At 72.2% G+C, this 453,492-nt stretch carries 412 protein-coding genes, 5 tRNA genes, 7 pseudogenes and 2 riboswitches (2 of these 426 only partly in view); of the genes and pseudogenes, 180 read left to right on the forward strand and 244 right to left on the reverse strand.

Going from position 1 to position 453,492, the window contains the following annotated elements:
- The 4 genes from IE273_RS06740 to IE273_RS06755 form a co-directional block, all read right to left on the reverse strand.
- A protein-coding gene (locus IE273_RS06740; protein ID WP_229887113.1) for a COG1470 family protein crosses the window boundary here: on the reverse strand, window positions 1-679 show its 5' portion. The gene continues 356 nt to the left of window position 1, outside the view; only the first 679 of its 1,035 coding nucleotides appear in the window; it begins with the start codon at window positions 677-679; its stop codon lies off the left edge, out of view.
- A 292-nt stretch (window positions 680-971) separates the two neighbouring features.
- Window positions 972-1,682: an LPXTG cell wall anchor domain-containing protein gene (locus tag IE273_RS06745; RefSeq protein WP_189814231.1), complete on the reverse strand. Its 711-nt coding sequence runs from the start codon at window positions 1,680-1,682 to the stop codon at window positions 972-974.
- Between the two features lie 176 nt (window positions 1,683-1,858).
- A complete protein-coding gene (locus tag IE273_RS06750; RefSeq protein ID WP_189814232.1) occupies window positions 1,859-2,437 on the reverse strand; it encodes an ATP-binding protein in 579 nt (192 codons plus the stop codon).
- A 413-nt stretch (window positions 2,438-2,850) separates the two neighbouring features.
- Complete coding sequence (locus tag IE273_RS06755; RefSeq protein ID WP_014673130.1) at window positions 2,851-3,228, reverse strand: STAS domain-containing protein; 378 nt, start codon at window positions 3,226-3,228, stop codon at window positions 2,851-2,853.
- A gap of 245 nt (window positions 3,229-3,473) precedes the next feature.
- Between IE273_RS06755 and IE273_RS06760 the strand changes: the two genes are divergently transcribed.
- A complete protein-coding gene (locus IE273_RS06760) occupies window positions 3,474-4,370 on the forward strand; it encodes an RNA polymerase sigma factor SigF (RefSeq protein WP_189814233.1) in 897 nt (298 codons plus the stop codon).
- Window positions 4,371-4,596: 226 nt separating this feature from the next.
- Complete coding sequence (locus tag IE273_RS06765; protein ID WP_189814234.1) at window positions 4,597-6,135, forward strand: RICIN domain-containing protein; 1,539 nt, start codon at window positions 4,597-4,599, stop codon at window positions 6,133-6,135.
- 13 nt (window positions 6,136-6,148) lie between these two features.
- On the opposite strand, the gene hutI is transcribed toward IE273_RS06765, so the two are convergent.
- The 4 genes from hutI to hutU all read right to left on the reverse strand — a co-directional run bounded on the left by hutI (window position 6,149) and on the right by hutU (window position 11,632).
- Window positions 6,149-7,324, reverse strand: a complete 1,176-nt coding sequence (gene hutI / locus IE273_RS06770; RefSeq protein WP_189814235.1) for an imidazolonepropionase — start codon at window positions 7,322-7,324, stop codon at window positions 6,149-6,151.
- Window positions 7,325-7,353: 29 nt separating this feature from the next.
- On the reverse strand, window positions 7,354-8,691 hold the full coding sequence (locus tag IE273_RS06775; protein WP_189814236.1) for a formimidoylglutamate deiminase: 1,338 nt from the start codon (window positions 8,689-8,691) through the stop codon (window positions 7,354-7,356).
- Window positions 8,688-9,890 (reverse strand): allantoate amidohydrolase, encoded by a 1,203-nt coding sequence (locus tag IE273_RS06780; RefSeq protein ID WP_229887138.1) that lies wholly within the window; start codon window positions 9,888-9,890, stop codon window positions 8,688-8,690. Before IE273_RS06780 ends, IE273_RS06775 begins: the two co-directional genes overlap by 4 nt.
- Before the next feature lie 77 nt (window positions 9,891-9,967).
- Complete coding sequence (gene hutU, locus IE273_RS06785; protein ID WP_014673136.1) at window positions 9,968-11,632, reverse strand: urocanate hydratase; 1,665 nt, start codon at window positions 11,630-11,632, stop codon at window positions 9,968-9,970.
- Between the two features lie 140 nt (window positions 11,633-11,772).
- Between hutU and IE273_RS06790 the strand changes: the two genes are divergently transcribed.
- From IE273_RS06790 to IE273_RS06810, 5 genes are all read left to right on the forward strand, one after another.
- Window positions 11,773-13,176, forward strand: coding sequence for a type III PLP-dependent enzyme domain-containing protein (locus IE273_RS06790; protein WP_189814238.1), 1,404 nt, complete (start codon window positions 11,773-11,775; stop codon window positions 13,174-13,176).
- Window positions 13,177-13,325: 149 nt separating this feature from the next.
- Window positions 13,326-13,709 carry a hypothetical protein gene (locus IE273_RS06795; RefSeq protein WP_014673138.1) on the forward strand — a complete coding sequence of 128 codons (384 nt, stop codon included), beginning with the start codon at window positions 13,326-13,328 and terminating at the stop codon, window positions 13,707-13,709.
- Entirely contained in the window at window positions 13,706-14,569 is an 864-nt protein-coding gene (locus tag IE273_RS06800; protein ID WP_189814239.1) for a transcriptional regulator, read from the forward strand. Before IE273_RS06795 ends, IE273_RS06800 begins: the two co-directional genes overlap by 4 nt.
- 31 nt (window positions 14,570-14,600) lie before the next feature.
- The gene (locus tag IE273_RS06805) at window positions 14,601-15,080 is read left to right on the forward strand and encodes a roadblock/LC7 domain-containing protein (protein ID WP_189814240.1); all 480 of its coding nucleotides are present in this window, start codon (window positions 14,601-14,603) and stop codon (window positions 15,078-15,080) included.
- Between the two features lie 10 nt (window positions 15,081-15,090).
- Window positions 15,091-15,465: a roadblock/LC7 domain-containing protein gene (locus tag IE273_RS06810; protein WP_189814241.1), complete on the forward strand. Its 375-nt coding sequence runs from the start codon at window positions 15,091-15,093 to the stop codon at window positions 15,463-15,465.
- Between the two features lie 7 nt (window positions 15,466-15,472).
- On the opposite strand, the gene IE273_RS06815 is transcribed toward IE273_RS06810, so the two are convergent.
- Together IE273_RS06815 and IE273_RS06820 are read right to left on the reverse strand one after the other, a co-directional pair.
- Entirely contained in the window at window positions 15,473-16,027 is a 555-nt protein-coding gene (locus IE273_RS06815) for a hypothetical protein (protein WP_189814242.1), read from the reverse strand.
- 141 nt (window positions 16,028-16,168) lie between these two features.
- Window positions 16,169-17,011, reverse strand: a complete 843-nt coding sequence (locus IE273_RS06820) for a MurR/RpiR family transcriptional regulator (protein WP_189814243.1) — start codon at window positions 17,009-17,011, stop codon at window positions 16,169-16,171.
- A gap of 129 nt (window positions 17,012-17,140) precedes the next feature.
- Between IE273_RS06820 and IE273_RS06825 the strand changes: the two genes are divergently transcribed.
- Window positions 17,141-18,553: a purine-cytosine permease family protein gene (locus IE273_RS06825; protein WP_189814244.1), complete on the forward strand. Its 1,413-nt coding sequence runs from the start codon at window positions 17,141-17,143 to the stop codon at window positions 18,551-18,553.
- A gap of 10 nt (window positions 18,554-18,563) precedes the next feature.
- Window positions 18,564-19,013, forward strand: coding sequence for a hypothetical protein (locus IE273_RS06830; protein ID WP_189814245.1), 450 nt, complete (start codon window positions 18,564-18,566; stop codon window positions 19,011-19,013).
- Between the two features lie 31 nt (window positions 19,014-19,044).
- Here IE273_RS06830 and IE273_RS06835 read toward each other — a convergent pair whose 3' ends face one another.
- A complete protein-coding gene (locus IE273_RS06835) occupies window positions 19,045-19,806 on the reverse strand; it encodes an SDR family oxidoreductase (protein ID WP_189814246.1) in 762 nt (253 codons plus the stop codon).
- A 147-nt stretch (window positions 19,807-19,953) separates the two neighbouring features.
- On the opposite strand from IE273_RS06835, the gene IE273_RS06840 reads away from it, so the two are divergent.
- Entirely contained in the window at window positions 19,954-20,808 is an 855-nt protein-coding gene (locus tag IE273_RS06840) for a helix-turn-helix transcriptional regulator (protein WP_189814247.1), read from the forward strand.
- 341 nt (window positions 20,809-21,149) lie between these two features.
- On the opposite strand, the gene IE273_RS06845 is transcribed toward IE273_RS06840, so the two are convergent.
- A complete protein-coding gene (locus IE273_RS06845) occupies window positions 21,150-22,541 on the reverse strand; it encodes a cystathionine beta-synthase (protein ID WP_189814248.1) in 1,392 nt (463 codons plus the stop codon).
- Between the two features lie 157 nt (window positions 22,542-22,698).
- Here IE273_RS06845 and IE273_RS06850 point away from each other — a divergent pair, with 157 nt between their 5' ends.
- The 3 genes from IE273_RS06850 (at window position 22,699) to IE273_RS06860 (ending at window position 26,160) form a co-directional block, all read left to right on the forward strand.
- Complete coding sequence (locus IE273_RS06850) at window positions 22,699-23,715, forward strand: SGNH/GDSL hydrolase family protein (protein WP_189814249.1); 1,017 nt, start codon at window positions 22,699-22,701, stop codon at window positions 23,713-23,715.
- 150 nt (window positions 23,716-23,865) lie between these two features.
- Window positions 23,866-25,086 (forward strand): acetyl-CoA C-acetyltransferase, encoded by a 1,221-nt coding sequence (locus tag IE273_RS06855; RefSeq protein ID WP_189814250.1) that lies wholly within the window; start codon window positions 23,866-23,868, stop codon window positions 25,084-25,086.
- A 291-nt stretch (window positions 25,087-25,377) separates the two neighbouring features.
- Complete coding sequence (locus tag IE273_RS06860; protein ID WP_189814618.1) at window positions 25,378-26,160, forward strand: hypothetical protein; 783 nt, start codon at window positions 25,378-25,380, stop codon at window positions 26,158-26,160.
- Between the two features lie 9 nt (window positions 26,161-26,169).
- Here IE273_RS06860 and IE273_RS06865 read toward each other — a convergent pair whose 3' ends face one another.
- Complete coding sequence (locus IE273_RS06865; protein ID WP_189814251.1) at window positions 26,170-26,481, reverse strand: hypothetical protein; 312 nt, start codon at window positions 26,479-26,481, stop codon at window positions 26,170-26,172.
- Between the two features lie 99 nt (window positions 26,482-26,580).
- Here IE273_RS06865 and IE273_RS06870 point away from each other — a divergent pair, with 99 nt between their 5' ends.
- Complete coding sequence (locus tag IE273_RS06870) at window positions 26,581-26,811, forward strand: DUF4287 domain-containing protein (protein ID WP_189814252.1); 231 nt, start codon at window positions 26,581-26,583, stop codon at window positions 26,809-26,811.
- Window positions 26,812-26,868: 57 nt separating this feature from the next.
- On the opposite strand, the gene IE273_RS06875 is transcribed toward IE273_RS06870, so the two are convergent.
- From IE273_RS06875 to IE273_RS06885, 3 genes are all read right to left on the reverse strand, one after another.
- Window positions 26,869-27,723: a Bax inhibitor-1/YccA family protein gene (locus IE273_RS06875; RefSeq protein WP_189814253.1), complete on the reverse strand. Its 855-nt coding sequence runs from the start codon at window positions 27,721-27,723 to the stop codon at window positions 26,869-26,871.
- A gap of 148 nt (window positions 27,724-27,871) precedes the next feature.
- Window positions 27,872-29,047 carry a 4-hydroxybenzoate 3-monooxygenase gene (locus tag IE273_RS06880; protein WP_189814254.1) on the reverse strand — a complete coding sequence of 392 codons (1,176 nt, stop codon included), beginning with the start codon at window positions 29,045-29,047 and terminating at the stop codon, window positions 27,872-27,874.
- A 166-nt stretch (window positions 29,048-29,213) separates the two neighbouring features.
- A tRNA-Leu gene (locus IE273_RS06885) sits at window positions 29,214-29,297 on the reverse strand.
- A gap of 415 nt (window positions 29,298-29,712) precedes the next feature.
- On the opposite strand from IE273_RS06885, the gene IE273_RS06890 reads away from it, so the two are divergent.
- Window positions 29,713-30,483 carry an ABC transporter ATP-binding protein gene (locus IE273_RS06890; protein WP_189814255.1) on the forward strand — a complete coding sequence of 257 codons (771 nt, stop codon included), beginning with the start codon at window positions 29,713-29,715 and terminating at the stop codon, window positions 30,481-30,483.
- Window positions 30,483-33,011 carry an ABC transporter permease gene (locus IE273_RS06895; RefSeq protein ID WP_189814256.1) on the forward strand — a complete coding sequence of 843 codons (2,529 nt, stop codon included), beginning with the start codon at window positions 30,483-30,485 and terminating at the stop codon, window positions 33,009-33,011. Before IE273_RS06890 ends, IE273_RS06895 begins: the two co-directional genes overlap by 1 nt.
- A gap of 81 nt (window positions 33,012-33,092) precedes the next feature.
- Here IE273_RS06895 and IE273_RS06900 read toward each other — a convergent pair whose 3' ends face one another.
- The 15 genes from IE273_RS06900 to IE273_RS06970 all read right to left on the reverse strand — a co-directional run bounded on the left by IE273_RS06900 (window position 33,093) and on the right by IE273_RS06970 (window position 51,745).
- Complete coding sequence (locus IE273_RS06900) at window positions 33,093-34,385, reverse strand: SAM-dependent methyltransferase (RefSeq protein ID WP_189814257.1); 1,293 nt, start codon at window positions 34,383-34,385, stop codon at window positions 33,093-33,095.
- A 254-nt stretch (window positions 34,386-34,639) separates the two neighbouring features.
- Window positions 34,640-36,022: an NAD(P)/FAD-dependent oxidoreductase gene (locus IE273_RS06905; protein ID WP_078611753.1), complete on the reverse strand. Its 1,383-nt coding sequence runs from the start codon at window positions 36,020-36,022 to the stop codon at window positions 34,640-34,642.
- Between the two features lie 475 nt (window positions 36,023-36,497).
- Entirely contained in the window at window positions 36,498-37,439 is a 942-nt protein-coding gene (locus IE273_RS06910) for a Ppx/GppA phosphatase family protein (RefSeq protein ID WP_189814258.1), read from the reverse strand.
- Window positions 37,436-38,005: a DUF501 domain-containing protein gene (locus IE273_RS06915; RefSeq protein ID WP_189814259.1), complete on the reverse strand. Its 570-nt coding sequence runs from the start codon at window positions 38,003-38,005 to the stop codon at window positions 37,436-37,438. The genes IE273_RS06910 and IE273_RS06915 overlap by 4 nt, the downstream gene beginning before the upstream one ends.
- A 49-nt stretch (window positions 38,006-38,054) precedes the next feature.
- Window positions 38,055-38,531: an FtsB family cell division protein gene (locus IE273_RS06920; RefSeq protein WP_189814260.1), complete on the reverse strand. Its 477-nt coding sequence runs from the start codon at window positions 38,529-38,531 to the stop codon at window positions 38,055-38,057.
- A gap of 105 nt (window positions 38,532-38,636) precedes the next feature.
- Complete coding sequence (gene eno, locus IE273_RS06925) at window positions 38,637-39,938, reverse strand: phosphopyruvate hydratase (RefSeq protein ID WP_041665249.1); 1,302 nt, start codon at window positions 39,936-39,938, stop codon at window positions 38,637-38,639.
- A 317-nt stretch (window positions 39,939-40,255) separates the two neighbouring features.
- Window positions 40,256-40,969 carry a LysM peptidoglycan-binding domain-containing protein gene (locus IE273_RS06930; protein WP_189814261.1) on the reverse strand — a complete coding sequence of 238 codons (714 nt, stop codon included), beginning with the start codon at window positions 40,967-40,969 and terminating at the stop codon, window positions 40,256-40,258.
- 4 nt (window positions 40,970-40,973) lie between these two features.
- Window positions 40,974-41,146, reverse strand: a riboswitch (cyclic di-AMP (ydaO/yuaA leader).
- A gap of 183 nt (window positions 41,147-41,329) precedes the next feature.
- On the reverse strand, window positions 41,330-42,421 hold the full coding sequence (locus tag IE273_RS06935) for a LysM peptidoglycan-binding domain-containing protein (protein WP_189814262.1): 1,092 nt from the start codon (window positions 42,419-42,421) through the stop codon (window positions 41,330-41,332).
- Window positions 42,422-42,649: 228 nt separating this feature from the next.
- Window positions 42,650-43,942, reverse strand: a complete 1,293-nt coding sequence (locus IE273_RS06940) for a cytochrome P450 family protein (protein ID WP_189814263.1) — start codon at window positions 43,940-43,942, stop codon at window positions 42,650-42,652.
- Window positions 43,943-44,012: 70 nt separating this feature from the next.
- Window positions 44,013-45,002, reverse strand: coding sequence for a nucleoside triphosphate pyrophosphohydrolase (locus tag IE273_RS06945; protein WP_189814264.1), 990 nt, complete (start codon window positions 45,000-45,002; stop codon window positions 44,013-44,015).
- Window positions 45,003-45,111: 109 nt separating this feature from the next.
- Window positions 45,112-45,762 (reverse strand): SurA N-terminal domain-containing protein, encoded by a 651-nt coding sequence (locus IE273_RS06950; protein ID WP_189814265.1) that lies wholly within the window; start codon window positions 45,760-45,762, stop codon window positions 45,112-45,114.
- A gap of 156 nt (window positions 45,763-45,918) precedes the next feature.
- Window positions 45,919-46,746, reverse strand: a complete 828-nt coding sequence (locus IE273_RS06955; protein ID WP_189814266.1) for a glycoside hydrolase domain-containing protein — start codon at window positions 46,744-46,746, stop codon at window positions 45,919-45,921.
- A gap of 153 nt (window positions 46,747-46,899) precedes the next feature.
- Window positions 46,900-48,405 (reverse strand): serine/threonine-protein kinase, encoded by a 1,506-nt coding sequence (locus IE273_RS06960; RefSeq protein ID WP_189814619.1) that lies wholly within the window; start codon window positions 48,403-48,405, stop codon window positions 46,900-46,902.
- Between the two features lie 17 nt (window positions 48,406-48,422).
- Window positions 48,423-49,085, reverse strand: a complete 663-nt coding sequence (locus IE273_RS06965) for a hypothetical protein (RefSeq protein WP_189814267.1) — start codon at window positions 49,083-49,085, stop codon at window positions 48,423-48,425.
- 218 nt (window positions 49,086-49,303) lie between these two features.
- Entirely contained in the window at window positions 49,304-51,745 is a 2,442-nt protein-coding gene (locus tag IE273_RS06970; RefSeq protein ID WP_189814268.1) for an N-6 DNA methylase, read from the reverse strand.
- A gap of 188 nt (window positions 51,746-51,933) precedes the next feature.
- On the opposite strand from IE273_RS06970, the gene IE273_RS06975 reads away from it, so the two are divergent.
- Both IE273_RS06975 and IE273_RS06980 read left to right on the forward strand, forming a co-directional pair.
- On the forward strand, window positions 51,934-52,650 hold the full coding sequence (locus IE273_RS06975) for an Rv1352/Rv1906c domain-containing protein (RefSeq protein ID WP_189814269.1): 717 nt from the start codon (window positions 51,934-51,936) through the stop codon (window positions 52,648-52,650).
- A 116-nt stretch (window positions 52,651-52,766) separates the two neighbouring features.
- Complete coding sequence (locus IE273_RS06980) at window positions 52,767-53,519, forward strand: hypothetical protein (RefSeq protein WP_189814270.1); 753 nt, start codon at window positions 52,767-52,769, stop codon at window positions 53,517-53,519.
- Between the two features lie 49 nt (window positions 53,520-53,568).
- Here IE273_RS06980 and IE273_RS06985 read toward each other — a convergent pair whose 3' ends face one another.
- On the reverse strand, window positions 53,569-54,312 hold the full coding sequence (locus IE273_RS06985) for a GNAT family N-acetyltransferase (protein ID WP_189814271.1): 744 nt from the start codon (window positions 54,310-54,312) through the stop codon (window positions 53,569-53,571).
- A gap of 86 nt (window positions 54,313-54,398) precedes the next feature.
- Window positions 54,399-55,115: an HNH endonuclease family protein gene (locus IE273_RS06990; RefSeq protein ID WP_189814272.1), complete on the reverse strand. Its 717-nt coding sequence runs from the start codon at window positions 55,113-55,115 to the stop codon at window positions 54,399-54,401.
- Window positions 55,116-55,337: 222 nt separating this feature from the next.
- On the opposite strand from IE273_RS06990, the gene IE273_RS06995 reads away from it, so the two are divergent.
- On the forward strand, window positions 55,338-56,099 hold the full coding sequence (locus IE273_RS06995) for an SDR family NAD(P)-dependent oxidoreductase (RefSeq protein WP_189814273.1): 762 nt from the start codon (window positions 55,338-55,340) through the stop codon (window positions 56,097-56,099).
- Between the two features lie 54 nt (window positions 56,100-56,153).
- Here IE273_RS06995 and IE273_RS07000 read toward each other — a convergent pair whose 3' ends face one another.
- The 4 genes from IE273_RS07000 to IE273_RS07015 all read right to left on the reverse strand — a co-directional run bounded on the left by IE273_RS07000 (window position 56,154) and on the right by IE273_RS07015 (window position 63,673).
- Window positions 56,154-56,513, reverse strand: coding sequence for a MerR family transcriptional regulator (locus IE273_RS07000; RefSeq protein WP_189814274.1), 360 nt, complete (start codon window positions 56,511-56,513; stop codon window positions 56,154-56,156).
- Between the two features lie 28 nt (window positions 56,514-56,541).
- Window positions 56,542-60,072, reverse strand: coding sequence for a transcription-repair coupling factor (gene mfd / locus IE273_RS07005; protein WP_189814275.1), 3,531 nt, complete (start codon window positions 60,070-60,072; stop codon window positions 56,542-56,544).
- A 233-nt stretch (window positions 60,073-60,305) separates the two neighbouring features.
- On the reverse strand, window positions 60,306-62,888 hold the full coding sequence (locus IE273_RS07010; protein ID WP_189814276.1) for an ABC transporter permease: 2,583 nt from the start codon (window positions 62,886-62,888) through the stop codon (window positions 60,306-60,308).
- A complete protein-coding gene (locus tag IE273_RS07015; protein WP_058080825.1) occupies window positions 62,885-63,673 on the reverse strand; it encodes an ABC transporter ATP-binding protein in 789 nt (262 codons plus the stop codon). The genes IE273_RS07010 and IE273_RS07015 overlap by 4 nt, the downstream gene beginning before the upstream one ends.
- A gap of 444 nt (window positions 63,674-64,117) precedes the next feature.
- Here IE273_RS07015 and IE273_RS07020 point away from each other — a divergent pair, with 444 nt between their 5' ends.
- Window positions 64,118-65,614 (forward strand): MFS transporter, encoded by a 1,497-nt coding sequence (locus IE273_RS07020; protein WP_189814277.1) that lies wholly within the window; start codon window positions 64,118-64,120, stop codon window positions 65,612-65,614.
- 44 nt (window positions 65,615-65,658) lie between these two features.
- Here the strand turns inward: IE273_RS07020 and IE273_RS07025 are convergent, their stop codons facing one another.
- The 3 genes from IE273_RS07025 to IE273_RS07035 form a co-directional block, all read right to left on the reverse strand.
- A complete protein-coding gene (locus IE273_RS07025; RefSeq protein ID WP_229887114.1) occupies window positions 65,659-66,546 on the reverse strand; it encodes a cellulose-binding protein in 888 nt (295 codons plus the stop codon).
- A gap of 252 nt (window positions 66,547-66,798) precedes the next feature.
- Window positions 66,799-69,762, reverse strand: a complete 2,964-nt coding sequence (locus IE273_RS07030) for an SUKH-4 family immunity protein (RefSeq protein ID WP_189814278.1) — start codon at window positions 69,760-69,762, stop codon at window positions 66,799-66,801.
- Between the two features lie 10 nt (window positions 69,763-69,772).
- Window positions 69,773-70,813, reverse strand: coding sequence for an SMI1/KNR4 family protein (locus IE273_RS07035; protein ID WP_189814279.1), 1,041 nt, complete (start codon window positions 70,811-70,813; stop codon window positions 69,773-69,775).
- A gap of 288 nt (window positions 70,814-71,101) precedes the next feature.
- Here IE273_RS07035 and IE273_RS07040 point away from each other — a divergent pair, with 288 nt between their 5' ends.
- Together IE273_RS07040 and IE273_RS07045 are read left to right on the forward strand one after the other, a co-directional pair.
- Entirely contained in the window at window positions 71,102-71,617 is a 516-nt protein-coding gene (locus IE273_RS07040) for a YwqJ-related putative deaminase (RefSeq protein WP_189814280.1), read from the forward strand.
- Between the two features lie 69 nt (window positions 71,618-71,686).
- Window positions 71,687-72,181: an SUKH-3 domain-containing protein gene (locus IE273_RS07045; RefSeq protein WP_189814281.1), complete on the forward strand. Its 495-nt coding sequence runs from the start codon at window positions 71,687-71,689 to the stop codon at window positions 72,179-72,181.
- Between the two features lie 212 nt (window positions 72,182-72,393).
- Here IE273_RS07045 and IE273_RS07050 read toward each other — a convergent pair whose 3' ends face one another.
- On the reverse strand, window positions 72,394-73,704 hold the full coding sequence (locus tag IE273_RS07050; RefSeq protein WP_189814282.1) for a sensor histidine kinase: 1,311 nt from the start codon (window positions 73,702-73,704) through the stop codon (window positions 72,394-72,396).
- Window positions 73,705-73,870: 166 nt separating this feature from the next.
- Between IE273_RS07050 and IE273_RS07055 the strand changes: the two genes are divergently transcribed.
- The 7 genes from IE273_RS07055 (at window position 73,871) to IE273_RS07085 (ending at window position 79,595) form a co-directional block, all read left to right on the forward strand.
- Entirely contained in the window at window positions 73,871-74,743 is an 873-nt protein-coding gene (locus tag IE273_RS07055; RefSeq protein ID WP_189814283.1) for a hypothetical protein, read from the forward strand.
- Between the two features lie 11 nt (window positions 74,744-74,754).
- A tRNA-Gln gene (locus IE273_RS07060) sits at window positions 74,755-74,825 on the forward strand.
- Window positions 74,826-74,960: 135 nt separating this feature from the next.
- Complete coding sequence (glmU, locus tag IE273_RS07065; RefSeq protein WP_189814284.1) at window positions 74,961-76,409, forward strand: bifunctional UDP-N-acetylglucosamine diphosphorylase/glucosamine-1-phosphate N-acetyltransferase GlmU; 1,449 nt, start codon at window positions 74,961-74,963, stop codon at window positions 76,407-76,409.
- A gap of 153 nt (window positions 76,410-76,562) precedes the next feature.
- Window positions 76,563-77,543 (forward strand): ribose-phosphate diphosphokinase, encoded by a 981-nt coding sequence (locus IE273_RS07070; RefSeq protein WP_189814285.1) that lies wholly within the window; start codon window positions 76,563-76,565, stop codon window positions 77,541-77,543.
- Window positions 77,544-77,764: 221 nt separating this feature from the next.
- The gene (locus IE273_RS07075) at window positions 77,765-78,358 is read left to right on the forward strand and encodes a 50S ribosomal protein L25/general stress protein Ctc (RefSeq protein ID WP_189814286.1); all 594 of its coding nucleotides are present in this window, start codon (window positions 77,765-77,767) and stop codon (window positions 78,356-78,358) included.
- 75 nt (window positions 78,359-78,433) lie between these two features.
- Entirely contained in the window at window positions 78,434-79,036 is a 603-nt protein-coding gene (gene pth, locus IE273_RS07080; RefSeq protein WP_171155507.1) for an aminoacyl-tRNA hydrolase, read from the forward strand.
- A 52-nt stretch (window positions 79,037-79,088) separates the two neighbouring features.
- Window positions 79,089-79,595, forward strand: a complete 507-nt coding sequence (locus IE273_RS07085; protein ID WP_189814287.1) for a hypothetical protein — start codon at window positions 79,089-79,091, stop codon at window positions 79,593-79,595.
- An 85-nt stretch (window positions 79,596-79,680) separates the two neighbouring features.
- Here IE273_RS07085 and ppc read toward each other — a convergent pair whose 3' ends face one another.
- The gene (ppc, locus tag IE273_RS07090; RefSeq protein WP_189814288.1) at window positions 79,681-82,413 is read right to left on the reverse strand and encodes a phosphoenolpyruvate carboxylase; all 2,733 of its coding nucleotides are present in this window, start codon (window positions 82,411-82,413) and stop codon (window positions 79,681-79,683) included.
- Window positions 82,414-82,717: 304 nt separating this feature from the next.
- Between ppc and IE273_RS07095 the strand changes: the two genes are divergently transcribed.
- Window positions 82,718-83,725, forward strand: coding sequence for an acyl-CoA desaturase (locus IE273_RS07095; RefSeq protein WP_189814289.1), 1,008 nt, complete (start codon window positions 82,718-82,720; stop codon window positions 83,723-83,725).
- The gene (locus tag IE273_RS07100; protein WP_014673198.1) at window positions 83,722-84,399 is read left to right on the forward strand and encodes a TetR/AcrR family transcriptional regulator; all 678 of its coding nucleotides are present in this window, start codon (window positions 83,722-83,724) and stop codon (window positions 84,397-84,399) included. The genes IE273_RS07095 and IE273_RS07100 overlap by 4 nt, the downstream gene beginning before the upstream one ends.
- Here IE273_RS07100 and IE273_RS07105 read toward each other — a convergent pair.
- Together IE273_RS07105 and IE273_RS07110 are read right to left on the reverse strand one after the other, a co-directional pair.
- A complete protein-coding gene (locus IE273_RS07105; RefSeq protein WP_189814290.1) occupies window positions 84,384-84,767 on the reverse strand; it encodes a VOC family protein in 384 nt (127 codons plus the stop codon). The two genes, IE273_RS07100 and IE273_RS07105, sit on opposite strands and share 16 nt — an antisense overlap.
- Window positions 84,768-84,769: 2 nt before the next feature.
- On the reverse strand, window positions 84,770-85,582 hold the full coding sequence (locus IE273_RS07110; RefSeq protein WP_189814291.1) for a trans-aconitate 2-methyltransferase: 813 nt from the start codon (window positions 85,580-85,582) through the stop codon (window positions 84,770-84,772).
- Window positions 85,583-85,671: 89 nt separating this feature from the next.
- On the opposite strand from IE273_RS07110, the gene tamR reads away from it, so the two are divergent.
- A complete protein-coding gene (tamR, locus tag IE273_RS07115) occupies window positions 85,672-86,169 on the forward strand; it encodes a MarR family transcriptional regulator TamR (RefSeq protein WP_014673201.1) in 498 nt (165 codons plus the stop codon).
- Here tamR and IE273_RS07120 read toward each other — a convergent pair.
- Window positions 86,128-86,895, reverse strand: coding sequence for a LuxR C-terminal-related transcriptional regulator (locus IE273_RS07120; protein WP_189814292.1), 768 nt, complete (start codon window positions 86,893-86,895; stop codon window positions 86,128-86,130). The genes tamR and IE273_RS07120 overlap by 42 nt on opposite strands.
- A gap of 310 nt (window positions 86,896-87,205) precedes the next feature.
- On the opposite strand from IE273_RS07120, the gene IE273_RS07125 reads away from it, so the two are divergent.
- Window positions 87,206-87,661 (forward strand): GNAT family N-acetyltransferase, encoded by a 456-nt coding sequence (locus IE273_RS07125; RefSeq protein WP_189814621.1) that lies wholly within the window; start codon window positions 87,206-87,208, stop codon window positions 87,659-87,661.
- 6 nt (window positions 87,662-87,667) lie between these two features.
- Here the strand turns inward: IE273_RS07125 and IE273_RS07130 are convergent, their stop codons facing one another.
- The 7 genes from IE273_RS07130 to galT all read right to left on the reverse strand — a co-directional run bounded on the left by IE273_RS07130 (window position 87,668) and on the right by galT (window position 94,788).
- Window positions 87,668-88,129: a hypothetical protein gene (locus IE273_RS07130; protein WP_189814293.1), complete on the reverse strand. Its 462-nt coding sequence runs from the start codon at window positions 88,127-88,129 to the stop codon at window positions 87,668-87,670.
- Entirely contained in the window at window positions 88,129-88,782 is a 654-nt protein-coding gene (locus IE273_RS07135) for a hypothetical protein (RefSeq protein WP_189814294.1), read from the reverse strand. Before IE273_RS07135 ends, IE273_RS07130 begins: the two co-directional genes overlap by 1 nt.
- Window positions 88,783-88,798: 16 nt before the next feature.
- The gene (locus IE273_RS07140; RefSeq protein ID WP_189814295.1) at window positions 88,799-90,970 is read right to left on the reverse strand and encodes a hypothetical protein; all 2,172 of its coding nucleotides are present in this window, start codon (window positions 90,968-90,970) and stop codon (window positions 88,799-88,801) included.
- Between the two features lie 5 nt (window positions 90,971-90,975).
- Window positions 90,976-91,422, reverse strand: a complete 447-nt coding sequence (locus IE273_RS07145) for a hypothetical protein (protein WP_189814296.1) — start codon at window positions 91,420-91,422, stop codon at window positions 90,976-90,978.
- A 191-nt stretch (window positions 91,423-91,613) separates the two neighbouring features.
- Window positions 91,614-92,768 carry a galactokinase gene (galK, locus tag IE273_RS07150; protein ID WP_189814297.1) on the reverse strand — a complete coding sequence of 385 codons (1,155 nt, stop codon included), beginning with the start codon at window positions 92,766-92,768 and terminating at the stop codon, window positions 91,614-91,616.
- Window positions 92,768-93,730 (reverse strand): UDP-glucose 4-epimerase GalE, encoded by a 963-nt coding sequence (galE, locus tag IE273_RS07155; protein WP_189814298.1) that lies wholly within the window; start codon window positions 93,728-93,730, stop codon window positions 92,768-92,770. Before galE ends, galK begins: the two co-directional genes overlap by 1 nt.
- On the reverse strand, window positions 93,727-94,788 hold the full coding sequence (gene galT, locus IE273_RS07160) for a galactose-1-phosphate uridylyltransferase (protein WP_189814299.1): 1,062 nt from the start codon (window positions 94,786-94,788) through the stop codon (window positions 93,727-93,729). Before galT ends, galE begins: the two co-directional genes overlap by 4 nt.
- A gap of 194 nt (window positions 94,789-94,982) precedes the next feature.
- On the opposite strand from galT, the gene IE273_RS07165 reads away from it, so the two are divergent.
- Together IE273_RS07165 and IE273_RS07170 are read left to right on the forward strand one after the other, a co-directional pair.
- Entirely contained in the window at window positions 94,983-96,701 is a 1,719-nt protein-coding gene (locus IE273_RS07165) for a sodium:solute symporter family protein (RefSeq protein ID WP_189814300.1), read from the forward strand.
- 20 nt (window positions 96,702-96,721) lie between these two features.
- Entirely contained in the window at window positions 96,722-97,075 is a 354-nt protein-coding gene (locus IE273_RS07170) for a hypothetical protein (RefSeq protein ID WP_189814301.1), read from the forward strand.
- A 194-nt stretch (window positions 97,076-97,269) separates the two neighbouring features.
- On the opposite strand, the gene IE273_RS07175 is transcribed toward IE273_RS07170, so the two are convergent.
- The 4 genes from IE273_RS07175 to IE273_RS07190 all read right to left on the reverse strand — a co-directional run bounded on the left by IE273_RS07175 (window position 97,270) and on the right by IE273_RS07190 (window position 103,892).
- Window positions 97,270-97,956 (reverse strand): helix-turn-helix transcriptional regulator, encoded by a 687-nt coding sequence (locus IE273_RS07175; RefSeq protein ID WP_079082415.1) that lies wholly within the window; start codon window positions 97,954-97,956, stop codon window positions 97,270-97,272.
- Window positions 97,957-98,114: 158 nt separating this feature from the next.
- Window positions 98,115-99,911, reverse strand: coding sequence for an outer membrane protein assembly factor BamB family protein (locus IE273_RS07180; protein ID WP_189814302.1), 1,797 nt, complete (start codon window positions 99,909-99,911; stop codon window positions 98,115-98,117).
- Window positions 99,912-100,014: 103 nt separating this feature from the next.
- Window positions 100,015-101,850, reverse strand: a complete 1,836-nt coding sequence (locus tag IE273_RS07185) for an outer membrane protein assembly factor BamB family protein (protein ID WP_189814303.1) — start codon at window positions 101,848-101,850, stop codon at window positions 100,015-100,017.
- A 236-nt stretch (window positions 101,851-102,086) separates the two neighbouring features.
- The gene (locus IE273_RS07190; RefSeq protein ID WP_189814304.1) at window positions 102,087-103,892 is read right to left on the reverse strand and encodes an ABC-F family ATP-binding cassette domain-containing protein; all 1,806 of its coding nucleotides are present in this window, start codon (window positions 103,890-103,892) and stop codon (window positions 102,087-102,089) included.
- Window positions 103,893-104,075: 183 nt separating this feature from the next.
- On the opposite strand from IE273_RS07190, the gene IE273_RS07195 reads away from it, so the two are divergent.
- On the forward strand, window positions 104,076-104,669 hold the full coding sequence (locus tag IE273_RS07195) for a Uma2 family endonuclease (protein ID WP_189814622.1): 594 nt from the start codon (window positions 104,076-104,078) through the stop codon (window positions 104,667-104,669).
- Between the two features lie 6 nt (window positions 104,670-104,675).
- Here the strand turns inward: IE273_RS07195 and IE273_RS07200 are convergent, their stop codons facing one another.
- The 6 genes from IE273_RS07200 to rsmI form a co-directional block, all read right to left on the reverse strand.
- The gene (locus tag IE273_RS07200) at window positions 104,676-105,569 is read right to left on the reverse strand and encodes a 4-(cytidine 5'-diphospho)-2-C-methyl-D-erythritol kinase (protein WP_189814305.1); all 894 of its coding nucleotides are present in this window, start codon (window positions 105,567-105,569) and stop codon (window positions 104,676-104,678) included.
- Window positions 105,566-106,435, reverse strand: a complete 870-nt coding sequence (gene rsmA, locus IE273_RS07205; RefSeq protein WP_189814306.1) for a 16S rRNA (adenine(1518)-N(6)/adenine(1519)-N(6))-dimethyltransferase RsmA — start codon at window positions 106,433-106,435, stop codon at window positions 105,566-105,568. Before rsmA ends, IE273_RS07200 begins: the two co-directional genes overlap by 4 nt.
- A gap of 153 nt (window positions 106,436-106,588) precedes the next feature.
- Window positions 106,589-107,944, reverse strand: a complete 1,356-nt coding sequence (locus IE273_RS07210; protein ID WP_189814307.1) for a resuscitation-promoting factor — start codon at window positions 107,942-107,944, stop codon at window positions 106,589-106,591.
- 198 nt (window positions 107,945-108,142) lie between these two features.
- The gene (locus IE273_RS07215) at window positions 108,143-109,042 is read right to left on the reverse strand and encodes a TatD family hydrolase (protein ID WP_014673219.1); all 900 of its coding nucleotides are present in this window, start codon (window positions 109,040-109,042) and stop codon (window positions 108,143-108,145) included.
- Window positions 109,043-109,089: 47 nt separating this feature from the next.
- On the reverse strand, window positions 109,090-109,503 hold the full coding sequence (locus IE273_RS07220; RefSeq protein WP_189814308.1) for a hypothetical protein: 414 nt from the start codon (window positions 109,501-109,503) through the stop codon (window positions 109,090-109,092).
- Between the two features lie 238 nt (window positions 109,504-109,741).
- On the reverse strand, window positions 109,742-110,590 hold the full coding sequence (rsmI, locus tag IE273_RS07225; protein ID WP_189814309.1) for a 16S rRNA (cytidine(1402)-2'-O)-methyltransferase: 849 nt from the start codon (window positions 110,588-110,590) through the stop codon (window positions 109,742-109,744).
- A 148-nt stretch (window positions 110,591-110,738) separates the two neighbouring features.
- Here rsmI and IE273_RS07230 point away from each other — a divergent pair, with 148 nt between their 5' ends.
- Window positions 110,739-112,496, forward strand: coding sequence for a dolichyl-phosphate-mannose--protein mannosyltransferase (locus tag IE273_RS07230; protein ID WP_189814310.1), 1,758 nt, complete (start codon window positions 110,739-110,741; stop codon window positions 112,494-112,496).
- Here the strand turns inward: IE273_RS07230 and IE273_RS07235 are convergent.
- Window positions 112,493-113,545, reverse strand: coding sequence for an RICIN domain-containing protein (locus IE273_RS07235; protein WP_189814311.1), 1,053 nt, complete (start codon window positions 113,543-113,545; stop codon window positions 112,493-112,495). The genes IE273_RS07230 and IE273_RS07235 overlap by 4 nt on opposite strands.
- Before the next feature lie 205 nt (window positions 113,546-113,750).
- On the opposite strand from IE273_RS07235, the gene IE273_RS07240 reads away from it, so the two are divergent.
- Together IE273_RS07240 and IE273_RS07245 are read left to right on the forward strand one after the other, a co-directional pair.
- Window positions 113,751-115,385, forward strand: a complete 1,635-nt coding sequence (locus IE273_RS07240) for a penicillin-binding transpeptidase domain-containing protein (RefSeq protein WP_189814312.1) — start codon at window positions 113,751-113,753, stop codon at window positions 115,383-115,385.
- Window positions 115,386-115,481: 96 nt separating this feature from the next.
- Window positions 115,482-117,146, forward strand: coding sequence for a penicillin-binding transpeptidase domain-containing protein (locus IE273_RS07245; protein ID WP_189814313.1), 1,665 nt, complete (start codon window positions 115,482-115,484; stop codon window positions 117,144-117,146).
- Between the two features lie 15 nt (window positions 117,147-117,161).
- Here the strand turns inward: IE273_RS07245 and IE273_RS07250 are convergent, their stop codons facing one another.
- Window positions 117,162-117,500 (reverse strand): SsgA family sporulation/cell division regulator, encoded by a 339-nt coding sequence (locus IE273_RS07250; RefSeq protein WP_041665262.1) that lies wholly within the window; start codon window positions 117,498-117,500, stop codon window positions 117,162-117,164.
- Window positions 117,501-117,649: 149 nt separating this feature from the next.
- Between IE273_RS07250 and IE273_RS07255 the strand changes: the two genes are divergently transcribed.
- From IE273_RS07255 to IE273_RS07270, 4 genes are all read left to right on the forward strand, one after another.
- A complete protein-coding gene (locus IE273_RS07255) occupies window positions 117,650-118,693 on the forward strand; it encodes an energy-coupling factor ABC transporter permease (RefSeq protein ID WP_189814314.1) in 1,044 nt (347 codons plus the stop codon).
- Window position 118,694: 1 nt separating this feature from the next.
- A complete protein-coding gene (gene cbiQ / locus IE273_RS07260) occupies window positions 118,695-119,456 on the forward strand; it encodes a cobalt ECF transporter T component CbiQ (protein WP_189814315.1) in 762 nt (253 codons plus the stop codon).
- Window positions 119,456-120,214, forward strand: a complete 759-nt coding sequence (locus tag IE273_RS07265) for an energy-coupling factor ABC transporter ATP-binding protein (protein ID WP_189814316.1) — start codon at window positions 119,456-119,458, stop codon at window positions 120,212-120,214. The genes cbiQ and IE273_RS07265 overlap by 1 nt, the downstream gene beginning before the upstream one ends.
- A 152-nt stretch (window positions 120,215-120,366) precedes the next feature.
- Complete coding sequence (locus IE273_RS07270) at window positions 120,367-121,527, forward strand: serine hydrolase domain-containing protein (RefSeq protein ID WP_189814317.1); 1,161 nt, start codon at window positions 120,367-120,369, stop codon at window positions 121,525-121,527.
- A 34-nt stretch (window positions 121,528-121,561) separates the two neighbouring features.
- Here the strand turns inward: IE273_RS07270 and IE273_RS07275 are convergent, their stop codons facing one another.
- The 5 genes from IE273_RS07275 to IE273_RS07295 form a co-directional block, all read right to left on the reverse strand.
- On the reverse strand, window positions 121,562-121,837 hold the full coding sequence (locus IE273_RS07275) for a DUF1876 domain-containing protein (protein ID WP_014673231.1): 276 nt from the start codon (window positions 121,835-121,837) through the stop codon (window positions 121,562-121,564).
- A 78-nt stretch (window positions 121,838-121,915) separates the two neighbouring features.
- A complete protein-coding gene (locus tag IE273_RS07280) occupies window positions 121,916-122,761 on the reverse strand; it encodes an EamA family transporter (RefSeq protein ID WP_189814318.1) in 846 nt (281 codons plus the stop codon).
- Complete coding sequence (locus IE273_RS07285) at window positions 122,758-123,246, reverse strand: YbaK/EbsC family protein (protein WP_014673233.1); 489 nt, start codon at window positions 123,244-123,246, stop codon at window positions 122,758-122,760. The genes IE273_RS07280 and IE273_RS07285 overlap by 4 nt, the downstream gene beginning before the upstream one ends.
- An 87-nt stretch (window positions 123,247-123,333) precedes the next feature.
- On the reverse strand, window positions 123,334-125,535 hold the full coding sequence (locus tag IE273_RS07290; protein ID WP_189814319.1) for an MMPL family transporter: 2,202 nt from the start codon (window positions 125,533-125,535) through the stop codon (window positions 123,334-123,336).
- Window positions 125,536-125,639: 104 nt separating this feature from the next.
- Entirely contained in the window at window positions 125,640-126,242 is a 603-nt protein-coding gene (locus tag IE273_RS07295; RefSeq protein ID WP_189814320.1) for a TetR/AcrR family transcriptional regulator, read from the reverse strand.
- A gap of 181 nt (window positions 126,243-126,423) precedes the next feature.
- Between IE273_RS07295 and IE273_RS07300 the strand changes: the two genes are divergently transcribed.
- Entirely contained in the window at window positions 126,424-129,717 is a 3,294-nt protein-coding gene (locus IE273_RS07300; RefSeq protein WP_189814321.1) for a S41 family peptidase, read from the forward strand.
- A 76-nt stretch (window positions 129,718-129,793) separates the two neighbouring features.
- On the opposite strand, the gene IE273_RS07305 is transcribed toward IE273_RS07300, so the two are convergent.
- From IE273_RS07305 to IE273_RS07320, 4 genes are all read right to left on the reverse strand, one after another.
- Window positions 129,794-130,021: a hypothetical protein gene (locus IE273_RS07305; RefSeq protein ID WP_189814322.1), complete on the reverse strand. Its 228-nt coding sequence runs from the start codon at window positions 130,019-130,021 to the stop codon at window positions 129,794-129,796.
- Between the two features lie 89 nt (window positions 130,022-130,110).
- Window positions 130,111-130,995 (reverse strand): SDR family oxidoreductase, encoded by an 885-nt coding sequence (locus IE273_RS07310; protein ID WP_189814323.1) that lies wholly within the window; start codon window positions 130,993-130,995, stop codon window positions 130,111-130,113.
- On the reverse strand, window positions 130,992-131,945 hold the full coding sequence (locus IE273_RS07315) for an alpha/beta fold hydrolase (protein ID WP_189814324.1): 954 nt from the start codon (window positions 131,943-131,945) through the stop codon (window positions 130,992-130,994). The genes IE273_RS07310 and IE273_RS07315 overlap by 4 nt, the downstream gene beginning before the upstream one ends.
- Entirely contained in the window at window positions 131,942-133,471 is a 1,530-nt protein-coding gene (locus IE273_RS07320; RefSeq protein WP_189814325.1) for a flavin-containing monooxygenase, read from the reverse strand. The genes IE273_RS07315 and IE273_RS07320 overlap by 4 nt, the downstream gene beginning before the upstream one ends.
- 178 nt (window positions 133,472-133,649) lie before the next feature.
- Here IE273_RS07320 and IE273_RS07325 point away from each other — a divergent pair, with 178 nt between their 5' ends.
- Window positions 133,650-134,267: a MerR family transcriptional regulator gene (locus IE273_RS07325; protein WP_189814623.1), complete on the forward strand. Its 618-nt coding sequence runs from the start codon at window positions 133,650-133,652 to the stop codon at window positions 134,265-134,267.
- Window positions 134,268-134,359: 92 nt separating this feature from the next.
- Here the strand turns inward: IE273_RS07325 and IE273_RS07330 are convergent, their stop codons facing one another.
- Entirely contained in the window at window positions 134,360-135,154 is a 795-nt protein-coding gene (locus IE273_RS07330) for an exodeoxyribonuclease III (protein WP_229887140.1), read from the reverse strand.
- Window positions 135,155-135,244: 90 nt separating this feature from the next.
- Here IE273_RS07330 and IE273_RS07335 point away from each other — a divergent pair, with 90 nt between their 5' ends.
- Entirely contained in the window at window positions 135,245-135,721 is a 477-nt protein-coding gene (locus IE273_RS07335) for a GNAT family N-acetyltransferase (RefSeq protein ID WP_189814327.1), read from the forward strand.
- Window positions 135,722-135,834: 113 nt separating this feature from the next.
- Here IE273_RS07335 and IE273_RS07340 read toward each other — a convergent pair.
- The 7 genes from IE273_RS07340 to galU all read right to left on the reverse strand — a co-directional run bounded on the left by IE273_RS07340 (window position 135,835) and on the right by galU (window position 141,378).
- Window positions 135,835-135,908 (reverse strand) — tRNA-Ala (locus tag IE273_RS07340).
- A 91-nt stretch (window positions 135,909-135,999) separates the two neighbouring features.
- Entirely contained in the window at window positions 136,000-137,238 is a 1,239-nt protein-coding gene (sepX, locus tag IE273_RS07345; RefSeq protein WP_189814328.1) for a divisome protein SepX/GlpR, read from the reverse strand.
- A gap of 177 nt (window positions 137,239-137,415) precedes the next feature.
- Window positions 137,416-138,024 carry a GNAT family N-acetyltransferase gene (locus tag IE273_RS07350; protein ID WP_189814329.1) on the reverse strand — a complete coding sequence of 203 codons (609 nt, stop codon included), beginning with the start codon at window positions 138,022-138,024 and terminating at the stop codon, window positions 137,416-137,418.
- 26 nt (window positions 138,025-138,050) lie between these two features.
- Complete coding sequence (locus tag IE273_RS07355) at window positions 138,051-138,554, reverse strand: MogA/MoaB family molybdenum cofactor biosynthesis protein (RefSeq protein ID WP_189814330.1); 504 nt, start codon at window positions 138,552-138,554, stop codon at window positions 138,051-138,053.
- The gene (gene moaC / locus IE273_RS07360; RefSeq protein ID WP_014673247.1) at window positions 138,551-139,063 is read right to left on the reverse strand and encodes a cyclic pyranopterin monophosphate synthase MoaC; all 513 of its coding nucleotides are present in this window, start codon (window positions 139,061-139,063) and stop codon (window positions 138,551-138,553) included. Before moaC ends, IE273_RS07355 begins: the two co-directional genes overlap by 4 nt.
- An 84-nt stretch (window positions 139,064-139,147) precedes the next feature.
- Window positions 139,148-140,470, reverse strand: a complete 1,323-nt coding sequence (glp, locus tag IE273_RS07365) for a molybdotransferase-like divisome protein Glp (RefSeq protein ID WP_189814331.1) — start codon at window positions 140,468-140,470, stop codon at window positions 139,148-139,150.
- On the reverse strand, window positions 140,467-141,378 hold the full coding sequence (gene galU, locus IE273_RS07370) for a UTP--glucose-1-phosphate uridylyltransferase GalU (RefSeq protein ID WP_189814332.1): 912 nt from the start codon (window positions 141,376-141,378) through the stop codon (window positions 140,467-140,469). Before galU ends, glp begins: the two co-directional genes overlap by 4 nt.
- Before the next feature lie 95 nt (window positions 141,379-141,473).
- On the opposite strand from galU, the gene IE273_RS07375 reads away from it, so the two are divergent.
- Window positions 141,474-142,094 (forward strand): 5-formyltetrahydrofolate cyclo-ligase, encoded by a 621-nt coding sequence (locus IE273_RS07375; protein WP_189814333.1) that lies wholly within the window; start codon window positions 141,474-141,476, stop codon window positions 142,092-142,094.
- Window positions 142,095-142,166: 72 nt separating this feature from the next.
- Here IE273_RS07375 and IE273_RS07380 read toward each other — a convergent pair whose 3' ends face one another.
- Window positions 142,167-145,022, reverse strand: coding sequence for a penicillin acylase family protein (locus IE273_RS07380; protein ID WP_189814334.1), 2,856 nt, complete (start codon window positions 145,020-145,022; stop codon window positions 142,167-142,169).
- Window positions 145,023-145,218: 196 nt separating this feature from the next.
- Between IE273_RS07380 and IE273_RS07385 the strand changes: the two genes are divergently transcribed.
- The 6 genes from IE273_RS07385 (at window position 145,219) to mscL (ending at window position 151,327) form a co-directional block, all read left to right on the forward strand.
- The gene (locus tag IE273_RS07385) at window positions 145,219-146,748 is read left to right on the forward strand and encodes a potassium/proton antiporter (protein WP_229887115.1); all 1,530 of its coding nucleotides are present in this window, start codon (window positions 145,219-145,221) and stop codon (window positions 146,746-146,748) included.
- A gap of 244 nt (window positions 146,749-146,992) precedes the next feature.
- Window positions 146,993-148,288 carry an MFS transporter gene (locus tag IE273_RS07390; protein WP_189814335.1) on the forward strand — a complete coding sequence of 432 codons (1,296 nt, stop codon included), beginning with the start codon at window positions 146,993-146,995 and terminating at the stop codon, window positions 148,286-148,288.
- 67 nt (window positions 148,289-148,355) lie between these two features.
- On the forward strand, window positions 148,356-148,682 hold the full coding sequence (locus IE273_RS07395; protein ID WP_189814336.1) for an FmdB family zinc ribbon protein: 327 nt from the start codon (window positions 148,356-148,358) through the stop codon (window positions 148,680-148,682).
- A gap of 99 nt (window positions 148,683-148,781) precedes the next feature.
- Window positions 148,782-149,615 (forward strand): S-methyl-5'-thioadenosine phosphorylase, encoded by an 834-nt coding sequence (locus IE273_RS07400; protein ID WP_041665266.1) that lies wholly within the window; start codon window positions 148,782-148,784, stop codon window positions 149,613-149,615.
- Window positions 149,616-150,043: 428 nt separating this feature from the next.
- Window positions 150,044-150,703, forward strand: coding sequence for a hypothetical protein (locus tag IE273_RS43360; protein WP_229887116.1), 660 nt, complete (start codon window positions 150,044-150,046; stop codon window positions 150,701-150,703).
- Between the two features lie 147 nt (window positions 150,704-150,850).
- On the forward strand, window positions 150,851-151,327 hold the full coding sequence (gene mscL / locus IE273_RS07410; protein WP_189814337.1) for a large conductance mechanosensitive channel protein MscL: 477 nt from the start codon (window positions 150,851-150,853) through the stop codon (window positions 151,325-151,327).
- 20 nt (window positions 151,328-151,347) lie between these two features.
- Here the strand turns inward: mscL and IE273_RS07415 are convergent, their stop codons facing one another.
- Window positions 151,348-151,524, reverse strand: a complete 177-nt coding sequence (locus IE273_RS07415) for a hypothetical protein (RefSeq protein ID WP_014673258.1) — start codon at window positions 151,522-151,524, stop codon at window positions 151,348-151,350.
- Window positions 151,525-151,647: 123 nt separating this feature from the next.
- Between IE273_RS07415 and IE273_RS07420 the strand changes: the two genes are divergently transcribed.
- The 4 genes from IE273_RS07420 to IE273_RS07435 all read left to right on the forward strand — a co-directional run bounded on the left by IE273_RS07420 (window position 151,648) and on the right by IE273_RS07435 (window position 156,226).
- Window positions 151,648-152,886 (forward strand): low temperature requirement protein A, encoded by a 1,239-nt coding sequence (locus IE273_RS07420; protein ID WP_189814338.1) that lies wholly within the window; start codon window positions 151,648-151,650, stop codon window positions 152,884-152,886.
- Window positions 152,887-152,926: 40 nt separating this feature from the next.
- Window positions 152,927-153,952 carry a P1 family peptidase gene (locus tag IE273_RS07425; protein ID WP_189814339.1) on the forward strand — a complete coding sequence of 342 codons (1,026 nt, stop codon included), beginning with the start codon at window positions 152,927-152,929 and terminating at the stop codon, window positions 153,950-153,952.
- Window positions 153,953-154,101: 149 nt separating this feature from the next.
- Window positions 154,102-155,322, forward strand: a complete 1,221-nt coding sequence (locus tag IE273_RS07430; RefSeq protein WP_189814340.1) for a L,D-transpeptidase — start codon at window positions 154,102-154,104, stop codon at window positions 155,320-155,322.
- A gap of 157 nt (window positions 155,323-155,479) precedes the next feature.
- Window positions 155,480-156,226 (forward strand): DUF6227 family protein, encoded by a 747-nt coding sequence (locus tag IE273_RS07435; RefSeq protein ID WP_059264659.1) that lies wholly within the window; start codon window positions 155,480-155,482, stop codon window positions 156,224-156,226.
- A 2-nt stretch (window positions 156,227-156,228) separates the two neighbouring features.
- Here IE273_RS07435 and IE273_RS07440 read toward each other — a convergent pair whose 3' ends face one another.
- From IE273_RS07440 to IE273_RS07460, 5 genes are all read right to left on the reverse strand, one after another.
- On the reverse strand, window positions 156,229-156,480 hold the full coding sequence (locus tag IE273_RS07440; protein ID WP_189814341.1) for a hypothetical protein: 252 nt from the start codon (window positions 156,478-156,480) through the stop codon (window positions 156,229-156,231).
- Window positions 156,481-156,621: 141 nt separating this feature from the next.
- Window positions 156,622-158,766 (reverse strand): fructose-specific PTS transporter subunit EIIC, encoded by a 2,145-nt coding sequence (locus IE273_RS07445; protein WP_189814342.1) that lies wholly within the window; start codon window positions 158,764-158,766, stop codon window positions 156,622-156,624.
- 391 nt (window positions 158,767-159,157) lie between these two features.
- Window positions 159,158-160,105: a 1-phosphofructokinase gene (pfkB, locus tag IE273_RS07450; RefSeq protein WP_189814343.1), complete on the reverse strand. Its 948-nt coding sequence runs from the start codon at window positions 160,103-160,105 to the stop codon at window positions 159,158-159,160.
- On the reverse strand, window positions 160,102-160,863 hold the full coding sequence (locus IE273_RS07455) for a DeoR/GlpR family DNA-binding transcription regulator (protein WP_014673267.1): 762 nt from the start codon (window positions 160,861-160,863) through the stop codon (window positions 160,102-160,104). The genes pfkB and IE273_RS07455 overlap by 4 nt, the downstream gene beginning before the upstream one ends.
- A gap of 250 nt (window positions 160,864-161,113) precedes the next feature.
- The gene (locus tag IE273_RS07460; RefSeq protein WP_189814344.1) at window positions 161,114-162,643 is read right to left on the reverse strand and encodes an MFS transporter; all 1,530 of its coding nucleotides are present in this window, start codon (window positions 162,641-162,643) and stop codon (window positions 161,114-161,116) included.
- A 61-nt stretch (window positions 162,644-162,704) separates the two neighbouring features.
- Between IE273_RS07460 and IE273_RS07465 the strand changes: the two genes are divergently transcribed.
- Window positions 162,705-163,724 carry a helix-turn-helix transcriptional regulator gene (locus IE273_RS07465; protein ID WP_189814345.1) on the forward strand — a complete coding sequence of 340 codons (1,020 nt, stop codon included), beginning with the start codon at window positions 162,705-162,707 and terminating at the stop codon, window positions 163,722-163,724.
- A gap of 73 nt (window positions 163,725-163,797) precedes the next feature.
- On the opposite strand, the gene IE273_RS07470 is transcribed toward IE273_RS07465, so the two are convergent.
- Together IE273_RS07470 and IE273_RS07475 are read right to left on the reverse strand one after the other, a co-directional pair.
- The gene (locus IE273_RS07470; protein WP_189814626.1) at window positions 163,798-164,406 is read right to left on the reverse strand and encodes a TetR/AcrR family transcriptional regulator; all 609 of its coding nucleotides are present in this window, start codon (window positions 164,404-164,406) and stop codon (window positions 163,798-163,800) included.
- Between the two features lie 532 nt (window positions 164,407-164,938).
- A complete protein-coding gene (locus IE273_RS07475; RefSeq protein ID WP_014673271.1) occupies window positions 164,939-165,937 on the reverse strand; it encodes a sigma-70 family RNA polymerase sigma factor in 999 nt (332 codons plus the stop codon).
- 218 nt (window positions 165,938-166,155) lie between these two features.
- Here IE273_RS07475 and IE273_RS07480 point away from each other — a divergent pair, with 218 nt between their 5' ends.
- Complete coding sequence (locus IE273_RS07480; protein WP_189814346.1) at window positions 166,156-166,674, forward strand: GNAT family N-acetyltransferase; 519 nt, start codon at window positions 166,156-166,158, stop codon at window positions 166,672-166,674.
- Window positions 166,675-166,706: 32 nt separating this feature from the next.
- Here IE273_RS07480 and IE273_RS07485 read toward each other — a convergent pair whose 3' ends face one another.
- Entirely contained in the window at window positions 166,707-167,498 is a 792-nt protein-coding gene (locus tag IE273_RS07485) for a dioxygenase family protein (protein WP_189814347.1), read from the reverse strand.
- A 104-nt stretch (window positions 167,499-167,602) separates the two neighbouring features.
- Between IE273_RS07485 and IE273_RS07490 the strand changes: the two genes are divergently transcribed.
- The gene (locus IE273_RS07490) at window positions 167,603-168,115 is read left to right on the forward strand and encodes a MarR family winged helix-turn-helix transcriptional regulator (RefSeq protein ID WP_189814348.1); all 513 of its coding nucleotides are present in this window, start codon (window positions 167,603-167,605) and stop codon (window positions 168,113-168,115) included.
- A gap of 32 nt (window positions 168,116-168,147) precedes the next feature.
- Here IE273_RS07490 and IE273_RS07495 read toward each other — a convergent pair whose 3' ends face one another.
- Together IE273_RS07495 and IE273_RS07500 are read right to left on the reverse strand one after the other, a co-directional pair.
- Window positions 168,148-169,686 (reverse strand): MFS transporter, encoded by a 1,539-nt coding sequence (locus IE273_RS07495; protein ID WP_189814349.1) that lies wholly within the window; start codon window positions 169,684-169,686, stop codon window positions 168,148-168,150.
- Between the two features lie 244 nt (window positions 169,687-169,930).
- On the reverse strand, window positions 169,931-170,578 hold the full coding sequence (locus IE273_RS07500; RefSeq protein WP_189814350.1) for a TetR/AcrR family transcriptional regulator: 648 nt from the start codon (window positions 170,576-170,578) through the stop codon (window positions 169,931-169,933).
- Window positions 170,579-170,990: 412 nt separating this feature from the next.
- Between IE273_RS07500 and IE273_RS07505 the strand changes: the two genes are divergently transcribed.
- The 4 genes from IE273_RS07505 (at window position 170,991) to IE273_RS07520 (ending at window position 174,757) form a co-directional block, all read left to right on the forward strand.
- The gene (locus IE273_RS07505) at window positions 170,991-172,301 is read left to right on the forward strand and encodes a M6 family metalloprotease domain-containing protein (RefSeq protein WP_189814351.1); all 1,311 of its coding nucleotides are present in this window, start codon (window positions 170,991-170,993) and stop codon (window positions 172,299-172,301) included.
- Window positions 172,302-172,499: 198 nt separating this feature from the next.
- Window positions 172,500-174,179: an IclR family transcriptional regulator domain-containing protein gene (locus tag IE273_RS07510; protein WP_189814352.1), complete on the forward strand. Its 1,680-nt coding sequence runs from the start codon at window positions 172,500-172,502 to the stop codon at window positions 174,177-174,179.
- A 44-nt stretch (window positions 174,180-174,223) separates the two neighbouring features.
- Window positions 174,224-174,296: transfer RNA gene (locus IE273_RS07515), tRNA-Arg, on the forward strand.
- A gap of 113 nt (window positions 174,297-174,409) precedes the next feature.
- Complete coding sequence (locus IE273_RS07520; RefSeq protein WP_189814353.1) at window positions 174,410-174,757, forward strand: hypothetical protein; 348 nt, start codon at window positions 174,410-174,412, stop codon at window positions 174,755-174,757.
- Between the two features lie 88 nt (window positions 174,758-174,845).
- On the opposite strand, the gene IE273_RS07525 is transcribed toward IE273_RS07520, so the two are convergent.
- Entirely contained in the window at window positions 174,846-176,084 is a 1,239-nt protein-coding gene (locus tag IE273_RS07525) for a tyrosine-type recombinase/integrase (protein WP_189814354.1), read from the reverse strand.
- Window positions 176,085-176,366: a helix-turn-helix domain-containing protein gene (locus tag IE273_RS07530; RefSeq protein WP_028808341.1), complete on the reverse strand. Its 282-nt coding sequence runs from the start codon at window positions 176,364-176,366 to the stop codon at window positions 176,085-176,087.
- A gap of 466 nt (window positions 176,367-176,832) precedes the next feature.
- Here IE273_RS07530 and IE273_RS07535 point away from each other — a divergent pair, with 466 nt between their 5' ends.
- The 5 genes and pseudogenes from IE273_RS07535 (at window position 176,833) to IE273_RS07555 (ending at window position 182,010) form a co-directional block, all read left to right on the forward strand.
- Window positions 176,833-177,072 (forward strand): helix-turn-helix transcriptional regulator, encoded by a 240-nt coding sequence (locus IE273_RS07535; RefSeq protein WP_189814355.1) that lies wholly within the window; start codon window positions 176,833-176,835, stop codon window positions 177,070-177,072.
- A gap of 130 nt (window positions 177,073-177,202) precedes the next feature.
- Window positions 177,203-178,456: pseudogene (locus IE273_RS07540) on the forward strand (DUF3631 domain-containing protein).
- 220 nt (window positions 178,457-178,676) lie between these two features.
- On the forward strand, window positions 178,677-179,531 hold the full coding sequence (locus IE273_RS07545) for a DUF2637 domain-containing protein (protein ID WP_189814356.1): 855 nt from the start codon (window positions 178,677-178,679) through the stop codon (window positions 179,529-179,531).
- Window positions 179,532-179,653: 122 nt separating this feature from the next.
- Entirely contained in the window at window positions 179,654-180,304 is a 651-nt protein-coding gene (locus IE273_RS07550) for a MobC family plasmid mobilization relaxosome protein (protein WP_189814357.1), read from the forward strand.
- Window positions 180,301-182,010 (forward strand): relaxase/mobilization nuclease domain-containing protein, encoded by a 1,710-nt coding sequence (locus IE273_RS07555; RefSeq protein WP_189814358.1) that lies wholly within the window; start codon window positions 180,301-180,303, stop codon window positions 182,008-182,010. Before IE273_RS07550 ends, IE273_RS07555 begins: the two co-directional genes overlap by 4 nt.
- 75 nt (window positions 182,011-182,085) lie before the next feature.
- Here the strand turns inward: IE273_RS07555 and IE273_RS07560 are convergent, their stop codons facing one another.
- Both IE273_RS07560 and IE273_RS07565 read right to left on the reverse strand, forming a co-directional pair.
- Window positions 182,086-182,640: a flavoprotein gene (locus tag IE273_RS07560; protein WP_189814359.1), complete on the reverse strand. Its 555-nt coding sequence runs from the start codon at window positions 182,638-182,640 to the stop codon at window positions 182,086-182,088.
- Window positions 182,637-183,908, reverse strand: a complete 1,272-nt coding sequence (locus IE273_RS07565; protein WP_189814360.1) for a helix-turn-helix domain-containing protein — start codon at window positions 183,906-183,908, stop codon at window positions 182,637-182,639. The genes IE273_RS07560 and IE273_RS07565 overlap by 4 nt, the downstream gene beginning before the upstream one ends.
- Window positions 183,909-184,083: 175 nt before the next feature.
- Here IE273_RS07565 and IE273_RS07570 point away from each other — a divergent pair, with 175 nt between their 5' ends.
- From IE273_RS07570 to IE273_RS07610, 9 genes are all read left to right on the forward strand, one after another.
- The gene (locus IE273_RS07570; RefSeq protein ID WP_189814361.1) at window positions 184,084-184,521 is read left to right on the forward strand and encodes an ATP-binding protein; all 438 of its coding nucleotides are present in this window, start codon (window positions 184,084-184,086) and stop codon (window positions 184,519-184,521) included.
- A 2-nt stretch (window positions 184,522-184,523) separates the two neighbouring features.
- Window positions 184,524-185,843: a carboxyvinyltransferase gene (locus IE273_RS07575; protein WP_189814362.1), complete on the forward strand. Its 1,320-nt coding sequence runs from the start codon at window positions 184,524-184,526 to the stop codon at window positions 185,841-185,843.
- On the forward strand, window positions 185,840-187,075 hold the full coding sequence (locus tag IE273_RS07580; RefSeq protein ID WP_189814363.1) for a bifunctional UDP-sugar hydrolase/5'-nucleotidase: 1,236 nt from the start codon (window positions 185,840-185,842) through the stop codon (window positions 187,073-187,075). Before IE273_RS07575 ends, IE273_RS07580 begins: the two co-directional genes overlap by 4 nt.
- Window positions 187,075-187,614, forward strand: a complete 540-nt coding sequence (gene dcd, locus IE273_RS07585) for a dCTP deaminase (protein ID WP_189814364.1) — start codon at window positions 187,075-187,077, stop codon at window positions 187,612-187,614. Before IE273_RS07580 ends, dcd begins: the two co-directional genes overlap by 1 nt.
- A complete protein-coding gene (locus IE273_RS07590; protein WP_189814365.1) occupies window positions 187,611-188,147 on the forward strand; it encodes a dCTP deaminase in 537 nt (178 codons plus the stop codon). Before dcd ends, IE273_RS07590 begins: the two co-directional genes overlap by 4 nt.
- A 23-nt stretch (window positions 188,148-188,170) precedes the next feature.
- Entirely contained in the window at window positions 188,171-189,259 is a 1,089-nt protein-coding gene (locus IE273_RS07595) for a glycosyltransferase family 4 protein (protein WP_189814627.1), read from the forward strand.
- 94 nt (window positions 189,260-189,353) lie between these two features.
- The gene (locus IE273_RS07600; RefSeq protein WP_189814366.1) at window positions 189,354-190,397 is read left to right on the forward strand and encodes a serine hydrolase domain-containing protein; all 1,044 of its coding nucleotides are present in this window, start codon (window positions 189,354-189,356) and stop codon (window positions 190,395-190,397) included.
- A gap of 224 nt (window positions 190,398-190,621) precedes the next feature.
- Window positions 190,622-191,236, forward strand: a complete 615-nt coding sequence (locus IE273_RS07605) for a DUF433 domain-containing protein (RefSeq protein ID WP_189814367.1) — start codon at window positions 190,622-190,624, stop codon at window positions 191,234-191,236.
- Window positions 191,233-191,652: a PIN-like domain-containing protein gene (locus tag IE273_RS07610; protein ID WP_189814368.1), complete on the forward strand. Its 420-nt coding sequence runs from the start codon at window positions 191,233-191,235 to the stop codon at window positions 191,650-191,652. The genes IE273_RS07605 and IE273_RS07610 overlap by 4 nt, the downstream gene beginning before the upstream one ends.
- A 234-nt stretch (window positions 191,653-191,886) precedes the next feature.
- Here IE273_RS07610 and IE273_RS43365 read toward each other — a convergent pair.
- Both IE273_RS43365 and IE273_RS07615 read right to left on the reverse strand, forming a co-directional pair.
- Window positions 191,887-192,044, reverse strand: a pseudogene (locus IE273_RS43365) (IS5/IS1182 family transposase); the annotation flags it as partial.
- A gap of 41 nt (window positions 192,045-192,085) precedes the next feature.
- Entirely contained in the window at window positions 192,086-193,429 is a 1,344-nt protein-coding gene (locus IE273_RS07615) for a WD40 repeat domain-containing protein (protein WP_189814369.1), read from the reverse strand.
- A 205-nt stretch (window positions 193,430-193,634) separates the two neighbouring features.
- Between IE273_RS07615 and IE273_RS07620 the strand changes: the two genes are divergently transcribed.
- From IE273_RS07620 to IE273_RS07640, 5 genes are all read left to right on the forward strand, one after another.
- The gene (locus tag IE273_RS07620) at window positions 193,635-193,796 is read left to right on the forward strand and encodes a hypothetical protein (protein WP_229887117.1); all 162 of its coding nucleotides are present in this window, start codon (window positions 193,635-193,637) and stop codon (window positions 193,794-193,796) included.
- A gap of 1,059 nt (window positions 193,797-194,855) precedes the next feature.
- Window positions 194,856-199,046, forward strand: coding sequence for a PDDEXK-like endonuclease domain-containing protein (locus IE273_RS07625; RefSeq protein WP_229887118.1), 4,191 nt, complete (start codon window positions 194,856-194,858; stop codon window positions 199,044-199,046).
- Window positions 199,043-199,885 (forward strand): hypothetical protein, encoded by an 843-nt coding sequence (locus IE273_RS07630; RefSeq protein WP_189814372.1) that lies wholly within the window; start codon window positions 199,043-199,045, stop codon window positions 199,883-199,885. Before IE273_RS07625 ends, IE273_RS07630 begins: the two co-directional genes overlap by 4 nt.
- A gap of 82 nt (window positions 199,886-199,967) precedes the next feature.
- Window positions 199,968-201,311: a hypothetical protein gene (locus IE273_RS07635; RefSeq protein WP_189814373.1), complete on the forward strand. Its 1,344-nt coding sequence runs from the start codon at window positions 199,968-199,970 to the stop codon at window positions 201,309-201,311.
- 888 nt (window positions 201,312-202,199) lie between these two features.
- The gene (locus IE273_RS07640; protein WP_229887141.1) at window positions 202,200-202,418 is read left to right on the forward strand and encodes a helix-turn-helix transcriptional regulator; all 219 of its coding nucleotides are present in this window, start codon (window positions 202,200-202,202) and stop codon (window positions 202,416-202,418) included.
- 38 nt (window positions 202,419-202,456) lie between these two features.
- Here the strand turns inward: IE273_RS07640 and IE273_RS44630 are convergent, their stop codons facing one another.
- The 5 genes from IE273_RS44630 to IE273_RS07660 all read right to left on the reverse strand — a co-directional run bounded on the left by IE273_RS44630 (window position 202,457) and on the right by IE273_RS07660 (window position 205,061).
- Window positions 202,457-202,588, reverse strand: a complete 132-nt coding sequence (locus IE273_RS44630) for a hypothetical protein (RefSeq protein ID WP_268257495.1) — start codon at window positions 202,586-202,588, stop codon at window positions 202,457-202,459.
- Between the two features lie 57 nt (window positions 202,589-202,645).
- Window positions 202,646-202,996: a hypothetical protein gene (locus IE273_RS07645; RefSeq protein ID WP_189814375.1), complete on the reverse strand. Its 351-nt coding sequence runs from the start codon at window positions 202,994-202,996 to the stop codon at window positions 202,646-202,648.
- A gap of 216 nt (window positions 202,997-203,212) precedes the next feature.
- Window positions 203,213-203,419 (reverse strand): hypothetical protein, encoded by a 207-nt coding sequence (locus IE273_RS07650; protein ID WP_189814376.1) that lies wholly within the window; start codon window positions 203,417-203,419, stop codon window positions 203,213-203,215.
- Complete coding sequence (locus tag IE273_RS07655) at window positions 203,416-203,751, reverse strand: hypothetical protein (RefSeq protein WP_189814377.1); 336 nt, start codon at window positions 203,749-203,751, stop codon at window positions 203,416-203,418. The genes IE273_RS07650 and IE273_RS07655 overlap by 4 nt, the downstream gene beginning before the upstream one ends.
- A gap of 104 nt (window positions 203,752-203,855) precedes the next feature.
- On the reverse strand, window positions 203,856-205,061 hold the full coding sequence (locus tag IE273_RS07660) for a helix-turn-helix domain-containing protein (protein WP_189814378.1): 1,206 nt from the start codon (window positions 205,059-205,061) through the stop codon (window positions 203,856-203,858).
- Between the two features lie 78 nt (window positions 205,062-205,139).
- On the opposite strand from IE273_RS07660, the gene IE273_RS07665 reads away from it, so the two are divergent.
- From IE273_RS07665 to IE273_RS07675, 3 genes and pseudogenes are all read left to right on the forward strand, one after another.
- Window positions 205,140-205,808, forward strand: a complete 669-nt coding sequence (locus IE273_RS07665; RefSeq protein ID WP_189814379.1) for an HAD family hydrolase — start codon at window positions 205,140-205,142, stop codon at window positions 205,806-205,808.
- 193 nt (window positions 205,809-206,001) lie between these two features.
- Window positions 206,002-206,241, forward strand: a pseudogene (locus tag IE273_RS07670) (IS110 family transposase); the annotation flags it as partial.
- A 322-nt stretch (window positions 206,242-206,563) separates the two neighbouring features.
- A complete protein-coding gene (locus IE273_RS07675) occupies window positions 206,564-206,752 on the forward strand; it encodes a hypothetical protein (protein WP_014673289.1) in 189 nt (62 codons plus the stop codon).
- A 272-nt stretch (window positions 206,753-207,024) separates the two neighbouring features.
- On the opposite strand, the gene IE273_RS07680 is transcribed toward IE273_RS07675, so the two are convergent.
- The 3 genes from IE273_RS07680 to IE273_RS07690 form a co-directional block, all read right to left on the reverse strand.
- A complete protein-coding gene (locus tag IE273_RS07680; RefSeq protein ID WP_189814380.1) occupies window positions 207,025-208,533 on the reverse strand; it encodes an FAD-binding oxidoreductase in 1,509 nt (502 codons plus the stop codon).
- 668 nt (window positions 208,534-209,201) lie between these two features.
- Window positions 209,202-209,945, reverse strand: coding sequence for a methyltransferase domain-containing protein (locus IE273_RS07685; protein WP_189814381.1), 744 nt, complete (start codon window positions 209,943-209,945; stop codon window positions 209,202-209,204).
- 133 nt (window positions 209,946-210,078) lie between these two features.
- The gene (locus tag IE273_RS07690) at window positions 210,079-211,281 is read right to left on the reverse strand and encodes an MFS transporter (RefSeq protein ID WP_189814382.1); all 1,203 of its coding nucleotides are present in this window, start codon (window positions 211,279-211,281) and stop codon (window positions 210,079-210,081) included.
- Between the two features lie 88 nt (window positions 211,282-211,369).
- Here IE273_RS07690 and IE273_RS07695 point away from each other — a divergent pair, with 88 nt between their 5' ends.
- Entirely contained in the window at window positions 211,370-212,353 is a 984-nt protein-coding gene (locus IE273_RS07695) for an ArsR/SmtB family transcription factor (protein ID WP_189814383.1), read from the forward strand.
- Window positions 212,354-212,455: 102 nt separating this feature from the next.
- Window positions 212,456-212,962, forward strand: coding sequence for a glutathione peroxidase (locus tag IE273_RS07700; RefSeq protein ID WP_229887119.1), 507 nt, complete (start codon window positions 212,456-212,458; stop codon window positions 212,960-212,962).
- A 129-nt stretch (window positions 212,963-213,091) separates the two neighbouring features.
- Here the strand turns inward: IE273_RS07700 and IE273_RS07705 are convergent, their stop codons facing one another.
- The 3 genes from IE273_RS07705 to IE273_RS07715 all read right to left on the reverse strand — a co-directional run bounded on the left by IE273_RS07705 (window position 213,092) and on the right by IE273_RS07715 (window position 215,295).
- The gene (locus IE273_RS07705; protein ID WP_030642837.1) at window positions 213,092-213,283 is read right to left on the reverse strand and encodes a DUF397 domain-containing protein; all 192 of its coding nucleotides are present in this window, start codon (window positions 213,281-213,283) and stop codon (window positions 213,092-213,094) included.
- 189 nt (window positions 213,284-213,472) lie between these two features.
- Window positions 213,473-214,330 (reverse strand): helix-turn-helix domain-containing protein, encoded by an 858-nt coding sequence (locus IE273_RS07710; RefSeq protein ID WP_189814384.1) that lies wholly within the window; start codon window positions 214,328-214,330, stop codon window positions 213,473-213,475.
- 209 nt (window positions 214,331-214,539) lie between these two features.
- On the reverse strand, window positions 214,540-215,295 hold the full coding sequence (locus tag IE273_RS07715) for a GOLPH3/VPS74 family protein (RefSeq protein ID WP_189814385.1): 756 nt from the start codon (window positions 215,293-215,295) through the stop codon (window positions 214,540-214,542).
- A gap of 181 nt (window positions 215,296-215,476) precedes the next feature.
- On the opposite strand from IE273_RS07715, the gene IE273_RS07720 reads away from it, so the two are divergent.
- The gene (locus tag IE273_RS07720) at window positions 215,477-217,960 is read left to right on the forward strand and encodes a D-alanyl-D-alanine carboxypeptidase (RefSeq protein ID WP_229887120.1); all 2,484 of its coding nucleotides are present in this window, start codon (window positions 215,477-215,479) and stop codon (window positions 217,958-217,960) included.
- A gap of 224 nt (window positions 217,961-218,184) precedes the next feature.
- Window positions 218,185-219,954 carry a DUF8823 domain-containing protein gene (locus IE273_RS07725; protein ID WP_189814386.1) on the forward strand — a complete coding sequence of 590 codons (1,770 nt, stop codon included), beginning with the start codon at window positions 218,185-218,187 and terminating at the stop codon, window positions 219,952-219,954.
- Between the two features lie 3 nt (window positions 219,955-219,957).
- On the opposite strand, the gene IE273_RS07730 is transcribed toward IE273_RS07725, so the two are convergent.
- Window positions 219,958-220,797 carry a hypothetical protein gene (locus IE273_RS07730; RefSeq protein ID WP_189814387.1) on the reverse strand — a complete coding sequence of 280 codons (840 nt, stop codon included), beginning with the start codon at window positions 220,795-220,797 and terminating at the stop codon, window positions 219,958-219,960.
- 73 nt (window positions 220,798-220,870) lie between these two features.
- On the opposite strand from IE273_RS07730, the gene IE273_RS07735 reads away from it, so the two are divergent.
- Both IE273_RS07735 and IE273_RS07740 read left to right on the forward strand, forming a co-directional pair.
- Window positions 220,871-221,659, forward strand: coding sequence for an SDR family oxidoreductase (locus IE273_RS07735; protein ID WP_189814388.1), 789 nt, complete (start codon window positions 220,871-220,873; stop codon window positions 221,657-221,659).
- 127 nt (window positions 221,660-221,786) lie between these two features.
- Window positions 221,787-223,346 carry a sodium:solute symporter family protein gene (locus IE273_RS07740; protein WP_189814389.1) on the forward strand — a complete coding sequence of 520 codons (1,560 nt, stop codon included), beginning with the start codon at window positions 221,787-221,789 and terminating at the stop codon, window positions 223,344-223,346.
- Between the two features lie 22 nt (window positions 223,347-223,368).
- Here the strand turns inward: IE273_RS07740 and IE273_RS07745 are convergent, their stop codons facing one another.
- Window positions 223,369-224,484, reverse strand: coding sequence for an ADP-ribosylglycohydrolase family protein (locus IE273_RS07745; protein WP_189814390.1), 1,116 nt, complete (start codon window positions 224,482-224,484; stop codon window positions 223,369-223,371).
- Between the two features lie 138 nt (window positions 224,485-224,622).
- Between IE273_RS07745 and IE273_RS07750 the strand changes: the two genes are divergently transcribed.
- Both IE273_RS07750 and IE273_RS43370 read left to right on the forward strand, forming a co-directional pair.
- A complete protein-coding gene (locus IE273_RS07750) occupies window positions 224,623-225,135 on the forward strand; it encodes a DUF2165 domain-containing protein (RefSeq protein WP_189814391.1) in 513 nt (170 codons plus the stop codon).
- Entirely contained in the window at window positions 225,132-226,139 is a 1,008-nt protein-coding gene (locus tag IE273_RS43370; RefSeq protein WP_229887121.1) for a pentapeptide repeat-containing protein, read from the forward strand. The genes IE273_RS07750 and IE273_RS43370 overlap by 4 nt, the downstream gene beginning before the upstream one ends.
- Here the strand turns inward: IE273_RS43370 and IE273_RS07765 are convergent.
- From IE273_RS07765 to IE273_RS07775, 3 genes are all read right to left on the reverse strand, one after another.
- Entirely contained in the window at window positions 226,132-226,695 is a 564-nt protein-coding gene (locus tag IE273_RS07765) for a hypothetical protein (protein ID WP_189814392.1), read from the reverse strand. The two genes, IE273_RS43370 and IE273_RS07765, sit on opposite strands and share 8 nt — an antisense overlap.
- Window positions 226,696-226,789: 94 nt before the next feature.
- A complete protein-coding gene (locus IE273_RS07770; protein ID WP_189814393.1) occupies window positions 226,790-229,375 on the reverse strand; it encodes a bifunctional FO biosynthesis protein CofGH in 2,586 nt (861 codons plus the stop codon).
- Between the two features lie 25 nt (window positions 229,376-229,400).
- Window positions 229,401-230,267 (reverse strand): LLM class F420-dependent oxidoreductase, encoded by an 867-nt coding sequence (locus IE273_RS07775; RefSeq protein ID WP_189814394.1) that lies wholly within the window; start codon window positions 230,265-230,267, stop codon window positions 229,401-229,403.
- A gap of 130 nt (window positions 230,268-230,397) precedes the next feature.
- Here IE273_RS07775 and IE273_RS07780 point away from each other — a divergent pair, with 130 nt between their 5' ends.
- Window positions 230,398-231,816 (forward strand): CehA/McbA family metallohydrolase, encoded by a 1,419-nt coding sequence (locus tag IE273_RS07780; protein WP_373309312.1) that lies wholly within the window; start codon window positions 230,398-230,400, stop codon window positions 231,814-231,816.
- A gap of 91 nt (window positions 231,817-231,907) precedes the next feature.
- Window positions 231,908-232,303, forward strand: a complete 396-nt coding sequence (locus IE273_RS07785; RefSeq protein ID WP_189814396.1) for a nitroreductase/quinone reductase family protein — start codon at window positions 231,908-231,910, stop codon at window positions 232,301-232,303.
- Window positions 232,304-232,324: 21 nt separating this feature from the next.
- On the opposite strand, the gene IE273_RS07790 is transcribed toward IE273_RS07785, so the two are convergent.
- From IE273_RS07790 to IE273_RS07815, 6 genes are all read right to left on the reverse strand, one after another.
- Window positions 232,325-233,758, reverse strand: coding sequence for an aldehyde dehydrogenase family protein (locus tag IE273_RS07790; RefSeq protein ID WP_189814630.1), 1,434 nt, complete (start codon window positions 233,756-233,758; stop codon window positions 232,325-232,327).
- Window positions 233,759-233,844: 86 nt separating this feature from the next.
- Entirely contained in the window at window positions 233,845-235,575 is a 1,731-nt protein-coding gene (locus tag IE273_RS07795; RefSeq protein ID WP_189814397.1) for an N-acyl-D-amino-acid deacylase family protein, read from the reverse strand.
- A gap of 13 nt (window positions 235,576-235,588) precedes the next feature.
- The gene (locus IE273_RS07800; protein ID WP_189814398.1) at window positions 235,589-236,707 is read right to left on the reverse strand and encodes an LLM class flavin-dependent oxidoreductase; all 1,119 of its coding nucleotides are present in this window, start codon (window positions 236,705-236,707) and stop codon (window positions 235,589-235,591) included.
- Window positions 236,708-236,817: 110 nt separating this feature from the next.
- Window positions 236,818-237,588: an SDR family NAD(P)-dependent oxidoreductase gene (locus IE273_RS07805; RefSeq protein ID WP_189814399.1), complete on the reverse strand. Its 771-nt coding sequence runs from the start codon at window positions 237,586-237,588 to the stop codon at window positions 236,818-236,820.
- Window positions 237,589-237,598: 10 nt separating this feature from the next.
- Window positions 237,599-238,513 carry an LLM class F420-dependent oxidoreductase gene (locus tag IE273_RS07810; RefSeq protein WP_189814631.1) on the reverse strand — a complete coding sequence of 305 codons (915 nt, stop codon included), beginning with the start codon at window positions 238,511-238,513 and terminating at the stop codon, window positions 237,599-237,601.
- A gap of 5 nt (window positions 238,514-238,518) precedes the next feature.
- Window positions 238,519-239,745 (reverse strand): amidohydrolase family protein, encoded by a 1,227-nt coding sequence (locus tag IE273_RS07815; RefSeq protein ID WP_189814400.1) that lies wholly within the window; start codon window positions 239,743-239,745, stop codon window positions 238,519-238,521.
- A 190-nt stretch (window positions 239,746-239,935) separates the two neighbouring features.
- Here IE273_RS07815 and afsR point away from each other — a divergent pair, with 190 nt between their 5' ends.
- The 3 genes from afsR (at window position 239,936) to IE273_RS07830 (ending at window position 243,628) form a co-directional block, all read left to right on the forward strand.
- On the forward strand, window positions 239,936-242,899 hold the full coding sequence (gene afsR, locus IE273_RS07820) for an SARP-family global regulator AfsR (protein WP_189814401.1): 2,964 nt from the start codon (window positions 239,936-239,938) through the stop codon (window positions 242,897-242,899).
- Between the two features lie 201 nt (window positions 242,900-243,100).
- Window positions 243,101-243,286 (forward strand): regulatory protein AfsS, encoded by a 186-nt coding sequence (gene afsS / locus IE273_RS07825; protein WP_059264634.1) that lies wholly within the window; start codon window positions 243,101-243,103, stop codon window positions 243,284-243,286.
- Window positions 243,287-243,472: 186 nt separating this feature from the next.
- Window positions 243,473-243,628, forward strand: coding sequence for a hypothetical protein (locus IE273_RS07830; RefSeq protein ID WP_189814402.1), 156 nt, complete (start codon window positions 243,473-243,475; stop codon window positions 243,626-243,628).
- Between the two features lie 72 nt (window positions 243,629-243,700).
- Here the strand turns inward: IE273_RS07830 and IE273_RS07835 are convergent, their stop codons facing one another.
- Both IE273_RS07835 and IE273_RS07840 read right to left on the reverse strand, forming a co-directional pair.
- Window positions 243,701-244,018: an ATP-binding protein gene (locus IE273_RS07835; protein WP_229887123.1), complete on the reverse strand. Its 318-nt coding sequence runs from the start codon at window positions 244,016-244,018 to the stop codon at window positions 243,701-243,703.
- 67 nt (window positions 244,019-244,085) lie between these two features.
- The gene (locus IE273_RS07840; protein ID WP_189814403.1) at window positions 244,086-244,313 is read right to left on the reverse strand and encodes a hypothetical protein; all 228 of its coding nucleotides are present in this window, start codon (window positions 244,311-244,313) and stop codon (window positions 244,086-244,088) included.
- Window positions 244,314-244,433: 120 nt separating this feature from the next.
- Between IE273_RS07840 and IE273_RS07845 the strand changes: the two genes are divergently transcribed.
- The 3 genes from IE273_RS07845 to IE273_RS43375 all read left to right on the forward strand — a co-directional run bounded on the left by IE273_RS07845 (window position 244,434) and on the right by IE273_RS43375 (window position 246,567).
- Complete coding sequence (locus IE273_RS07845; RefSeq protein ID WP_189814404.1) at window positions 244,434-245,288, forward strand: helix-turn-helix domain-containing protein; 855 nt, start codon at window positions 244,434-244,436, stop codon at window positions 245,286-245,288.
- A complete protein-coding gene (locus IE273_RS07850; RefSeq protein ID WP_189814405.1) occupies window positions 245,266-245,472 on the forward strand; it encodes a DUF397 domain-containing protein in 207 nt (68 codons plus the stop codon). Before IE273_RS07845 ends, IE273_RS07850 begins: the two co-directional genes overlap by 23 nt.
- A gap of 270 nt (window positions 245,473-245,742) precedes the next feature.
- Window positions 245,743-246,567 carry an endonuclease domain-containing protein gene (locus tag IE273_RS43375; protein ID WP_229887124.1) on the forward strand — a complete coding sequence of 275 codons (825 nt, stop codon included), beginning with the start codon at window positions 245,743-245,745 and terminating at the stop codon, window positions 246,565-246,567.
- Window positions 246,568-247,279: 712 nt separating this feature from the next.
- On the opposite strand, the gene IE273_RS07860 is transcribed toward IE273_RS43375, so the two are convergent.
- Window positions 247,280-248,860 (reverse strand): FadD3 family acyl-CoA ligase, encoded by a 1,581-nt coding sequence (locus IE273_RS07860; RefSeq protein ID WP_189814406.1) that lies wholly within the window; start codon window positions 248,858-248,860, stop codon window positions 247,280-247,282.
- An 89-nt stretch (window positions 248,861-248,949) separates the two neighbouring features.
- Here IE273_RS07860 and IE273_RS07865 point away from each other — a divergent pair, with 89 nt between their 5' ends.
- Genes IE273_RS07865 through IE273_RS07875 form a run of 3 tightly spaced genes read left to right on the forward strand, consistent with a single transcriptional unit; the run spans window position 248,950 to window position 251,287 of the window.
- Window positions 248,950-250,104 (forward strand): lipid-transfer protein, encoded by a 1,155-nt coding sequence (locus IE273_RS07865; protein WP_189814407.1) that lies wholly within the window; start codon window positions 248,950-248,952, stop codon window positions 250,102-250,104.
- Between the two features lie 5 nt (window positions 250,105-250,109).
- Window positions 250,110-250,517: a Zn-ribbon domain-containing OB-fold protein gene (locus tag IE273_RS07870; RefSeq protein WP_189814408.1), complete on the forward strand. Its 408-nt coding sequence runs from the start codon at window positions 250,110-250,112 to the stop codon at window positions 250,515-250,517.
- Window positions 250,514-251,287 carry an enoyl-CoA hydratase/isomerase family protein gene (locus IE273_RS07875; RefSeq protein WP_189814409.1) on the forward strand — a complete coding sequence of 258 codons (774 nt, stop codon included), beginning with the start codon at window positions 250,514-250,516 and terminating at the stop codon, window positions 251,285-251,287. The genes IE273_RS07870 and IE273_RS07875 overlap by 4 nt, the downstream gene beginning before the upstream one ends.
- Window positions 251,288-251,290: 3 nt before the next feature.
- Here IE273_RS07875 and IE273_RS07880 read toward each other — a convergent pair whose 3' ends face one another.
- The 3 genes and pseudogenes from IE273_RS07880 to kbpA form a co-directional block, all read right to left on the reverse strand.
- Window positions 251,291-251,842 carry a hypothetical protein gene (locus IE273_RS07880; RefSeq protein ID WP_229887125.1) on the reverse strand — a complete coding sequence of 184 codons (552 nt, stop codon included), beginning with the start codon at window positions 251,840-251,842 and terminating at the stop codon, window positions 251,291-251,293.
- A 167-nt stretch (window positions 251,843-252,009) separates the two neighbouring features.
- Window positions 252,010-254,374 (reverse strand): annotated as a pseudogene (afsK, locus tag IE273_RS07885) (protein serine/threonine kinase AfsK).
- Between the two features lie 178 nt (window positions 254,375-254,552).
- On the reverse strand, window positions 254,553-255,287 hold the full coding sequence (kbpA, locus tag IE273_RS07890; protein ID WP_189814410.1) for an AfsK-binding protein KbpA: 735 nt from the start codon (window positions 255,285-255,287) through the stop codon (window positions 254,553-254,555).
- A gap of 123 nt (window positions 255,288-255,410) precedes the next feature.
- On the opposite strand from kbpA, the gene IE273_RS07895 reads away from it, so the two are divergent.
- Window positions 255,411-256,058, forward strand: a complete 648-nt coding sequence (locus IE273_RS07895; RefSeq protein ID WP_189814411.1) for a TetR family transcriptional regulator — start codon at window positions 255,411-255,413, stop codon at window positions 256,056-256,058.
- 73 nt (window positions 256,059-256,131) lie between these two features.
- Here IE273_RS07895 and IE273_RS07900 read toward each other — a convergent pair whose 3' ends face one another.
- A complete protein-coding gene (locus IE273_RS07900) occupies window positions 256,132-256,584 on the reverse strand; it encodes an Lrp/AsnC family transcriptional regulator (protein WP_132785335.1) in 453 nt (150 codons plus the stop codon).
- A gap of 82 nt (window positions 256,585-256,666) precedes the next feature.
- On the opposite strand from IE273_RS07900, the gene IE273_RS07905 reads away from it, so the two are divergent.
- The gene (locus tag IE273_RS07905) at window positions 256,667-257,284 is read left to right on the forward strand and encodes a LysE family translocator (protein ID WP_189814412.1); all 618 of its coding nucleotides are present in this window, start codon (window positions 256,667-256,669) and stop codon (window positions 257,282-257,284) included.
- Here IE273_RS07905 and IE273_RS07910 read toward each other — a convergent pair.
- Window positions 257,281-257,799, reverse strand: a complete 519-nt coding sequence (locus tag IE273_RS07910; RefSeq protein ID WP_189814413.1) for a nitroreductase family deazaflavin-dependent oxidoreductase — start codon at window positions 257,797-257,799, stop codon at window positions 257,281-257,283. The genes IE273_RS07905 and IE273_RS07910 overlap by 4 nt on opposite strands.
- Window positions 257,799-258,983, reverse strand: a complete 1,185-nt coding sequence (locus IE273_RS07915) for an acyl-CoA dehydrogenase family protein (protein WP_189814414.1) — start codon at window positions 258,981-258,983, stop codon at window positions 257,799-257,801. Before IE273_RS07915 ends, IE273_RS07910 begins: the two co-directional genes overlap by 1 nt.
- Before the next feature lie 75 nt (window positions 258,984-259,058).
- Here IE273_RS07915 and IE273_RS07920 point away from each other — a divergent pair, with 75 nt between their 5' ends.
- Both IE273_RS07920 and IE273_RS07925 read left to right on the forward strand, forming a co-directional pair.
- Window positions 259,059-260,231, forward strand: a complete 1,173-nt coding sequence (locus IE273_RS07920; protein WP_189814415.1) for a thiolase C-terminal domain-containing protein — start codon at window positions 259,059-259,061, stop codon at window positions 260,229-260,231.
- 55 nt (window positions 260,232-260,286) lie between these two features.
- Window positions 260,287-260,955: a pyridoxine/pyridoxamine 5'-phosphate oxidase gene (locus IE273_RS07925; RefSeq protein ID WP_189814416.1), complete on the forward strand. Its 669-nt coding sequence runs from the start codon at window positions 260,287-260,289 to the stop codon at window positions 260,953-260,955.
- A 3-nt stretch (window positions 260,956-260,958) separates the two neighbouring features.
- Here IE273_RS07925 and IE273_RS07930 read toward each other — a convergent pair whose 3' ends face one another.
- Together IE273_RS07930 and IE273_RS07935 are read right to left on the reverse strand one after the other, a co-directional pair.
- Window positions 260,959-261,378, reverse strand: coding sequence for a Zn-ribbon domain-containing OB-fold protein (locus tag IE273_RS07930; protein WP_189814417.1), 420 nt, complete (start codon window positions 261,376-261,378; stop codon window positions 260,959-260,961).
- Entirely contained in the window at window positions 261,378-261,827 is a 450-nt protein-coding gene (locus IE273_RS07935) for a DoxX family membrane protein (RefSeq protein ID WP_189814418.1), read from the reverse strand. The genes IE273_RS07930 and IE273_RS07935 overlap by 1 nt, the downstream gene beginning before the upstream one ends.
- 251 nt (window positions 261,828-262,078) lie before the next feature.
- Here IE273_RS07935 and IE273_RS07940 point away from each other — a divergent pair, with 251 nt between their 5' ends.
- The 4 genes from IE273_RS07940 (at window position 262,079) to IE273_RS07955 (ending at window position 267,146) form a co-directional block, all read left to right on the forward strand.
- Window positions 262,079-263,269, forward strand: a complete 1,191-nt coding sequence (locus IE273_RS07940) for a flavin-containing monooxygenase (protein ID WP_189814419.1) — start codon at window positions 262,079-262,081, stop codon at window positions 263,267-263,269.
- Window positions 263,270-263,376: 107 nt separating this feature from the next.
- Window positions 263,377-265,596 carry an acetate--CoA ligase family protein gene (locus IE273_RS07945; protein WP_189814420.1) on the forward strand — a complete coding sequence of 740 codons (2,220 nt, stop codon included), beginning with the start codon at window positions 263,377-263,379 and terminating at the stop codon, window positions 265,594-265,596.
- A 104-nt stretch (window positions 265,597-265,700) separates the two neighbouring features.
- Window positions 265,701-266,489 (forward strand): enoyl-CoA hydratase/isomerase family protein, encoded by a 789-nt coding sequence (locus IE273_RS07950; protein WP_229887126.1) that lies wholly within the window; start codon window positions 265,701-265,703, stop codon window positions 266,487-266,489.
- Window positions 266,490-266,543: 54 nt separating this feature from the next.
- Window positions 266,544-267,146, forward strand: a complete 603-nt coding sequence (locus IE273_RS07955) for a flavin reductase family protein (RefSeq protein ID WP_189814421.1) — start codon at window positions 266,544-266,546, stop codon at window positions 267,144-267,146.
- 3 nt (window positions 267,147-267,149) lie between these two features.
- On the opposite strand, the gene IE273_RS07960 is transcribed toward IE273_RS07955, so the two are convergent.
- On the reverse strand, window positions 267,150-268,259 hold the full coding sequence (locus tag IE273_RS07960; protein WP_229887127.1) for a methyltransferase: 1,110 nt from the start codon (window positions 268,257-268,259) through the stop codon (window positions 267,150-267,152).
- A 110-nt stretch (window positions 268,260-268,369) separates the two neighbouring features.
- Window positions 268,370-269,677, reverse strand: a complete 1,308-nt coding sequence (locus IE273_RS07965; RefSeq protein WP_189814422.1) for an MFS transporter — start codon at window positions 269,675-269,677, stop codon at window positions 268,370-268,372.
- Window positions 269,678-269,747: 70 nt separating this feature from the next.
- Here IE273_RS07965 and IE273_RS07970 point away from each other — a divergent pair, with 70 nt between their 5' ends.
- On the forward strand, window positions 269,748-270,776 hold the full coding sequence (locus IE273_RS07970; protein ID WP_189814423.1) for a GlxA family transcriptional regulator: 1,029 nt from the start codon (window positions 269,748-269,750) through the stop codon (window positions 270,774-270,776).
- Here IE273_RS07970 and IE273_RS07975 read toward each other — a convergent pair.
- The 4 genes from IE273_RS07975 to IE273_RS07990 all read right to left on the reverse strand — a co-directional run bounded on the left by IE273_RS07975 (window position 270,681) and on the right by IE273_RS07990 (window position 275,247).
- A complete protein-coding gene (locus IE273_RS07975) occupies window positions 270,681-271,961 on the reverse strand; it encodes an MFS transporter (protein WP_189814424.1) in 1,281 nt (426 codons plus the stop codon). The genes IE273_RS07970 and IE273_RS07975 overlap by 96 nt on opposite strands.
- Window positions 271,962-272,058: 97 nt before the next feature.
- Window positions 272,059-273,108, reverse strand: a complete 1,050-nt coding sequence (locus IE273_RS07980) for a Zn-dependent alcohol dehydrogenase (protein ID WP_189814425.1) — start codon at window positions 273,106-273,108, stop codon at window positions 272,059-272,061.
- Window positions 273,108-274,256 (reverse strand): acyl-CoA dehydrogenase family protein, encoded by a 1,149-nt coding sequence (locus IE273_RS07985; protein WP_189814426.1) that lies wholly within the window; start codon window positions 274,254-274,256, stop codon window positions 273,108-273,110. Before IE273_RS07985 ends, IE273_RS07980 begins: the two co-directional genes overlap by 1 nt.
- Before the next feature lie 73 nt (window positions 274,257-274,329).
- Window positions 274,330-275,247 (reverse strand): SDR family NAD(P)-dependent oxidoreductase, encoded by a 918-nt coding sequence (locus IE273_RS07990; protein WP_189814427.1) that lies wholly within the window; start codon window positions 275,245-275,247, stop codon window positions 274,330-274,332.
- 103 nt (window positions 275,248-275,350) lie between these two features.
- Here IE273_RS07990 and IE273_RS07995 point away from each other — a divergent pair, with 103 nt between their 5' ends.
- Complete coding sequence (locus IE273_RS07995; RefSeq protein ID WP_189814428.1) at window positions 275,351-276,277, forward strand: cyclase family protein; 927 nt, start codon at window positions 275,351-275,353, stop codon at window positions 276,275-276,277.
- Between the two features lie 262 nt (window positions 276,278-276,539).
- Here IE273_RS07995 and IE273_RS08000 read toward each other — a convergent pair whose 3' ends face one another.
- The 5 genes from IE273_RS08000 to IE273_RS08015 all read right to left on the reverse strand — a co-directional run bounded on the left by IE273_RS08000 (window position 276,540) and on the right by IE273_RS08015 (window position 280,812).
- Window positions 276,540-277,013, reverse strand: a complete 474-nt coding sequence (locus tag IE273_RS08000) for an ATP-binding protein (protein ID WP_189814636.1) — start codon at window positions 277,011-277,013, stop codon at window positions 276,540-276,542.
- A gap of 18 nt (window positions 277,014-277,031) precedes the next feature.
- A complete protein-coding gene (locus IE273_RS44635; protein ID WP_268257496.1) occupies window positions 277,032-277,166 on the reverse strand; it encodes a hypothetical protein in 135 nt (44 codons plus the stop codon).
- 395 nt (window positions 277,167-277,561) lie between these two features.
- Window positions 277,562-278,428, reverse strand: a complete 867-nt coding sequence (locus IE273_RS08005) for an acyl-CoA dehydrogenase family protein (RefSeq protein ID WP_189814429.1) — start codon at window positions 278,426-278,428, stop codon at window positions 277,562-277,564.
- A 54-nt stretch (window positions 278,429-278,482) separates the two neighbouring features.
- Entirely contained in the window at window positions 278,483-279,616 is a 1,134-nt protein-coding gene (locus tag IE273_RS08010) for an acyl-CoA dehydrogenase family protein (RefSeq protein ID WP_189814430.1), read from the reverse strand.
- Complete coding sequence (locus tag IE273_RS08015; protein ID WP_189814431.1) at window positions 279,616-280,812, reverse strand: amidohydrolase family protein; 1,197 nt, start codon at window positions 280,810-280,812, stop codon at window positions 279,616-279,618. Before IE273_RS08015 ends, IE273_RS08010 begins: the two co-directional genes overlap by 1 nt.
- A 101-nt stretch (window positions 280,813-280,913) precedes the next feature.
- Here IE273_RS08015 and IE273_RS08020 point away from each other — a divergent pair, with 101 nt between their 5' ends.
- A complete protein-coding gene (locus IE273_RS08020; protein WP_189814432.1) occupies window positions 280,914-282,410 on the forward strand; it encodes a class I adenylate-forming enzyme family protein in 1,497 nt (498 codons plus the stop codon).
- Window positions 282,411-282,454: 44 nt separating this feature from the next.
- Here IE273_RS08020 and IE273_RS08025 read toward each other — a convergent pair whose 3' ends face one another.
- Both IE273_RS08025 and IE273_RS08030 read right to left on the reverse strand, forming a co-directional pair.
- Complete coding sequence (locus IE273_RS08025; protein ID WP_189814433.1) at window positions 282,455-282,967, reverse strand: EF-hand domain-containing protein; 513 nt, start codon at window positions 282,965-282,967, stop codon at window positions 282,455-282,457.
- Between the two features lie 179 nt (window positions 282,968-283,146).
- Window positions 283,147-283,521 carry an STAS domain-containing protein gene (locus IE273_RS08030; protein ID WP_189814434.1) on the reverse strand — a complete coding sequence of 125 codons (375 nt, stop codon included), beginning with the start codon at window positions 283,519-283,521 and terminating at the stop codon, window positions 283,147-283,149.
- A 340-nt stretch (window positions 283,522-283,861) separates the two neighbouring features.
- On the opposite strand from IE273_RS08030, the gene IE273_RS08035 reads away from it, so the two are divergent.
- Together IE273_RS08035 and IE273_RS08040 are read left to right on the forward strand one after the other, a co-directional pair.
- Window positions 283,862-284,419, forward strand: coding sequence for a sigma-70 family RNA polymerase sigma factor (locus IE273_RS08035; protein ID WP_189814435.1), 558 nt, complete (start codon window positions 283,862-283,864; stop codon window positions 284,417-284,419).
- The gene (locus IE273_RS08040; protein ID WP_373309313.1) at window positions 284,416-285,810 is read left to right on the forward strand and encodes a zf-HC2 domain-containing protein; all 1,395 of its coding nucleotides are present in this window, start codon (window positions 284,416-284,418) and stop codon (window positions 285,808-285,810) included. Before IE273_RS08035 ends, IE273_RS08040 begins: the two co-directional genes overlap by 4 nt.
- A gap of 99 nt (window positions 285,811-285,909) precedes the next feature.
- Here IE273_RS08040 and purU read toward each other — a convergent pair whose 3' ends face one another.
- Window positions 285,910-286,794 (reverse strand): formyltetrahydrofolate deformylase, encoded by an 885-nt coding sequence (gene purU / locus IE273_RS08045; protein ID WP_189814436.1) that lies wholly within the window; start codon window positions 286,792-286,794, stop codon window positions 285,910-285,912.
- 104 nt (window positions 286,795-286,898) lie between these two features.
- Window positions 286,899-287,396: an SCO4402 family protein gene (locus tag IE273_RS08050; protein ID WP_189814437.1), complete on the reverse strand. Its 498-nt coding sequence runs from the start codon at window positions 287,394-287,396 to the stop codon at window positions 286,899-286,901.
- Between the two features lie 117 nt (window positions 287,397-287,513).
- Between IE273_RS08050 and IE273_RS08055 the strand changes: the two genes are divergently transcribed.
- Window positions 287,514-288,839 (forward strand): ABC transporter substrate-binding protein, encoded by a 1,326-nt coding sequence (locus IE273_RS08055; RefSeq protein WP_189814438.1) that lies wholly within the window; start codon window positions 287,514-287,516, stop codon window positions 288,837-288,839.
- A 10-nt stretch (window positions 288,840-288,849) separates the two neighbouring features.
- Here IE273_RS08055 and IE273_RS08060 read toward each other — a convergent pair whose 3' ends face one another.
- Together IE273_RS08060 and IE273_RS08065 are read right to left on the reverse strand one after the other, a co-directional pair.
- Window positions 288,850-290,556 carry a hypothetical protein gene (locus IE273_RS08060; RefSeq protein ID WP_189814439.1) on the reverse strand — a complete coding sequence of 569 codons (1,707 nt, stop codon included), beginning with the start codon at window positions 290,554-290,556 and terminating at the stop codon, window positions 288,850-288,852.
- 200 nt (window positions 290,557-290,756) lie between these two features.
- Window positions 290,757-292,142, reverse strand: coding sequence for an NsdA family TPR-like regulatory protein (locus tag IE273_RS08065; RefSeq protein WP_189814440.1), 1,386 nt, complete (start codon window positions 292,140-292,142; stop codon window positions 290,757-290,759).
- Between the two features lie 282 nt (window positions 292,143-292,424).
- Here IE273_RS08065 and IE273_RS08070 point away from each other — a divergent pair, with 282 nt between their 5' ends.
- Window positions 292,425-293,090, forward strand: coding sequence for a bifunctional DNA primase/polymerase (locus IE273_RS08070; protein WP_189814441.1), 666 nt, complete (start codon window positions 292,425-292,427; stop codon window positions 293,088-293,090).
- 100 nt (window positions 293,091-293,190) lie between these two features.
- Here the strand turns inward: IE273_RS08070 and IE273_RS08075 are convergent, their stop codons facing one another.
- Together IE273_RS08075 and IE273_RS08080 are read right to left on the reverse strand one after the other, a co-directional pair.
- Window positions 293,191-294,075, reverse strand: coding sequence for an alpha/beta fold hydrolase (locus IE273_RS08075; protein ID WP_189814442.1), 885 nt, complete (start codon window positions 294,073-294,075; stop codon window positions 293,191-293,193).
- Window positions 294,076-294,346: 271 nt separating this feature from the next.
- Window positions 294,347-295,039, reverse strand: coding sequence for an iron-dependent transcriptional repressor DtxR (locus IE273_RS08080; RefSeq protein ID WP_014673345.1), 693 nt, complete (start codon window positions 295,037-295,039; stop codon window positions 294,347-294,349).
- 291 nt (window positions 295,040-295,330) lie between these two features.
- Here IE273_RS08080 and IE273_RS08085 point away from each other — a divergent pair, with 291 nt between their 5' ends.
- Window positions 295,331-296,086 (forward strand): SIS domain-containing protein, encoded by a 756-nt coding sequence (locus IE273_RS08085; RefSeq protein ID WP_189814443.1) that lies wholly within the window; start codon window positions 295,331-295,333, stop codon window positions 296,084-296,086.
- A 27-nt stretch (window positions 296,087-296,113) separates the two neighbouring features.
- Here IE273_RS08085 and IE273_RS08090 read toward each other — a convergent pair whose 3' ends face one another.
- Together IE273_RS08090 and pdxH are read right to left on the reverse strand one after the other, a co-directional pair.
- Window positions 296,114-297,526: a PAS domain-containing protein gene (locus IE273_RS08090; RefSeq protein WP_189814444.1), complete on the reverse strand. Its 1,413-nt coding sequence runs from the start codon at window positions 297,524-297,526 to the stop codon at window positions 296,114-296,116.
- 494 nt (window positions 297,527-298,020) lie between these two features.
- Entirely contained in the window at window positions 298,021-298,707 is a 687-nt protein-coding gene (gene pdxH, locus IE273_RS08095) for a pyridoxamine 5'-phosphate oxidase (RefSeq protein WP_189814445.1), read from the reverse strand.
- Between the two features lie 176 nt (window positions 298,708-298,883).
- Between pdxH and IE273_RS08100 the strand changes: the two genes are divergently transcribed.
- On the forward strand, window positions 298,884-299,984 hold the full coding sequence (locus tag IE273_RS08100) for a citrate synthase 2 (RefSeq protein WP_014673350.1): 1,101 nt from the start codon (window positions 298,884-298,886) through the stop codon (window positions 299,982-299,984).
- Between the two features lie 56 nt (window positions 299,985-300,040).
- Here IE273_RS08100 and IE273_RS08105 read toward each other — a convergent pair whose 3' ends face one another.
- The 16 genes from IE273_RS08105 to IE273_RS08175 form a co-directional block, all read right to left on the reverse strand.
- Window positions 300,041-301,066, reverse strand: a complete 1,026-nt coding sequence (locus IE273_RS08105) for an isopenicillin N synthase family dioxygenase (protein ID WP_189814446.1) — start codon at window positions 301,064-301,066, stop codon at window positions 300,041-300,043.
- 261 nt (window positions 301,067-301,327) lie between these two features.
- Complete coding sequence (locus IE273_RS08110) at window positions 301,328-301,933, reverse strand: TetR/AcrR family transcriptional regulator (protein WP_189814447.1); 606 nt, start codon at window positions 301,931-301,933, stop codon at window positions 301,328-301,330.
- Window positions 301,921-302,667: an enoyl-CoA hydratase family protein gene (locus IE273_RS08115; protein ID WP_189814448.1), complete on the reverse strand. Its 747-nt coding sequence runs from the start codon at window positions 302,665-302,667 to the stop codon at window positions 301,921-301,923. Before IE273_RS08115 ends, IE273_RS08110 begins: the two co-directional genes overlap by 13 nt.
- On the reverse strand, window positions 302,664-304,232 hold the full coding sequence (locus tag IE273_RS08120; RefSeq protein WP_189814449.1) for a 4-coumarate--CoA ligase family protein: 1,569 nt from the start codon (window positions 304,230-304,232) through the stop codon (window positions 302,664-302,666). Before IE273_RS08120 ends, IE273_RS08115 begins: the two co-directional genes overlap by 4 nt.
- A 22-nt stretch (window positions 304,233-304,254) precedes the next feature.
- Window positions 304,255-305,415 carry an acyl-CoA dehydrogenase family protein gene (locus tag IE273_RS08125; protein WP_189814450.1) on the reverse strand — a complete coding sequence of 387 codons (1,161 nt, stop codon included), beginning with the start codon at window positions 305,413-305,415 and terminating at the stop codon, window positions 304,255-304,257.
- A 54-nt stretch (window positions 305,416-305,469) separates the two neighbouring features.
- Window positions 305,470-307,317, reverse strand: coding sequence for an ATP-binding protein (locus IE273_RS08130; protein ID WP_189814451.1), 1,848 nt, complete (start codon window positions 307,315-307,317; stop codon window positions 305,470-305,472).
- Between the two features lie 8 nt (window positions 307,318-307,325).
- Window positions 307,326-308,924, reverse strand: coding sequence for an acyl-CoA carboxylase subunit beta (locus tag IE273_RS08135; RefSeq protein WP_189814452.1), 1,599 nt, complete (start codon window positions 308,922-308,924; stop codon window positions 307,326-307,328).
- On the reverse strand, window positions 308,921-310,597 hold the full coding sequence (locus IE273_RS08140; protein ID WP_189814453.1) for an acyclic terpene utilization AtuA family protein: 1,677 nt from the start codon (window positions 310,595-310,597) through the stop codon (window positions 308,921-308,923). The genes IE273_RS08135 and IE273_RS08140 overlap by 4 nt, the downstream gene beginning before the upstream one ends.
- Entirely contained in the window at window positions 310,594-311,388 is a 795-nt protein-coding gene (locus IE273_RS08145; RefSeq protein ID WP_189814454.1) for a TIGR03084 family metal-binding protein, read from the reverse strand. Before IE273_RS08145 ends, IE273_RS08140 begins: the two co-directional genes overlap by 4 nt.
- Window positions 311,389-311,515: 127 nt before the next feature.
- Window positions 311,516-313,228 carry an NAD-dependent malic enzyme gene (locus IE273_RS08150; protein WP_189814455.1) on the reverse strand — a complete coding sequence of 571 codons (1,713 nt, stop codon included), beginning with the start codon at window positions 313,226-313,228 and terminating at the stop codon, window positions 311,516-311,518.
- A gap of 112 nt (window positions 313,229-313,340) precedes the next feature.
- Window positions 313,341-314,297, reverse strand: a complete 957-nt coding sequence (locus IE273_RS08155; protein WP_189814456.1) for an EamA family transporter — start codon at window positions 314,295-314,297, stop codon at window positions 313,341-313,343.
- Window positions 314,298-314,408: 111 nt separating this feature from the next.
- Entirely contained in the window at window positions 314,409-316,499 is a 2,091-nt protein-coding gene (locus tag IE273_RS08160; protein ID WP_189814457.1) for an ABC transporter ATP-binding protein, read from the reverse strand.
- Window positions 316,500-316,585: 86 nt separating this feature from the next.
- On the reverse strand, window positions 316,586-316,717 hold the full coding sequence (locus IE273_RS44640; RefSeq protein WP_268257497.1) for a hypothetical protein: 132 nt from the start codon (window positions 316,715-316,717) through the stop codon (window positions 316,586-316,588).
- Between the two features lie 168 nt (window positions 316,718-316,885).
- On the reverse strand, window positions 316,886-318,004 hold the full coding sequence (locus IE273_RS08165; RefSeq protein ID WP_189814458.1) for a lipid II:glycine glycyltransferase FemX: 1,119 nt from the start codon (window positions 318,002-318,004) through the stop codon (window positions 316,886-316,888).
- Window positions 318,005-318,164: 160 nt separating this feature from the next.
- The gene (locus tag IE273_RS08170) at window positions 318,165-318,938 is read right to left on the reverse strand and encodes a metallophosphoesterase family protein (protein ID WP_189814459.1); all 774 of its coding nucleotides are present in this window, start codon (window positions 318,936-318,938) and stop codon (window positions 318,165-318,167) included.
- On the reverse strand, window positions 318,935-321,937 hold the full coding sequence (locus tag IE273_RS08175; RefSeq protein ID WP_229887128.1) for an FAD-binding and (Fe-S)-binding domain-containing protein: 3,003 nt from the start codon (window positions 321,935-321,937) through the stop codon (window positions 318,935-318,937). Before IE273_RS08175 ends, IE273_RS08170 begins: the two co-directional genes overlap by 4 nt.
- A 156-nt stretch (window positions 321,938-322,093) precedes the next feature.
- Here IE273_RS08175 and serC point away from each other — a divergent pair, with 156 nt between their 5' ends.
- Entirely contained in the window at window positions 322,094-323,212 is a 1,119-nt protein-coding gene (gene serC / locus IE273_RS08180; RefSeq protein ID WP_189814460.1) for a phosphoserine transaminase, read from the forward strand.
- Window positions 323,213-323,294: 82 nt separating this feature from the next.
- Here serC and IE273_RS08185 read toward each other — a convergent pair whose 3' ends face one another.
- Entirely contained in the window at window positions 323,295-324,272 is a 978-nt protein-coding gene (locus IE273_RS08185; RefSeq protein ID WP_189814461.1) for a TolB-like translocation protein, read from the reverse strand.
- Between the two features lie 122 nt (window positions 324,273-324,394).
- Between IE273_RS08185 and IE273_RS08190 the strand changes: the two genes are divergently transcribed.
- Both IE273_RS08190 and IE273_RS08195 read left to right on the forward strand, forming a co-directional pair.
- A complete protein-coding gene (locus IE273_RS08190) occupies window positions 324,395-325,078 on the forward strand; it encodes a GDSL-type esterase/lipase family protein (protein ID WP_189814462.1) in 684 nt (227 codons plus the stop codon).
- An 87-nt stretch (window positions 325,079-325,165) separates the two neighbouring features.
- Complete coding sequence (locus IE273_RS08195) at window positions 325,166-325,750, forward strand: Uma2 family endonuclease (protein ID WP_189814463.1); 585 nt, start codon at window positions 325,166-325,168, stop codon at window positions 325,748-325,750.
- On the opposite strand, the gene IE273_RS08200 is transcribed toward IE273_RS08195, so the two are convergent.
- Complete coding sequence (locus tag IE273_RS08200) at window positions 325,747-326,763, reverse strand: hypothetical protein (protein WP_189814464.1); 1,017 nt, start codon at window positions 326,761-326,763, stop codon at window positions 325,747-325,749. The two genes, IE273_RS08195 and IE273_RS08200, sit on opposite strands and share 4 nt — an antisense overlap.
- Before the next feature lie 159 nt (window positions 326,764-326,922).
- On the opposite strand from IE273_RS08200, the gene IE273_RS08205 reads away from it, so the two are divergent.
- A complete protein-coding gene (locus tag IE273_RS08205; protein ID WP_189814465.1) occupies window positions 326,923-327,396 on the forward strand; it encodes a carboxymuconolactone decarboxylase family protein in 474 nt (157 codons plus the stop codon).
- A 30-nt stretch (window positions 327,397-327,426) separates the two neighbouring features.
- Window positions 327,427-328,419 (forward strand): aldo/keto reductase, encoded by a 993-nt coding sequence (locus tag IE273_RS08210; protein WP_189814466.1) that lies wholly within the window; start codon window positions 327,427-327,429, stop codon window positions 328,417-328,419.
- 181 nt (window positions 328,420-328,600) lie between these two features.
- Here IE273_RS08210 and thpR read toward each other — a convergent pair whose 3' ends face one another.
- Complete coding sequence (gene thpR, locus IE273_RS08215) at window positions 328,601-329,173, reverse strand: RNA 2',3'-cyclic phosphodiesterase (RefSeq protein WP_189814467.1); 573 nt, start codon at window positions 329,171-329,173, stop codon at window positions 328,601-328,603.
- Window positions 329,174-329,214: 41 nt separating this feature from the next.
- Here thpR and IE273_RS08220 point away from each other — a divergent pair, with 41 nt between their 5' ends.
- Window positions 329,215-329,760, forward strand: a complete 546-nt coding sequence (locus tag IE273_RS08220; protein ID WP_189814468.1) for a GNAT family N-acetyltransferase — start codon at window positions 329,215-329,217, stop codon at window positions 329,758-329,760.
- An 18-nt stretch (window positions 329,761-329,778) separates the two neighbouring features.
- Here IE273_RS08220 and IE273_RS08225 read toward each other — a convergent pair whose 3' ends face one another.
- Together IE273_RS08225 and IE273_RS08230 are read right to left on the reverse strand one after the other, a co-directional pair.
- Window positions 329,779-331,050: an MFS transporter gene (locus IE273_RS08225; RefSeq protein ID WP_189814469.1), complete on the reverse strand. Its 1,272-nt coding sequence runs from the start codon at window positions 331,048-331,050 to the stop codon at window positions 329,779-329,781.
- A 102-nt stretch (window positions 331,051-331,152) separates the two neighbouring features.
- Entirely contained in the window at window positions 331,153-331,590 is a 438-nt protein-coding gene (locus IE273_RS08230) for a MarR family winged helix-turn-helix transcriptional regulator (protein ID WP_041665295.1), read from the reverse strand.
- 154 nt (window positions 331,591-331,744) lie between these two features.
- Between IE273_RS08230 and IE273_RS08235 the strand changes: the two genes are divergently transcribed.
- A complete protein-coding gene (locus IE273_RS08235) occupies window positions 331,745-331,927 on the forward strand; it encodes a ribbon-helix-helix protein, CopG family (protein WP_189814470.1) in 183 nt (60 codons plus the stop codon).
- A gap of 10 nt (window positions 331,928-331,937) precedes the next feature.
- On the opposite strand, the gene IE273_RS08240 is transcribed toward IE273_RS08235, so the two are convergent.
- Window positions 331,938-333,389 (reverse strand): NCS2 family permease, encoded by a 1,452-nt coding sequence (locus IE273_RS08240; protein WP_189814471.1) that lies wholly within the window; start codon window positions 333,387-333,389, stop codon window positions 331,938-331,940.
- A 150-nt stretch (window positions 333,390-333,539) separates the two neighbouring features.
- Between IE273_RS08240 and IE273_RS08245 the strand changes: the two genes are divergently transcribed.
- Both IE273_RS08245 and IE273_RS08250 read left to right on the forward strand, forming a co-directional pair.
- A complete protein-coding gene (locus IE273_RS08245) occupies window positions 333,540-333,806 on the forward strand; it encodes a DUF2530 domain-containing protein (RefSeq protein WP_189814472.1) in 267 nt (88 codons plus the stop codon).
- Between the two features lie 78 nt (window positions 333,807-333,884).
- Window positions 333,885-336,281 carry an HAD-IC family P-type ATPase gene (locus IE273_RS08250; RefSeq protein WP_189814473.1) on the forward strand — a complete coding sequence of 799 codons (2,397 nt, stop codon included), beginning with the start codon at window positions 333,885-333,887 and terminating at the stop codon, window positions 336,279-336,281.
- 16 nt (window positions 336,282-336,297) lie between these two features.
- Here the strand turns inward: IE273_RS08250 and IE273_RS08255 are convergent, their stop codons facing one another.
- The 3 genes from IE273_RS08255 to IE273_RS08265 form a co-directional block, all read right to left on the reverse strand.
- Window positions 336,298-337,128 carry a hypothetical protein gene (locus IE273_RS08255; RefSeq protein WP_189814474.1) on the reverse strand — a complete coding sequence of 277 codons (831 nt, stop codon included), beginning with the start codon at window positions 337,126-337,128 and terminating at the stop codon, window positions 336,298-336,300.
- A 200-nt stretch (window positions 337,129-337,328) separates the two neighbouring features.
- Window positions 337,329-338,087, reverse strand: coding sequence for a calcium-binding protein (locus IE273_RS08260; RefSeq protein ID WP_189814475.1), 759 nt, complete (start codon window positions 338,085-338,087; stop codon window positions 337,329-337,331).
- Between the two features lie 141 nt (window positions 338,088-338,228).
- On the reverse strand, window positions 338,229-341,387 hold the full coding sequence (locus IE273_RS08265) for a sacsin N-terminal ATP-binding-like domain-containing protein (RefSeq protein WP_189814476.1): 3,159 nt from the start codon (window positions 341,385-341,387) through the stop codon (window positions 338,229-338,231).
- 137 nt (window positions 341,388-341,524) lie between these two features.
- Between IE273_RS08265 and IE273_RS08270 the strand changes: the two genes are divergently transcribed.
- Entirely contained in the window at window positions 341,525-342,019 is a 495-nt protein-coding gene (locus tag IE273_RS08270; RefSeq protein ID WP_189814477.1) for a hemerythrin domain-containing protein, read from the forward strand.
- A gap of 20 nt (window positions 342,020-342,039) precedes the next feature.
- Here the strand turns inward: IE273_RS08270 and IE273_RS08275 are convergent, their stop codons facing one another.
- The gene (locus IE273_RS08275; RefSeq protein WP_189814478.1) at window positions 342,040-343,002 is read right to left on the reverse strand and encodes a YihY/virulence factor BrkB family protein; all 963 of its coding nucleotides are present in this window, start codon (window positions 343,000-343,002) and stop codon (window positions 342,040-342,042) included.
- 15 nt (window positions 343,003-343,017) lie between these two features.
- Window positions 343,018-344,037 carry a polyphosphate kinase 2 gene (gene ppk2 / locus IE273_RS08280; protein WP_189814479.1) on the reverse strand — a complete coding sequence of 340 codons (1,020 nt, stop codon included), beginning with the start codon at window positions 344,035-344,037 and terminating at the stop codon, window positions 343,018-343,020.
- A gap of 129 nt (window positions 344,038-344,166) precedes the next feature.
- Between ppk2 and IE273_RS08285 the strand changes: the two genes are divergently transcribed.
- A complete protein-coding gene (locus tag IE273_RS08285) occupies window positions 344,167-345,792 on the forward strand; it encodes an alkaline phosphatase D family protein (protein ID WP_189814480.1) in 1,626 nt (541 codons plus the stop codon).
- A gap of 1 nt (window position 345,793) precedes the next feature.
- On the opposite strand, the gene IE273_RS08290 is transcribed toward IE273_RS08285, so the two are convergent.
- Window positions 345,794-345,988 (reverse strand): DUF397 domain-containing protein, encoded by a 195-nt coding sequence (locus tag IE273_RS08290; protein ID WP_189814481.1) that lies wholly within the window; start codon window positions 345,986-345,988, stop codon window positions 345,794-345,796.
- Complete coding sequence (locus tag IE273_RS08295) at window positions 345,985-346,830, reverse strand: helix-turn-helix domain-containing protein (RefSeq protein ID WP_189814482.1); 846 nt, start codon at window positions 346,828-346,830, stop codon at window positions 345,985-345,987. Before IE273_RS08295 ends, IE273_RS08290 begins: the two co-directional genes overlap by 4 nt.
- A 115-nt stretch (window positions 346,831-346,945) precedes the next feature.
- Here IE273_RS08295 and IE273_RS08300 point away from each other — a divergent pair.
- Window positions 346,946-347,242 (forward strand): annotated as a pseudogene (locus tag IE273_RS08300) (ATP-binding protein); the annotation flags it as partial.
- A 119-nt stretch (window positions 347,243-347,361) separates the two neighbouring features.
- On the opposite strand, the gene IE273_RS08305 reads toward IE273_RS08300, so the two are convergent.
- Entirely contained in the window at window positions 347,362-348,288 is a 927-nt protein-coding gene (locus IE273_RS08305) for a DUF3027 domain-containing protein (RefSeq protein WP_189814483.1), read from the reverse strand.
- Between the two features lie 321 nt (window positions 348,289-348,609).
- Between IE273_RS08305 and IE273_RS08310 the strand changes: the two genes are divergently transcribed.
- The 4 genes from IE273_RS08310 (at window position 348,610) to IE273_RS08325 (ending at window position 352,109) form a co-directional block, all read left to right on the forward strand.
- Window positions 348,610-349,953: an MFS transporter gene (locus tag IE273_RS08310; protein WP_189814639.1), complete on the forward strand. Its 1,344-nt coding sequence runs from the start codon at window positions 348,610-348,612 to the stop codon at window positions 349,951-349,953.
- Between the two features lie 95 nt (window positions 349,954-350,048).
- Window positions 350,049-350,546, forward strand: coding sequence for a DUF2771 family protein (locus IE273_RS08315; RefSeq protein ID WP_189814484.1), 498 nt, complete (start codon window positions 350,049-350,051; stop codon window positions 350,544-350,546).
- Window positions 350,519-351,271 carry a futalosine hydrolase gene (locus IE273_RS08320; RefSeq protein ID WP_189814485.1) on the forward strand — a complete coding sequence of 251 codons (753 nt, stop codon included), beginning with the start codon at window positions 350,519-350,521 and terminating at the stop codon, window positions 351,269-351,271. Before IE273_RS08315 ends, IE273_RS08320 begins: the two co-directional genes overlap by 28 nt.
- Window positions 351,261-352,109, forward strand: a complete 849-nt coding sequence (locus tag IE273_RS08325) for a 1,4-dihydroxy-6-naphtoate synthase (protein ID WP_189814486.1) — start codon at window positions 351,261-351,263, stop codon at window positions 352,107-352,109. The genes IE273_RS08320 and IE273_RS08325 overlap by 11 nt, the downstream gene beginning before the upstream one ends.
- A gap of 23 nt (window positions 352,110-352,132) precedes the next feature.
- On the opposite strand, the gene IE273_RS44925 is transcribed toward IE273_RS08325, so the two are convergent.
- Window positions 352,133-352,516: a cold-shock protein gene (locus IE273_RS44925; protein WP_014673396.1), complete on the reverse strand. Its 384-nt coding sequence runs from the start codon at window positions 352,514-352,516 to the stop codon at window positions 352,133-352,135.
- A 165-nt stretch (window positions 352,517-352,681) separates the two neighbouring features.
- Here IE273_RS44925 and IE273_RS08335 point away from each other — a divergent pair, with 165 nt between their 5' ends.
- Window positions 352,682-352,945, forward strand: a complete 264-nt coding sequence (locus tag IE273_RS08335; RefSeq protein WP_030989395.1) for a hypothetical protein — start codon at window positions 352,682-352,684, stop codon at window positions 352,943-352,945.
- Here IE273_RS08335 and IE273_RS08340 read toward each other — a convergent pair.
- Window positions 352,909-353,553: an HAD family hydrolase gene (locus tag IE273_RS08340; RefSeq protein WP_189814487.1), complete on the reverse strand. Its 645-nt coding sequence runs from the start codon at window positions 353,551-353,553 to the stop codon at window positions 352,909-352,911. The genes IE273_RS08335 and IE273_RS08340 overlap by 37 nt on opposite strands.
- 144 nt (window positions 353,554-353,697) lie before the next feature.
- Window positions 353,698-354,687 (reverse strand): hypothetical protein, encoded by a 990-nt coding sequence (locus IE273_RS08345; protein ID WP_189814488.1) that lies wholly within the window; start codon window positions 354,685-354,687, stop codon window positions 353,698-353,700.
- A 97-nt stretch (window positions 354,688-354,784) separates the two neighbouring features.
- Here IE273_RS08345 and IE273_RS08350 point away from each other — a divergent pair, with 97 nt between their 5' ends.
- On the forward strand, window positions 354,785-357,343 hold the full coding sequence (locus IE273_RS08350; protein ID WP_189814489.1) for a helicase C-terminal domain-containing protein: 2,559 nt from the start codon (window positions 354,785-354,787) through the stop codon (window positions 357,341-357,343).
- Between the two features lie 33 nt (window positions 357,344-357,376).
- Here the strand turns inward: IE273_RS08350 and IE273_RS08355 are convergent, their stop codons facing one another.
- Complete coding sequence (locus tag IE273_RS08355; RefSeq protein WP_189814490.1) at window positions 357,377-357,916, reverse strand: hypothetical protein; 540 nt, start codon at window positions 357,914-357,916, stop codon at window positions 357,377-357,379.
- Between the two features lie 176 nt (window positions 357,917-358,092).
- Between IE273_RS08355 and IE273_RS08360 the strand changes: the two genes are divergently transcribed.
- Window positions 358,093-359,736: a DNA repair helicase XPB gene (locus IE273_RS08360; RefSeq protein ID WP_041665952.1), complete on the forward strand. Its 1,644-nt coding sequence runs from the start codon at window positions 358,093-358,095 to the stop codon at window positions 359,734-359,736.
- Between the two features lie 4 nt (window positions 359,737-359,740).
- Here IE273_RS08360 and lgoX read toward each other — a convergent pair whose 3' ends face one another.
- Window positions 359,741-361,759 carry an L-glutamate oxidase LgoX gene (lgoX, locus tag IE273_RS08365; RefSeq protein ID WP_189814491.1) on the reverse strand — a complete coding sequence of 673 codons (2,019 nt, stop codon included), beginning with the start codon at window positions 361,757-361,759 and terminating at the stop codon, window positions 359,741-359,743.
- Window positions 361,760-361,990: 231 nt separating this feature from the next.
- Between lgoX and IE273_RS08370 the strand changes: the two genes are divergently transcribed.
- Window positions 361,991-364,036 (forward strand): CASTOR/POLLUX-related putative ion channel, encoded by a 2,046-nt coding sequence (locus IE273_RS08370; RefSeq protein ID WP_189814492.1) that lies wholly within the window; start codon window positions 361,991-361,993, stop codon window positions 364,034-364,036.
- A 23-nt stretch (window positions 364,037-364,059) separates the two neighbouring features.
- On the opposite strand, the gene IE273_RS08375 is transcribed toward IE273_RS08370, so the two are convergent.
- Together IE273_RS08375 and IE273_RS08380 are read right to left on the reverse strand one after the other, a co-directional pair.
- Entirely contained in the window at window positions 364,060-365,193 is a 1,134-nt protein-coding gene (locus IE273_RS08375; protein ID WP_189814640.1) for a glycosyltransferase 87 family protein, read from the reverse strand.
- A gap of 33 nt (window positions 365,194-365,226) precedes the next feature.
- The gene (locus IE273_RS08380; RefSeq protein WP_189814493.1) at window positions 365,227-365,409 is read right to left on the reverse strand and encodes a hypothetical protein; all 183 of its coding nucleotides are present in this window, start codon (window positions 365,407-365,409) and stop codon (window positions 365,227-365,229) included.
- Window positions 365,410-365,726: 317 nt separating this feature from the next.
- Here IE273_RS08380 and IE273_RS08385 point away from each other — a divergent pair, with 317 nt between their 5' ends.
- Window positions 365,727-367,781: a HelD family protein gene (locus IE273_RS08385; RefSeq protein ID WP_189814494.1), complete on the forward strand. Its 2,055-nt coding sequence runs from the start codon at window positions 365,727-365,729 to the stop codon at window positions 367,779-367,781.
- A gap of 178 nt (window positions 367,782-367,959) precedes the next feature.
- Here the strand turns inward: IE273_RS08385 and IE273_RS08390 are convergent, their stop codons facing one another.
- Window positions 367,960-368,661, reverse strand: coding sequence for a copper homeostasis protein CutC (locus tag IE273_RS08390; protein WP_189814495.1), 702 nt, complete (start codon window positions 368,659-368,661; stop codon window positions 367,960-367,962).
- A gap of 65 nt (window positions 368,662-368,726) precedes the next feature.
- Window positions 368,727-369,395 (reverse strand): maleylpyruvate isomerase family mycothiol-dependent enzyme, encoded by a 669-nt coding sequence (locus IE273_RS08395; RefSeq protein ID WP_189814496.1) that lies wholly within the window; start codon window positions 369,393-369,395, stop codon window positions 368,727-368,729.
- A gap of 111 nt (window positions 369,396-369,506) precedes the next feature.
- Between IE273_RS08395 and IE273_RS08400 the strand changes: the two genes are divergently transcribed.
- Together IE273_RS08400 and IE273_RS08405 are read left to right on the forward strand one after the other, a co-directional pair.
- Complete coding sequence (locus tag IE273_RS08400; RefSeq protein ID WP_189814497.1) at window positions 369,507-370,151, forward strand: HD domain-containing protein; 645 nt, start codon at window positions 369,507-369,509, stop codon at window positions 370,149-370,151.
- A gap of 35 nt (window positions 370,152-370,186) precedes the next feature.
- The gene (locus IE273_RS08405; RefSeq protein ID WP_189814641.1) at window positions 370,187-371,278 is read left to right on the forward strand and encodes a GNAT family N-acetyltransferase; all 1,092 of its coding nucleotides are present in this window, start codon (window positions 370,187-370,189) and stop codon (window positions 371,276-371,278) included.
- On the opposite strand, the gene IE273_RS08410 is transcribed toward IE273_RS08405, so the two are convergent.
- Window positions 371,260-371,535 (reverse strand): DUF4031 domain-containing protein, encoded by a 276-nt coding sequence (locus IE273_RS08410; RefSeq protein WP_189814498.1) that lies wholly within the window; start codon window positions 371,533-371,535, stop codon window positions 371,260-371,262. The genes IE273_RS08405 and IE273_RS08410 overlap by 19 nt on opposite strands.
- A 7-nt stretch (window positions 371,536-371,542) precedes the next feature.
- Entirely contained in the window at window positions 371,543-371,926 is a 384-nt protein-coding gene (locus IE273_RS08415) for a DUF8819 family protein (protein ID WP_058083895.1), read from the reverse strand.
- Window positions 371,927-371,982: 56 nt separating this feature from the next.
- Between IE273_RS08415 and IE273_RS08420 the strand changes: the two genes are divergently transcribed.
- The 3 genes from IE273_RS08420 (at window position 371,983) to IE273_RS08430 (ending at window position 374,501) form a co-directional block, all read left to right on the forward strand.
- Entirely contained in the window at window positions 371,983-372,888 is a 906-nt protein-coding gene (locus tag IE273_RS08420; RefSeq protein ID WP_014673413.1) for a MurR/RpiR family transcriptional regulator, read from the forward strand.
- 68 nt (window positions 372,889-372,956) lie between these two features.
- Entirely contained in the window at window positions 372,957-373,880 is a 924-nt protein-coding gene (murQ, locus tag IE273_RS08425) for an N-acetylmuramic acid 6-phosphate etherase (protein WP_189814499.1), read from the forward strand.
- A gap of 48 nt (window positions 373,881-373,928) precedes the next feature.
- Complete coding sequence (locus IE273_RS08430; protein ID WP_014673415.1) at window positions 373,929-374,501, forward strand: hypothetical protein; 573 nt, start codon at window positions 373,929-373,931, stop codon at window positions 374,499-374,501.
- A 28-nt stretch (window positions 374,502-374,529) separates the two neighbouring features.
- Here IE273_RS08430 and IE273_RS08435 read toward each other — a convergent pair whose 3' ends face one another.
- The 5 genes from IE273_RS08435 to thrC all read right to left on the reverse strand — a co-directional run bounded on the left by IE273_RS08435 (window position 374,530) and on the right by thrC (window position 380,022).
- Entirely contained in the window at window positions 374,530-375,657 is a 1,128-nt protein-coding gene (locus IE273_RS08435) for an NADH:flavin oxidoreductase (protein WP_189814500.1), read from the reverse strand.
- 234 nt (window positions 375,658-375,891) lie between these two features.
- Complete coding sequence (gene groL / locus IE273_RS08440) at window positions 375,892-377,514, reverse strand: chaperonin GroEL (protein ID WP_014673417.1); 1,623 nt, start codon at window positions 377,512-377,514, stop codon at window positions 375,892-375,894.
- Between the two features lie 299 nt (window positions 377,515-377,813).
- The gene (locus tag IE273_RS08445; protein ID WP_004986573.1) at window positions 377,814-378,017 is read right to left on the reverse strand and encodes a cold-shock protein; all 204 of its coding nucleotides are present in this window, start codon (window positions 378,015-378,017) and stop codon (window positions 377,814-377,816) included.
- Window positions 378,018-378,466: 449 nt separating this feature from the next.
- The gene (locus tag IE273_RS08450; RefSeq protein WP_189814501.1) at window positions 378,467-378,742 is read right to left on the reverse strand and encodes a MoaD/ThiS family protein; all 276 of its coding nucleotides are present in this window, start codon (window positions 378,740-378,742) and stop codon (window positions 378,467-378,469) included.
- Window positions 378,739-380,022, reverse strand: a complete 1,284-nt coding sequence (gene thrC, locus IE273_RS08455) for a threonine synthase (RefSeq protein WP_014673419.1) — start codon at window positions 380,020-380,022, stop codon at window positions 378,739-378,741. The genes IE273_RS08450 and thrC overlap by 4 nt, the downstream gene beginning before the upstream one ends.
- Window positions 380,023-380,039: 17 nt before the next feature.
- Window positions 380,040-380,179: riboswitch (SAM riboswitch) on the reverse strand.
- A 131-nt stretch (window positions 380,180-380,310) separates the two neighbouring features.
- On the opposite strand from thrC, the gene IE273_RS08460 reads away from it, so the two are divergent.
- The gene (locus tag IE273_RS08460) at window positions 380,311-381,255 is read left to right on the forward strand and encodes a glucosyl-3-phosphoglycerate synthase (protein WP_189814502.1); all 945 of its coding nucleotides are present in this window, start codon (window positions 380,311-380,313) and stop codon (window positions 381,253-381,255) included.
- Between the two features lie 75 nt (window positions 381,256-381,330).
- Window positions 381,331-382,770, forward strand: a complete 1,440-nt coding sequence (locus IE273_RS08465; RefSeq protein ID WP_189814503.1) for an alpha,alpha-trehalose-phosphate synthase (UDP-forming) — start codon at window positions 381,331-381,333, stop codon at window positions 382,768-382,770.
- Here IE273_RS08465 and otsB read toward each other — a convergent pair.
- The 3 genes from otsB to IE273_RS08480 all read right to left on the reverse strand — a co-directional run bounded on the left by otsB (window position 382,737) and on the right by IE273_RS08480 (window position 385,237).
- Entirely contained in the window at window positions 382,737-383,600 is an 864-nt protein-coding gene (gene otsB, locus IE273_RS08470; protein ID WP_189814504.1) for a trehalose-phosphatase, read from the reverse strand. The two genes, IE273_RS08465 and otsB, sit on opposite strands and share 34 nt — an antisense overlap.
- Window positions 383,601-383,692: 92 nt before the next feature.
- Entirely contained in the window at window positions 383,693-383,917 is a 225-nt protein-coding gene (locus tag IE273_RS08475) for a DUF3263 domain-containing protein (RefSeq protein ID WP_014673423.1), read from the reverse strand.
- A 36-nt stretch (window positions 383,918-383,953) separates the two neighbouring features.
- Window positions 383,954-385,237 (reverse strand): ABC transporter substrate-binding protein, encoded by a 1,284-nt coding sequence (locus tag IE273_RS08480; RefSeq protein WP_444545920.1) that lies wholly within the window; start codon window positions 385,235-385,237, stop codon window positions 383,954-383,956.
- Between the two features lie 111 nt (window positions 385,238-385,348).
- Between IE273_RS08480 and IE273_RS08485 the strand changes: the two genes are divergently transcribed.
- The 4 genes from IE273_RS08485 (at window position 385,349) to IE273_RS08500 (ending at window position 389,093) form a co-directional block, all read left to right on the forward strand.
- Window positions 385,349-386,293, forward strand: coding sequence for an ROK family protein (locus tag IE273_RS08485; protein ID WP_189814642.1), 945 nt, complete (start codon window positions 385,349-385,351; stop codon window positions 386,291-386,293).
- Between the two features lie 86 nt (window positions 386,294-386,379).
- Window positions 386,380-387,507, forward strand: coding sequence for an N-acetylglucosamine-6-phosphate deacetylase (gene nagA / locus IE273_RS08490; protein ID WP_189814643.1), 1,128 nt, complete (start codon window positions 386,380-386,382; stop codon window positions 387,505-387,507).
- A gap of 123 nt (window positions 387,508-387,630) precedes the next feature.
- The gene (locus IE273_RS08495; RefSeq protein WP_189814506.1) at window positions 387,631-388,548 is read left to right on the forward strand and encodes a 1-phosphofructokinase family hexose kinase; all 918 of its coding nucleotides are present in this window, start codon (window positions 387,631-387,633) and stop codon (window positions 388,546-388,548) included.
- 83 nt (window positions 388,549-388,631) lie between these two features.
- Complete coding sequence (locus IE273_RS08500) at window positions 388,632-389,093, forward strand: hypothetical protein (RefSeq protein ID WP_189814507.1); 462 nt, start codon at window positions 388,632-388,634, stop codon at window positions 389,091-389,093.
- A 55-nt stretch (window positions 389,094-389,148) separates the two neighbouring features.
- On the opposite strand, the gene IE273_RS08505 is transcribed toward IE273_RS08500, so the two are convergent.
- Window positions 389,149-390,078 carry a carbohydrate-binding protein gene (locus tag IE273_RS08505; RefSeq protein WP_189814508.1) on the reverse strand — a complete coding sequence of 310 codons (930 nt, stop codon included), beginning with the start codon at window positions 390,076-390,078 and terminating at the stop codon, window positions 389,149-389,151.
- 118 nt (window positions 390,079-390,196) lie between these two features.
- Window positions 390,197-391,852, reverse strand: coding sequence for a diguanylate cyclase CdgB (gene cdgB, locus IE273_RS08510; RefSeq protein ID WP_189814509.1), 1,656 nt, complete (start codon window positions 391,850-391,852; stop codon window positions 390,197-390,199).
- A gap of 330 nt (window positions 391,853-392,182) precedes the next feature.
- Between cdgB and IE273_RS08515 the strand changes: the two genes are divergently transcribed.
- On the forward strand, window positions 392,183-392,755 hold the full coding sequence (locus IE273_RS08515; RefSeq protein ID WP_189814510.1) for a flavin reductase family protein: 573 nt from the start codon (window positions 392,183-392,185) through the stop codon (window positions 392,753-392,755).
- 82 nt (window positions 392,756-392,837) lie between these two features.
- Window positions 392,838-393,299, forward strand: a complete 462-nt coding sequence (locus IE273_RS08520) for a GNAT family N-acetyltransferase (RefSeq protein ID WP_189814511.1) — start codon at window positions 392,838-392,840, stop codon at window positions 393,297-393,299.
- 441 nt (window positions 393,300-393,740) lie between these two features.
- Here the strand turns inward: IE273_RS08520 and IE273_RS44930 are convergent.
- Together IE273_RS44930 and arfB are read right to left on the reverse strand one after the other, a co-directional pair.
- Window positions 393,741-394,157: pseudogene (locus IE273_RS44930) on the reverse strand (sigma-70 family RNA polymerase sigma factor); the annotation flags it as partial.
- Window positions 394,158-394,263: 106 nt separating this feature from the next.
- Window positions 394,264-394,701: an alternative ribosome rescue aminoacyl-tRNA hydrolase ArfB gene (gene arfB, locus IE273_RS08530; protein ID WP_189814512.1), complete on the reverse strand. Its 438-nt coding sequence runs from the start codon at window positions 394,699-394,701 to the stop codon at window positions 394,264-394,266.
- A 167-nt stretch (window positions 394,702-394,868) separates the two neighbouring features.
- Between arfB and IE273_RS08535 the strand changes: the two genes are divergently transcribed.
- Window positions 394,869-395,444: a TerD family protein gene (locus IE273_RS08535; protein WP_014673433.1), complete on the forward strand. Its 576-nt coding sequence runs from the start codon at window positions 394,869-394,871 to the stop codon at window positions 395,442-395,444.
- Window positions 395,445-395,492: 48 nt separating this feature from the next.
- On the opposite strand, the gene IE273_RS08540 is transcribed toward IE273_RS08535, so the two are convergent.
- Window positions 395,493-395,993: a hypothetical protein gene (locus tag IE273_RS08540; protein ID WP_189814644.1), complete on the reverse strand. Its 501-nt coding sequence runs from the start codon at window positions 395,991-395,993 to the stop codon at window positions 395,493-395,495.
- A gap of 197 nt (window positions 395,994-396,190) precedes the next feature.
- Between IE273_RS08540 and IE273_RS08545 the strand changes: the two genes are divergently transcribed.
- Complete coding sequence (locus IE273_RS08545; RefSeq protein WP_189814513.1) at window positions 396,191-397,585, forward strand: M1 family metallopeptidase; 1,395 nt, start codon at window positions 396,191-396,193, stop codon at window positions 397,583-397,585.
- A gap of 16 nt (window positions 397,586-397,601) precedes the next feature.
- Here IE273_RS08545 and IE273_RS08550 read toward each other — a convergent pair whose 3' ends face one another.
- A complete protein-coding gene (locus IE273_RS08550) occupies window positions 397,602-398,276 on the reverse strand; it encodes a pentapeptide repeat-containing protein (protein ID WP_229887130.1) in 675 nt (224 codons plus the stop codon).
- A 123-nt stretch (window positions 398,277-398,399) separates the two neighbouring features.
- On the opposite strand from IE273_RS08550, the gene IE273_RS08555 reads away from it, so the two are divergent.
- Both IE273_RS08555 and IE273_RS08560 read left to right on the forward strand, forming a co-directional pair.
- Entirely contained in the window at window positions 398,400-399,572 is a 1,173-nt protein-coding gene (locus tag IE273_RS08555) for an FAD-dependent oxidoreductase (RefSeq protein ID WP_189814514.1), read from the forward strand.
- Window positions 399,573-399,620: 48 nt separating this feature from the next.
- Window positions 399,621-400,592, forward strand: a complete 972-nt coding sequence (locus IE273_RS08560; protein ID WP_189814646.1) for a zinc-binding dehydrogenase — start codon at window positions 399,621-399,623, stop codon at window positions 400,590-400,592.
- 166 nt (window positions 400,593-400,758) lie between these two features.
- Here IE273_RS08560 and IE273_RS08565 read toward each other — a convergent pair whose 3' ends face one another.
- Genes IE273_RS08565 through IE273_RS08575 form a run of 3 tightly spaced genes read right to left on the reverse strand, consistent with a single transcriptional unit; the run spans window position 400,759 to window position 403,341 of the window.
- Window positions 400,759-401,238: a GNAT family N-acetyltransferase gene (locus IE273_RS08565; protein ID WP_189814515.1), complete on the reverse strand. Its 480-nt coding sequence runs from the start codon at window positions 401,236-401,238 to the stop codon at window positions 400,759-400,761.
- A 32-nt stretch (window positions 401,239-401,270) separates the two neighbouring features.
- A complete protein-coding gene (locus tag IE273_RS08570) occupies window positions 401,271-402,677 on the reverse strand; it encodes an NAD(P)/FAD-dependent oxidoreductase (protein ID WP_189814516.1) in 1,407 nt (468 codons plus the stop codon).
- Window positions 402,678-402,687: 10 nt separating this feature from the next.
- Window positions 402,688-403,341, reverse strand: coding sequence for a rhomboid-like protein (locus tag IE273_RS08575; protein WP_189814517.1), 654 nt, complete (start codon window positions 403,339-403,341; stop codon window positions 402,688-402,690).
- On the opposite strand from IE273_RS08575, the gene IE273_RS08580 reads away from it, so the two are divergent.
- Entirely contained in the window at window positions 403,340-404,251 is a 912-nt protein-coding gene (locus tag IE273_RS08580; protein WP_189814518.1) for an aminoglycoside phosphotransferase family protein, read from the forward strand. The two genes, IE273_RS08575 and IE273_RS08580, sit on opposite strands and share 2 nt — an antisense overlap.
- Window positions 404,252-404,303: 52 nt before the next feature.
- Here the strand turns inward: IE273_RS08580 and IE273_RS08585 are convergent, their stop codons facing one another.
- The gene (locus IE273_RS08585) at window positions 404,304-405,023 is read right to left on the reverse strand and encodes a PaeR7I family type II restriction endonuclease (RefSeq protein ID WP_189814519.1); all 720 of its coding nucleotides are present in this window, start codon (window positions 405,021-405,023) and stop codon (window positions 404,304-404,306) included.
- Between the two features lie 13 nt (window positions 405,024-405,036).
- Window positions 405,037-406,713 carry an Eco57I restriction-modification methylase domain-containing protein gene (locus IE273_RS08590; RefSeq protein ID WP_189814520.1) on the reverse strand — a complete coding sequence of 559 codons (1,677 nt, stop codon included), beginning with the start codon at window positions 406,711-406,713 and terminating at the stop codon, window positions 405,037-405,039.
- A gap of 222 nt (window positions 406,714-406,935) precedes the next feature.
- Between IE273_RS08590 and IE273_RS08595 the strand changes: the two genes are divergently transcribed.
- Both IE273_RS08595 and IE273_RS08600 read left to right on the forward strand, forming a co-directional pair.
- Complete coding sequence (locus IE273_RS08595; RefSeq protein ID WP_189814521.1) at window positions 406,936-407,211, forward strand: SHOCT domain-containing protein; 276 nt, start codon at window positions 406,936-406,938, stop codon at window positions 407,209-407,211.
- Window positions 407,208-407,819 carry a sulfocyanin-like copper-binding protein gene (locus tag IE273_RS08600; RefSeq protein ID WP_189814522.1) on the forward strand — a complete coding sequence of 204 codons (612 nt, stop codon included), beginning with the start codon at window positions 407,208-407,210 and terminating at the stop codon, window positions 407,817-407,819. The genes IE273_RS08595 and IE273_RS08600 overlap by 4 nt, the downstream gene beginning before the upstream one ends.
- Before the next feature lie 104 nt (window positions 407,820-407,923).
- On the opposite strand, the gene IE273_RS08605 is transcribed toward IE273_RS08600, so the two are convergent.
- The gene (locus tag IE273_RS08605) at window positions 407,924-408,889 is read right to left on the reverse strand and encodes a ferritin family protein (RefSeq protein WP_229887131.1); all 966 of its coding nucleotides are present in this window, start codon (window positions 408,887-408,889) and stop codon (window positions 407,924-407,926) included.
- A 449-nt stretch (window positions 408,890-409,338) separates the two neighbouring features.
- A tRNA-Thr gene (locus tag IE273_RS08610) sits at window positions 409,339-409,412 on the reverse strand.
- A 207-nt stretch (window positions 409,413-409,619) separates the two neighbouring features.
- Here IE273_RS08610 and IE273_RS08615 point away from each other — a divergent pair.
- From IE273_RS08615 to IE273_RS08625, 3 genes are all read left to right on the forward strand, one after another.
- Window positions 409,620-410,756 (forward strand): ABC transporter ATP-binding protein, encoded by a 1,137-nt coding sequence (locus tag IE273_RS08615; protein WP_189814523.1) that lies wholly within the window; start codon window positions 409,620-409,622, stop codon window positions 410,754-410,756.
- A gap of 205 nt (window positions 410,757-410,961) precedes the next feature.
- Window positions 410,962-411,423, forward strand: a complete 462-nt coding sequence (locus IE273_RS08620) for a hypothetical protein (protein WP_189814524.1) — start codon at window positions 410,962-410,964, stop codon at window positions 411,421-411,423.
- A 101-nt stretch (window positions 411,424-411,524) separates the two neighbouring features.
- A complete protein-coding gene (locus tag IE273_RS08625) occupies window positions 411,525-412,256 on the forward strand; it encodes a nucleotidyltransferase family protein (RefSeq protein WP_189814525.1) in 732 nt (243 codons plus the stop codon).
- Window positions 412,257-412,365: 109 nt separating this feature from the next.
- On the opposite strand, the gene IE273_RS08630 is transcribed toward IE273_RS08625, so the two are convergent.
- The 7 genes from IE273_RS08630 to IE273_RS08660 form a co-directional block, all read right to left on the reverse strand.
- Window positions 412,366-414,057, reverse strand: a complete 1,692-nt coding sequence (locus IE273_RS08630) for a DoxX family protein (protein ID WP_189814526.1) — start codon at window positions 414,055-414,057, stop codon at window positions 412,366-412,368.
- Window positions 414,058-414,207: 150 nt separating this feature from the next.
- Window positions 414,208-415,149 carry a 23S rRNA (guanosine(2251)-2'-O)-methyltransferase RlmB gene (gene rlmB, locus IE273_RS08635; protein WP_189814527.1) on the reverse strand — a complete coding sequence of 314 codons (942 nt, stop codon included), beginning with the start codon at window positions 415,147-415,149 and terminating at the stop codon, window positions 414,208-414,210.
- 89 nt (window positions 415,150-415,238) lie between these two features.
- Window positions 415,239-416,642, reverse strand: a complete 1,404-nt coding sequence (gene cysS, locus IE273_RS08640; protein ID WP_189814528.1) for a cysteine--tRNA ligase — start codon at window positions 416,640-416,642, stop codon at window positions 415,239-415,241.
- Between the two features lie 122 nt (window positions 416,643-416,764).
- Window positions 416,765-417,169 carry a PPOX class F420-dependent oxidoreductase gene (locus tag IE273_RS08645; protein WP_189814529.1) on the reverse strand — a complete coding sequence of 135 codons (405 nt, stop codon included), beginning with the start codon at window positions 417,167-417,169 and terminating at the stop codon, window positions 416,765-416,767.
- 57 nt (window positions 417,170-417,226) lie between these two features.
- Window positions 417,227-417,724 carry a 2-C-methyl-D-erythritol 2,4-cyclodiphosphate synthase gene (ispF, locus tag IE273_RS08650; RefSeq protein WP_058080988.1) on the reverse strand — a complete coding sequence of 166 codons (498 nt, stop codon included), beginning with the start codon at window positions 417,722-417,724 and terminating at the stop codon, window positions 417,227-417,229.
- Entirely contained in the window at window positions 417,714-418,466 is a 753-nt protein-coding gene (gene ispD / locus IE273_RS08655) for a 2-C-methyl-D-erythritol 4-phosphate cytidylyltransferase (RefSeq protein WP_189814530.1), read from the reverse strand. The genes ispF and ispD overlap by 11 nt, the downstream gene beginning before the upstream one ends.
- Before the next feature lie 339 nt (window positions 418,467-418,805).
- Window positions 418,806-419,288 carry a CarD family transcriptional regulator gene (locus IE273_RS08660; protein ID WP_003953493.1) on the reverse strand — a complete coding sequence of 161 codons (483 nt, stop codon included), beginning with the start codon at window positions 419,286-419,288 and terminating at the stop codon, window positions 418,806-418,808.
- A gap of 626 nt (window positions 419,289-419,914) precedes the next feature.
- Between IE273_RS08660 and IE273_RS08665 the strand changes: the two genes are divergently transcribed.
- Entirely contained in the window at window positions 419,915-420,598 is a 684-nt protein-coding gene (locus tag IE273_RS08665) for a copper chaperone PCu(A)C domain-containing protein (RefSeq protein ID WP_189814531.1), read from the forward strand.
- Between the two features lie 115 nt (window positions 420,599-420,713).
- Here IE273_RS08665 and phoP read toward each other — a convergent pair whose 3' ends face one another.
- Window positions 420,714-421,394 carry a two-component system response regulator PhoP gene (gene phoP / locus IE273_RS08670; RefSeq protein ID WP_014673455.1) on the reverse strand — a complete coding sequence of 227 codons (681 nt, stop codon included), beginning with the start codon at window positions 421,392-421,394 and terminating at the stop codon, window positions 420,714-420,716.
- Window positions 421,391-422,689: a two-component system sensor histidine kinase PhoR gene (gene phoR / locus IE273_RS08675; RefSeq protein ID WP_189814532.1), complete on the reverse strand. Its 1,299-nt coding sequence runs from the start codon at window positions 422,687-422,689 to the stop codon at window positions 421,391-421,393. Before phoR ends, phoP begins: the two co-directional genes overlap by 4 nt.
- Window positions 422,690-422,869: 180 nt before the next feature.
- Between phoR and phoU the strand changes: the two genes are divergently transcribed.
- The 3 genes from phoU (at window position 422,870) to IE273_RS08690 (ending at window position 424,207) form a co-directional block, all read left to right on the forward strand.
- Window positions 422,870-423,559 (forward strand): phosphate signaling complex protein PhoU, encoded by a 690-nt coding sequence (phoU, locus tag IE273_RS08680; protein WP_189814533.1) that lies wholly within the window; start codon window positions 422,870-422,872, stop codon window positions 423,557-423,559.
- A gap of 113 nt (window positions 423,560-423,672) precedes the next feature.
- Entirely contained in the window at window positions 423,673-423,828 is a 156-nt protein-coding gene (locus tag IE273_RS08685) for a hypothetical protein (RefSeq protein ID WP_014673458.1), read from the forward strand.
- Window positions 423,829-423,958: 130 nt separating this feature from the next.
- Window positions 423,959-424,207: an SCO4226 family nickel-binding protein gene (locus tag IE273_RS08690; RefSeq protein ID WP_189814534.1), complete on the forward strand. Its 249-nt coding sequence runs from the start codon at window positions 423,959-423,961 to the stop codon at window positions 424,205-424,207.
- A gap of 104 nt (window positions 424,208-424,311) precedes the next feature.
- Here IE273_RS08690 and IE273_RS08695 read toward each other — a convergent pair whose 3' ends face one another.
- Window positions 424,312-425,190 carry a GAF and ANTAR domain-containing protein gene (locus IE273_RS08695; protein ID WP_229887132.1) on the reverse strand — a complete coding sequence of 293 codons (879 nt, stop codon included), beginning with the start codon at window positions 425,188-425,190 and terminating at the stop codon, window positions 424,312-424,314.
- 173 nt (window positions 425,191-425,363) lie between these two features.
- Here IE273_RS08695 and IE273_RS08700 point away from each other — a divergent pair, with 173 nt between their 5' ends.
- Window positions 425,364-425,747 (forward strand): hypothetical protein, encoded by a 384-nt coding sequence (locus IE273_RS08700; RefSeq protein WP_189814535.1) that lies wholly within the window; start codon window positions 425,364-425,366, stop codon window positions 425,745-425,747.
- 89 nt (window positions 425,748-425,836) lie between these two features.
- On the opposite strand, the gene IE273_RS08705 is transcribed toward IE273_RS08700, so the two are convergent.
- Window positions 425,837-427,090 (reverse strand): MDR family MFS transporter, encoded by a 1,254-nt coding sequence (locus tag IE273_RS08705; RefSeq protein WP_189814536.1) that lies wholly within the window; start codon window positions 427,088-427,090, stop codon window positions 425,837-425,839.
- A gap of 188 nt (window positions 427,091-427,278) precedes the next feature.
- Between IE273_RS08705 and IE273_RS08710 the strand changes: the two genes are divergently transcribed.
- A complete protein-coding gene (locus IE273_RS08710; RefSeq protein WP_189814537.1) occupies window positions 427,279-428,040 on the forward strand; it encodes a phosphoglyceromutase in 762 nt (253 codons plus the stop codon).
- Window positions 428,041-428,258: 218 nt separating this feature from the next.
- On the opposite strand, the pseudogene IE273_RS45080 reads toward IE273_RS08710, so the two are convergent.
- Window positions 428,259-428,977, reverse strand: a pseudogene (locus IE273_RS45080) (DUF6928 family protein).
- 147 nt (window positions 428,978-429,124) lie between these two features.
- On the reverse strand, window positions 429,125-429,334 hold the full coding sequence (locus IE273_RS08720; protein WP_189814538.1) for a hypothetical protein: 210 nt from the start codon (window positions 429,332-429,334) through the stop codon (window positions 429,125-429,127).
- Between the two features lie 209 nt (window positions 429,335-429,543).
- On the opposite strand from IE273_RS08720, the gene IE273_RS08725 reads away from it, so the two are divergent.
- Entirely contained in the window at window positions 429,544-429,717 is a 174-nt protein-coding gene (locus IE273_RS08725) for a hypothetical protein (protein WP_189814539.1), read from the forward strand.
- Window positions 429,718-430,050: 333 nt separating this feature from the next.
- Here the strand turns inward: IE273_RS08725 and IE273_RS08730 are convergent, their stop codons facing one another.
- Window positions 430,051-430,347, reverse strand: coding sequence for a GYD domain-containing protein (locus tag IE273_RS08730; protein WP_189814540.1), 297 nt, complete (start codon window positions 430,345-430,347; stop codon window positions 430,051-430,053).
- Window positions 430,348-430,653: 306 nt separating this feature from the next.
- A complete protein-coding gene (locus IE273_RS08735; RefSeq protein WP_189814541.1) occupies window positions 430,654-431,025 on the reverse strand; it encodes a hypothetical protein in 372 nt (123 codons plus the stop codon).
- A 239-nt stretch (window positions 431,026-431,264) separates the two neighbouring features.
- Between IE273_RS08735 and IE273_RS08740 the strand changes: the two genes are divergently transcribed.
- Window positions 431,265-431,738 carry a carboxymuconolactone decarboxylase family protein gene (locus tag IE273_RS08740; RefSeq protein ID WP_189814542.1) on the forward strand — a complete coding sequence of 158 codons (474 nt, stop codon included), beginning with the start codon at window positions 431,265-431,267 and terminating at the stop codon, window positions 431,736-431,738.
- A 17-nt stretch (window positions 431,739-431,755) separates the two neighbouring features.
- Here the strand turns inward: IE273_RS08740 and IE273_RS08745 are convergent, their stop codons facing one another.
- Complete coding sequence (locus tag IE273_RS08745) at window positions 431,756-432,232, reverse strand: DUF2000 domain-containing protein (RefSeq protein WP_189814543.1); 477 nt, start codon at window positions 432,230-432,232, stop codon at window positions 431,756-431,758.
- Here IE273_RS08745 and IE273_RS08750 point away from each other — a divergent pair.
- The gene (locus IE273_RS08750; RefSeq protein WP_189814544.1) at window positions 432,231-433,028 is read left to right on the forward strand and encodes a helix-turn-helix domain-containing protein; all 798 of its coding nucleotides are present in this window, start codon (window positions 432,231-432,233) and stop codon (window positions 433,026-433,028) included. The genes IE273_RS08745 and IE273_RS08750 overlap by 2 nt on opposite strands.
- Here IE273_RS08750 and IE273_RS08755 read toward each other — a convergent pair.
- The 3 genes from IE273_RS08755 to IE273_RS08765 all read right to left on the reverse strand — a co-directional run bounded on the left by IE273_RS08755 (window position 433,007) and on the right by IE273_RS08765 (window position 436,726).
- A complete protein-coding gene (locus IE273_RS08755; RefSeq protein WP_189814545.1) occupies window positions 433,007-434,656 on the reverse strand; it encodes a glycosyl hydrolase family 28-related protein in 1,650 nt (549 codons plus the stop codon). The genes IE273_RS08750 and IE273_RS08755 overlap by 22 nt on opposite strands.
- A gap of 134 nt (window positions 434,657-434,790) precedes the next feature.
- A complete protein-coding gene (locus tag IE273_RS08760) occupies window positions 434,791-435,291 on the reverse strand; it encodes a type III secretion system chaperone family protein (RefSeq protein WP_189814546.1) in 501 nt (166 codons plus the stop codon).
- Window positions 435,284-436,726: a glycosyltransferase gene (locus IE273_RS08765; protein ID WP_189814547.1), complete on the reverse strand. Its 1,443-nt coding sequence runs from the start codon at window positions 436,724-436,726 to the stop codon at window positions 435,284-435,286. The genes IE273_RS08760 and IE273_RS08765 overlap by 8 nt, the downstream gene beginning before the upstream one ends.
- 193 nt (window positions 436,727-436,919) lie before the next feature.
- On the opposite strand from IE273_RS08765, the gene IE273_RS08770 reads away from it, so the two are divergent.
- The 3 genes from IE273_RS08770 to IE273_RS08780 all read left to right on the forward strand — a co-directional run bounded on the left by IE273_RS08770 (window position 436,920) and on the right by IE273_RS08780 (window position 440,663).
- Window positions 436,920-437,732: a class I SAM-dependent methyltransferase gene (locus IE273_RS08770; RefSeq protein ID WP_189814548.1), complete on the forward strand. Its 813-nt coding sequence runs from the start codon at window positions 436,920-436,922 to the stop codon at window positions 437,730-437,732.
- A 247-nt stretch (window positions 437,733-437,979) separates the two neighbouring features.
- On the forward strand, window positions 437,980-439,071 hold the full coding sequence (locus tag IE273_RS08775) for a C40 family peptidase (protein WP_189814549.1): 1,092 nt from the start codon (window positions 437,980-437,982) through the stop codon (window positions 439,069-439,071).
- A gap of 290 nt (window positions 439,072-439,361) precedes the next feature.
- Window positions 439,362-440,663, forward strand: coding sequence for a PP2C family protein-serine/threonine phosphatase (locus IE273_RS08780; RefSeq protein WP_189814550.1), 1,302 nt, complete (start codon window positions 439,362-439,364; stop codon window positions 440,661-440,663).
- A gap of 60 nt (window positions 440,664-440,723) precedes the next feature.
- Here IE273_RS08780 and IE273_RS08785 read toward each other — a convergent pair whose 3' ends face one another.
- From IE273_RS08785 to IE273_RS08795, 3 genes are all read right to left on the reverse strand, one after another.
- A complete protein-coding gene (locus IE273_RS08785) occupies window positions 440,724-441,071 on the reverse strand; it encodes a DUF2516 family protein (RefSeq protein ID WP_189814551.1) in 348 nt (115 codons plus the stop codon).
- A 110-nt stretch (window positions 441,072-441,181) separates the two neighbouring features.
- Window positions 441,182-441,793, reverse strand: coding sequence for a hypothetical protein (locus IE273_RS08790; RefSeq protein ID WP_189814552.1), 612 nt, complete (start codon window positions 441,791-441,793; stop codon window positions 441,182-441,184).
- An 81-nt stretch (window positions 441,794-441,874) separates the two neighbouring features.
- A complete protein-coding gene (locus IE273_RS08795) occupies window positions 441,875-442,363 on the reverse strand; it encodes a helix-turn-helix domain-containing protein (RefSeq protein ID WP_189814553.1) in 489 nt (162 codons plus the stop codon).
- Between the two features lie 130 nt (window positions 442,364-442,493).
- On the opposite strand from IE273_RS08795, the gene IE273_RS08800 reads away from it, so the two are divergent.
- On the forward strand, window positions 442,494-444,863 hold the full coding sequence (locus IE273_RS08800) for an ATP-binding cassette domain-containing protein (protein WP_189814554.1): 2,370 nt from the start codon (window positions 442,494-442,496) through the stop codon (window positions 444,861-444,863).
- 15 nt (window positions 444,864-444,878) lie between these two features.
- On the opposite strand, the gene IE273_RS08805 is transcribed toward IE273_RS08800, so the two are convergent.
- The 6 genes from IE273_RS08805 to IE273_RS08830 all read right to left on the reverse strand — a co-directional run bounded on the left by IE273_RS08805 (window position 444,879) and on the right by IE273_RS08830 (window position 452,260).
- Complete coding sequence (locus tag IE273_RS08805; protein WP_189814555.1) at window positions 444,879-445,352, reverse strand: HAD domain-containing protein; 474 nt, start codon at window positions 445,350-445,352, stop codon at window positions 444,879-444,881.
- Window positions 445,353-445,404: 52 nt separating this feature from the next.
- Window positions 445,405-447,435, reverse strand: coding sequence for a HelD family protein (locus IE273_RS08810; RefSeq protein ID WP_189814556.1), 2,031 nt, complete (start codon window positions 447,433-447,435; stop codon window positions 445,405-445,407).
- A 48-nt stretch (window positions 447,436-447,483) separates the two neighbouring features.
- Window positions 447,484-448,101, reverse strand: coding sequence for a TetR family transcriptional regulator (locus tag IE273_RS08815; protein WP_189814557.1), 618 nt, complete (start codon window positions 448,099-448,101; stop codon window positions 447,484-447,486).
- Between the two features lie 9 nt (window positions 448,102-448,110).
- A complete protein-coding gene (locus tag IE273_RS08820; protein WP_189814558.1) occupies window positions 448,111-450,369 on the reverse strand; it encodes an aminoglycoside phosphotransferase family protein in 2,259 nt (752 codons plus the stop codon).
- A 269-nt stretch (window positions 450,370-450,638) separates the two neighbouring features.
- A complete protein-coding gene (locus tag IE273_RS08825) occupies window positions 450,639-451,382 on the reverse strand; it encodes an HAD family hydrolase (protein WP_229887134.1) in 744 nt (247 codons plus the stop codon).
- Window positions 451,382-452,260, reverse strand: coding sequence for a GntR family transcriptional regulator (locus IE273_RS08830; protein ID WP_189814559.1), 879 nt, complete (start codon window positions 452,258-452,260; stop codon window positions 451,382-451,384). The genes IE273_RS08825 and IE273_RS08830 overlap by 1 nt, the downstream gene beginning before the upstream one ends.
- A 130-nt stretch (window positions 452,261-452,390) precedes the next feature.
- Between IE273_RS08830 and IE273_RS08835 the strand changes: the two genes are divergently transcribed.
- Window positions 452,391-452,579 carry a hypothetical protein gene (locus IE273_RS08835; protein WP_014673494.1) on the forward strand — a complete coding sequence of 63 codons (189 nt, stop codon included), beginning with the start codon at window positions 452,391-452,393 and terminating at the stop codon, window positions 452,577-452,579.
- A gap of 42 nt (window positions 452,580-452,621) precedes the next feature.
- Here the strand turns inward: IE273_RS08835 and IE273_RS08840 are convergent, their stop codons facing one another.
- On the reverse strand, window positions 452,622-453,492 hold the 3' portion of the coding sequence (locus tag IE273_RS08840; RefSeq protein ID WP_189814560.1) for a winged helix-turn-helix domain-containing protein. Its footprint extends 44 nt past the window's final position; 871 of the gene's 915 nt are visible here — the last part of the coding sequence; the start codon falls outside the window, past its right edge; its stop codon occupies window positions 452,622-452,624.

Raw genomic sequence — 453,492 nt, forward strand, 5'->3', positions numbered from 1 at the left:
CGAGGACGGTCGTACCCCGGTTGACCAGCTCGTACGTGATCCGGTCGGCGTGTACGGCGAGATGCTCGACGGTCAGCGCGGCGAGCGACGGGCCCCTCACGCGCAGCCGCACCCGCACGGTCGCACCACGGCCGTGCGCGTCCCGCACGACGATCGCGCCGGTGCGGTCCCCGGGCGCGGCACCGGGCGGCACGGTCAGCGTGAAGGGCACCTCGGCACGGGTACGGGCCGGGACCCGCAGGCCGCTCCGGGCGAAGACCGTCGGCACACCGGTGCCGCGCAGCCGGACCGTGACCGGCGTCCGGCTCCGGTTGGTCACGGACACGCTGTCCCTCAGGACCGTCCCGGGGGCGCCCTCGGCGTAGAACGCGGCGCGCCCGGCGCCCAGGGGCGCGACCGACCAGCCCCCGGACCCGGCGAACGCTTGCGGCGCGCTGGTCAGGAGGACGAGCGGCAGGAGCAGGGTGACGAGCGCGAGGGGGGTGCGGGAGGGGTGGTCGGTGCTGGGGGTGCTTGGGGTGCCGACGGTGCTCGTGCTGGGAGTGCGTCGGGTGCTGGGAGCGCTGCGGGTGCGGCAAGTGCGGCGGGTGCCCCGGGCGAACGGCGCCGGTGAGGTGCGCGGCTCGGAGAAGGCGCGTGGCGAGTGGGGCGGGCCTGGCACACGGGCGACGGGCGGCATGGGCGGCTCCAGCGGGGGTGGGCCGGACGGTTCGGGAGAGGTGGCCGGACGGTTCAGCGGGGGTTGCCGGAGGTGCGGCGGCCGGGGCCCGGGGCGACGGGTGGCGGTCCGGCCAGGGCCTGGCGGCGGTGCGCGGTCGGACGGTCAGGGCGGTGCAAGGGCTGGTCGGCCGGGGCGGGGCGCGTGGCCGGTCGGCCTCGACAGGGTTGCGCCGGACTGATCGGCCCGGCCCGGCCCGGCCAGGGCAGGCGGTCCGGCCGGCCTCGACGGGGCCCGGCGTCTGCCCGACCGCTCAGCGCCGAGCAGTCTGACCCCGTCGGGTCAGCCACAGCGTGCCCGCCGCGCCCGCGAGGAGGACCGTGCCGCCGAGCGTGCCGAGGGCGACCGCGGAGTCCTCGGGGCCGGTCTGCGGAAGCTGCCCGGCGGAGGAGGTGCCACCCGATGTGGACGATGACGATGACCCCGATGTGGACGATGACGATGACGAGCCGCCGGCCGCCGTCACGTCCAGGGTCAGGGACGGCCCCGGACCGTTCGTCGGCGTGCAGGTCGTCGTCGTACCGAGCGCCTTGATCGTGAGCGTGCCCGCCGTGAAGGTGACCTTGCCGCTCTTCTCCGGCGTGTAGGTGCCGCTCAGGTCGCTGATCTTGATCGGTGTGTCGGCCGGGATCGCCGCGTCGTTGGCGGGTCCGCTGACCGCGAGCGTGCCACTGCCGGCACCGCCCAGCCTGATCGTGGCGCTCGGGCTCATCGCCCCCTTGCCGAGTTCGACCGGGCTGGAGGAGACGCCCTTCCGCCAGGACATGGTGATCTTGTAGCTACCGCCGCTCCTGACGCCCTTGATGTCGATCGGCGAGACGGCGCTCTTGACCCCGATCGGCGTCTGACAGCGGTAGTTGACGTCGACGACGTCGGCGTGGGCCGCCGGCGCGGCCAGCAGCACCGCCGAGCCGGCCAGGGCCGCGGCGGACGCGAGCGCGGCGGTTCGTTTCGGGTACGACACGGTCGGCCCACCCCATCCATTCCTGACGGCACATCAGATTTGGCCGTCAAGGTACGCCCGGGGTCGTGAGGAAGGAAGACACGTCACACGCCGGAGTTGTGGTGATCCGGCGTGCGCGAAGCGGTGTCGGAGTGGAGGCGGGGACCCGGGTGGTCCCGGGCGGCCTCCGCCGGCGCTCAGGCGGGAGCGCCCAGTTCCGCCCAGACCGTCTTGCCCGGCGTGCCGGGGGCGCGGACCACGCCCCAGTCCAGGCACAGCCGCTGCACGATGAACATGCCGTGCCCGCCGGGCCGGCCGGCGCGGTGCGGGGTGCGCGGGGCCGGCTGGCCGGTGCCCCGGTCGGAGACCTCCAGCCGGATCACCTTGTTGTCGCAGGCGAGGAGCAGTTCGTCGGGGCCCTCGGCGTGCAGGCAGGCGTTGGTGACCAGTTCGGAGACCACGAGCAGCACGTCCTCGGCGGCGGCCCGCTGATCGGCGGTGGCGGCGGGCAGCCAGCCCCACGCGTACAGCGCCTGGCGGGTGAAGTCGCGGGCGAGCGGGACGACCCCGCTCTCGCCTTCCAGGCGCAGCCTGCGGACCTGCCGGCCCCGGGGCTGCGGGGTGCCGTCGGCCGGGCCCGGCGGCCCGGACGGCACGGACGGCGCGGCTGCCCCCGTGGCAGCGCCGACGGTCGGCGCAGCCCCCTCGGACGCCCCGGAAGCGCCGCTGGGCTCCGGGCCGCGGTCGCCCGGCGAGTAAGGCCGGGTGGTGCTCATCAGCGCTTCACCTCACCGATTCACCAGTTCACGATTCAAAAGTCCGGTCAATAGTCCGGCCGCGGTCTCGGGCCGGTCAGTCCTGTCGAAGGCCCGGCACCGTCGGCACCCTGGGCGCCGTCCGGTCGGGATGCCGTCCGCACGCCACCCGAACGTCGTCGTCCGCGCGCCGTCCGCACGCCGCCCGGCCAGGGAATCCATACCCGCCCGTCCGCCGGACGCACGCCCCGTCCCGGGCGCCCTCCGGCCACCGGTGCCCAGTGGCCGACGGCCGACGGCCGGCGGAATGCCTCCCGCCTTCTTCTGCCCTCTCCTGCCCGACCGATCCGACGGAACACCCCCCGTTTCGGACGTGATGCAGGTAACGCCCACGAGGAGCGGCGAGGGACCGGACCGGACACCGGGGCGGCGGATCAGTCGGCACCGTCGGCCAGGGCCGCCTCCAGGGAGTCGTGGACGGTGAAGACCGCCTCGGCCCCGGTGATCTCGAACACGCGGGCGACCACGGGCAGCATCCCTGCCAGATGGACCCCGCCGCCGGCGGCCTCCGCCTTCAGGCGGGCGCCGAGCAGGACGTTCAGCCCCGTGGAGTCACAGAACTCCAGGCGTGAGCAGTCCACTACGAGCCGCGAGAAGCCCTTGGCCAAGAGGTCGTCGAGGGGCTCACGCAAAAGATCGGCGGTGTGGTGATCGAGCTCACCCGCCGGTGTCACAACGGCGCTGGAGCCCTCTTCCCGCACCTCCACCAGAAGCCGGCCCGACTGTGCGCTGCCGACCGTCCCGTGGTCCATGCCGTCTCTCTCCCGAGGTCGTGGCTGCTGATGCCCTCGAACATTACGCCTTCCATGCGCACTCCGACACCCGAACATCCGCACAGAAACGGACATATAGCCACAGAACGCACTTGCGACTCGCTCGGTGCAGCGGGTAGGGCTAGTAAGGACACACACCCCTACAGCCGGCTTCGGAGGCGCCGCACACCGCAGTGCACGTACTGGCTTCGGCAGCCATATGCCGAGAACGATGGAGGACACCCATGTCACCCCGGCTCGACGCATCGCCTACCCCGATCGCGACGTCGACACCCCCACCGGAACAACTGGATCATCCCATCGACCCCCTCGACCCCTTCGAGGGACTCCCGGAGATCCCCCCCTACGACGAGATCGGCCCGGTCGACGCGCGGGCCCTGTCCAAGACCCTCTTCGAGCGCCTGGAGTCGCTGGAGGAAGGGACGCACGAGCGTGCGTACGTCCGCAACACCCTCGTCGAGCTCAACCTCGCGCTCGTCAAGTTCGCCGCCTCCCGCTTCCGCTCCCGCAGCGAGCCGATGGAGGACATCATCCAGGTCGGCACCATCGGCCTGATCAAGGCGATCGACCGCTTCGAACTCTCCCGCGGCGTCGAGTTCCCCACCTTCGCGATGCCGACCATCATCGGCGAGATCAAGCGGTTCTTCCGTGACACCTCGTGGTCCGTGCGCGTCCCGCGCCGGCTCCAGGAACTGCGGCTCGACCTGGCCAAGGCCGGCGACGAGCTGGCGCAGCAACTGGACCGCGCCCCCACGGTCGCGGAACTGGCCGAGCGGCTGGGCATCTCCAACGAAGAGGTCGTCGAGGGCATGGCCGCCTCGAACGCCTACACCGCCGCGTCGCTGGACGCCCAGCCGGAGGAGGACGAGTCCGAGGGCGCGCTCGCGGACCGCATCGGATACGAGGACCACGGGCTCGAAGGCATCGAGTACATCGAGTCGCTCAAACCCCTGATCGCCGAACTCCCGCCCCGGGACCGCAAGATCCTCTCCCTGCGGTTCGTGGCGAACATGACCCAGTCGGAGATCGGCGAGGAACTCGGCATCTCCCAGATGCACGTGTCCCGGCTGCTGTCGCGCACGCTGGTACGGCTGCGCAAGGGGTTGACGCTGGAGGAGTGAGCTCCGCGCGGAACTCGCGCTTCTCCGCACTGCGGTGAGCGGCCCGGCCGGGATGCCGGGCCGCTCCGCCGTCCCGTCACCCACCCCCCCGCGTGCCGGGTGCCCAGCGGCCCAACCGTTATGCGGTTCCTCGCGGAAACCTCTGCCCGGGGCCTTCCCCGTCCACCACTATGGGTCCCCAAACCGGCTGGTATGTCAGCGGCCTTCTCGGGACGGAGGGTGTTGCATGGCTGAGCGGGGCCACGCCACGGCGGGGGACCACGACAACGCGCCGGACGCACGGCTGACCGAACTGCTGCGTTCCCCCGCGTCCACGGCCTACCCGGCGTTGCGGGAGCTGCGCCGCCGCCACCACCCGGCGGTCCTCGCCTACGCCCGGCTGTGCGCGACGAGCGAGCCCGCGGCCAGGCGGCTGGCGGCGGAGACGTTCACCACGGCGGCCCGCGAGACGGCCCGGGGTGTCGAACCGCCCCTCCCCCTGCGCCACCGGCTGCTGCTGCTCACCGTGCGGCTGGCGGCGGACTGGGCGCGCGACGAACGCGCCGCGGGCGTCGACCCGGGCCTGCTGCTGGTGCTGACCACGGCCGGCCGCCCGGGGGGCCCGACCCCGCCCCTGCTCCCGGCCTTCCAGTCACTGCCGTCCCGCGCCCAGGGACTGCTCTGGTACGGCGTCCTCGACGCGGAACCCGAGGAGCGCACCGCCGCCTTCCTCGGCCTCGGCCGCGCGGACGTCCCGCACGACACCCCGCGGGCCCTCGCCGCGCTGGCACGGGCCTGCCTGCGGCACCGGCTGGCCGCCTCCGGCGACCCGCGCTGCGCGGACTTCCGGCGGCTGATCGAGGAGGCGGTACGGCCGGACGCCCCGCGTCGCAGCGCCGACCTGGACACCCACATGGCGCGCTGCCCGCACTGCACGGCCGCGTTCGAGGAGTCGCGGGCGCTGCGGGACGCGCCCCGGCAGACCCTGGCCGAGGGCCTGCTGCCGTGGCGCGGAACGGCGTACCCGCGCCGGGACGAGCGCCCCGGACCCGCCGCCGTACCCACGACGGCGGCCCCGCCGGGCCGGCCGCCCCGCAGCCGCGTCCTGCTGGGCTCGGCGGCCCTGGGCGTGGCGTTGACCCCGCTGCTGGTCCTCCTGTTCAGCCCCGCGCACTCCACCGACCGCCGCCCGGCGGCGACCCCCGCACCCTCCTCGGTGACGGTGACGGCGACGGTCTCGCTCCCCCCGCCTCCGTCCCCCTCCCCGTCGTCCTCGCCGTCCCCCACGTCCAAGCCCCCGTCCCCCACCCCGACTTCGCACCGCCCGACCCCCATCCCGCCCCGCCGCGAGACGCCCCGCCCGACGCCTCCGCCCGCCCCGCCGGGCGCCGCCTACGCCCAGGTGGTCAACCTCGCCACGGGCCGTTGCCTGGACATCCGCGACGGCGACCTGGCGGAGGGCGACGACGTCGTCACGGCCCCCTGCGACCCGTCCCCGACCCAGCGCTGGAGCGTCGACGCCTCCCTGGGCGTGCTCCGCTCGGCGGCCGACGACGACTTCTGCCTGGACAGCCGGGGCTCGGCCGACCGGGGCGTGGGCATCTGGGAGTGCGACTCGGTCCACGGCCGCAACGGCGAGAACCTCCGCTTCACCGTCGACCCCGACGGCACGATCCGCCCGGCCGTCGCCATCGGGACGGCGGTGACCCCGGACGAGGGCGACGGCGTGTCCCTGCGCGCCCTGTCGGACGGCCTCGGGCAGCGGTGGCGGGCGGGGGCGCGGTGAGCGTCCGGCTCGCTCACACCACCCGGACCCCGCGCCGCCACACGCCGCTGACCAGGGGTACGCCCGGGCGGTAGGCCAGGTGTACGTGGCTGGGGGCGTCAAGGAGGGTCAGGTCGGCCAGGGCGCCGGGGGTGAGGCGGCCGATGTCCGTGCGGCGCAGGGCCGCCGCGCCGCCCGCCGTGGCCGACCAGACCGCCTCGTCCGGGGTCATCCGCATGTCGCGTACGGCCAGGGCGATGCAGAAGGGGAGGGAGGAGGTGAAGGACGAGCCGGGGTTGCAGTCGGTGGACAGGGCGACCGTCACGCCCGCGTCCAGCAGCCGGCGGGCGTCCGGCCACTCGGCGCGGGTGGAGAACTCGGCGCCGGGGAGCAGGGTGGCGACCGTCGCGCTGTTGGCCAGGGCGTCCACGTCCGCGTCCGTGAGGTGGGTGCAGTGGTCGGCGCTGGCCGCGTCCAGTTCGACGGCCAGTTGGACGCCGGGGCCGTGGGAGAGCTGGTTGGCGTGGATGCGCGGGTGCAGGCCCTTCGCCTTGCCGGCCGTGAGGATCGCGCGGGCCTGGTCGCCGTCGAAGGCGCCCTTCTCGCAGAAGACGTCGATCCAGCGGGCGTGCGGCGCGCAGGCGTCCAGCATCTCGCCGGTGACCAGGGCGACGTAGGCGGCCGGGTCGTCGGCGTAGTCCGGGGAGACGATGTGCGCGCCGAGGTACGTCACCTCGTCGGTGTGCCGCGCCGCGAGGCGCAGGGCGCGGGACTCGTCGTCGACGGTGAGGCCGTAGCCCGACTTGGTCTCGAAGGTGGTCGTGCCCTGGCGGAGGGCCTCGTCGAGGTAGCGGGTGAGGTTCGCCTCCAGTTCCGCGTCGCTCGCGGCCCGGGTGGCCGCGACCGTGGTGCGGATGCCGCCGGCCGTGTAGGAGCGGCCGGACATGCGGGCGTTGAACTCCTGCGTCCGGTCGCCCGCGAAGACCAGGTGGGAGTGGGAGTCCACGAAGCCCGGCAGCACCGCCCGGCCGCCCGCGTCGACCCGGTTGTCAGTGGCGGGTGCTTTGCTTGACTCACCGGTCCACACGACACGGTCGCCGTCGATGACGACGGCCGCGTCCTGGACCAGACCGAGGGGGGAGCCGTCACCCAGGGAGGGGTCGTTGGTGACCAGCGTGGCGATGTTGGTGATGACGGTGCTGCTGCTCATGGTGTCGTCCTCGTGGGGGTCTGCGTTGCTCAGCCGCGCAGGGCTTCGACGGCGGCGGCCAGCGCCTGCGGCACATGGGGTACGAGCGTGTGCACGCCGTCGCGTACGACGTGCCGGCCACCCACGACCGTATGCCGTACGTCCGCCGCGCTCGCCGCGAATACGGCCGTCTCGGCGCCCAGCCTGGGCAGTGTCCCGGCCGTCCTGACCGAGTCCAGGGCGATCGTCGTCAGGTCGGCGAGCGCGCCGGGCTCGATGGCGCCGGCGTCGTCCCAGCCGAGGGCGGCGTGGCCGTCGGCGGTGGCGGCCCGCAGCAGGGCGGCGGCCGTCCAGTGGCCCCGGGTGCGGGTGCGCAGCCGCTCGTTCAGCTCCATGGCGCGCGCCTCTTCGAGCACGTCGACGACGGCGTGGCTGTCGGAGCCGAGGGAGAGCGGGGAGCCGGCCCGCTGGAGGGCGACGGCCGGGCCGATGCCGTCGGCCAGGTCCCGTTCGGTCGTGGGGCACATGCAGGTGCCGGTGCCCGAGTCGCCGAGCAGGGTGATGTCCTCGTCGGTGAGGTGGGTGTTGTGCACCCCGGTGGTGCGCGGCCCGAGGACGCCGTGGTCGGCGAGCAGCCGGGTGGGCGTGCGGCCGTGCGCGGCGAGGCAGGCGTCGTTCTCGGCGGTCTGCTCCGACAGGTGCACGTGCAGCGGGGCCCGCCGCTCCTCGGCCCAGCGTGCCACGGTCGCCAACTGCCCGGCGGGCACGGCCCGTACGGAGTGGATCGCCGCTCCGATCCGCGCGTGGTCCCGCTCCTTGAGAACTGCACAGCGTTCGGCCCAGGCCTCCGCGCTGCCGTCGGAGAACCGCTGCTGGTGGGCGGTGGGCGGCTCGCCGAAGCCGGCGGAGAGGTAGCAGGTGTCGAGGAGGGTGATCCGGATGCCGGCCTCGGCGGCGGCGGCGATCAGCGCCTCCCCCATGGCGTTGGGGTCGGCGTAGGGGGTGCCGCCGGGGGCGTGGTGCACGTAGTGGAACTCGCCGACACAGGTGATGCCGGCGAGGGCCATCTCGGCGTACACCGCGCGGGCCAGCGCCTGATAGGTCTCCGGGGTCAGACGGTCGGCGACGGAGTACATCACCTCGCGCCAGGTCCAGAAGGTCCCGGAGCCGACCTGGACGGTGCCGCGCAGCGCCCGGTGGAAGGCGTGGCTGTGGGCGTTGGCGAGCCCCGGCAGGGTGAGCCCGCGCAGCACCTCGGCGCCGGGCGGCGGCGTGGGCGTCCCGGTGCGCACGGCGGCGATCCGGCCGTCCGCCACCTCCACCGTGACCCCCGGCTCGACATAGGTGCCGAGCCAGGCGTGCTCCAGCCAGTAGGTCCCCTTGGTCACCTGCGGACCAGTCCTTCCAGTACGTCGGCGAGTGCGCGCACCCCGGCCAGGCAGTCGTCCTCGGCGGCGGACTCGGCCGGGGAGTGCGAGACACCGGTGGGGTTGCGCACGAACAGCATGGCGGTCGGGATGCTCCCGGAGAGGATCCCGGCGTCGTGTCCCGCACCGGTCCCGAGGACGGGCACCGTGAGGCCGGTGTCCTTGCCCAGGATGCGGCCGAGTTCGTCCCGCAGGGCGTGGTCGAACTCCACGACCGGGGTGAAGGACTCCCGGACGACGTCGAGGTCGATGCCGTGGGCGTCGGCGTACTCCCGGGCCGCCTTCTCGACGCCGCCGACCACCGTGTCCAGGGTGTCCTGGTCGGCGGCCCGGGAGTCGAGCCAGCCGCGCACGAGGGAGGGGATCGCGTTCACCCCGTTGGGCTCGACGGCGATCTTCCCGAAGGTGGCCACGGCACCGGCGAGTTCGGCCTCGCGGCGGGCGGCGAGCACGGTCTCGGCGTACGACAGCATCGGGTCGCGGCGGTCCACCAGCCGGGTGGTGCCGGCGTGGTTGGCCTCGCCCCGGAAGTCGAACCGCCACCGTCCGTGCGGCCAGATGGCACTGGCGATGCCGACCCGGTCGCCGGACAGGTCCAGCGCGCGGCCCTGTTCGACGTGCAGCTCCACGAAGGCGCCGATCCGGGCCAGCCGCTCGGGGTCGGGCCCGATGGCGTCGGGGTCGTACCCGGCCGCCTCCATGGCCCGGGGCAGGGTGATCCCGTCCCCGTCGGTGAGCCGGTGGGCCTGCTCGGCGGTGAGCTGCCCGGCGGTGAGCCGGGAGCCGACGCAGGCGAGTCCGAACCGGGCGCCCTCCTCGTCCCCGAAGTTGACGATGGCGAGCGGCTTGGCGAACTCGACGTCCCGGCCGCGCAGTTCGTCCAGCGCGGCGAAGGACGACACGATCCCGAGGGGCCCGTCGAAGGCCCCGCCGTCCGGCACGGAGTCCAGGTGCGACCCGGTGACGACGGCGTCCCCGGCGGCCGGATCCCCCAGCCAGGCCCACTGGTTCCCGTTCCGGTCGACCTCGTAGGCGAGCCCGCGGTCCTCGGCCTGCTGCCGGAACCAGGCCCGGCACTCGGCGTCCGCCCCGGTCCAGGCGTAGCGCCGGTAACCGCCGGAGTCGGGGTGCCGGCCGACGGGGAGCAGCTCGCGCCACATCTCCTGGAAGGAGGTCCCGGGCCGGCGGCGGTCGTCCCGCTGGGCGGGAGTGTCGCCGTGCCCGCCCTCGCCTGCCGTCACGCCTCGTCACCCTCACGCATGGGCACGCGGACCCCCCGCTCGGCCGCGACCGACTCGGCGATGTCGTAGCCCGCGTCCACGTGCCGGATGACACCCATCCCGGGGTCGTTGGTGAGGACGCGCCGGATCTTCTCGCCACCCAGCTTCGTGCCGTCGGCCACGGTGACCTGACCGGCGTGGATGGACCGCCCCATGCCCACGCCGCCACCGTGGTGGATGGACACCCAGGAGGCGCCCGAGGCCACGTTGACCATCGCGTTCAGCAGCGGCCAGTCGGCGATCGCGTCGGACCCGTCGAGCATGGCCTCGGTCTCCCGGTACGGCGAGGCGACGGACCCGCAGTCGAGGTGGTCACGGCCGATGGCCAGCGGCGCGGCCAGCTCACCGCTCGCCACCATGTCGTTGAACCGCTCGCCGGCCTTGTCCCGCTCGCCGTAGCCGAGCCAGCAGATGCGGGCGGGCAGGCCCTGGAAGTGGACGCGCTCGCCGGCCATCTTGATCCAGCGGGCGAGGGACTCGTTCTCGGGGAACAGCTCCAGGATCGCCTTGTCGGTCTTGGCGATGTCGGCCGGGTCGCCGGACAGGGCCGCCCAGCGGAAGGGGCCCTTGCCCTCGCAGAACAGCGGGCGGATGTAGGCGGGGACGAAGCCGGGGAAGGCGAACGCCCGGTCGTAGCCGGCGAGCTGGGCCTCGCCCCGGATGGAGTTGCCGTAGTCGAAGACCTCGGCGCCGGCGTCCATGAAGCCGACCATGGCCTCCACGTGCTTCGCCATGGACTCACGGGCGCGGGTGGTGAAGCCGGCCGGGTCCTTCGCCGCCTCGGCGGCCATGTCCTCGAAGGCCACGCCCACCGGGAGGTACGCCAGCGGGTCGTGGGCGGAGGTCTGGTCGGTGACGATGTCGATGGGGGCGTTCATCGCGAGGAGCTGCGGGACCAGTTCGGCCGCGTTGCCGAGGACGCCGATGGACAGCGGGCGGCGCGCGTCCCGGGCCTCCACGGCCAGTTGGAGCGCGTGGTCCAGGGAGTCGGCCTTGACGTCCAGGTAGCGGTGCTCGATGCGGCGCTCGATGGCGCGCGGGTCGCAGTCGACACAGATCGCGACGCCGTCGTTCATGGTCACGGCGAGCGGCTGGGCGCCGCCCATGCCGCCGAGGCCGGCGGTCAGGGTGATGGTGCCGGCCAGGGTGCCGCCGAACTTCTTCGCGGCGACGGCGGCGAAGGTCTCGTAGGTGCCCTGGAGGATGCCCTGGGTGCCGATGTAGATCCAGGAGCCGGCGGTCATCTGGCCGTACATGGTCAGGCCAAGGGCCTCCAGGCGCCGGAACTCCTCCCAGTTGGCCCAGTCGCCGACCAGGTTGGAGTTGGCGATGAGGACGCGCGGGGCCCACTCGTGGGTCTGCATCACGCCGACCGGGCGGCCGGACTGGACCAGCATGGTCTCGTCCTGCTTGAGGGTCTTCAGGGTGCGGACCATGGCGTCGAAGGAGCGCCAGTCACGGGCGGCCTTGCCGGTGCCGCCGTAGACGACGAGCTTGTCGGGGTGCTCGGCGACCTCGGGGTCGAGATTGTTCTGGAGCATGCGCAGGGCGGCTTCCTGCTGCCAGCCCAGGGCGTTCAGTTCCGTGCCGCGCGGTGCTCGTACGGGGCGGGGTCCCGACATCGTCAGCCTCCTCCTGTGCCTACGTCTATTCACATCCTGTAGGTCTGAATAGAGCTAGTCAATACGCCGGGACGGCCCCGTCCGCGCGCGGCGGGTGTTTGGCTGGATGCACCGGTAGCCGGGAGTAGGACGGAGAAGCCGTGGCGGAGATCGAGACGGTCGGGGACATCGGGAGCGAGGCGCGGGGGCGGGTGGCCCGCCGGGACCGGGCCGTGCGGGCCGCCGTCGAGCGGGGGCTGCTGGGTCCGGACGCGGCCGTGGTGGGCCTGCTGGACGTCGTCGGCATCCGGGAGTCGGCGGCGGCGCTGCGGGCGGCGTTCGACGCGGTCGTGCCGCCCGGCACACCGGTGCTGCACGCCTTCGCGGTGAAGGCGACACCGCTGGTGCCGGTGGTGCGGCTGCTGCACGAGGCGGGCATCGGCGCGGAGGTGGCGAGCCCCGGCGAGCTGGCGCTGGCCCGGACGGCCGGGGTGCCGCCCGCCCGGACGGTGCTGGACTCGCCGGCCAAGACCCCGGCCGAGTTGCGCGAGGCGCTGTCCCTGGGCATCGCGGTGAACGCGGACAACCCGCAGGAGCTGGACCGGCTCGACGCCCTCGTGCGCGCCGCGCCCACCCGGTCCCCGCTCGGGCTCCGGGTCAACCCGCAGATCGGCGGCGGCACCATCGGGGCGACCTCCACGGCGACGCGGACCTCGAAGTTCGGGGTGGCGCTGCGGGACGCGGGGGCGCGCGACTGGGTCGTCCGGGCGTACGCGGAGCGGCCGTGGCTGACCCGGCTGCACGCGCACACCGGTTCGCAGGGCATCCCGCTGCCGCTGCTGGCGCGGGGGGTGGCGGAGGTGTACGCGCTCGCGGAGGAGATCAACGCGGTCGTCGGGCGGCGGCAGGTCGACACGGTCGACATCGGCGGCGGGCTGCCGGTGAACCTCGTGTCGGAGGAGACGACACCGTCGTACGCCGCCTACGCGCGGCTGCTCGCCGAGCAGGTGCCGGGGCTGTTCGACGGGCGGTACGGGCTGGTGACCGAGTTCGGGCGGTCGCTGCTGGCCAAGTACGGGACGGTGGTGGCCCGGGTGGAGTACGCCAAGAGCGCGGGCGGGCGGCGGATCGCGGTGACGCACGCGGGCGTGCAGGTGGCGACGCGGACGGTGTACGTGCCGGGCACGTGGCCGCTGCGGATCGCCGCGTACGACGCCGGGGGGCGGCCGAAGGCGGGGCCGGAGGTGGTGCAGGACGTGGCCGGGCCGGCCTGCTTCTCGGGCGACCTGCTCGCCGAGGGACGCGCGCTGCCCCTGCTGGACCAGGGCGACTACGCGGCGGCGCTGGACACGGGCGCGTACTACTTCGCCCACCACTACGCGTACAACTCCCTCGCCCGGCCGGGCGTCTACGGCTACGCGCCGGACGGCGAGGGGGGCGTCGCCTTCGCCACCGTACGGGAGCCGCAGACCGTCGCGGAGGTGGTGGCGGAGTCGGGAGGGGCGCACGCGTCCGCACTGACCGGCCTCCCGGGCGCCACCGGCGGGCACCCTGCGCCACGGTGATCAACTCCCGCGTCCCACAGGCCAGTTGACCCACACTAGTACGCCCGGCGCATGTTCCAACGGAAAATGCCAAAGGCCTCACCTCCCGCACACACGTTGCGTAGTGTCGGCGTCACTCAACCGGAGTCCCAGGCGGGAGGGGAGCCACGGTGCCCGGAATCGACGAGTGCCTGCTGGAAGCGATGCGGTTGCCCGGTGCCCGGGGCGCCGCCCTGGTGGACTGGACGAGCGGACTGGCCCTCGGCGCGGTCGGGGAGGCGCCCGGCGGCGACCACGAGACGACCGCCGCCGAGGCCGCCGAACTCGCCCGGATGGCCGCCGAGCACGGCACCTTCGCGGCGGGCGGCGACGACCTGCCCCCCGTGGAGGACGTGATCATCAGCAACGGGGACAGCTACCACCTGCTGCGCTTCGTGGACACGTCCTTCGACAGCAGCGTGTTCCTGCACCTGTGGCTCGGCCGCGAGGAGGGCAACCTCGCGCTCGCCCGGATCCGGCTCGGTGAGATGGCCGCCCGGCTGGTGCTGGGATGACCGTGGTCGGCACCCCGCCGCCGGCCCTCCCGGTCCGGGACAAGGGGGCCGGGCGCGCCCTGTCCCCGATGCTCACCCGGCTCGCCGAGGAGCGGGCCACCGGCGTCCTGGTCCGCGAGCACGGCGTCCTGCACCTCGCCGAGGGCCGGGTGGTGCACGCCGAGAGCCCCCTCGCCCCCGGCCTCGACGTGCTCCTCACGGCCCACGGCACCCTCGCGGCCACCGCCTGGCAGCAGGCGGCGGCACGGACCACGGGACCCCTGCTCGCGGCCGAACTCCTGCTGCGCTCCGGGGTGCTGCCCACCGGTGCGCTGGAGCTGTGCCATCTGGACGCACTGTACGACGCCGGGTACTTCGCACTGGCGCCGAGCAGCACACCGGGACGGTTCCGGTACGACTCCACGCCCCGGCTCGGCCCGCTGCCCTCGGTGCCGGTGGTCGCGCTGGAACGCGAGACATTGCGCCGCCGGCTGCTGCTGCACCGGCTGTGGCCCGACCCGGCCGCCGACACCGCCCCGCTGATCCGGGCGGACCCGGCCGCCGGCCGCGCCCCGGCGAACCCGGCCGGGCCCACCACGCCGGCCACCCAGGCCGCTTCCGCCACCCCGGTGACACCCCGGCAGCGGGCCGTCCTGGACCGCGTGGACGGCGTCCGCACGGCCACCGACATCGCCCGGAACCTGGGCCGGCAGGCGTTCCACACGCTGGTCGACGTGCGCCGGCTGACGGCGGCCGGGCAGATCGCACCCCTGCCCACGGCACCGTCCGCCCCGCCGCCCCCGCCCCCGCTCGGCCAGGTCACCACCGACCCCGACATCGCGCTGCTGAAGAGGCTCAGGGATGCGCTGGAGGCGCTTTGAACGGCACCGCCCCGCCGAGAGGAGAGACCTGATGGTGGCCGAAGAGGACCTGCGGACCGTCCTGGAGGAGCTGCTGCGGCTGCGCACCCGGGTACCGCAGCTCACCGGCGCCCTCGCGGCCGGCGTCGACGGCCTCGTCGTCGCCCACGACACCCCCGGGGTCGACCCGGAGGGCCTGGCCGCGCTCACCGCCGCCGCGCTCGGGGTCGCCGTGCGGGTCACCGACGCCACCGGGCACGGCGGCTTCCGGGAGCTGCTGGTGCGCGGCGAGCGCGGCTACATCGCCACCTACGCGGCCGGCCGCACCGCCGTCCTGACCCTGCTCGCGCAGGACCGGGTCAACGTCGGCCGGCTGCACCTGGAGGGGCGCCGGGCCGGCGCCCGGATCGGGGAGCTGCTGGACGCGGCCGAGGCCGTACGCCCGCTCCCGAGGACCACCCCCGCACGGACCCGCACTTCCCGCGCGCCCCGCACCACGGCCGCCGAGGCGCGCACCGCAACCGACAGCTGAGAGGACCACCATGGCCAACACCGAGACCGCGCTGAAGGAAGCCCTCACCTCCATAGAGGGCGCCACCGGTGTCGCGCTCGTCGACTACACCAGCGGGATGGCGCTGGGCACGATGGGCGGCAGCAAGACCTTCGACCTGAACGTGGCCGCCGCCGGCAACACCGACGTCATCCGCGCCAAGATGCGCACGATGGAGATGCTCGGCCTCAAGGGCGGCATCGAGGACATCTTGATCACCCTCTCCGACCAGTACCACCTGATCCGCCTGCTCAGCAGCCGCGGCGGCAACGGGCTGTTCCTGTACCTGGTCCTCGACTCCGGCCGGGCCAACCTGGCGATGGCCCGGCACCAGCTCAAGCGGATCGAGGCGGAGCTGGAGGTCTGACGGCGGCTCAGACCAGTGCGCCGGTACGGCGGCGGGCCCCGCCCGGGGCCGCGTCGCCGGCCGTGACGCCCGTACCACGCAGGCCCTTGACGGCCTTGCCCGCCGGTCGCCCGCCGCGCCGGTCGAGCCAGTCGACGCGCACCCACAGCAGCGTCTCGCGGGCCCGCTCCAGCCGCCCGAGCCACGCGGCCTTCAGCCGCAGCCCGGTGCCGAGCCCGGCCAGCAGCATGCCGCCGGCCGCGGGCACGGCGAAGGCGGAACCGAGCGCGACCGCCCAGCCCAGCAGCAGCCACCAGCGGTGGCCCCGGCGCCAGGCGCGCACGGTCACCGCCCGGTCCTGGAGCACGTCGTACTTGCCCGCGCGGGCCACTTCGCGGGAGAGGGCGGTGTACCGGCCCCGCCGGACGAGTGCCACGACGGCCGCGCCGACGAGGAACAGCGCCGCCCCCGCCAGCACGCCGATCCGGCGCCCGGTCACCCCCTCCGGCACGACCCCGATCCCCGCGGCGACCACCCCGAGCCACCACATCGGTGCGGCCCCGGCCCGTACGACGACGGCCACCCGAGCCAGTCCCTGTCCTCCGCGTCCTCCGCGTCCTCCGCGCGCCACGTCAGCCTCCCGTGTCACGTGTCCCCTGCGCATGTGTCTCGTAGGGAAGCTAATAGCAGAACGTGAGACGAATCTGAGAGTGGCGGGGCCCGGTCATTCCACGAACAGGCCGCGGGCCGCCGCCTTCGCGTCGAACTCCTCCAGACGCGCCTGGGCGTCCGGCAGGTCGTCGCACAGCGCCTCCAGCAGCACCCGGCCGAGCAGCATCGGCGCGCACGCGGTGTCGAAGGCGAGCCCGGTGCCGACGGCGGCGGGCAGCAGCAGGTCGGAGTACTTGGCGACCGGGGCGAACGCGGAGTCGGCGACGGTGACCACGGTCAGGCCGGCGTCCTTGGCGTAGGCGAGGGTGTCCACGACCTCGCGCGGGTGCCGGGGCAGCGCGAAGCAGAGCAGGGCGGTGGCGCCCGCGCGGACGGCGGCGTCGATGCGGTCGTGGATCATCGTGCCGCCCTCGTGGAGCAGCCGGACGTCCGGGTGCACCTTGGCGGCGAAGTAGGAGAAGCCGTACGCCTGGGAGGCGGCGGCGCGCAGGCCGAGCACCGGCAGCGGGCGGGAGGCGGCGAGGATCCGGCCGGCCCGCTGCACCGGGCGGGGGTCGGCGAGCAGCTCGGCGAGGTGCCTGAGGTTCTCGATCTCGGCCTCGACGGCCTGCTGGTACTCGTTGTAGGCGAAGACCCCGGCGGCCGGTTCGGCCGGGACGACCTCGCGCAGGTGCCTGCGCAGGGCGGGATAGCCGTCGAAGCCGAGGGCGACCGCGAACCGGGTCACCGACGGCTGGCTGACCCCGGCCAGTTCGGCCAGTTCCACGCTGGACAGGAAGGGCACGTCGGCGGCCCGGCGCACCATGCTGTGCGCGATGCGCCGCTGGGTCGGCGTGAGCCGGTGGCCCTCGAAGAGCGCCTGCAATCGGTTGGCAGGGCTGTCGGTCCCGCTCATCACGTACTCCCCCTCCGGATTCCTCGACGCCCCGGGAGAGTACAGCGCCGAGGCATTGACAAACACGGGCCTTCTATTCAGACAGTGTGTCGCTGCATACCGTTATACAGCCCAGTGTGGGGAGAACGCATGGCTCAGCTCGTGGAACTGCGCTCCATCGACGTCGTCCCGGACGAGGAACGGCACGGCACGGCCTTCAGTCAGTTCACGCTCTGGCTCGGGGCCAACCTCCAGATCACGGCCGTCGTCACGGGTGCCCTGGCGGTCGTCTTCGGCGGGGACGTGGTGTGGTCGGTCGTCGGCCTGCTGCTCGGCAACCTGCTCGGCGGCGCCGTGATGGCCCTGCACTCCGCCCAGGGCCCGAAACTCGGCCTGCCGCAGATGATCCAGTCGCGGGCGCAGTTCGGGGTGCGCGGGGCGGTCGTACCGCTGCTGCTGGTGATCGTGATGTACGTCGGCTTCTTCGCGTCCGGCAGCGTGCTCGCCGGGCAGGCGGTGGGCGAGCTGACCCACACGGACGACACCACCGGGATCGTCCTCTTCGCGGCCGTCACGGCGGTCATGGCGACCGCCGGCTACCGGGTCATCCACGCCCTCGGCCGGGTAGCGAGCATCGTCTGCGCGCTCGCCTTCGTCTACCTCGCCGTACGCCTCCTGGACCGCGCCGACACCTCCGCGCTGCTGCACGACGCGCACTTCTCGCTGCCGGTGTTCCTGCTGGCGGTGTCCCTGTCGGCGTCCTGGCAGCTGGCGTTCGGACCGTACGTGGCGGACTACTCGCGCTATCTGCCGCGGACGACGTCCACGAAGGCCACCTTCTGGTGGACGCTGTCCGGCTCGGCGCTGGGCTCCCAGTGGTCGATGACCTTCGGGGTGCTGGTCGCGGCCACGGCGGGCGAGACGTTCCTGGACAGCCAGGTCGGGTACGTCGTCGCCCTCGGCGGCACGGGCCTGGCCGCGTCCTTCTTCTCCTTCGTCATCGCGCTCGGCAAGCTCACCGTCAACGTCCTCAACACCTACGGCGGCTTCATGTCGATGGTGACGAGCGTGAGCGGCTTCCGCGGGCAGCGGCGGCTGTCCCGGGCAGGCCGGGCCGCGTACATCGGGCTGGTGATGGTCGCCGGGACCGCGGTGGCCCTGCTGGGCAAGGACAGCTTCCTGTCCTCGTTCAAGGACTTCCTGCTGTTCCTGCTGACCTTCTTCACGCCCTGGTCGGCGATCAACCTGGTCGACTACTACGTGATCTCCAAGGAGCGGTACGACCTCCCGGCCCTCGCCGACCCGCACGGCCGCTACGGCGCCTGGCGCTGGGACGCCCTCGCCGTGTACGCGGCCGGTCTGCTCGCCCAGCTGCCGTTCCTCGCCACGAGCTTCTACACCGGCCCGCTGGTGGACCCGCTGGGCGGTGCGGACATCTCCTGGATCGTCGGTCTGGCCGTGCCGGCGCTGCTGTACTGGCTGGTCGCGCGCCGCGACACGGTGGCCGGCCCGAACCCCGACCGGGGGGCTAACCCCAGTGCCGTCGAGTCGGCCGCTCCCTAGGCTGACCGCCATGAGCACACTCGATCCCCGGGACGCCGGCCTCAGGACGGACCCGAACCTCCGGAAGGACCTGGACGCGACCGTGCGCGCCCGCAGGGAACTGGGTGACGACTACGACTCCGCGCTGGTGGAGTCCTTCCTGGAGAAGGTCGAGCAGCGGATCGACGACGCGGTGGACCGCCGGGTGCGGCGCCGACTCGCCGAGCGGCAGATGGCGACGGCCCGCGAGACCCGGCGGCCGAAGCCGACCGACTCCTGGGGCGAGCGCTACGGCTTCGCCCTGATCACCCTGGTGCTGGCGATCCCGCTGTCCGCCATCGCGGGCGCGGTCGCCGGGCTGTCCGGGATGGTGGTCACCTGGCTCGGCATCGTCGGCGTCAACGGGGTGCAGGCCGTACGGCTCCACCCGGACCTCCTCGCCGGCCGGCGCGGCCACGACGGCACGGCGCGGGGCGAGTGACGGTCGGACCGGGCGACCGCGCTCGGCGGGGTCAGGCCTGCCGGGTCGGCAGCACCATGATCTGGCGCAGGTTGACGTGCCGGGGGCGGCTGGTGACGTAGGCGACGACGTCGGCGACCTCCGCCGCGGCCAGTCCCCCGATCGCCCCGAACAGCTCGTCGAGCTGCCCGGACAGCTCCGCGCTACCGACGTGGGACGCCAGTTCGGTCTCCGTGAGTCCCGGCTCGATGTTGGTGACCCGGACGTCCCGCGGCCCCAGTTCGCCGCGCAGGCTCTGCGACAGGTAGGTGACGGCCGCCTTGGTCGCCCCGTACACCGCGTAGTTCGGGAAGGTCACGTGCGCGCCGATGGAGGAGATGTTCACCAGGTCGGCGGTGCGCCCCCCGGCCGCGGCGGCCAGCAGGTCGGCGGTGAAGGCGCGGATGATCCGCAGCACGCCGGTGACGTTGGTGTCCAGCATCCGCTGCCACTCGTCGAGCCGGCCCTCCTCGACGGGGTTCGGCAGCATGACACCGGCGTTGTTGACGACGAGGTCGACGGCGCCGAACACCTCGTGGACCCGGTCCCGGGCAGCCGCCACGGACGCGTCGTCGGTGACGTCGGCGGCCACCGCGAGCGCCTGGCCGCCCGCCGCCCGGATCTTCTCCACCAGCGCGTCCAGCCGGTCCGCGCGCCGGGCGAGCAGCGCCACCCGGGCCCCCTCGGCGGCCAGGTGCAGGGCGACGGCCTCGCCGATGCCGCTGGCGGCCCCGGTGACCACGGCGGTACGGCCGGACAGGTTCTCGTACGACATGGGTGCTCCCTCGTGGATCGCCGGCCGGGGCTGCTCCCCGGCGGCCCGCACCACTCTCGTCGCGTCCGGCCGCCCTACCCAGGGATGCGGTTTTCCTGGGTCTGCCAGTACCACGATCGACGGGCTCCGTTCCCCTACGATCGGGCCATGGACGGGGACTGGACCGAAGCAGAGGTGGGCGACTTCCTGCGCTCGCGCCGCGCCCGCATCAGGCCGGAGGAGGTCGGGCTGCCCGCGCACGGGCGGCGCCGGGTGCCGGGCCTGCGCCGCGAGGAGGTGGCCCAGCTCGCGGGTGTGAGCGTCGACTACTACATCCGGCTGGAGCAGGGCCGGGGAACCAGCGTGAGCGACGCCGTGCTGGACGCGGTCGCGCGGGTGCTGCGGCTGGACGAGACGGAGCACGCGTACCTGCGCACGGTGGCGCGCCCCCGCCGGCAGCGGCGGAAGCCGGCCGGTGCGCCCCGCGTCCGGCCCGGCGTGCAGCTCCTCCTCGACGGCATGGAACGCAACCCGGCGTTCGTGCTGGGCCGCCGCATGGACGTGCTCGCCTGGAACGCGCTCGGCGACGCGGTGGGCGGCTTCAGCCGCCTGGCACCGGACGAGCGGAACGTCCCCCGGCTGGTCTTCCTCGACCCGGCCTCCCGGGAGCTGTACCCGGAGTGGACGGCGGTGGCCGCGCAGACGGTGGCCCAGTTGCGGCTGCTGGCGGCCCGGTACGCCGACGATCCCGGCCTGTGCACGCTGGTCGGCGAACTGACGCTGAAGAGCGAGGAGTTCCGCCGGCTGTGGACGGACCACGAGGTCCGCGAGTGCGCGTTCGGCGTGAAGAAGGTGCGGCACCCGGTCGCGGGCCTGCTGACCCTGCCGTACGAGACCCTGACGGTCCCGACGGACCCGGAACAGACGATCGTGGTGTACACGCCGGAGCCGGGTTCGGAGACGGCGGAGCGGCTGGCCGTGCTGGGCAGTTGGAACGCGACGACGGCCGCGGCCGGCGACTGAGGAACCACGGCGGCGAGCGGCCACGTCCGCGACGGCGGCGCCGGTTCGGGCACGAAGGGTTGCGCGGGGACCGCCGCACCCCCGTTTCCGGGGGGCGGGACGACGGCGGTCCCCGCGAGGGACGCGGGCCGGGTCAGGGCCGGGCCTACGCGTCCGTGGCGTCCATGGAGGTCCGGGAGCCGCTCCGGAGGTCCTTGGCGCCGTTCGGCGCCGGCCTGGGCGGGGAGCCGCTCCCACCCCTGCCGACACCCACTACTCTGCCGGGCCCGTGTTAAGCGGGTGCTGCGCGCACATGACGCGCTCGTACCACTTCCGCGAACCCAGGCCCTCGCCCGAGCCGGCTACTTGGTGCCGCCCTTGGCCAGGAAGGCCAGCAGGTCCTGCCGGCTGACCACGCCGGTCGGCTTGCCCTCGACCAGCACGATCGCGGCGTCCGCCGAACCCAGCACCTGCATCAGGTCGCCGACCGGCTCGCCGGAGCCGACCTGGGGCAGCGGGGCGCACATGTGCTTCTCCAGCGGGTCCTCCAGCGAGGCCCGCTTGCTGAAGAGGGCGTCGAGCAGTTCTCGTTCCACGACCGAGCCGACGACCTCGGCGGCCATCACGTCCGGGTGACCGGCGCCCGGCTTGACGACGGGCATCTGCGAGACGCCGTACTCGCGCAGCACCTCGATGGCCTGGCCGACGGTCTCCTCCGGGTGCATGTGCACCAGGGACGGGATGGAGCCGCCCGCCTTGTGGCTCAGGACGTCGCCGACGCGGGCGCTGGGGCCCTCGTCCTCCAGGAAGCCGTAGTCGGCCATCCACTCGTCGTTGAAGATCTTGCTGAGGTAGCCCCGGCCGCTGTCCGGCAGGAGCACGACCACGACGTCGTCCGGGCCGAGCCGCTCGGCGACCTTCAGCGCGGCCACGACGGCCATGCCGCAGGAGCCGCCCACCAGCAGGCCCTCCTCCTTGGCCAGCCGGCGGGTCATCTGGAAGGAGTCCTTGTCGGAGACGGCGACGATCTCGTCCGCGACGGTGCGGTCGTAGGCGGTCGGCCAGAAGTCCTCACCGACGCCCTCGACCAGGTACGGCCGCCCGGAGCCGCCCGAGTACACGGAGCCCTCGGGGTCGGCGCCGATGACCTTGACCGCGCCCTGGCTGGCCTCCTTCAGGTAGCGGCCGGTGCCGGAGATGGTGCCGCCGGTGCCGACGCCCGCCACGAAGTGGGTGATCTTCCCCTCGGTCTGCTCCCACAGCTCGGGGCCGGTCGAGTGATAGTGCGAGAGCGGGTTGTTGGGGTTGGAGTACTGATCGGGCTTCCAGGCGCCGGGCGTCTCGCGCACCAGCCGGTCGGAGACGTTGTAGTACGAGTCGGGGTGCTCCGGGGCCACGGCGGTCGGGCACACGACCACCTCGGCGCCGTACGCGCGCAGCACGTTGATCTTGTCGGTGCTCACCTTGTCCGGGCACACGAAGATGCACTTGTAGCCCTTCTGCTGGGCCACGATGGCGAGTCCCACGCCGGTGTTGCCACTGGTCGGCTCGACGATCGTGCCGCCCGGCTTCAGCTCCCCGCTCTGCTCCGCGGCCTCGATCATGCGCAGGGCGATGCGGTCCTTCACGGAGCCGCCCGGGTTGAAGTACTCCACCTTGGCCAGGACGGTCGCCTGGATGCCCTTGGTCACGTTGTTGAGCCGCACCAGCGGGGTGTCGCCGACGAGGCTGATCATCGAGTCGTGGTATCGCACCGTTGTCTCCGGTCGCTGCAAAAGAACTGTTCGTAGTGGTGCCGCCAGCCTAAGGCCAGCGATGTGGCGCGGGCGGTTGTTCACTCCCCGTCGAGATTGGCGCACGGTCCGTACGGGGCAAGGAGTGGATACGGCTACGAGGAGGTGGCGGCGACGCATGACGAGGATGTCGAGGGCACGAGTGGCCCGGCGCATCGCGGCCGGGGCGGCGTACGGCGGGGGCGGGGTCGGGCTCATCGGCGCGGCCGTCGTCGGTCTGGTGCTGGCGGAGGTGCGACTGGCACGGCGCCATGTGGGCAACGGCAGCGGGGGGCGGGTGCCGGTGGCCGACGGCGTGTACGGGCACGCGTACGACATCCCCGGCGAACCGCCGCTCCGCCTGACCATGCTCGGCGATTCGACGGCGGCGGGGCAGGGCGTGCACCGGGTGGGCCAGACCCCCGGGGCGCTGCTGGCCTCCGGGCTGGCGGCGGTGGCGGAACGCCCGGTGGAGCTGCGGAACGTGGCGGTGCCGGGCGCGCGGTCCGACGACCTGGACCGCCAGGTCGCGCTGGTGCTGTCCGCGCCCTCCCCCGTCCCGGACATCTGCGTGATCATGGTCGGCGCGAACGACGTCACCCACCGGATGCCCCCGACCCGCTCGGTACGGCACCTGTCGACGGCGGTACGACGACTGCGCACGGCCGGCGCCGAGGTGGTGGTCGGCACCTGCCCCGACCTCGGCACCATCGAGCCGGTGCAGCAGCCGCTGCGCTGGCTGGCCCGGCGGGCGTCCCGGCAGCTGGCGGCGGCCCAGACGATCGGGGTGGTGGAGCAGGGCGGGCGCACGGTGTCGCTGGGCGACCTGCTCGGCCCCGAGTTCGAGGCGAATCCGCGGGAGCTGTTCGGGCCGGACAACTACCACCCGTCGGCCGAGGGCTACGCGACCGCGGCCATGGCCGTCCTGCCCACGGTGTGCGCGGCGCTGGGCCTGTGGCCGGAGGAGGAACGGCCGGACGTGTCGCGCCGCGAGGGTTTCCTGCCGGTGGCCCGCGCGGCGGCCGAGGCCGCGTCGGAGGCCGGCACCGAGGTGACGGCGGCCATGCCGACGGGACCGCGGGGGCCGTGGGCGTTGCTCAAGCGGAGGCGCCGGCGGCGGGTACCCGAGGCGGAGCCGGCGGCCCGGCCCCTGTGACGCGCCTCCGCCGGGGTCGGGCCGGGCCGGAGCCAAGCAAGCGCTTAGACAATTGCGGCCAGTGTCACACCGCGACACCGGTGACCTGGCCCATACGTACGGGTAACTTCCCACCTGCCCTGCCAGAAAAAATCCGCCACTGGAGCCGTGATGCCCGAAGCCGTGATCGTCTCGACCGCCCGCTCCCCCATCGGCCGCGCGAACAAGGGCTCCCTGAAGGACCTGCGCCCCGACGACCTCACCGCCACGATCATCCAGGCGGCGCTCGCCAAGATCCCCGAGCTGGACCCGCGGGACATCGACGACCTGATGCTCGGCTGCGGCCTCCCCGGCGGCGAGCAGGGCCACAACCTCGGCCGGATCGTCGCCGTGCAGATGGGCATGGACCACCTGCCGGGCTGCACCATCACCCGCTACTGCTCCTCCTCCCTCCAGACCTCCCGCATGGCCCTGCACGCCATCAAGGCCGGCGAGGGCGACGTCTTCATCTCGGCCGGTGTCGAGATGGTCTCCCGCTACGTCAAGGGCAGCTCCGACGGCCTGCCGGACACGCACAACCCGCTGTTCGCCGAGGCCGAGGCCCGTACCGCGTCCGTCGCCCAGCAGGAGGGCACCACCTGGCACGACCCGCGCGAGGACGGCCTGCTGCCCGACCCCTACATCGCGATGGGGCAGACCGCCGAGAACCTGGCCCGCTGGAAGGGCGTCACCCGCCAGGAGATGGACGAGTTCGGCGTCCGCTCGCAGAACCTCGCCGAGGAGGCCATCAAGAACGGCTTCTGGGAGCGCGAGATCACCCCGGTGACCCTCCCCGACGGCACGGTGGTCGGCAAGGACGACGGCCCGCGCGCCGGCGTCACCCTGGAGGCCGTGCAGGGCCTGAAGCCGGTCTTCCGCCCGGACGGACTCGTCACGGCCGGCAACTGCTGCCCGCTGAACGACGGCGCCGCCGCGCTGGTCATCATGTCCGACACCAAGGCCCGCGAACTGGGCCTGACCCCGCTCGCCCGCATCGTGTCCACCGGTGTCTCCGGCCTCTCCCCGGAGATCATGGGCCTCGGCCCGGTGGAGGCGAGCAAGCAGGCCCTCCGGCGCGCCGGCCTGACCATCGGCGACATCGACCTGGTCGAGATCAACGAGGCCTTCGCCGCCCAGGTGATCCCGTCGTACCGGGACCTCGGCATCGACATCGACAAGCTGAACGTCAACGGCGGCGCCATCGCCGTCGGCCACCCGTTCGGCATGACCGGCGCCCGCATCACCGGCACGCTCATCAACTCGCTCCAGTGGCACGACAAGCAGTTCGGCCTGGAGACGATGTGCGTCGGCGGCGGCCAGGGCATGGCGATGGTCATCGAGCGCCTCAGCTGACCCACCGTCCGTAGCGGGTCACGCACGTACCGTCACAGAAGGGCCCAGAACCCAGGAAACACCGTGGTTCTGGGCCTTTTCGTGATCAAATCTCCCCCAGGATGTGACCTATCTCGCTCGCCAGGCACATCGGTGCAGGTCAGCGCGGACCGACAGGGCGCGCGACGAAACCTCGAACCCAAAGTCCTGTCCGTTTCGTGACGTTACGCACTGACAGTTGGTTAGTCCGCCCTTCAAGCTGATGTAGGAAGTCGGGGGTCGACTTGAACCGGGAGTATGTCAGTGAGCGCCATGCCGATCGCCCTGCTGCTCACCACGGCAGCCACCGGCGCCGTGGGTGTCGCCGTTCTGCGCACCGTGCTGAAGGTGCGCCGCCAGCTCACCGAACTGGCGGCGCAGCTCGCCGACGGCCAGGCGGCCACGACACGCGCCCTCCTGCCGAGCGCCCGCACCACCGCCGACGCCGAGGAGATACGGGCGGCCGTGGCCGAGGCGCTCGCCGAGGAGCGGGAGCGCGAGCTGGCCGAGGCACGCGCCTTCTGGGCGGCGCAGGAGGCCCGTGACGCCTCCGAGGCGCCCTCGCTGTACGGCCTGCCCGACACCGACGTGTTCCTGCCCCGCCAGGCGGACTTCGTGGGCCTGGAGCCGCTGGAGCCGGTGGCCGAGCCGGGCGCCGACGCCGACGAGTTCGCCGGGGAGTCCCCGGAGCTGGCCGCGGCGCGCCGCCGGCACCCCTCGCACCCCGACTTCGTCCCGGTGCAGTCGCCGGCCGTGAACGACCACGAGCGCACCGTCACCACGCTGGAAGAGCTGGCCGCCGAGCGCGTCGAACTCTCCGACGTCCGCCCCGGCCCGCTCGGCACGCTCGACGTCTACGTCTTCGCCGACGGCACCACCCTGTGCATGACCCCGGGCCACCGCGAGACGGCGGAACGGCTGGCGAGGGCCCTGGAGTCCGGCGAGGCCCCCTACCTCCTGGGCGGCTCGGGCATCTCCGGCGCGTACACCCTGACGTTCGCGTGCGGCGAGGAGACGGTGTACATCCTGGCCGACCGGGTGATCGCGTCCCTCTGACGGTCGACGTCAGACCCCCGCCCGCTGCCGCGCCTCCTCCACCAGCCGCACGGCCTCGGCGACCTGGTCCTCACTGCGCACCACGACCGCGAGGTCGTGCGCGGCCACCAGGATCTGGTCCGCCGCGGCGAACATCCCCGCGTCCGGCATCTCCCGGGGCTCGGCCCCCGGCTCCTCCATCAGCTGGGCCCGCCGGGAAAGTTCCCGGGCCAGGGCCAATGCCTCCGCCGCGGCGCTGCGTTGGAGCCGGCTCTGCGGTGCCGCCCGCAACCGGTCGGCGAAGTGATCCACTGCTTGGGTCAAGGGCGTCGTATCAACCACCCGCCGAGCGTAACGCCCCGCACTGTTGCCAATACGCGAACGCTCAGGCACGGTGACGTGAAGGACCGGCTTACATCCCCTTTGCGTTCGGAGGCGCCGATGTCCCATGTCTTCTCCGAGGAGACCCACCGCAATCTGCTCGCCCGCATCCCCCACTGCACCGGTCGTGAAGTCTCCGACTGGCTGCGCACCGTCGAAGAAGGCCCGGCACTCTTCCGCTTCGAGGAGAAGGTCAGCTGGCTCCGGCACGAGTACGACCTGGCGTACGGCCACGCCAAGGCGCTCGTGCACGAGTACGACCTGAGGAGGGCGGCGCGCAAGCTGCTCTGAACGGCACAGGGCCCCGGGCGAATTCACCCGGGGCCCTGCCGATGACCGGCGTCGGCGCTAGTCGTTGCTGCTGAAGATCGCCACCAGCCGCAGCATCTCCACGTAGATCCACACCAGGGTCAGGGTGAGGCCGAACGCGGCGAGCCAGGCCTCGTTGCGCGGGGCGCCGTAGGCGATGCCGTCCTCGATCTGCTTGAAGTCGAGGGTCAGGAAGAACGCGCCGAGCACGATCGCGATGATGCCGACGAGCGCGCCGAGCGGGCCGAAGCTGCGCAGTCCGCCGTCCTCCGCGACACCGAAGGCGACCAGCAGCAGGTTGACCGCCATGACCACCAGGAACGCCATCGCGATGGCGAGGCCGATGCGGGCGTAGCGGGCGGTGACGCGGATCCAGCCGGCCTTGTAGATGAGCAGGGTCGCGCCCGAGACGGCCATGGTGCCGAGCACGGCCTGGAAGGGCGCGCCGCTCCAGCGGCTGTTGTACATCTCGCTGAGGACGCCGAGGAAGACGCCCTCGAAGGCGGCGTACCCGAGGATCAGCGCGGGCGACGGGGTGCGCTTGAAGCTCTGCACCATCGCCAGGACGAAGGCGATCAGCGCGGAGCCGATGGCCAGGCCGTAGCTGGTGCCCGAGACGGGCAGCAGGACCCAGGCGAGGACGGCGCCGACGGCGACCGTGCCCAGCGTGATGGCCGAGCGGACGACGACGTCGTCCATGGTCATCCGGTCGGTGGTGGCCGGGGCCTGGGGCGGGGCGCCGACGCCCTGCTGTGCGTAGGGGTTCTGCGCGTACGGGTTCTGCGCGTGCGGGTTGCCCTGTGCGTACCCGGCCTGCGGTGCGGTGTTGAAGCCGGCGTAGCCGTTGTCGCGGCTGAACCCCCGTCGCGAGAAGACCGGGTTACTGCTCCTCATTTCACTCCTCCATGGCTGCCGAGCGCAGCCTTGGCTCAAGAGTAATGGATTGGCAAAGGATCGACCATGATACTTGAGGAGGATCTTTCCCCTGCTGTGCTGCGCAACACGCTACGCGGGCCTCTGATTCCCGGCCATGGACGGACGGCTAACCGAGCGGAAACCCTGTGTACGCCTCCGCCAGCTCGGTCTCGGCCGCACGGGAGGCGGCGATCCGCTCCAGCCGGGCCAGCTGGAGGCGGGCGTCGAAGGCGGTGGCGTCCGGGGCGCGGTGCAGCAGGGTCGTCATGTCGTAGGAGAACCGCTCGGCCTGCCAGATCCGGCGCAGACAGGTCGCGGAGTAGGCGTCGAGGAGGTCCGGCGAGCCGGTCTCCCGCTCGTGGGCGAGGGCCCGGGCGAGGGTGACGACGTCACCGACGGCGAGGTTCAGCCCCTTGGCGCCGGTCGGCGGCACGATGTGGGCGGCGTCGCCGGCGAGGAAGAGCCGGCCGTGCCGCATCGGCTCGTGCACGAAGGAGCGCATGGGGGTGACCGACTTCTGGGTGATGGGCCCGCGCTCCAGCCGCCAGCCGTCGCCCGTCTCGAACCGCCGCTCCAGCTCGTCCCAGACCGCCTCGTCGCTCCACGCCTCGGCGTCCGTCCCCGCCGGCACCTGGAGGTAGAGCCGGGAGACGGCCGGCGACCGCATGGACAGCAGGGCGAAGCCGCGCTCGTGGCGGGCGTAGACGAGTTCGTCGTGCGAGGGAGCGACATCGGCGAGGACGCCGAGCCAGGCGTAGGGGTACGACCGCTCGAACACCCGGGAGACCCCGGCCGGGAAGGTCTGGCGGGCCACCCCCCAGAACCCGTCGCAGCCGACGACGTAGTCGCACTCCAGCACGTCCTCGCGCCCCTGGTGCCGGAAGGTGACCCGCGGCCGGTCGCTCTCCGCGCCCTCCACGGCCAGCGCCTCGGCCTCGAAGAGCAGTGGCCCGCCCTCCTTCAGCTGGAGCGCGATGAGGTCCTTGCAGACCTCGGTCTGGGCGTAGACGGTCACGGACCGCCCGCCGGTGAGCGCGGGGAAGTCGACGCGGTGCCGGCGCCGGTCGAACCGCAGCTCGATCCCGTCGTGCCGCAGCCCCTCCCGGACCATCCGCTCTCCGGCCCCGACGGCGCGCAGCACGTCGGCCGTCCCCTGCTCCAGGATCCCGGCCCGCTGCCGCTGCTCGACGTACGTCCGGTCCCGGCCCTCCAGGACGACCGACTCGATCCCGGCGCGGTGCAACAGCCGCGCGAGCAGGAGCCCGGCCGGCCCCGCCCCGATGATCCCGACGGTGGTACGCATCGGTCGTCTCCCTGGTCTTCAGCCGCCCTACGAGGCGTTCGCCTGGTGAAATTTCTTTCACTGAGTTCCAGGCGTGAGTTTCCGACCGCACGGGCCCCGCTGTCAACGGTCGTGTGGCGGTCGAATGCCAAGAGGGCGGTTCCAGGAGGAAACCGAGGGAGGAAGGTGCCCGGAGCCGGACTCGAACCGGCACGCCCGCGAAGGGGCAGCGAGGTTTAAGCTCGCCGTGTCTGCATTCCACCATCCGGGCAGGCCATGGGCTCCGCTTGCGAGGTTCGACCCTATCGGGACCCATCCCCCGAACAGCGGAAGGGCGGACCGATGTTGTCTTATTTTATTGAGGTCTGAGGGTGCATCAGCCCGTGGAACGCGCCATCCGCACTTGCCAATAGCCTGACGCGGCGGCTGTACGCGCGTACGTGAAATGACGGAATTTCACCGTCCGAACGAGGGTGTTCCACCTGTTCTCGACACGGTTGCCGACACGGCCCCCGACACGAACGGAGTCAGGGTCGCCCGTCCTCCCCAGGTATGACAGCGGGCCGCTCCGTCCGACCCCAGTCGCCCTCCGGAACCGGAACAGCGACTGACTACACGCGCGCTCCCCGCCGGGACGATGGATCAGTCCCCAGGAACAGACGTCGTACCGACAGGAGCGCCCTCCCGTGACCACCACACCCACCGCCGGCCGGACCACCGCCGTGGCCGCACGCGCCACGGAGCTGTCGAAGATCTACGGGCAGGGTGAGACCCGGGTGGTCGCCCTGGACCGGGTCTCCGTCGACTTCCAGGCCGCCGAGTTCACCGCGATCATGGGGCCGTCGGGCTCCGGCAAGTCCACGCTGATGCACTGTGTGGCCGGGCTGGACACCTTCTCCTCCGGGTCCGTCCGGATCGGGGAGACCGAGCTGGGGTCCCTGAAGGACAAGCAGCTCACCAAGTTGCGCCGGGACAAGATCGGCTTCATCTTCCAGGCGTTCAACCTGCTGCCGACGCTGACCGCCCTGGAGAACATCACCCTCCCGATGGACATCGCCGGGCGGAAGCCGGACAAGGCGTGGCTGGACCGGGTCATCGAGATGGTCGGGCTGTCGGGGCGGCTCGGCCACCGGCCCTCCCAGCTCTCCGGCGGCCAGCAGCAGCGCGTCGCCGTCGCCCGTGCCCTCGCCTCCCGGCCCGAGATCATCTTCGGTGACGAGCCGACCGGAAACCTGGACTCGCGCTCCGGCGCCGAGGTCCTCGGCTTCCTGCGCAACTCCGTGCGCGAACTGGGCCAGACCGTCGTCATGGTCACCCACGACCCGGTGGCCGCCGCCTACGCGGACCGGGTGATCTTCCTGGCCGACGGGCGGATCGTCGACGAGATGTACGGCCCGACGGCCGACTCCGTCCTCGACCTGATGAAGCGGTTCGACGCGAAGGGCCGTACCAGCTGATGTTCCGCACCGCCCTGCGCAACGTCCTCGCGCACAAGGCCCGGCTCCTGATGACCGTGCTCGCCGTCATGCTCGGCGTGGCGTTCGTCTCCGGGACGCTGGTCTTCACCAACACCATCTCCGACGCCTACCAGAAGAGCTCCGCCAAGGGCTTCGACCAGGTCGACGTCGCCGTACGGCCCGAGTACCAGGACTCCCACGGCGACCAGGTCGGCAGGACGCCGGAGCTGACCCGGGCCCTGCTCGACCAGGCCGCCAGGGTTCCCGGGGCCGCCTCCGCCACCGGTGTCGTCACCGGCTTCACCGCCGTCGCCGACAAGAACGGCAAGCTCGTCGGCGGCGACTGGCAGTCCGCCGGCGGCAACTACTGGGGTACCGAGGACCCCCGCTACCCGCTGGTCAGCGGCCATGCCCCGCACGGCAAGGACGAGGTGCTGATCGACTCGGCGACCGCGAAGCGGGCCGGTTACCGGGTCGGCGACACCGTGCGGCTCTCCGTGGACGGCCCGGTCCTCACGCCCACCGTCAGCGGCATCTTCACCACCGACGACGGCAACGTCGCCGCGGGCGGCAGCCTCACCCTGTTCGACACGGCGACCGCGCAGGCCCTGTTCGGCAAGAAGGGCACGTACGACGAGATCGACGTGCGGGCCGCGGCCGGCACCAGCCAGACGGCGCTCAAGGCCGAGCTGGACAAGGCCCTGCCCGCGAAGCTGGTGGAGACCACCACCGGCAAGCGGCTCGCCGACGACCAGGCGAAGGCCATCTCCGCCTCCATGAGCAGCCTGAAGCAGGGCCTGCTGGTGTTCGCCGGCATCGCCCTGTTCGTCGGCACGTTCATCATCGCCAACACCTTCACCATGCTGGTCGCCCAGCGCACCCGGGAGCTGGCCCTGCTGCGGGCGGTCGGCGCCTCCCGCCGCCAGGTCACCCGTTCGGTGCTGATCGAGGCGTTCGCCGTCGGCGCGGTCGCCGGTGTGGCCGGCCTGGCCGCCGGTGTCGGCATCGGCGCGGGCCTGCGCTCCCTGCTCGGCTCGTTCGGCGCGAGCATGCCCGACGGCCCGCTGGTGATCAGCCCCGGCACGGTGGTCACCGCCCTCGCGGTCGGTGTCCTCATCACCATGCTGGCCGCGTGGCTGCCCGGCCGCCGGGCCGCGAAGATCCCGCCGGTGGCGGCGATGAGCAGCGTGCACGCCAAGGCCACCGCCAAGTCGCTGGTGCTGCGCAACACGCTGGGCTCGCTGTTCGCGGCGGCCGGCGTCGCGGTGGTCCTCGCCGGCACGAGGATGGACGCCGACAGCGGCCAGGGCGCGATGGGCGTCGGCGCGGTCCTGCTCATCATCGGCGTGTTCATCCTGACCCCGCTGCTGTCCCGCCCGCTGATCGCCGCCGCCGCGCCGGTGCTGCGCGCCTTCGGGGTGTCGGGCAAGCTGGCCCGGCAGAACTCGGTGCGCAACCCGCGCCGTACCGCGGCCACCGCCTCCGCGCTGATGATCGGCCTGACGCTGATCACCGGCATGACGGTGATGGCGGGCAGCCTCCAGACGTCCATCGACAAGATGGCCTCCGCGGCGATCCGCGCCGACTACGTCGTCTCGATGGCCAACCGCGGCCCGCTCTCCCCCGGCGTGGAGAAGAAGCTCGCCTCCGCCGACGGCGTCACCGCGAGCAGCCCGCTGCGCAACGGCGAGTCCCGCATCGACGGCGAGACCGAGTTCCTGACCGGGGTCGACGGCGCGGCGATCGGCAAGCTGACGGACCTTAAGGTGACCGACGGCTCCTTCACCGTGGGCGGCACGCGGGTCGTCGTGGACGAGGACCGCGCCAAGGACTTCGGCTGGAAGGCCGGTTCCCGCTTCACCGCGCACTTCGAGGACGGCAAGGCGCAGCGGCTGACGGTCGCGGGGGTCTATGAGGGCAACGACATGCTCAACGGGATCCTCCTCGACAACAAGGTCCTCACCCCGCACCTGTCCGACCCGGCCGACATGCAGGTCATGGTGAAGACGGCGGACGGGGCGGACGGCGCGGCCAAGGACAGGCTGGAGAAGGCCCTCGGCTCCAACCCGGCGATCAAGGTCCAGGACAAGCAGGACATCTCCGATGAGATCGCACAGACGTTCACGCTGATGCTGAACATGGTCTACGGCCTGCTCGGCATGGCGGTGATCGTCGCGGTGCTCGGTGTCGTCAACACGCTGGCCATGTCCGTCTTCGAACGGGCCCAGGAGATCGGGATGCTCCGCGCGATCGGCCTGGACCGCAGGGCGGTCAAGCGGATGGTCCGCCTGGAGTCCCTGGTGATCTCCCTGTTCGGCGGGGTGCTGGGCATCGGCCTGGGCGTGTTCTTCGGCTGGGCGGCCGGCGAGCTGCTGGGCACGAAGATGCCGACGTACGAACTGGTGCTGCCGTACGGCCGGATGACGGTGTTCCTGCTGCTGGCGGGCGTGGTCGGAGTCCTGGCCGCGCTGTGGCCGGCCCGGCGCGCGGCCCGGCTGAACATGCTGACGGCCATCAAGGCCGAGTAGGCGGTCGTACGACACAAGGGGGCCCCTCGGGACGGGGCCCCCTTGTGTCGTACCGCCGTCCGCCGTGCGGTCGTACCCGTGTCAGCCGTGCCAGGTGCGGGCCCGCAGGGGGAGTCCGGAGGCGCCGGACTCGGGGGTGCGGATCGCGAGGACCTGGTTGACGCCGATGCGGTTGCGTTCGAAGGCGAGCGCGGAGGCGGCCATGTACAGCAGCCAGACGCGGGCCCGGCCGGGGCTGGTGAGGCGGACGGCCCGGTCCCAGTCGGCCTCCAGGTTGGCGACCCACCGGCGCAGGGTGCGGGCGTAGTGCTCGCGGATGGACTCCACGTCCCGGACCTCGAAACCGGCCCGCTCCAGCTGGGTGACGGTGGTGCCGACGGGGGCGAGTTCGCCGTCGGGGAAGACGTAGGCGTCGATGAACTCGTCCACCTCGTACGCCGACTCGTCCCGCTGCGGGCGGCGGGCGATCTGGTGGTTGAGCAGCCGGCCGCCCGGCTTGAGCAGGGCGTGGAGCTGGCGGGCGTACTCCAGGTACTTCTCGGCGCCGACGTGTTCGGCCATGCCGATGGAGGAGATCGCGTCGAAGGGGCCGTCCACGACGTCCCGGTAGTCCTGGACCCTGATCTCCACCCGGTCGGTCAGCCCCTCGTCGGCGACGCGCTTGCGGGCGTACGCCGCCTGCTCCTGGGAGAGCGTGACGCCGACGACGCTCACGCCGTGCTCGCGGGCCGCGTGGATGGCCATGGAACCCCAGCCGCAGCCGACGTCCAGCAGCCGCTGCCCCTCCTTCAGGCCCAGCTTGGCGCAGACCAGTTCCAGCTTGTCGCGCTGGGCGGACTCCAGCGTTCCGGCGTCCTCCCAGTAGGCGCAGGAGTACACCATGGAGGGGCCGAGGACGATCTCGTAGAAGTCGTTCCCGACGTCGTAGTGGTGGCTGATGGCCCGCTTGTCGGTACGCCGGGTGTGCAGGTTCCGGCGGGGTCTGCGGACCTCCTCGCGCGGCGGGGCGGGCGGGACCGGCGGGCCGGCCAGTCTCAGCAGCTCGCGGGCGGCGGCCCGGACATCGGGGTCGCGCAGGGCCTGTACGAGGCCGCGGGCGTCCTCCCCGCGCTCCCAGACGAGGCCCGCCATGGCGTCGAGCGCGGTGTACAGGTCGCCCTCGATCTCCAGGTCACCGGAGACCCAGGCGCGGGCGAGGCCCAGTTCGCCAGGTTTGTACAGCATGCGGCGCAGGGCGCGGCGGTTGCGCACGACGAGCGCCGGCGCGTCCGGCGGGCCTGCCTGCGACCCGTCCCAGGCCTTCAGGCGTACCGGGAGCGGGGCTCCCAGCATCTGCTCGGCAACACTCCTCAGCCGCGACGCGGCGTCGGCCATGGCGCACACCTCCAAGACGACGATCCCGGATGCCGGATACCACGTAAACACCGCGAGGGCCTCGGCGCAGTCCCGCAAAGGAGTTACGACTGGGCAAAACGGTTGTGGAAACCATGCGGACGGGTGCCCGGGAACGCCGGAAGACCTCCCGCACCACGGATGGCAGGAGGTCTTCCGGGTCGGTCACCGACAGGAGGATCTGTCGGTGACCGGAGGGTCTGTCGGTGACCCGAGGTTCTCTCGGTGACCGGAGGTCAGGAGGCCTTGGCCTTCTCCTCGGTCTTGCTCGCGGCGGCGACCGGCGCCGGCTTGGCGGCCTCGTAGAACTCCTCGCGCGGGTTCTCCATGGCGCCGAGGGAGACGACCTCGCGCTTGAGGAACATGCCGAGCGTCCAGTCGGCGAAGACGCGGATCTTGCGGTTCCAGGTCGGCATCGCCATACCGTGGTAGCCACGGTGCATGTACCAGGCGAGGCGGCCCTTGAGCTTGATCTTCATCTTGCCCATGACGATCATCGCCACGCCCTTGTGCAGGCCGAGACCGGCGACCGCACCCTTGTTGGCGTGCTCGTACTCCTTCTGCGGGAAGCCCCGCATACCGGAGACCACGTTGTCGCCGAGGACCTTCGCCTGGCGCAGCGCGTGCTGGGCGTTCGGCGGGCACCAGGCGTTCTCCACGCCGGCCTTGCGGGCGGCGAGGTCCGGCACCTGGGCGTTGTCGCCGGCGGCCCAGATGTAGTCCGTGCCCTTGACCTGGAGCGTGGGCTCGCAGTCGACGTGACCGCGCGGGCCCAGCGGCAGACCGAAGCGGGAGAGGGCCGGGTTCGGCTTGACGCCGGCCGTCCACACGATGGTGTTGGAGTCGACCTCCAGGCCGTTCTTCAGCACCACGTGGCCGTCGACGCAGGAGTCCATGGAGGTGGAGAGGTAGATCTCCACGCCCCGGCTCTCCAGGTGCTCCTTGCCGTACTGGCCGAGCTTGGGGCCGACCTCGGGAAGGATCTTGTCGGCGGCGTCGACGAGGATGAAGCGCATGTCCTCGCGGGACACGTTCTTGTAGTACTTGGCCGCGTCCCGGGCCATGTCCTCGACCTCACCGATGGTCTCCGCGCCCGCGAAGCCACCGCCGATGAAGACGAAGGTGAGCGCCTTGCGGCGGATCTCCTCGTCGGTCGTGGAGTCGGCCTTGTCCAGCTGCTCCAGGACGTGGTTGCGCAGGCCGATGGACTCCTCGATGCCCTTCATGCCGATGCCCTGCTCGGCGAGGCCGGGGATCGGGAAGGTGCGGGAGACCGCGCCCATGGCGATGACCAGGTAGTCGAAGGGCAGCTCGTACGCCTCGCCCACCAGCGGGGCGATCGTGGCGACCTTGCGGTCCTGGTCGATGGTGGTGACCCGACCGGTGAGGACCTCCGCCTTCGGCAGCACGCGTCGCAGCGGGACGACGACGTGGCGAGGGGAGATGCTGCCGGCGGCGGCTTCGGGGAGGAAGGGCTGGTAGGTCATGTACGACCGGGGGTCGACGACCGTGACGGTCGCCTCGCCGTAGCGCATCTTCTTGAGGATGCGCCGAGCTGCGTACAGGCCTACGTACCCACCGCCTACTACGAGGATCCTGGGACGCTCCGTGGTGCTCATGCCATCGAGTATCCACCCGCCCCCGGGGGGTCGCTCGTGCGCCCCTTCACAAGGTCTGACAGGGCCTGTGTTAAACTCCGCGGCTCGCGTGACGCAGACCACGGGGGCGCGAGGGAACCGCAGGGCGCTTCGCCCCGTTGTCAAGGCCGCGTGAGCTGCCTCTCCGGGCCGACGGGGCGACCGTGAGGGCATCGTGACGCCCTCGGAACACCCCCCTCCAAGGGCCTCTTGTCCTCTTCATCTGAACATGTTCAAACAGCCTCTGAGCCCCCGAAAGGGCCAATGGGCCCCCTTCCGGGGCCCGATGGGAGGGAATTCCTTGTGAAGAACTTCACGAAGGTTCCCACGCGGGTATGACCAAGGGCCCCTCAAGGGGGCCCCGGACACCGCTCAAACGTTATCCAACCTGCTCAGCAGGTGGCTACCGTCCAGTAACAAAAGAGAGCCACGCCACGCCCCGGGGCACGGACCGGACTCACGCCACGGACCAGGCGATGCCGTCCAGGATGTCGTGCTCACTCACCACGACCTCCTCGGCGCCGATCCGCTCCATGATCGCGAGCAGCACGAGGGCGCCGGCGCCGATGACGTCGACCCGGCCCGGGTGCAGGGAGGGGATCGCGGCGCGCTCGGCGTGCGTGGAGCGCAGCAGCCGTTCGGTGATCTCGCGCACGCGGTCCCGGGAGACCCGGGAGTGGTGGATGCGCGCGGAGTCGTACGCGGGCAGTTCCTGGGCGATGGCGGACACCGTGGTGACGGACCCGGCCAGGCCCACCAGGGTGTGCGCCTCGCGCAGCGGGACCGACTGCTCGGCGAGGTCCAGGGCCGCCTCGATGTCGGCCCGCATGGCGGCGATCTCGTCCTCGGTGGGCGGGTCGCTCACCTCTCCGCCGTGCACCAGGTGCCGCTCGGTCATCCGTACACAGCCGACGTCCACCGACCGGGCGGCACGCACGTGGTCGCCGCCGACGACGAACTCGGTGGAGCCGCCGCCGATGTCCACGACCAGGTAGGGCCGGGTGAGGTCGCCGCGGCCGGTGAGCTCCTTCGTGGCACCCGTGAAGGAGAACTCGGCCTCCTGGTCACCGGTGATGACCTCCGGCTCGACCCCGAGGATGTCCAGCACACCGCGCACGAAGTCCTCGCGGTTCTCGGCGTCGCGCGAGGCGGAGGTGGCGACGAACCGCAGGCGCTCGGCGCCGTGCTCCTTGATGACGTCCGCGTACTCACGGCAGGCGGCGAAGGTGCGCTCCAGTGCCTCGGGCGCGAGCCGGCCGGTGCGGTCGACCCCCTGGCCGAGTCGCACGATCGTCATCCGGCGGTCCAGGTCGGTCAGCTCGCCCGTCGCCGGGTCGGCGTCCGCGACCAGCAGACGGATGGAGTTGGTGCCGCAGTCGATGGCGGCCACGCGGGTCACTTCTCGTCCCCCTCGCTGTCGTCGCGCCCGTCCCTCTCACCGCTGTCGCCGCTGTCGAGCGTCACGCACGCGCCCTTGCGCCACCACTCCGGCAGCATCGCCAGGGCCTCGTCGCCGAGCGGGTTCACGCCCGGGCCGGCGGCCAGCGAGTGGGCGACGAGCACGTGCAGGCACTTCACCCGGTCCGGCATGCCGCCCGCGCTCGGGAAGCCCTGGAGGACCTCGATCTCGTCCCGGCGCCGGATGTAGTCCTCGTGCGCGGCCCGGTACGCGGCGGCCAGCCCGGGGTCGCGGCCAAGCCGCTCGGTCATCTCCTTCATCACGCCGTTCGCCTCCAGCGTGCCGATGGCGGAGGACGCCTTCGGGCACGTCAGGTAGTACAGCGTCGGGAAGGGCGTGCCGTCGGGCAGGCGCGGTGCCGTCTCCACGACGTCCGGCTGACCGCACGGGCAGCGGTGCGCGATGGCCCTGAGGCCCCGCGGCGGGCGGCCCAGCTGCTGCTTGAAGGCCTCTACGTCCGCGTCGGTGGGCTCGGTGCGCGGAGTGGGCGGCGGAGGGGTTTCCATGACTGCTTTCCGGGTGGGGTTCTGTCGGTTGCCGGACCGGACGGGCCGGTCACTGCTCGGAGGCGTCGGCCTTGTCGACGCCTTCCCAGACGTTCGTGTACCAGGGCCGGTGCGCGGCCCCGAGGTCGGCGCGGGACTGCCTGGCCGCGTTCGGGTCGACGACCACGTACCCGGTCTCGCCGGGCATCACATAGTGCAGCCGGCGGCGGATCTGCTGCTCGGCGTAGGCGTCGTCCTGCCAGCGCGCCTTCAGGTCGCGCAGCTGCTCGACGCGCTCACGGGCCTGCTCCCGCTGCCGCTGGAGGTCGGCGATCTGCTCGCGCTGGGACACGTACTGCCGCATCGGATAGGCGAGGGCGACGATCATCGTGCACAGCACCAGCGCGAGCAGGGCCGCGCGGCCGGTGAGCCGGGAGCGGCGGGCCTGGCGCTTGGTCTGGGAGCGGTAGACGCGGGCCGCGGTCTGCTCGCCGAGCAGCCGCAGCCTGGTCGCGGTGGAGAAACGGTCCCGGTCCCTCACGGCCATCTGTCTCTCCGCCTCCCCTTTCACACGCGCGTACGTCCCCGGACACGGTACGGGACCGAGTACGGGGACGTACGTACGACTGGCTAAGCCTTACGCCAGGTTGGGTCAGCCCTTGGAGATCCCGCCCCGGAAACGCGGGAACGCGCTGCGGCCCGCGTACACCGCCGCGTCGTCGAGGATCTCCTCGATGCGCAGCAGCTGGTTGTACTTGGCGACACGCTCGGAGCGGGCCGGGGCACCGGTCTTGATCTGGCCGCAGTTGGTGGCGACGGCCAGGTCGGCGATGGTGACGTCCTCGGTCTCGCCGGAGCGGTGCGACATCATGCACTTGAAGCCGTTGCGCTGGGCCAGCTCGACGGCGTCCAGGGTCTCGGTCAGCGAGCCGATCTGGTTGACCTTGACCAGCAGGGCGTTGGCGGCGCCCTCCTCGATGCCGCGGGCGAGGCGCTCGGGGTTGGTGACGAACAGGTCGTCGCCGACCAGCTGGACCTTGTCGCCGAGCTTGTCGGTGATGACCTTCCAGCCGGCCCAGTCGTCCTCGAACAGCGGGTCCTCGATGGAGACGAGCGGGTAGGCCGCCACGAGCTCCTCGTAGTACTCCGTCATCTCGGCGGCGGAGCGCTCCTTGCCCTCGAAGAGGTACTTGCCGTCCTTGTAGAACTCGGAGGCGGCCACGTCGAGCGCGAGGGCGATCTGCTGGCCGGCGATGTAACCGGCCTCCTTGATGGCCTCCAGGATGAGGTCGAGGGCCTCACGGTTGGAGCCGAGGTTCGGGGCGAAGCCGCCCTCGTCGCCGAGGCCGGTGGACAGGCCCTTGCTCTTCAGGACCTTCTTCAGGGTGTGGTAGACCTCGGTGCCCCAGCGCAGGGCCTCGGAGAAGGACTCCGCGCCGATCGGGGCGATCATGAACTCCTGGATGTCCACGTTGGAGTCGGCGTGCGAGCCGCCGTTCAGGATGTTCATCATCGGCACCGGCAGCAGGTGCGCGTTCGGGCCGCCCAGGTAGCGGAAGAGGGGGAGGTCGCTGGCCTCGGAGGCGGCGTGCGCGACGGCGAGCGAGACGCCGAGGATGGCGTTGGCGCCGAGGGAGCCCTTGTTGTCGGTGGCGTCCAGGTCGAACATGGCCTGGTCGATCAGGCGCTGCTCGGTGGCGTCGTAACCGACCAGCTCCGGGCCGATCTGCTCGATCACGGCGAGAACGGCCTTCTCGACGCCCTTGCCCTGGTAGCGGTTCGGGTCGCCGTCGCGGAGCTCGATGGCCTCGAAGGCGCCGGTCGAGGCGCCGGACGGGACGGCGGCACGACCCGTGCTGCCGTCGTCGAGGCCGACCTCGACCTCGACCGTGGGGTTGCCTCGGGAGTCCAGGATTTCCCGGGCTACGACGACGTCGATGGACGGCACGAGCATCTCCTTCTTGGATGTGACGCTGGAAGTGCGGGGCGGTGTGCCTTACGGCTGTGCCTTGCGACTAGAGCCTAACCGTCCCGGGGCCGTCGGCCACCGACCGACCGCCCCGTGGACAAGCCGACGGTACCTTTTGTTTCTCACCGAAACAAAGGGTTCAGGGGTCGGTGGACGCAAAAATCCCCGCCCCGGTGCGTACGGGGGAACACGCACCGGGGCGGGGAGGCGGGGAGCCCGTGGGGACGGGGGGCGGCCCTCAGAGGGCCTTCAGCGGGGCCCGCGCGGACGCGCGGGCCCGTGCCCGGACTGGGGGCGGGGTCCTACTTCAGGTGCAGCTGCTGACCCGGGTAGATCAGGTTGGCGTCCTCGACGATGTCCTTGTTCAGCTCGAACAGCTTCTGCCAGCCGCCCCGCACGTGGTGCTTCTCGGCGATGGAGCTGAGGGTGTCACCGGTGACGACCTTGTACTCGCCGTCGCCCTTCTTGACCTTCTTGCCGGTCGGGGTGGTGACGGTCTTGCCCTGGCTCTTGCCCGCGCTCGCGGCCGGACGCTCGGCGGAGCGGGAGGCGGCCTGCTCGCCGGTGGAGCGGGTGGCGGTGGAGCCGCCCGAGTTCGTGGAGGTGCTCGGGGCGGAGGTGCTCGGGGCGGAGCCGTTGTACGGGGTGCCGGACAGGCCCGTGCCGCAGACCGGCCAGGCGCCCTTGCCCTGAGCGGAGAGGACCTTCTCGGCGACGGCTATCTGCTGCGCCTTGCTCGCCTTGTCGGCGGTGCCGGCGTACTGCGTGCCGCCGTACGCGGCCCAGGTGGAGGCGGAGAACTGAAGGCCGCCGTAGTAGCCGTTGCCGGTGTTGATGGACCAGTTGCCGCCGGACTCGCACTGGGCGACCGCGTCCCACTGGGAGGCGGTGGCGGCGGAGGCGTTGCCGGCCGCCATCAGCGGGGCGGCGACGGCGGCACCGGTGACACCGGCGAGCGCGATGGCGCGGACGGCCTTGGACGGGCGACGGTGCTTGCCCTTGCTGGAGAACAGCATGGATCGATCCCCTCACCGACGCCTGCGAGGTGAGCTGTCGGGTTCGGGCCGGTTGAGTTGCCCGGCCGCACTCCGCTCACGCGGGATGCGGCTTCACCCCAAGCCGGTTCCGGCGTCAACCGCCGGGCCCGGCACTTACCTTGGGTCCCCCGCTCCTGCCTACGGCGCTTGACGCGACGACTGTTCCCGGGCGACCGCTGGCAGGATTCGGCGTTGCGGCGGCCGGGGCTCGTGGTGACGAGCGGTCCCGACCGTAGACACGTGATCGGCGGAATTTCAAAGACGATCAGGGCTTCTGAGACTCATCCCACACTTTCACCAAACCGGACATCAAGGCACTAAGTGGGACGCCAACTCTCCCTACTCGCCGCCCGCTTCGCCTTCGACGTCCAGGGTCTGACCGGCACTGATGTGGTTCGGGTCGGCCCCGATGGACTTCTTGTTGCCGGCGTACAGCGCGCGCCACCCGCCGTCGACGTCAAGGGAGTCGGCGATGGAGGCGAGGGTGTCGCCCTGACGGACGGTGTACGTGTCCGCCTCACGGGAGGCGTGCCGGCCGGAAGACGAGGCGCTCTGACCGTTTGTCACGCTTTCGTCCGTGCCGCTCTCGTCCGCGCTCGCGCCCCGGTGCCGTCCGCCGCCGAGGGACCCGGTGTCGACCAGGCTCCAGGAACCCGCGGCCTGCTGCGGGTTGTCCTCGATGCCGGTGTCCGGGGCGGCCGTGGGCGAGCTGTCGGCCCCCCGCGGGCTTCCGGTGTCCGGCGCGGTGGACTTGTCGGACTTGGGGGTGTCGGTCCCCTTGGAACCGGTCGGCGCGCCGGCGTCCTTGTCCGGCTTGGCGCTCGGAGTGGTGGCCTTGTCCGAGGAGGAGCCGTTCCCGGAGCCGGAGTTGGTGTCGGAGTCCGTGTCGGCGGAGGGCGACGAATCCGGCAGACCGGACGAGTCGGAGTTGCCGGATGAACCGGATCCACCGGATGTACCGGAGTTGCCTGCTGATCCGGACGTTTTGCCCGAACCACTGGAGCCACCGGAGCCGCCGGAGCCGCCGACGCCCGTGTCGACGTGCGTCGCACCCGAGTCCTCGGTCAGACCGGACAGCAGGGCGCAGGTGGCCCAGGGGGTGGTGCCCTTGTCGGCGAGGATCTTCTCGGCGACGGCGATCTGCTGGTTGCGGCTGGCCTGGTCGGGGCTGGCCGCGTACTGGCCGCCGCCGTAGGCGTTCCAGTCCTCCTGCGAGATCTGGAGGCCGCCGTAGTACCCGTTGCCGGTGTCGGCGCTCCAGGAGCCGCCGCTCTCGCACTCGGCCACCTTGTCCCATGTGGTGCCGTCGGCCGCGTTGGCGCTCGCCGCGCCGAGGAGCGGGATGGCGATGGCGGAGCCGGTCACTCCGGCCGCGACGAGGAGAGCCGGGGCCTGACGGGGGCGACGGTGTCGGCCGTTCCCGGAGAGCATGCAGAAGCCTTTCGAGCGACAGCAGGACCGGCGCGGCGGATGGAGCCCGGTCGCCGCGCTGATGGGTGAACGTATCGGCAGACGATCACTTGTCACAAGTTCATGCCGCACAGATCACGTGAAGATCACAGAGTTGAATGCCTGTCATGTTTCCTTGAAGAGGTGGTGTGGGACCGTGCCGGACCAGGTCGGACGGTGTGTTCGGGCGGTGTGTTCCGGCACTGCGCCTCAGGCGCCGGGGGTGAACTCCACCGGGAGGGTGCGCAGGCCGCGCATGATGAGTCCGCCGCGCCAGCGCAGTTCGGCCGGGTCCGCGGCGAGCCGCAGATCGGGCAGCCGGGTGAGCAGGGTGGCGAGCGCGGTCTGGCCCTCCAGGCGGGCGAGCGGCGCGCCGAGGCAGTAGTGGATGCCGTGGCCGTAACCGAGGTGCTGGTTGTCGCGGCGGGCGAGGTCCAGCACGTCCGGGTCGGCGAACCGCTCCGGGTCCCGGTCGGCGGCGGCGAGGACGACGAGCACCGGGTCGCCCGGCGCGATCCGCTGTCCGCCGATGGTGAGCGGCTCGGTGGCGAACCGCCAGGTGGCCAGCTCCACCGGGCCGTCGAAGCGCAGCAGTTCCTCCACGCCGGTCGCCAGCAGCTCCGTCTCCCGGCGCGCCAGGGACTCCTCCAGCCGCCGGCGCTGATCGGGGTGCGTGAGCAGGGCGTAGGTGCCGTTGCCGATGAGGTTGACGGTCGTCTCGAAGCCGGCGAACAGGAGGATGAAGGCCATGGCGGCGGCCTCGTTCTCGGTGAGGTGCTCGCCGTGGTCGGAGGCGCGGATGAGGCCCGAGATCAGGTCCTCGCCGGGCGCGGGCTCGGCGGGCAGCGCCTCGCGCTTCTTGTGGATCAGCTCGGCGAGGTAGCCGCGCATCTTCTTCACCGACCGGGCGACGCCTCCCCGGGGGCCCCCGCCGTGCCGGATCATCATGCCCGCCCAGTCCCGGAAGTCGTCCTGGTCCTCGCGCGGGACGCCGAGCAGGTCGCAGATGGCGTAGATGGGCAGCGGGAAGGCGAACTCGTGGATGAGGTCGGCGGATCCGCGCCGCGCGAACTGATCGATGAGGTGATCGGTCAGCTCCTGCACCCGGGGCGCGAACTCGGCGACCCGGCGGGGCGTGAAGGCCTTGCTGACCAGCCGGCGCAGCCGGGTGTGGTCCGGCGGGTCGATGTTCAGCAGATGCGTCATCAGCTCGGCCTTGCGCTCGCCGGGGATGCCGGTCTTGCCCTTGGCGTGCGCGGGCTCGTCGTGATGCGCCGGGTTCTTGCTGAGCCGCTGGTCGGCCAGGGCCTGCCGGGCATCGGCGTACCGGGTGACCAGCCAGGCCTCCACCCCGCTCGGCAACCGCGTCCGGTGCACGGGGGCGTGCTCGCGCAGCCAGGCGTAGGCGGGGTAGGGGTCGGTGGCGAACTCCCAGGTGAAGAGGGCGGGGGCCGGCTGGTCCCGGTGGGAGGACGGCTGGGCGGGGTGGGGCTGGTCGGTCACTCCTCGACCGTATCCGGCTCGCCGGGGAGCGTCGGGCCGGGCGGGGGCGGGCGGCGGCGGTGCGGTGGGGCTAGGCGGGCAGGCCCTCGGCGGCCCGTATCGCGTCCCGGTACGCGCGGGCCGCCGCCCGCAGGGCCGCCTCCGGGTCGGTGCCCGCCGCCTCGGCGCGGACCGCCAGCGCCAGCAGTTCGTAGCCGATGCCGTCCCCCTGCGGCAGCGGGACGTCCAGGCCCGCCGTGCGGGTGCGGGAGGCGAGCTTGGCGGCGAGGGCCAGGCCGGGCTGGCCGAGCGGGACGCCGTCCGTGACCGAGGTGCGCCGCTTCTCCTCGGCCTTGGTGCGCAGCCAGTGCTCCTTGACGTCCTCCGGGGTCTCGGCCTCCTCGTCGCCGAAGACGTGCGGGTGCCGGTGGATGAGCTTGGCGACGATGCCGCCGGCGACGTCGTCGACGGAGAACGGCGCGTCCGGGTCCTCCTCGGCGATGCGGGAGTGGAAGACGACCTGGAGGAGGACGTCGCCCAGCTCTTCGCGCAGCTCCGCGCGGTCGCCGGCCTCGATCGCCTCGACCAGTTCGTACGCCTCCTCGATGCCGTACTTCGCCAGGCCCTCGTGGGTCTGCCGGGAGGACCACGGGCACTCGGCGCGGATGCGGTCCATGACCTGCACGAGGTCCAGCAGGCGGGCACCGGGCAGGTCGTAGGAGGCGGGGAGCAGCTCCAGCTCCGGCATGGCGACCCGGCCGGAGCCGGCCAGCCGGGCGAGGCCGTCGGTGAGGGCGGGCTCTCCCTCGCCGGTGGCCACGACCACCACCGTCCGGCCTCCGGCACAGGCGTCGACCAGCTCCTGGGCGGTGGGGGACGTCTCCGCCACCGCTATCCCGGCCTCGCGCAGATACGGCAGCTGCGGATGGGCGCCGTCCGCGCACAGCACGGCGTCGGCGGCGCGCAGGGCCTGCCAGGCGGGCCAGGACAGCAGACCGGGGGCGACGCGGTGGCTGGTGGTGAGCAGGACGATGCGGCCGGGGGCGGCTTCCCCACGGGCTTCGGGGCTGGTTTCGTTCACGATCCGAACGTAACCCACGGGGCGAGGGAGCGGATCGGGTTGTCCACAGGCCCGGTAGGACCGTGTGATCGTAGGACTGGACGCTCCGCCGCGCCGGTCCATGGCGCGTCTACGCCGTCACCGGCTCCCCGCCCGCCGTCGTGACCTCCCGTACCCACGGCGTCCCGGCGTCCACGCGGCTGCTCTTCTGCACGTCCCAGGAGCCGTAGCGCGGGTTGAGGTCCACGTGGAGTTCCTCCGAGGCCTTGGACAGGGCCTTCCAGAAGGCGGGCTGGCTCGTGTCGGTACCGAGCCGCGCGGCCAGCTTCTGCGCCTCCAGTTGCAGCCGCAGGTTGTCGTCGAGGCGGGCCGGGGCGATGCCGTACTTCTGCAACCAGGCCGTCTCCAGGCCCTTGCCGCCGCCGGCCTGCCGCTCCAGCTCGCCGCGCATCTGCTGGATCTCCTTGCGGGTGACGGTGATGCCCGCGTCCTTCGCGGCGCGGTGCAGCACCCGGTCGAGCACCATGTTGTGCAGGGTGTCGCGGGTGAGGGCGCTGGTGGAGGAGACGACCTGCTGGTACTGCGTCTCGTCCGGCACCGCTGCCCGCTGTGCCCGACGGACCTCGTCGACCCGGCTCTCCAGCTGGGCGACGGTGATCCGCTGCCCGCCGACGACGGCCGCGGCGCCCGGGTGCGCGTCGCTTCCGCAGGCGGTCAGCAGGGGTGCCGCGGCGGCGATCGCGGCGGTGAGGACGAGCGCGGTGCGACGGCGGCGGTGCAAGGGGACCTCCAAGGGAGATTGTGCGACGGTGCACAAGGTCTTGCGGTGATCGATGGTAGGCAGTGAGCAGGCTGGGGCCAACCCATTCGACCAACGATTCGCGCGCGCTTCGGGCACCGCCGCGCCGCTCCCCGAGGGGCCGCCGGGTCGGCCGGGTCAGCCGACGATGGCCACCGGCGCGTCCCAGGCGTCCCGGTCGACGGTCAGCGTGACGCCCCCGTGCGCCTCCTTGCTGTTCACCATGTACTGGTGGCCGCGGCTGTGGTTCGTGTACTGGGTCGCGCCCCACGGCCAGTCCGCGGTCGTCGTGTTCTGCTTGTCCCACAGCGCGTACCAGAGGTTGCCCGGCAGGTCCGTCTTGTCGGACGCGGTGGCGACGGCCTTGGCGCTGGAGCTGCTGAAGCCGTAGTAGCCGCCGCGGTAGGTCTTGGCGCGCAGCGTCTTCGTGAAGGAGCGCACATACGTCAGCACGGCGGTGTTGCACGCCTTGTCGGCGGTGTCGTACGGCTCCATGTCCAGGTAAATGGGGCTGCCGGCCTTCATGCCGAGCGCGGAGGCCTTGGCGACGGCGTCCGCCGCGTCGGTGGCGCCGAGGGAGGCGGCCGTGGTGGCGGTCAGCTTCTCGGGGTTGGAGCCGCTCTGGCAGGGCGGCTGGGCGCCGACGTAGATCGGGATGAGCTTCCAGCCCAGGGAGTTGACCGACTTCACCCAGGAGGCGGTGAGGTTGGGCTGGGCACAGCCGCGGTTCTTGCCGCCCACGTAGACGGCGGCGGCGCCGTAGAAGCCGGTGTGCCAGGCCTTCATGGCCGACAGCGAGGGCGCGGTGCAGGTGTCGAACGCGCGGCCGGTGAAGGTCTTCTGGGCCGGCCAGGTGGTGGCGGCCATGGAGGTCTGCGCGGCGATCCCGGCCCCGGCGACGACGGCCGTGCCGGCCACCGCCCAGATGAGGTACCTGCGCTTCTTCGACTGCCGATGACCGGCCATGAACCCCACCCCTGCTCGTCGCACGGCGCTTCCCGCGTGTGCGTGCCTGGCGAAAACGAAGCGAAACGTATCGAGCGCCGGGTCTACCACCGGGAAACAGGAACCCCGTGAGTGCACAAGATTCTCCCAGGACCCGGCAAAATCCCCGCGCGGCTACCCGCGTACCTGCCCCAGCCACTGGAGGGTGCGGCGGATCTCCACGGCCAGCGGATGGCCCGGTCCGTGCAGCCGCTCGACGTCCAGCACGAGCCGCGCGAGGGTGTCGTGGGCGGCCGGCCGGTCGCCGAGGGCGAGCAGCAGGTGGCCGATGCGGCGGCGCACCTCGTGGGCGAGCTGCGGGTCCCCGGAGACGTACTGGTTCTCGTAGTACGGCAGCAGCGCCCGGTACTCGGCGAGCGCCGCCGCCGGTTCGCCCAGTTGCTCCAGGCACTGGGCCGCCTCGTAGCGGTAGCGCAGCGACTGCGGGTCGGCCTGGCCGGCCTCGGCGGCGCGTTCGTCGGCGAGCCGGCGCAGTTCGGGCAGCGCGCGCCGGTACTGGCCGTCGTCCATGAGCGTGGCCGCGTACTGCTTGCGCAGGGTGCGTACGACCGGGGAGAGCTCGCCGTGCTGTTCGGCGGCGGCCGGCAGGATCGCGCCCAGGATGTCGACGGCCTGCGTGATGCGGCCCTCGCCCAGCAGACGCTTGACCTCGTCCACGGCGGCGGCGACATCGGGCTTCTCGGCCACCGGTGGCGCCGGTGCGGGCTGGGGCGCGGGGGTCCGCGCGCGGTCCGGCCAGGGGGCGTGCGGGCGCAGGAAGGGACGCGTGGGGTCCAGGGGAGCGCCCGTGGGCGTCCCGCGCGCGGGCAGGAGCAGCGCCAGGTCCTCGTACACCTCCTGCGCGGACGCCGGCCGGTGCTGCGGGTCCTTGGCGAGCAGTCGCAGCACCAGGGTTTCGAGCGCCTCGGGGACCTCGGGGCGGATCCGGCGCACGGGCAGCGGCGGCTCGTACAGGTGCCGGTGCAGCACGCCCAGGGCCGTGGAACCGGCGAACGGCACCTCGCCGCTGAGCAGTTCGTGCATCAGCACACCGAGGGCGTACAGGTCGGTGTACGGGCCGACCGCGCCGCCCATCGCCTGCTCCGGCGCCATGTAGGCGGGCGAGCCGATCGGGGAACCGGTGTGCGTGAGGCGGGTGGTGTCGGTGTCCATCACCGAGGCCACGCCCAGGTCGAGGACGGTGACCGTGCCGTCCTGCTTCACCATCACGTTGCGCGGCTTGAGGTCGCGGTGCACGATCGGCACGGCGTGCACCGCGCTCAGCACGGCGCACAGTTGCGCGGCCACCGCGACCGTCCACTGCCACGGGTACGGGTCGTGCTCGGCGAGGTGGTCGTAGAGGTCGGCGCCGTCGACGTACTGCATGACGAGGAACAGCTCCTCGCCCTCGCTGCCCGCGTCGTGCACCGTCACCAGACCGGGATGGTCCACCTGCGCGGTCACCCGGCACTCGCGCACGAACCGGCGGCGCAGCTCGTCCGCCTCCTGGCCCGCCACCTTGTCCGGGCGCAGCAGCTTCACCGCCACGCGCCGGTCGAGCCGGCGGTCGTAGGCCGTCCAGACCTGGCCCATGCCGCCCTGCCCGATGAGCGTGGACAGTTCATAACGGCCGGCGACCATGCGTCCTGTCGTCACGGTCACCGTCCGCCCTCGCCGTGGCCCCCGTGGCCGTCGTGCCGGCGCAGGTAGTCGCTGAGTTCGTCCAGTTCGGCGCGTACCTGGTCGATGCGGGCGGGCGCGGGGCGCCGGGGCGGCTCGGTCCGCGGCACGGCGGCCGGGGGCACCGCCCCGGTGTGCGGCGGCCCGGGTATCCGGTTGTGCGGCTGGGGTACCGGCGTGGGGTGCGCGGGCGGTACGGGGTGCTGCGGGGCCGGTACGGGCGCCGGGTACGGCGGCGTCCCGTGCCCGAAGCCGTAGGGTCCGGTGCCGGGCGGGGCGTGGGTGGTGGCGTGCGCGGGGGCGAACCCGGCGAACCGCTGTGGCTGGTGCACCCGGATGTCCACGACCAGGTAGTACACCGCGGACGCCACACCGAGGAGCATGAGCAGGCCCAGGGCGACGTCACTGCGCCAGTCCTCCTCCGGCAGTTCACCGACCACCACGAACCCGATGACGGACAGCGGCAGGCTCAGCCAGGCGGTCAGCCAGTCGAACCAGCGGCCCCGCACGAAGGCCACCCGGAACAACGGCAGGCACGACAGCAGTCCACAGGTGAGCGCCCCGGCCGCAGCGAACATCACGCGCAGGGAGATGACCTTTCCCGCGCTGCGGGGAGGCGGCGCCGTGCCGTGGCCGTACATGACTGCTCCTGGACCGAGTGGGACCGAGTGGGACGGACGCCGACGGGACGCGGTGTCCCGGTCGGAGTCCGAGCGTATAGGCCGACAAGGACAACGGGTCCCGGGTTGTACCGAACCGTTGTCGCACCGATCACTTCACGTGGTTCGGTCGCTTCACGCGGTGCGGCCGGGCCTGCTCGGCCGGGCGGGTCCGGTCGGGCGGGCCCGGTCGGGCGGGTTCAGTCGGGTGTGACCGTGCCGTCCGTCAGTCCGTCGTACATGCCGCGCACGAGCTGTTCCCCGAGCCGGCTCGCGTGCCGGAGCGCCCGCTCGAACTCGTCCAGCGCGCGGAACCGGTCGCCGTAGCGCCGCTGTTCCTCCAGCGGGAGCCGGGGCAACTGGAGCCGGCGCACGTCCAGCCGGGTCGCCGTGGAGGCGTAGCTGCTGGCCTGCCGGTTGTTGGCCGTACCCCGCAGGAACCCGGCGAGGAACCACGGGTCGAGCGCCGTCCGGTCCGGGCGCAGCAGCACGAGGTTGCGCCCCACGACCGCGCCCCCGGTCGCCTCGTCGATCACGCGCGCCACCGATCCCCCGCCGAGCACCGGTACGACGACATCGCCCGGCTCGGTCAGTACGGCCTCCTCCTCGCTCTCCGGAAGCGTGCCCGAAGGCGCCGTTCCGGCGAGGACGTCATGGTCGGTGAGCACCGGCACGCGCGCGTGGCCGCCGTTTCCGCCGGTGCGCATCACCAGCGCGCCCCCGCGCGCGAGTTCGCCGATCGTGGTGAGCGGCCAGCGCGCGGCCGGCGACGGGTCGGCCGGGGGCGGGGTGAGGTCGGCGGTCAGGCGCAGGGTCGCGCCCAGGCGCTCGCGCACCCGCGTGAGCTGCTCCGCGCCGTCGGCCACGGCGGCCGGCGGCAGATGGCGGGCGGGTGCCAGGTCGACGTCGTCGTCCAGGAGGTCGATGACCGGCACGGAACGGGCGAGTCCCGGCCGCTCCGCGAGGTGCCCCGCGCGCGTGAAGGCGCCCCAGGCGTCCGTCACGGCCTCCCGTACCGCCTCCCAGTCCGGTCCGCCCCGCCCCTCCCCGGCGAACCTCCCGGTGTCCACGAGCAGCACCTCGGGGGTCGCCGGCGCCCGGTCGGGCCGGCGCAGCACCCACAGGTGCAACGGGATGTTGTACGGCGGTGCCGCCCCGACCGGCAGCGCGACCACGGCCCGCAGCGCGCCCCGGCGCAGCAGATCGGCGCGGATCCGGCGCCCGGAACGGCGGGAGGCGGCGGCCGGCGGCATGAGCAGTACGGCGGTGCCGCCGTCGGTCAGCCGGGCCAGCGCGTGCTGCACCCAGGCCAGTTCGGACTCGGTGCGGGCCGGGAAGCCGTACTCCCAGCGGGGGTCGTAGGCGAGTTCGTCGTGGCCCCAGTTCCGCTCGTTGAACGGCGGATGGCACAGGACCACGTCGGCGCGCAGCCCGGGGTACGCGTCCGCGCGCAGGGTGTCGCCGGCGGCGGCGCGCACGGTGGCCCGGCTGTGCAGGGCGAGCCGCAACGCGCTGATCGCGGCGAGTTCGGGGGCGCTGTCCTGGGCGTACAGCTCCTGGTCGGGCCGGGTGGCCACGGCGCGCAGCAGCGCGCCGGTGCCGCAGGCCGGGTCGAGGACGGTGCGGGCCGGGCCGGCGAGGTCGGCCATGAGACCGGCGAGTTCGGCCGGGGTGAGCGTGTACTGGCGGGGGTTGGCGTCCAGGTGCCGGCCCAGCAGGAACTCGAACGCCTGCCGCGCCCCCATTTCGGCGGCCAGCTCGGCGGCACCGCGCAGGAGGGGGGCGGAGAGGAGGAGTTGGGGGCCGGTGGGGGTGCGGAGGGCCGGGGTGGCTTGAGGGGTGGGGGTGGCTCGGGGGGTGGAGGTGGCTGGGGCCGCGTGAACGGGCTGCGCCGTGTGAATAGTTGGCGGGGTGTTCACAGGCGAGGGCGTCGGTGCGGTGTTCACGGCGGGAGTCGTGAGGGCGGGGTTCACGCGGCCGGCCCGAGCCCCCGGGTTCACACCCCCGGTCAGCGCCTCCGCGTTCACAGCTCCGGCGTGCGCAGCCTCGTTCATACCCTCGGCGTCGCCACCGGCGTTCACACCCCCCGCGGCATCACCGGCGTTCACACCCCCAGCGCCATCACCTGCGCTCACACCGCCAGCGTCGGCAGCCGCTTTCACATCAGCGCCCCCAGGCCCCGGCTCCACACCAGCCCACCGTGCCCCACGCCCCGCCCGCCCGGCCGGTCCGGCCGGTCCGGCCGGTCCGCCGAGCCGCGGGATCAGCACCTGGTCCAGCGCCCCGGACAGGATCGCGGCCAGCCGTGCTTCGGAGCCCGCGCTCGCGTCGAGCCAGACGGTGGGCCGCTCGTGGATCAGCAGCAGGACACAGCCGGTGTGCACCAGGGCCGGCAGCGGTCCTTCCGGGTGCCCGGCGAGTTGTTGCCAGACGCGTTCGCGCAGCGGCACCTCGGCGAGTTTCCCCTGCTTGCGCAGCCACGCCTCGACCTCGGCGAGCGCGAAGGACGGGCTGGTCTCGGTGCCGCCCACCGGCTTCGGAAAGTCGGCGTGCCGACGGCGCCAGTTGCTGACGGCGGCCCGGCCCACTCCGGCCAGCCGCGCGATACCGGCCGCGGTCACCTCTGTCGCGTTGTCCTGCACCGGCCCCGCTCCCCTCGTCCCATGTGAGCACCGAGCATACCGACGTACACAAGATCCGGGAGTTCACGGCGTGTACTCCCATCTACGTGTGAACCGTGTTGACTCGGTTCACAAGCTCTGCTGTTATTGACCCAGCGAACAAGCGGTCGCCGGAGGGGGAGGCCGCAGTATGTGGGGAGGGCTTCGCCATGGGTATGAAGGCCAAGGTCGCGCTCGGTGCCGTCGTGGGGATCGTCGTCATCGGCGCCGTGTCCGCCAACGCCGGCAGCGACGGCAAGGACGGCGGTTCCGGCGGTGGCGACAAGGGGTCCTCGGCGTCGGCCGAGCACAAGTCCGGCGGCGCGAAGGACTCGGGGGGTGCCGAGAAGTCCGACGCGGTGAAGTCCGACGCGAAGTCCGAGGAGAAGAAGGCCGCCTTCGGGGGCGACGGCGAGTACCAGGTCGGTACCGACGTGAAGCCGGGGACGTACCGCACGACCGGCAACGACGACGGCATGTGCTACTGGGAGCGCGCCAAGGACGCCTCCGGCGAACTCGACTCCCTGCTCGCCAACGACAATGTCAGCGGCACGAGTTACGTGACCATCAAGTCCACCGACAAGCTGTTCAAGTCCAGCGGTTGCGCGGACTGGGAGGCCGTGGACCCGAAGGCGAAGGGCACGCCCGCCTCCTCGATGGACGGCGACGGGGGCATGTTCAAGGTCGGTACGGACATCGCGCCGGGCACCTACAGGTCGACCGGCAACGCCGACGACTCCTGCTACTGGGAGCGTACGAAGGACGCCGGCCACGGGCTGGACTCGATCATCGCCAACAACAACGTCACCGGTACGGCCGTCGTCACCATCAGCCCGTCGGACGCCTACTTCAAGACGAACGACTGCGGCACCTGGAAGAAGGCCTGACCCGTCCGCTCACCCCGGCGCGGGCCACGACACCCGCGCCGGTCCCGCACCACCACACTCCACGGAGCCCCCGCGGCTCCCCGCTCACCGCCCACTCCTCTCAGCAAGGAACCGTCATGCGTCGTACCGCACTCGCCGCCCTCTGTCTCGCCGCCGCGGCCACGGCGGGACTCACCACCGGCTGCCGGCCGGGGCAGGACTCGGCGGACAGCAAGCCGAAGGGCCCGTTCGCCGGGCTGAGCGGCGGCCAGATCGCCGAGCGCGCGCTGAAGGCCACCACCGATGCCACCTCCGTACGGCTCAAGGGCCGGGTCACCGACGACGAGAGCAAGGGCGTCATCGACATCGACATGGCGATCAACCACGCCGGCGAGTGCGCCGGCACGATGAGCATGGACGGCGAGGGCAAGGCCGACCTGATCAAGACGGGCAGCACCGTCTACATGAAGTACGACGAGGCGTTCCTGCGCGCCCAGAGCAAGGGCGAGTCCAAGGAGGACACGCAGGCGGCCGTGGACATGCTGGCCGGGAAGTGGACCAAGATGGCCGTGAAGGGCCAGGACGCCAAGGACATCGCGAGCTTCTGCGACCTGGACTCGGTCCTCGGCGACCTGAGCGACGGCGGCACGGCGGGCACCGCCCGCGGCAGGACCACGCGGGTCGACGGCACGCCCGCGATCACCCTGCAGGAGAAGGACGGCAAGGAGCGCTACACGGCGTACGTGGCGACCGAGGGCAAGCCGTACCTGCTGCGGGTCGACAGCGTGTCCGGCGGGAAGGAGCCGGAGCACCTGTCGTTCGTCGACTACGGCAAGCCGGTGCCCGCGCACAAGCCCGCGGGCGAGATCGTCGACCTGGACGCGCTGTGACAGTCGAACGCGCGGGAACAGCCGGTGCCGGGAAGGGCCTGGCGCGGCGTCACAACGGGTGCCGCATCCACACGTTGGGCTCGGTGTAGACGGCGTAGCCGTGCTCCGGTGCGCAGCGGACCGGGACCAGCGCGCCGGGCACCTCGACGTCGCCCGCCGTGTCGAAGGGCAGCCCGGTCCAGCGGCGCCACTCCTCCAGCGAGCCGGTCACGGTCATGGAGGCCGGGGCGATGGAGTCGATGGTGGCGCCGGCCCGGGCGTGCACGCGCAGCCAGGGGTCCTCGGGCAGCCCGTCGGGGCGGGCCCGGTGGGCGTACGCGGCGAGCGGGGTGTGCGGCTCGCGGTGCTTGGCGTTGGGGCGGACGGGGGCGACGACCTCGCGGAAGCCGCGGGCACGGGCGTTGTCGCGCATCGCCGAGACCATGACGGACGACAGGCCCCGGCCCTGGGCGTGCGGGGCGATGGTGACCGCGATGGCGCTGACGGTGTCCGGGCGGGTGCCGTGGCGCAGGTCGGCGAAGGCCCACACCAGGACCTGGTCCCAGCCCCGGGCCGGCAGGGTGCGCCGGCCGTCCAGGTCGAGGGCGAACGGCACGCTGTAGGCGTGGGCGACGACCTGGCCGTCCGCGTCCTCGGCGAACAGGGTGTACTCCGGCAGTTCGGTGGGAATGCGGCCGTAGTGGGCGTTGCCCACGAGGTCGTGGGTGACGAACTCGGGCCAGGTGTCGGTCATGCCGAGCACCGCCGGGAGCCGGTCGGGCCGCTCGGCGAGGCTGCTCACCATGATGTCCATGACGGTCACGGTAGGCGGTGCCTCCCCGGGCGGGACAGCGATGTGGCGGGCGGTCGGGACGGCGACGCGGCCGGCGCCCGTACGGGTCACCGGGCCCGGAACCGCTCGGGCGCCTTGGTGGGGTTGCCGCCGGCGGGGAGCTTCTGGTCCGGGCAGCCGGCGAGGACCTTCTTCATGGCGGTCCGCTCGGCGGCGGTGACCCACAGCCCGTACTTCTTCTTGACCGCGACCTGGGCGGCGACATAGGCGCACCGGTAGGACGTGTCGGGCGGCAGCCAGGTGGCCGCGTCGCCGTCGCCCTTGCCGCGGTTGGTGCTCGCGTCGACCGCGAGGAGGTTCAGGGGGTCGTTGGCCAGCGCTATGCGCTTGCTGGGGTCCCAGTACTTGGCGCCCTTCTGCCAGGCGTCGGAGAGGGCGACGATGTGGTCGATGTCGACCTGGCTGCGACCGCGCCGGTAGGTGATGTCCTTGCCGGAGTAGGGGTCGGGGTCCAGCAGGCCGTAGGAGACCTTGCATCTGCCGCCGGTGAAGCGCACCTGCTTCAGGTCGCGTTTGAGGATGTCGTCGCGGGTGTCGCAGGAGTTCGAGTCGGTGTCCGCCCAGGCGGCGCCGAACCGCTCCCGGGAGTAACCGGTCTTCGGTGCGCGCCCCTTGACGGTCAGCGAGTCGGCGGCGGCCAGGGCCGCGCCCCCGCCCCCGCCTTTCGCGGGCCCGGAGGCCCCCCCGGTCTGCTCGGCCGTGCAGCCGGTCACGGCGACCAGCACCGCCACGGCGATGGCCGCTCCGCCCTTCGGACGCGTCACAGTGCGTCTCCCTCACTCACCCTGGCCCGCCCCGCGGACGCGGGCGGATCGTTCCGCTCACCACCGTAACTTCCCTCCACGGCCCATCAGATGCGCGCGCGAAGGGGCCGCCAGGAAGCAAACCGGGCGCGAGTCGGAGAAGATGACGGGCCGTTGCCGTCCACGCGCGCCCCCCGGCCGGGCTTGACCTTGTCACTGGCGGCAGGGTCCGACGATCCTCGCATGACCGAGAACAGCCGCCCCCAAGGCCCCCGTACCGTCCTCGTGACCGGCGCCGGCACCGGCATCGGCCGCGCCACCGCGCGCGCGTTCGCCGCCGAGGGCGCCCGGGTCGTCGCCGTGGGCCGCCGGGCCGCGCCCCTGGCCGAGACCGCCGAGGGGCACCCCGGGATCACGCCCCTGTCCGCCGACCTGACCGCCGAGGACGGGCCGGAGACCGTCGTACGGGCCACGCTGGAGCGGTACGGCCGGATCGACGTGCTCGTCAACAACGCGGCCGTCGTCACCGCCGACTCCCTGCGCGGCTACACGCGCGCGTCGGTACGGCCGCTGCTGGAGACCAATCTCCTCGCGCCCGTGCTGCTCACCCAGGCGGCGCTGCCCGCGCTGACCGGGAGCCGGGGTGTCGTGGTGAACGTGACCACCTCCGTGGGCCAGCGCGCCTGGCCCGGCAACTCCCTGTACGCGGCGGGCAAGGCGGCGCTGGAGACGCTGACCCGCAGCTGGGCGGTGGAACTGGCGCCGCACGGCGTCCGGGTGGTCGCCGTGGCGCCGGGCGCGATCGAGACCCCGGTCGCCGACCACGCCGGTTTCACCCCCGAGCAGCGCGCCGCCCTGCGCAGGTGGCAGCTCGACCACACCCCGCTCGGCCGGATCGGCCGCCCCGAGGAGGTCGCCTGGGCCATCACCCGGCTCGCCTCCCCCGGGGCGTCGTTCGTGACGGGCGTGGTGCTGCCGGTGGACGGCGGCGCGGTGGTCGCCTGACCCGGTTCGTGTGCTCACCCGGACCGGTCCGCGTGCTCGCCCGGACCGGTCCGCTCAGGGCACCGCGTCGCCCGCCTCCCGCAACGCCGCCGCCAGTCGTTGCCGGACCGCCGTCTGGGCGGAGATGCGCGCGTCGAGTACGGCCAGCCGGTCCCGGGCGACCTTCAGTGCCCTGGCGGAGGCCGGGCCGGCGGTGACGTCGCCGTCCAGGCAGGGCAGGAACGCCCGTACGTCGTCCAGGGTGAGGCCCGCCTCCAGCAGCCGGCGGATGTTGCGGACCCGGACGGCCGTACCGGTGTCGTACGCGCGGTAGCCGTTGGCGGTGCGCGCGGAGGTGATCAGGCCCTGCTGCTCGTAGTGGCGCAGGGCGCGCGGTGTCGTACCGGTCGCCTCGGCCAGCTCACCGATCCGCACGCGCGCCCCCGCCCCCGTACACCGGCCGTCACCCCAGGATGGAGGTGAGGAACTCGCCGACCCAGGCCAGCAGTTCGCGGCCGACCAGCGGCTTGCCGCCCACCTTCGCGGTCTTCGGGCGCGGGACCAGCACCTGGTGCGCGGTGGACTTGATGACCGTGCCCGCGTAGAGCCGCTTGAGCCGCAGCTCCTGCGACTCGCGCAGTTCCACCGGCGCGAAGCGGATGTTGGTGCCCTGGAGGACGATCTCGCCGACGCCGCACGCGCGCGCGAGCATCCGCAGCCCGGCGACCAGCAGCAGGTTCTCCACCGGCTCGGGCAGCTTGCCGTAACGGTCGGTGAGTTCCTCGCGGACGGCCTTGATGTCCTCCTCGGAGCTGGCCGAGGCGATCGAGCGGTACGCCTGGAGGCGCAGGCGCTCGCCGGGCGCGTAGTCGTGCGGAACGTGCGCGTCGACCGGCAGCTCGATCTTGACCTCCAGCGGCGGCTCCTCCTCGATCCCGCCGGTCTCCAGCTGCCGCCGGTAGTCCGCGACGGCCTCGCCGACCATGCGGACGTACAGGTCGAAGCCGACGCCCGCGATGTGCCCGGACTGCTCGCCGCCGAGCAGGTTGCCGGCGCCGCGGATCTCCAGGTCCTTCATCGCCACGTACATGCCCGCGCCCATCTCGGTGTGCTGGGCGATCGTCGCCAGGCGCTCGTGCGCGGTCTCCGTCAGCGGCTTCTCCGGCGGGTACAGGAAGTACGCGTAGCCGCGCTCGCGGCCCCGGCCGACCCGGCCGCGCAGCTGGTGCAGCTGGGACAGGCCGAAGGTGTCGCCGCGCTCCACGATGAGGGTGTTGGCGTTGGAGATGTCGATGCCGGACTCGACGATCGTGGTCGAGACCAGGACGTCGAACTTCTTCTCCCAGAAGTCGACGACCACCTGCTCCAGCGCGGACTCCGACATCTGGCCGTGGGCCGTGGCGATGCGTGCCTCGGGGACGATGTCGCGGAGCCTGGCCGCCGCGCGGTCGATGGACTCGACGCGGTTGTGGATGTAGAAGACCTGGCCCTCGCGCAGCAGTTCGCGGCGGATGGCGGCGCCGATCTGCTTCTGCTCGTAGGGCCCGACGAAGGTGAGCACCGGGTGGCGCTCCTCCGGGGGTGTGGTGATCGTGGACATCTCGCGGATGCCGGTGACCGCCATCTCCAGGGTGCGCGGGATCGGGGTGGCGGACATGGTCAGCACGTCGACGTTGGCGCGGAGCTTCTTCAGCTGCTCCTTGTGCTCGACGCCGAAGCGCTGCTCCTCGTCGACGATGACCAGGCCCAGGTCCTTGAACTTGGTCTCCGAGGAGAACAGGCGGTGGGTGCCGATGACGACGTCCACCGAGCCGTCCTTCAGTCCTTCCAGGACGGCCTTGGCCTCGGTGTCGGTCTGGAAGCGGGACAGCGCCCGCACGTTCACCGGGAACTGTCCGTACCGCTCGGAGAACGTGCCGAAGTGCTGCTGCACCAGCAGGGTCGTGGGGACGAGGACGGCGACCTGCTTGCCGTCCTGTACGGCCTTGAAGGCGGCCCGGACCGCGATCTCGGTCTTGCCGTAGCCGACGTCGCCGCAGACCAGGCGGTCCATGGGGACCGACTTCTCCATGTCCTCCTTGACCTCGGCGATGGTGGTGAGCTGGTCGGGGGTCTCCGCGTAGGGGAAGGCGTCCTCCAGCTCCCGCTGCCAGGGGGAGTCGGCGCCGAAGGCGTGGCCGGGGGCGGCCATGCGGGCGCTGTAGAGCTTGATCAGGTCGGCGGCGATCTCCTTGACGGCCTTCTTCGCGCGCGCCTTGGTCTTCGTCCAGTCGGCGCCGCCCAGGCGGTGCAGGGTGGGTGCCTCGCCGCCGACGTACTTGGTGATCTGCTCCAGCTGGTCGGTCGGGATGTACAGCCGGTCGCCGGGCTGGCCGCGCTTGGCGGGCGCGTACTCCACGACCAGGTACTCACGGGTGGCGCCCTGGACGGTGCGCTGCACCATCTCGATGTAGCGGCCCACGCCGTGCTGCTCGTGGACGATGTAGTCGCCCGGCTCCAGGGTGAGCGGGTCGATGGTCTTGCGGCGGCGGGCCGGCATCCGGGCGCCGTCGCGGGTGGCGGTGCGCTGCCCGGACAGGTCGGTCTCGGTGAGCACGGCGAGCTTGAGTGCCGGGTCCACGAAGCCGTACTCGATCGAGCCGCAGGAGACGTGCACCACGGAGGGGCTGAGCTCGCCGAGGTCGTTGTCGAGGCGGGCGGCGATGCCCTCGCCGCCGAGGACCTCCACCGTGCGCGCGGCCGGGCCGTGGCCCTCGGTGACGAACACCGCGCGCCAGCCGTCGGCGAGCCAGCCCTTGGTGTCGGCGAGGGCCCGCGCGGTGTCGCCGCGGTAGGTCTCGGGGGCGTGCATGCCGAGCTTGAGGGTGTCCGCCTCCAGCTCCAGGTCGGCCGCGAACGGCGACACGGACCACCACATCATGTTCAGCTCGCGCGCGCGGTCGCGGACGTCGGCGATGGACCACAGGGAGGCCGCGCCGACGTCGATCGGGGCCTCGCCGCCGCCGGCGGTGGCCGCCCAGGACGCCTGGAGGAACTCCTGGCTGGTGGCGACGAGGTCGGCGGCGCGGGTGCGGACCCGCTCCGGGTCGCAGACGACGGCCATGGCGCCCTTGGGCAGGACGTCGAGCAGCAGCTCCATGTCGTCCACCAGGACCGGGGCCAGGGACTCCATGCCCTCGACCGCGATGCCCTCGGCGATCTTGTTCAGGAGTTCACCGAGCTCCGGGTGTTCCTCGGCGAGGGCACGCGCGCGTGCGCGGACGTCGTCGGTGAGCAGCAGCTCGCGGCACGGGGGCGCCCACAGGCCGTGCTCGGCGACTTCGAGGGAGCGCTGGTCGGCGACCTTGAAGTAGCGGATCTCCTCGACGTCGTCGCCCCAGAACTCGATGCGCAGGGGGTGTTCCTCGGTGGGCGGGAAGACGTCCAGGATGCCGCCGCGCACGGCGAACTCGCCGCGCTTCTCGACCAGCTCCACGCGCGCGTACGCGGCGGCGGCGAGGGCTTCGACGACGCCGTTCAGGTCGGCGCTCCGGCCGGTCCTCAGGGCCACCGGTTCCAGGTCGCCGAGGCCCTTGACCTGCGGCTGGAGCACGGAGCGCACGGGGGCCACGACGACGGAGACCGGGCCGGTCTCGGGGTCGTCGGGGCTGGGGTGGGCGAGGCGGCGCAGGACGGCGAGGCGGCGGCCGACGGTGTCGCTGCGGGGGCTGAGCCGCTCGTGCGGGAGGGTCTCCCAGGAGGGGTACTCCACGACGCCCTGTTCGGGCAGCAGGGAGCGCAGGGCGGCGGCGAGGTCCTCGGCCTCCCGGCCGGTCGCGGTGACCGCCAGCACCGGGCGGCCGGCCTCACGGGCCAGGGCGGCGATGGCGAAGGGGCGGGCGGCCGGGGGGCCGACCAGGTCGACGTGCGGGCGGTTGCCGTCCGCCGCCGCCCTGATCGCTTCCGCGAGGGCGGGGTCCTTGACTACGGCGTCGAGCAGACCGTGCAGGCTCATGGAGGGGCTTTCCGTCCAGGGGGTCGGCAACACGAAGGGCCCGACTCGTGTGACGGGCCGGGGCTGTCCAGCGTACGACGGCGCGGGCGGCGGTGCGGGGGGCTGTGGACAACCCCGGGCGGCCGGACAGCGCGAACCCGGTGCGGGAAGTCCCTCAGGACTCCCCGCACCGGGTCCACCCGCCGCACCCCCCGTGTGCGGCGGCCGTCGGCCCAGCCCGCGCGGCCGGCCCGCTAGTCGGTCGCGATGGCGTTCAGGACGTTCATGCGGCCCGCGCGGAACGCCGGGATCAGCGCGGCGAACAGGCCCACGAAGGCCGAGCCGATGAAGACGCCGGTGATCGTCGGCCAGGGGATCTCCAGGACCTTCAGGCCCTCCAGGGCGAGGAGCTTCTGGGCGGTCGCGCCCCAGCCCATGCCGAGCCCCAGGCCGAGCAGGGCACCGAAGACGGCGATCACCACGGACTCCAGGCGGATCATGCGGCGCAGTTGGCGGCGGGAGAGGCCGATGGCCCGCATGAGGCCGATCTCCCGGGTCCGCTCGACCACCGACAGGGCCAGGGTGTTCACCACGCCGAGGACCGCGACGATGATCGCGAGCGCCAGCAGGCCGTAGATCATGTTCAGCAGCTGGCCGATCTGGTCCTTCAGCGCCTTCTTGAAGTCGGTCTGGTCGCGCACGGTCAGCGCCGGGTCGTCGCGCAGGGCCGACTTCAGCGCCTTGTAGGCGGCGGCTTCCTGCCCGTCCTTGGCGGTGGCGAACATCAGCTGGTCGAGGGGCATGCGGTCGGCCGGGACGTACTTGGCGACAGTGGCGATGGAGGCGTACATCGCGCCCTTGTCGACGACGACCTCGTCGCTGGTGATCGCGCGGACGGTCAGCTTCGCCGTGCGGCCGTCCTCGAAGTGGACGGCGACCGTGGAGCCGAGCTTGATGCCGTGGTCCTTGGCGAAGCCCTCGAAGACGGACATCGAGTCGGGCTCGTAGGCGTCGGCGAGGTCACCGGCGACGGTCTTGGTGCGCAGGTCCTGCACATAGGTCGCGTCGGCCGCGTTGATGGTCTCCTTCTCGGTGACCCGGCCGTCCGGCGTGGTCAGGGACGCGTCCAGGAGCTTGTACTCGGTGACCCGCTCCAGGCCGGGCGTGGCCTTGATCTTCTCCACCATCTGCGGCTTGATCAGGTTGTACTCCTGCTCGCCCTGGATGATGAAGTCCGTGCCCACAGTCTTGTCGAGCTGGTCGGTGGCCGAGGCCACCATGGAGGAACCGACCACCGACAGGCAGGCCACCAGGGCGAGGCCGATCATCAGGGCGGCGCCGGTGGCGCCGGTGCGGCGCGGGTTGCGCAGCGCGTTGCGCTCGGCCATGCGGCCGACGGGCCCGAAGACGCGCAGGATGACCGCGCCGAGGACGCGGACCAGTCCGGCGGCGAGCAGCGGGCCGATGACGACGAAGCCGATGAGCGTGGCCACCACGCCCAGGCCCAGCCAGCCCGAGCCGGTCTTGGCCTGGTCGGCGGTGGCGGCGACGTACAGGCACCAGCCGCCGGCGGCGGTCAGGAGCAGGCCGGTCACGGCCCGGACGGCGCCGGCCTTGGCGTCGGCCGGGGCGCCCGCGTCGCGCAGGGCGGCCATCGGGGAGACCTTGCCGGCGCGCCGCGCGGGCAGGTAGGCGGCGAGGACGGTGACGACCACGCCGAGGAGCAGGCCGATCGCGGGGGTGGTCCAGGCGACGGTCAGGTCGTCGGTGGACAGGTTCATGCCGATCTGGCCCATGAGCTGCATCAGGCCGATCGCGATGCCGACGCCCGCGCCGACGCCGAGCACCGAGCCGAGGACGCCGAGCAGCAGCGCCTCGACCAGCACGGACCGGTTGACCTGCTTGCGGGAGGAGCCGATGGCGCGCAGCAGGCCGATCTCGCGGGTGCGCTGGGCGACCAGCATGGAGAAGGTGTTGATGATCAGGAAGATGCCGACGAGGAAGGCGATCCCGGCGAAGCCGAGCATCGCGTACTTCATGACGTTCAGGAAGCTCTGGACATCCTTTTGGTTGGCGTCGGCGACCTCCTTGGCGGTCTGCACCTTGTAGTCGCGGCCGAGGACGGCGGTGACGTTCTTCTTCAGCTGCGCGTCGGTCACGCCCTCGGCGGCCATGACGTTGACGTCGGTGTAGACGCCGGTCCGGCCGACGAGGGTCCGCTGGGCGGTCCTGGTGTCCAGGTAGAAGATCGCGGCGCCGGGGTTGGTGACCTTGAAGGCGGCGATGCCGGACACGCGCGCGTGGTGCGTGCCGACGGCCGTGATCACGCCGATCTCGTCGCCGAGCTTCAGGTCGTGCTTGTCGGCGGTGTCGGCGTCGACCATCACCTGGTCCGGGCCCTTGGGCGCCGTACCGGAGGTGATCTCCATGGTGCGGGCGTCGTTGCCGTTCCAGCTTCCGACGATGGTGGGCGCGCCGCTGGTGGGCGACAGCTTGTCCTTGTCGGCGTCGATGACGGTGACCGAGGTGGAGAACACCGTGCCCTCGGCCGACCTGACGCCCTTGGCCTCGCGGACCTTCCCGACCACGGAGGCGGGCAGCACGGGCGGCTTGCCGGTGCGGGAGGTGGTCTCCCCGGTGTCGGAGGAGCCCTCGGCGCTGACCTGGACGTCCGAGGACGTGGCCTGGAAGAGCTTGTCGAAGGTGGTGTTCATCGTGTCGGTGAACACCAGCGTGCCGCACACGAACGCCACCGACAGCAGGACCGCGATCGCCGACAGCGCCATGCGGCCCTTGTGCGCGAGGAAGTTGCGCATCGAGGTCTTCAGCACGGTCATGACGTGCGCCCCCGGGCGTCGAAGTCCTTCATGCGGTCCAGGACCTGGTCGGCCGTCGGCTGGTACATCTCGTCGACGATCCGGCCGTCGGCGAGGTAGAGCACGCGGTCGGCGTAGGAGGCGGCCACGGGGTCGTGGGTGACCATGACGATGGTCTGGCCGAGTTCGTCCACCGAGCGGCGCAGGAAGCCCAGGACCTCGGCTCCGGCGCGCGAGTCGAGGTTCCCGGTCGGCTCGTCCCCGAAGATGATCTCCGGGCGGGCGGCGAGCGCGCGGGCCACGGCGACGCGCTGCTGCTGGCCGCCGGAGAGCTGGGTGGGGCGGTGCTTGAGGCGCCCGGCGAGCCCGACGGTCTCCACCACGCGGTCCAGCCAGGCCCGGTCGGGCTTGCGGCCGGCGATGTCCATGGGCAGCGTGATGTTCTCGATCGCGTTCAGCGTCGGCAGCAGGTTGAACGCCTGGAAGATGAAGCCGATCCGGTCCCGGCGCAGCTGGGTGAGCTTCTTGTCCTTCAGGCCGGTGATCTCGGTCTCGTCCAGGTGGATCCGACCGCTCGTCACCGTGTCCAGGCCGGCGAGGCAGTGCATCAGGGTGGACTTGCCGGACCCGGAGGGGCCCATGATCGCGGTGAACTGGCCGCGGGCGATGTCCACGTCGACGTGGTCCAGGGCGACGACACGGGTCTCCCCGGACCCGTACGCCTTCACGACCTGCCGCGCCCGCGCGGCAACGGCCGTAGTCCCTCCAGTGCCCCCGTGCCTGGGAATGGTCACAGCCGATGTCACGGTATGTCTCCTATGTCGGTTGACAGGTCGTGGTCGACGCCCCGTGCTCCGGGCGTCGTCCTGGGTCACGTCGATGAGTCTCGCGGCCGGCGGGGGTGTCGCGCGCTGGTGCGGAGCCCCGTCCTGCCCGGGGGAAATCCCCACCCCCGCCGGTGCGGTCCGCCGCCCCCCAGCGGCGTAAAGCCAGGTTAAGGAGCACCGGTGGCCCCTCTCGTCCTCCGCCGGGACGAACCCTCCCCGAGCCGTAGTACGGAGGAACCCCTAGGGGTGCTCCACCGCCGGGTGGAGCCGTTCTCGGGGTCCCCTCCACCCTTCGGTGCGGAAACCCTCCACCCTTCCGCCGCGTCAGGGTCAAGCCCCGCCCGCCGTGGGAAGCTGTCGTCGCGGTGATACGTGCAGGGGGCACGGGGTAGCGTCCGGCAGGGGCCACGGGAGGGGTGTGCGGTGGGGAGTACGACACCGGCGGTACGCGGCGGAGCCGGACGGCGGCAGGACACCCGGCGGCGGGGCGCGGTGGTCGCCGCGCTCATGCTGGCGATGGCACTGGCCGCGCTCGACTCCACCGTCGTCTCCACGGCCGTACCGCAGATCGTCGGCGACCTCGGCGGGTTCTCCGTCTTCTCGTGGCTGTTCTCCGGCTACCTGCTCGCCGTCACCGTCACGCTCCCCGTGTACGGCAAGCTGTCCGACACCTTCGGCCGCAAGCCGGTGCTCGTGGTGGGCGCGGCCGTGTTCCTGCTCGGCTCGCTGCTGTGCGCGGTCGCCTGGAACATGGGGGCGCTGATCGCGTTCCGGATCGTGCAGGGTCTGGGCGGCGGGGCATTGCAGGGCACGGTGCAGACACTGGCCGCCGATCTGTACCCGCTGGCGGAGCGCCCGAAGATCCAGTCCAAGCTCTCCACGGTGTGGGCGGTCTCCGCGGTGGCCGGTCCCGGGCTCGGCGGAGTGCTCGCCACCTACGCCGACTGGCGCTGGATCTTCCTGGTCAACCTGCCGATCGGCGCCGCCGCCCTGTGGCTGATCGTGCGTCACCTGCACGAGCCGGAGCGGGAGGAGGCCCGCCACGCGCGCGTGGACTGGGCCGGCGCGCTCGCGGTGTTCGCGTGCGGCGGGGTGCTGCTGACCGCGCTGGTGCAGGGCGGGGTGGCGTGGCCGTGGCTGTCGGCGCCGTCGCTGGCCCTGTTCGGCACCGGTCTGGCGCTGGTCGCCGTGGTGGTGCGGGTGGAGTGGCGGGCCGCGGCGCCCATCATCCCCGGCTGGGTGTGGCGGCGCCGGACGATCGCGGCCGTCAACCTGGCCCTGGGCGCGCTGGGACTGCTCATGGTGGCGCCGAGCGTGTTCCTGCCGACGTACGCGCAGTCGGTGCTCGGGCTCGCGCCGGTGGCCGCCGGGTTCGTGCTGTCGGTGTGGACGCTGAGCTGGCCGGTGTCCGCCGCGCTCAGCCAGCACGTCTACCGGCGGATCGGCTTCCGGGACACCGCGCTGCTCGGCATCGGCCTGGCGACGCTGATCCTGTTCGCGTTCCCCTTCCTGCCGTACCCCGGGTCGTGGTGGCAGCCGACGCTGCTGATGCTGCTGCTGGGCGGGGCGCTGGGACTGTTCCAGCTACCGCTGATCGTCGGGGTGCAGTCGACCGTGGGCTGGTCGGAGCGGGGCACCACGACCGCGTCGGTCCTGTTCTGCCGGCAGACCGGCCAGACCCTGGGCGCCTCCCTGTTCGGCGCCGTCGCCAACGGCGTGCTGGCCGCCCGGCTCGACGGGGCGGGCGACCTGGACTCCGTCACCCGCGCGCTGGACGACGGCACGGCCCCCGAGGCGACCCGGCGGGCCATCGCCGGCGCGGTCCACGCGGTCTACCTCGGCGCGGCGGGCGCGGCGGCCCTGGCCTTCGTGGTGCTGCTGGTGGTGGCGCCCCGGCGGTTCCCGGTGCTCCAGGACTGAACCCGCGCGGGTCGACGCGGGTTCGCGCGCGCCGGACCGGACGGCTACTCCAGGACCACCCTGCCGGTCAGCGAGACGAGGGTTTCGCGCACCGAGTCCATGTGCGCCTGCATCTCGTCCCACAGCTCGCCGTGCTCGCGCAGCACCCGTTCCGTCTCCCCGGCGATGCGCTCCTCCTGCGCGCGCGCCTCGGCGATGATCTCCGCGGCACGCGCGCTCGCCTCCTCCGGGGAACGGCGCTCGTACTCCTCGGCCTCCGCGAGGGCACGCTCGCCCTCGGCCAGCGCGGCCTCGGCCCGGCTCGCCCGTTCGGCGTGCCCGGCGTCCAGCTCCGCCATCCGCTCGGCCTCCTCCCACTCGGCCCGGGCCCAGCGCGCCGCGTGCTCCCGGGACTGCTCGGCGAGCATGCCGTCGGTGCGCCTGCGCGCCTCGCGCAACTCCGCGAGCGCCTCCATGCGCCCCGACTTCACCGCGCGCCGGGCGCCCACCCGGATGCCCTCGGCCTCGGCCTGCACGGCGATGAGCCACTGACGGGCGCGTTCGTCGGCCTCCGCGCGGACCGCGTCCGCCGCCTCCCGCGCCTCCTGGAGTACGCGCCCGGCGTCCGCCTCGGCCCGCGCGACCTCCTCCGCGGCCTCCCGCCGGGTGCGTTCCAGCAGGTCCGCCGCCTCGTCGAGCACGAACTGGTACAACTGCCGGGCACCTTCCCCGAGCGTCTCGTACGTCTGCGGCGGGAGCTCGGCGACGATCTCGCGCAACAGCGCGGCCTCCGCCCCCATCTCCTTGGCGAGCACGGTCAGCCGGGCGGCACGCTCCCAGGCGGCGTCCCGCTCCTCGGACAGCGCCTCCAGGTACGCCTCGACCTGGTCGGGACGGTAGCCACGCCCCCGGACGGTCATGAAGCCGTGCGGGGGCATCGATGCGCTGCTCACCCTGGGGACCCCTCTCCACCGGACCTGCACGACAGGATGATTTCGTGCATATCTTTATGGATCGGGAGTAAGGGTTCATAACGCGACACTCCGCAGACATGTCACGCCACGGCTCCGAACGGCCCCCTCACGCCCCACTCGCCGGGCCCCGCACGTGCAACGCGCGGGCCCTCTCACCGAGAACGCGTCGGGCCCCGCACGCGCGCGTGCGGGGCCCGAATGCTCACACCCGGCGGCCGGGCGGCGACCGCGCTACAACAGCCCGTCCCACATCTGCTCCAGCAGCACCGACCACCAGCTCTCCGGCGAACCGAGCGCCGCCGGGTCGAGGGCGGCCAGCTGCGCCTGGAAGTCGACGGTCCAGCGGCCCGCCTGCTCCTGGTTCAGCCCGTACCTGAGGCGCCACATCCGGCCCAGCAACGCCAGACACCGGGTGAACTCCGGCAGCCCCGTGTTCACGAACTGCGGCGGCACCGGCGCACCGCCCGGCCCCGCCTCCACCGGCACGGCCACGATGTTCGCCGTCCCGTACTGCACACAGATCGCCTTGCCGAAGTCGGTCCCCATGACGAGGTACGACCCCGCGTCCGCCGCCGGCCGCACCCCGCGCTCCGCCGCCAGCTCCGCCAGCGTCGGCACCGGGCGGCCCGGCTGCGCCTGCGCCCAGAAGAACGGGCCCATGTCCAGCGGCAGCCCCGCCACGACCAGGGTGTGCGCCACGATCGGCGGCACCCCCTGCCGGGACACCGCCTGCTGCTCGAACCGGAAGATCCCCGGCCCGAACGCCCCGGCCAGCTCCTGCGCGATCCCCTCCGGGGGCACCGGCGGCGCGACCTGCACCGGCTGCAGCGGCGCCCGCACCGGCGCGGGCCGTGCGGGACCGTCCGCCACCTGGTGCAACTCGCCCTGATGCGCCAGCAACTGCCGCATGCCCTGCTGCCGGCTCGCGTGGTCCGTGCCGTACGGCGCGATGCTCGCGATCCTCGCCTGCGGCCACTGCTCCCGGATCATCCGCGCGCAGTACGCCCCCGGCAGCTCGCACGACTCCAGCTCCGTGTGCAGCTCCAGCACCTGGTCCGGCGGCACGTTCATGGCCCGCAGCTCGTGGAAGATCTGCCACTCCGGGTGCGGCGTCCCCGGCGCCGAACGCCGGATCAACTGCTGCTCGGACCCGTCCTGCGCGCGGTACCGCAGCACGGCCTGGTAACCGGGCCCGACCGTCGGCTGCCCCTGCTGCGGATACCCGTACGCCGCCCCCTGCCCGGACAAGGGCCCACCCGGAGGCATGGGGGGCTGGACACCGGGAGCGCTGGGGGGCATACCGGGGGCGCCGGGAGGCGTAGGGGGCTGGACGCCGGGAGCGCCCGGAGGCATGCCGGGGCCCGGCGGCATGGGCGGCTGACCGCCCGGAGCGCCGGGAGGCATGGCGGAGGCGCCCGGTGCCGGGGGCACACCCGGGGCGCCGGGCGGGGTGGGCATGCCCGGGGCGCCCGGCATACCGGGGGCGGGCGGCGGGGGTGCGCCAGGCCCGGCCACCGGCGGAGCGGCCAGGACGGTTGCCGCGTGGTGCACGGCACCCTGAGCGGAGGGAGCTCCGGGGGTTCCCGGAGCGCTCGGAGGCTGCGGGGCGCCAGGGGTTCCCGGAGCGCTCGGAGGCTGCGGGGCGCCGGGGGCGGCCGGACGGCCGGAGGCAGCCGGGGGCTGGGGCACGCCGGGAGTCCCTGGGGCGCCGGGGGCCCCAGGGGCACCGGACGGGTTCGGCATGCCCGGCGCGCCCGATGCGCCCGGATGCTGCGGTGCCGGCCCGCCCAGCCGGCTCGGGTCGGCCAGGACCGTGGCCGCGTGGTGCACACCACCCGGCGCCTGCGCCCCGTCCGCGTTCCCCTGACCGACCTGCGCCTCCGGGCCCTCCGGCCCGAGCGACGACACGAGCCGCGTCGGCACGTACCCGCCCGCGGGCGGGGGCGGCGTGGCCGCGCTCCCCGGCGTACCCGGCGGCGGAGGCGGCGCGCCTGCCCCACCGCGCCCCTTCTTCGGTGGCGCCGCCTTGCTCGTCGCGGCGTCCGCGATCTCCCCCGCGTTCGGCGCCAGCCGACGCGCGGGCTCACCCGGGGCCACCGGAGGCGGCGGCGCCTGCGGATAGCCGTACGCCGGAGCGCCCGGCGCACCGGCGGGCGCGGGGGGCGGAGGCGGAGTGCCCTGCGCCGGCGGATAGGGCGGTACGCCCGCCGGGGGCGTACCCGGGGCCGGCGGAACGTGCGGATGACCGTACGCCGGCGTGCCCGGCGGCGGTGGGGGCATGCTGCCCTGTCCGACGCCCGGCGCACCCGGCGGGACAGGCGCCCCCGGTGCGCCACCCTGCGCACCCGGCAGATCGAGCGCCGGCGCGACCGCCGTCGGCGGCAACTGGCTGCCGCCCGACATCAGCGCGGTCGGCGCGTCCGGCGCGACCGCGGGCGGACGCGGCGCCTCGTCCGCGTCGCCCAACGGCGGAGCGAACACCGTCGCGGGCAGCGGCACGGAACGGTCGTCCTCACCCGGCCCGGCGTTCGTGTCGGTACCGGCCCACGGCGTGGCCCCCGCGGGCACATCCGCTCCCACGGGCACCCCGGCCCGCGTCCCGGCCACTCCGGGGCCGCCGGAGGAGGCCGCACCCGACGCCGTACCACCGGCCGTACCCCCGGCAGGGGCCAGGCCACCGGCCGTACCCCCGGCAGGGGCCAGGCCACCGGCCGTACCCCCGGCAGGAGTCATGCCACCGGCCGGAGCCGAACTCCGGTCGGCGGGCGCCTCCGCGGCCGAGCCCGGCGAACCCGCCCCCTCCGTCCGCCGCTCCCCCAGCCCCAGCTTGTCCGCCGCCTCCTGCAACCACTCCGGAGGAGTCAGCAGGAACGACGTCTGGTTCAGGTCCAACCGCGCGGGGGCAGGCGCCGGCACCGCGTCCCGCGGCTCGTCGGCGCGGCCGTACTCCTCCTCGTACCGGCGGATCACCTCACCCACCGGCAGCGCGGGCCACAGCGTCGCCTCCCCGCTGTCCCGGGCGATGACCAGCCGCTGGCCGCCCGCGTCCGAACGCGGACCCTCCGCCCGGTCCTCGCCCCACACCACGAACCCCAGCTCGAACTCCCGCACCCGCACCTCACGGTGCTGGTACGCGGGCACGTCGCCGTTGATCCACTCCTCGGCGCGCTCCTGCGCCTGCGCGTACGTCACCATCGCTCGCAGCTCACTCCCCCACCGGGCCGGAAGACGCCGAGCCGGAAGACACCGGGACGACACGGGCGAAACCGCCGTCCACCATCAGATGGGCCACCGTCTCCAACTCCGGCGGGCTGCCGGCCAGCCGGGACAGGAACGCGTCGAAATCGTCGCCGCACGGCAGCAGCAGACGCTCCACCCGCTCCCCCGGCGACCACGACGGATCGACGTCCCGCACATCGTCGTACGCGCAGAACCACACCGAACCGACCCGCTCGCCCCTCACCTTCACCGCGAGCAGCCCGCCCTGCACGAAGGTCACACCCAGGTAGTCCTTCGTCAGATGGTCGCGCAGGCACTTGTTCACGTACACCAGGTCATTGACCGCCGCCTCGTCCCGCACCGTGAAGAACGGCTGGTCCAGCAGCAGCCCCAACTCGGCGTCCAGCGCCGTGCCGACCGGCGCGCACCCGCCCGCCGCCTTCAGGAACGAGCGATAGGCGCCCGGCAGCCGGTAACCGAGGTCCTCCTCGACGCCCTGCACCTGCGCCTCCGTCACCGCCACACCCGACTTCGGCAGCCCGAAATGCGCCGGCCGCGACTCCTGCAACGGCCGCGTACCGCGCTTGCCGTGGTCCACCGCCGCCGTCGCCACCCCACCGTGATGCCGCAGCAGCGCCTTCACCTCGACCGGCACCAGCTCCAACCGCCGCGTACCCGCCACGTGATGCCACGTCCAGCCGTGCGGCGTCGCCACATCCGGCACCGTGTCCCACAGCTCGTGCCGCGCCGCCGCCAGCGCCGCGTTCGCCGACACGTAGTCCGTCAGCCGCAGTTCGTCGACCCCGAAACCCTCCGGCGGCTCGGCGATCTCCACCGCCACGCGCGCGTACGGCGAGAAATCCGGGTAACCCCGCTCATCGACGCGTACCCCTCTCGGGTGACGTGCCGCCCGGACCGGATCCGGGAAGTGCACGACCTGCCCGGCGTAGGCCGCGTTCGGCGGCGCGGCTTGTCCACCGGCCTGGCCGCTGGGCGGCGCACCCAGCCCGAGCCGACCTGTCGTCATGGCGGTTGCCCCCTGCGGCGTTCTCTCTGGCCTGAACGGCGGTGTCGATCGCGGATGGCGACAGCCTATGCGGTACGCCACCCCCGGTCACCGGCCCACCGCATCCCCGCCCCGGCACCCGTCGGCCCCCACCGGCACCCCCCGCCCCGCACCATCGTGACCAGCCGTCACCCCACCGTCACAACCCGCCCGGACACGGGCGTGTCGCACCGCCCCAGCTTTCCCACCAGCCACGGCATTTGGCACCCTGTGTCCTTCGGGGGGATGCCCGGGGAGGGAAGAACGACCATGAATGCTCTGCGGACCGGAGGTACCGACGTGCGGGCCGGCGACCCTCGCATCGACTGGAGCAGCACCGACACACCCCCCGTCCCCACCCTCCGGCACCGCCGCGACGGCATCCTGCCCACCGTCGCCGCCGCCCTCTCCGTCCGCGGCGCCACCCTCACCGGCACCGCCGCCCGCAGCGACCAGCCCCCGGCCCTGCACCCCCTCGTCCAGGACTTCCTCGACACCCTCACCAGCGACCAGCGCGACCGCTTCACCGGCCGCTGCGCCGAGACCATCCTCATCTCCCGGCACATCGCCGCCGCCGACGCCGCCCGCAGCAAACGCGCCGCCCGCAGACCCATGACCAACGGCGAAGCCCGCAAGGCCCTCAAACACGCCAAACTCACCGCCCGCCGCATACGCGAGGACGGCGACCCCCTCCACGGCAGCTTCGCCGCCCCCTGCCGCGCCTGCACCGCCCTCAGCGCCCACTTCGGCGTCCGCGTCGTCGACTCCACCGCGACCGGCGACTGACCCCCGGCACGCACCGGCCACCACCGGCCACCACCGGAACCACCAGCACGCACGACGATCGAAGGGCAGATGCACCCCGACCGCACCTCCACCACCCGCTTCCCCGTACCCGTCGACGCCGCCCTGCGCGCCGCCGGCTGGCAACCCGGACGCTGGGACATAAAGCAGGCCGAGATCTGGGCCGACGCCCTGCGCGAACACACCTCACCCGCCGGACACCGGCACACCGTGTTCCCCGCCGCCGTCGAAGCCTGGGCCGAGTTCGGCGGCCTGCGCATCACCCCCGCAGGCCCCGGCCGCCAGATCGCCCCCGCCGGCCTCCACGTCGACCCCCTCCACGGCCTCCACCACGCCCGCACCCTCGGCGACCTCGGCCGCGCCCTCGGCACCGAACTCAGCCCCCTCGGCGAGGAGACCGACAACGCCGCCCTCGTCGCCATCGACGCCGAAGGCCGCGTCTACACCATCGACCACACCGGCGACTGGTACCTCGGCCCCGACATCGACCACGCCCTGGCCACCCTCATCACCGGCATCCAACCGATCCGCCTCACAGCCGGCTGACCCCACGGCACACGCCACGGCCGGCCCACACCCCGGCACACGTCACCCCGCCGGTTGACACCCGGTACACGCCACCGCCGCGCGACCGCCCCGGTACGCCTCACCGTCGGCCCCCACCCCGATACGCCGCAGCACCGGGCCGACCGCCCGCCGGCACCGGCGCCCGGCGACCCTCCCCCCGCATGCCCCCACCAGGACGAGGCCGCCCGCCCCTACGCCGGAATCACCGCCGACACCCGGAAACCCCCCGCGTCCGTCGGACCCGACACGAACACCCCGCCCAGCGCCACGACCCGCTCCCGCATCCCCACCAGGCCGTTCCCACCCGACGGCAGCCCCGCCGCCGACGCCGACGCCGGCTCCGGCGGCGGCCCGTTCTCCACCTGCATCGCGATCTCCGACACCCGGTGCGCCAACCGCACACGCGTCTTCGCACCCGCCGCGTGCTTGTGGACGTTCGTCAACGCCTCCTGCACCACCCGGTACGCCGTCTGCTCGACCTCCGCCGCATACGGCCGCACCTCCCCCTCGACCGACAGATCCACCACCATCCCCGCCGCGGCCGACTGCCCGATCAACTCGTCCAGCTCCGACAGACACGGCCCCTCCACCGCCCCCTCCGCCTCGGCCACCCGGGAAGCCGCCGCGGCAGCCGCCTCCCCCACCACCGCCAACGGCGCCGACGCCGCACGCCGGCCCGCGCCCTCCCCCGCCCGCAGCACCCCCAGCATCTCCCGCAACTCGGTCAACGCCTGCCGCCCCATGTCCCCGACCAGCGCGGCGTTCCGCACCGCCTTCTCCGGATCCTTCCGGGCCACCGCCTGCAACGCCGCCGCGTGCACCACCATCAGACTCACCCGGTGCGCGACCACGTCATGCATCTCCCGGGCGATCCGCGTCCGCTCCTCGTTGCGCGCCCACTCGGCCCGCTCCTCCGCCCGCTCCGCGAGCAACTGGAGCTCCCGCTCCAGACTGTCCGCCCGCTCCCGCAAGCTCTCCATCAACCGCCGCCGCGCCCCCACGTACAGCCCCAGCAACACCGGCGGAGCCGTCAGCCCCAACGCCGTCGTCACCGCCGCGAACGGCACGAACCAGTCACCCAGCGTCAGGTCCCCGCGCGACGTGCCCTGCCGCACCCGCACGAACGTCACCACCGCCGTCCCCAGCAGCGACATCCCCGTCAACGCCCCGATGATCCGCCGCGGCAGCTCACACGCGGCCAGCGTGTACAGACCGACCACGCCCATCAGGAAACCCATCTGGGCCGGCGTGATCGCGATCGCCACCAGCACCACCGCGATCGGCCACTTCCGGCGCACCAGCAGCACCGAACCGGCGATCAGACCGAACACGATCCCCACGGACACCGGGATCCCCGCGTCCCGCGCGAACGGAATCCCCTCCGCCGCGCACTCCAGAGCGGACACCAGCGCGAGGCCCCCGTCGAACACCGCACTGCGCCGCCTCACCCACCACCAAGGGCCGGTCAGCGCCCTCTCGTGGTCTTCCCCCGTCGTGGTCATGGCTCCAGCCTACGGGCGTCGGCTGCGGCATTTCCGGTGACTTTCGCCTACCTCCACACGCCACCCTTGGTAACCGAACGACCCCGAAACCACCCGCTATCCCTCGAACTGGTGAACCTCGACCGTTCGACCCTGGAATCCAACATTCCGTCCAGACGGTATGCGTATGGCACATTCACCAGGCAAATACGCCGACTTCGAGACCCTGCGAGAGCAGGCGATCACCCTCCGCCGCGCCGGCCTGAGCCTCCGCCGGATCCGGGACGAGCTGAAGATCTACAACAACGACATCCTCAACCAACTGGTGAACGGCGAACCGCCGCCGGAGTGGACGAAGCGCCCGAGGGCGAAGGACGACCTGCGAGCGCGGACGCGGGAACTACGGCTCCAGGGCTGGACGTACGACCGGATCGAAGCGGAACTGGGCTGCTCGCGCAGCTCCGTGTCGCTGTGGGTGCGGGATCTGCCGAGGCCGGAGCGCCGACGAACCCCCCAGGAGGCAGCGGCCATCGCCCGCAAGGGCTGGGAGGAGAAGCTGCGCATCCGGGACGAGGAGCGGCGACGGACGAAGGAAGAGGCCAAGCGGTCGATCGGCGAGCTGTCGACGCGCGAGCTGTTCCTGGTGGGCGTGGGCCTGTACTGGGCCGAGGGCGGCAAGGACAAGCCGTACGACCGCCGGGAGAACGTCGTCTTCGTGAACAGCGACCCCGGAATGATCAGGGTCTTCCTGGCGTGGCTCGACCTGCTCCAAGTGGAGCGGGAGCGCCTGCGGTTCACCGTGATGATCCATGAGCATGCCGACGTGGGCGGAGCCGAGCGCTACTGGGCCGACCTGGTCGGCGCCGACCCCTCCATGTTCAACAAGACGGCGCTCAAGAAGCACAACCCGAAGACGGTGCGCAAGAACGCCGGTGACGGTTACCGCGGCTGCCTCGTGATCAAAGTCCTGAAGGGCGCCGACTTGTACCGTCGCATCGAAGGCTCCTGGTACGGCATAGTGGAGGCCGTGCACGAAGCCGATCAATTGAATCGGACATAACGCACCAACCATCCCGGATCGTCTAAGGGCAGGACAAACGGTTTTGGTCCGTTGAATGAGGGTTCGAATCCTTCTCCGGGAGCTCACAGCACACAAACCCTAGGTTCGGGCCCTGACCGGTAACACCACCGTCAGGGCCCGCACTCATGTCCCCCTCAACCCGCCCCGGTATCCTGCGGCTGTCACCCCCACCCATCCACAGCCGAAGGGCAACCCCGTGAGCGCCATTCGCCCGGCCGCCGTCGTCGTTCTCGCAGCGGGTGAGGGCACCCGTATGAAGTCGGCCACACCGAAGGTCCTGCACGACATCTGCGGCCGTTCCCTGGTCGGACATGTGCTGGCCGCCGCCCGTGAGCTGGACCCGCAGGACCTCGTCGTCGTCGTGGGCCACGCCCGTGAGCAGGTCGGCGCGCACCTCGCCGAGATCGACCCGGCCACCAGGACCGCCGTGCAGGCGGAGCAGAACGGCACCGGGCACGCCGTGCGGATGGGGCTGGAGGAGCTGGGCGGGTCCGTCGACGGGACCGTCGTGGTCGTGTGCGGGGACACCCCGCTGCTGACCGCCGACACGCTCCGGCGGCTCACCGGGACGCACGAGGCCGACGGCAACGCCGTGACCGTGCTGACGGCCGAGGTCCCGGACGCGACCGGTTACGGGCGGATCGTGCGGGACGGGGCGACGGGTGCCGTCACCGCGATCGTGGAGCACAAGGACGCGTCCGAGGTGCAGCGGGAGATCCGGGAGATCAACAGCGGTGTGTTCGCGTTCGACGGGCAGCTGCTGGCGGACGCGCTGAAGAAGGTGCGGACGGACAACAGCCAGGGTGAGGAGTACCTCACGGACGTGCTGGGGATCCTGCGGGAGGCCGGGCACCGGGTGGGGGCTTCCGTGGCGGCCGACCACCGTGAGATCGCCGGGATCAACAACCGGGTGCAGCTCGCCGAGGCGCGGCGGATCCTGAACGACCGGCTGCTGGAGCGGGCGATGCTGGAGGGGGTGACGATCATCGACCCGGCGACCACGTGGGTGGATGTGACCGTCACCTTCGAGCGGGACGCGGTGGTGCATCCGGGGACGCAGCTGACGGGGTCGACGCGTCTGGGTGAGGGTGCCGAGGTGGGGCCCAACAGCCGGCTGAAGGACACCGAGGTGGGCGCGGGGGCCCGGGTGGACAACACGGTGTCCGACGGGGCGGTCGTGGGGCCGCGGGCGTCCGTGGGGCCGTACGCGTATCTGCGGCCGGGGACCCGGCTGGGTGCGAAGGGCAAGATCGGGACGTACGTCGAGACGAAGAACGCGTCGATCGGGGAGGGCACCAAGGTGCCGCACCTGTCGTATGTCGGGGACGCGAGGATCGGTGACTACACGAACATCGGCGCGGCGAGTGTGTTCGTGAACTACGACGGTCAGGACAAGCACCACACGACGGTGGGGTCGCATTGCCGGACCGGTGCGGACAACATGTTTGTGGCTCCTGTCACGGTCGGGGACGGTGCCTACACCGCCGCCGGATCGGTGATCACGAAGGATGTGCCGCCCGGTTCGCTGGCCGTGGCCCGTGGTCAGCAGCGGAATATCGAGGGTTGGGTGGCCCGGAAGCGTCCGGGGAGCGCGGCGGCGAAGGCGGCCGAGGCGTCGTCCCGGCAGGGTGAGAACGAGGACTGACCGGAAACGCGTGCGCCAAACACGGCGTACCGTGATAAGTGCACATCCGCACGTGTGCACCCGCACCCTTACCAGCTGATTCGGCCTCTCACGCCCAGCCGAGAGGTCGCCGAGCAGCCGGCTGGCTGAGACAACCTCTGAGGAGACTGTGCTGTGACCGGGATCAAGACGACCGGCGAGAAGAAGATGATGTTCTTCTCCGGCCGCGCCCACCCCGAGCTTGCCGAGGAGGTCGCCCAGCAGCTGGGTGTCGGGGTCGTCCCGACGAAGGCCTTCGACTTCGCGAATGGTGAGATCTACGTCCGTTACCAGGAGTCGGCTCGTGGTGCGGACTGTTTCCTGATCCAGAGCCACACGGCTCCGATCAACAAGTGGATCATGGAGCAGCTGATCATGATCGATGCGCTGAAGCGTGCTTCGGCGCGGTCGATCACTGTGATCGTGCCGTTCTACGGTTACGCGCGGCAGGACAAGAAGCACCGGGGTCGTGAACCGATCTCGGCGCGTCTGATCGCGGATCTGATGAAGACGGCGGGTGCGGACCGCATCCTGACCGTGGATCTGCACACCGATCAGATCCAGGGTTTCTTCGACGGTCCGGTGGACCACTTGTTCGCGCTGCCGCTGCTGGCGGACTACGTGGGTGCGAAGGTGGACCGGGACAAGCTGACGGTCGTGTCGCCGGACGCGGGCCGGGTGCGGGTGGCGGACCGGTGGTGTGACCGGCTCGGTGCGCCGCTGGCGATCGTGCACAAGCGGCGTGACAAGGACGTGGCGAACCAGGTGACCGTCCACGAGGTCGTGGGTGAGGTCAAGGGTCGTGTGTGTGTCCTGGTGGACGACATGATCGACACGGGTGGCACGATCTGTGCGGCTGCCGACGCGTTGTTCGCGCACGGTGCGGAGGATGTCATCGTGACGGCGACGCACGGTGTGCTGTCGGGTCCGGCGGCCGACCGGCTGAAGAACTCGCGGGTGAGTGAGTTCGTGTTCACGAACACGCTGCCGACGCCGGGTGAGCTGGCGGCGGATCTGGACAAGATCAAGGTGCTGTCGATCGCTCCGACGATCGCGAGTGCGGTGCGTGAGGTGTTCGAGGACGGCTCGGTGACCAGCCTCTTCGACGAGCAGTGAGGTTTCTGCACTCCCTCCCGCACCTCCTGTCGCACCCCCTTTCGCTCCCCCTGATGTGATCGTTTTGGGTAGGGCCTCCCTTGCCGAGTAGACTGCTCCAGTTGCTCGGCGAGGGAGGCCGTACTCGTGTACGGCGGTCCGTTATCGACGCGCTCTTCGTAGCAGGCCGTTCGTGGCCGGGTGACCACGTCCGATCCGAGTTCCTACGAGGAGTGATCCATATGTCCGAGGTGAAGCTCAGCGCCGAGACCCGCACCGAGTTCGGCAAGGGTGCGGCCCGCCGCGTCCGCCGTGACAACAAGGTGCCGGTCGTTCTGTACGGCCACGGCTCCGACCCGCTGCACCTGACCCTGCCGGGCCACGAGCTGCTGCTGGCGCTGCGTACGCCGAACGTCCTGATCTCCCTGGACATCGACGGCAAGTCCAACGAGCTGGCGATCCCGAAGGCCGTGCAGCGCGACCCGCTGAAGGGCTTCCTGGAGCACGTCGACCTGCTGCTGGTCAAGCGTGGCGAGAAGGTCACGGTCGAGATCCCGGTGCACGTCGAGGGCGAGCTGGCCCCGGGCGGCAACCTGCTGGAGCACGTCCTGGACGCGCTGCCGGTCGAGGCCGAGGCCACGCACATCCCGGAGCAGGTGACCGTCTCCGTCGAGGGTCTGGCGGCCGGTGCCTCCATCCACGCGAAGGACATCACGCTGCCGAACGGCGCGTCCCTGGCCGTGGACGAGGACGCCGTGGTGATCCAGGTCCTCCAGGCCCAGGTCGAGGAGGCCGAGGGCGAGGCCGCCGAGGGCGAGGAGGCGGCGGAGGCCTGATCCTCGCCGCCGTAGGAATCTGTTCAGCCGCCGCCTCCCTCGCCGGGGGCGGCGGCTGGCGCGTATCAAGGAGACATGGACGTGACCACCGCCGCCAGTGATCCCTGGCTCATCGTCGGGCTCGGCAACCCCGGGCCGGAGTACGCCATGAACCGGCACAACGTCGGGTTCATGGTGGCCGACCTGCTCGCGGAGCGGATCGGGGGGAAGTTCAAGCGGGCGGGCAAGGCGCAGGCGCAGGTGCTGGAGGGGCGGATCGGTCCGGCGGGGCCGGGGAGCCGTCGGGTGGTGCTGGCGAAGCCGATGTCGTACATGAACCTGTCCGGTGGTCCGGTGAACGCGCTGCGGGACTTCTACAAGGTTCCGGTGGGGAACATCGTCGCGGTCCATGACGAGCTGGACATCGACTACGCGACGCTGCGGCTGAAGCTGGGCGGCGGTGACAACGGGCACAACGGTCTGAAGTCGATGACGAAGGCGATGGGTCCGGACTACCACCGGGTGCGGTGCGGGATCGGCCGGCCGCCGGGCCGGATGCAGGTGGCGGACTTCGTGCTGAAGGACTTCTCCTCTGCGGAGCGCAAGGAGCTGGACTGGTTCGTGGACCGTGCGGCGGACGCGGTGGAGTGTCTGGTGACGGAGGGGCTGGAGCGGGCGCAGAGCGCGTACAACTCCTGACTTGTCCGGGCTTGGTCCTACGGGGAGTTGACCGGCCGTAGGGATATGGCCAATGATCCCGGCCATGCCTGCCTCAGCCAGTACCGCTCGTCAGGCGTCCGTGTCCGCGTTGCGGTTCGGACGGGTCGCGGCGATGGGTGCGCTCGCCGCGCTGATTCTGTTCGCCGGGGTGCGGGGGTCCTGGGGGACCGCCCAGCACGTGATGCTGGCGAAGGGGCGTGAGTCCGGCACGGTGAACGTGACGCGGTGTGCCGGGGACACCTGTACGGGGCCGTTCGCGCCGACGTCGGCGGGGGCGCGGCCACGCGCGCGCGTGGAGATCGAGAAGTCGGTGGCGGTGCGTACGGGGTCGACGTACGCCGTGGTGCTGAAGCCCGGTACCGGGGAGGCGGTGCGGTCCGGCCCGGCGGGCATCCTGTACGCCTGGGTGCCGCTGGGCGGGGCGCTGCTGCTGGCCTCGGTGGTGGTGGCGGGCGGGATGCGGCTGGCCCGGACGGCGTGGGTGCTGGGGCTGTCCGGCACGGTGCTGCTGACGGCGGCGTTCGCGGCGTCGCAGTGACGTGCGCGGCGTCGCGGTGAGGTGAGCGAAGGAGGGTGCCCCCGGGGTCGTACGACCTCGGGGGCACCCTCTGTCGCGCAGCGGGTCAGCCGGTGTTGCGCAGGCCCGCCGCCACGCCGTTGACGGTGAGGAGCAGGGCGCGGGAGAGCAGCGGGTCGGGGTCGGTGCCGGCCGCGGCGGCGTCGCGCTGCCGCTTGAGCAGGGTGACCTGGAGGTAGGAGATCGGGTCCAGGTAGGCGTCGCGGATGGCGAAGGTCTGCTTGAGGACCGGCTGGGCGTCCAGGAGTTCCTGTTCGCCGGTGATGCGCAGGACCTCGCGGACGGTCAGCTCGTGTTCGGCCTTGATGGCGTCGAAGACGTGCTTGAGCTCGTCGGGGACGAGGGTGTCGACGTAGTGCTGGGCGATCCGCAGGTCCGTCTTGGCGAGGGTCATCTCGACGTTGGAGATGAAGTTGCGGAAGAAGTGCCACTGTTCGTGCATCTCGCCGAGCACGGTGTCCAGACCGGTTTCCCGCAGTGCCTTGAGGCCGGAGCCGACGCCGAACCAGCCGGGCACGATCTGCCGGGACTGGGTCCAGCCGAACACCCACGGGATGGCGCGCAGACCGTCGAGCGAGACGCCCGAGCCGGGGCGGCGGGAGGGGCGCGAGCCCAGGTGCAGCTCGGCGAGCTGGTCGACGGGCGTGGAGGCGAGGAAGTACGTCGGCAGGTCGGGGTCCTCGACCAGGCGGCGGTAGGCGGCGTGGGCGGCGTCGGAGACGACGTCCATGGCCGCGTCCCAGCGGGCGAGGGCCTCGTCGGACTGGCGGGGGGCGGTGTGCAGCGCGGAGGCCTGGAGGGTGGCCGCGACGGTCAGCTCCAGGTTCTCCCGGGCGAGGGAGGGGATGAGGTACTTGTCGGAGATGACCTCGCCCTGCTCGGTGACCTTGATCTCGCCCTCCAGGGTGCCCCAGGGCTGGGCGAGGATGGCGTCGTGGGAGGGGCCGCCGCCGCGGCCGACGGTGCCGCCGCGGCCGTGGAAGAGGCGCAGGCGTACGCCGTAGCGGTGGGCGACGTCGCGCAGCCGGCGCTGGGCGCGGTGGATCTCCCACTGGCTGGTGGTGATGCCGCCGAACTTGGAGGAGTCGGAGTAGCCGAGCATGACCTCCTGGACGTCGCCGCGCAGCGCGACCAGGCGCCGGTAGGACGGGTCGGAGAGCATGTCCTCCAGGATGGTGTCGGCGGCCTTCAGCTCGTCGGTGGTCTCCAGGAGGGGGACGATGCCGATCTTGGCCCAGCCGGCGTGCAGGTCCAGCAGTCCGGCCTCGCGGGCGAGGACGGCGGCGGCGAAGACGTCGTCGGCGCCCTGGCACATCGAGATGATGTAGGACTCGACGACCTCGGGGCCGAAGACCTCCAGGGCCCTCTTGACGGTCTCGAAGACGCCGAGGGTCTTCTGCCCGGCGGCGTCGACGGGGGCCGGGGTGGGGGCGAGCGGCCTTCTGGAGCGCAGTTCCTTGGCGAGGAGCCTGGCGCGGTAGTCGCGGGGCATGTCGGCGTAGCACCAGGACTCCTCGCCGAGCCGGTCGAAGAGCTGGCCGAGGGCGTGGTGGTGGGCGTCGGCGTGTTCGCGGACGTCCATGGTGGCGAGCTGGAGGCCGAAGGCGGCCAGGGTGCGGATGGTGCGGGCGAGGCGGCCGTCGGCGAACAGGCCGCCGCGGTGCTCGCGCAGGGAGGCCTGGATGATGCGCAGGTCCTTCAGCAGCTCGCCGGTGCCGAGGTAGTCGCGGCCTTCCTCGTGCGGGGTTCCCTTGGCGAGGCGCTGCTTGGTGTTCTCCAGCTTCTGCCGGATGCAGGTGGCCTTGAGCCGGTAGGGCTCCTCGGCGTTGAGGCGCTTGTAGCGGGGGCTGATCTCGGGGAGCAGCTCCAGGTCGGTCTTGAGGGAGTCGAGGAGCTCTTCGGTGGCGCCGGTGTAGCGGATGGAGTTGGAGAGCAGTCCGCGCAGCTCGTCGATCATCTCCAGGGCGTCGTTGATGCCGTGTTCGTGCTGGAGGATGAGGACGTCCCAGGTGACCTGGGGGGTGACGTTGGGGTTGCCGTCGCGGTCGCCGCCGATCCAGGTGCCGAAGGTGAGGGGGCGGGTGTCGTCGGGGAGCTTGACGCCGACGCGCTCCAGTTCGGCGGTCAGGTCCTCCAGGACGTCTCCGACGGCGTCGGCGTGCAGCTCGTCCAGGTAGTAGATCGCGTTGCGGGCCTCGTCGGCGGGTTCGGGGCGTACGACGCGCAGTTCGTCGGTCTGCCAGACGAGGTCGATGTTCTCGGCGAGGCGGACGTCGTGGCGGCGGCGGTCGGTGTCGAGGACGGGGGTGTCCAGGAGCGCGGCGATGCGCCGGAGCTTGTTGAGGACGGACCGGCGCGCGGCCTCGGTGGGGTGGGCGGTGAAGACCGGGCGGACGTTGAGGTTCTGGACGGTCTGCCTCAGGTGCTCGGGGTCGGCGTCCTTGAGCCGGTCGGCCGTGCGGGCGAGCAGGCCGCCCTCGGCGGCGCGCCGGGCGCGCAGTTCGCGGCCTCGGTGCACCTGTTCGGTGATGTTGGCGAGGTGGAAGTAGGTGGAGAAGGCGCGGACCAGCTTGGCCGCGGTGTCCAGTTCGGTGCCGCGCAGCAGCTCGGCGGCGGCGTCACCGTCTTCGCGGGTGAGGCGGCGGACCTTCTCGACCAGTTCGAGGAGCTCGGGGCCTTCCTGCCGGACGAGGGTCTCCCCCAGGAGATCACCCAGCCGGCGGATGTCGGCGCGCAGCTCGCTGCTGGTCGTGGTGGTCTGGTCGTCGGCACTGCTCACAGGTGCGGCTCCTTGCAGTGTTGAAGCTCGTCTGGGAGGGAACCCGGCCGGCTGCCACACACGGCGGGTGCCGCATACGGGCCGGAGGGTCCGGGAAGGAAACTTCAGCGGACCGCGCTGTCCGACCGAGTCCAAGGATAGGTGGCCATGTGGACGCGCAGGCTCTGGGGCTCTTGCCGCCGCGCGACACGCTGCCATACTTACGATGCCGTAGGTTACGGAACCGTAGGGAAGCGCCGTCGACTCCCGTACGGTCCCCGCGGCCCGGCATCTGCCTCGACCATCGACCCCACAGGGGACGCGCATGACCTCAAGTTCCGATGTGATCGAAGAAGCCCGTAAGGCCACCGACACACCCCCTCCCTCCGCCACGCTGGGCGGCGAGCAGAAGCGTTCGATCGAGCAGATCACGCTGCTCCTGTTCATCACGGTGCCGTTCCTGGCACTGGTGGCGGCCGTGCCGCTGGCCTGGGGCTGGGGGGTGAGCTGGCTCGATCTGGGCCTGCTGGTCTTCTTCTACTTCCTGGGCTGCCACGGCATCACGATCGGTTTCCACCGGTACTTCACCCACGGTTCGTTCAAGGCGAAGCGGCCCCTGCGGATCGCGCTCGCGATCATGGGTTCGCTGGCGGTCGAGGGTCCGCTGGTGCGCTGGGTGGCCGATCACCGCAAGCACCACAAGTTCTCCGACGCGGAGGGCGACCCGCACTCCCCGTGGCGGTTCGGCGAGACGCTCCCGGCGCTGATGAAGGGCCTGTGGTGGGCGCACATCGGCTGGATGTTCGACGAGGAGCAGACCCCGCAGGACAAGTACGCGCCGGATCTGATCAAGGACCCGGCGATGCGGGCGATCTCCCGGCAGTTCGTGCTGTGGACGGCCGTGTCCCTGGGGCTGCCGCCGCTGATCGGCGGTCTGGCGACGATGTCCTGGTGGGGCGCGTTCACCGGGTTCTTCTGGGGTTCACTCGTCCGGGTGGCGCTGCTGCACCATGTGACCTGGTCGATCAACTCGATCTGCCACGCGGTCGGCAAGCGGCCGTTCAAGTCGCGGGACCGTTCGGGCAACGTGTGGTGGCTGGCGGTGCTGTCCTGCGGGGAGTCCTGGCACAACCTGCACCACGCCGACCCGACGTCGGCGCGGCACGGTGTGATGCGCGGCCAGATCGACTCCTCGGCCCGGTTCATCCGCGTCTTCGAGCTGCTCGGCTGGGCGTACGACGTGCGCTGGCCGTCACGCTCGCGTATCGATTCGCGGCGTGCCACCGGGGGAGGCGGCTCCCGGCGCCGGGGGGAGACGGCCGAGGCGGCATGATTGACGCCGTGGCGACCGACTCCAGCAGCACCTCAGGCAACGACAAGCAGCGGCGGACCCGCCGGACCCGTATGACCGGTGCCGAGCGCCGCCAGCAGTTGCTGGAGATCGGTCGCACCCTCTTCGCCGCCAAGGGTTTCGAGGGCACGTCGGTGGAGGAGATCGCGGCGAAGGCCGGGGTGTCCAAGCCGGTGGTGTACGAGCACTTCGGCGGCAAGGAGGGGCTGTACGCGGTGGTGGTGGACCGCGAGATGCGGCGCCTGCTGGACATGGTCACCAGTTCGCTGACGGCCGGCCACCCGCGTGAGCTGTGCGAGCAGGCGGCCTTCGCCCTCCTGGACTACATCGAGGAGTACACGGACGGTTTCCGCATCCTGGTCCGCGACTCCCCGATCCCGCAGTCCACGGGTTCCTTCGCGTCCCTCATCTCGGACATCGCCACCCAGGTGGAGGACATCCTGGGCCGCGAGTTCAAGTCGCGCGGCTTCGACCCCAAGCTCGCCCCCCTCTACGCCCAGGCGCTGGTCGGCATGGTCGCGCTGACCGGCCAGTGGTGGCTGGACGTGCGCCGCCCGAAGAAGGCGGAGGTGGCGGCCCATCTGGTGAACCTGGCGTGGCACGGTCTGGACGGTCTGGAGCAGAAGCCGCGGCTGATCGGTCACCGCAAGAGCTGAGCGTCCTGGGGGGCCGGCTCCAGGAACTCCAGGCGGTTGCCGACGGGGTCCTGGGAGTAGAAGCGCCGGTGGCCGGGGAGGTCGTCGTCCCAGGTGACCTCGGCGCCCTTCGCGGTGAGGCGGGCCGCGTACGCCTCGATGTCCCGCACCCGCAGCCCGGGGTGGGCCTTCCGCGCGGGCCGGAAGTCGCGCTGGATCCCCAGGTGGAGCCGGACGGAGCCCGCCTCGAACCAGCAGCCGCCGCGTGCGGCGAGCGCCGGCGGCTTGGGGACCTCGGTCATGCCGAGGACGTCGGCGTAGTACGAGCGCAGCATGTCCTCCGCCCCGGAGGGGGCCGCCAGCTGCACGTGATCGACCGCCACCAGCACGCTCAGCCCTCCTTCACGGCCACGGCGAACAGCCGGCGGAAGGGCAGCACCGTGCCGTACGGCGCGCTCGGGTAGGCCTCCCGCAGCAGGTCCCGGTACTCGGCCAGGAACGCCTCGCGCGCCCCGGGGTCGTCGGCGAGGGCGGTCAGCGCGGGCCTCAGGCCGGTGCCCTTCACCCAGTCCAGGACCGGGTCGTCGCCCTGGAGGATGTGGAGGTACGTCGTCTGCCAGACGTCGGCCGTGCAGCCGAGGCGCGCCAGGCGGTCCAGGTAGGCGCCGGGGGCGTGCACGGAGTCCGTGCGGCGCAGGACGTCGGCGAGGCGGTCCCGCCAGCGGGGGGTGGCGGCCAGCTCGCGCATGAGGGCGTGCAGCGGGGCGTCGATGTTGTCCGGGGCCTGGAAGGCGAAGGTGCCGCCGGGGCGCAGGGCGGCGGTCCAGTCGGCGAAGCGGTCGGCGTGGCCCGGCACCCACTGGAGGGTGGCGTTGGAGACGATCAGGTCGTACGGCTCCGTGGGCGTCCAGGTCCGCACGTCGGCGTGGGCGAAGTCGAGCCGGCCGCCCTGGGCCGTGGGTCCCTCGTGGTCGACGTGGGCCTTGTCGAGCATCTCGGGCGAGTTGTCGTAGCCGGTGATGCGGGCGGTGGGCCAGCGGTCGGCGAGCAGGGCGGTGACGTTGCCGGGGCCGCAGCCGAGGTCGGCGATGCGGGGTGCGTCGCCGGGCAGGCCGGGGATGCGGGCGAGGAGGTCGGCGAAGGGCCGGGCCCGGTGCCCGGCGTGGCGGAGGTACTGGGCGGGGTCCCAGTTCGGCGTCGTCATGCCCTCCACTCTCCCCGCCAATTTCTCTCGATGTCAAGAGACTTGATATCAAGAGACTTCACATCGACACAACCACTACACTGATCTCCATGGAGGACGAGGTCGATCGGCTGGTCGCAGCGTGGCGCCGGGAGCGTCCGGACCTCGACGTGGAGCCGCTGGAAGTACTCAGCCGGGTGAGCCGACTCGCCCGGCACCTCGACCGCGCCCGCCGGCTCGCCTTCGCCGAGCACCAGCTGGAGCCCTGGGAGTTCGACGTGCTGACCGCGCTGCGGCGCGCGGGCACGCCGTACCAGCTCTCCCCCGGCCAGCTGCTCACGCAGACACTGGTCACCTCGGGCACGATGACCAACCGCATCGACCGGCTGGCGAAGAAGGGCCTGGTCGAGCGGTTGCCCGACCCCAGCGACCGGCGGGGTGTGCTGGTACGGCTGACCGACGAGGGCCGCGACCGCGCGGACCAGGCGCTGGCGGGCCTGCTGGAGCAGGAGCGGGCGATCCTCGCCGAGCTGTCCCGCGCCCAGCGCGCCGAACTGGCCGGTCTGCTACGCCAGCTGACCGCCCCGTTCGACAACATCCCCGGCTAGGTCCACCGGTCCCACCCCGGCCCGCCGGGCCAGCGCGACGGCGGCCAGCGTGGAGTGGACGCCCAGCTTGCCGAGGACGTTCTGCATATGGGTGCGGACGGTGTGCGGGGAGAGGAACAGCCGCTCGGCGACGGCCTTGCGGCCGAGCCCGGCGACCATGCAGCGCAGCACCTCCCGCTCGCGCGGGGTGAGGGACTCCACCAGCCGCTCGCTCTCGGTGCGGTGCTTGCGCGCCGCCGTCAGCTCCTTCAGCACGCCGGTGAGCAGCGCGGGCGGCAGGTGCGTCTCGTCGCGCAGCACCCCCCGGATCACCGTCAGCAGCCGGGACAGCGAGCAGTCCTTGGCGACCCAGCCGGACGCCCCCGCCTGGAGCGCGAGGGCCGCGCGGCGCGGGTCGTCCTTCTCGGCGAGGACGACGATCCGTACGGCGGGGTGGGCGGCCCGGACCCCGGTGACCAGCGAGATCCCGTCGACCAGGCCCTCCTCGTCGCCCTCCTGCACCGGCACGGCCGGGCGGGCGCCGGGCAGCCGGCCGCCCAGGTCGGCGTCGACCAGCAGGATGTCGTAGCGCCGGCCCTCACCGGCCGCGCGCTCCAGGCAGCGCAGCGCGGCCGGGCCGCTGCCGGCGGCGAAGACGTCGACGTCGGGCTCGGCGGCCAGGGCGGCGGCTAGCGACTCGGCGAAGATGCGGTGGTCGTCCACGACCAGGACTCGGATGCGAACCACGTAACCCCCTTCCCCAGGCTCCGCGCGGAGCAGGGGATACCCAAGGTCCGGAAAGCTCCGGAACTGGTCGGTCCGGAAAAGCCCGGAAAGGATCCGGAGAACGACGACCGGCGCGGGTACGACACCCGCGGAGAGGGGGCGCGCGCCGCACGGCCGCCGCCGTTGCGAACACTGCTACCCCCACCGCGGGCGCCGTACCCGCCTGTCTCGCCCCCTGAGCGGCACCGGCCCCCACCGGTGCTGCTCCACAGAGTACGGACGGGAGCACGCAGCGGAAGGCGAATTGCAGAACTGGCCGTCCGGCGCGTTTATGGTGTGCCGCATGTTTCGTATTGAGGCGGAAGTCGACAAAGAGCGACGTGATCTGCTCCGCGCACGGCTGTGGGACACCAACACGGCGGCGTCCCCGGTCCTGGCCGCGCTGCGCGGCACGCCCGGCGAACGCGAAGCCCCCCTGCACCTGTGGGCACTGGACCCCGCGGGCGACCTGGCGGGCGGCCTGGTCGGCCACACCTGGACGACCTGGCTGCACGTCACCTACCTGTGGGTGGACGCCGCACACCGCGGCGCGGGCCTCGGCACCCGCCTGCTGGCGGAGGCGGAACGCATCGCCGCGACCGACCGCGGCTGCACGGCGTCCCGCCTGGAGACCTGGAACTTCCAGGCCCCGGAGTTCTACCGCAAACAGGGCTACGAGGTGGTGTGCGTGATCCCCGACTACCCGCCGGGGATCACGGAGTACACACTGACGAAGCGACTGGGCTGACGGGGCTCACTCCACCGCTGCGGGCGGGGGCGGGGGCGGATAGGGCGGTCGGGACGGAACCCGGGGGCCGGGCGGGCCCGACGGCGCGGGCGGAGGCGGCTGAGGTTCCATCGAGCGCCGGGGGCGGGGTGCCGCGGACCGGGGAGTCAGGGGCGGAGCCGGGCCCGGCGGGGGCGGGGGCGGCGGTTCCTCGCCCCCGAGCACCGGGCCGCCCGCTCGCAGCCGCTCGACGGTCCGCTGGGCCCGGCGCCGGGCCCGGGGGTCGTCGTCGCGCCGGAAGACCAGCCGCACGCTGAGCGGGGTGCGATACCCGAACGCGAGGCCGGCGCCGCGCGACTCCTCCGTGGCGATCAGCACGTAGCCGAGCGCGTGCGCGATCTCCTCGGCCCGAGCCTTCACGGACACCGGACCCCGGATCTCGACGTGTCCCCGGCCGTCGAAGCGCGAGCGGATCTCGTCGTCCTTCATCAGCGGTCCCCGTAGCGCGGCAGTTGTGCGGGAAAGTCCCCCGACCCCTTGCACTCCGCCAGCGCGTAGGCGTGGCGGGTGAGTTGATAGGCGAAGTCGGTCAGGGCCTGGCGCAGGGCCGCGCCCGAGACCCTGCTCTTTCCGGTCACACTGGCCTCCGCCACCAGGGCACGGGTCCCGGAGGCACCGTCGTCCCCTTCCCACGCGTCCTTCGGCTCACAGGGCACGTACACGGAAGCGACGCCGTGGTCGGCGTCGACCTGCGCCAGCCCTGCCACACGGCCAGCCGAGGTCTGCACCACGGCGGTGCCCGCGGAACCGCCATAGCCGTCCGTCCAGTCAGCCTTCGACGATTCCCGCAGATTCACTCCTCCCGAAAGAATCGAGTGACCGCTGGTGGAAACACGGCAGTCGAACATGAAGTCCCGCCCGCTGCCTTTGTGATCCGCCCATTCGTCCGCTGCGCGCGCCTGCGGCAGAGTGTGAATGACGAGATCTCGCTGGACGGAAGCCTCACACACCTTGTCCGGTAGCAGGTACAGCCCTTTCACGAAGAACAGGAAGAGGCCGCCGCACACCAGCGCGAGGATCGCTATGGCAACGAAGAACGCTCTGACCGAGTAGGGCTTCCTCACGGAATAGGTCTTCCGCATACGACCGGGACCTGTCTCACCCATACTTCACCTTCGAGCGGTTCAGGTAGTAGTCGGCGTCCTTCCAGCCGTCATTGACGGCTTGCCCCACCGAGTCGTCGATCTCGTCCTTCGGCAAGTGCACGTTGTTGCGCGCCAGGGCGTCGTCCACCGACCAGATCGTCTGCTGGCTGACCGAGTCCCGCATCGCGAACAGATCCTTACTGGAGTAGTACAGCGCCTGATCCTCGGCACCCTTCATCTGCTGCCCGTCGAGCAGACGGTCGACGGCGGCACCGGCAACGGCTCCGGCTCCGCCTCCGAGTACAGATCCCATGACGTCGCCACCGTACTCCGCCGGGACCTTGAGGCCGGTCAAACCGATCGCAACCCAGGTCTTGGCGAAATCCCCCTTGGCCTTGAGCTCATCGTTGTACTCCTTCTCGCCATCGATGGCCTTGCCTACTTCCGAGTTCGCTGCGGAATGACCGACGATTCCCTCGATGATCCCGGCGTTCCTGCCGATGTCGTTGAGAACCTGTTTCTGATCGCCGTCGAACAGGCCTGGGTTCGACAGGTGCTCCTGCAAGAGACTTCCGGTATAGATGCTCTCGCCGTAGACGATCCCGGCACGCCCGGCGGGATCCGCGGCGGTGGCTGACAGGAAACGCGTGACATCCGTGAGGTTCAGACCCCTTGGGGAGTCACTGTTCGTGAGGAAGACGGTCTCGCTTCCCGGTCCCTTGATGGCGCAGCTGATCTCCGGCATGTACGCGGCGGCCATGTCCCCGAAACTCTCACCGAGGCCCTTGGACACGAGGTCGGCGCCACCGTCGGGATCGGCCACCGCCTGCATGACGTTCGCCATGATCTTGACCTGGGCCGTGCTGTGCGGCGGGGCCGCGGAGGAGGTGTCGCCGTTGGCGACACCGGTGACCGCGCTTTCCAGGGCGCGCCCGAGGGACTCGCCCCGGTCCGTGTACCTGGTGGTGGCGAGCATGTGGTCCAGGTCCGACTTGGCCTCGAAGGCGTGCTCGGCCGCCTCGGGGTTGTGGGAGAGGCCGTCGAACAGTCCCTCCAGCGGGTCCCGGCCGTTGCCGTCACCGAAGACCAGGTCCAGGCCGTTGTACCCCTTGACCCACCGGTCGTTGGTGTTCGAGTCCCCCGCCCCCTTGTCCGCCTTGAAGAGGTCCTTGCGGTAGTCGTCGAGGAACTCGGTGTCGTACTGGCCGTCGTGCATGAGGCTGCTGATGACCTGGTAGCCGAGTGCGCCGATCGGGCTGGGCGACTTGGGGTCGCGGAAGTTGGTGGTGGCCTCGGCGAGGAGATCCTTCTTCCACCCCCGCATCGCATCCGTGTCCGAGAAGGTCGCCGTGGCCAGGGTCAGGCTCAGGTTGGACTGCAGGTCCTTCATCGCCTGGAGTTCCGAGCCCCTGGCGCCTGCGTGGGAGTAGGCCATGTCGGCCCAGAACTGGAGCGTCCCCTTGGCCCCCAGGCGGGTCGCGAACCGTTCCGCGAACAGGGGGTCGTCGTGGTACTTCGCCATCTCGCGAGTGAAGGCGGCGATGTCGTCGAGGGACATGTCGTCCGGATGCTTGGCCATCTTCGCGAGCTTCTCCGCCGCCGCGACGGCCTTGACCGCCTCGTCCCGGTCCCCGTAGGAGGCGTCGGAGAAGCCGTACTCGGCCTGGTCGACGAGGAGCCTGAGCACCTTCGCCGCGCTGTTGTCGCTCTCCGTCGCCTTGCTCAGGATGCCCTGGATCTCGTTACGGAAGGCGTCGACCACCTTCTGGTCCGTCGCGCCGGTGTTCCCACTGGGGTCGGACGTCCAGTCGGGACGGGTGTTGCCCATGACGGAGAACGTGCCGTCATGGTTGTCGATCACGGTCAGGTTCTTGTCGTTGGCCCGCTTGATCGCGTCGTTGAGCTGGGTGCGGAAGCTGATGAGTTCGCCACGCGTGTCACTGAGGATCTTGGTGATGGAGTCGGCCTGCGTGTGCGCGTCGGCGAACTCGGCGGCGGTCTTGGCGATGAACTCCCGGCTGACGGTCGCGTTGAGACCCGCCCATGTCGCTTTGTCGGCCTTCGCCTTCAGGTTGTCCTCGGCGTCCTTCTTCAGGTCGGCGAGCTTCTTCGTCATCTGCTCCCAGTCGGTGACCGCTTCACCGAGCTTGGCGAAGTTGCCGTGGCGCAGTGCGTCGAGGTCCATCGGAGTCAGTGGCCCTTCCGGTCGTCGAAGCCCTCGTCGAGTGTGGCGATGCTGCTGACCGAGCCGGCGATGTAGGAGTCGTCGGCGTCGTGCTGGTTCTTGGTGTAGCGCAGGTGGTTGGAGATGTGGGCGCAGGCGTCCAGCAGGGTCTTGGTCTGCTCGCTCCAGCGTTGCGTCACATGCTCCAGCGCGCCTCCCAGGGCGAAACCCTGGCCTTTGAGTCCGCCTGCCGCCGCCTCCGAGGCCACGCGCGCGTGCCCGCTGTAGGTCGTGAAGTGGTCGAACAGCTCATGGGCCGCCTTGCCGACCTCTTCGAGATCCCTGTGCCCTACGACAAGGTCTCCCCGGGTACCGCCCCCGCCCTGGTCGGCCGGGTACTGGTTGAGCTGCATGCGTGTGGAATGCCGATCGGCCGCCTGGGCCTTCAGCTGGTCCCACTCCTCCCACGCCATATGTGGCCTCCCCCGTCCCTCCTCGTGCACCGCCGGGCACGGCGGTGACCGGCATGCACATTACTGGCTATGCCAAATCCGAGGCGGAGCAGGGCACTTCGCCTTCCGGGAGCACGGGGCCGGCGATGACGCCGGCCCCGTACACGGTGACCGCGTACGGGGCCGGTATGGGCCAGTCGGGACGACGGGTGTCAGCTCAGCCGCCGGGCCCCCGGCGAAGGGACCGCCTCGAAGATTCGCGGGGTCTTGAAGTCCGCCGCCGCGAAGGCTTCTTCGACCGCCTTGGTCAGGGTGTCCACGTCGGCCGCCTCCGCCAGGACGATCGCCGAGCCGCCGAAGCCGCCGCCGGTCATGCGGGCGCCCAGGGCGCCGGCGGCGAGGGCCGTGTCGACGACCAGGTCCAGCTCCGGGCAGGAGATGCGGAAGTCGTCGCGCAGGGAGGCGTGGCCCTCGGTGAGGACCGGGCCGATGGCGCGAGTGTCGCCGGCGCGCAGCAGGGCGACGGTGCGTTCGACCCGTTCGTCCTCCGTGACCACGTGGCGGACCAGACGGATGACCTCCTCCTCGTCGCCGAGGCGGGCGAGGGCCTCGTCGAGGCCGTCGTAGGGGATGTCCCGCAGGGCGTCGACGCCGAGCAGGGCCGCGCCCTTCTCGCAGCCGGCCCGGCGCTTGCCGTACTCGCCGCCGCTGTGGGCGTGCTTGACCTGGGTGTCGACCACCAGCAGCCGCAGGCCCTCGGCCACGAGGTCGAAGGGGATCTGCTGCTGGGACAGGTCACGGGTGTCCAGGAACAGCGCGTGGCCCTGCTCGCAGCAGGCCGACGCCGTCTGGTCCATGATCCCGGTCGGCGCGCCGACGTAGACGTTCTCGGCGCGCTGGCACAGACGGGCCAGCTTCCAGCGCTGGAGGCCGAGGTCGTACAGGTCGTTCAGCGCCAGGGCGATCACGACCTCCAGCGCGGCCGACGAGGACAGGCCCGCGCCCGTCGGGACCGTCGAGGACAGGTGGACGTCGGCGCCGGTCACCTCGTGACCCGCCTCGCGCAGCGCCCAGACGACGCCCGCCGGGTACGCCGTCCACTTCCGGTCGGTCCCCGGGGCGAGGGCGTCCAGCCGCAGCTCCACGACCCCGCCCTCGACGTCCTCCGAGTGCAGGCGCAGGACGCCGTCGTCACGGCGGGAGACCGCGGCGACCGCCTGGTGCGGCAGCGCGAACGGCATGACGAAGCCGTCGTTGTAGTCGGTGTGCTCACCGATGAGGTTGACCCGGCCGGGCGCCGCCCACACGCCCTCCGGCTCGGCCCCGTACAGCTCGGCGAAACGCTCCGCGACCTGCTGTGCACCCACTAGTGCTCCCTTGTGATGCTCTGCGCGAACTCCCACGCGTCCGCGACGATGCCCGCGAGGTCCGCGCGGGTCGGGTTCCAGCCCAGTTTCTCGCGGGCGGTGTCCGCGGAGGCGACCAGGACCGCCGGGTCGCCGCCCCGGCGCGGGGCCACCACCTCGGGGATCGGGTGGCCGGTGACCTCGCGGACGGTCTCGATGACCTGGCGGACGGAGAAGCCGTTGCCGTTGCCGAGGTTGCAGATCAGGTGCTCGCCCGGGGTGGCGGCCCGGACGGCCAGCAGGTGGGCTTCGGCCAGGTCGGCGACGTGGATGTAGTCGCGGACGCAGGTGCCGTCGGCGGTCGGGTAGTCGTCGCCGAAGACCGAGATCGCGTCGCGGCGGCCCTGGGCGACCTGGAGGACCAGCGGGATCAGGTGCGACTCGGGGTCGTGCCGCTCGCCGTACGCTCCGTACGCGCCCGCCACGTTGAAGTAGCGCAGGGAGACCGCCGCCAGGCCGTGCGCGTGCGCCTCGCCGGTGATCATGTGGTCGACGGCGAGCTTGGAGGCACCGTAGGGGCTGGTGGGCCGCGTCGGCGCGGTCTCCGGGATCGGGGTCCGCTCCGGCTCGCCGTAGGTCGCGGCGGTGGAGGAGAAGACCAGCTTGCGGACACCGGCCTCGCGCATCGCGGCGAGCAGGGCCATGCTGCCGCCGACGTTGTTGTCCCAGTACTTCTCGGGCTTCACCACCGACTCGCCGACCTGGGAGAACGCGGCGAAGTGCAGCACGCCGTCGAAGGAGGGGTCGAGCCACTTGGCGGCGTCGCGGATGTCGCCCTCGATGAAGGCCGCGCCCGCCGGGACGCCCGCGCGGAAGCCGGTGGAGAGGTTGTCGAGGACGGTGACCTCGTGGCCGGCCTCCAGCAGGTGCTGGGCCACCACACTGCCTACGTATCCCGCGCCACCCGTCACCAGGTACTTCATGAACTCGCTACCTCTCGCAGTCGCTCGGCCGCGCGCTCCGGCGGCACGTCGTTGATGAACACGCTCATGCCGGACTCGGAACCCGCGAGGAACTTCAGCTTGCCGGAAGTACGGCGGATGGTGAAAAGCTCTAGGTGGAGCGCGAAATCGTCGCGCGTGACACCGTCGAACTCCTCCAGCGCGCCGAACGGCGCCTGGTGCCAGCCCGCGATGTACGGCGTGGGCGGCTCGCCCTCGCCGAAGATCCGGTCGAAGCGCCTCAAGAGTTCCAGATAGACCTGGGGGAACTCTGTGCGGGCCGCCTCGTCCAGGGCGAGCAGGTCGGGCACGCGGCGCTTGGGGTACAGGTGGACCTCGTACGGCCAGTGCGCCGCGTACGGCACGAAGGCCGCCCAGTGTTCACCCTCAAGGACGACCCGCTCGCCGGCGACTTCCCGTTCCAGGACGGCGTCGAACAGGTTCTCCCCGCCGGTGGCCTCCTTGTGGGCCGCGAGCGAGCGGAGCATCAGCGCGGTGCGCGGGGTGGTGAAGGGGTAGGCGTAGATCTGCCCGTGCGGGTGGCCGAGGGTCACACCGATCTCGGCACCGCGGTTCTCGAAACAGAACACCTGCTCGACGGTGGGCAGGTGCGACAGCTCCGACGTGCGGTCCGTCCACGCGTCGAGCACCAGCCGCGCCTGCTCGACGCCCAGGTCCGCGAAGGAGGCGTCGTGGTCGGAGGTGAAGCAGACGACCTCGCAGCGGCCGGAGTCGCCGGCGAGGGAGGGGAACCGGTTCTCGAAGACGGCGACGTCGTACGAGGAGTCCGGGATCTCGCTGAGCCGGTCGCCGCGGGTGGGGCACAGGGGGCATTCGTCGGCCGGCGGGTGGTAGGTGCGGCCCTGGCGGTGCGAGGCCACGGCGACCGAGTCGCCGAGCAGCGGGTCGCGGCGGATCTCGGAGGTGGTGACCGTACGGTCCAGCGGGCGCCGGTCGACCGCGTCGCGCACGGTGTCGTCCCGCAGGTCGTAGTAGATCAGCTCACGACCGTCGGCCAGCCGGGTCGAGGTCTTCTTCACGCCGGACTCCTTGTTCGGGCCCTACGGGTGTGTCCGCACCCAATCACTCAACACAAACAAACATAACAGACCACAACTCCACAACACCTCGGTCGATCACAATCAAACAAAGAACACCAGCGGGAGTGTTCAAATATCGAACACGGAGGCGTAGGTTCCGCTCTGGATCAGTTCGCGCAACGAAGCGAGTTCTCATGCAAACCCCCACATACGCCCCCACCTATCTGGCGGCGGGGCTACGACTCCCCACCAACTGGCTGGACTACTCGATCCTGGCGATCTACTTCGTCGTCGTCCTGGGCATCGGCTTCGCGGCCCGCCGCTCGGTCAAGACGAGCCTCGACTTCTTCCTCTCCGGACGCTCGCTGCCCGCCTGGATCACCGGCCTCGCCTTCATCTCGGCGAACCTGGCGGCCACCGAGATCCTCGGCATGGCCGCGAACAGCGCCCAGTACGGCGCCTACACCGTCCACTGGTACTGGATCGGCGCCATCCCCGCCATGGTCTTCCTCGGCCTGGTGATGATGCCCTTCTACTACGGCAGCAAGGTCCGCTCGGTCCCCGAGTTCCTGCTGCTGCGCTTCGACCGGGGCGCCCACCTGCTCAGCTCGATCCTGTTCGCGTTCGCCGCCATCCTGATCGCGGGCGTCAACCTCTACGCCCTCGCGATCGTCGTCGAGGCCCTGCTCGGCTGGCCGCAGTGGGTCGCCATCGTCGTCGCCGGCGCGTTCGTCCTCGCGTACATCACCCTCGGCGGCCTGTCCTCGGCGATCTACAACGAGGTCCTCCAGTTCTTCGTGATCCTGGCCGCGCTGATCCCGATCACCATCCTCGGCCTGAGGAAGGTCGGCGGCTGGGGCGGCCTGACCGACAAGCTCACCGCGACCCACGGCGCCGACTTCACCACCGCGTGGGGCGGCACCGGCATCGGGCACGCCAACCCGCTCGGCGCGAACTGGCTGACCATCGTCCTCGGCCTCGGCTTCGTGCTCTCCTTCGGCTACTGGACCACCAACTTCGCCGAGGTGCAGCGCGCCCTGTCCGCGAAGAACCTCTCGGCGGGGCAGCGCACGCCGCTCATCGCGGCCTACCCCAAGATCTTCATCGTCTTCCTGGTGATGATCCCCGGCCTGGTCGCCGCCGCGATCGTCCCGAAGTTCGGCAGTGCCGGCTCCGGCTACCAGTACAACGACGCCATCCCCTTCCTGATGCAGGAGTTGCTGCCCAACGGCGTGCTCGGCATCGCCGTCACCGGTCTGCTGGCGGCCTTCATGGCGGGCATGGCGGCGAACGTGTCGTCCTTCAACACCGTGTTCACCAACGACATCTGGGCGAAGTACGTGGTGCGGGGGCGCGAGGACGGCTACTACGTCCGCTTCGGCCGGCTGATCACCGCGATCGGCGTCTGCGCCTCCGTCGGCACGGCGTTCCTGGCGTCCTCGTTCTCGAACATCATGAGCTACCTCCAGACGCTGTTCTCCTTCTTCAACGTGCCGATGTTCGTCGTCTTCATCGTCGGCATGTTCTGGAAGCGGGCGTCCGCGAAGTCCGGCTTCTGGGGCCTGCTCGCCGGCACCGTGACCGCGATGGTCAACTACTTCGTCCTCTACAAGAAGGGCGTCATCTCCATCCCGACCGACCAGGGCGCCAACTTCGTCTCCGCCATCGCGGGCTTCGTCGCCGGCGCGGTGGTGATGGTCGCGGTGTCCCTGTTCACCAAGCCGAAGCCGGTGGAGGAGTTGCAGGGCCTGGTCTACGGCACCCTCCCCCAGACTCCGTCCGGGGGCACCCCCACCCCCGGCATGTCCGAAGCGCCCGCCGCGGGCGACGACGCGTGGTACCGCAAGCCGGCCCTGCTGGGCTGGGGCGCGGTCGTGCTGGCCGCCGTCTGCTACATCCCGTTCTCGTTCTGACGCGGGAGGATCGAGGAACCATGACCGAGCATCCTGAGCACCCCGAGCAGGCTCGTCGCCCGCTGCACTACACCGAGCAGGACGTCCTGCGGGAGGTCTCCGAGCTGGAGACCAAGTCGGCGACCGCGGCGCGCATCTTCGACCTGCGCCGCATCATCGGCGGACTCTTCGTGGTCTACGGCGTCATCGTCACGATCACCGGGATCACCGACTCGCAGGCCGCGATCGACAAGGCCGAGGGCGTGAACATCAATCTGTGGACCGGGATCGGCATGCTGCTCCTGGGCATCTTCTTCCTGGCCTGGCTGAAGCTGCGGCCCACACCGCCGCCGCTTCCCCCGGAGGGTCTGCCGGAAGAGCGGGCGGGCGAGTAGGCGCCGTCCCCGTCCGCGGGCACGCGGGGGCTGGTCGCGCAGTTCCCCGCGCCCCTGGGCAAGTGCAGTCGCCGTCGGCTGGCATGCCCGCGTAGCCTGCGGGCAGTCGTGCCGCTTGGGGCGGCACGGGTGGGCGCAGGCGGCACCCCGTCAGCGCGGGCAAGCGACCCCACCCCGGCCCCGGCAGAAAGTGCTCATTCGGCGGACGCGCCCCGCAGGGGGCTCGCGCGGTCCAGTAAGCCTGTGCGGGCTGCCAGGGCCGCCGCCTCCAGCCGGGAGCCCACGCCCAGTTTCATCAGCACCCGTTGGACGTGCGTACGCGCCGTGCTCGGTGCGATGCCCATCCCCGCCGCGATCCGCCGCGTGTCCTCGCCGTCGGCCACCCGCACCAGCACCTCGACCTCCCGCGGCGTCAGCATCTCCAGCAGCCGCTGGGCCTCGTCATCGGGCTGTGCGGCGGGATTCAGCAGCTCGCCGAAGGCCCCCTGGAGCAGTTGCGGGGCCACCGCCGCCTCCCCGGCCCGGGCCTTCATGATGGCCCGCTCGACCCCCTCGATCCGCTCGTCCTGCCGCACGTACCCCGACGCTCCCGCGGCGAAGGCCGCCGCGATCCCGCGCGGTGACGGCACGGGGCCCAGCACCAGCACCGCCACCTGCGGACGCTCCCGCTTGATCTTGACCACCGGGTCGAAGATCCCCGGCTCGGCCGGTGCCGCCGTGCCCAGCAGGCACACCTCGGGCGCCCGCGCGATCACGAGGTCCGCCGCGCCCGCGGCCGGCGCCGCCGCGGCGAGCACCCGGTGCCCGCGCAGCTTGAGCGCGGACGCCAGCGCCTCCGCGAGCAGCCGATGGTCGTCCACGACCATGAGCCGCACTCCCATAGAGCAACCCCCCAGTCCCCCCGGCGCCCCCAGCCTTCATGCCCCCGGAAGCTACACGCTTGTTCGACGTAGCGCTGCCCCTCTTCATGAGAAGTGCCCCGGATCGATGAAATCCGGGGCACTTCTCGGCAAGTCACTCATTCGGGTGGGCCGGCGGATCAGCCGTCCGTGCCGAACGCCATCACGAGGTACTCCTTGCTGTACGACGACATGTCCCGCTCCTTGGCGAAGACGGCGGACATGTACAGCCGGCCCTTGCCGAAGTGGAGTTCCGCGTACTCCGGCAGCAGGTTGACCTCGGAGTCCCGCACGCTCCTCGTGGACGGGTTCTCCAGCAGCTTGGTCACCTTGAACGAGCCGCCGTCGATGCTGACGACCTGGCCGCCCTTGTTGTACGGCGGCGCGTTGTAGGCGATCAGGTTGCCGCCGTCCATGCGCAGCGGGGAGAGCGTGTAACCGTCGCCGGCCTCGGCGCGCTGGCCGGTCGGCTTGCCGGTCTTCAGGTCGAAGGCGACGATCTCGTTGGTCCGGGTGTACTCGCCCTTGCCGTCGTGCGGCTCGGTCATCAGGTACAGCCTGCCGTTGCCCGCCACGATCTGCCGGCAGTCCTCGACGCGGGTGGTGCCGTCGCAGCGGCCCCCGTAGGTGTCGCCGGGCGCCGGGATGCGGGCGAGCAGCTTGCCGGTCCGGTCGTCGATGGAGAAGTAGTCCGAGACGCCGCTGCCGTCGCCCGCGCTCTGGCCGACGTCGGCCGCGACCACCAGCGGGTCGGTGGAGACGACGGAGGCGTACGCGACACCGTCGGGCATCCTGTACTCGGAGATCACCTTGCCGCTGGCGGGGTCGATGGTCTGGATGTCGAGCTGCGGGTCGTCGTACTGTCCGCACTTGCGCACCGCGACCAGCCGGGTGCCGCCGCCGTACCCCTCGTCGTAGCAGGTGTCGTCCGGCTTCGGCTGCCACAGCGTCTTGCCGGACTCGATGTCGAACGCGGCGCCGCCGTTGGAGCCGCCGACCGCGACGGTGTGCTGAGCGACCGTCACATTGGCGAAGGTGACCGGTTGGTCACCGGACTTGACCGACTTCGTCCACAGCTTCTTCCCGGCGGTGAGGTCGATCGCGGCCACCTGGCTGCACCCCGCGGAGGAGCCCTTCTCCGGCATCTTCGGCTGGAAGGCGATCGCCGTCCGGCCGTCCTCGTCGACGTGCTTGCCGGCCGCGCAGACCGGGCCGGGCAGCTTGATCGTCCACAGCTCGGTGCCCTTCACCGGGTCGTAGCCGACGATCTCCGCGATGCCGCTCTTGGCGTACACCGTGTCCGTCAGCCATGAGCCCGCGGTGCTGACCGTGTCGTCCGCCTTGGGCAGCGGCACCCCGAAGAGCAGCCGGGAGGACGGGTCGGCGGGCACCTTCTCCTTGCCGCCACCGCCGGTGGTGCCCCCGGAGCCCTTGTCGTTCGAGCCGCCGGTGCCGCCGCCGGAGGACGCGGTGTCGTGCTTGCCGTCGCCCCCGGAGGACTTGGCGTACCAGATGCCGCCGCCGACGATCAGCGCGATGGCGACGACCGCCGCGACGACGATGAGCAGCACGGCGTTGTTCCGCCCGCCGCCGCCCGCCCCCGGCCGGGGCGCCATCGGCACGGTCGGCGGCTGTCCCTGGCCGGGACGCCCGTAACCCGGCTGCATGCCCTGCATGGGCTGCGTGGGCTGGGCGTAGGGGTTGGGCGGCTGGGCGCCGTAGCCGGGGAACTGCGGGGCGGTGGGGGCCGGGGGCTGCTGCGCGTACGGGTTGTGCTGCGCGCCCGGGTAGCCGTAACCGGGCTGCGGGGGCGGGACCGGCGGATAGCCGTAGCCCGGCTGCGGCTGCTGCGGCGGCTGGGCAGGCGGCTGGTTCGGGGGCTGCGCCGGCGGCCGGCCGGGCGGCTGGTTCGGGGGTGGCGGGGGCGGCTGGGTCATGACGCGGGTACCTCGGTGACGCTCGGAAGGCCGTACGGCGGACGGGACTCGGGAAGGACGGGCCGCGGCCGGCACGGGGGCCGGCCGGGGCGGTGCGCCGGACTCAGTTGCCGAACGCCATCATGAGCTGCTCCTTCGAGTCGTCGTCGCCGGACAGCCGGCCCGAGGAGATGAAGAACCGCCCGCCGGCCCAGTCGACGACCCCGTCGTAGAAGGTGTCCTCGACCCGGGCGGCGCCCTGCGGGTTCTGCAAGAGCGTGGTCGTCCGGTGGGAGCCGGCGACCGGCACCGACACCACCCGGCCGCCCGCGTCGTACGACGGCTGCACGTACGCGATGAGCTTGCCGCCCTCGACCTTCACCGGCGCCATCGGCTGGTCCACCGGGGACTTCACCCGCCACTTCGCCTTGCCGTCGGAGAGGCTGATCGCGACGATCTCGTTGGCGCTGACGGTGGAGTCGGTGGGCAGGTAGAGCATGCCGGCGTCGACGGCGACGCCCTGGCAGCCCTGCAACTCGCGTTCGAGGACGGCCCAGCCGCAGCGGGGGGCGAACTTCTCGTTCACCTTCACCTCGGAGCGGAACGTGCCGTCCTTGGTGAACGTGGAGATGTTCCAGGTCTTCTTGTCCCGGTTGGTCAGGTAGACCACGAGCGGGTCGACCGAGTAGGTCCGGGTCACCTCCCAGCCCTGCTTGACCGGCTGGGTCCAGCGCACCTTGCCGGTGGCCGGGTCGAGTTCCTGGATCTCCTCGTGCTCCTTGGCGGTGCCGGCGCCGCAGGAGGCCACCTGGATCAGCCGGCCGGTGCCCCCCGCGAAGGCGGCCGGGAAGCAGGCCGCGCCGTACTTCTTCTTGTCGTACAGCTTCTCGCCGCTGTCGATGTCGTACGCCGTGCCCGACTGCGAACGGCCCACCATCAACGTCTTGCCACTGAGCGTCAGTTCGACGGTGAGCGCGCTGTCGAACAGCCCGCCGTCGGCGACCTCGGCGCTCCAGCCCTTCTCGCCGGTGCGCAGGTCGAGTTGCTGGAGCCGGTTGCACTTGGCGCGGTCGCCGCCGCCGTTCATGTACGCCACGACGATCTTGTCGTCGGCCGACTTCTGCGGGGTGACCGCGCAGATCTTCTGCGGGAGGGCGAGCGGCCCCCAGGCGGTGCCGCCGTCCCCGGTGCGGAAGGCGAAGACCTGCTTGTAGGCCGCCTTCACCGCCGTGTCGCCGGTGATCCACATGCCGGGCGCGTCGGCGCCGGAGGCCGGGGCGTCCGGCGCCGGCTTGTACCAGAGCACCTTCGCCTCGCCGGGCCGGCGGCCCTTGTTGAGGTTCTCCGGGTCCTCACCGCCGCCGGACGTGGTCGGCGAGGCGGTGGCGGAGTTCTTGGGGTCGTCGCTCTGCCGGGCGACCGGCTTCTTCTTCCCGCCGCCGCTGTCGCCGCCGGTGACCGCGAACACCGTGCCGCCGATGACGAGCAGCGCGGCGACCGCGGACCCGATGATCAGCGCGGTCTTCTTCCGGCCGGCCGGCCGGCCGTCGAGGGGCCCGCCGGGCGCGGCGCCGGGCATGCCCGGGTACGGCGGCTGCTGCGGGTGGCCGTAGCCGGGCTGCGGGGCGCCGTACGGGCCGGGCTGCTGCGGGTAGCCGTAGGGGCCGGGAGCGGAGCCGTACGGGCCCGGCTGCTGGGGCTGCGGGGGATAGCCGTAGCCCGGCGGCGGCTGCGGGGGCTGCTGCGGAGGACCGGCGGGCGGCTGGGGCGCGCCGAAACCACCCTGCGCCGACGGCGTCTGGGGAGCGGGACCGAAACCACCCTGCGCCGGCGGGGTCTGCGGGGCCGGGCCGAAACCGTCGGCCCGCGGAGGCCGGTCCTGTGGCGGCCGGTCCCCCGGCGGCTGGTCCTGCGGTGGTCCGAATCCGCCCTGCGGCGGCTGGTCGGGCGGCTGAGTCATCAGCGCTCTTCCCCCTCGTTCACTGATTTTTAGCCACGCCCTGAGGTTCGCGACGGACTCAAGGTCGTTCTCAGACAGTTCTCAGACGGCTCTTTCTATCACCCGGCGCAGACAGCACACGGGGCCGTGTCCTCCCCTGTTCCCAAGGGACGACCGGCCCGTGATACCGCCGTTACGCGCCTTCACGCCCCCTTCACGCGGCGCTCGCGCCCCCCCGCGTGAGCGGACGTGAAGAGTCAGGCGTCCTCCGCCAGTTCCAGCCAGCGCAGCTCCAGTTCCTCGCGCTCCCCGGCCAGGTCCCGCAACTGGGCGTCGAGTTCGGCGACCTTCGCGAAGTCGGTGGCGTTGTCGGCGATCTGGGCGTGCAGCTTGGACTCCTTCTCGGAGATCCGGTCCAACTGGCGCTCGATCTTCTGGAGTTCCTTCTTCGCCGCGCGCTGGTCCGCCGCGCTCTTCTCCTGCGTGACCGGCTTGGGCGCCGCGGCGGCCTGCGTGGCGACCGCCTCCTCCATCCGCTGCCGCCGCTCCAGGTACTCGTCGATGCCGCGCGGCAGCATCCGCAGCGCGCCGTCACCGAGCAGGGCGAACACCCGGTCCGTCGTCCGCTCCACGAAGAACCGGTCGTGGGAGATGACGATCATCGAGCCGGGCCAGCCGTCGAGGAGGTCCTCCAACTGGGTGAGCGTCTCGATGTCGAGGTCGTTGGTGGGCTCGTCCAGGAAGAGGACGTTGGGCTCGTCCATGAGGAGCCGCAGGAGCTGGAGCCGCCGCCGCTCACCACCGGAGAGGTCCCCGACCGGCGTCCACTGCTTCTCCTTGGTGAAGCCGAACGTCTCGCAGAGCTGCCCGGCCGTCATCTCGCGCCCCTTGCCGAGGTCGACGCGCTCCCGGACCCGCTGCACGGCCTCCAGCACCCGCCAGGTCGGGTCGAGTTCGGCGACCTCCTGGGAGAGGTAGGCGAGCTTGACGGTCTTCCCGACGGCGATACGGCCACCCGCGGGCTGCTCCTCGCCCTCGGTCCGCGCGGCCTCGGCCATGGCCCGCAGCAGCGAGGTCTTCCCGGCGCCGTTGACCCCGACGAGGCCGATCCGGTCGCCCGGACCGAGCTGCCAGGTGACGTGCTTGAGCAGCACCTTCGGCCCGGCCTGCACGGTGACGTCCTCCAGGTCGAAGACGGTCCTGCCGAGCCGCGAGGAGGCGAACTTCATCAGCTCGCTGCTGTCCCGGGGCGGGGGAACGTCCGCGATCAGCTCGTTGGCGGCCTCCACGCGGAAGCGCGGCTTGGAGGTACGGGCGGGGGCGCCCCGCCGCAGCCACGCCAGCTCCTTGCGGATCAGGTTCTGCCGCTTGGCCTCCTCGGTCGCGGCGATCCGCTCGCGCTCGGCACGGGCGAAGACGTAATCGGAGTAGCCGCCCTCGTACTCGTACACGTCACCGCGCTGCACGTCCCACATGCGCGTGCACACCTGGTCCAGGAACCACCGGTCGTGCGTCACGCACACCAGCGCCGAGCGCCGGTTCTGGAGGTGCCGGGCGAGCCAGGCGATGCCCTCGACGTCGAGGTGATTGGTGGGCTCGTCCAGGACGAGCAGGTCCTGCTCCTCGATGAGCAGCTTGGCCAGCGCGATCCGGCGCCGCTCGCCACCGGACAGCGGGCCGATGACGGTGTCCAGCCCCTTCGGGAAGCCCGGCAGGTCCAGCCCGCCGAACAGCCCGGTCAGTACGTCCCTGACCTTCGCGTTGCCGGCCCACTCGTGGTCGGCCATGTCACCGATGACCTCGTGACGCACGGTGGCCACGGGGTCGAGGGAGTCGTGCTGGGTGAGCACGCCGGTCCGCAGTCCGCCGGAGTGCGTGACGCGTCCGGTGTCGGCCTCCTCCAGCTTGGCGAGCATCCGGATGAGGGTGGTCTTGCCGTCGCCGTTGCGTCCGACGACTCCGATCCGGTCCCCTTCCTGCACACCGAGCGAGACACCGTCCAGCAGGGCACGGGTGCCGTACACCTTGCTGACGTTCTCGACATTGACCAGGTTGACGGCCATTTCACTCCTGTGCGCGGGGCTGTTTCGACGTGCGGCTCCGCCGCGTGGGTCAGCCTTCTAGCGTAGGGCCTGCGGGGGTGGGGGCGGGGCGCGAGGGGGGTGTCACTCTTTGTTATGACGTGATCGGGAAAGGGTCGCTACGGTGGGAAGGCAGGCCGCAGGATCCCGTCCATGGGAGGAACCATGACCGCCGAGCCCGCAGAGCACCGCCGTCAGTGGCCGGTGCCACCCCTGGACGGCTACACCGTGGACGACCTGTTCACGCTGCCGGATCTCCCGCCGCACACCGAGCTGATCGACGGGAGCCTGGTTTTCGTGAGCCCGCAGCGCCACTTCCACTTCGCCGCGATCCACCTGCTGGCGAACGGGCTGCGCAGCACCGTGCCGTCCGACTTGAAGGTCGTGTGCGAGATGACGGTGGTATTGGACCGGCGTAACGGTCCGGAGCCGGACATCTGCGTGGTCCGCGCCGAGGCCGTCACCGGTCCGCGCCAGACCCGATTCGAAGCGGCCGACATCCTGCTCGCCGTTGAGGTGATCTCACCGGACTCCGAGGCTCGCGACCGCGACACCAAGCCGCACAAGTACGCCGCAGCCGGCATTCCCCATTTCTGGCTGGTCGACATGGCGGGCCAGGATGACCACCCTGTCGTCCAGGTGTACGAACGCGGCGAGGCCACCGGTACCTACGCGTTGACAGGCATCTACCACGACCACGTCAAGGTGAGCGTCCCCTACGACATCCTCATCGACCTGACCACCTTCAACGAGTACTGAACCTGCTCAGAGCACCGTCGCCCCCGCCACCGGCCCCGCCGCCACCCGCACCGCCCTGCACGTCCCCGACGCCCGCAGGGCCCCGGCCACCTTCTCCGCCGACTCCGCGTCCCGCGTGAGGAAGGCCGTCGTGGGCCCGGATCCCGAGACCAGCGCGGCGAGCGCACCGGCCCCGCGCCCCGCCGCCAGCGTGTCGGCCAGCTCGGGGAAGAGGGACAGCGCGGCCGGCTGGAGATCGTTGGAGACGGAAGCGGCCAGCGCCTCGGCGTCGCCCTTCGCCAGCGCCGCCACCAGCTCCGCCGACGCCACCGGCTCCGGGATCTCCCGCCCCTCGGCCAGCCGGTCGAACTCGCGGAACACCGCCGGGGTCGACAGGCCCCGCCCGGCCATCGCGAACACCCAGTGGAAGGTGCCGCCGGCCTCCAGGACGGTCAGCCGCTCACCCCGCCCGACCCCGAGCGCCGCCCCGCCGACCAGGCTGAACGGCACGTCGCTGCCCAGCTCGGCGCAGATCGCGAGCAGTTCGGCGCGCGAGGCACCCGTGTCCCACAGCCGGTCGCAGGCGAGCAGCGCGCCCGCGCCGTCCGCGCTGCCGCCCGCCATGCCACCGGCGACCGGGATGTCCTTGGCGATGTGGACGTGGACGTTCGGTTCGATCCCCCGGCGCGCGGCGAGCGCGATCGCGGCGCGCGCGGCGAGGTTGGTGCGGTCCAGCGGGACCTGGGCGGCGTCCGGGCCCTCGCAGGTGATCCGGAGTTCGTCCGCGGGGGTCACCGTGACCTCGTCGTACAGTCCGACGGCGAGGAAGACGTTGGCCAGGTCGTGGAAGCCGTCGGGGCGGGCGGCGCCGACCGCGAGCTGGACGTTGACCTTGGCCGGGACCCGTACCGTGACGCTCACGCGCCCGCCTCCTTGTGCTCGGCGATCCGCGCGAACTCCTCCACGGTCAGCGACTCGCCGCGCGCCTGCGGCGAGACCCCGGCCGCGACGAGGGCCGCCTCGGCCGCCGCCGCGGACCCGGCCCAGCCGGCGAGCGCGGCCCGCAGGGTCTTGCGGCGCTGGGCGAAGGCCGCGTCGACGACGGCGAAGACCTCGGCCTTGGAGGCGGTGGTCTTGATCGGCTCGGTCCGCCGGACGAGCGAGACGAGACCGCTGTCGACGTTCGGCGCGGGCCAGAAGACGTTGCGCCCGATGGCCCCCGCCCGCTTCACGTCGGCGTACCAGTTGGCCTTCACGGACGGCACGCCGTACACCTTGTTGCCGGGTGCGGCGGCGAGCCGGTCGGCGACCTCGGACTGCACCATCACCAGCGTCCGCTCGATGCTCGGGAAGGTGTCGAGCATGTGCAGCAGCACGGGGACGGCGACGTTGTACGGCAGGTTCGCCACCAGGGCCGTGGGCGCGGGTCCGGGCAGCTCGGTGACGTGCATGGCGTCGGAGTGGACCAGCGCGAAGCGGTCGGCGCGGTCCGGCATGCGCGCGGCGATGGTGGCGGGGAGGGCGGCGGCGAGGACGTCGTCGATCTCCACGGCGGTGACGCGGTCGGCGGTCTCCAGCAGCGCGAGGGTGAGCGAGCCCAGCCCCGGGCCGACCTCGACGACCACGTCGTCGGGGCGGACCTCGGCGGTACGGACGATACGGCGGACCGTGTTGGCGTCGATCACGAAGTTCTGGCCGCGCTGCTTGGTGGGACGGACACCGAGCGCCGCCGCGAGCTCGCGGATGTCGGCGGGACCGAGGAGGGAATCGGGGGTGGGGCTACTCACGGGACAAGGGTACGGGGCCGTACCGGGCCGGGTTGCCAGGTGCTCCGCACGGACCCCGGGAACAGCGCGAGCGGCCACGACGGGCCCGCGGCCGGGCGACGGCCTGTGCCGCACGGCGCACCCGCACGACGCGTCCGCTCAGCCCCGCCGGCCCTACCCCCGCAGCCTCACCCCGCAGTGCGGCCACGGGCTCGCCCCCCGCCGGATGTACAGCTTCTTCGCCCGGTACGTCTGTTCTTCCGCCGAGGCGTCCTGGGGGCGGCCCCTGCCGCCGAGGCTCTGCCAGGTGCGGGTGTCGAACTGGTACAGCCCGCCGTACGTCCCGGAGGGGTCGACCGCGTCGGACCGGCCGCCGGACTCGCAGACGGCGAGCGCGCGCCAGTTCAGGCCGTCGGCGTCCCGCACGGAGGGCGGCCGGGGCTTGGTGCCCACCTTGATCACCTGTGCGCGCGGCTCGCGCACCACCTCCGACCTCTCCGGGCGCGGCTTCTGCCGTACCCCGTTGACGGTGCGCACGTAGTAGGTGGTCCGGCGCAGTCCCGGCTGCCCGGGGCGGGCGACGACCTCGGTGCCCTGGAAGACCGTGGGGTCCGCGGTCCGCTCCACCGCGAACGGGATCTGCTCCTCGTGGATCTCCCGGGTGCTGCTGACCCGCAGCACGGTCACCGTCTGCCCGTCGCGCGGGAAGCTGTCCGGCGGGACGGAGGTGGTGTCCTGGCCGCGCAGGGTGATCCCGGCCTCCTCGACCGCTTCCCGGACGGTGGCCGCGTTGGTGCGGACGGTGCGGGTCCGGCCGTCCGCCAGGACGGTGACCGCGCGTTCGGTGCGCACGTCGAGCGCGAGCCCGGCACGGCCGATGCGCTGGGAGCGCGAGGTGGACAGATACGCGCCCTCGGCGCGCACCCCCAGCTCGTCCAGCGCGCCCTCCACCGTGCGCGCCGTCGTCCACACCTCGCGCCGCCGGCCGTCCAGGGTGAGCCGTACCGGGCGCCCGTAGCGCACCGCGACCGCGTCGCCGCTGGCGAGCGCCGTGCCGGGAGCGGGCGCGATCATGTCGTGCGCCCCGACGCGTACGCCCTCCTCGGCGAGCAGCTCGCTCACGTCGTCGGCGAACGTGTGCAGGCTGCGCTGCCTGCCGTCGACGCTCAGCTCGACCGCCTTGTCGTTGGCGACGAAGGCGGTGGTGCCGCCGGCCAGGAAGGCCACGACCAGTGCCTGGGGCAGCAGGCGGCGCACGGTGGAGTCCGGGCGTTCGCCGCAGCGCGCCTTGCGCCGGCGCGGGGCCTGCCCGCCGGTCTCCTCGTACGGCTCGTACGGCTCGGACACCTCGGCCTCGGGGGCCGGCGTCTGCCGGGGCAGCGGCGGCGCCGGGTCGGTGACGAAGTACGCCTCGGCCTCGTAGGCGGGCCGGTAGGTGTCCTCGGGGATGCCGTACGGCAGCGTCTCCGCGGTGGGGACGGAGGCGTCAGGGCCGTAGGGGTCGTACGTCTCGTACGGCGACGTGCTCACGCCGACACGCTCCAGGGGCCAGAGGGGTCCGGATCGGGCCCCCAGAACCTAGCGGAGCGTCGGTCACTCTCCAAAGCGACTCGACTACGGAGCGTCGCGACTCGAACGGGCGGTCAGTACCCCGGACGGGCGGCCACCAGTGCCCCGGGCGGACGGCCGGTCCCTCGGGCGGACCGTCAGTAGCCGAAGGGTGGACGGTCAGTAGCCGAAGGCACGGGCCGTGTTCGCGGCGAGGGCCGTCGCCAGCGCGTCCTCGTCGACCCCGCGCACGGCGGCCATCGCGCGGACCGTGACCGGAATGAGATACGGGGCGTTGGGCCGTCCGCGGTACGGCGCCGGGGTGAGGAAGGGCGCGTCGGTCTCCACGAGGACCAGGTCCGGCGGGGCGACGGCGAGGGCGTCCCGCAGGTTCTGGGCGTTCTTGAAGGTGACGTTGCCGGCGAAGGACATGAAGTAGCCCTCGCGGGCGCAGATCCGGGCCATCTCGGCGTCGCCGGAGTAGCAGTGGAAGACGGTGCGCTCGGGGGCGCCCTCCTCCTTCAGGATCCTGAGGACGTCGGCGTGGGCGTCGCGGTCGTGGATGACGAGCGCCTTGCCGTGCCGCTTGGCGATCTCGATGTGGGCGCGGAAGGACCGCTCCTGGGCGGCCTTGCCCTCGGGGCCGGTGCGGAAGTGGTCCAGGCCCGTCTCGCCGACGCCCTTCACCTGCGGCAGCCCGGCCAGCCGGTCGATCTCGGCGAGGGCCTCGTCCAGCGCCGCGTCGCCGCCGGGCTCCCGGGCGCCCTGCCTCGACCACCCGTCCGGGTCGCCGTGGACGATGCGCGGGGCCTCGTTGGGGTGGAGGGCGACGGTGGCGTGGACGTTCTCGTGGGCCGCCGCGGTCTCGGCGGCCCACTGCGAGCCCTTGAGGTCGCAGCCGACCTGGACGACCGTCGTGACGCCCACCGAGGCGGCCTTCGCCAGTCCCTCCTCGACCGTGCCGGACTGCATGTCGAGGTGGGTGTGGGAGTCGGCGACGGGCACCGCCAAGGGCTGGGGCAGCGGCGGTGCCGCGTTCTTGTCGGCGTCCTTGGGGCTCTGACCGGCGTTCGAAGGCATGTTCCGATCCTACGGAAGGGGCATGCCTTCGACGGCCGGCGATCCACTCAGCCGTCCTTGCGCTGGAACGGGTGCAGGAGATCGGACAGGTGCCAGTGGTGCGGTGTCCTGGCCGGTACGGCCCGCGCGGGCACCTGCGGCGTCTCGACCGGGCCCGCCTGCGGCACCCGGTGGTGCTGCCGCTCGGCCGGGCCGCACACCGCGGAGACCTGGCCCGCGCGCATGATCCGCACGACATGGCCGTCGCAGTTCTGGCAGGACGGCCGGCTCAGCGGCGACGGCACGACCTGGCCGTCGGCCACGTACAGCACGAACTCCTCCCCCTGCGCGTTCGTGTGGTGCTCTATCTCGTACGACTGCTCCCAGCCGTGCCCGCAGCGCATGCAGGCGAACGAGTACGACTCGTGAACGACGGCTGCGGCTGTGGCACGGAGGCCGGTCCGCCCTGCTATGTCACTCATGCCAGCTCCCTGTCGGACGGGTGCGTCCCTCTGGACGGGTGCGTCCCTTCGACCAGTGGACGCCTCCGCCGGCGCGAGCGCAGCCGGCCTGTCGAGTGTTGGAGGCGATTTGGACATCGCTTGCCAAAAGGCCGCGAATGAGACGGCTGTGCTTTGCCATCGACGCCAGCCTTTTGCTCCCCCATGGGGCGCGCGGAGGCGCTCCGCGGGGGCGCGGGGGCCTACGCGCGGACCCGCCTCACCCGGCGGCGCGCTTGGCCGCCACCACCGCGTCGAACACGACCCTCTTCGGCAGTCCGGCCTGCGCCGCCACCGCCGCGATGGCCTCCTTGCGGCGCTCGCCGGCCTCCTCCCGGACCCGTACCCGGCGCACCAGTTCCTCGGCGTCGAGTTCCTCGGGCCCGGTCTCGGGCGCGCCCTCGACCACCACGGTGATCTCGCCGCGCACGCCCTCCGCGGCCCACCGCGCCAGCTCGGCCAGCGGACCGCGCCGTACCTCCTCGTACGTCTTGGTCAGCTCCCGGCAGACGGCGGCCCGCCGGTCGGCGCCGAAGACCTCGGCCATGGCGGCGAGGGTGTCGTCGAGCCGGTGCGGGGCCTCGAAGTAGACGAGGGTGCGCCGCTCGCCGGCGACCTCGCGCAGCCGGGACAGCCGTTCGCCGGCCTTGCGGGGCAGGAAGCCCTCGAAGCAGAAGCGGTCGACGGGGAGCCCGGACAGGGCGAGCGCGGTGAGCACGGCGGACGGCCCCGGCACGGCGGTGACCCGGATGTCCTGCTCGACGGCGGCGGCGACCAGCCGGTAGCCGGGGTCGGAGACGGAGGGCATGCCGGCGTCGGTCACCAGCAGCACGCGCGCGCCGCCGAGCAGCTCCTGGACCAGTTCCGGGGTGCGGGCGGACTCGTTGCCCTCGAAGTACGACACCACGCGGCCCTTGGGCGTGACGCCCAGCGCCTGGGTGAGCCGGCGCAGCCGCCGGGTGTCCTCGGCGGCGACCACGTCGGCGCCGGCCAGCTCCTCGGCGAGCCGGGGCGGCGCGTCCGCGATGTCGCCGATGGGGGTACCTGCCAGGACAAGGGTTCCAGTCACACCCCCATCCTCCCAGGAGATCCCGGGCCGCTTCCCCGGGATCCGGGGCCGTCGCCGGGGCGGCCGTGCGCGCGACGGACCCGACCGTGTCCCGACCGGTACCGCGCATGCACGGGACTCGCACAGGACGTTTCCCTACGATGGCGCGGTGACCACTACCGCGTCCTCCATGGACCTCCGGCAGGACCAGGCACCGCACGACCGCCGGCCGTCGTGGCAGCGCCGGCTGCGCCGATTCGGGTACGCGCCGGCCACGGACGAGCCCTCGGGCGACGTACGCGACCGGCTGGTGCCGCCGTACGCCGAGCCGAGCCCCCGGCTGTGGCGGGCGTTCGGCGTGCCGCCGCTGCTCGCCGAGCGGCTCACGCGGTGGTCGGGCTGGGGCGGACCGCTGCTGGTGACGCTGATGGCGGGCGTCATGCGGTTCTGGAACCTGGGCAGCCCGCGCGCGGTGATATTCGACGAGACGTACTACGCGAAGGACGCGTGGGCGCTCGTCCACCGCGGCTTCGAGGTCAGCTGGGACCGGTACGGCAAGACCGCCAACGACATGGTCCTCCAGCAGCACGGGCACCTGGCGATCCCGACGGACCCGGCGTACGTGGTGCACCCGCCGGTCGGCAAGTACGTCATCGGCCTGGGGGAACTGGTCTTCGGGTTCGACCCGTTCGGCTGGCGGTTCATGACGGCGCTGCTGGGCACGCTCTCCGTCCTGCTGCTGTGCCGGATCGGCCGCCGGATGTTCCGCTCGACGTTCCTCGGCTGCCTGGCGGGCGCGCTGATGGCCGTGGACGGCCTGCACTTCGTGATGAGCCGGACCTCGCTGCTCGATGGCGTGCTGATGTTCTTCGTGGTGGCCGCGTTCGGCTGCCTGGTCGTCGACCGGGACCGGGCCAGGGAGAGACTGGCCGCCGCGCTGCCGGCCGGACCGGACGGGCGGGTACGGCCCGACGAGCGGGTCGCCGACGCCTTCCGCTTCGGGTGGCGACCGTGGCGCTGGACGGCCGGGGTGATGCTGGGCCTGGCCGTGGGCACGAAGTGGAACGGGCTGTACGTCCTGGCCGCGTTCTGCGTGATGACGGTCCTGTGGGACGTCGGCACCCGCAAGGTGGCCGGTGCGCGCCGCCCGTACCTCGCCGTCCTCAAGTACGACACCGGTGCCGCCTTCGTGGCGACGGTCCCGGTGGCACTGGCGGTCTACCTGGTCTCCTGGACCGGCTGGATCCTCTCCCCGGCCGACGGCACGGGCGGCTACTACCGCAACTGGGCGGCCACCGACGGCAAGGGCGGCACCTGGACCTTCCTGCCGGACTGGCTGCGCAGCCTGTGGCACTACGAGCACGAGGTGTACAACTTCCACGTCCACCTCGACCAGCCGCACACGTACCAGTCCAACCCGTGGAGCTGGATCGTGCTGGGCCGCCCGGTGTCGTACTTCTACGAGTCCCCCTCCCCCGGCGCCGACGGCTGCCCGGTGGACGCGGGCCAGAAGTGCGCCCGGGAGGTGCTGGCGATCGGCACGCCGCTGCTGTGGTGGGCGGCCTGCTTCGCGATCCTCTACGTGCTGTGGCGCTGGGCGTTCCGCCGGGACTGGCGGGCCGGCGCCATCGCCTGCGGCATCGCGGCGGGGTACCTGCCCTGGTTCCACTACCAGGAGCGGACGATCTTCCTCTTCTACGCGGTCGTCTTCCTGCCGTTCCTGTGCCTGGCGGTGGCGATGATGATCGGCGCGATCATCGGCCCACGGGGTTCGACCGACATGCGCCGCGTGATCGGCGCCTCGGCGGCGGGTGTCCTGGTCCTCCTGATCGCCTGGAACTTCATCTACTTCTGGCCCCTGTACACGGGCCAGGCCATCCCAATCGACTCGTGGCGGTCGCGGATGTGGCTGGACACCTGGGTCTAGCGGGCGAAGTTCTGGGTCCAGTAGACGCGGGAGTTGCCGCCGTCGGCCCTGCCGACCCCGAGGACCGCGTAGGAGCAGTCGAGGATGGCTGCGCGGTGTCCCCAGTTGGACGCCTCGTCGTGGTGCAGCCAGTTGTCCATCGCCTGGGCATACGTCTGGCCGGTGCCGTAACTCCAGTTCTCGGCGCGCTGGGCGGGAACGAAGCCGGCCGCTCTGATCCGGTCCGCCGGCATGGTGCCGTCCGAGCCGATGTGCCCCCGCCTGGGGTCGCTCCTCGGATACGCGTCGATGAGGGCCCCGGAGTGGGCGGCCAGGTCCGCGCTGTGTCTGCGCGCCACCTCGCTGAGCCGGGGGTCGATGCGCACGTTCGCGCTCTGCCCGCCGCAGCCGCCCTCGTCACGTCGCGCCCGGACGACCAGGTCGACGAGTTGTCTGGCGTCGGCGGGCATCGGCGGGAGGACGACGGGCTCGTCCTCGGTCCGCCATGCCTGGTTGACCCACCAGGGGTCCCCGGTGTTCCGGGCGCACGCCCATTGCTGAAGGCCGGCGCCCTGCCGGGGCGGGCTGGGGAAGTCGCCGTTCCCCGTGTCGAGGCACTTTCCGCTGTGTTGGGAGACGATCAGGTATCCCACGGCGTTCTCCGGACAACCGCCTGAGGGCGGGCACGACTTCGGGTCGCCGATGTCCACGAACTTCCACAGCTGATTGGCGCCGCCGTGGCAGTCCCACTGGAAGACCTGGGCTCCGTCGGCCTTGGACCAGCCCGAGACGTCCAGGCACTTTCCCGAATGCCGCGCGACGATCTTGTATCCCCGCCCTCCGCCCGCGTCCACGAAGTCGAACTGCTGGTTGGCCGCGGCGCTGTTGGACGGCCAGAGGACGATCGCCTGCCCGTTGGCGGTTCCGGCGGCCGTGACGTCGGCCGCCAGCCCGGAACTCTGGTTGTAGAGGTGGATGCCGCCGTTCCGGGCACCGGCCGGGGCCGGTGCCAGCAGACCTAATGCCAGGAGGAACGCGGCCAGAAAGGCATACCGGGACCTCATCCCCATGATGCCTCCCCGCAGTTGAGGGAGCGTTCGACACCAGCCTAAGCGGGAGGTACCGGGCGGGCCACCCGGTCAGCCGCGTACGGCGGCGTCTCCGTTGGGACAACAATCGGCAACTCTTGTCACATGGCGGAGCGCAACCGCTTACAGTGCTCCCACGACCTGTTTTGAACATGTTCAACAGGCTGAACGGGAGGGGAAGCGCACCATGCGCAACGGGGTCAAGGCGGCCGTCATCGGCGGTGTGTGCGTCACGCTGCTCGGCGGTGCCGGGTACGGGCTGTACAACGTCGCGTCCGCGCTGAACGGCGACGACGGCCCGGGAGGCTCGGCGGCCGTGCGGACCGGGCCGCCCAGCGGCTCCGAGGTGAAGGAGACGACCGGCGCGTTCTTCACCGCCTGGGAGAAGGGCGACGCGGCGGGCGCGGCGGCGTACACGAACTTCCCGGAGGCGGCCCAGGAACTGCTGTCGGCCTACGGCGGCACCGCGCACATCGGCGGGATACGGATCACCCCCGGCCGGGCCACCGGCGACACGGTGCCGTTCACGGTGAAGGCGACGGTGTCGTACGCCGGCGTGTCCCGGCCGCTGTCCTACCGCAGCGAGCTGACCGTCGTACGCGGCGAGACCTCGCACCGCGCGCTGGTCGACTGGCAGCCCTCCGTCGTCCACCCGCGCCTGCGCAAGGGGGACACGCTCGCCACCGGCGACTCGGCCGCCCCGGAGATCGAGGCCGTGGACCGCGACGGCAAGGTGCTCACCCGGGTGACGTACCCGTCCCTCGGTCCGATCCTGGACGAGCTGCGCCGGCGGTACGGCGACAAGACCGGCGGCCGGCCCGGGGTGGAACTCGTGATCCGCCACCAGGCGGCGGCGGACGGCAGCCAGGCGGCGGACACCCCGCTGCTCACCCTGGCCAAGGGCAAGCCCGGCAAGCTCCCGACGACACTCAGCGCGAGCGCCCAGGCGGCGGCCGAGAAGGCCGTGCTGAAGTACCGCGAGTCCTCCGTCGTGGCCGTCAAGCCGAGCACCGGCCAGATACTCGCCGTCGCCAACAACCGCGACGACGGCTTCGACGCGGCCCTCCTCGGCGAACGCGCGCCCGGCTCCACCATGAAGATCATCAGCGCGGCGACCCTCATCGACAACGGCTTGACCACGGCGAACGGGCCGGCGCCCTGCCCGCCGTCGGCCGTGTGGCAGAGCCAGACCTTCCAGAACCTCAAGGACCTGGCGCCGAACGAGCACGCCACCCTCGCCGACAGCTTCGCCCGCTCCTGCAACACGGCGTTCGTGAAGTTCGCGGACGAGGTGAAGGTCGACTCCCTCACCCGGGAGGCCGAGGACCGCTTCGGGCTCGGGCGGAACAACTGGCAGATCGGCGTGCCCACGTTCGACGGCCGGGTGCCGGCCTCCGGCGGCCCGGACACCGCGGCCAACCTGATCGGCCAGGGCCAGGTCCAGATGAGCCCGCTGAACATGGCGTCCGTGACGGCCACCGCGAAGACCGGCAGCTTCCACCAGCCCCTGATCGTGCCGCTGAAGCTGGACGACCGCGAACCGGCCCGTGCGCGCGGGCTGTCGCCGGCCACGGCCCAGCAGCTGCGTGCCATGATGAACCGCACCGCGCGCAGCGGCACCGCGGCCGGCGTGATGGCCGGGATGGGCGGGGACATCGGCGCGAAGACCGGCTCCGCGGAGGTCGACGGGGAGACCAGGTCGGACAGCTGGTTCTCCGGTTACCGCGACGACGTCGCCGCGGCGGCCATGGTCCAGGACGGCGGACACGGCATCGACGCCGCCGGACCGATTGTCGCAAGCGTGCTACGGAACGCCGGCTGACGTCACCCGGGGAGACCGGGACTTTAAGGTGATTGCCGTCGTTGGGGAGTGTGAGGGCTGCGGGGACCCTGGGAAAGGCGCGGAGGAACTGAGGCTGTGGGCAAGAGAAGGCGCGTCGCCGAGCGACGCAAGACCCGACCCGCCGTACTCGGCGGGATGATCGCCGTGGTGGTCGGCGGTGCCGGGTTCGGCGTCTACGCGCTGTACGACGGCGGTGCCGCGGCCGACGAGCGGTCCGCCGCGGCCGGCCACAGGACCGTCAAGACCGGCCCGCTCACCGCCACCGAGATCCACACGGCCTCCACCCGCTTCCTGACCGCCTGGCAGCAGGGCAGGACCGACCGGGCGGCGGACGCCACCGACGACCCCGCCGCCGCCGGGAAGGCGCTCACCGGCTACACCAAGGAAGCCCACCTCAAGGACGTCACGCTCACCCCGGGGACGGCGAAGGGCGCGAAGGTGCCGTTCTCCGTGAAGGCCACGGTGGCCTACCAGGGCCTCAGCAAGCCGCTGGCCTACGACAGTGCGTTCACGGTCGTGCGCCGGGCGAGCGACGGCAAGCCGCTGGTCGACTGGCACTCCGCCGTGGTCCACCCGGAGCTGCGGGACGGCGACACGCTCGTGACCGGCGCGTCCGGCACCCCGCCGGTCAAGGCGCTGGACCGCGACGGCGGCGAGATCACGAGCGCCAAGTACCCGTCCCTCGGCACGGTGCTGGACGGGCTGCGGGAGAAGTACGGCAAGAAGGCGGGCGGCACGGCGGGCGTCGAGCTGCGCGTGGTGCGCGGCAAGGCGGCCAAGGACGCCAAGCTCTCCGACAAGACGCTGGTCGAGCTGAGCAAGGGCACCCCGGGCACCGTGCGGACGACGCTCAGCCCCGCCCTCCAGGCCGCCGCCGAGCAGCAGGTGGCGGGGCGCCCGCGTGCCTCGGTGGTCGCGCTGCGGCCCTCGACCGGGGAGATCCTCGCGGTCGCCAACAGCGGGCACGGCTTCAACACCGCCTTCCAGGGCGCCCTCGCGCCCGGCTCCACGATGAAGGTCATCACGTCGTCGCTGCTGATCGACAAGGGCCTGGCGTCGGCGGACAAGCCGCACCCCTGCCCCAAGACGGTCACCTACGGCGGCTGGAAGTTCCACAACGACGACGACTTCGAGATCAAGGGCGGCACCTTCAAGGCGAGCTTCGCCCGGTCCTGCAACACCGCCTTCATCAGCCAGGCGAAGAAGCTGAAGGACGACGACCTGACCAAGCAGGCCCAGCAGGTCTTCGGGCTGTCCATGAACAACTGGGCGATCGGCGTGCCCACCTTCGACGGCTCGGTGCCGGTGCAGTCGGCGGCGCAGATGGCGGCCTCGCTGATCGGGCAGGGCGGGGTGCGCATGAACCCGCTGAACATGGCCTCCGTGGCGGCGACCGTGAAGTCGGGCACCTTCCACCAGCCGTACCTGGTCTCGCCGTCCGTGGACCACCGCACGCTGGCCACCGCTTCCCGCACCCTGTCGTCGAAGACGCTGTCCCAGCTGCGCGAGCTGATGCGGTACACGGCCGCGTACGGCACGGCCGCCGAGGCGATGTCGGGGCTCGGCCCGGACTACGGCGCGAAGACCGGCTCGGCGGAGGTCGACGGGCAGAAGAAGCCGAACGGCTGGTTCACCGCCTACCGGGGCGACCTCGCCGCCGCCGGCGTGGTCCAGGCGGGCGGGCACGGCGGTGACACGGCCGGCCCGATCGTGGCGAAGCTGCTGAAGCTCGGGAGCTGACCGGCTCGGCTCCGGTCAGCTCCGTACGGGCTCGACGGTGTAGGTGCGGCGCAGGAACCGCACCAGCGTCTTCGACTCGAACTGCACCACTTCGACCCCGTCGTCGGTGTGGAACTCGACCACCGCCTGGACGCGCCCGCAGGGCCACACCCGGACGTCGCCGCTCTCGGCCGGCGCCCGCAGTCCCCGTTCGAGGAGCGCGCGGGAGAAGGTCCACTCGTGCGGTCCGGGAAGCCCGACCCGGACGGAGCGGGGATCGGCGTCCGGGTCGTACCGCAGCACGACGGGTACGGCCCCCGGGTCCTCCTCGTCCGTGACGATATGAGCGCGCGCGTACTGTTCGACTACAGACATCGGACCGCCCTCTCACGCACCGTGACCTATGCGAAATCCGTGAATCCGCTTTCCCTCAAGAGTCGCACATTCTGCGGTATGCACCCTGGTGGGAGACGAGACTCGGTCTCTCTTGCAAAACGTTCGCAACAAGGGCCTAAAATCGTACGGTGCATGTACCTGACGGATTCATCGACGCCCCGACCTCCGCGGTCACCGGAGTGGTCGCCGCCGGCGCCCTCGCGGTGAGCCTGCGCGGCGCCCGCCGTGAACTCGACGAGCGGACCGCCCCGCTGGCCGGCCTGGTGGCGGCGTTCATCTTCGCCGTGCAGATGCTCAACTTCCCGGTCGCCGCCGGGACCAGCGGTCACCTCCTGGGCGGAGCCCTGGCCGCGATACTCGTCGGTCCCTACACAGCTGTCCTGTGCGTGTCGGTCGTGCTGCTCATGCAGGGCGTGCTGTTCGCCGACGGCGGGCTGACCGCGCTCGGCGTGAACATCACCGACATGGCGATCGTCACGACGGTCGTCTCCTACGCCGTCTTCCGCGGCCTGCTCGCCGTGCTGCCCCGCAAGCGGCGCTCGGTGACCGTGGCCTCCTTCGTCGCCGCGCTGGTGTCCGTGCCGGCCGCCGCGGTCGCCTTCACCCTGATCTACGCGGTCGGCGGCACCACCGACGTCTCCATCGGCAAGGTCGCCACCGCGATGATCGGCGTCCATGTGCTGATCGGCGTCGGCGAGGCGGTCATCACCGCGCTGACGGTCGGCGCGGTCATCGCCGTACGCCCGGACCTGGTGTACGGCGCTCGCGGCCTGCGGCAGCGGCTCCAGCTGCGGGTGAACGGCGCGCTGGTGGACGCGCCCGCGCCCACGGCGCCGGTGGCGGCGCGCACCTCGCGGCGCACGCTGTGGGTGACCGGTCTCGTCACCTCCCTCGTCCTCGCCGGCTTCGTCAGCTTCTACGCCTCCGCGAACCCCGACGGCCTGGAGAAGGTCGCGCACGACAAGGGGATCGACAAGAAGGAGAAGGAGCACACCTCGGCCGGCTCGCCGCTCGCCGACTACGGCGTCAAGGACGTCTCCGACGCCCGGCTGTCCGGCGGCCTCGCGGGCGTGATCGGCGTCGGCGTCACGGTCGTCGCGGGCAGCGCGGTGTTCTGGTCGCTGCGCAGGCGGCGCGGCGACGACGTCTCCCCCGTGAACACGGGCGTCTGACGTGGGGGCGGGACACACGCACCGGCTGTACCGGCACGGGCACTCGCCCGTGCACGGCCTGCCGCCGCACACCAAGCTGGCCGCCGCGTTCCTGTTCGTGGTGGTCGTCGTGTCGACCCCGCGCGAGGCGATGTGGGCGTTCGCGGTGTACGCCGTGCTGCTCGCGGTCGTCGCGTACCAGGCGCGCGTGCCCGCCCGCTTCCTGCTCGGGCGGCTGCTGATCGAGGTGCCGTTCGTCGCGTTCGCCGTGCTCATGCCGTTCGTGGCGGAGGGCGAGCGGGTGCATGTGCTCGGGCTCTCGCTCAGCGTGAACGGGCTGTGGGGCGCCTGGAACGTGCTCGCCAAGGGCACCCTCGGCGTCGCCGCCTCCGTACTGCTGGCGGCCACCACCGAGCTGCGCGAACTGCTGCTCGGGCTGCAACGGCTGAAGCTGCCGCCGCTGCTCGTGCAGATCGCCTCCTTCATGATCCGCTACGGCGACGTCATCACCGACGAGATGCGCCGGATGCGGATCGCCCGTGAGTCGCGCGGCTTCGAGGCGAAGGGCGTGCGGCACTGGGGTGTGCTCGCCAAGTCCGCCGGCGCGCTGTTCATCCGTTCCTACGAGCGCGGGGAGCGCGTGCACCTCGCCATGGTGAGCCGGGGGTACGCCGGTTCCATGCCGGTCATCGACGAGGTGACCGCGTCCGGCGCGCAGTGGCGGCACGCCCTGGCCCTCCCCTGCGCCGCCCTCGTCGTCTGCCTGCTGGGATGGATGCTCTGATGGTTCCTGTGACTGCTTCTCTGGAGGTCTCCGGCCTCGCCTTCGCCTACCCGGACGGACACCAGGCCCTGTTCGGCGTGGACTTCTCGATCGCGCGCGGCGAGCGGGTCGCCCTCCTCGGCCCGAACGGCGCCGGCAAGACGACCCTGGTGCTCCACCTCAACGGCATCCTGGGCGGCGGCACCGGCACGGTGACCGTGGCCGGGCTCCCGGTGTCCCGGCAGCACATGGCCGCGATCCGGCAGAAGGTCGGCATCGTCTTCCAGGACCCGGACGACCAGTTGTTCATGCCGACCGTGCGGGAGGACGTGGCGTTCGGCCCGGCCGCCGCCGGGATCAAGGGGGCCGCGCTGGAGGAGCGGGTGCACACCGCGCTGGAGCGGGTCGGGATGCGGGAGTTCGCCGACCGGCCGCCGCACCACCTCTCCTTCGGGCAGCGCCGCCGGGTCGCGGTGGCCACCGTGCTCGCCATGGAGCCGGAGATCCTGGTCCTGGACGAGCCCTCCTCCAACCTGGACCCGGCCTCGCGCCGCGAACTCGCCGACATCCTGCGCTCCCTGGACGTCACCGTCCTCATGGTCACGCACGACCTGCCGTACGCCCTGGAGCTGTGCCCGCGCTCCCTCGTCCTCAGCGACGGCGTGATCGCGGCGGACGGCCCGACCGGTGCGCTGCTCTCCGACGAGGAGCTGATGCGGGCGCACCGGCTGGAGCTGCCGTTCGGCTTCGACCCGAAGTCCGTGACGACGGGCGCGTGACGGACGAGGACCCGGCCGGCCGACACGCATACGGCGCGCGGCACCATCGACGTAACGATTCTGTTGGGCCGATCCCGCCGAGGAATCGCAGACCCGTACCCCGTGTTGCAGCCATTGTCGCAGGGGACTGACGAGCGGAAGGGGCGGCGGGCGTGGACGTGAACGGCACTGTGGCCGAGGGCTTCGAGCCGGTCAGGGAGGCGTTCGCCGCGAACTTCGCGCTGCTCGGCGAGCGCGGAGCGGCCGTCGCCGTCTACCGGGACGGACACCGGGTGGTGGACCTGTGGGCCGGCACCCGGGACGTGGACGGAACGGCTCCCTGGCAGCCGGGGACCGCGCAGATCGTGCGCTCCGCCACCAAGGGCGTCGCCGCCGCCGCGCTGCTGCTCCTGCACCAGCGCGGCGCACTGGACCTGGACGCCCCGGTCGGCGCGTACTGGCCGGAGTACAAGGCGGCCGGCAAGGAGCACACGCGTGTACGGGACCTGCTCGCGCACCGCGCGGGCGTGCCCGTGCTGGACCGCCCGCTGACCCCGGCCGAGGCCGCCGACCCCGGACTCGGTGCCGCCGCCGTCGCCGCGCAGGCGCCGGTGTGGGAGCCGGGCACGGACCACGGCTACCACGCCCAGACCTTCAGTTGGCTCACCGGTGAACTGCTCCGCCGGGTCACCGGCCGCCCGGTCGGCGAGTGGATCGCGGAGGAGATCGCCCGGCCGGCCGGTGCGGACCTCTGGCTGGGCCTGCCGGAATCGGAGCACGCGCGCGTGGGCCGCGTCGGCCCGGTGGACGCCCCGGAGAGCGCGGGCGGCCTGCGGACCCGCCCCAAGCGGGCGGTGGCCGAGGCCTACGCCGACCCGGACTCCCTGACCAGCCGCGCGTTCGCCGCGATCACCCCGCTGCCCGACGAGAACGACCCCGGCTACCGCGCCGCCGCCCTGCCCGCCTCCAACGGCATCGCCACGGCCGACGGACTGGCCCGCTTCTACGCCTCGCTCATCGGCGAGGTCGACGGCGGGACCCGGCTGTTCACCCCCCGGACCACGGAACTGGCCCGCACGGAGCAGTCCGCCGGCCCGGACCGGGTCCTGGTGGTGGGCACCCGCTTCGGCCTCGGCCACATGCTGCACGGCGCCGCGTCCCCGCTGCTCACCCCCGGCTCCTTCGGCCATCCCGGACGCGGTGGCCCGCTCGGTTTCGCCGACCCGGACACCGGCATCGCCTTCGGCTACGTCACCAACGGCTTCCGGCAGAGCGTGACCGCGGACCCGAGGGCGCAGGCGCTGGTACGAGCGGTCCGCACGGCGCTCGCCTGAGCCGTGCACGCCCTCGGCGCACGCCGGGCGCGTGTCACACGTGGATCGGGTGCGAGGTCCGTCCGGACGCCTGGTCGATCTCCTCATGGGCCTTGGTCAGCAGTTGCATGGCCAGTTCGTTGAGGGCGCGGGCACCGGCGATCTCCTCGCCGACCCGGGGCTGGTTCGCGTCGACGTTGTGCCGGCTGGCACGGCCGTGGGCCCGCACCTCCGAACCGTCGGGCAAGCGCACCAGGGCCGCCGCCCGCGTGTGCTGATCGTCCTCCATGAACTCCATCTCGATGTGCCATCCCACAGCGGTGTGCATCATGACGACCACCTCCGAAAACCGCTGCTTCCAGGGTGCGCCCCGGCACCCCGGCCCGTCATGTCGGCGCCGTGCGCCGCGCTAACCGGCCCGCAGCATCAGCCCGATGCCCACGACCACCAGGCCCGCCGCCGCGATCCGGGGCGCCCCGAAGCGCTCCTTGAAGAACAGCGCGCCGATGGCCGCGCCGACGATGACGGACGACTCGCGCAGGGCGGCGACGGGGGCGAGCGCGGCCCGGGTCTGGGCCCACAGCACCAGGCCGTACGCGGCGACGGACAGGGCGGCGCCGAGGAACCCGAGGGCGGCGTACGGCCGGAGCAGCCGGACCGTGCCGGCACGCGCGCGTGCGTACAGGAACGCGGGCAGCACCGCCCCCTGGACGGCCATGAGCCAGGCGATGTAGCCGAGGGAGGTGCCCGAGGCCCGTACGCCCATGCCGTCGATGACGGTGTACGCGGCGATGGTCAGACCGGTCGCGAGGGCCGCGCCGATCGCCGCCCAGTCGGGCCGCCTCCCGCGCAGCCCCCACAGCCCGACCCCGCTGAGCCCCAGGCAGGACACGGCGATGCCGGCGCCCGCCCAGGCGCCGGGCACCTCGTGCGCGAAGACGGCGGCGAGCACGGTGACCACGAGCGGGGCGCTGCCGCGCGCGATGGGGTACGCCTGCCCGAAGTCGCCCAGCCGGAACGAGGTCATCAGCAGCGCGTAGTAGGCGATGTGCACGGCGGCCGAGGCGAACAGGTACGGCCAGGCGGGCCCCGCCGGGAACGCCGTGAACGGTGTCGCCGCGAGCCCGATGAGCAGCCCGCCGCCGGAGATCAGGGCGAAGCCGACGAGCTTGTCGGTGATGCGGTGCGCGATGGCGTTCCAGCCGGCGTGCGTGACGGCGGCGAGCAGCACGGCCGTCGCGACCAGCGGTGTCACGCGCGCTGCTCGCGCACGTCCACCAGGGTCGCGCCCGCGTGGGCGACGAGTTCCTTCGGCTCGATCGGGAAGACGGTGTACGGCGTGCCGGCGGCCGCCCAGACCACGTCGTGCGCGAGCAGCGAACGGTCGGCGAGGACACGCGTGCGCGTGCGGTGCCCGAAGGGCGGCACCCCGCCGATGGCGTACCCGGTGGTCTCGCGCACGAGCCCGGCGTCGGCCCGGGTGACCTTCCCGGCCCCCAGCTCCTGCCGCACCCGCTCCACGTCCACCCGCGAGGCCCCGTCCATGAGCACCAGCACGGGCACCCCGTCGGCGGCGAAGACCAGCGACTTGCAGATCTGGCTCAGCTCGCACCCGATGGCGGCGGCGGCCTCGGCGGCGGTCCGGGTCGCCTCGGAGAAGCTCCGGACCCGGGGCAGCAACTCCCCCAGTCCCGATTCCTCCACGGCGGCGGCGAAACGAGGATGAGCGGTCGTCGTCATACGCGCACGCTAGCGGGAAAGCCGGTGAGGGTGCAGCCCCGTCCCCACGGGCACCCTCACCGGCGGCTCTGTGTCAGGAGCGGTACGTCAGGCGCGTACCAGCTCCTTCTCCTCCTCGGTGGCGTGGGCGCGCAGGCCCTCGCCCTCCACGTCCACGTTGGGCAGTGCGCGGTCCAGCCACTTCGGCAGCCACCAGGCCCGCTTGCCGAGCAGGGCGAGGACCGCCGGGACGATGGCCATGCGCACGAGGAACGCGTCGAAGAAGACCGCGATGGCGAGGCCGAAGCCGATCATCTTGACCATCGACTCGCTGGAGCCGATGAAGCCGGAGAAGACGGCCATCATGATGACGGCGGCGGCGGTCACGACCCGGGCGCCGTGCTTGAAGCCCGTCACCACGGCCTGGCTGGGCTTCTCGCCGTGGACGTACGCCTCCCGCATGCGGGTCACGAGGAACACCTCGTAGTCCATCGCGAGGCCGAAGACGACGCCCACCATGAAGATCGGCATCATCGACATGACCGGGCCGGTCTCCTCGACGTTCATCAGGCCCGACAGCCAGCCCCACTGGAAGACCGCGACCACGGCGCCGAGGGCCGCCATCACGCTGAGCAGGAAGCCGAGCGCCGCCTTCAGCGGGACCAGGATCGAGCGGAAGACCACGATGAGCAGGAGGAAGGCCAGGCCGACCACCAGGGCCAGGTACGGCAGGAGCGCGTCGTTCAGCTTCTGCGAGACGTCGATGTTCATCGCCGTAGAGCCGGTGACCAGGATCTGGGAGTCGGTTTTCCGGGCGATGTCCGCGCCCTTGTCGCGGATGGCGTGCACCAGGTCCTCGGTGGTGGTCGAGGACGGCTTGGAGTCGGGGACGACCGTGATCGTCGCGGTGTCGCCGGCCTTGTTGGGCGCGGCCGGGGTGACCGTGACGACGTCCTTCAGTCCCTTGATCTCGTCGCCGACCTCGGCGAACGCGGCCTTGGGGTCGGCGCTGTCCTTGGCGTCGACGACGATCAACAGCGGGCCGTTGAAGCCGGGTCCGAAGCCCTCGGAGAGGAGGTCGTAGGCGCGGCGCTGGGTGGTGGAGGTCGGCTGGGAGCCGTCGTCGGGCAGGCCGAGCTCCAGGGAGGCGGCCGGGATCGCCGCCGCGCCGAGGCCGAGCACGCCGAGCAGCAGGACGGCGACCGGGCGGCGGACGACGAAGCTCGCCCAGCGGGTGCCCATGTTGGGGCGGCCCGGCTTCTTCGGCGTACGGCCGCCGCCGAGCAGCTTGCTCTTCTGGCCGGCCGGCTTGATCCTGCGGCCGGCGTAGCCGAGCAGCGCCGGGATCATGGTCAGCGCGATGAGGACGGCGATGGCGACCGTGCCCGCCGCGGCGATGCCCATCTTCGTCAGCATCGGGATGTTGACGACGGACAGGCCGACCAGGGCGATGACGACGGTGAGGCCGGCGAAGACGACCGCCGAGCCCGCCGTGCCGACGGCGCGTCCGGCCGCGTCCTCGCGCTCGCGGCCCTCGGCGAGTTCGGCGCGGTAGCGGGAGACGATGAAGAGGGCGTAGTCGATGCCGACGGCGAGGCCGATCATCGAGGCCAGGGTGGAGGTGGTGGTGCCCAGGTCCAGGGCGCTGGCGAGCGCGGTGATCGCGGATACGCCGATGCCGACGCCGATGATGGCGGTGAGCAGCGGGAAGCCGGCCGCGAGCAGCGAGCCGAAGGTGATGACCAGGACGACCGCGGCGACCGCGATGCCGATGATCTCGCTGGAGCCGGTCTCAGGGGTCGCGCTCAGCGCGTCACCGCCGATCTCGACGGTGAGGCCCGCGTCCCGCGCGTCCTGGGCCGCGTCCGTCAGGGCGTCCTTGGAGGAGTCCGCCAGCTCCATGCCGGAGACCTCGTACTTCACCGAGGCGTAGGCGATGGTGCCGTTCTCGCTGACGGCGTGCCCGGTGTAGGGGTCGGCGACGGAGGCGACCTCGGAGCCGCTGCGCAGCTCCTTGACGGTCTTCTCGACGGTCGCCTTGTTGACGGCGTCCGTCATCTTCTCGCCCTTCGGGGCCTTGAAGACGACCCGGGCGGTGGCGCCGTCGGCGCTCATCCCGGGGAAGCGCTGTTCCAGCAGGTCGAAGGCCTTCTGGGCCTCGGTACCGGGGACGGAGAAGGATGTGTTGCCGGCGGCCGGCGCGGAGGCGGCGCCCACCCCGGCGAGGGTGAGCAGCGCGACCCATATGAGGGCGACGAAGTGCCGTCGCCGGAAGGCGAGGCGGCCGAGTTTGTAGAGGAACGTGGCCACGGAGGCGTACTCCCGGTCAGGTCGTTGGGTTCAGCTGGGCAGGGGTGATCAGCCCGACGACGTGAGCGGTGACGTCAGGTGGTGGGCTTGCTCGGGAAGAGCGTTCAGCTCGCGGGTACGCCGAAGGCGGGGAGAACCACGGCGTCGATGTACGAAAGGAGGAAGTCCTGCGTCGGCGGCTGCTCGTCGATCATGGTGCGGGCGGCGAACGCGCCGATCATCATGTGCATCACGAATCTGATCGCGGGGTTGTCCGCACGGACCTCGCCCCGGTCGACCGCCCGTTGCAGCACGCGGTGGAACTCCGCCATCTCCGGCTCGATGAGGTGCTCCCGGAACGCCTTGAGCAGATCCGGGTTGCCGTGCACCGCCATGGCCAGGCCCCGCATCAGCGCGGAGCTCTGTTCCATCTCGCAGTCGTCCGCACGCAGGGTGAGCGCGTGCAGATCGCCCCTGAGGGAGCCGGTGTCGACGTCGCCGGCCCGGCCCGGCTTGTTGTGCCGCACGGCCTTGGCCACCAGTTCGGCCTTGCCGCCCCACTGGCGGTAGAGCGTGGCCTTGCTGGACCGGGTGCGGGCGGCCACGGCGTCCATGGTGAGGGCGTCGTAGCCGACCTCGCGGAGCAGGTCGAGCACGGCCTCGTACAGCTCGGCCTCGCGCTCGGGGGTGATCCGGCTGCGACGTGTCGCCGCGACGGCTTCGGTCATGCCCGTCACCTTCCCGCTCCGGAGCTTCTTCCTCGTACATCCACGAAGATACCCCGTGGATCAGCGAAACGAAACCGTTTCGTACGTGCGGTGGGTCACGAAGGTGAAGGGCCTGCAAGGAAGGGGGCGGCCCGGACCCCACAAGTTGCTCGCGCCGTGTGACCGGAAAAGCATGGGGAGCGTGAGCTATCTGCGCCTTCCCCACCTCAGCGGTGACCTGCTGTGCTTCGTCGCGGAGGACGACCTCTGGCTGGCCCCCCTCGACGCCCCGGGCCGCGCCTGGCGGCTCACCGCGGACCGCACCAAGACCGGCCACCCGCGCTTCTCGCCCGACGGCCGCCGGATCGCCTACACGACCTGGCGCAGCCTGGTCCCCGAGATCCACCTCGTCGACGTCGACGGCGGCCCCGGACGCCAGCTGACGTACTGGGGCAGCGCCGACACCCAGGTGTGCGGCTGGACCCCGGACGGCGACATCCTGGCCGTGGCCTCCCACGGCCAGCCCTTCTCCCACTTCACCTGGGCCTACAAGGTCCCCGCCGACGGCGATCCGGGCGGGCGCCTGCCCTGGGGCCCGGTCGCCGACATCCAGTGCGCCGACCTCGCCGGCGAGCACAGGACCCTGCTGCTCACCGGCACCCCGCCGCACGAACCGGCCTCCTGGAAGCGGTACCGCGGCGGCGCCACGGGCCGGCTGTGGCTGCACGGGCGACGCCTGCTGCCGGACCTCGACGGCCATCTGGCCTGCCCCATGTTCGTCGCCGGCCGGATCGCCTTCCTCTCCGACCACGAGGGCGTCGGCAACCTCTACTCCTGCGCCCACGACGGCACCGACCTGCGCCGGCACACCGACCACGACGCCTTCTACGCCCGGCACGCCGCCGGCGACGGCGAGCGGGTGGTCTACCAGTGCGCGGGCGACCTGTGGCTGGTGGACGACCTCTCCCCGGGCGGCACGCCGCGCAAGCTCGACGTCCGGCTCGCCGGGCCGCGCACCGGCCGCCGCCGCTACCAGGTGCCGGCCGCGCAGAACATCGACGGCATCTCCGTGGACGACACCGGCCGGGCCAGCGCGGTCGTCGTCCGCGGCAGCCTGTACTGGCTCACCCACCGCGACGGCCCCGCCCGTACGATCACCGACACGCCCGGCGTCCGGGTCAGGCTGCCGGAGATGCTGGGCTCCACCGGGCAGATCGCCTACGTCACCGACGCCGAGGGCGAGGACGCCGTCGAGATCGTCCACCTGCCCCGCGCCACCGGTGACCGCGCGCCCCGGCGGCTGGCGTCCGGCGCGCTCGGCCGGGTCCTGGAGATGGCCTGCGACCCAGAGGGCGAACGCCTGGCGGTGGCCTCGCACGACGGGCGGCTGCTGCTGATCGACGTGCCGGAGGACGGGGCGGCGGAACCGGAAGAGGGGGCGCCGGAGGCGGAGGAGGGGGAGACCGGGGCGGAGACCACGATCACCGAGCTGATCCGGTCCCTGAACGGCCCGGTCCGCGACCTCGCCTTCTCCCCCGACGGCTCCTGGCTCACCTGGTCGCACCCCGGCATCGGACGCTCCCTGCGCAAGATCAAGCTGGCCCGCATCAAGGACCGGCTGATCGTCGACGTGACGGACGGCCGCTTCGAGGACGAGAACCCGGTCTTCACCCGCGACGGCCGCTACCTCGCCTTCCTCTCCTGGCGCGGCTTCGACCCGGTCTACGACGTGCACACCGGCGACCTGTCCTTCCCGCTCGGCTGCCGCCCGTACCTGGTCCCGCTCTCCTCGGCGACCCCCTCCCCGTTCGCCCTGAACCCCGAGGGCCGCCCGGCCGCCGGCGGGCTCGATCCGCTGGAGGACGAGGAGACCGGCGAGGCCGGCACGGTGACGGTCGAGGCCGAGGGGCTGGCGAACCGGGTCACCCCGTTCCCGGTCATCGCCTCCAAGTACTCCGGGCTGCACCCGGTCTCGGGCGGCGGTCTGGTCTGGCTGCGCTGGCCGATCTCCGGCGCGCTCGGCGAGACCTTCGTCAATCCGGCCGACGTCAGCGGACGTCCGACCCTGGAGTACTTCAACATCACCAAGGCGAAGAAGTCCGAACTGGTCGATCACCTGGACTGGTTCACCGTGAGCGGCGACGGCACCCGGCTGGTCGTCGTGGACGAGGGCGAGCTGCGGGCGGTGCCGTCGACCGAGGTCGGCGACGCGGACTCGACCGTCTGGATCGACGTGCGCCGCATCCTGCACCAGGCCGACCCGCCCGCCGAGTGGCGCCAGGCCTACGACGAGGCGGGCCGTCTGATCCGCGCCTACTTCTGGGAGCCGGGCATGTGCGGCATCGACTGGGCCGCGGTGCTCGACCAGTACCGTCCGCTGGTCGAACGGGTCGCGTCCCCCGACGAGTTCGCCGACCTGCTCCGCGAGGTCCTCGGCGAGCTGGGCACCTCGCACGCCTACGTCACCGCCGCCCGCCGCAACGAGGGCCCGCCGCACTACCAGCGCTGGCAGGGCCTCCTCGGCGCCAACTTCGTCCGCCGGGACGGCCGCTGGGTGGTCAAGCGCATCCTCGCCGGCGACTCCTCCGACTCCAAGGCCCGCTCGCCGCTGGCCGGCACGGGCATCCGCGAGGGCGCCGTCCTGACCCACGTCGAGGGCCGCCCGGTCGACCCGGTGACGGGCCCGTACCCGCTGCTGGCCGGCGCGGGCGGTACGACGGTGGAGCTGACGTTCACCCCGTCCGAGGACGAGACCGGGCACGCCCGCCGGGTCGCGGTCGTCCCGCTCGTCGACGAACGGCCGCTGCGCTACCAGGACTGGGTGGCCAAACGCCGCGAGGTCGTCCGCGAGTTGAGCGGCGGCAAGTGCGGCTACCTGCACATCCCCGACATGGGCGGCTCCGGCTGGGCCCAGTTCAACCGCGACCTGCGCATGGAGGTGTCCCGGCCCGCGCTGATCGTGGACGTGCGCGGCAACGCGGGCGGCCACATCAGCGAACTCGTCATCGAGAAGCTGACCCGGACGATCCTGGGCTGGGACCTGACCCGGAACGCGCAACCGGTGTCGTACACCTCGAACGCCCCGCGCGGGCCCGTGGTGGCCCTGGCCGACGAGGCGACGTCCTCCGACGGCGACATGATCACCGCCGCCTTCAAGCTGCTGAAGCTCGGCCCGGTCGTCGGCCAGCGCACCTGGGGCGGAGTGGTCGGCATGACCGGCCGGCACCGCCTCGGCGACGGCACGGTCATCACCGTACCCATGAACGCGGCCTGGTTCGACGCCTACGGCTGGTCCGTGGAGAACCACGGCGTCGCTCCCGACCTGGAGATCCTGCGCACCCCCCTGGACTGGGCGGAGGGCCGCCACGCCCAGCTCGCCGACGCGGTCGAACTCGCCCTGGAACTCCTGGAGTCCAACCCGGCGGCGGTCCCCCCGACCTACAGCGACGTCCCGAACAGATCCCGCCCGGAACTGCCCCCGAGGGCGACTTCCTGAGCCCTCCGGAACCGACGCAGGGTGCCCTCCTGGAAGAAGGGCACCCACGTCACTTGGCCGAGGCCGAGCACAGCGGTCAGGCGTCGTAGTCCCGGTCGAACCGGTCCTCCATCTGCTGCTCCGTGTCCTCGATGTCACGGTGGTTCTGGTGGCCACCCCGCTCCGGCGGCTGCTGGCCCTGACGGCCCTGCTGCTGGCCCTGGCGGCCCTGCTGCGGGCCGCGCTGGCCGGCCTTCTCGCGGCCCTGGTCCATCTTCTCCTTGGCCTGGCGCGACTTCTCCTGGAACTGGTCCTTCATACCCATGTGGGTTCACTCCCGTGATGAGTGGGGGTCCGGCCCCGTCGGTGGGGCCTCGACCAGATTCACACGGGCGAACACGCTCTGCATGTCGATCAGTTACGGTGCGTAGCGCGGGCCGTCTCGTCGGCCGCCCCACCTGCGCCGACGAGCCCGGAACGCATGCCCTTCAGACGGGGCGCGAACCGCTTCATCTCGCGCTGCCCGACCGTCCCGACGAGTACCGGCAGATAACCGCGCACGCCCTGCATGCCACGCAGCCACCACTGCCCGTACACATGCGCCGAACGCCGCTCGATCCCTTCCACCAGCCGGTCCACGGCGGGACCCAGCGGGTAGGTCTTGTTGGACGGCCACGGCAGCCGCTGCCGCAGCTCCCGCATGACGTCGTCCTGGTCGGCGCCGCGCACCATGTCGGTGTCGGTCCAGGACAGGTACCCGACACCGACGCGGACGCCCTGGTAGCCGACCTCGGCACGCAGACTGTGCGCGTACGCCTCCACGCCCGACTTGGACGCGCAGTACGCCGTCATCATCGGCGCGGGTGTGATCGCGGCGAGCGAGGCGATCTGGAGCAGATAGCCGCGGCTCTCCACGAGCACCGGGAGGAACGCCCGCGCGGTCACCGCCGAACCGATGAGGTTCACCTCGATCACCCGCCGCCACGCCTGCGGATCGGAGTCGGCGAACGGACCGCCCGTCGCCACACCGGCGTTGGCGACCACGATGTCGACCTTCCCGAACCGTGCCTTCACCTCCTCGGCGACCCGGCTCATCGCCTCGTGGTCGGTGACGTCGGCGTACCAGTGGGCGCTGTCGCTGTGCAGCCGCCCGGAGACCTCCTTCAGCGCCTCCTCCTCCAGCCCGACCAGCGCCACCTTCGCGCCGCGCGCGGACAGTTTGCGCGCCAGCAGCTCACCGACGCCGCGCGCCGCTCCCGTGACGACCGCGACCTGCCCTTCGAGGCTGACCCTGCTCATGCGCCCTCCTTGATCCGCGCGGGGGTGGAACCGTGCCCGGGGGCGGCCCCCGTGACATACGTGCCGACGAGTTCCCGGATGCGGGCCGTCACCGGCTCCGGGGCCTCGATCGGGGTCATGTGGCCGACGCCGGGCAGCTCGGTGAGGCCGACGCAGTGCGGCAGCGCGGCGACCAGCGCCCGGGCGTGCGCCGGAGGCGTGAGCCGGTCGGACGCGCCGTGCAGCACGGCGGTGGGCGCGCTCAACCGCCGTACGCCGTGGTCGAGATCGAGCGCGGCGAGGACGGCCGACCAGGCGTGGCGCGCGGTGCGCGGGCAGGCGTGCACGATCCGCGCGCACGCCTCCACCATGTGCGGGGCGGAACCGGCCCCCATCGTGGCGTACTTGAGGATGCTCCGCGCGACCGGTGTGACGGGCCCGAGGGGCGCGCGGGAACCGAGGACGCGCCCGGTGATCCAGGTGCGCACACGCCCGGCGCGCAACGGCACCACACGCGACTGGGCGACCAGCCGCGAACTCCCCGTGCTGCACAGCAGGACGGCGGCGGCGTGTTCCCGGAAGCGGGGGCGCTCGGCCGCGGCCATGACCGTCATGCCGCCCATGGAGTGACCGACGACGAGCGCCTTCTCCCCGCGCGTCAGCGTCTCCGCGAGCACCGCTTCGAGATCGTCCGCCAGCGCCTCGGTGGTGCAGGCGGGACCCGCGGGACTGCGCCCGTGCCCCCTCTGGTCGTAGGCGATCACCCGGTGGTCGGCGGCCAGGTCCCGTATCTGGGCCGCCCAGAACGCCGTCGAGCAGGTCCAGCCGTGGGCGAGGACGACCGGTGGCGCGTCCTGAGGGCCGTGCACCTCGACGTGCAGCCGCGCGCCGTCGGCGGAGACGGCGGTGAGGGTGCGGGCCGGGGCGGGAGGCGCGTAAGGGCCGGCGGTGACGTGGGCGCTCCGGCTCATGCGGCGGCCCCGCTCTTCCGGCCGGCCGGCCCGGCGCCGGGGCCGGACACCGGCGCGGGCTTCCGCAGGACCTCGTACTCCGCGAGGTCCACCCGCCGGGTGGCGCGCCGGAACTCGGTCGTCGTACCGGGCCAGATGGTGGTGTTGCGGCCGCTCGCGTCCAGGTACCAGCTGGTGCAGCCGCCGGTGTTCCACACGGTCCGCTTCATGCGCTCCTGCACCCGGTCGTTCCAGGCGTCGACCGCGGCGGGCCGGGCGTCGAGGGCGGTACGGCCGCCCAGGACGTCGAGCTGGCGCAGATAGTCGGCCATGTAGCTGAGCTGGGACTCGATCATGAGGATCATCGAGGAGTTCCCGAGGCCCGTGTTGGGCCCGATGATCGTCATCCAGTTCGGGAATCCGGCCGCCGAGGCGCCGCGCAGCGCCCGCATGCCGTTCTTCCAGGACTCCGCGAGCGTGATTCCCTCCGCGCCGACCACGCGCTCGGCGATGGGCATGTCCGTGACGTGGAAGCCGGTACTGAAGACGATCGCGTCGACCTCGGCCTCGGTGCCGTCGGCCGCCACCGCCGTGGACCCGCGGATCTCGCTCAGCCCGCTGGCGACGACGTCCACGTTCGGCCTGGCCAGCGCCGGGTAGTACGCGCTGGACAACAGGATCCGCTTGCAGCCGATGCGGTAGTCCGGGGTGAGCTTGGCGCGCAGGGCCGGGTCCTTGATCGCGCGGGCCATGTTCCGCTTGGCGAGCTGTTCGACCAGGCCGAGTTCGTCCGGGCGCTTGGTGAACGCCTGGACCTGGAGCTCCCGGATGCCCCACAGCAGTCCGCGCCGGACCTGGGCGGTGACGGGCAGCCGTCGGTGCAGCCAGCGCTCGGCGCCGCTGATGGCGCGGTCGACACGGGGCAGCACCCAGGGCGGGGTGCGCTGGAAGAGGGTGAGCCGGCCGACCTGCGGCTGGATGGCGGGGACGATCTGGATGGCGGAGGCACCGGTGCCGACCACGGCGACCCGCTTGCCGCGCAGGTCGTAGTCGTGGTCCCAGCGGGCGGAGTGGAACACCTTGCCGGGGAAGGAATCCAGGCCGGGGACCTCGGGGACCTTCGGGTCGGACAGCGGCCCGGTGGCGGAGACGACGACATCGGCGGTCAGCGCGCCGCGCGTGGTCTCGATGGTCCACCGCAGGTTCTCGTTGTCCCAGGTCATCAGCTTGACCTCGGAGTCGAGGCGGAGGTGCGGGCGCAGTCCGAAGAGGTCGGTGACGTGCTCCAGATAGGCGCGGATGTGCCGCTGCCCGGAGAAGGTGCGCGGCCAGTCCGGGTGGGGCGCGAAGGAGAAGGAGTAGAGGTGCGAGGGCACGTCACAGGCGCACCCGGGGTAGCTGTTGTCCCGCCAGGCGCCGCCGACGCTGTCCGCCCGCTCCAGTACGACGAAGTCGGTGATCCCCTCGCGGCGCAGCCGCACGGCGGCCCCCAGCCCGCCGAACCCGGACCCGATCACCGCCACCCGTACATGCTCGTGCTCGGCCATCCCGAAGCCTCCACGCATCGCCTAGGAACCCTGCCAGTGAACACTGGCGCAATGGGACTGTAGAGCAGCCGCCTACTGAGCGGTAGGGGGCGACGGAAGGAAAGTTACCGCCGGTACGCCATAGGCTGCGGTCGTGGCAGAGGACGCGGAACACCCCACGGTCAGGCGCGAGTACCGCATGGAGGAGCTGGCCCGCCGCGCGGGCATCACCGTGCGCACCCTGCGCTTCTACCGCGAACGCAAGCTGATAGGACCGCCCCGCCGCGAGGGCCGCATCGCCTGGTACGACGACCACCACCTGGCCCGGCTGCGCACCATCGCGGCACTCCTGGAGCGCGGCCACACCCTGAACGGCATAGCGGAACTCGCGGACGCCCTCGACCAGGGCCGCGATGTCGCCGACCTGCTGGGCGTCGGCACCCCCACCGAGGAGGAGCCCGTCCGCCTCACCCCCGAGGAACTCGCCGCCCGCTTCGAGGGCGAGGTCACCCCCGAGAACCTGGCCGCCGCCCTGGAACTGGGCTATCTCGGCACCGACGGCGACGAGATCGTCCACATCAGCCGGCGCCTGCTGGACGTCTCCTCCGCGCTGGTCCGCGAGGGCATCCCGCTCGCCGAGGTGCTGACGGCCGCCGCCCGCGTCCGCGACCACGCCGACGCCCTGGCCGAGCTCTTCACCGACCTGATCCTGCGCCACGGCCCCGAGGAGGACCTGCGCCGGCTGCGCCCGCTGGCCCGCAGCGTCGTGGAGGCGGAACTCTCACTGGCACTGGACCGCCGACTGAACAAAGGCTGAGGTCTGATCGAGGGGGCCCCGCAGAGCGGCTGAGCCGACCACCGTGGACCGCGCGAGGCCCCGCCGGCCGACGGGGCCTCGCGCGGTCCACCTCACATATCGAAGACCACCGTCACCGGCGCGTGGTCCGACCAGCGCTCCTCATGGCTGGCCGCTCGCTCCACCACCGCCTTGACCGCACGCCGGGCCAGCCCAGGCGTCGCCACGGCGAGGTCGATGCGCCAGCCCGAATCGTTGTCGAAGGCCCGCCCCCGGTACGACCACCAGGTGTACGGACCCTCCGCGTCCGGGTGCAGGGCGCGGACGACGTCGACGTAGCCGCCCTCCTCGGCGGCGAACACCCGGCCGAGCCAGTCCCGCTCCTCGGGCAGGAAGCCGGAGTTCTTGGTGTTGCCGCGCCAGTTCTTGAGGTCGGCCTGCCGGTGCGCGATGTTCCAGTCACCGCAGACCAGGACCTCGCGCCCGTCGGCGGCGGCCCGTTCGCGCAGCTCCTTCAGGTGGGCCAGGAACTCGCCCATGAAGCGGATCTTCTCGTCCTGCCGCTCGGTGCCGACCTCACCGGAGGGCAGGTAGAGGGAGGCGACGGTGACACCGGGCAGCTCGGCCTCGACGTACCGCCCGCTGCCGTCGAACTCGGCGGAGCCGAAGCCGACCCGGACCCGGTCGGGCTCGCGCCGGGTGTAGAGGGAGACGCCCGCGCGGCCCTTGGCGGCGGCCGGGGCGTGCACGACGTGCCAGCCGTCGGGCCGGCCGGCCTCGTCGGGCAGCTGGTGCGGCTCGGCGCGCACCTCCTGAAGGCAGACGACGTCCGCGTCCGTCCCGGCGAGCCACTCCACGAAGCCCTTCTTCGCGGCGGCCCGCAGCCCGTTCACGTTCACCGAGGTCACAGTCAGCACCCGGGCACGATACCGGCACACTGGTCCGGGTCCACAAAATCCGGGGCCTCCCGTCGATTGCATAGAAGTACGATACCCAGCATGATTATCCGCCGCGTTCGTTTCGATCACCCCGACGCCGTGAAGCTCAACGACGAGGTCCAGGCCGAGTACGACCAGCGCTACGGCGACGGCGGCGACGCCACGGTCCTGGACGCCGCCGACTTCGACCCTCCCCAGGGCGTGTACCTGATCGCCTACGACGAGCGCGACCGCCCCGTGGCCACCGGCGGCTGGCGCAGCCAGGACCGCAACGAGGAGGGCAACGAGGACGGCGACGCGGAACTGAAGCGCATGTACGTCGTCGCCGAGATGCGCGGCCGGGGCCTGGCCCGCCGCATGCTCGCGGCCCTGGAGGAGGACGCCCGCATGGCCGGCCGGGTCCGCATGGTCCTGGAGACGGGCACCAAGCAGCCGGAGGCCATCGCCCTGTACGCCTCCACCGGCTATGAGCCGTGCGCGAAGTTCGGCTACTACCGGCACCACGAGGAAAGCCTCTGCTACGCCAAGCGGCTGTGACCCCGGGGGCGGTGAAGCCGCCGCTCAGGCGGCGGCGATGCCGCCGCTGCTGCCGCTGGAAACGACGAAGATCCCGACCGGTCATGATGACCGACGGGATCTTCGTCGTGCAGTGGACCTGAGGGGATTTGAACCCCTGGCCCCCTCGATGCGAACGAGGTGCGCTACCGGACTGCGCCACAGGCCCTTGCAACGAGTGAAACTCTAGCATCCTGATCGGGGTGCTTGGAAATCCGCTCCCTGACTGGTCAGGACGGGGGTTTCCGGGGTGACCCGGGTCACTCGTTGGCCGCGCGCGGGCGGTCGCCGTCCTCGTACTGGTCGAAGAGCGGCGTGCGTCCGCGTTCCCGTGCCCGGCGTGCGGCGGCCACGGCGGAGGCCGCGCCGCGCGAGCGGGTCCGGGCGTGGGGACGGCCGTCCGCGGCCTTGTCCCCCTTCTTCTCCCCGGGCACCGCCTCCGGGTCGCGCGCCTCGCTCTTGGGCGCGGAGCCCGCCTCATGCTCCGGCACGACCGCGCTGGACCGCGCCGAGCTCCAGGTGTCGGGTGCGCCGAGATCGACGTCGGAGGTGGCGCGCGGGGCGACGGGCGCGGTCACGTACGTCGGCAGCGGCACCGGCACCGGGTCCCAGCTGTCCCCGTGACCGGGCCGCCGCTGCCGCTCGCGCTGCTGGTCGACCCACTCGGCGTGGTCGGTCTGCTCGACGAGGGCGCGCCGGTCGGCGGCGAGCGCGGACAGGCCGGTGTCGGTCTCGGCGGGCTGACCCTCCTCCGGTTCCTCGGCGCCCGGTCCCGTGTCGAGGGACGCGCGCCGGCGCGGTTGGCGCTCGCGCAGGCGCTGGGCGGCGGCCTCGGCACGGCGCCGGTCCATCTGGTAGGCGAACCGGCGGCGCTCCTGCGCCCGCAGATAGGCGATGTACGCGCTGAGCAGCATGGCGGGCGCGCCGGGCACCCAGAGGAAGGCGAGGCCGCCGACGGCGGCGACGATCGCGCCGAGTGTGAAGGCGAGGAAGAGCATCACGGTGGTGCGCCGACGGCGCGCGAGCACCTTCGTGCGCCGGGCGCGTGCCGCGGCCGACTGCGCCGAGGACACGCTCCGTGCTGCCGGTTCACGCTGCTGGGCCGGTGGGGGCACGGGCGCGGGCACGGGGGCGGGCCGGGACGCCGGAACTGAGGCGTGGTCGCTCGCCGCTTCGGTGCCGCCGGGCGCCTCGGGCTCGGCCTCCGCGGCCACCTGACGGCGGGTCGGAGGCACGGCGAAGGCCCGGACGTCCACCGAGTCGGTGGCGGCGTCCGGATCGACGGCGCCCTGCTCCCCCTCCTGGGCGGAGCGCGCCCGCAGGTCCCTGGCGTACCGACGCTCCATACCCGCCCGTCCGGACAGCAGCCGGATGGCGGTGCTGAAGCGTTCCGTCGGACGGGCCTCGTTCAGCTCGTCCTGCCTACGGAGCCACATCGGCACCAAGTAGGCGGCCCAGGCCCCGACAATGACTGCGTAGATGAGGCCGCTGCTGCTCACGCTCACACCGTAGAGGGGTTTGCGTGAGGCCATCCGCCAATTGGGCCGGTGTGTCGCACGATCTGGCTCATATTTCCAGCATTTTTTGCGACCCTTGCGATCAGAGGACCACCGCGGCCGGGAAATTCAGCGCCCCGAGACAGTCAACAGCCGATCATTTTCGAACATATATTCAATTTACTGGCTCTCGGTGCGCTGGCTCCCGCGAGAGCGTGCCCGCTTCCACCGTGTGAGCAACCCGTCGGGCACCTCTTCCGCGGTGAGCGCGAAGACGAGATGGTCGCGCCAGGCGCCGTCGATGTGCAGATAACGCGGCCGGAGCCCCTCCTCGCGGAATCCGAGTTTCTCCACCACCCGCCGGCTCGGCCGGTTCTCGGGGCGAATGCAGACCTCGACGCGGTGCAGGCCGACCGTGCGGAAACAGTGGTCCACCACCAGCGCGACAGCCGTCGGCATCACCCCGCGCCCGGCCACCGCCTCGTCCACCCAGTACCCGACGTGCCCCGAGCACATCGAGCCCCAGGTGATCCCGGCGACCGTCAACTGCCCGACCAGCTGCCCCTGGTACTCGATGACGAACGGCAGCATCCGGCCCGCGTTCGCCTCGGAGCGCAGATGCCGGACCATCTGGCGGTAGGTCGGCCGGTGCGCTATCGGTCCGCTCGGCGTGGGCGGCGGGATGGTCGCCTCCCACGGGCGCAGCCAGTCGCGGTTGCGCCGGTTCACCTCGCGCCAGACCCGCTGGTCGCGCAGCTTTATCGGCCGGAGGACGACATCGCCGTCCACCAGTACGACGGGCCAGGAAGGGGTGTTCAGCTCGCACCCCCCGTACCGCCGGGTCTCGGGTGGTCACCGCCGCGGATCTGGTCGACGGCATGGATCAGCAGGGGCTCCAGCACGGCGAGGCCGTCGCGCACCCCGCCGGTCGACCCGGGCAGGTTGACGATCAGCGTGCGCCCGGCCACTCCCGCCAGGCCCCGGGACAGCGCGGCGGTCGGCACCTTCTCCCGGCCGTACGCGCGAACGGCCTCCGCGATGCCCGGCACCTCGTGGTCGATCACCGCGCGGGTCGCCTCGGGGGTGCGGTCGGTGGGCGACAGGCCGGTGCCGCCGGTGGTGACGACGACGTCGTACCCGGAGGCGACGCCCGCGCGCAGGGCCGCTTCCACGGGGTCGCCGTCGGGGACGACCTGCGGGCCGTCGACGTCGAACCCGAGGCTCCTGAGGCCGTCGGCGACCAGCGGGCCGCCCTTGTCCGCGTATACGCCCGCGGCGGCCCGGTTGGAAGCGGTGATCACCAGAGCACGGTAGGTCATGTCCTGCTCCAGTCGCCCGACTTGCCGCCCGTCTTCTCCTCCACCCGTACGTCCGTGATGACCGCCCCCTTGTCGACCGCCTTGACCATGTCGATCACGGTGAGCGCGGCGACCGTCACAGCGGTGAGGGCCTCCATCTCGACGCCCGTGCGGTCCGTGGTCTTCACGGTGGCCCGGATCTCCACGGCGTCGTCCGCGACCGACAGGTCCAGTGTCACACCGGACACCGACAACGGGTGGCACAGGGGGATCAGATCCGGGGTGCGCTTGGCGCCCATGATCCCGGCGATCCGCGCGGTGGCCAGGGCGTCCCCCTTGGGCACGCCCTCGCCGCGCAGCAGCTCGACCACGCGTGGTGCGACGAGGACCCGGCCGCTGGCGCGGGCGGTGCGCGCGGTCACGTCCTTCCCGGACACGTCGACCATGCGGGCCGCGCCCGCCTCGTCGATGTGCGTCAGTCGGTCCTGCGCAGGGGCTCCGGGGGTCTCCCCCCGGGAAGGCTGGGTCATGGCTGTGGCGCTCCCGGTCCGGGCCCGGCGCGGTAGGGCGCGCGGGCCTGCTGTGCGCGACACGGTACCGCCAACCGGCGGAGCTCAGCCGAGCAGGACCACCTCGACCTCGCTGCCGGGCTCGACGGACTCCGCGTCCTCGGGCACGACGATCAGCGCGTCCGCCTGCGCCAGCGCGGCGATCAGGTGGGAGCCGGCACCGCCCACGGGGGTCACCTCGCCGTCGGTGTACGTACCGCGCAGGAACTGGCGGCGCCCCTTCGGCGAGCGCAGCGCCCCGTCGGCCTTGAGGACAGCCCGCACGCGGGGCCGGTGGAGGTCCGTGACGCCCATCAGCGCGCGGATGGCGGGCCGGACGAACAGCTCGAAGGAGACGTACGACGACACGGGGTTGCCGGGCAGTGCCAGCAGCGGGGTGTGGTCGGGGCCGATGGCGCCGAAGCCCTGGGGCTTGCCGGGCTGCATGGCGAGCTTGCGGAACTCGACGCCGCTGCCCGCCTCGTCCGCGTCCCCGGCGTACGACAGCGCCTCCTTGACGACGTCGTACGCCCCGACGCTCACCCCGCCCGTGGTCACCAGCAGGTCGGCGCGGATGAGCTGGTCCTCGATGGTGGAGCGCAGGGTCTCGGCGTCGTCGGCGACGGCGCCCACCCGGTAGGCGATGGCGCCCGCGTCCCGCGCGGCGGCGGTGAGGGCGAAGCTGTTGGAGTCGTAGATCTGCCCGCCGGCCAGTCGCTCGCCGGGCTGGACGAGTTCGCTGCCGGTGGACATCACGACCACCCGCGGGCGGGGGCGCACCCGCACCGTGCCGCGGCCGATCGCGGCGAGCAGCGCGATCTGCGGCGGGCCGAGGACCGTCCCGGCCTCCAGGGCGAGGTCCCCGGCCTTCACGTCGCTGCCCTTGGCCCGCACGTGCGCGCGTGCCTCGGCGGAGCGGTACACGTGCACGTGGCCCTCGGCGCCCTCGGGGGCCAGGCTGCGCGCCCGCATGCCGCTGACCGGGCCCTCGCCGAGCCCGCCGTCGGTCCACTCGACGGGGACGACGGCCTCGGCACCGGGCGGCAGCGGCGCGCCGGTCATGATGCGGGCGGCCTGTCCGGGGCCGACCCGCACCAGGTCGGCCGCGCCGGCCGCGACGTCCCCGACGACCTCCAGGACGGCCGGGAACTCCTCCCCGGCGCCCGCCACGTCCGCGACCCGCACCGCGTACCCGTCCATGGAGCTGTTGTCGAACGGCGGCAGGGACACCGGCACCGTGACGTCGTCGACCAGGACGCAGCCCTGGGCGTCGAGCAGGTGCAGCTCGATGGGTTCGAGGGGGCGGACGGTCGAGAGGATGTCCTCAAGATGCTCGTCCACCGACCACAGGTCGTCCGGGCCGGCGGGGCGGGTCGCGGCGCTGCTCAAGATTGCTGCATCTCCTCGGCTACGTAACTGCGAAGCCAGGTCCGGAAGTCCGGGCCCAGGTCCTCACGTTCGCATGCGAGTCTGACAATGGCACGCAGGTAGTCGCCACGGTCACCGGTGTCATAGCGGCGGCCCTCGAAGACGACGCCGTGCACCGGGCCGCCGACCTTCTCGTCCTGCGCGAGCTGCTGGAGCGCGTCGGTGAGCTGGATCTCGCCGCCGCGGCCCGGCTCGGTCTTGCGCAGTATGCCGAAGACGTGCGGGTCGAGGACGTAACGGCCGATGATCGCGTAGTTCGAGGGGGCGTCCGCCGGGTCCGGCTTCTCGACCAGTCCGGTCACCTTGACCACGTCGCCGTCGGCGGTGGCCTCCACCGCGGCGCAGCCGTAGAGGTGGATCTGCTCGGGCGCGACCTCCATCAGGGCGACGACGCTGCCGCCGTGCCGCTCCTGGACCTCGATCATGCGCGCGAGCAGCGGGTCCCGCGGGTCGATCAGGTCGTCGCCGAGGAGGACGGCGAAGGGCTCGTGGCCGACGTGCGGGGCGGCGCACAGCACGGCGTGCCCGAGGCCCTTGGGGTCGCCCTGGCGCACGTAGTGCATGGTGGCCAGGTCGCTGGACTCCTGCACCTTCGCGAGCCGTTCGGCGTCACCCTTCTTCTGCAGCGCAGATTCCAGCTCGTAGTTGCGGTCGAAGTGGTCCTCAAGGGGCCGCTTGTTGCGCCCGGTGATCATGAGGACGTCGTCGAGCCCCGCCGACACGGCCTCCTCGACCACGTACTGGATCGCCGGCTTGTCTACGACCGGCAGCATCTCCTTGGGAGTGGCTTTGGTAGCCGGCAGGAACCGGGTGCCGAGGCCGGCTGCGGGAATGACAGCCTTGCTGATCCTGGGGTGGGACTGAGTCATGCCCGCAACCATATCCGGTGCCTTTGTGGGGAATCTGTGGCTCAGGTTGCTTGACCCTTATATGGCCTGCATTAGGAAGGGTGCGAGGACGACCAGTGGAACACGACGGACGTACGGGCGAGCCTGACAAGCGCGCGTTTCGGCGAGAGCTCCTCGGGGTGAGGAACAGGTTGACGGCGGATGACGTCCGCGTGGCGGGCCGCGCGCTGGCCGAGCGCGCCCTGGAGCTGCCCGAGCTGGCGCGTGGCCGCACGGTGGCGGCGTACGTCTCGGTGGGCAGCGAACCCGGCACGCTCGCCCTGATGGACGCGCTGCGCGCGCGGGGCGTGCGCGTCCTGCTCCCCGCGCTGCTGCCCGACAACGACCTGGACTGGGGCGAGTACGCCGGCCCGGACTCCCTCACCCGGGTGCAACACGGCGGCAAGATGGCTCTTTTCGAGCCCTCCGGTCCGCGTCTCGGCCCGGACGCCGTGACGGACGCGGACGTGGTCCTGCTGCCCGGGCTCGCGGTGGACGCGCGCGGGATGCGCCTCGGGCGCGGCGGAGGGTCGTACGACCGGGTGCTGGCCCGGCTGGAGCGCGCGGGCGCGCGCCCCCGGCTCGCGGTGCTGCTCTACGACACGGAGGTCGTCGCGCGCGTCCCGGCGGAGGCGCACGACAAACCGGTGCACGCGGTGGTGACGCCGTCGGGAGTGCGCCGCTTCCCGCAGGGCTGACCCTTTTCCCCTGAAACGCGGAACGGCCCTCCAGGCGCGCGTGGAGGGCCGTTCCGTACCGTGTGCCGGTGGTCAGGGCTGGAGGACCAGGGTGTCGCTCGTGCTCTTGTCCACCGCCTTGCCCGAGAACGACCAGGGCAGCAGCTCGCCCTTGGCCCACTTGCTCGTCTGGTCCGTGTAGTGCGCGCTGAAGGCGTGCCCGGAGGCACCGCTCAGGTTGATCCACTTGGACTTGTCGAGGTCGGCGAGGTTGACGACCATCCGCATGGACGGCACCCAGACCACGTTGTAGCCGCCGGCGGCGTTCCAGCCGGTCGCGTTCACCGTCGCCTCACCGCCGCTGAGCTTCCACGGGCCGCGGTTGAGGAGGTACTGAAGAACCTTGGGGCCCTCGGTGCCGAGCGTCTGGTTCTTCAGGAACAGCCGGTGCAGACGGCCCCAGCTCCAGGTGTCGATGTCCTTGCCGAGCTTGGCGGTCAGCTCCCAGCGGGCGTCGATCATGGCGCGGGCGAAGAGCTGGTCCCGGTTCTCGGCGGCGGGACGGGTGCCCGACTTGGGCGTCTTCCACCAGTCGCTGTCCGGCTTGTCCATCAGGGTGCGCACGACCTCGAACCAGCGGTCGCCGCCGTCCGGCTGCGCCTGGTCGGCGTCGCGCTGGCCGCACTCGCGCACCTTGGTCTCGTCGTCCACCGGGCCGGTGCTGTCGATCTTGTCGACCCACAGGCACTGTCCCTTGACGCGCAGCTCCTTGGGCAGCTTGTTGCCGAAGGCGAGCTTGAGGATGTTGCGCCAGACCGCGTTGAAGTACGCCGCCGCCGCGGAGTCGGCGTCCTGGGTGTAGTCCCAGCCCTCCAGCAGCTTCTGCGCCTGGCGGACCTCCGGGTCGTCCAAGTTGATCTTCAGCAGCTTGGGCACCAGGAGCTTGGCGATCTCGCTGCTGTTGTCCGTCTGCATCTGCCGCATGTCGTCGGTGGAGATCTTGCCGCCGTCCTTGATCTTGGACTCGATCAGGTCGGTGATGCGCTGGCTGCGGGTGCCGTAACCCCAGTCGGTGGTGAGGGTGTACGGGTACTTGTCCGGGTCGACCACGGCCTGGTTGGCGGTGACGATGTAGCCGCGCTCCGGGTCGTACTCGTAGGGCAGTTCGTCCTGCTTGAGGAAGCCCTTCCAGCGGTACTTCGAGTCCCAGCCCGGCACCGGGACGGCGCCGGAGTCCTTCGCGGTGCGGGTGGGGATCTTGCCGGGCAGCGTGTAGCCGATGTGGTTGTCCGTGCTGGCGTAGATCAGGTTCTGCGAGGGCACGTCGAACAGGGCCGCCGCCGCGCGGAAGTCGCTCCAGTCCCCGGCCTTGTCGAGGGCGAACACGGCGTCCATGGTCGTGCCCGGGTCGAGCGCGGTCCACCGCAGGGCGATGCCGTAGCCGTCGCCGCGGTCGGGCGCGGCGGTGTTCACGGTGGCCCTCTTGCCGACCTGGACGAGTTCGTCGTCACGGTCGGACAGCAGCGGCATCCCGTCCTGGGTCTGCCGGACGACGATCGTCTTGGCCGAGCCCCCGGCGACCTTGATGGTCTCCTCGCGGGTCTTGAACGGCCGGATCTTGCCGTCGTACAGGTAGCCGTTCGCGCTGACCTTCTCCAGGTAGAGGTCGGTGACGTCGACGCCGGAGTTGGTCAGGCCCCACGCGATCTTCCCGTTGTGGCCGATGACCACACCGGGCATGCCGGCGAACGTGTAGCCGGTCACGTCGTACTGGCACTTGGCGGAGACGGTGCGGCAGTGCAGGCCCATCTGGTACCAGACGGACGGCAGGGACGCCGACAGGTGCGGGTCGTTGGCGAGCAGCGGCTTGCCGGTGATGGTGTACTTCCCGGCGACCACCCAGGAGTTGGAGCCGATGCCCTGGCCGTTCACACCGACGGCCGTGGGCAGGTCGTCCAGGACGTTGTAGAGGCCGTCCAGCTGGCTCGTGAGGCCCGAACCGGTCCCGGCCGAGGTGGAGGAGCCGGTCGTGCCCGTCGTGCCCTGAGAAGAGCCCGTGGCGCCGCCGGCCGTGCCCTGGGTGCCCGTCGTGCCCGTCGTACCGGTCGTGCCGGTCGTGCCCGCAGCGGAGCCCGTGGCGCCGCTCTGCTGGAAGGCCTGGGTCACCGCGTCGTACTGGCCCTCCTGGACGATCGGCTTGTTGCGGCCGTAGGGGTACGCCGGGTACAGGTCCTGGATCTGCTGCGGGCCGAGGCGGCTGGTCATGAGGGCGCGGTCGATCTCGTCCTGCATGTTGCCGCGCAGGTCCCAGGCCATCGCCTTCAGCCACGCGACGGAGTCGACCGGGGTCCACTTCTCCGGCTTGTAGTCGTTGGTCAGGCCCAGCGCCGCGTACTCCAGGGAGATGTCCTTGCCGTCCTTGCCCTGGAGGTAGGCGTTGACCCCCTTGGCGTACGCCTGGAGGTACTTCTTGCTGGAAGCCGACAGCTTGGTGTCGTACTCCTGCCGTGCGATCCGGTCCCAGCCGAGGGTGCGCAGGAACTCGTCGTTCTTGACCTGGCCCTTGCCGAACATCTCCGACAGGCGCCCGGAGGTCATGTGCCGGCGCACGTCCATCTCGTAGAACCGGTCCTGCGCCTGGACGTAGCCCTGCGCCATGAACAGGTCCTCGTCCGAGGACGCGTAGATCTGCGGAATGCCGTAGCCGTCCCGCTTGACGTCGACCGGCCCGGACAGGCCGTCGAGCTTGATCGAACCGGTGGTCTGCGGGAAGGAGGCGCGGACGGTACTGATCGACCAGTACGCCCCGTAGGCGATGCCTCCGATGATGGCCAGGACCAGCACCAGCACGATGAGTCGGGCTTTGCGCCCCTTCTTCCTGCCGGACTTGACGGACGTGGCACCCGCTGCGGCGGTGTCACCCGTGGTGGCGGTGGTGTTGGGGGGCATCGCTGTCCTTGCTGTCCTAACGCGAGCGGCAGGTCGGGCTGTGACTTTGAATGAGCGCTGGAGCAACCATAGGCGCAGGGCCCTGTCCCGCTTGACGCGGAGTCGGGAACCAGCGCGTACGAGCGTTCGATCTTGCCTCGCCGAACGTCAAGAAATCGTCAAGAGTTAGGTAAGGTAACGAAGTAACCGACGATCCGTGGGCCCGATCCCGGAGGAGGAACGCCCCCTGACTGTTCACCACCTCAACCAGCTCCTGCTCATCTGCTCCATCGTCCTGCTCGTCGCCGTCGCGGCCGTCCGGGTCTCTTCCCGCAGCGGGCTCCCCAGCCTGCTCGTGTACCTGGGGATCGGCGTCCTCATGGGCCAGGACGGCATCGGCCACATCCAGTTCAACAGCGCCGCGATGACCCAGGTCATGGGGTACGCGGCCCTGGTCGTGATCCTCGCCGAGGGCGGTCTGGGCACGAAGTGGAAGGAGATCCGGCCGGTCCTGCCGTCCGCCTCCGTGCTGGCGACGGTGGGAGTCGCGGTCAGCGTGGGCGTCACCGCGGCGGGCGCGCACTATCTGGTCGGGCTGGAGTGGCGGCAGGCGCTCATCATCGGGGCGGTGGTGTCGTCGACGGACGCGGCGGCGGTCTTCTCGGTCCTGCGGAAAATCCCCCTCCCCGCGCGCGTGACGGGCACACTGGAGGCCGAGTCCGGCTTCAACGACGCCCCGGTGGTCATCCTGGTCGTCGCCTTCTCCACGGCCGGCCCGGTCGAGCACTGGTACCTGCTGCTGGGCGAGATAGTCCTGGAGCTGGCCATCGGCGCGGCCCTGGGCATCGCGGTGGGCTGGATCGGCTCCTGGGGGCTCAGGCACGTCGCGCTGCCCGCCTCCGGTCTCTACCCGATCGCCGTGATGGCCATCGCCGTCACGGCGTACGCCGCCGGCTCCCTGGCGCACGGCAGCGGCTTCCTCGCCGTCTACCTGGCCTCCATGATCCTAGGCAACGCCAGGCTCCCCCACTGGCCCGCCACCCGCGGCTTCGCCGAGGGACTCGGCTGGATCGCCCAGATCGGCATGTTCGTCGTGCTCGGCCTGCTGGTCACCCCGCACGAACTGGGCGACGACATCGTGCCCGCGCTGGTCATCGGGCTGGTGCTGACCATGGTGGCCCGCCCGCTGAGCGTGCTGGTCAGCCTGGTGCCGTTCCGGGTACCGCGGCCGGAGCGGATCCTGATGTCCTGGGCCGGGCTGCGCGGCGCCGTGCCCATCATCCTGGCGACCATCCCCATGGTGAACGGCGTCGCCGGCAGCCGCCGCATCTTCAACATCGTCTTCGTCCTGGTCGTCGTCTACACCCTCGTCCAGGGGCCGACCCTGCCCTGGCTGGCCCGCACGCTCCGGCTGGGCGAGAAGGGCGAGGCCGCCGACCTCGGCATCGAGTCGGCGCCCCTGGAGCGGCTCCAGGGACACCTGCTGTCCGTCACCGTCCCCGAGGGCTCCCGGATGCACGGCGTGGAGGTCAGCGAGCTGCGGCTGCCGCCCGGCGCGGCCGTCACCCTCGTCGTGCGCGAGGAGAAATCGTTCGTGCCGCTGCCCTCGACCGTGCTGCGGCACGGCGACGAACTGCTGGTCGTCGCCACCGACCCGGTCCGCGACGCGGCGGAACGGCGACTGCGCGCGGTCGCCCACGGCGGCAAGCTGGCGGGCTGGCTGGGCACGGACGGCACACACGGGTGAGCCCCGCGGCAATCACAGGCGCCCCCTGCGAGCGTGCTCGCTTTCACAGGGGCACAAGCCATGATCCCTGTAGTATGAAGGCACCCTGATCGAACCAACTCTGCCTGATGCAGAGCTGGCGCGACCGTATGGCGGCCGGAACATCCTTTGCGGAGGCACCGGTATCTACCGCAGTTCCGCGCAAGAGGACAGCTCTCGGCGCCCCCGCACGGGCGCGCTACCAGGCGGAAGAAAGGCACGGGCCGTGGAGTCCACGGTCACCACCGAGCCGGCGGAGAACCCGTCGACGTCGCCCCGCCCCGGATACGGACAGCTGCTGCGCACCCGCGGCGTCTGGACGTTCCTGCTCCCCGGCTTCGCCGCGCGCCAGCCGTTCGCGATGCTCACCCTCTCGATCGTGCTGCTCGTCCAGCACACCACCGGCTCGTACGGTGCCGCGGGCGCCGCCGCGGCCGCCACCGGCGTCTCCATGGCGCTGTTCGCGCCGTACGGCGGGCGCCTCGCCGACCGCTACGGCCAGCGGGCCGTACTGATCCCCGGCGTCCTGGTGCACACGCTCTCCGGCCTGTCCCTGACCGCGCTCGCGCTGGCACACGCGCCCCTGTGGGCGCTGTTCCTGGCCGCCGTCCCGACCGGTGCCTCCATACCTCAGGTCGGCCCGATGGTGCGGGCGCGCTGGGGTGTGAAGCTCCAGGGCTCGCCCCTGATGACCACGGCGGCGGCGTTCGAGTCGGTCACGGACGAGCTGACCTTCGTCGTCGGCCCCCTGCTGGCGACCGCGTTGTGCACGGCCGTGACACCGGCCGCGGGCCTGGTCACGGAGGCCGGGCTGACCCTCGTCGGCGGTCTGCTGTTCGCCGCGCGGAAGAGCACGCAGCCGCCGGTGTCCCGGGAGAGCGGGCACGCGCGCGTGCGGCACGCCTCCGCCCTGCGCGTCCCGGGCGTGCGCGTGCTGGTCGTCACCTTCCTCGGCATCGGCTCGGTCTTCGGCGGCATGCAGGTGTCGCTCGCGGCCTTCACCGAGTCGATCGGCGAGCCCGGCCTGAACGGCGTCCTGTACGGCGTCTTCGCCGCCGGGAACATGCTGTCCGGCATCGTCTGCGGCGCGGTCGCCTGGAAGACGGCTCCGCAGAAGCGCCTCGTGATCGGTTACACGGCGCTCGCGGTGGCGGCGTCCGCCCTGTGGACGGCACACTCGGTGCTGCTGCTCGCCACGCTCGGCCTGCTGGTCGGCATGTGCATCGCCCCGGCGCTGATCACCGGCTACACGCTGGTCGAGGGCCTGGTCCCGGCCGGTGCCCGGACCGAGGCCTTCACCTGGCTGACCGGCGCCGTCGCGCTCGGCCAGGCCGCCGCCGTCACGGTCGCGGGACAGCTGGAGGACCGGCTGTGGGACGGCTCCGGGTTCCTGGTGCCGATGGCCGGCACCGTGCTCGCGCTGGTGACCCTGGTGACGCTGCGGTCGCGGCTGGCCGCACGGCACGGGAACCGCACGGTCGCGCGTGGCGTCGGTCACCGCGTGCCGGTCACGGTGGACTGATTCCCGGGAATACGTCACTATGGACCGTCGTTAGCACTCATCGAGTGAGAGTGCCAGGAGGAAGACAGTGCCGACCTACCAGTACCAGTGCACCGAGTGCGGCGAGGGCCTTGAGGCGGTGCAGAAGTTCACCGACGACGCCCTGACCGTGTGCCCCAACTGCAACGGCCGCCTGAAGAAGGTGTTCTCCGCAGTCGGCATCGTCTTCAAGGGCTCGGGCTTCTACCGCAACGACTCCCGCGGCTCCACGTCGAGCAGCACCCCGGCGTCGAAGCCGGCCGGCTCGTCGTCCGACACGAAGGCGTCCTCCTCGACGTCCTCGTCCTCGTCGACGTCCTCGTCCTCGTCGAGCTCCGGCTCCGCCAGCAGCTCCGCCAGCAGCTCCGCCGCCTGACACCTCCCATCCGGACCCTGCCGTCGCACGACGGCAGGGTCTTCGGCGTTCTCCGGCACCGGCTCCCCCACGTCGTCGCGGCCCGCTAGTGTGCTGGTCATGGCCAAAGCAGAGATCGGCGTAATCGGCGGTTCGGGTTTCTACTCCTTCCTGGACGACGTGACCGAGGTCCAGGTGGACACCCCCTACGGGGCGCCCAGCGACTCGCTCTTCCTCGGGGAGATCGCCGGCCGGAAGGTCGCCTTCCTGCCCCGGCACGGCCGTGGCCACCATCTGCCCCCGCACCGCATCAACTTCCGCGCCAACCTGTGGGCCCTGCGCTCCGTCGGCGTACGGCAGGTGCTCGGTCCGTGTGCGGTGGGCGGCCTGCGTCCCGAGTACGGGCCGGGCACCCTGCTCGTGCCCGACCAGTTCGTGGACCGTACGAAGTCCCGGGCACAGACCTACTTCGACGGACTGCCGCTGCCGGACGGCACCGTGCCGAACGTCGTGCACGTGTCCATGGCCGACCCCTACTGCCCCACCGGGCGTGCCGCCGCGCTGAAGGCCGCCCGCGGACGGGACTGGGAGCCGGTGGACGGCGGCACGCTGGTCGTGGTCGAGGGCCCGCGCTTCTCGACGCGCGCCGAATCGCTGTGGCACCAGGCCCAGGGCTGGTCGGTGGTGGGCATGACCGGCCATCCCGAGGCGGCGCTCGCCCGGGAGCTGGAGCTGTGCTACACCTCGCTGACCCTGGTCACCGACCTCGACGCGGGCGCCGAGACCGGTGAGGGCGTCTCGCACGAGGAGGTGCTGGAGGTGTTCGCGGCCAACGTGGACCGGCTGCGCGGCGTGCTCTTCGACGCGGTGGCGGCCCTTCCGGAGACCGGGGAGCGGGACTGCCTGTGCGTGAACGCGCTGGGCGGGATGGACCCGGGGTTCGCGCTGCCGTAGGGCGGGGCTTGGGGGGCCGGGCGGGGGAGGCCGAGCGGGGGAGGCTCGGGGCGCGGGGGCACCGGAGGAACCGGAGGCACCGGAGGCGCGGGGCGGCTCAGTGGCCAGCGCGGCTCAGCGGTCGGCGTGGCTCAGCGGTCGGCGTGGCTCAGCGGTCGGCGCTGTGGCGCGGGACGGCCTGGCGGCAGGCCGCTGCGGCGCGGGGCGATTCAGCGGCGGGCGCGGCGGCACTGCGCGACCTGCGCGGCGGCGTGGCGCGATTCAGCGGCACGGCGGGACTCAGCGGCGCGCGCGGCGGCGCGGAACTCCTCGTTCGGGCGGCTGAGTTATCCACAATCCGTCCGTGATCCACCGGCCCCGGCGGGATCCGGTGCGAGGCGTCATCGTGGCATCGCAAGCCGAACTCCTCGTCGCAGGCGGTGACCTTCATGCCCTCGTCCCCCCTCCCGCCCTCCCCCTCGCTCCCGCCCTCTCCCTCCCCCTCTCCCTCCCCCTCGTTCTCCTCCACCCCGGCTCCGCCCTCGCTCTCCCCCGCTCGCTCCTCGTTCCCGCCCCCGCTGCGGCCTCCGCGTCCGCTGGGCACGGATGCCCCGCCGACCCGCGAGGTGCCCCCGTTCGATCCGGTGCGGGTGCGCGGCGGGCGGTACCGGTCGCAGCGGCTCCTACGGCAGCGCGGGCGGGCCGTCGCGGCCGGGCTCGCGGTGACGGCGGTGGCGCTCGTGGCCGCGGGGCCCCGGACCGGTGCGGAACCGCACGGCACGCAGCGCGCCCACGGCCATCGGGTGGCGGAGCCCGTACGACCCCGCCCGGCGGTCGAGGTGGTGACGGCGCCGGTGCGGATCGCCGACGCCGCCGCGGTACGCCTGCTGCGCTCCGGTGACCGTGTCGACGTGATCGCCGCGGAGGACCCGTCGACCGGGGCCGGCGTCCGGGTGCTGGCGCGCGGTGCGCGGGTGACGGAAGTGCCGGAACCACCGTCCGGCGCGGCCGAGAGCGGTGCGCTGGTCGTGCTGTCGGTGCCGCGGCCCACGGCGGCCCGGCTGGTCGGCGCGAGCGCCACCGCGCGCCTGGCGGTGACGCTGTGCTGAACCGGCTCGTACGCGCTCTTGGTGCCATGGCCGGCGTGTGGGCGAGGGCCTCGATCCGGTTACGGGAGTGGACACGACGTCCGCACCGTGCCGTAGGTTGCGGAGGGTTTCGTTCCGCACCCTGTGCACGCGAGGAGAGTCCCCCAAGTGAGCGTGAAGAAGGATCCGGGCGTCTGGCAGGGCTTCAAGGCCTTCCTGATGCGCGGCAACGTCGTCGATCTGGCGGTCGCGGTGGTCATCGGCGCGGCCTTCACGAACATCGTCAACTCGATCGTGAAGGGGATCATCAACCCGCTGGTCGGGGCGATCGGCACCCAGAGCCTCGACAACTACAGCTCCTGCCTGAAGGACCCGTGCCGGGTGAGCGCGGACGGCACGGTCAAGAGCGGCGTGCCGATCATGTGGGGCTCCGTCCTCGGGGCCACGCTCAGCTTCCTGATCACCGCGGCGGTGGTGTACTTCCTGATGGTCCTGCCGATGTCGAAGTACCTGGCCCGGCAGGCGGCCCGGAAGGCGGCCCGGGAGGGCACCAGGGAAGTGGTCGAGGTGACCGAACTGGAGGTGCTCAAGGAGATCCGCGACGCGCTGGTCGCGCAGCGCGCGGCCGGGCACGACGAACGCTAGCGGCGCCGCCCGCGGACCGCTCAGAGGTGGTGGGGCGGCTTCTCGTCCAGGAAGCGCTTCAGGTCGGCGGCGCTGTCGCCGTCCGGGCGCTCGCCCCACCCGCGGTCGGTGTCGTCCGAGGACTGCTGGTCCAGCGGGTCGTCGAAGACCAGCGCGGGCTTCGGGTCGCGCGGCTCGGGTTCACGGGCGGTGCTCATGGCTCCAGAGTACGGCGCCCGCCGACGCCCCCGGCCTGGGGTTTTCGCCGGACCGGTGGACCCTCCCCCGCTTGTGAAAGTCTGCACAAGATTTCGTCCCGGTTTTCTGCTGTGCTGGGAACCATGACGTCGAGTTCCCCTCCCACGCCCGCCCCCTCAGGCGCACCGAAGCCCTCCCGTCCCCTGCGGCGGCTCACCGCCCGCGAACGGGGCGAGGCGCACCGCGTCGCCTCCTCGCTGGAGCTCTTCTTCGATCTGTGTTTCGTCGTGGCCGTCGCGCAGGCGGGCGTGCAACTGGTGCACGCCGTGGCGGCGGGCCACGCGGGCGAGGGGATCCTCAACTACGCGATGGTGTTCTTCGCCATCTGGTGGGCGTGGATGAACTTCAGCTGGTTCGCCTCGGCGTACGACAACGACGACGCCCTCTACCGGGTGGTCACGCTGGTACAGATCGCCGGTGTCCTGGTGCTGGCCGCCGGTGTCTCCCGGGCCTCCACGCAGCACGACTTCCTCCTGGTCTGGCTGGGCTATGTGATCATGCGGCTGGCGATGGTCTGGCAGTGGCTGAGAGCCGCGAGATCGGCGCCGGGCGCGGAGCGGACCATGGCGGTTCGGTACGCGTGCGGCGTGCTGCTGTGCCAGATCGGCTGGCTCGGACTGGTGGTACTGCCGGAGCCGGCCCGGCCCTGGGTGTTCCTGGTGATGGTGGTCGCGGAGCTGTGCGTGCCGCTCTACGCCGAGAGGGCCCAGACCACCTCCTGGCATCCGCACCACATCGCCGAGCGGTACGGCCTGTTCACGATCATCGTGCTCGGCGAGACGATCGCCGCGGCCACGGTCGCGGTGAAGTCGGCCGCGGACGAGCACAACGCGCTGGGCGAGCTGCTGCCCATCGCGGCGGGCGGACTGCTGATCGTGTTCTCCGCGTGGTGGATCTACTTCGTGGTGCCCATCCACGGCCACCTGCGCTCCAGCCGGCGGGCGTTCGTCTGGGGCTACGGCCACTATCTGGTCTTCGCCTCGGCGGCGGCGATCGGCGCGGGCCTGGAGGTCGCCGTGGAACAGACGGTCGGCAAGGCGCACATCTCCACGCTGTCCGCCTCGGCCGCCGTCACCCTGCCGACGGCGCTGTACCTGCTGACCGTGTGGGCGCTGCACTCCCGGCACTTCAAAGCGGGCCTCACCCAGCAGTTGGTACTGCCGGTCACGGCTCTGCTGGTGATCTGCTGCACCTTCCTGGGCGACTGGGCGGTGCTCGCGGCGGGGCTGGTGTCCGCGGTCTCGGTGGCGGTCGGGGTGGTCCTGACGGCACGCGCGTCCGGCCGGGAGCGCACGGCGAGCGCCACCGCGGCGGCCGGCTGACCTCACGGGCAGCGCGCCGGGCTGGGCCAGACTGGCGTCCATGACAGCTGACGCATTGACGGACGTCGCCGGGCTGCGCGTGGGGCACGCCACGCGTACCGGCGACGGGTGGCTCACCGGCACGACGGTCGTCCTCGCCCCCGTGGGCGGCGCGGTCGCGGCCGTGGACGTGCGCGGCGGCGGCCCCGGCACCAAGGAGACCGACGCGCTCGACCCGCGCAACGTGGTGCGGAAGGTCGACGCCGTCGTGCTGACCGGAGGCAGCGCGTACGGACTCGACGCGGCCTCCGGGGTGATGGCCTGGCTGGAGGAGCGGGAGCGGGGCGTGCGGGTGGGGACGGATCCGGCGCATGTCGTGCCGGTGGTGCCCGCCGCGTGCGTCTTCGACCTGGGGCGCGGCGGGGACTTCCGGGCCCGTCCGGACGCGGGCACGGGACGCGCGGCGGTGGAGGCCGCGGCGGCCGGTGTGCCGGGGGCCCGGGTGGCGCAGGGGTGCGTCGGCGCGGGCACGGGCGCCGTCGCCGGGCGGCTCAAGGGCGGGGTGGGCACCGCGAGCACGGTGCTCGACTCGGGGATCACGGTGGCGGCACTGGTGGTGGCGAACGCCGCGGGGTCGGTGCTGGAGCCGGAAACGGGGGTGCTGTACGGGGAGTTGTTCCAGGGGCGGGTGGAGTATCCGGAGGAGCGGGTGCACGAGGCCGCATGCCGGCGCCTGGACGAGGCCGCCGCCGGGAACGGGCCGGCGCCGCTCAACACGACGCTGGCGGTGGTCGCGACGGACGCCGACCTCTCCAAGGCGCAGGCGCAGAAGCTGGCGGGCACGGCGCACGACGGGATCGCGCGGGCCGTACGGCCGGTGCATCTCCTGCACGACGGGGACACGGTGTTCGCGCTGGCGACCGGCGCGCACGCGCTGGACACGCACCCGTTGGCGCTCAACGACATCCTCGCCGCCGGCGCGGACATGGTGACACGCGCCATCGTCCGGGCCGTACGCGCCGCCGAGCCGGTCGACGGGCCGGGCGGAATGTGGCCGTCGTACGGGGAGTTGTACGGGCAGAGGTAACGGTACGGCCCCGGGGGCGGGGTGGATTGTCGCGGTTCTGTCACGCGATGGCGTTCAGGGGAGGGGGAGGGAACCTTCCCCGGCGTCGGTGCCCTCTTCCTCCACGCACTGGAACGGATCACGCACATCACACGAACTGGGAGCAGCCCGTGACAACGCCGGACATTGCAGCGCGGCGCGCACTGGGGGCCTGTGCCGCCCTGATGGTCGGCGCCCTCACCCTGACCGCCTGCGGCGGCAGCGCCAAGGCCGACAACGACGACGGCAAGGGGGGCAAGGGCTCCCCGAAGACGTCGACGGCGAAGATCGCGATCTCGGCCAAGGACGGTTCGACGGGGGCGTCCATCAACGCGACCGGGGTGAAGGTCAGCGACGGCAAGCTGACCGATGTGAAGATGACCGTGGCGGGGTCGGGGCAGACCGTGGCGGGGGCGATATCGGGGGACGGCCACAGCTGGAAGCCGAAGGAGCGGCTGGAGCGCGGGACCAAGTACCAGATATCCGCGACCGCGAAGGACGCCGAGGGGCGCACCGCGGCGGCCAACTCCATCTTCACCACCGTCACCTCGGCGAACAGCTTCATCGGCACCTACACGCCGGACAACGGCACGACGGTCGGGGTTGGCATGCCGGTGTCGTTCACCTTCGACAAGTCGATCACCGACAAGAAGGCCGTGCAGTCGCACATCACGGTCAACACCACCAGCGGCCAGCAGGTGGTCGGGCACTGGTTCGGCGACCGGCGGCTCGACTTCCGGCCGCAGGAGTACTGGAAGGCCGGCTCCAAGGTCACGATGGACATCGACCTGGACGGGGTCCAGGGCGCCCAGGGCGTCTACGGGGTGCAGAAGAAGACGGTCTCCTTCACGATCGGCCGGTCGCAGGTCTCCACGGTCGACGTCCACACGCAGACCATGACGGTCGTGCGGGACGGGCAGACCGTCAAGACGGTGCCGATCTCGGCAGGCAGCCCGCAGCACACCACGTACAACGGGCAGATGGTGATCTCCGAGAAGTTCGTGCAGACCCGTATGAACGGCTCGACGGTCGGCTTCGGCGGGGAGTACGACATACCGGACGTGCCGCACGCGATGCGGCTGACGTCGTCGGGGACGTTCATCCACGGCAACTACTGGTACAACAAGGGCAACCCGCCGTTCGGGCGGGAGGGCACCAGCCACGGCTGCGTCGGCCTCGCGGACGCGCAGGGGGCGCAGGGCGCCACGTCGGGCAAGTGGTTCTTCGACAACTCGCTCGTCGGCGACGTGGTGATCGTGAAGAACTCCCCCGACACGACGGTCGCCCCGGACAACGGCCTCAACGGCTGGAACATGTCGTGGAGCGCCTGGACCGCGGGAAGTGCCGCCTGAGCGGCGGGTTTTGACAAGACATCGGGCCGCGCGGGAACTTTTCGCGCGGCCCGCGCGTTTTCCCGGCGTACGTTTTCTCGGTTCCCGGACATGATGTCCTACCGAGGGGCTACGGTATGCACCCACAAGGTGACATGCAGCAACGCCGGGAGAAGCCTTGAGCGTTCCGTACGAGACCGCAGCGTACGAACCAGCCGAGTCGCCCGAGTCTCCTGAGGAGCATCTCGCGCGACTCCTCGGCCGTGCCCTGAACTCCTTCGAGCTGCCCGACGAGGTGATAAGGCGACTCGACTGCGCGCTGGCGCACGACAGTTCGCTGCACTCCGCGTACCACAGCGCGGGGCTGCACCGGGAGACGTACCGGCACACCTGGCTGCTCGCCGACGGCTCGGCGGTCACGCTGTGGGAGCTGGTGCACAACCCCACGCCGGGCAGCGCGCCGGAGCACGAGGTGTACGTCGACGAGGAGGAGGTGCAGACCGCCACGGCACGGCTCGGTCTGCCCCCGGAGACGCGGGACTTCGAGCTGCCCGCGCTGATGCGCCTGTGGGCGATTCCCGAGCCCCGGCACATGTACGCCTCCGACGACTCGGCGGACCACGCGCGCCGGCTGCTGCGCCGCGCGGAGAACCCGGACCGGCCCGACGCGCGGACGGCGGCACTGCTGGCGACGGCGACCGCGCACGAGATCACCCAGGCGTTCGGCCGGCCGGGGCGGGCCGGACGGGCCGGGCTGAGCTACGCGCTGTACGAGCACGCCTTCCTGCTGCCGGACGGCACCGAGATCTCCCTGTGGGAGGTCGAGCACACGGCGACGCCCGACGGACGGCACATGTGCGAGGTCTACCTGTCGGAGGACGCGGCCCGGGAGGCGATGGAGCGGCGCGCGGCGCGGCAGGGCTGAGGTCAGCCGTTGGCGAGGTGCCGTACCAGGCCCGCGAACGCGTCCTGTTCGGCGGGCGTCAGCTCGACGGACTCCCGGGAGGGTCCGACCCGCGTCTGGCTCGGCAGGGCCGGGAGCGGCGCGGTGCAGCGCCGGAGGGCGGTCCGGCGGCCGGCGCGGCGCAGCAGACGCATCAGAACGACGGCCCAGACGACGGCCGCCACGGCGAGGACGGCCACGCCGATCAGCTGGAGGGTCGGGGCGTGCTCAGGCATGCCTCCCAGTACACACCACGGTCCGGGACTTTGGTCCCGGACCGTGACGTATCTCGCAGGTGCCGTGAACAACTCACAGCGAACCAAAGGGACAAGAGGCAGGAGCAGCGGGGCGCGGCGCCGTCGGTGGCGGTGCGGCGGTCAGGCCGCTATCGGCTGCTTGGTCTCCTTCGGCGCGGTGGCCGCCGGCGCGGCGGGATCGGTGGCCGTGGCCCCGGGGACCGGCTTGCGCAGCCCCTTCAGAAGGACCACCAGGGCCGTGGTGACACAGACGCCGGCCGCGATGGCCACCAGGTACAGGAACGGGTTGCCGATCAGCGGGACCACGAAGATGCCGCCGTGCGGGGCGCGCAGGGTGGCGCCGAAGGCCATCGACAGGGCGCCGGTGAGCGCACCGCCCACCATCGAGGACGGGATGACCCGCAGCGGGTCGGCCGCCGCGAACGGGATCGCGCCCTCGGAGATGAAGGACGCGCCCAGCACCCAGGCGGCCTTGCCGTTCTCCCGCTCGGTCTGCGTGAACAGCCTGCCGCGCACGGTGGTGGCCAGGGCCATCGCCAGCGGCGGGACCATGCCGGCCGCCATCACCGCGGCCATGATCTTCATGGCCGAGTCGCTGGGGTCGGAGACGGCGATGCCGGCGGTGGCGAAGGTGTAGGCGACCTTGTTGACCGGGCCGCCGAGGTCGAAGCACATCATCAGGCCGAGCAGGGCGCCCAGCAGGACGGCGTTGGTGCCGGTGAGGCCGTTCAGCCAGTCGGTCAGGCCCTTCTGCGCGGAGGCGATGGGCTTGCCGATCACGACGAACATCAGGAACCCGACGATCGCCGAGGAGATCAGCGGGATCACCACCACCGGCATGATGCCGCGCAACGCCGCCGGGATGTTCACCCTCTGGATCGCCGTCACCACGCCACCGGCGATCAGACCGGCCGCCAGACCGCCCAGGAAGCCGGCGTTGATGGTGAGGGAGATCGCGCCGCCGACGAAGCCGGGGACCAGGCCGGGCCGGTCGGCCATGCCGTAGGCGATGTAGCCGGCCAGGACCGGGACCAGGAAGCCGAAGGCCACGCCGCCGATCTGGAACAGCAGGGCGCCCCAGCTGTCGGCCTGGGTCCACACGAAGTGGTCCATCACCGACGGCGCCTTGTTGATCTTGTAGCCGCCGATCGCGAAGCCCAGGGCGATGAGGAGACCGCCCGCGGCGACGAACGGGACCATGTAGCTGACGCCGGACATCAGCCACTTGCGGAGCTTGGTGCCGTAGCCCTCGGTGGAGTCGCCCGCGCGGTCGACCGGCGTACCGGCCGAAGCGTGCGCCGGGGCGCTCGCCTCGCCGCGCGCCGCCTTCCCACGGACCTCCGCGAGGAGTTCGGCGGGACGGTTGATGCCCGCCTTCACACCGACGTCCACGGTCGGCTTGCCCGCGAAGCGGTCCTTGTCGCGCACCGGGACGTCGTGCGCGAAGATCACGCCGTCCGCCGCCGCGATCACCGCCGGGTCCAGCCGGGCGAAGCCGGCCGAGCCCTGCGTCTCGACGACCACCTCGACGCCCGCCTCGCGGCCGGCGTTCTCCAGGGACTCGGCCGCCATGTAGGTGTGGGCGATACCAGTCGGGCAGGAGGTGACGGCGACGACCCGGAAGGGACGCTCGCCGGAGTCGGCGGGCTCCGCGACGGGCGGTGCGGTGTCCGCCGCGGGCGCGTCCTGCGGGCTTGCGCCCCCGGTGCTCGTGTCCGCGTCCGGCGTGTGCGCCGTCCTGCCCGCTGCGGCGCCGGTGGAGGCCGCCACCGGGGCCGCAGCGGTGTCTTCGGAGGCGTCCTCGGCGCTCTTCGCCGACGGTGCCTCGTCACCCCGGATCAGCGCCGCCGCCGTCTCCACATCGCCCACCGTCCGCAGCGCGGAGGTGAACTCGTCGTTCATCAGCTGGCGGGCGAGGGAGGAGAGGATCGTGAGGTGGGCGTCGTCGGCGCCGGCGGGTGCCGCGATCAGGAAGATCAGGTCGGCCGGGCCGTCCGCTGCGCCGAAGTCGATGCCGGCGGCGCTGCGGCCGAACGCGAGGGTCGGTTCGGTGACGTGGGCGCTCCGACAGTGCGGGATGCCGATACCGCCGTCCAGGCCGGTCGGCATCTGGGCCTCCCGGGCGGCCACGTCGGCGAGGAAGCCCTCCAGGTCGGTCACCCGGCCCTGGCTCACCATGCGCTCGGCGAGGGCACGGGCCGCCGCTTCCTTGGTGTCGGCGGACAGGTCGAGATCGACCAGGTCCGCGGTGATCATGTCGCTCATCGCGGGCTCCTCTGCGCGCGTATCGCCCGGGGGGAGGGGTGGGCGGAGGTGAGGACGGGGGTCTTGTGGGGGGCGGTGGGGCGGGCGGGGACCGACGGAACACCGCGACGGGGGAAGCGGGGCGGGGCCGCCGTATCGGGGGCGGGGGGCAGGTGGGGAGCGGTGGAGCGGTACGGGGCGGGCGGGAGACTCCTGCCGGAGGAAACAGACGCGCCCGTAACGGGCGGGGCCGTAATGGGCAGACCCGTAGCGGACGTACCGCGAGCGGTCGGCCCCTGCGCCGGAGCGCTCACGCCGCGAACCACCGGAGCGGCCGAGGCGCGCGCCCACGTTCCACGGGCGGCCGGAGCGAGTGTCACGCCGTCCGGAGCGGTCGTCCACGGCGTGGCGGTCATGACGCGGGCTCCCTGAGTTCGCGGTCCACGGGGATGTCGGTGGTCACGGTCACCGCCGCCGGGTCCAGGTCGGCCGGGGTCGGCATCACGCTGCCGGGGAGCTGGACGGCGGCGGCGCCGTGGGCGACGGCGGAGGCCAGGGCGTCGGGGCCGGTGCCGCCGGCGATGAGGAAGCCGGCCAGGGAGGCGTCACCGGCGCCGACGTTACTGCGGACCGCGGACACGCGCGCGCTGCCGAACCACGCACCGTCGTCCGACACCAGCAGCTGGCCGTCGGCGCCCAGGCTCGCCAGCACGGCGCGGGCACCCATTCCGCGCACCTCCTCCGCCGCCTTGAGCGCGTCGCCCACGGTCGTCAGGGGGCGCGCGACGGCTTCCGCCAGCTCCTCGGCGTTCGGCTTGACCACGTCGGGCCGCGCGCGCAGCGCCTCCAGGAGCGCACGCCCCGAGGTGTCCAGCGCGATCCGGGCGCCCCCGGCGTGCGCCCGCGTGACGACATCGGCGTACCAGGAGGGCGCGAGCCCCCGGGGCAGGCTGCCGCAGCAGGCGATCCAGTCGGCGTCGCGGGACTGGGACCGGACGGTGTCCAGGAGGAGTTCCTGCTCGGGCCCCGACAGCTCCGGACCCGGCGCGTTGATCTTCGTGAGGACGCCGTCGGCCTCCGCGAGCGCGATGTTGGAGCGGGTGGCTCCGACGACCGGGACCGGCGCGACCTCGATGCCCTGCGCGTGGAGCAGTTCGGCGACGAGCGCCCCCGGCGCACCACCCAGGGGCAGCACCGCGACCGTGCGCCGGCCTGCGGCGGCGACCGCGCGCGAGACGTTCACGCCCTTGCCACCGGGGTCCATGCGCTCGGTCTCGGCGCGGATGACCTCGCCGCGCTTGAGGGCCTGGACCTCGTAGGTGCGGTCGAGGGACGGGTTCGGGGTGACGGTGAGGATCATGCGCGCACTACTTCCGTGCCGCCGCGCTCGATGGCGGCGGTGTCTTCGGGGCTCAGCCCGCTGTCGGTGATCAGCAGGTCCACGTCGCTCAGGTCGCCGAAGCGGGCGAAGTGCTCCTGGCCGTGCTTGGAGGAGTCGGCCAGCAGCACCACGCGCCGAGCGGCGGCGACGGCGGCCCGCTTGACCGCGGCCTCGGCGAGGTCGGGGGTGGTCAGACCGTGCTCGGCGGAGAAGCCGTTGGCGGCGACGAACAGCACGTCGGCGCGGATCTCGCCGTACGCGCGGAGCGCCCACGCGTCCACGGCGGCGCGTGTACGGTGCCGTACGCGCCCTCCGATCAGATGGAGCTGGATGCCCGGGTGGTCGGCGAGGCGGGCGGCGATCGGCAGGGAGTGCGTGACGACGGTGAGCCGAGCCTCCAGCGGGATGGCGGCGGCGACGCGGGCCACCGTCGTACCGGCGTCGAGGATCATCGTGCCCTCGGCCGGCAGTTCGGACAGGGCGGCCTTGGCGATGCGGTCCTTCTCGTCGGCGGCGGTGGTCTCGCGCTCGGCGAGGTCCGGCTCGAAGTCGAGGCGGCCGGCCGGGATGGCACCGCCGTGCACCCGACGGAGCAGACCGGCCCGGTCGAGGGCCTTCAGATCGCGCCGGATCGTCTCCGCGGTGACCTGGAACTCCTCGGCCAGCGACAGCACGTCCACCCGGCCGCCGTCACGGGCGAGCCGGAGGATCTCCTGCTGCCGTTCCGGTGCGTACATGTCCGTTCGCCTCCGCCTCGATGTCCGACCGATGTCCGACCGCTTCCGGGTCATGCCCGAACGTGTGGTTTCAGCGGCAGGCTACGCCCGGATTTCCGGAAAGTAAACAGATTCGGGCCCGGCGTGGGCATGAACGGACTTCCGGGCGGCTCCGGGCGGTTCCGGGCGGGCGTCCGGCGAACCACCGGCGCGCCCCGGGCAGCGCGGAGGCCCGGTACCGAACCGGTACCGGGCCCCTCGTCCTGTCTGGTCAGTGCGCCAGCGCGGGTTCCTTCTCCCCGGCCGGCGCCTCCTCGGCCCCGCCCTCCACATGCTGGGCCGGTCGCTTCGGCAGGGCGGACATCAGCAGGAAGATCGCGGCCATGATCCCGGCGACCCACCACAGCGCGTACTGGAAGGCGTGCACGAAGGCCGGACCGACCTCGGCCCGGGTCAGCCGGTCCCCGATCTGCCCGAAGAAGACCACCGACACCAGCCCCAGCCCCAGCGCGTTGCCCATCTGCTGCACGGTGTTGATCAGCCCGGACGCGGAACCGGCGTGCTCGCGCGGCACCTCCGAGAGCACCGCGTCGGTCAGCGGGGCGACGATCAGCCCCATGCCGGCACCCATCACGACCAGCGGCAGGGCCATCTGCCAGGAGGCGATGGCGAGGCCGTAGTGGCGGGCCTCCCACAGGTACAGCAGCACGCCCGCGCCCATCACCAGCGCGCCCGCCTGGAGCACCTTCCGCCCGAACCGCGGGACCAGTTGCTGCACCGACAGCCCGGCCGCCGTGGACACGGCGATCGAGAACGGCACCCCGGTCAGCCCGGCCCGCAGCGGGCTCCAGCCCAGGCCGATCTGCATGTACAGCGTCCAGACCAGGAAGAAGATGCCGAGCGCGACCCCGAAGACGGTCTGTACGGCGATGCCCGCGGCGAAACTCTTCACTCGGAAGAGGGACAGTTCGATGAGCGGGGAACCGTCCCTGGCGGCCTTCCGTTTCTCGTACGACACCAGCGCCGCGAAGACGGCGAGCGCGCCGGCCATGCACAGGTAGCCCCACAGCGGCCAGCCCAGCTCCCGCCCGCGGGTGAGCGGATAGAGCAGCATCAGCAGGCCCAGCGTGACCAGGGCGACGCCGACGAGATCCAGCTTCAGCGCCTTGGGGGCCTTGGACTCGGAGATGAAACGGCGGCCCAGCAGCCAGGACAGGACGCCGACAGGGAGGTTGATGAGGAAGATGGGCCGCCATTCGAGGCCGAACAGGTTCCACTCCGTCAGCAGTGCGCCGAGCAGCGGGCCGGAGACCGCGCCGAGGCCGACGATCGCGCCGAACAGACCGAAGACCTTGCCGCGTTCATGGGCCGGGAAGGTGGCGTGCACGATCGACAGCACCTGCGGCACCATCAGCGCCGCCATGCCGCCCTGGAGGATGCGGGAGGCGACCAGCATCTCCGGGTTCACGGCGAAGCCGCACAGGGCCGAGGCGAGCGTGAAGCCGCCGACACCGATGAGGAACAGCCGCTTGCGGCCGTGGATGTCGCCGAGCCGCCCGCCGGTGATCAGGCCCGCTGCGAAGGCGAGGGCGTAGCCGGCGGTTATCCACTGGATCTGGCTGACCGAAGCGCCCGCGCCGCGCTGGATGGACGGGATGGCGATGTTGACGATCGTCACGTCCACCAGGTCCATGAAGGCCGCGGTCATGACGATGGCCAGGGCGAGCCAGCGGGAGCGGTCGGTGGTCGGTGCGCGCAGATCTCCGCGCCTCTGTGCGGTGGTGCTGTCGTTCGGGGTCATGGAGCGACCGTAAGCCCGCATTAGGCCAGAACGTGTCCTATTTTTCCGGCATGCTCGCTGCATGACGACCGACACTCCGGCCCGGCTGTTCCAGCTCCTCTCGCTCCTCCAGACGCCCCGTGAGTGGCCCGGCGGTGAGCTGGCCGAGCGGCTCGGGGTGTCGCGGCGGACCGTGCGGCGGGACGTCGACCGGCTGCGGGAGCTGGGTTATCCGGTGCGGGCGACGAAGGGCGCGGACGGCGGTTACCGGCTGGTGGCGGGCAAGGCGATGCCTCCGCTGGTGCTGGACGACGAGGAGGCGGTCGCCATCGCGGTGGGGCTGCGGGCCGGTGCCGGGCACGCCGTGGAGGGGGTGGACGAGGCCTCCGTACGGGCCCTGGCGAAGCTGGAGCAGGTGCTGCCCTCCCGGCTGCGCCACCGGGTGTCCACGCTCCAGTCCGCGACTACGCCGCTGACCAGCGGGGACGGGCCGAGCATCGCTCCGGAGACGCTGACCGTGATGGCGTCGACGGTGGCCGGACGGGAGCGGCTGCGGTTCGCCTACCGCGACAAGGACGGCAGCGCGTCCCGGCGGCTGACCGAGCCACACCGGCTGGTGTCGACGGGCCGGCGCTGGTACCTGGTCGCGTACGACCTCGACCGGGCGGACTGGCGCACCTTCCGGGTCGACCGGGTGAGCGAGCCGTTCGCGACCGGAGTCCGGTTCGCGCCCCGGGAGTTGCCGACGGGGAGCGCCGCCGAGTTCCTGCGGCAGTCGATCCAGCGGCGGCAGGAGACGTACGCGTTCGAGGTGCGGTTCGCCGCGCCGGCGGACCGGGTGTCCGGGCACCTGCCGCGGTGGCTCGGGGTGCCCGAGGACGACGGTTCGGGCGGCTGTGTCCTGCGGGGCACCACCGGCGACCCCCTGGAGTGGCTGGCGGTGCGGCTGGTGATGGCCGGCTACGAGTTCGCGGTGCGCGGCCCCGGGGCACTGGTGGAGTGCGTGCGGGAGTTGGGGGGCCGGTTGAGCCGAGCGGCGGGGGCCGACGCCAGCACCGACACCGACACCGACACCGACACCGACACCGACGGGAGGGTGTAGGACCGTCTCACCCTGGGCCGGGACACCTGCCGCCCCTTTCCCTGGGGCACTTCACCTCTGTCCGGAGGACATCTCACCGCCACCCGCCCCGGCTCTCGCTCTCGCCCCACTCGAAGGACCGCAGGGCGCGCAGGTTCTGAAGGGCCAGGGCTGCCGGGCCGTCCGGGCCGGTGGGTGGGGTCGTCGTGGCGGCCCAGGACTCCACGGCCACGCGCACGGCGGCACCGGCCACGGCCGCGGCGAGGCGGAGGTGCGGGGTGAGCGCGGCCGGGCTCCCCGCTGCCTCGGCCCGCCTCATCAGGATCTCCGCCAGCGCCCCCTCCGACGTCTGGCACACCTCCGCCCACACCTTGCGCAGGGCCGGGCTGGTGTCGGCGAGGCGGACCAGGGTGCGGAGCCACTCCCAGGACGCGACCGAGACGCCGAGGCCGGGGGTGAGGGTGTGCTGGACGGCGTGCTCCAGGGCCTCGGGGAGGGTCAGATGGGCCGGGGCCGTGCGGACCGCCTCGGTCCAGCGCTGGGCGCCGGCCGCGTAGAGGGGGGCCACCGCCTCTTCCTTGGTGGCGAAATAGCGGTAGAAGGTGCGCGGTGCGATACCCGCGGCCTGGGCGATGTCCTCGGCGCGGGTGGCCCGCAGGCCGTGCTGGACGAAGAGGGCTGCCGCCGCCCGGGCGATCTCCATCCGTGTCTCGGCCTTCCTGCGTTCGGTGAGGGACACCGGTGGAGAGGCGGAAAACGGCTGGTGGGCGGCGCTGGGGGTGGTGCTCATCCCGGCAGGCTATGCCCGTGTGGCAGAATCTGCCATCCGGCGGTTCACCCCGGGGTTCAGGTACGGGGTGGGCCGCCCTTCCAGCAGGTCAGGGCCGGACACGGCCCCACTGACCCTCGGACCCCGGCCCACTGACCCTTGGGCCTCCGGCCCCCGTGGCCCCCTCACGAGAAGAAGCCGGACTCCGGCGCCCGGGGGGGATGGGCGCCGAAGTCCGGCTCGGGAAGGTCCCGGCGCCGGGGGGGATTGCGACGGGACGTGGTTCACGTGGGCCGGCCGGGTGGGGTCGGCCGGGGCTGTGCGGCGGGGTGGGGAGTGCGGTTCCCGGGGCCCGCTCCTGGGCCCGGAAGGGTTGTTCCCCCGGGCCCAGCGGTTGAAGCGACGGGACCACGCCATGTTTGCGCCGTCTTTCGCCACCAGGTGTGCGCCCCGTGCACCCCCTGCGTCACGCCGCCGCGTCGAAACCGGTCTGGCGGGCCAGCTTCTTCAGCTCCAGCAGCGCGTGCTTCTCGATCTGCCGGATCCGCTCACGGGTGAGCCCGTGCTCCTTGCCGACCTCGGTCAGGGTGCGCTCGCGGCCGTCCTCGATGCCGTACCGCATCTTGATGATGGAGGCCGTGCGCTGGTCCAGGCGGCCGATCAGGTCGTCCAGTTCCTCGCTGCGCAGCAGGGTCATGACGGACTGCTCGGGAGAGACCGCCGAGGTGTCCTCCAGCAGGTCGCCGAACTGGGTCTCGCCCTCGTCGTCCACCGACATGTTCAGCGAGACCGGGTCGCGGGACCAGTCGAGGACGTCCGTGACGCGCTCCGGCGTCGAGCCCAGCTCCGCGGCGATCTCGGCCGGCTCCGGCTCGCGGCCGTGCTCGCGGTTGAACTCGCGCTGCACGCGGCGGATGCGGCCCAGCTCCTCCACCAGGTGGACGGGGAGCCGGATCGTGCGGGACTGGTCGGCGATCGAGCGGGTGATGGCCTGCCGGATCCACCAGGTGGCGTACGTCGAGAACTTGAAGCCCTTGCGGTAGTCGAACTTCTCGACGGCGCGCACCAGGCCGGCGTTGCCCTCCTGGATCAGGTCGAGCAGCGGCAGACCGCTGCGCGGGTAGCGCCGGGCGACCGCGACGACCAGGCGGAGGTTGGAGCGGATGAAGACGTCCTTGGCCCGCTCACCGGCGGCGACCAGGGCCTCCAGCTCCTCGCGGGTGGCGTCCGTCTTGGACTCCTCCTCGCCGTCGAGGACCTGCCGCGCGAACACACCCGCCTCGATGGTCTGGGACAGCTCGACCTCCTTGGCGGCGTCGAGCAGCGGCGTACGCGCGATCTCGTCGAGGTACATGCCGACCAGGTCGCGGTCTGCGATCTCGCCGCCATGAGCGCGAACACTGCTTGCCGAGTCGGCCGTCTCGCCGGTGGCGGACTTACGACGGGCGACGGCACGGGTTGCCATGCGTGCTCCCTTGCGATGGTGGGCTGGCGGGTGGTCCTGGCGAACGCTCGGCACTGACGGGGGAGTCTCTGGGACTCGCTCACTCGCTCTCGCTCCGAGACCCTCTCCGAGTGCCCTGCATCCGTGGGAAACAACGACTGGAATCCGGACAGAATTCCCAACCCGCCCCCCGACTTTTCTGATCATGCAGTACCCTGTCCGCCACGCTGGGAGGCGAGATGCGGTCGGAACCCACTGAGGCGCAGGTCAGACCAGGAATCGAGGCGGACCTCGACACCCTCACGGCGATCTACAACCACTATGTGCGTGAGACGGCCATCACATTCGATACCGCGGTCTTCACTCCGGAAGAGCGCCGCCCTTGGCTGCTCTCCCACCCGGAAGACGGCCCGCACCGGCTGATGGTTGCCACGGACGCGGAGTCACAGGAGATTCTGGGGTACGCCACATCCAGCCCTTACCGGCCGAAGCCGGCGTACGCGACGTCCGTGGAGACCTCGGTGTACGTCGCCCCCGACTCCGGCTGCCGCGGGATCGGCACGCTGCTCTACGGCGCCCTGTTCGACGCCCTGGCCGGGGAGGACGTACACCGCGCCTACGCGGGCATCGCCCAGCCGAACGAGGCCTCCACCCGGCTCCACGAGCGCTTCGGCTTCGCGCACGTCGGCACGTACCGCGAGGTGGGGCGCAAGTTCGGCCGCTACTGGGACGTGGCCTGGTACGAGAAGCCCCTGTAGCCCGGCTGGCCCGCCGCGGCCCGGCCCCCACCTCAGCCGAACTGCACCGACCGCTTCGCCATTCCCATCCAGAACCCGTCGATGACGGACTTCTGCGCGTCCAGCTCGCCGCCCGCCTCCGCCGCGCCCATGGTCACGAAGAGCGGGGCGAAGTGCTCGGTGCGCGGATGGGCGTAGCGGCCGGCCGGGGCCTTGTTCAGGAAGTCGAGCAGGGCGTCCCAGTCACGGGTCTCCAGGGCCCGCCGCCCCCAGTCGTCGAACTCGGACGACCAGCTCGGCACGCCCCGGCCGGCGTGCCGCAGGGCGGCCAGGTTGTGGGTGAAGAAGCCGGAGCCGACGATCAGCACTCCCTCGTCGCGCAGGGGAGCGAGCTTGCGGCCGATGTCCATCAGGCGCACCGGATCGAGGGTGGGCAGGGAGATCTGAAGGACGGGGATGTCGGCGTCCGGGAACATCTCGACGAGGGGGACGTACGCGCCGTGGTCGAGGCCGCGGTCGGGGATGTCCTGGACCGGGATGCCGGGGGCACGCAGCAGCTTGCGGACGGACTCGGCGAGCGCGGGGGCGCCGGGGGCGGCGTACCGCACCTGGTAGTAGTGCTCAGGGAAGCCCCAGAAGTCGTAGACGAGCGGGACGGTCTCGACCGCGCCGAGGGCGAGCGGGGCCTCCTCCCAGTGCGCGGACACCATGAGGATCGCCTTGGGCCGGGGCAGGTCGGCGGACCAGGCGGCGAGCTGGCCGGGCCAGACGGGGTCGTCGGCGAGCGGCGGGGCGCCGTGGCTGAGGTACAGCGCGGGCATGCGCTCCTGGGCGGTGGCGGACATCGCGGCGGCTCCCGTTGATCCAGATGTTTTAACTCTCAAGTTCTCACGGAAACTCTACGCGTGACTTGTTCAAGTTTCAAGGAGCTGCCTCGTACAGTGGGGCTATGAACACGGCACCGGACCCCGCCGCCGCGCGGCACCGCTGGCTCACCGACGAGGAACAGCGCATCTGGCGCGCCTACCTGCACGCCACCACCCTGCTGGAGGACCACCTCGACCGGCAGCTCCAGCGCGACGCGGGCATGCCGCACATCTACTACGGCCTCCTCGTCGGCCTCGCCGAGGCGCCGCGCCGCCGGCTCCGGATGACCGAGCTGGCCATGAAGGCCAAGATCACCCGTTCCCGGCTCTCGCACGCCATCGCCCGGCTGGAGAAGAACGGCTGGGTACACCGTGAGGACTGCCCTTCCGACAAGCGCGGCCAGTTCGCCGTCCTCACCGACGCGGGCCACGAGGTGCTGCGGCGCACCGCGCCCGGCCATGTCACCGCCGTGCGGCAGGCGCTGTTCGACCGGCTGAGCCCGGAACAGCAGAAGGCCCTCGGCGAGATCATGGAGATCGTCGCCGAGGGCCTCCAGCCCAACGAAGCGGGTGCGGACCTGCCCTGGCTCCGCTAGTCAGCGCAGGGCGGGTCGGTCCGTACGGCCGGTCAGTGGGCCACCACCGGGACCGGCACCTCGTCCTCGACGCCCGCGCCGGAGGCCACCGGGGTGGAACCGGGACGGCCGGCGTTGACGAAGGTGAAGGCGATCAGGGCGGCGGCGGCCAGGATGCCGACGGCGAACCAGATCGCGGAGCTGTAGCCGTGCACCTGGCCCTGGAGCATCACCAGCTGCTGCTGCGGCTTGGAGGCGGCACCGGCGATGTGGTCCTTGATGTACGAGGTGGTCGCCGAGGCCGCGATGGTGTTCAGCAGGGCGGTGCCGATCGCGCCGCCCACCTGCTGCGAGGTGTTGACCATCGCGGAGGCGACACCGGCGTCCCGGGGCTCGACGCCCTGGGTGGCCAGGGACATCGCCGGCATGAACGCCGTACCCATGCCGAGGCCGAGCAGCACCATCGCGGGCAGCAGCAGGGTGCCGTAGGAGGAGTCGATCTCCAGCTGGGTCAGCAGCAGCATGCCGATCGCGGCGACCAGGAAGCCGGGGCCCATCAGCAGGCGGGCCGGGACGCGGGTCATCAGCCGGGTGCCGATCTGGGTGGAGCCGGTGATCATGCCGGCCACCATCGGCAGGAAGGCGAAGCCGGTCTTGACCGGCGAGTAGCCCTTCACGACCTGGAGGTAGTAGGTCAGGAAGAGGAACAGGCCGAACATGCCGATGATCGCGAGACCGAGGGACAGGTAGATGCCGCCGCGGTTGCGGTCGGTCACCACGCGCAGCGGCAGCAGCGGGGTCTTGACCTTGGACTCCACGATCACGAACGCGACCAGCAGCACCACGGAGGCGACGAACATCGACACGGTCACCGCGTCGCCCCAGCCGGCGGACTCGGCGCGGGTGAAGCCGTAGACGAGCGCGACCAGGCCGAGGGTGGACAGCAGGACGCCCGGGATGTCGAGCGGGTTGCGGTTGCGCCCGCCCTCCGGCTCACGGATGACGAAGTAGGCGCCGGCCGCGGCGACCACGGCGAACGGGACGTTCACGTAGAAGGTCCAGCGCCAGTCCAGGTACTCGGTGAGGAAACCGCCGAGGATCAGGCCGACGGCACCGCCACCGCCCGCGATGGCGCCGTAGATGCCGAACGCCTTGGCGCGCTCCTTGGCGTCGGTGAACATCACCGCGAGCAGGGACAGCGCGGCCGGGGCGAGCAGCGCGCCGAAGACGCCCTGGAGGGCGCGGGCGCCGAACATCATCGCACCGGTGGTGGCGGCACCGCCGAGCGCGGAGGCGGCGGCGAAACCGGCGAGGCCGAGCACGAAGGCGCGCTTGCGGCCCCACAGGTCGGCGATCCGGCCGCCGAAGAGCAGCAGGCCACCGAAGGCGAGGGCGTAGGCCGTGACGACCCACTGCCGGTTGCCGTCGGATATGCCGAGGTCGGTCTGGGCGGAGGGAAGGGCGATGTTCACGATGGTGGCGTCGAGGACGACCATCAGCTGGGCGAGCGCGATGAACACGAGCGCCTTCCAGCGGTTGGCATCACCGCTCGGAGCGGCGGCGCCGGGAGCCTTGAGGGCTGCTTCGGACATGGAGATACCCACTTCGGGACTTCGTGACGGAGAAGTTCGGGACTTCGTGAAGGAGAGGGTCGGGACTTCGTGAAGGAGACGGTGACGGAAGGCGTGACGGAAAAATGACGAGAAAACGGAGTACGGCGGAAAGATGAAGACGCCGTGCTACAGAGGGGGGACCGGCCGTTCTACGGAAGGTGGACCGGCCGTGCCGCGGAAGGTGGACCGGGTACGGGAGCTGAACTGATCGGTCGGTCGTCGGTCAGCAGTCGCGCAGCTCCCTGATGCTGACGGCCCGGCCCGGCAGGGCGGAGCGGGCGGGTGCCCGCAGACCGTCGAGGAACAGTTGCAGATGGCGGTGGACGAAGCGGTCGCCGCGCATGCAGTCCGTGCCGGCCGGGGGCCGGCTCAGCTGGGCCACGACGATCATCAGATCGCCGACCCCGACGTCCGGCCGGAGCTGCCCGGCCACCTTGGCCCGGCCCATGACCTCCTCCACCAGTTGCTCCACGCGCTCGCGGGAGGCCTCCAGGTCGGGGTGATGCTGGTCGAAGGTGCTGGACACCATGGGACACAGCGCACTGATCCGCTCGTCGGCGGCGGTGTGCACGAACCGCTCCAGGGCGGCGAAGGCGTCCCCGGTCTCCGCGAGGGCCAGCTCGGCCGCCTCGGCCGTACGGTCCATGACGGAGCAGACGACCTCACGGACGAGGGCGTCACGGTCGGGGAAGTTGCGGTACACCGTGGCATTGCCGACGCCGGCCCGGCGGGCGATCTCGTCCAGCGGCACGTCCGGACCGTGCTCGACGAACATCTCCCGGGCGGCGGTGACGATCCGCTCCCGGTTGCGCAGGGCATCGGCGCGCGGCCGGGGTGCCTTGCGCACGGAGGGGGCGGTCGTGGCGGTCACGGTGAACTCCTCGGGTCGGTCGGGGTGCCGCACGGTGGTGTGCCGTGGTGCACGGTGGCGCATCCGGTGACTCGGCGATTCGGCGACGGCGACCGGGCGACTCGTCGATGCGCCGATTCGGCGACGAGCACTCGACGGTGAGCGTTCGCGCGCCGGGCGGGATCCGGGGAACCGGTCCCCGTTTCGGTCGGACACAGGGCTAAACGGGGAAAGCATCCCCGGTTATTTCCCGCCAACCGAAAGAAGAGATGTGACCTGAGACACAATCACCGCCCCCTGGGATTCACCCCGCTGCGGCCCCGCTTTCCCACGATCGGTCTCCTCCAGCGCGCGCCCACCGCCCTGCCGACACAGGGTGAGCGCAAGGGTGCAGCCGGAGACCGGTGGCTGCCGTGGCGCGAAAGGTCCCTGCATGCAGCCGCAGCCGCAGCCCCGCCCCCGCCGCCGCATACGCCCGCGCCGGGTTGCCGCCCTGTCGATGGTGACCGCACTGACCCTCGCGGTCAGCACCTCGGCCGGGACCGGGAACCTCACGGCGCCCACCTTCGCCGCCGGGCCCGACAACCTGGCCCGCAACTCCGCGCTCGTACCCTGCATGATCCGCGGCGGTCTGGACGTGCAGATGACCGAGGGCCTGCCCACCCCGTCCGGCTACACCCGCGCCACCGGCACCGTCCGCGCCCTGACCCTGATGGTGGACTTCCCCGACGCGCCCGGACCGGGCAGCGCGATGGACCGCTTCCACGAGTTCTTCCCGCAGACCCAGGAGTGGTTCCGCACCGCGTCGTACGGCCGTCTCGACTACCGCCCCGAGACCCCCGTCACCACCTGGCTGCGCATGCCGAAGACCTTCCAGGCGTACGGCATAGAGCGCGGCGCGCCCTTCGACCCCGGCTACCGGAACCTGGTCCAGGACATCGTGGCCGCCGCCGACCCGACGGTGGACTTCCGCGACTACGACCTGCTGAACGTGCTCATCACCCCGAACGCCGGCCCCTCCGCCCTGGACACCGTGCTGTCCGTGACCTTCGCCGGGAACGACGACGCCCCGGTCGCCGACGGCGTCCGCATCTCCAACGCCTCCTTCGTCTACTCCCGCCAGGACGACGGCTCCGGCTCCTACTCCCGCACCGGCTACCGGGTACTGCCGCACGAGAACGGCCACACCTTCGGCCTGCCCGACCTGTACACCCAGGCGGGCGGGGGCGCGGTCGGGCACTGGGACATCATGAGCGAGGACTGGGGCGCCAACAACGACCTGCTCGGCTGGCACAAGTGGAAGCTGGGCTGGCTGGACGGCGGCCAGGTCGGCTGCGCGGCGGCGCGGGGCAGCACCGAGTACACCCTGTCCCCGCTGTACAGGCCGGGCGGCGGAAAGCTCGTCCTGGTGCCGGTCACCGCGGGCAGCACCTACGCGCTGGAGGTCCGGGCGCAGGGCGGCAACGACGAGGCGGTGTGCCGCCCGGGACTGCTCGTCTACAAGGTCGACGGCAGCGTCGACACCGGCCGCGGCCCGGTCACCGTCTACGACAGCCACCGCCAGAGCGGCGGCTGCACCCGCAGCCCCAACGTGCACGCCGAACTCTCCGACGCGCCCTTCGCCCCCGGCGAGACCTTCAAGGACCCCCGCCACGGCATCACCGTCCAGGTCCTGAAAACGGACGAGGAGGGCAACTACCGGGTGCGGATCACGAGGGGGGCGGGGGCGGGGATGGGGGCGTGAGGTTTGGGGGGCCGGAGGTCGGGGCGGTGTGGACCCACCGCCCCGGGGCCATCCGCCGGGACTCACCGGGTTCGGGGCTTGCCCAGGTCTGCCACGCGGCGTGCTCGGGGCCGGCGCGCGGCCTGCTCAGGTCCGGCCGACAGGGGTTTACCGTAGGCGTGCCCCGATGCCCCGATGGGATGCCGTACCGGAGAGACGATGCCCGCCATGACCGCAGTGGATGCCGATGCCCGTGCCGGGGCCGGGACGCCGGGGGAGGCGGTCGGGCCGTTGGTGCGCGGAGTCGCGGTGCTACGGCGGCTCACCGAAGCGGGCGGCACGCTCAGCCCGAGCGCGCTGGAGCGGGCCACCGGCCTCGCCCGCTCCACGGTGGACCGGATCACCGGAACCCTCGGCCGCATGGGCTACGTCCGCCTCGACGGCCGGGACGTCGTCCTCACCCCCCGCGTGATGGAGCTGGGCAACGCCTACCTGGCCGCCCTGCGCCTGCCCGCGCTGCTCGACGCGCGCGCCGACGCCCTCGCCGACGAGCTGGACGAGTCGGTGTCGCTCGCGGTCGCCGACCGCGACGGCATCCGCTTCATCCACCAGGCCACCCGCCGCCGCGCGCTGTCCGTCAGCTTCCGCATCGGCGACCTGCTGCCTGCCGAACGCACCGCGCCGGGCGCGCTGTTCGCGACCGAGTGGACGGAACCGGACTGGACCCGCTGGCGGGAACGCCGGGCCGAGGACGTACAGGACGCGTCCTTCCCAGCGGTACCGCCCAGAGCACGACCCACCGACGACCACTCCTCCACGGCCTCGTCTCCCGGCTCACCTCACGACTCCTCCACGGACCCCTTCACGGACTCCTTCACGGAACGGGTGGAGCGGGCGCGCCGGGACGGCTGGGCCGTGGACGACCAGCTGATCGAGCCGGGCCTGGTCGCGGTGTCCGTACCGGTACGGGATCCCGGCACCGGCCGCGTGGCCTGCGTGGCGAGCGTGGTCAGCCACACCAGCCGGCACTCCGCGGCGGACCTGCGCACCAGCCTGCTGCCCCGGCTGCGTACGGCGGTGAAGGCGATGGAGACGGACCTGCGCACCGCACCCGCACCCGAGCCAGGCCCGGCACCGGCCGGCCTGGCGACCTGGACCACGGCGTCCAAGCACGAACTCGGCCGGGACTTCGTGGAGTCGCTGGCCCGGGGTCTGACGGTGCTGACGGCGTTCGGCGAGGTCCGCTCGGCGCTGCCCCTGACGGAGGTGGCCCGCGCGACCGGCCTGTCCCGGGCCACCGCACGCCGGGCGCTGCTCACCCACGAGCACCTGGGCCTGGTGGCGGCACGCCCCGACCGCACCTTCACCCTCACCCCGCGCGTCCTGGACCTCGGCTTCCCGCCCCTGTCCCGGACGACACTCGCCCGCCTGGCCGAACCGCACCTGCGGGCCCTGGCGGACGCGGTACGGGAACCGACGGCACTGGCGGTGCTGACGAGCGACGGCAAGGAGATCCAGTACACGGCCGGGGCGGGCACGAGCCGGGTCCTGACCGTACGGATCACCGTGGGCACACGGCTGCCGGCCACGGCGACCTCCCTGGGCCGCGTCCTCCTGGCGGACACCGCCGCTCCCCCGTCCCCCACGCTCGCCGAGGTCCGCTCCCAGGGCTACGCCCTGGTCGACGAGGAACTGGAATCGGGCCTGCGGTCCATCGCCGTACCGGTACGGGACCGCACGGGCCGGACGGTGGCCGCCCTGAACGTCTCCACCCACGCGGCACGCCGCACCCTGCGGGACTGCGTCCACGATCTCCTCCCCGCCCTCCACGCGACGGCGGACCACATCCAGCGGGACCTGCACACCACATCCCGCTTCACCCACGTCCCCCCGTCCTGATCCGGTACCCTGTGGACCGAGCGCCCACCAGGACGCCCACCCACGCCTTCGTAGCTCAGGGGATAGAGCACCGCTCTCCTAAAGCGGGTGTCGCAGGTTCGAATCCTGCCGGGGGCACAGAGAAACACCAGGTCAGGGGCCCTTCCGTCCAGCGGACGGGAAGGCCCCTGCGCTTGCAGCACACATATGGCACACATGCCGTGCGCGCGGATGGTGGGGAGCTGTGCAGGATGCCCGACAAGGACGAGCTGGCCCGGCGCCGGTACGAGAAGCTGGTTGAGCGGATTGAGTCGCTGATGCAGGGCGCTTTGAAGCCGGAGTACCAGGGCTACTACGGGCAGCTGGTCTTCGGCGCGGACGATCTCGCGGAGATGGGCGAGCTGAAAGACGTCCGACGTGCTGCCAGGGAGGCGGGACGACGTCTCGGTTGGAAGGCGACCACTCACCTCGTCGGCGGAAGGCTCTTCGTCCTCGACGAGCGCGAGGTACCCGAGGAGATCGAGCGGCTGGCTGGGAATGCGGCCGCTGCTGCGATTGACCGGGCCTGGGAGGAAGGCCGCCGGCCGCGACTGACCTGACCCGAGAAAGACGCGAGGGGCACCCCACCGCATCAGCACGGCTGGGTGGCCCTTCGCTTACGGCGCTCCGGCACAGGTTAGGCACACATCACGCGGCATCGACCTCCAGGGTGGCCACGGTCTCGGCGGCCTTGCGGGCCTTCCGCTCAGCCTTCTCCAGCTTGGCCTTCGCCTTGGCCAGTTGCTTGGCGCGACGCTTGTGCATTTTCTTCGACACCTCGTCGAGACGGTCAGGGAAGAGGTGCCCGTACGTGTCGAGCGTCAGCGTCGCGGACTTGTGGCCGAGCATCGTCTGCACGACGTTGACGTCCGCGCCGCTGGCGATGGCGAGCGAGGCCGCCGTGTGCCGCAGCTTGTGCGGGGTGACCTTGAGGTGGCCCAGCCCGGCCTTCACGACCGCCGGTGCGAAGAACCGCTGACGGAAGTTCCGCGCCCTCAGCGGTCCGCCCTGCGGGGCAGTGAAGAGCAACTCCTCATCTCCCCGCCCCTGAACGTGCGGCTTCAACTCCTCTGCCAGGAACCGCGGGATCGGTACTGACCTGCGCTCATGGTTCTTGGGGGTGTCGAGGTAGAGCTTCCCATTGTCCTCGGCGTACGCCTCGACGATGTGGGCCCGGCAGGAGGCTAGGTCCACGCGGCCCACCGTCAGCGCAGACGCCTCACCCCAGCGCAGACCGGTATAGGCCAGCAGGAGGATGAACACCCGGTAGGCGCCCGACGCGTTGGCCAGTGCGTCGACCTGCATGTCGTCGAGGTACACGTGGTCGGCCGGCGCCGCCTTCGGCAGAGGCACGCCGACAGCCGGGTTGACCGCAAGACGACGGGCCTTCACCGCGTAGCCGAGAACGCGGCTGAGGACAACGTACGCCTTGCGGACCGACCTGGGGCTGAGCTTCCTCCCGCCGGTCGCCTCGCCGGACAGCAGGTCCGCGAGCCACTCGGCGATGTCCTCGAAGTTGATGCGATCCAGCGGGGTGGTGCCCCATCTGGGGATCACATGGACGTCGAGAACTCCGCGATAGCGGCCCCGGGTCGAACGCTTGAGATGGATCTGCGCGGCCAGCCAGGACTCCGCCACCTCTGCGAATTTCACGCGTGCGGCTGCGGGATCGCGGTAGGAGCCGTCGTTGAGACGGGACTCCATCCTCGTCCGCTCCGCCTCGGCGTCGACCTTTCGGGCGAAGGTCTTCATCTTCGGCTTGCCGTCGGGGTCGTACCAGCGGACCCGGTAGCGTCCGGGTGGCGTACGACCCGCCCGCTTGGCATCAGCTGCGGCACGTGCGTATGCCGCGTGCCCTATGCGGTCCTCGATCCAGACCCGCGCCAACTAGCACCCCTCCCGGTCGCCGCTGGTCACCGACGGGAGCGGCAGGAGCAGGGTCGCGGCGGGGATGCCCAGCGCGGTGGCGATGACGACGAGGTCGTCGATGTCGCAGCGACGGCGCGCGCGTTCGGTGCGGCTGAGGGCGGTGTTGGTCATCGGTCGGCCCAGCGCGGTGCAGCGAGCGGCGAGCTGCTGCTGGGTCAGGCCGCGCACGAGGCGTAGGTGCTCGATGGCGCGGGCGGTGTGGAGGCCGGCGGGGCCTATTTCGACAGGTCGGGTTGCCATAACAGTTAGCTGTAACTTGCGGCCGGGCGCTATGGCAAGAGTTGGTTCTTAAACTCTACAGAAGTCACCCCACGACTGAGTGGCGTTCCTCTCATCGAATTCCGGCACATCACGGGCCGTCCCTTCTGGAATGTCGTGCTACCTTCCCATCGCGCTCTGAGTATGGGCGATTCGAGCAGGTATCAGCCGAACAGTGCACCGGGTGCATCGGATGACACCCACGCACTCCGCAACACCACCGACCTGCATAGGTATCGGATTCCGACACCTCTACCGATAGCTTCGCCGTAAAAAAATTCGGGTTCCGTGGAAGCGATTTTGGCAACCGCTCATCCACCCTTACTGTTTTCGCCTCCCCAGCCACGCTGAGAGAAGTAGTACAGAGTTTCAGAACCAACTCTGGACTTCTCTCCGTGAGGTGTGGCTGTGTAGTCCAGGCCGTTGTCCAAGACCGAAAAGGAGCCGCATGCCGACCTCTTCTCCCCGTAGCACCAATGCCCCTGCAACCGCTGCAGCTGCCCGTGGCCCGCTCACCACCCCTGCGGAGGTCGCGGCCTTTCTCGGGGTGCCGGTGAAGACCCTCTACCAGTGGAAGTACCGGGGCATCGGCCCCAACGTGCACAAGGTCGGTCGCCACCTGCGCTACCGCTGGCCCGAGGTGGACGCCTGGGTGAACGCCCAGTCCGCGTACGACCTCACGGCCTGAAGCCGCCGGGACAGCGAAACGGCTCTCGGCGAGCCACCGCCGAGAGCCACAGAGTCCCTGCCCCATCGCCTTGAACGATCGAATCGGTGGGCCGGGCCTTGCCCGTCCGGCCCACCGGGAAGGAACGCCTGTGGACGAATCTACGTCTCCCACCACCCCCGCCGCATCCTCGCTACCCGCCTGGCCGCCCGTCGCCGTCCCCGGCCAGGACCCCGCCTTGGGTGCCTCCGCCGCCGAGGACGACGAGCCAGGGCAGGCCGGCGAAGGCGCGCAGCTGCTGGACGAACTGCGGGAAGCCATCGCGCGGTACGTGGTCCTTCCCAGCAGTGCGGCGCTGACCGCCGTCACACTGTGGGTGGCGGCCACGCACATCCAGCCTGCGCTGCAACACGCACCGCGTCTGGCGGTGGTCGGGCCGGCGAAGCGGTGCGGCAAGTCCCGCCTGCTGGATGTGATCACGGAGACCGTGCGGGAGCCGTTGATCACTGTGAACACGAGCCCGGCGGTCGTCTTCCGCGCCATCGGTGACGACCCGCCCACCCTGCTGGTTGACGAGGCCGACACCATCTTCGGCAGCATCAAGGCCGCCGAGAAGAACGAGGAGCTACGCGGCCTGCTCAACGCCGGCCACCAGCGCAACCGGCCCGCCCTGCGCATCTCCGGCCCCGAGCACAAGCCGCAGGCGTTCCCCACCTTTGCCATGGCCGCGCTCGCCGGCATCGGGGACCTGCCGGACACGGTCATGGACCGGGCCGTGGTGGTCCGCATGCAGCGGCGCAAGCCGGGTGAGCGAGTGGAGCAGTTCCGTTCACGCCGCGACATCCCCGCCCTGCACGCCCTGCGTGACCGGCTGACCGCCTGGCTGCGCCCGCTGATGGACACCGCAGCCGACCTGGTGCCGCCGATGCCGGTGCAGGACCGGGCTGCGGACACCTGGGAGCCGCTGGTGGTCGTCGCTGAACTGGCAGGCAGCGCCTGACCGGAGAGAGCACGGTCAGCGTGCGCAGCGATGTGCGCGGCCGAGGTCGGCCAGGACGACGAGTCCAACGTGAAGACGCGCCTGCTGAAGGACATCCGCCGCGTCTTCGGGTGCTACGGCGATCCCGACATGGTGCGCACGCGGGACCTGCTGGAGGAACTGCTCAAGGACCAGGAGGCTCCTTGGGTGGAGTACCGCAACACCGGTCTGACTGCGCGCTACTTGGGGATCCTGCTGAAGGACTTCGGCATCCAGGCAGCCGTCCTCCGCTTCGAGGGGGGACGGCAAGCTCGGGGATTCACCCGCACGCAGTTCACCGACGCCTGGGCCCGCTACTGCCCTGAGGAGCAGCCACCCGACGGCAGCGGTGAGACCACCCCTCACGAGTCGGCTGTACTCCCGTAAACACCCGTCGCACACGTCGCATCGCAGGTCAGCCCCGTGACGGGTCCGGTGCCTGTGACGGGTTCTCCCGTATCACGCCAGGCTCCCGTACCTGCCCTGACCAGGCATGCGACGGGTGTGACGAGTCTGCCCCCTCCCCACCGGCAGCCCTGCCCTGTGGCTATGGCAGCCGTCTCTCCCTGGAGTACCACGCTTGCCTTCACGCACCACCCAAACTCCCGTGGCGGCGCTGACTGCCGCGATCCGCCTCGGGGTCGCCCTGGTCGGCGCGATCGGCTTCGCCCTGTCCTATGACGCCCTGCGGCAGATGGCCGTCGCCATCCACGTCCGCGGAGCCCTCACATACGCCTTCCCGCTGGTGATCGACGGGTTCATCGCCATCGGCGTCGCCGCCCTGCTCATCCTGCGCACCGCACCCTGGCGCTCACGCCTGTACGTCCGGGCACTCGTCGGGCTCGCCACGGTGACGAGCATCTGGGCCAACGCCCTGCACGCCATCCGCCTCAACCAGCAGGCACGCGCCGCCGGACTGCACCTGGACGACATCACCGTCGGCGCCCTGTCCGCCATCGCCCCTCTCGCGCTCGCCGGCGCGGTCCACCTCGACCTCGTCATCCGCCGCCATCCCACACCCCGCGCGCATGAGGCTGCCGCCACAACGAGCCAAACGGTCGGCCACAGCCACAACGGCAGACACAGTGCCGAGCCGCCTGCCCGTTCGGCCGATGAGACCTCCCTGCCGAAGAAGGTGCGGTGCTCGCCCGATGTGGCCGAGCGCGCGGACGTAGCGGAGGCAGCAGTCAAGGTGCCGCAGGCCCCGAAGCCGCTCACCAAAGAAGGCGGCCACGAACACGACGCCACCTTCGACGAGCTACTCGCTATCGCCCGCACCGCCCCACTGGGACGCGGGGGCCGCGCCTCACGCCGCAACATCGAGGCGGCCATCCGCGGCGCTGGGTACCGCATCGGCAAGGACCGCCTGACCCAGATCAAGGATCACCTGCAGGCCGAACTCGACCAGGCCGCCCGCCGGCGGCAGCCCGAGCCCGACAAGGAACCCGTCGGCGCCCACTGAGTCCGCAGGCACGTCCGTCACCCTCGCGCTCGACTCCTCCCGCTCGTCCCCGCACAGCCCGCCGCGGGACGAGCGGCCTTGGAGCCATGACCTCTTTCCCACAACGCACGGAGAACCGCCCGATGCACGACCCGCACCACGAAGTGCCAAGCCTGCCACAGCAGATGACCACTACCGCCACCAGCGCAGCAAGGTATGGCGTTGGACCGTCCAAGGGCCGGTCACACGCGGACACCTCCGCCCCGGGGGTGGCGGAGGACCTCGGGCTCCGGGGGGTGCCCGAGGAGGAAACGCCCGCCGACGCGGCCGAGCAGTCCCCCGCCGCGCTCGCCGACGAAGTCACCCTGCGTCGTATCGCTCGCCGGCGTACCCGCGAGAGCGTCCAGCGCAAAGAGCGTGTCGACGTCCGCTACAGCGTCGACGAGAAGACCCGGATCCTCGCCCGCGCCCGCAAGATGGGCATCGCCGGCGCCCACCTCGTCGGCGCCGTCATCATGGCCTATCTCGACGGCGATCTCACCGTGGGCCTGGCTGGGCAGCGCACTCCGCTCGACGACTGCCTCGACAAGCTCGACGCCCTGCGGGCCCAGGTCGCCCGCATCGGCAACAACGTCAACCAGATCGCCCACCGCCTCAACGCCGGAGGCAATCCGCACCCTGCGGACACCTCTATCCTCGCCCAGACCGAGCACACCCTGGGCGCCGTCCGCACCGCAATCGGCGACATAGCGCAGACCATGAACCATGCCGTCTCCGCGAAGGCTGCCCGGTGATCGCCAAGATCGGCAGCGGCAAGAGCACCGCCGGCCTGATCCGATATCTGTTCGACACGAAGAAGGCCAAGGACCACACCGACCCGCACCTGGTCGCCTCCTGGGATGGCTTCGCTCCCGATCCCGGCCGCGCCGACGACTTCGACGCCACGAAGATGCGGCTCGTGGCCGACGTCGACCTGCGGGTCAAGCAAGCCCGCCGACTGGGCCGGGCGCCCGAGCGGCACGTGTGGCACTGCTCGGTACGTGCGGCGCCCGGCGACCGGCACCTCACCGACGCGGAGTGGGCCGATATCGCCCACCGAATTGTGGCGGCCACCGGCATCGCGCCACAAGGCGATCCCGATGGGTGCCGGTGGGTCGCCGTACGCCACGCCGACGACCACATCCACATCGCCGCCACCAAGGTCCGAGGCGACCTGCGCATCGCCCGCCACTGGAACGACTACCTGACCGCGGACAAGGAACTTGCGGCCATCGAGAAGGAATACGGCCTGAAGCGGGTGGTGCGCGGCGACCGCACCGCCGCCCAGCGCCCCACCCGCGCTGAGACGGAGAAGGCCCGCCGCACCGGCAAGACCAAGACCCCCCGCGAACGCCTGCGCACCACCGTCCGCCAACTGGTCTCCATCGCCACCAGCCCCGAAGACTTCCTCCACCTGCTCGACGGCGTCGAGGGCATCCTCGTCGACGTCCAGCACTTCCCCTCCGGCGACGTGCGCGGCTACAAGGTCGCCGTGGAAGGCGACACCAACACCGTCGGCGAGCCGATCTGGTTCTCCGGCGCCAAACTCGCCCCCGACCTGTCCTTCCCCAAGATCGCGGAACGCCTCACCGCCACCAGCGCCACGCCCGCCACCGAGCCGGGCTGCCGACGCAGGCCCAACCCCTGGCACCAGGCCGCCGCCGCAACCGAGCGCATCCGCCACCACCTCGACCACGGCGACGACGCAGCCGCCCAGGCCCACATCGCGGCCTTCGGCGAGGCCATGGACGTCCTGCCGCTGCTCGCCCCCAGCCACCTGCGGCCACACCTGCAGCAGGCCGCCATCGTCTTCGAACGCGCCACCCGCTCCCGCATCCGCGCCCAGCAGGACCAAGCCCGCGCCCTGCGGAGCGCAGTCCGCGCCCTGCGCACCGCACCGGTCACCGGCGACGGCTCCGGGCTGGCCATGTTCCTCGACATCGCCGTCCTCGTCGTCACCGCCACAGCCCGCTGGCACCAGGCCCGCCGGCACGACCAGCAGGTCGCCGCCGCCCACCAGGCCCTGGTCCATCTCCAGGCCGCCTACCAACAGGCTGCTGCCGAGCCGCTGGCCGCCCTGGCCCAGCGCCAGCCACCCGCCCGCACCATGAAATGCCACGCCCAGCGCATCATCGCGATCCTGCCCGACCACGCCCAGCAGGTCCTCGACGACCCCGCCTGGCCCGCACTGGCCGCCGCCCTGACCGAAGCCGAGACCACCGGCCACGACCCCGAACAGCTTCTCCAGCACGCCGCACGGCAGCGCACCCTGGACGACGCCCGCTCCACCTCCAGGACCCTCACCTGGCGCATCCAACGCCTCGCTGCCCGGCAGTCCCCCAGCGATCGAGCACGAGCCACCCAAGCCCGAACGTGGGTGACACCACGACCGGCGCATTCCGGCCAGACACGACCGAGCCCGTCACAGCCTGGGCCTGCGGCCCCCACGCGACACCGGTAATCCCGGCACTGACGGCCTCGCGTCTTGAGGCCGTCAGCCGTGGGGATACACCCTCTTACCAAGTCACGGACGGAGTCACCCCGCGGTGCTGACCAGAGGCTCCAGCAAGTCCAGTGCTTCCTCCCAGCGGAAGCGCTCCGCAGCGCCGCCGGCCCTCGGCCGGTGCGGTTCGCAGGAACCGATCAGGACACCCATCCCCCGTAGCCGGTCCAGGCTCTGCCGGTAGGCGGGGTGGGCGGCCTGGGCGGAGTTCAGGTAGGGCAGTGCCACGGTCGGGATGCCCATGCCGTACGCCTCGCACAGGATGCCCAGGGCGAGGGTGTCGGAGATCCCGGCGGCCCACTTGTTGATCGTGTTGAAGGTGGCGGGAGCCACGGCGATCGCGTCCGCCGGGGGCAGTGGGCGCGGGTCTCCCGGTGAACGCCAGGCGGAGCGGATCGGGTAGCCGGTCTGTGCCTCGATCGCCGTAGCGTCGATGAAGCCAAATCCCTGCGGTGTGGCGATGACGCCCACATCCCAGTTCGCCTCCTGGGCGGCCGTGATCAGCTTGCCGACGTCACGGGCCACGCCTGCCGCGCACACGACGACGTACAGGAAGGGCTTCTTGTCCGGGGCAGTCGGTTCGGTCACGCGGGGACTCCCAGTTGGCGGCTGAAGTGGTGCAGTTCCGGCAGGGTACGTCGGCGGTCGCGGGCGGCCATATCGGCGACCAGGTTGCGGACGTCGGGGCGGCGGATGTCCTGGGCGGCGCAGGTCTCGGCGATCCTCAGGGCTTGGTAGCCGTCGGCCAGGCGGCCCTGCTGGCTGTAGGCGCGGGCCGCTTCGACCCATAGTGCGGCCCGGCGTTCGGGGACCGGGATGTGCCGGCGCATGAGGGGCCTGGCCGCCTGAAGGGCGAGGCCGGCGTCGCCGAAGGCCACCAGGGCGCTCAACTCGTGCAGGGCGACGTTGGTCGGGCTGAAGGTGGCCCAGGCGTCGGGCCGGTCGAGAGTGACGTAACGCGAGACTTCTTTCGCCTCGGTGAGGAATTCCTTCGTGGCCGCGCGATCACCACGACTGCTGGCCGCGGTCACACCGCGCAGGAGCAGCAGTCCGACGGCGGCGAGGTACTTCGGTGAACGCCGGTCATAGGAGCCGGTGAGCTGGTCCGCGGTGTGCCGGACCAGGGTGACGGCCTCTGTGGCGTGCTTCTCGCGGACCAGGACGTGGGCCTGGACACGGACGCTGGAGGCGAGAACGACCGGGTCGCCTGAGCGTTCGGCTTCTGCCATCGCCCGACCGACGGCGAGCCATGCGTTGCCCTGGTCGTGCTGCTTGAGCAGCAGGCTCGTCGCCGTCTGGTACGCCGTGGCCAGGAGCCGGGACACGGTATCCCTGTCCGTCGCATCACCGGCCGCCAGTCGCAGGTCGGCGATCAGGCTCGGGAGGGTGCGCTCCAGCTCTGTGTAGTGGCAGGTGTGGAAAAGCCTGAGTGCTGATCCGACGCGTTCATACAGGACGGCCGTGTCCTGGGGTCCACCGGTGCCCGCAGGGCCGGGACCGGGCAGGAGGGTCTGGACGAGCGCGGTGTGCGAGGCCGAAGAGCCGGCCGGGGCCGCGAGCGCTGCGATGCTCGCGGCGAGGAAGGTGCGGCGGTGCATGTCGTCAGCTTCTTGATCGGCGGCGGAGACGTCCTGAGATGGGGCGAGGCCCAACTCATGAGGCGGGATGTTCAGTTCCTGCGCGATGGCGCGTAATACGCGGATGTCCTCCGTGCCGCGACCGCTCTCCAGACGGCTCACCTTGGACTGGTGATACCCGAGCGCTGCGGCCACGTCGTGCTGTGAACGCCGCTGTAACACCCGCGCCCGACGGATCCGGTCTCCGATCCGTCTCGCTTCCCCATGCGCGTCGGCCATCTGCCACGGCTCCTTCCGCCGTCGCTGATCCTGCCTGCTCAATCGAGCATAGATCAGCCGTAGTTGGCCGTGATGCAGCCCCTGCATAAGTCATGCAGCGCCCGCGTCAGGGCTCACCATTCACGGCGACGGACTGGTTGCTTGGTGTGGCCCCACCTACATCGGGAGGCCGCTCATGGAAGCGCACCAGCTCGCTCTTTCCCTACCCGCGACGCCCGCCGCAGCAAGCCAGGCCCGGCACCAGGCCGTGGACGCGATAGCGGGCTGGGGCTCGGGACTGGGCGCCGAGGTGGTGCACACAGCCGAACTGCTGGTCAGCGAGCTCGTCACCAACGCGGTCCAGTACGCCGCCACCGGATCCGTCTCGCTCGCGGTCTGTCTCGACGAGGCCGTCCTGCGGATCGAGGTCTGCGACACGAGCCCGGCACTGCCCCAGCCGGCTCTGCCCGACGCGGACAGCGAGGGCGGCCGGGGCCTGTTCCTCGTCGCCGCTCTCGCCGACCGGTACCACAGCGAACCGACCGAGACCGGCAAGCGCTGCTGGGCCGAAATCGACCTGACCAGCAAACCCAGCCAGGAAGTCGCCTGTTTCCTTCCCTTCCAGAGGAGTTGATGATGACGACCACCCACGCCCCCAGCGTGGCCGCCGAGGTGATCGCCGTACGCCCTGGGCCGCCGCTCGCCGGCACCGTGAGCGTCGACGGCTCCAAGAACGCCGCTCTCCCGCTCCTGGCCGCCGCGGCGGCCCTCGGTCGCCCGCTCAGGCTGAGCAACGTCCCGGACAGCACCGACGTCCAGATCATGCTCACTCTTCTGCAACAGGCAGGCTGGCATGCCGCGCAGTCCGCCGGCGAACCGACCACTTACGTGGTCCTGCCAACGGAGGCATCTCGGGGGCTGCCCGATCTTGCGCAGGCAGCCTACATCCGAGCCTCGTACTACCTCGTCCCCGCCCTGCTCGCGCGTTACGGCCAGGCACGGCTGCCCTGGCCGGGCGGCTGCCGGATCGGTGCGCGCGGGATGGAGCTGCACTTCAAGGTGTACGAGGCATTCGGCGACCGCAGCCGGCAGAACAGCTCCGGTTACGGCATCGAGGCACTCACCTCTCACACCGGCACCGTCTCCATCACACTGCCGTTCCGCTCTCGCGGTGCGACCGTGGCCGCGACACTGCGCGCCCTCACAACCGGCCGCCCCTTACGGCTGGGCCAGCCCAACCTCTCGCCCGAAGTCCTGAGCGTGCTCGACGCCCTGAGTTCGGTGGGCTGGGAGACGCGCGCCGGCGAGCATGTGCTCGCTCTCTCACCGCCCTCCTCGCCGCCAGCTGCCCCCATTGCCTGGACGGTGCCCGGAGACAAGATCGAGGCAGCCACACTGGCCTGCGCGATCGCCGCGACGCGCGGTACTGCCCGTATCAATGGCGTGCAGGGCAAGGACGTAGGCCCGTTCATGGCTGCCCTTCATCAGCTCGGCATCCCCGTGGACGCGGAGCCGGACGGCCTTACCGTCCGCGCCCAGGAGGCAGTCCCCACTGGTCGTCCCCTGCGGGTCATCGCCTCCCTGAGCCCGGCCGGCTTGGACGCCGACTTCGAACCACCGCTCATGGCACTCGCCCTCGGACTGCCCGGTACGCATCTGTTCGCCGACGCCATCAATCCCGGCCGCCACGGCAACCTGCTGCCGCAGCTGACCCGCCTGGGCGCCCGGATCGAGGAGATCTCCCCCACCGAATGCCGCCTGACCGGGCCCCAGCAGCTGACGGGCGCGGGCGTTGAAGCCACCGACATCCGCACCGGGTCCGCCCTCATGGTCGTCGGCCTCACGGCCCGGGGCGTCACCACCATCGGCGGCCTCGACCAGCTGCGCCGCGGCCACGCCGACTTGTCCGGCAAGCTGCGCGCCCTGGGTGCCGACATGTGCGAGGTCACCCCATGACCACCGACGGCCGGAACTTGCGCCAGATCGTTGCCACGACGGACGTCCACTCCGCCTTCGGCAACGCCGCACCGTTTCTAACCCACCTCCACGCGCTGCGCCCGACCTCGCTCATCGTGGACTGCGGCGACTTCTTCGAAGGCAGCGGGTATTACCGCCTCGCTCGCGGCACGATCGAGCGGGAGATCCTGCTCGGGCTGTACGACGTACTGGCCCCTGGCAACCACGGCTGGCCCCACCACTTCGAACCCGACCTTCACCGGCGCACTGTCTGCGCCAACGCCGTCGATGCCAACACCGGCGACGCTCTGTTCCGCCGCCTGTACATCGCCGACATCGATGGACGGCGCGTCGGCGTAACCGCTGTGATCGGTCGGCAAGCCTTCCACTCGATCCCGGCCGCCGAGCGAACCGGCCACTGCGTCACCGATCCCCTCCAGGCCCTGCGCAAGGTGATTCTGGCCCACCACCACGAGGTGGACAGCTGGGTCCTGCTCAGCCACTCCGGCTTCGAAGAGGACCGGGAACTCGCGGCGGCCTGTCCCTTCCTCAACGTGGTCTTCGCCGGGCACTGCCACAGCGATCAGTACGGGCCGGTTCGAGTCGACGGCACCCTGGTCGTCAAGGGCCAGGAACTCGCCGGCGGCTATGCGATCGCCATGCCTGTGGGTACGGGATGGGGTGCGGGCACCACATCCTTCCCCGATCGGGCCCCGAGCGTCATTCCGACGGAGCTTACGGATCTGCGCTCCCGCATCGAAGACGTCAAGCAGCAGCTGGCCGACGTCCTCGGCCCGATCAGTCCGGCCTACCGCCACCAGGCCCTCGATCGGCGCAGCCTGCTCCTGGACCTCACCGCCCGCCTGCGTACGGGGCTCGGCGCAGACGCGGTCATCCTCAACGAGACGGCGCTACGCGCCGTACTCCTCGGCGGCAACCTCACTCAGGGCGACCTGCTCTCCATCGAGCCGTTCGGTAACCAGCTAGTGCACGCCCACGTGCCGGATCCAGCACAAAGCGACCTCCCCGGCTGGCTATCACATCTGACCACCCAGACCGGCCCGCTCGTCACCGCTCCCGATCCATTGCCGGACGCCGTCACCACCGTGCTGACCACCGACTACCTCGCCAACACCTACCTCGGCGAGCGCACGCACGAGGCCGGCCTGCGTCTGGACCAGGCCGTCCAACACGTCCTCACCGCTCCCGACACCGCGGAAGGAGGCAGGTGATGATCCTCACCGGCCCGGAGATCACCGCTGCCGCTCACGACGGCCGCCTCCGCATCACCCCGTTCGCCGCCGACCAGGTCAACCCCAACAGCTACAACGTGCGTCTGGGCCCCACCCTGATCACCTACACAGGCCCCGTCTTGGACGCCCACCGGCCCAACCTCACCCGCGAAACCACCATCGGCCCGAACGGGCACGTCCTCCAGCCGGGCGAGCTCTACCTCGGCCACACCCTCGAAGAGGTCGGCTCCGACACCTTCGTGCCACTGTTGTTCGGCCGCTCCTCCGTCGGCCGCCTCGGCCTGTTCGTCGAGATCACCGCCCCCATCGGCGACATCGGCTTCCACGGCCAGTGGACGCTCATGCTCACCCCGATCCGACCGCTGCGCGTGTACTCGGGCATGAAGATCGGGCAAATCATGTTCTTCGTCTCCACCGGTGCCGTGGACCTCTACCGCGGCAAGTACCAGGCCGCCACAGGACCGCAGCCCTCCGCCTACTGGCGAGACCTCACCCGGCTCCAGGTGGTGGCATCGTGATCCTCACCGGTCCCGCCATCGCCGCCGCCGTCCAGGCCGGCGAGATCACCATCGAGCCGTACGAGCCCAGCCGCGTCTCCCCCAACGCTTACGACTGGCGGCTGGGCGCCACCATCCGCGTCTGCGACGGCGACCTCGATGCTGCAACCCCCACCGCCTGCACCGAGCAGTCCATCCCCGACGCCGGCTTCGTGCTGCGCCCTGGCCTGCTCTACCTCGGCATCACCCTGGAGCGCACCGGTTCGGAGACGTACGCGCAACTGCTGAACGGCGACCGCACCACCGGCTCCCTGGGCATCTGGGTCCACGTGTCGGCTCCGCTCGGACACCAGGGCCATGCGATCCGGTGGACGCTGGAGATCCGCGCCGCCCGACCAGTGCGCGTGTATCCCGGCATGACCTTCGGCAAGCTCGTCTTCCTCACCACCTTCGGCGTCCCGGCCAGCTACCAGCAGCAGCCTGCCAAGTACGCCTCCACGGAAGGCATCGACATCTCACGCCTCTACGAGGAGATCGACGGAGGAGCGCGGTGAAAGCTCGCTCGGCCGCCTGCCCGATGGCCGCCACCTTCCTGGATCTCCCCGTTGGAAGCCCCGGCGGCAGCGTCGAGCTCTTCCTCGACCTCTACACCGGCGAGGAACCCCTCATCCCGGCCCGCGCCTTCATGCTCGCACCACCTGGTCACGCTCCCCGCCCACCCGCCGGACTCAACGTGCTCCCCGTAGCAGGCAAATGCCTGGAAGGAACGGCCTTCAGCCGCTACGTCACCGCTCTGCGCAGAGCGCTCACAGCCGCAGTCGATCCCACACAGATCGACGTCCTCCACTTGCAGCACCTCGCGTTCGGCGCTACACCAGCCCTCATCCGCGCTCTGCCCGCACACCCACGGATCGCCCTCGTCCACGGCACGGACCTGCTCTTTGCCGAGACCCACCGAGACCAGCTCCAGGTGCTGCGCGAGACAGCCAGGGTCGCCGACGCCATCGTGGTCCCCACCAAGGCGATGGCCGACCGCCTCTTCAAACTCGCCCCGCAGATCGAACGCCGAAAGATCACCCACATCCCCTGGGGCATCCCCGACCACCTGCTCACGAACCCGCCGGCTCGACCTGTGCGCACATCCACCAGCCACCTTCGCCTTCTGTACGCAGGTCGCCTGACCGTCGAAAAGGGCGTCGAGGCCCTGATCAAGAGTCTGGCTCCCGTGCCCGGCGTCGAGCTGAGCGTTGCGGCGCCCAGAGCCCAGTTCCACGCACTGGCCCCGCTGCTGCAACGGGCAGGCGTACGAGTCCGCTACCTCGGATGGCTGCGCCGCCCTCAGCTGTGGAACGCCTTCACCGAACACGACGTGCTGGTCGTGCCGTCCACAACCCTGGAGGCCATGGGACTGGTCGCGCTGGAAGCCCAGGCATGCGGACTACCTGTCCTGTACCAGCCCGTCCCTGGTCTCAGCGAAACGCTCGCCGCTTCCGGCATGGCCACCGACTTCACCCACTCTGCCGCATTCGCGCGCGACCTCGACCGGCTGAGAAGGACACCCGGGCTGCTGACAGCCCTGCGACAGGCAGGCTATGCAAACGCGGCACGCTATCCCCTCTCGGCGACCGCACGATTGCTGACCGACCTCGGCCGGCAGCTCACTTGAACCGACCGCCAGACGACCCGACACGTCACTACCCGAACCGCTCCGCGAACGTCACTACGCTGGCCGACGGGACACCCCGGCGAAGAGGGAGACCATGACGTACGACCGCGACCGCATCGAAGCCCTGCTCGACGAGGGAGTCCGCGACAAGGTGTATCCGGGTGCCGTGTGGGCCCTCGGCGACGCCACCGGCACCCTCGCCCAGGGCACCACCGGCGTCCTCGACCCCGACGAGCCAGACGTGCCGATGCGCACCGACACCGCCTTCGACGCCGCCAGCCTCACCAAGATCCTGGCCGTCTGGTCCTCCATCGGAGCCCTGTGGGAGGAGGGAAGCCTCGACCTCGACCAGCCGCTCGGCACGTTCTGGCCCGAGGTCGCCGGCCACCCACTCGGCACCGTCACCACCCAACAGTTGCTGACGCACACCGCCGGTGTCCCGCTGCGAGCCCAACTCAAAAATCTCTACGGCACCGACCCCGAGGAAATCCGTCGAGGCGTCCTCCACGAACAACTCCATCGGGCACCCGGAGAGGCCGTCGAGTACACCGACCGGGCCGCCCTCATCCTGGGCTACCTCGCCGAACACCTCTCCGGACAGCCCCTGGACCAACTGGCCACCACCCGCACCTGGATCCCACTGGGCATGACCTCCACCCGCTTCGGCCCCCTGCCCGCCGACCTCGCCGCCCGCTGCGCGCCCACCGAACTCGACCAGGACACCGACACCCACCTCAAGGGAGTCGCCCACGACTTCTCGGCCCGGCTCCTCGGCGGCGTCTGCGGTATCGCCGGCGTCTTCACCGTCCTCGACGACCTCGCCACCTTCCTCCAGTACATGCTCGCCCCCGCAGCGTCGCGGTTTCGGGCTGGTTTCGGCATCGAGTGGATCACTAGGTCCCTGACCATCGAGACCGGGCAGCTCCAGCCCGCTCGCGGCCTGTTCTGGCACCCCGCTCCCGGCACCACCGCCGAGGAGGACGTCTGGGTGCACTACGGCTTCACCGGAACGGGCATGTGGATCTCCCCCACCGAGGGCCGCTGGGCGGTGCTCCTGACCAACAAGCTCTACTACACCCGCGACCGCGCACCGCTGACCGATATCCGCAACCAATTCCGCACACTCGCCTTCAGGTAGGGAAACTGGACGGGCAGGCCGGGTTCTCACCCAGACACCCATCCGAGAGGACCCTCCGGCTGTAGGAGCAGCCGGCCTGGTCGTACCCGCTGACGTACGCCTCGCAAGCAACTACCATTCCGGCATTCGGGCTGCACGTGGGGGGCAGAGTGAGTCTGTGGGATGCTCGCGTCACTGAAGGGCGGTTCAATCGTCGTCGCGAAGCTCGCGGGAGGAGGTGAATCATGAGCTTCCCCGTGGACCTCACAGCGGCGCTCAGCGGCGCCTCGGTCGCACAGTTGCACAGCTGGCGACGTACCCATTTGCTGGAACCGGAGGTGCAGGACAACCCGGTCCGCTACTCATTCCGCGACGTAGTGGCACTCCGCACGTTCGTGTATCTACGCAGCAAACTGCCCCTGCAGCGCATCCGAAAGGCTATGGATCAGCTGCGCAGGTGGGACCTGACCGAGCATCCGGCTTCCTACAAGCTCGTGACGGAAGGAGACTCAGTCTTCCTCGTTGAGGAGGAACGAGCCATCGACCTTGTCCGTCGGCCCGGTCAAGAGGTGATCTATAGCTTGGCCAACGTCTTCGCGCCCTTCGAAAACATGCAAGGACGTTCCGTCGCAGACTTCCGCCGCCCTCGGCCACACCTGGAGGTCAAAGAGAACCGGCTCGGAGGATGGCCGACCATCCAAGGGACACGCGTGCCATACGACGCTGTCGCCAAGTTGGTCGCCGGAGGCGTCGCGCCAGCCGAAGTGCATCGCTTCTACCCGACCGTCGAAGTGTCCGGAGCGGCGGACGCAGCAGACTTCCACCAGGAGGTCATGCAGATCGGCGGTCGCGCTGCATGAAATTCTTCCTTGACGAGAACGAGACGCCCGCCATCCTGCCACCTCTGAGCACCGTCTTCTTCCATCATGAGTTCCGCACAGCCCACGACGAGGGGCTGTCCGGGGTGATGGACACAGAACTCATCCACGCAGTCAGCGACCGCGGCTTCGACGCGATCATGACGCAGGACCGCAACCAACTGTCGAACCGGAACGAGCGCGACGCACTCATAGAGACCGGCCTCCACTGGATCGGCCATCGCCAACCAGACGCGCACGGCCTGCTGTACATCGTGAACTCCACGGCCGCCTACCTCGCAGCCATGCCGCACATCCTGGACGCGATAAGCAACGTCACGGGCGCCCACGCCTTCCACGTGCGCAACCTGCCCCTACTGAAGGGCCAGCGCGTCATTGTGAGCCGCCTCAAAACCTGATCCTTCAAACGCCCTGTTGGCGGAGCAAATCCGCCCGCCTCGCAGCCCGTCCTGCGGCAGAGCGTCCGGTTCACCACCCACCAAGGTGGAGGACACGGCTGGAGCCGACCTTGGTCGAGCCGCGCCTGCCGAGGTCGTGACTGTGCCGCTCAGGGCGGGGTGTAGCGACACCTGGCCGAGGGCCGCATCTGCGCAGCAGCCCGGGGCGGACGCCCGTCCCCTGTATCGCGGGGGCATCTTCCAGGTCTTCATGCGGGCGAAGGCGTGATCCACGCGGGCGCGGACCTTGCGGTGGGAGGCGTTGTGCTCCTCTTTCCAGGCCAGGGGTCGGCCTGGCCGCGTTCGCGGCGGTGTGCCAAGCCGGTGCCGCAGTAGCCACCGTCGGTGACGACAATCCGAGTGGGAGATGCCCTTGGCGGCTTTGAGGCTCCAACTACCACCCGCCAGCACATTGGACAGGCGTGATCCAAACACGGACGCTGTTGTCGTCACCGACCGCTGCAAGGAGACCACCGTCCGGAGAAAACGCAACGTCGTACGCCTCTCCGAAGGAGGCATCGAGAGAGCCGGGAAGCGGCCGGCCATCAGCCGGGTTCCACAGACGCACTGTGCCGTCCATGGCTGCGCCGGCCAAAAGTCGACCGTCCGGCGAGAAGGCCAATGCGCTCACAGCTTTTGTCGCGGCAGACGAACACTCACGCAAGGAGTTCCCCACTCGCGAGGCAAGTGGATCCCACAACCGCACCGATCCATCGCTCCCCGCTGAGGCGAACAGCTTACCGTCAGGCGCGAACGCAATGTCACAGCATTTCCCAACGGCTATGCGCCCGGTCACCTCCCATGCGGTGGGTGACCACAGCTGTGTTACACCATCGTATCCAGCAACGGCCAACAGGGCATTATCGGGTGAAAACGCAAGCCCGTCAACCCGGGTCTGCCCTACATTCAGAACCTTGATCATCTCGCGGGTAGCGGTGTCCCACAGGTACACACGCCCTACGTATCCCGCTGCCGCCAATAGGCTTCCGTCGGAGGAAAACGCCAGACTGTCGAGAACTCCCTCACTATCAGGCAAGCTTCCCCCCACAGGGATGCGGAAGGTCACGTCCCACAGCCACACTGTTCCATCGTCGGCCGACGAAGCAAGCAGCCGCCCGTCGGACGAGAAGGTCAGGTCACGGACGATGTCTCGGTGCCCGGCTAGGGGATTAGTGATGGAATTCCCCATGGGATCCTGCAGGTATACGACCCCGTCGCAGCCGCCCAGGGCCAGGTACTGCTTATCGGGCGAGAAGGCCAATGCGTCGTACTCATCGGCAGGGCCCTCGATAGGCGTCAGAGCCACGGGGTATCCGCCCTCTAAGTCGTCCGCAAGCGCCCGTAACGCCAGCGGACTTACGGCCCGCACTGGGGCGAGCTCCGCGATACCCGCACCTGAGCGGCTGCGCTGCAACCGCATATGGTCCAGCTCTCGCCACCGTGCACGCCACACCTCCATCTCGGGAGCACCGCGTGCTACGAGGAAGTGCTTGCCGTCCTCGTCGTACGAGAGCAACGTGCGCACCACAGACATAAAGGTGTCGAGCCGCTGGAGCCGCTTGCCGTTGAATGCCTCGCTGAGGGCCGAGACTGACAGCGGGGTTGTACCCGGCATAGCAGCAGCGCGGGCCACGATCACGCTGAGCGTAGGGCTTCCACGGCCCGCTCGCAGTTGGCGTAGCTCTTCAGCTAACCGGTCAAGCCCAGCCGTAAATTCGGTCTTGTTCGGCGTGCTCATCCGTCCACCCCCAGCTGCGTCTGGCGCCAAGGTTAGGTGGCTTCAGCCCGTGCCGCGCCGAAATCCGCCGAAACTTTGGCGGCATCACAACTTCGTTCGTGCGCTGCAGGTCTACGGGACGGTCACTGATGCCATGGGACGCATGACGCCCTCTCAGGAACAGCAAGTTTCGCCCTCGCCCCTGCACTCAGGACCCGGCCCCTTCATGTCCGTACGCAGCGCGCTCATCCTCCTGACAGCTGTAGTCATCGGCGTAGTCACCGGCGGCCTCACCCTCCTGTGCGGCACGCAGCTCGCTGGTGCCGTTCTGGCCGGTCTGACCAGTGTCGGGGCCTCCGTACCCGTCCTGCATGCCCTCATCCAGTAGGAGACAAGGAGCGGCCGGCTTCCAAGACGTGGGCTTCATGCGTGCGCGAAGCGTCAGCGGACTGTGCAGCACGAAGGGTTATACGAAGGATCGACCTACACAGCTGCGCGCTGCTGACAAGCGGAAACAGCATCGCGTAGCAGTGTCGAGCATTACCCGCCAAGATGAGGGTGTCGTGGGATGGAATGAAGGCGGCGCACGCGTCCACCTACTGACCAGGGGCTTCTCCCCCAGAACAGCGTCCTGTTCTGCCGTCAGGCCAACCCTGCGAACGGCCTCGCTCCCGAACGGTCCCGAAGATCTCAGTTCCTCATGAGCGTGGGCAGCTCCATGACGAGACTGTCAGGGCGGACGTCCGGTTTGCGCTATAACCGGCCATCGTTCGTTGTGAGCTGCCCTCTCAGTTCGCATGCAATGGCACTTCACAGACGAGTAGGTGTCGGTATCTCTCGAGCAGCCCCTCCTCGTCACTTCCAGCCTGGGCAGACAGCCTGGGCAGAAGCACCTGGCGGAGCGCTGCGGGGGTACCGCCGCCAAACCATTCGGCACCTCCGCATCCAGTCTTTTGGCATGGGCACGACGCAAAGGCAGTGAAACGGATCCGGTCATGTTGCCCGGAGCTCGTTGTTGGGTCCCTGGTCGACCCTCATCCTGGAATGTTCGTCAGCGGCCGAGAGGAGAACGGTGAAGGACCCGCGACGCCACGCGAGTGACCCCGACGTCATCGGGCAAACAGCAGGGTTGGTCAACTTCCTGCGCGACATGGTCCACAGCAGCCATCAGCGACATCGTGACGACCGCGGCCGTGAGCGCCTCTGGCTGGCCAAGCTGCCGGATCCCGTCCGCAGACCGGCACCGCGCCCTGACGGCGTACTGCTGACGCTCGACCACGTGCCACAAAGTGCGCCGCCCGATCTACCCGACTCGCTCGACGGCTGGGTGGAGCCGACCCGCTGCCTGGATCCCGACGGAGGTGACCCGCCCCTTGCGGAGGAAGGGCCGGGGACCGAGCTGGTTCGCGTCGCAGACACGAAGGAGCGGCTGGCTGAGGAAGGCACCGTGCGCCGTGAAGAGGCCGGTGACGTCCTGCGGGCCTACGGAGCCTGGCTGGATCGCTGGCGCCGCTGGGCGGCACGGGAGCGCAGCGAACGACCGCTTCGTGAGCTCTACGACCGGATGTACGCGTGGCACCAGAAACTGGCCCGCGAGGACGACCAGACGGAGGTCGTCCTCGGCATTGGTCTATTGACCTGGCTCGGCCTGGACGGGGACGTGGTGCACCGCCACCTGTTCACCCAGCGGGTGGAGACTTCGGTCGACCGACGCACGGCGCGGCTGACGGTCAGGCTGTCGTCGGAGAGCGCCCTGCGTCTCGAGGACCAGGACTTCCTTGACAGCGACGACGGATGGGTACGCGAGCGCGGGGCTGCTCTCTCGGAAGAGATCGCCGCATGGGGGATGGATCCGCTCGGGCCCGAGGCACTGGAACAGTTGGCGCAGTGGCAGGAGCGGGCGATCACCCGCCCCATGGGCTTCAGCGCGGCGTGGGAGCCGCCCCGCGCGCTTGAACCGGGGGCACGTCTCACCTACGCGCCTGCCCTGGTCATGCGCCCACGCAACCTCAACTCCCTGCTGCGGTTCTATGACCAGATCGCGGAGGCGGTGGCCTCGGAAGGCCGGGCACCGCTCGGCCTGGCCCAGATGGCCATGACGATCGAGACCGCCGACCGTTCCGCCTGGGACGGGGACCAGAGGGTGCCGCTCTTCGGCGACGATCCGCTCTTCCCGGGCAAGACGAACGCTCAGCAGCGCAGTGTGCTGGGGCGCCTGGAGCAGGACACCGGTGTCGTGGTGCAGGGGCCGCCGGGAACGGGCAAGACCCACACGATCGCCAACCTTGTCTCCGCGCTGCTCGCACAGGGTCAGCGGGTACTCGTCACCAGCGCCCGCGACCAGCCGCTCACCGTGTTGCGGGACAAACTTCCCTCATCTGTACGTGACCTGTGCGTCCTGCTGCTCAGCTCCACTCGCCACAACGGCGAGGACGAACTGGAACGAACCATCAACGCGCTCACCGACCAGGTGGCCGCCAGTGATCCCGACGAACTGCGCGCCGAGATCCGCCGTCTCACCTGCGAACGGGACGAGGTGCGGGGACGCATCAAGACGCTCACGGAGCAGGTGATCTCGCTGCGGGAGGCCGAGTACCGGCATCGCAGCGTGGCACCGGGATACGCAGGAACGCTCGCCGAGATCGTGGAGCGGGTCCATGCCAGCGCCGAGGAGTTCAGCTGGATCGGCCGTCTCCCGGACACCGCCGAGGACGCCCCTCCGCTGACCTCCGAGCAGGCCCACGAACTGCTCGTCCTGCTGCGTGACGGCGCTGGTGAACCGCGTGCCGACGGCGCCCTTCCTGTACCTGACGAGCTTCCTTCGCCCCGGCACATCGCGGACGTCTTCGCGGCCAGCCACCTCAGCGACGAGGGCCTGTCTGCGGAGGCTGTCGAGATCCGGAACATACTCGCCCACCTCGACGCGTCCGTGACCTCCGAACTGGCCTCGCTTCTCGATGCCTGCGCGACTGCCCTTCATCACCTCGGGATGCCTGCCGACGCCACGCGTTGGGATCCCGGTTCCTGGATAACCCAGGCGCTGACGGACCGACTCTCCCGCTCCGACCTCGGGCTGTGGCAGCGTGTGTCAGCCGTCACCGACGACATCCGCAAGGTCGCGCAGGACGTGGATGCGCTGGGTCTACGCCTGGTCACCGTGCCGGCGGACCTGCCTGCCCAAGATGCAGCCCGACTGGCAACCGCCGGCACGGCGCTCCGGGACCACCTGGCCGCGGGCAAGGCCCTTCGGTCCCGATTCCCGGGCAAGGCGCAGAAGAACGCCCGGGACCTGCTGGACTCCTGCACCGTCGACGGCCGTTCGCCGCAGACGGCCGAGGATCTGGACGCCGTGCTGACGCACCTCCGGGCGTATTCCGCGCTCGCCGGGGCGGCCACGCGCTGGCAGCAGGTGAACGCCGACCTCCCGCAGGGAGACGTGGAGGTTCGGCTGGCCGAACTGACCGAACGGGCAGCGTGCCTTGAGCACGTACAGGCATTCGGCTCAGCCCGGGACAGCGTCGACGCGCTTCTCGTACGTCACGGCGTACGGCTGAAGATCACCTCCTGCCAGGCATGGCAGGATTTCAACGCCGGGGTCGCCGCGCTCCGTGGCCGGCGGGCCGCCGACGAGGCGATCACCCAGTTGGCCGCCTTGGACGAACTCCTGCGTGCCCCCGTCAACGGGACGCAACCGGCTGCGGAGTCCATGGCCCTGGTACAGGCTCTCCGTGATCAGGACGTCGAGGCTTATGCCGAGGCTCTGGAGGCATTGGCCGCCGCGCACCGGCGGGAGCACCGCAAACATCGGTGCACGGAGCTGCTCGGCGCCCTGCGCGCCGGCCACTCCCTGCTCGCGGGCCGCCTCATCGACAGCGCCGGTGATCCCCTGTGGGAGGAGCGGCTAGGCTCCCTGGAGCGGGCGTGGGCGTGGGCGAAGGCGTCGCGCTTTCTGGAGAGGCAGCGCACGCCCGGTTTGGAGCGCAAGCTCGAGGGTGACCTGAGCGAGCACGAAGACCGGCTGGAGCAGGTGACCGGTGAGCTGGCTGCGGCTTGGGGCCGGTTGCACTGCCTGGAGCGGATGACGCAGGAACAACGCTCGGCGCTCCAGGCGTACCGGACGCACATGGCATCCCTCGGCAAGGGCAAGGGCAAGAACACGGGCCTCTTCAGAGCCGCGGCACGCGATGCGATGTCCGTGGCCCAGGACGCGGTGCCTGCGTGGGTCATGCCCATCCCCCAGGTCGCCGAGATGGTGCAGGCCAAGCGGGACGCCTTCGACGTCGTCATCGTGGACGAGGCCAGCCAGGCGGGCATGGACGCGCTGTTCCTCCTTTGGCTGGCTCCCCGTGTGATCGTCGTCGGCGACGACAAACAGTGCGCGCCCGCCCTTACGCGCAACGGCCGCCACCAGGCCATCCAGGACAAGCTGGCCGCCCATCTGCCGGACATGCCCAGCCGACTGCGCCAGCTCTACACGCCGCACACCAACCTGTACCAGCTGCTGTCCACCTTCTTCCCGCAGGTGATCCGCCTCGAAGAGCACTTCCGCTGTGTGCCCGAGATCATCAATTGGTCTTCCAGGACCTTCTACAACAACAAACTCCTGCCCCTGCGGCAGTACGGCGCCGAACGGCTGGACCCGTTGCGCACCCATTTCGTCGAGGGCGCCGTGGTCGTGGGCCGCGAGAGCCGTGTGCACAACCCCAAGGAGGCCGAGGCGATCGTCGACTGCCTGGCCCGCCTGACCGAGGACCGCGCCTACCAGGACAGGACCATGGGCGTGATCGTCCTCCAGGGCTTCGGGCAGATCAAGCTTCTGGAGACCCTCATTGAGCAGCGGCTGCCGGCCACCGTGCGCGAGCAGCACCGGATTCGCGTAGGCAACGCTGCCTCGTTCCAGGGCGACGAACGCCACGTCATCCTGCTGTCCATGGTCGTGACGGACCCGCCCCGGGCAGCGGGCGGGAACAAGAGCGAACAGCAGGCGTACAACGTCGCCGCCAGCCGGGCCCAGGATCAGATGTGGCTCTTCTACTCGGTCCCGCCGGACCGTCTCAAGCCGCACGACCTGCGGCTGAACCTTCTGACGTACATGGAGAACCCGCCCGCAGCGTTGGAGGCCGCCGACGACATCGGACCAGTGCTGCCGGACGTCCGCAGGGCCCCCTTCGACTCGCTCTTCGAACAGCAGGTGTATCTGAAGATCAAGGAGCGGGGCTACCACGTGATCCCGCAGTTCCCGGCCGGCAGCAAGCGCATCGACCTGGTGGTCGTCGGGGCTCGCGGCCGTCTCGCCGTCGAGTGCGACGGTGACGCCTTCCACCACGCCACGCGGGAGCAGATCGAGAACGACCAGCGGCGGGACCGAGAACTTAAGCGTGTCGGTTGGGAGTTCTGGCGGGTACGCGAGAGCGAATTCCGCTTCGATCCCGGCGCAGCGCTCGATGGCCTGTGGGAGGAACTCGACCGCCAGGGGATCCGTCCCGCCAACTACACACAGTCCACTACAGCCGCCCGGCCGACCAGCCCTCACGCCGAGTGGAAGGCCCTCGACCTCTCCTCGGACGACGAGTTCACCGATGACGAGGACACTGCGGACGAGCAGACCGACGACGACACCACGGAGGACGCCGTATGACGCAGGAGACTGTTCTGGGCCCGCTCGACGGCAACACCTTGAAGGAACTGGCTCGCGTCATCTGCGGCGACGACCACCTCTACTACCGCAGGGGTTTCGAGATAGCCCAGTTCCTGGAGAACGCCGGATGGCACAACGTGCCCGAGTACGACGGCGAGTACCGGGGCGAGTGGACACTCCAGCTACTCATGGAACGTCGTGAGAACCCCACCGAGCTGGAGAAGGTGCTCCTCAGACTCGCGGACGCTCGCGAGTACCTCGGAGAACCCGAGGCACTGCCGACCGTCGTCAGTGCGGTCAACACCTTCCTCGTCCACGAAGGCTTCCGTTTGGAAAACCCCGGAGGCCGACCGAGGGTTGTCGTCTGCGACCCAGCCATGGCGCACCCGGGGCATCAGGCCCCGGTCGAGCTCAAGGCCACCATGGCCGAGATCATCCGTGAACCGCGGATGGCTGCGCTGCTTCAGCGCCGCCTGGACGAAGCCCGCACCTGCTTTTCCAACGGCGCTCACGTCGCGGCCATCATCATGTTGGGCAGCCTCCTCGAAGGCGTCCTGCTTACAGTGATCGAGGAGCGCAACGCCTCCCTGCTGAGCAACAAAGACCCGAATTTCATTGGCCTCAAGGCCCTCATCGACATCTGCCACCAGGCGGGCTGGATCGACGTCGACATGGAACGCTTCAGCCAGGCTGTTTGCAAGTACCGCAATTTCGTCCACCCACGGCGTGAGTTCCGCGAGGCGCACACTCCCGACCGCGACACGCTCACCGTGTCCTGGTACGTCGTGAACGGCGCTCTCAATGACCTCGCGGCCAGCCAGCCAGAAGCCCACGCGTAGAGCCAGCACGTACGTAAGCCGCGGCGTGGCTACCGGGCCACGGCGCTCAGACCAGGCGCGTCTGATCACGAGGGGGAGCAGGTTGAAGATCACGGCTGAAGTGCTGAGAGACCTTGCGGAGCCGTCGAACGTATCAGTCCACTCGAACGAGGAGCTGGCAGGTGACGTGAGCGCCGCAGCGGCGGACGACGACAAGCAAAGGGAGGAGAAGGAACTCGATCGGCTGCGCCGGAAGCCTGGGCTCCGCCCCATACCGGCCAGTGATCTCGGCCGGCTCGTGCAGCTGACGCCTTGGGATGTGCTGCACTCCTTTGGACGGGCCATCACCCTGGCACGGCGCGGAGCCGGACGTGGCCTCGCCGAGCACTGGGGTTGCCTGAAGTACAACCAGGCTCTGACCGGAGACTCGGGCTCCTTCATGGCTCTGTCCACCGAGGGCAAGGAGACCGCGGACTACTACAAAGCGCTTCAGTCAGGAGAACTCGGCACCGGTTTCGCGCTGGCTCTCGCTACACGGCTCCTGAGCAGGCGCTATCCCAATCACTTTGTCTCGATCGTGCCGGCTGACACAGCTCTGCGCGCAGGGTGGGCCTTGACCAGCAGGGACTCCGGCCCGAAGTCGGGGTACCGATACCGCCCGCAGTTCTTCGCCGAGGTGTGGAAGCCCGGCGAGCCCTCTCGCGCCTTCCCGATTGCATGCAAGGGGAACCACAGCGGGCTCTCCGCCTCTCACACCCAGCTCGCCTCGGCCTCCGCCCACGTCGAGGCGGTGCACATCGGAGCGTGGGACGAGACACCGTGCCTGGTGTTCAGCACAGAACTCCCACTCGACGGTCCCCTGACAGTCCACACCCTGGAGGCGGAGGGAGAGGGAGGTTGGCTGGACGCTCCGGCCCGCGTCCTTGACCACGCCTTGGAGGATGAGAACGTCTATCCCGGCATCCAGCCGCCCGCGCAAGGCGACAAACGCGCTGAGCCGGAACCCGGCTTTCACGTGAGTCCCGACCTCTACGGGTGGTTCCAGCACGCGCTCGCACGCACAGCGGCTGGGGGTCTTACCGCCTTCGCCGGGGACGCAAGGGCGACCGCCCCGTACCTGACGAAACGACAAGGGCAGCGGCACTTCGCCGGCATTACGCACGCGGCAACAGACAGCGTCCAGGACGCACGGCACCGTTTCTTCGGCATCGACTTTGTCGGCACAGACCACGTCTTCCGACTTAACAGGAAGCGAGTCGAGGCGTTCTCCGGTGTGGCGGAGGACCTCTTCCGCCATCTTGAGGAGGGCAGGCTAGAGCAGTACCGGCGGGAAATCTACGCGCGCCGGTCCAGCTGGCCACGCGACACCTGGGCCCCACGCTGGAACGGCCCCGTCTCCATACATCTCGACGGTTCCGTGCTGGCTATGCGCTTACTGCGCGAGTGATCCGCGCTAGGCGTATGGGAGCAGGAGACTCTCGGGAGAAGGACAACCGCAGGAAGAGTGCAGCATCCCGAACGCTGTGACCGCTCCCGCGCGACCGCAGAGTGGGTTTGCATCGCGCTCATCGAACCGAGCCTCAACCTCCTTGCCGTCAGATCGATACCTGCGGCACGGACCTAGCACACATGGGGCCGGGAAACCTCATGAACAGGTGAGAACTACGGAGTGGCGTTTTCCCAGGCCAGGCACCCTTAGGTCATCGTTTCCGCAGGTCACAGCCTCGCCCGGAGAAAACTCCTAAAGCGGGTGTCGCAGGTTCGAATCCTGCCGGGGGCACAGACCTGAACAGCAGGTCAGAGGGGTAAGAGGCCCCCCGTTCTGTTCGAACGGGGGGCCTTTCTCATGATCGGATGCCACATAGATGCCACATCCCCACGTGATCTTGCTCCGGCACTCACCCGGAAGAGTGACTGGACTATGTTCAACAGCCACGTAGAGTGTCGCCATCGGGACGGGCAGGCGCGTCTCCCCACGCGTGCCTGAGACGCGCGTTCCGTGATCCTGTGAGGTGCCCGGCGGGGAGGCCGGCCCGAACAGGCGGAGGGCCCCCGTCGTTCTTGTCGACGGGGGCCCTTCTGCATCCCAACGTAAACCGCACCGGTACCGATGGGCACCGGGGCGGGACGCCTTGACCGAAGTCCGGCGTCTGGCGGCCAAGAGGGGCGGAGACGCGTACGCCCCTGTGGCCGCTGCTTTACGCCCGCACCCCTGGCGACCAGGGACGGGGCGGCATCTGGCGAATTTCCCCACCTGAAGATCATTAAATTTGCCTGGCCGGGCAAAGACATCAAGCCATGATCACAGCAGCGTGGGCAGGTGCCACTCGATCCGATGCCCGACTGGGTACTCACCCGCCGCCGGGAGATCGGGGCACGCATCCGAACCGCACGCCTGCACGCCGGCCTTACACAGGTCCAGCTCGGCGAGCGCGTTGGCCGGGATCACCGCACGATCCACCGGTGGGAGTACGCACAGCGCATCCCCAACCTGGAGGATCTGCTACTGCTGGCCGATGCGCTAGACGTACCGCCCGCCGACCTCATCAGGTAAAGGCCCGGCCGTCCAACTTTGCCGGCCGGGCCCCGCCGTCAGCCCTTGGGCGGGACGATGAACGCCCGCCGCGGGTGCGGCTCCGGGTCACGCGGGTCCAGCTGCTGCGCCCGTCGCCATGCCGCCACCAGGTCCGCGTACCGCGGGTCGATCCACTCGGACACCGACATCAGTTCCCGCACGTGCCGCACGGCTCGCTGCCGCTGCGGCCGATGATGTTGCCCTGGTCATCCGTGACGTACACGTCGGCCCTCGAACCCGGGCAGCCGGGGGTCGGGCATGACACGTTCTGGCGTACTTCCGGCATTGATCACTCCTGTCTTGTCCGTGCCGCAGAACTGGCACTTGATCCGGGTCAGTTTGGACAGCCGACCCTTGGCGTCGTACTGGTACTCATCGCGTACGGAGCCCTGGCAGCCGTCGGTAGCGCAGGCGGTTGCTCCGGTGAGTTGCCCGTGAGGGGTGGAGCGGAACGGCCCCGCGGAGCACTCCAGGCACGGGAAGGGGTGCACGCCCGTGTCGTTGATGACGTACGCGATCATTTCTGGCAAGTGGCAGTTGGGGCAGATGGCGGCCATGCGGCGCATCTCCTTCAATGGGGCCATATGGGTGGCACATCGCCAACGACTGCCTACCAGGTGCGGTTACTGCGGGGTCCGCCGCCGCTCCAGGGGCGGTCCGGCGACGGACCCCTTGGCCACCCGTGCAGGCCCTGATGAGGGTGGCCGACCGGCGCTCACCTCAAGCGCCGGAGTTCATCCGTGCCCGGCACGTCGGCATGTCGGGCACGGCGTCTATTCGACCCATTCAGTGCCCGTGACGTCACCGAGGGACTGCCGACCGTTGTAGTAGTCCACATGCCGACGACCAGGGTGATACGGCGGACTCGTGCACCGTGCCTTGCCCTCGGGGTGCAGGAGTCCGCAGTAGCCGGCGGCCCGGTACCCCGACTCGGCGGCCTCTGCTCGCCGCGCCTCCAGGGACTTCCGCTCCCCGGTCATCGGCGCGCCTCTCGCACCGCGCGCACCAGCCCCAGGCCCGTCGTGCAGAGGTTGTGGTCATCGATGCACTGCTCGCAGGACTGGCCGTGATCCACCAGCGCGGCCATCGCCTGCTTGAGAGCGCACGGTCGGCAGGCGCGGGGGAACCAACTGGTGTGCTGGCCGAACTGCTTGACCCTTCGTTCGCCGAGGTCGACCGCGGTGGCCGTGCTCAACGGGACTCCATCCCAGATGCAGGCGATGCCGCGCACCTGGTCCTGCGAAAGGGCGTTGAACTTGGGGAGCGGGAGCAGGGTGAGCGCGTCGGCTGCGCTCACGGTGTCGCTTGGCATACGTCAGGCCTCCACGGTCAGCGTGTTCCGTGTCACACCGAAGACCGTAGGAAGGCATTGCCAGATCCACCCGAGCTGACAGCTCGGGTGACCCAGGCGCTCGGTCAGTCCAGCAGCCCGATCCGAGTGGCGAGATCCTCTGCCTGGCGTGCGTGCATCGCTCTGGCTCTACGGATCACCGTCAGCACCAGCTGCCGCGCCAGCGGTGTCCGCGCGAGGTCCTCCGGAGCAATCGCCTCCAGCCCCACAAGGGACAGCAGCACTGCGGCATCGTCGCGGCGCTGGCTGTGACAGGCAGCTACCTCCAGGCCGAAGGTGAACTGCCGCTCCATTGACGGCAGCGGGCTGGTGTCGATGGCGTCGGCGGTGTTGAGTGCTTCCCCGGTCTCTCCGGCCTCCATGTCGATGGACAGGGCGTGGAGCGCGACGTTGGTTGGGCCGAATGCTGTCCGGGCGATGTTGCTGGCGTCCGGTACCGCTCGCGCGGCCTTGGCCGCGTGCTCGCGGAGCCGTTCCCGTGCTTCCCACCAGCGGCGCCGACGGGCGGCCCCGACCACAGCGACGAGTTGGAGGGCGCCGGCCATCGCTGTCCTCTCCACCTCTGGCACGCGGGCGGCGGCGATCTGCTCGGCCGCCAGGAGCGCGAGGTCTTCGGCCTCGCCCGGCTGGCCCGCGGCAAGGAGGGCGTGACCGAGGTTCCACTGGGCCGCGGCGATCCGCAGCGGGTCGTCGGCATCCTCGGCGGCGCGCATCGCCCGGTCAGCGGCGAGGGTGGCGAGGTCGATGCGGCCGGTACGACAGAGGTAGGAACGGAGCAGGCAGTACAGGTCGGACGCAGTCCGGAGCACGGCGCGTCGCTCGACCGCATCCGTGCCGGACCGTGCAGAGCGGGCCGCATGCTCTACGTCCGCAACGAGGTCGGGCAGTGTCTCGGCAGCCTTCGTGAAGCGGTCCCCAGCGGTTTGCCAGCTCTGCCACGCCGCTTCCACTCGGTCCCTCAGCTCGGCCGCCGGTACCGGCGTGGTGCTGCGCGCCGGACCGTATCCGAGCAGGGCCCGGCCCACGGCGGCCTCGGCCGTATCCGTCACGTCGTCCTCGGCCGGCGCCTGCTCGGATAACAGCGCTGCGGCAGGCACGCCCAGCTCTTGGGCCAGGGCGTACAGGATGGGTAGCGACGGGGTTTTGAGACCGCGTTCGATCTGCGACAGGTAGTCAGGAGAGATTCCAACCAGCCCGGCGACCGCGTCCTGTCGACGTCCGCCGCGGTAATGCCTGATTCTGTCCCCGATGGGGAGGTCTGGTGCAACCATCGCCCGCTCCTTGCTCCTTGGTCTGAGCGTAAGGTTTCCGGTGCGCGGGGACTCCCTGTTCGTGGAGAGGAGGCGCTGGTGCCGGAGCTGGTGCTGTGGGACATCGACCATACGTTGATGGCAACACGCGGTCTCGGCCGCGAGTTGTGGGGCGCGGCGTTCGAGCAGGTGACGGGTGTGGTGATGCGCGAGCAGGCTGATGTGACGGGGTCGACGGAGCGGGTGATCCTCCGGGAGACTGCGCGCCTGCACGGCATCTCCTACAGCGAGACGCTGTTCACCCGGTTCGCTGACGCCCTCGGGGCCTTCCATGTGCGGCGAGCGGCAGAGCTGCGTGAGCGGGGCCATGCCCTGCCTGGCGCCGCCGGCATTCTCGCCGCCCTCGCGGCCCGCGGGGTGCGCCAGTCCGTGGTCACCGGCAACGTGCGCGCGGCAGCTGAGGTGAAGCTGGCTGTGTTCGGCCTGGACAGCTACCTGGACTTGGAGTGCGGGGCCTACGCGGAGGATGGAGAGGAGCGCCCGGAGTTGCTGCGGGTCGCCCTTGAGCGTGCCGAGGTACGTCCGGAAGAGGGTGTGTTCCTCGGCGACACCCCGGCCGATGTGGCTGGCGGCCGTGAGGCTGGTGTGCGGGTGGTCGCGGTGGCCACCGGTCGTACCTCAGCGGCTGATCTACGGATTGCGCAAGCTGAGGTTGTGCTTGACGGGCTGTCGGACACCGATGAGGCGCTGGCGGCCATCAGGGTCTGATCGCGTGCCGTTTGGCCGATACGCCGAAAGCGGCCCCGCCCTCCCGAAGGAGAGCGGGGCCGCTGTTCAGGTGCCGATGTCGTGGACGTACGGGCGGACCTCTTCGGGGATGGGCTGTGGGGGTGGGGGCGGCTCCAGCTGCGCGTGCCGCATGTACGCGACCAGCGAGCGGGCCCAGCTGGCGATGTACCGCTCGATCCACGGCGAACACGCCCCGCGAGGCGGGAACCGACAACTCAGACGCGCGATGTTCCTCTCCGCGTTCGCCGCCCTGCACGATCCCGCCTCCCGCACCTACTACGACCGCTGCCGAGCCCGGGGCAAAACCCACACCCAGGCCCTCCTCCGCCTCGCCCGCCACCGCATCAGCGTGCTGTTCGCCATGCTCCGCGACGGCGCCTTCTACGAACCCCGCAGCCCACGCCTCGCTTGACGAAGGACATAGAGGCACCCCCCGTCGCTCCTCCGCCGCTCGTCCCCCCCGGTACCTGCCGTGCGGCGCTACCCCGTGAGTCCCCAACTGAATTTGTTCAGTTCAACCATGTGCGGCCCGTGGACCGGCCATCTCCTGAGAACGGGACCGCGAGGTGGCCACGCGCAGCACCGCCCGCGAGGGCCTGGATGACGGGGCGCGTCACCGACCCCGCACCCGACGGCAATGTCATCCCGACGGCCCAACATGAAGTTTCGGCCACATGGATGAACAATTGGCTGAGTAGTGTCCCAACCGAGGCAATCCGTGAAAGGCGAACCACATGCGCATTCGACGAATCCTCGCCGCCGTCATTGCCACGGCAGCCCTCGCCGGACTCGGCCTCACAGGCGCCGCCACCGCCACCGCCGCCAGCCTCACCCCGGGTGAGTGCGAGCAGGGCGGCGGAACGGTCAATTGGGCGAACAACACCTGTAGTGGCGGTATGTACGACGGGCAGATGGTCGACTGAAGCCCACCAGGCGTCCCACGGCCACGCGCTGCGGAGCGGTGCGACTCCGACTCGCCAGCTTGACTTGGTCTGCGGATCACCTGATGTCCAGTTCTTCAACCGGGTGCTAAGAGCTGATGCCGAAGTGGTCGAAACTCCGGCTGACATCCACAGCTGACATCCACAGGTGACATCAACAGCACTGGACATCGCGAAAAGACCCCGGACCGATCATGGTCCGGGGCCTTTGACGGCAGCCGCTCCCCAGGTCGGGGGGCTTGGGCCGTGCTCGATCAGCGGGACGCGGGCGGGATGCTCTGGTCGTACTGGAAGACGTTGCGGGGGTCGTAATCCGCCTTGATCCTGCGCAGTCGGCCGAAGTTGGATCCCCAGTAGGCGGTCTCCCACTCCTGCATGCCGATGTTCGGCACGTTGACGTAGGCGCCGTCCACGTAGGGCCGCAGTGCGTGGCTGAATTCGGCGATCCAGGCCTGGGCCTCCGGGGTGAGCGGGTCGCAGACGCCCGGCCGGTCACTGCGCTTGCCCCAGCCGGCGCCGGGCTCGGCGTAGAAGAGCGCGTCGCGGTGCGGGAACGCCGTGCCGCCGCGGGGGCTCTTCCTGACCGTGCCCCCGAACGCCTGGACGAAGTAGTTGCTGTCGTCCGTAGGGGCTTTCTTGATGAACGAGGCGATCACGTCGATCGCCTTGGTCGGGAACGGCTTCTTGGCGAACTGCGAGGAGAACTTCCAGTTCGCGGGTTCGAGCGTGATCGGGGTCTGGAATCCCGCATACACGTCGCCCCAGTTTCCCACCTGCGTCTTGACCTTGGGGCTGTCGATCGACAGGAGTGGGGCCAGCAGCTTCTTCGCCTCCGCGGGTGTTCCTTCCGGGAGGACGGCGAACAGCAGGATCTGGTTCGGGTGGACTTCGAGCTGGGTGCCGAGGCGGTTGTCGGTGAACGGCATCGTGCGCTGGTAGGTCTGGAAGACCCTGCGCAGGTCGCCGATCCCGTCCCACGTGGCCGTCAGATACGTGACGCTCTTCAGCGGGGCCAGCTTGTAGGTGAGCGAGGTGACGATTCCGAAGTTGCCGTTGCCCGCTCCGCGCAGCGCCCAGAGCAGGTCGGCGTGGTGGTGCAGATCGACCTTGATCACCTTGGCGCACTCGCCGCCCTCCGCGACGACGATCTCGGCGCCGATCAGACTGTCGCAGGCCATGCCGAGCCAGCGAGTGAGGAAGCCGAAGCCGCCGCCGAGCGTCGCGCCGGCCAGGCCCACGCTGCCTTCGGTACCGGTCGTCACCGCGAAGTTCCGCTTCGCGAGCGTGGTCACCGCTTCCAGCTGGTTGAGTCCGGCACCGACCGTCGCGACACGAGCGGAGGCGTCGATGTGGACCGACTTCAGCTCGCTGATGTCGATCACGAGGCCGTTGTCGACGTTCGACCAGCCCTCCAGGCTGTGGCGGCCACTCCTCACGCGCAGCGCGACGTCGTTCTGCCGCGCCCACGTCAGGGCGTTGACCACGTCCTGGGTGTTCTGAGCGAAGACGATGACCAGCGGATAGTGGGAGAAGAGCTGGTCCCAGCCGAGGCGCGCGTCCGTGTACCCGGGGTCGTCGGGGCGGACGATGCGGCCGGTCAGTTTCGCCGGCCGGCACTGTGCCCCGTGCCCCCCGCTCACGGTGGCCTCGGTCACTGCACTCGCACCGGGCGCTTCGGCCGCCGCAACGGCCGGCGCCACGACCGCGCCGGCACCTGCGACCGCCGTCGTCTTGAGCAGTCCGCGACGGGAAAAGTCGTTCATGGTCCCTGTCCTCTCACCCGCCAATAGGTGCAAATCAGTCCTTTGTGGACTTCATGCGGAGCGGACGCTAGCAAGGGCGCTCGCGGTACACCGTCTCGACACGCTCGCGACCTCGGACGAGGCACCTGACGCCGTAGCCCCGCACCTCCCGCGTCGGCCGCGCCCAGACGGAACCGGTCCGCGCAACGGTGAGCCGGGCGGGCGCTTCGAGGCACGCGGAGGCCTGACGGGCGACCCGGAGACCTTTCAGGTCCCGCCCCCTGGACCGCGGACCATGGCCGTTCCCTGACCGGCCTCAGCGCTGGGCAGCCTGGCCGCGGCCGTCGACATCCATCGCTGACATCAACGGGCCCGGACACCGGTGGATCTCCACGGCCGAGTGCGGAGGCATCGCAGAGCCACAGCACGGCACCATGGCGACCGTGACCGCGGGAGGCATCGCCGCCACAGGGCCCCGAACGGCCACATGCCGTGGTCGCGCCGGATCCAGGGGGCGACCGCGCGAGCTCGTTGTGCCGCGCCTCCCGTCCTCCCATGCCGGCGATGGCCACGGAGATCCCGAGTGCGCCGATCTGCTGGGGCACGCCCGAGGATCTTCACGGGGCGGAATCGGTCGATCGCCTCGCCGCCATCCACCGCGGGAGCTGGGTCTGTGACGGGCCCCTTGGTCAGTGGTCGGCCACGATCAGCCGGTAACCGACGTCCATCGCTTCGAGCCCGAGCAACTCGGCGTGGCGGGTGTGCCAGCGGCCTGTCGCCAAGTCGTCCGCGAGCCGGGTCAGGCCCGGCGCGAGCGCGTCGTCGCCGGTCTGGGCCAGCATGGAGATCCCCGCACGCACCCGTGGGTCGAGGTAGGCGTGCGGGCGGCGCCAGTACGCGGCGCCGAAGCCGTCGACGCAGTCGTGGGGGATGCGGACCGGTTCCTGGCGGCCCCCGCCGAGCAGGTCGATCAGCCGGTCGGTCGGGACGGCCCGGCTGTCGTCGAACGCGGCTGCCTCCGGGAGGTAGTCCCGTACGAGCCAGAACCGCTCGCGGAAGATCCGCTGGTCCCACGTCAGGACGACCACGCGGCGGCGGGCGACCCTGCGCAGCTCGCGGATGCCGGCCGCCAGGTCGGCCCAGTGGTGGACGGTCAGCAGGGCCATGACGGCGTCGACGGCGCCGTCGCGCAGCGGGAGGTGCTCCGCGACGGCCCGCACCGCCGGAGCGGCTCCCGCCGGACGCTGACTGATCACGACCTGGCTGGGTTCGACCCCCAGCACCGTCCGCGGTGGTTCGTACGAACCTCCGCCCGCCCCCACGTTGAGCACGTCTGTCGCGTCCCCGACCGCGGCGTGGATCTGGGCGGCGATCCGCGGATCGGGTCGCCGCGTCCGGGCATATGTGGCGCCGAGTGCGTCGTAGAGGGCCATGGCGGTCAGTATGCAGAGCCGCCTTGGTCGTGCGGCCATTTGCCGAGCCGGAGTCGACCGGTACCGGGATCCGGAGCGACGGGGTCGGGCGCCCCTGCGGCGGGCCCCGTCGGCCGCGTCGGCCCCGTCGGCGTCAGAGCGCAGAGCGTTCCCGCGCGGGCTCGGCGGAGGGCCGGGCCGGGGTCCGGCGGGCGGCTGTGGCCAGCGCCAGCGTGACGCAGAGCGAGGCCGCCGCCATCGCGGTCATCGCCATGGCCGGCGAGGTGAACTGGGCCACCGCGCCGGCCAGCGCCGCGCTCACGCCCTGGAAGGTCAGCATGCCGGCCGAGTGCAGTCCCAGCGCCTGGCCGGCCAGGTCGCCGGGGGTCAGGCTCATCAGCCGCTCCTGCTGGACCAGGCTCGCGCCGAAACCGGCGGAGGCCACGGTCACGCAGACCACCGCCACCGGCACCGGCGGGTGCGCGGAGAACACCAGGTACGGCGTCGCGAGCAGCAGCAGGAGCGGGGTCGCCAGCCGGCGCCGGACCGCGGGCCGCAGCAGCCGGCCCACCGTCACGTCCCCGGCGAACATGCCGAGCGCGGCACACGCGAACAGGGTGCCGGCCGCGTGCGGTGCGTACGACACGTAGAGGGACTCGCAGCCGACGACCATGCCGTTGGGCAGCCAGAGGCCGAGGTAGGTGAGGCGGCGCGGACGGGACGACCACAGCTCGGTGTTGGCGCGCCAGGTCGCCGACGGCGAGGGGCGGCCCGTGGCCCGGGGCGGCCGGGCGGTCAGGCCGAGGCGCAGGACGAGCGCGGCCGTCAGGTACAGGGCCACGGCCAGCAGGAGGCAGGCCCGCGGGGAGAGGGCGGCGAGCAGGGCGCCGCCGGTGGCGAACCCGGCGATCTGCGTGAGCCCGCTCATCATGTTGAACAGCGAACGCCCGGGCAGGTAGCCGTCCTTGGTGAGGATCTCGTTCAGCAGCCCCCAGCGGACCCCGCCCCCGAGTGAGGCGACCAGACCCAGGGCCAGGACGACGGCGAACAGCGCGCCGAGCGGCAGACCGGGCAGCGCCTGCACGGCCGTACCGGCGGCGAAGGCCAGCGAGATGGCGGTGAGGGTGGTGCGCGGGGGCAGCCGGTCGGCGCCGGAGAGCAGGAGGGTCGCGCCGAGCACCTGGGCGAGGGACGGACCGAACATGCTCAGCGCCGACAGGAGGGGGGAGCCGGTCGCCCGGTACACGAGCGTGCCGAGGGCGAGGCCGCCGACGGTCCCGGCGGCGGTCTGGGCGGCGGTGCCGAGGAAGAGCGCGGTGAACTCGGGGGTGCGGAACAGGGATCGGTAGCCGGGCATGTTCCGGAGTCTCGGGCGGGCCGCGGCGGGCTCGTTATTGTTTCGCCGTCGTGCGAAAGGTCCGTACGCGGCGTACGAGGAGGCGCTCGTGGGGTGGTGGCAGCTCAACGCGGACACCCTGGCCCGGAGCCGGTTCGTCATCTCGCCGCTCGCCGAGACCTTCGCCGCGCTGAAGCTGCTGCACGCCGGGCAGGGGACGCATCCCGGTGAGCACTCCTGGCTGGGCTCGCACCTGCCCGCCTACCGGGACAGGCTCGCGGCCGACCCCGTGACGGCCCGGCTGGTGCGGGCGGGGCTGGGGCGGGATTGGATCGCCGACTTCCTCACGCCCACGCCCCGCGACGGCGAGAGCCTCCGGGACGGGATCGCCCGGGTCCGCGCCACCCGGCCGACGGACGCCCGCGCGCACCTGCGGCTCTCCCTCGCCGGACCGCTGCCCGCCGACCTGGACCGGGACGACCTGCCCGAACGGGCGGCCGTCCTGCTGGAGTGGGTGTGGGAGGAGACCGTACGACCGTACTGGGGGCGGCGCCGGCGGGTGCTGGAGGCGGATGTGGTGGCGCGGACCGCGCAGGCGAGCCGGGGCGGCTGGGCGAGCGTGCTGGACTCCCTGCGGCCGGGCGGCACGCGGTGGCTCGGGGACAACCGGTTCCAGATCAACCTGCACGAGTACCCGCCGCGCGAGATCTCCGGTGCCGAGCTGGTGTTCGTGCCGGTGACCGCGCAGCACACGGGCTGGGTGGCCTGGGAGGACGATGAGCGGTACGCCGTGGTCTACCCCTGTGCCGGTGTCCTGGCCGGGGACGCCGACCGGGTGGTGCCCGCCGGGCTGAGCGCGCTGCTCGGGCCGGGCCGGGCCGCGGTGCTGGTGCTCCTCGGCTCCCCCCTGAGCACCACCCAGCTGACCGCCGTGACCGGGCAGGGTCTGGGCTCGGTGGGCCGGCACCTGAAGGTGCTCCGGGAGGCGGGGCTGGTGACGCGTCGGCGGGCCGGGCGATCGGTGCTGTACGTACGGACGGCGGCCGGCGAGGTCCTGGTCGAGGCGGGGGACGATGACACAGGGGGTTGGTGACGTCCTGAGCGACGCCGGGCGACACCGGGCGGCGAGGAAACCGGTCGCGTCCTGGGCGAGGCCGGGCAGGGGCGCGTGGTCCGGCGGGGCTAGCATCCGGGCATGACGACTACTGAGCACAGCGGCTCTCCGCTGGACGTCGAGATCGGGGCCCTCCAGGGCGGTTCCGCGGATCTGTCGCGGTTCGCGGGCAAGGCCGTCCTCATCGTGAACGTGGCCTCCAAGTGCGGGCTGACCCCGCAGTACACCGGACTGGAGAAGCTCCAGGAGCAGTACGCCGAACAGGGCTTCACCGTGCTGGGCGTGCCCTGCAACCAGTTCCTCGGGCAGGAGCCCGGCACCGCCGAGGAGATCGCGGAGTTCTGCTCGGCGACCTACGGCGTGTCCTTCCCGCTGACGGAGAAGGTGGAGGTGAACGGGGCGGGCCGGCATCCGCTGTACGAGCGGCTCGTGGGCTTCGCCGACGCCGAGGGGCACAGCGGGGACATCCGCTGGAACTTCGAGAAGTTCTTGATCGGCCGGGACGGTCAGGTCGTCGCGCGGTTCTCGCCGCAGACCGAGCCGGAGTCGGCCGAGGTCGTCTCCGCGATCGAGGCCCAGCTCGGCTGAGCACGGCTCGGGCCCCGGTGGCCCGGTAGAAGGCGGTGAGCCCTCTCGGCAAGGACGGCGACTGGTCGAGAGGGCTCTCCTGGTGGTGCGTGTGCAGTTGTTGTCCGGACCAGGGTCAGGGAGAACCCCTCACGCCTTGACCGAGGACACGAAGGCGTTCCACGCGTCGGCGGGGAAGGCCAGGATCGGCCCCTCGGGCGTCTTGGAGTCGCGTACGGCGAGCTCGGCGGCGGTGGGCGACTTGACCTCGACGCAGGCGCCGTTGCCCGCGGAATAGGAAGACTTCATCCAGGTCTCCGAAGCGCCCTGAATCAGTGCCATGTCCACTCCTGTTGCGAGTTGCGGTAGTGCGGTTCACGCCAACCATGTCGTCTGACTGGCGTGATCGACGCTACCGGGCAACTGCCCTCTGCGGAGGAGCCGTTCACTCAACCGGATGGCATATTCCAGGTGAGCCTTCCGTTGGAGTGGACCGGCGGTGTACGATCCCGCGCCCCGCTTGATCCAAGGTCAGTCGGCGTACTGTTTCGCCACATCCGCGATGAATTTCCGGGACGCCTCCACATTGAGGGACTGCGCCCGCAGATGCTCGTACATCACGGCGTACTTCTGCACGTCCTGCGCCTTCTCCAGGTACAGGTCGCTGGTCACGCCCTCCAGGTACACCACACTGGAGTCGGCCGCGTCGGCGAACTCCAGGATCGCGTACTGGCCGTTGAGCCCCGGATGCGCGCCCACGTCGAACGGCAGCACCTGCACGGTGACGTGCGGCAGCTGCGACATCTCGATCAGATGCTCCAGCTGTTCCCGCATCACCAGCCGGCTGCCCACGACCCGCTTCAGCGCGGCCTCGTCCAGCACCACCCACAGCCGGAGCGGGTTGGCCTGGGCGGTGATGCGTTCCTGTCGGCGCATCCGTACCTGGACACGCTTCTCGATCTCCGTGGTCGACGTCTCCGGCAACGCGCCCTGCACCAGCGCCTCGGCGTAGGCCCGGGTCTGCAACAGTCCGGTCACCAACTGGGGTTCGTACACCCGCAGCGACTCGGCGTCCGTCTCCAGACCGATGTACACGCTGTACGGGATGTCGCCGAAGGTGTGCCACCAGCCCTGCTGCCGGGAGTCCCGGGCCATCTCCATCAGCGAGTCGACGATCCGCTGGTCCTCGACCTCGTACACCCCGCACAGATCGCGCACGTCGCGCTGGCTGATGCTCCTGCGGCCGTTCTCCAGCCGGCTGATCTTCGACTGCGACACCAGCAGCCGCTCCGCCACCTCTTCGGCCGTCATGCCCTTGAGCTCACGGAGCCTGCGCAGCTCCTGGCCCAGCCGGCGCCGCCTGACGGTGGGATTGACATTGGACGCCACGGGACGCGCACCTCCGGCTGCCTGCCTGTTGCTTAGCACTTTGCGTATCTGCTGTTGAGCAGACTGCCACCAAGGTGCTTTCCACCGCTGGGAAACCGTGGATATGCGGCCGGGGACGCGGTCGAGCGGGGCGGCGAGACCAGAGGATCTCACCGCCCCGCTCGGACCTGCGGCTCCCGAACCGGGTCTGTGGGGACCGGGGTTACGGCTCAGTGGGCCACGGCGCGCGCCATGGACCCGCGATGCGGCTGCATCGGAACCCCGCGCGCGGGTTCCGGCGCGGGCCTGGCGCCGGGCGCGGCCTGCCGGCCGGCCGGGGCCGGGCCGCGGCGCGGCTGGGCCGCCGCGCCGTTCTGCACGTCCATGACGGCGTGGGCGACGAGCCCGCCCATGGGGTCGTGCCGGATCAGATCCCGCAACCGGGACCGGGACGACCGGCCCTCGTTCCCGGGATACAGGTGCTTGCCGAGCCCGACGGCGTGCGCCAGGGCGGCGAGCGCCGCGGTCCGCGGGTCCGGCGGTACGCCGGTGCGGATCGCGGAGTCCAGCCGGGAGCGGATCTCCCGGCTGATGGCGGTGTCCGTCGCCTGGTAACGCGTCGTCGGCAGCACCCCGCACATCTGGCCGGGTACGGCGGCGACCATGCCGCACCGCTCCAGATGCGAGAGGTAGGTCTGCCTGAGCCCCAGCCGGGGCCCGCCGATCCAATGGACGGCACGCACGGGAGCGCCACGCCTTCGCAGCAACTCCAACGCGCAGTCCAGAGTCGGATCTCCTGTCGGCCGTGGCACCACCACGGCGATACGATCCCCGTCTGGGGCTATCCGTCCGGCCAGCGCCAGCTCCACTAGCTGTGCACCGGCCAGACCGAGGTCGAGCGACTGCGGCTGCGCAGTGGTACCCGTGGCCGGGTCCAGTGCGAGCAACAGAAGCTCCTCCGGAAGTGTTCTGCGGCTCCTGCCCATCCATGCCTCCCCGCGTGGATGAATGACAGGGTGACCCCTCTCACATTGGTCTGTCGAGGGTGCGTGACCGGTTCGTGAGGGAACCGGTAGGTATGTCGTTCTCGTCTACCGCAGGGGCCAAGTCCTCACACAGGACACTGGTACATGGTTCGGACAGGGCGCGCGCGAAGGCGTGCGGCGCATGGAGGAGGCATCGGTGGCGGGCGAGTCCCCCGACAGGTCGAAGCAGCGCGAGTCGTCGGCGGAACCGACGTCGGGGAGCGCGGGTTCGGTTCCCGAGGCGCGCGATCCGCGTCTCGGGGTGTCCCGCGAACGGAAGTCGTCGGGCGGCGACACGGCGACGAAGGTCCTGACGGTACGACCCGAAACCCCGGCCGAGCGGGAGCAGTCGGCCGACCCCGAGGACACCGCCCTCCAGGCGGCGGTGTCGACCTGGGTGCGCGAACCGAGCCCGGACACGCCTGCGAACGCCGACGACACCGACGGGAAGGCCCCTAAGGCCGACGCCTCGTCCGAGGCGGAGGGCGAGGCCGAGGCCGAGGCCGAGAAGCCGTCCGACGCGGATGCGGATGCGGACGGGGATGCGGACGGGGAGAGCGAGGCGGAGGGCTCCGCCGACGCGAAGGCCGAGACTGACGCCCCGTCCGACACGGGCACGAAGGCCGAGGCGAAGGACACCGACGGCGCCGAGCCGACCGGGGACGAGGGCGCCGAGGCGGACGCCGACGCTGACGCTGACGCTGACGCGAAGAACGAGGCGGACGCCGACGCTGGCGCGAAGAACGAGTCGGACGCGGATGCTGACGCGGGCGCGGAGAGCGCGGCAGACGCCAAGACAGCCACCGAGGACGGGGACGGACCGGAGGCCGCCGAGGACGGGGACGCCCCACAGGGGCCACCCGCGGCCGACGACGAGAGCCGCACGGCTGGTGCGGGTGGGGACGAGGACACCGAAGGCGAAGCCGAGGCGGACCCGCGGCCGACGACGCCGCAGGCACCCCGTGCGGGTGGGGACGAGGACGCCGAAGGCGAAGCCGGGGCGGCGGACGACGACGGGCCCCGCACGGACCCCGCAGCCAAGGACACCGGCGCCAAGGACCCCGCCCCGAAGAAGACCGGCGTCGACCAGCCCACCACCGTCTTCAAGGCCGTCCGCCCCAAGACACCCCCCGTCGACCAGCCGACGACCATGCTCAAGCTCGGCGGCAAGCCGACCGCCCCCGAGTCCGACTCCGACTCCGAGTCCGCCCCCGAACGCACCAGCAAGTTCGTCGCGCTGAAGGACGACCTGCGCAAGCCGGCCGCCCAGGCCGACGCCAAGGCCCCGGACGCCACCACCCCCGTCCCCCAGGTCGGCCCCGAGCGCACCACCCAGCAGCCGCTCCCGCCCAAGCCCCCGCTGGACCTGCTGGCGGAGCTGACGAACACGCCCCCGCCCCCGGAGACCCCGGTCCGCACGCTCGTGCGCCGGATCAAGATCTGGACCCCGCTGGTCCTGCTCCTGGCGATCATCTTTGCGGTCGTACAGGCCGTGCGCCCGCTGCCGACGCCCACCCTCGCGCTCACCGGCAAGGACAGCTACACCTTCACCGGCGACCGCACCCAGCTGCCCTGGCCCGGCGAGGGCCAGGGCTGGATGGACGTGGACGGCGTCGGCACGATGGGGCACTTCGGCAAGCAGACCCCCGTGGCCATCGGCTCGGTCGCCAAGACCATGACGGCGTACATCATCCTCAGGGACCACCCGCTGAAGGCGGGCGAGGAGGGCCCGAAGATCAAGGTGGACGCGACGGCCGAGAAGGAGGGCGGCTACAACAAGGCCGGCGAGTCGACGCTCGACACCGTCAAGGCCGGTGACAAGCTCACCGAGAAGCAGGCCCTGTCGGCCGTCCTGATCCCCTCCGCCAACAACATCGCGCGGCTGCTCGCACGCTGGGACGCGGGCTCGGAGGCGGCGTTCGTCAAGAAGATGAACGCCACCGCCAGGGAGCTGGGGATGTCCGACACGACGTACACCGACCCCTCGGGGCTGAAGGAGACCACCGTCTCCACGGCCGAGGACCAGGTGAAGCTGGGCCGCGCGTTCGTGAAGGTCCCGGCCCTGGTCGCGATCAGCAGCGCGGCGAGCTGGACCGACCCCTCCGGCAAATTCTGGCCCAACTACAACGAGCTGCCGTACCGCATCGGCGCGATCGGCATCAAGACCGGCAGCACCACCGCGGCCGGCGGCAACCTGCTCTTCGCCTCCCGCAAGCAGGTCGGCGGGCAGACGGTGACGATCGTCGGCGCGGTCCTCGGCCAGCACAAGCGGGAGATCCTCCAGACGGTCAACGCGGTCAGCAAGACGGCGCTGCTCGCCGCCCAGGACGCGCTGACCTCGGCGAAGATCGTGAAGAAGGGGGATGTCGTCGGGTACGTGGACGACCGGCTCGGCGGCCGTACCCCGGTCGTGGTGACGAAGGACGTCACGGCAGCCGGCTGGGCCGGGATGAAGGTGAAGCTGTCCTTCGCGTCCGGGACCGTGCCGCACAGCGCGAAGGCCGGCACCCGGGTCGGCACGCTCACCGTGGGTGACGGTTCGGCCGGTGCGGTGAAGGTCCCGGTGGCCCTCCAGACGGATCTGGCGGAGCCCGGTATCGGCGCCAAGCTGACCCGGCTGGGCTGACCGGCCGGGCCGGCCCTACGGCCCCCGCCCGCCCCGGCTATACGCCCCCGCGCACCCCGTCATGGAGCCCCCACCCGGAAGCCCCGTGGCGGGGTGCGTGCTAGCGTCACGAATCGGGGCAGGTCGCCGGTCCCGGGACAGGACGGCGAACTGGACGGAACGCGGCCGGGTACTCCTAGGGAAGCGGCCGAGAACAGAAGACGGGACACGGGGAGTGCCTTCAGGTGGCCACAGCGGAGCCGACACACGCCGACGACGCGGATCCGGGCCCGGGACCCGGACCGCGAATACGTCTGTCCACGACTGACCCGGACCGGCTCGCCGCCCTGGAACCGCTCAGGCAGCGGCTGCTCCGGCACCCCGCGCTGTCGATGACGGCGCTCTCGGGCGTGCTGCACATCATCTGGTTCTTCACGTTCGCGAACAGCGGTGGCGATCTCGCCGCGCAGGACGCGTGGGCGGAGTTCGTCGGCCGGCACCCGGACTCGGCGTACAACCTCGCCTGGTACGGCGGCATGCACCCGGTGTCGTACAGCGTGGTGTCGCCGTACCTGATGTCGGTGCTCGGTGTGCGGACGACGATGATGATCGCCGGGACGGTCTCGGCCGGTCTGCTGACCACGGTGCTGATCCGCAGCCGGGCGGTGAAGAACCCGCTGTGGGCCTCGCTCGCCGGGATCTTCGCGTTCCTGTGCAACGCGATCTCCGGCCGGGTGACCTTCGGGCTCGGCACGATGTTCGCGCTCGGCTCGGTCGCGGCGGTGTTCTGCTGGCCGTACCGGTGGCGGTTCAAACGCTGGGCGAAGGCCCTGGTCGCCGCCCCGCTGGCGGCGCTCGCCACGATGGCCTCGCCGGTCGCGGGGCTGTTCGTGGGCCTGGTCGCGGTCGCCCTGTTCCTCCAGAAGCGGCGGCCGGGCGCGTGGGCGCTGGGGCTCGCGCCGGCGGCGGTGGTCGCGGTGTCGGCGTGGCTGTTCCCGTTCTCCGGCACCCAGCCGATGGGCTTCGGCTCGGTGATCATGCCGTTGTCGTACGGCCTGCTGTGCCTGTTCCTGGTGCCGAAGGAGTGGGTGACGGTCCGGCTGACGGCCGCCGTCTACAGCGTCGCCGTCGTCCTGGTGTGGCTGATCAGCTCGCAGATCGGGTCCAACATCTCGCGGCTGCCGATGCTGTTCGCGGGCGCGACCCTGATCGCGGCGCTGCCGTACACCGTGCCGAAGTCCCGCAAGTGGTACGTGACCGTGCTGGCCTTCCTCGGCTTCGTCGGCTGGCTCGGCTTCAAGTCGGTGGACGACATCCTCCACACCACCCCGGCCGCCTCCTGGGCGCGGGAACTCGCCCCGCTGGTCAACGAGCTCCAGAAGGCCGGCGCCGAGAAGGGCCGGGTCGAGGTGGTCCCGGCCCGCTCGCACCGCGAGGCCTCCGCGCTGGCGCCGTACGTCAACCTGGCCCGCGGCTGGAACCGGCAGGCCGACATGGAGCGCAACCCGCTCTTCTACGACGACACGCTCAACTCGGCGAACTACCACGAGTGGCTCCAGCGGTGGGCCGTGCACTACGTGGTGCTGCCGAAGGACAACCCGGACGGCGACGGCGGCGTGCGCGAGCGGCAGCTGCTGCGGCGCGGGATGCCGTATCTGAAGCAGGTCTGGGGCGACGCGAACTGGCAGCTGTTCAAGGTGACCGATCCGGCGCCGCTCGCCGAGCCGAACGCGGTGGTGGACCGGGCCGAGCAGGGCGAGATGACGCTGCGGGTGCGCAAGGCCGGGCGGATCCTGATCCGGATCCCGTACTCGCCGTGGCTGAGCATCGTCGACGAGCACGGCAAGAGCCAGTCCTACGACAAGGTCAAGGCGTGCCTGATGGCCACGCCGGAGGACGTCGACGGGGACAAGTGGACCACTCTGCTCGCGCCGAAGCCGGGCACGTACCGGCTGGCCGCGCCGTACCAGTTGCCGCGCGGTACGCCGTGCCCCGACGAACTGAGGAAGCCCTGACGGTCAGCGGAGCCGGTCGGCGTACGTGTCCGTGCCCGGCACCGTCGGGATGAACGGCGCCACCAGCTCCACCCGGCCCAGCCCCGCCGCGGCCACCTGCCCGTCCAGCCCCGTGAAGTGCTCCTCCCAGCACTCGCGGGGGTCCCTCTCCAGGAACCACAGCAGGGTCAGCCGGGTGTCCACGCCCTCGACCTGCCGGACGTAGGTCATGCGGTCGCCCGGCAGCGGGGTGGGCCGGAACACGGTCACCATCGCCGCCGGGGAGCCCGTGAGGCGGCGCGGCAGATGGCGGGCGCGCAGCCACTCCAGCAGTGCCGCCCGCCGCTCCGGCGACTCGGCGTCGATCACCTCCAGCACCAGGCCCGGGTACGGGTGGTCGAGGGCGTGGAAGTCCCGGGGACCGGCGGCGCCGTCCCGGTACACCGTCGTCTCGTGGTCCTGGAAGGCCGTGAAGACGTGGGTGCGGTCGTGGTAGACGCGGGCGTCCCGGTTGAGCCGCTTGTTGATGGCGACCGTCCACTTCATGTGGTCGTCGTAGCGGCCGGCGGTGATCCAGTAGGTGGAGAGGTAGCAGCCGGCGGTGGCCGGCTGGGCGACGGCCGACTTCTCCGGGTAGCGCAGCAGTTGCAGCTCCCGGGTCGCGACCCAGCGGCGGCCCGCGTACATCCAGGGCATGGCCATCGCGCCGGCGTAGTAGTGGTCGTCCTCGTACCAGCGGTTGTACGCGTACTCGTGGCCGGGGTGCGGCTCGACCAGGGTGATCAGCGCGTGGCCGGGGCGGACGCCGTACGGGCCGACGGCGGCCAGTTCGGCGTACCGCTCGCTGCGGGTGTCCTCGCTCATGCGGTTCCCCTTTCCTGCGGTCGCCCATACTCTGACGCTCCGTCAGATGAAGCGCCATACCGAAGGAGGGGCCATGTCCCTGCTCGCGGGCAAGACCGTCGTCGTCTCGGGCGTCGGGGCCGGGCTCGGCCACCAGGTCGCCGCGGCCGTCGTGCGGGACGGCGGGAACGCGGTGCTCGGGGCGCGCACGGAGGCGAACCTCGCCAAGAGCGCGGCCGGGATCGATCCGGGGGGCAGGCGGACGGCGTTCCGGGCGACGGACATCACGGACGAGGAGCAGTGCGAGGCGCTGGCGGCGCTGGCGCGGGAGCGGTTCGGCGGGATCGACGCCGTGGTGCAGGTGGCCGCCTGGGACTCGTACTTCGGCGGGCTGGAGGACGCCGACTTCGCGACCTGGCAGTCGGTCGTCGACGTGAACCTGCTGGGAACGCTGCGGATGACCCGTGCCTGCCTGCCGGCGCTGAAGGCGGGCGGGGGCGGGTCGGTGGTGTTCATCGGGACGCAGTCGGCCGTGGCCGCGCCCTCGCAGGTGAAGCAGGCCGCGTACGCCGCCTCGAAGGGGGCGCTGACCAGCGCGATGTACTCGCTGGCGCGGGAGCTGGGGCCGTACCGGATCCGGGTCAACACCGTGCTGCCCGGCTGGATGTGGGGGCCGCCGGTGCAGGCGTACGTCCAGTTCACCGCGCTGACGGAAAGGGTGCCGGAGGAGGAGGTGCTGGCGCGGCTGACCGAGCGGATGGCGCTGCCGGAGCTGGCCACCGACGGGGATGTGGCGGATGCGGCGGTGTTCCTCGCCTCGGACCGGGCGCGGGCGGTCACGGGTCAGTCGTTGCTGGTCAACGCGGGAGAGCTGATGCGCTGACCCAACTCCCCAGGACCTTCAGGCCGTTCATGTGGATGAACACAGATCAGCAAGCAGAACAATTTTACTCTGACTTGACCTTACGCTTGCTTGTCGTGTTCATGTGAGCAGACCCACGATCGGGCACATGAACAGTCTCGACTGGGCCGTGCTCATCGGCTACTTCGGTGTGATGGTCGCGATCGGCGTCTGGTCGCACAAGCGCGTGGACAACGTTTCCGACTTCTTCACGGCCGGCGGCAAGATGCCCTGGTGGCTCTCCGGCATCTCGCACCACATGTCGGGCTACAGCGCCGTGATGTTCACCGGATACGCGGGCATCGCCTACACCTACGGCGTCACCTCCTTCATCACCTGGTCCTTCCCCATCGCGCTCGGCATCGCCATCGGGTCGAAGCTGTTCGCGCCCCGCATCAACCGACTGCGTTCCCGGCTCCATGTGGCCTCCCCGCTGGAGTACCTGAAGAACCGTTACAACCTGCCCACGCAGCAGGCGCTCGCCTGGTCCGGCATGCTGCTGAAGATCGTGGACGTAGGCGCCAAGTGGGCGGCCATCGCCACCCTGCTGTCCGTCTTCACCGGCATCTCGCTGAACCAGGGCATCCTCATCACCGGCGCGATCACCGCCGTCTACTGCACGATCGGCGGCCTGTGGGCGGACGCGCTGACGGAACTCGGCCAGTTCGTCATCCAGTTGCTCGCCGGCGTCGCGATGTTCGTGGCGGTCGTGCTGAAGCTGAACGACAAGAACATCGGCTTCTTCGGCGCCTGGGACGAGCCGGCCCTCCACGGTCACGGCAAACCGCTGGTCGGCCCCTACGGCACGGTGTTCCTGCTCGCGTTCCTCTTCATCAAGCTCTTCGAGTACAACGGCGGCATGCTCAACCAGGCCCAGCGCTACATGGCCACCGGCAGCGCCCACGAGGCCGAGCGCTCGGCCCGGCTGTCGGCGGTGCTGTGGCTGGTCTGGCCGGTGGTGCTGTTCTTCCCGATGTGGATGTCCCCGCTGCTGGTGCACGCGCAGAAGCCGGACGGCTCCGACTCCTACGCCCTGATGACCGAACAACTCCTGCCGCACGGCCTGTTGGGGCTCGTCATCGTCGGGTTCTTCTCCCACACCATGGCGATGTGCTCCTCCGACGCCAACGCGATCGCCGCCGTGTTCACCCGGGACGTGGCGCCGGTGCTGTCGGCCAGGGCGCGGGGCTGGAACGAGCGTTCGGGACTGATCGCGGCCCGTGTCACGACGGTCGTCTTCCTCGGCCTGTCCATGGCCGTCGCGACCCAGGTCAACTCCCCCACCCTCAAGGACATCATCACCGTCGTCATCAAGTGGGTGGCCGGTCTGATGGGCCCGATCGCGATCCCGATGATGCTCGGCCTGCTCCGCCCGTTCCGCCGCTCCGGTCCGACGGCGGCACTCACCAGCTGGGCGGCGGGCCTGCTGGCCTTCTGGCTGGTCAACTACCCCATCAACTGGAGCGTCGAGGGCGGCGTCCCGCTCCAGTACCAGGTCTCGATCCCGCTCGCGGTCTCCCTGGTCCTGTACATCCTCATCGGCTACCTCAAGCCGGAGGACACCCCGGCCCGCCTGGCCGTCATCGAGAAGGTCAACACGGACGGGGACGCGGTGGCGGCCGTGCCGGTGCCGGCCACGGCGGGCGACGACGTGGTGGGAGCGCCGTAGGGTCCGCTGCCGGAAGCCGCGCCTACGCCCGCGGGTACCGGGCCAGCCACCCCGGTGACGAGCCGGCCGGGCCGTGCAGTGCGGGGCCCTGGGTCATCTCCATCGCGAAGTCGTCGGCCAGTTCCAGGATCGTGGGGCGGCCCTCCAGTTCGGCCAGCCAGGCCGGCGGGAGGGCCGTTTCGCCGTGCAGGGCCCCGAGGAGGCCCCCGGTCAGGGCACCCGCCGCGGCGGAGGGGCCGCCCTGGTTCACCGCCAGGCACAGCCCGTGCCGTACGTCCTCCCCCACCAGCGCGCAGTACACGGAGGCGGCCAGCAGCCCGTCCGCCGTACCGTCGCCGGCCAGCTCCTCCACCCGGGCCGGGGTCGGCATCCCCTGCCGTACCGCGCCGAGGGCGTGCTGGAGGGCGTCGGAGACCGGCTGGTGGCCGGGGCGGACGGCGAGCAGCGCGAGGGCCCGCTGCACGGCACCGTCCAGGCTGTCGCCGCGGGCCAGCGCGTGCACGATCACGGCGTACGCGCCCGCCGACAGGTAGGCGATGGGGTGGCCGTGGGTCTGGGCCGCGCACTCCACGGCCAGTTGGACGACGAGTTGGGGTTCCCAGCCGACGAGGAGGCCGAAGGGTGCCGAGCGGGCGACCGCCTCCGGCCCCAGCTCCCCCGGGTTCTTCGGGGACTCCAGCGTGCCCATGGTGTCGTCGCCGAACCCGATGAGCAGGGCCCGGGTGGGGTCCCGGCGGGCGTACAGCCACTCCTCGCGGGCCAGCCAGCCGTCGTCCTTGCGGCGCTCGTCGGGCCCCCAGTCCCGCTGGGTGGCCGCCCAGCGCAGATAGGCCCGGTGCAGATCGGTCGGCGGGTGCCAGGCGCCGGTGTCGCGGCGCACCTGGGCGCGTATCAGCCCGTCCACGGTGAACAGGGTGAGCTGGGTGTGATGGGTGACCGTGCCGCGCCGCCCGTGCCCGAAGGCCAGGTCCAGCAGGCCCTCACCGCCGTACGCGGCCCGGATCTCCGCCAGGGACAGGGGATCGGCGGGCCCGCCCAGCGCGTCGCCCACCGCGGCCCCGAGCAGCGTGCCCCGCACCCGGCTCCGGAAGTCCTGCTGTTCGGCACGCCCCCAGACGGCACCGGCTGTCGCCCCCACCAGACCTCCCCTGGCACCGTCCGCCTGTACGACGCCCAGCACTGTAATCGACCCAGGACGGTCCGTTGAGTGCCTCCCGGCCGGATTCTGGCGCAATGCGTACGGCGGACCGGGGTGGCCACCGGGAAGAATCCAGCCATGACCACCACCCCCACCCAGCACACCGGCCTCAGGCTTGCCGCCGGTGTGCTCACCGGCATACTCGCCCTCTACATCGCCCTGGTCGCGCTCGGGAACATCACGGACTTCGGGACCAACCAGCAGTTCGTGCGGCATGTGCTGGCGATGGACACGACGTTCAAGGACGACGATCTGATGTGGCGGGCCGTCACCAGCACGGCGCTTCAGGACACCGCGTACGTCCTCGTCATCGTGTGGGAGACGGTGGCGGCCCTGCTGCTCATCCGGGGGACGTACCTGTGGGCGCGGCGGAAGGACGACCTCGCCCGGCGCTGGTCCACCTACGGTCTGCTGATGCTCCTGCTGCTCTTCGGCGCCGGGTTCATCGCGATCGGCGGTGAGTGGTTCGCGATGTGGCAGTCGAAGACGTGGAACGGCCTGGACGCGGCGACCCGCGTGGTCCTGCTCAGCGGTGTCGCGTTGATCGTCAACCTGCTGCCGGGTCCGGTCCGGCGGGCCGACTCCGCATGACGCGGGGCATACCCCGGGCGGGGGCGCGGAGCGGACAGCTGCGGCGGATCGCCGAGCGCCGGGCGCGGGCCGGCCGGACGGCCGGGCAGCGGCCCCGGGCTCCGCTGGGCGCGCGCCGCCCGGGGCACCGCCCGAGGGCTCCGGAGCGGACCGGCGGCGCGGCGGGAGCGGGGACCGGTCCGGCGGCCGGCCCGGAAGGCTGGGGTCAGCGGGCGGGACTCCTCGCCCTGCTGCTCCCCGGGCTGACGGCGGTCGCCACCCTGGTCTTCACCTGGGTGTCCGTCACGCAGGTGTCCGAGGAGCTGACCATCTCGGAGCAGGGACAGATCGCGGACCGGTACGACAAGGCGATCGAGCGGCTGAACGACGGCTCCGCCAACATCCGCAGGGGGGCGATCTTCTCCTTGCAGGGCATCATGGAGGACTCGCCGCGGCAGCAGCCGGCCGTGATCTACGACCTGTCCCAGTACGTCCGCGCCCACGCGGCCAAGAAGGCGACCTCGGCCGAGAAGGCGCCCGACATCCAGGCGGCGCTGTCCGTGCTCGGTCAGCGCGATCCCGCGCACGACGGGGACCGGGCCATCGATCTGCGGGGCGTCCAGCTGGCCGACGTCGATCTCAAGGGCGCCGATCTGAGCGGTGCGCTGCTCGCCGGCGCGGTCTTCTCGCGCGGCAACCTGGAGGGCACGAAGCTGTCCGGCGCGGACCTGCGGGGCACCGCGCTGCGGCGGACGGTCCTGCACGGCGCCGATCTGTCCCGGGCGAATCTGTACAAGACGGACCTGCGGGAGGCCGACCTGACGGAGGCGGACCTGAGGGGCGCGGATCTGACCGGCGCGGAACTCGCCGGGGCCGGACTGGCGGACGTACGGGTCGACGGCGCCACGGAGTGGACCGGTGCGCACCGGCCGGAAGGGGATCTGCCGACGGCGACCGCGGTCCCGGTCCCGCCGGACCGCACCACGTCGACGGCCACTCCCCGGTCCCGCGGGGACGCTACTTGACCACCGCGACCCGGGTGCCCTGGTCGCCGAAGGCCCACAGGGCGGCTCCGTCCTCCTTGTGGAGGCGGATGCCGCCCAGTTTCTGGCCGTTCGCGGGCGGGGGCGAGGAGCCGTCCAGGGCGTTGGAGAAGGCGATGTTCACGCCGGACACCCTGGTGAAGTACATGATGTGCTCGATCTGCACGCCGTCCGAGCCCTTGAGGGACTGGGTGCGCAGGGTGATCGAGTAGCGGCCGGGCTGCGGGCTCACCGTGCCCGGCCACACCGTGAACGTACGGGCCGCCTTGCCGGTCGCGTCGACCAGCCAGACCCGCTTCTCACCGAGCGAGTACACGATCCGGCGGCCCTCGCCGGACTCGTCCGGCAGAGCGGGGACGGACGGCGTCCGCGGCGTCAGCGACGCGTGGGGGCTCGCCGTCGCCGACGCGCTGGGCCTGGTCACGGCGGCCGTGGGATGCGGCGCGTGGTTCGCCTGCACGGCGAGGGCGACGACGGCAGCGGTCGCCCCCGCCGTCAGACCGGTGACCCAGGCCCACGAGGGCAGTCGGGCAGCCACGGGACGCATCTCCTCCGCTACGGGTCCCCCTTCTCGGCACAGGGGTCGGATCATCGTACTCAGTCCGCGGAGGGGGATCGGTCCGGGAGGCCGCTCAGTCCAGGACCGGCAGCAGGTCCGGCAGGTGCCCGTCGGACGCCTCGGCCGCCCGCCGGCGCTCCTCCGGCACCTCACCGTAGAGGGTGGTGCGCGGCTTCGCGGGGCGGCCGGCCGCCTCCGCCACCGCGACCAGGTCGCGGACCGACTTGTACGAGCCGTACGAGGAGCCCGCCATGCGGGAGATCGTCTCCTCCATCAGCGTCCCGCCGAGGTCGTTCGCGCCGGAGCGGAGCATCTCCGCCGCCCCCTCGGTGCCCAGTTTGACCCAGCTTGTCTGGATGTTGGGGATCCAGGGGTGCAGCAGGAGACGGGCCATCGCCGTGACCGCCCGGTTGTCCCGCAGCGTCGGGCCGGGGCGGGCGATGCCGGCCAGGTACACCGGGGCGTTCGTGTGGATGAACGGCAGCGTGACGAACTCGGTGAAGCCGCCCGTCTCGCGCTGGATCCCGGCCAGTGTGCGCAGGTGGCCGAGCCAGTGCCGGGGCTGGTCCACGTGCCCGTACATCATCGTGGACGAGGAGCGGATGCCCAGCTCGTGCGCGGTGCGGATCACCTCGATCCAGGTGGCCGCGGGCAGCTTGCCCTTGGTCAGCACCCAGCGGACCTCGTCGTCCAGGATCTCCGCGGCCGTACCGGGCACGGAGTCCAGGCCCGCCTCCTTGGCCGCCGTGAGCCACTCGCGGATCGACATGCCGGTCCGGGTCGCGCCGTTCACCACCTCCATCGGGGAGAAGGCGTGGACGTGCATCCCGGGGACGCGCTCCTTCACCGCCTTCGCGATGTCGAAGTACGCGGTGCCCGGCAGGTCCGGGTGGATGCCGCCCTGCATGCACACCTCGACCGCGCCCACGTCCCACGCCTGCTGGGCGCGGTCGGCGACCTGCTCCAGCGAGAGCGTGTACGCGTCCGCGTCCGTGCGGCGCTGCGCGAAGGCGCAGAACCGGCAGCCGGTGTAGCAGACGTTGGTGAAGTTGATGTTCCGGGTGACGATGTAGGTGACGTCGTCACCGACCGCCGACCTGCGGACGTCGTCGGCCACCCGGCACAGCGCGTCCAGCGCCGGACCGTCCGCGTGCAGCAGGGCGAGGGCCTCGGCGTCGGTCAGCCGGGTGGGGTCGTCGGCCGCCGTGCGCAGCGCCTCGCGCACGTCGGCGTCGATGCGTTCGGGAGCCATGCCGGGGGCCGCCGCCTCCCGCAGGGCCTCCCAGTCGCCGTACACCTCGTCGAAGTCGGCGCGCCGGTCGCCGGTACGTCCCTCGCTGTCGATGGACGTGTGCAGGTCCGTGCGGCCGGAGGCGGTGAACACCTCCTCGGGCTCCTGCCAGGGCCGGCCCGTGACCGGCGCGTCCGGCAGGGCGAGGCCCGTGACCGGGTCGGCGAGGGCGGACACGTGCGGGCGCAGCCGCGGGTCCAGCCAGGGCTCGCCGCGGCGGACGAACTCCGGGTAGACGCAGAGGCGTTCCCGTAGTTCGAAGCCGGCGGCGCGGGAGCGCTCGGTGAGTTCGTCGATCTGCGGCCAGGGGCGTTCGGGGTTGACGTGGTCGATGGTCAGCGGGGAGACCCCGCCCCAGTCGTCGATGCCGGCGCCGATCAGCCGCTCGTACTCGGCGTCGACCAGGTTCGGCGGGGCCTGGAGGCAGGCCGACGGGCCCATGATGTGCCGGGCGACGGCCACCGTGGCGACCAGGTCGTCCAGTTCGGCGTCCGGCATGCCGCGCATCGCCGTGTCCGGCTTGGCGCGGAAGTTCTGGATGATCAGCTCCTGGATGCCGTGGTAGGCCCGGGAGACCTTCCGGAGCGCGAACAGGGAGTCCGCGCGCTCCTCGTAGGTCTCGCCGATGCCGATGAGCAGGCCGGAGGTGAAGGGGACGGAGGAGCGGCCGGCGTCCTCCAGGACGCGCAGCCGGACGGCCGGTTCCTTGTCCGGGGAGCCGTGGTGCGGGCCGCCCGGCTCGGACCACAGGCGGGTCGCGGTCGTCTCCAGCATCATGCCCATGCTGGGCGCGACGGGCTTCAGCCGCTGGAAGTCGGTCCACGTCAGCACGCCCGGGTTGAGGTGGGGAAGGAGTCCCGTCTCCTCCAGGATGCGGATGGAGATGGCGCGGACATAGGCGATGGTGTCGTCGTAGCCGTGCGCGTCGAGCCACTCGCGCGCCTCCGGCCAGCGGTCCTCCGGCTTGTCGCCGAGGGTGATCAGGGCTTCCTTGCAGCCGAGGGCGGCACCCTTGCGGGCGATGTCCAGCACCTCGTCGGGGGACATGAACATGCCGTGCCCGGCGCGGCGCAGCTTGCCGGGCACGGTGACGAACGTGCAGTAGTGGCACTTGTCCCGGCACAGCCGGGTGAGGGGGATGAAGACGCTCTTCGAGTACGTGATCACGCCGGGCCTGCCCGCCGCCTCCAGGCCCGCGTCCCGCACCCGGGCGGCGGAGGCGGCGAGGTCGGTGAGGTCCTCACCCCGCGCCTGGAGCAGCACCGCCGCCTCGGCGACATCGAGGGCGACGCCGTCCCGGGCGCGTTTGAGGGCGCGACGCATGGAGTTCTCGGTGGGGCCGGTTCCGGAGGTCGCGGAAGTCGTCATTCCTTGAGCATACGTTCGCGTTTGATCACTGTTGCGGGGCACTGTCCGGGAGGAGGGGGCCGTAGGCGTCGAGCGCCCGCAGCACCTCCGCCTCCCTGGCCGGCGGCAACTGCACCACGACCTCCTCGATGCCCAGTTCGGCGTAGTGGGCGAGCTTGCCGGGGGTGGGCTGGACGGCGTACGGCACGACCTGGAGGGCGGCCGGGTCCCGGCCCGCGTCCGCCCACACCGAGCGCAGCACGGGCAGCGACTCGGAAAGTCCGCGCCCGCCGATCGGCAGCCAGCCGTCGGCGTACTCGGCGATGTGCGCGAACAGCTTGGGTCCGGCGGCCCCGCCGACGAGCGTGCGCGGGCCGACGACCGGGCCGCGCGGCTTCTGGGCGGGCTTGGGGTGGGCGAAGCTGGCCCGTACGGCGCCGAACTCCCCCTCGTACGCGGTCGGCTCCTCGCTCCACAGCGCGCGCATCAGCGCCATCCGTTCCCGGACCAGCTCCCGGCGGGTCCGCCAGGTCACGCCGTGGTCGGCGGCCTCCTCCACGTTCCAGCCGTAGCCGAGGCCGAGGGTGAAACGGCCGCCGGACAGGTGGTCGAGGGAGGCGATCTGCTTGGCGAGGTCGATGGGGTCGTGCTGGGCGACGAGGGTGATGCCGGTACCGAGCGCCAGCCGCTGGGTCACGGCCGCCGCCTGGGCCAGGGCCACGAAGGGGTCGAGGGTGCGGCCGTACTCGCGCGGGAGGTCGCCGCCGGCGGGGTAGGGGGTGGTGCGGTCGACCGGGATGTGGGTGTGCTCCGGGAGGTAGAGGCCGGAGAACCCGCGTTGTTCCAGTTCGCGGGCGAGGTGGGTGGGGGTGACGGTCTCGTCGGTGAGGAAGATCGTGACGGAGATGCGCATGGGGCATCGTACCGACCGGTTGGTCGCTCGTCAGGGGTGCGCGCGGGTCCGTCGCGGCTTGTCGCGCCCACGCGGCAACGTCGCATATCGATACTGTCCCGCGCCCTTCGGGGCGCCTACCGTGGGCCTTGTGACCACCTTGCGCGGCACTCTCCCCCCGGGCTCCCCCGACTACGTCTACCTCCCGTTCGAAGTACCGCCGGGAACCGCGGAGTTGCGGGTCTCCTACACCTACGACAAACCCCCCGTCCCGCCCGGCACCCCCGGCAACGCCCTCGACATCGGGCTGTTCGACACGCGCGGTACCGAGCTGGGCGGGCGGGGGTTCCGGGGGTGGTCGGGCGGGGCACGCGGCGAGTTCTTCGTGCGCGCGGACGCGGCGACGCCCGGGTATCTCCCGGGGCCGCTGACGCCCGGCACGTGGTCCATCGCGCTCGGGCCGTACACCGTGGCGCCGCAGGGGCTGTCGTACGAGGTGACCGTCACGCTGACGGAGGGGGCGGCCGGGGAGACGCCCGAGCCGGTGTACCCGCCGGACCGGGCCCGGGGGCGGGGGCGGGACTGGTACCGGGGCGACTGCCATCTGCACTCCTGGCACTCCGACGGGCGCCGCACCCCGGCCGAGATCGCGGACCTGGCCCGCGCGGCCGGGCTCGACTTCCTCAACAGCTCCGACCACAACACGCACGCCTCGCACGCCCACTGGGCCGACGCGGCCGGCGACGACCTGCTGGTGCTGCTCGGCGAGGAGGTCACCACCAGGAACGGGCACGTCCTGGCGCTCGGCACCGAGCCGGGCACCTTCGTCGACTGGCGCTACCGGGCCAGGGACGGCCGCTGGGCGCACTTCGCGCGGGAGATCCGGCGGGCCGGCGGTCTGGTCGTCCCGGCCCATCCGCACGCCGACTGCGTGGGCTGCGGCTGGAAGTTCGGGTTCGCGCGGGCGGACGTCGTGGAGGTGTGGAACGGGCTCTGGACACCTGACGAGGAAGTGGCGCTGGCGGCCTGGGACGCGGGGCTGGTGGCGTCGGCGCGGGGCGAGCGGGCGTGGCTGCCGGCGATGGGCAACAGCGACGCCCATCGCGCCCCGGACGTCGTCGGGCTGCCCCAGACGGTCGTCCTCGCCGACGGCCTGACCCGGGAGGCGATCCAGGAGGGGCTGCGGGCCGGGCGGTCGTACGTGGCCGAGTCACGGCAGGTCTCGCTGGCGTTCTCCGTGACGGCCGAAGAGGGTGGACGGGCCGGGATCGGGGAGCGGTTGGCGGCCGGGCGGGACACCCCGGTGACCGTCCGGCTGGAGGTGTCCGGGGCGCCGCGCTGCTCGGTGCGGTTCGTCACCGACCAGGGCGTGCTGTACACCGGCGAACCGCTGCCGGTGTCCGGCGCGGGCACCGTGGAGTGGCGCACGACCCCGGACCGCGCGGCCTATGTGCGGGCCGAACTACGGCACGAGACGGCGCTCGGCCCGGTGCCGGGGGCGATGGCCGCGTTCACCAACCCGGTCTTCCTCGGACCGGCGGAAGTCGGGGGGCCCGGGACGGCTCGGTGAGGCGGGTCCGGGGCGTGGCCCCGTTGCGCTCCGGCGTGGCGTGGTGGAGGCTGGCGTCCTCGTGCCGGGAGAGAACAGGGGAGCCGGAGTCATGTCAGGCCGCGCAGACCGCAAGCACCGCGTCGTGACCCGCTTCCAGCGGTACGTCGCCAACCCGCTCATCCGGCGCCTGCCGTTCCAGAACCTGCTGGAGACCACCGGCCGGACCTCCGGGCTGCCCCGGCGGACCCCGATCGGCGGGCGCCGGGTCGGCGGCTCCTACTGGCTGGTCTCCGAGTTCGGCCTGAAGTCGCAGTACGTGCGCAACATCCAGGCCGACCCCACGGTCCGGGTCCGCATCGCCGGCCGCTGGCACCACGGCACCGCCCACCTGCTCCCCGACGACGACCCCGCGGCCCGGCTGCGCACCCTGCCCCGCCTCAACAGCGCGGCGGTACGCGCGCTCGGCACGGACCTGCTGACCGTACGGGTGGACCTGACCGACTGAGCCCCGTCGCCCGCCGGTCCCTCACCCCGGCCACACCAGGGACTGCACCTCGCTGTACGCGTGCAGGGCGTGGACGCCGACGTCCCGGCCGACGCCGCTCTTCTTGAAGCCGCCGAACGGGGCCTCCATGTTGCGCCCGACGGTGTTGATGCCGACACCGCCGGCCCGCAGTTGTCGCGCCAGCCGGAAGGCGCGGGCGACGTCGCCGGACCAGACGTAGTCGATGAGGCCGTAGTCGGAGTCGTTGGCGAGGGCCACGCCTTCCTCCTCCTCGTCGAACGGGATCACCACCACCACGGGCCCGAAGATCTCCTCCCGCGCCACCCGCATGTCGTTCGCGCAGTCGGCGAGGAGGGTGGGCGCGACGAAGAACCCCCGCTCCAGGGGCGGGCGTTCGCCGCCCGACACGACCACGGCGCCCTCCTCGCGCCCCAGTTCGACGTACGACTCCACGCGCGCCCGGTGCTCGGCGGAGATCAGCGGGCCCACGACCGTGTCCGCAGCCGCCGGGTCCCCCACCTTCAGGCGGCCCGCGTACGCGGCCAGCTGCTCCACCAGGCGGTCGTACACCCCGCGCTGGGCCAGTACCCGGGTCGGGGCCGTGCAGATCTGGCCGCTGTAGAAGGAGAAGGTGGTGCCGATGCCGGCGACGGCCGAGGCGAGGTCGGCGTCGTCGAGGACGAGCGCGGCCCCCTTCCCGCCCAGCTCCATCAGCTGCCGCTTCATGTCCCGCCCGCACACCTCGCCGATGCGCCGCCCGACGGCCGTGGACCCGGTGAAGCTGACCATGTCGACGTCACCGGAGGCCACCACGGCCTCCCCCACGGACACGTCCCGCCCGGAGACGACGTTCACCACGCCCGGCGGCACCCCGGCCGCCTCCAGCGCCTCGGCCATCCGGTACACGGAGAGGGGGTCCTGCGGGGCGGGCTTGACCACGACCGTGTTGCCCATCGCCAGCGCCGGGGCGATCTTCCCGGCCGGGTTGGCCCACGGGTTGTTGTACGAGGTGACGCAGGTGACGACCCCGACGGGCTGCCGTACCGCCAGCGCCCCCATCACCCCGGCCCTCCCCATCGGCCCGGCCTCGTTGATCTGCGGGGCGACGGCCCACTCGGCGGGCTCCACGCGCGCGTACCGGCGGAAGCGGGCCGCGGCCACCCCGACCTGCATCGCGCGAGCCGTCCCGGTGGTCGCGCCGGTCTCGGCACGGGCCAGGTCGGCATACGGCACCAGCCGCTCCCGGATGATCTCCGCGGCCCGCCCGAGCAGCGCGGCCCGCTCCTCCGGCCGGGTCCGCGACCACGCCCCGAACGCCTCCCGGGCCGCCGCGCAGGCCGCCCGCGCCTGCGCGGTCGAGGCCTCCGGAGCCCAGCCGACGGTCTCCTCGGTGGCCGGGTCGGTCACCGGGTAGTGCCCGGCGTCCGGCGCCACCCACCGGCCGCCGACGAACAGCGGCTGCCCCTCGCCCCCCGCGTGCGCACCACCGGCACCCCCCGCGTGCGCACCGCCCGCGTCCGCCGCGTGCCCGCCGGCCGCGCTCACCGCGTGCTCACCGTCCGCGTGTCCCGCCCGGACCGCAGCACCCGGCCCGGTACGGCCCCGGTCACCACGTCGTCCCGGATCGCCTCCACGCCGTTGACCCACACGGCCCGCACCCCGATCGCCCGGGAGTCCAGGCGGGGGCTGTCGCCCGGCAGGTCGTGCACCAGCCGGGCCTGGCCGGCGTCGATCCGCTCCGGGTCGAAGAGGACGAGGTCCGCGTGCCAGCCCTCCCGCACCCGTCCCCGCTCCCGCAGCCCGAAGAGCCGCGCCGGGTCGTCCGTCAGCATCCGCACCGCCCGCTCCAGACCGACCAGCCGCCGCCCGCGCAGACAGTCCCCGAGGAAGCGGGTGGTGTACGGCGCCCCGCACATCCGGTCCAGGTGGGCGCCCGCATCCGAGCCGCCGAGCAGGACGTCCTCGTGCTGCCAGGTCTCGGCGCGCAGCGCCCAGGACGCCGGGTCGTTGTCGGTCGGCATGGGCCACAGGACCGTACGCAGCTCGTCGTGGGCGCAGATCTCCACCAGGCAGGCGAAGGGGTCCTGTCCGCGCTCGGCGGCGATGTCGCGCACCACCCGTCCGGTGAGCCCCCGGTTGGCCTCACTGTAGGTGTCGCCGATGACGTACCGCCCGAAGTCCGTGAGCCGCCGGAAGACGCCGGCCTCCTTCGACCCGGCCCGCCGCAGCATCCCGGCGCGGACGTCCGGGTCCCGCAGCCGGGCGATGCGCTCGGGCACCGGGAGCCCCAGGACCGGGCCCCACCCCGGTATCAGGTTGAGGGCGCAGAACGTGCCGAGGGACATGTTCATCGGGGTGAGGATCGGCATGGTGAGCGCCACGACCCGCCCGCCGGCCTTCCGGGCCCGCTCGCTCGCGCCCAGCTGCCGGGGCACCCGCTCCGGGACGGCCGCGTCGATGGTGAGCACGTTCCAGTTCAGGGGGCGCCCGGCGACCGCGCTCAGCTCGGCCAGCAGTTCGATCTCGGCGTCGCTGAACTGGTCCAGGCACCCGGCGACGATCGCCTCGATCTGCGTCCCCTCGTGCTCCCCGACGGCCCGCGCCAGCGCCAGCAGCTCCGCCGGCCGCGCGTGCCGGGAGGCCACGGGCTGCCCGTCGCCGTCGGAGTGCGTGCCGGACTGCGTGGTCGACAGCCCCCAGGCCCCGGCGTCCATGGCCTCGTGCAGCAGCCGGAGCATCGCACCGAGCCGCTCCTCGTCCGGCTGCCCGCCGACGGCCTGTGGCCCCATCACGTACCGCCGCAGCGCGCAGTGCCCCACCATGAACCCGGCGTTCACCGCGATCCGCCCCTCCAGGGCGTCCAGGTACTCCCCGAACCCGTGCCAGCTCCAGGGCGCGCCCTGCTCCAGCGCCACCAGGGACATCCCCTCGACCCTGGACATCATGCGGCGCGTGTAGTCGGCGTCCCCGGGGCGGGCGGGGTTCAGCGGCGCGAGGGTGAACCCGCAGTTCCCGGCGGCCACGGTGGTGACCCCGTGGTTGAGCGAGGGCGTGGCGTACGGGTCCCAGAAGAGCTGGGCGTCGTAGTGGGTGTGGGGGTCGACGAAGCCGGGGGCGAGGACGAGTCCGGCGGCGTCCTCCGTGGTGCGGGCTTCCTCGGTGACCTTGCCGATGACGGCGATCCGTCCGTCGCGGATGCCGACGTCGGCGGTGTAGCCGGGTGCGCCGGTGCCGTCGACGACGGTGGCGCCCTTGACGAGGTGGTCCAGCATGCCGGGAACCCCCTTACACGGCCTGCCGGAACCTGGTGGTCCGGTGCACCGGATCGGTGTCGATCTTCGGAATGACGTGCTCGCCGATGAGCCGGATCGTCCGCAGCGTCTCCTCCTTCGGCACGCCCACCGGCAACCCGAAGCTCAACTGGTCGGCGCCCGCCTGCTCCCACCGCTTGCACTGCCGCAGCACCTCGTCCGGATCGCCGCAGATCAGCAGCTCCTCCTCGATCAGCAGCTCCACGAACTCCGGTGTGTACTCGGGCAGCGTCTCCGGCCACACCGGGAACCCCTCCGGCCGGGGGAACGTGTCGTGGTACCGGAAGACCAGCGAGGGCAGGTAGTGCAGTCCGCCGGCCACCGCGGTCTCGATCGCCTCGGCGTGCGTGGGCGCGCAGATCGCGGTGGTCGTCACCATCACGTTGTCGTTGACGAAGTCCCCCACCGGCTCCGCGTCCACGATCGCCGTCTTGTACTGCTCCAGCACCCATTCCATGTCGGAGACCTTCTGGATGCTGAAGCCGAGCACCCCGAGCCCCTTCCTCGCGGCCATGGCGTACGACGGCGGGGACCCGGCCGCGTACCACATCGCCGGGTGGGACGTCCCGTACGGCTTCGGCAGGACCTTCCGCGGCGGGAGCTGCCAGTGCTTGCCCTGGAAGCCCGGGTACTCGTCCTGGAGCCACATCTTCGGGAACTCGGCGATCGTCTCCTCCCAGATCTCCTTCGTGTGGTTCATGTCGGTCACGCCCGGCATGAACCCGAGGATCTCGTGGGACCCGGCCCCGCGCCCGCTGCCGAACTCGAAGCGGCCCTCACTGAGGTGGTCCAGCATGGCGACCTTCTCGGCGACCTTCACCGGGTGGTTGACCGGGGCCAGCGGGTTGAAGATCCCGGAGCCCAGGTGGATCCGCTCGGTCGCGTGCGCGAGGTAGCCGAGGAAGACGTCGTTGGCGGACAGGTGGGAGTACTCCTCCAGGAAGTGGTGCTCGGAGGCCCAGGCGTACTTGAAGCCGGACTTGTCCGCCTGGATGACGTACTCGGTCTCCTCCATCAGCGCCTTGTGCTCGGCCAGCGGGTCGGTCTCGGCGCGCTTGCCCACGTATCCCTGTACAAAGAGCCCGAATTCCACGGCGGTTCACCGTCCCAAGTTGTCTGACACACCGTCAGATACCGTTCGTCGGCCGACTGTCGCACCGGCCGCTTCCACCGTCAAGAGCTGACGGACAGTCAGGTGGGGCTTCAGATGACGCTGACGCCCGCCAGCCAGCCGCCGTCGATCACGAACGGCTGCCCGGTGATGTACGAGGAGTCGTCCGAGGTGAGGAAGAGGGCGAGCCGGGCCACCTCCTCCGGCCGGCCGATCCGGCCCAGCGGCACGAGCCCCCGGTACAGCTCGTCCAGGGCCCGGCCCATCGCCTCCGGGTCGGCGTCCGGATCCAGCCGGGCCGGGTTCGACATCGCGGTGTCGACGGCACCCGGACAGATGGCGTTGACCCGGATCCGCCGGCCCGCCAGCTCCAGCGCGGCCACCCGGGTCAGCCCCAGCACGGCGTGCTTGGTGGCGGCGTACGTCCCCACGGCCGCCATGCCGGTCAGAGCGGTGTAGGAGGCGGTGTTGACGATCGTGCCCCCGTCCGCCAGCTCCGGCGCCACGGCCTTGATCCCCAGGAAGCAGCCGACCTGGTTGACCCGCACGACCTGCATGAACTCGTCCAGCGGGGTGTCCACGAGGGCGTTGAAGCGCAGGATGCCCGCGTTGTTGACCAGGCCGTCGATGCGGCCGTACGCCCCTTTGACGGCGGCCACGGCCTCCCGCCAGCCGTCCTCCGTACCGACGTCGAGATGGACGTACAGCGCCCCGATCTCCTTGGCGAGGGCCTCCCCCTGCTCGTCCAGCACATCGGCGACGGCCACCCGCGCGCCCTCCGCCCGGAACAGCCGCGCCTCCTGCTCGCCCTGCCCGCGCGCCGCCCCGGTGACGATCACGACGCGTCCGTCCAGCTTGCCCATGCCGTACTCCTCAGAGGTCGGGAGCCACTTCGGCTCCGAAGGCCGCCACCTGGTCGGTGAGCTCGGCGCGGCTGCGGCTGCGGAACCGCACCTGGATCTGGTCCACGCCCATCGCGCGGTAGGCGCGCAGGGACTCGGCGAGCGCCCGCGGGGGGCCGCTGACCGTGCGCCGCCCGACCTCCCAGGCGGGCGTGCCCACGTACAGCGGCTCGGTGAGGGCGCCGACGGTGTAGGGCCCGTCGAGGCCGGCGTCCTCCCGCAGGCGCCGGATCCGGCCGATCTGCGCCGGCAGCCGTTCCCGCGGATCGCCCTGCGGCAGCCAGCCGTCGCCCTTCAGCGCGGCCCGGCGGACGGCGGCGGGCGAGGAACCGCCGACCCACAGGGGGACGTGCGGCTGCGCGGGGCGGGGGCGCTGGCCCAGGCCGGCGAAGTCGTAGTGCTTCCCGTGGTGCTCGGGGAACTCGTCGGGCCCGAGGGCGGCCCGCAGGGCGTCGATGCTCTCGTCGAGCACGGCCCCCCGCCGCTCGAAGTCGGCTCCGAGCACCTCGAACTCCTCCCGCACGTGCCCGGCCCCCACACCGAGGACCAGCCGCCCGCCGGAGAGGTGGTCGAGGGTGGCGTACTGCTTGGCGGTCAGCAGCGGGTGCCGGAGCCCGACGACGGCCACATGGCTGAGCAGCCGTACCCGCTCGGTGACGGCGGCGAGGTGGGCGAGGGTGGCCACGGGGTCGTACCAGACCGTGCTCATGGCCGGGGCGAGGCGGCGCGGTACGGCGACGTGGTCGCAGCAGGCGACGTACGCGAACCCGGCCGCCTCCGCCGCCCGCGCCACCGCGACCAGGTCCCGCGGCCCGGCCCCGGTCTCCCACTCCTCCGTGTACAGGGTGCTCTGCGACTGGACGGGGAGCTGGATGCCGTACGCCAGGGCGCTCACCCCCGCCACAGCCCTTCCGGGGTCAGCCCCAGCAGCTCGATGGCGTTCCCCCGGACGATCCGCTCGACCACATCCGCCGGCAGGTGCCCCATCTGCGCCTCGCCGACCTCGCGGGACGTGGGCCAGGTGGAGTCGGAGTGCGGGTAGTCGGTCTCGTACAGGACGTTCCCGACACCGATGGCGTCGAGGTTCCTCAGCCCGAAGGCGTCGTCGAAGAAGCAGCCGTGGACGTGCTCGGCGAACAGCTCGGACGGCGGCCGGGTGACCTTGCCGGCCACCCCGCCCCACCCCCGGTTCTCCTCCCACACCACATCGGCGCGCTCCAGGATGTACGGGATCCAGCCGATCTGCCCCTCGGCGTACATGACCTTGAGGTGCGGGAAGCGCTCGAACTTGCCGCTCAACAGCCAGTCGACCATCGAGAAGCAGCAGTTGGCGAAGGTGATGGTGGAGCCGACGGCGGGCGGGGCGTCGGCGGAGGTCGAGGGCATCCGGCTCGACGACCCGATGTGCATGGCGATGACGGTGCCGGTCTCGTCGCAGGCCGCGAGGAACGGGTCCCAGTCGTCGGTGTGCACGGACGGCAGGCCCAGGTGCGGGGGTATCTCGGAGAAGGCGACGGCCCGGACCCCGCGTTCGGCGTTCCGCCGCACCTCCCGCGCGGCCAGTGCGGCGTCCCACAGAGGGATGAGCGTGAGCGGTATCAGCCGCCCGTGCGCCTCGGGCCCGCACCACTCCTCCACCATCCAGTCGTTGTAGGCCCGGACGCAGAGCAGGGCGAGGTCCTTGTCGGCGGCCTCGGTGAAGGTCTGCCCGCAGAAGCGGGGGAAGGTGGGGAAGCAGACCGCCGACTGGACGTGGTTGACCTCCATGTCGGCGAGGCGGGCGGACACGTCGTACGACCCGGGCCGCATCTGCTCGTATGTGATCACTTCCAGCCGGACCTCGTCCCGGGCGTACCCCACGGCGGTGTCGAGGCGGGTCAGCGGCCGGCGCAGGTCCTCGTACACCCACCAGTCGCCGACGGGGCCTTCGTCGCTGCCCGAAGTGCCCATGACCGGCTTGAAACGGCCGCCCAGGAAGGTCATCTCCTTCAGCGGCGCGCGCACGATCCGGGGCCCGGTGTCCCGGTACTTCCTCGGCAGCCGGTCCTGCCACACCCCGGGCGGTTCAACGGTGTGGTCGTCGACGGAGATGATCAGCGGGAACTGTGTGGTCTCCATGTCCTGCACGGTAGCGCTGATCTGACGAACCGTCAGCTATCGGTGCCCGACAGCCCGCATGCGGAGAGGTTGTGAGGGCTCTGTGCACCCAGGTGCGGCCTGCTGTGATCGGCGTCTCCCACGGCTGACGCAACCGCCCGGAACAAGGCAAACTGACGGGGTTGTTCGTGATGCCGAGGGGGACGAACGCATGGACGGTGGGCCGCGAGTACCCGAGCAGCGGCGTGCCGGCTCCGCGCCCGTCGCGGAGCCCGGCCCGCTGCGCTTCGGCGTGCTCGGTCCGGTGCGGGCCTGGCACGGCGAGGAGGCGCTCAGCACGGGCTCCCCCCAGCAGCGCGCCCTGCTGGCCGCCCTGCTGCTGCGCGAGGGCCGTACGGCCACGGCGGCGGAGCTCATCGACGCGCTGTGGGGGCCCGAGCCGCCGTCCCAGGCACTGGCGGCGGTCCGCACGTACGCCTCCCGGCTGCGCAAGGTGCTCAGCCACGGCGTCCTGATCAGCGAGTCCGGCGGGTACGCGATCCGGGGCCTGCGCGAAGGCGCCCTGGACCTGGCGGTCGCGCAGGACCTGGCGGCGGAGGCGGAGAAGGCGCGGGGCACCGGGGAGCTCGGCCGGGCCCGGGCGCTGCTGAACCAGGCCCTCGACCTGTGGGACGGCGAGCCCCTGGCCGGCGTCCCCGGCCCGTACGCCGAGGCCCAGCGGGCCCGCCTGGAGGAGTGGCGGCTCGGCCTGCTGGAGACCCGCCTGGACCTGGACCTGGAACAGGGCTGCCACGCGGAGGCGGTCTCGGAACTGACGGCCCTCACGGCGGCGCACCCGCTCCGGGAGCGCCTGCGCGAACTGCTGATGCTGGCGCTGTACAGGAGCGGACGCCAGGCGGAGGCCCTCGCGGTCTACGCCGACACCCGCCGCCTGCTGTCGGAGGAGCTGGGGGTCGACCCCCGCCCGGGACTCAGCGAACTCCAGCAGCGCATCCTCCAGGCGGACCCGGCCCTGGCGGAACCGTCCGCCCCCGTGACGGAGCCGACGGCGACCCCGGTCCGCCCGGCCCAGCTCCCCGCCTCCGTCCCCGACTTCACCGGCCGTTCCTCCTTCGTGACGGACCTGACCGAGGTGCTGTCCTCGGCGTCCGAGGCGGGGGGCCGGGTGATGGCGGTCTCGGCCCTGGCCGGCATCGGCGGCGTGGGCAAGACGACGCTGGCGGTCCACGTGGCCCACCGGGCCCGCCCGGTCTTCCCCGACGGCCAGCTGTACGTGGACCTCCAGGGCGCGGGCCCCCGCCCGGCCGAACCGGAAACGGTCCTGGGCTCCTTCCTGCGGGCGCTGGGCACGCCCGACACCGCGATCCCCGACTCCCTGGAGGAACGCTCGGCGCTCTACCGCTCCGTCCTGGACGGCCGCCGGGTCCTGGTCCTGCTGGACAACGCGAAGGACGCGGCCCAGGTACGGCCCCTGCTCCCCGGCACCGAGGGCTGCGCGGCCCTGGTCACCTCCCGCGTCCGCATGCTCGACCTCGCCGGCGCCCACCTGGTCGACCTGGACGTCATGTCCCCCGACGAGGCGCTGGCCCTCTTCACGAGGATCGTGGGCGAGGAACGGGTGGCGGCGGAGCGCGAGGCCGCGCTGGACGTGGTGGCGGCCTGCGGCTTCCTCCCGCTGGCGATCCGCATCGCGGCGTCCCGCCTCGCGGCCCGCCGCACCTGGACGGTCTCCGTCCTGGCGGCCAAGCTGGCGGACGAACGGCGCCGCCTGGACGAGTTGCAGGCCGGCGACCTGGCGGTGAAGGCCACCTTCGAACTGGGCTACGGTCAACTGGAGCCGCCCCAGGCCCGGGCCTTCCGCCTGCTGGGCCTGGCCGACGGCCCGGACATCTCCCTCGCCGCCGCGGCAGCGGTCCTGGACCTCCCCCCGGAGGACACGGAGGACCTCCTGGAGTCCCTGGTGGACACGTCACTCCTGGAGTCGGCGGCCCCGGGCCGCTACCGCTTCCACGACCTGGTCCGACTGTACGCACGGGCATGCGCGGAAAGGGACGAGTGGCCGCCCAGCGAGCGGGAGGCGGCTATGTCTCGGGTGCTGGATTTCTATCTGGCGACGGCGGCGCGGGTTTATGCGATGGAGCGACCGGGGGACCGGTTGGTGGAGCACCTGGAGCCGACCGAGTACCCGGGGTTGATTTTTGACAACCGCCAAGAGGCACTGGATTGGCTGTACTGCGAGGCCAATTGCGTGCTGGCATCGGCTCGTCAGGCCCTGGGGGACCTCAGAATCCGCCGGGGCGTGGACCTTCTATGGGCAGCCAAAGATCTAGGGGAGTCAGGGGCCAACTCCAAGCAGTACGAGTCTGTCGCGCTCACCGCCAGAGATGCCGCCCAGGCGTCGGGCGACGCGCACGCTGAAGGCCGCGCCCGTACGGTGCTGACGAACGTCCACCTGGTGGCGGGCCGCTACAGCGAGGCCGACGAGGAAGCCCGACTGGCGGGCTTGCTCGCGGACACAGCCGAAGATCCCACGCCGGTCTTCTGGACGAGCAACGACCGGGGAATCATCGGCCTCAACCAGGGCCGTTACGCGGACGCTGAGCAACATCTCATGCGCGCCATCGAAGCGTCGCGTCAGGATGGCAACCTCGCAGGTGAAGCAAGCGCTCTGTGCAACTTGTCGCGCATCCACCTGGCCATGGGACGCACCGGCCATGCGATAACACTCGCCCAGCAGGGAATCGATCTGTACGACCGCCTGGGAGCCACCGTCCGTCTGGCAAACGCCCGGTACGCCTTGGGGATCGCGCTGACCGAGGCCGGACGTCCGTCCGAGGCCCTCGCGCAGCTCACGGACGCCCTGAACACGTTCCAGACGAACCGGCAGCGTCTGTGGGAGGGGACGACTCACTTCCGTATCGCGCAGGCTCACCTCGTGGGGCGGCAAGACACGTTGGCCGCCAAACACGCGGAGCAGGCACTGGCCATTGGATGCATCGGCGGTGACCGGGTGCGCGCCGGCGTCCTCACAGCCTTGGGCCGATCGTTGTCTGGTTTGGGCCAGGTCGACCGCGCACGGGTCTGTTGGCTTGAGGCGCTGCCTCTCTATGAGCAATCCGGAGCCCCGGAGGCCGACGCCGTCCGGGCGCTGCTGTCACCTGTCTCCACAGCCTGACGGGCGACAGTGGCGTTCATCGATTGTTTATGCCTCGCTGGCATGCTCAACCCATCGACCCGTCGCGTCGGGGGGCAGGCGGGCCGCTGAGGGACTCAACAGATATGCGAGAGTCCTGTCAGGTCCCTGCTCGGGAGCACTCGGGGGAGTTACCGGGCAGGGGCCGCTCAGATCCAACTCACCTTCAGGGGAGCCGTGCACATGGCCGAGGCCAAGAAGAAGTCCGAGGACATCATCACGCTGGACAACCACTCGCCGGTCCCGCCGATCGACGACGCGATCACCACCATGGACAACCACTCGCCCGTCCCGCCGATCGACGACGCGATCACCACCATGGACAACCACTCGCCCGTCCCGCCCGCCCTGGAGCTGGACGGCAAGTAAGTCCTGAGGACTTCCGTCCCGACGGGGATCGGCCGCGGCGGCGCGGAGGGGGAGCCGCCGCGGCCGAGGCGTGTGCAGGGCAAGATCCAACCGATCTGCGGCGGGAACTGTTCGATTCCATCGAACAACTCCCCCCTCAGGAGCTAACGTCGGCCGCCGATGCCGATTCAACAACGGGAGGACGCTATGACGCTCACCAAGAAGATCGTGGCCACCGCCGCCCTGATCCTCGGAGCCACCGCCGCTGCTGCGAGCCCTGCTCTGGCCGACAACTCCATGCCCGTGAGTCCGGACAACGGTCAGGCAACGGTCGTCACCACGCAGGACAACCACATGCCGTGACACGGCAGCACACCTCCGAGGGGCCGGGCGGAAGCTCGGCCCCTTGTCGTGTGCTCCCGCCGAGGTGGCCGGTCACTCTCCCTCCGCCAGCTCACACCACACGGTCTTCTCCACCCCCTGCTCCACACCCCACCGAACGGTCACCGCGTCGATCAGGGCGAGGCCACGACCCACTTCGGCGTCGTCCGTGGCAGGCAGGAGTACGGGGAGGGCTTGCGCCTCCGGGTCGGTGACCTCGACGCGAATGCGACCACCGTCCGTCCGGGCCACCCGTACACGAACACTGACCCCCTCCCCCACATGCCGGATGACGTTGCCGACGAGTTCGGTGACGCAGAGCTGGACGTCGGCACAGGGCGCGTCCAGGTAGCGGCGGACGGTACGGCGCAACCCTTGGAGTGCCTTCGGTACGGCGACGACCTCGACGTCCAGCGGCGGCCGGCTCGGTAGAGGTACCTCACGCCGCAGCGCCCGCCAGCTTGCGCGCCGTCGCCGTGTTGCAGTTGCCGAGCGCGACCAGGCCGGCCGGGGGTTCGTATCTGCCCGCGAAGCTCGGCAGGTCCACCCGGAGGGAAGGCAAGGTGATGCCGTGGGCGGAGAGCGCCTCGCGCAGGTCGTCCACGCAGAGGGTGGTGTCGTAGACGGAGTTGCCGCGCTGGGCGGAGGGGAGTTTCGAGGACGCCACGGTTGCGTACGCCTTCCTGTGCTCTCTGTGATGAAACAGTCACACAGTGATGCCCACGCCGGTACCTTTTGAAGAGGTTTCGGCTGCGCAAGCGCAAGTGGCAAACGGCGGTGAAGAGTCATGCCCCCACGCAAAGACCCGGACGCCTCGGCGAACGTGCCCTCCTTCTACGGCGCCGAGTTGCGCTATCAGCGTGAGCTGGCGGGACTGACCTTGGAGCAACTGGCGGAGGGAAGCTTCCGGGGCGTGCCGTTCCTGAGCCAGATCGAGCGGGGAGAGCGGCGGATGCCGGTGGATCTGGCCCGGCACGTCGACAAGGTGCTGGGGACGGACGGGTTTTTCGAGCGGCGGTGTGAAGATGCCGCCAAGGCGCGGCGGTCGGGGCATCCCCTCTATTTCGAGGATATGCCGGACCTGGAGAAACAGGCGGAGACCCTGGAGGAGTGGGCGCCCAACGTCATTCCTGGGCTTCTGCAGACCGAGCCGTACATGCGGGTGCTCATGCGCCACGTGCAGCCGGTGCCGTCACAAGAGCTGATCGAGAAGCGTGCCCGCGCGCGATTGAAGCGGGCGGAGCTGTGGAGCCGCGCGGACCGCCCTGCCTACTGGGCGATCCTCCACGAGGCGGTCATCCGGAATCCACTGCTCCCCCCGGAGAAGATGGCCGAGCAGTTGGAACACATCCTCGACGTGGTCCAGTCCACGGACAGCGTTTTGCAGGTCGTCCCGCGAACAACCGCCGCGCACCCGCTCATGTACGGCATGGCCAAGATCATGACCTTCCCTGACGCGCCCCCGCTGGTGTGGACGGAGAGCAACTTCGACGGGCAGGTTGTCGACTATCCGGCCCTAGTGAAGAGATATCGGAGCTCTTACGATCTGCTCAGGGCCGTCGCACTTCCGCCTGAGGCGTCCCTGTCCCTGATCGAAGAAGCAGCGAGGAACTACGGACATGAAGCACAGCAAGGGGATTGACCTGAGTTCCGTCACCTGGCGCAAGAGCAGCTACAGCAACGGAGAAGGCGCCGACTGCGTGGAAGTCGCCCACGGAGTGCCCCGCGTCATCCCCGTCCGCGACTCCAAGAAGCCCCAGGACGGCCCCGTACTCCTCTTCCGCCCCCTCGCCTGGAGCTCCTTCCTCGACTCCCTGAAGGGCTGACCACACCGGTTATCCACAGGGCAAGCGGCAGGGCACGGATTCTGCGATCTTGCCCGTGTGGAGCGGATGGACCTGAGGGCGCCGGCGGACAGAGGCGTCCTCCTCACCTCACGTGCCGTAGCGGCCGGCTGGCCCAGGCGTAGCCTGACGCGTGCGCTGCGGGCGGAGGGGTGGACGCAACTCCGACACGGCGCCTGGTCCGAGCCGGGGCGCGGCCCGGACCTGCTCACGCACCTCCGGGCCGTCCAACTCCGCGTACCGCGACTCGTGGTGAGCCACGGTTCGGCGGCCGGCCTCTGGCGGATCGAGCTGCTCGACGGTAGCCGCAGCGCGCCGCTGGACTTCATCGACCCGCACCTCGGCATCCACCGCCTGGGCAGCGGCGTGCGCGTGCACCGGATGCCGCTCGGCAGAGGTGAGGTGGTGGAGAGGCGGGGGTTACGGCTCACCACCCCGACCCGCACGTGCGCCGACCTTCTCCGCCGCGGGCCGCGTGACTCGGCGATCGTCGCCGTGGACTCGGCCCTGACGTACCGCAGGGTCGGCCGAGTCCGACGCGCACCGCTGCTCCGGAAGGAGCAGATCGCAGCCGCGCTGGGGAAGACCTCGCAGGGGTCGCTCCGGGCGCGGGACTGGCTCCGGCTGACCGACCCGCTCGCCGGCTCCCCCGCCGAGACGGTCGTCCGGCTGCGCATGCACGACGCCGACCTGCACCCCGAGAGCCAAGCCGAGCTGCGCACCCCGGACGGCAGTCGCCGCGTCGTCGACTTCCTCTTCCGGGCGGCAGGGCTCGCCGTGGAGATCGAAGGGTACGCCTACCACGGCACCCGTGAAGCCCACCGCAGGGACATCGACCGCTTCAACCAGCTCCTCCGCTGCCCCGAGATCCGGAGCCTCCTCCGCTTCAGTGCCGAGGACGTTTTCCGGCGGCCTGCGTACATGGTCGCGGAGATCAGGGCCACGCTGGCTTCTCTGACCGGCGATTCCACGTGGCCGTTGGGCCGCTCGCTTCTCGGCCAGTGTCGTGCTTCCGCGGCCCGCGTCAAGGGCGCGTTCCGCGTCGCCTTCGGCGATGGGCCTCCGGCCCACCCTTGACCCGGCCCGCTCCAGCACGGGGAAGAAGCGAGCGAGCGGCCCGGAAAGGCGGTGGCCCCGGCCGGTACCGGGCCCTCGGGTTGGCTGGGTCCGCATCGTCGGCAGGGCTGCGCGAACGCGCCTCGCCAGCACGCCGGGAGGGCCAAGCGGCGAACGGTGAGTGGGTGGGGCGCGGCAGCGCCTCGCATGCACGCCGGGGCGGATCGGCGACTGCGGCTCATGCCGGTAATCCGGGGAGTCCCGGGACTCCCCGGGGGCCTCGCCTCGCCCCTCCAGAGGGCGATGGGCGCAATTGGGCCAAGAGGCGGGGTCGGTCTCGTGGCGGGAGGTCGCTGGGGTGGCCCACATCCGCCAATCACTGGTCCCGTGTGACCTGAGAGGCTCATGGGACGCCAGCCCATCCCCTCGCTCCCATCCACCGGCCGCAAGCCGCCGAACCGCCCCGGCGTGCAGGCGAGGCGCCGACGCGTGCCCCCGCGCCGGGTGCGTGCCCGGCTTGCTCAAGGGCCCCGCGCCGGTGAGGGGGCCACTTTCCCCCGGCCGCCCGCTCCCTTCTACCCCGTGCTGGAGTGAGCCGAGTCAAGGGTGGCCCGGAGGGGCATCGCCGAAGGCGACGCGCAGCGCCCTTTACTCGGCTCACGGAAGCACGACACTGGCCAAGAAGCGGGCGGCCGGGTTCAGCCAGCAGCAACCCTTTCGACGCCGGGGCAGATCACCCCCTCCCCCTCAGCTCCCCTTTCAGTACCTTTCCGCTCGCGTTGCGCGGCAGGGTCGGTACGAACTCCACCGACCTCGGCACCTTGTAGTTCGCCATCTCCCGGCGGGACCAGGCGATCAGGTCGTCCGAGGTCAACGGCGACCCCGGGCGGCGTACGACGAACGCCTTCGCCACCTCGCCCAGGCGGGGGTCCGGGACGCCGATGACCGCCGCGTCCGTGACGTCCGGGTGGGTGCACAGGAGTTGCTCTATCTCCGCCGGGTACGCGTTGAAGCCGCCCACGATGAACATGTCCTTCAGTCGGTCCGTGATGCGCAGGTTGCCCGCCTCGTCCAGGACGCCCACGTCGCCCGTGCGCAGCCAGCCGTCCGGGGTGATCGCCTCGGAGGTGGCCTCGGGGTCCTCGTGGTAGCCCCGCATGACGTTGAAGCCCCGGACCAGTACCTCCCCCGGGGTGCCGGGAGGTGCGGCCACCGTCACCTCCGTGCCGGGGATCGGGCGGCCGGAGGTGGAGGCGATCACCGTGGGGGCGTCGTCGCGGCGGCACATCGTGACGATTCCGGTGGCCTCCGAGAGGCCGTAGGCCGTCAGGACCGTGCCGACGCCGAGTTCCTCGCGCAGGCGTTCCACCAGGCGGAGGGGGACCACCGCCGCGCCCGTCACCACCAGGCGCAGGGTCGACAGGTCGTGGGCGTCCCGGGCGGGGTGGTCGAGGAGCTGCTGGTGCAGGGCCGGCGGGCCCGGCAGGACCGAGATCCGTTCCGCCGCGATGTTCGCCAGGGCCGTCTCCACGTTGAACACCGGCTGCGGGATCATCGTCGCCCCGCGCATCAGGCAGGCGAGCACCCCGGCCTTGTAGCCGAAGGTGTGGAAGAAGGGGTTGACGATCAGGTAGCGGTCGGACCGGCGCAGGCCGGCCAGGTCCGCCCACGTCTCGTACGCGCGCAGGGTCTGGGAGTGGGTGATCACCGCGCCCTTCGGGCGGCCCGTCGTACCCGACGTGAAGACGATGTCCGAGGTCGTCGAGCCGGTCAGCTCGCGTTCGCGGGCCCGCACGTCCGGCCCCGGCACGCCCTCGCCCGCCGCGAGGAAGTTCTTCCACGTCTCGAAGTCGGGCGGCGCGTCGTCCGAGAGGACCACCACCCGGTCCAGGGCCGGCAGGGCGGGGAGCGGGCGCCCCTCGGCCGGTCCGCCCGCTCCGGCCGCCCGTCTCAGCGACGCCACGTACGACGTGCCCAGGAACGTCCCCGTCACGAACAGCAGCCTCGCCCCGCTGCGGCGCAGCACGTCCGTCGCCTCGGCCCCCTTGAAGCGGGTGTTCAGCGGCACCAGCACCGCGCCCGCCGAGACCGCGCCCAGGGCCGCGACGATCCAGTCCAGGGTGTTGGGGGCCCAGACGGCGACCCGGTCGCCCACCCGCACCCCGCTCGCCAGGCAGGCCGCCGCCGCGCGTTCGACGCGGGTGCCCAGTTCGGCGTACGTGATCCGCGTACGGCCCTCGACCACGGCCTCGGTGTCCGCGTACCGCTCGGCCGCCGACCGCACCAGTTCCGGGATGGTTTCCCACGGCGTCATGGATCGGCCTCCAGCAGGGGAGCGCGTAGCTGACGTCTCGTCAGATTAGCGGTAATCTGACGTACTGTCAGGAGAGGGGGTGCTCCGCCGTGGCAGGAGCAGGGGTCAAGGACGCCGCCGCCATCGTCGGGATCGGGCAGACCGCGTTCGCCCGGCGGCTGGCCGAGGACGAGAAGACGCTGGCCTGCCGGGCCGTGCTCGCCGCGCTCGACGACGCGGGGATCGCGCCCGGCGAGGTCGACGCGCTCGCCTCCTACACCATGGAGGGGACCGACGAGGTGGAGCTGGCGAAGGCCGTCGGGTTCGGGGACCTGACCTTCTTCAGCAAGGTGGGGTACGGCGGGGGCGGCTCCTGTGCGACCGTCGGACACCTCGCCGCCGCCATCGCCTCCGGGCAGGCCACGGTGGGGGTCGCGTGGCGCTCCAGGAAGAGGGGGAGCGGGCCCCGGCCGTGGACGGACACGGCCGTGCAGTTGCCGACTCCCGCCCAGTGGACCCGGCCCTTCGGGCTGCTCCGGCCCGTCGACGAGATCGCCGTGCTGGCCCGGCGGTACATGCACGAGTACGGCGTGACGCGCGATCATCTGTTCAATGTCGCGCTGGCCTGCCGGAACCGCGCCAATCAGAACCCGGCGGCCGTCATGTACGAACGGCCGCTGACCCGGGAGATGTACATGACCTCCCGGTGGATCAGCGAGCCGCTGTGCCTCTACGACAACTGCCTGGAGACGGACGGCGCCCTGGCCTGTGTGGTGGTGGGCAGGGAGCGCGCCCGGGACTGCCGGCAGCGGCCCGTGTACGTCCACGCCGCCGCGCAGGGGCTGCCCGCCCAGCACCACGGCATGGTCAACTACTGGAACGACGACCCCCTGACCGGCCCCGCCTGGACCGCCGCCCGGCACCTGTGGAAGCACGCCGACCTCACGCCGGAGGACGTCGACGTGGCGCAGATCTACGACGCCTTCACCGCGCTGATCCCGCTGTCCCTGGAGGGCTACGGCTTCTGCGGGCGGGGCGAGGGCGGCGCCTTCACCGAACAGGGGGCCCTGGAGACCGGCGGGCGGCTGCCGCTCAACACCGGCGGGGGCGGGCTCAGCGAGGCGTACGTGCACGGCTTCAACCTCGTGAACGAGGGCGTCAAGCAGCTGCGCGGGACCAGTACCGCCCAGGTCCCGGGCGCCGCGACCTGCCTGGTCACGGCCGGTGAAGGCGTCCCCACCTCTGCTCTCCTCCTCAGGAGCTGACCGCCATGCTGAGTCCCGTCACCGACGCCGACGGCGCGCCCTTCTGGGAGTACGCGGCCCGCGGCGAGCTGCGCGTCCAGGGCTGCGCCGACTGCGGGGAGCTCCGCTTCCCGCCCCGGCCCTGCTGCCCGCACTGCCAGTCGTTCGCGAGCGAGTGGCGGCCGGTGTCGGGGCGCGGGCGCGTGTGGTCGTACGTCGTGTCCCATCCGCCGCTGCTGCCGGACTACGCGGAGCAGGCGCCGTACCCCGTGGTCGTCGTGGAGCTGGAGGAGGCCCCGCGGATACGGCTCGTGGGGAACGTGGTGGCGCGGGCCGGGGCCCCGCTGAACTCCGTCGATCCGGCGCGTCTGCGGATCGGCGCCCGGGTGCGGGCGGTCTTCTCCGGGGGGCTGCCGCAGTGGGTGCTGGTGTGAACACCGTCCGGCTCGACGTCGACAAGGGCGCGGGGGTCGCCGTCGTCACGCTGGACCGGCCCGAGCGGCTCAACGCCGTCGATCTGGAGATGGTCCGGGAACTGGGCCGCCTCTGGCGGGAGTTTCGGTTCGACGACTCCGTGCGGGCCGTCGTGCTCGCCGGGAGCGGGGGGCGGGCGTTCTGTACGGGCATCGACCGGGACGCCGTCGTGCCACAGCCCAACTCGCCGTACATGCAGGACGATCCGCTACTGGACGCCGGGCCCAAGGCGAACGGGCTGTGGAAGCCGGTCGTCGCCGCGGTGGAGGGGATGGCCTGCGGGGGTGCCTTCTATCTGCTCGGGGAGTGCGAGTTCGTCGTCGCGGGGGCCGGCGCCGCCTTCTTCGACCCGCACACCACCTACGGCATGGTCAGCGCCTACGAGTCGATGCTCATGGCGCAGCGCATGCCGTACGGCGAGGTCGCGCGGATGGCGCTCATGGGCAGCGCCGAGCGGCTGTCGGCCCGGCGGGCGCACGAGGTCGGTCTCGTCTCGGAACTCACGGAGGACGGCGGGGCGTTGCCGGCGGCCGTCGAGTGCGCCACCGTCATCGCCGGGTACCCGCCCGAGGCCGTGCAGGGGACCGTGCGGGCGCTGTGGGCGGCCCGGGAGGCCGGGCTCGCCCAGGCGTTCGCGCAGGCGCCGCATCTGATCTCGCTGGGGAACCTGCCGGGCGCGCGGCAGGCGGAGCTGTTCGCCGCCCGCCGCGCGGAGTTCAGGACGCGGTGAGGTTCACCAGTTGTAGGAGGCGACCGGGTCGAGGTCGCAGTGGTCGACCTCCGGGGCGCTCTCCTTCGCGTTGTCCACCGGCACCCGGACGGTCTTCGTGCCGTGCGCGGGCACGCCGACCTCCTTGATGGTGCCGTTGACCGTCATGTCGTCCGCGTCCTCGAAGGTGATGTGGACGTCGAAGCTGCTCTTCGTGGCGTTCGGGTTGGTGACCTCGATGGTCGCGTAGGGCTTCTTCACCGTCGCACAGCTCACCAGCCGTGCCGTGCCGTCCTGGTGGCCGGACGGCGTCGATCCGCCGGACGAGCTGCCGGAGGTGCCGTCGCCGTAGGAGTCGTCGTCGTAGTCGTCGTAGTCGCGGTGCGTGCCCGAGCCGTAGCCACCGCCCGACGACGTGGACGAGGAGCTGTCGTGGTCCTGGCTGGAGCTGCTGCACCCGCCGCCGCTGCCGTGGCCGCCGCCGTGTCCGTGGCCGCGGCTGCTGAATCCGGTCAGGGCCAGGACGACCAGGGCCGATACCGCCGTCAGTCTGAGCATGTGTCCCCGTCGATGCATGCCGAGCACTCTAGGGGACGGCTGTCACGGTCATGCCACTGTGTGGCGACCGCCGCGTGCCCGGCGTAGCGTCTGCCCTGAGAGCGGTGGAGGTCATGCCGCTCCCCCGCGACGACGGCCGCCGTCCCAGGCCCTTCCGTGCAACCGGTACGACGGCCGTCTCCCGCTCACGCGGTCCGCGCGGTGCCCGTGCCCTTCTCCGCGTCCAGCGCGTACACGCACCGGTCCTTGCTGCACGCGTACACCACGCCGTCCTTGACCACCGGGGAGCCGGTGATCTCGCCGCCGGTCGCGAGCTTCCAGCGCAGGCGTCCGTCGTCGGCCTTCAGGGTGTAGAGGAGGTGGTCGGTGGAGCCGAAGTGGATGCGGCCCTCCGCCACCGCGGGCGCGCCCACGACGTCGCCGCCCGCCTGGAAGCGCCACTTGGGGGTGCCGGTGACCGCGTCCAGGGTGTACAGGCCCTTGCCGCTGCCGACGTGCACGTGCCCGGCGGCCACCAGGACCGGTTCGACGGAGGAACGGGCCTCGGTGGCGATGCGCCAGCGGTCGCGGCCGTCGGCGGCGTCGAGGGCGTAGACCGTGCCGAGGTAGTCGGCGAGGTAGACGCCGCCGCCGGTGACGGCCGGGCCCGGGGCGAAGGCCGGCGGGCTCAGGAAGACCGCCGGGGCCTCGAAGTGCCAGCGGACCATGCCGCTGACCGCCTCGATGGCGAGGACGCGGGTGCCCGCGGAGACGTAGACGCAGCCGTCGGGGGCCGGGACCAGCCGCACCGGGACGCCACCGCAGGAGGCCGCGTCACCGATGGGGTACGACCAGCGCTCCTCGCCGGTGCGGGCCTCCAGGGCGCGCAGCCGGGCGTCCTGCCAGACGTAGACCGTGCCGTCGTGCACGACCGCGCCGGCCTCCGGGGACTCGAAGTCGGTCTGGCAGCCGGTGATCTCCCACAGCTTCCGCCCGCTCGTCGCCTCCCAGGCCTGGACGCCGCCGCCGCGGGTGCCGGTGACGACGGTGCCGCGGTCGGCCTTGAGGGAGTACACCCAGGCGTCCGTGGACAGCCGCCACAGGTCGGTGCCCTCGCGGGCGTCCAGGGCGAACAGGGTGGGGCCGTCGGAGGCGTGGATACGGCCGTCCGCGACCGCCATGGACCAGGCGACGTCCCGGGTCTTGAAGCGGCGGCGGCCGGTGGCCACGTCCAGGGCGTGCACCTCGAAGGAGGTGACGTAGACCAGGTCGCCGTCGACGGAGGGGGTTGCCCCACACGTCGTTGGACATGCGGAACCGCCAGGGGCGCCAGCCGGCCGCCGTCTCCGGGGGCTGCGGCGGCACGGGCGGTACGGCGGGCTCGGCGCCGGCCACGCCGGTGCGGGGCCGGGACCAGCTGGCCACCAGGCCGGCCTCGGGCGGCGGCGCCTTGACGGCGGCGGCGCGGGCGTCGGCGACCCGGGGGCCGGGGCCGATGGGCACCTGGGCGCCGGCCAGCCGGACCGGGCCGGTGCCGGGGGCGCCGACCGGGACGGGGACCGCGGCGCTCGCGGGCGCCGGGACCGGCGGGTCGTACGGCGGGGGCGGCGGCACGGCCTGCCGGCCGCCGCTGCGCGGGCCGCCGGTCGGGGCCGGGGCGGGCTTGACGGCGGGGCGTCCGCCGCGGCGGGCCTCGATGAGGGCGACCGCCTTCTCCGGCAGCCAGGCGGAGGCGGTGCCGCTGTCGTCGGAGCCGGAGCCGAAGAGGTGCGGGGCGAGCTGGGCCTGGAGGTCGGCCGGGGTGGGGCGGCCCGTGGCCTCCATCTGCATGCAGACCTCGATCAGCGGGCGCAGCTCGTCCGGCAGGCCGGTGAGGTCGGGGCCCTCGCGGAGCAGCATGAAGACGGTCTCGACCGGGTTGGCGCCGTGGAAGGGCGGGTGGCCGGTGGCCGCGAAGACCAGCATGGAGCCGAGCGAGAAGACGTCGCTGGCGCCGGTGACGCTGCGGGAGTCCTTGGCCTGCTCCGGGGACATGTAGGCGGGGGTGCCGACGGCGACGTTCGTCATCGTCAGACGGGTGTTCGAGACGCCGGAGGCGATACCGAAGTCGATCACCCGGGGGCCGTCCTCGACCACGAGCACGTTGGAGGGCTTGAGGTCGCGGTGGACCAGCCCGGCGCCGTGGATGGACTGGAGAGCCTCCGCCACGCCGGCCGCGAGCCAGCGCACGGCCTGGGCCGGCAGCGGCCCGCACTCGTTCACTATCTCTTCGAGCGAGGGCGCGGGGACGTAGGCGGTGGCCAGCCAGGGCACGGCGGCGCGCGGGTCGGCGTCGACCACGGCCGCGGTGTAGAAGCCGGAGACCGCGCGGGCCGCCTCCACCTCGCGGGTGAAGCGGACACGGAAGAGCTGGTCCTCGGCCAGCTCGGTGCGCACCGTCTTGATCGCCACGCGCCGGCCGGACGCCGAGCGCGCGAGATAGACCAGCCCCATGCCGCCGGCGCCCAGCCGGCCCAGCACCTCGAACGGCCCGATCCGCCGCGGATCGTGCTGTGTCAGCTGATCCACCACTGCCTGCCACCTCCCCGTACGAGCCGCGCCACTCTCCATATGTACGCGACCGAAGTGCAGCGTCTCACCACCGCACCGCCATGGCGGCACGCACCCCGATTCTTCCTGGCCGGGCGGCTGGTTGCGAACCAGGTGACAATCGGGGTGTCTCACGCTGAAACACCCCAAAGGGGGTGCATCACCGCTGGAGCAGTGCGAACGACGCCCCCTGATTGTCGGTGACGACGGCCACCACTCCGTACGACGTCCCGAAGGGTGGCGCCTGCACCCGCCCGCCGAGCCGGTGGACGGCCCCGAGGGCGTCCCCCAGATCCGCGACCCGGAAGTGGACGAGGAAGTGCGGGGGCATCTCGGCCGGGAAGACGTCGGTGACCTCCGCGCGGCCGAAGTCGGGCTCGGCGTCGGTGCCGAACAGGGCGTCGTGGAAGAGACCGCCGTAGAAGGTGTTGGCCGCGGCGGTGTCCCGGGTGTAGAGCTCGGCCCAGACGAAGGTGTTCGGCCGGCGCCGCCGACCGAAGCCGCGATGGGTGCCGGGCTGCCACAGGCCGAAGACCGCGCCCTCGGGGTCGGCGGCCAGGGCGGCGACGCCCAGGTCGCCCACCGGGTACGGGGCCGTGACCACCTGCCCGCCGGCCGCCGTGATCCGCCGGCCGAGGGCCCCGGCGTCCGAGGTGGCGAAGGAGACGGTCCAGACCGTGGGCATCCGGCCGTCCGTCTTGGGGGCCAGCGAGGCGACGGGGTCGCCGTCCAGCAGGGCCCACACGGTGGAGCCGTACGCCTCCTCGAAGGTCCACCCGAAAAGCTCACCGTAGAACCGCTTGCCCGCCTCGACGTCGGGCAGCTGGGCGTCCACCCAGCAGGGGACGCCCTCCCCGTATGTCTCTTCGTTCGTGGATGCCCTGTTTTCGGCCATGTCGTCAAAGTTAACCGGGCCGCGCGCACCGCGCAGACCAGGCACACCATCCCCGTTTCCCCCGTGCACCCCATTTGCAGTCGGCCGAATCGCGCTCCCATCACCCCTCGGTAAGCTGACGACATGACAGGACAAGTGCGTACCGTCGACGGCCGCGTGGCCGGCCGGCGTGGGCAGGCGACCCGGCAGAAGCTGCTCGACTGCCTCAGCGAGATGCTCAGCTCCTCCCCGTACCGGGACGTCAAGGTCATCGATGTCGCCCGGAAGGCGGGCACGTCGCCCGCGACCTTCTACCAGTACTTCCCGGACGTCGAAGGTGCCGTCCTGGAGATCGCCGAGCAGATGGCGGCCGAGGGCGCGGGACTGACCGAACTCCTCGAGGGGCGCACCTGGACCGGCAAGTCGGGCTGGCAGACGGCACAGGAACTCGTGGACGGGTTCCTGGAGTTCTGGCGCAGGAACGACGCGATCCTGCGGGTGGTCGACCTCGGTGCGGCCGAGGGGGACAAACGGTTCTACAAGCTCCGTATGAAGATCCTGAACTCGGTCAACAACTCCCTCGCGGACTCCATCGCGGAACTCCAGTCCAAGGGCCGGGTCGACAAGGACGTGAACCCGGCGGCGGTAGCCGGTTCGCTGGTCGCGATGCTCGCGGCGGTGGCGTCCCACCAGAAGGGCTTCTCGTCCTGGGGCGTGAAGCCGGCCGAACTCAAGCCGAATCTGGCGATGTTGGTGCACCTGGGCGTGACGGGCAGGAAGCCCTCCAAGTAGTCACGCACCCATTATCAGGGTCCAAGTCCTGTCTGGCAGGCGGTGGTTCACACGGTGAGCCACCGCCTGCCGTCTACGCCGGCAACGGCCGGTCCCGGACCACGTGCTTCATCACGAGCGTCGACGTCAGCCGCTGCACCCCCGGCAGCGTCGCCAGCCGCTCGTCGTAGAGCCGCTGGAAGGCGGCCAGGTCGGCGGTGGCCACCCGGAGCAGGTAGTCCGGCTCGCCGAACAGCCGCTGGGCGTCCAGCACGTGCTCCAGCTCACCGACCGCCCGCTCGAACTCGGCGACCGTGTCCCGGTCCTCCTGGCGCATCGACACGAAGACCAGCGCCTCGAAGTTCAGGCCGAGCGAGGCCGGGTCCACCATCGCCCGGTAGCCCTGGATGGCGCCGGACCGCTCCAGCTCGCGCAGCCGCCGGTGACAGGGCGAGACGCTGAGCCGCACCCGGGCGGCCAGCTCGGTCACGGTCAGCCGCCCGTCCTGTTGCAGCTCGGCAAGGATTTTCCGGTCCACGTCGTCCATGAAGAAGATATTTGCGCAGAGCGCGCGATCACGGGCAAACTTCGGGAACACTTTCGGGACATTCGCGCCTAATGTCCCCGGTATGGACTCCGGGCTGCTCTTCTCCTTCCTCGTCGTGGACCTGCTGCTGGTGTGCGTACCGGGCGCCGACTGGGCGTACGTCATCGCGACCGCCCTGCGCGGCGGCTCGGTCCCGCGCGCGGTGGCGGGCCTGGTCTGCGGCTACGCCCTGCACACCGCCCTGGCGACGGCGGGCCTGGCGGTGCTGGTGGCGGGCTCGCCCCGGCTGCTGACCGCCCTGACGGTGGCCGGCGCGGGCTACCTGCTGTGGCTGGGCTGGGGCGTCCTGCGCCACCCGGCGGTCCCGGACGCCGACACCACGACGACGCCCGACGGCCGCCTGTTCTCGCGCGGCGCGACGATCAGCGGCCTGAACCCCAAGGGCCTGCTGCTCTACCTCTCCGTGCTCCCCCAGTTCCTCACCCTCAGGGGCGCCCATCTCCCCGTACCCGCGCAGACGGCGGCCCTCGGCCTCCTGCACATGGCGTGCTGCGCGGCCGTCTACCTCACCGTCGGCACGCTCGCCCGCACCCTCCTCAGGGCCCGCCCGACGGCGGCCCGCGCGGTGACCCGCACGTCGGGCGCGGCGATGCTGGGCATCGGCGCGCTGCTGCTGGTGGAACGGCTGGCGACGCTCTAGTCCGGCTTCCCGGTGAGCCGGAACAGCCGGATCTCCCGCTCCACGCGCGCCTGGTACGTGGCGTACGGCGGCCAGAACGCCAGCAGTGCCTGCCAGACGGTGTCCCGCTCCGCCCCCGTGAGCAGCCGGGCGGTGACCGGGACGTCCCGGCCCTTCCAGCTCACCGAGGCCTCCGGGTGGGCGAGGAGGTTGTGGGTCCAGGCGGGGTGGCCGGGGCGGCCGAAGTTGGAGCCGATCAGTATCCAGGTCCTGCCGTCCTCCTCGGGCATGCAGGCCAGCGGGGTCCGGCGGGGCAGTCCCGTCCTCGCTCCTGTGGAGGTGAGGATCACGCCCGGCAGCAGCTGGGCGCTGAGCAGGAGTCTCCCCCGGGTGAGCCGGTGCACGTTTCGGTCGAGGGCCGGGACGACATGCGGGGCGGCCTTGGCGAACAGCCGGGTGGAGGAGACCTTCTGGACGAGCCGGACGCCGGCGCGGGAGAGCGTGTGCCGGAGCCGGGCGACGGCGGTGCGGACCATCAGACGGCCACCTCCCCGGTCGTGAACAGGCCCGCCGTCTCGGCGGCGCGGTCCCGCAGCCGGTGCACCGGCCCGAACAGCAGCTCGTCGCCGGCGGCCCGCTTGAAGTACAGGTGGGCGTCGTGCTCCCAGGTGAAGCCGATGCCACCGTGCAGCTGGATGCCCTCGGCGGCGGCGTGGCGCAGCGCCTCAAGGGCCTGCGCGAGCGCGAGGCCGCCGGCCCGCTCCCCCCGGCCGGCCGCCCAGGCGGCGTAGTACGCGGCCGAGCGTGCCGCCTGCACCGCCACGTACACGTCCGCCAGCCGGTGCTTCACGGCCTGGAAGGACCCGATGGGCCGTCCGAACTGCATCCGCTGCCCCGCGTACTCCACGGTCCGCTCCAGGACGCGGCCGGCCGCCCCCACCGCCTCGGCGGCGAGCACCGCGGCGGCCACGTCCCCGGTCCGGGCGAGGGCGGGGAGGACATCCGCCTCCTGCGACCCCAGCAACTCCGCCCGTACGTCCCTGAGTTGTACGCGCGCTTGCGGGCGGGTGGCGTCCAGCGCGGTCTGCCGGACCCGGAGCAGCCCCGGGGCGTCGCCCGCCACCAGGAACAGCAGGGTCCGCGACCGGGCGAAGCCCCCGGTGTGCGCGGCGACGAGCAGCACCCCCGCGCTGTGCCCGTCCAGCACCTGTCCGGCCTCCCCGTACAGCCGCCAGCCGTCCGCCGCCCGCCGCGCCTGCACCCCGCCGGCCCGTCCGCCGCCGGCGCTGTAGCCGTCGTTCGCGCCGGTCAGGGCGAGGGCGGTGGCGAGCGCGGGCCCGGAGACGGCGAGGGCGGCGGTGCGGGTCCCGGCGGCGATGCGCGGCAGCAGCCCGGCGCGCTGGGCCTCGGTGCCGAGGGCGTGGATCAGCGGGGCGGTGAGGACACAGGTGGCGAGCAGCGGCGAGGGGGCCAGGGCGCGCCCCGTCTCCTCGCAGGCGAGGGCGAGCTCGGTGACCGTGCAGCCGACGCCGCCGTACCGCTCGGGCAGGGCGAGCCCGGGCAGGCCGAGCCGGCCGGCGAGGGCCGACCACAGGCCGGGGTCGTGACCGGCGGGCGTGTCGAGCGCGGCCCGCACCTCCGCCGGGCCGCAGCGTTCGCGCAGCAGCTCGCGCAGGGTCCGGCGGATCTCGTCCTGTTCGGCGGTGAGGCGCGTGTCCATGGCCTTCCCTCCCCATCTGACGGTGCGTCATATTAGGCAGGCCGGATCGAGATGCACAGAGGGAGGAGCCCTCTCATGGCGAGCGGGAGCAGGAAGGTCGCCGTGGTCGGCGTGGCCCTGTCCGACTGCGGACGCGTGGACGACGCGACGGCGTACGCGCTGCACGCGCAGGCGGCCCGGCGGGCCCTCGCCGACGCGGGCCTGGACCGCACGGTGGTCGACGGCTTCGCCTCCGCCGGCCTCGGCACGCTGGCCCCGGTGGAGGTCGCCGAGTACCTGGGGGTGCGGCCCACCTGGGTCGACTCCACCTCGGTCGGCGGCTCGACCTGGGAGGTGATGGCGGCGCACGCGGCGGACGCGATAGCGGCGGGCCACGCGAACGCCGTCCTGCTGGTGTACGGCTCGACGGCCCGCGCGGACGTCAAGGCGGGCCGCCGCACGGGCACCCTGTCCTTCGGCGCCCGGGGCCCGCTCCAGTTCGAGGCGCCGTACGGCCACACGCTGATCGCCAAGTACGCGATGGCGGCCCGCCGGCACATGATCGAGTACGGGACGACGGTCGAGCAGCTGGCCCGGGTGGCGGTCCAGGCGAGGGCGAACGCGGCGCTCAACCCGGAGGCGATGTTCCGCACCCCGGTCACCGTCGACGACGTCCTGGCCGGCCCGCTGATCGCCGACCCCTTCACCAAGCTGCACTGTTGTCTGCGCTCGGACGGCGGCGCGGCGGTCCTGCTGGCGGCCGAGGAGTACGCACGGGACTGCCGTACGGCACCGGTCTGGGTCCTCGGCACCGGCGAACACGTCTCCCACGCCACCCTGTCCGGGTGGCCGGACTTCACGGTCTCCCCGGCGGCGGTGAGCGGCCGGCTGGCCTTCGGGCGGGCCGGGGTGCGCCCGGCGGACATCGACTTCGCGGAGATCTACGACGCCTTCACCTACATGACCCTCGTCACCCTGGAGGACCTGGGCTTCTGCGCCAAGGGCGAGGGCGGCGCGTTCGTGGGCGAGGGCCGGCTGCTGGTCCGGGGCGGTCAGCTGCCGGTCAACACGGACGGCGGCGGCCTGTCGGCCCAGCACCCGGGCATGCGGGGGCTGTTCCTGCTGGTGGAGGCGGTACGGCAGCTGCGCGGGGAGGCCGGGGAGCGGCAAGTGCGGCGCCGGGACGGCGGCTTGCCCCGGCTGGGTGTGGCCTCCGGGACCGGGGGGTGGTTCTGCTCCTCGGGGACCGTGGTGCTGGGGAGGGAGTGAGAGTACGGCCCTGTGCCGCCCGGGGACGCGAGCCGGCCCGGGTGATACTCGCCCCATGGCACAGCACGATCTTCACGAGCTGCTCCGGTCGCTGCGGGTCTGGGACGCCCAGGTGACCGAGCTGCGGCCCTTCGACCCGGACACCGCCCCGCCCACTCCGCTGGCCCTGTTCACGAACTGGTTCGCGGAGGCCGTCGCGGCGGGGCAGCCGGAGCCGCACACCATGTCGCTGGCGACCGCGGACGAGGAGGGCAGGCCGGACGTGCGGATCGTGATGCTGCACGGCGCCGACGCGGACGGCTGGTCCTTCGCCACCCACGCCACGAGCCGCAAGGGCCGCGCGCTGAGCGCCCGGCCGTACGCCGCCCTCGCCTTCTACTGGCCGGTGCTCGGCCGCCAGGTGCGGGTGCGCGGGCCGGTGGCGTCGGCGCCGGCCGAGGAGAGCCAGGCCGATCTGCACGCGCGGTCCACGGGCGCGCTGGCCGCCGCGCTGACCGGCCGGCAGAGCGAGGAGCTGTCCTCCGTGGAGGAGCTGCGGCGGGCCTCGGACGCGGCCTGGGAGCGGGCCCGGGAGAACCCCGCCGAGCCGTCGCCGACCTGGACCCTGTACCGGCTGCACCCGGAGACGGTGGAGTTCTTCCAGGGGGACGCGGAACGGCGGCACGTGCGCCTGGAGTACCGCAGCACCGGGTTCGGCTGGAGCAGGGCGCTGTTGTGGCCGTGAGGGTCAGCCGGCCGGCCCCGCCGCGAGCCCCGGCCCCGGCCGGAACACCGGTACACCGTCCCGGAACACCACCTCCAGCGGCATCCCGGCCCGCGGGCCGTCCTCCGGGCAGTCCACCAGTTCCGTCATCATCCGCGGGCCCTCGGCCAGGTCGACCACCGCGGCCAGGTAGGGGACGCGGCCGGTGAACGGGGGGAGGTCGTTGCGGTGCACCGCGGACCACGTGTAGAGCGTGGCCCGGCCGCTCGCCTCCTCCCAGGCCACCTCCTCGCTCCAGCAGTGCGGGCAGAACTCCCGGGGGTAGTGGTGGGCCCGGCCGCAGGCCCCGCAGCGGCGGATCAGCAGCCGGCCGCGCGCCGCCGCCGCCCAGTAGGGGCGGGTGAGGGCGTCGGGCTCCGGGACGTCGTGGCGCGGGCCGTCCATCAGAACCAGCCCAGCGCCGCGTCCAGCGACCACGTCTGCCAGGACATCCCGAAGAAGCCGACCAGGGAGATCAGGGCCATCATCGAGTTCTGGCCCTGTTCCGCCCAGTCATGGATCGTCAGGACGAAGTAGAGGAGGTTCAGCAGCAGGCCGCCCAGCAGAGCCACCGGGGTCAGGAAGCCGGCGACCAGGCCGAGGCCCAGGGAGAGTTCGGCGTAGGCGACCACGTACGCCATCAGCTTCGGGTGGGGTCCGACCACCGTGTCGAAGCCCGCCCGGACCGGGGTCCACCGGTGTCTCGCGGCCACGTCCGCCGCCCAGGCGATCCCGCCGCCCCGCTCGAACCAGTCCTTCTTGTCCTTGTGCCGCCAGCTCTCCAGCCACCACAGGCCGAGGCCGATGCGCAGCACGGCCAGCCACTGAGCGCCGTCCAGCCATAGAGCGTCCATGAATCTGACGGTACGTCAGATGACGCGCGAAGCCCACCCGTGAAGCCACACGTAAGCCCCACGCGAAGCCCGCCTGCGAGTCCCCCGCGCATCACCCGCCCCTGGAGGACCACGGGCCACCGCACCGAGAGGCGGTAACGGGCGCCTTCTTCACGGCCGGGACACCCTTCCCGTACACCCGTGATCAATCCGCAACCAATTCCGGTCTTGACCGAGACCCATCAACCGGGTGTGTGATTACGCTCCCGCTCATGGCCGTCTCCCGTCCCTCGCCCGTCCCCCTCCCGCCGACCCCCGCCGACCGCCCGGTCTATGTGATCGGCGCCGGTCCCGGGGGTCTCGCCGCCGCGTACGCGCTGCGGGCGCGGGGCGTGCGGGCCGTGGTCCTGGAGAAGTCCGACCGGGTGGGCGCCTCCTGGCGCCGGCACTACGACCGGTTGCACCTGCACACCACCCGGCGGCTGTCCTCGCTGCCCGGGCTCGCCATCCCCCGGAAGTTCGGCCGCTGGGTCTCCCGGGACGACGTGGTCCGCTACCTGGAGAAGTACGCCGAGCACCATGAACTGGAGATCGTCACCGGGGTGGAGGTCCACCGCGTCGAGCGGAGCGGGGACGGCACCGGGTGGCTGCTGCGCGCCTCCGGCGGCCGGGAGCTGACCGGCAGCGCGGTGGTCGTCGCCACCGGCTTCAACCACACCCCGCGCATCCCCGACTGGCCGGGCCGGGAGTCGTACGGCGGCGAGTTCCTGCACGCGGGCGAGTACCGCGCCGCCGGGCCGTACCGGGGCCGTGACGTGCTCGTCGTCGGCGTCGGCAACACGGGCGCGGAGATCGCCGTGGACCTGGTGGAGGGCGGGGCCGCGCGGGTACGGCTGGCGGTGCGCACGGCGCCGCACATCCTGCGCCGGTCGACGCTCGGCTGGGCCTCCCAGTACTCGGGCGTGCTGGTCCGGCGGCTGCCGGTGTGGCTCGTGGACCGGCTCGCCGGGCCGGTGGGGCGGCTCAGCACCCCTGACCTGACCGCGCACGGGCTGCCGCGTCCGGACACCGGCCTGTACAGCAGGGTGAAGCAGGGCGCGATCCCGGTCCAGGACGTCGGTCTGGTCGACGCCGTGCGCACGGGCAAGGTGGAGATCGTGGCGGCCGTGGAGGCGTTCGAGGACGGCGAGGTGGTCCTCGCCGACGGCAGCCGGATCTCGCCCGACGCGGTGATCGCGGCGACCGGGTACGTGCGGGCACTGGAGGGGCTGGTCGGGCATCTCGGGGTGCTGGACGGGCGCGGCAGACCGGTGGTGCACGGCGGCCGTACGCCCGCGCAGGCGCCTGGCCTGTACTTCACCGGGTTCACCAATCCCCTCAGCGGAATGCTCCGGGAGCTGGCGATCGACGCGGGGCGGATCGCGAGGGCGGTCGCGAGGGCGGTCGCCAAGAGGCCGGCGTAGCCGCGCGGCAACTTTGCCGTACCGACCAGTTCCTGACACCTCGTCAGTTCAGTAACCTGACAGAGCGTCAGGTACTGGTGGCTGTCTCAGAGGAGGCGGGCGGAACGATGCTCGGATCGACCCACGGCACCCTCACCACCGACTCCCGCCGGGCCCGGGTCATCGCCTGCGGCGACCAGCGGCCCGGACCCGCCGTCCACGACCGGGTGGCGGACCTCGATGTCAGCGGGCGCCCGCTGCACGCGGACGTACCGGACCTGCACCGGTTCTTCCGGCCCGAGTCGGTCGCCGTGATCGGCGCGTCGGACGCCGAGGGCCGGCCGAACACCGGGATCACCCGGCAGTTGCTGGACTGGGCCGGGCGGGTCGGGGCCCGCGTGCACCCGGTGCACCCGAACCGGCCGGCCGTGTTCGGCCTGCCCTGCGCGGCCTCCGTGGCCGAACTGCCCGAACAGGTCGACCTGGCCGTGCTGCTGGTGGCCGACCCGCTGCCGCTGATCGAGGAACTCGGCGAGGCGAAGGCGAGGTTCGCGGTCGCCTTCGCCTCCGGGTTCGCGGAGACCGGCCGGGCGGGCGCCGAGGCGCAGGAACGGCTGGCCGAGGCGGTACGGCGCTCGGGCATCAGGCTGCTCGGGCCGAACACCAACCTCAACGCCTTCGAACGCTTCCGGGACGATCTGACCGGGCCGGCCATCGCGCTGATCACCCAGTCCGGGCACCAGGGCCGGCCCGTCTTCGCCCTCCAGGAGCTCGGCATCCGGCTCTCGCACTGGGCGCCCACCGGCAACGAGGCCGACCTGGAGACCGCCGACTTCCTCTCCTGGTTCGCCGAGCAGCCCGAGGTCGGTGCCATCGCCGCCTACGTCGAAGGGCTCAAGGACGGCCGCGCCTTCCTGCTGGCCGCCGACCGCGCCGCCCGCCGCAAGGTCCCGGTCGTCGCCGTGAAGGTGGGCCGCACCGAGACCGGCGCCCGGACGGCCGCCTCGCACACCGGCAAGCTCACCGGCGCCGACGACGTGGTGGACGCGGCCATGCGGCAGTACGGCGTGATCCGCGTCGACGCCCTGGACGAACTCCAGGACACCGCCGCCCTGTTGGCGCGGGCGCGGGCGCCACGGGCCGACGGCGTGGTCATCTGCTCCATCTCCGGCGGCACGGGCGCGCACGTCGCCGACCTGGCCGCCGGGGCGGGGCTCCGGCTGCCGACGCTGTCGCCGGAGAAGCAGGCCGAACTGCACCAGTGGATACCGGGGTATCTCAGCGTGGCCAACCCGGTGGACAACGGCGGCCACCCGGTCGGTGACCGGCGCGGCCGGAAGATCATCGACGCGCTGCTCGCCGACCCGGCGGTGGGCGTCCTGATCTGCCCGGTCACGGGCCCGTTCCCGCCGTTGAGCGACCGGCTCGTGAAGGACCTGGTCGAGGCGGCCGAGGAGACGGACAAGCTGGTGTGCGTGGTCTGGGGCTCACCGGCCGGCACCGAGCCGGCGTACCGTGACGTCCTGCTCGGCTCCTCGCGCGTGGCCACCTTCCGCACGGTCGGCAACTGCCTGACCGCCGTCCGGGCCTGGCTGGACCACCACCGCTTCGTGACCGACTACCGCTCCCCCTTCGACACGGCCCCGCGCACCCCGTCCCCCTCCTTCCGCAAGGCCGAGGCCCTGATGCAGCCCGGCCGGCAGCTCAGCGAGCACGCGGCCAAGCAGTTGCTGCGGGCGTACGGCATCCGGGTGCCGCGCGAGCAGCTGGTGACCAGCGCGGCGGCGGCCGTGCGGGCGGCCGGGCAGGTGGGCTACCCGGTGGTGATGAAGGCGTCCGGCGCGCAGATCGCCCACAAGACCGAGCTGGGCCTGGTGAAGATCGGCCTGACCTCGGCGAGCCAGGTCCGCGACGCCTACCGGGAGCTGACCGACATCGCGCGCTACGAGGGCGTCGGGCTGGACGGCGTCCTGGTGTGCCAGATGGTCGAGCAGGGCGTGGAGATGGTGGCCGGCATCACCCACGACGAGCTGTTCGGGCCGACCGTGACGGTCGGGCTCGGCGGCATCCTGGTCGAGGTGCTGCACGACACGGCCGTCCGCGTCCCGCCGTTCGGGGAGGACCAGGCCCGCGCCATGCTCACCGAGCTGCGCGGCCGGGCCCTGCTGGACGGCGTCCGGGGGCGCCCGCCGGCCGACGTGGACGCGCTGGTGGAGGTCGTCCTGCGGGTCCAGCACATGGCCCTGGAACTGGGCTCGCACCTCGCCGAGCTGGACATCAACCCCCTGATGGTGCTGCCCCGGGGCCAGGGCGCGGTGGCCCTCGACGCGCTGGCGGTGTGCCGGTGAACGGGCCGCGGGGACGCGGTGACGCCGGACGCGGTGACGCCGGACGCGCCGGTGACGGGACGATCAGCGAACCGCGGGGGCGCGGTGACGCCGGTGACGGGCCCGTGAACGAGCCCGTACGGCACGAGGTCCGGGACCGGGTCGCCCACCTCACCCTGAACCGTCCCGAGGCCCTGAACGCCCTCACCCCCGCCATGCGGGACCGCCTCATCGGCCTGCTGGAAGAGGCGTCGGCGTCCCCGGACGTCCGGGCGGTGGTCCTCACAGGCACCGGCCGGGGCTTCTGCGCGGGAGCGGACCTGCGGGGCGGGGCCGGCTCGGGCGACCGGATCGCCGGTGACGTGGCCCGGGTGCTGCGCCGGGGCGCGCAGCGCCTGATCTCCGCCGTACTGGACTGCGAGAAGCCGGTCCTGGCCGCCGTGAACGGCACGGCGGCCGGCCTGGGCGCGCACCTGGCCTTCGCCTGTGACCTGGTCCTGGCCGCCGGGTCGGCCCGCTTCATCGAGGTGTTCGCCCGCCGCGGCCTGGTCCCCGACGGCGGCGGCGCCTACCTCCTGCCCCGTCTGATCGGCCCGCACCGGGCGAAGGAACTGATGTTCTTCGCCGACGCGCTCCCGGCAGCGGAGGCGGAACGCCTGGGCCTGGTCAACCGGGTCGTCCCGGACGCGGACCTGGAGAAGACGGCCGGCGCCTGGGCCGCCCGGCTGGCCTCCGCCCCGACCAGGGCCCTCGCGCTCACCAAGCACCTGGTGAACACCTCCCTGGACACCGACCGCGCCACGGCCTTCGCCGCGGAGTCCTGGGCCCAGGAACTCAACATGTCGACGGAGGACGCCCGGGAGGGCCTCCGCGCGTTCGCCGCACGCGAGGACGCGCGGTTCCGGGGCCGTTGACGGCCGTTCCACCCCCTTCCTATCTGACGGACCGTCAGCTTCAATGGAAGGGTGATGGGACACGCAGGCGCGGCGGCCTTCGCCGTTCGGTATCTGGGGGGCAGGCCCGTGGAGGTCCTGCGGCGGCCCGCGTTGCGGTGTGTGCGGGACGGTGAGCGGGCTCCGGTGGGGCAGGCGGAGTTCCGGCGGGTGCTGGGGAGCTTCGCCAGCGGGGTCACCGTGATCACCGCGCCCGCGACCGGGGGCGAGCCCGGGCCCGCCGGGTTCGCCTGCCAGTCCTTCTCCTCCCTCTCCCTGGACCCGCCCCTCGTCTGCTTCATGGCGGGCCGTACGTCCACGACCTGGCCGCGCATCGCACGCGCCGGCGTCTTCTGCGTCAACGTGCTCAGCGCCGGCCAGGACGAACTGTGCCGGGCCTTCGCGGTGAGCGGCGGGGACAAGTTCGCCGGGGTGGCGTACGACCCGGCGCCCGTCTCCGGGTCGCCCCGGCTCGCCGGTGCCGCCGCCTGGATCGACTGTGCCGTCCACGCCGTGCACACCGGGGGCGACCACCTCGTCGTCGTGGGACGGGTGGCCGCCCTCGACGCGGACGGCACGGCGGAGCCGCTGCTCTTCCACCGGGGGCGGTTCGCGCGGCTCGACGGCGACCGAGCCTGACCGTCAGCGCGGGGTCAGCCGCCACAGCGACGTGATCTCGGCGGCGCGCGCCGGGTGCAGGGGGTCGGTCGGATCGGTCGAGCGGGGGTGGCGGGGGCGGGTGTCCACGCGCCCGGTGACCCGCAGGCCCGCCGCCCCGATCGCCGCCAGCAGGTCGGCGCGGGTGCGCAGACCCAGGTGTTCGGCCAGGTCGGAGAGGATCAGCCAGCCCTCGCCGGCCGGCTCCAGATGCTCCGGCAGACCCGCCAGGAAGGCGTGCAGCATCCTGCCGCCGGGGTCGTACACGCCCTGCTCCAGCGTGGAGGCGGGGCGGCCCGGGAGCCACGGCGGGTTGCAGACGACCAGGGACGCGCGGCCGGGCGGGAACAGGTCGGGCCCGGTGATCACGACCCGGTCCGCCAGGCCCAGGCGGCGCACGGTGTCCCGGGCGCAGGCACGGGCCCGCTCGCTGATGTCCGTGCCCACCACCCGGCCGACCCCGCGCCGCGCCAGGAGGGCCGCGAGGACGCCGGTCCCGGTACCGAGGTCGAACGCGGTGCGGCCGGACGGCAGGGGTGTCCGCGCGACCAGGTCGACGTACTCGGCGCGCACGGGGGCGAAGACGCCGTAGTGGGGGTGGACGCGGGCGCCCAGGGCGGGGACGGCGACACCCCGTTCGCGCCACTGGTGGGCACCCAGGACGCCCAGCAGTTCCCGGAGGGGGACGAGAAGGGGGCCCGTCGGCGGGCCGTAGGCGGCCGTGCAGGCCGCGCGGACGTCGGGGGCGCGGCGCAGGCGCAGCGTGTGGTCCGGCTCCAGCAGCACGGCGAGCCTGCCGAGGACGCGGGCGCGGTGCGCGCGGAAACGGCGGTGGAGGTGGAAGGTCTCGGCGGGGGTGGGGGCCGGCGCCGGGGCCTTGCGGTCGATACGGCGTTCCAGGGCGCGCAGCAACTGGCGCGCGCCCTGGTAGTCGCCCCGCCACAGCAGTCCGGTGCCCTCGGCGGCGAGCCGGTGGGCGGTGGCGGCGCGCATGCGGTCGTCGGCGACGGCGAGCCGGCGGGGTGCGGGCAGTCCGCTCTCAGAGTGCCAGGGGGCGGGCAGGGGGTGGTTCGTGGTCCGGTCGGACGGCGACACGGTGAGCTCCTCGGGGTGATCCAGCGTGGGCGGGCACGAGGAGCACGTCGAAGAGGACCATGCCGAGTGTCACGGACTTTCCCTTCCGCGGTATGCGTTCAGTGGTGCGGTCAGGATACGGCGAGCGTGCGGGCGGCCGGTGTGGTGCGCCGGATGACCAGCGCCATCAGGGCCGCCGCCGCGCACAGCGTGCCGGAGGCGTACCAGACGACGTCGTAGGAGCCGAAGACGTCCCGGGCGACTCCGCCGAGGTAGGCGACGACGGCCGCGCCGACCTGGTGGGAGGCGAGCACCCAGCCGAAGACGATGGCGCTGTCCTCGCCGAACTGCTCGCGGCACAGGGCCAGGGTCGGCGGGACGGTGGCGACCCAGTCGAGGCCGTAGAAGACGATGAAGAAGAGCATCGGCGGGTGGACGGCGGGGCCCAGCAGCATCGGCAGGAACAGCAGGGACAGGCCGCGCAGGGCGTAGTAGACGGCGAGCAGGCGGCGCGGTTCGAAGCGGTCGGTGAACCAGCCGGAGGCGATCGTGCCGACGACGTCGAACACACCGATCACCGCGAGCAGCGAGGCCGCCGTCGTCACGGGCATGCCGTGGTCGTGCTCGGCGGGCACGAAGTGCGTCTGGACCAGGCCGTTGGTGGAGGCACCGCAGATCGCGAAGGTGCCGGCGAGCAGCCAGAAGGTGCCCGTGCGGGCGGAGGTGGACAGGACGCCGAGGGTGCGGCGGGCGGCGCCGGTGACGGGTGCCGGCTTGGGCACGAACTCCCGTGCCCCGTACGGCGCCACGCCCACGTCGGCCGGGTGGTCGCGCAGCAGGAGCCAGACGAAGGGGACGACGGCGAACGCGGCCAGGGCGACCGTGACCGCGGCGGGCCGCCAGTCGTGGCGCTCGACGATCCAGGACAGCAGCGGCAGGAAGACCAGCTGGCCGGAGGCCGAGGCGGCGGTGAGGATGCCGGTGACCAGACCGCGCCGTTCGGTGAACCAGCGGTTGGTCACCGTCGCCGCGAAGGCCAGTGCCATGGAGCCGGTGCCGAGCCCCACCAGCAGGCCCCAGCACAGCAGCAGCTGCCAGGCCGCCGTCATCCACACGGTCAGGCCGGAGCCGAGGGCTATCACGGTCAGCGCCGCGGCCACCACGCGGCGGATGCCGAAACGGTCCATCAGCGCGGCGGCGAAGGGCGCGGTGAGGCCGTAGAGCGCGAGGTTCACGGAGACGGCGGCGCCGATCGTGCCGCGCGACCAGCCGAACTCCTGGTGCAGCGGGTCGATGAGCAGGCCGGGCAGGGATCGGAAGGCCGCCGCGCCGGTGATCGTGACGAACGTGACGGCGGCGACGAACCAGGCACGGTGCACGCGGCCACGCCGGGCGGGCGGGACCTGGACGGGAGCGGCGGCTGGGGTTGTCTGAGTCACGCCCCCACCCTCCCGTGCGCATGACCATGCATCGAGTGGCCCGCTGGACACACTTCGCTATGATCGGGCCATGACGAGCGCAGCCGCAGGGGAATTCCGGCCGCACCGGGTCGCCGTCCTCGCCCTGGACGGCATACTGCCCTTCGAGCTGGGCATACCGCACCGGATCTTCGGCCGCCCCCGGGACGCCCGGGGCCGGCACCTGTACGAGGTCGTGACCTGCTCGGTCCGGCCGCCCGGCACCGTCGAGACGGACGCCGACTTCGCCGTGCAGATCGCGCACGGCCCACAGACGCTGGCGACGGCCGACACGGTGATCGTCCCGGCGTCCTACGAACTCGGCCCGCTCTACGACGAGGGCCGGCTCACCGACGAACTGGCCGCCGCCCTCGCCCGCGTCCGCCCCGGCACCCGGCTGGCCTCCATCTGCACCGGCGCCTACGTCCTCGCCGCCGCCGGCTACCTCGACGGACGCCCGGCCACCACGCACTGGGCCGACGCCGAGCGCTTCCAGCGGATGTTCCCGAAGGTCAAGGTGGACGCGGACGTGCTGTTCATCGACGACGGGGACGTGCTGACCTCGGCCGGGGTCGCCGCCGGGATCGACCTGTGCCTGCACATGGTCCGCCGCGACTTCGGCACGGCCGTCGCCAACGAGGTGGCCCGCCGCACGGTCGTACCGCCCCACCGCGACGGCGGCCAGGCCCAGTACATCCACCGCCCGGTCCCCGACCCGCAGGTCGCCACGACGACCGCCGCCCGCGCCTGGGCGCTGGGCCGGCTGCACGAGCCGATCCAGCTGCGCGACCTGGCCGAGCAGGAGGCCATGTCGGTACGCACCTTCACCCGCCGCTTCCGCGAGGAGGTCGGCATCAGCCCCGGCCAGTGGCTCACCCAGCAGCGCGTGGAGCGCGCCCGGCACCTGCTGGAGTCCACGGACCTGTCGATGGACCAGGTGGCCCGGGAGTCGGGCTTCAACACGGCCCAGTCGATGCGCCAGCACCTACAGGCCGCCCTCGGGGTCACGCCCACCGCCTACCGGCGCGCCTTCCGCACCGGCGGCGCCGAGCGGCAGGACCGCGTCGGCACCCGGAGCTGACCGGCCGGTCCGTCTCTCGCCCCACCAGCCGACCGCCGTCAGCAGCAGGGTGAGGGCCACCCCGGCCAGGATCGCCGTGGAGGGCGCGGTGCGCGGCAGCAGGGCGCCCGCGAGCGAACCGGTCGCCGCGTAACCGGCGCCCACGGCGGCGTACATGACCGAGTAGCCGGCGGCCAGGACGCGCGGCGGGAGCACCTCGCGCAGGGACAGGTTCCGGGTGAGCATCGCGCCGGACTGGAGCAGCCCGGCCACGGCCAGTGCCGCCGCGATGCCCGGCGTGCCGGGTATCAGGGCGACCGCGGCGACCGCGGCCGACATGCCGGTCATCAGGACCGCGCTGCGGGTGCGGAGCAGCCCCGGCCAGGACCGCAGGCCGTACAGGAAGGCGCCGACGGCGGAGGCCGCCGCCATCACCGTGAGCAGCGGGCCCGCCCAGCCGACGCCGATGCCGCGCTGTTCGAGCAGGGCGGGCAGGACCAGTTCGGCGAGGGCCAGCAGGGACAGACTGGCCGCGCCCGTGACGTACACCGGCCAGGCCCGGGCCAGCAGGCGCTGCTTCGACGCGCCCCCGCCGTCCCGGCCGCCGCTCTCGGCCGGACCGCCGGGCCCGTCCGCCGCCCAGCCGGCCGGGAGCAGCCACAGGCCCGCGGCGGACGACGCCATCAGGGCGGCGGCGAGCAGCGGCGGGAGGCGGGGGTCGGCGCCGAGGGCGAGCCCCGTGACGGTGGCCGGGGAGACGGCCCAGACGCCGAACGTGAGCACCGACTCGGCGGACAGCGCCTGGGCCGCCGCGCGCGCCGGCACCAGGGAGGTGAGCCACGCGCGCAGCCCGCCGGGCGCGGCGGCGGGCCCGGCCCCGGCGAGGAACGCGAAGGCGGTGAGCGGCGCGGCGGGCGCGCCGGGGAACGCGCCGAGGCCCGCGAATCCGACGGCACCGGCGACGAGTCCGGCGGCCAGGTGCGGGCGGGCCCGCCGGGGGTCCAGGCGCGTGCCGAGCACGGGGGCGCCGACGATCTCGCCGATGACGTAGGCGGCGGCGAGGGCCGCGCCCAGGGAGTAGCCGCCGGGGCGCTCGCGGACCAGGAAGACCAGGGCCAGCGGGGCCATGGCCACCGGCATGCGGGCGCCGACGGCCACCAGGGCCCAGGTCAGGACCCGCCGGGAGACGACATCGCGGTAGCTCATGCCTCGACGGTAGGGGCCCCCACCGACAACCGCCGCCCCCTTGCCCCGAGCCTGTGGACAACTTCGGCCGGGGCATCTGACGGGGGCTCACACGGGGTCAGAACGTCAGCACCGCCCGCGCCACCCGGCCGGCCTCCGCCTGGGCCCGTGCCTTCTCGAAGTCCTCCACCGGATGGACCGCCGTCACCAGCTCGTCCAGCATCAGCCGCCCCTGGCGGTACAGCTCGGCGTACAGCGCGATGTCCCGCTGGGGGCGCGAGGAGCCGTACCGGCAGCCGAGGACCGACTTGTCCAGGTAGAGGGAGGAGACGAGGAAGGACGCCTCGGCCGTGGCCGGGGGCACGCCGAGCAGGACCGCCTGTCCGCCCCGGTCGAGCAGGTCGACGGCCTGGCGGATCAGCTCCACCCGGCCCACGCACTCGAAGACGTGGTCGGCCCCCGTGGGCAGCAGGTCCCGCACGCCGTCCGCCGAGGTCAGGAAGTCGGTGGCGCCGAACTGCCGGGCCACCGCCTCCTTGGCGGGATTGGCGTCGACGGCCACGACGGCGAGGGCGCCCGCGAGCCGCGCCCCCTGGAGGACGTTCAGCCCGATCCCGCCCGTGCCGATGACGACCACGCTGTCCCCCTGGTCCACCCGCGCCCGGTTCAGGACCGCGCCGACCCCGGTGAGCACCCCGCACCCGATCAGCGCGGCGGAGGTCAGCGGGATGTCCCGGGGGATGCGCACGGCCTGCACGGCCTTGACGACCGTGCGTTCCGCGAAGGCCGAGTTGGCGGCGAACTGGTGCACCGGGCCCGTGCCCCGTGTGAACGGCTTCGCCGGGCGCCCGATGGCCCGCCGGCACATGGTCGGCCGCCCCCGGTCGCAATCCGCGCACGTCCCGCAGTGGGCGAGCGTGGACAGGGCCACATGGTCACCGGGCGCGACATGGGTGACGCCCACCCCCACCGCCTCCACGATCCCGGCGCCCTCATGGCCCAGCACCACCGGTACCGGGAACGGGATGGTGCCGTCCACCACCGACAGATCGCTGTGGCACAGCCCGGCCGCCGCGATGGCGACCAGCACCTCGCCGGGGCCCGGCTGCCGTACCGTCAGATCGTCGACGACCTGGACCCGCCTGCCGTCGAACACCACACCCCGCATCACACGTCCCCCTTCGGCTCACCCGGCAGACCGAGCACGCGCTCGGCGACGATCGTGCGCTGGATCTGGTCCGAGCCGCCGTAGAGGGTGTCGGCCCGGGAGAACAGGAACAGGTGCTGGTCCGCGTCGAGCGCGTACGGCGAGACCGGCGACCAGTCCGTGGGGCCCACGGCCGCCGCCGCGCCCCTGACCTGGACGGCGAGCTCGCCCAGCCGCTGGTGCCAGTTCGCCCACAGCAGTTTGGCCACGCTGGACGCGCCCGGGTCGGCGGAGCCGCCGAGGGTGCGCAGGGCGTTCCAGCGCATGGCGCGCAGCTCGGCCCACTGGCGGACGAGCCGGGCGCGCAGCACCGGATCGCGTACGGCCCCGGTCTCCACGGCAGCCGCGACGACCCCCGCCAGCTCCTGGGCGAAGCCGATCTGCTGGGCCAGCGTGGAGACCCCGCGCTCGAATCCGAGCAGGCTCATCGCCACCCGCCAGCCCTGTCCCTCTCCCCCGACGACGTGCTCCACGCGCGCGCGTGCCCCGTCGAAGAAGACCTCGTTGAAGTCGCTGGTGCCGGTGAGCTGCCGGATGGGGCGGACCTCGACGCGGCCGGGCTGGTCCATGGGCACGAGCAGGAAGCTGAGGCCGTGGTGGCGGCGGGCGTCCGGGTCGGTCCGGGCCAGCACGAAGCACCAGTCGGCCTCGTGGGCGAGCGAGGTCCAGATCTTCTGCCCGCTGATCCGGTACGACGTCCCGTCCCGCACCGCCGCCGTGCGCACCGCGGCGAGGTCGGAGCCGGCACCGGGTTCGCTGTATCCCTGGCACCAGAGTTCCTCTCCGGCGGCGACCGGCGGCAGGAAGCGGTTCTTCTGCTCCTCGTCGCCGTGGGCGAGGAGGGTGGGGGCGAGCAGGTTCTCCCCGATGTGCCCGGAGCGCGGGGGCGCGGCCGACCGGGCGTACTCCTCGGCCCACACGACCTGTTGGGTGAGGGGCACGGTCCGGTTGCCGTACCCCGCCTCCGCCCAGCCGAGCCCGATCCAGCCGGCGGCACCGAGGGTCCTCTCCCAAGCACGCCTCGTCGTCGAGGCGTGGGTGTGCTCACCCAGCCAGCCCCGCACCTCGGCACGGAACGCCTCGTCCTCATCGCTGAACCCGAACTCCATGTCCACCGCCTCTGATCGGTGACCGGCGCCGGTGTCGGCCGGGTGCCGGCCCGCCGCGCGAGCTCCCCCCGGGCTACCGGGCGTTGGGCCGGGACGCCGCCCGCGCCGCCTCCTCCATCGCCGCGAGCTCGGAGAGCATCGGCATCGGATCCGTCCCCACCGACCCCGGCAGTACCTCGGCGATCCGCTCGGGCGTCCAGCCGGACCCCTCGGCGTAGACGGAACGCAGTTCCCTCGGCTGGGCCCACACCGCGATCTTCGCCCCGGCGACCGTGTACACCTGCCCGGTGACGCCCTGCGCGGCGGCCCGCTCGGACAGCAGGTACACCACCAGCGCGGCCACGTCCTCCGGCTCGCCGATCTCCGCCAGCCGCACCGGCACGTTCGCCGACATCCGCGTACGCGCCACCGGTGCCACCGCGTTCGCGGTCACCCCGTACTTGTGCAGGCCGAGCGCGGCGCTGCGCACGAGGGAGATGATCCCGCCCTTGGCCGCGCTGTAGTTGGCCTGCGCGACGGAGCCCTGGTGGTTGCCGCTGGTGAAGCCGATGAGGGTGCCGGAGCGCTGCCGGCGCATGACGGCGGAGGCGGCCCGGAACACGGTGAACGTGCCCTTCAGATGGGTGGCGACGACCGGGTCCCACTCCTCCTCGGTCATGTTGAACAGCATCCGCTCCCGCAGGATGCCGGCCACGCACACGACCCCGTCGACGCGGCCGTACGTCTCCACCGCCGTGTCCACGACCCGCTGTCCGCCCGCCATGGCGGAGATGTCGTCGGCGACCGCGACGGCCTCGCCGCCCGCCGCCTCGATCTCCTTGACGACGGCCTCGGCGACCTCGCTGGTGGGCGAGGCGCCGTCCACGGCCACGCCGTAGTCGTTGACGACGACCTTCGCCCCCTCGGCCGCCGCGGCCAGCGCGACCGCCCGTCCGATCCCGCGCCCGGCACCCGTCACGGCGATGACCTTGCCGGCCAAGAAGTTCCCCACGCCCGGCCCCTTCCCGCAGTTTCTGACGCGTCGTTAGATTTGACGGCGCGTTAGATTCTATGGCCCGCCGACCGCGCGGGCACAAGCCCCGGGGAGGCACCGGATGGCACTGCCGAAGGAGTTCCACACGATCGCGGGGCGCGTGAACAACTGGGGACGCTGGGGCGCCGACGACGAGATCGGCACCCTGAACCTGATCACGGACGACGTCGTGCGGGAGGCCGCCCGCGAGGTGCGCACCGGCCGCCGCGTCCCGCTCGCCCTCCCCCTGGCGCAGGACGGTGTGCAGACGGGGATGATCGCCGGCCGGGTCAATCCGCTGCACGCGATGGTGCAGCTCAACCAGGAGCTGTTCGGGCCGGGCACGGTGGCGTGCAGCGACGACGCGGTGACCATGGGGCTCCAGGCCGGCACCCACTGGGACGCGCTGACCCATGTCTCGCACTCGGGGAGGCTCTACAACGGCCGCCCCGCGCACACGGTCACCGCGCACGGCGGTGCCGAGTTCAGCGGGATCGACAAGGTGCGGCACCTCGTCTCGCGCGGGGTGCTGCTGGACGTGGCACGCGCGCGGGGCGTGGACCGGCTGCCGGGGGGCCACGCGGTCACCCCCGAGGACCTGGAGGCGGCCGAGGAGCTCGCCGGTACGCGCGCGCGTGCCGGTGACATCGTGCTCGTACGGACCGGACAGGTGCGGGTGTACCTGTCCGGGGACAAGCACGGCTACGGCTATCCGTCGCCGGGGCTCTCGGTGCGCTGCCCGGAGTGGTTCCACGCGCGCGATGTGGCGGCGGTCGCGAACGACACGCTCACGTTCGAGGTCTTCCCGCCCGAGATCGAGGACCTGTGGCTGCCCGTGCACGCGCTGCACCTGGTGGAGATGGGGATGCTCCAGGGCCAGAACTGGAATCTCGAAGAGTTGTCCACAGCCTGTGGAGAAACGGGCCGGTACACGTTCCTGCTGTCGGCGATGCCCGAGCCGTTCGTGGGCGCGACGGGGACACCGGTGGCCCCGGTGGCGATCCTGTGAGCGACGGCGGCGGCGCGTCCGCGGTCGGCGGCGCGCGCCTCCCCCACCGTCACGCGCACGCGCCGCCGTCCGATACGACCCGCACTCGGCGAGGACCACCGTCGTCCCGGGCCCTCGCCGTCCCCTCGCGGCGGACCGACGCACCCCAGCCTGATCAGGCACCCAGGGAACGTCAACGCCGGTACGGACCCGTGTTGCGGCAGCCCCGCTCACAGCACCCGCGCACGGGCGCACCCCCCCGGCGCACCACCGCTCGGGGCCGCTACACCGCTTCGAAGGCGAGACCCTCGTACGCGGACAGTCCGCCCCCGCACGCCAGCGCGGCGCTCTGCCGGGGCTGTGAACAGCGGTCCAGTTCGCACCAGATGCTCTTGCCGGCGCCCTCGGGGCTCCAGCCCCAGCGGTCGGCGAGGCAGTCCACGAGGGCCAGACCCCGGCCGCCGGTGGCGTCGTCGTCGGCGCAGCGGGGCACGGGCGCGCGCGAGCTGCGGTCGGTCACCTCGACCCGCACCGTGGCCGACGGGCACTTCTCGGCCGCCGGACCCGGCAGACACAGCCGCAGCACGGCCGGCCGGCCGGTGTGCACCACGGCATTGGTCACCAGCTCGGAGACGAGCAGGATCAGGGTCTCGGCCAGCGGCTCGTCGGCCGTTATCCCCGATCCCGCGAGCCGCGAGCGGGCCCACCTCCTCGCCCGTCCCACCTCCGCGGGGTCGGGCCGGATCTCCAGCTGCACTTGAAGCACCTGCACCGCTCACACCATCCGAACCGGCGGATCCATGACCCCGCGCCCACCGCGCGCCGCGGTCTCAGCCGCGGCGGCGATCACGAGGGCCACGATCCCAGCCATTTTCTGCATGGCCAGAACAACGGCCAGAGCAAGGGTCACGGACCGTGACTCCCTTGCGAGACAGCATGGTTGACGTACAGTCACCCCAACAAGCGCTTCGGGCATATTCCCGCGCGAAGGAGTACGCGTAGGGCATACTGTGCGACGCTCGTGCCGGGGAGTCGAACAGACGGGGACAACGGGCCTGACGGCCCCGCGAGCTGCGGCGCGCACCGCGCGACCCGGCACTGCCCCAGGGGCACCGCCGGCCCGGCTCGTCCGCGCAGCCACTCGCATCTCACACAAGGTACCCGAGCGGACACCGACTCCGGGCCGTGACGAGTCCCGGGAAGGACACAACCCGGTATCAACGCTCTGTGACGCCGACAGGCCACCATCCGCAACATCGTGGGCCATGGCTTCCGGAGTACGGCGGCCGGGAAACCACCGGCGGCTCACCGCGCCAGCGCGGCGGCGAGCAGTTCCTCGCCCTCGGCGCTCCCCCCGGCGCGCCGCGCCCGCACCCACGCCCGCTTCAGGTGCAGATGCACGTCGGCCTCCCAGGTGAACCCCATGCCGCCGTGCACCTGGAGGCAGTCGCGGGCCCCCCGCACGGCGGCCTCGTCGGCGAGCAGCCGGGCGGCGGCGATGTCGGCGGGGTCGGCCGTGACGGCGGCGGCGTAGACGGCGGCGCGTGCGGTCTCGGCCCGCACCAGCAGGTCCGCGCACAGATGCTGGACGGCCTGGAAGGCGCCGACGGGCCGCCCGAACTGCTCTCGGGTCCGGGCGTGTTGCACGGCCAGCTCGCACACCCGTCCGGCGGTGCCGAGCTGCTCGGCGGCCGTCAGCAGCACGGCGACGGGATCCGGGGGGCCGGGTGCGGGCACCCGGTGCAGCGGGGTGAGCGGGTCCACCGAACGCAGCGGTACGGCACCGGAGGCGTCCCCGTGGACGACGTCCGCCGCCTCCAGCCACTCCACCAGCCCGCCGTCGACGGCCGCCACGACCGTCTCCCCGCGCGCCGCGCCGGGCACACCGCCGGCCGCGAGATGCGTGGCCACCAGCGGGCCGGGCAGCAGGGCCCGCCCGGCCTCCTCGAAGGCCAGCACGGCCTCGGGCAGCCCCAGTCCGACCCCGCCGTCCGCCTCGGGCAGCCGCAGGGCGAAGAACCCGGCCTCCCCGAGGGTCCGCCACAGCGCCCGGTCGAGCCGGCCCGGCACGGCGACGGCCGCGCGCAGCGCCTCCCGCCCGAAGCGGCGTTCCAGCAGGTCCCGCACACCCGCCCGCAGGGCCCGCTGGTCATCGGTGAGCCGGAAACGCACCGGACCTCCCCTCCGCGCGGTCCGCGTGATCCTGTGTGGGCCGAGGACGCACGCTCACCTCCCCCTGGGCAGGCCGAGGATCCGCTCGGCCACGATGCCGCGCTGGATCTGCGAGGTCCCGGCGGCGATCGTGTACGACAGCGAGGACAGCCGGTCGAGCACCCAGGGGCGGTCCAGATCCAGGCAGTCGGGGCCGAGGACCTCGGCCGCGGCGTCGTACAGCTCCTGCCGGGCGTGCGAGTAGCGGAGCTTGAACACCGAGCCGCCGACGCCGGGCACCCCGCCGTTCGCCTCCGCCTCGCTCACGTTCCACTGGGTCAGCCGCCACAGCGCGCGGAACTCCGCGTCCAGCCGGCCGAGCCGGCGCCGCAGCACCGGATCGTCCCAGCGGCCGTTCTCCCGTGCGGCGGACGCGAGTTCGCCCAGTACCCGGCGGCAGGCGACGACCTCGCCGACGAAGGCCGTACCGCGTTCGAAGGACAGGGTCACCATGGTCACGCGCCAGCCGTCGTTCTCCTCCCCGACCCGGTTGGCGACCGGCACCCGCACCTCGTCCAGGAACACCTCGGCGAACTCCGCCGACCCGGCGAGCGTGCGCAGCGGCCGTACGGTGACGCCTTCGGCGTCCATCGGCAGGGCCAGCCAGGTGATGCCACGGTGCCGGGGCGCGGCCGGGTCGGTGCGGACCAGCAGCTCGCACCAGTCGGCGACTTCCGCGTGCGAGGTCCAGATCTTGGACCCGGTCACCACGTAGTGGTCGCCGTCCCTGCGCGCGCGGGTGCGCAGGGACGCGAGGTCGGAGCCGGCGTCCGGCTCGCTGAACCCCTGGCACCACACCTGCTCGCCGCGCAGGATCGGCGGCAGCCAGCGGGCCCGCTGGTCGGCGGTGCCCTCGGCGGCGATCGTCGGTCCGGCGTGCAGCAGTCCGACGAAGTTGGCGCCCACGTAGGGCGCGCCCGCCCTCTCGGTCTCCTCCAGGAAGATCATCCGGACGGTCGGGGAGGCGTCCCAGTGCACGTCGGCGTACCCGGCGTCGTACAGCATCCGCTGCCAGCGCAGGTCGTAGGCGCGGCGGCCGGGCCAGTCGTCCGGGGACGGCCTGGCCGGCAGGGTGGGCAGCACCGCGGCGAGCCACGTCCGCAGCCGGGTCCGGAACTCCTCCTCCTCGGGTGTGCGGGAGAGGTCCATCACCGGTCGAGGTCCAGGCCGAGCATGCGGATGGCGTTGCCCCGCATCAGCTTGTGGACGGTCTCGTCGTCCAGGCCCTTCACATGGTCGAGGGCGACCTCCTTGGTGTGCGGGAAGGTCGAGTCGACGTGCGGGTAGTCGGTCTCGAAGGTGGCGTTGTCGCGGCCGACGACGTCCAGCGAGGCGACGCCGTGCCGGTCGCGGAAGAAGCAGCAGAAGATCTGCCGGTAGTAGTACGTCGACGGCGGCTCGGGGACCAGGTCCCTGACCCCGCCCCAGGCGCGGTGCTCCTCCCACACGTCGTCGGCGCGTTCCAGGGCGTACGGGATCCAGCCCATCTGACCCTCGGAGTAGGCGAGTTTCAGCCGGGGGAAGCGCACCAGGACCCCGCTGAAGAGGTAGTCCATCATCGAGGCCATGGCGTTGTTGAAGCTCAGGGACGCCTGGACGGCGGGGGGCGCGTCGGGGGAGGCCGCGGGCATCTGGGAGCTGCTGCCGATGTGCATGTTGACGACCGTCCCGGTCTCCTGGCAGACGGCGAAGAACGGGTCCCAGTAGCCGGAGTGGATGGAGGGCAGCCCGAGGTGGGTGGGGATCTCCGAGAAGGTGACCGCCCGCACGCCGCGTGCCGCGTTGCGCCGGATCTCGGCGACGGCCAGCCCGACGTCCCACAGCGGGATCAGGCACAGCGGGATCAGCCGGCCGCCGCTGTCCCCGCACCACTCCTCCACCATCCAGTCGTTGTAGGCGCGCACGCAGGCGAGGGCGACCTCCTTGTCGTGGGCCTCGGCGAAGGTCTGCCCGCAGAAGCGCGGGAAGGTCGGGAAGCAGAGGCTGGCCTCGACGTGGTTGAGGTCCATGTCGGCGAGCCGGGCCCCGGGGTCCCAGCAGCCGCGCCGCATCTGCTCCCGGGTGATCCCCTCCAGGGTCATCTCGTCCCGGTCGAAGCCGACGGCGGCGATGTTCCGCTTGTACGGGAACTTCAGGTCCTCGTAGATCCACCAGTCCGTCGGCTGTCCCGCCGGGTCCATGGTGATCTGGTACTTCCCGCCGACGTAGGCGAGTTCCCCGATCCCGGCGGTCAGCGGCTGGGGCCCCCGGTCCCGGTACCTGGCGGGCAGCCAGGTCTCGAAGAGGTGGGCGGGCTCGATGACGTGGTCGTCGACGCTGATGATGCGGGGCAGTTCTCTCGCCATGGGTCCCCTCCGCCGGACGGTGCTCGACTGGGCCCTGCTGATCTGATGGCCCGTCAGATAGCATGGCATCTGACGAGTCGTCAGCCAAGCAGGGGGCAGCCGTGAACGAGACTTCGCAGGCCCTGGGTTCGGCCCGCACGCTGTGGGAGCTGGTCACCCGCCGCGCCGACCTCACCCCCGGCCGGCCGGTCCTGCTCCAGGAGGACCGGGTGCTCACCTTCGGCGACCTGCGCACCCGGGCCGAGCGCGTCGCGGCCGGCCTGTACGGCATGGGCGTGCGCCCCGGCACGGTGGTCGCCTGGCAGCTGCCCACCCGCATCGAGACCGCCCTGCTGTCCTTCGCGCTGGCCCGCCTGGGCGCCGTGCAGTCCCCGGTCATCCCCTTCTACCGCGACCGTGAGGTCGGCTTCGCGCTGCGCGGGTCGAAGGCGGAGTTCTTCGCCGTACCGGGAGTGTGGCGGGGCCACGACCATACGGAAATGGCCCGGCGGCTGGGCGCCAGGGGGATCTTCGAGGCGTACGACGACCTCCCCGACGGCGACCCGTCCGTCCTGCCCCCGCCGCCCGCCGAGGGCACCTCGGTCCGCTGGATCTACTGGACCTCGGGCACCACCTCCGACCCCAAGGGCGTGCTGCACACCGACCGCTCCCTGATCGCGGGCGGCACCTGCCTGGCGCACGCCCTGCGTCTGTCGGCGGACGACGTCGGCTCGATGGCCTTCCCCTACGCCCACATCGCCGGCCCCGACTACACCGTGATGCTCCTGCTCTACGGCTTCCCGGCCCTCATGTGCGAGCACTTCGCGCTGCCGCGGGCGCTGGCGGAGTACCGGCGGCACGGGGTCACCGTGGCCGGCGGCTCCACGGCCTTCTACTCCCTGTTCCTGGCCGAGCAGCGCAAACGGCCGGGCGAGAAGGTGATCCCCACCCTGCGGCTGCTCGCGGGCGGCGGCGCCCCGAAGCCACCCGGGCTGTACCACGCCGTGGTCCGCGAGATGGGCGTCCAGCTCACCCACGGCTACGGCATGACCGAGGTCCCGATGATCACCATGGGCGACCCGGAGGACACACCCGAGAACCTGGCCACGACCGAGGGGCGGCCCCCGCGGGGCATGGAGGTCCGGATCACCGACGGCGAGATACGGCTGCGCGGCGAGGCCGTCTGCCAGGGCTACCTGGACCCCGCGCAGACGGCCGCCGCCTTCGACGCCGACGGCTTCCTGCGCACCGGCGACCTCGGGCACCTGACGCCGTCGGGCCACCTCGTCCTCACCGGCCGGCTCAAGGACGTGATCATCCGCAAGGGCGAGAACATCTCCGCCAAGGAGGTCGAGGACCTGCTGGCCGCGCATCCGGCGGTGGGCGACGCGGCCGTGATCGGCCTGCCGGACACCGAGCGCGGCGAACTGGTCTGCGCGGTGGTCGAACAGCAGTCCGATACACCGCAGTTGACCCTGCCGGAGGTCGTGTCCTTCCTCCGCGCGGAAGGACTGTCCGTGCACAAGCTCCCGGAGCGCCTGGAGGTGGTGGACGCCCTTCCGCGCAACGAGACACTGCGGAAGGTGCTGAAGTACAAGCTGCGGGAGCGGTTCGGGTGAGGGCGGTCCGGTCGACCGCGGCCGGACCGTGCCGTGGGTTCCCGCTATTCGGGGACCGTGAAGTAGCGCGCGAACGCCGGTACGATCTCCGCCTCGCCGATCCTGCGGTCGCCGTCGGTGTCGAGGGCGGCGGCGGCCTGGCGGGCGGTCTCCTCCGGGACGTGGAACACGCGCAGCACGCGCGCGGTGTCGGCGGTGCCGATCCGGCCGTCGGCGTCCGTGCCGGCCACCGCCAGGGCCGCGTGCAGGAAGGGCCGGGCGATCTCGGCGAAGCGGCCGGGGTTGTCGCGCAGCCGCTTGACCGCGCCGGTGACGAACTCCGCACGGGTGATGCGCTGGTCGCCGTCCCGGTCGGCGATGCCGGCCATGCCCTGCCAGAACGCCTCCGCGCCGGCGTACAGCGCCTGCCCCTTGTCGGAGCGGGCGGGTACGGCGAACTCGGCGAGCAGCGCCTTGGCCGCCGCGTTGAAGTCCTCCCGGTCGATGTAGCCGTTGCCGTCCTGGTCGAAGGTGGCGAACCGGGCGGCGATCCTGCGCTCGTACTCGGTGCTGACCATGTCTGTTCGGGCCGCCTTACATGAGGGTCGTACGGGTGGTCCTGCCCGTGCGTGGGGGTGACCTGGCAGGGAGCGTACGACGCGGACGGCCGGCAGACGGCGGGAAACCGGCGGTTGTGCCAAGACCGGGGGAATTCCGCGACAACAGTGTGGCCGTGTCGCGACGCCGTGACGGCCGCTCAGGCGGAGAGCGGCCCGGCCTCGTCCGTGGTCGCGGAGTCCACGTCGGGGTGGACGTCGAAGAGGCGGCGCACGCCGAGCGCGCCGAGCACGCGGTTGACGTGCGAGCCGTCCTCGGCTCCCCGGTCCGGCAGGATCAGCCGCAGCCGGCCCTGGCAGGAGCGGATCAGCCGACGGGCTGCGATGAGGACGCCGACCCCGCTGGAGTCGCAGAAGAACACGTCGGAGAGGTCCACGACGAGGCTGTGGTGTCCCTCGGCGACGCTGTCGTGCACCCGTTGGCGCAGCACCGGCGAAGTCATCAGGTCCAGTTCCCCGGACACCCGGAGGACGGCCCACTCGCCCTGTTCGACGCCGGTCACGCTGAATGCCACGGCCCTGCCCTCCGCTCGCCGGATCTCCCGGAACCGCCCGGAAACGGAAGCAGTTCCTACGTTTCCTGTCGCGCGGCTGCCCAGCGGCCGTTCCCTGAAACGTGACGCGACAAACGGCAGTCGATCGACTAGGGGCTTGTTTCGGTCACTATCGATCCTGTTCGATCAGAGGTGCACGCACCTCGTGTGAAGGATGTGTGAAGGGGGCACTATCACCTGCGGCCCTTCCGGGGGCGCACATTGGCACAAAGGGGCGTGCGCCGTCAGGCGTGCCGACTACATTCGAGAAGGCAGGACCGACAGGCTGGACGGGCCGGACAGGGGGAGGGGAGGGGACCGCATGGCCAGGAAGGACGTACCGCCCCGCTGGGACCGCAAGATGCAGCAACGGCTCGCGCGCGGTGAGGCGGCAGCCCTCGGCGAGCTGTACGACCGCTTCGCCTCCCTCGTGCACAGCCTCGCCCACCGCGTCCTCGCCGGCGAACAGGACGCCGACGCCGTCACCCGCGAGGTCTTCGCCCACGTCTGGGAACACCCCGAGACCTACGACCCCCAGCAGGGCCCCCTGCGCTCCTGGATCGCCGCCGTCACCCACCGGGTCGCCGTACAGCGGCTGCGCGACCGGGAGGAACCGGAGCAGCCGCGACGCGAGGATCTGGAGAGCGAGGTCCGCCGCGCCTCGGTCGCCGCCCGCGCCGACTACATCGTGCACTCCATGCCGGCCCCGCTGCGCGCCGCCCTCGACCTGGCCTACTTCCAGCGCCGCGACTACCGCCAGACCGCGGCCGACCTCGGCGTCACCGAGGACGAGGCCCGCCGCCGGCTCCGCCTCGGCCTCCAACTCCTCTCCACCGCCCACGACACCGGCACACCGCCGGGATACCGGGGTGCGGTGTGAAGGGGACGGGCGGCTCCGGGGCACACGACGAGTACGGCGAGTACGGCGAACACGCCGGCCACGGGGAAGAGGGCCGTGGCGGTGCCGCACGCGGCGAACGGCCCCGGGGCTACGCCGACGGGCGCGGCTCGGGGGACGTGCCGCCCGGTGCCGGCGGGTCCGGTCCCGTCCCGGCCCCGCGGATACCCATGCCCCGCGCTTCCGTGGAGGACAGCGGGCTCCCGCTGCCCGACCTCGCCGATCCGGGGGACCTCGCACCCGTGCCGCTCGACCTGTCGCACGACGTCCTGAAGTCGCTGCTCGGCGCCTGGGCGCTGGCCGCCTGCTCGGCGGCGGAGACGGCGGCCGTCGAGGAGCACCTGGGCGACTGCGGATCCTGCGCCGACGAGGCCCGCCGGCTGCGCGAGGCCGTCGGCCTGCTGCACCAGCCGGAGAGCCTGGACCTGAACCCGGCGCTGCGCACCCGCGTCCTGGCCGCCTGCCTGAACCGCCGGCCGCCGCGCATCCCGGTGCCCGACTGGGCGGCGCCGTACGACGCCGAGACCGCGCGGCTGGACGCGCTGCTCCAGGACTTCGGGGACGCGGAGTGGCACGCGCCGGTGCGGCTGCGCTGGTTCGAGGCCGACGCACCGACGAGCCGCCGTTCGACCGTCGCCGGGGTGATCGCGCACCTGCTGTCGGTGGACGGGCTGGTCGCGACGGCGCTCGGGCTGGAGGACCCGCTGGCCGAGGTCGCCGACGCCGACAGGGGCGCCGTGGGTCCGGCGGGCCGCACGGAGGCGTACTGGCGGGCCTCGCACTTCCCGCCGACGCGCTCGGTGCGGGGGCCGTGGCGGGAGCAGAGCCACAGCCTGGTGCGGACCGTGTCCTTCACCGGCGGCCACGCGGGCGGGCTCACGGTGCCGTACGGCGACTTCGCGCTGCCGCTGCACGACGCGATGCTGGACCGCGCCTTCGAGTGCTGGGTGCACGCCGAGGACATCGCCGAGGCGGTGGACTATCCGTACGCGCCGCCGGCGCCGCGGCACCTCAACCGGATGATCGACCTCGCGGCCCGTCTGCTGCCGACGGCGCTCGCCGCGCGCCGCCGGGCGGGACTGTCCGGGCCGGGCCGCCGGACCCCGCACCTGGTCCCGGCGGGCGCGCCCGGCCGCAGCCTGCGCCTGGAGATCGAGGGACCGGCCGGCGGCGAGTGGCTGATCCCCCTCGACTCACCGGCGGCGGTGGGCTCCGCCGACTTCGAGGTGGCCCACGTGGCCCTGGACGGCGTGGAGTTCTGCAAGCTGGCGGCAGGGCATGTGCCTCCGGCGGAAGCCGCGGTCGGCCAGGTGGGCGACCGGGAGGCCATCAGGGACGTGCTCTTCGCGGTCGCGTCGTTGAGCCGGATGTAGGGGCGGGACCGGACGCGTCGGCGGCTGCGGGTGGTCGGGGGCTGCGGGTGGTCGGGGGTTGCTCGCGCGGTTCCCCGCGCCCCGGGGGCGCCCGGCCGGCTAGGCGAACACCACCGTCCGGCGCCCGTTGAGCAGGATCCTCCGCTCCGCGTGCCACTTCACGGCCCGCGCCAGCGCCTGGCACTCCACGTCCCGGCCGATGGCCACCAGCTGGTCCGGCGTCACGTCGTGCCCGACCCGCTCGACCTCCTGCTCGATGATCGGGCCCTCGTCCAGGTCCGCGGTGACGTAGTGCGCCGTCGCGCCGATCAGCTTCACACCCCGCGCGTGCGCCTGGTGATACGGCTTCGCGCCCTTGAAGCTCGGCAGGAAGGAGTGGTGGATGTTGATGATCCGGCCGCTGAGCTGCTTGCACAGGTCGTCGGAGAGGACCTGCATGTAGCGGGCGAGGACGACCAGCTCGACCTTCTCCTCGCGGACGATCTCCAGCAGCCTCGACTCGGCCTCCGACTTGGTGTCCTTCGTCACCGGGATGTGGTGGAAGGGAATGTTGTAGGAGCCCACCAGCTCCTCAAAGTCGGTGTGGTTGGACACCACGCCCACGATCTCCACCGGCAGCGCGCCGATCCGGGCCCGGAACAGCAGGTCGTTCAGGCAGTGCCCGAACTTGCTGACCATCAGCAGGATGCGCATCTTCTCGTCGGCCCGGTGGATCTGCCAGTCCATGTGGAAGGAGTCACCGATCGCGGCGAAGCTCGCCCGCAGCTTGTCCACCGTCACCGGCGCCTCGGCCGAGAAGTGGACGCGCATGAAGAACAGTCCCGTGTCGTGGTCGCCGAACTGCTGACTGTCCTCGATGTTGCAGCCGGTCATGAACAGGTAGCTGGACACGGCGTGCACAATGCCCTTTTTGTCCGGGCAGGAGAGCGTGAGGACGTACTGGTCGGCCGGTGCGGCGGCGGAAGAGGCGGACTGATCGGTCATGCCCCACAGGGTCCCACACCGGCCGCCCGCCATGGGGCGGCCGTCCGCCACGCGGACCGCGCCAGGACCCGTCAGGGCCCCGTCGGAACCTCGTCGGAACCTCGTCAGGACCTCGTCAGGATCCGCAGCACGTCCAGGCTCTTCGGCGGTGTGTCCGGGTCCTCCCCGTCGCTCGCCGACATCCGCACGTGCGCGTCCCGGGCCGCCCGCACCGCGTCCGGCCAGCCGGAGTGGTCCAGGTAGGCGGCGACGGGCGCGTCCGGGCCGACCTGGTGCATGATCCGCAGCACCCGCAGCACGGCGGTGTCGACGAGCGCCGCCTCCTGAGAGTCCCGGAATATGGTGCCGACGTACTTCTCGGCCGACCAGCTGTCCAGCCAGGTGTCCTCCACCAGCCGGTACACGGCGTCCGTGACGTCGCCGTAGCCGTCCACGCCGGCCAGCCAGACGTCCCGCTGGAACACCGGGTCGGAGAGCATGTGCAGCGCCGAGCGCACATTGCTGCGCCAGCGCCACCACGGCATGTCATTCAAGGGCATGCCGCCCATGGTGGAGGAGCGACGGCCGCGACGGGAAGAGTTCTCCGAACCTTGCACGGTCATCGATCGTACGTTCCCCACCCCAGAAGCCTCACATGCCCCCGTAATTCACCTCCGCGTCACCCTTCGTTGACCAAGGGTCACTCCCGGGTTAGTGCTGTGAGGGAATCGTGTGTGTGCATGACCGGCAGGCGACGCACGCGCAGTACCCCTCGTCCCGTCCTTCCCCGCCCCGTCGGAGCCACCGCCCTCGCGGCGGGAGCGGTGGCCCTCTGTGCGTCGCTCACCGCCGCATGCGGGGTCATCCCCGGTGCCACGGGGGGCTCCGGGGATGACCCGGTCAAGGTGATGACCTGGGCCCCGCAGGACACCGACGCGACCAACAAGCCCGGCATGCCCGCGATGGCCCGCGCCTACGCCAAGTGGATCAACTCCCATGGTGGCATCAACGGCCGCAGGCTGGAGGTGCTGACCTGCAACGACCACAACGACAGCGTGGGCGCCGCGAAGTGCGCCCGGCGCGCCGCGACCGAGAACGTGGTCGCGGTCGTCGGCTCCTACAGCCAGTTCGGCGACTCCTACCTCGCCCCGCTGGAGGGCGCCGGCATCCCCTACATCGGCGGCTACGGCGTCACCAACGACGAGTTCACCGGCGCCATGTCCTACCCGGTCAACGGCGGCCAGCCCGCCCTCCTGGCCGGCCTCGGCAAGGCCCTCGCGCAGAGCTGCGGCAACGTCGCCCTGGTCCGCCCGGACAGCATCGCCGGCGACCAGCTGCCCGCGATGCTCGACGCCGGTCTCAAGGCGGGCGGCCACGCGGACGCCGGCGACCAGCTCGCCGCGGACGACGCCACCGAGTACGGCGGCCAGGCCGAGCAGGCGCTGCGCTACGCGACCGAGGGCGTCACGCGGAAGGGCTGTGTGGTGCCCGCGCTCGGGGACCGCACGGACACCTTCATGGACTCCTTCCGGCGGGCCCGCGACGACTTCCCGGCCGTGCGCACGGCGACCGTGCTCGGCAGCGTCGACCAGACCGTCATCAACACGACGGGCGGGGCGTCGGGGCCGTACGAGGGGGCGTACATCACCGGCTGGTACCCGGTCGCCTCCGACCACCGCTGGGACCCGATGAAGAAGGTGATCAACGAGGAGGCCTTCGGCGACAACCGCATCGACCCCGCGGACGCCGGCGTGCAGACCACGTGGATCGCCTACACCGTGCTCAAGGCCGTCCTGGAGAAGATCGGCGAGGGCGAGGTGAGCGCCGACACCGTGCGGCGCACCCTCAACGACGGCCTGCGGGTCTCCACCGGCGGCCTCACCCCGACCCTGCACTGGCCCTACGAGGGCAAGCTGGCCGTGGTCGGCTTCCCGCGGCTGGTCAACGCCGACGTCACCCTCCAGGTGGTCCGGGACGGCAAGCTGGTCGCGGCCCGCCAGGGCATCGGCGGCGCCCACGGGATCGCCGACATGACCTCGACCCTGGAGAACGCCGACGTGCCGTGACGGCCGGCGGTCACAGCTGGGTCGGCTGGCGCTGGGTGAGGCCGTACTGCTTGGCGATCGCGTTCCACAGCGCCGCCGCCTTCGTCTTCTGCGCGCTGGCGGTGCCGCTCTCCCGGTTGCCGGCCTGCGTCTCGCCGGTGGTGCGGGCGTGTCCCTTGCGGCAGACCTTGTGCCCCTTGGCCTGGTCCGCCCAGGCCGCGTAGTGGTTGTCGGCCGCGGCGGACGCCTGCCATGCCTTGGTCAGCGCGGCCGTCAGATCGGCGTTGCCGGGCAGCTTGTCCACGGACAGCTTGCCGAGCCGCGTGACCAACTGGCCGCGCTGCCGGGCCGCGTCGCGCAGGCTGGAGGCGGCCTGGTCGAGGTTGTCGCACTGCTTGACGTCCGCCACCGCCTGGATCACCGAGGCCCGGCTGCTGCCGCTGTCCGCGAGCAGCTTGTCCAGCTCGACGGCCTGCTGCCGGGCGGGGTCGACGGCGGGCGAGGCGGAGTCCTGGGTGGCCGGGGAGGCGGCGGCGACCGTCTTGCCGTCCCCGCCCTGGTCCTTGTCTCCGCCGCCGCTGAGCAGCGCGCCGGCGCCGACGCCGAGCACGACGATGCCGACACCGATCGCGGCGATCAGCGGCACCCGCGACCGGCCCCGGCGCCGCCCGCCGTCGTCGTCCGGACCCGCGTCGTACGACGGCTGCGCCGGGCGGTACGACGACTGCGCCGGGCCGGGATAGGCGTCCGGCTGCTGCATCCGCGGCAACTGCTGGGTGGACCCGGCCGGGCTGTCGCCGCCCCCGGGGCCGCCGCGGAAGAGGTTGTCGAACTCGGCGGGCGGCTGCCGGTCCGCCCCCTGCGCCTGGGCCTGGGCGGCGTACGGCGGGATGTACTGCGTGGCCTCCGCGTCCGAGGGCGCGGGCGCCGCCTGCCGGGGCGCCTGGCCGAGGTACCGCGTCTCCTCGCCGGCCGACTCCGCCGGCAGCGCGCCGGGCGCGACCGGCGGCATGTACTGGGTGGCCGCCTCGTGAACACCGTTCCCGGCGGGAACCGGCGGTATGTACTGGGTGGCGCCGTCGGCCGACGCCGCCGGCACGGGCGGTATGTACTGGGTGGCGCCCTCGTCGCCGGGCGTGGCGGGGCCGGCGGGGACCGGCGGGAAGTACTGGGTCGCACCGTCCGCGCTCGGGGGCAGCGGGGCGCCCGCGGCCGGGTACGCGGACGGCTGCGGCGCGGCGGCGGGCCGGCCCGGGGCGGGCTGCGCCGGGTACGGCTGCTGCTGCGCGTGCTGCTGGTACGGGTCGGGCGCGCCGTACGCGGGCTGCTGGGCCGCGCCGTAGGCACCGGGGCCGGCCTGGCCGCCGCCGTACTGCGCCTCCTGACCGCCGTAGGACGCCGTCGGGCCGCCGTAGCCAGGGGCCTGGCCGCCGTACGACGGGGCCGGGGCGCCCTCGGGGGGCAGCGGGCCGGGGTTCGCGGCGGACGGGGGCCGCTGGTCGGGGCCGCCGGGGGCGTCCCACTGCGGCGCTGCCGCCGGGGGCCAGCCCTGGTCCGGCTGGGGCGCCTGCTGCTCGGGGCCCCAGGAACCGCCCCAGGACTGTCCGCCGGCCGGGTGGGCGGGGGCGGGCGTCCCGGTCATGCCCGGCAGCAGGGGCTCTCCTCCGTCGGAGGGCAGCACGATGCCTTCGCGCGCGGTCCGCGCCGAGGGCTCCTCGCCCTGTCCACTCTGCGTCACCGGGACTCCTACTAATGGGGGACCTTGTGAATCGTCGGCTCACGCTACCGGCTCCCCCGAGCCCCGTGCCACGCAGCGCGGTTCGCGACCTCCTCCCTGTGACCGCGGTAACACCGCCGTTCCGCGATGCGCCGTGCACGGCACCCGGCGCACACCCGGGTGCCGTTTCCCGTTCGTTCACGCGCCGGCGGGGCTGGTGTTCACGCGGCCTGCTGGAGATCGAGCCGCGCCCCGAACTCCCGTACCACCGCCTCCTCCCGGAAGGGCTCCAGCCGCTGCTGGAGGTCGTCCAGGTACTCGGCGCCCCGGTTGGAGCGGAGCGTCTCCAGCAGTTCCACCGCCTTCATGCCCGTGGCGCAGGCCTGCTCGATCTCGCGCTGCTGCACCTGGGCCGTGGCGAGCAGCACATAGCCGATGGCGCGCCGGCGGGCCCGGGACTCCGGGTGCCCGGCCAGCGACTGCTCGGCGTACCGCGCGGCCTGGTCGGCCTGTCCGAGGTCACGGTGGCAGTGGGCCAACTCGTCGGCCAGGTAGGCCTCGTCGAAGTGGGCGATCCACACCGGGTCGTCCCCGGCGGAGTCGTCCGCCCGTTCCATCGCGGTGACCGCCTGCCCGCCGGCCGCCTGTGCCGCGCGCGCGTCTCCGAGCAGGGCGTGCCCGCGCGCCTCGGCGGCGTGGAACATCGCCTCCACGCGCGGGGTCACCTGCCCGCGTGCCCCCTCCTGCGCCGCCCGCGCCAACTGGGCGATCTCACGTGGGTTCCCGAGCTGCGCGGCGAGGTGGCTCATGGACGCGGCGAGCACGTAACCGCCGTATCCACGGTCCCCGGCGGCCTGCGCGAGCCGCAGCGACTGGATGTAGTACCGCTGGGCGAGGCCCGGTTGCCCGGTGTCGACGGCCATGTACCCCGCCAGCTCCGTCAACCGGGCGACGGCGGCGAAGAGTTCCCGGCCGACCGCCTCCCGGTAGGAGCCCGCGAGCAGCCCGGAGACGACGCTGTTGAGGTAGTGCACGACGACCGGGCGCACATGCCCGCTGCCGTACTGGTGGTCGAGGTCCACCAGCGCCCGGGTCATGGACCGTACGGCCGCCACGTCGGACTGGCCCACCCGCGGACCCGCCTGCCGGGCCACCTGCGGGTCCGGCGCCGAGATCAGCCAGTCGCGGCTCGGCTCGACCAGCGCGGAGGCGGCGACGGAGGAGCCGGACAGGAAGTCCCTGCGCCCCACGTCGCTGCGCCACAGCTCGCAGACCTGCTCGATGGCCCCCAGTACCGTCGGCGAGAACTGGAGACCGACCCCCGAGGCGAGGTTCTTGCCGTTGGCCATGCCGATCTCGTCGATCGTGACCGTACGGCCGAGCTTGCGCCCGAGCGCCTCGGCGATGATCGCCGGGGCCCGGCCCCGCGGCTGCTGGCCGCGCAGCCAGCGGGCCACGGACGTCTTGTCGTAGCGCAGGTCGAGGCCGTGCTCGGCGCCGCACATGTTGACCCGCCGGGCCAGTCCGGCGTTCGAGCACCCCGCTTCCTGGATGAGTGCCTGCAACCGTTCGTTCGGCTGCCTCGCCACGAGAGGCCTTGCGGCCATGTGCTACCCCCTGCGGTGCGATCCCCTGGAGCATGTCGCGATCTTCCGGAACACAAAGTTCCGGCCGGAAGATCACTGCCCAGCTGACATACCGTCAATGCGCGACATGTGCGGTTTGCCGGGGTAAGACGCTTGCCCCCATCCCTGGCTACCCATCTCACGCCCCGCCCCCTCCCGCGCGCCCCCGGCCATGCACCCATGCGCCCCGACTGCCGAATCGATGCTCCTCCCCCGCGCGCGTTACGGCCGTAACTCCAGGTGGGCGCGGGAGTTGAGTGGAACGTGGAAGAGACGATCGCGGGCGCCCAAGACACTCAGACGGCCGGTCACATCCCGCAGCAGCGCGGGGAATCGCTGCTGGAGAACGCCGTACGCTACGCCGAGGAACGGCACTGGGACGTGTTCCCGGGTACCTGGCTGGAAGCCGTCGACGGCAGGCAGCGCTGCTCGTGCGGCGACGCCTCCTGCCCTGCGCCGGGTGCGCACCCCGCGCGCCCCGACTGGGCGACCCAGGCGACCGGCGGTGCGACCGTCGTGCGCCGGATGTGGCAGAAGCAGCCGGCGGCGGCGATCCTGCTGCCGACGGGCCGGACGTTCGACGCGCTGTCCGTCCCGGAGAGCGCGGGGTTCCTGGCGCTCGCCCGTATGGAGCGGATGGAACTGACGCTCGGGCCGGTCACCTTGACCCCGGACCGGCGCATGCAGTTCTTCGTCCTGCCCGGCGCGACCGCGAAGGTGCCGGAGCTGGTGCGGAAGCTCGGCTGGTCACCGGCGTCACTGGACCTCATGGCCCTGGGCGAGGGCGCGTACGTGGCGGCGCCGCCCACGCGGTTCGGGTCCCGGGGGGCCGTGCAGTGGGCCTGCCGGCCGACACCGGCGAACCGGTGGCTGCCGGACGCGGAGGAGTTGATCTCGCCGCTGGCCTATGCGTGCGGGAGGGATCGTTAGCCGGTGCACCCCCTCGTCTGCCGGGTCGTTCTCTCGCCGGCGGGTGCGGGTGAGTGGTGCGACCAGCCGTGACACACGGACCCGGCGGACTCCTGAGCGCTCAGTCCCCGGGCAAGCCGTCGAGGAACGGTGACACGGCGGCCCGCCAGGCCACCGGCAGGTCGTAGTGGGCCAGGTGCCCCGCGTCCGGGACCTCCGCGTACTCCCCGCGCGGCAGCACCCGCACCATCTCCTGGGCCTCCGCCCGCCCCAGCTCACCGTCCACGCCGCGCACCACCAGCGTCGGGCACCGGACCTGCGCCAGCTCCTCCCAGTGGGCGTCGTAGATCCATGTCTCGCGGGAGCTGAGCATCTGTTCGGGGTCGAAGACGGGCCGCCAGCCGTCCTCGCACTCGTGCATCACCTCGGCGTAGAAGGACCCGCGCGCGGGGTTCGGGCGCTCCACCCAGGGGTCGTCCTCGCCGAACCACTTGCGGACGTCGGCCAGGCTGGCGAAGGGGACGGGCCAGGACCGGAACCAGTCGGCCCACTCGCGCTGGGAGGCGGCGCCGAGGGCGGAGGCCCGCATGTCGCAGATGATCAGGCCGCGCACCAGGTCGGGGCGCTTGGCGGCGAGCTGCCAGGCGGTCAGCGCGCCCATGGCGTGGCCGATGAGGAGGACGGGTGCGAGGCCGAGCTGTTCCACGGCGGCCTCCGCGTCCTCGATGTAGGCCTCGCGGGTGTACGCGGCGCGCGGGGGCTTCTCGCTCTGGCCGTGGCCGCGCTGGTCGAGCGCCACGGCGCGGTGGCGGCCGGCGAGCCAGCGGGCGGTGGGCGCCCAGTGGGAGGCGCGGCCCATCAGACCGTGAAGTAAGAGCACGCCGGGAGCGCCGGACTCCGCGCCCCCCTCGGCGTCCGGATCCGCCTCCGGTTTCGGAGGGTCGGCGAACTCCCAGGCGGCCAGGCGCACCCCGCCCGCTCCCGTCACCTCGATACGCCGTGCCATCTGACCTGGCCCCCCAGCTCCGCCGTCCTCGTCGCCCAGCCACTTCAGGTTATCGAATGCCTATTCGAAAATTGGGTATCCGCCGACAACACCCCTCATTTGAGTGACACCCCTCAGGGAATGATCGCCTCAGCCGAGGGGATGTCTTCTGGCGGGAGGCGGACCGCTCGGGGAAAAGCCGGTCCGAGGGGATGACCCTGAGAGCTCGGGGCTCCGGGTCAGCACAGGGGAGGACAGGCCCCGGCGCGCAAGCGCCGGGGCCCTCTCCGTCTCAGCGCTTGGCGACGAACACGTGGGAGGCGGTGTCCGCCTCCAGCTCGGCCGCCTCGCCGCCGCTGCCCACCAGCACGCCACCGGGCGACTCCGTCACGCTCACCACCGAACCGGGCTGCACACCCGCGCGCCGTAGCGTGTACATCAGCTGCGCGTCCGTCTGGATCGGCTCGCCGATACGGCGGACGACGACCGTCTTGCCGTCCGAGCCCGGGTCCAGGTCGGCCAGCGACACCATGCTCTCGTCCAGGAACGGGTCCGCGCCGTCCTTCTCGCCCAGCTCCTCCAGGCCCGGGATGGGGTTGCCGTACGGCGACTCGGTGGGGTGCCGCAGCAGCTCCAGCACGCGGCGCTCCACGGCCTCGCTCATCACGTGCTCCCAGCGGCACGCCTCCGCGTGCACCTGCTCCCACTCCAGCCCGATCACGTCGACGAGCAGGCATTCGGCCAGGCGGTGCTTGCGCATCACGCGCGTCGCCAGCCGGCGGCCCTCGTCCGTCAGCTCCAGGTGGCGGTCACTGGCCACGGAGACCAGGCCGTCGCGCTCCATCCGCGCCACCGTCTGGCTCACCGTCGGCCCGCTCTGGTCCAGCCGCTCCGCGATGCGGGCGCGCATGGGGACGACGCCTTCCTCTTCGAGTTCGAGGATGGTGCGGAGATACATCTCCGTGGTGTCGATCAGTCCGGACATACGTGCCCCTCGATTACCTCTGCCGGCGGCCGGCCGCGTGCGCTGGCCCTGCACCAATTCTGCCGGATCCCACTGACAAGCGGGCGGCACCGGGAAAACGGGGGCCGACTCGGGCGTGCGGGGCGGTCCCGGGGGCGGGGCGGTCCCGGGGGCGGGGCGAGGGCGGGTGTGCGGGTGGCTGGTCGCGCGGTTCCGCGCGCCCCTCCGGGCGGCTCCGCCCGGCCGTATTGACACCGCACTGGTCCAGACCGCACGGTGATCCGCGACACAGACGCTGCGAAGGGGCACCGCATGAGCGACGGCACGCCTGCCGACCTGTTCTTCGACGCCGCCATCGGCCTGCTGCAACGGGTCCGCGACGAGGAGGCCGGGGCGATCACCGCGGCCGGCACCCTGCTCGCCGACACCGTCGCGGCCGGCGGCCGGCTGTTCGCATTCGGCGCCGGGCACTCCTCCCTGGCCGCCCAGGACGTCGTCTACCGCGCGGGCGGCCTGGCCCTGATGAACCTGCTCGCCGTCCCCGGGGTCGTCGGCGTCGACGTCACCCCGGCGACCCTCGGGTCCGCCCTCGAACGCGTGGACGGTCTCGCGAGCGCCGTCCTGGAGACGTCGCCACTGCGCGCCGGTGACGCCCTCGTGATCATCTCCCTGTCCGGCCGCAACGCGCTGCCCGTGGAGATGGCCCTCACCGCCCGCTCCCTCGGCGTGAAGGTCATCGGCGTCACCTCGGTGGCGTACGCCTCGGAGACGACGTCCCGGCACTCCTCCGGCACCTTCCTCAAGGACCACTGCGACGTCGTCCTCGACTCGAAGATCGCCGTCGGGGACGCGGAACTCACCCTCGACACCATCCCGGCGCCCTTCGCCCCCGCGTCCACGGTCGTCACCAGCGCCCTGATGCAGGCCGTCATGGCGACCACCGCCGCCACCCTCGCCGACCGCGGCATCGAACCCCCGCTGCTGCGCTCCGGCAACGTCGACGGCGGCCACGAGTGGAACGGCCGGGTGATGACGGAGTACGGCGACCGGATCTTCTACCGGCACTGACCACGCACCGGGAACGCCCCGCGCCCGTCAGGGTGCCCGCTTCTCCGGGCGGTCGCGCAGCGTCTCCGCCAGGTCGAGTGCCGTTGCGATCCGTACGGCCACGTCCTCCGCGTACGCCGTGTCGGACCGTTCGAAGCGGCTGCGGCCGGAACCGCGCAGGAACGTCACGACGCCCAGCGTCCGGCCCCGGCTGCGCAGCACCACGCACAGCGCGTGCACCGCGTCGCCGGGCCACTGGCGCTCCAGTGCCCATTCCCGCGCCCGCTGGGCGGAGACCGATCCGGCGTCCGCGCGCACGGTGCCGCCCCGCTCCACGCACTGGAGCGCCGGGTGGCCCTCCGGATAGCGCAGGGGAAGCCCGGCCGCGCCCGTGAGCAGGCTCGGGCCCGGCGCCCCGGCGGGCGTGGCCGCGAGCCGTACCAGCCGGACGGGACCCGGGTCGTCCGTACCCTCGGCGCGCGGGCGGTCCGCCACCCGGTCGACGAGGGCGTGGTCGGCGAAGCCGGCGAGGGCGAAGTCCAGGTGGACGGTGGCCGCCTCCGCCGGGTCCTCGCACTCGGCCGCGGCCCGTGCCGCCCGGTGCAGCTGGTTGGTCCGGAACCGCAGCAGGGCCGCCTCCTGCTCGCCCTGCTTGGCCTCGGTGACGTCCACGAACAGCCACCCCACCCCAAGCGGCACCGGCTCCTCGGCGAGCGGTGAGGCCAGCCGCAGGAACCCGCTGCGCCAGCAGCGCCGCTTCTCGCCCTCGGGGGCGCGGACGGTCACCCACATATCGGCGGGGGCCGGCGGCGCGCCCTCGGCCAGGACGTGGGTCAGCGCGCCCTCCAGTTCCTCCACGCCCTGCGCGAGCAGTTCGCCCAGCGGACGTCCCAGTACGGACGTGCGCCCCACCCCCAGCGCCCGCGCCGCGTGCGCGTTCACCACGGCGGGCCGCAGGTCGGCGTCGACCAGGACGACTCCCCAGGACGCGTCCTCGAACAGCGCCTCGCTCAGCGCGATCGACCGCTCCAGGTCGATCTGCGCGTGCACCTCGCTGAACGCGCAGTACACCCCAGCGGGCCTCCCGTCGGGTCCGCGTACGGCGGCCGACTGCGTCCGCACGAGCACCCGCCCGCCGCCCTTGGTGACCAGCGCGAACTCGTGCACCTGCCGGCCCGGCCCCCGCATCGCCGACATCAGCCGCGCCTGCACCTCCTCGGCGTCGGCGCTGCGCACCGCCCAGCCGGCGAACCCGTGCCGCCCGACGGCCTCGGCGGCCGTCCAGCCGAGGATCCGCTCGGCCTCCCGGTTCCAGTGGGTCACGACCCCGTCGGCGTCGAAGGCGCACAGCGCCGCGTCCATGCCGTCGAGCAGCGCGGCGAGCAGATCGGAGCCGCCGGACTCACCGGGCTCGTCCGGCCCCAGTTCATCAGTGGCCCCACTCCGCCGCGAAGCACTCACCTGGACCCCCTGGAGACCGCGTCCGCGCACGCACGGCGCTCGGTTCGCTCACTGCCCTTCATTCAACTGGAACGTGACACACCCCACACCCTGTTCCCGCAAGTTTGCGGAGATCAATGCCCCCGTCCACGCCCCGGGCCGCCCGATGGGCCCGTTCTCGTCGACCGCCGTCCACGAGTGGTCGGAGTGGGCGGAGAACCGGCGGGTGAAAAAACCGGTTGAGTCCGTCGCGGGGGCTTCCTAGGGTGTCGGTTACACGAGAAGGGAGGTGGTTCGGCAGATGTATGAGAACCGGACGCGTGAGGTGGCTGCGGGCTAGGGCCCGTCACCACACCATGTGCGGTGCCGGACCAGCGCGCGAACCGTGCGTGCAGCCGGCCCAATCCCAAGCAGTCACCCGACCCGCGGGCTGCCGGTACGTCCGGCCGGCTCCTCCTTGAGGAACCCAGCCCGCGGGTCGTCTGCGTTCTCGCCCGCCCCCTCCGGGCCCCCGGTCAGGGGCTGAGGCGTTCGACCTTCCAGGTGCCGTCCGGCTGGGCGACGTAGCGCAGGCGGTCGTGCAGGCGGTTCTCGCGGCCCTGCCAGAACTCGATCGTCTCCGGGGTGACGCGGAAGCCGCCCCAGTGCGGGGGGACCGGGACCTGTTCGTCCTCCGGGTAGCGGGCTTCGAGCGCGGCGTAGGCCGTGTCCAGCTCCGTGCGGGAGGCGATCACCGTGGACTGGGCGCTGGCCCAGGCGCCCAACCGGGAGCCGTGCGGGCGGGTGCGGAAGTAGGCGGCGGTCTCCTCGCGGCCGGTGCGCCGGGCGGTGCCGGTGACGATGACCTGGCGGGCCAGCGGGTGCCAGGGGAAGAGCAGCGAGACGTGCGGGTTCTCCGCCAGATCACGGCCCTTGCGGGAGTCGTAGTTGGTGAAGAAGACGAAGCCCTCGGTGTCGTACTGCTTCATCAGCACCGTGCGTGAGCTGGGGCGGCCCTCGGCGTCCGCCGTGGAGACGACCATGGCGTTGGGCTCGTAGAGCGTGCCGTGCAGGGCCGCGCGGGCGGCGTCCTCGAACCACCGGGTGAACTGGTCCATCGGATGGGTGGCGAGATCCTGTTCGGCGAGGCCGTCGGCCCGGTACTGCTTGCGCATGGCGGCGGGATCGAGGACGGGATCCAGGAGCGGGTCACGGTCGGTCACGCGGTCATCTTGCCGTATCGAACGGGTATGGCACTCAGTGTCGTGTGGTATCCCCAACTGTGGCACCGGGGGTTATCGTGCTGCTCCCTTTGCGGTTGGGTTGACCACGGGTGACCACCGGCAGATCGGGGCATCACCGGGGTGACCGCCGCCCACACATCACGAGGAGCCGCCTGATGTCCGATTTCGTACCCGGGCTCGAAGGGGTCATCGCGTTCGAGACGGAGATCGCCGAACCGGACAAGGAGGGCGGCGCCCTGCGCTACCGGGGCGTCGACATCGAGGACCTGGTCGGCCACGTCTCCTTCGGGAACGTGTGGGGACTTCTGGTCGACGGCGCCTTCAACCCCGGCCTGCCGCCCGCCGAGCCGTTCCCGATCCCCGTCCACTCCGGTGACATCCGCGTGGACGTCCAGTCGGCGCTCGCCATGCTCGCCCCCGTGTGGGGGCTGCGGCCCCTGCTCGACATCGACGAGGGGCAGGCCCGGGAGGACCTGGCGCGGGCCGCCGTCATGGCCCTGTCGTACGTCGCCCAGTCCGCGCGCGGCCAGGGGCTGCCGATGGTGCCGCAGCGCGAGATCGACAAGGCGAACTCGGTGGTGGAACGGTTCATGATCCGGTGGCGGGGCGAGCCGGACCCCAAGCACGTGGCGGCCGTGGACGCCTACTGGACCTCCGCCGCCGAGCACGGCATGAACGCGTCCACCTTCACCGCCCGGGTCATCGCCTCCACCGGCGCGGACGTCGCCGCCGCGCTGTCCGGCGCGGTGGGTGCGATGTCCGGGCCGCTGCACGGCGGCGCGCCCTCGCGCGTGCTCGGGATGATCGAGGAGATCGAGCGCACGGGGGACGCGGAGGCGTACGTCAAGCGGACGCTCGACCGGGGCGAGCGGCTGATGGGGTTCGGGCACCGGGTCTACCGGGCCGAGGACCCCCGGGCCCGGGTGCTGCGGCGCACGGCCCGTGAGCTGGGCGCCCCGCGGTTCGAGGTCGCCGAGGCGCTGGAGAAGGCCGCGCTGGAGGAGCTGCACAACCGGCGGCCGGACCGGGTGCTCGCCACCAACGTGGAGTTCTGGGCCGCGATCATGCTGGACTTCGCCGAGGTGCCGGCGCACATGTTCACGTCGATGTTCACGTGCGCCCGTACAGCCGGGTGGTCGGCGCACATCCTTGAGCAGAAGCGGACGGGGCGGCTGGTGCGGCCTTCCGCCCGGTACGTGGGTCCGGGGCCGCGCAGCCCGCGGGACATCGAGGGGTTCGCGGACATCGCCCACTGAGAGGGGTGCCCGGGGCGCGGGTGCGTCGTGACCGCCCGCGCCCCTGGGCCGGCTGCTCACGCCGGCGTCAGCAGGCTCCCGTGGTGCCTCCGCGCCACCAGCGGGTGGGCCCTCAGCTTGCCCTTCAGTTCGTTGTAGCCGTACTCGGCGTACAGGGGGTTCGTCGGGTCCGTCGTGATGCCGGGCGCCTCGGCCGCGTGCGGGAAGGGGAGCGGCTCGATCCGCGCGTCCAGGCGGGGGTTGTAGAAGAACGGGACCGAGAAGCGCTCGGTGGCCCCGGGCGGGCTGACGACCCGGTGGTTGGTGGCCAGGAGGTAGCCGTTGGTGGCGACCTCCAGGAGTTCGCCGAGGTTGACGACGAACGCGCCCTCGATGGGCGGGACGTCGTGGAAGCGGCCGTCCTCGCGCTGGACCTGGAGGCCGCCGACCGTGTCCTGGAGGAGCAGGGTCAGGAAGCCGTAGTCCTTGTGGGCGCCGACGCCCTGGCCGGTGCCGTCGTCCGCGCTGCCGGGGTAGCGGACGAGCTTGAGGTGCGGGTGGGCGCGGTCGCCGAAGACCGGGTCGTAGAAGCCGGCCGGGGCGCCGATGGCGGTCAGCAGTTCCCGCAGGAGCCGGTGGGCGACCCCGCTCAGCTTGTCGATCCAGGCCAGGGCGGCCGTGCGGAGTCCGGGCAGCGCGGCCGGCCACTGGTTGGGGCCCTGGAGCCACCAGTACGGCGGCTCGCCGGGGCCGGGGACGCGGGCGGGGCGTTCGGCGCCGATGTCGAGCTGGTCGCGCCAGTCGCGGGCGCCGCCGGTGCGCTCGTCGCCGGTGCGGGTGTAGCCCCGGAAGTGCGGGGAGCCGACGTTGTCCAGGGCGAGCCGGTCGGCCTCGGGGAGGGCGAAGAAGGCGCGCATGGCGGTGAGCAGCGCGTCGGTCTCGGCCCGGGTCACGCCGTGGCCGACGAGCTGGAAGAAACCGACGTCGTGGGCGGCGCCGTGCAGCTGGGCGTGGAGCAGGGCGCGGGCCCGCGGGTCGCCGTCGGCGGCCGACAGGTCGATGATCGGGAGCTGGTCGTACGACGTCACTGTGCGCGTGGTCATGATGCGTCCGCGGGGTGTACGGGGCACGGGTGACCGCCGAGGGGTGGTGGCGGCCCCCGGGTGCCGGAAAAGGGAGGAAGCAAGAGAAGGGGGCTGGTCAGGCGGAGAGGTGCCGACAGCCCATGCTCGTGACGCGCACGTAGTCCACGTGGCGGCGGCGAACGAGCATCGGAAGCATGGGCCAAGGGTAACGCGCCCCCACGGTGGCCCCCGGCACGATCCCGGCCCCGGTACGCCGGACCGGTGCGGCCCGGCCCGGCCTCAGCCCAGCGCCTCCTCCAGCAGCGCCGCCCACTGGGCGACGACCCGTTCGCGGCGGGCGGTGTCGTCGGTGAGGAGGTTGGCGAGGCCCAGGCCCCGGGCCATGTCCAGCAGACCCTGGACGGTTTCACGGACGCCGGGGCGGGACTCGTCGGCGCCCAGGAGGTCGACGGCGATGCGGTGGGTCTCGCGGCCGACCCGGGCCTCCAACTCGGTCACGCGCGGACGCAGTTGTGCCTCGTCGGAGGCGGCGACCCACAGGTGCAGGGCGGCCCGGAACAGGGGGCCGGTGTAGAGGTCGACCAGGGCGGACACGACGGCCCGGCGGTCGGCGGCGCCGTCCGGGAACAGGGCCCGCAGCGCGAGGGAGCGTTCCTCGGAGACGTACTCGACGGCGGCGGTGAAGAGGTCTTCCCTGGTCGGGAAGTGGTGCTGGGCGGCGCCCCGGGAGACACCGGCCCGCTCGGCCACGACGGCGACCGTGGAGCCCGCCCAGCCGCGCTCGGCGAGGCAGGCCACGGCGGCTTCCAGGAGCCGCTGCCGGGTGGCCCGGCTGCGGTCCTGCTTGGGCACGCGTTCCCGTTCCGTCGTGCTCACACCACCCATGCCGCATCACGTCTTTCCAGGAAGGCCGTCATCCCCTCCCGGGCCCGGGGGGAGGAGAACAGCCGGGCCGAGAGCGCGGTCAGCTCGGCCGCGTCCCGGTCGAATGTCTCCAGCACCCTAGCCGTGAGCAGCCGTTTCGTCTCGGCCAGGGCCTGCGGGGAGGAGCGGCGCAGGCCGTCCAGGACGGGGGCCAGGGCGTCGTCGACGTCGTCCGCCGTCGCCGTCAGCAGGCCCAGGCGCACGGCCTCGGCCGGGTCGAAGCGCTCGCCGGTGAGGTAGTAGCGGGCCAGGGCGCGGGGGTCGGTGCGCGGGATCACCGGCAGGGAGATCACGGCGGGGGCGACGCCGATGCGCACCTCGGTGAAGGCGAAGGTGGCGTCGGTGGAGGCGGCGGCGATGTCGCAGGCGGCGAGCAGGCCGAGGCCGCCGGCGCGGACATGGCCGGTGACACGGGCGACGACGGGTTGCGGCAGCTCCACGATCTGCCGGAGCAGGGCCACCAGGGCGTCGGGGTCGGGCGGGTCGCGCAGGTCGGCGCCGGCGCAGAACGTCGTACCGGTGTGGGTGAGGACCACGGCCCGTACGTCCGGGTCCTCGCCGCAGTCGGTCAGCGCCGCGGCGAGTTCCGTGACGAGTGCGGCGGACAGGGCGTTGCGCGTGCCGGTGGAGTCCAGGCTGAGGGTCTCGACGGCACGCGCGCGCGTGCGCCCGATCAGTGCGGTCGGGTCCGTCATGTGTGCTCCCTGAGCTGTCGGCGCAGGATCTTGCCGGAGGTGGCGCGGGGGACGGTGTCGATGAAGGTGACCCGGCGGACCCGCTTGTACGGGGCGACGCGTTCGGCGACGTACCGCAGGACGTCGTTCTCGGTCGGGCCGTCGGCGGTGGGGGCGCGGACGACGAAGGCGTGCGGGACCTCGTTGCCGTCCTCGTCGTACGCGCCGATGACGGCCGCGTCGGCGACGTCCGGGTGGGTGAGCAGGAGCGCCTCCAGTTCGGCGGGGGCCACCTGGAAGCCCTTGTACTTGATCAGTTCCTTCACCCGGTCGACCACGAACAGCCAGCCGCCGGCGTCGACGTACCCGATGTCCCCGGTGCGCAGCCAGCCGTCGGCGTCGATCATCGCGGCGGTGGCGTCGGGGCGGGCCAGGTAACCCTTCATCACCTGGGGGCCCCGGATCAGGATCTCGCCGGACTCGCCGGTGCGGAGGTCCTCGCCGGCGTCGTCCAGGGAGACGATCCGCATCTCGGTGCCGGCGATGAGCCTGCCGACCGTGCCGGCGGGGGCCTCGCGCAGCCGGTCCAGGGGGACGACATGGGTGCCGGGGGACAGTTCGGTCATGCCGTACGCCTGGCCGATCGGGGGCAGGCCCAGGCGCTCGGCGCAGGCGACGGCGAGCCGGGCGTCCAGCGGGGCGGCGGCGCTGATGACGTACTCCAGCGAGGAGAGGTCGTAGCGGCTGACCGCCGGGTGCTTGGCGAGGGCGAGGACGATCGGCGGGGCGACGTACAGGCCGGTGATGCGGTGCTTCTCGATCGCGGCGAGGAACGTCTCCAGCTCGAAGCGCGGCAGGACGACGACCGTGGCGCCCTTGCGCAGGGGCGCGTTCATCAGGGCGGTGAGGCCGTAGATGTGGAAGAACGGCAGGACGGCGAGGATGCGGTCGCCGGGTCCGGCGGGGACGGCGGGCTCCAGCTGGGCGAGGTTGGTGGCGATCTGCCGGTGGGTGAGCATGACGCCCTTGGGGGTACCGGTGGTGCCGGAGGAGTACGGCAGCGCGGCGACGTCCTCGGCCGGGTCGATGCCGGTCTCCGGCTCGGGGGCGTTGGTGGCGAGCAGGTCGGTCAGCGAGCGGTGCCCGGGGGCGCTGTCGCACACGAGGATCTCCCGTACGCCGCCCGCGAGTTCGGCGGCCCGGCGGGCGGTCTCCAGCAGCGGGGAGACGGTGACGATCCAGCGGGCCGCGCTGTCGCGGAGCTGCCCCGCGAACTCCTCGGCGGTGGCGAGCGGGTGCACGGTGGTGACGGCGGCACCCGCGCGCGTGGCGGCGTGGAAGGCGACGGGGAACGCGATCGTGTTGGGGCTGTGCAGGGCGAGGACGTCGCCCTTGCGGACGCCCGTCTCGGCGAGGGCGGCGGCCAGGCGCCGGTGGAACCGGTCCACCTGCTCGTACGTGAGGGTGGTGCCGTCCGTGCCGTCGATGAGGGCCGGCCGGTCGCCGAAGGCGGCGGCCCGGCCCAGGACGGCCTCGTGGATGGGGAGTGCCACGGGCGGAACGTCTGCGTACTCGCTGCGGAACACGGTTCCTCCTCGCACAGGGCGCCTAGTACGACTTGGGCAGGCCCAGGGTCTGGTGGGAGACGTAGTTGAGAATCATCTCCCGGCTCACCGGGGCGATACGGGACACGCGCGCGGCCGTTATCAACGAGGCGAGCCCGAACTCGCGCGTGAGCCCGTTGCCGCCGAGGGTGTGCACGGCCTGGTCCACGGCCCGCACGCAGGCCTCGCCCGCCGCGTACTTGGCCATGTTCGCGGCCTCGCCCGCGCCGATGTCGTCGCCGGCGTCGTAGAGGTGGGCCGCCTTCTGCATCATCAGCCGGGCCAGTTCCAGGTCGATGTGCGCCTGCGCCAGGGGGTGCGCGATGGCCTGGTGGGCGCCGATGGGGGCCTTCCACACCGTGCGGTCACGGGCGTAGTCGACGGCCTTGGCGAGCGCGTACCGGCCCATGCCGATGGCGAACGCGGCGGTCATGATCCGCTCGGGGTTGAGTCCCGCGAAGAGCTGGAGGAGCCCCGCGTCATCGTCGCCGACCAGTGCGCCGGCGGGCAGCCGTACGTCGTCCAGGACCAGCTCGAACTGCTTCTCGGCGGCGTTGAGTTCCATGTCGATGGGGTGTTTCTGGAAGCCCTCAGCGTCCGTCGGGACGATGAACAGGCAGGGCTTGAGCCGTCCGGTGCGGGCGTCCTCGGTACGGCCGACGATCAGCACGGCGTCGGCCATGTCGACCCCGGAGATGAACACCTTGCGGCCGGTGAGCAGCCAGTCGGCGCCGTCCCGGCGGGCCGTGGTGGTGATGCGGTGGCTGTTGGAGCCGGCGTCGGGCTCGGTGATCCCGAAGGCCATGAGGCGGGTGCCGTCGGCGAGTCCGGGGAGCCACTGCCGTTTCTGGTCCTCCGTGCCGAAGCGGGATATCACCGTGCCGCAGATGGCGGGTGACACGACGAGCATGAGCAGCGGCGAGCCCGCGGCGCCCAGCTCTTCGAGCACGATGGACAGTTCCGCTATGCCGCCTCCTCCGCCGCCGTACTCCTCCGGAAGGTTGACGCCGAGGTAGCCGAGTTTTCCCGCCTCGCTCCACAGTTCGGTGGGCGGCTTGCCCTCGGCGACCGTGCGGGTGAGGTAGTCGCGGCCGTAGCGCTTGCCGAGGGCGGCTACCGCCGACCGGAGGGCCTTGTGTTCTTCGGACTCGATGAGAGTGGTCATCGGACTCCTTCGGGCTGCGGGTGATCCGTGGCTGGGCGCGCGGTTCCCCGCGCCTTAGGTGGGTTGGACTACCGCCAGCACCGTGCCTGGCTCCACCTGCTGCCCCGGCTTGGCGTGGAGGGCCGTGAGCGTTCCCGCCGCCGGGGCCGAGATCTGGTGCTGCATCTTCATCGCCTCCAACCAGATGAGGCCCTGGCCCGCCCGAACCGTTGCCCCTTCGGCCAGACCCTCGGCGGTCCTGACCACCGTGCCCGGCATCGGGGCCACCAGGGACCCCGGCGCGAGCTGGTCCGCCGGGTCGGGGAAGCGGGGCAGGGCGGTGAGGCGGGTGGTGTTGACGTGGACCTCGTCGCCGTACCGGGCGACCTCGAACCTCCGGCGTACGCCGTCCACTTCGAGCACCACCAGACCCGCCTCCGCGTGCACGACCCGGACGCCGTCGGCGGCCAGGCCCTCCCGCGTGTGCCGGTACCGGACCTCGTGCTCCTCGCCGTCCATCCGGTACCGCTTCACCTGCGGCTGGGAGGGGACGTTGCGCCAGCCGCCGAAGCGCGAGCGGCCGTGGGCGTCGGCGAGGGCCGCGGCCAGGGGGGCGTGGGGGTCGGAAGCGGGCTCGGTCAGGGCGTCGAGGTGGCGGTCGTAGAAGCCGGTGTCCATGCGTCCGCTCGTGAACTCCGGGTGGCGCAGGGAGCGTACGAGCAGGTCGCGGTTGGTTACCGGGCCGTGGACCGCGGCGGACTCCAGCGCGCCCGCGAGCCTGCGGACCGCCTCCGCGCGCGTGGGGGCGTGGGCGACGACCTTGGCGAGCATCGGGTCGTAGTGGACGCCGATGGTGTCGCCGTCGGTGTAACCCGTGTCCAGGCGGACGCCCTCCGGTACGGCGAGGCGGTGCAGGGTGCCCGTCTGGGGGGTCCAGTCACGGGCGGGGTCCTCCGCGTAGAGGCGGGCCTCGACGGCGTGGCCCCGCGCGCGCGGGGGCTCGCTCTCCAGCGCGTGGCCCTCGGCGATCCGGATCTGTTCCGCGACCAGGTCCAGGCCGAAGACCGCCTCGGTGACGGGGTGTTCGACCTGGAGGCGGGTGTTCATCTCCAGGAAGTGGGCGCGGCCGTCGGCGACCAGGAACTCGACGGTGCCCGCGCCGACGTAGGAGACGGCGCGGGCGGCGCGCACGGCCAGTGTGCGCAGCTCCTGTGCGAGCGCCGTGGTGAGTCCGGGCGCCGGGGCCTCCTCGACGACCTTCTGGTGGCGGCGCTGGAGGGAGCAGTCGCGGGTGCCGAGCGGCCAGACGGTGCCGTGGGTGTCGGCGAGGATCTGCACCTCCACGTGGCGGCCGTGTTCGAGGTACGGCTCCACGAAGACCTCACCGTCGCCGAAGGCGCTCGCGGCCTCGGTGCGCGCGCCCTCCAGCGCGGCCGGCAACTCGTCCAGGCGGCGCACGATCCGCATCCCGCGCCCCCCGCCGCCGGCCGCCGCCTTCACCAGGACGGGCAGGTCGGTGCCGGTGACGGCGGCCGGATCGAGCGGGGCGAGGCCCATGAGCCGCTTGGCGCGGGTCTTGGACGCCATGGCCTCGATGGCCCGCGGGGGCGGGCCGATCCAGACCAGGCCGGCGTCGAGGACGGCGCGGGCGAAGCCGGGATTCTCGGAGAGGAAGCCGTAGCCGGGGTGCACGGCGTCGGCGCCGGACGCCAGGGCCGCCTTCACGATCAGGTCGCCGCGCAGGTACGTCTCGGCGGGCGCCGCGCCCGGCAGCCGTACCGCCGTGTCGGCCACGCGCGCGTGGAGCGCGTTCGCGTCGGCGTCGGAGTGCACCGCGACCGTCCGGATTCCCAGCTCACGGCAGGTGCGGAAGACACGGCAGGCGATCTCGCCCCGGTTGGCGACGAGCACACTGGAAATCACGGGATCCCTCACATCCGGAAGACGCCGAAGCCACCGCGCGCGCCCTCGTAGGGCGCGGTGTGCAGGGCGGAGAGGCACAGGCCGAGGACGGTGCGGGTGTCGCGCGGGTCGATGACGCCGTCGTCGTACAGCCGCCCGGACAGGAACATGGGCAGCGACTCGGACTCGATCTGCTGCTCCACCATGGCGCGCAGGGCCGCGTCCGCGTCCTCGTCGTACGGCTGTCCCTTGGCCGCCGCCGACTGCCGGGCGACGATCGACAGCACGCCGGCGAGCTGCTGCGGGCCCATGACGGCGGACTTGGCGCTGGGCCAGGAGAACAGGAAGCGGGGGTCGTAGGCCCGGCCGCACATGCCGTAGTGCCCGGCGCCGTACGACGCGCCCATGAGGACCGACAGGTGCGGGACCCTGCTGTTGCTGACCGCGTTGATCATCATCGCGCCGTGCTTGATGATCCCGCCCTGCTCGTACTCCCTGCCGACCATGTAGCCGGTGGTGTTGTGCAGGAAGAGCAGCGGGATGTCGCGCTGGTTGGCGAGCTGGATGAACTGGGCGGCCTTCTGCGACTCGGCGCTGAACAGGACGCCCTGGGCGTTGGCCAGGATGCCGACGGGGTAGCCGTGCAGGGCCGCCCAGCCGGTGACCAGGCTGGTGCCGTACAGCGGCTTGAACTCGTCGAAGTCGGAGCCGTCCACGATCCGGGCGATGACCTCGCGCGGGTCGAACGGGATCTTCAGGTCCCCGGGGACGATGCCCAGCAGCTCCTCCGGGTCGTACTCGGGCGGCTCGGCCGGGCCGGGGTCCGGGTGGGCCTTGCGGTGGTTGAGACGGGCCACGACCCGGCGGGCCTGGCGCAGCGCGTCCGGCTCGTCCAGGGCGAAGTGGTCGGCGAGGCCGGACACGCGCGCGTGCATCTCGGCGCCGCCCAGCGACTCGTCGTCGCTCTCCTCGCCGGTCGCCATCTTCACCAGCGGCGGCCCGCCGAGGAACACCTTCGCGCGCTCCTTGACCATGATCACGTGGTCGGACATGCCGGGGATGTAGGCGCCGCCGGCGGTGGAGTTGCCGAAGACGACGGCGATCGTCGGGATGCCGGCGGCGGAGAGCCGGGTGAGGTCGCGGAAGATCGCGCCGCCCGGGATGAAGATCTCCTTCTGGGACGGCAGATCGGCTCCGCCCGACTCCACCAGGCTGATGCAGGGCAGCCGGTTGGCGAGCGCGATGTCGTTCGCGCGGAGGGCCTTCTTCAGGCTCCACGGGTTGCTGGCGCCGCCGCGCACGGTCGGGTCGTTGGCGGTGATCAGGCACTCCACGCCCTCGACCACGCCGATCCCGGTGACGAGGGAGGCGCCGACGGGGTACTCGCTGCCCCAGGCGGCCAGCGGGGACAGCTCCAGGAACGGGGTGTCGGGGTCCAGCAGCAGCTCGATGCGCTCGCGGGGCAGCAGCTTGCCGCGCCCCCGGTGCCGCTGGACGTACTTCTCACCGCCGCCCGCGAGTGCCTTGGCGTGCTCGGCCTCCAGCTCGGCGAGCTTGGCGAGCATGGACTCGCGGTGGGCCCGGTGGTCGGGGGCGGTGGGGTCGACAGTGGTCCGCAGAACCGTCACAGCAGAGTCTCCGGGATGTCCAGGTGGCGGGAGCGCAGCCATTCGCCGAGGGCCTTGGCCTGCGGGTCGAAGCGGGCCTGTGCGGCGACGCCGGCGCCGAGGACGCCCTCGACGACGAAGTTGAGCGCGCGCAGGTTCGGGAGCACGTGCCGGGTGACGGGCAGGTCGCGGGTCTCGGGCAGCAGCCGCCGGAAGGCGTCGGTGGTCAGTGCGCGGGCGAGCCACCGCCAGGCCTCGTCCGACCGTGCCCACACCCCCACGTTGGCGTTCCCGCCCTTGTCCCCGCTGCGTGCCCCGGCGACCAGGCCGAGGGGCGCCCGGCGGGTCGGGCCGGGCGGGAGGGGTTCCGGGAGGGGCGGGGGCACTACGGCGTCGAGGGGCCGGGTGTCCTGGGGCGGCGGCACGGGGACACGGCGTCCGTCGTGGAGGACGGCCCTGTGGTCCACGTCCCCATGGGGCACGTACACATCCTCGAAGACCCCATAGGGGGCGCCACTTCCGGGTGGGGACAGCACATGGAAGCCCGGGTAGCTGCCGAGGGCCAGCTCCACGGCGGCCCCGCTGAGCGCCCGCCCCACGACCCGCTGGTCCGGGTCCCGTACGACGAGCCGCAGCAACGCGCTGGCCGTCTCCTCGGTGTCCGCGTCGGCCCGGTCGGTGCGCACCAGTTCCCAGCGGACCTCCCGCGGCGGCGACTTGGCGAGCGCGTCGGCGAGCTGCTCCCGCACCAGGGCCGCCTTGGCCTCGATGTCCAGTCCGGTGAGGACGAAGACGACCTCGTTGCGGAAGCCGCCGAGCCGGTTGACCCCGGCCTTGAGCGTGGGCGGCGGCGCCTCCCCGCGCACCCCCTCGATCCGTACCCGGTCCGGCCCGTCCTGGCTCAGCCGTACGGTGTCCAGCCGGGCGGTGACATCGGGTCCGGCGTACCGGGCGCCGCCGGTCTCGTACAGCAGTTGCGCGGTGACCGTGCCCACGTCCACGAAGCCGCCGGTGCCCGGGTGCTTGGTGATCACGCTGGTGCCGTCGGCGTGGATCTCGGCGAGCGGGAAGCCGGGACGCCGTACGTCCCCCTCGCCGAAGAACGGGTAGTTGCCGCCCGTGGCCTGGGTCCCGCACTCCAGCACGTGCCCGGCGACGACGGCACCGGCGAGCCGGTCGTGGTCCGCCGGCCCCCATCCGAAGTGGGCGGCGGCGGGGCCGGTGACGAGCGCCGCGTCGGTCACCCGGCCGGTGACCACCACGTCGGCCCCGGCCCGCAGGCACGCGGCGATGCCGAAGCCGCCGAGATAGGCGTGGGCGGCGAGGGCGCCCGGGTGGGCGGCGGTCAGGTCGTCGCCCTCGACGTGCGCGACCCGCGCCGGGATGCCGAGCCGGTCCGCCGACTTCCGTATCTCGTCGGCGAGTCCGGCGGGGTTGAGGCCGCCCGCGTTGGTGACGATCCGCACGCCGCGTTCGTGGGCGAGGCCCAGGCAGTCCTCCAGCTGGCGCGGGAAGGTGCGGGCGTACCCGGCGGCCGGGTCCTTCAGCCGGTCACGGCCGAGGATGAGCATGGTGAGTTCGGCGAGGTAGTCACCGGTGAGGACGTCGACCTCGCCGCCGGTGAGCATCTCGCGCAGGGCGTCCGCGCGGTCGCCGTAGAAGCCGGAGAAGTTGCCGATGCGCAGCGGGTTCACCGGCCGGTCCCCTTCGGCGGGCGGCCGGTGCCGGGCGGGCCCGCGAAGGCCTGGGCGATGTCGAGCCAGCGGTCGGCGTCCGGGCCGGTGGCCGTCAGCGCGAGGTCGTCCCGGTGGGCGCGCTGGGTGACCAGGAGGCAGAAGTCGAGGGCGGGGCCGGTGACGCGCTGGGCGGCGCGCTCGTCGCCGTACGCCCACACCTGACCGGAGGGTGCGGTCAGTTCCACCCGGAACTCCTCGTCCGGCGGCGTCAGTCCGTGCACTCCGAAGGCGAAGTCACGGGTCCGCACCCCGAGTCGGGCCACATGCCGGAGCCGGTCGGTGAGTGGGCGCACCACACCCAGGGCGTCGGCGATGTCCAGCCCGTGGGCCCAGGTCTCCATGAGCCGGGCCGTGGCCATGGAGGCGGCGGACATGGGCGGGCCGTACCAGGGGAAACGGGCACCGGCCGGTGCGTCGCGCAGGGCCCGGTCGAGGGCGGTGCGCCCGCCGCGCCAGGCCGCCAGCAGTTCGGCGGGCGGGAGTACGGCGCCCTCCTCCGCTCCCTCGTCCACGAACGAGCCGGGTGCGGCGAGCGCCTTCTCGACCAGCGCCCGGAAGGCGTCGGCGTCGGTGACGGCCAGCAGGGCCGAGCGGTCGGTCCAGGCGAGGTGCGCGATCTGGTGGGCGACGGTCCAGCCGGGTGCCGGAGTGGGCAGGGCCCACTGGGATGGACTCAACTCGGCCACGAGACGGTCGAGTTCACCGCTTTCGGCACGCAGGTCGTCGATGACGGGCGTCGGGTCGGCCATGGGGGGAGCATGGCAGCGGCGGAAGAAACAATCAAGCGTGCTTGCATGAATTGACGAGCCGCCAGGGCACGGTGCCCGCGGGAGGGCGGTCCGGGCGGATCGGCTGTCGCTCCGCCCGGACCGGAGGTCACACCGCTTCCACCGGCGGGTACACCGGCTCCCACCGGGCCGCCCGTACCGCCGCCTCGACGTCGTCCAGCTCGGCCCGGGCGACGCCCTCCTCCACCGCCGTGCGGGCCACGGCCACGGCGACCGCCTCCGAGGTGGCGCGCAGGTCGCGGATCGGCGGCAGGACCGGCGCGTCGGCGCGGGCGACCTCCGTGTCACCGGTCCGGCGGGCCACCGCGTCGGCCGCCGCGCGGAGCATGCGGTCGGTGATGCGGGAGGCGCGGGCGACGATCACACCGAGGCCGAGGCCGGGGAAGACCAGCGCGTTGTTGGCCTGGCCGATCTCGTACGTCGTACCGTCCCGCTCGACCGGGGCGAAGGGGCTGCCGGTGGCCACCAGGGCCTTGCCGCCGGTCCAGTCGAGCAGGTCGGCGGGGGTGGCCTCGGCGAGGTCGGTCGGGTTGGACATGGGCAGGATGATCGGGCGCTCGGTGTGCCGGGCCATCTCGCGGACGAGTTCCTCCGTGAAGGAGCCGCCCTGGCCGGAGGTGCCGATCAGGATGGTCGGGCGGACCCGGCGGACCACCTCGTCCAGCGGGATGCCGGGCAGGTTCTCGTCCCGGCGCCAGCCGTCGACCTCGTCGGCGGGGCGGGCGTACGGCTTCTGGACATCCCGGAGCTGGTCGCCCTGGTCGGTGGTGAGCAGGCCGTACCGGTCCACGCACCAGAAGCGGGCGGTGGCCTGCTCGGCGGACAGGCCCTCGGCGATCAGGGCGTCGCGCAACTGGTCGGCGACGCCGATGCCGGCGGTACCGGCGCCGAAGACGACGATCCGGTGCTCGGGCAGGGGCGTGCCGGTGGCGCGGACGCCGGACAGGACGGCGGCGAGGTTGACGGCGCCGGTGCCCTGGATGTCGTCGTTGAAGGTGCAGACCTGGTCGCGGTAGCGGTCGAGGACGCGGCGGGCGTTGGCGGTGCCGAAGTCCTCCCAGTGCAGCAGGGCGTGCGGGAAGAGCCGGGTCGCGGTGGTGACGTAGGCGTCGATGAAGGCGTCGTAGGTGTCGCGGTCGGCACGCGGGTGGCGGTTGCCGAGGTAGAGGGGGTTGTCGAGGAGTTCCTGGCGGTTGGTGCCGACGTCGAGCATGACGGGCAGGGTGCGGCGCGGGTCGATGCCGGCGGCGGCCGTGTAGACGGCGAGCTTGCCGACGGCGATGTCGATCCCGCCGACGCCCCAGTCGCCGATGCCGAGGATGCCCTCGCCGTCGGTGGCCACGATCAGGTCGACGTCGTCGGCGCCGAGGCCGTGCGCGCGCAGGGAGCGTTCGATGTCGCCGGGGGCGTCCACGGAGAGGTAGACCCCGCGCGGGCGTCGGTACTCCGTGCTGTAGCGGCGGATCGCCGTGCCCACCGTGGGGGTGTAGACGATGGGCAGCATCTCTTCGAGGTGGTCGCCGACGAGCCGGTAGAACAGCACCTCGTTGCGGTCGTGCAGCGCGGTCAGATTGACGCTCCTGGCCAGGTCGCCCGGCTGGTCCCGGAACTGGCCGTAGGCACGTTCGGCCTGCTCGTCCTGGGTGAGCACGCGGGGCGGGACCAGCCCGACGAGGTCGAGGGCGCGGCGCTCCTCCTCGGTGAAGGCGGTGCCGCGGTTGATCCGGGGGTCGGCGAGGACGGCCCGCCCCCGGGCGGTGACCCTCAACGGGCTGGTGTCGGTGTCACGAGCGTCGGTCACGAGATCCGCCTTCCGTCCTTCTTCGCCCCTTCAGGCCCCACACAGGAGTGTGCGGGAGAGGGGCGGAACGCGCAGGGTGAGCGGGTCCCGTGGACCGGGCGGCCGTCGGGCGTCAGGCCTCAGGCGCCCGCAGGCCGGGCTTCGTCCGGGACGTCTGGGTGCGTACCGCGCCGATCGTCGCCGCGATGACCAGGGTGATCGCGGCGGCCTCGGCGGGGGTGAGGGACTGGCCGAGGATCAGGAAGCCCGCCGTGGCCGCGATGGCCGGTTCCAGGCTCATGAGGATGGCGAAGGTGGGGGCCGGCAGCCGGCGCAGGGCCAGCAGTTCGAGGGTGTAGGGCAGGACCGAGGAGAGCAGGGCCACCGCCGAGCCGAGGGCGACGGTGGTGGGGTTCAGGAGCCGGGTGCCGGCCTCAACGATGCCCAGGGGGAGGAAGAGGAGGGCCGCGACCGCCATGGCCAGCGCCAGCCCGTCCGCCTGCGGGAAGCGGCGGCCCGTACGGGCGCTGAAGACTATGTAGGACGCCCACATGGCGCCCGCACCCAGGGCGAAGCCGACACCTGTGGGGTCCAGATTGCCGAAGCCTCCGCCGCCGAGCAGGAAGACGCCGGCGAGGGCCAGGCCGGCCCAGAGGGCGTTGATCGCGCGGCGGGAGGCCACGACGGACAGGGCCAGGGGCCCGAGGACTTCGAGGGTGACCGCCGGGCCCAGCGGGATACGGGCGACCGCTTCGTAGAACAGGCCGTTCATCGCGCCCATGGTGATGCCGAAGACGATCACCGTGCCCCAGTCGGCCCGGGAGTGCCCGCGCAGCCGGGGCCGGCAGACCAGCAGGAGGACGACGGCCGCCGCGAGCAGGCGCAGGGTGACGACGCCCAGGGCGCCGGCCCTCGGCATCAGCGTCACCGCCAGCGCGCCGCCGAACTGGACCGAGATGCCACCGGCCAGCACCAGCCCGACGGGCCCTAGTGAGCCGAGTGAGCGGAACGGGCCGCGCGGGGCGGAGGGACGCCTGCCGTCGCCGGAGGCGGCCGGGGTCGGCGTGGAGGTGCTGAGTGGGGCGGTCACGAGCGGTCCTGGGCTTGATCGGATTCGTGCATCTCGATGGACTACCAGGTCCAGGGTAATGGACTCCGACAGGTGCGTGAACCCTTGACGGGACTGTCCCGGATGCTGGGATCAGCCGCCCGGCCACGCCTCCTGGTCTCGGAACAGCGGACGGCCGTCCGGCAGGGCCGAGGGCACGTGTCCCGCGCCCCCGTACGACGGGACGTGCGCCGGGGCCGCCGGGGCGTGGGCCGCCGGGGCGTATGCCACCGGGGTGTGGGCCGCCGGGGTGTATGCCACCGGGGGCGTCCGGGCGTATGCCTCATGTCCGTACGCGTACCCGTTCCCGTACCCCTGCCCGTACCCCGGCCCGGACTCGTACGAGTACACCGGCGCCGGTGTCCGCGGCTCCTCCCACAGCGGCATGCGCAGCTCTCCCGTGTCCGGCACCGCGTTGTTCTGCGAACGGTGCAGCCGGGCGTAGGCACCGCCCCGGGCGAGGAGTTCGTCGTGGCGGCCGGCCTCCACGATGCGGCCCCGGTCCACGACGAGGATGCGGTCGGCGTCGGGAGCGAGGTTCAGGTCGTGCGTGATCATGATCGTCGTCCGGCCGGCCATCAGGCGGCGCAGGGGTTCGACGACGCGGCGGGCGGCCAACGCGTCCAGGCCGGTGGTCGGTTCGTCCAGGACCAGGACGGGCGCGTCGCGCAGGATGGCGCGGGCGATGGCCAGGCGCTGGAGCTGGCCGCCGGAGAGCCGGGCCGAGTGGGGGTCGACCCGGGTGTCGTAGCCGTCGGGCAGCCGCAGGATGAAGTCGTGGGCGTCGGCCGCCTTCGCCGCCTCCTCGATCGCCTGGTCACTGGCGCCGGGCCGGCCGCAGGCGATGTTGGCGCGCACCGTGTCGTGCAGCACCAGGGTCTCCTGCGGGAGCAGGGTGACGTACTCGCGCAGCCGGGCCAGCGGGAAGTCCCGCAGGGGGACGCCGTCCAGGAGGACGTCTCCTCGGTCCGGGTCGTAGAAGCGCAGCAGCAGCTTGGACACCGTGGACTTGCCCGCGCCGCTCGGGCCGGTGACGATCACCAGCTCACCGGGGCTGACGGAGAAGGAGAGGTCTTCCAGGGCGGTCGTCTCCGCGCCGGGGTAGCGGAAGGAGACGTCCCGCACCTCGACCGTGCCGTCGGGGCGGCCCGCCTCCGCGCGGTGCCGGGGGTCCGTGACCGAGGGGCGCACGTCCAGGATCTCGATGAGGCGTTCGGCGCCGGCGGTGGCCGCGGTGACCGTGAGGCCGAGCTGGGCGAGGCCGCGGACGGGCGGATAGAGGTAGCCGAGGAAGGCGGCGAAGGCCAGGAGTTGGCCGAGGGTCATCCGGCCGGTGGAGATGTCCCAGGCGCCGATGCCGATCACGGCGAGCACGCAGACCGTCTCGATGACCTGGACCAGCTGCTCGTAGGCCTCGTTCAGACGGGTGGAGCGGACGGAGGCGCGGAACCAGGCGTTCGCCTCCGCGCGCAGCCGGCGGCGCTCGGCGTCCCGGCGGTCGTACGCCTGGGTGAGCACGATGTTGCCGAGGGACTCCTCCACCACGGAGGTGATCGCCCCGTCGGCGACCCGGCCCGCGCGGGAGACGTCCTTGATGGAGCCGGAGAAGCGGCGGGCGGCCAGCCAGAACAGGGGGGCGAGGACGAAGGTGGCGGCGGCCAGGTCCCAGCGCAGCCAGAACGCGGCCACGGAGTAGAAGAGGGCGGAGAAGGCCGCCGAGGCGGCGCCGACCAGGCCGGACACGACCATGGTCTCGATCGCCTCGACATCGCTGGTCAGCCGGGAGAGCAGATCGCCCTGGCGGTGCCGCTGGAAGAAGTGCGGGGGCAGTTGCTGGACGTGGTCGAAGACGTGCTCGCGCAGCCGCATCACGAAGCGCTCGGTGGCCCACGCGGCCAGTGAGTTGCCCGCGTACGCGACGAGCGCGCCGGCCACCGCGATCCCCAGCCACTTCACGGCCGGGCTCCAGAACGCGGCGAGCGAGCCTTGCTCCAGCGCGTGGTCGGTGAGATCACCGAACAGCAGGATGGCCTCCGTCTCCGCGAGCGCGACGAGCACGGTGCACAGCCAGACGACCAGCAGCCATTTCCTGAGCCCCTTCGTCAGCGGCCAGAAACGACGGAACGCGGTACGGGCGGGAATCGCGGGTGTTTCGTACTCGAATTCTTCACCCTCGCCAGCCATCAGAAATCCTTTCTGAATCACCTTCCCAGAGGAAGAGGAAAAGGGGCCGACGGTGCACCGTCGGCCCCTTCCGGCTTAGCGCCCGATCACTGGTCCCGGCCGGCCACCGGCTTGGGCAGCGGCTTGTGCGCATGCTTCTTGGGCTTCGGCTTCGGCGCCGGAGGGAGCTGCTTCGTCTTGGACTTGGGGGGCAGCGGGGCAAGCTTCTTGAAGCTCATTTCCGTCTCCTGATGTCGCACTGTTCTTGTGGTGCTGAATTCCGCGTCCGGAACCCGACACCGAAGAAGTTACACGCTTCTCCAGCCACCGAACGGCAAAAATGGCAAAGGGGCGCTGTGAATCCCCTGGGAAAAGCTGGGAGTTCGGCGAAGAACCTGTAAGCGACCTCAGCGGCGGGCCATATAGATGTCGAACGCCTTGTGCAGCAGCCGGTTCAGCGGGAAGTCCCACTCCCCCACGTACTCGACGGCCTCACCGCCCGCGCCCACCTTGAAGCGAAGCAGGCCGAGCAGATGGTCGGACTCCTCCAGGGTGTCGGCGATGCCCCGGAAGTCGTAGACGTCCGCGCCGAGTTCATGGGCGTCGCACATCATCCGCCACTGCATGGCGTTGTTGGGCTGCACCTCGCGCTTGCGGCTGGTGGAGGCGCCGTAGGAGTACCAGACGTGCCGGCCGACGATCAGCATGGTGGCCGCGGCGAGGACATCCCCGTCGTGGTGGGCGAGGTAGAGCCGCATCCGGTCGGGGTCCTCCGCGGTGAGCGCGGCCCACATGCGCTGGAAGTACGGCAGGGGGCGCGGGATGAAGCGGTCCCGCTCGGCGGTCTCGGTGTAGAGGCCGTAGAAGGCCGGCAGGTCCTCCGGGCCGCCCCGGACGATCTTCACACCCGCCTTCTCGGCCTTCTTGATGTTGCGCCGCCACTGCTGGTTGAGCCCGCGGTGGACGTCCTCCAGGGAGCGGTCCCCGAGCGGTACCTGGCACACGTACCGGGGCTGCCCGGCGGCGAACCCCTCCTCCCCGCCGGACCCGGTCTGCCGCCAGCCCATGCGGCGCAGCCGCTCGGCGAGGTCGAGCCCCGGCCCGCAGGACGTCGCCGGTACGTCGCTCAGCCGGTGCGCGCCGGGGTCGGCGATCGCGGCCTTGACCGCCTCCGGGCTCCACCGCCGGGCCACCACGGGCGGGCCCATCTTCACCGAGAAGGCGCCGCGGCCCTTGAGGTGGGCCAGCATCGGCTCCAGCCAGCGCTCCAGGCCGGGCGCGCCCCAGTCGATGACGGGGCCCTCGGGGAGGTAGGCCAGATACCGCTTCACCTTGGGCAACGGCCGCAGCAGCACCAGCCCGGCCCCCACGAGCCGGCCGTCCGCCTCGAACCATCCCAGGCTCTCGGCCCGCCAGTCGGGTTTCACGTCCCCCCACGACGGCACCTGCATATGGCTGACCGAGGGCCGCTCCGCCACGAAGGCGAGGTGCTCGGCACGGGTGAGGGGGCGGAGGGTGAGCGACATGGGCGGGGCTCCTTCGGCGACGGGGCCGGTCCCTGTGGCGAGGCCGGTGCTACGACGGTGAGGACGCCGGCGTCCGTGACGGTGCCGCTGTGTCGATGACGGTGCCGCTGTGTCGGTGACGGTACCGCCGGCGTCCGTGGAGATCGCGGGTGTCCTCACCCTACGAAGCGTCCCGCCCGTCCTTCGGCCCCCACGCCTCCAGCACCTCCGTGTCCGTCGCCCGGGCGTACAGGAAGTAGTCGGCCCACGCGGCGATGTCCGGGTAGGCGCACTCCCGGGTCAGCCGGGCCACCGCCGCCGGAATGTCGTACGGCGTCACGCGCAGGTCGGTGCCGGGGCCGAGGAGGCACCAGTGGGCGCCGGGGCGGCCGTAGGGCATGCCGACGCTGCCCGGGTTGACCACCAGACGGCCGTGGGCCAGGCGGACGTAGGGCATGTGGGTGTGGCCGCAGACGACCGTGCCGATGCCGGGCGGCAGGCCGGTGAAGACCTCCGTCCAGCGGGCCGGGCGCGAGTCGACCAGAACCAGTTCCTCGTCGTCGCGCGGGGTGGCGTGGCAGAAGAGGACCGGGCCGAGACCGCGCACGCGCACGGTGCGGGTGCGCGGCAGGGCGGCCAGGAAGTCGACCTGGTCCGGGCGCAGCGCCCGGGCGGCGTACGGGCCGATGGGGTCCGGGATCTCCGCGCGCTCGCCCCGCCGGTACTCCACCAGTTCCCGGTCCGCGTTGCCGCCGATCCACAGCACCCGGTCGCCCTGCTCGCGCAGCAGGTCCAGCACCTCGGCCGGCTGGGGGCCCGCGGTGATGTCCCCGGTGAGGACGATCCGGTCGGCGGCGGCCACCTCGGGCTCCGCCAGGACCGCCTCCAGGGCGGGCAGCACGCCGTGGACGTCGGAGAGGACCGCCAGGCGGGTGTACTCGTCGTCCTCGCTCACCCGGCACCCCCCGCCGGGGACTCCAGCGCGTCCGCCAGCACCTCCGCCAGGTGCCGGCCCCGCACTCCGGCGAGCTGCTCCAGCTGGGTGCGGCAGGAGAAGCCGTCCGCCAGGACCACCGTGTCCGGCGGGGCCTGCCGTACCGAGGGCAGGAGCTGTTCCTCCGCGCAGGCCCGGGAGACCTCGAAGTGGCCCTTCTCGAAGCCGAAGTTGCCCGCCAGGCCGCAGCAGCCCCCGCTCAGGTCGCCGGTGAGGCCGGCGGCGGCGCGCAGCCGGCGGTCGGCGGTGTCGCCGAGCACCGCGTGCTGGTGGCAGTGGGTCTGGCCGGCGACCGGGCGGCCGACGGCGGGCGGGGTCCAGTGCGGGGCGTGCCGTTCCAGGGTCTCGGCGAAGGTGCGGACGGCGGCGGACAGCCGGGCGGCGCGCGGGTCGTCGGGCAGCAGCTCCGGGAGGTCGGTGCGCAGAGCGGCGGCGCAGCTCGGTTCCAGGACGACGACGGGGACCCCGGCCCGCAGCACCGGCTCCATCAGGTCCAGCGTGCGGCGCAGGACCGTGCGGGCGCGGTCCAGCTGGCCGGTGGAGACGTAGGTCAGTCCGCAGCAGACCCGGGCGCGGCGGGCCGCGAGCAGCGCGGTCGCCGCCCTGGTCCTGCCGTCGGCGATCGCTCCCCGGCGCAGCAGCAGTGTCGGCGGCAGGGCCACACGCAGCCCGGCAGCCTCCAGCACCCGCACGGCGGCCCGGCCGACGGACGGCGCCAGGTACTCGGTGAAGGTGTCCGGCCAGAGAACGACCAGGTTCCCGACGCCCGGCGCGGGCAGGCCCCCCACGCCCCCAGCCGACATGCCCCCGGCAGGGCCCCGGCTGCGCCACCACCCCGTGAACGTCCGTGTCGCCAGTCGGGGGATCCGCCGTTCCGGGGTGATCCCGGCCAGCCGTTTGCCGAGGCCGGCCAACGGACCTACCCGGGTCAGGGCGTTGACCAGCGGAGCCATCCGTGTGCGGGCGGTCCAGCGGAGCCATTCCGGGAGCCGGCCCATGGTGTGGTGGGCGGCGGGGCGGCGGCGGCCGGCGTAGTGGTGGTGCAGGAACTCCGCCTTGTAGGTGGCCATGTCGACGCCGACCGGGCAGTCCGAGCGGCAGCCCTTGCAGGACAGGCACAGGTCGAGGGCGTCCCGGACCTCCGGGGACCGCCAGCCGTCGGTGATCAGCTCGCCCGCGAGCATCTCGTGCAGCAGCCGGGCCCGGCCGCGGGTGGAGTGCTCCTCCTCGCCGGTGGCCCGGAAGGAGGGACACATCACGGCGGGGCCGGCCGCCGCCGTCGTACGGCACTTGGCGACGCCGACGCAGCGACGGACGGCCGCGGCGAAGTCGCCCCCGTCCGCCGGGTAGCCGAAGGCGACGTCGACCGGCCGGCTCGGCAGGACGGAGAAGCGGAGGTTCGCGTCCAGCGGGGCCGGGCGGACCAGCATGCCGGGGTTGAGCAGGTCGTCGGGGTCCCAGACCGCCTTGGCCCGCTCGAACAGCCGGACCGTCTCCTCGCCGTACATGCGGGGCAGCAGTTCGGCGCGGGCCTGCCCGTCGCCGTGCTCCCCGGAGAGGGAGCCGCCGTGGGCCACCACCAGGTCGGCCAGTTCCTCGGAGAAGCGGCGGAAGCGGCCGACACCGGCCTCGGTGAGCAGGTCGAAGTCGACGCGGACGTGGATGCAGCCGTCGCCGAAGTGGCCGTACGGCGTGCCCCGCAGGCCGTGGGCGGCGAGCAGGGCGCGGAAGTCGCGCAGGTAGCCGCCGAGCCGGGCCGGTGGCACCGCGCAGTCCTCCCAGCCGGGCCAGGCCTCCGTGCCGTCCGGCATCCGGGTGGCCGTGCCGGACGCGTCCTCGCGGATGCGCCACAAGGTCCGCTGGTCCGCCGGGTCGGTGACGACCAGCGCGGACACGACGTCGGCGGCGCGCACGATCTCCTCCGCCCGCGCGCGTGCCTCCGCCGCCGTCTGCCCGCCGGTCTCCACGAACAGCCAGGCGCCTCCCGCCGGCAGCCCCGCTCCGGCCGGCACCAGGTCGGCGGCCATGCCCTCCACCGTGAGCGGACGCAGCGGCAGCAGGCCCGCGGCGGCCTCGGCGGCGGCGCTCTCGTCGGTGTACGCCAGCACGGCCAGGGCACGCGCGCGTGGAGCCTCGACCAGGCCGACCACGGCCTCGGTGAGGATGCCCAGGGTGCCCTCCGAGCCGCAGAAGGAGCGGGCGACGTCCGCGCCCTTCTCCGGCAGCAGCGCGTCCAGCGCGTACCCGGAGATGCGGCGGGGCAGGTCCGGGAAACCCGTGCGCAGCCGGGCCAGTTCGCCCTCGGCCAGCTCCCGCAGCCCCTCCGGGGCACCCGCCCAGCCCGGCCCGAGCCGCAGCCGCTGCCCGCGCGCGGTGAGCACGGACAGCTCCCGCACGCTGTCCGCGGTCGTGCCCCAGGCGACCGAGTGGGAACCGCAGGAGTTGTTGCCGATCATCCCGCCGAGCGTGCACCTGCTGTGCGTGGACGGGTCGGGGCCGAACCGCAGCCCGTGCGGTGCGGCGGCCTCCTGGAGCCGGTCGAGCACGAGCCCCGGCTGCACGACGGCCGTGCGGCTGCCCGGGTCCAGCTCCAGCAGGCCGGTCATGTGCCGGGTGAAGTCCAGCACCACGCCGGCGCCGGTCGCCTGCCCGGCGATCGACGTCCCCCCGCCCCGCGCCACCACGGGCACCCCGCGCGCCCGGCACACCTCCAGCACGGCGGCCACGTCGTCCGTGTCCCTGGGGGCCACGACCCCGAGGGGCACCCGCCGGTAGTTGGACGCGTCCATGGTGACCAGCGCGCGGGCGGTGGCGTCGAAGGCGACCTCGCCGCGCACGGCCCCGCGCAGCGCGCCGGCCAGCTCGGCGACGCCGGCGCCGTCGGCCCCGGCACCCCGCGCGCCCCCGGCCCCGGCCCCGGCTCCCTGGGCCGCCCCCGCACCACCCGTTCGATCCGTCATGCGTCCAGGATGCATCCGCTCACGCACAGTCACCCCACGTTTTCCACAGGCCCGCGCGTATCGTCGTACAACCCCACAAGCCCACGTCCCGGTGATCTCGTCTCATCGAACGGACATGTCTCCACCTCGCTCTGCGCCACGGGCTAACCTCGTCCCGTGGCCGACATCCAGATTCCCGCAGACATCAAGCCCGCCGACGGACGCTTCGGCGCCGGCCCCTCCAAGGTGCGCACCGAGGCGCTGGACGCCCTCGCCGCCACCGGCACCTCCCTGCTGGGTACCTCCCACCGGCAGGCGCCGGTGAAGAACCTGGTCGGCAAGGTCCGCGAGGGCATCTCCGAGCTGTTCTCCCTCCCCGAGGGCTACGAGGTCGTCCTCGGCAACGGCGGCTCCACCGCCTTCTGGGACATCGCCACGCACGGGCTGATCGAGAACAAGTCGCAGCACCTGAACTTCGGCGAGTTCTCCTCGAAGTTCGCCAAGGCCGCGGGGCTCGCGCCCTGGCTGGCCGAGCCCACCGTCATCGCCTCCGACCCCGGCACCCACCCGGAGCCGCGGGCCGAGGCGGGCGTCGACGTCTACGCCTTCACCCACAACGAGACGTCCACCGGTGTCGCCATGCCGATCAAGCGCGTGGCCGGCGCCGACGAGGGCGCGCTCGTCCTCGTGGACGCCACCTCCGGCGCGGGCGGCCTCCCGGTCGACGTCGCCGAGACCGACGTCTACTACTTCGCCCCGCAGAAGTCCTTCGCCTCCGACGGCGGCCTGTGGATCGGCGTCTTCTCCCCGGCCGCGATCGAGCGCGCCGAGCGGATCCACGCCTCCGGCCGGCACGTCCCGGAGTTCTTCTCGCTCCCGACGGCGATCGACAACTCCCGCAAGAACCAGACGTACAACACCCCGGCCCTCGCCACCCTCTTCCTGCTCAACGAGCAGTTGGAGTGGCTCAACGGCCAGGGCGGCCTCGCCTGGTCCACGGCCCGTACGAAGGACTCCTCGACCCGGCTGTACTCCTGGGCGGAGGAGGCCAAGTACGCCACCCCGTTCGTCTCGGACCCGGCCAAGCGCTCGCAGGTCATCGGCACGATCGACTTCTCCGACGAGATCGACGCCGCCGCCGTCGCCAAGGTGCTGCGCGCGAACGGCATCGTGGACACCGAGCCGTACCGCAAGCTCGGCCGCAACCAGCTGCGCATCGCGATGTTCCCGGCGGTCGACCCGGCGGACGTCGAGGCGCTGACGAAGTGCGTCGACTACGTGATCGAGAAGCTCTGACCGTCCCCGGACACGGTTGGCCCAAGGGGCGCCCGGCACCACCGGGCGCCCCTTCGTCGCCGCCGGGCGGATCGCGCCCCGTTCAGCCGCGCCGCAGCCGCCGCAGGCCGAACAGGGCCGCCACACCGACCACGACGATCACGGCACCGACCTTGATGCTCCCCCCGCCGCCCCCGTCCGCCGACGTGCCGGAACCGCCCTTCGAGGACGACCCGGCGTCGGGCCGGCCGGGCGCGTCGACGGCCTGTACGGCGCTGTTCGCGCCTTCGCTGCCGTACATCAGCTTGGTGCCGTCGGCGGAGTACGACACGGACTCCCCCTGCCCCTGCAACGGGACGTCCAGGCGCCCCTCGCGCTTGATGCGGCCACCGTTCCAGAGGTAGTGGATGCCGCCGAAGTAGCCGCGCACGGCGAGGTCCCGGCCGTCCGGGGAGAACGCGGCGTCGGTGGCCCACAGGTCGACGGCGGCGATGGGCTTGAAGACGTTCGCGCCCGAGGTGGACAGGGCGGCCGGGCCCTCGTACAGGTGCCCGCCGTCCTCCTTCTTGTCGATGATGTAGACGCGCCCGGTCTTCGGGTGGACGAGCAGCGACTCGGCGTCGCGCGGCCCGTCGGAGTACTTCACGACGTACTGCGTGGCCGTGACCGTCTGGTCCGTCAGGTCCTTCGGCTCGGGCAGCCGGTAGATCCACACGTAGGGCCACTTGCCGCCGAAGTTGTCGCCGATGTCACCGACGTAGATCTCGTTGTGCGGCCCGATGGAGATGGCCTCGACGTCACGCGGGGAACCGATGCCGCGCAGGGTGATCCGGGCGACGGTCTTCCCGGTCGCGCTGTCCACGGCGTAGAGGTACGGCCCGTCGTCGCTGTCGTTGTGCGTCCAGTAGACGCCGGGGTGCAGCCGGGAGGCGGCGAGCCCGCTGGACTCGGTGATCCGCGGGTCCTTGAGGGTGAACCCCTGGTCACCCGCTCCATCGGCGGTTCCCCCGGCGGCGGAGGCGGGCAGCGCGCAGGCACCGGCGAGCAGCACCCCGGCGAGGACGGCGAACGATCGACGCATGCCCCAAGCCTGCCATTCCCGCCGGGGGTTCAGGGCACGTGTCCGCCACGGACCGGGGGACGTGGTCCGCCTCACAGGCACCACCGGTCCCGGGGATCACGGAGATCGTCCATCATGACCGGATGCTTAGGTTCATGCCCGTGGGCGACTCCATGACGATCGGGAGCGCGGGCGAACACACATGGCGTTACCGGCTGTGGCAGCACCTGTGCGGGGCGTACCGCGGCCCGTTCACCTTCGTCGGGCCGCGCGAGACGCTGTACGACAAGCAGGCCGACGCCCCGACGTCCCTCGCCTACGCCGACCCCGGCTTCCCACGCGCCCACCTCGCGGGCTGGGGCGAGGGCTGGCTGCACATGGCCCCGCTGATCGGCGACGCGGTGCGCGCCCACCGCCCCGACGTCCTCCTGGTCTCCCTGGGCCTGATCGACCTCGGCTTCTACACGAACGCCGAGCAGACGGCGGAGAACGTACGGGCCTTCGTAGCGGGCGCCCGGGAGGCGGACCCGCGCATCCGGATGGTGCTGCTGCCGGTCATCCCGAACATCCGGGCGGCGGAGGACGCGTCCTTCGCCGACCAGGTCGACCGGTTCAACGTGCTGCTCGCCAAGGCGGTGGCCGACCTGGACGAGCCACGTTCGCGGCTCCTGCTGGCCTCGCCGCCGCAGGGGTACGACCTCCACACCGACACCTACGACGGCACGCATCCCAACGCGCGCGGGGAGCACCTGATAGCGGAGGCGTTCGCGGGGGCGATGCGGGAGGCGTGGGGGGTCGGACAGGTGTACGTGGCGGGAACAAGCTGACCGAATCCCGGCGTCTCCTCGTCGTGCTGCCTATCGTTGTACTGCGCGGCTGCACCTTTGCGTGGGCAGCCGGGGAGGAGCGCCACGATGACCGTCCTCGAAGACAGGATCGAGATGGCCGAGGAGAGCGACGAGCTGACTCTGGACGCCCTGTTCGAGTCGCTTGAGCGGACCACCCCCGAGGGATACAAGGTCGACATCGTCGGGGGGGCCATCTTCATGACGCCGCAGCGGGACACCCACTGGGAGATCATCGCCGATATCTACGAGCAGCTGCGCACCAAGTACCCGCGCAAGCGCGTCAAGTCGGACGTCCGCATCGACTACCCGGGCCATCTCAACGGATTCTGCTCCGACGTCACGCTCGTGGCCGAGGGCGCCGAGAAGACGCCCGGGGGTCTCTGGCGCTGTGCCGACGTCGAGTTCGTCGCAGAGGTCATCTCGAAGGGCACGGCACACAACGACTACGGCCCCAAGCGGACGGCCTACGCCACCGCCGAGGTCCCCGTCTACCTCATCGCCGACCCCTACCAGCGGCGGTGCCACATCCACACCGACCCCAAGGACGGCGACTACGCCGTGAGTACGCGGGTGGACTTCGGCACCGACATCGACCTGACCGGCACCGTGGTCGGCCTCGTCCTCAAAACCGACGACTTCCCCCGCGACTAGCCCCGCTCCCACACGTACAACGCCTCCCCCGAGTCGGCCGGCGTGACCCATCTGCCGTCGCCCAGGGTGGCCATGGGCGGCCGGATGCCGACCGGTACCGGGTAGCCGACCTCCACCGGCGTGCGCGTGCCCGCCCAGTCCCCGTAGGGAAGCGCCTCGTCGTTGTCCGGCTCGGCCTCGGGGTGCCGGGGGACGGCCGTCCCGGCGTCCCACTCCAGGCCCTCCGGCACCGAGCCGCCGGTGTCGCGGACCGCCGGCGCGTCCTGGTCGTGCGTCACCGTCATCAGCCGTTCCCCCGAGGGGCTCAGGCCCATCAGGGCCAGGTCGCCCTCGACGTACCGGACGGACAGTTCCGTCCCGTCCCAGCGGCCCCGGCGCAGCGGCGCCCCGTCCTGGCCCTCCCCGATGCTCAGCCCCATCTGCCCCGGGTCCGCCGGGTGCGGCAGGTGGAAACTGCCCGCCGCCGCGGCCCCGGCGCCGGCCCGCGCGAGCATCCGCCCGTCCCGCGCGTCCAGCAGCAGCCACTCGTCGACGACGTCCGCGCCCGACTCGCCCACGGCCAGCGGCCCGCGCACGAGCGCCCACACGTACGCCCCGTCCACGGAGAACCCGGCCGAGCCGCGCTCCGGGTGACGGTGGTCGGCGCGGTCGCCGTACTCCTCGTACGACGTGTGCGGTGCGCGGCAGGCGCCGTACCAGCAGCCGTGCCGCACCTCCCAGCGCGTCGCCCCCGACGGCTCCACCGCCCGGAGCGCGTGCACGCCCGCGAACACGGCCAGGCTCGCGTCCGGCGCCACCGCCCACGTCCCGCGCCGACGCGGCCAGGGCGCGGGCGGACGCACCCGGTCCCCCGGGGGCACGAAGGCGTCGTCCAGCGGCTGGACCCGGAGCGCGTCGTCGCCGCGCCGGGCCGGCAGGCGGTGGCCCGGCAGGCCGAGCGGTTCGGGGACGTCCGCCTCCGCGGACGGCAGCAGCGCGGGGACGACGGCACAGAGCCGGGCAGGGACGGACACGGGACGCTCCCGGGGTGATGTGGCCGCCGCACCCGTGGGGTGGCGCAGGTCACAGGCCCGCGGTTGTCACACCGGCGGGCCGGCCGGCATCTCGTGGTCGACAGGACACCGCGCCGCCGATGTGGCGCGGTACCGACCCCCTTCGATGAGGACCACGACATGGAACCCCGTCTGCACCTGATGACGAACGACCTCGGCGCCGAGCTCGGCAAGCGGTTCGCCGACGTCAGCCTCGGGATCACGCGGTCGACGCTGCCCCGGAGCACGCAGGAGCTGGTGATGCTGCGCGCCAGCCAGATCAACGGCTGCGGCTTCTGCGTCGACCTGCACACCAAGACGGCCGCGAGGGCCGGCGAGAGCGCGGTCCGGCTCCACCTGGTGGCCGCCTGGCGCCGCTCCACCGTGTTCACCGAGGCCGAGCGGGCCGCGCTGGCGCTCGCCGAGGAAGGCACCCGGATCGCCGACGCCCACCCGGGCGTGTCCGACGAGACGTGGGCCGAGGTGCGCGAACACTACGACGAGGAACAGAGCACCGCGCTGGTCTTCCTGGTCGCCATGATCAACGCGGCCAACCGGCTCGGCGTGATCGTGCACCACGAGGGCGGCTCCCTGCCCGCGACAGGCCTTGCATAGAGCGCACTCCAAGCCGTTGGCTGGTGGACCATGAAGTACACGCAGCTCGGACGCACGGGAGTCAAGGTCAGCCGGCTCGTCCTCGGGACGATGAACTTCGGTCCGCAGACCGACGAGGCCGACAGTCACGCGATCATGGACGCGGCGCTGGACGCGGGCATCAACTTCTTCGACACGGCCAATGTGTACGGCTGGGGCGAGAACAAGGGCCGGACCGAGTCCATCATCGGCGACTGGTTCGCCAAGGGCGGCGGCCGGCGCGACAAGACCGTCATCGCCACCAAGGTGTACGGCAACATGGCCGGCGACGGCGAGGCCTGGCCCAACCACGACAAGCTCTCCGCGCTGAACATCCGGCGCGCGGTGGACGCCAGCCTGAAGCGGCTGAAGACGGACCACATCGACCTCTACCAGTTCCACCACATCGACCGCAGCACCCCGTTCGAGGAGATCTGGCAGGCGATCGACGTCCTCGTCCAGCAGGGCAAGATCCTCTACGTCGGTTCCAGCAACTTCCCCGGCTACAAGATCGCCCAGGCCAACGAGACCGCCGCGCGCCGCGGCGGCACCATCGGCCTGGTCAGCGAGCAGTGCCTGTACAACCTCGCCGAGCGCCGCGCCGAGATGGAGGTCATCCCGGCCGCGCAGGACTACGGCCTCGGGGTCATCCCCTGGTCGCCGCTGCACGGCGGGCTGCTGGGCGGGGTCCTCAAGAAGGAGGTGCAGGGCGGTCGCCGCGCCTCCGGCCGGACCGTGGACACCCTGAAGGACCCGGCGGCCCGCGCGCAGGTCCAGGCCTACGAGGACCTGCTCGACAAGCACGGCCTGGAGCCCGGCGAGGTGGCCCTGGCCTGGCTGCTGACCCGCCCCGGCGTGACGGGCCCGATCGTCGGCCCGCGCACCGCCGACCAGCTCCAGTCGGCCCTCCGGGCGGTCGAGCTGGAGCTCGGCGAGGACCTGCTGGCCGGCCTGGACGAGATCTTCCCGGGCCCGGGCCCGTCGCCGGAGGCGTTCGCCTGGTAAACGCCGGGAAGGGTCAGCGCCCGAAGGGGCGGCGGGGCTGCATGCGACATGCGGCTCCGCCGCGTGGGCGCCTGAGACCGACCGCTACCTGACGGCCGACGCCAAGGCCACCACCACGAACATCAACACAAGCGCACCGGCCATGATCCGGTTCCGGGTTTTCGGGTCCACGTATTCGAGACTAACCGGCCCCGCCCAGCGCCCACCGTTCGACCACCTCGTACCGGGGCTGCTCCCCCGGCACCCCGGACGTCGGCAGCCGGCTGCGCACCAGCGACAGGTCGGCCACGGTCCAGGTCTCGCCGGCGAACTCCGCGAGGGCCGCCACATACGGCCGTACGTCCACCGCGTCCCGGCCGCGGGCCAGCGTCAGATGGGCGGTGTAGCGCCGGTGTTCCCCCATCGGCACCCCGGCCTTCCGTGCCGCCGCCTCCGCCCGGTCGGCCAGCAGCCGCAGCGCCTCCACGTCACCCCGGGCGCCGGTCCACAGCGCCCGGCCCCGGCCGAACCGGCCGCCGCCCGCGAGCGAGAGCGGGAAGGGGGCCGTACGGTGGGCCGCGCGGGCCAGGCGGTCCGACAGGGCGGGTACGACGTCGTCGGCGACCTCGCCGTAGAACGCGAGGGTGAAGTGCCAGCCGGGGCGTTCGGTCCAGCGCAGCCGGTCGGCGCCCGGCAGCCGCCTCAACCGGGCCACCTGCGCGGCGAGTTCCTCCACGGCGTCCCCGGGGGGCAGTACGGCGGCGAAGAGTCTCATGCACCTCACGATCCCAGACCCCGGCGGGCATGATGGGGCTCATGGCGATCACCATCCGCGAAGGCGGCCCCGACGACCTGCCCGCGGTACTGGGCATGCTCGACAGCAGTGTGGAGTGGCTCGTCTCACAGGGGCGGACCGGCCAGTGGGGCACCGAGCCGCTGTCGGGGCACGCCAGGACCGTCGAGGCGGTCGCGCGCGCCCTGGCCGAGGGCACCCCGTACATCGCCGAGGTGGACGGCGTACCGGCCGCCACGCTCACCCTCACCGACGGGCCCGGCGCCTACCTGTCCCACCTCCCGCTGCCCGGCGAGCCCGAGCGGTACATCCACTGGCTCGCCTCCGACCGCCGCTTCAAGGGGCGGGGCGTGGGCAGCGCGCTGCTCGCGCACGCCGCCGAGACGACCCGGCGGGCCGGCGTGGGCCTGCTCCGGGTGGACTGCTACGCGGGCGGCGACCGCGGGCTCGTCGCCTACTACGAGGCCAACGGCTTCACCCCGACGCACACCTACACCCACGGCCCGGACGACTGGCCGGGACAGGTGCTGGCCCGGAGGGTCGACCAGGACCCTCCGGGCGGACGCTGACGGGGGCGGCCGGGAGGCTCACGCCGCCGTAGCAAGCCGCTCCCGCTCGCGCGGCACGAACCGGACCCGCGGATGGCCGCGGTGCCAGCCCACCGACAGGCGCAGGCCGCCGATGCGGGCCAGGACCAGGCCGATCGCCCCGGCCGCGGCCGCCGACACCACACCGCCGGCCGCGAAGCCGATCCGGGCGCCGTAGGTGTCGGTGATCCAGCCGACCACCGGCGCGCCCAGCGGCGTGCCGCCCATGAAGACCATCATGAACAGGGCCATCACCCGGCCCCGCATGGCCGGGTCGGTGCCCATCTGCACGGCGGTGTTCGCGGTGACGTTCACCGTCAGGCCGAAGACCCCGATCGGGACCATGAGCAGCGCGAACAGCCAGTACGACGGCGCCACCGCGGCCACGGTCTCCAGCGTGCCGAAGGCCAGCGCGGCGGCGATCAGCACGCGCAGCCGGGCCGTGCCGCGCCGGGCGGCCAGCAGGGCGCCGACCAGGGAGCCGACGGCCATCAGGGTGTTGAAGAGGCTGTAGGCACCGGCTCCGGCGTCGAAGACGTGGTCCGCGTAGGCGGACAGCCACACCGGGAAGTTGAAGCCGAAGGTGCCGATGAAGCCGACCAGGACGATCGGCCAGATCAGCTCCGGCCGCTTCGCCACGTACCGCAGGCCCTCGCGGAGCTGGCCCTTGCCGCGCGGCGCGCGCTCGACCACGTGCAGCTCGCGGGCGCGCATCAGCAGCAGGCCGGCGATCGGCGCGGCGAAGGACAGGCCGTTGGCGAGGAACGCCCAGCCGGTGCCCACCCCGGTGATCATCAGGCCGGCGACGGCGGGGCCGACCAGCCGGGCGGACTGGAAGTTCGCCGAGTTCAGACTGACCGCGTTCTGAAGCTGCTCGGGGCCGACCATCTCGGAGACGAAGGACTGCCGGGCCGGGTTGTCGACCACCGTGGCGAGGCCGACGGCGAAGGCGGCGACGTAGACGTGCCAGACCTGGACGTGCCCGGAGAGGGTCAGGGCGGCGAGCACGAGACCGGTGAGGGCCATCGCGGTCTGGGTGACCAGCAGGGCGGGGCGCTTGGGCAGGCGGTCCACGAGGACGCCGCCGTAGAGACCGAACAGCAGCATCGGCAGGAACTGGAGGGCCGTCGTGATGCCGACGGCCGCGGAGGAGCCGGTGAGGCTGAGGACCAGCCAGTCCTGGGCGATGCGCTGCATCCAGGTGCCGGTGTTGGAGACGACCTGGCCGATGAAGAAGAGGCGGTAGTTCCGGATCTTCAGCGAGCTGAACATCGAGGACTTACGGGATACGACAGGGGTGGTAGGGGCCGGTGCGGGGGCGGAAGGTGTTCCGGATCCCGTACTCAAAAGGGTTCGCCTCCTCGGATGGCGCGCTTACAGGTGTGCGAGTTTCTCCAGCACGGGGGCGGCGGTGCGCAGGGCGGCCCACTCGTCCTCGTCCAGGCCCTCGACCAGGCCGGCCAGGAAGGCGTTGCGCTTGCGGCGGCTCTCTTCGAGCATTGCCTCGGCCTGCTCGGTCTGGGTGACGACCTTCTGGCGCCGGTCCTCGGGGTGCGGCTCCAGCCTGACCAGCCCCTTGGCTTCGAGCAGCGCGACGATGCGGGTCATCGACGGCGGCTGGACGTGCTCCTTGCGGGCCAGTTCGCCCGGGGTGGCGGAGCCGCAGCGGGCGAGGGTGCCGAGCACCGACATCTCGGTGGGGCTCAGCGACTCGTCGACCCGCTGGTGCTTGAGCCGACGGGACAACCGCATCACTGCGGAACGGAGTGCGTTCACGGCGGCTGCGTCGTCGCCATGGGTAAGGTCCGGCATGTTCTTTAGCGTAACTCATTACTCTCGCTAAAGAGCAGTCGGGTGTACCCAGAATGCCCGTGACGCCCGCCACTGAACCCTCCGATCACCCGTACGGGTGAGCCTGGTCCGGAAATGGACGCAACGGACGGCCGGCTGTGGCGACCCTCTGGACATGGGGACCAGCGTGCTCAGCCTGCGGATAGACGGGGAGCTGCTCGAACGGCTCCGGCATCACGCGGCGAGAAGAGGAATGAGCGTCCAGGACTATGTCGTCCTGACGCTCATTCGGGATGACTTCGACGAGCGGTTCCAGACCGCCGTCGAGGAGACGGAGAAGTTCTACGGCGTCACCTGACGCCCGCCGGTCAGGTCAGACCCAGGGCCGGCATCAGGTAGTAGAAGGCGAAGACCGCCGAGACGACGTACATCGCCGCCGGGATCTCCCGGGCCCGCCCGGCGACCAGGCGCAGCACCGTGAAGGTGATGAAGCCCATGCCGATGCCGTTCGTGATCGAGTAGGTGAACGGCATCATCAGCATCGTCACGAACGCCGGGATCGCGATGGTGTAGTCCGCCCAGTCGATCTCCTTGACGGAGTTCGACAGGATCAGGAAGCCGACCGCGACCAGCGCCGGGGTGGCCGCCTGGGACGGGACCATCGTGGCGATCGGGGTGAGGAACAGCGCGACGGCGAACAGGCCGCCCGTGACGACGTTCGCGAAGCCGGTACGGGCGCCCTCGCCGACGCCGGCCGTGGACTCCACGAAGGCGGTGGTGGCCGAGGAGGAGCTGGCACCGCCCGCCGCGACCGCGAGCCCGTCCACGAGGAGGACCTTGTTGATGCCCGGCATGTAGCCCTCGGCGTCCGTCAGCTTGGCCTCGTCGCTGATGCCCATGATCGTGCCCATCGCGTCGAAGAAGCACGACAGCAGGACCGTGAAGACGAAGAGGATGCCGGTCAGCACGCCGACCTTGGAGAAGCCGCCGAACAGGCTGATCTGGCCGACCAGGCCGAAGTCGGGGGTGTCGACCGGGTTGCCCGGCCACTTAGGGACCGTCAGGCCCCAGGACGGGATCGTGGCGACCGCGTTGATGATCACCGCGAGGACGGTCATGCCGACGATGGAGATGAGGATCGCGCCCGGCACCTTGCGGACGATCAGCGCGAAGGTGAGCAGCGCGCCCAGGATGAAGATCAGGACCGGCCAGCCGGTGAGGTGGCCGCCGGTGCCGAGCTGGACCGGGACGGTGGTCTGGGCGGCGTCCGGGATACGGGTGACGAAACCGGAGTCGACCAGGCCGATCAGCATGATGAACAGGCCGATACCGATGGAGATCGCCTTGCGCAGGCCGAACGGCACGGCGTTCATCACGCGCTCGCGCAGACCGGTGGCGACCAGCAGCATGACCACGAAACCGGCGAGGACGACCATGCCCATGGCGTCCGGCCAGGACATGCGCGGCGCGAGTTGGAGGGCGACGACCGAGTTCACGCCGAGGCCGGCGGCGAGCGCGATCGGCACGTTGCCGATGACGCCCATCAGCAGCGTGGAGAACGCGGCCGTCAGCGCGGTCGCCGTCACCAGCTGGCCGTTGTCCAGGTGGTGCCCGTACATGTCCTTCGCGCTGCTGAGGATGATCGGGTTCAGCACGATGATGTACGCCATCGCGAAGAAGGTGGCGAAACCGCCACGGACCTCACGGGCGAGGCTGCTGCCGCGCTCGGAGATCTTGAAGTAGCGGTCGAGGGCGCCGTAGGCGGGCGCGCCACCCGGCTTCTCGGGGGTGGGGACCTTGGCGGGTGCCGAGGTGGACATGCGGGACCTCATCACCAGCGGGGTCCCCCCGAGCCCCGTTGGAGTTTCCTACGATTAGAAACGGTCAAAGACAAACGGTTTCAGTATGAACATATGAGTAGCAGATCGCCATCTCCGCGCGTAGACCCTGGCGGCGCTTAAGCTGTGCGCATGGCTAAGTGGACCCCCAAGCACGAGGCGCCGGAGCCCCTGGAGGGGCCCGTGGTCGCCACGATCACCGGCGGCACCCTCGTGTGGTTCGTCCTCTTCCTGGTCCAGCTCCCCTTCTACGGCTGGTTCGAGGACCACGGGCACCTGTGGTGGCTGTGGACGTGCCTGGCCGGGGGCGGGCTGGGACTGATCGGAGTCTGGTACGTGCGCAAGCGGGACGCGGCGATCAAGCGGTCGGCGGCTGTGCGGGCGACGCCGGCCGAGTAGCCCGGCCGGCCACCGGGGGCTCCGCCCCCGGGCCCGTTTGGTGGGCGGGCGGGCGAAATCACACGTAACGTCGACTGCATGAGCCATATAGACGCGGGCGCCGAACTCGACCCCGTGCATCCCGTGGCCCTGCCGGGGCGCCCCGCGACCGGGCTGACCGCTGCCGAGGTCGCGGACCGCGTCGGCCGGGGCCTCGTCAACGACATACCGGTGCGCGGCAGCCGGTCGCTCGGGGAGATCGTCCGGGCCAACGTCTTCACCCGGTTCAACGCGATCATCGGCGTCCTGTGGCTGATCACGCTGTTCGTGGCGCCGATCCAGGACAGCCTCTTCGGCTTCGTGATCCTCGCCAACACCGGCATCGGCATCGTCCAGGAGTGGCGGGCCAAACAGACCCTGGACTCGCTCGCGGTGATCGGGGAGGCCCGGCCGACGGTACGGCGGGACGGGGTCGCGACCGAGGTGGCCACCCATGAGATCGTCCTGGACGACCTCATCGAGATCGGTCCGGGCGACAAGATCGTGGTCGACGGGGTGTGCGCGGAGGCGGACGGGCTGGAGATCGACGAATCGCTGCTCACCGGCGAGGCCGACCCCGTCGTCAAACGTCCCGGCGAGCCGGTGCTGTCCGGGAGCTTCGTGGTCGCGGGCGGCGGCGCCTTCACCGCAACCAAGGTCGGCCGCGAGGCCTACGCCGCCCAGCTCGCCGAGGAGGCGTCCCGGTTCACGCTCGTCCACTCCGAGCTGCGCACCGGCATCTCCACGATCCTGAAGTACGTCACCTGGATGATGGTCCCGGCGGCCGTCGGACTCGTCATCACCCAGCTCGTCGTCAAGAACGACGACCTGAAGGACTCCGTCGCCCGCACGATCGGCGGGATCGTGCCGATGGTCCCCGAGGGACTGGTGCTGCTCACCTCCGTGGCCTTCGCGATCGGCGTCATCCGGCTCGGCCGCAAGCAGTGCCTCGTGCAGGAGCTGCCGGCCATCGAGGGTCTGGCCCGTGTCGACACCGTCTGCCTGGACAAGACCGGCACGCTCACCGAGGGCGGCATGGACGTCACCGAGCTGCGGACGCTGGACGGCGCGGACGAGACGTACCTGCGCAAGGTGCTCGGCGCGCTCGGCGAGTCCGACCCCCGCCCCAACGCCTCCCTCCAGGCCATCATCGACGCCTACCCGGACAGCGACGACTGGCGCTGCGTCGAGTCGCTGCCCTTCTCCTCCGCCCGCAAGTACAGCGGGGCCGCGTTCAGCGAGGGCGACGGCGAGACCAGCACCTGGCTGCTGGGCGCCCCGGACGTGCTCCTCGGCGCCGACGACCCGGCGCTGGCCGAGACCGAGCGCCTGAACGAGCAGGGCCTGCGCGTGCTGCTGCTGGCCCGCGCGCACCGCGACCTGGACGACGCCGAGCCGGCCCGGGGCGCCCGCCCCACCGCCCTGGTCGTCCTGGAACAGCGGCTGCGGCCCGACGCCTCCGACACCCTGCGCTACTTCACCGAGCAGGACGTCCGCGCCAAGGTCATCTCCGGTGACAACGCGGTCTCGGTCGGGGCGGTCGCCGCGAAGCTGGGCCTGGAGGGCACGGCGGTGGACGCGCGGCGGCTGCCCGCCGAGCGGCCGGAGATGGCGAAGGCCCTGGACGCGGGCACCGTCTTCGGGCGGGTGACCCCGCAGCAGAAGCGGGACATGGTGGGCGCGCTCCAGTCGCGCGGGCACACGGTCGCGATGACCGGGGACGGCGTGAACGACGTGCTGGCCCTGAAGGACGCGGACATCGGGGTCGCCATGGGCTCCGGTTCGGAGGCCACGCGGGCGGTGGCCCAGATCGTGCTGCTGGACAACAGCTTCGCGACCCTGCCCTCGGTGGTCGCCGAGGGCCGCCGGGTGATCGGCAACATCACGCGCGTGGCGACGCTGTTCCTGGTGAAGACGGTCTACTCGGTGCTGCTGGCGGTGCTGGTGGTGTGCTGGCAGGTGGAGTACCCGTTCCTGCCCCGGCACCTGACCCTGCTGTCCACGCTCACCATCGGCGTCCCGGCCTTCTTCCTGGCCCTCGCCCCGAACAAGGAGCGGGCGAGACCGCACTTCGTGCGCCGGGTGATGCGGTACGCGGTCCCCGGCGGGGTGCTGGCCGGGGTCGCGACCTTCGCCACGTACCTGCTGGCGCGGCACCACTACACCGGCCCCGGCGCCCTGGGCGCGGAGACGAGCGCGGCCACCCTGACCCTGTTCCTGATCTCCATGTGGGTCCTGGCGATCATCGCCCGCCCCTACACCTGGTGGCGGGTGGCCCTGGTGGCCGCGATGGCCGTGGCCTTCCTGTTCGTCCTCGCGATCCCGGCGCTCCAGGACTTCTTCGCGCTGAAGCTGGTCGGCATGGAGCTGCCGTGGACGGCGGTCGGCGTGGCCGCGGTGGCGGCGGCCGCCCTGGAGTACCTGTGGAGGTGGGTCGGCCGCCGCTTCCCGGACTGAGTCCGGTCGGGTGCCGCTACTGCACGTCGACGTAGTCGGACGCGGCGTTGACCGCCGGGGTGGTCGAGGTGCCCGCGAAGCTGTAGCGCCAGTAGCCGTCGTAGTTCGCGGTGGTGGTGGTCTTCAGGTTGCCGGACGAGTCCGTGGTGACCGTCTTGACGGTGGTCCAGGTGGACGTGCCCGCCTTGAGGAACTGGAGCTTGACCGGCTGGCTGGTGTAGCCGTGGTACAGGTGGTCGTCCCAGTTCGCCCGGGTCAGCTTGCCCGTCACCGTGAGGGTCTTGCCCTTGGCGACCGGCTCGGGGCCCGCGTTGGCCGTGAGCTTGGAGTAGCGCTGCACCAGGGTGCTGCCGAGGCCGCTCTTGTCCTTGTAGCCGACCTTGCTCAGGTCGGGGTTGTTCTGGTCCTGGCCGTTGAAGGCGACGGCCTCGGCGGCCACGCCCCAGGAACCGGCCCAGGCGCTCTTCAGGTCCCCGTCGGCCGGGTAGATGTCGACGGTGCCCTTGCAGGTGGCCGTCGTCGTCGTGACGGGCGTGCAGGTCGCCGGGTTGTCGCCGTACAGCTCGGCGGTCGAGGTGTCGTACGAGCCCTTGTAGAGGAAGGCGTCGGAGTAGAAGTCCTTCGCCCCGATGTTCACGTCCGAACCGTGCGTCAGCGTGTACGAGTAGGTGGCACTGACCTCGTTGGTGGTGCCCACCTTGATCGCCTTGGCGATGGTGACGTTCGAGAAGCTGACGTTCAGCGTGTACGGCGTGCCGGAGTCACCGGTGGCGTGTGCGGCCGGGACGGCGAAGGCGGAGAGGGCCAGGGCGCCGGAGACGGCGGCCACGGTGGCACGTATGCGCATGTGCGTTCCCCTGGAGGGAGAAGTGATCGTGGAGTCGGTCGACTCACGCGATCAGATCGGCGAAGCAGGGGGCGGGTTGTACGGCAAGACCTCTTTCCGGCCAGATTTGGACCGGGGATTACCAGCACATGACACAACTGAGAAGGAACGTTCCGCCCCGGGAGCGACGGCAGGCACTCCCGGGGCCGGACGCGTGCCGCTTACTGCACGTCGACGAAGTCACCCGTGGCGTTGACCGCCGAGGTGGTCGAGCCGCCCGCGAAGGAGAAGCGGAAGTAGCCGTCGACCGTGGCGGTGGTCGTCGTCTTCAGGTTGCCCTTGGTGTCCGCCTTGATGGTCTTCAGCGTGGTGTAGGTGCTGGAGCTCTTCTTGCGGAACTGGAGCTTCACGGACTGCGAGCCGTAGCCGCCGTACTTCAGCGACTCCCAGTTGGCGCGGGTGAGGGCACCCGTCACGGTGACGGTCCTGCCCTTCTTCACCGGCTCCGGGGAGGCGTTGGCGGTGAGCCTGGCGGCGCGCTGGAAGGAGAAGGAGCCGGCCTTCTGCTTCCAGACGAAGTCGCCGTCCTCGGCGTCGACCCAGGCGTCCACGTACCAGGTGCCGGCGCTCTTGTTGGTGAGGTAGTCCGTCTTCGGGTCGATCTTCACCGAGGCGGTGCAGGTGGCGGTGGTGGCGTTGACCTTGGTGCAGGTGGGCTTGCCCGTGCCCGCGTACCCGTTGTCGGGGCCGTAGAGGGTGAACTCGTCGGCGCCCTTGATGCCGGAGTTGTCCGTGGCGGTGACGCTGACCTTGACGGTCACCGCGCTGGAGATGCCGACCTGCACCTTGTTGTCACCGTCGACCACCACCTTGGTGATCTTCGTGTCGCCGTAGCCGCCGTCGGCCTGGGCGGCCGGGACGGCGAGGGCGGACAGGGCCAGGGCGCCGCCGACAACGGCGACAGAGGCACGGATGCGCATGTGTGGTCCCCACGTTGAGATCTGGGGAGTCGGGTGACTCCGCAGATGTGACGCGGGGACGGAGTGAAAGGTTGTACGAGTCGTGAAAATTTTGTGCGGGCGTGTTTCAGTGGGTGCCGGCCCCCGCGGAACGGGCCCGGGTCAGTCGAACCACCGGTCCCGCGCCAGCTCTTCCGTCCGGGACGGGTCCTCCAGCAGCGCGGCCACCTCGAACCGCCGGGGCCACTGCCCCGCCGCCCAGGCCAGCCCCGCCGCGACCCCCTCCAGGGTGGCCGCGTGCGGCACGCCGTCGTCGGTGAGCCGCCAGTCGATCTCCACGCCGTCCACGACGAGTTCCTCGTGCTCGACGTAGGTGTCCGGCGTACGCGGCCCGAGCAGCACCCGCACCGGGTCCGGTACGTCGTGCTCGGTCCCCTCGGAGTGCACCTCACCGGTGACGGACTCGCTCAGCCGCCGCACCTGGAACAGCTCGGCCAGCTCGGCGGCCCGCGCCGGCCGGACCGGCAGCAGCGGCACACCCGAGGTGAACGGCAGCAGGTCCGGTGAGTCGACCACGACGGCCGACCCGGCGTCCACGACCTCCACGCGTCCGTCGACCACGGCCCGCAGCTCGTCCGGCAGGGTCACCTGCTCGGGATCCAGCTCCGCCAACGCGCTGTACAGCCCGTGCAGTTGGGCGGGCGTGACGGGCCGCTCCGGGTCGGCGAGGCGGTCCAGCAGTTCGGCGGCGCCGCCGGGCTCGTCCAGCAGCGCGCCGACCGAGGTGCGCACGCCGAGCGCCCGCAGCACCTGCTCGTCCCCGAACCCGGTGGCGTCGGCCTCGTCGTACAGCCCGCGCAGCAGCGGGTCCCCGCCGGCCGCGAGCAGCCCGGCCGGGCGCCGCCCGTCGAGCACCGGGTGCCCGCGCAGCCACCACGCGGTGTACGGCCGTACGACCTCATGGGTGCCGTCGGGCAGCAGGACGCGCACGGGCTGGATGAGGGCGTCCCGCAGCGGCGGCCGGGCCAGCAGGGCGAGCGCCTCGGGCCAGTGGTCGTCGTCCACCAGGTCCAGGTCGCGGACGGCGACGAGTTCGGTGGCGACCGGCGGCACCGGGCTGTCCGGGAACCGGTCGAGGATGTCCTCGCACCACACGTCCACGGCGTCCAGCAGTCCGGCGTCGTCGGGCTCGGCGTAGTCGCCCTCGCGGGGCTCCAGCTCGTCGGGGTCCAGGACGACGTCCGTGGCCCGGACGAGCGCGAAGCCGGCGAGCACCCCGCACGCGGCGAGCGGCTGCTCACCCCACCTCTCCGCCAGGTCGGCGTCCACGGCGGCCAGTTCACCCTCCCGGATGACCCGGGCGAAGGGGCTGCCGGGGAACACCAGCTCACCGGCGGGCGCGAGTTCCCCGTCCTCGTCGGGCAGCGCGAGGGCGCCCAGCCAGGGCTCGTCCCCCGGTTCGAGTCCCGCGTCCCGCACCAGTGCGAGCACCGTGTCGGCCAGTTCCTCGGCGTCCGGCGCGTCCTCCTCCCAGCCGAGGGCGCCGTCGTCCTCCAGCGAGCCCGCCACGGCGGCCCGCACCTGAGGCGTGGTCAGCACCGCGCGCGGGGTCGCGGGCAGCGCGCCGAGCTTCTCCAGCAGCGGGTGCGCGGCGTCCGCGTGCGCCACCTTCAGTCCGAGCCGCCCGAGCACGTCCGGGTCGATCCGGGCGGCGTCCGGCGCGGGCAGCAGCACCTGCCGGGGCCCGATCGTGGTTCGCCCTCCCCCAGAGCCGAAAGCCTGGGAGGTGCCCCCAGCCAAAGGCACCGGCAGCCCGGACAGCCGCTCGGGGTCGACCCCGGCGAGGCTGTCGTACAGCCGCCACCACCACCGCGGTTCCTTCTCCAGTCCGGCGAGCCGGTCGACGGCGTCGGCGAGCGGCAGCCGGGCCACCCCGAGGGTGCGCAGCTCGGCGCGCCGCTCCAGCCCCGCCGGGAGCAGGGTGGGCAGCACCTCGGCGAGCACCCGCACGGTGTCGGCGCCGGCACCCTCCACGATCTCGGCGTCGCGGGGCCGCAGCGCCTCCGGCAGTTCGTCGTCGCCCTTCGCCTCGACGGCCGGGGGCAGGAAGGCGGTGCGCGGCAGCCGCTCCAGCACGGCCTGGCGCAGGGCCCCGTCCAGCGCGCCCTTGCCGAGCGGCCCCGGCACGAGGTCGATGATCCCGGCCAGCACCGGCCGCCAGGAGGCGAGCAGTCCGGCGTACGCGTCGGCGGCGCGCTCCACCAGGAAGTCGGTGAGCGGGCCGGGAGCCGCGTGCCGGCGGGTGGTGTCCAGCGGGAAGGAGGCGATGAGCAGGGCGGGCACGCCGAGGGGCTCGTCGCTCGGCGTCGGCGCGTGCACGACGGGGCTCGTACGGGGCCGGGCCGGGGCGCCGTAGGCGTCGACGGGCACGGCCCAGGTCACCGACCAGTGCGGACGCAGCCGTTCCTCGACCGGCCGGTCGGCGAGGAGCTCGGGCGTGAGCGCCCCGTTCGCCGAGGCCGTACGCCAGTTGGTGATGCCGTCCCGGGAGTCCTCCACGATGGTGAAGGGGCCGTCGGTACGCCGGCTGAGCGTGCGGGGAGCTTCGTCGCCGACCTCCACGACGACTTCCGCCAGCCCCGGCAGGGCGAGGAGCAGGGCGTCGTCGACGCCGTCGAGCAGCCGCTCGGCGAGGTCGGCGGCGGCGGCGTCCCGCAGCGGCAGGATGACGGCGGTGTCGTACGGCTCGGGAGCGGTGCCCTCGGCGGCGAAGGGCAGCCGGAGCAGGGGCACGTGCCCGTCCCGCCGCCGCACCTCGTCCCCGAGCCCGGGGCTGTGCCGGGCGGTGTCGGCGGCCAGCTCCCTGGCCTCGGCGAGGGACCAGCGCACACCCCCGTGCCGCCCCACGATCGCCGGTTCGTCGGTGACGGCGAGCACGGCGGCGAACCCGACCCCGAACCGGCCGACGGCACCGGGCGTGGCCTCGGCGTCCCGCTTCGCGGAGGCCCGCAGCGTGGACAGCGACTCGACACCGGCCGCGTCCAGCGGGGCCCCGGTGTTCGCGGCCACGAGCACGCCGTCGCGGAGGGTGAGCCGCAACCGCCCCGGCACCTGCGCCCGCGCGGCGGCGTCGGCGGCGTTCTGGGCCAGCTCGACGACGAGCCGGTCCCGGTACCCCCCGAGGACCAGATCCTCCTCGGCGTTGGCGTCCTCCCGGAACCGGGCGGGGCTGGTCGCCCAGGCGTCGAGGACACCGCGACGCAGACGGGCGGTGCCGAAGGGGTCGGCGCCCTCGGCCGCCGGCCGCACGAACTTGCTCACGTTGACTCTCCTCTACGACGTGAGGACGAAGGTACAGCGCGGAGCCGGGAGGCCATCAACGCGGACGGTGGGGGTAGTCGGTGGGAACCCATCCATTGGCACGGTAGTGCCGTACGTACGAAGGTGGTGCCCGTTCCATGGCCGAAACCCGGGATGTCGTCGAGCTGATCCTCCAGGACCACCGGCGCATGGAGGACCTGTTCCGCCTCATGCGCAGCGTGGAGGCCGACCGTGCGTCCGCGCTGGAGGAGTTCGCGGACCTGCTGATCGCGCACGCGCTGGCCGAGGAGGCCGAGGTCTACCCCGCCCTGAAGCGGTACAGGAACATCGACGACGAAGAGGTCGAGCACGGCGAGCACGAGCACGACGAGGGCAACGAGGCCCTGCTGGCCCTCCTGGAGGTCGACGAGGTCGGCTCCGAGGAGTGGGACGAGAAGCTGGAGGCGCTGGTGGAGGCCGTCACCCACCACGCCGACGAGGAGGAGCGCACGATCCTCAACGGGGCGCGCGAGAACGTGGCGGCGGAGCGGCGCGCGGAGCTGGGCGCGGCGTTCCTCGAAGAGCGTGAGCGCCGGCTGAAGGCCGGATGCGGCTCGGTCGACAACGTGCGCCGCCTCGTGAAGTCGTCCTGACCCCGCCTCGGGGCCGGGGCTCAGGGACCCGGCCCCGGGTCCGGCCTGACGGCACGGCCCAGACCGGCGCGGGCCGCTTCCAGCTGCGCGGCGAACGCGATGCCCAGGAACAGGGCGATGCCGGTCAGGTTGGCCCACAGCAGCAGCGCCACGAAGGCCGTGAGCGGCCCGTACACGGCGCCGAAGGAGCCGCTGCGGGAGACGTAGAGCGTCAGCAGCCAGGTCGCGGTGACCCACAGCACCAGGTGGACGCCGGAACCGAAGGCCAGCCAGGTGTACCCGGGCTGGTCCCGGCGCGGCGACCAGCGGAGGATGACGGCGGAGGCGATCCAGGCGAGGGCCGTCCCCACGGGGATCTCCAGGGCGCCCCACCACGCCGGGGGCCGGGAGGTGCCCAGCGCCTCGGCCGTCGCGGCGGTCACGGCCCGGCCGGCGACCAGCACCAGGAAGCCCAGGACCATGGGCACGCCGGCGGCGAAGGCGAGCAGCACGGCCCTGCCGTACTTGCGCGGGAAGGGCCGGTCCCGTTCGATGCCGTAGATCCGGTTGGCGCCCCGTTCCACCTGGCCCATCGCCGAGGCCAGGTTGAGGACGGAGAAGGCCAGCCCCAGACAGAGCGCCACGGTGCTCCACGCGTCGGAGCCGGCGGTGCGGCGGGTGCCGCGCAGCGCCTCGCGGACCACGTCGGCGCTGGCGCCCGGCACGATCCTGCCCAGGGTCAGCTCGACGATCCGCCCCAGGCTCTCCGTGTGCGCGGCCGTGGCGAGGCCGACCAGCGCGATGGTGAACGGCACCAGGCCCAGCACGATCTGGAAGCCGAGGGCGCGGGCGTTGGTGAAGCCGTCGGCGTAGCGGAACCGGGAGAAGGCGTCGAGCAGCAGGCGCGCGCCCCCGTAGCGGCGCAGCGCGGTGAAGGCCTCGTCGCCGGAGAGCTCGTCCCCGATCATGTCCCGGGTCTGCGGGACGTGCACCACCGTTCCCATGGTCCGGGTTCCTCCTCACCTGTGGCCGCGGCCGGCCGGCACCGCGGGGTCCGGGTGGTTCCCGGGTCCGCCGCCCGGTCCGGCCAGCGGGGTCGGCGACAGGGCCGTGGGTTCCTCACCCGGTTCGAGCAGGGTGTCCGCCGCGCCGACGACCAGCGGGTCGGGGGTGCCGACCACCTCGTGGTCCTTGGCCGGGTAGTCGAAGCGGTCCAGGAGGCTGCGCATCGCCTCCAGCCGGCCCCGCCGCTTGTCGTTGTTCTTCACGACCGTCCAGGGCGCGTGCGCGGTGTCGGTCGCCCGGAACATGTCGACCTTGGCCGCGGTGTACTCGTCCCAGCGGTCGAGGGAGGCCAGGTCGGTCGGGGAGAGTTTCCAGCGGCGCACCGGGTCGACCTGCCGGATCGCGAACCGGGTCCGCTGCTCGGCGCGGGACACCGAGAACCAGAACTTCACCAGCAGGATGCCGTCGTCGGTGAGCAGCCGCTCGAACAGCGGGGCCTGCCGCAGGAACTGCCGGTGCTCGGCTTCCGTGCAGAACCCCATGACCCGCTCGACCCCGGCCCGGTTGTACCAGGACCGGTCGAAGAAGACCGTCTCCCCGCGGGCCGGCAGGTGCGTCACGTACCGCTGGAAGTACCACTGCCCCGCCTCCCGCTCGGTCGGCTTGTCCAGCGCCACCACGCGGGCCCCCCGGGGGTTCAGCCGCTCGGTGAACCGCTTGATGGTGCCGCCCTTGCCGGCCGCGTCCCGCCCCTCGCACACCACGACGATCCGCTGCCCCGTGTCCTTCACCCAGCGCTGGAGCTTGAGCAGTTCGATCTGGAGGATCCGCTTGGTCCGCTCGTACTCGCGCCGGCCGATCCGGTGGTCGTAGGGGTGGTTCTCCCGCCAGGTCTCGACCGGCCGGCCGCCGGCGTCCAGCAGCACCGGCCGCTCCGGCTGCCGGTCGTCCACCTCGAACCCCCGCAGCAGGTCGTCCCCGCCCGTCGTGTCCCGGGCCTCCCGTGCCTCGGTCGCCCGCCCGTGCTCGGTCACGACACCACCTCTCTCAACGGGGCCGCCCCCCCGGTCTCCTCACACGTGCCCGCCCGGACGGGTCCCAGACGCCTGTACCGTCGCTGGGGTCGTTCCTTCCCGTGCCGTACGAGACAGAGAGGCGATGACGTGGCCGAACTGCGTCTGGGACCGCTGCTGCGGTACACCGACGGCTCCCGCGCGACCGTGTGGGTCGAGACGAGCGGGACCTGCACGGCGCGGGTGCGCTGTTCCGACGGCGCGGGCGGCACGGCCGCCACCTTCCAGGTGGCCGGGCACCACTACGCGCTCGTCACGGTGACCGGGCTCCAAGCAGGCACCGCCCCCTCCTACGAGGTGTTCCTCGACGACACCCCGGTGTGGCCCCTGCCCGACTCCCGCTTCCCGCCCTCCGTCATCCGCACGCCCGGCACCGGCGACGCCGTCCGCGTCACCTTCGGGTCGTGCCGCTGGGCCGCGCCCCCGGCGGACGGCAAGGACCCGGTCGGCCCCGACGCCCTCGACACCCTGGCCCGCCGGCTGTCGGACGACCCCGGCGCCGAGCGCCCCGACGTGCTGCTGCTCCTGGGCGACCAGATCTACGCGGACGAGACCTCCGAGGAGACCCGGCGTTGGCTGGCCGGCCGCCGGAACCTCGACGAGCCGCCCGGCGGCCAGGTCGCCGACTACGAGGAGTACTGCCACCTCTACTACGAATCCTGGCTCGACCCCGAGGTCCGCTGGCTGCTGTCCACCGTGCCCAGCTTCATGATCTTCGACGACCACGACATCGTGGACGACTGGAACACCTCCGCCTCCTGGCTCGCCGACATGCGCGCCACCGACTGGTGGCAGGAACGGCTGCTGAGCGGCCTGATGTCGTACTGGGTCCACCAGCACCTGGGCAACCTGTCCCCCGCCGAACTGGACGACGACCCCACCTGGGCCGCCGTCCGCGCCACCCCGGACGGTACGAAGGCACTGCGCGCCCTGGCCGAACAGGCCGACGCCGACTCCTCGACGGTCCGCTTCAGCTACCGGCGCGACTTCGGCCGGGTCCGGGTGGTGATGGTCGACTCCCGGGCCGCACGGGTCCTGGAGGAGGGCCGCCGCTCCATGCTCGACCCGGGCGAGGCCGACTGGCTGCGCGCACAGGTCCTGGACGACGAGGGCGCCTACGACCATCTCCTGATCGGCACCTCGCTGCCCTGGCTGCTGCCGCACCTGGTGCACGACACCGAGGGCTGGGACGCGGCCCTGTGCGCCGGGGAACGCGGCGACCGCTGGGCCCGCTTCGGCGAGTGGCTGCGGCGCGGGGCCGACCTGGAGCACTGGGCGGCCTTCCCCCGCTCCTTCGCCGACCTCGCCGCCCTCATCGCCGACGTCGCGGCGGCGCCGGGCGCCCCGGCGAGCGTGTGCGTGCTCTCCGGGGACGTGCACCACGGCTACATCGCCGAGGCCACCTGGCGCTCCGGCGACCTCGGCGTCCCCGTCGTCCAGCTCACCTGCTCACCCGTGCACAACTCCGTGCCGGCGGCCATGCGGATCGGCTTCCGCGTCGGCTGGAGCGCGCCGGCCCGCGTCCTGGGCCGCCTGCTCGCCCGGCACGGCCGCACCCCCCGGCCGCCGGTGCGGTGGCGCAAGCGGGGTGGGCCGTGGTTCGGCAACCAGCTCATGACGCTGACGCTGAGCGGCCGTTCGGCCCGCCTGCGCCTGGAAAGCACCGGCAAGGAGGCGAGACTCGACACGGTCCACGAGACGAGCCTCACCGGCTAGTTCAGCGCCGGGCGGCGTAGGAGACGAACTCCGTCCAGGTGCCGGGGCCGACGGTGAGGAGGGGGCCGTTGGTGTTCTTGGAGTCGCGGATGTGGATGGCGGTGGGGGTGGGGGCGGCGTCCCAGTCCAGGGCGACTTCGACGCAGGAGTCGGCTTCGCTGCTGCTGCTGTAGCTGCTCTTGAACCAGCGGATCATGTTGCCCCCAGCAGATGCTCGATGAAGGTCGTCGACTCACGGGGAGTGAGCGCCTGCGCCCGGATGATGCCGTAGCGCAGCTCAAGGATACGGAGATGCTTGGGGTCCTCCACCCTGCGGCCGTTGGCCACTGCGGGGGAGCGGCCCACTGCCGAGCCGTCCGCGAACTTCAGCACCTCGATCCCGCCCGCCACTCCCGCATGCTCCTGGCGGTCCATCGGCATTACCTGAATCTCGACGTTCCTCAACTGGCTTACCTCAAGGAGGTGTTCGAGCTGCTGACGCAACACCTTCTCACCCCCGAGGGGGCGTCGCAGCGACCACTCGTCCTGGACGAAGCTGATCTCCGGCGCAGGATCCCGCTCGAAGAGCACCTTCCGAGCGATACGGCCCCCGACGCCGCGTTCCACCACGTCGTCGGTGTAGGCAGGCCGACGCATCCGCAGCAACGCCCGGGCGTACTCCGGCGTCTGGAGCAGCCCGTGGATGTTCAGCGGATCGTAGAGCTGAAGCTCCACCGCCTTCGCCTCCAGCTCCGCCAAAGCCCGAACCTTCTTCGGGTACCGGACCTTCTCCACGTCCTCCTTCATCGCCGCGAGCAACCCACCCGCGTCCAGGACCTTGTCCGCCTTGTCGAGGTACTCCGGCCTCGGAATCCGCTTGCCCGACTCCACCTTGTAGACCATGTCCTCGCTGTAGCCCACGGCCCTGGCGAAGTCGGCGGCGCGCAGGGCCACCGCTTCCCGGCGCAGCCTCAGTTGGCGGCCGACGGTCGCGATGACGGCGACGCCCCACTCGTCGTCCGGCTCGACCTCCCAGCCCGGCTCCTCTTCCTCACTCACACCGCACCCCCTTCCCCGACATGCCCGGACACCACCGGACACGCGCTGGACAGTGACCCTACGCAACCGCGTCGTCACTGTTCAGAGGTAGCAGGCGCGGCCCACTCTGAGTGATGTGAACCAGGAAATCTCCACCCACATCTCCACCCCCATCCCGAACTTCACCGCGCGGCTCTCCCCCACGCCGCGCGGGGCCCGTCTCGCCCGGCTGCTCGCCAGGGAGCAACTGCGGTCCTGGGGACTGCCGTTGGACCCGGCGGAGCTGATCGTGGCCGAGCTCGCCGCCAACGCGGCCGGTCACGGCCGGGTGGCCGGCCGGGACTTCCGGCTGACGCTGTACGCCGTCGGGGACACGCTCCGTATCGAGGTGACCGACACGCGCGGTGACCGGCTGCCCGAACTCGGCCGTCCGGAAGCGGACGCGGAGGGCGGGCGGGGGCTGCTCCTCGTGGCGGCGCTGGCGGAGCGCTGGGGTACGGCGCACGGGCCCGCGCCGCGCAAGACGGTGTGGGCCGAGGTGCGCCTGAAGGCTCAGGAGTGGCCGAGTTCCGCCGTCTCGTCGTCGCCGGTCTCCGGGACCGAGCCGGAGTCGCGGGCCGGGCGGAGCGGGAAGGGGTCGACCCGGGTCTCGTCGACGACCGGCGAGGCCGGCTGCGGGGGCTTCGGCATGACCGCCGCCTCCGAGTGGCCGCCGCAGCCGTAGGCGAGGGAGACCACGCGGCCGTCCGCCGGGGAGAACTCGTTGGCGCAGACGCCGAAGGCCTGACCGAGGGAGCCGCCGATGGGCGAGAGGAAGCCGCAGCTCACGCAGGTGGCGGGGGCCGCCTGGGCCATGGCCGTCTTGGGGCCGAACGCCTCTTCCCAGCGGTCGGCGGCGCTGTGCAGGCCGTAGCGGGACAGGACGCGGGCGCGGCGCATGCCGAGTTCCTCGGCGACGGACGCGAGGGAGCCACGGAAGGGCACCGTCGGCTGGGTGGCGGGGGCGCCCGGCGTGACGTCGGCGTCCTCCGCCTCCGCCAGTTCCCGCATCTCCTCGGAGACCACCGAGTTCGGCGGCGGCTCCTCCTCGCCCGTGTAGCCGGGCTCCAGGCGCAGGTCGTCCTGGTCGGTGGGGAGCAGGTCGCCGGGGCCGAGGTCGCCGGGGCGCAGGCGCTCGCTCCACGGGACCCACTCGGGGGCGAGCAGGGCGTCGGGGCCGGGGAGGAGGACGACCTCGTCGAGCGTGACGACCTTGGCGCGGGAAGCGCGGGCCACCGTCACCGCCCAGCGCCAGCCGCGGTAGCCCAGTTCCTTGCACTCGAAGAAGTGCGTGACCACACGGTCGCCCTCCGACACCAGGCCGGCGTGCTCGCCGACCACGCCGGGCGCGGCGGCCTCCTCGGCGGCGGTGCGGGCGAGGTCGACGGCCTCGGCGCACAGGCGGTCGGGGGTGCGGCTTCGCGTGGTCGCTGCGCTCACAGGTATCGCTTCTCTCCTACGCCGTCTCGTCGAGTGCGGCTGCCTCCGGCGGTTTCGCCGACGGAGCGGACCTGGGGACCGCATCGACGTCTGCATCCGCGCGCCTGGGCGCACCTCTGCCATCCATTCTGCGTTATGGCTGAGATAGGCACGCTACACCGGACGAGATTCGTGCATATTCCCACCCGCCCCTCTGCCTGCGCCGACCGGGGTCGTGTGCCGCCACACCCGTCCGATCCGCACTATCCGGCGGTATCTCGGGGCACTATGAACGTCGTGGCAGCCGCGGACAGGGCGAATGGTCGGGGCGGTTCGGGCCGGGTGGGCGGGGCCGTCCGCTCGGTCGGCCGTGCCCTGCACTTCCCCGTGACCGGTACGGCGCGGGGCATCCGCAGGGTCACGCACGCGCACGGCGCAGGCGAGTCGGGTCTGGGCAAGCTGATCGAACTGCACGCGGTGAACGGCGCGGGGGACGTGATGGTCACCGTGGCGCTCGCGTCCACGGTGTTCTTCTCGGTGCCGACCGACGAGGCGCGCGGCCGGGTCGCCCTCTACCTCGCGATCACCATGGCGCCCTTCACTGTCCTGGCGCCCGTCATCGGCCCCCTCCTGGACCGGCTGCCGCACGGGCGGCGGGCCGCGATGGCCGGGGCGATGCTGGCGCGGGCACTGCTCTCGCTGATCATCTCGGGGGCGGTGGCGAGCGGCAGCTTGGAGCTGTACCCGGCGGCGCTGGGCGTGCTGGTGGCCTCCAAGGCGTACGGGGTGGTCCGCAGCGCGGTCGTGCCACGGCTGCTGCCGCCGCGGTTCTCGCTCGTGAAGGCCAACTCCCGGGTGACGCTCGCCGGGCTGCTGGCCACCGGTGCCGCCGCGCCGGTCGCGGCGGGGCTGCACGCCCTCGGCGATCCGTGGCCGCTCTACGGCGCCTTCGTGATCTTCGTCGCCGGTACGTTCCTGTCGTTCTCCCTGCCGCCCAAGGTGGACTCGGCCAAGGGCGAGGACGTGGCGCTGCTCGCGGCCGACGAGCAGCATCTGCGCGGGCCGCACCGGGGGCAGGCCAAGCGGCCGGGGCTGCGGACGGTCGGGCCTGCCGTCACGCACGCGCTCGGGGCCAACGCCGCCCTGCGCTGCCTGTCCGGCTTCCTGATCTTCTTCCTCGCCTTCCTGCTGCGCGAGCACCCGCTGACCGGGGAGAGCGCGGCGGTGTCGCTGGGCATAGTGGGCGTCGCGGCCGGCGCGGGCAACGCCCTCGGCACGGCCGTGGGGGCCTGGCTCCGCTCCCGGGCACCGGAGATCATCATCGTGACCGTGGTCGCGGTGGTGCTCGGTACGGCGGTCGTCGCCGCCCTCTTCTTCGGCGCGTTCCTGGTGGCCTGCCTGGCCGCGGTCGCCGGGTTCGCGCAGGCGCTGGCCAAGCTGGCGCTGGACGCGCTGATCCAGCGGGACGTGCCCGAGCTGGTGCGCACCTCGGCGTTCGCCCGCTCCGAGACGCTGCTCCAGATGGCGTGGGTGTTCGGCGGCGCGGTCGGCATCGTGATGCCGCTCAACGGCACGCTCGGGCTGCTGGTCGGCGCCGCCTTCGTGGCCGTCGGCTGGCTGAGCACGCTCAGGGGGCTGCTCGCCTCGGCCCGCCACGGCGGCCGGACCTCGACCCGGGTGGCGTGAGGGGCGTGGTGGGCGCGGGCACGCGTGGCGTAACGAACCGGGCACGCCGTACCCCACGTGGGCGGACGGCTCGGGGCGCCCGATAGCCTTCGGCCATGACCACGCTGCCCCGCGGCGAAGCCGCTGATGTACACCGCGTTGCGCGACGCCGCCGCGTCGTCGCCGCCGCCGGCGCCGTTTCCGCCGGACTGCTCGTCCTGTCGGCCTGCGACAAGCCGACGCCCGTCGCGACGATCACCGTCGGCGGGCACTCGGTCAACTCCGAGGCCGTCTGCTACAACGACGGCAAGGCGCTGGACGAGGCGTCGCTGAAGGAGTGCGTCAAGAACGCCGACGACATCAAGTCGATCAAGGTCGGTCAGGACGAGACCGTCCGGATCGGCGTCGACCCGAAGATCGCCGACGCGGGCTGGATCGTGCTGGTCAACGGTCGCCAGTTCAGCGACTCCAGCAAGGAGACGTACCGCACGATCCCGAGCAGCGCGTTCTTCAACGTCCAGTACGGCACCCAGGGCAACACCAACACCCTGTCGATCCGGATGGGCGAGAACACGAACAAGGGCATGTGGTCCTTCAAGCTGAAGAAGGCCTGATCACGACGTCCCTTCCGGTCCCGGTCCTGGTCGCCACCGCGGTCCCCGTCGAGCGGGAAGCGGTGGCCCGGGCGTTGCCCGCGACGGCCGGGGAGGTACGGCTGCCGGGCGCGTCCCTGGTCCGTACGACCGCGGGCTGGGACCTGCTGGCCGCCGGCGTCGGCCCGGCGCTCGCCGCCGCCACGACCGCCGGCGCCCTCACCGCCGCCGCGCTGGCGGGCCGCCCCTACGGTCTGGTCGTCTCGGCCGGGATCGGCGGCGGCTTCCCGCCCGGGGCGCCCCTCGGCTCGCTCGTCGTCGCGGACGCGATCACCGTCGCCGACCTGGGCGCCGAGACCGCCGACGGCTTCCTTCCGGTCACCGAACTCGGGTTCGGGACCGTCACCCACCGCCCGCCGGAATCACTCGTACGAGTCGTGTCCGAGGCCACCGGTGCCCGAACCGGCACGATCCTGACCGTCTCCACGGTGACCGGCACGGCCGCCCGCGCCGCCGCCCTGCGTGCCCGGCACCCCGGCGCGCTCGCCGAGGGCATGGAGGGGTTCGGGGTGGCGGAGGCCGCCGCCGCGCACGGTGTGCCCGTGCTGGAGATCCGCGCGGTCTCCAACCCGGTGGGACCCCGCGACCGCGCCGCCTGGCGCATCGGGGACGCCCTCACCGCCCTCACCGAGGGCTTCGGGAAGCTCGCGCCCGCATTGGAGAGTTGGAACCCACATGACCGCTGAACCGCTGGAGATCGCGTACTCCCCCTGCCCGAACGACACCTTCGTCTTCGACGCCCTCGCCCACGGCCGCGTCCCCGGCGCCCCCGCGCTGGACGTGACCTTCGCCGACATCGACATCACCAACGGCATGGCCGAGCGCGGCGAGTTCGACGTGCTGAAGGTGTCGTACGCCGTCCTGCCGTACGTCCTCGACGAGTACGCGCTGCTGCCGTGCGGCGGTGCGCTGGGCCGGGGCTGCGGACCGCTGGTGCTCACCCGGGAGGCGGAGGCCGACCTTACGGGCCGTACGGTCGCGGTGCCGAGCGAGAAGTCGACCGCGTACCTGCTGTTCCGGCTGTGGGCCGCCGACACCCTGCCGGGCGGGGTGGGCGAGATCGTGGTCATGCCGTTCCACGAGATCATGCCGGCCGTGCGGGACGGCAAGGTGGACGCGGGCCTGGTCATCCACGAGGCCCGCTTCACCTACCAGAACTACGGGCTGCACAAGCTCGCCGACATGGGCGAGCACTGGGAGCGCACCACCGGGCTGCCGATCCCGCTGGGCGCGATCATCGCCAAGCGGTCACTGGGCGCCGAGCGGCTCGGCCGGCTCGCCGACGCCGTCCGGGCCTCCGTACGGGCCGCCTGGGACGACCCGGAGGTCTCCCGGCCGTACGTCATGGAGCACGCGCAGGAGATGGACCCGGCCGTCGCCGACCAGCACATCGGGCTCTACGTCAACGAGTTCACGGCCGACCTCGGCGAGGACGGCTACGCGGCGATCCGGGGGCTGCTCACGCGCGCGGCGGCCGAAGGGCTGGTGCCGCCCCTCGGCCCCGACGCGCTCGCTTTCCCGTAATGCGGGCCGGGCCCCGGATACGGTCAGACGTCCAGCTGGTCGGCGACCGCGCGGAGCAGGCCGGCGATCTTCTTGCCGGAGGCCTTGTCCGGGTAACGGCCCTTCTCCAGCATCGGCGTGATGTTCTCAAGAAGGGTCGTCAAATCCTGCACGATCGACGCCAGCTCGTCCGGCTTCTTGCGCTGGGCGGCGGCGACGGACGGCGTCGGGTCGAGCACGATCACCGAGAGGGCCTGGTCACCGCGCTGACCGGCGACGACACCGAACTCCACGCGCTGTCCCGGCTTGAGCGCATCGACTCCGGCGGGGAGAACCGAGGAATGGACGAAGACGTCACCGCCGTCGTCGCGGGAGAGAAAGCCGAAGCCCTTCTCGCTGTTGAACCACTTGACCTTGCCGGTAGGCACGTCTGTCCTCGTCCTCGTACTCGTCGGGAAAACTACTTCGGAAACGGCTCTTGATAGCACTAGAGCGGGTCGACCACGACCCGCCGGTACCAAGGCTAATGGTCTTGGGGCGGGTGACAAGACGTCCCCCGGTTGTTCTCTCGCGCAGGGAACTACCCTGGTCCGGTGCGTGACAAAACCCAAACGAATTCCGCCGCGCCCGGTGACCGACTGATCCGCGCCGGTGCCGTCGTCTTCTTCCTCGGGGCCGTGGCCACCCTCGTCACAGTGGCTCCGCTGTTCCTCGGGGCGAAGCCATTTCCGACCTACATGTTCGGATTGAGCATGCTCATGGCCGTCGGATTCCTCGTGGCCGGCGCGGGTGTCCTGCGCTCCGTCGCCGCCGGACGGCGTCAGGCGAGGGGTGCGGCGCCGGGCGCCTCGCGGTAGCCGCCGAGCCACGCGGGGAACGCGGACAGGTCCGGCAGGACGACGTCCGCGCCGGCCGCCCGCAGCTCGTCGGCCGGGCACGGGCCGGTCGCCACGGCGACCGAAAACGCACCCGCCGCACGGGCGCCGCGGACGTCCCCGACGTGATCGCCGACGTACACGCCCGCGCCGTACTCGCGCAGTGCCTCGGCCTTCTGCTCGGCCCACAGGTCGCCGACGACCACGTCCGGCTCGATGCCGAGGTGGGCCAGGTGCAGCTTGGCGTTCGGCTCGTACTTCGCCGTGACCACCATCGTGCGTCCGCCGGCCGCCCGCACCGCGTCGATCGCCTCCCGGGCGCCGTCCATGGCGGGCGTCGCGGCGATCGCTATGGAGGGGTACATCTCCCGGTACAGGTCGGCCACCGCCGGCACCTCGTCGGCCGGGAACCAGTGGATCAGCTCCTCCGCGAGCGGCGGGCCCAGCCGGGTCACCGCCAGGTCGGCGTCGATGAACGTACCCGTGCGCTCCGCCAGGGCCAGGTAGCAGGCACGGATGCCCGGGCGGGAGTCGATGAGGGTCATGTCGAGGTCGAAACCGACGGTCAGCGAGGAGGCCATGCGGGCCATTGTGCCGGGTGCCTCCGGCGGTTCGGCCGGGTGGGGTTCGGGGGGCGAGGGTGCTTTGTCGGGTGCGGGTGCGTGGGGGCTGGTCGCGCAGTTCCCCGCGCCCCTTGGGTGGGTCGGCCGCCGCTTGCCGAGGAGCGCGGGGAACTACCTCTTCCGCTGGGAGCGCCAGAGGAGGAACAGGGCCGAGGCGAGCGCCGCTCCTCTGACCACCCACGGCCAGGTGGCGCTCATGGCGTCGTTCATGTGGCCCGCGGCGATCGGATCGCCCCAGCGGCCCTCGTTGCGGCCCCACAGCCACACCAGCCCGGCCGCGACCGCCGTGCCCGGCAGGACCATCACCGCCCACTTGGTCTCCGCGGGCGTCAGCCGCCGGGAGCCGTAGGCGATGGCCCAGCCGAGGAGCAGCGCGAACCAGTTGCCGAGCACGGCACCGGCGACGAGCGCGGCGGCGGCCAGCAGCAGGAGGGGGTTGGACCAGCCGGCGGAGGGGACGGGGAGGGGGAGGCGGCGGCGCTTGGCGGGCGCTGCTTCCGGTGCGGCCTCGGCGGGCTCCGCCACCGGCTCGGCCTTCTCGGCGGGGGCCTCCTGCGGGGGCCGTTTGAGCAGTTCCGGGATCTCCACGCCGCCGACGAACCCCGGCACCGGGTCGGTGTCCCCGAGGGGGCCCGCGGTGCCGACGCGCCACCAGTCGGGCGGCGCCGTGGCGTCCCCGAGTTCGTGCGCGGGCGCGAGGTGCGGCGGGGCCGGCGTGTCGCGCGCGGCGGGCGGCTCGGGCTCGGCGGGGCGCGGGCGCGGCACGACCCGGCGCAAGCCCTTCGGCCGCTCCCGCCCGGCCGGCTCCGGCGCCCGCTCCCGGGGGGAGGGCTGCGCCGGTACGGCGGTGGGCGGGGCCTGCGGGAGGCCGCCGGTGCCGTCCGCCGCCGCGACCACCTCGTCCGGGGTGCCCAGGCGGTCCAGGATGCGGCGGACCGCGGCGGGCGAGTCCACCGTCGCCTGCGCCCGGTGCCGGTCGATCTCGTTCCGCAGCTCCGACACGAGCCGCATCCGCGTCGCCGACGGCAGCTGGCGCTGCTGGGCGATGTCTCCGACGCGGCTCAGATACTCGTAGACGACCTGGTCGCTCTCGATCCCCACGCGACCCCTCCGGGGTGACGCCGACTGATACTCCGTGAGGACCGTACCGCTTCTCGCCGATGCCCTCGGCATATGGAAGTCCGCTACCGTTGGCCGGATGAGCCCCGAGGCCCACTCAGCCCCTCGGTCCCTCGCGGAGGCGCTCCGCGCGCGGGACGACGCCTCCCTGGCCGCGCTGCTGCGCAGCCGCCCGGACCTCATCACCCCCGTCCCCACCGACCTCACCCAGCTCGCCACCCGCGCCGGCACCCGGGCCTCGGTGCTGCGCGCCCTGGAGCGGCTGGACCGGTTCGCGTTGCAGACGGCGGAGGCGCTGGCCGTGGCCCCGGACCCGGCGTCGTACGACACGCTGCTCGGTCTGATGGCCGGGGACGCCGGCGACGAGACGGTCGCCCGCGCGCTGCCCCAGGCCGTCGCCACCCTGCGCGAGCAGGCGCTGGTGTGGGGCGACGACGACCGGCTGCGGCTGGTGCGGACCGCCCGCGAGCTGCTCGCGCCGTCCCCGCAGCACCCGTCCCCGACCGGGCTGGGGCCGACCGTGCAGGAGGCCACCTCGGGCATGTCGCCGGGGCGGATCCAGGAGATCGTGACGACGGCCGGGCTGCCGTCCACCCATGACTCGGTGTCCGCCGTGGCCGCGCTGACCGGGCTGTTCACCCACCGCAAGAAAATGGCGAAGCTGCTGGCCGGGGCGCCCGAGGCGGCCCGCGAGGTGCTGTCCCGGCTGGTGTGGGGGCCGCCCTACGGGCAGGTCACCGCCGATCCGGCGGCGCACCTGCGCTGGCTGCTGGACCGCGGTCTGCTGCTGCCGACGGCGCCCGGCACGGTCGTGCTGCCCCGCGAGGTCGCCCTGCACCTGCGCGAGGGCCGCGCCCACCGTGCGCCCGAGCCGCTGCCGCCCGCCGTGGCGCCGGCCGCGACCCACAGCCCGCAGGTGGTGGACGCGACGGCGGCCGGGCAGGCGTACACCGCGCTGGCCACCGTGGAGGAGCTGCTGAAGGACTGGGACGAGGGCGGGCCCGCGGTGCTGCGGGCGGGCGGGCTGAGCGTCCGTGACCTGAAGCGGACGGCCGTGGCGCTGGACGTGTCGGAGCCGGTCGCCGCCTTCTGGGCCGAGCTGGCCTACGCGGCCGGCCTGATCGCCTCCGACGGCGAGGCCGACGAGCGGTACGCGGCCACCCCGGCCTACGACGAGTGGCTGGAGCTGCCCCCGGCCGAGCGCTGGGCCCGGCTCGCCCGCGCGTGGCTGGCGGCCACCCGTACGCCGGGGCTGGTCGGCGGGCGGGACGCGAAGGACCGGACGCTGTCGGCGCTCGGTCCGGGCCTCGACCGCTCCGCCGCGCCCGAGGTACGGCACCGGGTGCTGTCCCTGCTGGCCGCGCTGCCGCAGGGCGCGGCGCCGGACACGGAGTCGGTGCTGGCCCGGCTGCGCTGGGAGCGGCCCCTGCGGGGTGCCCAGCGCGACGGTGCCCGTGACGACGACCTGCGGTCCCGGCTCGCCCGCTGGACCCTGTCGGAGGCGGAATCGCTGGGGGTGACGGGCCGGGGCGCGCTGTCGTCCCAGGGGCGCGCGCTGCTGGGGGCACCCGCCGCGACCGGCGCCCCTGCCACCCCGGGCGCCGACTCCGCCGAACCCACCGGGCCCGGTGACAAGCTTCCGGTGCATCACCACCGGGCCCCCGAGCGGCTCGTGCCCCTCTCCCCCGCCGAGCAGGGGGTCGCCGCCGCCGCCGCTGCCCGGCTGCTCGCGCCGCTGCTGCCCGAGCCACTGGACCACGTGCTGCTCCAGGCCGACCTGACGGCGGTGGCGCCCGGTCCGCTGCGGCGCCCGCTCGCGGACATGCTGGGGGTGCTCGCGGACGTGGAGTCCAAGGGCGGCGCGACCGTGTACCGGTTCACACCGGCGTCCGTCCGCCGTGCCCTGGACGCCGGGCGGACCGCGGCCGACCTGCACGCCTTCCTCGCCGAACACTCCCGCACCCCGGTCCCCCAGCCGCTCGCCTACCTGATCGACGACGTGGCCCGCAGACACGGCCACCTGCGGGTCGGCGCGGCCTCGGCGTACGTCCGCTGCGACGACGACGCCCTGCTGAACGAGATCCTCGCCGACAAGCGCGCCGCCGCCCTGCGCCTGCGCCGCCTCGCGCCGACCGTGCTGGCCGCCCCGTCCGACCCGGCGACCCTGCTGGAGGGGCTGCGCGCGATGGGGTACGCGCCCGCCGCCGAGTCCGCCGAGGGCGATGTCCTGATCACCCGGGCGCACGCCCACCGCACTGCGCCGCGCACCGCGCCCGAGCCGGTGCCGGACGGGCCGCCGCCGCCCGACGCCACGCTGCTCACGGCGGCGATCCGCGCGATCCGGGCCGGTGACCTGGCCGCCACCACCCCGCGCAAGCCCGTCGGCGAGCCCCTCGCGGGCGGCGAGCTGCCCCGCACCTCCGCCGCCGAGACCCTGGCCACCATGCAGGCGGCCGTCCTGACCGGCGACTCGGTGTGGATCGGCTACGTCAACGCCGAGGGCGCCGCCAGCCAGCGGGTCATCGCCCCCATCCGGGTCGAGGGCGGCTTCGTGACGGCGTACGACCACACGGCGGACGAGGTGCGGACGTTCCCGCTGCACCGGATCACCGGGGTCGCGGAGCTGGCGGACGACTGAGACCGGCCGGGTGACCGGATCTAGCAGTCCCCGCTAGCAGTCCCCGACCGGCGCGTCCGCGGGCAGACCGAAGTGGGCGCGGGCGGCGCGCTCCAGGGTGTCGGACGGGATCGTGCCGTCCAGGGCGGCCCGGGAGAGGGAACCGAAGTGGGCCTCGGTCCAGTCCTCGTTCCCGGCGCCGTCCGGCGGTGCCTCGCGCGAGAGCACCCGGTACCCGCCGTGCGGGTCCCGCTCCAGCCGCACCACCTGCGGACCCTTCCCGCCACCGCACTCCACCAGACCGCCGTCGCGCACCCCGTACTCCAGGCACAGCGTGTCGACGCCCGCGCGCACCTCGCCGCCGCGCTCCGCCACGTCGAGCGCCTCGGCCCGGCAGAACCAGCGGGTGTGCAGCCCTGGTACGTCCTCGCCGTAGCCGGTGCCCCGGCTCTCCGCCGCGAGCCGGGCCTCGACGACCGGCCGTATCTCGTCCCACAGCCCCGTGTCGACGGTTCCCGGCCGCATCGCCCAGGTGCCGGTGGCCACCAGGACCACCACGGCTCCGGTGCCGACGGCCCACCTTTGTGCCGACATCCCTGAACTCCTCACCCGGCCGCGCGCCCGCGCCGCCTTGTCGTGGGTCAGGACTCGCGGCGGGGCGCGGGGGTTGTGCCCGGCGTCCGGTGCCGCCGCCGATCTTGCGGCCATGGAGCCCTCCGGCCGGATGAGGCACACTGGACGTTTGGCCGTCATGGAAGGGTGTGCCGCGCGTGAATGGTCCGCTGATCGTCCAGTCCGACAAGACCCTGCTCCTGGAAGTCGACCACGAGCGGGCCGACGACTGCCGACGGGCCATCGCGCCCTTCGCCGAGCTGGAGCGGGCACCCGAGCACATCCACACCTACCGGGTCACCCCGCTCGGCCTGTGGAACGCGCGCGCCGCCGGGCACGACGCCGAGCAGGTCGTGGACGCCCTGGTGCAGTACAGCCGCTACCCCGTGCCGCACGCGCTGCTCGTGGACATCGCCGAGACGATGGACCGCTACGGCCGCCTCACCCTGACCAAACACCCCGCGCACGGGCTCGTCCTGACCACCACCGACCGGCCGGTGCTGGAGGAGGTGCTGAAGTCCAAGCGGATCGCCCCGCTGGTCGGCGCCCGGCTCGACCCGGACACCGTGGCCGTGCACCCCTCCGAGCGCGGGCAGATCAAGCAGACGCTGCTGAAGCTGGGCTGGCCGGCCGAGGACCTCGCCGGGTACGTGGACGGTGAGGCGCACCCGATCGAGCTGCTGGAGGACGGCTGGACGCTGCGCCCGTACCAGAAGCAGGCCGTGGAGAACTTCTGGCACGGCGGCAGCGGGGTCGTCGTGCTGCCCTGCGGTGCCGGGAAGACGCTGGTCGGGGCCGGGTCCATGGCCCAGGCGAAGTCGACCACGCTGATCCTCGTCACCAACACCGTCTCCGCCCGGCAGTGGAAGCACGAGCTGGTGAAGCGGACCTCGCTGACCGAGGACGAGATCGGCGAGTACAGCGGGACGAGAAAGGAGATCCGGCCCGTCACCATCGCGACCTACCAGGTGCTGACGACCAAGCGGAAGGGCGTCTACCCGCACCTGGAGCTGTTCGACTCCCGGGACTGGGGCCTGATCGTCTACGACGAGGTGCACCTGCTGCCCGCGCCCGTCTTCAAGTTCACCGCCGATCTCCAGGCGCGGCGGCGGCTCGGGCTCACGGCCACCCTCGTGCGCGAGGACGGCCGCGAGTCGGACGTGTTCTCCCTCATCGGGCCCAAGCGGTTCGACGCGCCCTGGAAGGAGATCGAGGCGCAGGGCTACATCGCGCCCGCCGACTGCGTCGAGGTCCGGGTCAACCTGACCGACTCCGAGCGGCTGGCGTACGCGACGGCCGAGACGGAGGAGAAGTACCGGTTCTGCGCCACGACGGAGACCAAGCGGAAGGTCACCGAGGCGATCGTCCGCCGGTTCGCCGGGCAGCAGATCCTCGTCATCGGGCAGTACATCGACCAGCTCGACGAGCTGGGCGAGCACCTGAACGCCCCGGTGATCAAGGGCGAGACCTCCAACGCGCAGCGCGAGAAGCTCTTCGACGCGTTCCGCGAGGGTGAGATCAGCGTGCTGGTGGTGTCGAAGGTCGCCAACTTCTCCATCGACCTGCCCGAGGCCACGGTCGCCATCCAGGTGTCCGGCACCTTCGGCTCCCGGCAGGAGGAGGCCCAGCGGCTCGGCCGGGTGCTGCGCCCCAAGGCCGACGGCCACCAGGCCCACTTCTACTCGGTCGTCGCCCGCGACACCATCGACCAGGACTTCGCCGCCCACCGGCAGCGCTTCCTGGCCGAGCAGGGGTACGCCTACCGGATCGTGGACGCGGACGAGATCCTGGCCGAGAGCTGATCCGTCAGGCCCGGTGGACCTCCAGGGCGGCGCGCACGGCGGATTCCAGCGCGCCCTCGATCCACGCCGGTTTGACGGAGGTGTGGTCGCCCGCGAAGTGCAGGGGGCCCTCGGGCTTCGGAATGGACGGGAGCAGTTCCGTGTGCTGGCCGGGCAGGAGCACGGACGCCTCGCCGTAGGCGTAGGGGTCGCGCAGCCAGCTCTGGGTGCGGCCCGCGCCGGTGTAGAAGACCTCGATCCGCTGGCCGTAGACCTCCTGGAGGCCGCACAGGGCGTGCGGGTAGCGGGCGTCTTCGTCGAGGGAGTCCCAGCGCAGGGCGTCGTCCGCCCAGCTGTAGGAAGCCAGGACCACCCCGCCCGCGCTGCCGGGGACCGGGTGCGACGGGTGGTACATGAAGCGGTTGGCGTTGTCCGACACCGAGCCGCCGCCGATGACGTGGGCCGCCTCCGGCTGGTCGCGGGCGACGGCGCGGTTGGCGGCGTAGTGCACGCGCTGGCCGGGGGTGATGTGTCCGCGCGGGACGGAGGGGTGCGCGCCGAGCAGGCGGCCGTCGCCGGGCGTCCGTCCGGTGCGGTAGGCGTCGTACAGGCCGGGGTCGACGCGGCCCAGCTCCCGCTTCCAGTCGGCCTCGTCGAACTCCCACCAGCGGCGGCTGAACTCCAGCAGCACCTTGGTCGCGCAGTCGTAGTGCAGTTCGGTGATCGCGCGGCGCTTGGTGTACGACATCAGCGGGCTGATCTGCACGTGCCGCAGGCCGGAGAAGGGCACGGTCACCACGGCCGCGTCCGCGGTGAACTGCTCCCGCACGACCGGGCCCCCGCGCCCCTCGGAGACGGTGTCCACCCACACGTGGGGTCCCCTGGCGTGGACGTGCGCCGTGTCGCCGCCGGCGCGGCCGGGGTCGTAGTACTCGATCCGGGTGACCCGCCGGTCGAACCGCACGGTGTCGCGGACCTTGGCCAGCAGGGCGTCCGGCAGGACGGCCGTGCCGCCCTCCAGCTCCCAGAACGCCGTGTCCGGGCTGATCAGGGAGGAGCCGATGAAGCTGTGGACGAAGGACAGGGGCAGCCGTGAGGTGAGGTTCTCGACGGTGCCGACGAGGTCGACCGTCCGCTCGTCCAGGCCCGCGTGCTCGGTCAGGAAGCGGAACATCGACCAGTCGCCGAAGCGCTGGATCACCCTGGCCCAGCCCCGCACCCGTTCGGGCAGCGGCTTGTCGACGCGCTTGCCGTCCGGACCGACCGTGCTGAACTCGTCGCGCACCGGGTCGAGGACCGAGCGCAGGATGGCGGCGGCCGGTGTGTCCCAGTGGGCGCGCGGGACGCCGAAGGAGCGGTTGACGCGCCGGGGTGCGCGGGCGTAGTCGGCGCGCCGCACCCGGATTCCGTTGACGTGGATCCAGGTGTGGGCGGCGGGGCGTCCGTCCGCGTCGACGTCGACGTAGTAGAACGGCCGCTTCTTCAGGCCCAGTTGGCCGATGAGATCCATCACCAGCGGGTGGCTGCCGGGCAGCCGCATCGCGCCGGCCTCGGCGTACTGGCGGGGGTCGGCGAAGGGCTGCGCCGCCTTCTCGTGGCCGCCGCGGCGGAAGGTCTTGATGCGTCCGCCCGCCCGGTTGCCGTTGGCCTCCAGGACGGTCACGCGGTGTCCTGCCCGCTTCAGCAGCCAGGCCGTGACGAGGCCGGCCGGGCCGGCTCCGATGACGAGGACGTTCTTGGGCCCGCCCGCCCGCCGTCGCGGGAGACCGTCCTTGAGCACCCGCTGGTAGCCGGGGACGAGGGGCCGGTCGCCGGAGTCCACGACGAGCAGGGCCCGTGCGGCGGCGAGGCAGCGGTCGAAGTCCGGGCCACGCGCGCTGGAGGGAGCCGCCGGGGCGGGGGCCCGAGGGAGCGCCGGGGCGGGCAGGGCCGCCGCGCTGCCCGCGCCGAGGAGGGTGGCCGCGGTCGTCGTGCCGGCGGCGGTCGTGAGCGTACGCCTGGTCAGGCCGCCGTTGCCGGCGTCCACCTGGTGATCTTCGGTCATGGCGAACTTCTACTGGTCCGCCGGGCCGGTGCGCCCCGGGTCGCGGCGAATTGCCACGGACGAGGGAAAGCCACCGTTCAAACCGGTGGGACGGGGGTGCGCGGAGGCACGCCGGGGTGGTCCGGCCGCACCCGATTACGGCGAAGGGATGAATCGCGTGCCGTGCCGCGCGTCGCCGGCGCCGGCTCAGGACACTGCCCCCTACAGGCCGGTGTGCGGAGGGGGAACAAGGTGGAACAGCGGCGTCCCGGGGTGGGCCCCCGAGCGCGGTACTGGTTCGACACGACCCTGGCGCGCGGGACCTCGGCCCTGGTCGGCTGGCTGGTGGTGGTCTGCCTGGCCCTCGTCGTCCCCGCGAGCGCCATGCTGGTGTGGACGGCTCCGCACGCCCCCGCCGGCCTTTCCGGGAAACTGGCGCAGGTCTGGCGCCTGACCGGGGAGACGCTGCGGCTGGGCGGCACCACCGGCACCCCGTTGCGGGTGCTGCTGTCGGTGCTGCTGGCCCTCGTCGCCCTGGTGTACGTCTCGACCCTCGTCGGGCTCATCACGACCGGGCTGACCGAGCGGCTCATCGCCCTGCGGCGCGGGCGCTCCACGCTGGTGGAGCACGGCCATGTGGTGGTCCTGGGCTGGTCCGAGCAGGTGTTCACGGTGGTGGGCGAACTGGTCGCGGCGGGCGCCAACCAGCGGGGTTCGGCCGTGGCCGTCCTCGCCGACCGGGACAAGACGGCCATGGAGGAGGCCCTGTACAGCAAGGTGGGTCCCACCGGCCGGACCCGGCTGGTCTGCCGCAGCGGTCCGTCGGCCGATCCGGCCGTGCTGGCGCTGACCAGCCCGGTCACGGCCGACTCGGTGATCGTGCTGCCCCCCGACGACTCGCGCGGCGACGCGGACGTGGTCAAGACCCTGCTGGCCCTGCGGGCGACGGCGTCCGGGGACGACGCCACCGCGCCCGTCGTGGCCGCGGTCCGGGACAGCGGCTACCTGCTGGCGGCCCGGCTGGCCGCGGGCGAGCACGGCATCGTCGTGGAGAGCGACACGGTCACCGCCCGGCTCATCGCCCAGGCCGCGCGCCGCCCGGGGCTGTCCCTCGTCCACCGCGAGCTCCTCGACTTCGCCGGGGACGAGTTCTATCCGGTCTCGCACCCGTCGCTGGTCGGCCGGGACTTCGGTGACGTGCTGCTCCGCTACGGCAACGCGTGCGCGGTCGGGCTGATCCGCGACGGTGTGCCGTGGCTGAACCCGCCGGCCGGGACGGTGATCGAGCCGGACGACCGGATCCTCGTCATCGCCGCCGACGACGACACCGCCGAACTCGCCGACTGCGCGCGGTTCGTCGAGGAGCGGCTCATGGCGGACCCCCGGCCGCGGGACACACGGCCGGAGCGGGTGCTGGTGCTGGGCTGGAACCGCCGGGCGCCGCTCATCCTCCGGGAGTGGGGCCGCAACGCACCGTCCGGCTCCGTCGCCGACGTGGTGGCGGACGAGGACGGGGCGACCGTGCGGACGGCGTGCGACACCGGCGACGCCGGCTGGAGGTGTGTGCACCGCAGGGGCGACACCACCCGGCCGGAGACGCTGTACGACCTGGACATCGCCTCCTACGACAGCGTCATCGTGCTCGGCCGGGATCCACGGCCCGGCGAGTCGCCGGAGGACCCGGACAACCGCACGCTCGTCACCCTGCTCGTGCTGCGCCACCTCGAACAGCGGATCGGCCGGGAACTGCCGGTGGTCACCGAACTGACCGACGACGGCAACCGGCCCCTCGCACCGCTCGGCCCCGGAGCCGACGTGATCATCAGCGGCAAGCTGGTCGGGCTGCTGATGGCGCAGATCTCCCAGAACCGCCACCTGGCGGCGGTGTTCGACGAGCTGTTCTCGGCCGGCGGTACCCAGGTCCATCTGCGGTCGGCCGCCGACTACGTCCACTCCGGCCAGGAGACGTCCTTCGCCACGGTCGTCGCCGCGGCGCGCGACCGGGGCGAGTGCGCCATCGGGTACCGCGGCCACGCCGACGCCGCCCGCGCCCCCGGCTACGGGCTGCGCGTCAACCCGCCCAAAGCCGAACGCCGGCGCTGGACCACCGGTGACGAGGTCGTCGTCATCGCCGGCACCGGCGCCGGCCGCGCGAGCGCGAGCGGGCGTGTTCCGCGGAGCCGCGACGCACGGGACGAAGGGCGGGACGAACGGGACGAACGGCATGACGGTGCCGGTGACGGCCGCCTGGGAGGAGACTCCCGCGCCGGGGACGGCGCGGACCCGCCGACGGGGTGACGCCGGACCGGTGTCCGGCTTCCTCACCGGGGACTTGAGGCCGGGGCCGGTGCACAGTGGCGGCCGGTCGCACTGTCGTACGAGACCAGCAGCCCCAGCGCCAGGAAGGGGTACGCGCCCGCCAACGGCTGCTGCCACCAGGGCAGTTCCAGGTCGCGGACGCCCTCGTGGGGCACCAGCCACATCGTGCGGGCGGTGAAGACCAGGGCCACCAGTACGGCCGTGCGGGTGCGGCCCTCCGCCAGCAGCACGGCGAGCAGCGGTACGCACCACACCCAGTGGTGGGTCCAGCTGATCGGGCAGACCAGCAGGGCCGTGCACGCGGTCAGCAGGATGCCGTGGCTCTCCCGGCGGGCGCGCGCGGCCAGCCCCAGGCCCAGCACCGCGACCACCGCCGCCGGGAGCGCCCAGGCCAGGCCCGGTGCGGGGTCGCCCAGCGCCCGGGCGACCAGCCCGCGCAGGGACTGGTTGTCCACGATCCACGCCTTGCCCACCCGGCCGGTCTCGTACAGCCGCCGGGTCCAGAAGTCCGCGCTCGCCCCGGGCAGCAGGACGGCACCGAGCGCGACCGTCCCCGCGAAGGCCGTGCCCGCCGTCGCCGCCTCCCGCACCCGGCCGCGCACGAGCAGGTACGCCATGAACACGGCCGGGGTGAGCTTGACACCGGCCGCCATCCCGAGGGCCAGGCCCTTGGCGCGGGCGCCGGCCGGGCGGGTCAGGTCCCACAGGACGAGGCAGGCGAGGGCCAGGTTGATCTGCCCGAACAGGAGCGTCTGGAAGACCGGTTCCAGCCACAGGGCGAGGGCCGTGGCCGTGCAGAGCGGGGCCGGGGGCAGGGGCCGGGAGGCCAGGCGGGCGGAGAGGGCGACCAGGGTGACGAGCAGCAGCGCGTTGCCCGCGAGGAAGAGCGCCTTCAGGACCGGGACCGGGAGCCAGACCGCGGGGACGAACAGGATCGCCGCGAAGGGCGGATAGGTCGCCGGGAGGTGCCACTCGGTGACGGTGAAGCCGTACAGGTCGGTGCCGTGGGCCACGGCCGCGCCCTCGGCCCGGTAGACGAGGAGGTCGGCCATGGGTGCGCCGCGCAGGACGCACAGGGTGACGAAGGCGGCGAGGGAGAGGGCGAGGAGGAGCAGGGCAGGGCAGGAGGGCGTCAACGTCCGTTTCCGCACGGACGCGACCCTATGCCGTCACTTGTGGTGTATGCCCGCTTCCTCGCCGTACTCGCCGAGGATCGCAACGCTGAAGGCCGCCTCCAGGAACACCTTCACGGCGCGCAGGGCGTTGCCCAGCAGGTGGTGGTGGGGGCCGTCGACGGCGGTGGCGCCGGACGGGGGGCGGATGGGTGCGGGTGTGATGCTTGCTGCGCTCATGTCTCCATGGTGGAACTGCGGACCCCTCACCCGCATCGGTCTGCGGGTCCAATCCTGGACGGCCCCGCGTAGATCTCCGGGTGGACGCCGCCCCTGGACCTGAGGCCCCCTGTCCCCTAGGGGACGGGCCCGCGGGAGGGGGGACGCGCCGCCGGCGAACCCCGGCGGCGCGCCGGGCCGGAAATCCATTGGCCCCCGCCCCGACCGCTCACCTAAAATCTCCGCTCTTGCCCGCCTCCCCACGGAGTGCCGTCGCCCGGCCGGAAACCGGGCGGCATCGTCGTAGCCCACGCAGCAGGCCCACCGGAGGCACCCCCTTGTCCACGCCCGCCCACGACCCGCTCGACGACCCCCTCGCCCGAGAACGCTCCCACCTCGCCGCGTCCCGTGCCGCCCTGCGCGCCATGCGCGAGGACGTGGAGGCACTCGACATCAGCGACGTCGCCGCCAACTGGGTCAACGCCGCCGTGCTCTCCCGTCAGATCGACGAGCGCATCAAGGCACTGGCCGACCTCAGCGACACCCCGCTGTTCTTCGGCCGGCTCGACTACCTGCACGCCCCGGGCGCCGAGCAGGCCGAGGGCGCCGGGGGCGAGCGGTTCTACATCGGGCGGCGGCACGTCCACGACGCCGACGGCGACCCGATGGTCATCGACTGGCGCGCACCGGTCTCGCAGCCGTTCTACCGGGCGTCCAAGAAGGACCCCATGGACGTCGGGCTGCGCCGCCGCTTCGGGTACACCGGCGGCGACCTGACCGCCTACGAGGACGAGCACCTCTCCGACCCGGCGGAGACCGCCACCACCAGCAAGCTGCTCCAGCAGGAGATCGAGCGGCCCCGCGTCGGCCCGATGCGGGACATCGTCGCCACGATCCAGCCCGAGCAGGACGAGATCGTCCGCAGCGGGCTCGGCGGCACGGTGTGCGTGCAGGGGGGTCCGGGCACCGGAAAGACCGCCGTCGGCCTGCACCGGGTCGCGTACCTGCTCTACGCCCACCGGGAGCGGCTGGCCCGCACCGGCACGCTGGTCATCGGGCCGAACCGGTCCTTCCTCCACTACATCGAGCAGGTCCTGCCCGCGCTCGGCGAGTTGAGCGTGCGGCAGGCGACCGTGGACGACCTGGTCGCGCAGGTGGAGGTGCGCGGCACGGACGACGCCGCCGCCGCGATCGTCAAGGGCGACGCCCGGATGGCCGAGGTCCTCCGGCGCGCCCTGTACTCCCATGTGACCGTGCCCACCGAGCCGGTGGTGGTGGTGCGCGGCTCGCGGCGCTGGCGGGTACCGGCGTACGAACTGGAGGAGATCGTCCGGGAGTTGCTGGACCGGGACATCCGCTACGGCGCCGCCCGCGAGGCCCTGCCGCAGCGCGTCGCGCACGCGGTGCTGGTGCAGATGGAGCGGGCCGGGGAGGCCCCGGACGACCGGGTGCAGGACGCGGTCGCCCGCAACAGCGCGGTGAAGGCGGCCGTGAAGGCGGTCTGGCCGGCCGTCGACCCGGCCAAGCTGGTGCTGCGGCTGCTCACCGACGCGGAGTTCCTCGCCGAGCACGCGGACGGGCTGCTGGACGAGGACGAGCAGAAGACGATCCTGTGGGCCAGGCCGGTGCGCAGCGTGAAGGCGGCCAAGTGGTCACCGGCGGACGCCGTGCTGATCGACGAGGCGACCGACCTCGTCCAGCGCACGCACTCGCTCGGCCATGTCGTCCTGGACGAGGCGCAGGACCTCTCCCCCATGCAGTACCGGGCCGTCGGCCGCCGCTGCACCACCGGCAGCGCGACCGTGCTGGGCGACCTCGCGCAGGGGACGACCCCCTGGGCGACCCGGAGTTGGGCCGAGGCGCTGGCCCACCTCGGCAAGCCGGAGGGCGCCGTCGAGGAGCTGACGGCCGGTTTCCGCGTGCCGACGGACGTCATCGCGTACGCCTCCCGGCTGCTGCCGCACATCGCGCCCGGCCTCACCCCGGTCGCCTCCGTCCGGGAGAACCCCGGGTTCTTCGAGGTCCGTACGGCCACGGAGGCGGCCGACGTCGTCGCCGCGTGCGCGGAGTTGCTGCGCAACGAGGGCTCGACCGGCCTGATCGCCGCCGACGCCCGTGTCCCGGCGCTGGCCGAGGCCCTGACGGCGGCCGGCATCTCGTACCTGGCCCCCGGTGAGGAGACCACCCGCGAGACCCGGCTGACCCTGGTCCCCGCCTCGCTCGCCAAGGGTCTGGAGTACGACTACGTGGTCCTGGACGAGCCGCGGGCCGTGGTGGACGGCGAGCCGGACGAACGCACGGGCCTGCGGCGCCTGTACGTGGCGCTGACCCGGGCGGTGTCGGGCCTGATCGTGACGCACACGGCACCCCTGCCGCCGCAGCTCGCCGAGTAGCGAGCAGGGGGCCGCGGCGCCGCCCCGACCGCCCCCCGCGCGGGACGGGGCGTCGCCGCCGAGCGCCATGGGGCGACCGCGACCGCCGAGACCGGACCCCGCGCGCGCGACAAGCGCGTCATTGCCCAGTCCCGCACGCCACCGGGCGACGACCACCGAGCGCACCCCTACGGGACTACTAGGCGGCGGCGCCGTCGTCCAGGGCCGTGCGCCACTGGGCGACCGCGTCCGCCGAGACCGGGCCCCGCCAGCCGTCGGGGCGGGCCGCGCCGCCGATGTGGAACGCCTCGATCCCGCCCGCGCGGAGCCGCGTGACATGGTCGAGGCGCAGTCCGCCGCCGACCATGATCTGCTGCTCGTACCCGGGCTCGCCGTCGTGTGCCGCTTCGGCGAGCAGCGTGGGCAGGCCGTCGTCCACGCCCGTGGCGGAGCCGGCGGTGAGGTAGGTGTCCAGACCCGGCAGGTCGGCGAGCTGCTTGCGCAGGGCGTCCCGGTCGGCGGCCCGGTCGATCGCCCGGTGGAAGGTCCAGCGGCAGCCGCCGAGCGCGTCGACGACCCGCTCCACCGCGCCCAGGTCGACACCGCCGTCCGTGGCGAGGAACCCGAGCACGAACTGGTCGGCGCCGGCCTGCCGCAGCGCGTCGGCCACGCCGGTCAGCCGGTCCAGGTCACCGGCCGCGAAGCCGTCCGCGAGGCGGAGCATGACGCGCAGGTCGATGTCGACGGCGGCGCGGATCGCGGCGACGGTGGCGGGCGCGGGGGTGAGCCCGTCGGCCGCCATCTCGGTGACCAGCTCCAGCCGGTCCGCGCCTCCGGCCTGGGCGGCGACCGCGTCCTCGACGTCGAGGGCGATCACCTCCAGGACTGCACGCTTGCTCATGGCACCCCATTCATCGGCGCTACAGGTCTAGTCCAATCCAAGACTACGCCTGCCGGGGGCGCCGCTCACCCGAAGATGTTCAGCTCCCCCTCCCGGGCCCCGGCCAGCTCGTAGGAGGCCCCGTTCAGCGGCCGTCCCGCGTACAGCCGTACGAGCGTGGCCGCGTCGCCGATGTACCGGGCGGGCGGGGCGCCCGCGGCCACCGCGCCGAGCCGCAGCGGCTCGTCCAGGTCGTCCAGGTCGGCATGGAGCGGCACGTGCTCCTTCTGCCGGGTGATCCTCGCCAGCAGCGTCAGCGCGTCGGGCAGCCCGGCCCCGGCGTACGCCCCCGGCGCCCCCAGCACCTCGCGCACATCCCCGGCGTGCACCCACTCACCGAGCGCGATCACGTCCAGCGAACCGTCCGTCCCGGCGATCACCCCTCCGGCCTCCGTCATCCCGCGCTCCAGCTCGTCCACGACCCGCGCGTTCGTCCAGCCGGCCCGCTCGGCGATGTCCCGCTCGTTCGACTCCGGCGAGAACGCGCCCGCCTCGAACCGGTTCTCCACCACCCGCGTCAGCGCGGCGGAACAGTGCGCCAGCACGTCCCGCACCGTCCAGCCCGGACACCCGGCCGACGGCAGCGCGAAGTCGGCGTCGGGCCGCGACCGCAGCAGCGGTACGAGGGCGTCGCGCTCGGCGGCCAGCAGCCGCCCGGGGAGCTCGGGGTCGCGTACTTCCTGCGTCTCAGTCATGGGGTTCACGCTAGGGGCGCCGGGGGACGGCCGTCACGCGGAAAGCGGACGGACCGTCGGCCCAGGGCCACCACCGCCCGGCCCGGGGTCCCACCCGACAGAATGGGGTGCATGGCCGACCTCGACGCCCTGCGCCTCCGTTTCGCCCGCGCCCTGGAAGCAGCCCGCGCCCCCGGCGGCGGCCCCGACCCCGCCCCCTACGCCGACACCCTGCTCGCCCGCTGGCAGGAGCCGCAGCGCCGCTACCACACGGTGGCCCACCTCACCGCCGTGCTCGACCACGTCGACGCGCTGGCGGAGTACGCCACCGACCCGGACGTGGTCCGCCTCGCCGCCTGGTTCCACGACGCCGTCTACCTCCCCGAACGGTCCGAGAACGAGGAGCGGTCCGCGCGGCTGGCCGAGCGCGCCCTGGCCGAGGCCGGTGTGCCGGAGGCGAAGACGGCCGAGGTGGCCCGGCTGGTCCGGCTCACCGTCACCCACGACCCGGCCGACGACGACCGCGACGGACAGGTGCTGTGCGACGCCGACCTCGCGATCCTGGCCGCGCCCCCGTCGGCGTACGCCGTCTACACCGCCGAGGTCCGCGAGGAGTACCACTTCGTACCGGGCGACGCCTTCCGCGACGGCCGTTCCGCGATCCTGCGCCAACTCCTCGCCCTGCCCCGGCTGTACCGCACCCCGTACGGGCAGGAGCACTGGGAGGCCACCGCCCGCTACAACCTCACGTCCGAGCTGGAAATGCTGTCGACCTGAGGACGCCGCCGCCGTACTGTGCGCGCATGCGGACGATGAGCGGGGATCAGGTGGAGGCGGCCGTCGCGAGCTGCGCGGCGGCTCTGCGCACGGCGCTGGACCGGGACTGGGACGCGGTCCGCGCGGCCGGTCTGGAGTGGAGTTGCCGCACCACGGCCTTCCACATCGCCGAGGACTTCGCCGCGTACGCCAGCCGCCTCGCCGGCCGCGCCCAGGACCGCCTCCCGCTGCGCATCACCCTCCCCGAGGGCACCGACAACGCCGGCCTGCTCCAGGTGATCGAGGCCACCGGCGCCCTGCTGGCCGCCGCCGTCCGCACCGCCCCGCCCGGCGTCCGCGCCTTCCACCCCGTCCACTTCGGCAGCGCCGACCGCGAGGGCTTCGCCGCGATGGGCGTCGCCGAGGCCCTGCTGCACACCCATGACGTCGCCCGGGGCCTCGGCCTGCCCTACGAACCGCCCGCAGAGCTCGCCGAGTCCGTCCTGACCTGGCTCTTCCCGCACGTCCAGCCGGGCCCCGCGCCCTGGCCGACCCTGCTGTGGGCGACCGGCCGCGGCGAGCTGCCCGGCCGCGCCCTGGTCACCGACTGGACCTGGTACAACAACCTCGTCCTGCCGGCCGGACGCGTCACCCTCACCGGCATCCGCCCGGCCGCCGCCCGCGATCTGGCCCTCGGCGGCGACGGCGGCTTCGACTGGCTGGACGACGGCCCGTACGAGGGCACCCGGGAGGCCTGCTCCCACCTGCTGAAGGCGTACGAAGCCGGCGTGCACCGCCCGGAGTTCGGGGTCTTCGCCCTCGTGCGCTCCGAGGACGGCCGGGCGGTGGGCGGCATGGGGTTCCACGGCGCCCCGGACGACGAGCGCCGGGTGGAGATCGGCTACGACCTGGTCGAGAGCGCCCGCGGCCACGGCTACGCGACCGAGGCGCTGCGCGCGCTGACCGAGTGGGCGCTGGCCCGGGACGACGTCGACACGGTCATCGCCACGATCGAACCGGCCAACCTGCCCTCCCAACGGGTGGTGAGCCGGGCGGGCTTCACCCGCGCGACCGTGGAGGAGGAGCGCACGGCCCACGACGAGGACGCCATGGAGACCGGGCTGCGGCTCTACGTCCGCCGGGCCTGAGGCCCCTTGCGCCTGCGCAGACCGGCCGAGCACAGCAGGCGGACCACCTCACGACTGCTGACCTGCACCGCACCCGCCGCCACCGCGTCCGCGTAGCGGTGGGACGGGACGTCGTAGTGGTCGCTGTCGAAGGCCCGGCGGGGCATGCCCAGGCCCTCGGCGAACAGGTGGAGTTCGTCGTAGGAGACATCGCTGACCAGGTGTGACCACATGCGCCCGTGGCCGGGCCAGGTCGGCGGGTCGATGTAGAGGGTCACCGGCGCCTCATGAGGACGGCGTCCCGCGCAGGGCCGGTCCCAGCGAGCCCACCGACGCGACCCGCACGCCGGCCTTGTGGCACACCCAGTGCGGATCGGGGCCCAGTTCCGGCTCCACGTCCAGTGCGTGCGGGTCGCCGGAGCCGCAGGCCGGGCACAGCGGCCAGCGGCCGTACCGCTCCAGCAGCGCGTCCTGAACGTCCTGGGCGACCAGCCCGGCCACGAAGGCCGCGCCGTCCGGCCACTGTTCGACCCACCAGCGCCGCTGGGCGATGGAGTCCTCCACCAGCGAGACGACGTCGGCCTCCGCGACCTCTCCCGCGACGAGATCCGCGAGCACGCGGGCGCGGGCCGCGTGCAATGACTGCTCCAGGGGGCTGATGGGGTCCATGCCCCCCATTGTGCGCACTCTTGACCGCGACACCGAACCGAAAATATCTTTCAAGTGTGACCCAGGACGTGAAGGAAATTTTCGGCAGCCCGGGCGGATCGCTCGCCGCCAAGGTGCGCACGCTCGCCCCGTCCATGACCCGGTCCATGCAGCGCGTCGCCGAGGCCGTCGCCGGTGACCCGGCCGGCTGCGCCGCCCTCACGGTCACCGGCCTCGCCGAACTCACCGGCACCAGCGAGGCGACGGTCGTGCGCACCGCCCGGCTGCTCGGCTATCCCGGCTACCGCGACCTGCGGCTCGCCCTCGCCGGGCTCGCCGCCCAGCAGCAGTCCGGGCGCGCCCCCGCGATCACGACGGACATCGCGGTGGACGACCCCATCGCCGACGTCGTCACCAAGCTCGCCTACGAGGAGCAGCAGACCCTCGCCGACACCGCCGCCGGACTCGACACCGTCCAGCTCGGCGCGGCGGTCACCGCGCTGGCCGCCGCCCGGCGCACCGACGTGTACGGCATAGGGGCGTCCGGGCTCGTCGCCCAGGACCTCACCCAGAAGCTGCTGCGGATAGGGCTCATAGCCCACGCGCACAGCGACCCGCATCTCGCGGTGACCAACGCGGTACAGCTCCGTTCGGGTGACGTGGCCCTCGCGATCACGCACTCCGGGTCGACGGGGGACGTCATCGAACCGCTCCGGGTGGCCTTCGAACGCGGGGCGACGACGGTGGCCATCACCGGGCGGCCCAACTCGCCGGTCACGCAGTACGCCGACCTCGTGCTGACGACGTCGACGTCACGGGAGACGGAGCTGCGGCCCGCCGCGATGTCCTCCCGAACGAGTCAGCTGCTGGTGGTGGACTGTCTGTTCGTGGGAGTGGCGCAGCGGACGTACGAGACGGCGGCGCCCGCGCTGGCCGCCTCCTACGAGGCGTTGGCACACCGGCACCGGAGCGGTTCGCGATAGGGGGTAGGAAGGAACCGGCAGGAAGGTTCACCACCCCCTCACACGTCACCGGAGAGAGCCGCCCCCCTATGACCTCTCATGACCTGCGCGACCAGCTGGCCTCGTTGACCACCGAGGCCTTCCGTCCGGAACTCGCCGAGATCGACCGGTTGCCCACCCTCGACATCGCCCGGCTGATGAACGGCGAGGACGCGGGCGTGCCCGCCGCCGTGGCGACGCAGCTGCCGCGGATCGCCGCCGCCGTCGACGCGGTCGCCGCGCGCATGAGCCGGGGCGGACGGCTCGTCTACGCCGGCGCCGGGACCGCCGGCCGGCTGGGCGTGCTGGACGCCTCCGAGTGCCCGCCCACCTTCAACACCGACCCCGAGCGGGTCGTCGGCCTGATCGCGGGCGGTCCCGCGGCCATGGTCACCTCGGTCGAAGGCGCCGAGGACTCCGAGGAGCTGGCCCGCCGGGACCTGGACGCGCTGAAGCTCACCCCGGACGACACCGTGGTCGGCGTCTCCGCCTCCGGCCGCACCCCGTACGCGGTCGGCGCCGTCGAGCACGCCCGGTCGCTCGGCGCGCTGACCATCGGCCTGGCCTGCAACGAAGGCAGCGCGCTGGCCGCCGCCGCCGAGCACGGCATCGAGGTCGTCACGGGGCCGGAGCTGATCACCGGCTCCACCCGGCTGAAGGCGGGCACGGCCCAGAAGCTGGTGCTGAACATGCTCTCGACGATCACGATGATCCGGCTCGGCAAGACGTACGGGAACCTGATGGTCGACGTGCGCGCCTCCAACGACAAGCTCCGGGCCCGCTCCCACCGGATCGTCTCCCTGGCCACGGGCGCGAGCGACGCCGACATCGAGAAGGCCCTCACGGAGACCGGCGGCGAGGTGAAGCACGCGATCCTGGCCCTCCTCGCCGGCGTCGACGGCCCGACGGCGGGCCGCCTGCTTCGGGAGTCCGGCGGCCATCTGCGCACGGCGCTGACCCACGCGGCACGCTGACGGGCCGTGCGGTCAGGGCACCATGGAGGGGAGGAGGCACCCACCGACATGAATCACGCCCAGCTCACCGCCCTAGGACGGGCTCTCCGGCTGCTCGGGGAGCACGGGGAGGCCCTGACCGCCGACACGCCGGACGCCCGGCTGCACGAGATCAAGGACGACCTGCGGCGGGCCCTCGACCTGCTGGACGACACCGTGACCACCGCCGCGCCCGCCACCCGCTGCCCGGAGCACCCGCAGGGGCCGGTGGACGAGAGCGCGCCCGACCTGTGCCTGCTGTGCGAGACCCGGCGCCGGGCCGCCCGGCGGTCGGAGTTCCAGGGCGGCAGGCCCCGGCCGGGAGAGCCGGTCCCCACCGCCCCCTCCCGGTACGGCGTGCGCGGTGACCGGCCGCAGGCGCAGCAGCGGTGGCTGCCGGAGCTGTGGAACGGCCAGGAGTGGCAGCTGTGCGGGACGCCGAGGCGGGACCGGCGCGAGGCGGAGGCGTACCTCGCCGCCCAGCGGCGCGGCTCCCGGCCCGCCATGGCGTACCGGCTGGTGCACGAGTTCACCGACTACGAGGTGCTGCGGGTGTGGGGGACGCCGGTACGGGTCGACATCGAGCCGATGGGCAACCTGTAGCGGCCGGCGGCCCCCGCGGACACGCCGGTCAGCTCAGGGTCTTCACGGCCGCCGCGTCGTACGGCTTCAGCTCGTCGAACCGGCCGGAGAGCACCTTGGCCGCCCACTCGGGGTCCTGGAGCAGCGCGCGGCCGATGGCCACCAGGTCGAACTCGTCGGCCTCCAGACGGTCCAGGAGGTTGTCGATGCCCTTGACCGGGGAGCCCTCGCCCTGGAAGGCGTTGATGAAGTCGCCGTCGAGGCCGACCGAGCCGACGGAGATGACGGGCTTGCCGGTGAGCTTCTTCGTCCAGCCGGCCAGGTTCAGGTCGGAGCCGTCGAACTCGGGCAGCCAGTAGCGGCGGGTGGAGGCGTGGAAGGCGTCGACACCGGCCGCCGCGAGCGGGGCGAGGATGGCCTCCAGCTCCTCGGGGGTCTCGGCGAGCCGGGCGGTGTAGTCCTGCTGCTTCCACTGCGAGTAGCGGAAGAGGACCGGGAAGTCCGGCGACACCGCCGCGCGCACGGCGGCGACGATCTCGGCGGAGAACCTGGTGCGGGCCACCGGGTCGCCGCCGTACGCGTCGGTACGGCGGTTGGTGCCCGCCCACAGGAACTGGTCGAGGAGGTAGCCGTGGGCGCCGTGGAGCTCCACGCCGTCGAAGCCGATGCGCTCGGCGGCGGCAGCGGCCTCGGCGAACGCCGCGATGACGTCGTCGATGTCCGCCTGCGTCATCGCCTTGCCGGTGGGCTCGGCGCCGGCGGCCTCCAGGCCGGAGGGGCCGACGGCGGGCGCGTCCGGGAAGGGGGCGTCGCCCTGCTTGCGGACCATGCCGATGTGCCACAGCTGCGGGACGATGGTGCCGCCGGCCGCGTGCACGTCCTCGGCGACCTTCGCCCAGCCCGCGAGCTGCTCCTCGCCGTGGAAGCGCGGGACGCGGTCGCTCTGGCCGGCCGACGGGTGGCCCACGTAGGTGCCCTCGGTGACGATGAGGCCGACCCCGGCGGCGGCCCGGCGGGCGTAGTACGAGCGCACGTCCTCGCCCGGGACACCGCCCGGCGAGAACATGCGGGTCATGGGCGCCATCACGATCCGGTTCGGAACGGTGAGACCGTTCAGCGTGATCGGGCGGGACAGGACGCGGGCCGCGCGGGAGGCGGGGGGCGTGGTGACGGTCACGTGGGGGGCTCCTCGTGAGTGAACGGGGTGAACCGGCTGGTATGTGCGTACGCATTGTTGCAGCGTCTTAAGTAAACACCGCTCGGCGGCCCGTGTTCCGGTCCGGTCCCGATCCCCTCACGTGATACCGGACACCCTCCTCCCGCCCCGCGAACGCCCGAGGGCGGCACCCCCAGCCAGAAGCTGGGGGTGCCGCCCTCGGTCCGCAGGACAGGCGATCAACCGTCAGGTCGATCAGAAGTCCATGTCACCGCCCGGCATGCCGCCGCCGGCCGGGGCCGCGGCCTTCTCCGGCTTGTCGGCGATGACGGCCTCGGTGGTGAGGAACAGCGCGGCGATGGAGGCGGCGTTCTGGAGCGCGGAACGGGTCACCTTCGCCGGGTCGATGATGCCCTCGGCGACCAGGTCGACGTACTCGCCGGTCGCGGCGTTCAGGCCGTGACCCGGGGTCAGGTTGCGCACCTTCTCCACCACGACACCGCCCTCAAGGCCGGCGTTGACGGCGATCTGCTTCAGCGGGGCCTCCAGGGCGATGCGCACGGCGTTGGCGCCGGTCGCCTCGTCACCCTCCAGCTCCAGCTTCTCGAAGACCTGGGAGGCCTGGAGCAGGGCCACGCCACCACCGGCGACGATGCCCTCCTCGACGGCCGCCTTCGCGTTGCGGACGGCGTCCTCGATGCGGTGCTTGCGCTCCTTGAGCTCCACCTCGGTGGCGGCACCGGCCTTGATGACCGCGACACCGCCGGCGAGCTTCGCCAGGCGCTCCTGGAGCTTCTCGCGGTCGTAGTCCGAGTCGCTGTTCTCGATCTCGGCGCGGATCTGGTTCACACGGCCGTTGACCTGCTCGGAGGAGCCGGCACCGTCGACGATGGTGGTCTCGTCCTTGGTGATGACGACCTTGCGAGCGCGGCCCAGGAGGTCCAGGGTCGCGTTCTCCAGCTTGAGGCCGACCTCCTCGGAGATGACCTCGCCGCCCGTGAGGATGGCGATGTCGCCGAGCATGGCCTTGCGGCGGTCACCGAAGCCCGGGGCCTTGACGGCGACGGACTTGAAGGTGCCACGGATCTTGTTGACGACCAGGGTCGACAGGGCCTCGCCCTCGACGTCCTCGGCGATGATCAGCAGCGGCTTGCCCGACTGCATGACCTTCTCCAGCAGCGGGAGCAGGTCCTTGACCGAGGAGATCTTGGAGTTGGCGATGAGGATGTACGGGTCCTCCAGCACCGCCTCCATGCGCTCCATGTCGGTCGCGAAGTAGGCGGAGATGTAGCCCTTGTCGAAGCGCATGCCCTCGGTGAGCTCCAGCTCAAGACCGAAGGTGTTGGACTCCTCGACGGTGATGACGCCTTCCTTGCCGACCTTGTCCATGGCCTCGGCGATCAGCTCGCCGATCTGGGTGTCGGCGGCGGAGATGGACGCGGTGGAGGCGATCTGCTCCTTGGTCTCGACGTCCTTCGCCTGCTCCAGCAGGGCGGCGGAGACGGCCTCGACGGCCTTCTCGATACCGCGCTTCAGAGCCATCGGGTTGGCGCCGGCGGCGACGTTGCGCAGGCCTTCCTTGACCAGGGCCTGGGCGAGCACGGTCGCGGTGGTCGTACCGTCACCGGCGACGTCGTCCGTCTTCTTGGCGACTTCCTTGACCAGCTCGGCGCCGATCTTCTCGTACGGGTCCTCCAGCTCGATCTCCTTGGCGATGGACACACCATCGTTGGTGATCGTGGGGGCGCCCCACTTCTTCTCAAGGACGACGTTGCGGCCCTTGGGGCCGAGGGTGACCTTGACGGCGTCGGCGAGCTGGTTCATACCGCGCTCAAGGCCGCGCCGCGCCTCCTCGTCGAACGCGATGATCTTGGCCATGTGAAGTGGTCCCTCCAGGACTGGGGGTGATTCCTTCGGACCGCGCCCGCGCCCGCGACGGACGGCTCGCCGGCCCCGTGGTCCCTTGCACCACATGACCCGCGGGCCTCACCGACCCGGTCCTTCGTTGTCACTCTCACCTTCAGAGTGCTAACGCCAATGATTAGCACTCGGCATGGTCGAGTGCAAGCGCCTGGACGGGTGGGAGGCTCCCGTCAGCCGCACGCGAACAGCGGAACCGGGGCACGGCGAAGGGCCCGCACCCTCTGCGAGGTGCGGGCCCTTCGGACAAGAAACGTTCAGGCGGTGACGCGAACCATGTCGGCCTGCGGACCCTTCTGGCCCTGCGAGATCTCGAACTCGACCCGCTGGCCCTCTTCCAGGGTGCGGTAGCCGTCCATCTGAATCGCGCTGTAGTGGACGAAGACGTCCGCACCACCGTCGACCGCGATGAAGCCGTACCCCTTCTCCGCGTTGAACCACTTGACGGTGCCCTGAGCCATGCCTAACTCCCCTATTACTGGCCCTTGCACAGATCCACACTTCGCGGACCCGGGTCAGACCTCACCCCCCAACTGGTCGGGGGCGTGCGCCGGAACGCGTCGACCGCGGCTGAATGTATCTGTCCAACTGCCGTCTGCAACAGGTCAATCGGACGAGAATTCTGGACGTGAGCGGTCCGGAATCTGGCGAGAATTCATCCGAATTCAGGGCAAGTCGGGCCCCATAAAAGCCACAAAAGCCGCAGACAACCCGCACACTTTGGCTGCTTCTTGTCGGGCGGGCGGCATGAAATTCAGGGCCCGCGACCCGGAGACCGGGGCCGTGTTCCCCAACTCTACCGCGCTCAATCACACAGAATTGCCCCCTCCGCTTCTCTCACGGAGGGGGCAATCGGATGAACAGCCGGTAACCGCGGTTACCGAAGGTAATGTGCGGGCGGATCCGCGGCTCAGCCGCCGGCGACCGCCGGGATGATCGAGACGCCGGCCCCGTCGGGGGTCGTCGTGTCCAGGCCCTGTTCAAAACGGACGTCGTCGTCGTTGACGTACACGTTGACGAACCGGCGCAGCTTGCCCTGGTCGTCCAGCACGCGCGCGGCGATGCCCGTGTGGTTCTTCTCCAGGTCGGCGATGACCTCGCCGAGCGTCGTGCCCTCGGCGGCGACCTCGGCCCGCCCGCCGGTGTAGGTGCGCAGGATGGTGGGGATGCGAACGGTCACGCTCATGCGAGGCCAGCCTCTCGGAAGGAGTCCAGGGTCGGGCGGATGGTGGCGGTGAGACCGGTCCCGGCCACCGCGTCCAGGGTCTTCAGGCCGTCGCCGGTGTTGAGGACGACCGTGGTCTTCGCCGGGTCCAGCACGCCCGCCTCCAGCAGCTTGCGGGTGACGCCGACGGTCACGCCGCCGGCGGTCTCCGCGAAGATGCCCTCGGTCCGCGCGAGCAGCTTGATCGCGTCCACGACCTCTTCGTCCGTCACGTCCTCGACGGCACCGCCGGTGCGGCGCGCGATGTCCAGGACGTACGGCCCGTCGGCCGGGTTGCCGATGGCCAGGGACTTGGCGATGGTGTTCGGCTTCTGGGGCCGTACGACGTCGTGGCCGGCCTTGAAGGCGGTGGAGACCGGGGAGCAGCCCTCGGCCTGGGCGCCGAAGATCTTGTACGGCCTGTCCTCGACCAGACCGAGCTTGATCAGCTCCTGGAGCCCCTTGTCGATCTTCGTGAGCTGGGAGCCGGAGGCGATCGGGACCACGATCTGGTCCGGCAGCCGCCAGCCGAGCTGCTCGCAGATCTCGTACGCCAGGGTCTTGGAGCCCTCCGCGTAGTACGGCCGCAGGTTGACGTTGACGAAGCCCCAGCCCTCGCCGGCCGGGTCGCCGATCAGCTCGGAGCAGAAGCGGTTCACGTCGTCGTAGTTGCCCTCGATGCCGACGAGTTCACCGCCGTAGACCGCGGCCATCACGATCTTGCCCTGCTCCAGGTCGTGCGGGATGAACACGCAGGAGCGGAAGCCGGCGCGGGCGGCGGCGGCGCCGACGGCGCCGGCCAGGTTGCCGGTCGAGGAGCAGGACAGGGTGGTGAAGCCGAAGGCGCGCGCGGCCTCCAGGGCCTGGGCCACGACCCGGTCCTTGAAGGAGTGGGTCGGGTTGCCGGAGTCGTCCTTCACGTACAGGCCGCCGGTCACGCCCAGCTCGCGGGCCAGGTTGTCGGCCTGGACGAGCTTGGTCCAGCCCGGGTTGATGTTCGGCTTGCCGGCGACGTCCGCCGGAACCGGCAGCAGGGGCGCGTAGCGCCAGATGTTCGCGGGGCCCGCCTCGATGCGGCGGCGCAGTTCCTCGGTGTCGTAGCCGGAGAAGTCGTAGGCGATCTCCAGCGGGCCGAAGCACTCCTCGCAGGCGAAGACCGGGCCGAGCGGCACCCGGTGACCGCACTCGCGACAGCTCAGGGCCGCGGCGGGGCCGAGGTCGACGGTGGATTCGCTGGTGGTGGCAACTGTCTGCACAGCCATGGAGGCGAGGCCCTTTCTCCTCATCTTCCTCACGACGCATCTCGCCGTGAGACGGAATTGGCACCTTCCCTGGCCGTGAGCCTCGCGCGAACGAGTCCGGTCAGGGGGGTTGCCGGGGCTTCACCGGGCCGTGTCCCTCTGCCCCTCTGGATGAGCGGTATGCGGTTGTAGAACGCACCCGACCCCCGACATGCGATGGTCATCGGCGTTGTTCAAGACTGTAACCGACGGCCGGGACAGTTGAGATAGTCGTCCGAACCGCGAGACAAGAGTGAGGAGCCACAGACTGTGCTGGAAGAAGTCGAGCGCTGGCTGACCACCCGGTCCTGGTCCGTGGCCGATCGTCCGCTGCACCAGATCCTCGCCGCGAAGCAGCGCACGGGCCAGACCGTCAGCGTCGTCCTGCCCGCGCTCAACGAGGAGGAGACCGTCGGCGACATCGTCGAGGTCATCCGGCACGACCTCGTGGAGCAGGTGCCGCTCGTCGACGAGATCGTCGTCGTCGACTCGGGCTCCACCGACCGCACCTCCCAGGTCGCCGCGCGCGCGGGCGCCCGGGTCGTCCACCGGGACGCCATCCTGCCGCGCGTCCCGGCCGTCCCCGGCAAGGGCGAGGTGCTGTGGCGGTCGCTGCTGGTGACCGGCGGGGACATCGTCTGCTTCATCGACGCGGACCTCAAGGAGTTCTCCTCCGACTTCGTCTCCGGGATCGTCGGCCCGCTGCTCACCGAGCCGGACGTCGACCTGGTCAAGGCGATGTACGACCGTCCGCTCGGCGGCAGTGCCGGGCAGGGCGGCCGGGTCACCGAACTCATGGCCCGTCCGTTGCTGAACATGCACTGGCCGCGGCTGGCCGGGTTCGTGCAGCCGCTGGGCGGCGAGTACGCGGCCCGCCGCACGCTGCTGGAACAGCTGCCGTTCCCCGTCGGCTACGGCGTGGAGCTGGGCATGCTGGTGGACGCGCTGCACCTGGTGGGCCTGGACGCGCTGGCCCAGGTCGACGTGGGCGTGCGCAGGCACCGGCACCAGGACGGGCAGGCGCTCGGCCGGATGGCCGCCGCGATCTACCGCACCGCCCAGCTCCGGCTGGCCCGCGGCCATCTGATCCGGCCCGCCCTGACCCAGTTCGAGCGGGGGGAGGCCGGGTTCGAGCCGCGCACCTACTCGGTGGACACCGAGGAACGGCCGCCCATGGTGGAGATCGCGGAGTACGCCGAACGGAAGGTGGCCTGAACGGGCCGTATACGGTCGGCCCCCCGGGGCGGGCCGTACGTTTGAGCGGTTCGGGGCCGGGCTAGGTTGAGGCGTATGGCTTCCACGCTCGATGCTGCGCAAAAGGCTCAGGTGCTGGTCGCGTCGAACCGCGGCCCGGTCTCCTATCAGGTGGGCGAGGACGGCTCGCTGCACGCCCGGCGGGGCGGCGGCGGGCTGGTCTCGGGACTGTCCGCCATCGGGTCCGACGCGGACTCGGTGTGGGTGTGCGCCGCGCTCGGCGACGGCGACCGGGCGGCCGTCCGGCGCGCGGACGGCGGGCTGCTGCCGGCCGAGGAGACCGGCGGGCAGCGGGTGCGGATGCTCGACATCGACGCGACCGTGCACGCCGAGGCGTACAACGGCATCGCCAACTCGGTGCTCTGGTTCGTCCACCACATGCTGTACCAGACCCCGCTGGAACCGGTCTTCGACGCCGGCTTCCGGCGGCAGTGGGCGTCGTACGAGGCCTACAACCGGGCGTTCGCCGAGGCGCTGGCCGAGGAGGCGGCCGAGGGCGCGGCCGTGCTGATCCAGGACTACCACCTGGCCCTGGCCCCGCGGATGCTCCGGCAGCTCCGGCCCGACCTGCGCATCGGCCACTTCTCGCACACCCCGTGGGCGCCGCCGGACTACTTCCGGCTCCTCCCCGACGACATCGCGGCCGAGCTGCTCAGCGGCATCCTGGGCGCGGACCGGGCGGCGTTCCTCACCCGGCGGTGGGCGGACGCGTTCACGGACTGCTGCCACGCGGTGCTCGGGCCCGGTATCCCCTCCGGCACCCGGATCGGGGTGCACGGGCTGGGCGCGGACGCGGACTTCCTGCGCGAGCGGGCGCACGAGCCGGACGTGGACGAGCGGATGGCGGCGCTGCGGGCGGAGATCGGAGCGGACCGGAAGACGATCGTCCGGGTGGACCGGACCGAGCTGTCCAAGAACATCGTGCGCGGGCTGCTGGCGTACGAGCAGCTGCTGGAGGACCACCCGGAGTGGCGGGAGAAGGTCGTCCACGTGGCCTTCGCCTACCCGTCCCGGCAGGACCTCGCCGTGTACCGCGAGTACACCGCGCAGGTGCGGCAGGTCGCGGACGAGATCAACGAGCGGTTCGGCACGCCCGGCTGGACCCCGGTCGTGCTGCACGTGAAGGACGACTTCGCCCGCTCCCTGGCCGCGTACCGGCTGGCCGACGTGGCGCTCGTGAACCCCATCCGGGACGGCATGAACCTGGTCGCCAAGGAGGTCCCGGTCGTCTCCGACGGGGGCTGCGCGCTGGTGCTGTCGCGGGAGGCGGGGGCGTACGAGGAGCTGGGCGAGGACGCCTTCGTGGTGAACCCGTACGACATCGCGGGCACGGCGCGGGCCCTGCACGAGGCGCTGACCCTGCCGGCGGACGCGCGGGCGGAACGCTCGAAGCGACTGGCCGCCGCCGCGACCGCGCTGCCGCCGGCCCGGTGGTTCCTCGATCAGCTGGCGGCGCTGGACCCCCGGCCGAGCTGAGCGGCCAGCGCCCGGAGCAGGCCCACGACTCCCTGCGGGCCGTCGACCACCAGGTCGGCCCGGTCCGCGAGTTCCGTGACCTCCGTGCTGCCGCTGCACACCAGCAGGCCGGGGACGCCGCCCGCGCGGAGCTTCTCGACCGCGGCGAAGGCGGGGAGGTCGCCCAGGTCGTCGCCGGCGTAGACGACACAGCCGGCGTGGACGGCGCGGGCGTGGTCGAGGAGGGCCACGCCCTTGTCCATGCCCGGTGGGCGCAGCTCCAGGACCATGCGGCCGGGCTCGACGATCAGGCCGTGCCGGGTGGCGAGGTCGGCGAGCGGGGCGCGCAGGGCCTCGAACGCGGCCTGCGGGTCGGGGGCGCGGCGGGTGTGCACCGCCAGCGCCCGGCCCTTCTCCTCGATCCACGTGCCCTCCCCCGCTCCGGCGCGCTCCAGCAGGCCCGGCAGTTCGGCGCGGACGGCGGCCACGCCGGGGTGCGGGGGCGGCGCGGTGACCTCGCCGGTGGCCGCGTCCCAGCGCTCGGCGCCGTAGTGGCCGAGGACGGTGAGGTGCTCCAGGCCGGGGACGCCGACGAAGCCGCCGTAGCGGACCGCGACCTCGGGCGGGCGGCCGGTGATCACGGCGACGGAGGCGATCCCGGGGGCGAGGGCGGCGAGGGCGGGTACGGCCCCGGGGTGGGCGCGGGCCTGCTCGGGGTCGGCGACGATCGGGGCCAGCGTGCCGTCGAAGTCCAGGCCGATCAGGGCGGTGCGGGGCTGCGCGAGCAGGGCGGCGAGGCCGTCCTGGCCGGCTTGGGTGCGCGGGGTCGGCAGAGCGTCCATAGCGTCCATACCGCGACACTATCCAGCTCCGGGTGCCTCACGCCTGGGGTTCCGGCGCCGCACGTCCCGAAAGCCCGGTCGGCTGAGGAGCGCGCGGGGACTCAGCGTTCCGCGCGTCTCGTCTCGCGGATCCGGCGCAGGCGGTTGACCGTCACCGGGTCGTGGGCCAGGGCCCGCTCGTCGTCCAGGAGGGCGTTGAGGAGCTGGTAGTAGCGGACGGGGGACAGGTCCAGCTCCTCGCGTATCGCGCGTTCCTTCGCGCCGGGGCCGGGGAAGGCCCGGCGCTCCAGCGCGAGGATCGCCTTCTCGCGGGTGCCCAGTTCCATGCCTGCCACGGTAGCGGGGGGCACCGACAGCGCCGCTCAGCTCGCGCTGCTGCTGTCGGCCGCCATGGCCGTCGACTGCAAGCGGGTCAGGACGCCGGCGGGGCTGCCGCCGGGGGCGAGCGCCTGGCCGATGTTCTGCTTCACGGCCGCGCTGACCGCCGCCCAGGAGGTCTTGCCGACGGGGTACAGCTCCGAGGTCGGCAGCTGCTCCAGGAAGGGGCGCAGGGCCTTGTCGGCGGCGGCGTCCGACGCCGCCATGGTGTTGGACGCGGAGCTGGTGACCGGCAGCAGCCCGTACTTCCGGGAGAAGTCGAGGACGTTCTTCTCGCTGTAGGCGAAGTCGAGGAAGCCGCCGATCTGCTCGGCGTGCCCGTTCTGCTTGAAGCCCATCATCCAGTCGGCGACGCCCATGGAGGCCCTGGCCCTGCCGGTGCGGCCCGGCATCGGCACCGTGCCGAACTCCACGCCCTTCCTGGCCGCCTGCTGGATGAGCGTGGGGTGCCCGTTGACCATGCCGACCTGGCCGTCGGCGAACGCGGCGAACGCGGCGGCGCGGTTGAGCTTGCCCGGGGCGACCGGGCCGGTCAGGCCCTTGTCGACCAGCTCGTCCTTGAGCCAGGTGAAGGTCTCGACGTTCGTGGCGGAGTCGATGGTGTAGGTGCCGACGTCGTCGGTGTAGCCGCTGCCGCCGTTGCCGCCGCCGAGCAGCCACTGCATGGTCTCGGCCTGGGCCTCCTCGGGGCCGAGCGGCAGCGCGTACGGGTACTTCACGCCCTCCGTCTTGAGCGCCGTGGCGTCGGCGGCCAGCTCGTCCCAGGTGGTGGGCGGAGCGAGGTGGGCCTTGGCGAACAGGGTCTTGTTGTAGAAGAGCACGCGCGTGGAGGCGGCGAACGGGATGCCGTACTGCGTGTGCTTCCACTGGCCGGCGTCGGAGAGCGGGGAGAGGAAGTCCGCCTGGGTGCGTATGGAGAGCAGGTCGGAGACCGGGTAGAGCTTGCCGGCGGCGGCGTAGTCGGCGTAGGCGCCGATCTGGGCCATGTCCGGGGCGTGGCCGGCGTCGACCATCTCCTTGACCTTGCGGTCGACGTCGTTCCAGGAGTAGACGCTGACCTCGACCTTCACGTCCGAGTGCTGCTTCTCGTACTCCTTGGCCAGGGCGTCCCAGTACTTCCGGGAGCTGTTGGCGGCGGAGTCGCCGTAGTCGGCGGCGACGAGCCTGAGGGTCACGTCGGAGGAGCCCGTGCTCCCGCAGCCGCCGAGGACCGCCGTCATGCCCAGTGCGGACACCACCGCGATCGTTCCTGCCGTACGCCGACGCACGTTCAAAGCCCCAACCCTGTTGTGTGACGGTTCAATATGTGGACACGTAAGGTCTACACCACGTGAGTGGACTAGACCTCTCATGGGTGGGAGGGTCACACTAGCCCCGTGGTGAGACATGTCATCGCCCTCGACGTGGGCGGTACCGGGATGAAGGCCGCCCTCGTCGGCGACGACGGCGCGCTACTCCACCGCGCCCGCCGCGCCACCGGCCGCGAGCGCGGCCCCGAGGCGGTGCTCGCGGGCATCCTCGACTTCGCCGCCGAGCTGCGCGCGTACGGCGTCGAGCACTACGGCGAGCCCGCCGGCGCGGCCGGCATCGCCGTCCCCGGCATCGTCGACGAGGCGACCGGCACCGCCGTCTACGCCGCCAACCTGGGCTGGCGGGACGTACCCCTGCGGGCCCTGCTCGCCGACCGGCTCGGGGTGCCCGTCGCCCTCGGCCACGACGTCCGCACCGGCGGCCTCGCGGAGGGCCGGATCGGCGCGGGCCGGGGCGCGGACCGGTTCCTGTTCGTGCCGCTGGGCACCGGGATCGCCGGTGCCATCGGCATCGACGGCCGGGTGGAGGCCGGCGCGCACGGCTTCGCGGGCGAGATCGGCCACATCGTCGTACGCCCCGGAGGCGCGGTCTGCCCCTGCGGGCAGCGCGGCTGCCTGGAGCGGTACGCCTCCGCGTCCGCCGTCAGCGAGGCATGGGCGGCGGCCTGCGGAGACCCCGGGGCGGACGCGGCGGACTGCGCCGAGGCCGTCGCGTCCGGCGACCCGAACGCCGCCCGGGTCTGGCAGGAGGCGGTGGACGCGCTCGCCGACGGGCTGGTCACCGCCCTCACCCTGCTGGACCCCCGCACGCTGATCATCGGTGGCGGCCTGGCCGAGGCGGGGGAAGTGTTGTTCCAGCCCCTGCGGGACGCCGTCCGGCACCGGGTCACCTTCCAGAAACTGCCGACGATCGTCCCGGCGGCGCTGGGCGACACGGCCGGCTGCCTCGGCGCGGGGCTCCTCGCGCAGGACCTGCTGACGGCCACTTCTACGACTCCGGAGGTAAGCACCTGATGGCAACCGAGCGGGAGACTCCGGACAGGCACGGCACCCCGTCAGGGGCGCGGGGCACCGCGCGCCCGACCCCCACCGGCCCGCAACTGCTCACCGGCGCGAACGTGGTGCTCCCCACCGGAACGGTGCGGAACGGCCGACTGGCGATCGAGGGCAGGCGCATCACCAGCACCCCGCCGGCCGACGCCCGACTGATCGACGTCACCGGCCACTGGCTCGTCCCCGGCTTCGTGGACATCCACAACCACGGCGGGGGCGGAGCCTCCTTCTCCGGCACCGCCGAGCAGATCCTCACCGCCGTCCACACGCACCGCGTCCACGGCACCACCACCCTCGTCGCCTCCACCGTCACCGACGAGATGGACCTGCTGGTGCGTCAGGCCGGCCTGCTGAGCGAGCTGGCCGAGCAGGGCGACATCGCGGGCATCCACTTCGAGGGGCCGTTCATCTCCCCGTGCCGCAAGGGCGCGCACTCCGAGAAGCTGCTGCGCGACCCGGACCCGGCCGAGGTCCGCAAGCTGATCGACGCGGCGCGCGGCAAGGCGAAGATGGTCACCCTCGCGACCGAGCTGCCCGGCGGCATCGACTCCGTACGGCTGCTCGTCGAGCACGGCGTGCTCGCGGCGATCGGGCACACCGACGCCGGCTACGAGCAGACGGTCGAGGCGATCGACGCGGGCGCCACCGTCGCCACCCACCTCTTCAACGCCATGCCCGCCCTGAACCACCGCGCGCCCGGCCCGATCGCCGCCCTGCTGGAGGACGAGCGGGTCACGGTCGAGCTGATCAACGACGGCGTCCATCTGCACCCCGCCGCGCTGGAGCTGGCGTTCCATCACGCGGGCGCGGACCGGGTGGCGTTCATCACCGACGCGATGGACGCGGCCGGCACCGGTGACGGGCGCTACATGCTCGGCCCGCTGGAGGTCGAGGTCAGCGAGGGCGTGGCCCGGCTGGTGGAGGGCGGTTCGATCGCGGGCTCCACGCTGACGCTGGACCGCGCGTTCCAGCGGGCGGTGACCGTCGACAAGCTGTCGGTGGAGGACGCCGTGACCGCCCTGTCGGCCAACCCGGCCCGGCTGCTCGGCCTCTTCGACCGGGTCGGGTCGCTGGAGCCCGGCAAGGACGCCGACCTGGTCCTGCTGGACGCGGACTTCGCGCTGAAGGGCGTGATGCGGCAGGGCGAATGGGTGGTAGCGCCCCAACTGCCCTGATCCGTACCGGCGTCGAGGAGACGGAGGCCGATCCGCGCACTGGGCCGACCGCCGTCTCTTTGGCATGATCGGGACCCCGGAAAACCGAGACAGCCGCACGGACTTCGAGGGAGGTCGGCCCGGGTGATCCTCACGGTCACGCTGAACACCGCTCTCGACATCACCTATCGCGTACGGTCGCTGCGGCCGCACGCCTCGCACCGCGTCTCCGAGGTGGCCGAGCGGCCCGGCGGCAAGGGCGTGAACGTGGCCCGGGTCCTGGCCGCGCTCGGCCAGGACGTGACGGTCACCGGCTTCGCGGGCGGCGGCACCGGCCGGGCGGTGCGCGACGGGCTGACCGGCACGCCCGGCCTGACGGACGCGCTGGTGCCGGTCGCCGGGGCGACCCGGCGCACGATAGCCGTGGTCGACGAACGGTCAGGTGACACGACCCAGCTGAACGAGCCCGGCCCGCAGATCGAGCCGGCCGAGTGGGGCGCCTTCCTCGACCGTTACGAGGAACTGCTGGGCGGCGCCTCGGCGGTGGCCCTGTGCGGGAGCCTGCCCCCGGGGGTGCCGGTCGGCGCGTACGCGAAGCTGGTCCGGCTGGCCCGTGCGCAGGGTGTCCCCGTCCTGCTGGACACCAGCGGTGAGCCCCTGCGCCGCGGGGTGGCGGCCCGCCCGGACATCATCAAGCCCAACGCCGACGAACTGGCTGAACTCACCGGCTCCCACGACCCGCTGCGTGCCACCCAGGACGCCCGACGCCGCGGCGCCCACGCGGTGGTCGCCTCCCTCGGCCCGGACGGCCTGCTCGCCGTCACCCCCGAGGGCCGCTGGCGCGCCACTCCGCCGGCCCCCGAATTCGGCAACCCCACCGGCGCCGGCGACTCGGCCGTCGCCGGCCTCCTCTCCGGCCTGCGGGACCAACTCCCCTGGCCTGACCGCCTCACCCGCGCGGTCGCCTTGTCGGCGGCCACCGTGCGGTCCCCTACAGCGGGCGACTTCGACCGCGCGGCCTACGAGAAACTCCTTGCGCGCGTGTCGGTGACGGTGGCGTGAAGCTGCGCAAACCCTCGCCGGACACACCGGCCTAGCAGTTTGGCCGGGAAAGGCCCTGTTCCTCGTCTCAGCGAGATGATCGGATGATCATCCCGTTCGCTGCATTGACCAGTAGCGGACCAGCGGCAAAGGACACAGGGGGCCCGTCACGGGCGGGCGCCGTACTTGAGATCTACTTCTCGCTGGGGGAACACATGCGCGCATTACATGCTGCCAAGCAACTCGCGGTTCTCGGTCTGGCCTCGATGGGACTCGTCATCTCCATGAGTTCCACGGCGTCGGCCGATCAAGCCGGAGTCTGGGTGAAGGATGGCCACTACTTCAGCATCCGAAAGAGTGCCAGCACCTCGTCGGCCGTGGTCCACTCGGTCACCGACCCAGATGCCAGGATTCCTTGCACGACGACCCCGTGCACGCGAGAGGACAACGGCGGCTCATACAAGTGCTGGTCCGGAGGCCCGTCCGGCAATGACTGGGTGAAGGTGAAGTGGGACGGAAAGACGGGCTGGGTGGCCGTCCTCTGTGTCGAAGGCGGACGCATCTAAGCAGAGGTTGTGGTGCCCTCGGCGGCCGTCGAGGGCACCACAACCGCTTCGGGGCTCAGCCGCTGGAATTGACCCAACCCTTCACCAGCCACATCTGGTCGATCAGAGCATCGCACTGATTTCCCTGCGCGCACGAGAGCGCGATGGTGTTCGTTCCCTTGTCGAGCTGGACCCAGTTGTACGTCTTCGTCCAGCCCTTCTTGTAGTCGCCCGCGGCGGCGTGCGCCCAGTTCTTCAGTCCGACAGGCGTGTTGGAAGCCGCGCCGTTGACCGTGAGGGTGGCGGTGGCGTCCTTGCCGGGAACGCTGTAACCGACGTAGACACTGTATTTACCGGACTCGGGGATATTGTCGACGGTCCAGGTGATCGAGGCGCCGGTCTGGTTGAAGCCCGTCACATAGGTGCCGCCGGCCGCCTGCGCGCCCTGCACGTCCGTCGCCTTGGTCGCACCGCCGGCCAGCTGGAGGGCGCTCGCGTCCGACTTCGGCAGCTCACCCGGCGTCGCCGAGGTGCTGCCCGAAGGGCTCGGGCTGCTGGTCTGGGACTGGGTCGGAGTGGAGCCGGCCTCGTTGCCGGACTTGTCGTCGTCCGTGTTGCCGTTGATCATCGCGACGCCGATGCCGATGACGACCGCGGCGACCACCGCGATGGCGCCGATCAGCAGGCCCTTGGTGTTGGGGCCGCGGCGGCCGGGCGCGGGGGCCGCGGGGCGGCGGGAGGCCGGGGCGCCGCCGGGCAGCGTCTCCGGTGCCTGGTAGTGGGCGTTCGGCTGGCCGTGGGCGCCCTGCTGGGGAACGCCCTGGCCGTACGGGGCCTGCTGTGCGCCGTAGCTGCGCTCGCCGACCGTGCGCACCCTGCTGACCGAGTTCGGGTAGCCGTAACCGCCGGACGGCGGCTGGGCTCCCCGGGCCTGGCCGTCTGCGTACAGGTAGCCGAACGGGTCGTCGTCCTCGGGCGTGCTCGCGCCGTTGTCGCCGGGCGTCATCCCTTGGTACTCCTCAACAGGTGCGGGCGGATGCGGTACGGGTGTGGAATGGCGAGCCTACCCGCTCTCACTCGTCCAAACGGGTGACTCAGACCGCATCAACTCGCTGACCTGCGCCTCATCCAGCGCGCCGGTGCTGTTTGGGACGAGATCGTTTCTCTATGTACATCCGCTCGTCAGCGGACTTCAACACCTCGTCCGCCGTCATGCCGCAGTGTGCCCAGCCGATGCCGAAACTCGCGCCGACCCGGACGGCCCGGCCCTCGGCGCGGATCGGCTGGATGATCTCGTTGCGCAGCCGTACGGCGAGGTCCTGGGCGTCGGCCCGGCCGAGGCCGTCGGCGAGGATCACGAACTCGTCGCCGCCGAGCCGGGCGACCGTGTCGCCGTCCCGGACGCCGTTGCTCAGCCGCCGGGCGACCTCGATGAGCACCGCGTCGCCCGCGTTGTGCCCGAACCGGTCGTTGATCGACTTGAAGCCGTCGAGGTCGCAGAAGAGGACCGCGAGGCCCTTGGTGCCGTCGTCACGGTCGTCCTCGGGGGCGACGGTGTGCACATGGTGGTCGTAGGCGTCGAAGCCCTCCGCGCCCGGCACGAAGTCGAAGCCGTGGCCTGCGGGGGTGTCCAAGGCGGGGTGGCCGTAGGCCGCGTCCAGGGACTCCAGCGCGTCGGCGTGGGCGGGGCGCTCGCAGAGCCGGGCGGACAGGCGCGAGCGCAGCTCGGCGGAGTTGGGCAGGCCGGTCAGCGAGTCGTGGGAGGCGCGGTGGGCGAGCTGGAGCTCGCGCCGCTTGCGCTCCTCTATGTCCTCGACGTGGGTGAGGAGGAAGCGGGGGCCGTCTGCGGCGTCGGCGACGACGCTGTTGCGCAGGGACACCCAGACGTAGGTGCCGTCGCGGCGGCCCAGGCGCAGTTCCGCCCGGCCGCCCTCCGCGGAGGTCCGCAGCAGGGTGCCGACGTCCTCGGGGTGGACGAGGTCGGCGAAGGAGTAGCGGCGCATCGCGGAGGCGGGCCGGCCGAGCAGCCGGCACAGGGCGTCGTTGGTGCGCAGGATGCGGCCGTGCTGGTCTCCGCCCATCTCGGCGATGGCCATGCCGGAGGGGGCGTACTCGAAGGCCTGCCGGAAGGATTCCTCGCTGGCGCGCAGGGCCTGCTGCTCGCGTTCCAGGCGGACCAGGGCACGCTGCATGTTGGCGCGCAGGCGCGCGTTGCTGATCGCGATGGCGGCCTGGAAGGCGTACATCTGGAGGGCCTCGCGGCCCCAGGCGCCGGGGCGGCGGCCGTTGCGCGGCCGGTCGACGGATATGACGCCGAGCAGTTCGCCGCAGGTGGAGCCCTGCACACCGGGGGTGTACATGGGCGCGAAGAGCCGGTCGGAGGGGTGCCACTCGTCCTCGAAGCGGGGCTCGGGCCCGTCGGTGTACCACTGGGGAACGTCGTCGTCGTCGAGGACCCAGCCCTCGGTGTGCGGTATGAAGACGAGGTCGCCCCAGCGTTCGCCCATGCCGAGCCGCCGGTCCCAGGACTCGCGTGAGCCGGCCCGGCCGGTGATCAGGGCCTCGGCGGCGGAGTTGCCGGAGAAGGCGGCGACCACGAGATCGCCGTCCTGGCGGACCAGGTTGACGGCCGCCATCTCGTAGCCGAGGGCGGACACGGCGCCGTCCGCGACGGTCTGCAGTGTGTCCGCCAGGCTGCGTGCCGTGTTCATGTCGGCCATGACCTGGTGCAGCTGTCGCAGGGACGCAAGACGGACATACGGCTCCGACTCGGTCTCCATGCTCACCCTCCCCCCGAGACCTCGCAGCGAATCAAGGGTTGTGTCTGAACCTCTTCGTGGCTTCCCCGCCACTGAATCACAGCGCGAAGCCCACTCGGTACACAGGGTCAACAATTACTGCCCCTTGTGACTCAAGTCACAGGAGAACGTGAACAATTGAGTGGAGCTTCTGCGTTTGCCCTGTGAGTTTCCTGAACGCACAGCGTGCGCCTGTGCTCACATGATGCATGGATCCGGCCGGTCGCCGCCTGTGTGCGCCGCTGGTCCTAGGACCCGGCTCGGGCGGAGGGCCGATGCGGGCCCCGCGGGGCGGAGACTAGCGTTTCCGGCGTGCTGAAGACTCCCTCCCCCACGACCCCCCTGCCTTCCGGGCATCCTGAGGGGGTGAGCAACGACGAGTTCCGGGCCGCCATGTCCCGGCTGGCCGCGGGCGTGGTCCTGGTGACCGCGCAGGAACCGCCGCTGGATCCGGACGACCCCGACGCGCCGGGCGTGGAGGACGTCGGCATGACCGCCACCGCCTTCATGTCCGTCTCCCTCGACCCGCCGCTGGTCCTGGTCAGCCTGCGCACGGGCGCCCGCATGGACGACCTGCTCGACGAGCAGCCGCTGTGGGCGGTGTCGGTCCTCACCGAGAGCCAGCGGCACATCGCCGGCCGCTTCGCCATGAGGGGCCGCATCAGCGACCGGCTGCTCTTCGAGGACATCCCCTACGTCCGGGGCGAGGTCACCGGCGCCCCGCTGGTCGGCGGCGCGCTGGCCACCCTGGAGTGCCGGACCGAGCAGCGGGTGACCGCCGGGGACCACACCCTGGTCATCGGCCGTGTCCTCACCGCCCGGGTGCCGAGCGCCGAGGGGGGCCCGCTGATGTACTTCCGGGGGCGGTACCGGCAGTTGGGCTGAGCCGGGCACCGCCTCGCGGCCCCGTCGGGCCGAGCGGCGAATTCCGTGGCGGGTGGAGGGACCGCCTGCCTACGGTGCGCGGATGACACCACGTCTGGAAGAAGTGACCCCGGGGAACTTCGACACCGCCGTCGCCCTCCGCGTCCGCCCCGACCAGGAACACGCCGTCTCACCGGTCGTACGGTCCCTCGCCGAGGCGTACGTCCACCCCCGCGACGTCGCCTGGCCCCGCCTGATCGTCGACGACGGCCGCGTCGTCGGCTTCCTCATGGCCTTCTTCGACATCGACTGGCACGGCGACGGCAGCGTGCACCGCTCCGGGCTGTGGCGGCTGAACATCGCCGCCGGCGAGCAGGGCAGGGGCTACGGCCGCTTCGCCGTCGATGCCGTGGCCGGCGAGATCCGCCGCCGGGGCGGCACGGAGCTGTACGTCAGCTGGCACCCCGGCCCGCACGGTCCCGAGGAGTTCTACCTCCGCCTGGGCTTCCGGAAGAACGGGGAGACGAGCGGGGACCAGACGGTGGGGGTGCTGGACCTGTCCTGAGCCAGGCCCCGTCCCGAGCCGGAGCTCCTCGACGGTGAGGTCCGCCAGCCGGGCGGGCTCGGTGATGATGTCGATCACCGAGATGCGGCCGGCGACGAAGGTGAACGCCAGGACCCGCTCCGGGCGCCCGTCGGCGAACACGGCCAGGCCGGTCGCGCCGTCGACCAGCACCGGACGCGCGACGCGCGCCAGATGGGCGAAGGTCGCCGCGGCGGCGGCGACGCGGGCCGCACCACTGTTCACACCGGCCTCGGTACGGGCCTCCACCCCGGGGTCGAGCACCTCCAGCAGCCCGTCGAAGTCGCCGTTCCGCGCGGCGGCCAGGAAGGCGTCCACCACCTTCCGCTGCCGGGCCAGGTCGGCCTCCGGCGCCCGCACGCCCCGCACCCGGCGCCGGGCCCGGCTGGCGAGCTGCCGCGCCGCGGCCGGGCTGCGGCCGAGGATGCCGCCGATCCCCTCGAAGGGCACCCCGAACAGGTCGTGCAGCACGAAGGCGAGCCGCTCGGCCGGGGAGAGCGTGTCCAGGACGACGAGGAGGGCCGGGCCGACCGAGTCGGCGAGCAGGGCGTCCCGCGCGGGATCCGGCTCGGCGGACGGCTCCGGCCGCCAGGTCTCCAGCGGCTGCTCGCCCCGCGAGCGGCGGGAGCGGAGCATGTCGAGGCAGACCCGGCCGACGACGGTCGTCAGCCAGCCGCCGAGGTTCTGCACCTCGCCGGTGTCGGACCGGCTCAGCCGGAACCACGCCTCCTGGACGGCGTCCTCGGCCTCGGCGGCGGAGCCGAGCATCCGGTGGGCGACGGCCCGCAGGTGCCCCCGGTGGGCCTCGAAGCACTCGGCGAGAAACGCGTGGTCGGTCATGGGTGGCTGCGGCCCCTCCGTCGTCGCCCCCGGCGGTCCCGGGTGCTCCTGCACCACCCTGACGAGAGGGAGCCGGCAGATGTGACAGGGCGCGGGGCCGGTGTGCCTACCCCCAGTCCCGGCCCGATCGGCCCCGCTTGGTCTCCGCGCGCTGCTTCTTCTCCCGCAGCCGGCGTTCGTTGATGCCGCGCGGGATACGGGTGGGCTTGCGGGGCTTGGGCGGCGGCGCGGTGGCCTCCGCGAGCAGCGCGGCGAGGCGTACGGCGGCGGCCTCCCGGTTGCGCCACTGGGAGCGGTGCTCCGAGGCCCGTACGGACACCACCCCGTCGACGAGGCGGCCGGCCAGCCGCCGCAGCGCCCGCTCCTTCCACACCGGAGGGAGCGCCTCCGTGCGGGCGAGGTCGAAGCGCACCTCGACCTGCGAGTCGCTGGTGTTGACGTGCTGTCCACCGGGCCCTGACGACCTGGAGAAACGCCACATCAGCTCGGCCTCGGGAAGCGAGACGGAGCCACGGATGAGGTAAGGCCCGGACATGTCTTTCATGTTCCCGGCCCGGCCCGCCTCACGTCACCTTGATTTCCGGTTCGGTAAAAAAGGTAAAGGGATCCGGAACCACGGGGACCCCCCTCGACGTTGTCCCCGGTGACGGTAGCTTCGTCGGCACAGAGTGCACCGATATGCACGGGATATCTAAGGAAGGGACTCCCAACATGGCTGTAAGCCTGTCCAAGGGTGGCAACGTCTCGCTCACCAAGGAGGCTCCGGGCCTGACCGCCGTCACCGTGGGCCTCGGCTGGGACGTCCGCACCACGACCGGTACCGACTTCGACCTGGACGCCTCCGCCATCGCGGTGAACCCCCAGGGCAGGGTCTACTCGGACGCCCACTTCGTCTTCTTCAACAACAAGCAGACCCCGGACAACTCGATCGTCCACACCGGCGACAACCGCACGGGCGAGGGCGCCGGCGACGACGAGGCGATCAACGTCAACCTGGCCGCGCTCCCGGCCGACATCGAGAAGGTCGTCTTCCCGGTCTCCATCTACGACGCCGAGAACCGCGGCCAGAACTTCGGCCAGGTCCGCAACGCCTACATCCGCATCGTCAACCAGGCGGGCGGCGCCGAGATCGCGCGCTACGACCTGTCCGAGGACGCGGCCACCGAGACGGCCATGATCTTCGGCGAGCTGTACCGCAACGGCGCGGAGTGGAAGTTCCGCGCGGTCGGCCAGGGCTACGCCTCGGGCCTGGTCGGCATCGCCCAGGACTTCGGTGTGAACGTCTGACGGACTCAGTCGTGCGAGAGGGCCCCGGCTCGCAGCCGGGGGCCCTCTTCACCGCACCCGGGGGAAGCGGGCCTGGAGGGTCCAGATCGCCGGGTTCTCCGCCAGCTCCTCGTGGAGGTCGACGAGGTCCGCGAGCAGGTCGTGCAGGAAGTCGCGGGCCTCGCGGCGCAGTTCGGCGTGGGAGAAGGCCAGCGGGGACTCCTCGGCCGGCATCCAGTCGGCGGCGATGTCGACCCAGCCGAAGCGGCGCTCGAAGAGCATGCGGTCGGTGGACTCGGTGAAGTCCAGTTCCGCCCGCTGCGGGCGGGCGGCGCGGGAGCCCATCGGGTCCTGGTCCAGCCGTTCCACGATGTCGCACAGCGCCCACGCGAAGTCCAGCACCGGCACCCACCCCCAGGCTGTGGACAGCTCCCGGTCGGACTCGGTGTCCGCCAGGTAGACGTCCCCGCAGAACAGGTCGTACCGCAGCGCGTGGACGTCCGCGCGGCGGTAGTCGGTCTGCGGGGGGTCCGGGAACCGGTTGGAGAGGGCGTAGCCGATGTCGAGCACGCAGGAGATGGTGTCACGCCACCCCACCCGGCCTCTCCCACGGCCCACCGAACCCCGGTCGCCCCGACCCCGCCTCCAGACCAGCGGGCCCTGCCGGCCCCGGCCCCGCTTGCGGGCAACGGGCCCTGCGGAGCCGCCCTCGCCTTCGACGCGGCGGACCCTGCCCGTGACGGTCCCGCGTGCCTAAGATCGCTGGCATGTCCAGATCCGCGCGCCTTGTCCCGGCCCTCTGCGCGCTCCTCGCCCTCGCCCTCGCCGGCACCGCGTGCGACGGCGGCGTGCGGGGCGTCCCGGGCGGCTCCGGGGTGCGCGACCCGTACTTCCCGAAGGCCGGCAACGGCGGCTACGACGTCGGCCACTACGCCCTGACCCTGGACTACACCCCGGCCACCCGCCGGCTCACCGGCACGGCCGTCATCACCGCCCGCGCCACCCGGGACCTGCCCGCCTTCGACCTCGACCTCGCCGGGCTGCGCGTCGACTCGGTCACCGTCGAGGGCGAGGACGCCCGCTGGAACCGCGCCGGACAGGAACTCACCGTCCGCCCGCACGACGACCTCACCCGGGGCGAGACGTTCCGCACCACCGTCCGCTACTCGGGCACCCCGCGCACCCTCACCGACCCCGACGGCTCCGAGGAGGGCTGGCTGCCCACCGCCGACGGCGCCCTCGCCCTCGGTGAACCCGTCGGTTCCATGGCCTGGTTCCCCGGCAACCACCACCCCTCCGACAAGGCGGCGTACGACATCACGGTCACCGTCCCGAAGGGCCTCCAGGCGATCTCCAACGGCGAACTGACGGAACAGAGCACGAAGGGCGGCCGGAGCACCTACCACTGGCACACCGGCCAGCCCATGGCGAGCTATGTCGCCACCGTCGCCATCGGCCACTACGACATCACCCGCGGCACCGGCCCGCACGGTCTGCCCGTCCTCACCGCCGTCGACCCCACCCAGGCGAAGGCGAGCGCCAAGGTGCTCGCGAAGCTCCCGGAGATCCTGGACTGGGAGGAGTACAACTTCGGGCCGTACCCCTTCTCCTCGGCCGGCGCGATCGTCGACCGCCCGCACGACGCCGGCTACGCCCTGGAGACCCAGAACCGGCCCGTCTTCCCCGCCGACGAGCTCAGCACCTCGATCCTCGTGCACGAACTCGCCCACCAGTGGTACGGCGACTCGGTCACCCCCCGGTCCTGGCGGGACATGTGGCTCAACGAGGGATTCGCGACGTACGCGGAGTGGCTGTACCAGGAGGACCACGGCGGACCCACCGCCCAGCAGACGTTCACCCGCCTGTACGAGGGCGACCCCGAGGACATCTGGGCCTTCCCGCCGGCGAAGCAGTCGGATGCCGCGCACATCTCCGGCAGCCCGGTCTACGAACGCGGCGCGATGGTCCTGCACAAGATCCGCCGGAAGGTCGGTGACGACACCTTCTACGCCATCCTCCAGGGCTGGGCCGCCGCCCACCGCCACGCCACCGCGAGCACCGCCGACTTCACCGCGTACGTCGAGAAGAAGGCCCCGGACCAGGACTTCGGCGGGATCTGGAAGGACTGGCTGTACGGCGACGGCAAGCCGGACCGCCCATGAGCCGCGATGACGCCGGTCACATGACCCGGATGCCCATCGACGCCGCCAGCACCGGGGCCAGGTCCAGCAGTTGGCCCGCGCTGATCACCGCGCCGGAGAGCCGGTCCAGGCCCCGGGTGACCTCCAGCGGAGCGGCCCCGCGCAGGTCGACGTCCGTCAGGGTCGCCCCGCCGAAGTCGGCCCCCTTCAGGGCGCAGTCGGTGAACTCCACCCGCTCCAGGCGCGCGCCCGCGAAGTCCGGCTCGACCAGGACGCAGGACTCGAAGACGACGTCCTTGAGGCGGGCCTCGCGCAGGTTCAGGTAGTCGATCTTGCCGCCCCGGATCACGACCCTCTCCAGCACGGCGCCGTGCAGCTGCGTACCGCCCAGACGCGCGTCGACCAGCTCGACGTCTCTGAGCGTGGCCTCGGCCAACCGCGTCCCGACCCCGCGCAGTCCGGTCAGCACCGAGTCCAGCACCCGGGCCCGGCCCAGCGCGGTCTCGTCCACCGCACAGCCCGTCAGCGCGCAGTCCATGAACCGGGCGCCCACGCCGTCCTGCCCGGTCAGGTCGCAGTCCCGGAACTCCAGCCCGTCGTAGTCGCCGTCCGGCTCCAACTCCGCCTCGGCCCACGGCTCCAGGGGCGGCAGCCGCACCTCCGGCCGCCGCGCGCCCTTCACCCCTGCCGCACCCGCCGCTCGCCTCACCATGCCCCCATGCTGCACCCCGCCACTGACAATCCGCCCTGAGCTGGGCGGACACGCGGGATGTCACACGAAGCGGGGCGCCCGCCGTCGTACTCCCGAGCAGGCGCACCGACCCCAGGGAGAACCATGCACAAGCCCGCGCACCACATCACCGTCATCGGCGGCGGCTTCGCCGGACTCACCGCCGCGATCACGGCCGCCGAGGCCGGCGCCCGGGTCACCGTGTACGAGGCCCACGGCACCCTGGGCGGGCGGGCCCGGACGGCACAGGGGCCGTACCGGACCAACGAGGGCCCGCACGCGCTCTACGCCGGCGGCCCGCACTGGGCCTGGCTCAGGCAGCGGGACCTGATCGGCCCGCTCGCCACGCTGCCGCCCCTGGAGGCCGCCCGGCTGCGGCTGCGCCACCACGGAGTGCTGCGCCGCACCCCGCCCTTCGCCATGCTCAAGCTGCTGCGGCGCCGGGTCGGCCCGGCCCCCGTCGACGCCGACTTCCTCGGCTGGGCGACCGGGATCGCCGGCGAGGAGGGTGCCCGCGCGGCGGCGCACTACGCGGCGGTGGCGCTGTTCCACCACGACCCGGGCGGCCTGTCCGCCGCCTTCGTGCACGAGCGGCTGCGCCGGGCCGCCAAGCTGCCGCCGGAGGCGCGCTATCCGCGCGGCGGCTGGGGCGGGGTCGTCGACCGGATGGCCGCGCGGGCCTGGAACCTGGGCGTGCGGATCGAGACCGGGGCCCGGGTGGACGAGCTGCCGGAGGACACCCCGGTGGTCGTCGCCACCGGTCTGCCCGCCGCCCGGCGGCTGCTCCGCGACGACGCGCTGGAGTGGCCGAGCGGCCGTACCGTCCTCCTCGACCTCGCCGTGCACACCCGGCGCGGGGACGCCTTCGCCGTCTCCGACCTGGACGCGCCCGGCTGGATCGAGCGCTTCACCGCACAGGACCCGTCCCTCGCGCCGGCCGGGGAGCAGCTGATCCAGGGGCAGTTCCCGATCGGGCCCGGCCAGGCCCGGACCGACGGCGTGGCCCGCGCCGAGCGCCTGCTCGACCTGGGGTTCCGGGGGTGGCGGGGGCGGGTGACCTGGCGGCGGGAGGCCGTGGCGGACGGCCGTACGGGGGCCGTGGACCTGCCGGGCCGCAGCTGGCGGGACCGGCCCGCCGTGGACCGCGGCGACGGGGTCTACCTCGTCGGCGACCAGGTGGCGGCCCCGGGCGTGCTCGCGGAGGTGTCCTTCAACAGCGCGGTGACGGCGGTGTCCCTGATCCTCGGCCGGCCCGCCCTTGACCTCAAGCGTGCTTGAGGTCCGAGGGTGGGGATCACACCGAGCCTCGTCTCCCTGGAGGGTCCCATGCACGCCGTCCGCCTGTACGCCTTCGGTCCGGCCGAGAACCTGACCTACGAGGAGCTCCCGGACCCCGTCCCGGGCCCCGGCCAGGTGCGGATCGCGGTCGCCGCGGCCGGCGTGCACCTGCTCGACGCGGCCCTGCGGGAGGGCCACCAGGGTCCGCTGCCCGAAGCGCCCCGCCTGCCGACCGTGCCCGGCCGGGAGGTCGCGGGGGTCGTGGACGCGCTCGGCGACGGCGTGGACGGCCTGTGGCTCGGCCGGCGGGTGGTGGCCCACCTGGGCTTCGCGCCCGGCGGGTACGCCGAACTCGCCGTCACCGAGGTCGAGCGCCTGCACGACATCCCGGAGAACCTGGACTTCGCCGCCGCCGTCGCCATGATCGGCACGGGCCGTACGGCACTGGGCATCGCGCAGTTCGCCGAGCCGGGACCGGACGACGTGGTGGTCGTACCGGCCGCGGCCGGCGGCATCGGCACACTGCTCGTGCAGCACGCCGAGAACGCCGGGGCGACCGTGATCGGGCTCGCGGGCGGCCCGGAGAAGACCGCCCGCGTCCGGGCCGCCGGCGCCGACCTCGCCGTCGACTACACCGCACCGGACTGGCCCGCCAAGGTCCGCGCCCACCTGGGCGGCCGGCCCGCCTCCCTCGTCTACGACGGCGTGGGAGGCCAGGCCGCCCGGGAGGCCGTCGCCCTGCTCGGCCCCGGCGGCCGGCACCTGGTGTTCGGCTGGTCGGCGGAGGGCATCGGGCAGGGCGAGGGGTACCACGTCGAGGGTGTCTCGGAGTCCGTGCTCGGCCCGGCGATGCTGGAGCGCGCCGGCGGCCTGCGCGCACTGGAACTGCGCGCGCTCGAAGAGGCCGCCCAGGGCCGGCTGCGCCCGGCCGTCACCCGCTTCCCCCTCGCGGAGGCAGCCGCCGCGCACCGGGCACTGGAGGGACGGGACACGATCGGCAAGGTCGTGCTGGAACCCTGACGGACGGCGACCGGGGCGGCGGGGCCCTGCGGCTCGCCGGCCCAAGGGGCGCGGGAACTGCGCGACCGGCCACGGGCGGCCCGGGGCCGCCGGACCACCGCCACCGCGACCCCGACCACCTGGACCGTCACCGCCGTGACCGCCGTGACCGCCGCCGGGACCGGTGTCAGCCGGCCGAGCCCAGCGCGGCCAGGGACTCGTCCGTGAGCCGGTACACCGTCCACTCGTCCTGCGGCCGGGCGCCCAGCGCCTCGTAGAAACCGATCGCCGGCCGGTTCCAGTTCAGCACGGACCACTCCAGCCGCTCGTACCCGCGCTCCCCGCAGATCCGTGCCAGCTCGGCCAGCAGCGCCCGCCCGTGGCCGCCGCCGCGCGCCTCCGGGCGGACGTACAGGTCCTCCAGGTAGATGCCGTGCACCCCGCGCCAGGTGGAGAAGTTGAGGAACCACAGCGCGAACCCGACCGGCTCCCCGCTCGCCTCGTCCACCGCCATGTGCGCGAACGCGGCCGGCCGCTCCCCGAAGAGCGCCTCCCGCAACTGCGCCTCGCTCGCCCGGGCCTCCTCGGGCGCCTTCTCGTACTCGGCCAGCTCACGGACCATGGTGTGGATGACGGGGACGTCGTCGGGGGTCGCGGTACGAATCATGCCGCGAGGGTAACCGGCCCGCGGACCGGGCCTCAGTGCCGTCCCGCCACCCGGTCGGCCGCCTTCGCCAGGCGCGAGGACTCCATGCCCGGGTGGAGGCGTTCGCGCTGGTCGGCGGCGCGGTAGGTGGCGTACATGCCTTGGACGCCCAGCCAGCGGAAGGGTTCCGGCTCCCACTTGCGGACCTTGTGGTTCACCCAGGGCAGGTCCGTCAGCTCGGTCGGCCCGCCCTGTCCGGAGTCCCGCTGCACCAGGTCGCGCAGGGTGCGGGCGGCCAGGTTGGTGGTGGCGACGCCGGAGCCGACGTAGCCGCCCGCCCAGCCGAGGCCGGTGGAACGGTCGAGCGTCACCGTGGCACACCAGTCGCGCGGCACCCCGAGCACGCCCGACCAGGCGTGCTCGACCCGCACCCCGGCCAGGGACGGGAAGAAGCGGGTCAGGATCTCCCGCAGCGCCTCGACCGTCGCCGCCTGCGTCCGGCCGTCGTTGTCGGTGCGCGAACCGAAGCGGTACGGCACCCCGCGCCCGCCGAGCGCGATCCGGCCGTCCGCCGTGCGCTGGGCGTACATGTAGGCGTGCGCCATGTCGCCGAGGGTCTCCCGGCCCGCCCAGCCGATCGCCGCCCACTGCTCCTCGGTCAGCGGCTCGGTCGCGATCATCGAGGAGTTCATCGGCAGCCAGGTCCGCCGCTGTCCCTTGAGGGAGGCGGTGAAGCCCTCGGTGCAGCGCAGGACGTAGGGCGCGCGGACGGTGCCGTAGGGGGTGACCGCGTGCTTGGGACGGATCTCCGTCACCGGCGTCGACTCGTGGATGGTCACGCCGAGCGCCTCCACGGCCGCCGCGAGCCCCTTGACCAGCTTCACGGGGTGCAGCCGGGCCCCGTGCGGGGTCCAGGCGGAGCCGACCGCGTCCGCGATCCGGATCCGCTCGGCGGTCTCCCGGGCGCCGTACAGCTCCCGGTCCTTCTCGCCGTACGACAGCTCGTGCTGGTGGAACGCCTTCAGCCGGGCCAGCTGCGCCGGGGTGGTGGCCACCTCCAGGACGCCGCCCCGGTGCACATCGGCGTCGATGCCCTCCGCCCCGGCGACCGCGATCACCTCGGCCACCGTGTCGTTCATCGCCCGCTGGAGCCGTACGGCGGCCTCGTGGCCGTGCAGCTTCGCGTACCGGTCCCGGCCCGCGATCCCGTTGTACAGCCAGCCTCCGTTGCGGCCGGAGGCGCCGTACCCGCAGAACTTCTGCTCCAGGACGGTGATGCGCAGGAAGGGGGCGGCCTTCTTCAGGTAGTACGCGGTCCACAGGCCCGTGTAGCCGCCGCCCACGATCACGACGTCGGCGGACGCGTCCCCGGGCAGCGGCTCCCGCGCCGCCGGAAGGCCGTCGTCCGCGTACCAGAAGGAGATGCCACCGTTCACGACACTGCTCACCGAGCTGCTCATGGCCGGGACGTTAACCCCTCAGCCCGGCCAGTGTCTCCTTCGGATTCCATGCTTTTCCGCGGCCCCTGGCCAGCGGATAGCAGGCCAGGCCGATCAGTACGGCGACGAGGTGACCGAAGTCGGTGAAGGTCGGCCCGGCGGCCAGCGGCAGCCCGAACACGGCCAGCACCGCCAGCAGGTACGCGTACCGCCAGGGCGCCGCGATCCGGTAGACCAGCACCGCCATCATCCCGGCCAGCGCGTAACTCACCCCGATGTCCAGCGTGTTCACCGCCGAGTGCGGGGCCATGCCCCGGCGGATCGCCTCCAGCAGCACCCCCTCGCTGATCAGCGAGGCCAGCACGTGCGCCAGCGCGCACACCGCCAGCCAGCGGACCGTGCCCAGCCAGCGCTCGGCCGGCGCGTGGAACACCGTGTACAGCAGGGCGTACGGCACCCAGTACCCGCTCTCGATCCACATCGCGCTCGCCACCAGCACCCGCACCGGATTGCGGGACAGCTCATGGATGTTCGTCGACCGCCGCCGCAGGAAGTGCTCCTCGAACCCCGGCGACATGTGGTGCAGCGCGACGGTCGTCACGAACAGGATGCCCAGCCACACGTACGTGCCGGGAGCACCGCGGACATACGCCCACACCCCGCTCAGGCCCCGGAGAATTCGCATGAGCCGATTCACGCACGCCGGTATCGTCCGCCTCGTGATCGACATCCCCGGCGAGTTGGCGCAGGCGCAGGAGACGTACAACGGCGCGGCGGGGCGGGCGTTCGTCGCCGCGCTGCCGGACCTCGCGGCCGGCTTCCTGCGCCGCTGGCGGCTCACGCTCGACGGGCCGTCGATGAACGGCGTCAGCGCCCTGGTCCTGCCGGTCGTCCGCGCCGACGGCCTCCGCGCGGTCCTCAAGCTCCAGTTGACGGACGAGGAGAGCGTGGGCGAACCGGTCGCCCTGCGCGTGTGGGACGGCGACGGGGCGGTACGGCTCCTGGACCACGACCCGGCCACCGGCACCATGCTCCTGGAACGCCTGGACGAGTCCCGGATGCTCGCGGGCCTCGGCGACACCCGCGAGGCCGTCCTGGTCATCGCCCGGCTGCTGGCCCACCTCACGTCCTTCCCGGCCCCGCCCGGCCTGCGCCGCCTGGGCGACATCGCCGAGGCCATGCTGGAACGGACCCCGTGGGCGCTGGAGCGCGTCCCGGATCCCGGGGCCCGCCGGATCGTCGCCGACTGCGCCGCCGCCGTGCGCGAGGTCGTCCACGAGCCCGGCGACCGGCTGCTCCACTGGGACCTGCACGACGAGAACGTCCTCGCCGCCGACCGCGCCGACTGGCTCGCCATCGACCCCAAGCCGCTGGCCGGCGACCCCGGCTTCGAGCTGTGGCCCGCCCTGGACAACCGCTTCGACGCGGCCGAGGTCCGCTGGCGCTTCGACGCGATGACCGACGTCCTCGGCCTGGACCGCGCCCGGGCCCGCGCCTGGACCCTCGGCCGCCTGCTCCAGAACGCCCTGTGGGACGTGAAGGACGGCCGCCCGATCGAGGACCGCCGACTGGAGATCGCCCGCCTGCTGGCGTGAGAGACGCCTGGACCGACGGTGTCGCGGACGCGCGAGGAGACGCGGTCCGCGGCTATCCGGGGAAGCCGAGGTCGCCGAGGTAGGCGAGCCGCGCGTTGACGGCCGCGGAGAAGTGGCGCCAGTCGAGCCTGTGGACGGGCTCGTGCGGCTTCGGGTCGGTGGCCGAGGAGGTGATGTAGCAGGCGGCGTCGTAGAGCCGCTCGGACAGCAGTCGCCGGCAGAAGACGCCGAAGCGCTCCTGGTAGGACATCCCCCGCCAGGTCTCCTCCACCGGCAGGGCACCCTCGGCCGGCCTGACCGGCCTTCGGGATCCTGCCTCGTCCTGCATGATGAAGAAGTACCCGAGCCAGGGTTCCTCGCCCGGATACATCCCGGCCAAGGCCGCATGGCGCAGGTCGACGGCGCTGCCGAGCGCTTCCTCGACCCGGTTGTTGTAGTTGTTGCCGAACGACGGCCCGCCGAGCGCCTTCAGCTCGAAGGCGGCCACGAGGGTGTTCCTGTGGGCGACGACCAGGTCCCACTGCTTCTGCGGCCGGTAGTAGCCGGGCAGTTCGAGCCCCTTGCCGACGCGGATGCTCTCCGGCGGATAACCGGCGTCGAGGAAGAACTTCGACAGCAGGACGGCGATGGCGTCGAAATGCCTGCCGCCTCGTACGGAGCCGGCCGTGCCCGCTCCCACAGCGGCCTTGATCGCCGACTGCTCCCGCTGGAGTTCCTTGGCACCCCAGTACGCCGCGACGGCGTCTTCGAAGTCTTGGCGGGTGACCGTCAAGATTCGTTTCCTCCTAGTCAGGCAGCCCGGAGAGTCCGTAGACACGCAGAGCGGCCTCGGTGGCGGCCTCCACGTCCCGCTTGTCGAAGGCCTCGGCGAGAGCGGCCCGGTCGCTCTCGCCGATCGCCGCCGGATCCGGGACGCGGATCTTCCGCAGGTACTGCGCCTGGAAGCGGAGAGTGCCCCCTCGCATCTTGACCGCGTAGGCCTCCACGAACGCCTCCGCGACCTTGGACAGCAACAGGCCACCGAGTACGCGCATGTCCCAGACGTCCGAGACGATGAAGTACAGGTTGTGGTGAGGGTACAGGCCGCCTTCGTCGAGGACCGGATGGATCGTCAGCTTCATGTCCGGCAGCAGCAGCTTCTGACGGCGGGTGAGGCGGGCGTCGACCTTGTCGATGGTCTTGTACCAGCGCTCGGGCTGCCTGCCCGCGACGTAGCGTCTGCGCAGGGTCTCACCGTGCTTCTCGAAGTAGGCGGCGAGACGCGGGAACGCGTCGAGGTCGACCAGGTCGCCGCCGGCCGTCCAGGGGTTGACCAGGTACGTGCCGTTCCAGTCGATCGTGCCGCTGGTGGTGTCGCGGACCATGGCCATGGGCAGCAAGCGGTCGGCTTCGACCAGGTCCCTGTCCTTGGTGAGGAAGACCTTGTCCGCGCCGGTGGCGACGCCGATCCCCACCTTCGTTCCGGTCCCGGTGTCCTCCAGGGGCCGGAAGCGCTCGGTGAGCTCCTCAAGGACCGCGAGCCTCGCCGGCGAAGCGGCCGGCCACGAATCCTCCTCCGGGAACCAGTGGGGCATGCGAGCGGCCTGGTACGAAGCCGTGGCGACCGTCGGCGGGGCGCCCTTCAGGTACCAGTCGGCGAAGTCCTGTGCCTGCCGCGCTCCGAAGGACCGGTTCGTGTCCGCGGCGACCGCCTCGCCCTGGGGCCTGTGCGACAGAAGGGTGATCGCGGGATAGGCCGCGACCTGGTCGTCGAAGGCGTCGACATCGTGCATCACGAGGGCGAGGTCCATGCTGAAGTGCCGGGTCACCAGTTGCCGCAGCCGTCGTCCGTACTGGTTCCGCATCCAGCGGTCGGCGCAGATGAAGCCGAGCCGGCCGCCCGGGTTCAGGCTGCGGAGGGCCACCTCGTAGAAGCCGACGTAGATGTCGGCCCGGCCGCCCATCGTGGAGCAGGCCCGGCGGTAGGCGGCCATCCGGTCGTCGGGCACGTCCTCGAGCCGGATGTACGGGGGGTTGCCGACGACGTAGTCGGCGTGCTGCTCGGCGTCGGGCCGCAGCAGGTAGTCGCCCTGGCGCACCCACGCCGTGGCGACCCTCCTCGCGTCCTGTGGGTCCCAGCCCTCGTCCCGCAGCGTTTGCGTGACCAGCGCCCGGCTCCGCTCCACGTTCCGGCCCAGCAGGTCGAAGGCGCGGACGGCGTCGATCGCGTCGGTGAGGGGACGCCCGCGCGCCTGGCACGACGCGCTGACGCGGGACGAGACCACGGTCAGGAACGCGCCGCCACCGCAGGCCGGCTCCACGAGCCTCAGAGCGCAGAGGTCCTCGTCCGCGGTGTAGCCGAGGAGGTCCAGGATCAGCTCGACCACCCAGGCACGCGTGAACACCTCACCGTGCTCCACGGCCTCCTGGAGAGACTCGGGAAGGGAGAGGTCGTCGGTACCGGACAGCGCGATGGATCCCACGCCAGGACAGTACAGCCGGACCTTTTCCCTCCGCGGTCCCGGGGCGAAATCCCCAGGTCGGCGCGGTGGTGGAAGCTCACCTTCGACGGCCGCGACTCCAGCCGGTCCGGATCGGGCGTTGGGTCCTCCGGCCCCCCGCCCGGGAACTGTGGCCCAGCACAACCGAGGTCTCACTGATCCATCCTGGCATTGACGCAGCAACCAGCCGAGGAAGTGATCGGCATGATGTGGTATGACGGCGGATGGGGCTGGGGCGGCTGGATCGTCATGACGGTGTTCATGGTGCTTCTCTGGGCCGTCCTGATCGTCGGCCTCGTCGCACTGGTGCGCTATCTCACCGGTACGCGGCACCATCAGCAGCCCGGCCCGCCACCGCCCGGCGAAGGTGGCTGGCAAGGCCGAGGAGCCGAGAACCTGCTCGCCGAGCGGTTCGCACGCGGGGAGATCGACGAGGACGAGTACAAACGTCGGCTCGCGCTGCTCCGGGAGCACCGATGACCCCGCATCGCCGCCGAAAGGTGTGGCCGGCGATCGCCATCGCCGCGGCGGCCCTGGTCCTGGGCATCGCCACGACGGGCCTGATGGCCGCGTCGGGCGCCTTCCACAGGCCGCCACCGGCCGCCTGGAGAGCGCAGGGCTCACGATGCGGCGCACCGGCCGCGCAGGGCACCGCGGTCGACGTGACCGAGTGGGACATGGGACGCATGATGAGGGGCCCGAACCGGCCTGCGCCCCACAGCGGCCGTCCCGGCTGGTACGGCATGGGCATGATGCGCCTGACGGTTCACCCCACGAGTGTTCCGGCGGGGAAGGTGACGGTGAGGGTGGTCAATGCGGGGAACCTCACACACGAGGTGATCGTGTTGCCGCTGCCGGCAGGTCGGATCGCCGGAGAGCGTGCCGTCGGCTCCGACGGCCGGGTGTCGGAGGCGGGCAGTCTCGGTGAGGCGTCGCGCACCTGCGGCAGTGGTGCGGGAGAGGGCATCGCATCCGGTACGGCGGCCTGGACCACGGTGACGCTGCGGCCAGGCCGCTATGAACTGCTGTGTAATGTCCCGGGCCACTACGCGGCCGGTATGTACGCCGAGCTGGACGTCACTCGGTGAGCGGGGCACACAGTCGCTCGCGAGGCAATCGGAAGACGCGGGCACCAGCCGGCCGGCCGTTCCTCGGACCGGTCGGCTGGTGGGATCCGGCCAGGGTGCGGTGCTCAGCGCAGCCGGTTCAGTGCCGCCTGGAAGGCGGCGGCGTGCTCGGCCTCGTCCGCGGCGGTGTTGCGGAAGCAGGCGGCGGCAGCGGTGTCGCCGGCGGCGGTCGCCTGCTTGGCGAACCCCGGGTAGACGGCGGTCGCCTCCGAGCGCTCCCCGGTGACGGCCTTGTTCAGATTCTTCTTCGTGGTGCGGACCAGTCCGGCCAAGACCGCTTCGCCGGCGAAGTGCTCGTGCAGCTCGACGTCGGCCGTCCCTTCCCACAGACGGGCCAGCGCGGCGTTCCCCGACTGCCTCGCGTGCGCCGCGAAGAGCCTGTACTTGGCGTAGGCCAGGGCCTCGCCGTGCATCGCGGTGTCCAGGTTGGCCTTCGTACGGGCGGCCCGCACCTGCGGCACCCCGGCGGGTACCGCGACCGTCTTGGCGGCGCCCGGTGCCGGGATGGTGCCGTGGCCGGAGGTCACGACTGCGAGCGCCTTACGGAAGGCGTCGCGGTGGCGGCCCTCGTCCGCGGCGATCTCCGTGAACAGTTCGGCGGCCTTGGTGTCCCCGTCCTGCCGGGCCTGGGTCGCGAAGCCGCGGTACATGACCTGGTGCTCGTACGTCTCCCCGTTGATGGCCTGGCGCAGGTTGGCCGCGTTCGTGCCGACCACGCCGGCGAGCGTGGCGGCCTCGTGCAGGTGCTCGTTCAGCTCGGTCTGAGCCGTGCTCCGGAAGAGCCGGCCGACGGCCGGGTGAGCCGCACCGTCGGCCTGGGTGCCGAAGAGGCTGTAGGAGGCGTAGGCGAACGCCTCACCCTTCATGGCGGTGTTGAGGTTCGACAGGGTCTGTGCTCGCGGAGCCCGGGCGGTGACGGTGTGCGCCTGGGTGCCCGCCGGGGCGGTGAGGGCCAGGGCGGGGGCGGTTTGCGATGCCGCGGTCAGCGCGCACAGACCGACCAGGAGAGTACGTATCGACTGGCGGAACACGACTTCCTCCTCCGGGGGCCTCTCGGGTGACGGCTCCCCTTCCTCATGGGACCCGTTCGGGTGCACCCGTGCGTTGTCTGCTGAGCCTTCCGGGTGATGACGGAGCGTGACCGGGACCAGACCGGCGCCTTCGTGCAAGCACCGGTCAGGGGGCCGACTGCCGTGAAGGTGATGGGTATGCACGGCGGAAATCCCGCGCTTGCCGGCGTCGTTCGTTGCGGGACCGGGGCCTGTACGAGGACGCCCCCAAGACCGACGCGAGAGCCCGCGCCGGGCGCTCGGCTCCGACACGGTCCAGGCCCTCGTAAGGCACCGGGCCCGGCAGGACAGGGACCGTGGCGAGTGGGGCAGCGCCGGGGCGGAGACTCGACCGCCATCACGGCGGACACGTACACGAGACGACGAGACCGCCCCCTGGGAATAACCCCAGGTCAGAGCTTGCTTTCGAGAGCCCCCTGTCGGATTCGAACCGACGACCTTCGCTTTACAAGAGCGGCGCTCTGACCAGCTGAGCTAAGGAGGCGTGCACCTGGGTGCCCGTGCAGTGTACCCAGGTCTCGGGGCCGTCCCGTCGAAAATTTCCGCGAAGTTCACACGGGTCGGGCTACTGACAGATCGAGTGAACTCCAGGTACCGTCCTGACCCAGTTCACTCGCGTGGACTACACCAACCACCTTCCTACAACGGATCGTCCGGCACGTTCCTGCCGGTAGAAGGGGGCCCATTCACCATGGCCACAGTCACGTTCGACAAGGCGACCCGCATCTACCCGGGTTCCACCAAGCCCGCCGTCGACGCACTCGACATCGCGATCGAGGACGGCGAGTTCCTCGTCCTGGTCGGCCCGTCCGGTTGCGGGAAGTCCACCTCCCTGCGGATGCTCGCGGGCCTGGAGGACGTCAACGGCGGCGCCATCCGCATCGGCGACCGCGACGTCACCCACCTGCCGCCCAAGGACCGGGACATCGCCATGGTGTTCCAGAACTACGCCCTCTACCCGCACATGACGGTCGCCGACAACATGGGCTTCGCGCTCAAGATCGCCGGCGTGAACAAGGCGGAGATCCGGCAGAAGGTCGAGGAGGCCGCGAAGATCCTCGACCTCACCGAGTACCTGGACCGCAAGCCGAAGGCGCTCTCCGGCGGTCAGCGCCAGCGTGTCGCCATGGGCCGCGCGATCGTCCGCGAGCCGCAGGTCTTCCTCATGGACGAGCCGCTGTCCAACCTGGACGCCAAGCTCCGCGTCTCCACCCGTACGCAGATCGCGTCCCTCCAGCGCCGCCTCGGCATCACCACCGTCTACGTCACCCACGACCAGGTCGAGGCCATGACGATGGGCGACCGCGTGGCCGTGCTCAAGGACGGCATCCTCCAGCAGGTCGACTCGCCGCGGAACATGTACGACAAGCCCGCGAACCTCTTCGTCGCCGGCTTCATCGGCTCCCCCGCGATGAACCTGATCGAGGTCCCGATCACCGACGGCGGTGTGAAGTTCGGCAACAGCGTCGTCCCGGTCAACCGGGACGCCCTGAAGGCCGCCGCCGACAAGGGCGACCGCACGGTGACCGTGGGCGTGCGCCCCGAGCACTTCGACGTGGTCGAGCACAACGGCTCCGTCGCCGCCTCCCTGTCCAAGGACGCCTCCGACGCCCCGGCCGGCCTCGCCGTCTCCGTGAACGTCGTCGAGGAACTGGGCGCCGACGGCTACGTGTACGGCACCGCCGAGGTCGGCGGCGAGGTCAAGGACCTGGTCGTCCGTGTCAACGGCCGTCAGGTGCCCGAGAAGGGCTCCACGCTGCACGTCGTGCCGCGGCCGGGCGAGACCCACGTGTTCTCCACGTCCACCGGCGAGCGGCTGTCCGACTGACGGCCGACGGCATCGGAAGGGCCCCGCGCGCTCGGCGTGCGGGGCCCTTCCCGTCGTCTCGTCGCCGGATCCCGCCACGCCGCCCTGTCGTGGATCTTGTCGTGGGGCGCTCCGTCAACCCGTTACCCGGAAATCAGCGCCTTCTCATCCCCCATAAGAGTGACTCATTGTCTCCGCATCATCACGGGGCGCTACCCTCACACGCGTGAAGCACTCCACCACCCCACAGACACGACGCGGCCACCGGGGCGGCCCTGCCCGCCGGATCGGCCGCACTCTCGCCCTCGTCCTGCCCGTCGTCCTGGTGCTCTCCGGGACCCTCGCGGTCACCCGGGTCAACTGGACGGGGAGCCCCTCCAGCTCGGTGCTGGCCGCCTCCGACGTGTCGTCGGTGGAGGTCTCCGCCAAGAAGGTCACCCGCGCCCCGCAGGACGTGCTCCGCGACCAGCTGATGACCGAGTTGCAGCACAAGAACCCGGGGGTGGTCCTCACCCACCTCCAGCAGGCCGTCAACGGCCGCCCCTCGCTGGCCCGGCACTGCTCCTCCATCGCCCGCGCCCTCGGCAGGGCCGCGGTGCACATCTACGGCGCCTCGCGCGCCCAGTCGTACGCCCGCCCGGTGTGCGACACGGCCTTCGCCTCGGGCGTCCTGGCCGCGCACAGCTGAGCCCCGGCGACAGCGGGCTCCCGGTGTGAACCGGGTAACGGCTCCTCAAGGAGCGGGTTGCCCCCGGAGCACCGCGCTGGGGCGCCACGTACAGTGCGGTCATGACCCATCCGAACGCCGCGTCGCGCCCCACTCAAGCCGTGGTCCTGGCCGGTGGCCAGGGCTCCCGGCTGCGTCCGTACACCGACGACCGGCCCAAGCCGATGGTCGAGATCCCCGGTACGGGCACTCCGATCATCGGCCACCAGCTGACCTGGCTGGCCGAGGAAGGTGTGACGGACGTCGTGGTCTCCTGCGGCCACCTCGCCGACGTCCTGGAGAAGTGGCTGGACTCGGCCGACCTTCCCGTCTCCGTCACCACCGTCGTGGAGAGCGAGCCCCTCGGCCGCGGCGGCGGTCTGCGGTACGCGGCGGCCCGGCTGCCCCACCCCGACCGGTCCTGGTACGCCACGAACGGTGACATCTGGACGCGGTTCTCCCTGCGGGACATGGCCGACTTCCACGCCGAGCGGGACGCCGTGGCCACACTGGCGCTCGCCCGGCCGCGGATCCCGTGGGGAGCCGTGAAGACCGACGGGTTCGGGCACATCACCGACTTCATCGAGGCACCGCCGTCGACGTTCGAGATCAACGCGGGTGTCTACGTGTTCTCGCCGGAGTTCGCCTCCCTGCTGCCCGAGCGGGGGGACCACGAGCGGACCACGTTCCCCCGGCTGGCCCGGGAGAAGAAGCTGGCCGGGTTCCCCATTCCGCAGGGCGCGTACTGGCGGGCCATCGACACGGCGAAGGACCTGACGGAGGCTGCCAAGGAACTGGCGGCGCTCGGTCGCTGACAGGTCCCCGGGCCCCTGGGCGGGGCCACCGGCCCCGGGTCCCCGAGATCGAAGAGGGCCCCGTACCGTTCCCGGTACGGGGCCCTGCGCTGTTCCGTGTGCTGTTCCGTCAGCCCAGCAGGCCGCCCACCAGGCCCGGCTGTCCCGTGGACGTGCTGCCGCCGCCCGTGGACGTGCCGCCGCCCGTCGTCGAGCCACCGGTGCTCGTGCCGCCGCCGCCCGTGCTCGTCGGGCCCGCCGTCGTGCTGGGCGCGCCGCCCGTCGTCGGGGACGTCCGGCGGGGCGGGACCTGGCCCGTGGTGCCCTGGGTCTGGGTCGGGGTCGTGGTGGTGCCTCCGGAGGTGGCCCGGGTCGTGCCCGGGGTCGTCGCCGCCCCCGAGGGGCTCGCGCCGGCCGTGGCACCGCCGGTCGGGGAGCTGGACGCCGCCGGGGTCCTCTTGTGCCGCGTGCCGGGCTCCTGCGGCAGCGGGGAGCCGGGGAGCTGATTGCGGGGCGCCTCGCCGGGGCCGGGGACGACCACGCGGCTGGAGTCGCGCACCGCACCGCCCAGCAGGGAGCCGACGAACAGGGTCAGACCGACCGTGACGGCCGTGATCAGCGCGCCGCGGCGCAGGACGTAGCGGCGCAGCTCCCAGATGTCGGCGCGGGGGCCGAGGCGGCGCCAGGCGCCGCCCGCGAGTCGGCCGTCCACGGAGTAGACGGGGGCGCCGGCGATGATCAGCGGGGACCAGGCGGCGAGGTAGATGATGTCCGGGGCGTCGTAGACCGGGACGGTCTTCCAGCTGACGGTGACGATCAGGGCGGCGGAGAGCATCGCGCCGACGACCGCGGCGACGCGCTGCCAGCAGCCCAGGATCGTCAGGACGCCGACGACGACCTGGAGGAAGGCGATGACCAGGCCGGAGCCGACCGGGTGGTGCAGGGCGAACTGGCGCAGCGGCTCGGCGACGTCCCAGGGGTGCAGCGTGTTGAGCCAGGTGACCATGGAGCCGCGCTTGCCGCCGTCGAAGTAGACGGGGTCGCACAGCTTGCCCATGCCGGCGTAGATGGAGATGAAGCCGAGGAAGATGCGCAGCGGGAGGAGGACGACGCCGAGGTTGAGCCGGCGGCCGGGGTAGTAGGCGTGCCGGGCCGGGTCGTCGCCCTGGCGCCTGGCGCGGCGCGGGGCGTCGGCGTCCGCGGCGAGGTCGGTGCCGGGGTCGGTGTCGGCCGGGTAGGTGTCGTACGGCTCGCGGTCGTCGGGGTAGGCGGGGTAGACGGGGTCGTCGTAGGCGCCGGTGGCCGTGCGCATGTGCGGCAGGAGGCGGGTGCCGTCGGCGCCGGGGGCGGTGCGCTGGTGGCCGACGACGGGGGTCTCGACGGTCAGGTCGCGTCCGTCGTAGGTGTCGGCGTAGCCCGTCTGGACGCGCGGGATGACCTGGGTGGCGCCGGCCTCGGGCTCGTCGGCGTGGCGGACGCTGCTGCCCCGCACGGCCTGGAGGAGCCGGTGGGCGCCGGTGTCGTCGGGGGCGGACTTGCCGCTCCACACGACGGGGCGGCGGCGGCCGGTGGCGCCGGCCCGGCCCGCCGTGCCCACGACGGGCATCCGGGCGGTGTCCTGGGCGCCGCTCAGATGCCGGGCGATCCGCGGGGATTGGGTGCGCCTGGCCGCCGCGCCCAGCTGCACGCGGAAGCTGGCGTGATTGACGATGACCTGCGCCGGATCGCTCGGCACCTTCACCATGCTCAGCGCGGGAGCGTCGTCGAATCCCGACGAACGGTCCCCCGTGGGTGTGCGGGGTGTTCTGGTGTCCACACTCATCTAACCGAGTGACGTGGCGTTAGGACACTGCTTTGACCGCCCGGATGTGTCCGGACCCCGTCAAAGCGGCCCCGAGCGCCATATAGCCGCCCGAATTACCCCGCAAGGGTGAACTTCCGGACGGGCGTTCAAGCCCGCCCGGACGGTTGTTCAGCTCCGCCTGCGGGCGGCCTCGTACAGCACGATCCCGGCGGCCACACCCGCGTTGAGCGACTCGGCGCCGCCCGGCATCGGGATGCGGACGCGGAAGTCGCAGGTCTCGCCGACCAGGCGGGACAGGCCCTTGCCCTCGCTGCCGACCACGATGGCGACCGGGCCCCCCAGGGCCTCCAGGTCGCCGAGTTCGACCTCGCCGTCCGCCGCCAGGCCGACCACCGTGAGGCCGGCCTTCTTGTAGGCCTCCAGGGTCCGGGTGAGGTTGGTGGCACGGGCGACCGGCGTACGGGCGGCCGTACCGGCGGAGGTCTTCCAGGCGCCGGCGGTCATGCCGGCCGAGCGGCGCTCGGGCACGACCACGCCGTGGCCGCCGAAGGCGGAGACGGAACGGACGACGGCGCCGAGGTTGCGCGGGTCGGTGACCCCGTCCAGGGCCACGACCAGCGGGTCCTCGCCCTCGTCGGCGGCGGCGTCGAGCAGGTCCTCCGGGTGCGCGTACTCGTACGGCGGGACCTGGAGGACCAGGCCCTGGTGGTTGAGGCCGTTCGTCATGCGGTCCAGCTCGGGACGCGGGGCCTCCATGAGGTTGATGCCACCGCGCTCGGCGGCGAGCTGGAGGGCCTCGCGGACGCGCTCGTCGTTGTCGATGAACTGCTGGACGTAGAGGGTGGAGGCCGGGACGCCCTCGCGGAGCGCCTCGACGACCGGGTTGCGCCCCACCACCAGCTCGGAGGTGGACCTGCCGCCACCCCGGCGCTGCTGCGTGCGGCCCTGCGCGCGGCGGGTCTTGGCCGCGGCGGCACGCTGCTTGGCGTGCCCCTTGCGCATCTCGGCGGGCGGGGTCGGACCCTTGCCCTCCAGGCCCCGGCGCCGCTGGCCGCCACTGCCGACCTGCGCGCCCTTCTTGCCGGACATGCGACGGTTGTTCGCGGCCATGACCTACCTGTCTTCGTGAGCTTTCGTACGTACGTCTTATGCAGTGTGCCGCCCGGAGGGCCGGGCGGCACAATCGATCAAGCGGGGCGCTAGCGCGGGCCGAGGCTCCAGCGCGGGCCCTGCGGGCTGTCCTCGATGGCCAGCCCGGCCTGGCCGAGCTGGTCGCGGATGGCGTCGGCGGTGGCCCAGTCCTTGCGGGCGCGGGCGGACTCGCGCTGGTCGAGGACGAGGCGTACCAGGCTGTCGACCACGCCGTTCAGGTCCTCGCCCCGGTCGCCGCCCTCGCCCGCCCAGTGCGGGTCGAGCGGGTCGAGGCCGAGGACGCCGAGCATGGCCCGCACCTCGGCGAGCCGGGCGACGGCGGCCTCCTTGTCGTCGGCGGCGAGCGCGCTGTTGCCCTGCCGGACGGTGGTGTGCACGACGGCGAGGGCCTGCGGGACGCCCAGGTCGTCGTCCATCGCCTCGGCGAAGGCGGGCGGGACCTCGGCGGCCGGCTCGACCGTCTTGCCGGCCAGCTCGGTGACCCGCTGCACGAAGCCCTCGATCCGCCCGAACGCGGACTCGGCCTCGCGCAGGGACTCCTCGCTGTACTCGATCATCGAGCGGTAGTGCGGGGTGCCCAGGTAGTAGCGCAGCACGACGGGCCGCCACCGCTTGACCATCTCACCGACCAGGACGCTGTTGCCGAGCGACTTGGACATCTTGTCGCCGGCCATGGTCACCCAGGCGTTGTGCACCCAGTACCGGGCGAAGTCGTCGCCGTAGGCCTTGGCCTGGGCGATCTCGTTCTCGTGGTGCGGGAAGATCAGGTCGAGGCCGCCGCCGTGGATGTCGAAGGCGCTGCCCAGGTACTTGTGGGCCATGGCCGAGCACTCCAGGTGCCAGCCGGGGCGGCCCGGTCCCCAGGGGGTCGGCCAGGTCGGCTCGCCCGGCTTCGCCGCCTTCCACATGGCGAAGTCACGCGGGTCCCGCTTGCCGGTCTCGCCCTCGCCGGACGGCTGGAGCAGGTTGTCCAGCTCCTGCCGGGACAGCTCCAGGTAGTGCGGGAAGGACCGTACGTCGAAGTAGACGTTGCCGTCGGCCTCATAGGCGTGCCCGCGCTCGATGAGGCCCCGCATCATCTCGACCATCTCGGTGATGTGGCCGGTGGCGCGGGGCTCGTAGGTCGGCGGGAGGCAGCCGAGGGCTGCGTAGCCCTCGTTGAACGCGCGCTCGTTCTCGTACCCGATCGACCACCAGGGCCGGTTCTGCTCGCGGCTCTTGGTGATGATCTTGTCGTCGATGTCGGTGACGTTGCGGATGAACGTCACCTCGTAGCCGCGGTACGCGAACCAGCGGCGCATGATGTCGAAGTTGAGGCCCGAGCGGATGTGGCCGATGTGCGGTGCCGCCTGCACGGTGGCGCCACAGAGGTAGATCGAGACGCAGCCCGGCTGGAGCGGGGTGAAGTCACGGATCTGCCGGGCGCTGGTGTCGTACAGGCGAATAGTCACCACTCCAGAGTAGTGGGCCCCGGGCAGTGCCATGCGCCTTCCCACCAGGAAGCCGCCTCACCGTGCCGCCTCACCGCGGGGCCGGGCCCCGCCACCTTCCCCGGGCAGGCCCAGCCCTCACCTCACAACCGCCCGACCACCTTCCGCGGGCGGATCCGCACCACCACCCGCTCGGCGTCCTGGCTCGACGCCGGGTTGAAGTCGGCGTAGTCCTTGCCGGTGTACTTGCGGCTGAGGTCGTCGATGAGTTCCTGGCCGCCCTCGGTCGTGGTCTCGGCGGTGCCGCGGATCTCGGCGTACTCGTAGGGCTCGTCGGGGTTGAGGACGACGACCGTCACCCGGGGCTCGCGCTCCAGGTTGTGGTACTTGCGGCGGTCGACCGTCGTGGAGATCAGGAGGTCGTCGCCGTCACGCTTCACCCAGACCGGGGACATCTGCGGGCTGCCGTCGGGCTGGACGGTGCCGAAGACGACGAACACCTTGCCGTCGAGCACGGACTTCAGGCGGTCGGACAGTACGGCGGACATGGGCACCCCTCCGGAGTACACGATCACTGGTGGTCGTGTGGGTACCCTGCCACGCCGTCAGCTCACACGCACCACGAGTGCCGTGGCCACCGCCATCAGCCCCTCCTCGCGGCCCGGGAAGCCCAGCCCGTCCGTCGTGGCGCCGGAGACCGACACGGGCGCGCCGGCCGCCTCGGAGAGGATCTTCTGCGCCTCGTCGCGCCGCTTGCCGATCTTCGGGCGGGGCCCGATCACCTGGACGGCGACGTTGCCGACGGTGAAGCCCGCCGCGCGCACGATCCGGGCGGCCTCGGTGAGCAGGGTGACCCCGGACGCGCCGGACCACTCGGGGCGGCCGGTGCCGAAGTGCTGTCCCAGGTCACCGAGCCCGGCGGCGGAGAAGAGGGCGTTGCAGGCCGCGTGGGCGACGACGTCGGCGTCGGAGTGGCCGGCCAGGCCGGGCCCCTCGCCCTCCCACTTCAGGCCCGCGCACCACAGCTCGCGGCCCTCCTCGAAGGCGTGGATGTCGGTGCCGATGCCGACCTGGGGAAGCACGAAGCCGGCCTCAGAAGCCATCGGTCAGCCTCCTGCGGGCCAGGACCGCCTCGGCGAGGATCAGGTCGAGGGGGCGGGTGACCTTGAACGCCTCCTCGTGGCCGGGGACGGCCACGACGGGCAGCCCCAGCTGCTCCACCATGCTCGCGTCGTCGGTGACGTTCTCGGTGACGCTCTCGTGGGCGCGGACCAGGGTCGCCCGGTCGAAGCCCTGCGGGGTCTGGACGGCCCGCAGCCGCGCCCGGTCGGGGGTGGCGACGACCGGTTCCGGGTCGTCGGCCACGGCCGCGGGCTCGACCTCCTTGACCGTGTCGGCCAGCGGCAGCGCGGGCACCACGGCGGGGGCGCCGTCGCGTACGGCCTCGATGACCGCGTCCACCGTGTCGACCGGGACCAGCGGCCGGGCCGCGTCGTGGACGAGGACGATCCGGTAGTGCGACGGCAGGGCGTCCAGGCCGATGCGGACCGACTCCTGGCGCGACTGGCCGCCGGGGACGACCTGGAAGTCCGTCCTCTCCGGCAGCGCGTGCGCGTCGAGCAGGGACTTGACCTCGGCGGCGCCGTCCGGCGGGGCCACGACGATCACCAGCGAGACATGGCGGGACGCGGCGAGGGCGCGGACCGCGTGGACGAGCATGGGTGTGCCGTTCAGCGCGCGGAGCGCCTTGGGGGCGCCCGGACCGAGCCGTACGCCCCGGCCGGCGGCCGGAATCACGGCGGCGACGGGGGTCTGCGCGGGCGTGGGGCGCGATTCGTCAGACATCGGTTCCTGTCAGGTTTGTGTGCTCGACCTAGGTGGGTATGGCCTGGAGGAGTGCGGGCGCGACGCCTTGACCGGACCCTTTCCGTGACCCTGGTCGAGCCGTCCGCCCGGGCGGCACATCGAGTACCGGCACTTCGGGTACCGGGGGATCGAGTATCGACCGGGAATCGATTATCGGGGGATCGCGTGTAGGGGGGCTGGTCCACAGGCTTGCCGAGGAGCACCCGCTGTGGGGAAGCAACATGCCGCAGCGCCCGGCGACAGGATCAGTGTCATCGGGCACCGCGGCATTTCAGTGTGCTGAGCGTGCCGGAAGCGAAGGTTCGCCGCCGTTGCGCGTCAGGAGGCGAGCACCTCGTCGAGCAGGGCCTCGGCCTTGTCCTCGTTCGTGTTCTCCGCGAGAGCCAGCTCGCTCACCAGGATCTGGCGGGCCTTGGCGAGCATGCGCTTCTCACCGGCGGACAGTCCGCGCTCGCGCTCGCGACGCCACAGGTCACGCACGACTTCCGCGACCTTGATGACATCGCCGGAGGCGAGCTTCTCCAGGTTTGCCTTGTAGCGACGGGACCAGTTCGTGGGCTCCTCGGCGTACGGCGCGCGCAGCACCTCGAAGACCCGGTCCAGCCCGTCCTGACCGACCACATCACGCACGCCGACGAACTCCGCATTGTCCGCTGGCACACGTACCGTCAGGTCACCCTGGGCGACCTTCAGCACCAAGTAGGTCTTGTCCACGCCTTTGATCTGGCGAGTTTCGATGGCCTCGATCAGCGCGGCCCCGTGATGGGGATAGACCACGGTGTCGCCAACCTTGAACGTCATGTGACAGGTACCCCTTCCGTGGCTATCCAGGGTAACACGGATACGGCGTCTTCTGAATGGCGTTTTCGCAGGTCAGGGCATATCTCAGGGCTTGACAACAGCAACCGGAACGTGCTGCGGGGAGCCTCCGGAACCGGGTATTCGCAGGTGGGAGGGGCTCTCCGAGCGAGGTGAAACACGTACGTCACACGCCCCGGGGGGTCGTTCCAAGTGGCGGAACATCCTGATTTGTCCGGCCTCAAGCGTGCGACTTCCGCTACTCCGTTCGGTGGCCATGGTCGGATGCGAGACGAATCCGGAATTGATCAACGGCTGCCGGAGGGGTGCTCCGTGATCAATATCGGGGGAGCTCGCACATTCCTTCACGGACATTTTGCGAGCGTCGTTGTGAGGGGCCGAGAGGGGGTCGCCGTCGCGTTATGTGAATGACAGACCAGTGGCTCCGCAATGTCACCGCGGAGCCGCGTGGGCCGCGCGGAGTACCCCCAGCAGGAGGGAAGCCCGGGGCCAGGGGGAGGGTCGGGTGCGACGCCGCCGGAACGGCTCGGTAGCCTGAAGTCGCTGACAGACACTTAGGGCGGCTTTACAAGGGGAGCCGCCCGCGCGTTCAAGGAGTTGCCGCCGCCGTGAGCAGCAGCCTTCGACGCGGCGCCCTCGCCGCCTCCGCCATCGTCTTCTCGATCGCCTCGCTCGCCGCCTGCGGCGCCGGAAACAACGCCCAGACCCTGGAGGTCAAGCCGGACAACGCGGCGACCAGCGTGGGTGACATCAAGGTCCAGAACGCTCTGGTCATCACGCAGCCCGATCTCCAGTCGACGGGCCCCGCGGTGATCTCCGCGACCCTGTTCAACTCCGGGAGCACCGACCAGACCCTCCAGTCGATCACCCTGGACGGCAGCGGGACGTCCGCCGAGCTGAAGCCCGCCAAGGGCCAGAGCCTGACCGTTCCCGCGCACGGCTCGCTGATCCTCGGCGGCAAGGACAACGCGTCCGCGACGCTGCCCAGTGGCCGTGAGGCCGTCCAGGACGGCAACGCCCAGAAGATCACCTTCACCTTCAGCAAGACCGGCAAGGTGAGCCTGCGCGCCTTCGTCGTCCCGGCCACCAGCTACTTCGACAAGTGGGGCCCGAGCCAGGTCCCGTCCGCCCCGGCCGGCGCCGGCGGCGCCACGGCCACCCCGTCCGGCAGCGCGAGCGCGTCCGGCAGCGGCAAGCCGGCAAGCGGCCACGGGTCGAGCCCGTCGGCCACCGCGTCCGGTGCGGCCGTCACCCCGCACGACTCGGCGTCGGCCTCGGCCGCCGGCCACTGACCAGCCGTATGCCGAAGGGCGGCACCCGTGCGGGTGCCGCCCTTCGGCATACGTACGAGCGCTCACCCATCTACGAGCGCTTACGGATTGCGGATTACGGATTACCGTTTACGGTTTACGGCTCGAATTTGTAGCCCAGACCCCGCACCGTCACCAGGTACCGCGGCGCGCCCGGGTCCGGTTCGATCTTGGCGCGCAGACGCTTGACGTGGACGTCGAGGGTCTTGGTGTCGCCCACGTAGTCGGCGCCCCAGACGCGGTCGATGAGCTGCATGCGGGTGAGCACGCGGCCCGCGTTGCGCAGCAGCATCTCCAGGAGGTCGAACTCCTTGAGCGGGAGGTCGACCTTGGAGCCGCCGACCGTGACCACGTGCCGGTCGACGTCCATGCGGACCGGCCCCGCCTCCAGCGCGGCCGGGGTGACCTCCTCCGGCTCGCCGCGCCGGCGCAGCACCGCGCGGATGCGGGCGACCAGCTCGCGGGAGGAGAACGGCTTGGTGACGTAGTCGTCGGCTCCTATTTCGAGCCCGACGACCTTGTCGATCTCGCTGTCCTTGGCGGTCACCATGATCACGGGGACGTTGGAACGGCCGCGCAGCTGGCGGCAGACCTCGGTGCCGGGCAGGCCCGGCAGCATCAGGTCCAGGAGGACCAGGTCGGCGCCGTTGCGCTCGAACTCGTCCAGGCCGTCAGGGCCGGTCGCCGCGACGGCGACCTCGAAGCCCTCCTTGCGGAGCATGTACGACAGGGCGTCGGAGAAGGACTCCTCGTCCTCGACGACGAGCACACGGGTCACGGAAGGACCTCCGGGGCGGGAAGCGATGCGTACGGGGGTGGATCGGTGGGGCCGGCCTCGTCGTCGAGGTCGGGGTGCTGCTGTGCGCGGTCGCGGGCCGCGCCCGCCTCCGGCAGCCTGAGGGTGAAGGTGGAGCCCTGGCCTTCGGCGCTCCAGACCGTGACCTCCCCGCCGTGCGAGGCGACCACGTGCTTGACGATGGCGAGACCCAGACCGGTACCGCCGGTGGCCCGGGAGCGGGCCGGGTCGACCCGGTAGAAGCGCTCGAAGATGCGCTCCTTGTCCTTGTCCGAGATGCCGATGCCCTGGTCGGTCACCGCCAGCTCGATCATGTCGCCGCCGGGCGCGTTGACCCTGCGTGCGGCTATACCGACGCGGGTGCGGGCCGGGGAGTAGTTGACCGCGTTCTCGACCAGGTTGCCCAGGGCGGCGGCCAGCTGGCCCCGGTTGCCCCACACGTGCAGGTCCGAGGTGCCACCCGCCCGTCGCCCGCCATCCTGATCGGGCCCTTCGGGCGCCCACACGTTCGAGGCCATCGTGATCTGCTTCGTGCCCGCCTGGTGGCGGCAGCGGTCCATGGCCTCGGCGACCAGCTCGTCCACGCGGACGGGCTCGGCGTCCTCCAGCGGGTCGTCGTTCTGCACCCGGGAGAGGTCGATCAGCTCCTGCACCAGGTTGGTCAGGCGGGTCGCCTCGATCTGCATCCGGCCGGCGAAGCGCTGCACGGCCTCGGGGTCGTCGGAGGCGTCCATCACGGCCTCGGAGAGCAGGGACAGCGCGCCGACGGGCGTCTTCAGCTCATGGCTGACGTTCGCCACGAAGTCACGGCGCACCGCCTCGATCCGGCGGGCCTCCGTCAGGTCCTCGACCAGCAGCAGGACCAGGCGGGAGCCGAGCGGGGCCACGCGCGCGGAGACGGCGAGGGCCTCGCCGCGTCCGGTGCCGCGCCGGGGCAGGTCCAGCTCGACCTGTCTTATCTCGCCGTCCCGTCTGGTGTCCCGGGCCATCTGGAGCATGGGCTCGACGGAGAGCTTGCCGCCGCGGACCAGCCCGAGGGCGTAGGCGGCGGAGCTGGCCTTGACCACGGCGTCGGCCTCGTCGAGGACGACGGCGGAGGAGCGGAGCACGGACAGTACGGTGTCCACGCCGGGCGGGAGTACGGGATCAGTGTGCAAGGAAGTCCTGGTCGGTCGCTTCTGGTCGCGTTCGCTCCAGCGGAACGCCAGCATGGCGATGACACCGGTGAGCACCCCGGCGATCGCTGCCGCTGCGGCGACCGCCGCGTTCACGTCCATGCCTCCAGGTTAGGCACGGGGTACGACATGACCACAGCCGTCACCGTGCGACCTCGAACACTCGTCGCCCAGAGTTCACCTTGCAGCCAGTATTGGTTCATTTGGGGTGGCGGAAACGGACGGGTGCGGGGCGGAACGTGGGAGCGTGGGGACCAAGCACACCGATGAGAGGGAACCCTGATGCGGGACGCGTACCACGAGGAACTGGACTCGATCGGCGACGGACTGGTGGAGATGGCCCGGCTGGTCGGATCGGCGATCGGGCGCGCCACGACCGCCATCCTCGACTCCGACCTCAAGCTGGCCGAGAGCGTGATCGAGGCCGACAAGAAGGTCGACGAGCTCCAGCACGACCTGGAGGCCCGGGCGATAGCCCTGCTGGCCCGGCAGCAGCCGGTGGCGACGGACCTGCGGATCGTCGTCACGTCGCTGCGGATGTCCGCCGACCTGGAGCGCTCCGGCGACCTCGCCCAGCACGTGGCGAAGCTCGCGCGGCTGCGCTTCCCGAACCGGGCCGTTCCGCACGACCTGCACGCCACCATCCTGGAGATGGGCCAGCTCGCGCAGCGCCTGATGGCGAAGGCGGCCGAAGTGCTCGTGACCAAGGACGTCGACCTCGCCCTTCAGCTGGAGCAGGACGACGACGACATGGACCTGCTGCACCGCACGCTCTTCCAGCACCTGATCGACGACCGTTGGAAGCACGGCATCGAGACGGCCGTGGACGTCACCCTGCTGGGCCGCTACTACGAGCGGTACGCCGACCACGCCGTGGCCGTCGCCAAGCGCGTGGTCTACCTGGTCACCGGTGAGCACGCCGACGAGTTGCAGCCGGACATCCAGCCGGTGACGGGCGCCGAGGGGGCGTAACCCCTCCGGCCGGGCGGCCCGGGTCCGCGAACGCCTCCGTGCGCCGTTGATGCGCCCGGCGCGGCGGGCATGAAATGGGCGAGGGCACCCTGCCCCAGGTCTAGGAGGGACCCATGGCCGAATCCCCCAGCACCACGCCCGACCCGACGCAGGAGCGCGAGACCGGGCAGCCCGCCGAGATCAGGACCCTTCCGCTGTTCGGCGCGTGCGGCTGCGGCTCCGGCTGCGGCTGCGGCTGCCAGTCGGGCAACCCCTGCCAGTGCGGCTGAACGGCACGTCCGGGCCGGTGTGAGCACGGCTCACACCGGCCCCCGCCGTACCGGATGCCCCTCCCTCTCCCCGGGCGCAGCATGGAAGGTGCGGGTGGGAAGGACGACCGGCAGCAGGAGGTGTCGGACCATGGCCAAGTTCATCGACGTGCACCGTGGCATGGAGGGCATCACGGCCGACCAGTTGATGGAGGCGCACCGGGCCGACCTCGCCATCGAGGCGGACGAGTCCGTGCACTTCCAGCACGCCTGGGCGGACCCGGAGTCCGGCGTCGTCTACTGCCTCTCCGAAGCGCCCTCGGCGGAAGCCGTCCAGCGCGTCCACGAGCGCGCCGGCCACCGGGCGGACGAGGTGCATCCGGTACCGCTGGAGGCGTGAGTGCCGCTGGGGCGTGAGGGCCGCTGGAGGCGTGGGTGCCCCTGGAGGCGGGCGGGGCCCGGCCCCGTCCTCGTCGGCGCACGGGCCGCCCCGCCGCTTCCGCGTCAGCGGACGTCACGCCCGTCCTCTCCGAGAGGACCCTGGGGGTCACCGCCGTACGGACGGGCCGGGTCACCGCCGTCCGCCTCCGGCCGGAAGCTCAGTCGCCGGGTCAGGACCTCCCGGGCCTCCTGGCTGACCGTGCGGCCGTCGGCGTACGCGCGGGCCCGCAGCCGGTCCAGGGCCTGCTCGGGGTCCACGTCCAGCTGCACCATCACCATGCCGACCGCCTGGTAGACCTCGGTGTGGCCGGCCTCGGATGACGCCACCCAGGACGCCACCTCGCCCTCGGTGTCCTCGTCGGTGCCACCGCCGGGGGTGCCGTGCCGGGCCGCCTGGAGGTTCATCAGCGCCAGGGTGACCGCGTCCCGCACCCACAGCGCGACCCGCAGATCGGGTTCGGCCAGCCCGCCCGCCTGCTCGCTGTACAGGTCGAGGGTGCCGATGGCGGCGCCGCTGACGCCGAGCGGCAGCGAGAAGACCGCGCGGACGCCGAGACCCACCGCCTCGTGCGCGAAGATCGGCCAGCGGCGGAGGTCGGGGCCCTGGGTGAGGTCGCACGCGAGGACGGGGACGCCCCGGTCGAGGGCGGTCTGGCAGGGGCCGTCGCCCACCGTGTACTGCAACTCCGCCAGCCGGGCCGCGACCCGGTCGCTGGCGCACCACGTCATGCGCACGCCCTTGCCGCCGGAGATCGACACCGAGGATCCGGTGACCGGCAGCAACCGCGCGCACGCCGCGCACAGCGCGCCGGGCACCGCCCGGGGCTCGTCGGCACCCCGCGCGGCGGCGGCCAGCGCCTCACCGACCCGCAGCCGCACCTCGGCGTCGGGCGGCCCGCCGCCACCCCCGGACGACCCGGACTTCTCGGGCGGCATGGTCATCACTCCCGCCACGGAACGGTCTGCGCCGGCATGATCCACCGGCATCCGCCTGCCGAGTTCCCAGGAAGGGGGAAGTAAAGGGGGAAGCAACCGCGCGTTTCCGGCGGCATGAGCCCCGCACGTCGGTCGCCCCCGCCTCCCGGGCCCGGTGCCGGTCCTGCGAGAGTGGGTCCGTGCTGCTCGATGCCGAGAAGACCCTGTTCGTCCGCGGGGCCACGCCCGTACTGCTGCTGGCCGGGGCGCCCGTCCACGACGCGCTGCCGGGGCCGGCCGCGCCCGACGGGGCGGTGCCGGTGTGTGCGGGGTGGAGCATCGCGCCCCGGCTCACCCTGTGTGTCGTGGACGGACCCGGCGGCCACGGCCTCGTCGTGCCCGCCCTCGCCGCCCCGGTGATCGACGCGCAGGGAGCCCCCGGCGACATGGGCGACTGGTGCGCGGACGCCGAGGCGGCGGGCGGAGCGGTCGTACTGTCCCTGGACCGGCTGCCCGAGACCCTCGACTGGTCCGCCCTGCTCTCCTCGGGCACGACCCGCGGCGGCTTCCTGCCGGCCCTGTGAGGGAGGCACGGGCAGTGGCCGGCTAGGCCGTACGACGCCAAGCGCCGGGCCGAGCGGGTCACGGTGGGCGCCCCGGTCCCGGCGGCCGGCTAAGCCGTACGCACCTCGGTCCAGGCGTCCGCCCGCGCCTTGGCCGGGGCCGGCCGCTCCGGGGGCAGGCGGCGCATCAGGACGCCGTAGCCGAGCCCGGCCGCCGTCCCCACCACCGCGCACATCCCCCACAGCCACCCGGCGCCGAGGTGGTCGATGACCACGCCCGACATCAGGGGCGCGATCAGGGCGGCGACGGACCAGGAGAGGGTGTACATGCCCTGGTAGCGCCCGCGGCCGTGGACCGGGGAGAGGCGGACGACGAGTCCCGTCTGGGTCGGGGCGTTGACGATCTCGGCCAGGGTCCACACGCACACGGTGACCATGAAGACGCCGACCGAGCCGGCGAACGCGGTGAGCCCGAAGCCGTATCCCGCGAGGAGCGAGGAGGCGACCAGGAGGGTGCGCGGGTCGCGGTGCTCGATGAACCGGGTGACGGGGATCTGGAGGGCGACGATCAGGATGCCGTTGACGGCGATGGCGAGGCCGTAGTCGGCCGGGGAGAAGCCGGCCCGCCCCATGGCCACCGGCAGGCCGACCGAGCCCTGCTGGAAGACCAGGGCGACGAGGAAGGACAGCCCGACGACGGCCATGTACCGCCCGTCCCGCAGCACCGTGCCCAGGCTGACGCTGTCCTCCGCCTGCCTGGCCGTGGCCGCCGGCCGCGACTCCGGCACCTTGGCGAAGACGACGACCGCGCAGGCCAGGGTCATCCCGGCCTCGATCAGGAACCCGGCGAGGTAGCTGAACTCGGCGATGAACCCGGCGGCCATGGAGGAGACGGCGAAGCCCAGGTTGATCGCCCAGTAGTTGAGGGAGAAGGCCCGCACCCGGTCCTCGGGGCGGACGAGGTCGGCCATCATCGCCTGCACGGCCGGCCGGGAGGCGTTGGCGGCCATGCCGACGAGGAAGGCGACGGCGGCGATGGCCACCGGGTCGGTCATGAAGCCGAGCAGGGCGGCCGAGGCGGCGGTGGCGGTCTGCGCGATGAGCAGCGTGGGCCGCCGGCCGAGCCGGTCGGCCATCACCCCGCCGCCCAGCGAGGAGACGACCCCGCCGAGCCCGTGCAGGGAGGCGACGAGACCGGCGTACGAGGCGGAGTAGCCCCGGTCGAGCGTGAGGTAGAGGGCCATGAACGTGGCCACGAAGGCACCCAGCCGGTTGACGAGGGTGCTGGTCCACAGCCACCAGAACTCCCTGGGGAGCCCGGAGACGGATTCGCGGACGGCACGTCTCATACGGGCTGGTGACATCGAGGTTCCCCCACGTCTGTAAGCGGCTCAAGCGGCGAGCACACGTTACGAGCGGGGACCTCGGAAACGCCAGTCGATTAGCAGGTCGCGTCAATCGAAGCACGGCCGGGCGGCGCCTCGGCGACCGGCGGGCCGCTCCCTCCCCCAGGCCCGACACGGCCCCCATCCCCTTGGGTAGGCTCAAGACCATGGCCGACGCACCGTACAAGCTGATCCTCCTCCGCCACGGCGAGAGCGAGTGGAACGCGAAGAACCTGTTCACCGGCTGGGTGGACGTGAACCTGAACGAGAAGGGCGAGAAGGAGGCAGTCCGCGGTGGCGAGCTCCTGAAGGACGCCGATCTCCTCCCCGACGTGGTCCACACGTCCCTCCAGAAGCGCGCGATCCGCACGGCCCAGCTGGCGCTGGAGGCCGCGGACCGCCACTGGATCCCGGTCCACCGCTCCTGGCGTCTGAACGAGCGCCACTACGGCGCCCTCCAGGGCAAGGACAAGGCGGCGACGCTGGCCGAGTTCGGCGAGGAGCAGTTCATGCTCTGGCGCCGCTCGTACGACACCCCGCCCCCGCCGCTGTCGGACGACTCGGAGTTCTCCCAGGCCCACGACGCGCGCTACGCGACGATCCCGCCGGAGCTGCGCCCGCGCACGGAGTGCCTGAAGGACGTCGTCTTCCGGATGCTCCCGTACTGGTACGACGCGATCGTCCCCGACCTGCTGACCGGCCGCACGGTCCTGGTCGCCGCCCACGGCAACAGCCTGCGGGCCCTGGTCAAGCACCTGGACGGCATCTCCGACGCGGACATCGCGGGCCTGAACATCCCGACGGGCATCCCCCTCTACTACGAGCTGGACGCCGACTTCAAGCCGGTCACCCCGGGCGGCACGTACCTGGACCCGGAGGCGGCGGCGGCCGCGATCGAGGCGGTCAAGAACCAGGGCAAGAAGAAGTAAGCCGAGCCGAAGAAGCCCCCTACCTGCGGTTTCTCCGCTGGGAGGGGGCATCTTCGCACTCTGGGGCGCCCGGTCACCTTGCGCACTGCTCGGATCACATCCATCTCGCGGGGCCCGCAGTCGGTGAGCACCACCTCGTGGGACGGGTCGTCGCAGAGCAGCGTGTAGTACTCGGTGGACTCTTCGTCGGAGTTGCTTCAGGACGAAAAAGTCCCGAGCTAAAAGCCGTCGCGCTCGATGAGTGAGCCGTCAGGGCCGAGAGAGGAGAAGCGCGGTGGGCCCATGTCTTCCATGGCCCTTTGCAACGCCGCTTCCCGCTCCGCGGGATCAGGGCCGTGCGGGTCCTGGACCCGGAAGCCGTGCAGTCGGATGCTGGCCGTGTCGATGTCGTCCGGCTCGGGACGGCCCTCCAGTACGAAGCCGCAGAGCGCGCGCAGCGCGTCTTCGCCCAGTTCCAAGGGGTGGAACGGCAGCGGGTACGGCTCTTCGTCCTCGTCCGGCCAAGGAATGACGTCGGCCGGGCGGTCTCCGGCCCAGTAGGGCAGCTCGAAGGAGAGCGGTTCGCCGATGTTCTCGATGATGCCGCTGTCCGGGGACAGGCTCAGAGAGCGGGCGAGTCGGCCGTCCTCCCACACGGCGAACGCGAGCCAGTCCTCTGGTCGCCGATGATCTCAAGACCGGGCCAGCTCGCCGCGTGCACCGTCCCTTCCGGGGGGTATACGCCGTCCCGGAGAGTCGAGCCCTCGCCCTCCTCTATCTCCCAGCCCGGGTAGAGCAGCCGCATCATGCTGGCCGTGCGTGCGGGCTCCGCTGGGCCCGCTTCTCGCAGCAGCCCCGGTACGTCGCCGTCGGCGTATACCAGAAAGCCCGTCTTGGCTCCCAAAGCCCCTCCCCAGGGTGCGGCCCTCGTTGGCGGGTGCACAGTAGCCGCCCCCACTGACAACGCGAGATGACGAAGCCCGAGGGCCCCCGGCTGGGCCGCCCCCGGGGGTATTTTCGCGGTCCGGGGCTTCCTGGAACCTTAGGGAACCCCGCGCGGGAGCGCCCCGCGGCGCGTGGCTGCGGGGCGCCCGCCTTGTGGGGGTCAGTCGATCTTCTCGCCGTCGTGCGTGCCGCCCTTGCAGAGGTTGTCCGTCAGATCGGCCGTTCCGCCGCCCTGCTTGCACTCGGAAGGGGTGACATAGGACGGGGCACCCTGTGCGGTGGCGGCGATGGCGGTGGCTGCGCCGGTGAGGCCGAGTCCGGTGAGGGCTGCCGTGGCGGTGACGGCGGCGAGGATTCGTCGAGTGCGCATGTGGTTCCCCTTTCACGGATTACCTCGACTAGGGCACTAGCCAGCTTGACCTTCACCCATGTGGGTGGCACGTCACGTTGAGCCATTCGGGTGACAGTGCTGTCGGGTGCGGCGTCGGTGACGCGACCCGTCGGACAGGCCCTGGAGCGTATGGAGACATGTTTCCTCGCCCTCAGGGGCACTCGGCCAGTGAGTGTGGAGGTCCTGAGATGAGTGCCGGAGAGAAGGCCAAAGCAAAGGCCGAACAGGTTGTGGGAAAGGCCGTACAAACGCTGGCTCACGCGGTGCACAAGGATGATCTCGCGGCAAAGGGCGCCGCCCTTGAAGCGCGGGGCAGGATGCGGGGCGCGAAAGAGGGGGCCAAGGGCGCCTTCAAGCACTGAGCCCGCTCGGCAGTGGTCAACGACGACCGATGACGACCGGCCGCCTCCGCGGGTTGCCCCGGGCTTGTTTCTGCCACTGAGCCGTCAGGCGCTTGGGCGGACTCGCTGCCGTGGTGAGGCCGGCCCCGCACCGCGTGACGGTGCCGCTCGCCTTTGGCTACTGGCCCGCGACGATCACCTCGACCGCACCGAGCACTCCGAGCTCCCCCACGCGGCCTGGTCGACCCCGTCCACCGAGCTGTGGCCGGCGCCGGCCTCCGCGTCGCCAGAACCTTGCTATGCCCAAGGCTCGGCCCGGTCAGCCGATGCACGCCCTGGACGACGTGGTGGTCGTCAGCCAGCCGCCTTGGCGATGATGCGTTCCATCTCCTCTCGGCCGAAGGCTCGCAGAGTCGTGGATCGGACGTTGCCCACACCACCGAGTTGCAGGAGTGCCGCGGTGGCAGTTTCTTCGTCAGGCGCCTCGATGACGGCCACGAGGTCGTACGGACCGACGGTCCAGTAGATGTTCAGGAGCTTTGCCCCGAGCTTCTGTACCGCTGAACCGAACGTCTCGGCGCGCTTCGCGGTGTCCTTGTAGTTTCGGACCCCTTGATCGGTCCAGCTCAGCAAGGTGACGTACGTCGGCATGCTCTTCCACCTTCACGAGAAGACTCATCCTGAGGTCAAGCCTGGGTAGCTGGGCTGGAACCCGCATGAGATACGCACCCGAACGGGCGATACGAGCAACCGGTCCGGAAGAACGAATGCCGATGAGGCGGCTGTCGAAGCCGGCGCCAGGCCGAGGCTCCCTCTCGGGCCGGGATCCGGTCAGGCGGTGCGGCGCGGATCGGCCTCGGGGCGCCGGGCGGTGACCGTTCAAGGACACGACAGGCAACGCACCCGGCACGGTTCCGTCGCGCCGGGTGCGTGTCCGCGCACTCGGACCGGGTCCGGTCAGGACAGTTGCGGTACGCAGCCGAACCAGTTCACCGCGTGGTCGTCCTTCGTGTATCCCATGCACCTCATCGTCTTGTCGTGCAGGGTGCTGGTCCCGGCGATGTCCTCGTCCAGGTAGTCCGTCTTGTGGCGCGGCTGGACGAGGGTGTCGATGTCGATGACGTACCAGCGGTGTCTCTGTTCCGGGATGTCGCAGCCGTGGGCGGTGACGTTGCGGCTCGGCCCTTCACTCCATATCGGGCGTTCGGCGCGCTCACAGTGCGCCTTCTCGGATGCGGCGGCGGTGCCGGCGCCGGTGCCGAGCAGCGCCGCGGCGCCCATGGCCACCGCCGCGGCGGCGCCCAGCAGGCGGTGCGGTGTGCGGTTCATCAAGTGGTCTCCCTGGCAGTCGCCATGACGGACGGTGGGTGACCCGTCGTCTCCCTGTGATCGTCACACCGGCTCCGGCGCCCGTCCTGGCGGGGAGCACACCCGTCCCACGTCCCGGTGACGGACGTGGTGCCAATGCAGCATCGGGAGTGACGCAGGTCACTCGGCGGCACGTCACATCCCGGGCTCCCCCTCCGTCAGAGAGGTGCAAGCAGCCGCAACCCACTCAGGAGCACACCATGGACGCTCGGCTCGACCTCTTCGCCGGCCCCGTCGCCGGCAAGGTGTTCAAGCACTTCAACGCGGCCGGCAAGGCGATCACGGAGTCCACGCTGCCCGCCGCCACGCAGGAGTTGGTGAAGCTCCGTGCCAGCCAGATCAACGGGTGTGGGTTCTGCACCGACATGCACACCAAGGACGCCCTGGAGGCCGGGGAGACCCAGACCCGGCTGAACCTGGTCGCGGCCTGGCGTGAGGCCACCGTGTTCAGCGACGCGGAGCGGGCCGCGCTGGAGCTGGTGGAGCAGGGCACCCGGATCGCCGACGCGGCAGGCGGGGTCCCGGACGAGGTCTGGGCCGACGCCGCCGAGCACTACGACGAGGAGCAGCTCGCCGCCCTGGTGGCCCTCATCGCCGTGATCAACGCCTACAACCGTGTCAACGTCATCGTCCAGCAGCCCGCCGGCGACTACGTTCCCGGCATGTTCGCGTAAAGCAGCGGAGAACGGCCTCACGGGTGCATGCGGGCGCCCTTCAGGACCTTGTCCACCCCGTTCTTCGAGCCGTACACCGCCAGGCCCACCAGGTCCAGCTCGGCGGTCGGGACGGCTCGGACGGCCGCGCGGTTGTCACGGTCGTTGCCCGTGGTGAACAGGTCCGCCGTGAACACCGCGCACGGCAGGACACGGGTCAGTGCCCTGCCGTGCGCCGCCTTCAGGGTCTCCTTGGTGCCCTCGAAGACCAGCACCGGCTGGCGGAACATCGGCAGGTACGACACGCCGTCCGCGTCCTCGTACGGGTCGCCGACCACCTCGGGGACCGTCGGGCCCAGGCCGCTGACCAGGAACGCGGTCACGTTCAGGCGCTGCCAGGGTTCCAGGTCCTCGCGCAGCAGCACGGCGATCTTCGTGTCGAAACGGAGGGGTTCAGTGTTCATGGACTGAGACTCGCGGCCGGGTCCCGGCCGCGTCTTGTACGTTTTTTGCATGGCCGCCGGGCAGGAACTCGTCAGCGCGTGGCGCCCCCGGGTGCCGGGCGTCACCGAGGTCTTCCACGCCCGCTTCACCGAGTACGCGTATCCGATGCACGTCCACGACGCCTGGACGCTGCTCATCGTGGACGACGGGGCCGTACGGTACGACCTCGACCGGCATGAGCACGGCACCCCGCTCGACACCGTGTCGCTGCTGCCGCCGCACGTGCCGCACAACGGGTCGCCGGCCACGCCGGGCGGTTTCCGCAAGCGGGTCGTCTACCTGGACAGCAGCCGGCTCGGGGAGGAGTTCATCGGGCCTGCCGTGGACTCCCCCGATCTCAGGGACCCCGTGCTCCGGCTGCGCGTCGGGCAGTTGCACTCGGCCCTCGCGCGGCCCGGTGACGAGCTGGAGGCGGAGAGCAGGCTGACGCTCGTCGCGGAGCACCTGCGGCACCGGCTGCGGCGGCGCGCGGCCGAGGGGCGGCACGAGAGTCCCGCACTCGCCCGCCGGTTGCGGGAGTTGCTGGACGCGCGGGTCGTCGACGGGGTCTCGCTGGAGGAGGCCGGCCGGTTGCTGCACGCCCATCCGGCGCATCTCGTCCGGGCGTTCAGCGGCGCGTACGGCATCGCCCCGCACCAGTACCTGATGTCACGGCGGGTCGGGCGGGCGCGGCGGCTGCTGCTGGACGGGGTGCCGCCGGGCGAGGTGGCCCCGGTCGCCGGGTTCTACGACCAGGCCCATCTCACCCGGCACTTCAAGAAGCTGGTCGGGGTGACCCCGGGGCGTTACCGGAGCAGGGCGCGCTGAGCCTCGTACAGGTTGCGCGGGCGTACGGCGTCCGGGGTGCCGTACAGCTCCAGGCGGGAGTGCAGGTCGCCGGTGAAGTCGGGGACGTCGGTCTGGTCGAACTCGCGGACCTCGCCGATGCCGACGGTCGCCGAGTACGGGGCGAGGCCGTCGATCTTCACCAGGCCGGCCCGGCCGTTGGTGACCCGGATGTTCCAGTGGGTGAAGCGGGCGCCGAAGAGCGGGCCCGCGCCGGCGTCCCCGCCGTGGCGACCGTTGTTGTTCACGGTGATGTCGGTGCGGACGTTGGCGAAGGGCAGTCCGCGGTGACTGTCGAAGGTGCCCATCCGCATGTCACCGCGCGACCAGACGTTGGAGGAGGAGAGCCCTTCGACGTTGATGCCGTGCAGTTGGGTGTTCGCGGGTGCGGGGACCGTGCGTTCCTCGATGGTGAAGTCCTCGACGAGGTTGTCGTGGGAGCCCTCGCGGCAGAAGTACGGGTGGTGCGAGCCCCGGCCGGCGACCCGGGTGCGGCGCAGGGTGCAGGCGGACGCGGCGACCAGACCGAAGCCGTTGTCGACGTGGCGGACCGTGACGTCGTCCACCCAGCAGTCGTAGGCGCACTGGAGGACGACGCCGTTGTAGCCCTTGTCGAGGAGGTGGGGGGACTGCGGGGTCTGCACCGCTTCGAGGGTCAGCCCTTCGACGCCCGATCCGGTCAGTTCCGTCACGTGCGTGGTCAGGCGCGGGTCCCACTCCGGGCGGATGTCGAGGGGCAGGGGGCGTTCCAGGGTGACGCGCCGGCCGTGGACGCGGTGGACGCGGACGGGCCATTCGTAGGGGACGTACGACGTCAGTTTCGTCTTGTCGTCCCAGACGTACGCCGCCGGGCCGGGGCCGTCGCCCGCCATGTGCTGGAGCAGGGTGTGGGCGGCGTCGTCGGCGAGGCGGAGGAGGACGAGCCGGCCGGGGCGGAGGGCGGAGGCGTCGGCGACCGTGACCGTCCACGAGCCGCGCTTCGCCGGGGCGACGGTGGTGAGGGTGGTCCACTCGTCCCGCCGGTTGCCGGTCCAGCCCTCGAAGGGCCAGGCCCGGTCCCTGATGGCGGCGGTCAGGGTGTCCCAACGGACTCTCGGTGCCAGCCAGATGAGGCCGCCCGCCCAGGACCAGGAGGACTTGTCGCCGCCGTAGCGGGAGCCGTAGACGCCGATGAGTTCGGTGAGGTTCTTCGTCGCGTACAGGGTCGTACGGCCGCTGCCGGCGCCGCGCAGGACGACGTTCGAGTCGCCGAGGCGGATGACGTCGTCGATGCGGTAGGTGCCGGGCGGGATGGTGACCGTGCCACCGCCGGCCCTTCCGGCGGCGGCGATGGCACGGTTGATCGCGGGGGCGCAGTCCGTGGTGCCGTCGGCTACGGCGCCGTACGCGGTGACGTCGGCGACGACCCGGGGGCGGGGGAAGCGGCCCGCTCCGGCCCGGTAGCCCGCCCGGCCGATGTACGGGATCTGCGGGTGGGTGAGCGGGCTGCGGGTGAACTCCCGCCACAGCGCGGGGGGTTCGGCCGCCCGCGCGGTGCCGGTCGCGACGCCCAGGGCCACCGCGGTGGCACCGGCGAGCAGGGTCCGTCTGGTGAGGTGCGCGTTGCTCATGTCCACCCGCCCCTTCATCTTCCCGGTATGCAGGTCAATTCATGTGTGTGAATGACGTTCAGGAATGCGTTGGCGGTGAGCATGCCACTGTGCCCGGCGGTCGGGAAAGGGGTCGTACGGAGGAAAGGCGGGTGTCAGTCCGTGGGGCGGTCGATCAGGTGCGTGAACGCTTCCAGGTTGCGCGTGGACTCACCGCGCGCCACCCGCCAGGCGTACTCCTTGCGGATCGAAGAGGCGAAGCCCAGCTCCAGCAGGGTGTTGAAGGCGCCGTCGGCCGCTTCCAGGACCTGGCCGAGGAGCCGGTCGACCCCGTCCGGGGTGACGGCGGCGAGGGGCAGCCGGGCGGTGACGTAGACGTCGCCGAGGTGGTCCACGGCGTAACTCACGCCGTACAGCTTGAGGTTGCGCTCCAGCAGCCAGCGGTGGACGCCCGCCTCGTTCTCGTCGGGGTGGCGGATGACGAAGGCGTTGAGGGAAAGGGAGTGGCGGCCGACGAGGAAGGACACCGTGGTGGACAGCTTGCGCGTCCCGGGGAGCTTGACCACGTAGTTCCCGGGCTCGGGGCTCTCCCACTCCAGTTCCGCGTCCTCCAGGACGCTCTCCAGGACCTGTCCGGCCTTCTCGACATCACCCATGGTGGGAGCGTACGCGACGGCGGTGGGACTGGGTCGCGGCCGTGTAGACGTCGGCGGTGGTGGCGGCGGCGGCGTCCCAGCCGAAGGACTGGGCGTGCCGGGCGGCGGCCCGGCCCATGCGCGCCGAGAGCGCGGGTTCGTCGGCGAACCGGCGCAGCACGCGCGCGTAGTCGGCCGGATCGTGGCCCTGGACGAGGAAGCCGGTCTCACCGTCCCGCACGGCCACCGGCAGACCACCGACCGAGGCCGCGAGCACCGGCGTCCCGGACGCCTGCGCCTCGATGGCGACCAGGCCGAAGGACTCGCTGTACGACGGCATGACCAGGACGGAGGCGGCCCGGAACCAGTCCGCGAGCTGCTCCTGGCCGACCGGCGGGCGGAACCGCACGACGTCCGCGATGCCCAGCCGGGCCGCGAGCTTCTGGAGCCCCTCCGGCTTGGCGAGCCCGCTGCCGCTGGGGCCGCCGACGACCGGGACGAGGATGCGGGAGCGCAGCTCCGGGCGCTCGTCCAGCAGGACGGCCACGGCGCGCAGCAGGATGTCCGGCGCCTTGAGGGGCTGTATGCGGCCCGCGAAGAGGGGGATCAGGGCGTCCCGCGGGAGACCGAGACGGGCGCGGGCGGCGGCGCGGGCTTCCTCCACGGTGGCGGGCGAGCCGTCCGTCAGGGTGCCGTCCGTCAGGGAGCCGCCCGTCAGGGAGCCGTCCGTCGCGGAGTCACCCGTCGCGAAGTCGCCCTTCCGGAACGGGCGGAAGCGGTCCAGGTTCACGCCGGGGTGGACGACGGCGACCTTCACGGGGTCGGCGGCGTAGTGCTGCACCAGCTCGCCGGCCTCCTCCGCCGTGTTGGCGATCAGCCGGTCGGCGGCGGCCACGATCTGGGTCTCGCCGATGACCCGGGCGGCGGGCTCGGGGGTGTCGCCGTCGGCCAGGTTGGCGTTCTTGACCTTGGCCATGGTGTGCATGGCGTGCACCAGGGGCACCCCCCAGCGCTGGGCGGCGAGCCAGCCGACGTGGCCGGAGAGCCAGTAGTGGGAGTGGACGAGGTCGTAGTGGCCGGGGCGGTGGCCGGCCCATGCCTGCATTACGCCGTGCGTGAAGGCACACAGCTGGGCCGGGAGGTCCTCCTTGGCCAGACCCTCGTAGGGGCCCGCGTCGACGTGCCGGACGAGGACGCCGGGGGCCAGTTCGACGGTGGGGGGCAGACCGCCGGTCGTGGCCCGGGTGAAGATCTCGACCTCGATGTTGATCGCGGCCAGCCGCTGGGCCAGCTCCACGATGTAGACGTTCATGCCGCCCGCGTCGCCGGTGCCGGGCTGGTGGAGCGGGGAGGTGTGCACGGAGAGCATGGCGACCCGGCGGGGCCTGCGGTACAGCCGGAGCCGCGTGCCGGCCGACGGGGAGCGTCGCCCGAGCCTGCTGACGTACTGGCTCACCTGGCGTTCCTCCTTGTTCCGGGCATGCCTGACGAGGGCCCACCTCGCCCTCCAAGCTGGTCCAACAGCGAGCGGGTGCCCGGCCATTTCCCCCTCAGGCGGCTTTGCCGAATCATTACCCACGATCGATCAAAGGTTCGAATGCCGTCGGCGTCGGCAAGCCCCCCGGCCCCGCCCGCTTACCCTCGTACCCATGACAGCCCGCACAGCCACCCGGCCCGTAGGAGCGGTGACGCGCGGGACCACCAACCCCAACCGGCTGCGCCGCATGGACCGCTGGATCGCGGCCACGCACGGCGCCGAGCTGCGCCGCGCGAGCGACCCGGTGGCGATCGACCTGGGGTACGGCGCCGCTCCCTGGACCGCCGTGGAGCTGCTGGCCCGGCTCCGCGCGGCAGCGCCCCGCGCGCGTGTCGTCGGTGTCGAGATCGAACCGGCGCGGGTGGCGGCGGCCCGGCCGTACGAGCGGGAGGGGCTGGCCTTCCGGCACGGCGGCTTCGAGATCCCGGTCCCCGGGCGCCCGGTGCTGATCCGGGCCGCCAACGTGCTGCGCCAGTACGACGAGGACGAGGTCGCGGCGGTCTGGGAGCGGCTGCGCGCGCGGCTCGCCCCGGCGGCCGGCGGCTCGCGCGGCGGGCTGCTGGTCGAGGGGACCTGCGACGAGATCGGGCGGCGGCACGTGTGGGTGGCGCTCGGCCCGGAGGGTCCACGCACGGTCACCTTCGCCACCCGGCTGGGCTCCCTGGACCGCCCCTCCGACCTCGCCGAGCGCCTGCCGAAGGCGCTGATCCACCGCAACGTCCCGGGCGAGCCGGTGCACGCCTTCCTGCGTGACTTCGACCGCGCCTGGGCCGCCGCCGCGCCCTACGCCTCCTACGGCGCCCGGCAGCGCTGGCTGCGCGCGGTGCGGGACCTGGCCGCCGACTGGCCCGTCACCGACTCCCCGGCCCGCTGGCGGCAGGGTGAAGTGACGGTGGCCTGGGCGGCGTTGGCGCCCCGGGCCTGACTCCGGCATCCCGGGCCGGACAGTGTCGTCCCGGATCCGGCTCCGCCTCGATGTCACCCGTTCGGGGGAACGCAGACGGAACGATCCCCGCGCGTCGTTCGTCACACCGACGAGGAGATCGCCGTATCCGGTGACAAGCGGGGGGAATTCCGGTTTCCGAGGCCCTCTGTCGCTTTGCGCGCGGCCGTGGCACGATCCCTCAGACGCCCGTAAGTTACTGACGGTAAATCAGTTTGGGGGAAGAGGTATGGGACCGGGCAAGCGTGGCCTGCTCACGGCCGCCCTGACCGTGATCTGCGCGGTGACCGTCCTGTCGGCGCCCGGCACGGCGTTCGCGATACCCGAGCCCTCCCGCACCCCGTCGGGGACCCCCACCCCCAGACCGGCCGCGACTCCCGCGCCCGGCAAGGACCTTGAAGAGGTCCGCGCGAAGCTCGACAAGCTCTACCACGACGCCGCCGTGGCCACCGACGTGTACAACGCGGCCGAGGAGAAGGCGGAGAAGCAGTCCGCCGAGATCGTGGCGCTGGCGAAGAAGATCGTCGAGGGCCGGCGGAAACTGGAGGAGCTGAAGGACCAGGCGGGCGCCGCCGCCCGTGACCAGTACCGCACCGGTGGCCTGTCCGACACCGCCCGGTTCCTGCTCAGCGACGACCCGGGCCGGTTCCTGGACGGCGCCGGCCGGGTGCTCCAGGGCCAGCAGGCGGCGAAGAAGCTGATGACGGAAAAGGCCCGTACCCAACAGGAGTTGCAGAGTTACGCCGACGACGCCTCCGCCCGCTGGAAGGAGCTGGAGGCGAACCGCAAGGCGAAGGACGCCGCCAAGAAGAAGATCGAGAAGCGGATCGACGCGGCCGAGAAGCTCCAGTCCCGGCTGGAGAAGAAGGAGAAGGAGCGGCTCGCCGAGCTGGAGCGGCAGGCCGCTGCCAGGGCGCAGACCGCCTGGCTGGACACCGGCGCCCTCGAGGACGTCCACGGAAAGGCCTCCGCACGGGGCGAGAAGGCCGTGAAGTACGCCACCCGGCAGCTCGGCAAGCCGTATGTGTGGGGCGCCGAGGGCCCGGACTCCTTCGACTGCTCGGGCCTGACCTCCCAGGCATGGGCGGCGGCCGGCCACCCCGTCCCGCGCACCTCGCAGGAGCAGTGGAAGCAGCTCAAGCACGTCGATGTGAAGGACATGCGGCCCGGTGACCTCGTCATCTACTTCGACGACGCCAGCCATGTCGGGATGTACATCGGCGAAGGCGCGATCATCCACGCGCCGCGCCCCGGGCGGACGGTGACGATCGCGGGCGCCGGCTCGATGCCGATCCTGGGGGTCGTACGACCGGACGCGTGACCGGTCGCGCGCGGTGCGGTGCGGTCCATGTCCCCGGTGACGTACGTCATGTGACCCACCGCACGCCCGGTCCCGCCCAAACTCCCCCAGGACGTGAGCTTCGTCATCCCGCCGGGGCCGTCGGCGTGTCCAACTGCGCCACGGATGGCGGCATATGACAGTGGCGGGCACCGGAGCGACGCGGCTCACACCATTCCGTCGAGGCGGTCCCAGCCGCTATGGTCCCGGTCGGTGGGTCGAGACCCCTCGACGCCGCCGTGCCCTCGGGGGGAGGGAAGGAACCCAGGACAATGCCCGTACCCATACCGCGGCAGAGAGCGATCCCGGCCGTGGAGAGTGGTCAGGCGCAGGCCGCCCGCGCAGTCGGCGGCCCCCTCAAGGAAGAGGCCCACCGCGACGCCACGACCGTGAACGGCACCGGCGCCACTCTCACCCTGCTGCTGATCGAGGACGATCCGGCCGGCTCGCCGATCGTGCCCGACCTGCTGGACCCGGCCGGCAAGCCGATCCGCGTCCGCACCGCCCGCAACCTCACCGAGGCCGAGCGGCTGCTCACCGACGACGTCCACTGCATCCTGCTGGACCTGGCGCTCCCGGCGCCGGGCGGCAGCGACACCGACGACGAGCTGGCCGTGCTCAGGCACGTCCTCCAGCTCGCGCCCCGGCACGCCGTGCTCGCGCTGACCGCCTCCGGCGACGCCGAGCGCGGCGCCGAGGCCGTGCGCGTGGGCGCCCAGGACTACCTCTTCCGGGACGAGCTGGACGGCCGGCTGCTCAGCCGCGCCATCCGCTACGCGGTGGAGCGGAAGCGGTCCGACACGGCCGAGCGGCGGCTCGCCGAGGGAAAGCTGCGCGCGCAGGAGAACCGCCGGCTGGAGCGTGGCCTGCTGCCGACCCCGCTGCTGGAGGGCTCCTGCCTGCGGTTCGCCGCGCGCTACCGCCCCGGCCGGTCCCGGGCGCTGCTCGGCGGCGACTTCTACGACGCCGTCCGCACCCCCGACGGCACCGTGCACGCCATGATCGGCGACGTCTGCGGGCACGGCCCGGACGAGGCCGCGCTCGGCGTGGAGCTGCGCATCGCCTGGCGGGCGCTGACCCTGGCCGGGCTGTGCGGGGACGAGCTGCTGAACACGTTGCAGCAGGTGCTGGAGCACGAGCGCGCCGACGAGGAGATCTTCGCGACGCTGTGCACGGTGGACATCGCGCCCGACGGCCGCCGGGCGGGCCTGTGCCTGGCCGGCCACCCGGCCCCGCTGGTCGCCCGCCCCGGCCGGCCGGCGCGGCTGCTCCCCTACGAGAACAACGGCCCCGCCCTGGGGCTGCTGCCCGGCGCCCGCTGGCCGCGGATGCAGGTCGAGCTGGGGGCCGAGTGGAGCCTGATGCTCTACACCGACGGGCTGATCGAGGGCCGGGTCGGTGAGGGCGGGGAGCGGCTCGGTCAGGACGGCATGCTGGAGATGATCCGCCGGCAGCTCTCCGAGGGGCTGCGGGGGGAGGAACTGCTGCGGGCCGCGGTGAGCGAGGTGCGGGACCTCAACGGCGGTGAGCTGACCGACGACGTCGCGGTGGTGCTGCTGGACCGGACGCGGTAGGCGGAAGCCGCGCCACGCACGCACCCGGCAATCGGCAGGCGGCCCCGCGGCGGGATGCCGTCAGCGACCTCCGTTGTACGGGCCGTACGGGCCGTCGCTGCTGCTTCCGCCCCGGCGGCGGCCCCACCCGCGTCCGCCGCCCACCTGCTGGAGGGCGGGGCGGACGTCGACGAGGTAGACGATGCTCGCCACCGCGCCGGCGATGGGGAGGATGGACAGCAGCGAGAACAGGTAGCTGACCACGAGGGCGATGCCGAGGATGATCAGCCAGAAGACCTTGTTCTGCTTGTCGGCGGCGCGGAAGGCGTCCTCGCGCCGGAACGCGGCGTCGGCCAGCCCGAACGCGGCCAGGGCCATCAGAATGATCTTCAGGATGCCCATGAACCCCGCGAAGCCCAACATCAGCATGCTGCCCACCGCCCGTTGATTCCCGATTCCCGGCTACGCCGCCACCGTACCCATAGAACGGGCCGGACACCCCAAAGGTGCCCGGCCCGGAGCCGTCTCGTCGGCCATGGTCACTTGGCCGGCGGGGTCGTCTTCTTCGCCGTGGTGGGGGTGGTGGCGGTCTTGCGGGGGGCCGGGGCCTTCTTCGCCGCGGGCTTCTTGTCCGCGGCGAGGTCGGCCTTCGCCTCGGCCGGCTTCGGCTGGTCGTCCCTGACCGCGACCGGCTCGGGCTTGCCCTCGACCACGATCGCGAGGTCCTCGATCTCCTCGGCGGCCTCGCCGCGCCAGGTCTTCACGGCCTGCTCGCCGTGCTCGGCGACCCGCTCGTAGGTCTCGCGGGCCTTGACGGCGTACTCGGCGGCGACGCCGACGCTGCGCAGGGCGAGGTCCTGCGCGGTCTCGCCGAGCTTCTTGAGGTCGACGTCGATGGTCCCGATGAACTCGTTGACCTTGGTCTGAAGGGTCACCTGCGCCTCCTTGGCGCGGGCGGTGGCCTTCTCCTGCACGGCCTTGGGGTCGGTGTTGCGCACGGCCTCGATGCGCGCCGGGGCCTCGGCGCGCAGCTGCTCGACCAGGGCCGGCACCTTCTTGGCCTGCTGGAGCGCCAGGTCGGCGGTGCCGGCGGCGAAGTAGAGCGGGGTCGGGTCGCTGAGGGTCTTGCGCAGGTCGTCGGTGATGGCCATGGTGAGGGTCCTCCCGGATCGGATTCGCGTTCGGCTGGGTGGGTGTGGTCCGCGGCGGGCGTCCGGAGCCCTGGTCCGGCTCTATCCGGCCGTCCGCCGCGGGCCGGCGTCCGTGTCACTTCCGGCGGCATCGCCTGAGCCGGCCGTACGGCTGCCGCCGCCGGTCCCCTGGTCCACGGGTCCGTCCCCGGGCCCGTCCTCCTCGGCGCGCTCGCCGATCCCGAAGCCGTTCTCCTTGCGGAAGGACTCGTAGATCTGGAGCAGCACCTGCTTCTGCCGCTCGTTGAGCGTGGGGTCGGCGAGGATGACGGCGCGCGTCTCGACCTCGTCCCGGTCCCGTTCGGCGTCGAGGATGCCGGCGCGGACGTACAGCGTCTCGGCGGAGATGCGCAGGGCCTTGGCGACCTGCTGGAGCACCTCCGCGCTGGGCTTGCGCAGCCCGCGCTCGATCTGGCTCAGGTACGGATTGGACACCCCGGCGGCGTCGGCGAGCTGCCGCAGCGACAGCTGGGCGTTCCGCCGCTGTTCGCGCAGGTACTCACCGAGGTTGCCGACGTTCAGCGATGCCATGCCTCCACCTTGCCCCAGCTCCGCTAACAATTGCAAGCATCCGCTTGCAAGAGTGTGTCGTGTCACGGATCGAGGAAGGCGTCAGGATCGGAGAAGCGCCCGCCGCCGGGGCGCCGCTACGGTGGCCGGCATGGACGACGCCATCGCACCGCACGCCGCCGACAGTCATGACCTGATCCGTGTGCACGGGGCACGCGAGAACAACCTCAAGGACGTGAGCGTCGAGATCCCCAAGCGCCGGCTCACGGTGTTCACCGGGGTCTCCGGCTCGGGCAAGAGCTCGCTGGTGTTCGACACCATCGCCGCCGAATCGCAGCGGCTGATCAACGAGACGTACAGCGCGTTCGTCCAGGGCTTCATGCCCACGCTGGCGCGGCCCGAGGTCGACGTGCTCGACGGGCTGACCACCGCGATCATCGTCGACCAGCAGCGGATGGGCGCCGACCCGCGCTCCACGGTCGGCACCGCGACCGACGCCCACGCGATGCTGCGCATCCTGTTCAGCCGGCTCGGCACCCCGCACATCGGCTCGCCCAAGGCGTTCTCCTTCAACGTCGCCTCGATCAGCGGGGCGGGCGCGGTCACCGTGGAGCGCGGCGGGAAGACGGTGAAGGAGCGCCGCTCGTTCAGCATCACCGGCGGCATGTGCCCGCGCTGCGAGGGCCGGGGCACGGTCACGGACATCGACCTGTCCCAGCTCTACGACGAGGACAAGTCGCTCAGCGAGGGCGCGCTCACCATCCCCGGCTACAAGCCGGGCGGCTGGAACTACCGCCTGTACACCGAGTCGGGGCTCTTCGACCCGGACAAGCCGATCCGCACGTTCAGCCGGCGGCAGCTCGACGACTTCCTGTACCGCGAGCCGGTCCGGATGAAGATCGCGGGCATCAACATGACCTACGAGGGTCTCGTGCCGCGCATCCAGAAGTCGATGCTCGCCAAGGACCGGGAGGCGATGCAGCCGCACATCCGGGAGTTCGTGGACCGGGCGGTCACGTTCACCACCTGCCCCGACTGCGACGGCACCCGGCTCAGCGAGGCGGCCCGGTCCTCGAAGATCGAGGGGATCAGCATCGCCGACGCCTGCGCGATGCAGATCAGCGACCTGGCCGCGTGGGTGCGCGGGCTGGCCGAGCCGTCCGTGGCGCCGCTGCTCACCGCGCTGGGCGAGACCCTGGACTCGTTCGTGGAGATCGGCCTCGGCTACCTCTCCCTGGACCGGCCCGCGGGCACGCTCTCGGGCGGCGAGGCCCAGCGGACGAAGATGATCCGCCACCTCGGCTCCTCGCTGACCGACGTCACGTACGTCTTCGACGAGCCGACCGCCGGCCTGCACCCGCACGACATCCGGCGCATGAACGACCTGCTGCTGCGGCTGCGCGACAAGGGCAACACGGTGCTGGTGGTGGAGCACAAGCCGGAGGTGATCGCGATCGCCGACCACGTGGTGGACCTCGGCCCCGGCGCCGGTACGGCGGGCGGCACCGTCTGCTTCGAGGGCACGGTCGCCGGGCTGCGGGCGAGCGGCACGCTCACCGGGCGGCACCTGGACGACCGGGCGGCGCTGAAGAAGACGGTGCGCGAGCCGACCGGGGCCCTGGAGATCCGCGGCGCCACCACCCACAACCTGCGGAACGTGGACGTCGACATCCCGCTCGGCGTGCTCACGGTCGTCACCGGGGTCGCCGGCTCCGGCAAGAGCTCACTCGTGCACGGGTCGATCCCGGCCCGCGAGGGCGTGGTGTCGGTGGACCAGGCGCCGATCCGTGGCTCGCGGCGCAGCAACCCGGCGACGTACACCGGTCTGCTGGAGCCCATCCGCAAGGCGTTCGCCAAGGCCAACGGGGTGAAGCCGGCGCTGTTCAGCGCGAACTCCGCGGGCGCCTGCCCCTCCTGCAACGGCGCCGGGGTCGTCTACACCGACCTGGCGATGATGGCCGGGGTCGCCACCACCTGCGAGGAGTGCGAGGGCAAGCGGTTCGACGCCTCGGTGCTGGAGTACCACCTGGGCGGGCGGGACATCAGCGAGGTGCTGGCGATGCCGGTGACCGAGGCCGAGGAGTTCTTCGGCGGTGGTGAGGCCCGCACCCCGGCCGCGCACCGCATCCTGCGGAACATGGCCGACGTCGGTCTCGGCTACCTCACCCTCGGCCAGCCGCTCACCACCCTCTCCGGCGGCGAGCGGCAGCGGCTGAAGCTGGCCACGCACATGGCGGAGAAGGGCGGGGTCTACGTCCTGGACGAGCCGACCACCGGCCTGCACCTCGCCGACGTGGAGCAGTTGCTGGGCCTGCTCGACCGGCTGGTCGACGCCGGCAAGTCGGTGATCGTCATCGAGCACCACCAGGCGGTCATGGCGCACGCCGACTGGATCGTCGACCTCGGCCCCGGCGCCGGCCACGACGGCGGCCGGGTCGTCTTCGAGGGCACCCCCGCGGACCTGGTCGCGGCCCGCTCCACCGTCACCGCGGAGCACTTGGCGGAGTACGTGGGCGCGTAAGGCGCACACGTCCCTTCAGTGTGCTTGCAGCCACTCCTCCAGCACGGCGAAGTCGGCCTCCGTCAGGCCGTACCGGTGGTCGACGCGGTACGGGAGGGCCGGGGCCGGGTGATGGGCGGCGAGCCAGGCGCGGTCGGCCCCGGTGATCTCGTCGTCCACCCAGACGAAGGGCCGGCCCGCCGCCCAGCGGGCCAGCGGCCGGGTCTTCCAGTGCAGGGGGCCCGGCCGCTCGTCCGCGTCCGGCCACCGCACGACCGGCAGCGGCGGCAGGCCCAGCCACGGCGCGAGGCAGTCGTTGGCGTCGTCCCTCCACGTCGTGGCCCACACCAGCGCACAGCCCAGCGCCGTCAGCCGGGGTCCCAGCGCGGGGTCGACGCGGGGCAGCAGGGGGTGGCCGGCGGGCACCGGCGGGCCGTCGTACAGCGGGTAGGCGCGGTCCGCCGCGCCGAAGGGGATGAGCGGGCCGTCCACGTCGAGGAAGAGCAGCATCACCCTTCAGGTTCGTCCCCGGAGCACCGGTCGTCCAGGGCCTCGCCCCCGGTCAGAACGGCAGCGGCCGGCTGTGTACGACGTCCAGCCGGGAGACCGCCCGGGTGAGCACCACGTACAGCCGGTGGGCGCCGCGTTCCTCCGCCTCGGCCACGGCGGCCGGTTCCACGGCGACGACGTGGTCGTACTCCAGGCCCTTGACCACGCTCGCGGGGACGACGGTCAGCCGGGCGCCGGGCGTGTCGGGGCCGGCGGGGTCGAGGCCGGCCCGGTCGAGCGCCGTCCGCACCCGGTCGGTGTCCGCGTCGGCCGTGACCACGCCGACCGAGCCCTCCCGGGCGAGGGCGTCGCGCACGGCCGTCACGGTGGTGCCGAGCAGGTCCCCGGTGGGCCGCAGGGTCAGCTCCCCGTCCGTGCGCAGGGAGTGGGCGGCGGGCACGGCGACGTCGAGGCGGGCGAGCAGCCGGTTGGCCGGCTCCAGCACGGCCGCGGGCACCCGGAACCCGGTGGTCAGCGGCACCACGGCCGCGTCCGGCCGGCCGAGGTGGCGCAGTTGGACGGACCAGTCGCGGGCGGCCCACGGGGTGGTGCCCTGGGCGAGGTCGCCGAGGACGGTCAGGGAGCCGAACGCGGCCCGGCGGGCGATGGCCCGGCACTCCATCGGCGACAGGTCCTGCGCCTCGTCCACGACGAGGTGGCCGTAGCCCTCGGGGTGTTCGACGAGCCCGGCGACTTCGTCGAGCAGGACCAGGTCGGCGGCCGACCAGCGGGCCGACTTGTACGAGCGCGGCGGGCGGGACCACAGCAGTGCCGCCCGCTCGTCCGGGTCCAGCAGGCCGTCCGCCGCCCGGGCCAGCGCCTCGCCGTCGGTGAGGAGTCCGGCGAGGACCTCCTCGGGCCGGACCTTCGGCCACACGGCGTCGAGTTGCCCGGTCAGCGGCCGGCAGCGCTCGACGCGGCGCACCCAGGAGGCGGGCAGCACCCCGGAGCGCCGTTCGGCCCGGTCGCGCAGCCGCCGTACCACCCGGGTGCGCACCCGCTCCCGTCCGACGGCGTACGGCGGCTCCTCGGCGCGCACCTGAGCGACCAGGTCGGCGAGTTCGGCGGCGGGGACGCGCCAGCGGTAGGAACCGTCGGGCACGACGAGGTCGGCGGCGCCGTCGGTGCTCACGCGCGCGTACAGCGCCCGGCGCAGCACCTCGGCCATGCGCGGGTCGTGCTTGACCGCCGCGGTCCTCGGCGGGTCGGTGCCGGTGACCGGGTGGCGGGCGATCTCGTCCAGCAGGGTCGACTGCCTGACGCCGGTCTCGCCGAGGGAGGGCAGCACCTCGGCGATGTAGGTGAGGAAGGTGCGGTTGGGGCCGAGGATCAGCAGGCCGGCGCGCTGGAGCCGCTTGGGGTGGGTGTAGAGCAGGTACGCGGCGCGGTGCAGGCCGACGGCGGTCTTGCCGGTGCCGGGGGCGCCCTGCACGCACACGGAGTCGGTGAGGGCGGCGCGGACGAGGTCGTCCTGCTCGGGCTGGATGGTCGCGGCGATGTCCCGCATGGGGCCGACGCGGGGCCGCTCGATCTCGCGGGCCACGATGTCGCTGGTCCGGGACTCGCCCCGGCCCAGGTGCTCGTCCTCCAGGCCGGTGAGGTCGGCGGAGTCGCCGCGGCTGCCGGGCGCCCAGCCGAACCGGCGCCGGACCGCCACGCCCTGCGGTTCACGGGCGCTCGCCTGGTAGAAGGCGCGGGAGACGGGGGCCCGCCAGTCGACCACGAGCGGCGGTGCGGCCGGGTCCTCGGTGACGCGGACCCGGCCGACGTGGTAGCTCTGCCCGCCGTGTCCCGGGTCGCCGTCGGCGAAGTCGAGCCGGCCGAAGAACAGCGGGCCCGGCGGGAGTTCGCGCAGGGCCTTGGCCTGGCTGCGCAGCCGGCGGCCGAGGACTTCGGCGTCGGCCCCGGAGGCGGAGACGTCCTCTCCGGTGACGACCTGTTCGGCGGCGCCCTCGATCATCGCGGCGAGGGCCGTACGGCACATGTCGTGGTAGGCGCGCTCGGTGTGCAGGGTGTCCTTGAGGGCGGGGTCGGGTGACGTCATGGCGGCAGCGTACCGCCGAAACGTTACCGAGTTACATTTTTAACCGAGTCACACAGCCTGGCCCCGCAGCTCCGGCAGCCCCTCCGCCAGCCGCCGGAACGCCCGCTCGGCCGCCGCCATCGCGTCCGGCGCCACCTCCGCCACCGGCTCCCCCGCCGCGATCCGCCGCCAGTTCTCCAGGGCGAGGACACGCTGCACGGCGATGATCTGCGCGGCGGCCAGCCGGGCCGCCAGATCGCCCCCGAGCGCCTCGGCGAGCGCCGCCTCCGACCGCTCCTGGTGGGCGTACGCCCGCGCCACCAGCGACGGGGTGCCGTAGAGCAGCCGGTGGAAGGCGAGGACGCCGGGGTGGTCGTTCAGCCCGGTGACCGGGTCGCGCCGCTCCAGGCCGGCCAGGAAGTGCCGGCGCAGCGCGTCCACCGGGCCGGCCTCCCCGGCGACCACCCGCGCGGCCTCCGTCTCGTGGTCCGCGATCCGGTGCAGGACCAGGTCCTCCTTGGCCGGGAAGTACCGGAAGAGGGTCGGCTTGGAGATCCCGGCCGCGGCGGCGACCTCCGCCACGGACACCGCGTCGAAGCCCCGCTCCAGGAACAGCCGTACGGCGATGTCCGACACGTCCTGGTACATCCGCTGCTTCTTGCGCTCGCGCAGGCCCATCTCACCCATGGAGCGAGCCTACGCAGGGCCCGCCGGACCGGTCCGCAGGCCCAGCGCGCGGGTGAGGTAGGGATTCGACCGGGGCGGGATGGTCAGGCCCAGCGACGCGGTGGCCGCCGCCAGGGTCATCGCGTACGAGTCCAGCGCCCGGCGGACGTTGGGCGCCTCCCGGCTCGCTCCGGTGACCAGCCGGTCGAGGTCGACGTACGCCGAGCGGACGGTCTCGATCCACCGGTACACCCGCCAGTCCTGACGCCAGTTCCGGGTGCACTCCCGCGGCAGGCGGCGCTCCCAGCGGCGGAACATGCGGTCCCGGATCTCCGGCCGGGTGGGGGTGAGGTGCATGTGCCGGACCAGGTCGTAGAGCGGGTCCCCGACCAGCGCCATCTCCCAGTCGATCAGGGTCAGCGCCAGGCCGTCGTCCCGGCGCACCAGGTTCCAGGGGTTGAGGTCGCCGTGCAGCAGGGCCGGGGTGCGGCGGGTGAGCCGGTGCCGGCCGAGGATCTCGCGCAGCCGGGGCGCGCCGGGCAGCCCGAGGAAGCGGGCCAGTTGCCGCGACTCCGGGGGCAGACCGGCGACGAGCACGACGAGCTGGTCGCTGAGCCAGTCGTAGAAGTCCAGGCCGACGGCGACCGGGTCGAGCTGGGCGTGGTCGACCTCGGTGAGCGCGGCGAGCTGGTCCACGAGTCCGTCCGCCTCCTGCGGAAGCAGCCCGTGGACCGGGTGGGCGGGCCGGCGGCCGGGGTCGCGCGGACCCTCGTAGGTGTGGATCGCGAAGCGGTCCCCGGAGTACGCCCGGTTGCCGGAGTGGCTCTCCCCCAGCGCCAGGATCCTGGGCGCGGCCACCGCCGCCCGGGACTGCTCGATCGCCCGCAGCACGGCGTGCTCGCTGAGGAAGCTGCTTTCGAGCCGGCGGGCGTCCGTCACCTTGCGCCGCACGATGACGGGGAAGGCGGTGCCGGGGACCCACACCACCGTGTTGAGGTGCGCCGTGCCCTTGAACATCCGCTCGGCCGGGGCCGCGCCCTCCAGGAGCAGGGCGTCCCCGACGGCCGGGTGGGGGAAGTCGGGGTGCTCCGTGACGCGCCCGTCCGGCTTCCAGTCGATGGCCCGGGTGACCCGGCCGCCGCGGCCCGCGCCGCCGCGCCACACCGCGTCGCTCGCCGCGGCCCGCCAGCGGTGGAGGATGCCCTCGATCTCCCGCTCCCCGGGCACCTGCCCCAGCCGCAGCGGCTCGGCGGCGAGCTCCAGGGCGCGGTGCACGCGGGCCGTCGCCTCGTCCAGGCTGTTCTGGTCGAAGGAGTCCTGCAAGGACCGCGCCGCCCTCATCACATCGGGGTACACCGACTGCGCCCGCTCGAAGGCGAGGTAATGGGGCAGGTCCCTGGCCACCCCGTTGACGGCGGCGGGGCGCACCGCGTGCATCGCGCACGCCCAGGCGTCGACGACCTCCTTCTCCTGGTGGTCCGGGTAGCGCATCCGGACCAGGTGGGTGGCGAGGTCGTGCAGCGGGTCGCCGTAGCTCGCCAGTTCCCAGTCGACACAGACGAGGGGCGGGTCACCGCCGTACGACATGATCACGTTGTCGCGGTGCAGATCGGTGTGGAGCAGGCTGTACGGCCGGCGTGCCATGGCCGGGACGCGTTCGGCCAGCCGCACGAGCGCGTCCTCCGGGACGCCCAGGGCGGCGAACAGGCCGCCGAACGCGGTCCAGTTGGGCTGCCGGATCTGGAGGTCGGCCATGCGGGCGAGGGCCTGGAGGAAACCCTGGCTGTCGGTGTAGTTGCGCGGCCACAGCGACGGCAGGGGCGGCAGCGCGGCGCTGCTGCGCACCTGGGCCGTCCCGGCGAGCAGGCCGGCCAGCGCTCCTGTCAACAGACCGTCGACCGGCTTGCCGTCACCGCACACGCTGGACAGCGGTACGCCGTCCACATGGCTGTGGATGGCGAAGCCGTCGCCCTCGGCCAGGCACTCGGGCACGTTGGGCAGCAGGCGGTTGACGGCCCGCAGGATCGCCGGCTCGTTCTGCCAGGTGCGGATCACCACCGGCAGCGCGCCCGCCCGCCGTACCCGCACGGTGACGGGGACGCCCGGCTCCCGGCCGAGCAGCCGGGCCACCGGCTCGGACAGCGGGACCACGTAGTTCTGGTGGTGGAACCCGCCGCTGGCCGCCCCCTCGGCGGCGGCGTACTCCGCGAACGCCTGGAAGACGGCCTGGCTCCGGGCTCCGTCGGCGCGGCCCCCGGTCGTGTCGAGGGGGACGGGAGGTGCGCCCACTGGCCGCTCCGGGGGTCGATCGCGCGAGAACACGAGAAGGGGAAGGCTGGGGAAAGGTTAAGTCCGCGTGACAGCCGGCACGACCGGGCGCCCAGCCGAGTAGCCCAACGGTGGTCTGCCACTCACCTGTGCGGGGTCGTCCGAGGCCGGCTCGTTCGCCATCCCTCGCGCAGGGATCCGAACGGTCGCTCAGCCTGCGTGCGCGGATGCTATCGCATGGGCACGGCGGCGGCGGGCGGCCCGGCTCCCGGGCCCGGCTCGGGCCACGGTCACCGGCGGCGCAGCGCCAGCAGCAGGGGCTCCAGCGATCCGACGACGCACTCGGCTCCGGCCTCCCGCAACAGCTTCCCCTTCTGTTCGTTGCGCGCGTAGCCGAGGAACGGCACGCCGGCCTCGCGCGCGGCGGTCAGGTCGGAGGGAGAGTCACCGATCATCAGGGCGGCCGAGGGGGCGGCGCCCATCGCGCTCAGGGCCCGGTTGAGGCAGTGCGGGTCGGGCTTGAGGAGGTGCAGGTCGGTGGTGCGGCCGTAGATGTGGGGGCTGAAGCAGGCGGTGAGGCCCCGGCTGTCGAGGTAGGAGCGGACCACCCGGGGGGAGTTGTTCGTGGTGATGGCCAGGCGGGAGCCGACCGCGGTCCAGGTGCGGATCAGCGGGTCGGCGTAGGCGGTGGGCAGCGCGGAGGCGGCGGCCCGCAGTTCCTCCTTGGTGAGGCGTTCCTCCAGTTCGGCGACGAGGTCGCTGCCGGGGTGCCGGCGGTCCACGGCGCGCAGTACCCCGTGCGGGTCCACCGCCTCGCGCTCGGTGTCGTCGAGCAGGCCGTGCAGCCCCCGGCCGGCCAGCCACTCCACCAGTCCGGCCGCCACCCGCTCCGCCTTGTGCCCGGCGAACAGGCGGCAGACGGGCCCGTCGAAGTCCCAGAGAACCACCCGGGCGCGGCGCAGCAGTTCTCGTAGCTGTGTCGCCGTTCCGGCCGCTGTACCAGTCGTCGTGTCAGTCGTCGTCTCTGTGGTCACTAGGAGAGTGTCAGGTCCGTGGTGATGGTTTCCCAGAGGGCGTCGAACCACTTCTGGGACTGTTCCACGAACGCGGCGTCCCGGCGCCCGGTCCGCTTCTCGAAGGAGAAGAGCAGGGATTCGGAGCCGAGGGTGTCGTACATCTCCAGCGTCCCGCTCTCGGTGGGCTCCGCGCGGCGGGTGACCATGTAGTACGCGTACAGCGCCTCCGCGCCGTTGAGCAGGTACAACTTCGCCGGCGGGGTGAACGGCAGTGCCCGGAAGGCGACGTGGACGTCGATGTCGTGGGTGCCGCGCAGGGCCTGGAGGTTGTACTGGAGCACCTGTCCCTGGGCGTTGCGCATCGCCAGCCACCGCTGGTGGACGGCGTCCTCGTCGCTGCCGGCGTCGACCGAGACCGGGAAGGCGAGGTTGATGTCCCGGGACGGCAGCAGGATGCGGACGTCGATCCGTTCCGGTCGCAGCCGGCCGTCGTGGATCAGGCGCAGTGGCTCGCCAAGGGCGGGGATCAGGCTCTGCGCGGTCAGGCAGACGGCGTCGATGCGCACGTGCGGCGCGGCGAAGGCGTCGGTCAGCCGGGGCGCGAGGGCCACCATGGTCGGCTGCGGCTCCTCGCGCGCGGGACCCGGTTCGGCGACCCGGGGCGGGCTGCCCTTGCTGACGTTGCTGAGCAGGCCGTCCCCCTGGAGCACGCGCAGGGCCTGGCGTACGGTGCCGCGCTCCACGCCGAACTCCTCGGCCAGCTCGGCCTGGGTGGGCAGCCGCTCGCCGACGCGCAGGACGCCGGCCCGGATGCGTTCGCGCAGGGTGTCGGCGATCTGCTGGGGCGTGAGCCGTCCGCTGCCCTTCACTGCCACGTTCTCCTGGGTCACGACCAAACGCTACAACCCTGAACCGTCTACGGGGAGTTGTTGAAAAGTTGTTTGCGGATAGGGACCAAGTGGGGACAACTTAATCAGAGTTGGTTGCCAACTTGGTCAAGTTGGTGCACCGAAAGGGGGAACGTCCATGCCTGTCCTCGCGCTCCTCTCCGCCCTCTTCGTCGTCGGCTTCGAGCAGCTCGTCCAGTGGCGGTTCGGTGCCGCCGGCCTCGTCGGCCTGCTCCTGCTCACCGTCGGCGTCAAGGCCAAGAGCCCGGCCGTCAGCTCGGCCGGCGCGGTCCTGCTGGCGGTCCTGCTGGCCGGCCCCGCGCTGTGACGCCGGCCATGCCGGCCCAGGGCGTCGGCGCACCGGGCCGGCCTAGGGCGTCAGCACCAGGTCCGAACTGATCGTCTCCCACAGCGCCTCGAACCACAGGCGCGACTGCTCCACGAACGCCGCGTCCCGCTGCCCGGCCCGCCGCTCGAAGGCGAACAGCATGGACCGGGTGCCGTCGGCGTCGTACAGCTCCACGTGCTCGTCCCCGATCTCCCGCTCCCGGCGCCCCAGCGTGTAGTACGCGAACAGCGCCTCGGAGTCGCCCAGCAGGTAGAGCTTCACCGGCGGGGTGAACGGCAGCGCCCGGAAGGAGACCTGCACGTCGACGCCGTGCGTGGTGCACAGCGCCAGCAGGTTCTGCCGCAGCACCAGGCCCTGGGCGTTGCGCTGGGCCAGCCAGCGCCGGTGCAGCAGACCGCCGTCGTCGGCGTCCACCGGTGTCGGAAAGGCCAGGTCGATGTCACGGCTGGGCAGCAGCAGCCGTACGTCGATCTTGGCCGGTTTCAGCCGTCCCGCGTGGATCTGTCGCAGCGGCTCGCCGATCGCCAGGGTGAGCGAGACCGAGGTCAGACAGAGGGCGTCGATGCGCACGTGCGGGGCGGCGAAGGCGGCGGCGACGCGCGGCGCGAGGCCGACCATGGTGGGCTGCGGCGGGGCGGCGGGGCCCGCCGGAGGACGCGCCGGCCCCGGGACCGCCGCCACGGTGGCCGGGCTGCCCTTGGAAACGCCGGTGAGCAGATGCTCCGACTGAAGGATGCGCAGGGCCTGCCGCACCGCGCCGCGTTCGACCCCGAACTCGTCGGCCAGCTTGGCCTGCGTGGGCATGCGCTCGCCCGGCCGCAGCACACCGGACCTGATCCGGCTGCGGAGTTCGTCGGCGATCTCGCGGTGGGACGAGCGGTGCCGCTGGGGC

Origin of the sequence: Streptomyces olivaceoviridis, assembly GCF_014650115.1 — a bacterium.
GTDB classification, from domain to species: domain Bacteria; phylum Actinomycetota; class Actinomycetes; order Streptomycetales; family Streptomycetaceae; genus Streptomyces; species Streptomyces olivaceoviridis.

Excerpts from the sequence above, each read along its gene's own strand:
- IE273_RS06750 (WP_189814232.1), bottom strand. The coding sequence starts at position 2,437 with ATGAGCACCACCCGGCCTTACTCGCCGGGCGACCGCGGCCCGGAGCCC.
- IE273_RS06755 (WP_014673130.1), bottom strand. The coding sequence starts at position 3,228 with ATGGACCACGGGACGGTCGGCAGCGCACAGTCGGGCCGGCTTCTGGTG.
- IE273_RS06760 (WP_189814233.1), top strand. The coding sequence starts at position 3,474 with ATGTCACCCCGGCTCGACGCATCGCCTACCCCGATCGCGACGTCGACA.
- IE273_RS06765 (WP_189814234.1), top strand. The coding sequence starts at position 4,597 with ATGGCTGAGCGGGGCCACGCCACGGCGGGGGACCACGACAACGCGCCG.
- hutI (WP_189814235.1), bottom strand. The coding sequence starts at position 7,324 with ATGAGCAGCAGCACCGTCATCACCAACATCGCCACGCTGGTCACCAAC.
- IE273_RS06780 (WP_229887138.1), bottom strand. The coding sequence starts at position 9,890 with ATGTGGCGCGAGCTGCTCCCCGTCGGCCGGCACCCCGACTCCGGCGGT.
- hutU (WP_014673136.1), bottom strand. The coding sequence starts at position 11,632 with ATGTCGGGACCCCGCCCCGTACGAGCACCGCGCGGCACGGAACTGAAC.
- IE273_RS06800 (WP_189814239.1), top strand. The coding sequence starts at position 13,706 with ATGACCGTGGTCGGCACCCCGCCGCCGGCCCTCCCGGTCCGGGACAAG.
- IE273_RS06805 (WP_189814240.1), top strand. The coding sequence starts at position 14,601 with ATGGTGGCCGAAGAGGACCTGCGGACCGTCCTGGAGGAGCTGCTGCGG.
- IE273_RS06810 (WP_189814241.1), top strand. The coding sequence starts at position 15,091 with ATGGCCAACACCGAGACCGCGCTGAAGGAAGCCCTCACCTCCATAGAG.
- IE273_RS06820 (WP_189814243.1), bottom strand. The coding sequence starts at position 17,011 with ATGAGCGGGACCGACAGCCCTGCCAACCGATTGCAGGCGCTCTTCGAG.
- IE273_RS06825 (WP_189814244.1), top strand. The coding sequence starts at position 17,141 with ATGGCTCAGCTCGTGGAACTGCGCTCCATCGACGTCGTCCCGGACGAG.
- IE273_RS06830 (WP_189814245.1), top strand. The coding sequence starts at position 18,564 with ATGAGCACACTCGATCCCCGGGACGCCGGCCTCAGGACGGACCCGAAC.
- IE273_RS06835 (WP_189814246.1), bottom strand. The coding sequence starts at position 19,806 with ATGTCGTACGAGAACCTGTCCGGCCGTACCGCCGTGGTCACCGGGGCC.
- IE273_RS06840 (WP_189814247.1), top strand. The coding sequence starts at position 19,954 with ATGGACGGGGACTGGACCGAAGCAGAGGTGGGCGACTTCCTGCGCTCG.
- IE273_RS06850 (WP_189814249.1), top strand. The coding sequence starts at position 22,699 with ATGACGAGGATGTCGAGGGCACGAGTGGCCCGGCGCATCGCGGCCGGG.
- IE273_RS06855 (WP_189814250.1), top strand. The coding sequence starts at position 23,866 with ATGCCCGAAGCCGTGATCGTCTCGACCGCCCGCTCCCCCATCGGCCGC.
- IE273_RS06860 (WP_189814618.1), top strand. The coding sequence starts at position 25,378 with ATGCCGATCGCCCTGCTGCTCACCACGGCAGCCACCGGCGCCGTGGGT.
- IE273_RS06870 (WP_189814252.1), top strand. The coding sequence starts at position 26,581 with ATGTCCCATGTCTTCTCCGAGGAGACCCACCGCAATCTGCTCGCCCGC.
- IE273_RS06875 (WP_189814253.1), bottom strand. The coding sequence starts at position 27,723 with ATGAGGAGCAGTAACCCGGTCTTCTCGCGACGGGGGTTCAGCCGCGAC.
- IE273_RS06880 (WP_189814254.1), bottom strand. The coding sequence starts at position 29,047 with ATGCGTACCACCGTCGGGATCATCGGGGCGGGGCCGGCCGGGCTCCTG.
- IE273_RS06895 (WP_189814256.1), top strand. The coding sequence starts at position 30,483 with ATGTTCCGCACCGCCCTGCGCAACGTCCTCGCGCACAAGGCCCGGCTC.
- IE273_RS06900 (WP_189814257.1), bottom strand. The coding sequence starts at position 34,385 with ATGGCCGACGCCGCGTCGCGGCTGAGGAGTGTTGCCGAGCAGATGCTG.
- IE273_RS06905 (WP_078611753.1), bottom strand. The coding sequence starts at position 36,022 with ATGAGCACCACGGAGCGTCCCAGGATCCTCGTAGTAGGCGGTGGGTAC.
- IE273_RS06915 (WP_189814259.1), bottom strand. The coding sequence starts at position 38,005 with ATGGAAACCCCTCCGCCGCCCACTCCGCGCACCGAGCCCACCGACGCG.
- IE273_RS06920 (WP_189814260.1), bottom strand. The coding sequence starts at position 38,531 with ATGGCCGTGAGGGACCGGGACCGTTTCTCCACCGCGACCAGGCTGCGG.
- eno (WP_041665249.1), bottom strand. The coding sequence starts at position 39,938 with ATGCTCGTGCCGTCCATCGACGTCGTCGTAGCCCGGGAAATCCTGGAC.
- IE273_RS06930 (WP_189814261.1), bottom strand. The coding sequence starts at position 40,969 with ATGCTGTTCTCCAGCAAGGGCAAGCACCGTCGCCCGTCCAAGGCCGTC.
- IE273_RS06935 (WP_189814262.1), bottom strand. The coding sequence starts at position 42,421 with ATGCTCTCCGGGAACGGCCGACACCGTCGCCCCCGTCAGGCCCCGGCT.
- IE273_RS06955 (WP_189814266.1), bottom strand. The coding sequence starts at position 46,746 with ATGGCCGGTCATCGGCAGTCGAAGAAGCGCAGGTACCTCATCTGGGCG.
- IE273_RS06960 (WP_189814619.1), bottom strand. The coding sequence starts at position 48,405 with ATGGTCGCCGGCCGTTATGAACTGTCCACGCTCATCGGGCAGGGCGGC.
- IE273_RS06965 (WP_189814267.1), bottom strand. The coding sequence starts at position 49,085 with ATGTACGGCCACGGCACGGCGCCGCCTCCCCGCAGCGCGGGAAAGGTC.
- IE273_RS06975 (WP_189814269.1), top strand. The coding sequence starts at position 51,934 with ATGGGTATGAAGGCCAAGGTCGCGCTCGGTGCCGTCGTGGGGATCGTC.
- IE273_RS06980 (WP_189814270.1), top strand. The coding sequence starts at position 52,767 with ATGCGTCGTACCGCACTCGCCGCCCTCTGTCTCGCCGCCGCGGCCACG.
- IE273_RS06985 (WP_189814271.1), bottom strand. The coding sequence starts at position 54,312 with ATGGACATCATGGTGAGCAGCCTCGCCGAGCGGCCCGACCGGCTCCCG.
- IE273_RS06995 (WP_189814273.1), top strand. The coding sequence starts at position 55,338 with ATGACCGAGAACAGCCGCCCCCAAGGCCCCCGTACCGTCCTCGTGACC.
- mfd (WP_189814275.1), bottom strand. The coding sequence starts at position 60,072 with ATGAGCCTGCACGGTCTGCTCGACGCCGTAGTCAAGGACCCCGCCCTC.
- IE273_RS07010 (WP_189814276.1), bottom strand. The coding sequence starts at position 62,888 with ATGACCGTGCTGAAGACCTCGATGCGCAACTTCCTCGCGCACAAGGGC.
- IE273_RS07030 (WP_189814278.1), bottom strand. The coding sequence starts at position 69,762 with ATGGTGACGTACGCGCAGGCGCAGGAGCGCGCCGAGGAGTGGATCAAC.
- IE273_RS07035 (WP_189814279.1), bottom strand. The coding sequence starts at position 70,813 with ATGACGACAGGTCGGCTCGGGCTGGGTGCGCCGCCCAGCGGCCAGGCC.
- IE273_RS07040 (WP_189814280.1), top strand. The coding sequence starts at position 71,102 with ATGAATGCTCTGCGGACCGGAGGTACCGACGTGCGGGCCGGCGACCCT.
- IE273_RS07045 (WP_189814281.1), top strand. The coding sequence starts at position 71,687 with ATGCACCCCGACCGCACCTCCACCACCCGCTTCCCCGTACCCGTCGAC.
- IE273_RS07050 (WP_189814282.1), bottom strand. The coding sequence starts at position 73,704 with ATGACCACGACGGGGGAAGACCACGAGAGGGCGCTGACCGGCCCTTGG.
- IE273_RS07055 (WP_189814283.1), top strand. The coding sequence starts at position 73,871 with ATGGCACATTCACCAGGCAAATACGCCGACTTCGAGACCCTGCGAGAG.
- IE273_RS07075 (WP_189814286.1), top strand. The coding sequence starts at position 77,765 with ATGTCCGAGGTGAAGCTCAGCGCCGAGACCCGCACCGAGTTCGGCAAG.
- pth (WP_171155507.1), top strand. The coding sequence starts at position 78,434 with ATGGACGTGACCACCGCCGCCAGTGATCCCTGGCTCATCGTCGGGCTC.
- IE273_RS07085 (WP_189814287.1), top strand. The coding sequence starts at position 79,089 with ATGATCCCGGCCATGCCTGCCTCAGCCAGTACCGCTCGTCAGGCGTCC.
- IE273_RS07095 (WP_189814289.1), top strand. The coding sequence starts at position 82,718 with ATGACCTCAAGTTCCGATGTGATCGAAGAAGCCCGTAAGGCCACCGAC.
- IE273_RS07100 (WP_014673198.1), top strand. The coding sequence starts at position 83,722 with ATGATTGACGCCGTGGCGACCGACTCCAGCAGCACCTCAGGCAACGAC.
- IE273_RS07110 (WP_189814291.1), bottom strand. The coding sequence starts at position 85,582 with ATGACGACGCCGAACTGGGACCCCGCCCAGTACCTCCGCCACGCCGGG.
- tamR (WP_014673201.1), top strand. The coding sequence starts at position 85,672 with ATGGAGGACGAGGTCGATCGGCTGGTCGCAGCGTGGCGCCGGGAGCGT.
- IE273_RS07125 (WP_189814621.1), top strand. The coding sequence starts at position 87,206 with ATGGTGTGCCGCATGTTTCGTATTGAGGCGGAAGTCGACAAAGAGCGA.
- IE273_RS07130 (WP_189814293.1), bottom strand. The coding sequence starts at position 88,129 with ATGAAGGACGACGAGATCCGCTCGCGCTTCGACGGCCGGGGACACGTC.
- IE273_RS07135 (WP_189814294.1), bottom strand. The coding sequence starts at position 88,782 with ATGCGGAAGACCTATTCCGTGAGGAAGCCCTACTCGGTCAGAGCGTTC.
- IE273_RS07140 (WP_189814295.1), bottom strand. The coding sequence starts at position 90,970 with ATGGACCTCGACGCACTGCGCCACGGCAACTTCGCCAAGCTCGGTGAA.
- IE273_RS07145 (WP_189814296.1), bottom strand. The coding sequence starts at position 91,422 with ATGGCGTGGGAGGAGTGGGACCAGCTGAAGGCCCAGGCGGCCGATCGG.
- galE (WP_189814298.1), bottom strand. The coding sequence starts at position 93,730 with ATGAAGTACCTGGTGACGGGTGGCGCGGGATACGTAGGCAGTGTGGTG.
- IE273_RS07165 (WP_189814300.1), top strand. The coding sequence starts at position 94,983 with ATGCAAACCCCCACATACGCCCCCACCTATCTGGCGGCGGGGCTACGA.
- IE273_RS07170 (WP_189814301.1), top strand. The coding sequence starts at position 96,722 with ATGACCGAGCATCCTGAGCACCCCGAGCAGGCTCGTCGCCCGCTGCAC.
- IE273_RS07175 (WP_079082415.1), bottom strand. The coding sequence starts at position 97,956 with ATGGGAGTGCGGCTCATGGTCGTGGACGACCATCGGCTGCTCGCGGAG.
- IE273_RS07180 (WP_189814302.1), bottom strand. The coding sequence starts at position 99,911 with ATGACCCAGCCGCCCCCGCCACCCCCGAACCAGCCGCCCGGCCGGCCG.
- IE273_RS07185 (WP_189814303.1), bottom strand. The coding sequence starts at position 101,850 with ATGACTCAGCCGCCCGACCAGCCGCCGCAGGGCGGATTCGGACCACCG.
- IE273_RS07190 (WP_189814304.1), bottom strand. The coding sequence starts at position 103,892 with ATGGCCGTCAACCTGGTCAATGTCGAGAACGTCAGCAAGGTGTACGGC.
- IE273_RS07195 (WP_189814622.1), top strand. The coding sequence starts at position 104,076 with ATGACCGCCGAGCCCGCAGAGCACCGCCGTCAGTGGCCGGTGCCACCC.
- IE273_RS07215 (WP_014673219.1), bottom strand. The coding sequence starts at position 109,042 with ATGCCTTCGAACGCCGGTCAGAGCCCCAAGGACGCCGACAAGAACGCG.
- IE273_RS07220 (WP_189814308.1), bottom strand. The coding sequence starts at position 109,503 with ATGAGTGACATAGCAGGGCGGACCGGCCTCCGTGCCACAGCCGCAGCC.
- IE273_RS07235 (WP_189814311.1), bottom strand. The coding sequence starts at position 113,545 with ATGGGGATGAGGTCCCGGTATGCCTTTCTGGCCGCGTTCCTCCTGGCA.
- IE273_RS07240 (WP_189814312.1), top strand. The coding sequence starts at position 113,751 with ATGCGCAACGGGGTCAAGGCGGCCGTCATCGGCGGTGTGTGCGTCACG.
- IE273_RS07250 (WP_041665262.1), bottom strand. The coding sequence starts at position 117,500 with ATGTCTGTAGTCGAACAGTACGCGCGCGCTCATATCGTCACGGACGAG.
- IE273_RS07265 (WP_189814316.1), top strand. The coding sequence starts at position 119,456 with ATGGTTCCTGTGACTGCTTCTCTGGAGGTCTCCGGCCTCGCCTTCGCC.
- IE273_RS07275 (WP_014673231.1), bottom strand. The coding sequence starts at position 121,837 with ATGATGCACACCGCTGTGGGATGGCACATCGAGATGGAGTTCATGGAG.
- IE273_RS07285 (WP_014673233.1), bottom strand. The coding sequence starts at position 123,246 with ATGACGACGACCGCTCATCCTCGTTTCGCCGCCGCCGTGGAGGAATCG.
- IE273_RS07295 (WP_189814320.1), bottom strand. The coding sequence starts at position 126,242 with ATGACCGAAGCCGTCGCGGCGACACGTCGCAGCCGGATCACCCCCGAG.
- IE273_RS07305 (WP_189814322.1), bottom strand. The coding sequence starts at position 130,021 with ATGGGTATGAAGGACCAGTTCCAGGAGAAGTCGCGCCAGGCCAAGGAG.
- IE273_RS07310 (WP_189814323.1), bottom strand. The coding sequence starts at position 130,995 with ATGAGCAGGGTCAGCCTCGAAGGGCAGGTCGCGGTCGTCACGGGAGCG.
- IE273_RS07315 (WP_189814324.1), bottom strand. The coding sequence starts at position 131,945 with ATGAGCCGGAGCGCCCACGTCACCGCCGGCCCTTACGCGCCTCCCGCC.
- IE273_RS07320 (WP_189814325.1), bottom strand. The coding sequence starts at position 133,471 with ATGGCCGAGCACGAGCATGTACGGGTGGCGGTGATCGGGTCCGGGTTC.
- IE273_RS07325 (WP_189814623.1), top strand. The coding sequence starts at position 133,650 with ATGGAGGAGCTGGCCCGCCGCGCGGGCATCACCGTGCGCACCCTGCGC.
- IE273_RS07335 (WP_189814327.1), top strand. The coding sequence starts at position 135,245 with ATGATTATCCGCCGCGTTCGTTTCGATCACCCCGACGCCGTGAAGCTC.
- IE273_RS07355 (WP_189814330.1), bottom strand. The coding sequence starts at position 138,554 with ATGACCTACCGTGCTCTGGTGATCACCGCTTCCAACCGGGCCGCCGCG.
- moaC (WP_014673247.1), bottom strand. The coding sequence starts at position 139,063 with ATGACCCAGCCTTCCCGGGGGGAGACCCCCGGAGCCCCTGCGCAGGAC.
- galU (WP_189814332.1), bottom strand. The coding sequence starts at position 141,378 with ATGACTCAGTCCCACCCCAGGATCAGCAAGGCTGTCATTCCCGCAGCC.
- IE273_RS07380 (WP_189814334.1), bottom strand. The coding sequence starts at position 145,022 with ATGCCCCCCAACACCACCGCCACCACGGGTGACACCGCCGCAGCGGGT.
- IE273_RS07400 (WP_041665266.1), top strand. The coding sequence starts at position 148,782 with ATGGCCAAAGCAGAGATCGGCGTAATCGGCGGTTCGGGTTTCTACTCC.
- IE273_RS43360 (WP_229887116.1), top strand. The coding sequence starts at position 150,044 with ATGCCCTCGTCCCCCCTCCCGCCCTCCCCCTCGCTCCCGCCCTCTCCC.
- IE273_RS07415 (WP_014673258.1), bottom strand. The coding sequence starts at position 151,524 with ATGAGCACCGCCCGTGAACCCGAGCCGCGCGACCCGAAGCCCGCGCTG.
- IE273_RS07420 (WP_189814338.1), top strand. The coding sequence starts at position 151,648 with ATGACGTCGAGTTCCCCTCCCACGCCCGCCCCCTCAGGCGCACCGAAG.
- IE273_RS07425 (WP_189814339.1), top strand. The coding sequence starts at position 152,927 with ATGACAGCTGACGCATTGACGGACGTCGCCGGGCTGCGCGTGGGGCAC.
- IE273_RS07440 (WP_189814341.1), bottom strand. The coding sequence starts at position 156,480 with ATGCCTGAGCACGCCCCGACCCTCCAGCTGATCGGCGTGGCCGTCCTC.
- IE273_RS07445 (WP_189814342.1), bottom strand. The coding sequence starts at position 158,766 with ATGAGCGACATGATCACCGCGGACCTGGTCGATCTCGACCTGTCCGCC.
- pfkB (WP_189814343.1), bottom strand. The coding sequence starts at position 160,105 with ATGATCCTCACCGTCACCCCGAACCCGTCCCTCGACCGCACCTACGAG.
- IE273_RS07455 (WP_014673267.1), bottom strand. The coding sequence starts at position 160,863 with ATGTACGCACCGGAACGGCAGCAGGAGATCCTCCGGCTCGCCCGTGAC.
- IE273_RS07460 (WP_189814344.1), bottom strand. The coding sequence starts at position 162,643 with ATGACCCCGAACGACAGCACCACCGCACAGAGGCGCGGAGATCTGCGC.
- IE273_RS07465 (WP_189814345.1), top strand. The coding sequence starts at position 162,705 with ATGACGACCGACACTCCGGCCCGGCTGTTCCAGCTCCTCTCGCTCCTC.
- IE273_RS07470 (WP_189814626.1), bottom strand. The coding sequence starts at position 164,406 with ATGGAGATCGCCCGGGCGGCGGCAGCCCTCTTCGTCCAGCACGGCCTG.
- IE273_RS07475 (WP_014673271.1), bottom strand. The coding sequence starts at position 165,937 with ATGGCAACCCGTGCCGTCGCCCGTCGTAAGTCCGCCACCGGCGAGACG.
- IE273_RS07480 (WP_189814346.1), top strand. The coding sequence starts at position 166,156 with ATGCGGTCGGAACCCACTGAGGCGCAGGTCAGACCAGGAATCGAGGCG.
- IE273_RS07485 (WP_189814347.1), bottom strand. The coding sequence starts at position 167,498 with ATGTCCGCCACCGCCCAGGAGCGCATGCCCGCGCTGTACCTCAGCCAC.
- IE273_RS07490 (WP_189814348.1), top strand. The coding sequence starts at position 167,603 with ATGAACACGGCACCGGACCCCGCCGCCGCGCGGCACCGCTGGCTCACC.
- IE273_RS07495 (WP_189814349.1), bottom strand. The coding sequence starts at position 169,686 with ATGTCCGAAGCAGCCCTCAAGGCTCCCGGCGCCGCCGCTCCGAGCGGT.
- IE273_RS07505 (WP_189814351.1), top strand. The coding sequence starts at position 170,991 with ATGCAGCCGCAGCCGCAGCCCCGCCCCCGCCGCCGCATACGCCCGCGC.
- IE273_RS07510 (WP_189814352.1), top strand. The coding sequence starts at position 172,500 with ATGCCCGCCATGACCGCAGTGGATGCCGATGCCCGTGCCGGGGCCGGG.
- IE273_RS07520 (WP_189814353.1), top strand. The coding sequence starts at position 174,410 with ATGCCCGACAAGGACGAGCTGGCCCGGCGCCGGTACGAGAAGCTGGTT.
- IE273_RS07530 (WP_028808341.1), bottom strand. The coding sequence starts at position 176,366 with ATGGCAACCCGACCTGTCGAAATAGGCCCCGCCGGCCTCCACACCGCC.
- IE273_RS07535 (WP_189814355.1), top strand. The coding sequence starts at position 176,833 with ATGCCGACCTCTTCTCCCCGTAGCACCAATGCCCCTGCAACCGCTGCA.
- IE273_RS07550 (WP_189814357.1), top strand. The coding sequence starts at position 179,654 with ATGCACGACCCGCACCACGAAGTGCCAAGCCTGCCACAGCAGATGACC.
- IE273_RS07565 (WP_189814360.1), bottom strand. The coding sequence starts at position 183,908 with ATGGCCGACGCGCATGGGGAAGCGAGACGGATCGGAGACCGGATCCGT.
- IE273_RS07570 (WP_189814361.1), top strand. The coding sequence starts at position 184,084 with ATGGAAGCGCACCAGCTCGCTCTTTCCCTACCCGCGACGCCCGCCGCA.
- IE273_RS07575 (WP_189814362.1), top strand. The coding sequence starts at position 184,524 with ATGACGACCACCCACGCCCCCAGCGTGGCCGCCGAGGTGATCGCCGTA.
- IE273_RS07580 (WP_189814363.1), top strand. The coding sequence starts at position 185,840 with ATGACCACCGACGGCCGGAACTTGCGCCAGATCGTTGCCACGACGGAC.
- dcd (WP_189814364.1), top strand. The coding sequence starts at position 187,075 with ATGATCCTCACCGGCCCGGAGATCACCGCTGCCGCTCACGACGGCCGC.
- IE273_RS07595 (WP_189814627.1), top strand. The coding sequence starts at position 188,171 with ATGGCCGCCACCTTCCTGGATCTCCCCGTTGGAAGCCCCGGCGGCAGC.
- IE273_RS07600 (WP_189814366.1), top strand. The coding sequence starts at position 189,354 with ATGACGTACGACCGCGACCGCATCGAAGCCCTGCTCGACGAGGGAGTC.
- IE273_RS07605 (WP_189814367.1), top strand. The coding sequence starts at position 190,622 with ATGAGCTTCCCCGTGGACCTCACAGCGGCGCTCAGCGGCGCCTCGGTC.
- IE273_RS07610 (WP_189814368.1), top strand. The coding sequence starts at position 191,233 with ATGAAATTCTTCCTTGACGAGAACGAGACGCCCGCCATCCTGCCACCT.
- IE273_RS07615 (WP_189814369.1), bottom strand. The coding sequence starts at position 193,429 with ATGAGCACGCCGAACAAGACCGAATTTACGGCTGGGCTTGACCGGTTA.
- IE273_RS07620 (WP_229887117.1), top strand. The coding sequence starts at position 193,635 with ATGTCCGTACGCAGCGCGCTCATCCTCCTGACAGCTGTAGTCATCGGC.
- IE273_RS07630 (WP_189814372.1), top strand. The coding sequence starts at position 199,043 with ATGACGCAGGAGACTGTTCTGGGCCCGCTCGACGGCAACACCTTGAAG.
- IE273_RS07640 (WP_229887141.1), top strand. The coding sequence starts at position 202,200 with ATGCCCGACTGGGTACTCACCCGCCGCCGGGAGATCGGGGCACGCATC.
- IE273_RS44630 (WP_268257495.1), bottom strand. The coding sequence starts at position 202,588 with ATGTCGGTGTCCGAGTGGATCGACCCGCGGTACGCGGACCTGGTGGCG.
- IE273_RS07645 (WP_189814375.1), bottom strand. The coding sequence starts at position 202,996 with ATGGCCGCCATCTGCCCCAACTGCCACTTGCCAGAAATGATCGCGTAC.
- IE273_RS07650 (WP_189814376.1), bottom strand. The coding sequence starts at position 203,419 with ATGACCGGGGAGCGGAAGTCCCTGGAGGCGCGGCGAGCAGAGGCCGCC.
- IE273_RS07655 (WP_189814377.1), bottom strand. The coding sequence starts at position 203,751 with ATGCCAAGCGACACCGTGAGCGCAGCCGACGCGCTCACCCTGCTCCCG.
- IE273_RS07660 (WP_189814378.1), bottom strand. The coding sequence starts at position 205,061 with ATGGTTGCACCAGACCTCCCCATCGGGGACAGAATCAGGCATTACCGC.
- IE273_RS07675 (WP_014673289.1), top strand. The coding sequence starts at position 206,564 with ATGCGCATTCGACGAATCCTCGCCGCCGTCATTGCCACGGCAGCCCTC.
- IE273_RS07680 (WP_189814380.1), bottom strand. The coding sequence starts at position 208,533 with ATGAACGACTTTTCCCGTCGCGGACTGCTCAAGACGACGGCGGTCGCA.
- IE273_RS07685 (WP_189814381.1), bottom strand. The coding sequence starts at position 209,945 with ATGGCCCTCTACGACGCACTCGGCGCCACATATGCCCGGACGCGGCGA.
- IE273_RS07690 (WP_189814382.1), bottom strand. The coding sequence starts at position 211,281 with ATGCCCGGCTACCGATCCCTGTTCCGCACCCCCGAGTTCACCGCGCTC.
- IE273_RS07700 (WP_229887119.1), top strand. The coding sequence starts at position 212,456 with ATGACGACTACTGAGCACAGCGGCTCTCCGCTGGACGTCGAGATCGGG.
- IE273_RS07705 (WP_030642837.1), bottom strand. The coding sequence starts at position 213,283 with ATGGCACTGATTCAGGGCGCTTCGGAGACCTGGATGAAGTCTTCCTAT.
- IE273_RS07715 (WP_189814385.1), bottom strand. The coding sequence starts at position 215,295 with ATGGGCAGGAGCCGCAGAACACTTCCGGAGGAGCTTCTGTTGCTCGCA.
- IE273_RS07720 (WP_229887120.1), top strand. The coding sequence starts at position 215,477 with ATGGAGGAGGCATCGGTGGCGGGCGAGTCCCCCGACAGGTCGAAGCAG.
- IE273_RS07730 (WP_189814387.1), bottom strand. The coding sequence starts at position 220,797 with ATGAGCGAGGACACCCGCAGCGAGCGGTACGCCGAACTGGCCGCCGTC.
- IE273_RS07735 (WP_189814388.1), top strand. The coding sequence starts at position 220,871 with ATGTCCCTGCTCGCGGGCAAGACCGTCGTCGTCTCGGGCGTCGGGGCC.
- IE273_RS07740 (WP_189814389.1), top strand. The coding sequence starts at position 221,787 with ATGAACAGTCTCGACTGGGCCGTGCTCATCGGCTACTTCGGTGTGATG.
- IE273_RS07750 (WP_189814391.1), top strand. The coding sequence starts at position 224,623 with ATGACCACCACCCCCACCCAGCACACCGGCCTCAGGCTTGCCGCCGGT.
- IE273_RS43370 (WP_229887121.1), top strand. The coding sequence starts at position 225,132 with ATGACGCGGGGCATACCCCGGGCGGGGGCGCGGAGCGGACAGCTGCGG.
- IE273_RS07770 (WP_189814393.1), bottom strand. The coding sequence starts at position 229,375 with ATGACGACTTCCGCGACCTCCGGAACCGGCCCCACCGAGAACTCCATG.
- IE273_RS07775 (WP_189814394.1), bottom strand. The coding sequence starts at position 230,267 with ATGCGCATCTCCGTCACGATCTTCCTCACCGACGAGACCGTCACCCCC.
- IE273_RS07785 (WP_189814396.1), top strand. The coding sequence starts at position 231,908 with ATGTCAGGCCGCGCAGACCGCAAGCACCGCGTCGTGACCCGCTTCCAG.
- IE273_RS07795 (WP_189814397.1), bottom strand. The coding sequence starts at position 235,575 with ATGCTGGACCACCTCGTCAAGGGCGCCACCGTCGTCGACGGCACCGGC.
- IE273_RS07805 (WP_189814399.1), bottom strand. The coding sequence starts at position 237,588 with ATGGGCAAGCTGGACGGACGCGTCGTGATCGTCACCGGGGCGGCGCGC.
- IE273_RS07815 (WP_189814400.1), bottom strand. The coding sequence starts at position 239,745 with ATGGAGACCACACAGTTCCCGCTGATCATCTCCGTCGACGACCACACC.
- afsR (WP_189814401.1), top strand. The coding sequence starts at position 239,936 with ATGGACGGTGGGCCGCGAGTACCCGAGCAGCGGCGTGCCGGCTCCGCG.
- afsS (WP_059264634.1), top strand. The coding sequence starts at position 243,101 with ATGGCCGAGGCCAAGAAGAAGTCCGAGGACATCATCACGCTGGACAAC.
- IE273_RS07830 (WP_189814402.1), top strand. The coding sequence starts at position 243,473 with ATGACGCTCACCAAGAAGATCGTGGCCACCGCCGCCCTGATCCTCGGA.
- IE273_RS07845 (WP_189814404.1), top strand. The coding sequence starts at position 244,434 with ATGCCCCCACGCAAAGACCCGGACGCCTCGGCGAACGTGCCCTCCTTC.
- IE273_RS07850 (WP_189814405.1), top strand. The coding sequence starts at position 245,266 with ATGAAGCACAGCAAGGGGATTGACCTGAGTTCCGTCACCTGGCGCAAG.
- IE273_RS07860 (WP_189814406.1), bottom strand. The coding sequence starts at position 248,860 with ATGACGCCGTGGGAAACCATCCCGGAACTGGTGCGGTCGGCGGCCGAG.
- IE273_RS07870 (WP_189814408.1), top strand. The coding sequence starts at position 250,110 with ATGCTGAGTCCCGTCACCGACGCCGACGGCGCGCCCTTCTGGGAGTAC.
- IE273_RS07880 (WP_229887125.1), bottom strand. The coding sequence starts at position 251,842 with ATGCATCGACGGGGACACATGCTCAGACTGACGGCGGTATCGGCCCTG.
- kbpA (WP_189814410.1), bottom strand. The coding sequence starts at position 255,287 with ATGGCCGAAAACAGGGCATCCACGAACGAAGAGACATACGGGGAGGGC.
- IE273_RS07895 (WP_189814411.1), top strand. The coding sequence starts at position 255,411 with ATGACAGGACAAGTGCGTACCGTCGACGGCCGCGTGGCCGGCCGGCGT.
- IE273_RS07900 (WP_132785335.1), bottom strand. The coding sequence starts at position 256,584 with ATGGACGACGTGGACCGGAAAATCCTTGCCGAGCTGCAACAGGACGGG.
- IE273_RS07905 (WP_189814412.1), top strand. The coding sequence starts at position 256,667 with ATGGACTCCGGGCTGCTCTTCTCCTTCCTCGTCGTGGACCTGCTGCTG.
- IE273_RS07910 (WP_189814413.1), bottom strand. The coding sequence starts at position 257,799 with ATGGTCCGCACCGCCGTCGCCCGGCTCCGGCACACGCTCTCCCGCGCC.
- IE273_RS07915 (WP_189814414.1), bottom strand. The coding sequence starts at position 258,983 with ATGGACACGCGCCTCACCGCCGAACAGGACGAGATCCGCCGGACCCTG.
- IE273_RS07920 (WP_189814415.1), top strand. The coding sequence starts at position 259,059 with ATGGCGAGCGGGAGCAGGAAGGTCGCCGTGGTCGGCGTGGCCCTGTCC.
- IE273_RS07925 (WP_189814416.1), top strand. The coding sequence starts at position 260,287 with ATGGCACAGCACGATCTTCACGAGCTGCTCCGGTCGCTGCGGGTCTGG.
- IE273_RS07930 (WP_189814417.1), bottom strand. The coding sequence starts at position 261,378 with ATGGACGGCCCGCGCCACGACGTCCCGGAGCCCGACGCCCTCACCCGC.
- IE273_RS07935 (WP_189814418.1), bottom strand. The coding sequence starts at position 261,827 with ATGGACGCTCTATGGCTGGACGGCGCTCAGTGGCTGGCCGTGCTGCGC.
- IE273_RS07940 (WP_189814419.1), top strand. The coding sequence starts at position 262,079 with ATGGCCGTCTCCCGTCCCTCGCCCGTCCCCCTCCCGCCGACCCCCGCC.
- IE273_RS07945 (WP_189814420.1), top strand. The coding sequence starts at position 263,377 with ATGCTCGGATCGACCCACGGCACCCTCACCACCGACTCCCGCCGGGCC.
- IE273_RS07955 (WP_189814421.1), top strand. The coding sequence starts at position 266,544 with ATGGGACACGCAGGCGCGGCGGCCTTCGCCGTTCGGTATCTGGGGGGC.
- IE273_RS07970 (WP_189814423.1), top strand. The coding sequence starts at position 269,748 with ATGACGAGCGCAGCCGCAGGGGAATTCCGGCCGCACCGGGTCGCCGTC.
- IE273_RS07975 (WP_189814424.1), bottom strand. The coding sequence starts at position 271,961 with ATGAGCTACCGCGATGTCGTCTCCCGGCGGGTCCTGACCTGGGCCCTG.
- IE273_RS07980 (WP_189814425.1), bottom strand. The coding sequence starts at position 273,108 with ATGCGGGGTGTGGTGTTCGACGGCAGGCGGGTCCAGGTCGTCGACGAT.
- IE273_RS07985 (WP_189814426.1), bottom strand. The coding sequence starts at position 274,256 with ATGGAGTTCGGGTTCAGCGATGAGGACGAGGCGTTCCGTGCCGAGGTG.
- IE273_RS07995 (WP_189814428.1), top strand. The coding sequence starts at position 275,351 with ATGGCACTGCCGAAGGAGTTCCACACGATCGCGGGGCGCGTGAACAAC.
- IE273_RS08010 (WP_189814430.1), bottom strand. The coding sequence starts at position 279,616 with ATGGACCTCTCCCGCACACCCGAGGAGGAGGAGTTCCGGACCCGGCTG.
- IE273_RS08015 (WP_189814431.1), bottom strand. The coding sequence starts at position 280,812 with ATGGCGAGAGAACTGCCCCGCATCATCAGCGTCGACGACCACGTCATC.
- IE273_RS08025 (WP_189814433.1), bottom strand. The coding sequence starts at position 282,967 with ATGGTCAGCACCGAGTACGAGCGCAGGATCGCCGCCCGGTTCGCCACC.
- IE273_RS08035 (WP_189814435.1), top strand. The coding sequence starts at position 283,862 with ATGGCCAGGAAGGACGTACCGCCCCGCTGGGACCGCAAGATGCAGCAA.
- purU (WP_189814436.1), bottom strand. The coding sequence starts at position 286,794 with ATGACCGATCAGTCCGCCTCTTCCGCCGCCGCACCGGCCGACCAGTAC.
- IE273_RS08050 (WP_189814437.1), bottom strand. The coding sequence starts at position 287,396 with ATGACCGTGCAAGGTTCGGAGAACTCTTCCCGTCGCGGCCGTCGCTCC.
- IE273_RS08055 (WP_189814438.1), top strand. The coding sequence starts at position 287,514 with ATGACCGGCAGGCGACGCACGCGCAGTACCCCTCGTCCCGTCCTTCCC.
- IE273_RS08065 (WP_189814440.1), bottom strand. The coding sequence starts at position 292,142 with ATGGCCGCAAGGCCTCTCGTGGCGAGGCAGCCGAACGAACGGTTGCAG.
- IE273_RS08075 (WP_189814442.1), bottom strand. The coding sequence starts at position 294,075 with ATGGCACGGCGTATCGAGGTGACGGGAGCGGGCGGGGTGCGCCTGGCC.
- IE273_RS08080 (WP_014673345.1), bottom strand. The coding sequence starts at position 295,039 with ATGTCCGGACTGATCGACACCACGGAGATGTATCTCCGCACCATCCTC.
- IE273_RS08085 (WP_189814443.1), top strand. The coding sequence starts at position 295,331 with ATGAGCGACGGCACGCCTGCCGACCTGTTCTTCGACGCCGCCATCGGC.
- IE273_RS08100 (WP_014673350.1), top strand. The coding sequence starts at position 298,884 with ATGTCCGATTTCGTACCCGGGCTCGAAGGGGTCATCGCGTTCGAGACG.
- IE273_RS08105 (WP_189814446.1), bottom strand. The coding sequence starts at position 301,066 with ATGACCACGCGCACAGTGACGTCGTACGACCAGCTCCCGATCATCGAC.
- IE273_RS08110 (WP_189814447.1), bottom strand. The coding sequence starts at position 301,933 with ATGGGTGGTGTGAGCACGACGGAACGGGAACGCGTGCCCAAGCAGGAC.
- IE273_RS08115 (WP_189814448.1), bottom strand. The coding sequence starts at position 302,667 with ATGACGGACCCGACCGCACTGATCGGGCGCACGCGCGCGCGTGCCGTC.
- IE273_RS08125 (WP_189814450.1), bottom strand. The coding sequence starts at position 305,415 with ATGACCACTCTCATCGAGTCCGAAGAACACAAGGCCCTCCGGTCGGCG.
- IE273_RS08145 (WP_189814454.1), bottom strand. The coding sequence starts at position 311,388 with ATGGCCGACCCGACGCCCGTCATCGACGACCTGCGTGCCGAAAGCGGT.
- IE273_RS08160 (WP_189814457.1), bottom strand. The coding sequence starts at position 316,499 with ATGGCTGGCGAGGGTGAAGAATTCGAGTACGAAACACCCGCGATTCCC.
- IE273_RS44640 (WP_268257497.1), bottom strand. The coding sequence starts at position 316,717 with ATGAGCTTCAAGAAGCTTGCCCCGCTGCCCCCCAAGTCCAAGACGAAG.
- IE273_RS08165 (WP_189814458.1), bottom strand. The coding sequence starts at position 318,004 with ATGTCGCTCACCCTCCGCCCCCTCACCCGTGCCGAGCACCTCGCCTTC.
- IE273_RS08175 (WP_229887128.1), bottom strand. The coding sequence starts at position 321,937 with ATGACGGATCGAACGGGTGGTGCGGGGGCGGCCCAGGGAGCCGGGGCC.
- IE273_RS08185 (WP_189814461.1), bottom strand. The coding sequence starts at position 324,272 with ATGCGTCGATCGTTCGCCGTCCTCGCCGGGGTGCTGCTCGCCGGTGCC.
- IE273_RS08190 (WP_189814462.1), top strand. The coding sequence starts at position 324,395 with ATGCTTAGGTTCATGCCCGTGGGCGACTCCATGACGATCGGGAGCGCG.
- IE273_RS08195 (WP_189814463.1), top strand. The coding sequence starts at position 325,166 with ATGACCGTCCTCGAAGACAGGATCGAGATGGCCGAGGAGAGCGACGAG.
- IE273_RS08205 (WP_189814465.1), top strand. The coding sequence starts at position 326,923 with ATGGAACCCCGTCTGCACCTGATGACGAACGACCTCGGCGCCGAGCTC.
- IE273_RS08210 (WP_189814466.1), top strand. The coding sequence starts at position 327,427 with ATGAAGTACACGCAGCTCGGACGCACGGGAGTCAAGGTCAGCCGGCTC.
- thpR (WP_189814467.1), bottom strand. The coding sequence starts at position 329,173 with ATGAGACTCTTCGCCGCCGTACTGCCCCCCGGGGACGCCGTGGAGGAA.
- IE273_RS08220 (WP_189814468.1), top strand. The coding sequence starts at position 329,215 with ATGGCGATCACCATCCGCGAAGGCGGCCCCGACGACCTGCCCGCGGTA.
- IE273_RS08225 (WP_189814469.1), bottom strand. The coding sequence starts at position 331,050 with ATGTTCAGCTCGCTGAAGATCCGGAACTACCGCCTCTTCTTCATCGGC.
- IE273_RS08230 (WP_041665295.1), bottom strand. The coding sequence starts at position 331,590 with ATGCCGGACCTTACCCATGGCGACGACGCAGCCGCCGTGAACGCACTC.
- IE273_RS08235 (WP_189814470.1), top strand. The coding sequence starts at position 331,745 with ATGGGGACCAGCGTGCTCAGCCTGCGGATAGACGGGGAGCTGCTCGAA.
- IE273_RS08240 (WP_189814471.1), bottom strand. The coding sequence starts at position 333,389 with ATGTCCACCTCGGCACCCGCCAAGGTCCCCACCCCCGAGAAGCCGGGT.
- IE273_RS08245 (WP_189814472.1), top strand. The coding sequence starts at position 333,540 with ATGGCTAAGTGGACCCCCAAGCACGAGGCGCCGGAGCCCCTGGAGGGG.
- IE273_RS08250 (WP_189814473.1), top strand. The coding sequence starts at position 333,885 with ATGAGCCATATAGACGCGGGCGCCGAACTCGACCCCGTGCATCCCGTG.
- IE273_RS08255 (WP_189814474.1), bottom strand. The coding sequence starts at position 337,128 with ATGCGCATACGTGCCACCGTGGCCGCCGTCTCCGGCGCCCTGGCCCTC.
- IE273_RS08260 (WP_189814475.1), bottom strand. The coding sequence starts at position 338,087 with ATGCGCATCCGTGCCTCTGTCGCCGTTGTCGGCGGCGCCCTGGCCCTG.
- IE273_RS08270 (WP_189814477.1), top strand. The coding sequence starts at position 341,525 with ATGGCCGAAACCCGGGATGTCGTCGAGCTGATCCTCCAGGACCACCGG.
- IE273_RS08275 (WP_189814478.1), bottom strand. The coding sequence starts at position 343,002 with ATGGGAACGGTGGTGCACGTCCCGCAGACCCGGGACATGATCGGGGAC.
- IE273_RS08290 (WP_189814481.1), bottom strand. The coding sequence starts at position 345,988 with ATGATCCGCTGGTTCAAGAGCAGCTACAGCAGCAGCAGCGAAGCCGAC.
- IE273_RS08315 (WP_189814484.1), top strand. The coding sequence starts at position 350,049 with ATGACCACGCTGCCCCGCGGCGAAGCCGCTGATGTACACCGCGTTGCG.
- IE273_RS08325 (WP_189814486.1), top strand. The coding sequence starts at position 351,261 with ATGACCGCTGAACCGCTGGAGATCGCGTACTCCCCCTGCCCGAACGAC.
- IE273_RS08340 (WP_189814487.1), bottom strand. The coding sequence starts at position 353,553 with ATGGCCCGCATGGCCTCCTCGCTGACCGTCGGTTTCGACCTCGACATG.
- IE273_RS08350 (WP_189814489.1), top strand. The coding sequence starts at position 354,785 with ATGAGCCCCGAGGCCCACTCAGCCCCTCGGTCCCTCGCGGAGGCGCTC.
- IE273_RS08355 (WP_189814490.1), bottom strand. The coding sequence starts at position 357,916 with ATGTCGGCACAAAGGTGGGCCGTCGGCACCGGAGCCGTGGTGGTCCTG.
- lgoX (WP_189814491.1), bottom strand. The coding sequence starts at position 361,759 with ATGACCGAAGATCACCAGGTGGACGCCGGCAACGGCGGCCTGACCAGG.
- IE273_RS08380 (WP_189814493.1), bottom strand. The coding sequence starts at position 365,409 with ATGAGCGCAGCAAGCATCACACCCGCACCCATCCGCCCCCCGTCCGGC.
- IE273_RS08390 (WP_189814495.1), bottom strand. The coding sequence starts at position 368,661 with ATGAGCAAGCGTGCAGTCCTGGAGGTGATCGCCCTCGACGTCGAGGAC.
- IE273_RS08395 (WP_189814496.1), bottom strand. The coding sequence starts at position 369,395 with ATGACTGAGACGCAGGAAGTACGCGACCCCGAGCTCCCCGGGCGGCTG.
- IE273_RS08400 (WP_189814497.1), top strand. The coding sequence starts at position 369,507 with ATGGCCGACCTCGACGCCCTGCGCCTCCGTTTCGCCCGCGCCCTGGAA.
- IE273_RS08405 (WP_189814641.1), top strand. The coding sequence starts at position 370,187 with ATGAGCGGGGATCAGGTGGAGGCGGCCGTCGCGAGCTGCGCGGCGGCT.
- IE273_RS08415 (WP_058083895.1), bottom strand. The coding sequence starts at position 371,926 with ATGGACCCCATCAGCCCCCTGGAGCAGTCATTGCACGCGGCCCGCGCC.
- murQ (WP_189814499.1), top strand. The coding sequence starts at position 372,957 with ATGACCTCTCATGACCTGCGCGACCAGCTGGCCTCGTTGACCACCGAG.
- IE273_RS08430 (WP_014673415.1), top strand. The coding sequence starts at position 373,929 with ATGAATCACGCCCAGCTCACCGCCCTAGGACGGGCTCTCCGGCTGCTC.
- groL (WP_014673417.1), bottom strand. The coding sequence starts at position 377,514 with ATGGCCAAGATCATCGCGTTCGACGAGGAGGCGCGGCGCGGCCTTGAG.
- IE273_RS08445 (WP_004986573.1), bottom strand. The coding sequence starts at position 378,017 with ATGGCTCAGGGCACCGTCAAGTGGTTCAACGCGGAGAAGGGGTACGGC.
- IE273_RS08450 (WP_189814501.1), bottom strand. The coding sequence starts at position 378,742 with ATGAGCGTGACCGTTCGCATCCCCACCATCCTGCGCACCTACACCGGC.
- thrC (WP_014673419.1), bottom strand. The coding sequence starts at position 380,022 with ATGGCTGTGCAGACAGTTGCCACCACCAGCGAATCCACCGTCGACCTC.
- IE273_RS08465 (WP_189814503.1), top strand. The coding sequence starts at position 381,331 with ATGGCTTCCACGCTCGATGCTGCGCAAAAGGCTCAGGTGCTGGTCGCG.
- otsB (WP_189814504.1), bottom strand. The coding sequence starts at position 383,600 with ATGGACGCTATGGACGCTCTGCCGACCCCGCGCACCCAAGCCGGCCAG.
- IE273_RS08475 (WP_014673423.1), bottom strand. The coding sequence starts at position 383,917 with ATGGAACTGGGCACCCGCGAGAAGGCGATCCTCGCGCTGGAGCGCCGG.
- IE273_RS08500 (WP_189814507.1), top strand. The coding sequence starts at position 388,632 with ATGATCATCCCGTTCGCTGCATTGACCAGTAGCGGACCAGCGGCAAAG.
- IE273_RS08505 (WP_189814508.1), bottom strand. The coding sequence starts at position 390,078 with ATGACGCCCGGCGACAACGGCGCGAGCACGCCCGAGGACGACGACCCG.
- cdgB (WP_189814509.1), bottom strand. The coding sequence starts at position 391,852 with ATGGAGACCGAGTCGGAGCCGTATGTCCGTCTTGCGTCCCTGCGACAG.
- IE273_RS08520 (WP_189814511.1), top strand. The coding sequence starts at position 392,838 with ATGACACCACGTCTGGAAGAAGTGACCCCGGGGAACTTCGACACCGCC.
- arfB (WP_189814512.1), bottom strand. The coding sequence starts at position 394,701 with ATGAAAGACATGTCCGGGCCTTACCTCATCCGTGGCTCCGTCTCGCTT.
- IE273_RS08535 (WP_014673433.1), top strand. The coding sequence starts at position 394,869 with ATGGCTGTAAGCCTGTCCAAGGGTGGCAACGTCTCGCTCACCAAGGAG.
- IE273_RS08545 (WP_189814513.1), top strand. The coding sequence starts at position 396,191 with ATGTCCAGATCCGCGCGCCTTGTCCCGGCCCTCTGCGCGCTCCTCGCC.
- IE273_RS08550 (WP_229887130.1), bottom strand. The coding sequence starts at position 398,276 with ATGGTGAGGCGAGCGGCGGGTGCGGCAGGGGTGAAGGGCGCGCGGCGG.
- IE273_RS08555 (WP_189814514.1), top strand. The coding sequence starts at position 398,400 with ATGCACAAGCCCGCGCACCACATCACCGTCATCGGCGGCGGCTTCGCC.
- IE273_RS08560 (WP_189814646.1), top strand. The coding sequence starts at position 399,621 with ATGCACGCCGTCCGCCTGTACGCCTTCGGTCCGGCCGAGAACCTGACC.
- IE273_RS08565 (WP_189814515.1), bottom strand. The coding sequence starts at position 401,238 with ATGATTCGTACCGCGACCCCCGACGACGTCCCCGTCATCCACACCATG.
- IE273_RS08570 (WP_189814516.1), bottom strand. The coding sequence starts at position 402,677 with ATGAGCAGCTCGGTGAGCAGTGTCGTGAACGGTGGCATCTCCTTCTGG.
- IE273_RS08580 (WP_189814518.1), top strand. The coding sequence starts at position 403,340 with ATGAGCCGATTCACGCACGCCGGTATCGTCCGCCTCGTGATCGACATC.
- IE273_RS08575 (WP_189814517.1), bottom strand. The coding sequence starts at position 403,341 with ATGCGAATTCTCCGGGGCCTGAGCGGGGTGTGGGCGTATGTCCGCGGT.
- IE273_RS08595 (WP_189814521.1), top strand. The coding sequence starts at position 406,936 with ATGATGTGGTATGACGGCGGATGGGGCTGGGGCGGCTGGATCGTCATG.
- IE273_RS08600 (WP_189814522.1), top strand. The coding sequence starts at position 407,208 with ATGACCCCGCATCGCCGCCGAAAGGTGTGGCCGGCGATCGCCATCGCC.
- IE273_RS08615 (WP_189814523.1), top strand. The coding sequence starts at position 409,620 with ATGGCCACAGTCACGTTCGACAAGGCGACCCGCATCTACCCGGGTTCC.
- IE273_RS08625 (WP_189814525.1), top strand. The coding sequence starts at position 411,525 with ATGACCCATCCGAACGCCGCGTCGCGCCCCACTCAAGCCGTGGTCCTG.
- IE273_RS08630 (WP_189814526.1), bottom strand. The coding sequence starts at position 414,057 with ATGAGTGTGGACACCAGAACACCCCGCACACCCACGGGGGACCGTTCG.
- rlmB (WP_189814527.1), bottom strand. The coding sequence starts at position 415,149 with ATGGCCGCGAACAACCGTCGCATGTCCGGCAAGAAGGGCGCGCAGGTC.
- IE273_RS08645 (WP_189814529.1), bottom strand. The coding sequence starts at position 417,169 with ATGTCCGCCGTACTGTCCGACCGCCTGAAGTCCGTGCTCGACGGCAAG.
- ispF (WP_058080988.1), bottom strand. The coding sequence starts at position 417,724 with ATGGCTTCTGAGGCCGGCTTCGTGCTTCCCCAGGTCGGCATCGGCACC.
- ispD (WP_189814530.1), bottom strand. The coding sequence starts at position 418,466 with ATGTCTGACGAATCGCGCCCCACGCCCGCGCAGACCCCCGTCGCCGCC.
- IE273_RS08660 (WP_003953493.1), bottom strand. The coding sequence starts at position 419,288 with ATGACGTTCAAGGTTGGCGACACCGTGGTCTATCCCCATCACGGGGCC.
- phoR (WP_189814532.1), bottom strand. The coding sequence starts at position 422,689 with ATGGACGTGAACGCGGCGGTCGCCGCAGCGGCAGCGATCGCCGGGGTG.
- phoU (WP_189814533.1), top strand. The coding sequence starts at position 422,870 with ATGCGGGACGCGTACCACGAGGAACTGGACTCGATCGGCGACGGACTG.
- IE273_RS08685 (WP_014673458.1), top strand. The coding sequence starts at position 423,673 with ATGGCCGAATCCCCCAGCACCACGCCCGACCCGACGCAGGAGCGCGAG.
- IE273_RS08690 (WP_189814534.1), top strand. The coding sequence starts at position 423,959 with ATGGCCAAGTTCATCGACGTGCACCGTGGCATGGAGGGCATCACGGCC.
- IE273_RS08695 (WP_229887132.1), bottom strand. The coding sequence starts at position 425,190 with ATGACCATGCCGCCCGAGAAGTCCGGGTCGTCCGGGGGTGGCGGCGGG.
- IE273_RS08705 (WP_189814536.1), bottom strand. The coding sequence starts at position 427,090 with ATGTCACCAGCCCGTATGAGACGTGCCGTCCGCGAATCCGTCTCCGGG.
- IE273_RS08710 (WP_189814537.1), top strand. The coding sequence starts at position 427,279 with ATGGCCGACGCACCGTACAAGCTGATCCTCCTCCGCCACGGCGAGAGC.
- IE273_RS08720 (WP_189814538.1), bottom strand. The coding sequence starts at position 429,334 with ATGCGCACTCGACGAATCCTCGCCGCCGTCACCGCCACGGCAGCCCTC.
- IE273_RS08725 (WP_189814539.1), top strand. The coding sequence starts at position 429,544 with ATGAGTGCCGGAGAGAAGGCCAAAGCAAAGGCCGAACAGGTTGTGGGA.
- IE273_RS08730 (WP_189814540.1), bottom strand. The coding sequence starts at position 430,347 with ATGCCGACGTACGTCACCTTGCTGAGCTGGACCGATCAAGGGGTCCGA.
- IE273_RS08735 (WP_189814541.1), bottom strand. The coding sequence starts at position 431,025 with ATGAACCGCACACCGCACCGCCTGCTGGGCGCCGCCGCGGCGGTGGCC.
- IE273_RS08740 (WP_189814542.1), top strand. The coding sequence starts at position 431,265 with ATGGACGCTCGGCTCGACCTCTTCGCCGGCCCCGTCGCCGGCAAGGTG.
- IE273_RS08750 (WP_189814544.1), top strand. The coding sequence starts at position 432,231 with ATGGCCGCCGGGCAGGAACTCGTCAGCGCGTGGCGCCCCCGGGTGCCG.
- IE273_RS08745 (WP_189814543.1), bottom strand. The coding sequence starts at position 432,232 with ATGCAAAAAACGTACAAGACGCGGCCGGGACCCGGCCGCGAGTCTCAG.
- IE273_RS08755 (WP_189814545.1), bottom strand. The coding sequence starts at position 434,656 with ATGAGCAACGCGCACCTCACCAGACGGACCCTGCTCGCCGGTGCCACC.
- IE273_RS08760 (WP_189814546.1), bottom strand. The coding sequence starts at position 435,291 with ATGGGTGATGTCGAGAAGGCCGGACAGGTCCTGGAGAGCGTCCTGGAG.
- IE273_RS08770 (WP_189814548.1), top strand. The coding sequence starts at position 436,920 with ATGACAGCCCGCACAGCCACCCGGCCCGTAGGAGCGGTGACGCGCGGG.
- IE273_RS08775 (WP_189814549.1), top strand. The coding sequence starts at position 437,980 with ATGGGACCGGGCAAGCGTGGCCTGCTCACGGCCGCCCTGACCGTGATC.
- IE273_RS08780 (WP_189814550.1), top strand. The coding sequence starts at position 439,362 with ATGCCCGTACCCATACCGCGGCAGAGAGCGATCCCGGCCGTGGAGAGT.
- IE273_RS08785 (WP_189814551.1), bottom strand. The coding sequence starts at position 441,071 with ATGCTGATGTTGGGCTTCGCGGGGTTCATGGGCATCCTGAAGATCATT.
- IE273_RS08790 (WP_189814552.1), bottom strand. The coding sequence starts at position 441,793 with ATGGCCATCACCGACGACCTGCGCAAGACCCTCAGCGACCCGACCCCG.
- IE273_RS08795 (WP_189814553.1), bottom strand. The coding sequence starts at position 442,363 with ATGGCATCGCTGAACGTCGGCAACCTCGGTGAGTACCTGCGCGAACAG.
- IE273_RS08800 (WP_189814554.1), top strand. The coding sequence starts at position 442,494 with ATGGACGACGCCATCGCACCGCACGCCGCCGACAGTCATGACCTGATC.
- IE273_RS08805 (WP_189814555.1), bottom strand. The coding sequence starts at position 445,352 with ATGCTGCTCTTCCTCGACGTGGACGGCCCGCTCATCCCCTTCGGCGCG.
- IE273_RS08810 (WP_189814556.1), bottom strand. The coding sequence starts at position 447,435 with ATGACGTCACCCGACCCCGCCCTCAAGGACACCCTGCACACCGAGCGC.
- IE273_RS08815 (WP_189814557.1), bottom strand. The coding sequence starts at position 448,101 with ATGGGTGAGATGGGCCTGCGCGAGCGCAAGAAGCAGCGGATGTACCAG.
- IE273_RS08835 (WP_014673494.1), top strand. The coding sequence starts at position 452,391 with ATGCCTGTCCTCGCGCTCCTCTCCGCCCTCTTCGTCGTCGGCTTCGAG.